This is a genomic window from Yersinia vastinensis (assembly GCF_044905075.1).
In the GTDB taxonomy this organism is placed as follows: Bacteria; Pseudomonadota; Gammaproteobacteria; order Enterobacterales; family Enterobacteriaceae; genus Yersinia; species Yersinia vastinensis.
On record NZ_CP173260.1, the window covers coordinates 230,686 to 692,058 of the forward strand.

Below are 461,373 nucleotides of genomic sequence, written 5' to 3' on the forward strand. Positions count from 1 at the left end.
CAAAGGATGAAGTGGCTGTTTTCACCAAATTTTCCAGTGCATCTGCACTGACTGGGCGTAACAATACATTCATGCCTTTCAACGTACCCGATTGCGCCCGTTTGACTAAGCTCGACCAATTTTTGGCATTGCCCAAATTGATCAGTGCATTTTTCAGGCGGATACAGTCAGTATCGCCACTGCATAATGCCTGTGTTTTTAGGACAATATCAGCAAAGTTATCCAGCAAAATCATACCGGACTTCTCAATTGCGGTAGCCAGTTGTGGGTTGACGTTGGTATCCGTGCCTTGAGGGTGTAATTGTTGATTGACGGTAGCCACGAGTGCCGCGGCCTTTTCAATGGTCTCTGATTCTGGCTGCGGCAAAGGGGCGGCTTTGTTCCAATAGATCCCAGAGCAATCAAAAGGGGTAAAAACAAAATTGTGCGGGCTTTGGGTATTGGGCGGCACATAGCACATACCGGTGCCCTGCGCTTTTAACATATCACCAATGCGTAATGGCATTTTTTCCAGCGCTTCAATGCTGGTGACCTGCTGACTTTGTGCCCCTTGCAACCAGGCGACACTCAATTTCAGTGGCAGACCAAGTGGGACATAAATCAGTAATAACCCCATCACCAACAGAGAGCCTGCTACGAGCGTCAGATTTTTACCCCAACGCTGCAATGGAAAATGTTTCATTTCGTCATGCAGAGACAAAAAAGGCCCCTGACGGACAACCTGACGATTGAGGTAGATATCAATATTGGTCTTTTTGCCCAGATCATGAGCAAAATAAGGCCCCCAATGAGCGGGATAAATCAGATCGACAATCCCCAGAGAGATATTGTTCATCTGACCTTGGTTTGACTCGCCGAATAACCCCCAGCGTTTAGGGATGCCACTCAAGCAATGAACCTCACGCAGATCTTTTTGAGATAGTGGGCGAAACATATTCCAGCAGGCCCAACCGGTTAAGGTGGCAGCCACAACAACCAACCATGGGAGTGTTACTGCCGGGCCGGTTAGTGCGAAAAACAGCAAAAGCAACGCCAAACAAATTGCCCCTGCTTCTTTTAGGCCATTAGAACCGTGCAGGGCATATTCTTCTGGTGTTTCTTTACGAATATTAAGCAGTTCAATGTGTTCGCTGTCGGCTTTACGAATTGATGCATTTTGCGCGACAGACGGCAAAATTGGTTGATAAGTGGCTTCCGATTGATGATTTTTAAGCGTATGGCCGTTGAGGGAAATCACCAAAGGAATTGTCTGGGTTTGGATAAGCTCTACGTCATTATCCTGAGTAATGTATTGTTCCCACGACGCGGGCAGGTGGACTTCAATTGAATCCAGATAATAGCGCCATTTATTGGGTTCATCAGTCGCCACGCCATAGCGAGTGATTGCACGAGTCACCGCATAAACATTGTCACTCTGGGGCGTTAGAGTCAGCTTTGCGGAAGAGCTTTCGCTAGTGGTCAGAGTGCGGGCATCAAAACTTGGCTGGGGTTTAAAGCCAAGTTTATCTTGCTGGTTGAGCAGGTAGTTCTCAATGTTAACCCGCTCTTCTCGGGTCAGTTTACGATGAGTGGGTTTTGCGAACAGCAAGGGTGCGGTTACGGGGGTAGGGCGGCGGGATCGAAACCACCACCACAAGCCTACTGTGATCAGGCTGGTCAGCAGTAAGGCCAAGATTAAGACTATTGTGCTCATCCCATCCCCATCCGAGCGCCCCTAACTGACGTCAACTCTATGAAAGAATGCATCATATTATGCATAAACACAGTGCAGAGTCATATAGCAGAGTTATTAAGTGAACTAGCATGTCGCCAGCTATTATTCATCAAATAACCTAATACAAGTGCTCTTCGACTGCCCGTAGACCGATAAGGATAGCAAGGCTAAAACATCGGTAATATCAGCATAATCCTATTTTCAAACACAAGTTTTAACGTGTGTTGAGCTGGGATGGGGTGAAAATTAACCGGTGGAATCTTGACTAAACTCGCTGTCATGTTAAAAACAGGTAAATTATATCTAACTGACATTGCGATAAAGGTTCTCATTAACGCACAATGTGATCAAGTTCTAATAAATTCCAGTATAAAGCGTCTGGTTAATACCAACAGGAAAAAAGTGGCTTATTAAGTAACCATAATATGGCGCGGATTATCCTGATGTGTGTTTGATAGGCAGCGAGTTTTTAATTTGGGGCTATCATGAAACACCTGCAAAAACCTAAAATACTTAAAATAGAAACGGTTGCCCACTCTCGCTTGTTTACTGTTGAAGCGGTAGATCTCGAGTTCAGCAATGGCGTACAACGTGTCTATGAACGTATGCGGCCATCGAACCGTGAAGCGGTGATGATTGTGCCGGTGATCGGCAATGATTTACTGCTGATCCGCGAATATGCCGTCGGTATAGAAGAGTATGAGCTGGGCTTTCCAAAAGGGCTTATTGATCCCGGCGAAGGCGTACTAGAAGCGGCGAACCGCGAATTGATGGAGGAGGTTGGGTTTGGAGCCAAGCGTTTTGATTATCTCAGGAAACTGACGATGGCACCGTCCTACTTCTCCAGCAAAATGAATGTGGTTATCGCGCAAGGCCTTTATCCTCAAAGTCTGGAGGGTGACGAGCCTGAGCCAATGCCACAAGTGCGTTGGCCTATTGCGAATATGATGGCGCTGCTTGATGAACCCGGCTTTAGTGAGGCGCGTAATGTCAGTGCGCTATTTCTGGCTCAGGCATTTTTTAATGAAATGGGTATCACTTGATATTAAGCGGGACCCTATAAAAAGCCGGGAAGATCTTTCGATTTCCCGGCTTTTATTTTGGCGCTAATGACCGTTCAGCCATTAGCATCAAGCGACATCATCAGAACAATTCGTGAGTCTGGCCGTTGTCCATCAATGTTGTGCCCGCTTCATGCACTGAATACTCAGTCGGTTGCGTCCCTTCGATAAAGTACTCTGAGCGGCTGCCTGGCCCACCAGTGGATAGCTTGCCCGTTTGTTTATCGATAATGACACTGACGATACCAGGTGGCGGTGGGACTTGTTTTTCCGGCAGCCCTTCAAGTGCCGCTTTCATAAAGTCATCCCATGCGGGTTGGGCACTTTTTGCCCCACCCTCTGCCCCAGAAATCTGGTCTGGTATTGCTCCTGATGCCGTACTGCGCCCTAAGTCACGGCGATGGTCATCAAAGCCAATCCAAACTGAAGTCACGGTATCTGGGCCATAACCAGAGAACCAAGCATCTTTCGAGTTGTTGGTCGTCCCGGTTTTACCGCCAATATCTCTGCGTTTCAAATCACGCCCCGCACGCCAGCCTGTCCCCATCCAACCCGGTTCCCCGAAGATGTTGGAGTTCAATGCATCGCGCATCAAGAAAGCCAGCGGAGTGCTGATGACATGAGGAGCATATTGCTCATCATTGTTGAGCTTCGCTTGGGCTGGCGTCACTTGCTCAAGTTCCGGCATCGGAACATTGCTGGCGCTATTGGTCTGTGAGGTCGCAACGTTTTCAGTATTATCGTCGGATAGCACGACAGAACGTTGAGTATCACCGTAAATAACTGGCAAATTGCACTCTTCACAAACAATCTTTGGTTTGGCTTCAAACAGCACATTGCCGACGTCATCAGTGATTTTGGTGATGAAATACGGATCGACCAAATAGCCCCCGTTTGCCAACACCGCATAACCACGTACGAGCTGCAATGGTGTAAATGACGCGGAACCTAATGCCAGTGACTCCGAATGCACAATGTTTTGTGCTGGGAAACCAAAGCGTTGCAGGTACTCAGCGGCATAATCAACACCCATGGCACGCATGGCTCGCACCATAACCACGTTCTTAGATTGGCCTAAGCCTTGGCGCAAACGAATAGGGCCGTCATAAGTTGGTGGTGAGTTCTTTGGTCGCCAGTCTGTACCCGCACCAGCATCCCAACGTGTAATCGGCAAGTCATTGAGAATGCTTGCCAAAGTTAGGCCTTTGTCCATCGCTGCGGTATACAGGAACGGTTTAATATTGGACCCGACCTGACGCAATGCTTGAGTTACACGGTTAAATTTACTTTGGTTAAAGTCAAAACCGCCCACCAATGCCTTAATTGCACCATTATTCGGGTCGATAGAAACCAGAGCCGAGTTGACATCTGGCACTTGGGCCAGCCACCAATTGTCGTCTACTTTTCTCACCCAAATTTGCTGGCCCGGCTGAACTACATCCGTGACTTTCTTCGGGGTTGGTCCTTGAGCATTATCCGATTTAAACGGACGTGCCCAACGCATACCGGCCATCGGTAGCGTTACGTTGCTCCCATCCGCCAATATGGCTGTGGCTTGCTCAGGATTCGCTTGAGTGACCACTGCAGGTAAGAGTGGGCCATAAACTGGCAAGGTTTTCAGCGAATCGATAATTTGCTCATGACTCCACGCGCTTTCACCCACTTTCCATAACACATTGGATGGGCCGCGATAACCATGGCGCATGTCATACGCCAAGACGTTGGCGCGTAAAGAGTCAACGGCAGCTAATTGGAGCTTTCTGGTGATGGTGGTATAGACCTGATAACCATCGGTATACGCGTTTTCACCGTAACGCTTAATCATCTCCTGACGTACCATTTCTGACAGGTAAGGGGCAGAAAAAGCAATTTGCGGAGCGTGGTAGTTGGCGACCAACTCTTCACTGCGCGCCTGATCGTATTGCGCCTGAGTGATATATTTCTCATCCAGCATGCGCGATAACACCACATTGCGGCGTGCAACCGCTCGGTCGTGCGAATAGAGCGGGTTGAAGGTTGACGGTGCTTTCGGCAATCCGGCAATCATCGCCATCTGGCTGAGTGTTAATTCACTGACATCTTTGCCGAAATAAACCTGTGCAGCAGCACCGACGCCATAAGCGCGGTAGCCCAGATAAATCTTGTTCAGATACAGCTCAAGAATTTCATCTTTCGTCAGTAACTGTTCAATACGAATAGCCAGAAAAGCTTCCTTGATTTTACGCATCAAGGTTCGTTCCGGGCTTAAGAAAAAGTTTCGCGCTAATTGCTGGGTAATGGTACTTGCCCCTTGGGAGGCGCGACCCGAAACCATGGCAATAGAGGCTGCACGCAGGATACCCACAGGATCCACACCATGATGCTCATAGAATCGGCTATCTTCTGTGGCAATAAACGCATGCACCATTTCTGGTGGGATTTGTTTTAATGTCAAAGGGATACGGCGTTTTTCACCGTATTGAGCGATCAATTCGCCTTCGGCGCTATACACCAACATTGGTGTTTGCAGCCGGACATCTTTCAGTGTGGCAACATCGGGTAGCTGAGGCTCAATATATTTGTACAGGCCAAATATCGAGGCTGCTCCCAGTAAAATGCAACACACTACAAGGATCAAAAAATACTTTACGAACTTCACCTGAGATTTCCCATTCAATGTCAATTGGGCAGTTTATAAACAACCGCGCCGTAGTATAAAGGCAAGCCCGTAACATGGATACGTTCTTTTATTCTCTCTCGACACGGAGGTCGACCAAGATGTACTCACAATATTGGCAGGTTGGGCTAGATATTCAAATGGAGGCTATACGCGCACTGGCTGTTGTCAGGCGCCGCTATGGCTGGCAACTACGCTATTGGTGGTCTCAAACCTTACCTTCTGGTGTTTGGCACGAAGGTATTTTACAACAGCCAGACATTGTTAGCGACAAACTCAAATTATTGCGCAAACAATTACCACGACATATTTCATTACGAATTGCATTACCTGCCCAGCGTATCTTGCAACAATCACTTCCTACACCAGATAGCCGGATGCGTGAACCCGAGCAAGAGGGCTATATTAGCGCTGCCGCCAGTCGATTATTCCCGGTCAATCGTCAAGAATTAGCGTTGGATTACCGGGCTGTAAGCACATCCGGTGGTGAGTTGTTGATGACTGCTGCTCGCCTGTTAGAAGTTCAGCAATGGCAAACCTGCTTACATCAAGCCGACCTGCCTTCGCACGTCATTGATATCACCCCTTGCGCTCTGCGCTACATGGCGACTGCTGCAGGGCTATCGGGGGCATATTACTTGGTTCATCGTTTGGCAAATGAGTGGTTGTGGGTATCGTCCAGTGATCTGCCGTTTGACTTTGGTGTGGCCGCCATTGACTTAGATGAGGGCAGCTCTGAAGCCCTTTTGCCGCAAGGGAGCAACCCACTATCGACATTATTGGCACAACTGCGATCTCGTTATCCCAAGCAAAATGTTGTCTATTCCGGCGAAAGTCGTGTGCCTTTGGCTATCTATTACAGCAGCACAGTAGATGAACCTCTTCCTGAAAATACAACCGCTTGGTCCCCTTTTACCGCATTTACCCAGTATCAGCCGCCTTTGCCGTCTTTGCCCTCGGCATTTACTTTGGCGGGAGGGCTGGCATTGCGCCCGGCGGACGCCTGATGTATCAGGTTAATTTTTCATCATGGCGTACCGAGCGCCAGTTAACGCGCTATCGATTTTGGCGCAATATCGGGTTGTGCCAATGCACTCTTTTTGGCTTGGTGCTGGGGGGGATATTGATGCAGTCACACAAAGAGCACCTCAATCAGCAGGGGCGCTTGGCGGCACTCGTACAACAGCAAAACGAATTGAGTCAGCACCACCAAAAGGTACAGCAAGCAATGGTTCAATTGCAGCAAGCAGAGCAGCGCTTGCAGTTTTATCGGCAAGTGCACCAACCCGCACGACGGTACTCAACGCTATTACAGCAACTATCACAGCAAATACCGGATAGCTGCTGGTTGGTTAGTGTCATACCGCAAAGTGAAAAACTGATTTTTGAAGCGATCAGCCAAGACTATGCCGCTATTAATGCCTTTTTGGTGCAGTTGGGTCGTATGCCATTGTTGGCCAATGTGCGTTTACACAAGATTATTCAACAAGATGACGGCAATTTTCGCTTTGTGGTTCGCGCTAACTGGTTGGATAAGGGGAATCAGGATGAATAAGCAGCTTCAACGCTGGATAGACCGGCCTGGATGGCAGATTTGTTTATACCTATGGGGCGGGCTTGGGTTGATTAGCATGATGATTTATGGCGGTATCTTGCGCCCTGAGTGGCAACTACAACAACGCGCAACCGATAAAATAGTCGAGCATCAACAGCAAATTGAGCATCAACAGTCAGCATTGGCGCAGTTACCATCGTTGCCCCACCTGCAACAGCAAATCGCGACATTAAGCGCAACAGAAAGGTCATGGCAACCATCAAGCCCAATGGCTCATTGGGTCGGTTTATGGATTACGCCGTATGGTGGGCGGGTGGTTGATTGGCAGCGACAAACTGAACTAGAGGTTGAGGCCGCCGCGGGCTCCGTCAAATACCAGCAGTGGCATGCGACTTTGCGGGTTAATTTTGATGGGTTACTTCACTTACTTAACCAGCTATCGGCAATCACATCGCCTGTCCAGATCCAGTTAATTGGGATTATGCGCGATCACTCGGCACTAATAGTGAAACTCAATTTGAAAGAATATCTGGCGGGAGAAATGCGTGAATAATTGTAACCGCAGGGTGGTCGTGGGGGGATTATTGCTGGCAGTTATATGGGGTCCTCTCGCGTACGCCGCATCATTATCATCAGATATCGGGCGTGACCCTTTTCAACCCGTGTTGGCGGTGTCTTGTAATGATGGACGAGAGAATCTTGCGACATGGCAGTTACAGGGTATTGTGCGTGGCGAAGGTTACCACTCTGGTTGGGTAAAGCGGCCAGAAGGTCAGTGGCAAAAGGTCGTGATAACAACGCAGTTGCTGCCAGATTGGCAAGTGACCCATATTAGTGCGAGCGAGCGGCAAGTCATTTTGCAACATGCTAACCCAGACAGTTCGTGCTCAGAGGGAACTGGAGCCGTGGTGTTATCAATGCGTTAATTAAGAACTCGCTTTAAAAATCAGCATTAAAAGGAATTAACCTGATGGATATTTATAAAATCAGTATTAAGAGTCGCCTTTCTTTCGCGCTTGATACCGCTCAGAAAAAATCACCTCTTCTTTTGTTTATCATGATGTTACTCACAAGCACCGTCTCCCATAGTACAACAGCCAACGAGCCAGTGACTTTAGCATTTCAGGACGCACCCGTTTCTATGGTGTTGCAGGCACTGGCTGATTATCGGCAATTGAATTTAGTTATTGCGGCCGATGTTGGTGGCAATCTTAGTTTGAGGCTCGTTGATATCCCTTGGGAGCAAGCATTGGCTACGGTCTTACGCATGAGTCGCCTGAAAGTTGAACGTGAGGGGGCGGTGATGATGGTGTTCACAGAACAGGATATTGAAGAAAGGCAGTTGCGAGATAAACAAAAGGCGGCTCCGCAGTCCCTAAGCAATCTGACAATGGCCTTGCAACACGCCGATGCTGAACAGGTCGCCGAGAGTTTAGATCTTGCCGAGGGAGGGCTACTCTCTCCTCTGGGTAGTGTGGTGGTAGATAAACGTACAAATACATTATTAATTCGCGATACTCCCGCATCATTAGCATTATTGAAAAGTTGGCTATTAGAAATGGATTTGCCTTTACAGCAAGTGCAGTTAGCGGCCCATATTGTGACTATCAGCCGTGAGAACTTACAAGAGCTGGGTGTGCGCTGGGGAATGGGGGACGAGAAACCGAATACTTCACTTAGAATGAGCGATTTTAATGTCAACTTGCCGCTACCCAATAGCGCGGTCAGTGTAGGATTCAATGTCGCTCGCATCGGTGGGCGGTTGCTGGAGCTGGAGCTAAGTGCATTAGAGCAAGAAAATCAGGTCGATATTATTGCCAGCCCTCGTTTGGTGACGTCACATCAACAAACGGCCAGTATCAAGCAAGGCTCCGATATCCCTTATACCGTCTCAAAGGGTAAAAAAGGGGCGGCAACGACTGAATTTAAAGAGGCGGTACTGGGGATGGAAGTTACCCCGAAAATACTGCGTAATGGCAAAATTACTCTAGACTTGAAAATCAGCCAAAATATGCCGGGCATGGCAATGAAGCGAGGTGATAGTGAAACATTATTAATAGATAAGCAGGAGATAAAAACTCAAGTCACCGTCAAAGATGGCGAAACCATTGTGTTGGGTGGGATTTTCCAGCAAAAAAGCAGTCAAGGTGTGAATAAAGTCCCACTCTTGGCCGAGATCCCTTGGCTGGGTGCACTGTTTAAACAAGATGCTCAACAACAAAGTCGGCGAGAGTTAGTCATTTTCATTACGCCAAGGTTAATCAGCGCTTGAGCCTGACGAAGTGCTGTTTTCTAAAAACAGACCAATCTTGGTGACTTTCTGCAACTTTTTGTGTGATAGGAGGCTTCTAAATTTGACGCTGCGTCAGATTTAGCTTACAAGGGTTACCGAATTGAGCTCCGAGGTTTTTAATAACGTTGATACGCCGATAAAAACGTATGGTTTCCCTCCCACGACGTGTACAACGATTTATTCGGTTGCCAAACTACCAGAAGTGCTGAGATAATTTTCAGTCTGATCTCGCACTATCGCTCATGAGGTTTCAGTTTAGGTCCCGCCGCTAATTTGATTGGCGGGGCGGGTTATCATTAACGAATAGTCTTAGTAATACCAAAAACATGGCAGAGAAACGCAATATCTTTCTGGTTGGGCCTATGGGTGCCGGCAAAAGCACTATTGGTCGTCAGTTAGCTCAGCAACTCAATATGGAGTTTTTCGACTCTGATCAAGAAATTGAGCGACGTACCGGAGCTGACGTGGGCTGGGTATTCGACGTGGAAGGCGAAGAAGGTTTCCGCGATCGTGAAGAAAAAGTGATTAATGAACTGACGGAAAAACAAGGCATTGTTCTGGCAACCGGTGGTGGCTCTGTTAAATCCAGAGAAACCCGTAACCGTTTGTCAGCCCGTGGCGTTGTGGTGTATTTAGAAACCACTATCGAGAAGCAGTTGGCCCGGACACAGCGTGACAAAAAACGTCCGTTGCTACAGGTTGATTCGCCTCCACGTGAAGTGTTAGAAGCACTGGCAAGAGAACGTAATCCGTTGTACGAAGAAATTGCAGATGTCACCATCCGCACTGACGATCAAAGCGCGAAAGTTGTTGCTAACCAGATTATCAACATGCTGGAAAGTAACTGATTTTAGCATTTTACTAATGCCCGCGGGCGTAAGTTAAGAAGGTTACTGGGCGCGACATGGAGAAGATTACTGTCACGTTAGGGGAGCGTAGCTACCCGATTACGATAGCTGCTGGATTGTTTGATAATCCGGCTTCTTTTGAGCCGTTAAAAGCGGGTGATCAAGTCATGCTGGTCACTAACCAAACGCTGGCTCCACTCTATCTGGATTCGCTCCGGACGGTGTTGGAACAACGCGGTATCAAAGTCGATCAGGTGATTTTACCTGATGGTGAACAGTATAAATCTCTCAGCGTACTGGAGCAGGTATTTTCTGCCCTTCTGGAGAAACCGCACGGTCGTGATACTACGCTTGTCGCCTTAGGTGGCGGTGTAGTAGGCGACCTGACCGGTTTTGCCGCAGCTTGTTATCAGCGCGGTGTTCGCTTTATTCAAGTTCCTACCACCTTACTTTCTCAAGTGGATTCTTCTGTCGGTGGTAAAACCGCAGTGAACCATCCATTGGGCAAGAACATGATTGGTGCTTTCTACCAGCCCGCATCGGTGGTGATTGACCTTAATTGTCTCAAAACCCTCCCTCCACGCGAGCTTGCTTCCGGGCTGGCTGAAGTTATCAAATACGGTATCATTCTTGACGCTGATTTCTTCTCGTGGTTAGAAGATAATATCGACGCATTACTCGCACTAGATATGTCGGCTTTAGCCTACTGCATACGCCGTTGCTGCGAATTAAAAGCCGATGTTGTTGCCGCAGATGAACATGAAACGAGCGGAATGCGCGCTTTACTCAATTTGGGTCATACTTATGGCCATGCCATTGAGGCCGAAATGGGTTATGGCGTATGGCTACACGGGGAAGCTGTTGCTGCTGGCATGATGATGGCCACGCATACGTCTTACCGGTTGGGCCAATTCTCTGCCGGTGATATTGAGCGTATCAAGAAACTACTTTTACGTGCCGGTCTACCCGTCTGTGGGCCGCAGGAAATGACGCCAGAATCCTATCTGCCGCATATGATGCGAGATAAAAAAGTGTTGGCAGGCGAACTTCGTTTGGTGCTGCCAACGGCGATAGGGAAGTCAGAAATCCGTAGCGGTATTGCACATGATATAGTGCTGGCGTCGATAGCTGATTGCCAGTAATAGGAAGTGGCATAAGACGGTATTCATAAACCTGTGTTTATAACCCAATGTTTATAACTCAATGTTTATAAGTTCTATGCTCATAAGCTCTATGATGCTGTATCATAAGAACATCATATTCCTTTGCTACGGGCGGTCTAGCCCGTTTGCAGCCAGTAAAATCAATCAGCCGGGCCGCAGTGATAACGGCGGTAGGCTTTTGCCTCTAGTTGGAGGGTTTAGATGGATGATTTAAAACCGGAAGACGATCTGAAGCCAGATAGCAGTGACCGTCGTCCTACTCGTGCCCGTCGTGCTTCGACTGGGCCTAAGCTTGCGGTTTCGCGCCAACATATGATGATTGGTATCGGCATTTTGGTGCTGTTGTTGATCATTATTGCCATCGGTTCAGCGCTTAAGGCACCGACAGAGCATGAAGCATCCCAACAGAATCCGAATGTGGATGCGGCGAGAAACATTAATCTGTCAGATTCCGCTTCACTCACCAGCGGCAACAACACACAACCCGGTGTGGCAAACAATGCCAGCGACGGTCATGATGCCAACGGCGTGAGAAATACAGCCCAGCCACAAGATATTAGTGTTCCGCCTATCTCTCCGACACCGACCGAGGCCGCGCCACTGTCTTCTGTAAATGGCCCGACCCAGCGTGTTGAATTGCCGGGCAACATGTCTGATGCACTTTCTCAGACACAAGGGCAAGTCGATACTTTGTCTCAGAACATGAACGACGGTCAGGTATCAACCTTACCGACAGCACCGGCAACGGTTTCTGGCTCGAAAGGTGCGAAAGCGCCAACGGCACGGGAAGCAACGACTCATCCAGTGCAAAAACAAGCCACCACAGCGACCAAGCAACCGACTGTTGGTCATAAGGGGCCGACAACTGCAGTTTCACCGGCAGCCTCTGCGGTCACTAAATCGGGTTCTACGAGTAGCAGCAGTACATTGAAAAATGCACCGGGTAGCCATTTTACGATACAACTGAGCAGCGCATCACGTTCTGATACCTTGAATGCCTATGCTAAGCAGCAAAAATTATCTGACTATCATGTCTATGAAACTAAACGTGATGGTAAGCCTTGGTACATCTTGGTGAGTGGTAATTATGCTTCTTCTGCTGAGGCAAAAAGAGCGATTGCGACACTACCAGCCGATGTTCAGGCTAAAAAACCGTGGGTTAAACCTGTACAGCAAGTACAGCAAGACCTTAAAAAATAAATCATTCTTATTTGTGCGCTGATGTGCTGTCTGAAACAGAGTACAATCTGCGGCTCTGAATTATTAAGTAGCTAACTGACGGCATGAAGAAAAACCGCGCTTTTTTAAAATGGGCTGGTGGGAAATATCCGCTGGTTGATGACATACGACGCCATCTTCCAGCGGGAGACTGCTTGATAGAGCCATTCGTCGGTGCGGGTTCGGTGTTCCTTAACACTGAGTATGAGTCTTACATACTGGCCGATATCAACAGCGATCTTATCAACCTCTACAATATCGTGAAGGACCGCACCGATGATTTTGTGCGGGATGCTCGCGTTTTATTTACTGGCGATTTCAATAATTCCGAACAGTTTTACCTGCTGCGGCAAGAGTTTAACGCCAGTACCGATGCCTATCGCCGCGCATTATTATTTCTCTACTTGAATCGCCATTGTTATAACGGTCTGTGTCGTTATAATTTGAGCGGTGAATTCAATGTGCCTTTTGGTCGTTACAAAAGACCTTACTTCCCAGAGTCAGAGCTGTATTGGTTTGCTGAAAAATCGCAAAATGCTGTTTTTGTTTGTGAGCATTATCAGGAAACGCTATTAAAAGCTGTGCATGGGGCGGTGGTTTATTGCGATCCTCCGTATGCGCCATTATCGGCGACGGCTAATTTTACGGCATATCACACCAATAATTTTGGTCTTGCGGATCAACAGAATCTGGCTCGTCTTGCTTATCAGCTTTCTGCAGAGAACAAGATCCCGGTTCTGATTTCTAATCACGACACAGAATTGACGCGCGATTGGTATCATCAGGCGTCACTGCATGTGGTCAAAGCGCGTCGTACTATCAGCCGTAATATCCTTGGCCGTAGTAAAGTGAACGAGCTTTTGGCGCTGTATAGCTGAGTGGATATTGCTGCTCGGTAAAGATTCAAACCCAATGATTTATGAAATAAAAAGCTAACGTAGATAATGATAAAGTTATTACTTATCAATTAATTATTTAAATTTTGCCGGCATTTCATAAAACAAAGAGACATGTTTGGAGAAGCGGATGAAAAAGTTTTTAATTGCCCCGTCTATTCTGTCAGCTGATTTTGCTCGTTTGGGCGAAGACACTGAGAAGGTGCTGGCCGCCGGTGCTGATGTTGTGCATTTTGATGTGATGGACAATCATTACGTTCCTAACCTGACCATCGGCCCGATGGTATGCAAGGCGTTGCGTGATTATGGTATTACTGCGCCGATTGATGTGCATCTGATGGTAAAACCGGTTGACCGTATTGTCCCGGATTTTGCCAAAGCAGGAGCTACCTATATTTCATTCCATCCAGAGGCCTCTGAACATGTTGACCGCACTTTGCAGCTCATCAAAGAGAGTGGCTGTAAGGCGGGCTTGGTGTTCAACCCAGCCACGCCTCTGAGCTATCTTGATTATGTGATGGATAAGCTGGATGTCATTTTGTTGATGTCGGTAAACCCAGGTTTTGGTGGGCAGTCATTTATTCCCGAGACGCTGAATAAGTTACGCCAAGTGCGTAAACTCATTGATGACAGCGGCTATGATATTCGTTTAGAAGTGGATGGCGGGGTGAAGGTAGAGAATATTCGTCAAATAGCCGACGCCGGTGCGGATATGTTTGTCGCCGGATCCGCTATTTTTAATCAGCCAGATTATGCTGCGGTCATTGATGCAATGCGCAGTGAATTGGCGATGTCTGCCAATGGCTAAATTTGATTCGATCCGTGGTGTGGCTTTTGATCTAGATGGCACGTTAGTCGATAGTGCGCCGGGTCTTGCCAGTGCGATTGATATGGCGTTGCAGCACCAAGGCTTACCGGCAGCCGGTAAAGATTTGGTGTCGACCTGGATTGGTAATGGCGCTGATGTCTTAGTTGAGCGGGCTTTGCGTTGGGCTGGCCGTGAGCCAGATGTGCAGGCGGTTGCCCATATGCGCGAGTTGTTTGACCATTATTATGCTAAGACGGTTGAGCAGGGAAGCCAGCTATTCCCACAGGTGAAAGCCACCTTGGAACAACTGGCCGCCGTTGGCTTGCCTATGGGGCTGATTACCAATAAGCCTACACCGTTTGTTGCCCCGCTGTTGGCGTCACTGGGTATTGCCGATTATTTCTCCGTCATTATCGGCGGTGACGACGTGGTAGTGAAGAAACCCCATCCGGCCCCTCTGTATTTGTTATTGGCTAAACTCGGCTTACGCGCCCATGAAATGCTGTTTGTCGGTGATTCGCGTAATGACATTATGGCCGCGCAGGCGGTGGGTTGCCCAAGTATTGGGTTAACCTATGGATATAACTACGGCGAAGCTATTGCCACCAGTCATCCGGACTGTGTGCTGGATCACTTTGCCGATCTGTTGCCCGCCATCGGGCTGTCATCTTTAAAAGATCAGGAAGTATAAAATGAGTAAACCCACTGAATCAGCTATATCCGATAAATCAATAAAGCCTATCGTATTTAGCGGCGCGCAGCCGTCCGGCGAATTGACCATTGGCAATTACATGGGTGCACTGCGTCAGTGGGTACAGATGCAAGATGATTATGATTGCATCTATTGCATCGTTGACCTGCATGCCATTACTGCTCGTCAAGATCCGGCATTACTCAGAAAGAGAACCTTAGACACTCTGGCTCTCTATCTGGCATGCGGCATTGATCCAAAGAAAAGTACCATTTTTGTGCAATCTCATGTGCCAGAGCACTCTCAACTGAGCTGGGCGCTGAATTGCTATACCTATTTCGGTGAATTGAGCCGTATGACCCAGTTCAAAGATAAGTCTGCTCGCTATGCTGAGAACATTAACGCCGGTTTATTTGATTACCCGGTATTGATGGCGGCCGATATTTTGCTGTATCAGACTAATCAGGTGCCGGTAGGTGAAGACCAGAAACAACATCTGGAATTGAGCCGCGATATCGCCAACCGCTTTAATAATCTGTATGGCGATATCTTTAAAATTCCTGAGCCATTTATTCCTAAAGCCGGTGCACGAGTAATGTCGCTGCAGGATCCGACCAAAAAAATGTCTAAATCGGATGATAACCGTAATAACGTCATCGAATTACTGGAAGATCCTAAGTCAGTCGTGAAAAAGATTAAACGCGCCATGACCGATTCTGACGAACCCGCGGTTATTCGCTACGACACTGAGAAGAAAGCCGGTGTTTCTAACTTGCTGGATATTCTGTCTGGTGTAACTGGCCAATCTATTACTGAATTGGAAGCACAGTTTGAAGGCCAAATGTATGGTCATTTAAAAGGTGCGGTTGCTGAAGCGGTTTCTGGCATGCTGAGTGAGTTGCAGGCGCGTTATCACACTTATCGTGAAGACGAGGCCTTCTTGCAGGAAGTGATGCGTGAAGGGGCGGCGAAAGCACGTACTCGAGCACAAGATACATTGGCGAAAGTGTACGAAGCTATCGGTTTTGTCGCGCATCCGTAAGGTCAAACGCGCTCGTCAATAAATCATCTGAAGGGGGGAGCACTCCCCCTTCTTGCTTTACTCCGCTTAACCCACGCTTTCAGCCGCTTCTTTTACCTTGGCTTTACCGTGTTCAGCACTAGAAAACCAATTCAGTTTCTCACGTAAGCTGACGACGCTACCAACAATAATCAGGCTGGGGCTGCACACTTGCTGGGAAAGCAATGCCAATTGACTCAGTTCGCCACTAACAACTCGCTGATGTCGCGAAGTACCATTTTCAACCAGCGCTACCGGTGTTGTGGCTGACATGCCGTGTCGAATCAATTGCTGCTGGATCTCGCCGGCTTGCGATAGCCCCATATAGAACACCAGCGTTTGTTTTTCTGCCGCCAAATTAGCCCAATCTAACTGACTGTCTTTCTTGGCGTGGCCAGTAATCAGCCGTACACTTTGTGCATGATCGCGGTGAGTCAGTGGGATGCCACTGTAGGCAGAACAGCCGGAAGCGGCGGTGATGCCCGGAACCACTGAAAATGGAATATTCTCGTTCGCTAGCGTTTCCAACTCCTCGCCACCACGACCAAAAATAAACGGGTCGCCGCCTTTTAAGCGCACCACACGTTTTCCTTGCTGCGCTTGCTGCAACAAAATTTGATTAATTTGCTCTTGAGGGACAGTGTGGCGGCCCGATGATTTGCCAACAAAAATCCGCTCGGCATCGCGGCGCACCAGATTCATCACTTCATCAGAAACCAACCGGTCATACACCACCACATCGGCTTGCTGAATTTGCTGCAAACCTTTCAAGGTGAGTAAACCCGCATCGCCCGGTCCCGCGCCAACTAACACCACTTCTCCACGATCCGCCAGTGGGGCGTTAAATAACTGCTCAATGTGCTTCTCAACTTGTCCTTGATCCTCATTTGCCAGTGATTGCGCCAAACGGTCATGGGTTAGCAATTTTTCCCAAAAACGGCGTCGATCCACCATTGCAGCAAAATGTTGTTTCACACGCTGGCGCAAATTGCCCGCCAACTGTGCCAGTTGCCCCAAATGTTGTGGCAGTATGGCTTCAAGTTTTTCCCGCAGTAGTCGGGCCAATACTGGTGCTTTACCGCCGGAAGAGATGGCAATCATGATAGGAGAGCGGTCAATGATCGACGGCATGATAAAGCTGGTGCGTTTGGGGTCATCGACCACATTACAGAATACCCGCTGCTGGTTGGCACTTTGGTAAACTAATGCGTTGACGGCCACTTGATCCGTTGCCGCAATGACCAGCCACTTTTCAGCCAGCAGTTCGGGCGCAAACTCACCATGAACCAATGAAAGTTTCCCCTCATCCGCCCAATCGTAAAATTGCGGTGTAAATTCGCAAGCATTGACGGTGACGGCGGCACCCGCATCCAGCAGCAGGCGGGCTTTACGTTCAGCAACTTCACCACCACCGACCAGCAGGCAGGCTTTGTGTTGCAGTTGGCAGAAAATCGGGAAGTAGTCCATCGGCAATCCTTCAAGTTAAGGCCGCGTGTGGCAAAACCAGCCCCTGCGGGCTGGTTATTCATAGTTATTACTGCTTAACCGCCTGTGGTGTATTGATTGCCGCAGGTTGTGGGCGCTGATCTCGTGGGGTGGCATACCAGTAGCCCAGCCCCATAAATACAGCCCCAGACAGGGTGTTCCCCAGCGTGACCCACAACAGGTTGTGGCCAATACCATTTAAGGTGTAAGCCTCGCTGTGATTGCCAAACCAAGACAATGCGAACAGGGTCATGTTGGCGACGGAGTGTTCATAGCCAGAGGCAATAAAGGCCAGCAAACACCACCAGATAGCGATAAATTTCGCTGCACCTTCAACACGAATTGCCATCCAGATCGCCAGACAAACCAGCCAGTTACATAGTACACCTTTGAAGAATAAGGTCATAGCCGGTGCAGAGGTTTTTGCCAGCGCGGCGGTGTGCACCAAACTGGTGTCAACCGGAAGTAAACTGCCGCCACCGTAGTAGTAGAGCAGAGCGACAAAAACAGAACCCAGTAAGTTCCCCAGCCACGTTTGTGGTAATACCGCCCACATCTGGCTGGATTTAATGGTGCCGGCTTTAACCCCGAAAGTCAGGAACATGGTGTGGCCGGTGAATAACTCAGAACCGGCGATGATCACCAAGGTCAGCGCCAGACCAAAAGTTGCCCCCATCACTAATGGACGATAGGCGGGATCGATTAAGTTACCCAGTGTGAAAATCAGAATAATGCCAAGGCCAACATAGGCACCGGCCATGGCGGAGCCAATCCAAAAACCTAACGGGCTTTCTTTGGCCAGTTTGACGATTCGGGCCGCATTGGCCGCGCATTTATTGATGGTGTCGCTATACATTGGATGTGTCCAAAAGTTATGTTGTCTAAATCCGCTATAGTTGGATTTTTCCGTTATTTATCAGGCTTTCACTTGCACAATGCCGTCACGGACTCGCACGTCATAATGGGCAACCGAGCGAGTTTCATCTTCCATACACAAACCATCATGTAATCGGAAGTGCTGCTTTTTCAGTGGACTGGCAACCCACAAATCGCCTTGATGCTCGGCAATTAACCCACGAGACAGCACGCTAGCTTGTGCAAAAGGGTCGATATTGCTGATGGCGAAGACCTGCTCGTCAGCGTAAGGGCGGAAAACCGCGACTTGATGCTCACCAATCAGGCCACATACACCGCTACCGGGTAAAATGTCGTTTAATGGGCAAAGTGGGATCCACTGACTCATAGGTTATCCTCCAGTTCCAGTACCCGGACAGGGATGCGTTCATCTGGGCGTGCCGGGCGATGTTGTTCGCGCTCACGCACCACTTGTACATTTGGGTCGCGTAGCGGGCTGTTAATAAAGTGGGCGAAACGCACTTGTGCCGCAGGGTTCTCGACAGTGGCTTTCCATTCGCAGGTCACTTTGTCGCGCAGGCGGGCAATATCGGTTTCTAACTGCTCGTTGATGCCCAGTTTGTCGTCGATTATCACGGCGCGTAGGTAGTTAATACCGCCTTCGAGGCTTTCCAGCCAAACCGAGGTGCGTTGCAGTTTATCGGCAGTACGGATATAGAACATCATAAAGCGGTCGAGGTAGCGCATCAGAGTCTCTTCATCGAGATCCGCCGCCAGTAAGTCCGCATGACGTGGCTTCATCCCACCGTTACCGCAGACATACAGGTTCCAGCCATTTTCGGTAGCAATGATCCCCACATCTTTACCCTGTGCTTCAGAACATTCACGGGTACAGCCAGAAACCCCAAACTTCATTTTGTGTGGTGTACGAATGCCTTTGTAGCGATGCTCTAGCGCGACACCAAAGCCGACGCTGTCACCCACACCATAGCGGCACCAAGTGCTACCGACACAGGTTTTCGCCATGCGCAATGCTTTGGCATAGGCATGCCCGGTCTCAAAGCCCGCTTCAATCAGTTGCGCCCAAATTGCCGGCAGGTCATCTTTCTGTGCGCCAAACATCCCCACTCGCTGAGAACCGGTCAGTTTGGTGTACAAATTGTATTGTTTGGCGATACGGCCAATGGCTAACAGGCCATCTGGCGTGATCTCGCCGCCCGGTGATCGCGGAATGACCGAGTAGGTGCCGTCTTTTTGGATATTGCCGAGGAAGTTGTCGTTGGTGTCCTGCAATGGCATGTGCTGCGGAGCTAAAATGTAGTCATTCCAGCAGGATGCCAGCAACGAACCGATGGTCGGTTTACACACTTCGCAGCCGTAACCTTTGCCATATTTTTCCAGCAAAGCATCGAAGCTCTTAATCCCCTCGACGCGAATCAGGTGGTACAGCTCTTGGCGAGAATAGGCGAAGTGCTCACATAAATGGTGATTAACTTCAATACCTTGTTTACTAAGCTCTGCATTTAATACTTGAGTGACCAGTGGGATACAGCCACCGCAACCCGTACCCGCTTTAGTGGCGGATTTCAGCGCAGCAACAGTATGGCAGCCCTGGCCAATAGCTTGAATGATGTCGCCTTTGGTGACGTCAAAACAGGAACAAATTTGTGCAGTATCCGGCAGAGAATCAACCCCCATCGCCGGTTTGCTGCCAGCATGAGCGGGTAAAATCAGGCTATCTGGGTTTTCTGGTAGCTCAATGTTGTTCAGAGCCAGTTGCAGCAGATTGCCGTAATCACTGGTATCACCCACCAGCACGGCCCCTAACAGGGTCTTATTATCGGCACTGACCACTAAACGCTTATAAATTTCTTTACTTTCATCCAGATAAACATAGCTACGGGCGCCTTCAGTACGGCCATGAGCATCACCAATCCCGCCGACATCAACTCCCAGCAGTTTCAGTTTGGCGCTCATATCCGCACCGTAGAAAGCATTCTCGCGGCCCAGCAAATGGTCGGCAGTCACTTGTGCCATTTTGTATCCTGGCGCGACCAACCCGAAAGTGCGTTCTTGCCAGGATGCACATTCGCCAATGGCGTACACATCTGGGTCGGAAGTCTGGCAATAGTCATTAATGGCGATACCACCACGGCGTGCTGTGGCTAAACCGCATTGATGAGCCAGCTTGTCTTGTGGACGAATACCGGTGGAGAAGACGATGAAATCGACTTCCAGTTGTGTACCATCGGCAAACAGCATAGTTTTGCGGCTGTTTTTACCAGAGTGAACAATCTCTTGGGTATTTTTTCCGGTGTGGACTTTCACCCCCATGCGCTCAATTTTCTGGCGCAATTGGTCGCCCCCCATCGGATCAAGCTGTTCGGCCATTAAAACGGGCGCAAACTCAATCACATGGGTTTCAACGCCCAAGCTTTTCAGCGCACCTGCGGCCTCTAACCCTAACAGCCCGCCGCCAATGACGGCCCCGCGTTTACTGCGGCGGGTACAAGCTTCGATGGCATTCAAATCTTCAATGGTGCGATAGACAAAGCAGTCTTGTCCCTCGCTACCTTTAATGGGCGGGATCCACGGGTAAGAACCCGTTGCCATAATCAGCTTGTCGTAATACAGAGTACGGCCGCTGTTGGAATGGATAACTTTCTCAGTGCGGTTGATGGTAATGGCACGTTCACCAACCAGCACTTTGACACCGTGTTTTTCATAAAAGCCTTCGCGAACCAGTGACAGTTCTTCAGCTGTATGATGGGAAAAGTAAGATGAAAGATGAACCCGGTCATAAGCGATGCGTGGCTCTTCGCAAAATACGGTTATCTCAAATTGGTCTTTATCTGCTTTATCCAATAGGTCTTCAATAAAGCGGTGGCCGACCATACCGTTGCCGATGATGGCAAGTTTGACTTTGCTCATTTTTGCCTCAAATTTTAGTTTTCTACCCTCACATTAATCTTCCACACAGCGTATTTATTGATGTAAATCAATTAGCCTCCTATATACCTCTAAGGTGGTAGATGCATGATTTTTAACGTTTTTTATAAGTTGCGGATTTTACTCATCTTTAGCTGAATGGATTCAGTTTTGAAATGGTGTTTTATTTAAAGAAAATCGGGCGAGTTGCGGTGAGTGGGGTAAGCTAAAGCCAATAACTCATCTATGATGACGAGAGTACTAACTCATATTGGAGGCATCGATGGCGGGCCAATGTTTACAGCATCATTTAGTCACCACAATCAATAATGTGCGTCTTGTTGGGCAAGTCGGGTTATGGCAGATAGCCATTGCAGACGGCAAGATTACTGCCATTTCCCCACAGCCGGAACAGCTTGCTAGCGGTACTGGCGTATTGGATGCATTGGGGGGGTTGGCATTACCGCCATTTATTGAGCCACATATTCATCTGGATACGACCCAAACTGCAGGGCAACCAAGTTGGAACCAGTCTGGCACTCTGTTTGAGGGCATAGAGCGCTGGGCGGAGCGCAAAGCCATGCTGACCCGTGAAGATGTTAAACAGCGCGCATGGCAAACACTGAAATGGCAAATTGCCAACGGAATTCAGCATGTACGTACCCATGTGGATGTGTCAGATCCCAGCTTAACGGCGCTGAGTGCCATGCTGGAAGTCAAAGAAGAAGTCAGCCCGTGGGTCGATATGCAAATTGTCGCGTTCCCACAAGAAGGAATTCTTTCCTATCCAGATGGTGCGGCATTACTGGAAGAAGCACTGCGGCTGGGTGCTGATGTGGTCGGTGCCATTCCTCACTTCGAATTTACCCGCGAATATGGCGTCGAATCACTGCACATTGCTTTTGCTCTGGCGCAAAAATACCAGCGGCTGGTGGATGTGCATTGTGATGAAATTGATGATGAACAGTCGCGTTTTGTTGAAACCGTGGCGGCATTGGCGCATCGGGAAAACATGGGGGCGAGAGTGACCGCCAGCCACACCACGGCAATGCATTCCTATAATGGCGCTTATGCTTCTCGATTATTCCGCTTGTTGAAAATGTCCGGTATTAACTTTGTTGCTAACCCACTGGTCAACATTCATCTGCAAGGGCGCTTTGATACTTATCCAAAGCGGCGCGGTATTACGCGAGTTAAAGAGATGCTGGCGGCAGAGATTAATGTCTGTTTCGGTCATGACGATGTCTTTGATCCGTGGTATCCACTGGGCACGGCCAATATGTTGCAGGTGCTACATATGGGATTACATATTTGCCAGTTAATGGGATACAGCCAAATCAATGATGGACTGAATTTAATAACCACCCACAGTGCTAGAACATTGAATTTATCGGATTACGGTGTGCAACCCGGCAACAGCGCCAATCTGATTATTTTGCCCGCCGACAGTGGTTTTGATGCGGTACGACGGCAGGTCCCAGTACGCTATTCAATTCGTCATGGTGTGGTGATCGCCAAGACGCAACCCGCAGAGAGTCGAATATATTTGGGACAAGAGGAAGTCATTAACTTCAAATAGACATGAGTTTCAAATAGGACGGGGAGTGCCCTACAACCACAAGGATCGTAGGGCAGTAAAACAGGTCAATCAGTGAGTCACGTGACCGTGGCTGCGGTGTTTAGTGAAGAAGCCAAGAATCAGACACATCACAAATACCGTCAGATACAGCCCATTGGCTGTGGCCAGTGCAGCATGAACGCCACTGTTTGCCACAATCGGGCCGGTCACCACGAAAGTGAGCATGGTACCAACAGTGCCGCAAGTTAGAATGAAGTTCACCAGTTTTGGTGAAGACACCTTGGTTTGCAGTGAACCCAGAGTAATCAGTGTGGTGTAAATGGCACTGGAGACAAAACCTAACGTCAGAATGTAGTAGCTCAGGTGTTCTGGGTTATTGGTAGTGACAAACATATACATCGCCAATGTTGCCAGCGCCGCCAATATGGTCACGATACGTTGCAGGTCGAAGAAGCGCAGGATAAAGCTGAATACCCACATCCCAATCATGTAAGAGATCCAGAAATTACTGACCAATTGCCCTGCCTGGCTGATATCCATGTTGAAGGTTTTGGTCGCGTATTCAGGCACCCACTGGATGAAACCGAGTTGTCCAAGGATATAACACAATGCGGCAATCGACAGGAACAGTACGCCAATGCCCCATTTCTCTTTCACAACAGGCTTGCTCTGGTCAGTAGCTTTATGGCCCAGAACCGGGAATTCAGAGCACAGTGTCAGCACGAAAATCCCCACATACAGTAAACCAATACATGCATAGACCCAGTACCATTCAATATGGCGAGCCAGCAGCATGGCGGCTACTACCGGGAAAATCATCCCAGCCATGCTGAAAAATGAGTCAGTGAACAGCAGGCGTGAACCGCGTTGGCGGCCTTCATATATATGGGTGACCAAGAAGGTGCCTATCGACATGGTGATCCCACTGACTACCCCAAGGATAAACATGCTGATGGAGAAGACCAGCAGACTATGGCCAACCATCAATCCGGCAATGGCAATGAGCATCAGAATAAAACCAAACACCAACTGACGCTTTAATGGAATGATTTCCATCAACCAGGCATTGAGGAAAATAGAGATCAAGATGCCTGCGTTAAGGAACGTAAATGTGTTACTCATACTGGCAATAGGCAGATTGAAATATTCTGCGATATTCCCCATCACCATCCCGGTGACAATAACTAACGCACCTGTCAGGGCGTAAGAAAAGTAACTGATCCAAGTTAGTCGAATGCGGTTGCTGTTATTCATAGATGGGGCCTGTGTCAGCATAGTGTTAAGACAATATAAGTAAGAACATACATAAATGGGGTTCAAACCAGTTCAGTACTGAGGGCGCGGATCCTAGCACAGGCATAGTGAGTTTTTGTGATTTACATCCAACTTTTAATGTAATGCATGAAATGTAGTTATGAATAATCGTGAGGCGTCACAAATTAACACCTTAAATCTTAGGTGGGGCAACGGAATCGCGCTGGATGATGGCCGGTGGGAAATTGACGGGGGGAATGAGCGGGTTAATCAGTAATTGTGTGGCATATTGCGCCATTTCGACGATGGGAAAATGCAAGCTGGTTAATGCTGGGCTGACAAAAGGGGCGCGCTCACCACTGTCATAGCAAAGCAGTGAAATATCTTGCGGCACTTGCAAGTGGTGCTTATTAATCGCTAGCAAAGCACCAATAGCCATTTCTTCGTTACAACAATAAATGGCAGTCGGCAGTTGCGGTTGTTTAAGGATCTCATCAGCACGCTGATGACCACTCTCCAGATCGTAAACCCCTTCCACACAGGCGACAGGTTCTAAACCAGCCAATTGCATCGCATCAATAAAACCTTGGCGACGCAGTTCACTGGAATGGCGCTGGGCGGAACCACTGATGCACGCAATGCGGCGGTGTCCAGCATCAATAAGTACCTGCGTTGCCATTTGACTGGCACGACGATGATCGAAAGTGACACAACGGGCTTCAAGGCCGGGAACCAACCTATCTAATAAGACGAATGACCGCCCAGCCGTAGCGAGCTGGCGTAATCTCTCGTCACTGAGAAAACGGACATGCAAAATTAAACCGTCGCAGCGTAAGTTATACAGGCGCTGAATAGCCTGCCACTCCTTATCTGCGTTATCCCGCCCCTGAGTCACGAGCAACTGTTTACCCTGAGATTCAGCTTCGGTTTGCACGAAATCCATCAGTGCGCCAAAAAATCCCCCCCGATATGAGGTGGTCACCAGCCCCAGCGTATTGCTTTGGCTAGAAGCGAGTGCGCGCGCAGCAGGATTGGGGGTGTATCCCAATACTGCCACGGCTTGTTCGACTTTTTCGCGAGTCAGGGCTTTAACATTGGTATCACCGTTGACCACGCGGGAAACCGTAGCGCGGGAAACCCCGGCTAATACCGCGACGTCTTCCAGTGTTACCATTTTTAACTCCCAAGTTGAAACGTAGGCGACCGTGAAAAATAAAAGCCGCCACAATAATGAATTTATCGCTACAGATCTGTGAACTGAGGCAAGTAAGGTTTATTTGCCTGTAGAACATCATCGAGTAGCGGTTGCGCAATACTGGCGTTAGCTATCAGTGGATTAGTCACTAACGCTAACAAGGCACTGCGGCGATCCCCATGTACAGCCGCTTCAATCGTCAGACGTTCATAGGCTTTTACTTGCTGAGTGAGTCCATGCATAGATACCGGTAAAGGGCCAAAAGTGAGTGGATGAGCACCTTTCGCATCAACAATACAGTTAGTTTCTACCACTGAACTATCAGACAAGCCACGAATCGCCCCCCGGTTCGTCGTATTCACAACTAGTTGCGTACCTAAATTATTATGAATTGCACGAATAAGTTCCAGTGCGACTTCGGAATAAAATGATCCGCCACGGAAACTCAGTTGCTCAGGTTTGCTGTCCAGATGGGGGTCAGCGTACAGGTCAAACAGCTCTTTTTCTACTTGCATGACTTGCTCTGCTCGCGTACCACGTTCAGCCGCGGCGGCCTTTTCTTCTGCCAGCATATCTTGTGTCTGGTAAAAATAGCGATGGTATGGGCAAGGAATCGCCCCCATTGCGCGCAGGAACTCCGGCGGCCATGGCGCTTCTTTAATATTGTTCATAGTCAGCGAAGCACCGTCACACAGCATGTCCAGTACATCGGCGGTGACATCCTTACCCTGCTGTAGAACCTCATGCACCCAGACCATATGGTTTAGGCCAGCAAAGCGCAGTTGGATATCTTCATACGGTGCTTGCAGTAAATTAGCAATCATATGGTGCATGCTGATTGGCACATTACACAGGCCGATGATTTTTGCTTTGCTATAGCGGGTTACCGCTTCAGTCACGATCCCGGCGGGATTGGTGAAGTTGATTATCCAAGCATCAGGGGCCAGTTTTTCAACGCGTGCGGCGATATCGAGCATCACCGGAATGGTGCGTAACGCCTTGGCAAAGCCGCCTACGCCCGTAGTTTCTTGGCCGAGTAGATTATATTTTAGCCCCAAGCGCTCATCGGCTGCCCGTGCAGGGAGTTGGCCGACACGAAATTGTGTTAAAACAAAACTGGCCCCTTCGATAGCGGTATCAAGGGAGAAGTGAACACTGACTTTCACCTGATCCAGCCCATGGCGGTCCAACATTCTTCGCGTTAGGGCCGCGATGATTTCCACTTTTTGACGACCTAGCTCAACATCAGCCAGAGCCAGTTCGGTGACTGGTAATTGGTCAATACGTTGAATCAATCCATCAACCAACTCAGGGGTATAGCTACTGCCGCCACCAATAATGGCAATTTTAAAGGTTTTCATCTTAGGCCTCCAAATGGGTAAAATAGAAATGAGAGCGCTCTCATTTGGTTGGAAGACTAACGATTAACCAGAAACAAAATGCGATGTTTCTCGCAAAAATGTGAGGCAAGAGGTAAAAAAAGAGGCAGGACGTGATCTCTCTCGCAGAATTTCACTACTGCCAGTCATTAGCTATATGGTTTACTTTGGCTAATTAATCGCCGTTTTACTGTTTATCTGCCTGAGTTGCGGATTTTCAGCAAGAATGCGCATTCTGTTACGTAAATATCCGTAAATGGGTGGCATTGAGCGGGGTAGCTCTCTAGAATCAAAGCGCTTTTCCGCTGTTCGCATCCCACAGAAAGGAACCGTAAATGTTCAAACGTACTTTAGTGACCTTCATCGCCCTTTGTTCCCTCAGCGCCGTAGCGCCTGCTGCTTTAGCGGCCGGTGAGCCTCATGTGTTATTAACGACGTCAGTTGGGAATATTGAGCTGGAGCTCAATAGCCAGAAGGCACCGGTTTCAACACAGAACTTCGTTGATTATGTTAACAACGGTTATTACAACAACACCATTTTCCACCGTGTCATTCCTGGCTTTATGGTTCAGGGCGGCGGGTTTACGGCTGATTTCAAACAGAAAACTGCTAAAACGCCCATCAAAAATGAAGCGGATAATGGCTTGCGCAATTTGCGTGGCACCATCTCTATGGCCCGTACCGCAGATAAAGACAGCGCCACCAGCCAGTTCTTCATCAATGTGGCGGACAACGCCTTCCTTGATCATGGTCAGCGTGACTTTGGTTATGCCGTATTCGGCAAAGTGGTTAAGGGAATGGACGTAGTAGAGAAAATCTCTCAGGTTCAGACCGAAAATGTGGGTCCGTATCAGAATGTGCCGGTTAAGCCGATCACTATTCTGTCGGCAAAAGTATTACCCTAAATTATCCTTCGTCCATGACGTTGCGGGGGGTTAGCTACGCCCACTTAGCCGAATGACTGACGTTTGTAAGCTCATCGGGATAAGTTCACTTGCTGCCCACCTGCAACGCCAATGGCTTTGGGTAAATATTCTATCCCCACCGAAAATTAGCTCGTCTGCCCAAATAGGTTGCTTATAATCAAATATCTGACTCAGCTTGGGGTAAAGATCCATGAGTGAAACATTGCTTATCGCGAAAGCACAACCAGCACAGGATTTAGTCATTTTATCGGCACTGGCAAACCGTCATGGTTTGATTACCGGAGCGACGGGGACAGGTAAAACCGTCACCTTACAAAAAATGGCGGAGCAATTTTCTCGCATTGGCGTACCCGTATTTCTGGCTGATGTGAAAGGCGATTTATCTGGGATTGGTGCGGAAGGTGTCGAGTCAGAAAAACTGCTAGCACGGCTGGCCGCGATAAGTATCACTGACTGGGAACCACAGGCATGTCCTATTGTGCCTTGGGATATTTTTGCTGAAAAAGGCCACCCCATCCGGGCAACCATTTCTGATCTCGGCCCACTGCTGCTGGGGCGTTTACTTGATCTCAATGAAGTGCAAAGCGGTGTATTGCAACTGGTCTTCAAGATTGCAGACGACAACGGCCTACTGTTGTTAGACATGAAAGATTTGCGCGCTATCGTGCAATACGTCGGTGACAATGCAAAACAGTTTCGCACGCAATACGGCAATATTACGCCAGCCTCAATTGGTGCTATTCAGCGCGGTTTATTGACCCTCGAAGAGCAGGGTGCCAATCAATTCTTTGGTGAACCGATGCTGGATATTCACGATTTAATGCAGACTGACAGCAACGGGCAGGGTGTTATCAATCTTTTGGCGGCAGACCGGCTCATCAATCAGCCCAAACTGTATGCCATTTTCCTGCTGTGGTTGCTGGCGGAACTTTTCGAGCAATTGCCGGAAGTGGGGGATGTCGATAAGCCTAAGTTGGTCTTCTTCTTTGACGAGGCCCACTTGCTGTTCACTGATGCCCCTGCGGCGCTGGTGGATAAAGTCGAGCAAGTGGTGCGGCTAATTCGCTCAAAAGGGGTTGGCATCTATTTCGTGACACAAAACCCACTGGATATCCCTGATAAGATATTGGGGCAATTGGGTAACCGAGTGCAGCATGCGTTGCGTGCTTTTACCCCTCGAGACCAAAAAGCGGTGAAAGCTGCGGCACAAACCATGCGAGCCAATCCAGCATTCAGTGCTGAACAAGTGATCACCGAGCTTGGTGTTGGCGAAGCACTCATTTCGTTTCTTGATGAGAAAGGGCGGCCCAATGTTGTTGAACGGGCTATGGTGATTGCTCCGCAATCCAAAATGGGGGCATTGGATGCCGCAGCACGAAATCACGCCATTAATCACTCGCCATTGTATGGTCGCTACGAAGAAATGGTGGACCGCGAATCAGCTTATGAGAAGTTATCCGCAGGCGGCTTCTCTACCATGGGTGACGCCGCCGCAGGCGATACATCAGCCTCCCGACCCGCGGGGGCACCTCAACAACCAGCAAACGAGGGCGGTGGTTTGATGGATGGGCTGAATGATTTGTTGTTTGGTTCAACCGGCCCACGTGGTGGTAAGCGTGATGGTATCGTCCAGACGGCGGCCAAAAGTATGGCTCGCGATCTGGGGCGGCAAATTTTGCGCGGAGTTCTGGGGTCAATTACCGGTGGGCGCAAACGCTAACCATTTTTTGGATATGAAATGCTGTTATTGATCGATAATTACGACTCATTTACCTACAACTTGTACCAATATTTTTGTGAATTGGGCACCGAGGTGGTAGTGAAACGTAATGATGAAATACAACTGGCTGATATTGAAAACTTATCACCGACTCATTTGGTGATTTCCCCCGGCCCTTGTACCCCCAACGAGGCTGGAATTTCTATCGCAGCTATTCGTCATTTTGCCGGTAAGTTACCCATACTGGGAGTGTGTCTGGGCCATCAGGCTTTGGGGCAGGCGTTTGGTGCGCGTATTGTGCGGGCGCGGCAAGTGATGCACGGCAAAACCACGGCAATTCGCCATAACGGTCAAGGTGTTTTTCGTGGGCTTAACCAACCGTTGACGGTAACCCGCTATCACTCTCTGGTGATAGCCCCCGATTCTTTACCCGATTGTTTTGAGCTGACGGCGTGGACAGAGCAACACGGGGTGATGGATGAGATTATGGGCATTCGCCATCGTACGCTGCCGCTGGAGGGGGTGCAGTTCCATCCCGAAAGCATTCTCAGTGAGCAGGGTCATCAATTATTAGATAATTTCCTTAAAAATTAGTCAGTTGAGTTAGTCTCCCTCATAAAATGATTTTTTTGTTTGCTTGCATGTGATTTTTTATGCATATTTTGTGATTATATTTTCACGCGTCAGTAATTGGCAACTAAATCTTTTATCAGGGTGGACCGCGCAATGGCAGATAAATTAGCAGTAAATCGCAGTACATTTGATCAGGTCATTTTGCCTGTTTATGCACCAGCGCAGTTTATTCCGGTAAAAGGGAAAGGTAGCCGTGTATGGGACCAGCAAGGCAAAGAATACATTGATTTTGCTGGCGGTATTGCAGTGACGGCTCTTGGTCATTGTCATCCTAAACTGGTTGAGGCTTTACATCAGCAGGGGGAAACTCTCTGGCATACCAGTAATGTCTTCACCAACGAACCTGCGCTGCGTTTGGCACAAAAATTGATTGAGGCGACTTTTGCCGACCGCGTGTTTTTTGCCAACTCAGGCGGTGAAGCGAATGAGGCAGCCTTTAAGCTGGCGCGCCATTACGCCATCGAACGTCATAGCCCTTATAAAACTAAAATCATTGCTTTTCACAATGCCTTCCACGGTCGCACCCTCTTTACGGTCTCTGTTGGTGGGCAGCCAAAGTACTCCGATGGCTTCGGCCCAAAACCCGCCGATATTATCCATGTGCCATTCAATGATTTGGCGGCGGTAAAAGCCGTTATGGATGACCACACGTGTGCGGTGGTGCTTGAGCCAATTCAAGGCGAGGGCGGAATTACCTCCGCTACGGCAGAGTTCCTGCAAGGTGTGCGCGATCTGTGTGATCAGCATAAAGCGCTGCTGGTGTTTGATGAAGTGCAAAGTGGTATGGGCCGCAGCGGGAAGTTGTTTACCTATATGCATTATGGTGTGACCCCCGATATCCTCACGACGGCGAAAGCGCTGGGGGGCGGCTTCCCCGTCAGTGCGATGCTGACCACGGAAGAGATCGCATCAGTGATGGCTGTCGGTACGCATGGCACCACCTATGGTGGCAATCCTCTGGCCTGTGCGGTCGCAGAAGCGGCATTGGATGTCATCAACACCCCTGAAGTACTTGATGGCATCGAACAGCGCCACGGCCTGTTTGTACAGGCTCTGCAAGATATCAACAGCCGGTATCCGGTGTTCGGAGATATCCGCGGCATGGGGTTATTAATTGGTGCAGAGTTAACGCCGCAATATCATGGGCGTGCGCGGGAATTCCTGACCGCAGCGGCAGCGAATGGCGTCATGATCCTCAATGCCGGGCCGGATGTATTGCGCTTGGCCCCTTCTCTGGTGGTTGAGTTGGAGGATATCAAGCAAGGCATGGCGTGTTTGGAAAAAGCCATCGCCAGTTTGGTTGATACACACTAAGCTGAAGTGAGATAAGCATTAAAAGAGAGGCACTTGGCCTCTCTTTTTGCTTTTATGTTTTGTCACGTAGCTTTCGGCTGCGCCAAATTCCGTGGTGTGGCTGTTGTTGCCATGCTAATGATGAAACAGTATGCATCACACTGAGATGTGACAGAATGCGCCGTAAATTACGTTCCATCTCAGAAAGTTGCGTGTCAGGGTCAATATCCGGCATTTGAACAAAATCGTTATTCCCCTCACTGTCATCCGATACTAACCGCTCTTGGCATTGTTGAATTGCTATCTCACATAACTGTAAATAATCCTGCGCCACCTTGATGCTCATCAGGCTATGAGCACTGTCGGAGGTGGTAGCTGATTCGGTTAGTGGATGCTCTCGCACCAGAATTGTCATCTCATTGATATGCCCCACAATAAGCTCACTGTGGGTTGACCAAAGCCGCATGTCTGCCAAATATTTTGAATTAAATCCTGGTTCTTGCATGGCCTGATTCAGTGAACTTAGCACCGCGTTACTGGTTTTATTCACCTGAAGTCGCTCATAGGCCAGTTGGCCAATATTGGGATGAGGTGTCAGTAGCAAGCGTAAGATTTTCTGATAGCTATCAAGTGCTTGATGCGCATTCTTACGCAGTAAGCCGCTTTGCCACTGAGGCCACAGCCACAAGGCACTGGCAAAGGCCAAAGCACAGCCTATCAAGGTATCGAGTAAACGTGGAACTAAGAAGTCAGCCCCTTCTCCGGTCAATAGCTGCAAGATATACACTGTAGTGATGGTTCTGCCGATAACGGACAAACCGTAGTTTTTGCGTTGCACCAGATAGCAGAGCAGGGTGATGACTAACATGATGCTTAGGGTTGTCCCTTCCGGCATCTGCAAGTGCAATAAACCCGCCGCCAATATCAACCCAATTAACGTCCCCATAGCACGGTGATGAATCCGTATCTTGGTCGCGTTATACCCGTTTTGCGTGACCAGCATGATGGTGAGCAAGATCCAGTATGGTTTAGGTAAGTGGATAAGCGTACCGATGTAGCTCCCTGCTGCCAGAGTGACACCCATACGAGCCGCATCACGCAATGGACTGGATTTCAACGATAAATAGCTGATAAATGCTGGCCAGAGAGGCTGGGATAACTGGCTGGCCATCAAGTCTCGGTCATATTGTGGGCGGCGATCACTCAGGATTTGAGTCACATGGCTGATGTGGTAATAGCAAAATTGCGCCACGGAATTGTCTGGATGTTGTTGGGCAATCTCTTCCAGCTCGACTAGCGCATTGCCAGCACTGAAATGTTCTTTAGCGCGATGGTGATAGAGAATATCGTCAGCAATGGTTCGCATCTGGGTCGAAATTTGATCCATATTGCGGTGAAGAACTGTGATTATTGGTGTTTGCTCAATCAGCTCTTGCACTTTTTCTGGCTGATTGAGTGCCGCAGTAATGTGCTCTTGTAAATCGAGCGCCATCTGGAACAAGCTCACTAGCCGTTTTTGTTCAGTTTTCGTCGCATTAGATAACAGATTAAATTGCTGATAAAGCTGATTAACTTTATCCATTATACCTTGCTGTCTGTCGAGCAATGGCGGTAGGGATTTTTCTGGCTCAAGATGCTGATCAAACAAACTGAATTTAGCATCGCAATAATCCGCCAATAAATGATAAAGCTGGCTCAAAGGTTCGCGGATAGGTTGGTCTTTGCATAATCGGAACCAAATCCAAGTAAAACCGCCGTACCAAAGGGTCCCCACGGCGCACATTAATGGCGCTTGCCAGATGGGAGCGCGACCCACCATGCTCAGGCTGAAGATGGCAGCAATTAGCGCCGCAGGCAACATGCGGCCATTGAGCGGGCTGATGGCCCCTGAAACACCCAGAACCAATGCCAGTCCCAACATCACCCAAGGCAGTGGAATATCCCACAACAATAACTGTTGAGTCAGGAAGCTGCACAAGGTAAAGAGCGCACCGCCAATAATCAGGCGGCGGAAAAAATGCTGGTGTGGGGTATCTAACGAGGCAATATTACAGCATGCGGGTATCAGGGAGAACATCAATCCCATCCGCAGATCGCCAATGGCAAAGCCCAGTGCAGCAGGCAGGCAGAGAACCAATGTTTGGCGGAGTGCATAGTTCACTTCAGGATGATAAATAAGCCGTTGCCACTTCATCTAGGCCCCAGAGATTTATTGATCATACAGCGAAGAAAACCGGTGCCGAGGGTATCGGCACCGGTTTATGGGGAATTAACGAGTGCCGTAAACGACAATCGTTTTACCGTGTGCGGAGATCAGGTTCTGATCTTCCAGCATTTTTAGTATCCGCCCCACAGTTTCGCGGGAGCAGCCAACTATTTGACCAATTTCCTGGCGGGTAATCTTAATCTGCATCCCATCTGGGTGGGTCATGGCATCAGGTTGTTTTGCCAGATTAAGCAGCGTTTGTGCAATGCGCCCAGTCACATCAAGGAAAGCGAGGTTACCCACCTTCTCAGACGTAATCTGTAAGCGACTCGCCATTTGCGAAGACAGGCGCATCAAAATATCTGGATTGACCTGAATTAGCTGGCGGAATTTTTTGTAAGAAATTTCAGCCACTTCACAGGCGGTTTTTGCTCTAACCCAAGCACTGCGTTCTTGGCCTTCTTCAAATAATCCAAGCTCGCCGATGAAATCCCCTTGGTTTAAATAGGAGAGAATCATCTCTTTACCTTCTTCATCTTTGATAAGCACCGCAACGGAGCCTTTCACGATGTAGTAAAGCGTTTCGGCCTTTTCACCTTGGTGAATTAGCGTACTCTTCGATGGATATTTGTGGATATGGCAATGAGACAGGAACCATTCGAGAGTCGGGTCTGTTTGTGGCTTGCCGAGAACCATTCGCTGTTATCCTCTGTTGTTATCGCTGCCTAACTTAACAGGGCTCAGAGTTCCCTGCGCGGCGTGCTTATAAAATACACTTTCTCTTAGCATATTAATTTGCTCAACTGCCGAAAGGTATAGCCAAGATACGTACCGGATAGAAACCCTTCACTGAGTATTGAGAAGCTACCCTATTTAATTCTAGAAACAACACTTTCGATTCTGTTTGTAGCACAGGATGAGGCGACTGTCTTGTGTTGTATCGCTTCAGCATGATGAACATCGGGTTACATTGCGAGTTTGTAAATGAAAGGGTAGTCTGAAATAGAAAATTTAACCGGGAGCAAGAGTTATGCAGGCACGAGTAAAGTGGGTTGAGGGGCTGACATTTTTGGGTGAATCCGCCTCAGGTCATCAAGTTTTGATGGATGGGAATGCGGGAGACAAAGCACCAAGCCCAATGGAAATGCTATTAATGTCAGCAGGCGGCTGTAGCGCAATTGATGTTGTTTCTATCTTGCAAAAAGGGCGTAACGATGTGCGTGATTGCGAAGTGACCTTAACTTCACAACGCCGGGAAGAAGCGCCACGTTTGTTTACGCAAATCAACCTACACTTTATTGTCAGCGGCAAAGATCTGACCGATAAAATTGTTGAGCGTGCTGTTCAGTTGTCGGCTGAAAAATATTGCTCGGTTTCTTTGATGTTGGGAAAAGCGGCAACAATTACCCACAGTTTTGAAATCCGCGAAATCGCATAAGCAAACCCTACGTACTTGAAGCTGCGAAGATGTTGGTTGCGACTTCAAGTACCAAGGATATTAATTAATCTTTTTACCTTCCAATAGTCGCTGGACGAGCGGGGCCATAATCAGCTCCATTGCTAGCCCCATTTTCCCGCCGGGCACGACTAACGTATTGATGTTCGATATAAATGACCCTTGAAGCATCGCCAGTAAATAGGGGAAATCGATTTGATCCAAACCTCTAAAGTGAATAACAACAAAACTTTCATCCAGTGAAGGAATGGCTTTGGCGGCGAAGGGGTTAGAAGTATCGACGGTGGGGACGCGCTGGAAGTTGATGTGCGTGCGTGAGAACTGCGGCGTGATGTAATTAATATAATCGTCCATGGAGCGCACCACAGAATCCATCACTGCTTCACGAGAATGGCCGCGCTCGCCGGTATCGCGCACCAATTTCTGAATCCACTCCAGATTGACGATGGGCACCACACCAACCAATAAGTCTACGTGTTTAGCCACATCATGATGCTCGGTAACGACTCCGCCATGCAGCCCTTCATAAAACAGGACATCAGTCGGTTCCGGCAATGCCTCCCATGGTGTGAAAGTGCCCGGAACTTGGTTATAGGGCACAGCCTCATCATAGGTATGTAAATATTTACGTGAGCGACCCGTGCCATGCTCGCCGTATTGTGAAACACTTTCTTCTAACTGACCAAAGTCATTGGCCTCTGGGCCAAAATAGCTAATATGTCGGCCTTGATCCCGGGCTTTACGGATGGCAGCATCCATTTCAGGGCGGGTATAGCGATGGAAGCTATCGCCTTCAATTTGTGCCGCACGGATATTCAATTGCTGGAAAATTTTGCGAAACGCCAAGCTGGTCGTTGTCGTCCCCGCGCCACTTGAGCCGGTAACGGCGATAACCGGATGTTTAGTTGACATATTAGCTATAACTCCATTGAGTGGACGGGCTGCAATTGCCTGTTTTTTTATCGTTAATGGTTATTTTTAGGGCAAAGTGTCTGGCTTGTCACCCTGATTTTTACTTGCAGGCCGTCGTGACCCAGTGAGTATTATGGCGACTCTTCGACGCCGGCCCGAAATGCGCCGCGTGGCATGATATTGATGGTTTCATGTAACTCGGACCACACGAGCACCGCTTCTCCACTCATCAATTGGCGACGCACGTCCTCAACTTTTTGTGCTAACGATCGCTCATGTTCGCCGTAATCAGTGCCTTCACGTAACACAAAAGCTTCCAGCAAATTATCCAGCGTTTCGCTGTCGATTTGCTGCCAGGGAATCATCATGACTGCTGCTCCAGATAAGGGGAAAGCCAAGTGGGAATGCGTTGTTCCAGCCACATTTGTGGGTGTTTTAATGAGCCGCCAACAAAACCCACATGGCCGCCATGTTCAGTGAGTTGATAATCAATATTATCCGGTAACTCGCTCAGGTTCGGGATAACCTCGGCCGTCATAAAAGGATCATCTTTGGCATGAATGATCAGCAGCGGTGTTGTGATTTTCGGCAGCAGCGGTAGGGCGCTGCAACGGCGATAGTAATCCACGGCATCATTAAAGCCATGTATTTTCGCTGTTATCACATCATCGAAATCTCTGATTCGCTGTAATCCTTTCAACTGAATCAGATCCAATGGCAAGCTACCGGGGTAATGCAGTAGCTTGCGGGTAGCATTCAGCTTTAACTGGTTGAGTAAATAGCGCTGATAGACGCGGGAAAAACCTTGATCCATCCGGTTTGCGCATGGCTCCAGCATGAGAGGGGCTGAAACTACGACGGCGGCTTGTAACAGACTATCCTGCCCTTGTTCAGCCAAATAGCAGGCCAGCATATTGCCCCCTAATGAGACGCCGACGGCAGCGGTAGGCGCCTGACCATAATTTTCCCGTAACCAGCGCAGGAAAAAACGGGCATCTTCTGTTTCACCGGAATGATAAATACGTGACTTACGATTTGGCTCGCCACTGCATCCGCGAAAATGCATCACCACACCCAACCACCCTTTGGCTTGGGATGCGCGCAGCAAACCGTGGGCATAGGGGCTGTAAAAATTTCCTTCCAAACCGTGGAATAACACCAGCCTAGGTTTATCGCGCGCCAGCTCAGGATTTTCACTCCAGGCTAAGTCGACAAAATCCCCATCGGGTAATTCCAGTCGTTGCCAAAAAGGTTGCAGTCGCACACGCCGCCTGACCAGCCGCGGTAGCAGTGTTTGTAGATGTGGGTTACTGGCACCGGCCAGTGGACGGAATATTTCATGCATATGATGAATGGAAATCATGTTGTTGCTCTTGTGTGATCAATAGCACACTGTTAGCTTCATGGGTATATCGCGCATCATTTTGGGTGAGAGGCACCCGTCTCATGGAACTGAGTTTATTTCTTTCAATGATAGGTTTTCTTTGGGTTGCAGCTATTACCCCGGGTCCGAACAATATGTTGCTCACCTCTGCCGGGGCCAATTTTGGTTTTATGCGCTCTATCTGGCTGATGCTTGGCATTATGTTAGGCATGCAGAGCATGTTACTGCTGGTGGCTTTTGGGGTGGGTGGCCTGATTCTTATCTATCCATCTATTCACTTGATACTGAAAATTCTGGGTAGTCTGTATCTGTTGTGGCTGGCATGGAAAATTGCCACCTCGGCTTATGAAAAGTTGGAAACCAACATCGTCCCGCCAAAGCCACTGCGTTTGTATCAAGGCTGGTTATTGCAATTCCTCAATCCAAAAGCCTGGTTGATGGGATTAGGTTCGGTCGCCAGCTTCAGTATGGCGGGAGCGGCCTATAATCATTCTATCGTCATGATAAGTCTTGGTATGTTTATGGTGAATCTGGTCGCTGGGATTATTTGGCTGGGGTTCGGCACCTTAATTGGCCGCCTGCTACGCAGCCGCCGCGCTTGGTTTACTTTTAATATTTCGATGGGCTTGCTGACGGCGGCCTGTGTGTTGTTGATTTGGCATTAGCCAATCATCGGGGCAAATTGATGGCTTATAACTATTTTCATGTGGATGCGTTTGTCGGTGTAGGGCTTTCCGGTAACCCTGCTGGGGTCTATTTGTTGAAAAAACCACTTTCAACAGAAGAGATGCAAAGCATCGCGGCTGAAATTAATCTGCCAGAAACCAGTTTTGTCTGGGATGAAGGGGATAAATCGGCGATTCGCTGGTTTACGCCAGAACGTGAAGTGGATTTATGCGGTCATGGCACGTTGGCGGCGGCACATGTGATGTTCAGTCTAGTGAATCCCGGTCTGCGAGATATTTGTTTTCGCAGTGCCAGTGGTGATTTACACGTCAAACGTGATGAAGATAATTTTGGTCGATTGTCGCTGGATTTCCCCTCACTGCCGCCGGAACAAATTGCTATTTCGACTGAGTTGGCGGCACTGCTCGGAGCCAAAATTGAGCAGTTATGGCAGGCAAAGTCTCTGTTGGTCGTATTGGAAAACGAGCAGCAAGTGCGACAGTTACAGCCCGACATCGTAGCGCTGATTGCCTATACTGGCCGCGGTGTGATTGTCACGGCACCGGGTGATCAGGTGGATTTTGTCTCTCGCTACTTTACCCTTGGCAGCAATGAAGATCCGGTGACCGGTTCTGCTCACTGTACGTTAATGCCCTATTGGGTGGCTCGGTTGGGAAGAACGTCACTGCATGCCCGTCAGATATCTGCCCGTGGCGGCGAGTTATTCTGCACATTAGCGGGTGATCGCACCTTGATTGCCGGTGATGCCCGCATATTTTTAAAAGGTGAAATATCCCTTCTGGCTTAACGTTGTAGACTATCTCTTCCGTATTTTCTTATCACATAAGGGAATAAAGAATATTTTTTTATTCCTTTTGTCATATTACTCCTTCAGGTAACACTGTCATCTCAGAGCGCCGGGTGCGCTTAGGGTCGCAATAACAGCGAATGACACAGAGTTAAATGAGCGGAGTGAACCATGGCGATAACCTTTTCTTCTACCGCAATTCGCGGTTTCTTACGATCCGGTAGTGCATTGTTGGCGCTGTCACTGGTGGTGACCAGTGCGCATGCGGTTGATGTGACTGTGGCTTATCAGACCTCCGCTGAACCGGCAAAAGTGGCTCAGGCGGATAACAGCTTTGCCAAACTTTCTGGGGCCAAGGTGGATTGGCGCAAATTTGATAGCGGCTCAAGCGTGGTCAGAGCATTAGCCTCGGGTGATGTGCAGATTGGCAATATTGGATCCAGTCCACTGGCGGTAGCCGCCAGTCAAAATGTTCCGATTGAGGTTTTCCTACTGGCTTCACAATTAGGCAGCTCTGAAGCACTGGTGGTGAAAAAAGAGATCAAAACCCCGCAGGATCTCATCGGTAAGCGCATTGCCGTGCCTTTTATCTCAACCACCCATTACAGCCTGCTGGCTGCGTTGAAGCATTGGGGTATCAAGCCAGATCAGGTGACTATACTCAACTTGCAGCCGCCCGCTATCGCAGCGGCTTGGCAACGGGGAGATATTGATGGCGCTTATGTCTGGGCTCCTGCTGTTAACGAATTAGCCAAAACAGGCACAGTACTGACTGACTCGGCGCAAGTGGGGCAATGGGGGGCACCTACACTGGATGTTTGGGTCGTTCGCAAAGATTTTGCCAAAGCGCACCCTGAGGTTGTTACTGCTTTTGCCCGTAGTGCATTAGCCGCTCAAGGGGCTTATTTGGCACAACCGGAACAATGGCTTAAAAATACAGAAAACTTGGGCCAATTGGCGCGGTTAAGTGGGGTGCCGGCAGAGCAAGTACCGGAGTTGGTGAAAGGCAATACTTACTTACCGGTAGCGCAGCAAATAACACAGCTCGGTCAACCGGTGGACCAAGCCATTCGTGATACTGCCGCATTTTTGAAAGATCAAGGCAAAATCCCTCAGGTGGCCAGTGATTACCGCGATTTCGTCACCGACCGCTTTGTGAAAGAAGTTCAGGCAGCACCACAGTCCTAGGAGCCATCATGTTAAACGTGCACGGCCTGTGGGCCGAATATCAGGGCAAACTTGCCTTACAGGATGTGTCATTGCAAATCGCATCCGGACAGTTGGTCGTGGTATTGGGGCCATCAGGTTGTGGCAAAACCACGTTATTAAATTTAATTGCCGGGTTTATGGAGCCTTCAGCTGGCAGCATCACTCTGGATGATATTCCGGTTCACGGCCCCAGTGCCGAACGGGGAGTGGTGTTCCAGCATGAGGGTTTACTGCCGTGGCGTGATGTGGTCAGTAATGTGGAGTTTGGCTTGCAACTGGCAGGGTTAAGTCAGCAACAACGGCGGGAAACAGCGCTAAAAATGCTGCACCGGGTGGGATTAGCTGGATTTGAACATCACTACATTTGGCAACTCTCTGGTGGGATGCGCCAGCGGGTAGGGATCGCGCGGGCACTGGCAGTTGATCCGCGTTTATTGCTGCTCGATGAGCCTTTTGGTGCGCTGGATGCTTTCACGCGCGAACAAATGCAGGAGTTGCTGCTGACTATTTGGCGCGATACCGGCAAACAGATTTTACTGATCACTCACGATATCGAAGAAGCCGTATTTTTAGCCAGTGAGCTGCTTTTGTTGTCACCGGGGCCGGGGCAAATTGTCGAGCGGTTATCGCTCAACTTTGGTCAGCGTTATGCCGAGGGGGAGGCTTGCCGTAGCATTAAATCTGACCCTGAATTTATTGCCCGTCGTGAATATGTGTTGGGCAAAGTCTTCCAACAAAGGGAGGCCCTAATATGAGCCTACACAACACATTACGTGGTAGCTCGTTGCCTCATCAAACGCCGCACACAACCACACTCAGCCGCCCCAAAATACGATGGCGCTTACCTATTGCCAGAGGTGTGTGGCTCAGTATTGCCACACTGGTTAGTGTTGTACTGCTGTGGTGGACAGTCACCGCGCTACAGCTTATCAGCCCATTATTCTTACCCGCCCCGCAGCAAGTACTGCATCAATTGTTGGTGATTGCCAGCCCGCAGGGGTTTATGGATGCCACGCTATGGCAACATCTGGCCGCCAGTTTGGGGCGAATCATGATCGCATTATTCGCCGCTGTAGCTCTCGGTGTGCCTACCGGAATTGCTATGGGGCTAAGTAGCACGGTACGTGGCGTATTGGATCCCCTTATTGAGATTTATCGTCCGGTCCCCCCTTTAGCCTATTTGCCGCTGATGGTTATCTGGTTTGGTATTGGCGAAACCTCAAAAATCTTACTGATTTATCTGGCGATTTTTGCCCCCATTACCTTGGCTGCTGTGGCGGGGGTGCGTAGTGTGGCGCAGGTTCGAGTCAGAGCCGCCCGTGCATTAGGGGCGAATCGTTGGCAGGTTTTATGGTTTGTTATCCTTCCCAGCGCATTGCCGGAAATTTTAACGGGCATCCGTATTGGATTGGGGGTCGGTTGGTCAACGCTGGTGGCTGCAGAGTTAATTGCCGCCACTCGTGGGTTGGGTTTTATGGTGCAATCCGCCGGTGAGTTTCTCGCCACCGACGTGGTGATTGCCGGGATCAGTGTGATTGCCATTATTGCTTTTGGCATGGAATTAAGTTTGCGGGCGATTCAACGCCGATTAACGCCTTGGTATGGAGCACAACAATGAATGAACGTCTACTCGTGACACCACTGGGGCCATATATTGGCGCTCTGGTGGAGAATATCAATATTGCTCGCCCGCTGGGCGATAGCCAGTTTGAGCAGCTTTATCATGCGTTGCTCAAGCACCAAGTGCTGTTTTTCCGCAATCAGCCTATCACGCCATTACAGCAGCGCTCACTGGCAGGTCGTTTTGGTGATTTGCATATCCACCCGGTTTATCCACATACCCAAGAGTGTGAAGAGATTATCGTGTTGGATACGCATGACAATAATCCGCCTGATAATGATAACTGGCACACTGATGTAACTTTTATCGAAAACCCACCATTGGGCGCGATTCTGGCCGCAAAGCTGTTGCCGCTTACGGGAGGTGATACCTTATGGAGCAGTGGGATTGCGGCGTATGAGGCACTCTCAGCACCGTTTAAGCAGCTATTGGCAGGTCTACGAGCGGAGCATGATTTTGCCCACTCTTTTCCAGAGCACAAACACCGCACAACGCCGCAAGAGCATCAACGCTGGTTATTGGCAAAAGAGAAAAACCCACCGCTGCTCCATCCGGTAGTTCGCACTCACCCAGTGAGTGGGCGGCAGGCACTGTTCGTCAATGAAGGATTCACTACCCGAATAGTTGATGTGAGTGATAAAGAGAGTGATGCACTGTTGCGTTTTCTCTTCGCCCACACCACCAAGCCCGAATTTCAGGTGCGCTGGCGCTGGCAGCAAGATGATGTTGCGATTTGGGATAACCGCGTCACCCAGCACTATGCCAATGCTGATTATCTGCCGCAGCGGCGCATTATGCACCGTGCCACTGTGTTGGGTGATAAGCCAGTGTATCGACCTTAATGGGCGATTTTATTGGTTATTTTGAATTTGAGCAGTGCTCAAAATCCTCACGTACTTGATGTACGCTCCGGTTTTTGCGCGCTGTCTGCATCCAAACTAACAGCAACAATTGCGCCCATTATTATCTGGTTTTGACGGCGATTTTATTGGTTATCCAGCAGTGTGCGGGCAGCGGTTTCAACAGCATCGACGGTGATGTCTTCAACTTGAGGCCCCATGTGCAATAAAACATGACGTACTAATGGATACCAGCGCAGATACTTTTCAGGCCGAGATTCAAACAAGGCCACGACAGGTATCTGCAACGCTGAACTGATATGAACCGGTGCGCTGTCTGCTGAAATCACCACATCCAATTGGCTCACTGCTGCAACAAAATCATCAACGGACGGCGTAGACAAATGGCGGCCTTTGATGGTCGCTAATTGATGTTCACTTGGGGGTTCTTTGGGATCATACAAAATGATGATATCGGCCTGATCGCTGAGATTCTGTGCCAACTGCTGCCACTTTTCCCAGCTCCAGCGGCGTTGTGGCGATTTGTTAGAGACAAACAATCCAACGCGCGGTCGATTTTTTTCACCTAATTCTACCTGCCACTTTGCCTGCAATTGTGGGTCGGGGTAGATGGATAATTTGAGTTTATTGATATTCACTGAACCTAGTTCAGGCAGCAGAGCAAAGCCGGAGAGTGCTTCATGGTGTATGGGGCGGTTGGCAACATGCTCAGGATTGCGGTCATCAAACTCAGTAGCATGAGTATGCCAGCGACTATCGGCCACATTGAGTTGTTTGGCGAACTGAATACTGTTCTTGCTCATGCCGCCGTTAGGGATAACCAGCAGGTCAAAGCGCAAGCGGCGTAATTGCCAAATAAGGGCCAGCCTGTCGAAAATGGCTTTAACTCGGCCTGATTTTTGGTTTCGTTCACATTGTTTACTGTAAACGTAAGTGTGGACTGCACTAATGTCGGGGTTGCGTGCCAGAGCTTCTCGATTGTATTTATTGGCTAATACATGAATTTCAGCTGATGGCCAGCGCTGTTTCAGCGCATGTAATAAAGCAGTGGTGCATATCATATCGCCAAGAAAATCAATTCGAATGACTAAAATGCGCTGCATTTATACTTCTTCCCAGAAATAATTTTATGCCTTATTAAACATTAAAACTTTCTGAGTAATAACAAAAATAAACATTAATTTAATATCTATTTAGGTAATAAATGCGTTTGTTGGGCATAACGCGCAAGAATTAGAGAACAACGTAGCGCCTGCCAGAACTCATGAATGTTGCCAATACCGCGGAATAACGCAGGGTATAGGCCTAAATGGCCAAACTCGGCAGCCAGTGCGCTGCGGGCTGAAGAGACGGGAAGCTGTTTGCGCATCAACCCCAAAAAATGGCGACTTTCCTGATTCGCGTGACGTAACAGCGCATGGCGTAGCGCTGGTTCCTTCGTTTCGGCAATATCAACTAACCCCTTGATAATGTGAATATAGCTACTGGCACGGCGCAGTAGCGCTTGGGTTTCATGAGAGTGAGTGATTGACTCAGGATTCGCCCGATAACCGTAGAATGGATGGGCACAATAGCCGATGCGTTGAGCGGCTAAGGCCAGTTGAGTTGTCCACAAAATATCTTCATGGAGCATTCTTGGAATGAATGCCAACTGATGGGTCTGGAGTAACTCACGGCGAATGAGTTGCAGCCAGGCATAATGCGGCCATTCATTGCATTCGACACTACGGATAACCCACTGTTGACCAGTGAGTACTTGGCCCCAAGGTTGTTTATGCAACAAAGGGCTGCGCTGAGATTGTTGAGGGGCGGCATTGAAAGCATAACCGTTGCCAATCAGGACATCGAGTTGCTGGCGTTTAGCTTGTTCCCACCAAGTGGATAAAGCATTGGGTGCGAGCCAATCATCCCCGTCGGCAAAGGCAATCCAAGGACTACTCGCGTGAGTGATACCGGTGTTGCGGGCCACGGAAAGCCCCTGATTGTGTTGATTAATAATGATTAGCCGTGGGTCGTGGCGGGCAATGTTTTCTAAAATCGCGAGGCTATTATCAGTTGACCCATCATTAACAGCGATAATCTCTAATGATGGGCCAGTCTGGCTGCGTAATGAATCGAGAAGCTCCGTGAGGTACGCCATACAGTTAAATACCGGCACCACGACGGTAATGTCCTTTTTGCTCATGACGTTATTATCCATAATGTTGTCATTTTTCAAGCCGCAAGGGTGGCGGCTTTGTGCTTACTCAAATCTTGCTGCGGATTACTCCGCTTCAAATATCTTGGTGATATTCTCCAACTGCTCTTGGGCGTCCAGCCACTGCATTTCTGTCTCTTCCAGCTTGGACTTAACCTGCGTCTGCTGCTGTAGACATTGAGTCAAATCCGCCTTGCGCGCAATATCATATAAGGCAGAATCAGCAAGTTGCTCTTCAATTGCAGTCAGCTCTGCGCTGAGTTTATCCATCTGCTTTTCCAGCGCCATAATCTGCTTACGCAATGGCTGGGTTTGATTACGGAACTCGGCATCACGACGTTTTTGATCTTTACGTTGTTGTGCACTGTTACCAGATAACTCTTTGGTGGGGTTATCTTGCTGACTTTGTTGGCGCTGCAAGTCCACCAAAAACTGCTGATAATCTTCCAGATCACCGTCGAATTGCTCCACTTTACCATCGTGTACCAGATAAAGGTCATCGGTAGTTGAACGCAGCAAATGACGATCATGGGACACCACTACCAATGCACCCTCGAAATCAATTAATGCTTCGGTCAAGGCTTGACGCATATCAAGGTCAAGATGGTTAGTCGGCTCATCGAGCAGTAACAGGTTAGGGCGCTGCCAAATAATCAGTGCCAACACCAGACGCGCCTTTTCACCCCCGGAGAAGCGCGCAGTGGGATCGGTGACTTGATCCCCCTGAAAACCGTAGCCACCCAGATAATCACGCAGTTGTTGCTCTGGCTCTTTGGGGGCCAGACGGCTCATATGCTGTAGTGGGGATTCATCAGCGCGTAAGAATTCAAGTTGATGCTGGGCGAAGTAACCCAGTTTAATCCCTTTGGATAAGCCGATTTCACCACTTTGCGGTTCTAACGTTCCGGCGAGCAGTTTAATCAGCGTCGATTTACCGGCTCCATTGCGCCCTAGCAGACCAATGCGCGAACCCGGTACCAGATTGAGTTTTATCGATTCTAAAATTGTACGATCGCCATAACCGGCACTGACTTTATCCATGCGCAGCAGCGGGTCAGGTAGGCTTTCAGGTGTCCGGAAACTAAAGTGGAAAGGATTATCCACATGCGCGGGCGCAATCAGTTCCATCCGCTCCAACATTTTAATCCGGCTTTGTGCCTGTTTGGCTTTAGTGGCCTGTGCGCGGAAGCGATCAATGTAACTTTGCAGGTGTGCAACTTTCTCTTGTTGATGCTGATACATCGATTGTTGCTGTGCCAGTTTGGTGGCTCGTTGGCGTTCGAAGGATGAATAATTACCGGTATATTCATTCAGCGTCTGCTGTTCAATATGCAAAATCTTATCAATAATAGGATCAAGGAAATCGCGGTCATGGGAAATCAGCACCAGCGTACCGGTGTAGCTTTTCAGCCATTTCTCCAACCAGATGACGGCATCCAAATCCAAATGGTTGGTCGGTTCATCCAACAGCAGTAAATCGGAACGGCAAATCAGCGCCTGAGCCAGATTAAGGCGCATACGCCAGCCGCCTGAAAATGAACGTACTGGCTGTTGTAATTGGTCTTGAGAAAACCCTAACCCATGCAGCAAGCTGGCCGCGCGCGATTGAATGGTCCAGGCATGGATGGCGTCTAACTTGCCGTGCACGGTTGCAATGGCATGGCCGTCATTTTTTTCATTGGCGACTTGTAGTTCGGCCTCCAGTTGACGATATTCACGGTCACCGTCGATAACATACTCTATCGCCGGAATATCCAGTGCTGGGGTCTCTTGGTTAACCCAGGCCAGCGCCCAATTACTGGGAAACGTGGCATTGCCACCATCGGCACTTAATTCGCCTTTGAGTAGCGCCAGCAGAGTGGATTTACCACAGCCGTTTTTGCCGACCAGCCCGACCTTTTGGCCAGGGTTAATCGTTGCTGTCGCGTTGTCCAGCAAGACGCGAGTACCACGTCGAATTTGTAGCGAGGAAAAAACAATCATAGAGTGCCGTATGTTTAGAGTATGTTAATAGGGTATATACTCGTCATACTTCAAGCCGCAGGGGCGTTGGCTGCGCGTTCTTACCTCAGTCACTTACTCAAGTAAGCTCTAGGGGATTCGCACTCTTGCCGCCTGCCTGCACTCGAATTATTTAGAGTATTAGAGTACCCATTTCAGTCTTTTTTAGTCTTTGCGGAGCATGGTAACGGAAAAACCGGGCCCTGACGACGCTTTGGAGGGGAATGATGTCGCAGCTACCGAAGGTTTTGCTGTTGTATGCCCATCCGGAATCACAAGACTCGGTGGCAAACCGGGTTTTACTGCAACCGGTGCAGCAATTAGAACATGTCACTGTGCACGATCTTTATGCACATTATCCGGATTTCTTCATTGATATTCACCATGAGCAGCAACTGCTACGTGAACATCAAGTTATTGTTTTTCAACATCCCCTTTACACCTACAGTTGCCCGGCCCTACTCAAAGAGTGGCTGGACCGAGTGCTGGCGCGTGGCTTTGCTAATGGTGTAGGGGGGCATGCTCTGACGGGGAAATATTGGCGGTCAGTCATTACCACAGGTGAGCCAGAAGGCGCCTATCGGGCTGGGGGATATAACCGCTATCCGATGGAAGATATTTTGCGGCCTTTTGAGTTAACCGCAGCGATGTGCCATATGCATTGGATGAATCCGATGATTGTCTACTGGGCACGACGCCAGAAGCCGGAAGTCTTAGCCAGCCATGCACAAGCTTATGCGCAGTGGTTGCAGTCACCGTTGCCCACAGGGGGGCACTGATATATGGAAGGCTCGGCGTTACTGACCGCAATTTTATTATTTCTCTTTGCTGCTGTGGTGGCTGTTCCTATTGCCCAGCGCCTCGGTATCGGCGCGGTATTGGGCTACCTGATTGCCGGCATTGCTATTGGCCCATGGGGTTTAGGGTTTATTCGTGACGTTGACGAAATTCTTCACTTCTCAGAATTGGGTGTTGTTTTTCTGATGTTTATCATCGGGTTGGAGCTTAATCCAGCCAAGCTCTGGCAGTTGCGACGCTCTATTTTTGGTGTGGGTGCCGGTCAGGTAGTGATAACCGCGGCAGTATTAGGGGCATTACTCTATTTCACTCAATTTGCTTGGCAGGCCGCCGTTATCGGTGGTGTCGGTTTAGCGATGTCCTCCACCGCGATGGCATTGCAACTGATGCGGGAAAAAGGGATGAACCGCAACGAAGGCGGTCAACTGGGGTTCTCGGTCTTACTGTTCCAAGACATGGCGGTTATCCCGGCATTGGCACTGATTCCTATTCTGGCCGGTGGCGGTGGGGCGGCCAATGACTGGGTCAAAATTGGTATCAAAGTGGCCGCTTTTGCGGGCATGTTGATTGGTGGCCGCTATTTGCTACGCCCGTTATTCCGCTACATTGTGGCCTCTGGGGTGCGGGAAGTTTTCACCGCGGCAGCTTTACTGGTGGTGTTGGGGTCGGCGCTGTTTATGGATGCATTGGGCCTATCTATGGCACTAGGGACATTCATCGCGGGTATTTTGCTGGCAGAAAGTGAATTCCAGCACGAACTGGAAATTGCCATTGAACCCTTTAAGGGATTACTGCTCGGGTTATTTTTCATCTCGGTCGGCATGGCGCTAAACCTCGGTGTGCTCTTCACACATCTGCTGGATGTGTTGTTAGGTGTCCTCGCGTTGGTGTTTATCAAAGGCACCGTGCTATATGGATTGGCCCGGACATTTGGCCTACGCCGCTCGGTACGTCTGCAATTTGCCGGGGTGCTGAGTCAGGGGGGGGAATTTGCTTTCGTCTTGTTCTCCGCGGCATTTTCTCAGCATGTTTTGAATGCCGAGCAACTGGCTTTGTTGTTGGTGGTGGTCACGCTGTCAATGATGACGACGCCACTGCTGATGCAAGGCATCGACCGTATTCTGGTACGCCGTTATAACGCGCAAGAAGAGAGTGATGAGAAGCCCTTTGTGGAAGATAATGATCCGCAAGTCATTATTGTTGGATTCGGGCGATTTGGTCAGGTAATTGGTCGCTTATTGATGGCGAACAAAATGCGCATTACAGTTTTGGAGCGCGATGTCAGTGCCGTCAGTGTTATGCGCAAATATGGTTATAAAGTCTATTATGGCGACGCTACTGAGCTGGAGTTGTTGCGGGCAGCTGGAGCAGAAAAAGCCAAAGCTATCGTTATCACCTGTAATGAGCCGGAAGACACCATGACATTGGTGCATTTGTGCCAGCAGCATTTTCCTAACTTGCACATTCTGGCCCGTGCCAGAGGGCGTGTTGAAGCGCATGAGTTGCTACAAAATGGGGTCAAGGACTTCACCCGCGAAACGTTCTCCAGTGCGTTGGAACTGGGGCGGAAAACCTTGTTGGGGTTAGGAATGCATCCCCATCAGGCTTATCGGGCGCAACAACATTTCCGCCGTCTTGATATGCGCATGTTACGTGAGTTAGTGCCGCAACATCATGGCGACGTCGCACAAATATCCAGAATTAAAGAAGCCCGTCGTGAATTGGAAGATATTTTCCAGCGAGAAATGCTGCATGAAAGTCGGCAGTTAGATGGGTGGGATGAATACGAATAACGCCGGAGAGAACGATGACAGTGACACGTAAAAGGTTTATTGCCGGAGCCGTTTGTCCGCAATGTAAGGCATTGGATACGCTAGCTTTATGGCGTGAAGATCAGGTTGAAGTTGTCGAGTGTGTGAAGTGCGGTCACCATCAGCGTCAGACGGATGAACAAGTCAATCAACACGTTCGTGAAAATGAACAAGTGATCGGTATTTTCCATCCGGAGTAGCGTTATCCTTCGCGTTTTTTTATGCTGGAGGGTACAGCGGTGCAGATTTCCGCTACAATCTGTGCCAATTTTTGTTCCAAGGGTAGGAGATATCATGAAAGTAGCAAAAGACTTGGTGGTCAGCCTGGCTTACCAGGTACGTACAGAAGACGGTGTTTTAGTTGATGAGTCTCCGGTGAGCGCGCCGTTGGACTACCTGCACGGACACGGTTCCCTGATCGCTGGTTTGGAAAAAGCGCTCGAAGGCCACGAAGCGGGTGACAGCTTTGATGTGCGTGTTAACGCTGATGAAGGTTACGGCAGCTATGATGAAAATCTGGTGCAGCGCGTACCGAAAGACGTCTTCATGGGTGTTGACGAGCTGGAAGTTGGCATGCGTTTTCTGGCGGATACCGATCAAGGCCCAGTACCAGTAGAAATCACAGCGGTTGAAGATGAACACGTTGTGGTTGATGGTAACCATATGCTGGCGGGTCAGGATTTGAACTTCCACGTTGAAGTGGTTGCTATCCGTGAAGCAACGGAAGAAGAACTGCAACATGGTCACGTACATGGTGAGCATGATCATCATCACGAACACGGTGACGGTTGCTGCGGTGGTCATGGCCATGATGAAGGTGAGCACGGCCACGAACACGGCAAAGGCGGTTGTGGTAAAGGCGGCGGCTGTGGCTGTCACTAAAATCTAACCGAGTCAGTTAACAAGACTCAGTTAGTCAAAAGCCAGCCTTGCGGCTGGCTTTTTGCTATTAGCTGCACTGAATTTCACTGCCAGTGCTAATGACTGCCAATACTAATAGTGCGGAGGCGGTGTCTCATCCGATTCGGCGACCAGCATTGATGGCTGGGATGCCCGTAGTTTATCGGTCAACAAACGTAGATGCTCCCGCAGCTTACTCATTTCCATCTGATGTTCCGTCACGATTAAATTGAGTTCATCAATCGTCACTTCCTGAAATGCCAGACGGCTTTCCAGCATTTCTAGCCGTTGCTCAAACAGGGATTGTTCCATCTTAATTACCTCTCATGACTGCAAATCATACCCATTAACCACTTTCCACCTGATGAAAATAGGGAAAATGGCAGGGAGGGTGGATTCTACCTGTAAAACTCCGTGATTGCTCTGCGAGGGTCAAGATATCGATAAAACGAAACTTCTTGTAGTAAAAAAAGTCTGAATATCACTTAATAGCATGAGTATAGAGATTGTTTTGTGTTCGCACAGACAGTTATAGTACAAGTTACTCTTATAATCGTTGCTTGGGGTAAGAGTCCTTAAGCCAATGGAGAAATGGATGAAATCACTGTTTAAAGTAACGCTACTGGCTACCACCATGGCGCTGACCCTGAATACCTCTGCTGCTTTTGCTGCTGAAGCAGCGAAAACGGCTGACGCCGCAGCAACGACAAATAGCGCATTTAAGAATGATGACCAGCAATCTGCCTATGCATTAGGCGCATCATTAGGGCGTTACATGGATAACTCCCTGAAAGAACAAGAAAAACTGGGCATTAAACTGGATAAAGACCAGTTGATCGCGGGTGTACAGGACGCTTTTGCTAGCAAGAGCAAGCTGACCGACGAAGAAATCGAAAAAACCCTGCAAGGTTTTGAAGCGCGTGTAAAAGCCTCTGCTCAAGCGAAAATGGAGCAGGATGCTAAAGAAAACGCCGATAAAGGCGCTAAGTATCGCGAAACCTTCGCTAAAGAAAAAGATGTGAAGAAAACTGAATCTGGCCTGCTGTACAAAGTAGAGAAAGCCGGTACAGGTGAAGCACCAAAAGACACCGATACCGTCGTTGTTAACTACAAAGGGACGCTGACCGACGGTACTGAGTTTGATAACTCATACAAACGTGGTGAGCCGCTGTCCTTCCGTCTGGATGGTGTTATCCCTGGCTGGACCGAAGGTCTGAAGCAAATCAAGAAAGGTGGCAAGATAACTCTGGTTATCCCACCAGAGTTGGCATACGGCAAAACTGGCGTCCCAGGGATCCCGGCTAACTCTACTCTGGTATTTGATGTAGAACTGTTGGATGTGAAAGCTGCGCCTAAAGCAGACGCTGCTGAAGAACAACCAGCCGCTGCCGCGGATGCAAAAGCTAAAAAGTAATTTAGCTTAGAACCCGGTTATGCTGATAACCGCTGCGATTTTTGTCGTGGCGGTTTTTTTTGCGTTATATCTATCAATTTGCACTTCTGTTCGTTGATAACTTGACGATTTATGGCTTGTGGGCTTAACGTCAATATCACGCGCAAACGCAAGGATTTTATCTCGGCATATTTGCTAGACTTAAAATCTAGGATATTGAGTTATTAGTCTGCCAACGATATTGAGACAGGCTTTACGTAGAGGATGGTGTCTTCGATGTCTAATTCGCTTCTCAGTAGCGAAACCAGTGAACTGGATTTACTGGATGAACGTCCGTTCAGTCAGACGGACCATGAAATACTAAAGTCATACGAGGCTATCGTTGATGGCTTGGCTATGCTTATTGGCAACCACTGTGAAATTGTCCTGCATTCACTGGAAGACCTCAAAAGCTCTGCGGTAAGAATCGCTAATGGCGAGCATACCGGAAGGCAGATTGGCTCACCGATAACAGACTTGGCTCTGCGGATGCTGCACGATATGGCCGGTGCTGACAGCAGTGTTTCACGGGCTTATTTCACACGCGCCAAAAGCGGTGTATTGATGAAGTCTGTCACCATCGCTATTCGCAACCGTGACCAGCGCGTGATTGGCTTGCTGTGCATTAATATGAATCTGGATGTGCCTTTTTCACAAATCATTCAGACTTTTATGCCGCCGGAAACACAAGAAGTCCCTTCCTCAGTCAATTTTGCCTCATCTGTGGATGACTTGGTGGCGCAAACATTGGAGTTCACCATTGAAGAAGTGAATGCTGATCGCAATGTTTCTAATAATGCGAAGAACCGTCAAGTGGTCCTCAACCTTTATGAAAAAGGTATTTTTGATATCAAAGATGCCATCAATCAGGTTGCAGAACGGCTCAATATTTCTAAACACACTGTGTATCTCTACATTCGCCAATTTAAAAGCGGTGACCTTATTGGACATGATCGTTGATGTCTGAGGTGAATATCGCAAAATATTGCCTGATGGTGACAGGGCCTGCTTATGGAACACAGCAATCGAGTAGTGCGTATCAGTTTGCACAAGCTCTGATTAAGTCCGGACATATGTTAACCAGTGTATTTTTCTACCGTGAAGGTGTGCTGAATGCTAACCAACTGACATCGCCCGCCAGTGATGAATTCGATCTGGTTCGGGCATGGCAACAGTTGGCAGCCAAGCATGCAGTGACGTTGAATGTGTGTGTTGCAGCGGCACTGCGCCGTGGTGTCACTGACGCACAGGAAGCTGAGCAACTCAATCTGACCGCTGCAAACTTGCAAACAGGGTTTACCTTGAGTGGTTTGGGCGCATTGGCGGAAGCGGCATTAACTTGCGACCGAATGGTGCAATTTTAATGGGCAAGAATCGGATCGCATTTGTTTTTACCCAAGGGCCGCATGGCAATACCAGTGGCCGTGAAGGGCTGGATGCATTACTCGCGACTTCTGCTCTTAGCGAAGAGATCGGTGCTTTCTTTGTGTCAGATGGTGTACTCCAGTTATTACCGCAGCAAAAACCAGAAGTCATCCTCGCCAGAAACTATATTGCGACTTTTGGTGTCTTACCCCTGTACGATGTCGAGAATTGTTATATTTGTGGAGCGTCATTGCAGCAACGTGGATTGAGTGAAGTGACGGATTGGGTACTTGATGTTGAGGTATTATCTCCGGTAAATTTGCGTAGCCAATTGGCAACTTATGATGTCGTGCTGACTTTTTAATGGGATTCGGGTAGCGATAATGCTGTATACCGTCAGTCATTCACCTTATCACTGCGATTTATCTGCATTACTGAGATTAGTCACATCCGAAGATGAGATTTTATTTCTACAAGACGGTGTTATGGCTGTCTTGAAAAACAGTGAAAGTCTTAAGCTATTGTTAAATAACCCCGCTTCCCTCTTTGTGTTGGGAGATGATGTCATTGCGCGTGGCTTGTCTGGTCAAATTTCAGACAGCGTTACAGTAATCGGCTATACTCACTTCGTGGATTTGACCCTAAAACATCAGCAACAACTGGCATGGTAATGCAGTTGATGCTGTATATTTCTTGACACCTTAGATAGTCAGCCATAAAATTCTGCGTCCTCGTTCTCTGCCAGTAGTGCAAACGAGGGGGATTTATCACGTGTTTACGAAGCAAAAAACCAGGAGCTTTTTTAATAATGGCAACGATTAACCAGCTGGTTCGCAAGCCACGCAGCATGAAGGTTGCTAAAAGCAACGTTCCTGCGCTGGAAGCATGCCCGCAGAAACGTGGTGTATGTACCCGCGTATATACCACCACCCCGAAAAAACCTAACTCCGCACTGCGTAAAGTTTGCCGTGTGCGTTTAACTAACGGTTTTGAAGTCACCTCCTACATCGGCGGTGAAGGTCATAACCTACAGGAACACTCCGTGATCCTGATCCGTGGCGGTCGTGTTAAAGACTTGCCAGGTGTGCGTTACCACACCGTTCGCGGCGCGCTTGACTGCTCAGGTGTTAAAGACCGTAAGCAATCACGTTCTAAGTACGGCGTGAAGAAGCCAAAGGCTTAATGGTTCTCCGTTAAGTAAGGCCAAACATTTTTACATTAATGTCAAAATAAACTCTTAGAGTTTTGGACAACCCTGAATTAACAACGGAGTATTTCCATGCCACGTCGTCGTGTAATTGGCCAACGTAAAATTTTACCAGATCCTAAGTTCGGATCTGAATTGTTGGCGAAATTTGTAAATATCCTGATGGTAGATGGTAAAAAATCTACTGCAGAAGCAATCGTCTATACCGCGCTGGAGACCCTGGCTCAGCGTTCTGGTAAAGATTTTCTGGAAGCTTTCGAAGTAGCTCTGGATAACGTGCGCCCGACTGTCGAAGTTAAGTCTCGCCGCGTTGGTGGTTCTACTTATCAGGTACCAGTTGAAGTTCGTCCGGTTCGTCGTAATGCCTTGGCAATGCGTTGGATCGTTGATGCTGCTCGTAAACGCGGTGATAAATCCATGGCTTTGCGCTTGGCGAATGAACTGTCTGACGCAGCAGAGAACAAAGGTTCTGCTGTTAAGAAACGTGAAGACGTTCACCGTATGGCCGAAGCTAACAAGGCGTTCGCCCACTACCGCTGGTAATTGCCACGTAGTAGTTTGTGTATTCCTGTTTTTTCGACAGGACAAGGCTAAGGCCTGAGAGCAGCTACGAAACAGTACATCAGTACGGCGAGTAGCCGCACAGCGCAGACGCCAATCTTGGCTAAACGAAAAAGCGGGAATAACCATGCGGGCGCTCAAAAGCCAACCCGCATGGGTTAACCGAATGAACGCCCTAGGAATAGAGGAATCAAATGGCTCGTAAAACACCCATTGAGCGCTATCGTAATATCGGTATCAGCGCTCACATCGACGCCGGTAAGACAACCACTACCGAACGTATCCTGTTTTACACCGGTGTAAACCATAAAATCGGTGAAGTTCATGACGGCGCAGCCACCATGGACTGGATGGAACAGGAGCAGGAGCGTGGTATTACCATCACTTCTGCGGCTACTACCTGCTTCTGGTCTGGTATGGCTAAACAGTTCGAACCACATCACGTCAATATCATTGACACCCCTGGGCACGTTGACTTCACCATCGAAGTAGAACGTTCCATGCGTGTTCTTGACGGCGCGGTAATGGTTTACTGTGCAGTTGGTGGTGTTCAGCCACAGTCTGAAACCGTATGGCGTCAGGCTAACAAGTATAAAGTTCCACGTATCGCGTTCGTTAACAAAATGGACCGTATGGGTGCGAACTTCCTGAAAGTTGTTGGTCAGATTAAATCTCGTCTGGGCGCGAATCCAGTTCCATTGCAACTGGCTATCGGCGCGGAAGAGAAATTTACCGGTATTATCGACCTGGTAAAAATGAAAGCTATCAACTGGAACGAAGCTGATCAGGGCGTGACCTTCGAATACGAAGAGATCCCGGCTGATATGGTTGAACTGGCTAAAGAATGGCACCAGAACTTGGTTGAATCTGCTGCGGAAGCATCAGAAGAGCTGATGGACAAATATTTGGGCGGCGAAGAGCTGACCGAAGAAGAGATCAAAACAGCTCTGCGTCAACGTGTTCTGCGCAACGAAATCATCTTGGTTACCTGTGGTTCTGCGTTTAAAAACAAAGGCGTACAGGCAATGCTGGATGCGGTTATTGAATACCTGCCAGCACCAACTGATGTTGAAGCTATCAACGGTATTCTGGATGACGGTAAAGATACTCCGGCAGTTCGTCACTCTGACGACAAAGAGCCGTTCTCTGCACTGGCATTCAAAATTGCTACCGACCCGTTTGTTGGTAACTTGACGTTCTTCCGTGTGTACTCTGGTGTTGTAAACTCCGGTGACACCGTGTTGAACTCAGTACGTTCACAGCGTGAGCGTCTGGGCCGTATCGTACAGATGCACGCAAACAAACGTGAAGAGATCAAAGAAGTTCGCGCAGGCGACATCGCAGCAGCGATCGGTCTGAAAGATGTGACGACAGGTGACACTCTGTGTGATCCTGCTAACCCGATCATCTTGGAACGTATGGAGTTCCCAGAGCCAGTAATCTCTGTTGCCGTTGAACCAAAAACCAAAGCCGACCAAGAAAAAATGGGTATGGCTCTGGGTCGTCTGGCAAAAGAAGATCCATCATTCCGCGTTTGGACTGACGAAGAATCTGGTCAGACTATCATCGCTGGTATGGGTGAGTTGCACTTGGATATCCTGGTTGACCGTATGCGCCGCGAATTTAACGTGGAAGCAAACGTCGGTAAACCTCAGGTTGCATACCGTGAAACTATCCGCGATACCGTTAAGGATATCGAAGGTAAACACGCGAAGCAGTCAGGCGGTCGTGGTCAGTACGGTCATGTTGTAATCGACATGTCTCCGTTACCACCGGGTGGCGCTGGGTATGAATTCGTCAACGAAATCGTTGGTGGTTCTATTCCTAAAGAGTTCATCCCTGCTGTTGATAAAGGTATTCAGGAACAGCTGAAAGCCGGTCCTCTGGCTGGTTACCCAGTTGTTGACGTTAAAATCCGTCTGCACTACGGTTCTTACCATGACGTTGACTCCTCAGAATTGGCGTTTAAATTAGCCGGTTCTATCGCCTTTAAAGAAGGTTTCAAACGAGCTAAACCAGTTCTGCTTGAGCCAATCATGAAGGTTGAAGTCGAAACCCCTGAAGATTACATGGGTGACGTAATGGGCGACCTTAACCGTCGTCGCGGTATCATCGAAGGTATGGAAGATACTGCTACCGGTAAAACCGTTCGCGTCAAGGTTCCGTTGTCTGAAATGTTCGGTTATGCTACTGACCTGCGTTCTCAGACTCAGGGCCGTGCTTCTTACTCCATGGAATTCCTGGAGTATGCTGAAGCACCTAGTAACGTCGCTAAAGCCGTTATCGAAGCCCGTGGCAAATAAGCTTTCGGGTTTAAAACAATGATCCAGTGCTCTCTCATAAGTGGGAGAGCACAAGAGTAAGGAATATAGTCGTGTCTAAAGAAAAATTTGAACGTACCAAACCCCATGTAAACGTCGGTACTATCGGCCACGTTGACCATGGTAAAACTACCCTGACTGCAGCAATCACCACCGTACTGGCTAAAACCTACGGCGGTAGCGCTCGTGCTTTCGATCAGATCGATAACGCACCAGAAGAAAAAGCACGTGGTATCACCATCAACACTTCTCACGTTGAATATGACACCCCGTCACGTCACTACGCGCACGTTGACTGCCCAGGGCACGCCGACTACGTTAAAAACATGATCACTGGTGCTGCTCAGATGGACGGCGCTATCCTGGTTGTTGCTGCAACTGATGGCCCTATGCCACAGACTCGTGAGCACATCCTGTTAGGTCGTCAGGTTGGCGTTCCTTACATCATCGTATTCATGAACAAATGTGACATGGTTGATGATGAAGAGCTGCTGGAATTGGTAGAAATGGAAGTTCGTGAACTTCTGTCTGCTTACGATTTCCCAGGCGACGATCTGCCAGTAGTACGTGGTTCTGCTCTGAAAGCGCTGGAAGGCGAAGCTGAGTGGGAAGCTAAAATCATCGAACTGGCTGGTTACCTGGATTCTTACATCCCAGAACCAGAACGTGCTATCGACAAGCCGTTCCTGCTGCCAATCGAAGACGTATTCTCTATCTCTGGCCGTGGTACTGTAGTAACTGGTCGTGTAGAGCGCGGTATCGTTAAAGTTGGTGAAGAAGTAGAAATCGTTGGTATCAAAGATACTGCTAAATCTACTTGTACTGGCGTTGAAATGTTCCGCAAACTGCTGGACGAAGGTCGTGCTGGTGAGAACGTTGGTGTTCTGCTGCGTGGTATCAAGCGTGAAGACATCGAACGTGGTCAAGTTCTGGCTAAACCAGGCTCAATCAAACCACACACTACCTTTGAATCAGAAGTTTATATTCTGAGCAAAGACGAAGGCGGCCGTCATACTCCGTTCTTCAAAGGCTACCGTCCTCAGTTCTACTTCCGTACAACTGACGTGACCGGTACCATCGAACTGCCAGAAGGCGTTGAAATGGTGATGCCAGGTGACAACATCAACATGGTTGTTACTCTGATTCACCCAATCGCAATGGACGACGGTCTGCGTTTCGCAATCCGTGAAGGCGGCCGTACTGTAGGCGCTGGTGTTGTTGCTAAAGTTATCGCTTAATTATTTTATTGATTAAGTTAAAAGGGCGCTTCGGCGCCCTTTTTTATTGCCTAAAATGAATAATCTTAATTGAAATAACTCGCATTCTTATTTACACTTGAAATATTGGTTAAGAAGTGAGTTATTTTATGTATGTTTGCCTGTGTAATGCGATATCTGACAAAGTTATCCGTAAAGCTGTACGCCAGCACCATCCACATACCATCCAACAATTGCGTCAACTTGTGCCTATCGGTACAGACTGCGGGAAGTGCATTCGACAGGCTAGAGAGATCTTGATCGAGGAACGCGCTAACATTCCAGAAATGAATGATGTTGCCTAATAGTTAGCAGGGAGAAGTTTTCCCCACACTTTGCCATCTGGTACTACACTTTTAGTACTGGAAGCGGAGGGTATTTCTATGAAAGGCGATAAAAAGATAATTGCACATCTCAATAAACTACTCGGAAACGAGCTAGTTGCTATCAATCAATATTTTCTCCATGCCCGAATGTTTAAAAACTGGGGGCTGATGCGCCTTAATGATAAGGAGTATCACGAATCCATCGACGAAATGAAGCATGCGGATAAATATATTGAGCGCATCTTGTTCCTCGAGGGCATCCCCAACTTGCAGGATTTGGGTAAGTTGAATATTGGTGAAGACGTAGAAGAAATACTGAAATCTGACTTAGCCCTCGAATTAGCCGGCGCGAAGGATCTACGTGAAGGCATTGCCTATGCGGACTCAATCCATGACTATGTTAGCCGTGATTTGCTGAAAGAAATCTTGGCTGAAGAAGAAGGACATATTGATTGGCTTGAGACAGAACTTAGTTTGATTGACCGCTTAGGGATACAAAACTACTCCCAAGCCCAGCTTGCAACAAAAGACTAACTCCTCGCAGATCACCCGATAGCCTATCTAGCCATGATGTTTTTAGTCAAAAGAGTGAGCGCGATTAGCCTCACTCTTTCCCTTCATGAATCCCCACGAATAGCTTCATTCTTTCCCGATTAAATTATCTAGTAAGTTTTCGCATAGATTTTCAACACCCGCTTGCTTCCTGCTGGTATTTACGTATAATGCGCGGGCCTACCTAATCTTGATAGGTCAGATTGAAACTAATCTGTCGGTTTCAACCTAGTGTTGCAACTGAACAATACTCCCGATATGGGGGTTATATGTTGAACGATTACACTCCCCCATCAATCGAAATGGGTGCGAGGAGTGATCATTTACGTTTATAAATAATTGGAGCTCTGGTCTCATGCAGAACCAAAGAATCCGTATCCGCCTGAAAGCGTTTGATCATCGTTTGATCGATCAATCAACTGCGGAAATCGTCGAGACTGCCAAGCGCACTGGTGCGCAGGTTCGTGGTCCGATCCCGCTGCCAACTCGCAAAGAGCGCTTTACTGTTCTGATTTCTCCGCACGTCAATAAAGATGCGCGCGATCAGTACGAAATTCGCACTCACAAGCGTCTGGTTGACATCGTTGAGCCAACCGAGAAAACCGTTGATGCTCTGATGCGTCTGGATCTGGCTGCCGGTGTAGACGTGCAGATCAGCCTGGGTTAATCAGGTCATTGAGCGATTGAGAGGTTGAAACAATGATTGGTTTAGTCGGTAAAAAAGTGGGCATGACTCGTATCTTCACTGAAGATGGCGTTTCAATCCCAGTAACTGTTATCGAAATTGAAGCGAACCGCGTAACTCAGGTCAAAAGCCTGGAGAACGACGGATACCGTGCTGTGCAAGTAACTACCGGTGCTAAAAAAGCTAACCGTGTTACTAAACCAGAAGCGGGTCATTTCGCTAAAGCTGGCGTAGAAGCTGGCCGTGGTCTGTGGGAATTCCGCCTTCCAGAAGGTCAAGAATTTACTGCTGGTCAAGAAATTAGCGTCGAAATTTTTGCAGACGTTAAGAAAGTCGACGTTACAGGTACGTCTAAAGGTAAAGGTTTTGCCGGTACTGTTAAGCGCTGGAACTTCCGTACCCAAGATGCTACCCATGGTAACTCCTTGTCTCACCGTGTTCCGGGTTCTATCGGTCAAAACCAGACTCCGGGCAAAGTGTTCAAAGGCAAGAAAATGGCTGGCCACCTGGGTGACGAACGTGTGACTGTTCAGAGCCTGGACGTAGTACGTGTTGACGCTGAGCGCAACCTGCTGTTGGTTAAGGGTGCTGTACCGGGCGCAACCGGTGGCAACCTGATCGTTAAACCAGCTGTGAAGGCGTAAGGGGATAGCAATGGAATTAGTATTGAAAGACGCGCAAGGCGCGCTGACTGTTTCCGAAACTACCTTCGGTCGTGATTTCAACGAAGCGCTGGTACATCAGGTTGTTGTTGCTTATGCAGCAGGTGCCCGTCAAGGTACCCGTGCTCAGAAGACCCGCGCTGAAGTGACTGGTTCCGGTAAAAAACCGTGGCGCCAGAAAGGTACCGGCCGTGCGCGTTCAGGTTCTGTAAAGAGCCCGATCTGGCGTTCAGGTGGTGTGACCTTCGCTGCGAAGCCTCAGGACCACAGTCAAAAAGTAAACAAAAAGATGTACCGCGGCGCGCTGAAAAGCATTCTGTCCGAATTGGTACGTCAAGATCGTCTGATCATTGTCGAAAAATTCTCTGTTGAAGCACCTAAAACTAAGTTGCTGGCGCAGAAATTGAAAGATATGGCTCTGGAAGATGTGCTGATCGTAACGGGTGAACTGGATGAGAACTTGTTCTTGGCAGCTCGCAACCTGTACAAGGTTGACGTTCGCGATGTAGCCGGTATCGACCCAGTTAGCCTGATCGCCTTCGACAAAGTGGTTATGACTGCTGATGCTGTGAAGCAAGTTGAGGAGATGCTGGCATGATTCGTGAAGAACGTCTGCTGAAAGTACTGCGCGCGCCGCATGTATCTGAAAAAGCGTCCGCTGCGATGGAAAAGAATAACACCATCGTTCTCAAAGTTGCCAAAGACGCGACCAAAGCAGAAATTAAAGCTGCAGTGCAGAAACTGTTTGAAGTCGAAGTCGAAGACGTTAACACCTTGCTGGTTAAAGGCAAGAGTAAGCGTCACGGTCAGCGTGTTGGTCGTCGTAGCGACTGGAAAAAAGCTTACGTCACCCTGAAAGAAGGCCAGAATCTGGACTTCATCGGCGGCGCAGAGTAAGTCGGAGGAGTAAACAATGGCAATTGTTAAATGTAAACCTACATCTCCGGGTCGTCGCCACGTTGTTAAAGTGGTTAACCCTGAGCTGCACAAGGGTAAGCCTTATGCCCCGTTGCTTGAGAAATTAAGCAAAAGCGGTGGCCGTAACAACAATGGCCGTATCACTACCCGTCATATCGGTGGTGGCCACAAGCAGCATTATCGTCTGGTTGACTTCAAACGCAACAAAGATGGTATCCCTGCAGTGGTAGAGCGTCTGGAGTACGATCCGAACCGTTCCGCAAACATTGCGTTGGTTCTGTACAAAGACGGCGAACGCCGTTATATCCTAGCGCCTAAAGGCCTGAAAGCTGGTGACCAGATTCAATCTGGCGTTGATGCTGCAATTAAAGCAGGTAACACCCTGCCTATGCGTAACATCCCAGTTGGTTCAACGGTTCATAACGTAGAAATGAAACCAGGTAAAGGCGGCCAATTGGCTCGTTCTGCTGGTGCATACGTTCAGATCGTTGCTCGTGACGGTTCCTACGTTACTCTGCGTCTGCGCTCCGGCGAAATGCGCAAGGTTCAAGCTGATTGCCGCGCCACCTTAGGTGAAGTCGGTAACGCTGAACACATGCTGCGTGTCCTGGGTAAAGCAGGTGCCAGTCGTTGGCGTGGTATTCGTCCTACCGTTCGCGGTACGGCGATGAACCCGGTAGATCACCCGCACGGTGGTGGTGAAGGTCGTAACTTTGGTAAGCACCCGGTAACCCCGTGGGGCGTTCAGACCAAAGGTAAGAAGACCCGTAGCAACAAGCGTACTGATAAGTTCATCGTACGTCGCCGTAGTAAAAAATAATTAGAGGATAAGCCATGCCACGTTCTCTCAAGAAAGGTCCCTTCATTGACCTGCACTTGCTGAAGAAGGTAGAGAAAGCGGTGGAAAGCGGAGACAAGAAGCCAATTCGGACTTGGTCCCGTCGTTCAACGGTCTTTCCAAATATGATCGGTTTGACCATCGCTGTCCATAATGGTCGTCAGCACGTTCCAGTATTCGTTTCCGATGAAATGGTCGGTCACAAACTGGGTGAATTCGCGCCGACCCGTACTTATCGCGGCCATGCGGCCGATAAAAAGGCTAAAAAGCGCTAAGGTAGGAGGAAGAGATGGAAACTATCGCTAAACATCGCCACGCTCGTTCTTCTGCTCAGAAGGTTCGCTTGGTAGCGGACCTGATTCGCGGTAAGAAAGTGTCGCAAGCTCTGGAAACTCTGACCTACACCAACAAGAAAGCTGCTGGTTTGGTTAAGAAGGTACTAGAGTCTGCCATTGCTAACGCAGAACACAACGATGGCGCTGACATCGATGATCTGAAAGTCACGAAGATCTTCGTAGACGAAGGCCCTAGCATGAAGCGCATTATGCCGCGTGCAAAAGGTCGTGCAGATCGCATCCTGAAGCGCACCAGCCACATTACTGTGGTTGTGTCCGATCGCTGAGACTCTGGAGACTAGCAATGGGTCAGAAAGTACATCCTAATGGTATTCGACTAGGTATTGTCAAAGCTTGGAACTCTACCTGGTACGCAAATACCAAAGAATTCGCTGACAACCTGGACAGCGACTTTAAAGTTCGCCAATTCCTGACTAAGGAATTAGCGAAAGCTTCCGTTTCTCGCATCGTTATCGAGCGTCCAGCGAAGAGCATCCGTGTGACTATTCACACCGCTCGCCCTGGCATCGTTATCGGCAAGAAAGGTGAAGATGTCGAAAAACTGCGTAAGGTCGTAGCGGATATCGCTGGCGTTCCTGCACAGATTAACATCGCCGAAGTCCGTAAACCGGAACTGGACGCAAAATTGGTTGCTGATAGCATCACTTCACAGCTGGAACGTCGTGTTATGTTCCGTCGTGCTATGAAGCGTGCTGTACAGAACGCAATGCGTCTTGGCGCTAAAGGTATCAAAGTTGAAGTAAGCGGCCGTCTTGGCGGTGCTGAAATCGCGCGTACCGAATGGTACCGTGAAGGTCGTGTTCCGTTGCATACACTGCGTGCGGATATCGATTACAACACATCTGAAGCGCACACCACTTATGGTGTAATCGGCGTTAAGGTATGGATCTTCAAAGGTGAGATCTTGGGTGGTATGGCTGCTGTTGAACAACCGGAACCGGCTGCTCAACCTAAAAAGCAGCAGCGTAAAGGCCGCAAGTAAGGAGAATCGCTGATGTTACAACCAAAGCGTACAAAATTCCGTAAGATGCACAAAGGCCGTAACCGTGGCCTTGCGCAAGGTACGGATGTTAGCTTCGGTGAGTTCGGCCTGAAAGCTTGTGGCCGTTGCCGCCTGACGGCTCGTCAAATCGAAGCAGCCCGTCGTGCGATGACACGTGCAATTAAGCGTCAAGGTAAGGTCTGGATCCGTGTATTCCCGGACAAACCGATCACCGAGAAGCCGCTCGAAGTGCGTATGGGTAAAGGTAAGGGTAACGTAGAGTATTGGGTTGCCCTGATCCAGCCAGGAAAAGTTTTATTTGAAATGGCTGGTGTGCCGGAAGAAACTGCTCGCGAAGCATTTAAGCTCGCAGCAGCGAAACTGCCTGTAGGAACCACCTTTGTAACTAAGACGGTGATGTAATGAAAGCACAAGAGCTGCGTGAAAAAAGCGTTGAAGAGCTGAACACTGAGCTGCTCAACCTGCTGCGTGAGCAATTTAATTTGCGCATGCAGGCGGCTAGTGGCCAGCTGCAACAAACTCACCTGTCGAAACAAGTGCGTCGTAATATCGCACGTGTTAAGACTTTACTGACTGAAAAGGCGGGTGCGTAATGACTGACCAAATCCGTACTCTGCAAGGTCGCGTAGTTAGTGACAAAATGGAGAAATCCATGGTTGTTGCTATCGAACGTGTGGTGAAGCACCCGATTTACGGGAAATTCATCCGTCGTACGACGAAATTGCATGTACATGACGAGAACAATGAATGTGGTATCGGTGACGTGGTAGAAATCCGCGAATGCCGTCCATTGTCAAAGACTAAGTCTTGGACACTTGTTCGCGTTGTAGAGAAAGCGATTCTGTAATAGAGTAGCCAACTCGCACATAATAAACGGCTCAGAAAGTGAGCCGTTTATTTTTTCTACCCATAATCTGGAAGCGGTGTTATAATGCTGCGCCCTCATTCTTGGGGCTTTTAAACGACCTATTCTGGGTCCTAAAGTAGTAGTTGACATTAGCGGAGCACTAACATGATCCAAGAACAGACTATGCTGAACGTGGCCGACAACTCCGGTGCACGTCGCGTAATGTGTATCAAGGTTCTAGGTGGCTCGCACCGTCGCTACGCAGGCATCGGCGACATCATCAAGATCACCATCAAGGAAGCAATTCCTCGTGGCAAGGTGAAGAAAGGCGATGTTCTGAAGGCGGTAGTGGTGCGCACCAAGAAGGGTGTACGTCGCCCGGACGGTTCTGTCATTCGCTTCGATGGCAACGCTTGTGTTATTTTAAATAATAACAGCGAGCAGCCAATCGGCACGCGTATTTTTGGGCCGGTAACTCGTGAACTGCGTAATGAGAAGTTCATGAAAATTATCTCTCTGGCACCAGAAGTACTCTAAGGAGCGAACCATGGCAGCGAAAATCCGTCGTGATGACGAAGTTATCGTGCTAACCGGGAAAGACAAAGGTAAGCGCGGTAAAGTAAAGAATGTCCTGTCTGCTGGTAAGGTCATTGTTGAAGGTATCAACCTGGTTAAAAAACATCAGAAGCCGGTTCCGGCCCTGAACCAACCAGGTGGCATTGTTGAAAAAGAAGCTGCAATTCAAGTTTCCAACATTGCGCTGTTCAACGCGACAACCGGTAAGGCTGACCGTGTAGGCTTTAGATTCGAAGACGGCAAAAAAGTCCGTTTCTTTAAATCTAACAGCGAAACTATCAAGTAATTTGGAGTAATACGATGGCGAAACTGCATGATTACTACAAAGACGAGGTGGTCAAACAACTGATGTCTCAGTTTGACTACAACTCTGTCATGCAAGTCCCTCGGGTCGAGAAGATCACCCTGAACATGGGTGTTGGTGAAGCGATCGCTGACAAGAAACTGCTGGATAATGCAGCAGCTGACTTGGCAGCTATCTCCGGCCAAAAGCCGTTTATCACCAAAGCACGCAAATCTGTTGCAGGCTTCAAAATCCGTCAGGGCTATCCGATCGGCTGTAAAGTGACCCTGCGTGGCGAACGCATGTGGGAATTCTTAGAGCGTCTGATTACCATTGCTGTACCTCGTATCCGTGACTTCCGTGGCTTGTCCGCTAAGTCATTCGATGGTCGTGGTAACTACAGCATGGGTGTGCGCGAGCAGATCATCTTCCCGGAAATCGACTACGATAAAGTCGATCGTGTACGTGGCTTGGATATTACCATTACCACTACTGCGAAATCCGATGATGAAGGCCGTGCATTGTTGGCTGCTTTTAAATTCCCATTCCGCAAGTAAGGTAGGGTTACTGATGGCTAAGCAATCAATGAAAGCACGCGAAGTCGTTCGCGTGAAACTAGCTAACAAATACCGCGCTCAACGCGAGGAATTAAAAGCTATTATCTCTGGTGTGAACTCATCCGACGAAGATCGTTGGAATGCTGTTCTGAAGCTGCAGTCTCTGCCGCGTGATTCCAGCCCGTCCCGTCAGCGTAACCGCTGCAACCAAACTGGTCGTCCGCATGGTTTCCTGCGGAAGTTCGGGTTGAGCCGTATTAAAGTCCGTGAAACCGCAATGCGCGGTGAAATCCCGGGCCTTAAAAAGGCTAGCTGGTAATTGTCACCAATTGAATCACGGGAGTAAAGACAGATGAGCATGCAAGATCCGATCGCGGATATGCTGACCCGTATCCGTAACGGTCAAGCCGCAAACAAAGTTGCGGTCACCATGCCTTCCTCCAAGCTGAAAGTGGCAATTGCCAACGTTCTGAAGGAAGAAGGTTTTATTGAAGATTTTAAAGTCGAAGGCGACACCAAGCCTGTACTGGAATTAGCACTTAAGTATTTCCAGGGCAAGGCAGTGGTAGAAAGCATTCAACGTATCAGCCGTCCAGGTCTGCGCATCTATAAGAAAAAAGATGAGCTGCCAAAAGTTATGGCCGGTTTGGGTATCGCTGTTATTTCTACCTCTAAAGGTGTTATGACCGATCGTGCAGCTCGCCAAGCAGGTCTTGGTGGCGAGATTATCTGCTACGTAGCTTAATTCGGGAGGAAAGAATGTCTCGTGTTGCAAAAGCACCCGTCGTCATTCCTGCCGGCGTAGAGGTAAAACTCAACGGTCAGGTTATTTCGATTAAGGGTAAGAACGGCGAGCTGACTCGTACCGTCCATAGCGCTGTTGAAGTTAAGCAAGAAGAAAATACACTGACTTTCGCTCCACGCGAAGGCGCTGTAGACGGTTGGGCCCAAGCGGGTACCACTCGTGCACTGCTTAATGCAATGGTCGTTGGTGTTACCGAAGGCTTCACTAAGAAGCTTCAATTGGTAGGTGTAGGTTACCGTGCCGCAGTTAAAGGCAACGTGGTGAATTTAGCTTTAGGCTTCTCTCATCCAGTTGACCACGAATTGCCGGCTGGCATCACTGCCGAATGCCCGACCCAAACTGAAATCGTGCTGAAAGGCGCTGATAAGCAGGTGATTGGTCAGGTTGCAGCAGATTTGCGTGCCTACCGTCGTCCTGAGCCTTATAAAGGCAAGGGTGTCCGTTACGCCGACGAAGTCGTGCGTACCAAAGAGGCTAAGAAGAAGTAAGGTAACACTATGGATAAGAAAGCAGCTCGTATCCGTCGTGCGACCCGCGCACGCCGCAAGCTCAAAGAACTGGGTGCGACTCGCCTGGTGGTACATCGTACCCCACGCCATATTTACGCGCAGGTTATTGCACCAAACGGTTCTGAAATTTTGGTCGCCGCTTCTACTGTAGAAAAAGCTATCAATGAGCAATTGAAGTACGCCGGCAACAAAGATGCCGCAGCAGCTGTAGGCAAAACTATTGCTGAGCGCGCATTGGAAAAAGGGATCACGAAAGTATCCTTTGACCGTTCCGGTTTCCAATATCATGGTCGAGTCCAGGCACTGGCAGATGCTGCCCGTGAAGCTGGCCTTCAGTTCTAAGGTAGAGGTGTAAGATGTCTCACATCGAAAAACAAGCTGGCGAACTGCAGGAAAAGCTGATCGCGGTAAACCGCGTATCTAAAACCGTAAAAGGTGGCCGTATTTTCAGCTTTACCGCACTGACAGTAGTTGGTGATGGTAACGGTCGCGTTGGTTTTGGCTACGGCAAAGCACGCGAAGTTCCGGCAGCGATCCAGAAAGCGATGGAAAAAGCCCGTCGCGCTATGATTAATGTTGCTTTGGATAACGGCACTCTGCAGCACCCAGTAAAAGGTGCTCACACAGGTTCCCGTGTATTCATGCAACCAGCTTCTGAAGGTACCGGTATTATCGCCGGTGGTGCAATGCGCGCCGTCTTGGAAGTTGCAGGGGTTCATAACGTATTAGCTAAAGCATATGGTTCTACTAACCCGATCAACGTGGTTCGTGCAACTATCGCTGCTTTAGAAGATATGAAATCCCCAGAAATGGTCGCTGCTAAGCGTGGTAAATCCGTCGAAGAAATTCTAGGGAAATAACCATGGCAAAGACTATTAAAGTAACTCAAACAAAAAGCAGTATCGGTCGTTTGCCAAAGCATAAGGCAACCCTGATCGGTTTAGGTCTGCGTCGTATTGGTCATACTGTAGAGCGTGAGGATACTCCTGCTGTACGTGGTATGGTCAACTTGGTTTCCTACATGGTTAAAGTTGAGGAGTAACAGATGCGTTTAAATACTCTGTCTCCGGCTGAAGGTGCCAAGCATGCGCCGAAGCGTGTAGGTCGTGGTATCGGTTCTGGCCTGGGTAAAACTGCTGGTCGTGGTCACAAAGGTCAGAACTCACGTTCTGGTGGTGGCGTACGTCGTGGTTTTGAAGGTGGTCAGATGCCTTTATATCGTCGTTTGCCGAAATTCGGCTTCACCTCTCGCAAAGCTATGATCACGGCAGAAGTTCGTCTGTCTGAACTGGCTTTAGTGGAAGGCGACGTAATCGACCTGAACACGCTGAAAGCCGCTAACGTTGTTGGTACCCAGATTGAGTTCGCGAAAGTTATGCTTTCAGGCGAAATCACTCGTGCGGTAACTCTTCGTGGTCTGCGTGTCACCAAAGGCGCTCGTGCTGCTATCGAAGCTGCTGGCGGTAAAATTGAGGAATAAGTAGCAGATGGCTAAGCAACCAGGATTAGATTTTCAAAGTGCTAAAGGCGGATTAGGCGAACTGAAGCGCAGACTTTTGTTTGTTATCGGTGCGCTTATTGTTTTCCGTATCGGCTCTTTTATTCCGATTCCTGGTATCGATGCCACTGTGCTTGCTAAATTGCTCGAGCAGCAGAGAGGGACCATCATTGAAATGTTTAACATGTTCTCTGGTGGTGCTCTCAGTCGTGCTTCTATCTTTGCCTTGGGTATCATGCCGTATATTTCGGCGTCGATTATTATCCAACTGTTAACGGTGGTTCATCCAGCGTTGGCAGAAATAAAGAAAGAAGGGGAGGCTGGCCGTCGCAAGATTAGTCAGTACACCCGTTATGGCACGTTGGTATTGGCTATATTCCAATCGATCGGTATTGCTACCGGTCTGCCGAATATGCCTGGGATGCAAGGTCTGGTAATCAATCCAGGCTTTGCTTTCTATTTTACCGCTGTTGTTAGCTTGGTCACCGGGACAATGTTCCTAATGTGGCTGGGCGAACAGATTACTGAGCGTGGTATCGGTAACGGTATCTCAATCATAATCTTCGCTGGTATTGTTGCGGGTCTTCCACCTGCAATAGCTCATACCATCGAGCAAGCTCGGCAAGGCGACCTGCACTTCCTCCTGTTGCTGTTGGTTGCAGTATTAGTGTTTGCAGTAACCTTCTTCGTTGTTTTCATTGAACGTGGTCAGCGTCGTATCGTCGTTAACTATGCTAAACGTCAACAAGGTCGTCGTGTTTATGCAGCACAGAGCACACACTTACCGTTGAAAGTGAATATGGCCGGGGTTATCCCAGCAATCTTTGCTTCCAGCATAATTCTGTTCCCTGCCACGATTGCATCATGGTTTGGGGGTGGGACAGGTTGGAACTGGCTGACGACTATTTCGATGTATTTGCAGCCGGGACAGCCGCTTTATGTGTTACTCTATGCGTCTGCAATCATCTTCTTCTGTTTCTTCTACACGGCGTTAGTATTCAATCCGCGTGAAACAGCAGATAACCTGAAGAAGTCCGGTGCATTCGTGCCAGGAATTCGTCCGGGAGAGCAAACGGCGAAGTACATCGATAAAGTAATGACGCGTCTAACCTTAATTGGTGCGATGTATATTACTTTCATCTGCCTGATCCCGGAGTTCATGCGTGACGCGATGAAAGTACCATTTTACTTTGGTGGTACCTCCCTACTTATCGTAGTGGTGGTCATCATGGACTTTATGGCTCAAGTGCAAACTCTGATGATGTCTAGTCAATACGAGTCTGCATTGAAGAAAGCAAACCTGAAAGGCTATAACCGCTAATTCAGGGATGTTTGAGAAGTTACGGAGAGTAAAAATGAAAGTTCGTGCTTCCGTCAAGAAATTATGTCGTAACTGCAAAATTGTTAAGCGTAACGGTGTCGTTCGCGTAATCTGCAGTGCCGAACCAAAGCATAAACAGCGTCAAGGCTGATTTATCTTGCATATTTTTCTTGCAAAGTTGGGTTGAGCTGGCTAGATTAGCCAGCCAATCTTTTGTATGTGACTGCAATACTATTTGAGTATCCTGAAAACGGGCTTTTCAGAATGGTATTGCTGTATAAAATAGTAGGAGTGCATAGTGGCCCGTATAGCAGGCATTAACATTCCTGATCAGAAACATACCGTTATCGCATTGACTGCGATCTACGGCATCGGTAAAACCCGTTCACAGGCTATCTGTGCTGCGGCGGATATCGCTGAAAATGTTAAGATCAGTGAGCTGTCTGAAGAGCAAATCGAGAAGCTGCGTGACGAAGTTGCCAAGTACGTTGTAGAAGGTGATCTGCGTCGTGAGGTGACCCTGAGCATCAAGCGTCTGATGGACCTTGGGACTTATCGTGGTTTGCGTCATCGTCGTGGTCTACCAGTTCGCGGTCAGCGTACTAAGACCAACGCACGTACCCGTAAGGGTCCGCGTAAACCGATCAAGAAATAATCGGGGTGATTGAATAATGGCAAAGGCACCTATTCGTGCACGCAAGCGTGTAAGAAAGACAGTCTCTGACGGTGTGGCTCATATCCATGCTTCTTTCAACAACACCATCGTTACCATTACAGATCGTCAAGGTAACGCATTGGGTTGGGCAACAGCAGGTGGTTCCGGTTTCCGTGGATCTCGTAAGTCTACTCCGTTTGCAGCGCAAGTTGCAGCAGAGCGCTGCGCTGACGCAGTGAAAGAATACGGTATCAAGAATCTGGAAGTTATGGTTAAAGGACCTGGTCCGGGCCGTGAGTCTACTATCCGTGCGTTAAACGCGGCTGGTTTCCGCATCACTAATATTACTGATGTGACTCCGATCCCTCATAACGGTTGTCGTCCGCCGAAAAAGCGCCGCGTATAACGCTGCTTTTAGGTTTGTTGGAGAGAGAAAATGGCAAGATATTTGGGTCCTAAGCTCAAGCTGAGCCGTCGTGAGGGCACAGACCTGTTCCTTAAGTCTGGCGTTCGCGCGATTGACACCAAGTGTAAGATTGAACAACCACCTGGCCAGCACGGTGCGCGTAAACCGCGTCTGTCTGACTACGGTGTGCAGTTACGTGAGAAACAAAAAGTTCGCCGTATCTATGGTGTTCTAGAACGTCAATTCCGTAACTACTATAAAGAAGCAGCACGTCTGAAAGGCAACACTGGTGCAAACCTGTTGCAATTGCTGGAAGGCCGTCTGGATAACGTAGTTTACCGTATGGGCTTTGGCGCAACTCGTGCTGAATCACGTCAGCTGGTTAGTCATAAAGCTATCATGGTAAATGGTCGCGTTGTTAACATCGCTTCTTATCAGGTATCTCCGAATGACGTAGTCAGCATCCGTGAGAAAGCTAAAAAGCAGTCTCGTGTTAAGGCAGCTTTGGAGCTGGCTGAGCAGCGTGAAAAGCCGACTTGGCTGGAAGTTGATGCTGTTAAGATGGAAGGTGTGTTCAAGCGTATTCCTGAACGTACTGATCTGTCTGCGGACATTAACGAACACCTGATCGTCGAGCTTTACTCCAAGTAAAGCTTAGTACCAAAGAGAGGACACAATGCAGGGTTCTGTGACAGAGTTTCTAAAACCGCGCCTGGTAGATATCGAGCAAGTCAGTTCGACGCACGCCAAGGTGACCCTTGAGCCGTTAGAGCGTGGCTTTGGCCATACTCTCGGCAACGCACTGCGCCGTATTCTGCTTTCATCTATGCCGGGTTGCGCGGTGACCGAGGTTGAGATTGATGGTGTACTGCATGAGTACAGCACCAAAGAAGGCGTACAGGAAGATATCCTGGAGATCCTGCTCAACCTGAAAGGGCTGGCGGTGAGAGTTCAGGGTAAAGATGAAGTTATTCTTACCCTGAATAAGTCTGGCATTGGCCCTGTGACTGCAGCCGATATCACCCATGATGGTGATGTCGAAATCGTCAAGCCGCAGCACGTTATCTGCCACCTGACCGATGAAAACGCATCTATTAGCATGCGTATCAAAGTTCAACGTGGTCGTGGTTATGTGCCGGCTTCTGCCCGAATTCATTCGGAAGAAGATGAGCGCCCGATTGGTCGTCTGTTAGTAGACGCATGCTATAGCCCTGTAGAGCGTATTGCCTACAATGTTGAAGCAGCGCGTGTAGAACAGCGTACCGACCTGGACAAGTTGGTTATCGAGATGGAAACCAATGGTACGATCGATCCTGAAGAGGCGATCCGCCGTGCGGCAACTATCTTGGCTGAACAGCTTGAAGCTTTCGTTGACCTACGTGATGTACGTCAGCCGGAAGTTAAAGAAGAGAAGCCAGAGTTTGATCCGATCCTGCTGCGCCCTGTTGACGATCTGGAATTGACTGTCCGCTCTGCTAACTGCCTCAAGGCAGAAGCTATCCACTACATCGGTGATCTGGTACAGCGTACTGAAGTCGAGCTGTTGAAAACGCCGAACTTGGGTAAAAAATCTCTTACTGAGATTAAAGACGTGCTTGCATCACGTGGTCTTTCTTTAGGCATGCGCCTAGAAAATTGGCCGCCAGCTAGCATTGCTGACAACGAGTAACCGGATCACAGGTTAAGGTTTTACTGAGAAGGATAAGGTCATGCGCCATCGTAAGAGTGGTCGTCAACTGAACCGTAACAGCAGCCATCGCCAGGCTATGTTCCGTAACATGGCCGGCTCTTTGGTTCGTCATGAGATAATCAAGACGACCCTGCCGAAAGCGAAAGAGCTGCGTCGCGTTGTTGAGCCGCTGATTACTCTTGCCAAGACCGACAGCGTAGCTAATCGTCGTCTGGCATTCGCCCGTACTCGTGATAACGAGATCGTGGCAAAACTGTTTAACGAGCTAGGCCCGCGTTTCGCGAGCCGCGCCGGTGGTTACACTCGCATTCTGAAGTGTGGCTTCCGTGCAGGCGACAACGCACCGATGGCTTACATCGAGTTAGTTGATCGTGCTGCATCGCAAGCAGAAGTAGTTGCTGCAGAGTAATCTGTAAACGCGTAAAAAAACCGGGCTTGCCCGGTTTTTTTACGTCCAAAATTCAGTAGGATAAGTTTCTATTCTCCCTATCTTCTCTCTGTCCTCTTATTATTTATCTACCAATCTATTAATCTTAACTATCATCCATTTTAAGAATTCTGGTCTTTTGAGTGTGATATGGGATTAATTGATGAATGGGCCGAAAGGCATATTATTAAAGCTCAAGAGAAGGGTGAACTTGATAACTTGCCAGGAAATGGTAAACCACTCTTCCTTGACGATGATACCTTTGTCCCTACTGAATTAAGGGTTGGGTATCGTTTGCTAAAAAACGCGGGCTATCTTCCTCCTGAATTGCAAGATAGACAGGAAGCTCTCACTATTACGGACTTATTATCGCAACTCGATAAGCAGCATGATGATTATGCCAATTTACATAAGCGTCTGGCTTTGTTGGAATTAAGATTGAGGCAAGCAGGGCTTAACACCGACTTTTTGCGTAAAGAGTACCAGCAGAAAGTAGCAAAAAAGTTGTCTAAAGGGAGTGACTAAATGCTAAAGATTGGGCAGCTTGCGAAACTCGCTGATGTTACGCCAGACACTATTCGTTATTACGAAAAGCAAGGGATGATGGATCATGGCAAACGGACGGAGGGGGGGTATCGATTGTATAATGATCAAGATTTACAACGTTTAAGATTCATCCGTTATGCGAAGCAACTCGGATTTACATTAGAAACAATCGCTGAGTTATTGTCGATCCGCGTGGATCCTGAACATCACACATGTCAGGAATCAAAAGCGATTGTAGACTCTCGGCTGCATGATGTGGAGAGTAAGATTACTGAGTTGAAAAGGATGCGTGACTCCTTAAAACGCTTGAGTAGTGCGTGCTGTGGGAGTGAGCATGCCACAACCTATTGCTCTATTTTAGAAGCTCTAGAGCAGGGGGCGGCTGAAGAGTTATCAACAGACTAAATTTTTTAAATAGAGAGTTTCAATCAGTTCATACAAGCAGTATTATTCGCGGGATTTTTAATCAATAAGTTTACGAATGAGGCAATATTATGACGACGTATCGGCATACCAAAGGAAAAATTAAAGATAATGCGCTGGAAGCTCTACTTCATGACCCACTTTTCAGACAACGTATTGAGAAGAATATTAAAGGTAAAGGAAGTTACCAGCGCAAAGAAAAACATGTAAAAGGCGGTAGCTGGGAGGCCAGTGGTAAAAAATTTGATGATTGTTTACCACTGGCCTTCTGGTTTTAGAGCAATAAAAAAGCCATCAATTTGATGGCTTTCAACGTTTGCAATATTGAAATTATTTAGATTGCTGTGCTTTTAGCAAATCACGAATTTCTGCGAGTAATTTTTCTTCTGTCGTAGGCGCTGGCGGTGCTGCAGGCTCTTCTGCTTTTTCACGACGCAATTTGTTCATCAGTTTAACTGCAGAGAAAATAGCCAGTGCCACAATGACGAAGTCAAAAATACTCTGAATAAATGTACCGTAATTCATTACTACCGCAGGTATGGTTCCTTCGGCTGCTCGTAATACGAAATGGAATTGTTTGAAATCGACTCCACCTAGCAATAGGCCCAGTGGCGGCATGATGATATCGGCGACAAGTGAAGAAACTATTCTGCCGAACGCAGCACCAATAATAACCCCGACAGCTAAGTCGACAACATTGCCACGCATGGCAAATTCACGAAATTCCTTCATAAAACTCATAACCCACACTCCATTTAAAAATGAACTACTTAATCTTAGCCAAATAAAACCCGACACAACCAGAATTATAGGAGAATTTTTAATATTCCCTATGGGAATAGTTTTAATTGATAACTCTAGTGAGCTAATTTAATTTTTGTTAGTTATAAGAAGAATGGGCTTGGTTGGAACAAGCGCTCTACATCGGGAACAAATTTCTTGTGGGTTATAAACATCACCACATGGTCGCCTTGTTTAATGATTGAATTACCATTAGCGATAATAACTTCGTCACCACGCACAATTGCGCCGATAGTCGTGCCGGGAGGAAGTTTGATATCTTCTACCATTCTGCCTACAACTTTGGATGTACTTTCATCACCATGAGCGATGGCTTCTATCGCTTCTGCTACACCACGTCTTAATGAGGAAACACTGACAATATCGGCTTTGCGTACATGACCTAGCAGTGCAGAAATCGTGGCTTGCTGTGGCGATATAACAATATCAATCACACTTCCTTGAACCAGATCGACATAAGCGCTGCGCTGTATTAATACCATCGCCTTTTTGGCACCCATGCGCTTCGCCAGCATAGCCGACATGATATTAGCTTCATCATCATTGGTAATGGCAATAAAGACATCAACCTGTTCAATATGTTCTTCTGCGAGCAACTCTTGGTCTGAGGCATCGCCATAAAATACGATAGTATCATGTAGCATTTCAGCTAATTCAGCGGCTCTTTGCTGGTCGCGTTCAATTAATTTTACGCTGTAATCTTTTTCTAATCGTAAAGCTAAACCTGCGCCGACATTGCCACCGCCAACAATCATGATACGTTTGTAAGGTTTTTCCAGACGCTGTAATTCACTCATTACAGCTCGGATATGTTGTGAAGCGGCAACAAAGAAGACTTCATCACCCGCTTCAATGATCGTTGAACCTTGTGGGCGAATCGGCCTATCTTGACGGAATATCGCGGCTACACGGGTATCAATGTGCGGCATATGCTCGCGCAACGATGATAATGCATTCCCCACTAGTGGCCCGCCATAATAGGCTTTGACCGCGGCAATACTCACTTTTCCCTCGGCAAAGTTGACCACCTGCAAAGCCCCCGGATATTCGATTAGTTTATAGATGTAATCGATAACTAGCTGTTCCGGTGATATTAAATGGTCAATAGGCACGGCTTCCGGTAGGAAGAGTTTATCTGCTTCACGGATATATTCAGCTGAACGGATACGCGCGATACGATTTGGGGTATTAAAGAGTGAGTATGCAATTTGGCAGGCAACCATATTAGTTTCGTCAGAGTTAGTGACTGCCACCAACATATCAGCATCTTCTGCGCCGGCTTCGCGTAAAACACGAGGATGTGAGCCGTGCCCTTGTACCACTCGTAGGTCAAATTTATCTTGCAACTGACGTAACCGGCCAGAATCAACATCGACGACGGTGATATCGTTGTTCTCACCCACCAAGTTTTCTGCCAGGGTTCCGCCAACTTGCCCCGCCCCAAGAATAATTATTTTCATAGCGTTCTCTATTTCACACTGAAATTAGATTTGAGGCAGCCAAGGCCACGACTATCTTTTGATCAACTTTGCATAAAAGAAACCATCACCATCTTCAGGATGTGGCAGGTTTTGTCTACCAGGAGCTGAAGCCGAGCCTGTTTCAACCAACTCAGCTTCACTATGCCGTTGCAGGAATGCGGCAATTTGTTGCTGATTCTCTTCGGGCAATATAGAGCAGGTAGCATAAACCATTACGCCACCTTTTTTCAGTTTAGGCCAGATAGCTTCAATAATCTCAAATTGCAATTGGGCTAACTCGGCAATGTCACTGTCCCGACGTAGCCATTTAATATCAGGGTGACGGCGAATAACGCCCGTTGCGGAACAAGGTGCATCTAGCAGTATTCGATCAAATTGTTGATCACCACACCATGCATCTGGGGTTCGCCCATCACCGACTCGTACAATGGCATTTAATTTCAGACGCTGTAAGTTTTCTTTGACCCGACTAAGACGCTGTTCATCAATATCAACGGCCAATACATGGGCTTTGGGTGCTGCTTCCAGAATATGCGTTGTTTTCCCCCCAGGAGCTGCACAGAGATCAAGGATCTGCTCACCATTCTGCGGATCAAGCAGATCAACACAACCCTGTGCTGATGCATCTTGCACGGTTACCCAGCCAAGTTCAAAACCGGGTAGGTCATTAACTGCGCAAGGTGTGATAAGGCGGACTGCATCGGGATAAGTTTCATGTGGCAAGGCGTCAATACTGGCTTGTTTTAAGAGGTCTAGATATTCATCGCGCGAATGGTGTAGTCGACTAACTCGCAACCACATTGGTGGTTTCTGGTTATTTGCATCTAGAATCTGTTGCCATTGGTCTGGATAGGCTTGCTTAATGCGTGCTAACAACCAACTTGGATGTAGGTAACGGCTATCGTTATTTGCGGCTCTTTCCAGTAATTCCACTTGTTGGCGTTGGAACTGGCGTAGCACACCGTTGATTAACCCTTTTAATTGTGGGCGCTTCAGTGCAGTTGCACCTTCGACTGTCTCCGCTAGAGCGGCATGCGGGGGAATACGTGTGTATATGAGCTGATAAAGTCCAACCATAATCAGGTAATGAAAAACACGCTGTTTCCCGGTCATCGGGCGCGCCATTAGCTGCTGGATACACCACTCGAGTTGTGGCAGGACGCGCAACGTGCCAAAACACAACTCCTGCAGCAATGCGCGGTCTTTATCAGAAATATTTTTATGTAGCGCAGGTAAGACAGTACTGAGTGATTGCCCCTGATCCAATACCTGGCTAATTGCTTTAGCAGCGATGCTGCGGAGATTATATGTGTTTTTCATAACCAAAAAAGCCGACAAACGTCAGCAAATAAAGGGAAAATGGCCCGATGATGAAGTATCGGGCAATGAAATTTATCAGAGAGAACTGAGCTATTATGCTAGTTGGCTACCCGGAGTAAACCATTCGCGTCGTGAATTTAATAAGTCTGCGGCTGACATGGCTTTTTTCCCGGCGGGTTGCAGTTGGGTGATATTCAAGACGCCCTCTGCAGTGGCAACTTGAATACCATATTTGTCCGCATGGACGATAGTCCCAGGCACCACATTATCAACCGCAGCAAGCACTTGTGCTTGCCAAACTTTGACAGGCTGTTCATCGACAACAAAATAGCTGACTGGCCAAGGATTGAATGCACGAATACAACGTTCTAGCTGAACTGCAGAAAGTGACCAATCTAGTTTGGCTTCCTCTTTACTGAGTTTTTCTGCATAGGTCACTTGTGCTTCATCTTGTACTTCAGGCTGGGCACGGCCTTCTGTTAATTGTTGCAGCGTGACCAACAATCCCTGAGGACCCAGCTGTGCCAATTTATCGTACAGAGTTGCACTGGTATCTTCTGGCTGAATGTCGCACTCAATTTTATGCAACATATCACCGGTATCTAACCCAACATCCATCTGCATGATAGTGATACCGGTTTTGGTATCTCCGGCCCATAATGCCCGTTGGATAGGTGCAGCACCACGCCAGCGCGGTAACAAAGAACCATGAACATTAATGCAGCCGAGTCGAGGCATTGCCAAGACTGACGCTGGGAGAATCAAGCCATAGGCAACCACCACCATGATATCGGCCTTAAGGTCAGCAACTAAATGTTGGTTTTCTTCCGGTCGCAATGATTTTGGCTGAAACACTGGAATATCGTGCTGCTCTGCGAGTACCTTAACCGGGCTGGGGGTGAGTTTATTACCTCGTCCCGCTGGACGGTCAGGTTGAGTGAAAACACCCACAATTTGATGTTGAGAAGACAACAGCGCGCCTAAATGGCGCGCTGCAAAGTCAGGCGTTCCGGCAAAAATAATCCGCAAAGAATCAGACACGTTAGTTTCCTGCATTAGAAGAAGTTAGTTGGCACGAGCATTCAATTTGGCCATTTTCTCCAGCTTTTGACGGATACGCTGGCGTTTCAATGGAGACAAATAGTCCACAAACAGTTTACCCACCAAGTGATCCATTTCATGCTGGATACAAATTGCTAATAAATCATCGGCTTCTAGTTCGAACGACTTACCTTCTCGGTCCAGCGCTCTGATTTTTACTTTTTCAGCCCGAGGAACTAATGCACGTTGCTCAGGAATCGAGAGACAACCCTCTTCAATGCCGGTTTCGCCGCTTTTTTCCAACAGTTCTGGGTTAATTAACACCAAACGCTGGTCACGATTTTCCGAAACATCAATGACGATAATTTGCAGGTGAACATCCACTTGTGTTGCAGCAAGACCAATACCTTCCTCTGCGTACATGGTGTCAAACATGTCGTCCACGATACGCTGGATTTCGCCATTGACTTCTTTTACCGGCGCAGCAATTTTGCGCAGCCGCTCATCTGGGTAATGTAATACTTGTAATACTGACATAAATATCTAGATCTGCGTCCGAGTAGTGAATGATATTCAATCTCTATTGTAGACATTTCCGGCCCTGATTGACAGCATCGGCTACCAATTGAACAAATCGGTGCTAGTAAAGAAAGTCAGCCAGGGAGGCGATATGTTAGTAGCAGAAATATGGCTCAGGATGAGCAAGATCAAGGGGCTTAGAGTAACAAAAGCTAGCACATTGACCAGGCGCTTACTTGCCCATGGCGATATTCATCCCAGCAGGTTGGCTGCCTATGGGTTGGATTCACAGCAATGTCAGCAATTCTTTCAAGCTGACCCTCATTATATTGAGGCGACACTCCGGTGGCTGGATCATTCCTCTCATCATCTACTGGCTTACGGTGAGCCAGATTATCCTCCTCGCTTAATGCATATTTCTGCGGCGCCATTAGTGATTTTTGCCTCTGGCGAGCTTGATGCCCTTTATCATCCACAAATAGCCATGGTTGGGAGCCGTCACTTTAGCCATTATGGCGAGCAGTGGGGGCGACACTTTGCTTCAGAGCTGGCATTGATGGGGTTAGTTATCACCAGCGGCTTGGCTGTTGGGATCGATGGAATATGTCATCAAGCGGCTCTGGATACGAAAGGAAAAACCATTGCAGTATTGGGGAGTGGTTTGGAGAATATATACCCACGGCGTCATCGTCATTTAGCCTGTGAAATTGAGTCTCAAGGGGGTGTCTTAGTATCCGAGTTTCTGACAACAGCGTTACCTATTGCAGCCCATTTCCCCAGAAGAAATCGCATTATCAGTGGGTTAAGCTCGGCTGTATTGGTGGTGGAAGCGACGCTGAAAAGCGGTTCACTGATAACCGCCCGTTATGCAATGGAACAAGGTCGCGATGTTTTTGCTTTACCGGGGCCATTGGGCAGCGCCACCAGTGAAGGTGTTCACTGGTTAATCCAGCAAGGCGCTTACCTTGCAAGGTCTGCTCGTGAGGTCGCTGAACAAGTGAGCGGTTCGTTACAATGGATACCATTACCTGAGAAAGAAATTATTTCTTCATCCGAGGGGCAAGTTGAATTGCCATTTGTCGATGTGTTGGCTAACGTAGGAGATGAGGTGACACCCGTTGATGTCGTCGCCGAACGCGCCGGCCAACCTGTGCCAGATATCGTTAGCAAATTGCTCGAGCTGGAGTTAGCAGGGTGGATCGCAGCTGTACCCGGCGGCTATGTCCGATTAAGGAGGGCAGGCCATGTTCGACGTTCTAATTTACTTATTTGAAACTTATATGCATAACGAGTCGGAAATGCTTGTCGATCAAGACAAAATTACTGACGATCTTGCTGAAGCAGGTTTCTATCGTGAGGATATCAACAACGCCCTGAATTGGTTGGAGGCTCTTGCTGACCTACAAGAAGGGCAGAAAGCACCTTATCTCTATGCTGCTGATCCGCAGGCATTGCGCATCTATACTGCGGAAGAGTCCCAACGTCTGGATGCCACTTGCCGTGGTTTTATCCTATTTCTTGAATAAATTCAGGTATTGCACCTTGATACGCGTGAGATGGTTATCGATCGTATTATGGCGCTGGACTCCAATGAGATTGATCTGGAGGATCTCAAATGGGTTGTGCTGATGGTGCTGTTTAACATACCGGGTTATGAAAGCGCTTATCAACAGATGGAAGAGCTACTTTTTGAAGTCAATGAAGGTTATTTGCACTAAGTGGTAGTATCACGGGCTAATAACTTTATATAGAAGGCGTTATGACAAAAACAGTTACTGCCAAGGATAATGGGTCGTGTCCGGAATGTGGATCGGCGTTAGTCATTCGCAGCGGCGGTCATGGCCCATTCCTTGGTTGTTCACATTACCCCGATTGCCAGTATATGCGCCCATTAAAAGCGCAATCAGATGGTCATATCGTGAAAGTTCTGGAAGGGCAGCATTGTCCTAAATGCGGCTCAGAAATGGTGTTGCGGCAAGGGCGCTTTGGTATGTTTATTGGCTGTAGCCAATATCCGCAATGTGATCATACTGAAGTGATTGATAAACCCGATGAGACATCCATTGATTGTCCACAATGTGGGCAAGGAAAATTACTACAACGTAAATCCCGGTTTGGAAAGATCTTCCATGCCTGCAATCGTTATCCTGATTGCCAGTTTACGATTAATCAGCAACCCATTGCCGGAGAGTGTGCTTATTGCCACTATCCATTGTTAATGGAAAAGAGAACAGCACAAGGCGTAAAACGTTTTTGCGCCAGCAAGTTATGTGGGAAGGCAGTGGTCAGTGAGTAATAACAGCGTAAGTAGACAAGAGAAGAATGCGGTTTTCTCCGATGTATTGCGGGCATTGCAGCAAGAAGAGGTTATCGCCTATCCGACTGAAGCCGTTTTTGGTTTAGGTTGTGACCCTGATAGTGAAAAAGCAGTGAATGCTCTATTGGCATTAAAACAGCGTCCATGGCAGAAAGGGCTAATCCTTATTGCTGCCAACTATGAGCAGTTGAAACCTTATGTGGATGATTCTGCGCTGAGTGATGAGCAGCGAGCCACTATTTTCTCCTGCTGGCCTGGGCCAGTAACTTGGGTTATTCCCGCTCGCCCGGAAACGCCGAGCTGGCTAACAGGCAGTTTTGGTTCGCTGGCAGTCAGAGTGAGCGACCACCCGCTGGTACAGCAACTCTGCATGCAATATGGTAAACCACTGGTTTCAACCAGCGCCAATTTAAGCGGACAAGAGCCTTGCCGCACGATAGAGGAGATCAGAATACAATTTGGTCCCTCATTACCAGTGCTTGTTGGTCAGGTTGGTGGGCGTTTGAATCCATCTGAAATCAGAGATGCTTTAACCGGTAAGCAATTTCGTCAAGGGTAGAAAAGCATGTCTCAGAAGTTCGCAGTGTTTGGTAACCCGATTGGGCACAGTAAATCGCCGAGGATCCATACGCTTTTTGCCGCGCAAACGGGCATTGAGCACCAATACGGAATGGTATTGGCCCCTTATGAAACCTTCGAGCAAACATTAACGTCTTTTTTTGCTGATGGGGCGAAAGGGGCGAATATTACTACCCCGTTTAAAGAACGCGCCTATGCTCAGTGTGATGAGTTAACGGAGCGTGCGTCGCTAGCTGGTGCAGTCAATACTATCAAGCGATTAGAAGACGGGCGTTTGCTAGGTGACAATACCGATGGCATTGGTTTACTCAGTGACCTTCAACAACAGCATTTGATCCAAACCACTGATCGTATCTTATTAGTGGGGGCTGGTGGGGCCGCCCATGGTGTTATCCTCCCTCTGCTCTCATATGGGTGCAAAGTTGTTATCACTAATCGGACTTATGCACGAGCGCAACAAGTTGCAGAGGTATTCCATCATTTGGGCGAGATTGATGCGGTCGAAATGCAGAATCTAAGCGGGCAGCAATTTGATTTAATCATCAACGCCACTGCTTCGGGTATACATGGTGAGGTGCCAAACTTACCTACCGATATCATTAACCCACAAGTCCGCTGTTACGATATGTTCTATCAAGCTGACACCACGCCATTTTTAGTCTGGTGTAAGCAGTGGGGAGTGACTAACTGTACCGATGGTTTAGGAATGCTGGTGGGGCAGGCGGCGCATGCTTTCCAGCTTTGGCATGGTGTGATGCCTGAAATTACACCAGTACTCAATCAACTTCGTGATGAACTGGGTAGATAGACATTTAATTTAGGTCTGCAGTCAGCAATACAGAGGCAGGGAGAGCAATGGGCTATTCCCTGCAGCAGATATTCCGATCTATTTAGTTCCTGCTAGATAGTCATCTTTCCAACGCACATAGTTATCTGCGGAATAACGCAGACCTTCCACTTCTGCCGGTGTTAAAGGGCGGGCTTGTCTGGCAGGGCTGCCCATATAGAGGTGACCACTGACTAAACGTTTCCCTGGAGAAACCAAGCTACCAGCACCAATCATCACCTCATCTTCTACTACAGCCCCATCTAATATGATGGAGCCCATTCCTACTAATACCCGGTTACCGATAGTGCAGCCGTGCAGCATGACTTTATGCCCTACAGTCACATCTTCTCCAATAATCAGCGGATATCCTTCAGGATTGTATTCAGACTGATGGGTAACGTGTAACACACTGCCATCTTGAATATTTGAGCGGGCACCAATGACGACCTCATGAACATCACCACGAATGGTAACTAATGGCCAGACACTGACATCATCACCCAAAGTCACCTTACCAATGATCACACTGGATCTATCGACCATGACACGCTCACCTAGCTTAGGTAGATGATGAAGATAGGGGCGAATGGCATCGGACATAGTAATAGCCTCTTTATATGAAAGTACTTTACCGGCAATACTAGCCTTTGTTGATGGAATTACAACCAATGGGACAGCGGGATCGCAGCGAAAATGCGGCGGATCGACCAAGATCTGCACGTAAGGAGTGAAAAGTATTCAAACAGTAGAAAAAGGCGAAAAAAGAGTTGTGCAAAAAATTCGACTCCCTATAATGCGCATCCATCGAGACGGCACACAACGAATCAAGTAGTTAAGTGACCGGCAAAGAGAACAGAGAAATTCAACGAAATTAGTAGTTGACTCTGAATGAGGAAAGCGTAATATGCGCACCTCGCGTTACCAACCACGGGTTGCTAACGCACTGCTCTTTAACAATTTATCAGACAATCTGTGTGGGCACTCGCAAGACGATATCGAAGCCTGTTTCGGCAGGCAGAAGAAATATCAAAGTCTTGAAGAGTGACCAAAGCAGTAAACATTTGAACTTCGGTTCGAATGCATATTTGCAGAAAGTAATCTTTGAGCATCGCTCTCTTTGCTTTTCATTAAGGAAAGGGTAGCAAATCAAACAAATCTTAAATTGAAGAGTTTGATCATGGCTCAGATTGAACGCTGGCGGCAGGCCTAACACATGCAAGTCGAGCGGCAGCGGAAAGTAGCTTGCTACTTTGCCGGCGAGCGGCGGACGGGTGAGTAATGTCTGGGAAACTGCCTGATGGAGGGGGATAACTACTGGAAACGGTAGCTAATACCGCATGACCTCGAAAGAGCAAAGTGGGGGACCTTCGGGCCTCACGCCATCGGATGTGCCCAGATGGGATTAGCTAGTAGGTGGGGTAATGGCTCACCTAGGCGACGATCCCTAGCTGGTCTGAGAGGATGACCAGCCACACTGGAACTGAGACACGGTCCAGACTCCTACGGGAGGCAGCAGTGGGGAATATTGCACAATGGGCGCAAGCCTGATGCAGCCATGCCGCGTGTGTGAAGAAGGCCTTCGGGTTGTAAAGCACTTTCAGCGAGGAGGAAGGCATTTCACTTAATACGTGAAGTGATTGACGTTACTCGCAGAAGAAGCACCGGCTAACTCCGTGCCAGCAGCCGCGGTAATACGGAGGGTGCAAGCGTTAATCGGAATTACTGGGCGTAAAGCGCACGCAGGCGGTTTGTTAAGTCAGATGTGAAATCCCCGAGCTTAACTTGGGAACTGCATTTGAAACTGGCAAGCTAGAGTCTTGTAGAGGGGGGTAGAATTCCAGGTGTAGCGGTGAAATGCGTAGAGATCTGGAGGAATACCGGTGGCGAAGGCGGCCCCCTGGACAAAGACTGACGCTCAGGTGCGAAAGCGTGGGGAGCAAACAGGATTAGATACCCTGGTAGTCCACGCTGTAAACGATGTCGACTTGGAGGTTGTGCCCTTGAGGCGTGGCTTCCGGAGCTAACGCGTTAAGTCGACCGCCTGGGGAGTACGGCCGCAAGGTTAAAACTCAAATGAATTGACGGGGGCCCGCACAAGCGGTGGAGCATGTGGTTTAATTCGATGCAACGCGAAGAACCTTACCTACTCTTGACATCCACAGAACTGAGCAGAGATGCTTAGGTGCCTTCGGGAACTGTGAGACAGGTGCTGCATGGCTGTCGTCAGCTCGTGTTGTGAAATGTTGGGTTAAGTCCCGCAACGAGCGCAACCCTTATCCTTTGTTGCCAGCACGTAATGGTGGGAACTCAAAGGAGACTGCCGGTGATAAACCGGAGGAAGGTGGGGATGACGTCAAGTCATCATGGCCCTTACGAGTAGGGCTACACACGTGCTACAATGGCAGATACAAAGTGAAGCGAACTCGCGAGAGCAAGCGGACCACATAAAGTCTGTCGTAGTCCGGATTGGAGTCTGCAACTCGACTCCATGAAGTCGGAATCGCTAGTAATCGTAGATCAGAATGCTACGGTGAATACGTTCCCGGGCCTTGTACACACCGCCCGTCACACCATGGGAGTGGGTTGCAAAAGAAGTAGGTAGCTTAACCTTCGGGAGGGCGCTTACCACTTTGTGATTCATGACTGGGGTGAAGTCGTAACAAGGTAACCGTAGGGGAACCTGCGGTTGGATCACCTCCTTACCTAACGATACGCATTGCGCAGTGTCCACACAGATTGTCTGATAGAAAGTAACGAGCAAATAAAGCCGGACTGAGAAATTGGTCGGGCTTTAGTACCTTGTTGGGTCTGTAGCTCAGGTGGTTAGAGCGCACCCCTGATAAGGGTGAGGTCGGTGGTTCAAGTCCACTCAGACCCACCAACTCACCATTCCCTGTTGAGTTGTAGCAATAAGGTGATTTTGCTTTTTATATGGGGCTATAGCTCAGCTGGGAGAGCGCCTGCCTTGCACGCAGGAGGTCAGCGGTTCGATCCCGCTTAGCTCCACCATATAAAAAAACTATTTCAAAACGCACTGAGGTCGCAAGACACAGTGGGTTGTGAAATATTGCTCTTTAACAATCTGGAACAAGCTGAAAATTGAAACAATACAGCTGAACATTATCTCTCCGTAGATGTACTGAGATAATAAGTAACCTGTATTAGAGTCTCTCAAATAATCACAACGCAAGTGGTCGAAAGACACCTTCGGGTTGTGAGGTTAAGCGACTAAGCGTACACGGTGGATGCCTAGGCAGTCAGAGGCGATGAAGGGCGTGCTAATCTGCGAAAAGCGTCGGTAAGCTGATATGAAGCGTTACAACCGACGATACCCGAATGGGGAAACCCAGTGCAATTCGTTGCACTATCGTTAGATGAATACATAGTCTAACGAGGCGAACCGGGGGAACTGAAACATCTAAGTACCCCGAGGAAAAGAAATCAACCGAGATTCCCCCAGTAGCGGCGAGCGAACGGGGAGGAGCCCAGAGTCTGAATCAGTTTGTGTGTTAGTGGAAGCGTCTGGAAAGTCGCACGGTACAGGGTGATAGTCCCGTACACAAAAATACACTTGCTGTGAACTCGATGAGTAGGGCGGGACACGTGACATCCTGTCTGAATATGGGGGGACCATCCTCCAAGGCTAAATACTCCTGACTGACCGATAGTGAACCAGTACCGTGAGGGAAAGGCGAAAAGAACCCCGGCGAGGGGAGTGAAATAGAACCTGAAACCGTGTACGTACAAGCAGTGGGAGCACCTTCGTGGTGTGACTGCGTACCTTTTGTATAATGGGTCAGCGACTTATATTTTGTAGCAAGGTTAACCGAATAGGGGAGCCGTAGGGAAACCGAGTCTTAACTGGGCGTCTAGTTGCAAGGTATAGACCCGAAACCCGGTGATCTAGCCATGGGCAGGTTGAAGGTTGGGTAACACTAACTGGAGGACCGAACCGACTAATGTTGAAAAATTAGCGGATGACTTGTGGCTGGGGGTGAAAGGCCAATCAAACCGGGAGATAGCTGGTTCTCCCCGAAAGCTATTTAGGTAGCGCCTCGTGAACTCATCTTCGGGGGTAGAGCACTGTTTCGGCTAGGGGGCCACCCCGGCTTACCAAACCGATGCAAACTCCGAATACCGAAGAATGTTATCACGGGAGACACACGGCGGGTGCTAACGTCCGTCGTGAAGAGGGAAACAACCCAGACCGCCAGCTAAGGTCCCAAAGTCATGGTTAAGTGGGAAACGATGTGGGAAGGCATAGACAGCCAGGATGTTGGCTTAGAAGCAGCCATCATTTAAAGAAAGCGTAATAGCTCACTGGTCGAGTCGGCCTGCGCGGAAGATGTAACGGGGCTAAACCATGCACCGAAGCTGCGGCAGCGACACTTAGGTGTTGTTGGGTAGGGGAGCGTTCTGTAAGCCGTTGAAGGTGAACTGTGAGGTTTGCTGGAGGTATCAGAAGTGCGAATGCTGACATAAGTAACGATAATGCGGGTGAAAAGCCCGCACGCCGGAAGACCAAGGGTTCCTGTCCAACGTTAATCGGGGCAGGGTGAGTCGACCCCTAAGGCGAGGCTGAAAAGCGTAGTCGATGGGAAACAGGTTAATATTCCTGTACTTGGTGTTACTGCGAAGGGGGGACGGAGAAGGCTAGGCTAGCCGGGCGACGGTTGTCCCGGTTTAAGCATGTAGGCGGAGTGACCAGGTCAAATCCGGTTGCTTATCAACGCTGAGGTGTGATGACGATGCACTACGGTGCAGAAGTAGTTGATGCCAAGCTTCCAGGAAAAGCCTCTAAGCATCAGGTAACATTAAATCGTACCCCAAACCGACACAGGTGGTCAGGTAGAGAATACTCAGGCGCTTGAGAGAACTCGGGTGAAGGAACTAGGCAAAATGGTGCCGTAACTTCGGGAGAAGGCACGCTGGCATTAGGTGAAGAGACTTGCTCTCGTAGCCGAAGCCAGTCGCAGATACCAGCTGGCTGCAACTGTTTAATAAAAACACAGCACTGTGCAAACACGAAAGTGGACGTATACGGTGTGACGCCTGCCCGGTGCTGGAAGGTTAATTGATGGGGTCAGCCGCAAGGCGAAGCTCTTGATCGAAGCCCCAGTAAACGGCGGCCGTAACTATAACGGTCCTAAGGTAGCGAAATTCCTTGTCGGGTAAGTTCCGACCTGCACGAATGGCGTAATGATGGCCAGGCTGTCTCCACCCGAGACTCAGTGAAATTGAACTCGCTGTGAAGATGCAGTGTACCCGCGGCAAGACGGAAAGACCCCGTGAACCTTTACTATAGCTTGACACTGAACATTGAGCCTTGATGTGTAGGATAGGTGGGAGGCATCGAAGCGTGGACGCCAGTCTGCGTGGAGCCAACCTTGAAATACCACCCTTTAATGTTTGATGTTCTAACTCGGCCCCATAATCTGGGGTGAGGACAGTGTCTGGTGGGTAGTTTGACTGGGGCGGTCTCCTCCCAAAGAGTAACGGAGGAGCACGAAGGTTAGCTAATCACGGTCGGACATCGTGAGGTTAGTGCAAAGGCATAAGCTAGCTTGACTGCGAGAGTGACGGCTCGAGCAGGTACGAAAGTAGGTCTTAGTGATCCGGTGGTTCTGAATGGAAGGGCCATCGCTCAACGGATAAAAGGTACTCCGGGGATAACAGGCTGATACCGCCCAAGAGTTCATATCGACGGCGGTGTTTGGCACCTCGATGTCGGCTCATCACATCCTGGGGCTGAAGTAGGTCCCAAGGGTATGGCTGTTCGCCATTTAAAGTGGTACGCGAGCTGGGTTTAGAACGTCGTGAGACAGTTCGGTCCCTATCTGCCGTGGGCGTTGGAAGATTGAGAGGGGCTGCTCCTAGTACGAGAGGACCGGAGTGGACGAATCACTGGTGTTCGGGTTGTCATGCCAATGGCACTGCCCGGTAGCTAAATTCGGAAGAGATAACCGCTGAAAGCATCTAAGCGGGAAACTTGCCTCGAGATGAGTCTTCCCTGGGGCTTTAAGCCCCCTGAAGGAACGTTAAAGACTATGACGTTGATAGGCTGGGTGTGTAAGTGCAGCGATGCATTGAGCTAACCAGTACTAATGATCCGTGAGGCTTAACCTTACAACACCGAAGGTGTTTTGTGTTTGAGAGATTTTCAGCGAAGTTTACAGATTGAATTGGCTGGCTGCATGAGAGTGATTGTGTAGCGAGTTGATGAAAACAGAATTTGCCTGGCGGCCATAGCGCGGTGGTCCCACCTGATCCCATGCCGAACTCAGAAGTGAAACGCCGTAGCGCCGATGGTAGTGTGGGGTCTCCCCATGCGAGAGTAGGACACTGCCAGGCATCAAATTTAGCGTGGCTGATATGGCTCAGTTGGTAGAGCGCACCCTTGGTAAGGGTGAGGTCCCCAGTTCGACTCTGGGTATCAGCACCAGTTACATGGGTTAAAGTTCGGTAGTTGTAGAAAAGAATTTACCTGGCGGCAATAGCGCGGTGGTCCCACCTGACCCCATGCCGAACTCAGAAGTGAAACGCCGTAGCGCCGATGGTAGTGTGGGGTCTCCCCATGCGAGAGTAGGACACTGCCAGGTATCAAATCAAGTAAAGACCCCATGCCAAAAGCGTGGGGTTTTTGCTTTTCAACGATTCAGTAAAATGAGATTGAATCTCTGACAAACCCTCTGTGTCTTCACAGAGGGTTTTTGTATTTTTACTGTATAAAAATCAATAGCGACTACTTTCTATACGGTATATGCCAAAATTTCAACAATGAAACATTTTCAGGTTGTTGCAGATCGCTCGACTTTTTACCAAAAAACCGCTATCTTCGGGCATCTAGAAGTCTAAACGTATAAATGGATATATTGAGGATATAGGCATGCCGATTCGGGTTCCTGATGAGTTACCAGCAGTGAGTTTCTTACGTAATGAGAATGTTTTTGTTATGACCTCATCACGTGCGAAAACTCAGGAAATTCGGCCCCTGAAGGTGTTGGTTTTGAATCTAATGCCTAAAAAAATTGAGACGGAAAATCAATTCCTACGTTTACTCTCTAATTCACCATTGCAGATTGATATCCAATTGCTAAGGATTGATAGCCGCGAGTCAAAAAATACGCCAGCTGAGCATCTGAACAACTTCTATTGCGACTTTGAAGATATTCAAGAGCAAAATTTTGATGGATTGATTGTGACAGGAGCCCCGCTGGGCTTGGTTGATTTCTGTGACGTTGCCTATTGGCCACAGATTGAACGTATTATCGCGTGGGCCAAAGATCACGTCACTTCAACCTTATTTGTATGCTGGGCGGTACAGGCAGCCTTAAATATCTTGTATGGCATCCCCAAGATGACGCGCGAGACCAAACTCTCTGGTATTTATCAGCACCAAACAGAAAAGCCTCTGGCGCTATTGACGCGTGGCTTTGATGAAACATTCTTGGCCCCCCACTCTCGTTATGCAGATTTCCCTATCGAGGTGCTTGAGCAATACACCGATTTGGATATTTTGGTTTCATCTGAAGAAGCGGGAGCCTACCTGTTTGCCAGTAAAGATAAGCGTGTAGCCTTTGTGACAGGCCACCCTGAATATGATGTCGACACTCTGGCGGGAGAATATCAGCGTGATCTGGCGGCCGGTCTTAATCCACAAGTTCCTCTTAATTACTTTCCAAATGATGATGCTTCTTTACCACCAAAAGCATCCTGGCGAAGCCATGGGCATCTGCTGTTTGCCAACTGGTTGAACTATTATGTTTACCAAATCACGCCATTTGATTTGCGCCACATGAACCCAACGCTCGACTGATTTTTCTCCCTTCAAATGTTAATAAAGGCGGCTGAATCGAGGCCGCCTATCTATTTTTTCCTCTTAGATACCCCATTATTTGTCAATTGAACTGGTCTGATCTCTTTATTAAACAATAGGTTACCTTGAAAAAATAAAGATAATGGAAGCCGATTCCTATCTATCAAAATCACCCATCAATGTTAACAATATGATAAATAAAGATTAAAAAATTATTTTAACTAAAAATGGAAATCGTTTTTGATTTTAATAATTAATTGATTATTCTTAGTCCTGTCGGGGTGAAAAGTGACCGTAAAATCTGACCTTCAATTTCCGGTTGGAATGCAGTACCCGATACGAATCCAAGAGTGACGCTACATTAGCGTTGATGTGAAAGTCGTGAGATTGGGAAGGGGAAGGACAATGACACAACAGTTAGTCGGCACGGAGTTAGTTTTCACCCAGCATTTTACTGCTGCAGAGCGACAGGTTTTGCCAGATGAAGCTATCGAATTCCTTACGGAATTAGTGGCGAAATTTGCAGAGTCGCGTGGCGAACTCCTTGCTGCGCGTGCATCCTGGCAGCAGGCTATTGATCAAGGTGCATTGCCTAATTTTATTTCGGAAACCAATTCCATTCGTGAAGGCGATTGGAGAATTCAGGGGATTCCGGCAGATTTACGCGATCGTCGAGTCGAGATTACTGGGCCTGTTGAGCGCAAAATGGTCATTAACGCGCTCAATGCCAATGTAAAAGTCTTCATGGCAGATTTTGAGGATTCACTGGCACCTAGCTGGGATAAAGTGATTGATGGCCAGATTAATCTGCATGACGCGGTCAAAGGCACGATTTCATATACCAATGAGTCCGGTAAAATTTATCAGTTGAAACCGAATCCAGCGGTATTGATAGCGCGGGTTCGTGGTCTGCATTTACCAGAAAAACACGTGAAATGGCAGGGAGAGGCGATCCCCGGCGGCTTGTTCGATTTCGCTTTGTATTTCTATCATAACTATAAGCAATTACTTGCCAATGGCAGCGGCCCCTATTTCTATTTACCAAAAATGCAGTCTTATCAGGAGGCCGCTTGGTGGAGTGACGTGTTCAGTTTTACCGAGCAGCGTTTCGATTTGCCACAAGGCACCATTAAAGCCACTGTGTTAATCGAAACCTTGCCTGCAGTATTCCAGATGGACGAAATTCTGTACCACCTGCGCCATCATATTGTTGGTCTGAATTGTGGCCGTTGGGACTATATCTTCAGCTATATCAAGACATTGAAAAACCATGGGGATCGTGTCCTACCCGATCGCCAGTCAGTCACCATGACGAAGCCATTCCTGAGTGCCTATTCTCGCTTACTGATCAAAACCTGTCACAAGCGCGGCGCTTTGGCGATGGGTGGCATGGCTGCATTTATTCCCAATAAAGACCCAGTCCAAAATGCACAAGTACTCGACAAAGTTCGTGCTGACAAAGAGTTAGAAGCCAGCAATGGTCATGATGGCACATGGGTTGCTCACCCAGGTTTGGCGGATACCGTGATGGCGGTCTTTAACAAGGTTTTGGGCGACCGACCTAATCAATTAGAAGTGACTCGTGAGCAGGACAAACCTATTACTGCCGCTGAGTTACTGGAACCTTGCACCGGCGAGCGTACCGAAGAAGGAATGCGAGCCAATATCCGGGTTGCCGTGCAATACATTGAGGCTTGGATATCAGGTAATGGTTGTGTACCGATTTACGGCTTGATGGAAGATGCCGCGACGGCAGAGATTTCCCGTACTTCGATTTGGCAATGGATACATCACCAGAAAAGCCTGAGCAATGGTCAGACGGTGACGAAAGAACTGTTCCGCAGCATGTTGAGTGAAGAAATGCAGGTAGTGAAGCTTGAACTTGGCGCAGAGCGCTTTGATGGTGGGCGGTTTGAAGAAGCGGCTCGCTTGATGGAGCGTATTACAACACAAGACGAGCTTATCGACTTCCTGACGTTACCAGGCTACGCATTACTGGCCTGAGTCGACACCCTATTAAACCCTACAAAATTGAATAACAAGGAATATCGCCATGACGACCTCTCGTACTCAACAAATTCAGCAGTTAGAACAAGAATGGAAATCACCGCGTTGGGAGGGGATTACTCGTCCCTATAGTGCAGAAGAAGTGATCAAATTACGCGGTTCTGTTAATCCGGAATGCACATTGGCGCAGCACGGGGCTAAAAGATTATGGGCGTTGCTGCACGGCGAATCGCGTAAAGGCTATATCAACTGTCTGGGGGCTTTAACGGGGGGGCAGGCATTGCAGCAGGCGAAAGCCGGAGTTGAGGCTATCTATCTGTCGGGCTGGCAGGTAGCGGCAGATGCCAATACGGCGTCAAGCATGTACCCGGATCAGTCTCTGTACCCGGTCGACTCCGTTCCTGCGGTGGTTAAACGCATTAATAACAGTTTCCGTCGTGCAGATCAGATTCAGTGGTCAAATAATATTGAGCCGGGTAGCAAAGGCTACACCGACTATTTCCTGCCAATTGTAGCGGATGCTGAAGCCGGTTTTGGTGGGGTGTTAAATGCGTTTGAATTGATGAAGGCCATGATCGAGGCAGGGGCTGCTGGTGTGCACTTTGAAGACCAGTTGGCCGCCGTGAAGAAATGCGGTCACATGGGCGGTAAAGTATTGGTTCCAACCCAAGAAGCGATTCAAAAGCTGGTTGCCGCTCGTTTAGCTGCTGACGTTCTGGGAGTACCAACGTTGCTGATTGCCCGTACTGATGCAGATGCTGCTGATTTGCTGACCTCCGATTGTGACCCTTATGATAGCGAATTCATCACTGGCGAGCGCACTGCGGAAGGTTTTTTCCGCACTCATGCCGGCATTGAGCAAGCCATCAGCCGAGGTCTGGCTTATGCCCCTTATGCGGATTTGGTGTGGTGCGAAACCTCTACGCCAGACCTGACTTTGGCCAAGCGTTTCGCTGATGCGATTCACGAAAAATTCCCCGGGAAATTATTGGCCTACAACTGTTCGCCATCGTTCAACTGGAAAAAAAATCTCAGCGATGCGCAAATCGCCAGTTTCCAGGATGAGCTGTCAAAGATGGGCTACAAATACCAGTTTATTACACTGGCTGGCATCCATAGCATGTGGTTCAACATGTTCGATCTAGCCCATGCTTATGCACAGGGCGAGGGCATGAAGCACTATGTTGAGAAAGTACAGCAACCAGAGTTTGCCTCTGTTGAGCGCGGCTATACTTTTGCCTCCCATCAGCAAGAAGTGGGAACTGGCTACTTTGATAAAGTGACCAATATCATTCAGGGCGGTGAGTCATCTGTCACCGCGTTGACTGGCTCGACGGAAGAACAGCAGTTTTAGTCTGCTGACTGAGTAAAAATATCAAGTTATCAAGAGCCTGCTTATGCAGGCTCTGTTCCGTATGGTTGGGGGGCAGCATGGTGGGAAAGCTGGAACAATTAATCGCTCAGACAATTTTGCAGGGATTCGATGCGCAATATGGCCGCTTTCTAGAGGTCACTGCTGGTGCTCAACATCGCTTTGAACAGGCAGACTGGCAAGCTGTTCAGCAGGCGATGAAAAAGCGTATTCATCTCTATGATCACCATGTCGGTTTGGTGGTTGAGCAACTCCAGCACATCACAGATCAGCGTTGCTTTGATGTGGCGTTCTTAGCGCGAGTGAAAGAAATTTATACCGGATTGTTACCGGATTATCCGCGCTTTGAAATCGCCGAAAGCTTTTTTAACTCGGTTTATTGTCGGCTGTTTAAACATCGTGATTTAACACCCGATAAATTGTTTGTCTTTAGTTCTCAGCCTGAGCGGCGTTTTCGCGAAATCCCACGCCCCTTAGCACGTGATTTTTCCCCTAAAGGGAATCTGAGTGGCATGTTGCAGGTGGTGCTCAATGATTTACCGCTGCGCTTACCTTGGGAAAATCTCCCGCGCGATATTGATTATATTGTGGCGGCACTGCGGCAAAACTTTACCGATAGCCAACTTGCGGATGCACAGTTTCAAATTGCAAATGAGCTGTTTTATCGCAACAAAGCGGCTTGGCTAGTAGGGAAGCTGAGGTTGGCGGAGGAAGTCTATCCATTCTTATTGCCTATTCATCATAATGAATCCGATGCGCTATTTATTGATACCTGCCTTACCAGCAAGGCCGAGGCCAGCATCGTATTCGGCTTTGCCCGCTCTTATTTTATGGTTTATGCCCCCCTGCCAGCGGCGATGGTCGAGTGGTTGCGGGAGATTTTACCGGGTAAATCGACCGCTGAGTTGTACATGGCAATTGGTTGCCAGAAACACGGTAAAACGGAAAGTTATCGAGAATACCTAACCTTTGTTCATCAATCTAGCGAACAATTTATTATTGCGCCGGGCGTCAAAGGCATGGTGATGCTGGTGTTTACTTTGCCGTCATTTGATCGTGTTTTTAAGGTGATTAAGGACCAATTTGCACCGCAAAAAGAGGTTAGTCAGGCGCGGGTTTTAGAATGCTATCAATTAGTTAAAGAGCACGACCGCGTCGGTCGGATGGCGGATACTCAAGAATATGAGAATTTTGTCATTGATAAGCACCGTATTAGCCCTGAACTGTTGATGGAGTTACAACAGGAAGTACCTGAAAAATTGGAAGATTTAGGTGATCAAATCATCATTAAGCACCTGTATATAGAACGGAGGATGACACCACTAAACCTCTACATGGAGCAGGCAGATGATCAGCAACTGAAAGATGCCATTGAGGAGTACGGCAATGCCATTAAGCAATTAGCCGCGGCCAATATTTTCCCAGGTGACATGTTATTTAAGAATTTCGGCGTGACCCGGCATGGGCGTGTGGTGTTCTACGATTACGACGAGATTTGTTATATGACTGAGGTAAATTTCCGCGACATCCCCCCTCCGCGCTATCCGGAAGATGAGATGGCCAGCGAGCCGTGGTATAGCGTTTCCCCTAATGATGTCTTCCCGGAAGAGTTCCGGCATTTCTTATGCAGCGACCGAAAGGTCCGACATTTTTTTGAAGAGATGCACAGTGATCTTTTCCATGCCAGTTATTGGCGGGGTTTGCAGCAGCGTATCCGGAACGGGCATGTGGAGGATGTTTTCGCCTATCGGCGTAAGCAGCGTTTCTCTCAGAGGGTGATTGGTTGATGGCGACTGCGCAGGCGGATTTTGGGCTTAGGCTGTGCTCAAGCATCTCAAAATCCGCTGCCCCTTGAACCCCTATGACTCAACTAATTACGATTGCCACCACCATAAGATTGCGTAATTTCTTTCGCTGCATGAATAACTAGCGCACCCAGTTCAGTGACACGATCGTCGGTAATACGCGAAACCGGGCCGGAGATGGAGATCGCTGCAAAGGCTTCGTGATGCTCATCGAATAAACACGCGGCAATACAACGCAGACCGAGGGCATGTTCTTCATCGTCGAATGAGTAGCCTTGCTTGCGGATCAACGCCAGATTCTCTTTCAAGCTGGCGGGGTTAGTGCGGGTGTGCTGGGTATAAGCATGCAGCCCCTTTTTATGTAAAAGTTGCACTAACTGCTCGTCTGACAAAGTAGAGAGGAAGGCTTTACCCGCGCCAGAAGCATGCATCGGCAACTTGCCGCCAATCGGTGCAGACATACGCATCAGTGCAGTACATTGTACCTGGTCAATAATAATGGCTTGATAATCACTGTGGTCAAGTACGGCTAAATTGACCGTTTCGCCAGATTCATCCATTAAGCGACGTAACATCGGGTGAACCATAGCCAGCAGATTGCGGCTTTGCAAAAAGCTGCTGCCAACAATAAAGGCGTGAGCGCCCATCGTCCAAAGACCTAAATCCCCCACTTGGCGAACAAAACCTTGCTGTTGCATCGTGGTCAACAGGCGATGAGTGGTAGAGTTTGGTAAACCCGCCTGTTGCGCTAAATCAGTCAGAGCAACACTGCCTTGAGCTTCGGAAATATATTCCAGTAATTTAAGTCCGCGAGTTAATGATTGAACCTGACCGGTTGCCGCAGGTGTTGATTGTGCGGCTGCCTTGGGTTTCTTTCCCCGTTTAATCGGAATAGGTAACGCCATAAATCAGCCTCTCAGTTATTTTTATGGAATTCATTTTCGTTTTTCAATTATGCATGCAAACGGTAAAAAATGCTCATCCGATGAGTCAACATCTCTACCTGAAAAAGTCTCAACTGGGAGCGGACTCATTACGTCGGTAACTTGTGCTAGGATGACAGACTGATTTGTGAATGGATTATTTTTCAGCATATCTGATACTAATAAAATACAAAAAATACGTCGGGCGATGGCAAGGCAATAGGGCGAAGAGGCGACAGTGGTGGATACAGTAACAAATAATAAAATTAAGGAATTACACCAGCAGCTAGCACAACGGATCTTAGTGTTGGATGGTGGTATGGGCACCATGATTCAGAGCTATCGATTGGAAGAGGCTGATTACCGGGGCGCTCGCTTTGCCGATTGGCCCAGTGATCTGAAAGGCAACAATGACTTGCTGGTGCTTTCCAAGCCGGAGGTCATTACCGCCATTCACAATGCCTACCTCGAGGCGGGTGCTGATATTCTCGAAACCAACACATTCAACTCCACCACCATTGCCATGGCGGACTATCAGATGGAGTCGTTGTCAGCGGAAATTAACTATGAAGCCGCTCGTCTGGCTCGTCTCTGTGCTGATGAATGGACCGCCCGCACGCCGGAGAAACCTCGTTATGTTGCCGGGGTGCTTGGCCCGACCAACCGTACTGCCTCTATCTCGCCGAAAGTAAACGATCCTGCATTTCGTAACGTCAGTTTTGATCAATTGGTTGAGGCTTACCGGGAATCAACCCGCGCGTTGATTGAGGGCGGTGTTGATCTGATTATGATTGAAACGGTCTTCGATACCCTCAATGCCAAAGCGGCGACATTCGCTGTTGAATCTGAATTCGAAGCCATGGGCGTGCTACTGCCGGTGATGATTTCCGGCACCATTACTGATGCTTCGGGCCGCACGCTGTCTGGTCAAACGACGGAAGCTTTTTATAACTCGCTACGTCATGTTAAACCGCTCTCTTTTGGTCTGAACTGTGCTTTGGGGCCAGATGAGTTGCGTCAATATGTCGCTGAGTTATCACGTATCTCTGAATATTATGTCAGTGCACACCCGAATGCCGGTTTACCGAATGCTTTCGGTGAATATGATCTGGACGCCAAAGAGATGGCCGAGCAGATTGGTGAGTGGGCGCGAGCGGGATTTTTGAATATTGTCGGTGGGTGCTGCGGCACGACACCACGGCATATCGCTGCGATGGTCAAAGCCGTTGCTGGCGTGGCACCTCGCCCACTGCCGGATATTCCGGTGGCTTGCCGTTTGGCGGGGCTGGAGCCATTGACAATTGATGCCAACACGCTGTTTGTGAACGTCGGTGAGCGCACGAACGTGACGGGTTCAGCCCGTTTCAAACGGCTGATAAAAGAAGAGAAATACGGCGAAGCGCTGGATGTGGCTCGCCAACAGGTTGAGAGTGGCGCGCAGATCATCGATATCAATATGGATGAGGGCATGCTCGACGCCGAGGCTGCCATGGTGCGCTTCCTCAACCTGATTGCCGGTGAACCGGATATCGCCCGCGTGCCAATTATGATTGACTCCTCAAAGTGGGATGTCATCGAGAAGGGCCTTAAATGCATTCAGGGCAAAGGCATTGTGAACTCCATTTCGATGAAAGAGGGCGTCGACGCCTTCATTCATCATGCCAAACTGGTTCGTCGTTATGGTGCAGCCATGGTGGTGATGGCCTTTGATGAGCAAGGGCAGGCTGATACCCGCGCGCGTAAAATCGAAATTTGCCGTCGTGCGTATAAAATTCTGACGGAAACTGTCGGCTTCCCACCAGAAGATATTATTTTCGACCCGAATATTTTTGCCGTCGCCACTGGGATCGAAGAGCATAACAACTATGCAGTCGACTTTATTGAAGCCTGTGCTGATATCAAAGCTGAACTGCCTTACGCCATGATTTCTGGCGGTGTCTCTAACGTCTCTTTCTCTTTCCGTGGCAATGATCCGGTGCGTGAAGCTATTCACGCAGTGTTCCTCTATTACGCGATTCGTAATGGAATGGACATGGGTATTGTCAACGCCGGGCAATTGGCTATCTATGACGATCTGTCGGATGAGCTTCGTGAAGCGGTGGAAGATGTCATTCTTAACCGTCGTGATGATAGCACTGAGCGCTTGTTGGAGCTGGCTGAAAAATACCGAGGCAGCAAGAGTGATGAGGTCGCGGTTCAGCAAGCTGAATGGCGTGGTTGGCCAGTGGTGAAGCGGCTGGAGTATTCGCTGGTTAAAGGGATTACCGAGTTCATCGAACTGGATACGGAAGAAGCCCGTCAGGAAGCTGACCGGCCTATTGAGGTTATCGAAGGGCCGCTGATGGCGGGGATGAATGTGGTTGGCGACCTATTTGGCGAAGGGAAAATGTTTCTGCCGCAGGTGGTGAAATCCGCACGGGTAATGAAACAGGCAGTCGCCTATCTCGAACCTTATATTGAGGCCAGCAAACAGAAAGGTAGCACTGCGGGTAAGATCCTGCTGGCGACGGTTAAAGGTGATGTGCACGATATCGGCAAAAATATTGTGGGTGTGGTATTGCAGTGCAATAACTACGAAATCATCGACTTGGGCGTGATGGTGCCAACCGAAAAAATCCTGCGCACTGCGCGGGAAGAAAAGGTGGATATTATCGGTTTATCTGGCCTGATTACTCCGTCGCTGGATGAAATGGTTAATGTCGCCAAAGAGATGGAACGGCAGGGCTTTACTTTGCCGTTGCTGATTGGCGGTGCTACAACATCCAAAGCCCATACTGCGGTAAAAATCGAGCAAAACTACAGTGGCTCTACCACTTATGTCTCGAATGCATCGCGTAGTGTGGGGGTAGTTTCAGCTCTGTTATCGGATACACAGCGCGATGAGTTTATAGCCAAAACGCGTAAAGAATATGAAACCGTTCGTATCCAACATGCTCGCAAGAAACCACGCACTCCGCCAGTCAGCTTGCAAACCGCTCGGGAAAACCAAACAGTCATTGACTGGGAAAATTATACGCCGCCAGTGGCGCATAAACTGGGAGTGCAAGCGGTAGAGGCCAGCATTGAAACACTGCGCAACTACATCGACTGGACCCCCTTCTTTATGACGTGGTCATTGGCGGGAAAATATCCACGGATTCTGGAAGATGAAGTGGTTGGCGAAGAGGCCAAGCGCCTGTTTGCTGATGCCAATGACATGCTGGATAAGCTGTCGACTGAGGGGTTATTACATCCGAAAGGAGTGGTCGGTTTGTTCCCGGCAAACAGTGTCGGGGATGATATCGAAATTTATCGTGATGAGCGGCGAGACGAGGTGCTGGCGGTCAGCCATCATCTACGTCAGCAAACTGAAAAAACTGATTTTCCGAACTATTGTCTGGCAGATTATGTAGCGCCTAAATCTAGCGGGAAAGCAGATTATTATGGTGCTTTTGCGGTTACTGGCGGGCTGGAGGAGGATGCGCTGGCTGATGCCTACGATGCCCAGCATGATGATTACAATAAAATCATGATTAAGGCGCTGTCCGATCGTCTGGCTGAAGCCTTTGCTGAATATCTGCATGAGCGGGTGCGCAAGGTGTATTGGGGCTTTGCGCCGAATGAAAATCTGAGTAACGAAGAGCTGGTGCGCGAGAACTATCAAGGAATTCGACCAGCTCCGGGGTATCCGGCGTGCCCAGAACACACAGAAAAAGGCCAAATCTGGCAGTTACTGGATGTGGAAACTCACACCGGGATGAAGCTAACCGAGTCCTACGCCATGTGGCCGGGTGCATCAGTGTCGGGCTGGTATTTTAGTCATCCAGAGAGCAAATATTTTGCAGTGGCGCAGATTCAACGTGATCAAGTTGAGGATTATGCCGCTCGCAAAGGGATGCCAGTCGCTGAGGTTGAGCGCTGGTTAGCGCCCAATCTGGGCTACGATGCGGATTAATTCTCCCTTCGTTCTTAATGTTGCAGGGAGCAGGCGCTGCTCTCTGCAACATCAATGACTTTTAACTGACTATCGGGACTAGCCGTGGGCAATTCCCGCCACTGCGTTTTTCTGCTCTGAGCCGCCATGGGCACCTATCAGCGGAGTGTCGCCTTCCATGAGATCACGGGCGCCATTGCCCAAGGTCTTGATGACGGATGATGCGCCACTCACTCTAGCCCCTCCTTCGGTGTGTTTTCCGCTAATATCCTGAAGTTCAAGGCCGTTGGTGTGTAACTCGACTTTCCCTCCCTGATTAGCAATCTTCCCGCCCGTCAGTTCAGTTTTCCCCTTCACATTCAGGGTAACGCTTTGCTTGCCAATAATGCCTGATTGCTCTTCGACGGCGCGATTATTGACGACGTCAACTTCGACCTTGGCATTCCCATTGCCGCCTTTCACTGAGTCAGTTTGCACTTTATTTTTGACCTTACTGCCTACAAATTTCGCGCCTTTCTGCCACCATTTATCCTTGGTTTCCTTCTCGTCTTTCTCGTCTTTTGCTTCATCCAGCGTCATTTTTTTACCGTCTTTGGTGTAACTAAGGACTTTGACATTATCCTCTTCTTTGGTGGTCAATCTGCTGGATATTTGGTCATACTGTTTTTTGATTTTATCGAATAGCTTGTTGGAGTTGCTATCGAGCTTTTTCTTGATCTTGTCTGAACGCAGTGGGCTGGCATCGGCCACCTGATTAATCAGACTGTCTTGTTTTTCGTTACTGTGGCTAGCGCCAAAGTGGGTAGCAACATCAACGCTATGTAACTCATCTACTCGGCTTTGGACTTTCAGATTGCCGCCAATATTGCCATTGATATTATCAGCCTCCAGTTTAGCGCCTGCTAGCACCATATCTTTGGCTGTGTTTAGAGTCATGTTGTCGCTGTTGATATGAGTATTTTGTTGTGTGACGGAATTCAATTTATTCACCGTCACATCAAGCTCAGCTCCCACATCGTGAGTTTTTTCACTGCTTTGCTTATCAAGAACCCCTTTGTCATCTTTATTAAACTTAGTATCTGAGTTGCCATTCGCGGCGACTTCAAAACCCCAGTTATTCTTATGCTCTTTGTCCTGAGCGGATTCCAATAAAATACCGCCGTTATTCGCTGTCAGTGTCGTTTTCTGACTATTAATAGTGGAATTTTGCATGTGGATAGCGTCGTTATCGTGGCTGCCGGCTTGAACGATAACGTGCCCATGACTGTTGATCGCGCCGCCCTGATGAGTGACAGCAGATTCATCAGTTTTAGCGACCTTTATCTCGATACCTGCGTTGACCCCATTACCACTTTTATCTTTGTTTTTACTGATGCCGGCATTGGCGCTGGCTGACCAGGTCATATCTTGTGTTGACCCTTCAGATTTCGCCGCTTGCATATTCACTTTACCGTCAGCGATGAGCAGAATATCGCCCGTAGGTTTCTCTTCGCTACCAAAGGCTGTACCGGTGAGGGTTAAATCTTTCCCTGCGTTTAGCTCAATACCTTTTTGGCCGTCAAGGGTGCTGACTTGGGCAAGTGAGGAGTTCGTCTCGCCCTTGCTATGCCCGCCGCCTAATCCGCCCCCAAACGCTTTACTGTTGGCGTTGGTGCCGAAATTTAATTTGGCATTGGCATCCACATTGTTATGTTTTTCACTAACATGATGGGTAGCCTGATCAAAGTGAATGTTACCCCCCGCATTGACCGTGATTTTTCCATCACCTGCATTGATATTTGTGCCTTGATAAATAGCGTCTTCTTTTACATTAATATTGATGCCATTCGCTGCATTCATGTTACCAACCTGCGCGACGTCTGCAGTTGTGTGCTTATCCGTCGAGCCGCCGTTGCCTTTACCATCAACGTTAATATCTTTGCCTGTCGAAGTATAAATTCGAATATCAGCGCCACCAGATGTTTCTTGTGTTCGCTGGTCAGTACTATCTACTGCCGCCTCGGATATATGGCTGGTGGCATTCAATGTAATGGCTCCCTTATCTGCTTGATAGTCAGTCCCTTTATCGTTGACGGCACCATTTGCATTGAGGGTAATATCGCCGGCATTAATTGAGGTTACGGTAGATTGAGTATGGGCGCTGCTGGTTTCTTTCGTCCCTCCTTGGGCATGAAGGTCTATTCCCACATTAGGTGTACCGATACTATCGACGGCATCAAGCATGCCGCCCATATCAAGGTCTTTGGCCTTTTCGACGATCTCTTTTATCGGACGGCTAACCTCACTGTAATCAATGTTGGCACCAATACCGACATCAACGGTGGTGGTTTTAGTGACGGTTTTCTCGCTGTTCTCGGCAGCCAGATTATGCACACTCTCAGCATTGACCTGATAGGAGCCATTGACGTTATGATTGCTTCCTTGGTTTGTCATATCCTTGGATGCGGTCATGTTCAGACTGCCTGCAATTTGGGAGTTTGAAACCACCGCAGTGGATTTATCACTGTTTGTTTGAGTGTCTTCATAACTGACATTGGCCCCGCTACCCGCTTTATCCATCCCCCCGGTGTAGTGAACATCAACACCCACGGTTTCTTTCTCTTTTAGGCTGGATGTGGTGTCGTTGGCGGCAACAAAGGAGATATTTTCACCTTTAATATCAGCGTCTCCTTGGGTTGTCGTAAGGTGAGAGCCGGTGAACGTGATGTCTTTTTGGGCATCAAGTTTGATCGACCCCCCCTCAAGGGTTGCACTGTGGTTTTTAATACTATCGATTTTTTCACTTTCACTGGTGTGCTCCAGCTTCAGCCCAGCTTTATACTGATCTTCACCATTATCACTGGTGAAACCGCCAATAGTTAATTGGGTTTTTTGCTCGTCTATCTTCTGTTGTTCTACCGCTGCCTTAACATTAATGTCACCCAGCGTTTCAATTCCGAGTTCCCCGGCACTTTTGACCAGACTGCCAATCACATCAACATTATCTTTACTGATTATCTTAAGATTGGCGTCAGACACCAACTCACTGCCAGTCACCTTCTCATCACGATTATTGGCTTTGTGTGAGCTGCCAGTAATATTAAAAGCAACACCGGTACGTTCATCAATTTTGGTGGTTGTGGTGCTGATGGCATTATCAATTTTAATACCGCCATGGTCGGATTGGACATAACCGTCGCTGGCACCTTTAACTTTACTGCCGGTAATAGAAACGCCGTTATGACCACTGACAAAAATCGTCCCACCAGCCGTAATTTCAGAACGATGACTGGTTTCTGCATTCTTATCATTTCTATTGTGATCTATACCGCCTAACCCTAGATTTTGTTCATTCTTACCGTTGGTGGTTGTCTGATTTTTTGTTTTTCCTACATCAATTTTGACTTCATTAGCATTAATGAATAAATCACCTTTGGCGGAGGCTTTAACTCCACTGGCGGCCATTTTGCCTTCTGCGGTTAACCCTAAATTTCCACCCGCTTCAAGAGTTGTTTTATTCAGTGTTTGTGTGGTGGTTTTGTTATCCCACTTTTTATCCTTAATTGTGTGTGCATAATCATGGCCTTTATTATGTGTCGATTCCTGATCAATGATCCCCTCCAGTTTTAAGTCATTTTTCGCCTTAACAGAAAGGTTATTTCCTGCCTTAATAGAAGAGCCTGATAGTTTTATATCCCCTTTGGTTGATTGAATGGAGATATTATTTTCTGCATTTATTACTGTGCCAATGTTTTTTTGTTTCTGCTCTCGATTAGAGGATGATTTATTCCATTTTCCTATTCCTAAAAATCCTTCCCCCCCATCTTCTGAGTAACTGCTATTTGTATCCGTGAGTTTTTCTGTACCCAGATGAATATTGCTGCCCTGCATAATAATGTTTTTGCCATCAATGATGGCAGCATCAAGGTTATTTTTCTTCTTGGCAAGGAGAGAAATATTAGCCCCTTTTATTTTGGTGCGTTCCAGTGTCTGTTTTGTCGAGCCACCAGACGAAGTTTCAATAATATCACCGGAAGTCAAAATATCACCGGCGCTAATTTTTATATCGTGACCCGTTAAGTTGGCTGGTGTTGGGTTATAATTAAGGCTAGAGTCGGAATCAACGTCAAGATTCAATTTTCCTGGTGTTGAGATCTCTATTGATTTCCGTCCTTCATGGTGGCTAGACATATTGACGCCATTACCTTCAGCGGTATTAATGATCCGAATCCTATTCGCCGACATACCGCCAAATATTTTACTGTCATATGCTGACCCAATGTAACTGGCTGATTTTAATATTCTACCATCGGCACTAATTTCATTCTGCCCCAGTAAGATATTGATATCTTCTCTTGAGTCAACCACTCCTAATATATTAATTCTTGGAGCAATTAAGTCCAGAGGCCCACCAACGATAGTATAGCCTTTACCTATTTCTAATAGGTTGGTGTTATTTCTGGTATCGAAGCCTTGTAAAATTCCCTGGTCGACCAACGGATTCCCTACCACTAAAGATGTTCGGTTAGTATTAATAAAACCACAGCTATTGCAGGTAATACCATTAGGGTTCGCCAGAATATAATCAGCGGCCATGCCAAAAACTTCTTGTTTACCCAAAAGTAATGACGGGTTACGGCTAATCACTTCATTCAGAATAATATTGGCAGCTTGACCATTTAAATTCTGGTTGGCACTTAATTGACCCGCAAGTTGAGAGTGGCCTGCACTTGTCGCATTATTCAGCACGGCCCCCGAATTTCCGACGTTGAAGCTCTCATATTGGTTATGTGATAGACCTGAGGCTGAAGGGGGGACGATGTCAATGACTGACGTACCATTAACTGAATGTACATCGGGTTTGTGAGCGCTATCGCCAGCACTGACGATGCCGGTGGCATAACAGGTAGCGATTGAGACTGAAATAATGGCTACGGCTGCCACCAGCTTTCCTGCTGGGGAGAGCTTGAACTTATTTTGCTTCATTTTTACTTCTCCATCTATTTGTCATATTTCTTGGTGTTGATAAAAATGGGTGCTCACTGGAAGGAGTGAACTAAAAGGAATAGGAGAAGCGCGCCAGAATATTAATGGGATCCTTAATCTCGGACTTTCCTGATAACAGGTGACCACGACTGGCTTCAATATCCAGTTTGGCGTCGCCATAGCTGATATTCATTCCGGCGCTGAACCCCATGGCGCTGCTCCAATTTTGCGAGGCTTGCTGAATGCGGCCAACATCAGCCCCGAGTCGTGGCGTTATCGTGGTATTGCCAAGAGTGACGTTGCGCGATACGGTGTTTTGTAGATACCAGCCATTATCTGCCGATAATGTATTGCGGCTAAAACCGCGAATGGCGTTGTTATCCGTAATACTGAGCCATTCAGTACCGGGTAGGCGGTCGCGACTATATTGACCGTAGAATTGATGACTCAACAAATAAGCATCATCCAATAATCTGAAATAGTGTTTAGCGGTAATGGCTGTTTTGGCTTTAGTAAATTGGCTGTCTTGGTGGCGAGCGGAATAGCCTTGATCAGCACCTAGCCACGGTAGCCCTTGTTCAATGCTAAAATTCACATTGAATAAGCCATTTTGCAGAAGATGTAGGTGATTAACCCCTAATTCAAATACAGTGAGTGTGGGGCTACTGACCGCAATTTTTTGGTCATTAAGATAATTTTCTGCCTGTTTGTAGGTCAGTTGTGCGCTTACACCATTAATCTGGTTTTGATCACGATAGACAATATAATCAGTGCGCAAACCATGTTGCTGTGTTTTCCCACGAAGTTCGATGTGATTAAATTGTAATTTTACTGGATAAAGATATTCAGAATAGCTACCAAAACCACTAAAAGTTAATGCACCATAGGGCACAGAATAAAAGAGTGAATAGGCGCGGCTATAGTTTTTCTTCGCGTTGTCGATGGTGCTGGAAATATTAATGCTCATAGAATCTGATAATCCAAAGGGATTATCGAAAGAAAAGGTATTGCGACTTAACCATTTTCCCGTGCTTTTATTACCGAAGTTATCCAGAGAGGTTGTTAGGTGCCAAGGTTTCGAACGGATATTACTGAGTTTAAGAATTGAACCGCCGGGCTGGGTGCCGGGTAGAATATCCACAGTAATGTGATTTGAGGGTAAGCGATTAGCTTGATCTAGTCCTTGGTCAAGTTGGGTAATATTGAGTGGTTTCCCTGTTAAATTAGGAAAGATACTTTCGGCGTTTAATTGAGGGTCCTCACTTTCAATTTTTTCGATAAACCCTTCAGTGACATCTAGACCGAGCTCACCATCGGCATCAGGTGGAATAAACTGAATCCGTGCTGTGATATAACCTTTGGATAAATAAATCTGCGTTAATTCGCGCGCAAGTAAATTAACATTATCACTGCGAATACATTGCTCAGGAATCGTGCTCAGGCCATCTAATTCTTTAATGCTTAATAAGGTGATACCCTGAACATAAACCCCACTAATAGGCAGACACTGCGAAGTGTTTTTGAGTTCAGGTGCGTGACTCTTGGTTTCTGGCTGTAATTCACGGGGTCTCAAGGGGGAGGGGCGGCGCTCTTCTATAAAATGATTAATTTCATTACTGCTATTCTGTAAATTTTGACGAGATTCATTAATCGGAGAAGGGATATCCATTCCTGGTGTTGAGCTGGCATGAGCGCCAGTACTTAATAAAAACCATAATGCAGTGCGTTTTGGGATCATAATGTTTGATTGAGAAATGCACGGGCCAAATCTCGCCTCCTTGAACCAAATTCGGGCAGCACTATTACCGTCCCTGAAGAGTAAAAACGGCAGGGAATATCAGGAATTAAGGAATATTCAGAAATAGGGGCGATATAATAAATTTTTAATCTTTATTCAGCGTTAATTAAAAAGTATTCAGGCTAATAGTGGATGTTATTTAATTTAATAGAGGGGAGGCATTATGGGGAAGGAAATGCCCGGATAAGCCGGGCAGGGCAGATAGTCTGAATTATTCGTGCTCTTTTTTCACCGGCTTACCTGACCAGTAACCAGCCAGCAGTGAACCCGAGAGGTTATGCCACACAGAGAATAGGGCGCCCGGCAGTGCTGCTAATGGCGAGAAGTAAATTTTACCCAAGGTGGCCGCCAGCCCAGAGTTTTGCATCCCGACTTCAATGGCTAATGTGCGGCAGGTTGACTCATCAAAACCAAATAGCTTTCCACCCCAATAACCACTCAACAAACCGATACCGTTATGCAGAATCACGGCAATGATCACCACAAAACCGACAGAGGCAATATGACTTTGGCTGCCTGCTACCACAGCACTGATGATGGCTAAAATACAGATCATCGACATGGCGGGCAGGTAAGGTTCAATGCGTTTCACCGTTTTGGTGAAAGTATGATGAATAATCAACCCTGCGGTGATTGGAATAACCACGATTTGCAGAATACTTTTTAGCATTCCCACCACATCCACACTGATAGTGGCATCAACATATAATCGGGTCAGTAGTGGGGTGGCAAATACACCGACTAGCGTAGACACCGCTGAGATAGTGACCGACAACGCCACATCTCCTTTTGCTAAATAAATCATGACGTTGGATGCTGTCCCGCTAGCAACACTGCCAACCAGCACCATGCCCGCAGATAAATCCGGTGGCATGCGGAATAGCATAGCCAGAATCCATGCGGTGAGCGGCATAATCAGATAATGCAGGAACGTTGCCGCAGCCACGGGGGCGGGGCGAGAGAGCACCCGTTTGAAGTCATCGAGTCTTAAGGTGACGCCCATGGCAAACATAATCAGCATCAATAGCGGAGCAACATAGGGGCTGATACCGGTAAAGGTTGCTGGGCGAAAGTATGCCGCAACAGAGAGCAGCAGTGCCCATACGGGGAACAGGCGGGTGATTTTGACTAACATGAGGCGAGAATCCTTAATCGTCAGTGCCAGATATATGAAAAACCGGACGATAACGCCCGGCTTGTTAGTAAATTATTTTGCAGGTTTTGTTGTGTTTCAGACGGTATTACTCAAATAAATTGTGGTGCAGGGTTTGCACCACTTTCTCTGCGTCATCACCAGGGATCAGGAAACACAGGTTATGGCTGCTGGCCCCGTAACAAATCATACGAATATTGAATGGGTCGAGCACACCGAACACCTCTTTGCCGACGCCACAGGCTTGAGATAAGTTATTACCGATAATCGCCACCAAGGCCAGATTCTCTTCCACTTCCACTCGGCACAGCGAAGAAAGCTCTGTCAGTAGCGAAGTCGTCAACAAGCTATCACCGGTTGATGTGGAACCGGTGGTATCTAGGGTCAGTGCCACACTCACTTCTGAGGTGGTGATCAAATCAACGGAAATATTGTGGCGTGCCAAGATGTTAAACACCTCGGCCAGGAATCCGCGGGCATGCAACATATTCAGGCTATGCAGAGTGACCAGTGTTTGTTTGCGGCGTAATGCCAATGCGCGGAAAAGCGGTGGATTTTCGGTTTCATTGCACACCAATGTGCCACCGGCGGCGGGATCTTTACTTGAGCCGACAAACACTGGAATATCACTGCGCACCGCCGGTAATAAGGTGGCGGGATGCAGTACCTTAGCACCAAAGGTTGCCATTTCAGCCGCTTCTTCAAAGGCTATTTTATCAATACGTTTTGCACCCGGAACGACCCGTGGGTCCGTGGTGTAAATACCCGGAACATCTGTCCAGATATCAATGCGGCTGACATTAAGAGCTTCACCCAGTAGGGCTGCGGTGTAATCACTGCCACCACGGCCCAAAGTTGTCGTGCGGCCTTTGCTTTCACTGCCGATAAAACCTTGTGTTATCACAATGGCATGCTGGATGCGCGGTGCTAACTGAGTTTGGGCCAGTTCAGATAAGGCGAGGGTATCTGGCTCGGCTCGGCCAAAACGGTCATTAGTGCGCATAATTTTACGGACATCAAACCATTCCACCGCCACTTGGCGCTGACGCAGCAGTTCGACAAATAGCAAGGTTGACATCAATTCGCCGTGGCTGACCAATTCATCCGTCAGGGCTGCGGAAGTCGCCAAACTGGCGGCTTCAGACAACATGGCAATGTTCTCCAGCATGCGATCAATTTCTTCGCGGATAACCACCGGATCGGACAATTTAGCGAGAATATTGTATTGGATGCGGCGAATGGCATCTAAGTGCTGGTTGCGTATTTCTAATTCGCAACCCTCGGCTAGGGCGACCAACAGATTGGTAATGCCAGCTGAAGCTGACAGAATGACCAAACGAACGTCCGGGTTCGATAAAACCACATCAGCGCTGCGACTCATGGCTTCAAAGTCTGCCACGCTAGTGCCGCCAAATTTGGCGACGACAGTCGGGGAAGGCGCGTTGCGGCTCTGCTGGGATGCTACTTGAATCATGTAAAAAACCTCGTGTCAGGGATGCCATCTTTGGGTGGTCATCGGTATTAGCCTTGGCACAAGGGAAGAGCGGTAAGTCAGGGGGCAGGCGTAGAAACAACACTACGTTACACCCAGAAGCGCTCCACCTTGTTGACCGCCCTAAAAGAACGGCACTGGTGACAACCCAGGGGATTCAGCCCCTGCAGTCGACACGTTGATGGCCGAAATCAGCGTGTCTCGGCGTCGCTCCCCCTCGAATGTCTTCTGCGGATCACGGCTCCTCCGACACTTTACCTGGGCGACGCACCTCTTCTGGCTTACGCACCGGGTGCGCAAGTAGGCCTTTAGGAATAACGGGTTATCGGCTTTCTGTCAACGATATGACCATGAGGTATTTTCATATTTAATAAATTGTCACTTCATATAACTAATTTAACTGGATATCGGCTGACATTCTGGCATTTTCCCCATTGGAAGGGCCGCAAATAAAGGAAAGGAAGGAAAACAGGAAGCAGATCAAAGGTTGTTTCGAGAGATATCACCTATCGCAAGAAAAGAGATCTCAATCACAGGGTAACAGGATACAATCAATGTATTCGTTTCATTAATCCTTAAGCCTAGAAGAGCGCCGCTATGAAAAATATTAATCCTAGTCAAACCGCTGCCTGGAAAGCGTTACAGCAACACTTTGAACAGATGAAAGACGTCACCATCAGCAGTCTGTTTGCCAAGGACGATCAGCGTTTTGACAAGTTCTCCGCGACTTTTGATGATCAAATGCTGGTGGATTTTTCTAAAAACCGCATCACCAGCGAAACCATGGAAAAACTGCAAGCTCTAGCCAAAGAAACCTTCCTGGCAGGCGCGATCAAATCCATGTTCTCCGGTGAAAAAATCAACCGTACCGAAGACCGCGCAGTGTTACATATTGCTTTACGTAACCGCAGTAACACGCCAATTGTGGTCGATGGCAAAGATGTGATGCCAGAAGTGAATGCGGTACTGGCCAAAATGAAACAGTTCTGCGACCGCGTAATCAGCGGTGACTGGAAAGGCTATACCGGCAAAGCGATTACAGATGTTGTGAATATCGGTATCGGCGGTTCAGACCTCGGCCCTTACATGGTGACCGAAGCACTGCGTCCTTATAAAAACCATCTGAATATGCATTTTGTTTCTAACGTTGACGGCACCCATATTGCTGAAGCGTTGAAATCATTGAATCCAGAGACCACGCTGGTTCTGGTCGCCTCAAAAACCTTTACGACCCAAGAAACCATGACCAACGCCCACAGTGCGCGTGATTGGTTCTTGGCGACGGCACAAGATCCCGCTCATGTGGCTAAACACTTTGCGGCGCTGTCGACCAATGCGAAAGCAGTGGGCGAGTTTGGTATTGATACCGACAATATGTTTGAGTTCTGGGATTGGGTCGGTGGCCGCTACTCCCTGTGGTCAGCTATTGGTTTGTCTATCGCACTGTCTGTTGGCTTTGAGCATTTCGAGCAGTTGCTCAGTGGCGCGCATGCCATGGATAAACACTTTGCTAATACTCCGGCGGAGCAGAACCTGCCTATCCTATTGGCATTGATTGGTATTTGGTACAACAACTTCTTTGGTGCCGAAACCGAAGCTATCCTGCCTTATGACCAATATATGCACCGTTTCCCCGCTTACTTCCAGCAGGGCAACATGGAGTCCAACGGTAAATATGTTGATCGCAACGGTAATCCTGTTGATTACCAAACTGGCCCGATCATTTGGGGTGAGCCTGGCACCAACGGGCAGCATGCGTTCTATCAGTTGATTCATCAGGGGACAAAATTGGTTCCTTGTGACTTTATTGCTCCTGCAATTAGTCATAACCCGTTGAGCGATCACCACGCGAAACTGTTGTCGAACTTTTTCGCTCAAACTGAAGCGCTGGCCTTTGGTAAGTCACTGGCAGAAGTGGAAGCTGAATTTGCCGCGGCGGGTAAAACCCCTGAGCAAGTGGCTCACGTTGCGCCGTTTAAAGTATTCGAAGGTAATCGCCCAACCAACTCCATCTTGCTGCGCGAAATTACCCCGTTCAGCCTAGGTGCCTTGATTGCGCTGTATGAGCACAAAATCTTCACGCAAGGGATTATCCTGAATATCTACACCTTCGACCAATGGGGTGTTGAGCTGGGTAAACAGCTGGCTAACCGTATCTTGCCAGAGTTGGCGGATGACAAAGCCGTGACCAGCCATGACAGTTCAACCAATGCGTTGATTAACCGTTTCAAGAACTGGCGCTAAGCTTACGCGCTTAAGCTCCTTGATCCGTGCTTATTAGCCTCTTACTTTTAGTAAGGGGCTTTTTTTGGGTTCGACCGCAGCATTGCTGTGCTAGTCTCGGGCTGTTTCACCTACTTTTTATGGGGTATTTATGGCCAAAAATTCACGTTCTCAGTGGGTCGCTAAAAATCTGCAGCGTTTATTGAATGTGGGATTGATTATATTAGCGGCTATCTTGGTGGTCTTTCTGGTAAAAGAAACCATCCATTTGGGGCAGGTGTTATTCGTGAATAATCAGGAAACGTCTTCCTACATGCTGATTGAAGGCATTGTGATTTATTTTCTGTATTTCGAATTTATTGCCTTGATTGTTAAGTACTTTGAGTCAGGTTATCACTTCCCGTTACGCTATTTTATCTATATCGGGATCACCGCGATTATCCGACTGATTATTGTAGATCATGAAAATCCAATTGATACCTTGATCTATTCCGCATCTATCTTGTTGCTGGTGGTGACTTTGTACTTAGCCAATACCGAAAGGTTAAAACGCGAATAATGCGGTAGTTTAGAAAGAAAAATGGCGGCCATTAAGGCCGCCCTAAAGACACAGTACCAGAGGGAAAATACAGCAAGTAGAGCAGCGGCATAATCAATATCAACGACATAAACGAACGAGAAATCGTTAGCCTTTCACACCACCGGCCGTTAAGCCTCCCACCAACCAGCGTTGTGCCAGCAAGAAGACCGTGGTGATAGGGATCGCAGACAGCACGGCTGCTGCGGCAAAATCACCCCACAGGTAGTTTTGCGGGTTCAGATACTGTTGCATACCGACGGCGAGGGTGTAGCTTTCCACATCGCGCAATAACAATGAGGCGACTGGCACTTCGGTGATGGCAGCAATAAACGACAGAATAAATACGACGGCTAAAATAGGCACCGACAGCGGCAATAACACCAATCTGAACGCTTGCCATGGGGTGGCTCCGTCCAAGGCGGCGGCTTCTTCCAGTGAGTTATCAATGGTTTCGAAATAGCCTTTGATGGTCCAGACGTGCAGCGCAATTCCGCCCATGTAGGCAAAAATCACCCCGCCATGGGTGTTTAAGCCAATAAACGGCATATATTGTCCAAGACGGTCGAACAACGCGTAGAGTGCCACCAGTGATAGCACCGCAGGGAACATCTGGAAAATCAGCATCCCTTTCAGCAAAGTATTTTTGCCACGAAAACGCATGCGGGCAAAGGCGTAAGCACACGTTGTGGACAGCGAAACAATACCAATGGCAGTGATCACCGCGATTTTAATTGAGTTCCATAACCACAACATCACCGGGAATGGCGGCGGTGTTACTGAGCCATCGGCATGCGTCACACTCATGCCCAGTGCCAGCCTCCAATGCTCCCAGGATATTTGATCTGGAATAAGGCTACCGGTGGCGAAGTTACCGGGCCGCAGCGAAATGGTAATGACCATTAGCAGCGGGAACATAATCAGCGCGATAAAACACAACATCAAAAAATGAGTGCCCAATAGACGCAAACGCTGGGATTTAGGTTGAACCATGGCCATCTGCATCTCCTCCTTAATCAAAATTCATTTTGCTGGCTTTCAAATTCAGTATCGCGAGTGCGCCTACCAGAATGAAAATCAGTGTGGCAATGGCTGCTGCCAAGCCAAAGTCTTGCCCACCGCCCCCTTCAAAGGCGACACGGTAGGTGTAGTTGACCAGTAAATCGGTATATCCCGCAGGGGTGCTGGTGCCAATCATATCCGGGCCGCCTCGGGTCAATAACTGAATCAATACGAAGTTATTAAAGTTAAAAGCAAAACTGGCAATCATTAACGGCGTCAGTGGCTTAATCAGTAGTGGGAACGTAATACGGAAAAAGTTCTGGAATGGTCCTGCGCCATCCATCGCTGATGCTTCATATAAATCATCTGGAATGGCTTTCAGTAGCCCCATGCACAAAATCATCATGTAGGGGTAGCCGAGCCACGTATTCACAATCAAAATCATGCTTTTGGCGGTAAGAGGATCACTGAACCACTCAGGTTTGATGCCAAATAGCTGATTGAGCATCAAGTTGATTTCGCCAAAACTTTGGTTAAATAATCCTTTGAAAATCAATATCGAGATAAACGATGGCACGGCATAAGGCAGAATCAGCAGTACCCGATAGATAGCTTTACCTTTCAGTGCATCCCATTGCACCACGCAGGCCAATACCATACCAACAGCCACCGTCAGAATGACGCTCATGACGGAGAAGATGATGGTCCAAATAAAGATGGAGACAAACGGTTTCTGGATACCCTCGTCTTGCAGTACGCGCAGGAAGTTTTTCCAGCCGATAGTAATAGTAAAGCCGGGGCTGAGTTTCTCATTTTCCCACTGGCCATTAGCATTAACAGCCTGATAAAAACCAACATCAAGGTTTGGCCGATAAATGACGCCAGTTTGCTTATTAATTAATTCATTGCCATCGTCGCCCAGTTTATAAAGAGGGCTGGTTTCGGCGAATTGGCGCAGTGAACTCATGCGCAACTCACCACCATTGGGCAGGATGGCGACCAGACCGCTCAGTGCCTGACGATTTTGGGTAATGATACGCAGTGAGGCTCGCTCACCGGTCTGTTCCGTGTTAGTCGGCACGACATTTATCTTTTGTCCCGCCACATCATTGAGGCTGAAAGGCTCTGAAATCAGTAGAGTATTAGCCTCCGGTGCGGTGAGCTGTAAGCGCCATTGATCATCACTGGGGTACAGACCAAAGGAAAAAGTTTTACCGGTCTGGAATTGTCTGTCCAGTAAGACGGATTGGGCGCGTTCAAAGGTTAATTGGTTGGTACTGCTGTAGTTGGTAAAAGCAATTGCGATGGTGCAAATCAAGGGGAACAGAACAAACAGCCCCATCCCTGCAACACCGGGATACACATAGCGCCAGGCATAAGCACGGCGATTGGCAAAAACATACAGCCCCAGACTCACCAGAATCAGCGTCACGATGGCAAAAAGATATTCACCCTGAGCATACATCAACATGATCAAATAGCAGGTGAATAGACTTAATGCGCCGATAATCAGCCATTTAAGTGCATCACTTTGCCACCAGGCAATCTTCTTTTTACGACTTTGGAATTCGGTGTGGGATAACTGCATAATGGTCCCTTTTGTATACGTTTCGTGCTTTGAGAATGATTGCTGCATGGCTATAAATTGGTCAGGGCACGGCGAACCGCGCCCCTTAGCAGGTAAATCTATTATTTGACGATACGTGCTGCTGCGTCGTTCAGCGCGGCTTCCACAGTTTGACGACCACTGATGGCATTCAGCACCGCACTGCGGGTTGCGTACCAGAAGGCGGCCATTTGTGGAATATTTGGCATGATTTCACCATTGGTGGCGTTTTCCATGGTTGCCGCAATACGTGGATCTTTTGCCAGTTGCTCTTGGTAAGATTTCAGTGCAACTGCGCCCAGAGGCTTGTCTTTATTCACTTCAGCCAGACCTTGATCGGTCAGCAGGTAGTTTTCCAAAAACTCGGTCGCCAGTTCTTTGTTTGGACTAGCGGCGTTAATACCGGCAGTCAGTACCCCAACGAACGGTTTAGACGGATGGCCATGGAAGGTTGGCAGCAGGGTCACGCCATAATTGATTTTGCTCTTATCAATATTGCTCCATGCCCACGGACCATTGATAGTCATCGCCGTTTCGCCTTTGTTAAAGGCAGCTTCTGCGATGGAATAATCGGTATCAGCATTGATGTGTTTGTTTTTCACCAGATCGACAATAAATTGTAGACCCGCTTGCGCACCGGCATTGTTCACGCCGACGTTTTTCACATCATAAACACCGTTTTCGAATTTGAAGGCATAACCGCCATCTGCGGCGATAACAGGCCAAGTGAAGTAGGGTTCTTGCAGGTTCCACATGATGGCGCTTTTGCCATTGGCACGCAGAGTTTTATCCAGTGCTGGAATTTCTTCCCAAGTCTTCGGTGCTTCTTTCAGTAGGTCTTTGTTATAAATCAGAGACAGTGCTTCGACCGCCACCGGATAGCCAATCAACTTGCCATTAAAGCGAACAGCATCCCATGTGAACGGGAACAGTTTTTCCTGGAAAGCTTTTGATGGACTGATTTCAGCCAATAAGCCCGATTGAGCATAGCCGCCAAAGCGGTCATGCGCCCAGAAGATAATGTCTGGACCATCACCGGTTGCCGCCACTTGCGGGAATTTTTCTTCCAGTTTATCTGGATGCTCGATAGTGACTTTAATGCCGGTGTCTTTTTCAAATTTCTTACCGACTTCCGCCAGCCCGTTATAGCCTTTATCACCATTGATCCAGATAACCAGTTTGCCTTCTTCAATTTTGGCAAAAGCAGAGGAAGAGAGCACCAGCGTGGTCAACGCTGAAAGGGCCAAAACACGTGCGGTCTTACCAATGCCGGATTTTGTGAAGCTGCTAGTCATAATCCAATCCTTTTATCCAATTTTGTGGGTACTGATTTTTACGTTGCCATATTGAGTCACAACGGGATACCCCATCATCCTCCCCCTCTCTACGCCCCCCCGTAGGTTATTGTGACCGAGTTAACACTGCTGCCTATTCTGTGGTGTCAGGCACGATAATGCAGGTCGAAATTTGCAGGCCAGATCACGTATTTGTATTTACAGTGGAACTTCTCCCTGTGTTGGTCGTTCCCTCATCCTCCTATCTCCTCCCCCATGAAAAACTTTGTTACGGATGATTACCTAATAGTGTCACTCCCGCACTATCACCGTCATTGAAAAGCACCACTGAAACAGCATCAGCAGCATTGAAGCAGCATTAGCAATAAAAGGGTGTTGTTCGGTTAATTATTACCCAGCCAGATTAAGGCGTTGAAGCGTTAACCAACGCGCAGCCCTATACTCAGGCCGCGACGTCGTCCGGGGCAACCTTGCGAATGCATGGCGGTACGACGCGCAGCAAGAGAGTCATCAGGGGACTGGGAGTAATCGATGGGTCATGCCGGAATTTGCTTCCGCCATTTTTCTTCAGTCAGGTTCATATGAAAAGTTGTTTGCGTAAGCAAAGGAGTAACACATGGCTAATGTAACGCTGAAGGGCGTTTATAAAGCCTTTGGTGAGGCTGTGATTTCCAAAGATATCAATTTGGAAATCGATGATGGTGAATTTGTGGTGTTTGTCGGCCCATCTGGGTGTGGAAAGTCAACGCTACTGCGGATGATTGCCGGCCTTGAGGATATTACCTCAGGTGAGTTGTTGATTGGCGGTAAGCGGATGAATGAAGTGCCGCCGTCTGAACGCGGGATCGGCATGGTGTTTCAGTCATATGCACTGTATCCCCACCTTTCCGTGGCAGAGAACATGTCCTTCGGTCTGAAGTTGGCCGGTGTGAAGAAAGCGGAAATTAACCAACGGGTGAATCAGGTAGCTGAAGTACTGCAACTGGCTCACCTGTTAGAACGGCGACCAAAGGCGTTATCTGGTGGTCAACGTCAGCGTGTTGCGATTGGCCGTACCTTGGTCGCAGAGCCAGATGTGTTTTTGCTCGATGAACCGCTTTCTAACCTAGATGCGGCACTGCGCGTACAGATGCGTATCGAGATATCGCGGCTCCATAAGCGTCTGGAACGCACCATGATTTACGTCACCCACGATCAGGTCGAAGCCATGACCTTGGCCGACAAAATTGTGGTGTTGGATGCAGGCAATGTGGCGCAAGTCGGCAAGCCACTGGAACTGTATCACTACCCCGCAAACCGCTTTGTCGCGGGCTTTATCGGCTCGCCAAAAATGAATTTTTTACCGGTTAAAGTGACCGCCGTTGAACCGAGCCAAGTACAGATAGAGCTGCCAAATCGCCAGTTAGTGTGGTTACCGGTGGAAGGGACTCGGGTTCAGGTTGGTGCAAATCTGTCTTTGGGTATTCGCCCGGAACATCTGCTGCCAAGCAGTGCCTCTGAAGTCACGCTGGAAGGCGAGATTCAGGTGGTAGAGCAACTGGGTAATGAGACTCAAATTCACATCCAAATCCCGGCAATACGTCAAAACCTGGTTTACCGCCAGAACGACGTGGTGCTGGTAGAAGAAGGTGCAACATTCGCCATCGGTCTGCCGCCATATCGCTGCCATCTGTTCCGTGAAGATGGCACGGCGTGTAAGCGGCTGTACCAAGAGCTGGGCGTTTAGTTACCGCGACGCCGAGTTTCGGAAAATGTAAAGCACGCATGCCGATAGGCAAATATAACAGGAGATTACTGATGACTACTCTGCGCAAGTTACCGATAGCACTGGCTGTTGCCGCTGGTGTCCTTTCCACTCAAGCTATGGCTGTCGATTTCCACGGGTATGCACGTTCTGGTATCGGCTGGACAGGAAGTGGTGGCGAGCAACAATGTTTCAAAACAACCGGTGCTCAAAGTAAATACCGTCTGGGTAATGAGTGTGAAACTTATGCGGAAATTAAGTTAGGCCAAGAGCTGTGGAAAGAAGGCGATAAGAGCTTCTACTTAGATACCAACGTAGCGTATTCCGTTTCACAACGTGATGACTGGGAATCCACGTCACCGGCTTTCCGTGAAGCGAACGTGCAGGGTAAAAATTTGGTTGAATGGCTGCCAGGTTCCACCATGTGGGCAGGTAAACGTTTCTACCAACGTCATGACGTTCATATGATCGACTTCTACTACTGGGACATTTCTGGCCCAGGTGCGGGTGTCGAAATGATCGATTTGGGCTTTGGTAAATTATCTCTTGCCGCAACGCGTAACTCTGAAGCGGGCGGTTCAAGTGCTTGGATTGACAATCAACGCAAAGATGCCGATCACACTGTCAACGATGTGTACGATATCCGTTTAGCCGGTTTGGAAACGAACCCAGGCGGTACACTGGAGTTTGGTGTGGACTATGGTCGCGCCAACCCTGAGGACGATTACGCGTTAGCGCCAAATGCTTCTAAAGATGGTGTGATGCTGACGGCTGAACATACTCAAAGCATGATGGGTGGCTTCAACAAATTTGTTGTTCAGTATGCCACCGACTCTATGACCTCTTATAACAGCGGCCATTCACAAGGGACCAAAGTAGATAACAATGGTCACATGCTGCGTGTTATTGACCACGGTGCTATCAACCTGGCTGAGAAGTGGGATCTGATGTACGTCGGTTTGTATCAGGATACTGACTGGGACAACAACAACGGCACCACTTGGTACAGTGTGGGCGTCCGTCCGATGTACAAATGGACCAATATCATGAGTACTTTGGTAGAAGCGGGCTACGACAATGTTAAATCACAACGTACTGGTGACCGTAATGGTCAGTACAAACTGACATTGGCACAACAATGGCAGGCAGGCGATAGCATTTGGTCTCGTCCGGCAATTCGTGTCTTCGCAACTTATGCTAACTGGGATGAGAAGTGGGGCTATGTGAAAGACGGCTCTGACATCGGTATGGCACAGAACGGCACCATCGGAACAGATAGCCGTGGTAAGAGCAATGAAGTGACTTTCGGTGCGCAATTCGAAGCTTGGTGGTAACAGCACTCTTCAGCCGCCCATGGGCGGCTGTCATGTTTGCTCAATAACGGTTTTATCGGTGTGCGGGCTGCGGTCCGCATTCTGCTGACTAACAAGACGAATTGGTTAACTATGCCGACCTTGCCTGTGCACAGTTAGCGCTGACGCTCAATGTATGAGGGTATAACAATGAAAAAGAATCTGCTGACACTCTGTCTGGCATTGGCTCTGGGGGTAACTACTCCTCTGACCGCCCTTGCTGCATCAACGGTTTCTCCGGCGAATGTGTCTATCGCACCCACTATCAACACCGCCACATTACAGCAGTTGCCGTGGCAGCCATTAGTCCCACCGGCGACGCAGGACGTTAAACTGACTGCAGCCAGCCCACAAATCTCTCAAGGGAATATTGAAGGCGCAGTTGCTGCCTTTGCCCTGCCTGCTGACCGTGGCTCAATGGAAATCACGCTCAGTAGTTTAGTGACTGATAACGAACTGTTTGCTCCTAGCGTATTGGTGCTAGACGAACAAATGCGCCCGGCCGCTTATTACCCCTCTAGCTATTTCACTTATGAAAAAGCGGGCATCATGGTCAATGATCGGCTGCAAGGGGTGATGAAATTGACCCCAGCATTGGGCCAAAAACAAATTTATCTGCTGGTTTATACCACACGTGAAGATTTGGCAAAAACCACCACACTGTTGGACCCGGCCAAGGCTTATGCCATGGGCGTAGGTAATGCTGTGCCAAATATCCCGGACCCAATAGCGAAACATACCCCGACGGGTAACTTGAAAATTAAAGTCACTGCCGAGCAGGGCATGGGCAACGTGATGATTGGCTTAATTCAGTCAACACCGCAACCGGCACCTGTTGTTGTGGGTAGCGCCGCGCAACCTGCTGCGGTAGCGGCACCTGCACCAGCAAAAGCGACTGAGCCAATGCTGAGTGAGACGGAAAACTACTTCAACCAAGCGATTAAAGATGCGGTGAAATCCGGTGATGTCGATAAGGCGCTGAAATTGTTGAACGAAGCGGAACATTTGGGCTCAACTTCAGCCCGAAAAACCTTTATTGGTAGTGTAAAAGGCAAGGGGTAAATCCCGGCACTGCCGAATATGGCTGGATGATTGGTGCGCCTCGGCGCACCTTTTTTCTTGGCGAGGGATGTAAAAGATAAATAAGACTCTACGAGACGGGGAATACAACTGGCAGCGGTATCTTGGACGAGATGCCGAAGAGCCGTGTCTACAAGCTCTTTATTGTTCAGCTAATCAATTAAAGGATTTGATTGATGTTGAAAAAGCCCCAACTTTGTTTATGGATGGCGATGCTGCCAGGATCGGCACTGTTTGCTGAAGAAGACTATTCACATCGTCCCTTAACCCCCCCCTCTATCTCCAGTCCACAGATTAATATCCGAAAAAATCAGCGGCTCCCCATAAAGGTGACGGCAAAGGATCATTGGCTGCTGGATAAGCTGGCTGAAGAGTTGCCCAATGTCCGTTCGGCTTCAGAACCGGTGTTTCGTCAGGCCATGCAGTTAATCGACAGTGCCAGAACATGGGATCAAAGACGGTGGGTACAGCAATTTCCTGATATCAGTGATGCGCGCGTGGGCCGAATTGTGGATCTTTACCTGCAACTTTATGATGTAGAAGGTATCGAGCATGTGCAGGGGCTTGATGGACTATTACACCTAAGGCCTGAATTAACCCCCGCTCAAGGCTATGAAAAAGCCCGAATTATCAGTCTGGCGCGGGATGTGCTTTTTGCGTTATCTCAAAAAGGGCTGATGCTATCAACAGAAGAAAAACTGACCCCTTTCGCAGCGTTGAAGCTGGCTTGGTGGTTACATCAAGCGAAGCCCGCGACATTAGCCGAATTATCTGCCGCCATTTATCGTCCTGAACATGGCGTCATCCGAGTTCAGGCAGCAATACTTTATAACTATTCCCATTATAGGCATCGCTACGGCGACATAGCGGATATTTCCGCGACAGAATTATCTCATTGGGGGATAGCGCAGCTGGATGACCCGGAACAGCCGGTTTTCCGTGCGATGAAAGCATTAAGGGTGCTCCATGAGGGAATGACAGCTATTCCTGCGGTAGTGCAATCGGATGAGGCTTATCTGGCCAATGGATTTGCACCTAAAAATGCCCAAGGGAGTTATCTCACCGAACAACTCGCGGAGATGATTCTAGCCGGATGCAGTGTGGTTGGGTTTGATGTTTGTAGTCAGCAGGATTTCACGCAATTTCTTGATCTCCAGTATCCGGTCGGTAGCTTGGCATTTTCACTCAAAGCGACATTCAACCTATATTACCGGTTACAGGGCAAGGCCCTCGATGAATTGGATGGCAAAGATACTGAGCAGCTCTATAACTTATTGTTCGAAGAAGAAAAAAAATTACAACAAACAGGGGGTGTGGGGTACAGCCCGACGGTGATCTTCTTGTCCCATTTCAGTCAATCTAATGGGGCCGAAGCGCTGACTATCAAACAAATGGCCAGCGCTTTCAGCCGTATTGCCGAGTCAATGGATGTACCTAGTCTCCCTGAGGCCGCACAAAGTACCATTAATCGACTAAAACAATTAGCTGGATATATTACGGGCGATGCAGCCATTGATGTGGAAGAAGAGCGGTTTGTGTTGGACCTCAACGCGGTGAGGCAAAGTATAGAGCGCCATCAGCCTTCACTCTACCCGCTCGCCCAGCACCGACTTTATAAAACCGAACGCGAAAAAATAGTGCGGCAACTCGATTATCTTGATACGCGCTTGGCTTATCGCCATCCCCCGGCGGTATTTAATGAAAATCAGGCGATAAAAGCCATTTTGAAAGAAAAAGGCGTCAGGAACATCGATATTCCCAGACAATATACCTACCGTCAGGATCCTCAGTTTGGCTTGCCACAGAAAGAATTCGACTCACCTTTGGGCGAATTTAAACGACGTCGGAATGCCAGTAATCGCTTTGTGGCCAATATGTCGATGCTCGGCAACAATGGCAGGCCGATTAATGTTTTTGATACGTTAGATGCAAAAAAAACGGCGTATTACGCACAAATCAAAGCTCATCCAGCAATCCGAGCGAAGGCGATTGAGGCGCTGATTGATAATGGTCAGCGGCCACAGGGCACGGTGCTACAACATAAAATAGACGACTTTGCGCAGGCCTATCAGCCAGAATCAGAGAATACACGTTTCTGGGGGCATGCTTGGACAAAATTGGAGAGTCACTGGGTGTGTAAGCTACCACTGCCTAACCCAATGTGTACTATCGCCAGAGTTGAGGGGCCGCGCTACCGTAATGAAAAGGAGAATATGGCGGCAGGTATGACAGCCATGGTGATGGAGGTTAATTTGCTTAGAGGAATGGAGCGTGGGGTAACGATGGTGGAAAATCTCCCTCGGGGTGCTGACTCTCTTCTATCGCCCACACTGTCGGCTGAAATGGAAGAAGCCATTGCGCATCAAACCAACGTGATAAAAGAGCCTAGGGTGGGCGTTAATGTACCTGAAGAAACGGGTGAACTGGCATGGCAGTCAATAGAAAACGGACATGGAACACAGATTAGCGTGCAACGAGTTGAACTCAAAGACCACACTGTCTTGGAGGGCGTGCGTGAGGCTTGGGTCAGACAGGGAGGGAGCGGAGCATATTGGGAAGTGGACTTGTCAACCGGTCAAGACGTGGGGCTGGTCCTAAAGCAAGGCCCTCAATTTATTAAACCGGGCAAGTTGCTGGGAGGCGGGCCATTCCAATCACGAGCTTTACGCCCCGAATTTAACCCTGAAGTTAAATTAGGTAAAAAGATTGGCAGCGGAGGATCCGGGGATGTCTACCTTGATGCGAATAACCCAGACTTTGTCATAAAGAAATTAAAAACACAAAGCAGGGTGCTTATCACTGAGGTTCATATGAAAGAGGTTGAGTTTTTCAATCGATACTATGGGGAAGGTTCTGCTGAGTTGATTATTAATAAAAATCAATATCATATCCGAATGTACAGAGTGCCGGGGAAAGTGCTGATAGAGATTGATAGTCCTACTTTCCTACCTAATGCGAAGGAGCGATTTCTGAGCATGATGGACGATTTAGGGTATTACAATATCATCCATGAAGACCTGAATTTTAATAATGTCTTGTATGATGAAAAAACCAACACCTTTTACCCTATCGATTTCGATAATGCCTATGATGGATATTACTCAGCAAGAGAACTCAATAGTGACAGGCAATTCTGGGGCGTTAATATGAGGGTTAACAACATACTTGAGCATATTGAAGAATATAAAAAAAATTAAGCTATGGCGGAATGTTGTGGGACGTAATAAAAAAAGTAACCTGATGTCGCTCACTACCCATTCTGCGCTACAATGACGGCCTATTTACTGACTATCAAACACTAATTGCGAGGATGGAAATTTTCTCCTCGGCAGGGAGCGAGCCGTATGTTGACCGGCGATGCATCAATTTTGAAACCTATCCAATGGTGTGCCATTGAGCACCCAGCTCTTCCTGCTGATATCGCTGACTGGCTGATGGAGTTGGGGTCGATGACGCGGCGTTTTGAGCAACATTGTCAGCGGGTTCATGTCGAACCGCAGCGAGAATGCTTTATCACGCGTAATGAGTTGGGAGAAGATGCCGAACATCTGCCGGCTAGTGAACGTTATTGGCTGCGAGAAATTGTCCTGTGTGGTGATAATGAACCATGGCTGCTTGGCCGTACCGTCATCCCTGAGGAAACATTGTCTGGCCCGGATAGGGCGCTGGTGGATTTAGGGACCTTACCCCTGGGTCGTTATCTATTTGGTGGCGACAATTTGACTCGGGATTATATTCAAGTAGGGCGGCAAGATACCCTTTGGGCGCGCCGTTCTTTGCTCCGCTTATCTGGTAAGCCATTGTTATTAACAGAGGTATTTTTACCTGCCTCGCCACTTTATGCTTGAGGAACGTAGCCAGCACACCCGAAATGGGAAAGCGCGCGGGGACATTAGGTTTCGGCGGTTTGATGTGGTGGTGAGATTTTGGAGATTGATAAATTGAAGGGAAGTACAGTTCAGAGCAAATGGTTGGCCTATTGCCGTTTGATGCGCATTGATAAACCCATTGGTTCACTATTACTGTTGTGGCCGACGCTATGGGCATTGTGGTTGGCAGGGAACGGTATTCCCGATATCCACATACTGATTGTCTTTGTCTTGGGTGTCTTTTTTATGCGCGCTGCCGGTTGTGTCGTCAATGATTATGCTGACAGACATATTGATGGCTTTGTGAAACGCACGGCATCTCGGCCCTTGCCAAGCGGGCTTATCAGCGAGAAAGAAAGTAAAATCCTGTTTGTCGTATTGGTGCTGATGTCATTTGGTTTGGTATTAACACTCAATAGCATGACCATCTGGCTATCGCTGGCTGCACTGGCTTTGGCTTGGGTATATCCCTTTATGAAACGGGTCACTCACTTGCCGCAGGTAGTACTGGGGGCCGCATTTGGTTGGTCAATCCCTATGGGTTTTGCCGCCGTGAGTGAGAGTTTGCCGTTGGTATGCTGGCTACTTTTGCTCGCTAATATTTGCTGGACGGTCGCTTATGACACGCAATATGCCATGGTGGATCGTGATGATGACCTGAAAATTGGTGTTAAATCCACAGCCATTTTATTTGGTCAGCGCGATAAATTAATCATCGGGTTGCTGCAATTGGCCACGTTGATTTTAATGGTCACTATTGGCTGGTTGATGAATTTGGGGGGCGCATTTTATTGGTCAGTTTTGCTGGCAGGAGCGCTGTTTGTTCATCAACAGAAGATGATTGCCCAGCGTGAACGCGATCCTTGCTTCCGTGCTTTCCTGAATAATAATTATGTGGGGCTGGTGCTGTTTCTCGGCATTTTGGTGAGTTACATATAAAAAATGGCCAGATGATAAATCCGGCCATTCTGTTCTTCATTTTTCTCTTACAGGATTAATCTTCCGATTCATCCTCGGCCTCAGGGGCGGGTAACTGATTGTTGGTTTCCGCCGGCATACTGACGCTTTCGATTGTCAGCTTCACTTCCGGCGTCATCAACGCACTCAGCATATTGTAAACTTCCAGCGTATGTTCCTGAATGGCATCACCGCTGTCGCTGATGTAGCCTTCCTCTCGCAAGGTGCCGACCAGTGTCGAGAACACGGCTTTATCGAAGAATTCAGGTGCGTTAATCCCATGCAATACAGACAAACGCTGCGCCATAATCCGGCTTTCTTTTTCCAATGCACCACGGTTGATACTTGGGTTAGCACTGAGTAATGACAGTGTGATTGCGTAGCGTTGCAAGGTTTCACGCACACCAGCGGCCAGTAATTGCAGAGGGCGAATACGGGCTGGGTTCAGCACCAATTCATCCCCTTTATCGCAAATCAGCTGCTGGCGAGCCAGTTCATCTATCAATGTATCCAAGGTTTGTGGCAACTGCTCCTTGCTGTAATGCAGGAATAGTTCAGCTTTCAACATCGGATAAATCATACTGATTTGGCGCAATAATTCCGCGCGGGTAATGCGGCGGTGGTACATCACCATACTGGCGATCAGTGACGGTAACATCAGCAAGTGCTGGATATTATTGCGATAGTAAGTCATCAGCACGGCTTGTTCCCGTGGCAAGATGATAATGTCACCAATATTGTCTTTCTCCACCTCAAACTTATTCATATTCAAGGCGTGATTAAGTAGCTCTTCCGGTGTTTTATCCGGTACCGTGACATCTTTCGCATAAGGCGCATTGCGCATCAGTTGCAGGTAGCACTCAAGTTGCTCCAACAGTTGCTCACGGGTTAGTGAACGCTGACGTGAAGCCAACAATGCGGTCGAACACAGGTTCATGGCATTTGCTGCCGCAGCATTGTTAATTCTGACCATAATCTTGCCAGCCAAATCATTTACTGCCGGAGTCAGCCAGCTCGGGCGCTGTGCTTCAATGGGGTCAATCGCATCCCGCCATTGCGGTACATTGGTGTTTAGATAAGTGGTCAGCGGGATTGGCTCACCAAAGTTGACATAGCCCTGACCCAGATTGCGCAACTTGCGCAGGCCACGCAACATCTGCAACAGGTTTTCTTTCTCTTTGGTGGCTCCTCGCAGCTCTTTGGCGTAAGTACCCACTTCCATCACATGCTCGTAGCCAATATAAATTGGCACCAGCGTGATGGGCCGCGAACCGCCACGTAACATGGCTTGAATCGTCATCGACAGCGTGCCGGTTTTCGGTTCTAGCAGGCGGCCGGTTCGTGAGCGCCCACCTTCAACAAAATACTCTACGGAATAGCCGCGGGTGAATAATTCGCCCAGATATTCGCGGAACACAGTTGAGTAGAGTTTGTTGCCTTTGAAGGTACGACGGATAAAGAATGCACCCAAACGGCGGAAAATCGGGCCGGCAGGCCAGAAGTTAAGGTTAATACCGGCAGCAATATGTGGCGGTACAAGCCCTTGATGATAAAGCACGTAAGAGAGCAGCAGGTAATCCATATGGCTACGATGGCAAGGCACATAGACTATCTCATGACCATCTTGCGCTAACTGGCGTACGCGCTCTGCATTATGGACGTTAATACCCTGATACAAACGGTTCCACGTCCAGCTCAATACCCTGTCAGACAGACGCACGGCTTCATAAGAGAAGTCTGCGGCGATCTCTTCCATCAGCGTAATCGCATTTTGCTGCGCTTTCTCATGGGAGATTTTCTTGGTACGTGCTTCATCTGCCACGGCTTTTTCAATCGCCTTAGAAGCCAACAGCTTTTTGAAGAGGTCTTGGCGATCTGGCAAGCTCGGGCCGACAGCGGCCAGACGTTGGCGGGAGAAGTGCATCCGCGCCACGCGCGCCAGCTTATGGGCTATCGTCTTATCGGTGCCATGCTCACTGGCCATCCGGCGCAATGAAACTGTGGTCGAGAAACGCACAAAGCTATCGCGGCCCAGCCACAATACGGCAAAGAATTTCTGCACACCATTCAGCACACGCAGATGCGGCGTACCATGGCCTTCACGCCCTGGCGAACGACCAAACATCACGGAAACCGGCAACATTTGAATGTCCAGCTCCGGATTATTGCGGTGCAGATCTAGATAATCGTGGAACAGCTTGACCGACTCTTGCTTAGGTGCGTAATAACGAAAGACTCGAGGGCCATTATCGATAAACACATGACTTGGCAGTTGCACGCCATCGATTTCCAATGGAATCAATGGGTCGGGCAGATCCTGCGCCTGACACTGCGCTCGCAAAGTCAGCAAATCAGCCTTAGAATTGTAAGGCAAAACGTACAGAATAGGACGAGAAGGGTCTAACCCTAACTCAGTCACAGGATCTGCCGGAATAACCTTGCTTTTTACCAACAGTTTAAGTGGTAAATTCAGTAACTTATAATATATTTTACGCCAACCTGACATAACTACATGAAGCCTCTTGTTAGCAATTCGTCGCAAGGATACCAGAAACTGGTTTTGAGATCTGTGGTGATAAGACAACAGAAAGCGGCAAAGATCATCATTAACTTAAGATAAAGGCAATAAAACATGGCGAATCAATCAACAGGGCTTACCCGAATCTATAAAGCGGCCGGTTATTCGATGAAAGGCCTCAGTGCTGCCTGGAAAAACGAAGCCGCATTTCGCCAAGAATCAGTAGCTGCCATCGTCGCTATCATACTGGCCTTCTGGCTAGATGTAGATGCTTTAGCGCGCATTTTATTGATTGGCAGTGTCGCGTTAGTGATCATTATTGAAGTCATTAATAGTGCCATTGAAGCAGTAGTTGATCGCATCGGCAGTGAATTCCATGAACTTTCAGGCCGTGCCAAAGATATGGGGTCTGCCGCTGTGTTTCTCGCTATCCTGCTGGCGCTTTTTATCTGGATAACGGTGCTCTGGCAGCATGTGGGCTAGTTGCGTGGCTGAAATATCGTGGCTTTGGGCACGGTGAGCAACACAATAAAAATAAGCTGTGATTAATCCCTGTTTTTATTCACTCTTTGGTTCCCAATACAGGCTTACCTGTATATACTCACAGCAAGACTGTATAAACAAACAGGGGGCGAAATGAAAGCACTTACGACCAGACAGCAAGAGGTTTATGACCTGGTGCGCGATCACCTATCGCAAACTGGCATGCCGCCGACCCGTGCCGAAATTGCGCAGCGTCTGGGATTCCGCTCTCCTAACGCCGCTGAAGAGCATTTAAAAGCATTGGCCCGCAAGGGTGTTATTGAGATTGTTTCTGGCGCTTCCCGCGGTATTCGTTTACTGATGGAAGAAGAAGATGGCCTACCGTTGATTGGCCGAGTTGCAGCAGGTGAACCCTTGCTGGCACAGCAACATATTGAAGGGCACTACAAAGTCGATCCTTCCATGTTTAAGCCAAGCGCAGATTTCCTACTGCGGGTTAATGGGATGTCGATGAGAGATATCGGTATTCTGGATGGTGACCTACTGGCGGTGCATAAAACACAAGATGTGCGTAACGGACAAGTGGTTGTCGCGCGAATTGACGATGAAGTCACAGTAAAACGCTTGAAAAAACAAGGTAATATCGTGCAGCTTCTTCCTGAAAATAGCGAGTTCCAGCCGATTATTGTCGATTTGCGTGAACAAAGTTTCACTATTGAAGGACTGGCCGTTGGTGTCATCCGCAATGGCGACTGGATCTGATTCTAGTTGTTGATGTATACCCTCTTTACTTAGAGGGTATATTGTTCATATAACCTTCTGTTCTATTAATTCACTTTATATTGAGAACAATCCGATAATACGTGATTACCTGCTGTTTTAACTGAATATAATATGGTTTCGTTATTCAATTATGGTCCTCATTACGACCAGTAACATTGGTTTTCCTTCAGTTATTAATATCCTCTGCTATAGTTATTTATACGGTAAATAAAACAATCATGCTTAATTTAAATTAAGACTGTGAGTGACTAATTTAAGCAAAGATTGGTTTTATAAAGAATGTTTATCGTACCTAATTAACTTATTCCAAGATAGCGGAGTTATTATGAATAAAGATCAAGCTGACGGTAACTGGAAGCAGTTCAAAGGAAAAATTAAAGAGAAATGGGGCAAACTGACTGACGATGACCTAACCGTTATTGAAGGTAAGCGCGACCAACTAGTAGGTAAGATCCAAGAGAAATACGGCTATCAGAAAGAGCAAGCCGAGAAAGAAGTGAAAGCTTGGGAAGACCACAGCAAATACCGCTGGTAACAGCCTTAAAAAGGAATTTAATTGATGTCGATATAAATTATATTGGGTCTCTCATTTCATAGAATATACGTTATTACATAGTGATATTAATAATGAAAATATTCTATTTAGTCCTAATCTAATATCGATAAGACACAAGGAAGTGTCCTGTGGTAGCTTCTATTTATTATCATGGCAGTGTTCTTTAACGCATATTCTAATTCAACCTATTACTGTATTATTACTATATTGATAACGGGCTGACCCTTATCGCCAGATATTTATTTTTTTTTCATCACAATAGAATGGTCATGATCACAATGATCGTGGCTTTCACATGCTTCAACTTCCCCGCATTTAGTGCATAAGCCATGGGCTTCCACCACGCTATGGCGCAATGTAAAACCAGACTGTTTTGCTAACTGTGCCAGTGCTTCTTCAATACCTACAGTCGGGCGTTCAGTCACAATCTTGCAGCGATCACAGATAAAGAGTGCGGAGGTATGAGTTGGCTCTTCAAAATGATGGCACAACACATAGCTGTTAGCTGACTCTACTCGGTGAATAAACCCTTGTTCGAGCAAAAAATCTAATGCGCGGTAGACCGTTGGCGGTTTAGCTTGCGGCTCGGAAACACGGAGCAAGTCTAATAAATCATAAGCGCTGATTGCGCCGGGCTGTTGCGCCATGAGGCGTAAGACTTCAAGACGTTGCGGTGTCAGCCGGACGTTACGTTGTTGGCACAGGCTCTCAGCCTGAGCAAGCAGCTTTTCCTGGTTGGTTGAGTTCATGGTTTCATCCCGCAGCGTTTGAATGGAACAGATTTTATCATATTTACGGTTAATCGCCGATAGATGAAAAAGTGCGAAGCCGTGGAGTATCACAATTTTGGTAACGTACAGTAAAATATCCCTTTTTATAGCACAGCTATCCCCCACGCGGTCATCGTCAGGTTCTATGGTATAATCACGCATTCCATCCCTTTGTCTTGCGTATTTAATGCGCAAGGAAAATGGGTAATTGATGCAGTAATAACCGATGAAATCACAGTAAATGCACGAAGCTCAGACTTTTTCCAGCACTCAGGTAGATATGCCCAAATACCCCCTACAACGTTTTTCCGTCGCGCCGATGCTCGATTGGACAGACCGCCATTGCCGCTATTTCCATCGTTTGTTAACTAAGCAGACGTTGCTCTATACCGAAATGGTTACTACAGGTGCGATTATCCATGGCAAAGCAGACTATTTGGCTTATAGCGAGCAAGATCATCCCGTCGCGTTACAGCTTGGGGGCAGTGATCCACAAGCGCTAGCACATTGCGCTAAATTGGCGGAGCTTCGTGGATACAATGAAATTAATCTGAATGTCGGCTGCCCTTCTGATCGGGTACAAAATGGGCGTTTTGGCGCTTGTCTAATGGCTGAGTCAGATCTGGTTGCTGATTGTATTAAAGCCATGCGTGATGTGGTTTCTATTCCTGTCACGGTGAAAACCCGTATTGGGATTGACGAATTAGATAGCTACGAGTTCTTGTGTGAATTCGTGCAGACTGTCGCAGAACGTGGTGAATGTGATATTTTCACGATCCATGCCCGTAAAGCCTGGCTTTCAGGATTAAGCCCAAAAGAAAATCGCGAAGTTCCTCCTCTGGATTATGAGCGGGTTTATCAGCTTAAACGTGATTTTCCGGCACTGACTATCGCTATTAATGGCGGTGTCAAAACCTTGGCTGAGGCTAAAGACCATCTTAAGCATCTCGATGGTGTGATGATGGGGCGTGAAGCCTATCAAAACCCCAGTATTTTAACGCAAGTGGACCGCGAACTGTTTGATCCAAATGCACCAGTGGTCGACAGTGTTAAAGCTATAGAAGCGCTTTATCCTTATATTGAACAGGAGCTGTCGCGTGGCGCTTATTTGGGCCATATCACTCGGCATATCCTTGGTATTTTCCAAGGGATCCCCGGTGCGCGCCAGTGGCGCCGTTATTTGAGTGAAAATGCGCATAAGCCCGGAGCTGATGTTTCCGTGGTAGAAAAGGCGCTAGCTCTAGTGACCCGCCCACAGCATAATTCGTTGTAGGAAATCCCACTATAAGTTAGTCAATTTGACCACGCCTGCCAGTTTTCTGGCAGGTTGTGTTTTATTTATACCCTTTAAATTCAATATGTTAATCTTATTTTCAGGTTGGCACGTTTCTTGTAATACTCCTAATAAACCCTCTGTTTGTATCCAACATAATTCAGTTGCAGGAAGGCGGCCTGCGAGATAATCCCGATGAGCATACCGTGGTAAGCGATGCGGATTATTGAGAGACGCCAACACACATGCAGCTTGAAGTATGGTGGGGATAGATTTTATGCATGGGAACAAACAATGATTAAGGAGCCAGCCATGTTCGAAATTCTCTTTGTGATCGGCTTTTTTATTATGCTGATGGTGACCGGTGTTTCTCTGTTGGGCATATTCGCCGCTTTAATGGTTGCCGCTGCTTTTATGATGCTAGGTGGGTTATTTGTGATGATGATTAAGTTATTGCCATGGTTGATATTGGCGGTGGTCATTGTCTGGATATGGCGTTCAATGCAAAAACCAGTTGTAAGACGTTACTGATTATTTTGTTTTCTTGCGGGAGTGATCACAGGCTGAAAGTTTAGTCAGGACAATTGTCGAGAAAACGTATTTTTTCCCGAATCAGCTTGCTAGGATGCTAGCCGATACGATTTGGTATCACATTTTCATCCCTGCCAGAGGTGAAAATAGCCGTATAAACGGCAATGTCATCTAAGTGAATATGCCTCTGACAGAATACTCTGCTATACCCCTACATGTGCATCAAAGAAAGCGTTAAAACAAAAGGCTCCTTATCGGAGCCTTTTGTTTTTTATCAATATTGCTGAGGCGGTGGTTTATGGGATCAGCAAACTGGAGCCAGTTGTCTGGCGGCTTTCTAATATTTCATGGGCGCGGCGCGCATCTCGCAGAGGGAATTGCTGGGCTTTTGCGACATCGACCTTAATCGCACCACTGGCTATTAATGAAAACAGCTCATGGCTGGCACTTTCCAGCTCTTGTCGATTAGTGACATAAGCATTCAGCGAGGGACGGGTCACATACAACGCGCCTTTTTGGTTCAGAATTGCAAGATCAACCCCAGTAACCGGACCTGAAGCATTACCGAAACTGACCATTAATCCCCGGCGTTTTAGGCTATTGAGTGAGTCTTGCCATGTGCTTTTCCCAACCGAGTCATACACTACACCCACCTTTTCGCCATGGGTCAGTTCAGCGACGCGTTCAGCGATATTTTCCGTGCGATAGTTAATGGTAGCCCAAGCCCCATTAGCTTTTGCCAATTCGGCTTTTTCATCAGAGCCAACAGTGCCAATTAGCTTCGCGCCAAGCGCTTTTGCCCACTGACAGGCAATCAGCCCAACGCCGCCTGCTGCCGCATGGAATAAAAACACTTCGCCAGGCTTGATTTCATGGGTTTGACGTAATAAATATTGGACGGTCAATCCCTTAAGGAATGAAGCTGCTGCTTGTTCGAAGGAGATGGCCTCAGGGAGCAACGCAATTTTTTCTGCGGCGACATTATGAACTTCGCTGTATGCGCCAAGTGCTGATTGGGCATAAACCACTCGGTCACCGACCTTTATTGTATTCACCGATGAGCCGACTTTGGTGACAATGCCCGCGGCTTCAGTCCCAAGCCCGCTTGGGAAATGAGGTGGTGGATATAGGCCGCTGCGGATGTAAGTATCGATGTAGTTGATACCGATAGCTTTGTTTTCGACTTGAACTTCATGTGCCGCGGGATCCACTGGCGTAAGGTCAAGGTATTGCAGCACTTCTGGCCCGCCAGTGGTGCTAAATTGAATGTGCTTTGCCATGTTAGCTCCTTCGCAATTGGTGTATTTTGACTCTACAGCGTTCTACTCGGAGGGCCAAGATTTTGCTAATACCGATAAGTAATAGGGAATTCCTCATTACCCTTCCGATATCATCGCGTATACTGGGCCACACTATTTTTATTCATCATTTTCCTCTTCGTAACAAAGGTAAAGAACACTTTTCATGGCCGCGAAAAAACCAACCAACAGTATGACAGAGCCACGAGACCGCCAGATGGAAGGGCTGAAACTCCCGCCTCATTCGCTGGAGGCAGAGCAGTCCGTGTTGGGCGGTTTGATGCTGGATAATGAACGTTGGGATAACGTGTCAGAGCGTGTTGCCAGCAATGACTTTTTCAGTCGCCCACATCGGCGGATCTTTACTGAAATGCAGCGTTTGCTGGAAAACAGCAAGCCGATCGATTTGATCACCTTGTCTGAATCACTAGAACAAAAGGGCGATTTGGAGTCGGTAGGTGGTTTTGCTTATCTTGCTGAATTATCAAAAAACACGCCAAGTGCCGCGAATATCGGTGCTTATGCTGATATTGTGCGCGAACGTGCAGTTGTGCGAGAGATGATCTCTGTTGCTAACGAGATAGCAGATGCCGGTTATGATCCTCAAGGTCGCAGCAGTGAAGATCTGCTTGATCTCGCGGAATCCAAAGTCTTCCAGATAGCAGAAAGCCGGGCCAATAAAGATGAAGGCCCAAAAAGTGTCGATCAAATCCTCGAAGCGACAGTGGCACGTATTGAGCAGCTTTATCAGCGGCCACATGATGGTGTTACCGGTGTATCAACCGGATTTGTTGATTTGGATAAAAAGACCGCAGGATTACAGAAATCAGATTTGATCATTGTGGCAGCGCGCCCATCGATGGGTAAAACTACCTTTGCGATGAACTTATGCGAAAACGCCGCGATGATGCAGGAAAAACCGGTATTGATCTTCAGTTTGGAGATGCCTGGCGATCAGATAATGATGCGTATGCTGGCCTCTTTGTCACATGTCGACCAGACTCGCATCCGTACCGGCCAACTAGATGATGAGGATTGGGCGCGGATCTCCAGCACCATGGGCATATTGATGGAAAAGCGCAATATGTACATCGATGACTCCTCTGGTCTAACACCGACTGAGGTGCGCTCTCGTGCGCGGCGTATTTTCCGTGAGCATGGTGGTTTGAGTCTGATAATGATCGACTACCTGCAATTGATGCGGGTGCCGTCACTGTCGGATAACCGCACATTGGAAATCGCTGAAATTTCACGCTCCCTGAAAGCCTTAGCCAAAGAGCTACAAGTACCCGTAGTGGCGCTGTCGCAGCTTAACCGTAGCTTGGAACAACGTGCTGATAAACGGCCAGTAAACTCCGACTTACGTGAGTCCGGTTCTATTGAGCAGGATGCCGATTTGATCATGTTTATTTACCGTGATGAGGTTTATCACGAGAACAGTGATGAAAAAGGGATCGCACAGATTATTTTGGGTAAACAGCGTAACGGCCCGATCGGTTCTGTTCGGCTGAAATTTAATGGTCAATGGTCGCGCTTTGATAACTACGCTGGCCCGCAATACGACGACGAATAGCGAGTAATAAATATATATCCCCTTCGAATGTGATGTTGCCCTGCGGTAACGCCACTGTCTTTGGGTGTAAAATTGATAATTAAGGATAAGAAATGAAAGCGGCAACAGCAGTAATCGACCGCCGCGCTCTGCGACATAATTTGCAACAGGTACGGCGCATCGCGCCGCAAAGCCGCCTGATTGCTGTTGTGAAAGCAAACGCTTATGGCCACGGGTTATTAGAAACAGCGCATACCTTGCAGGATGCTGATTGCTACGGTGTCGCGCGGATCGGTGAAGCGCTGATGTTGCGATCTGGCGGGGTAGTCAAACCCATCTTGTTATTAGAAGGGTTCTTTGCCGCAGAAGATTTGCCCATTCTGGTCGCTAACCGCATAGAAACAGCGGTGCATAGCATCGAGCAACTCGAAGCGCTGGAAGCTGCCAATCTCTCCGCGCCGATTAATGTCTGGATGAAACTGGACACAGGCATGCATCGTCTAGGTGTTCGTCCGGAACAGGCGGAGGCTTTTTATCAGCGTTTAAGTGCATGCCGCAATGTTATCCAGCCGGTCAATATCATGAGCCACTTTAGTCGTGCAGATGAGCCACAAGTGGATACCACTCGCCAACAACTCAGTTGTTTCGATACTTTCGCGAAAGACAAACCCGGCAAGCAATCTATTGCGGCTTCTGGCGGCATTTTGCTGTGGCCCGAAGCTCACCGCGATTGGGTTCGTCCTGGCATCATATTGTATGGTGTTTCTCCTATGGATGAGCCTTATGGTAGCCATTTTGATCTGCGGCCAGCAATGGCGCTGAAGACCAGCCTGATTGCGGTTCGTGAACATAAAGCCGGTGAGCCAGTAGGCTATGGCGGTACTTGGGTGAGTGAGCGGGATACCCGTTTGGGGGTGGTCGCTATTGGTTATGGTGACGGCTATCCACGCAGTGCTCCTTCGGGGACACCTATGTGGCTCAATGGTCGTGAAGTTGGCATTGTTGGCCGGGTCTCGATGGATATGATTTCAGTCGATTTAGGGCCAGATGCCACGGATAAAGTCGGTGACGAAGTGTTGCTATGGGGCGCTGAATTACCCGTTGAAAAAATCGCGGCCCGTACCGGTATCAGTGCTTACGAATTGATTACTAAGCTGACCTCCCGTGTAGCGATGGAATATATTGGGGAATAAGGTAAGCTGCATAAGTAACCCATTTTCATCTACTCGCCGTACTGCAATTGTCAACCGTTGGCAATTCGGAGTATTCAGGGTATAGACAATTATTATCAATTTAGGAGTGCAGTGCCGTGTTCCAAAATGTTGATGCCTACGCAGGTGATCCGATCCTGTCACTGATGGAAAGTTTTAAAGCTGATAACCGTGCTCACAAAGTAAACTTGAGTATTGGGCTTTATTACAATGAACAGGGTGAGATCCCATTGATGCAGGCAGTCAAAACTGCTGAAGCACAATTGAGCACTCAGCCACATGGGACGCCGGTTTATTTGCCGATGGAAGGTTTGCAATCTTATCGTAGTGCTATTCAGCAACTACTATTTGGTGCCGATCATCCGATGCTGACTCAGCAGCGAGTAGCGACGATTCAAACCGTCGGCGGTTCTGGTGCATTAAAAGTCGGCGCTGATTTCCTAAATCACTATTTCCCTGATTCACAGGTTTGGGTCAGTGATCCAACGTGGGAAAACCATGTCGCTATTTTCAGTGGCGCAGGTTTTAAAGTGAACACCTACCCCTATTTTGATAACGACAAACTGGGTGTGAAATTTGACCAAATGCTGGCAACTTTGCAGCAGTTACCGGCCAAAAGCATCGTATTATTACACCCTTGCTGCCATAACCCGACGGGTTCTGATCTGACAAATGCACAGTGGGATCAGGTCATTCAGGTAGCGAAAGGTAGGGAGCTTATTCCGTTCTTGGATATCGCCTATCAGGGGTTTGGGGCAGGGTTGAACGAAGATGCTTATGCTATTCGAGCAATGGCGGCAGCGGAGTTGCCGTGCCTTATCAGTAACTCCTTCTCTAAAATCTTCTCCTTGTATAACGAGCGAGTCGGCGGTTTGTCCGTGGTCTGTGAAAGTGAAGAAGCTGCGGGCCGTGTCTTGGGACAATTGAAAGCTACGGTGCGTCGTAACTATTCCAGCCCACCAAACTTTGGGGCGCAGGTCGTCGCGAAAGTCCTGCATGACAGCGAATTAAAAGCACAATGGCAGGCGGAAGTAGAGCAGATGCGTCTGCGTATTATTGAGATGCGCAGCACGTTAGTTCAGGCCTTAAAAGCATCGCTGCCCAATCGTAATTTTGACTACTTGCTGCAACAGCGTGGGATGTTCAGTTACACCGGTTTTAGCGCAGCGCAGGTAGACCGCTTGCGTGAAGAGTTTGGTGTGTATCTGATTGCCAGTGGCAGGATGTGCATGGCGGGCGTTAATCACAGTAACGTTCAGCGTGTCGCCGCGGCTTTTGCTGCAGTGCAGTAACCTGATTTAAATTCAGGGTGAGTTATCTGAGGCGATAGACAATATCGCCTTTTTCTTTTTTCTGCTGATTTTCCGCAAGTTACTCTCATATCCCACTTGTTTTTCCCTAAGCGGATGGCTGTAAATCGATTAGAGAATATACTAATTACTGTAGTAGATGCATGCCCAACGATCATTCATCACTCACAGTAAATCTGTTGCCATAGGCGCAAGCTAGTTCTTCAGCATATTGCTGTTCTGATGGAATGAAAACTTTATGAGGCCCTTTCGCAAGACGGCACCGGCCCATGACAGGAGATATCCCCATGAATAATTCGGCATTACTGGAGTACTGCATGTCCAAACCCGGGGCAGAGCAGAGTGACCATGAAATGTGGCAGGCCAATCAAATTAAAGTCGCAGATGTGATGTTTGCTATGGTGGGTGAGACGGGGGGACGCCCCTCTATTTCATTGAAAACCAGCCCTGAATTGGCTGAAAGTCTACGCGAGCAACATCCGGAGATCGTGCCGAGTGAACACTTGAATAAAGCGCACTGGAACACGGTGTTTCTGGATGGCAAATTACCGAATTCACAGTTCTATTCGTTAATTGACCGCTCTTATCAATTGGTATTACAGGGTTTACCCGATCAAATCCGGCAGGAACTGCACGCTTGATAGCCAGCATCAATAAGCTGGGAGGTGATGGACTCGCCCCCCAGCGCAGGATGTTATTGACTGTTTTTATGTTTCGCTAACAGCGGTTTTAGGAACCGAGCGGTATGCGATTCTGCGCACTGTGCGACAGTTTCAGGTGTACCGGAGACCAAAATCTCACCGCCACCACTACCACCCTCTGGCCCCAAATCGACAATCCAGTCTGCTGTCTTAATCACATCCAGATTATGCTCAATCACTACAATGGTATTGCCCTGATCCCGCAACTGATGCAACACCGCTAGCAACTGCTGAATATCTGCGAAGTGTAGACCGGTAGTCGGCTCATCCAGAATATATAATGTTTGGCCGGTACCACGTTTTGACAACTCGCGCGACAGTTTGACCCGTTGCGCCTCCCCACCTGACAAGGTGGTTGCCGACTGACCTAGACAGATATAGGACAAGCCGACATCCATCAGTGTTTGCAATTTGCGGGCTAATGCCGGGACAGCATCAAAGAACTCGCGTGCTTCCTCGATGGTCATCGCCAGCACTTCGTGAATACTTTTACCTTTATACTTAACTTCCAACGTCTCGCGGTTGTAGCGCTTTCCTTTACACTGATCGCAAGGAACGTAAATATCAGGCAGGAAGTGCATTTCAACTTTGATAACCCCATCACCCTGACAAGCCTCGCAACGGCCGCCTTTCACGTTGAAGCTGAAGCGGCCCGGTGTATAACCTCGCGCGCGTGACTCCGGTACACCAGCGAATAGCTCGCGAATAGGGGTAAAGATGCCGGTATAGGTTGCAGGATTCGAACGGGGCGTTCGGCCAATAGGGCTTTGGTCAATATCGATCACTTTATCGAAATGTTCTAATCCCTGAATTTCGCGGTAAGGCGCTGGTTCAGTAATCGTCGCACCGTTAAGTTGGCGTTGAGCAATAGGGTATAAGGTGTCGTTAATCAGCGTTGATTTGCCTGAGCCGGAAACGCCGGTAATACAGGTGAACAACCCGACAGGCAGCGTCAGCGTGACGTCTTTTAGATTATTGCCACTGGCCCCCATCAGTTTTAACACTTTGCTCGGATCACCTGCGACACGTTGCGCCGGAATGGAGATTTCCCGCTTGCCGCTGAGGAACTGTCCGGTTAATGACTCTGGCGTCGCCATAATGTCATCGACAGTTCCTTCCGCGACGACTTCGCCACCATGCACACCAGCACCTGGGCCGATATCAATCACATGATCTGCGGCGCGGATAGCATCTTCATCATGCTCAACCACAATAACAGTATTGCCCAGATTACGTAGGTGAATCAGGGTCTCCAACAAGCGCTCATTGTCACGCTGATGCAAGCCGATAGACGGTTCGTCGAGCACATACATGACGCCGACCAAACCGGCACCAATCTGGCTTGCCAGGCGGATACGCTGTGCCTCGCCACCGGATAAGGTCTCTGCTGATCGGGACAGTGACAAATAATTCAGGCCGACGTTAACCAAAAACGTTAGCCGCTCCCCGATCTCTTTTAGAATCTTATCGGCAATTTGCGCTCGTTGGCCGGTCAATGTCAGATTCCGGAAAAATTCAAGAGCATCGCCGATGCTCATATCGGAGATTTTCGGTAAAGGAGTATCTTGTACAAAGACATAGCGGGCTTCTTTGCGCAGACGAGTACCTTCACAAGATGCACAGGAACGATTGCTGATAAATTTGGCTAACTCTTCGCGCACAGCACTGGATTCCGTCTCTTTATAACGGCGTTCCATATTGTGCAGCACCCCCTCAAATGGGTGGCGGCGAACGGTAGTATCACCGCGATCATTTATATATTTGAATTCAATAGTATCTTTGCCGGAACCGTACAGCACGGCTTTCTGTATGACGGGATCCAGTGAATTAAATGGTGCTTCAATATCAAACTTATAATGATCCGCCAGTGAACGCAGCATCTGGAAATAGTAGAAGTTGCGGCGATCCCAACCGCGAATAGCGCCCCCTGCCAGTGATAGCTCAGGATTTTGTAGCACGCGTTCTGGGTCAAAGAATTGCTGCACGCCCAAACCGTCGCACGTCGGGCAAGCACCCGCCGGGTTGTTAAAGGAAAACAGGCGTGGCTCCAATTCACTCATGCTATAGCCGCAAATCGGGCAGGCAAAGTTGGCGGAGAATAGCAGCTCTTCGGCGTGCGGATCGTCCATATCGGCGACCACGGCAGTACCACCGGATAGCTCCAGTGCGGTTTCAAATGATTCAGCCAAGCGCTGGGCGAGATCTTCGCGCACTTTAAAGCGATCGACGACCACTTCAATAGTGTGTTTCTTTTGTAATTCTAATTTTGGAGGATCAGACAGATCGCAGACTTCGCCGTCGATCCGCGCTCTGATATAGCCTTGCATGGCTAGATTTTCTAGGGTTTTGGTATGTTCGCCTTTGCGATCTTTGACCACCGGCGCCAATAACATTAGGCGGCGACCCTCGGGCTGGCTTATTACATTATCGACCATTTGGCTGACCGTTTGGGCCGCCAGCGTCACACCGTGATCTGGGCAGCGCGGTTCGCCGACACGGGCGAAGAGTAAACGCAGATAATCATGGATTTCAGTGATGGTCCCCACGGTAGAGCGTGGGTTATGGGAAGTCGATTTTTGCTCGATAGAGATAGCCGGGGACAGACCTTCAATATGGTCAACATCCGGTTTTTCCATCAGTGATAGAAATTGGCGCGCATAGGCGGAGAGAGACTCAACATAACGGCGTTGCCCCTCGGCATACAGGGTATCAAAAGCCAGTGAGGATTTGCCTGAACCCGATAGGCCGGTGACAACTATCAGTTTGTCGCGCGGGATAATCAGGTTGATATTCTTAAGATTATGGGTGCGAGCGCCCCGAACTTCGATATTATCCATTCAAACACTTCCCGGATTAAAACTGAGCCTCTCACCGTGTCTTTTTTAGGTTTTATCTGTGTGTTGCCGTGCCGGTTTGCCATGAAAACAAACCTAATTTGTGCACTTTGTAACACCGAAAAAGGACACAGCCAGTACGAAACGAATAATTATGACACAAAAAAACCTGAATGGATATCCAGTATCTGAGTGCAATTAAAGCAGGCGCCACGATAAATCTGTAATGCATTTCGCACTTATGATCTGTTGTGCCGTTTGGCTGTTAGCGTGTTAAACTGACTCGTTTATACTGTACAAAATTTACTTCATCAGGAGAGTTCACATGGCCAGCAGAGGCGTAAACAAAGTGATTTTGGTCGGGAATTTGGGCCAAGACCCGGAAGTCCGCTACATGCCTAACGGCGGCGCTGTTGCCAACATCACCCTGGCCACTTCCGAAAGCTGGCGTGATAAAGCAACCGGCGAGCAGAAAGAAAAGACGGAATGGCACCGTGTGGTGCTATTTGGCAAACTGGCCGAAGTGGCGGGTGAATATCTGCGTAAAGGCTCTCAGGTCTATATTGAAGGCGCATTGCAAACCCGCAAATGGCAAGATCAAAGCGGTCAAGAGCGTTACACCACTGAAGTGGTTGTTAACGTAGGCGGCACCATGCAAATGCTGGGTGGCCGTCAGGGCGGCGGTGCTCCAGCAGGTGGTGCGCAACAAGATGGTGGCGCGCAAGGTGGTTGGGGTCAGCCTCAGCAACCGCAAGGCGGCAACCAGTTCAGCGGCGGCCAGACTTCACGTCCTGCGCAAGCAGCCCCTGCAGCACAGCCACAAGGCGGCAATGAGCCACCAATGGATTTTGACGACGATATTCCGTTCTGATTCTGGGATTCGCTAAGTACGAATAGTGCTAAAAATAATACCCTGTCTCGGCAGGGTTTTTTATTACCTTTTTACGTCAATTCTGTGGTTTGTTGCTCTGCCTCTCTAATATCGATGCTTGGCTTCTCGGAAACTGCATCCACTATGCCGTAAACCAAAATATCCTTTTATCACTATAATCAATACTCTGATATTCATCATATGGAGTTCGGTCATGGTCATTGTTCACCATCTGAATAATTCACGTTCACAGCGTATCTTGTGGATGTTGGAAGAGTTGCAAGTTCCCTATGAGTTGAAGTGCTATCAGCGTGATCCCGGCAGTTTGTTGGCACCGCCAGAATTGAAAAAAATCCATCCGTTGGGGAAGTCACCAGTGATAACTGATGGTGATCTGACGTTGGCTGAATCAGGTGCCATCATTGAGTATTTGCAAGAAACCTATGATGCTCAAGGGCAGTTCAAGCCTACTGGCCATTATGATCGCCAGCAATTTCGTTACTGGATGCATTATGCGGAAGGCTCATTGATGCCACTGCTGGTGATGAAGCTTATCTTCAGCCGATTTGGTGGGCCGCCAGTGCCGTGGATTATCCGCCCAGTAGCGAAAGCCTTGGGGGATGGAGTGCAGAAAAATTATCTAAATAAGCAAATTGCCACGCACCGTGATTATCTCGAGCAGCATTTAATGCAAAACCTGTGGTTTGCGGGCCGGGATTTCAGTGCCGCCGATATCCAGATGAGCTTTCCTATCGAAGCGATAAACACCCGTGGTGGCCTTGACGGGTTCCCGAAACTGAAAGACTTCTTAGTCCGCATTCATCAGCGCCCGGCCTATCAACAAGCGATTGCAAAGGGCGGTGCCTTCACATTAGAAAAATGATTATCGGGGTTTAGATATCTCAGATAAACGAGTGTGAGGCCGCTCACACTTTCGTTTCCCTCTACAATTAATGCTTCCGGACAAATTAATGTAAGAAAATGCATGAAATGTCGCTTTCTGATGTTGATTAGTCGCTGCAAATAGCTAGATAATCGTTTGCCTTAAATGACATCTGCCCTAAACTTCGATTTTTTTTCAGTCATACCCACTTCCAGCTAATCGTTTGCTATTTTCTCCGTGACTTCGGTGTTGGAGGAGTTGACGAGTTAATCGGCAGAGACGGAAACGATTACGTATGAAAGGGCGTGTGACTTGCTGACTACATTTAAAATGACACACAGGGGACATCACCATGTCTAGCACCAATCCTCAAGCGAACTCGGCGGCAAAGCCAAAAGGTTCGCTTGATGCATTTTTTAAGCTTAGTGAACGTGGCAGTAATGTACGCCAAGAAGTGCTGGCCGGTCTGACGACCTTTTTGGCCATGGTCTACTCGGTCATTGTTGTGCCTAGCATGCTGGGTAAAGCGGGCTTCCCGCCAACAGCCGTATTTGTTGCGACCTGTTTGGTTGCAGGTTTAGGCTCTTTGTTGATGGGGTTGTGGGCGAATTTGCCAATGGCGATTGGTTGCGCCATCTCTCTGACTGCGTTTACCGCATTCAGTCTGGTGTTGGGCCAACAGATTAGCATTCCTGTGGCGTTGGGCGCGGTATTCCTGATGGGGGTGCTGTTCACCATTATTTCTGTCACCGGCATCCGTTCATGGATATTGCGTAACTTGCCAATGGGCGTGGCACACGGCACCGGCATTGGTATCGGCCTGTTCCTGCTGCTGATTGCGGCAAATGGTGTCGGTCTGGTTATCAAGAACCCCATCGAGGGTTTGCCAGTAGCGCTGGGCGCATTCACCTCTTTCCCGGTCATGATGACACTATTGGGTCTGGCGGTGATTTTCGGTTTGGAAAAACTGCGTGTTCCGGGTGGGATTCTGTTGGTGATTATCGCCATCTCGGTTATTGGCCTGATTTTTGACCCAAGTGTGACGTACCAAGGGCTGTTCGCGATGCCAAGTCTGGCAGATGCTAATGGTAACTCATTGATTTTCAGCCTTGATATCATGGGCGCATTAAAACCTGTGGTGTTGCCAAGTGTGTTGGCTTTGGTGATGACTGCCGTCTTTGATGCTACCGGCACCATCCGTGCGGTAGCAGGGCAGGCAAACTTGCTGGATAAAGATGGCCAGATTATCAATGGTGGCAAAGCCCTGACCTCTGACTCTGTCAGCAGCATTTTTGCTGGTTTGGTGGGCGCGGCTCCTGCGGCTGTCTATATTGAATCTGCTGCCGGTACAGCGGCAGGCGGCAAAACCGGCCTGACGGCTACCGTCGTCGGTATCCTGTTCTTGCTGATTTTGTTCCTCTCTCCGCTTTCCTACTTGGTTCCGGCTTATGCAACGGCTCCGGCTCTGATGTATGTCGGCTTGCTGATGCTGAGTAACGTATCCAAACTGGATTTTGACGATTTCGTTGATGCGATGTCGGGTTTGCTTTGCGCCGTATTTATCGTGCTGACCTGCAATATCGTCACCGGTATTATGTTGGGCTTTAGCTCACTGGTGATTGGCCGTATTTGTTCCGGCGAATGGCGTAAATTAAATCTTGGCACGGTGATTATTGCCGTGGCGCTGGTGGCATTCTATGCCGGCGGTTGGGCGATTTAATCTCAATAATAGGGGGTATTCTGCCCCCTATTCTGTCCTTAATCTTGCCACTTTTTATATATCCCTACTTTCTTTGTATTTTCCTGCTTTCAGTAACAGGTTTTTCCCCGTTTTATAAAAAAGTGATCTACTATCAAAAGCTGTGAACCCGCCCAGCATAGGGGCGAGTGCGGTCAGGTCTTATGTTGTGTACGTCGTGTTGAGTCTAAGGAAAGCATGGAAATCTTTTTTACAATCCTCATTCTGATTCTGGTGGTATCGCTTTCTGGCGTCGTCACGAGAATGTTACCGTTTCAAGTTCCTCTCCCTTTAATGCAGATTGTCTGTGGTGCCTTGCTGGCTTGGCCTCACTTTGGTTTGCATGTCGATTTTGACCCGGAATTATTCTTAGTGCTGTTTATCCCTCCACTGCTCTTTGCCGATGGCTGGAAAACACCAACACGGGAATTTATCCACCATGGGCGGGAAATATTTGGTTTGGCCTTAGCCTTGGTGCTGGTCACTGTGGTGGGCATCGGTTACCTCATTTATTGGATGGTACCGGGTATTCCGCTGGTCGCTGCTTTTGCACTGGCGGCGGTATTATCGCCAACCGATGCCGTGGCGTTGTCCGGTATCGTAGGGAAAGGGCGAATACCTAAATCGATTATGGGTGTGTTGGAAGGGGAGGCATTGATGAATGATGCCTCTGGTCTGGTTGCGCTGAAATTCGCTATTGCGGTGGCAATGGGCACTATGGTGTTCACGGTTTCTGGTGCCACGTTGGAATTCCTGAAAGTGGCGATTGGCGGTTTGCTGGCCGGTGTGGCTGTCACGTGGTCATACAGTAAATCACTGCGCCTAATGAGCCGATGGAGCGGTGATGACCCGGCGACACAAATCGTCTTGCTGCTACTGTTACCGTTCGCCTCTTATCTGATTGCTGAACATATTGGTGTTTCCGGTATTTTAGCCGCAGTGGCCGCGGGGATGACCATCAGCCAATCGGGGGTTATTCGTAATGCTCCTCTGACCATGCGGTTGCGCGCCGATAGCGTGTGGTCGATGTTGGAGTTCGTATTTAACGGCATGGTGTTTATCCTGCTGGGCCTGCAATTGCCGGGCATTCTAGAAACGTCGATCGTGCAGGCTGAACTGGATCCAACCATTCAAACTTGGAACCTGTTTGCTGATGTTGCCATCATTTATGGCGCACTGTTGGTACTGCGTTTTGGTTGGCTATGGTCGATGAAAAAAATCAGTAAACGCTTGCTGAGTAAGCGCCCACTGGAGTTTAGTAATTACACCACACGCGAGCTGTGGGTGGCTTCATTTGCGGGGGTGCGTGGGGCGATTACCTTGGCTGGTGTGTTGTCTATTCCGTTATTCCTCAGTGATGGTTCAGCTTTCCCATCTCGCTATCAATTGGTGTTTATCGCCACTGGCGTGATTTTGTTGTCGGTCATTGTCGGGGTGATTGCATTGCCACCGTTGCTACGCGGTGTGGTTGTGGCAGATAAAAGCGCCAGCCGTGAAGAGGTTCGTTTGGCACGTGCTGCGGCAGCGGAAGTGGCGATTGTCAGTTTGAACAAGATGGAAGAGCGACTGGCTGCCAGCAGTGAAGAGAATATTGACCCAGAATTACTCAAAGAGGTTAGCTCGCGTGTCATTGGTACGCTGCGACGGCGTACCGGCAGTAAAGATGAAATCGAGAACACATTATTGATTGAAAATCTGGAGCGACGTTTTCGCTTAACGGCACTGCGGGCCGAGCGTGGTGAGCTGTATCACCTGCGCGCGACACAAAAAATCAGTAACGAAACCCTGCAAAAACTGCTGCATGATTTGGATTTACTGGAAGCACTATTGATAGAAAAAGAAGGTTAATTCTCCTCATCCGGCTGCTGCCCAGTGGCCGGTTTTATCTCCACTCACGATCCATTAGGCCAGAATTCACGGCAGCGGGTAATCCACGCCTGTGCACTGTGAGAAAGGTAACTTCCCTGACGCCAAATTAGCCCCAACTGCCACGGCATTAATGGTTCCAATGGTAGCCATAGCAGGGCATTTTTATCCAGCCGTTGGCAGATAGGTTCCGGCAAAATAGCGATGCCAATATTGGCTTGTACCATGGCGGCGAGAAAATCCCACTGTCCGCTGCGGACGGCGATTTGTGGTGTAAAACCACCCGCCGTAAAAGCGTCCATTAACTGACGATACAGAGCAAAATCTTCGTTATAAATCAAGATAGGTTGGTCAGCTAATTCAGGAATACTGATGGTTGTGCGGTTAAGCCAAAATGCGGTACGTGGCACCACGACACACAACGGATGGCTAAACAGCGGCAATGACGTCAAGGGTAAATCAGCATCGGCGGGGAGAGCGGTTAATGCTAAATCCAATTCACCGGACAGCACCGCCTGTTGCACGGTTAAACCGCCAAACTCGGCAATTTGTAACTCTACTCCAGGGTAACTGCGGCGGAATTCGCTGATAAGGACCGCCATTTGTGTACCCACCATAGGTGGAATGCCGAGTCGCAACATCCCTTTCTTCAGCGAGCTAATATCTTTTAGCTCTGCTTCCAACTGCTGAAATTGGTCGAGGATCGCCAACCCGCGCTGATAGACGACTTGGCCATTATCGGTCAAATGTAAGCGGCGACCCTCGCGGGTCAGCAGGCTGCATTCCAACTCATTTTCCAAATTACGCAGCATTTTGCTGATGGTCGGCTGAGTAACAAACAGTTTCTCTGCCGCCCGAGTGAAACTTTGCTGGCGCACTACTTCGACGAAATAACGTAGTGTCCTAATATCCATCATTTTTTCCTGTCAGTGAGTGACGTCAGCGGGGAGACATCAAACTATGCCATTTAGGCATGATTGTGATGATTTTAATTCATTTTTTGCAAGGTTGCTCGCGGCCTATACTGAGCACTGACAAAATTTCCCTCCGAGGTTCCTCATGTTGTTGGCGTTACGTAGTTTCGCGCCGTCAGTTCTCACTCGCCTACAGGTGCCGGTTCAGGTGGCGCTGTATGCTGGGTTATTTATCATTGCTGATCAGTTGGTTAGTGTTTTCCATCTTCCCTTGCCCGCCAATATCGTCGGCATGCTATTGCTGTTAGCCATGATTATGTTGCGTATTTTGCCTGTGCGTTGGGTGCAGGCCGGGTCGCGTTGGTTATTGGCTGAGATGCTACTGTTTTTTGTGCCCGCAGTGGTGGCGGTGGTGAATTATGCCCAATTAATCATGGTGGATGGTTGGAAGATTTTCGCCGTCATTGCTTTGAGCACGACGCTGACACTCGCGGCAACTGGCTTGGTGGTTGACCGGGTTTACCGTTTTGAGGTGTGGCTACAACGCCGCAAATCCAATCATCATGAATGACTTGATTATCAGCATTGCATGCTTTCTGGCGACGTTGGCACTCTATTTTGCCAATAAAAAGCTCTATCGTCGTCGCCGCTCATTGTTGCTGATGCCCTTGGTATTGACGCCAATGGTATTGGTGTTGCTGCTGGTGGTCACCCATATCTCATACCAAGATTATATTGGCGAGACGCATTGGCTGCTGTGGCTACTAGGGCCAGCAACCATCGCATTTGCTGTACCCGTTTATGAAAACCTGTCGATTATTCGCCGCCATTGGCTCTCCCTCACCGCGGGTGTTATCACAGCCATTACGGTGGCGGTGGTCAGTTCGGTATGGCTGGCGAAGTTATTAACACTCTCGGAAGAAGTGCAACGTAGCTTGGCAGTGCGCTCAATTACCACGCCTTTTGCTCTGGAAGCAGCAAAACAATTGGGTGGGCAGCCTGATTTAGTCGCGCTGTTCGTGGTCATTACCGGGGTGTTCGGTATGGCGGTAGGGGATTTACTGTTTCTGCGGCTATCAGTGCGTAGTGGGTTGGCAAAAGGCGCGGGGCTAGGGGCCTCTTCTCATGGTGCCGGTACTGCTAAAGCCTACGAGATGGGGCAACAGGAGGGAGTGGTATCCAGCTTGGTAATGATGCTAGCCGGTATTATCACCGTTATTGGCGCACCTTTAATCGGCCATTTACTATGGTGATAATAGGGGTGATAAATAGACGAAATATAAATAATGTTATAAGTATCTTATATCAATTGTTATATTAATTTATGATCCTTTCCATTCGGATATGAATGGAAAGATCCCGAATATTCAAAGAAGCTTTGAGGAACATAATTATTTATATTTTTTCATGACAGAATTCGATAATTTGTTTCTTGCTAGAAACACCGGCTTTATTGTATATTTTTTGAATGATGTTACTCGATCTTTTAGGCGTTCAACTTTACGATCATGTTCTTGAAATTCAGTTAGAAACTCTGATGTCGATGCGGGGAGTTCACCATAAAATCGTCCCTCTATATTAAATTTATCAGGCAAAGCTAATAATTTGTGATATTTATTATTTCCATCTCTTTTTAATGGTTTGGTATTTGAAAAGTCATAGTGGCAATAGTTTTTTGATTTTTATGGGTAATATAAAGTATTGATTATAATAATTAGTTAATTAATTGATTATGTTTATTTTCTATAAATTTCTTTGTTTTTTTTAAAGGTTGTTTGTTTATTAAATAAACATTAACCTCTGTCGTCTAGAGCATTATTTGCTCTATTTACTACAAGGATACGTAGCATGATAAATTTCTCAGAATTTAGTACTAATAATGCGATAGAAGATAATATGGTTGGTATAGCATTTACAGAGATGTTTAAGAAGAATGGCTTGCGAGCCTATGGAACTCGCGTTAAACAGGGGAAGCGAGTCGGTTGCCACAGCCATGTTAAAGATGAAGAGTGGTATATTATTATCTTTGGTGAAGGTGCTATTTGGACCGCTGATGTTATTGCCGGAACGTTAAAAAATAAGCGTGTCGATAAGTTTTATAAAGGTGCTGTATTTTGTATTTATCCTAATACAGCGCATCAACTTACTGCAAAGACTGACGTTGAATTTGTCTTTTTATGTCCAGAGTCACATATTACCCATGACCGAATTTTGTTTGATGATATTGCGAACGATATGGACTGAAATAAATTTCAGTGGGTTAAATTTGAAAATATAAAAAAGGGTGGGGAGAACCCCACCCGAAAATACTCAATGAAAATACCCAAAGTAATGAATATCGTTTTAAGTCCTTGTTAGTGAATAACTTGTGCCAGAAACGCCTGTGTGCGTTCAGATTTTGGATTGGAGAAGAACTCCGCCGGCGGTGCTTGTTCAACAATTTCCCCGCGATCCATAAAAATAACCCGATCCGCGACAGTGCGAGCAAAGCCCATTTCGTGAGTGACGCACAGCATGGTCATTCCCTCATGCGCCAGACTGATCATGGTATCGAGCACTTCTTTGACCATTTCGGGGTCTAGGGCCGAGGTGGGTTCGTCGAATAACATAATTTTGGGTTTCATGCACAGCGAACGGGCAATAGCCACGCGCTGCTGCTGCCCGCCGGAAAGCTGTCCGGGGAATTTATGGGCATGTTCGGCTATTCGAACTCGTTCCAGATAATGCATCGCCAACTCATCGGCTTCTTTCTTCGGCATTTTGCGCACCCAGCTTGGGGCTAACGTACAGTTCTGCATGACGGTTAAGTGCGGGAATAGATTGAAATGCTGGAATACCATGCCCACCTCCGTGCGTACGCGCTCAATATTGCGTAAATCGTCGTTAAGCTCGATACCGTCCACCGTGATTTTCCCCTGCTGATGCTCTTCCAAATGGTTGATGCAGCGAATAGTGGTGGATTTGCCAGAGCCTGAAGGGCCACATAGCACGATGCGTTCACCGGGGCGCACATGTAAATTGATATCTTTCAATACGTGGAACTGCCCGTACCACTTATTGACGTTTTCCAGCGTAATCATCATGTTATCGCCTTGAATTAGCTGATTGTCGCTCATATGGGGCCTCAATGTGTGGAACGTCCGGTGTGAAAGCGCTTCTCCAGATGCTGGCTGTAGCGCGACATGCTGAAACAGAAAATCCAGTAAACTACCGCAGCGAAGACATAGCCCTCGGTCGACATGCCTAACCAGGCGGGGTCGACGGTGGCTTGTTGTACACTGCTGAATAGGTCAAATAGACCAATGATGATCACCAGACTGGTATCTTTAAATAGCGCGATAATGGTGTTCACTAACCCCGGAATAACCATCTTCAGGGCTTGCGGCAGAATAACTAACCCTTGCGTTTTCCAGTAGCCTAACCCCAGTGATTCGGCGGCTTCGGTTTGGCCTTTGGGTAATGCCTGTAGACCCCCGCGCACCACTTCTGCGACATAAGCGGACTGGAATAGCACTACCCCCACCAACGCACGGATCAGTTTGTCGATGCTGGTGCCTTCTGTCATAAACAGCGGCAGCATCACCGAGGACATAAACAGCACGGTGATTAACGGCACCCCACGCCAGAACTCGATAAATGCCACGGCGAGAATACGTACCACCGGCATACTTGAACGGCGTGCCAATGCCAGCAAGATGCCCAGTGGTAAAGCTCCTGCAATCCCGACGGCGGCAATGATCAGCGTCAGTGTTAGCCCACCCCACTGGCGTGTTTCAACGCGGGTTAGCCCAAAGAAACCGCCATATAACATCACCCACACGAATAATGGATAGGCCACCATCCACAGCACAAGATAGCGGCCACGACGGGGCATGGCGCGCCAAAACAGTGGGACGAGCGTGAGCAAACCAATGATTAAGGTGGTATTGATGCGCCAGCGCTGGTCAATGGGATAAAGGCCATACATAAACTGGCCAAAGCGTGCATGAATAAATACCCAGCAGGCACCTTCACGGGTGCAATCAGCGCGTGTTGTCCCTAGCCAGTTGGCGTTAAAAATAGTCCAGTTCAGTAACGGCGGGATCAACTGCCACATCAGCCATAAGCACAAAATCGTCAGTAAGCTATTGGTCCAACTGGAAAAAAGGTTTTTTCTAGCCCAGAACACCATTCGACTCAACGGGTTACCCGGCTGCACAGTGCTGGGGGGCTCGCGGCTTAATATCATCGTCATTCGCTTCCCTTAGCGCTCTACCAGCGCAATACGCCGGTTGTAGAGATTCATTAAAAATGAAATGGACAGGCTGATAACCAAATAGACTGACATGGTGATGGCGATGGTTTCTATCGCCTGACCGGTTTGGTTCAGCACCGTTCCGGCAAACAGCGACACCATATCTGGGTAGCCAATGGCAGCTGCCAGTGAGGAGTTTTTGACGATATTTAAATATTGGCTGGTCAGCGGTGGAATGATGACCCGCAATGCTTGCGGTAAAATGACCTGACGTAAGGTTACGGTATTGGGTAGTGCCAGTGACCGTGCGGCTTCATGTTGTCCATGAGGCACAGATTGGATACCAGAGCGAATAACTTCCGCAATAAAGGTCGAGGTGTAAACCGACAGCGCCAGAGTTAAGGCCGCCAGTTCAGGGATAAGCACGAGTCCACCTTTAAAGTTAAACCCTTTCAGTTCAGGGAGACTCCAATGCAGTGCCGGGCCATACAGTAAGTGAGCCAGTGCGGGCAGGGTTATCAATAGCAGCAAACCCACAGGCCAAGTACGGTGAAATTGCCCGGTATGTCGCTGGCGAAAATGGTTATAGCGATACAATGCAATGATAAAAACAACCGCCAGTAGCACGGCAATCAGTGCGGGGAGAAACCCACTGGCGAACTCAGGAGAGGGCAGATACAACCCGCGGTTACTCAGGAAAGCAACACCGAAGGCATCCAGACTCTGTCTTGGCCCCGGTAAATTGCGTAATACCGCGAAATACCAGAAGAAGATTTGCAGGAGCGGCGGAATATTACGGAATGTCTCAATGTAGATTGTTGACAGTTTGCGTAACAGCCAGTTATCTGACAGCCGTGCCAGTCCGAGAAAGAAACCCAGTATTGAGGCAAAGAAAATGCACAATACGGAGACCAGTAACGTGTTGAATAATCCAACTAAAAATACCCGGCCATAGGTATCGCCCTGCTCGTAGTCGATAAGATGCTGGACAATGCCAAATCCAGCACTGTTGTTCAGGAAAGCAAAACCGGAGGTGATGCCCCGAGTTGACAGGTTGGTGATGGTGTTATGGATGAGATACGCACCGCATCCGACCAGTATCAAGAGCGCGATAATTTGATACAGCCAGGCGCGTACCGCTGGATTAGTCAGCGAAAAGGCACCTTTGACGGTTGGGCGTTGTGACATAGTGTGGGCCTCGGTCTGGGTCATTCATCCGGCAGGACTGGCCTGCCGGAAAAGTGGTCTTTAATCAGCGAACCGGCGGTGCGTACTGGAGGCCACCATTGTTCCACAGCGCATTTTGGCCGCGTTTGATTTTCAGCTCACTGCCCATACCGACGTTACGATCAAAACTTTCGCCGTAGTTACCCACTTGTTTGACGATTTTAACTACCCAATCATTGGGGACTTTCAAGTCTTTGCCGTAGTTACCTTCCTGACCTAACAAGTGCGCCATATCCGGTGTGGTCGGCTTGGCTGCTAGCGCCTCAACGTTTTTCGATGTCACGCCCATCTCTTCGGCATTCAGCATGGCAAACAGTGTCCAGCGCACGATGGCGAACCAGTCTTCATCACCACGGCGCACGACTGGGCCCAAAGGTTCTTTAGATATAACTTCTGGCAAGACGATAAATTCATCCGGTTTACCTAGCTTGATACGCAATGCGTACAGCTGAGATTGGTCAGAGGCCAATGTGTCACAGCGGCCAGAGTCTAGCGCTTTGGCACTTTCATCTGATCGGTCAAAGGTGACTGGGGTGTATTGCATTTTATTGGCTTTAAAATAGTCGGCAACGTTCAGCTCTGTGTCTGTACCGGCTTGGATACACACGGTCGCACCATCCAGCTCTTTGGCGCTTTTCAGCCCCGCTTTGTTGTGAGTCAGAAAACCAATGCCGTCATAATAGTTCACACCGGTAAACAGCATTCCCATGCCCGCATCACGAGAGGATGTCCAGGTGGTATTGCGCGAGAGAATATCAACTTCGCCTGATTGCAGAGCGGTGAAGCGTTCTTTCGCTGTCAGTGGGGTGTATTTTACTTTCTCTGCATCACCAAAGATGGCGGCAGCCACACCACGGCAGAGGTCAACATCAAGGCCCGAGAATTTGCCGCTAGCATCGGCATAAGAGAATCCGGGCAATCCATCACTGATACCACATTGCACAAAACCTTTTTTCTTCACCGCATCCAAAGTAGTGCCCGCATGGGCTTGACCCGCTAATGCCACGAATGAAGCGGCAGCAACCAGCGTAGAAATCATTATTTTTTTCATGAAAGCGTCCTGTGAGGCAAAGTCGAACCTATTTTAATTTTGTAGCGCACCCGTGATGCACCGTCGCTGTCTGTCGGCGTGTAGCCAGTTTGGTATTAGCAAATGGGATGCCAGAATTGCATTTCATTGATCATCTAGATAATTACTCGGAGTTAACTCTTTATCAGTACCTCTCGGTAAGGTTGGACGCACTTTTATGGGGCTTTTGCGGTGGGATTGATGCTTTTTAGTGCAGAAAATTCTTGTTTTTTTAAGACACCCACGGTGAGGTCTTTAGACTGGGGAGGTCATCTGTATTTCGTCGATTGAGTAACATAAAAAACGGCATATGCCGGTGAATTTCGGATTTTTTAAATTCTAGAACCGTTATCTAATCCTCTTGGGAGTGTTTTCATCTAAACACATTTAAAAGGATAGACATTATGCCTCGTTATTTAATGGTATTAATTTCTGGGTTGCCGTGGTTGTTCACCCTCAGTTGTCTGGCACAGACAGAGGCTGAATCGGCAAAATGCAACGAGACGGATTTTTCTCAGGTTTTGTCCTGTTATAAGGCTACATTGGCCACAGAACCGCTTATTTACAATTTACTGAGTCAAGAGAATTTGCCGGGACTAGAATGGCGTCGCTATCAACTGACTTCTCAACATTGGGCGCCGGATAATTTAGTCTCTCCTGCTGCCTGGCAGCATGAAGTTGAAGTCTTTATTCCCGAGGGTAGTACGTCGACACAAGGGTTGGTGGTTATTAATAATGGGGTCAACCACGGAACAGAGAACGCTCCGGCTTCTGGCCCGACAGATTTTTCAATTAACACATTGCAAAATATTGCCAAGATAACCCAGACCACGGTGATATCTATTAGCACTATTCCCAATCAGTATCTTGAATATCAACAAGATGGCAAACAACGCAAAGAAGATGACAGTGTTGCTCGTAGCTGGCGTTTATTTATGGATGCGCCGGAAACTCGCGCGATATTACCCCTGCATGTACCCATGTCAGCGGCGGTTTCTCAGACGATGACCATGGTGCAGCAAGCGTTGCCGGAAAAATCGTTCGACAGCTTTATTGTCACTGGACTATCCAAACGTGGTTGGGTGACTTGGCTTACAGCTATTGCTGACTCCCGTGTGAGCGCCATTGTACCTTTTGTTTTTGACCTACTGGATACCCGTGCTGCGTTAGATCATATGTATCAATCTTATGGGGGTAATTGGCCAATCGCGTTCGGCCCCTATTATCAGAACGATATTGATAAAAAATTAGATACCCCCGGTTTTGCCAAGCTGATGCAAGTGGTCGATCCCTTACAGTATTTGGGCACAGAATATGAATCTCGGCTCAGCATTCCGAAATATATCATTAATGCCAGTGGTGATGATTTTTACGTCCCTGATAATGCGGATTTTTATTACGATAAATTGCCGGGTATCAAAGCCTTGAGGGTGGCGGCGAACTCCAGCCATTATGGTATTACCGCTTTCAGCGAGCAATCACTGATAACCTTTGTTAATCGCCTGCAGCAATCCACACCAATGCCACAAGTGGATACTAATATTGGGATGAAAGGCGAGGTGAAAACATTGACGGTAAATTTCTCTGAGACTCCAGAGAAAGTTGTGCAGTGGGTTGCCATAAACGCGGGTGCCCGTGATTTTCGCTATGCCTGTGATGTGCGATACACCGCATTTCCATTGGCAATCGCACCGGCAAATACTTTTGAGGTGGCGCTTATAGAACCAGAGGCGGGTTGGCAGGCTACTTTTGTGGAGGCGACATTTAATGATGGGTTTGTCGCAACCACTCAAGTCTATGTTTTACCGCAGCAGAGCTACCCGACTACTGCACCACCCACGAGTGGTGCCATATGTAAAACATTGCTGGGGCGCAAGCCTATTGCCGTCGTAGAAACTGTGCCGATAGACAGCACCGTCGAGGCAGATGCGCAGCCATAGAATAGGGTGTTTACTGATTTTAAGGAATAAAAAAACCCGGCATAGACCGGGTTTTTGCGGTTTGTATCGGCTTAATAAAGTGATGATTCCCCCGCAGGGCGGGTTTTGAAACGGCGATGCAACCAAAGGTATTGCTCTGGTGCGCGCATGATCTCTTTTTCAATCACTTTATTCATGTAGCGAGCAGCAGCTATCTCATCGTCAATGGGATAATCTTCTAGCGCCGGTTGAATCAACAGGTCATAGCCACTGCCATCGGTTTTGCGCAGTAATACAAGTGGCAGCAAGGCCGGTTTTGCCAAGCGCGCTAACATAAAGGTGCCGCTGGTGGTCGCTGCCTGATTAACGGCAAATAATGGTGCAAAAACACTGCCGCGTGGGCCGTAATCCTGGTCTGGGGCGAACCATACCGCTTCACCTTTCTTCAATGCCTGTACCATGCCACGCAGATCTTTGCGGTCCAGCATCGCTTTGTTAGAACGCATACGACCCCACGTTTGTACCAACTCCATCACTTTATTATTGTGTGGGCGGTACATCGCCATCATCGGTTGGCATTGGCCCATAACTCGGCCACCCAGTTCCAGCGACATAAAATGTACGCCAATGACTAACACTCCGCGGTTGCCTTCCTGTGCTTTTTTCAGATTGTTCAGGCCGGAGACTGTAAACCAGCGTTTCACGCGGGCATCGGGCCAAAACCATGCCATACCGGTTTCCAGCAACCCCATACCCAGAGATTCAAAATTACCGACAATCGTTCGCTCCAAGATGGCTTTATCCATCTCAGGAAAGCAAAGTTCCAGATTACGTCGAGCGATGGAAACTCGCCGTTTGAGGAAGCGCATTGAGGTGCGCCCCAGCCAAATCCCTAATTTATTCAGCACCGGGTAGGGTAACTGGACTAGCAGGAACAGTACACCAAGGCCAAACCAAGTCAGCCAATAGCGAGGGTGGAGCAGGGAAATGTGGAATTTCTGCGGCTTTATCATATGAACTCTATCGTTATGCATTAAGTGTGAACGTGTAACGCATATGGATATCACTCGATAGCGGTACATATCTTCAGACACCGTCGGTCAACTATCGTTTTCATGAATACGATAATTGACGCAATATTTACATTAAAAGCGGGGTTCGCGTAGTGAATGGTCACGAAAAGGAGGGTGATCGGGTAAGCGAGGCTAGCTTTTTTGTGATTATATCATAATTGGAGTGAATGGAATGAAAAGATCAATACCGCGCCAATGCCACAGCGCGGTATAACGACGTTTATCTGTCTAGAATGTTTACCAGAAGCCCAGCACTTTCCACCAAGCACTACCAATAATCAACCAGATAGGGATGACCACCAGACTCATCAGGAAGCCGATTTTCCACCAGGTAGCCAGTGGAATAAAGTTACAACCAAACAGAATAGGGGCAGGGCCGCCGGAGTAATGAGTGGTTGCCATATACAAGTTGCTGAACATACCGAACACCAGCACTGTCAACATGGGGGGAGCGCCCGCAGCGATAGCAATAGAAACAAAAATTGCATACATGGCACTGATATGTGCAATAGCACTGGCCATCATGTAGTGACTGTAATAGTAAGCCAGTAGCAGGATTCCCATCATCGGCACCCAGTTCATACCCTGCACCGAGCCTGCGATGGATGAGCCAAACCAGGAGATAAAGCCTAATTTATTCAGTTGGCTGGCGAGAGTAAGCAACACCGCAAACCAGATAACGGTATGCCATGCCTCTTTCTCAGCAATCACGTCATCCCACGTCAACGCGCTGCTTAGTAGCAGAATGGCCAAGCCAATAAAGGCGGTCATGGTGGCATCAATATTCAATGCTGAACCACACACCCACAGTGTCACCAAACCGACGAAGACGGATAATACAATCCACTCATTGCGGCTCATCGGCCCCATTTCTTTCAGTTTCTCGATTGCCAGTGCACGCATTTCTGGCGTTTTTTTCAGTTCCGGCGGATAGAAGCGATACAGCAGTAGAGGGATGACGGCTAGCGAGATTAATCCGGGAACAATTGCCGCTAATGCCCAGCTGGTCCAGGTGATGGTGATGCCCATCTCTCCTGCCAGCTTACCAATCATAGGGTTACCGGCCATTGATGTCAGGAACATCGCACAAGTAATGGCATTGCATTGGAAGATACATTGCACCAGAAAAGCCCCGATTTTGCGTTCGGTTCCACGTTCTGGTGTTGATTCATAGGCTTCCGATATTGAGCGGAACAGCGGGGTGATAATGCCACCACAACGGGCTGAGGTTGAGGGCATTGCCGGTGCAAATAACAAATCGGTCAGTACCAAACCATAAGCCAGACCCAGCGAACTGTGACCTAATTTACTGATAAACAGATAACCGACTCGACGACCAAATCCGGTTTTAATGAAGCCGCGCGAGATAAAGAAAGCGCATGCGATCATCCAGATAGTGGGATCAGCAAAGCCGGTCAACACTTCTTTAATGCTTAATAAACCGGTTGCGGCGACGACGGTCAGACTGAATATGGCCATTGCACCCAATGGGTATGGCGAGAGAATGAGACCAATGACCGTTGCGGCAAAGACCGCCATGAGGTGCCAGGCGCGTGGATCAACTGATTCCGGTACTGGACTAAACCAGATACCTACCCCAATAAAGAGGATAAGCAGCATTCTTCCTAAACGTGTTTTGAGTATCGACATAATTATTTACCCTGATGCTATTTTATGTGCAGTGCTAATCATCGCCAGTCAACAGGAGATAATAATTAAATTATTGAGGCAGTGATTATATGAAATAACTGTATAGACAAAATAACGTATTCATTTTGATCAAAGTCATTCTTATATTCTACGGAGTGTCGATGAGAGGAGTGAAAGATATATTGTTCTGAACAGAGTGATTCAGACTAAATTTATCGATTACTTTACTTTTTTAATTATATATAGCGGGATATTATCTTTTAAAACAGCATGATTTCGCCGCAATAGACAAGATAATCAAAAGGAAGGATATGGTTAGGATAATTCTTGTAAGTTAAGTGTATAAAAGAAAAATAATCGATAACGTATAAACTCCGCTTATTGAATATCTCACATGAATTTGGAAAATATTTAATATTATTATTGATAGGAACATATTTTCACTAACAAAAAACCCGCACAAAGGCGGGTTATTTTTTACGGCGTAATTTAACTGCTCAGGGCTATCACCTTCATCGCTATCGTAAATTATTCCGATTTACCCTGTACATTGAAGTTGCAACAATATTGGCTGCAACACCAATGACTTGGGTATGTATTATTGTCTCTTACAGAGCAATAACATTTACCGCTGATGGGCCTTTAGCGCCATTCTCGATAGAGAACTCAACTTTTTGGCCTTCATCTAAGGTTTTGAAATCATTGCTCTGGATAGCAGAGAAGTGCACGAACACATCTTTGCTACCGTCAGCAGGAGTGATGAAACCGAAACCTTTATCAGCGTTAAACCATTTTACTAAACCAGTCATTTTATTAGACATAGAGAAACTTCCTTCAATTATTTTTTGATTGCCGCCATAGGCGAGCGAATAGGCTTGGGCACAACTTATGGGGCACTTAGAAGGAATTTCACGGAGAAGAGGTATCTGTCTGATAACGCTAATACGGGGAACTGCTTTACTAAAACTGCTTGGCATAAATGTTACTGTCAACCGGTACTACTTTGTTGCTTGGGGAGCAGCTACTCTGCTCGGGTCTGGCCGTCATCGCTATTGGCAGCCTGCTCCCCCGAATCACACAATATTACAGTGCGATTACGTTTACAGCTGATGGGCCTTTAGCGCCATTCTCGATAGAGAACTCAACTTTTTGGCCTTCATCTAAGGTTTTGAAATCATTGCTCTGGATAGCAGAGAAGTGTACGAACACATCTTTGCTGCCGTCAGCAGGAGTGATGAAACCGAAACCTTTACCAGCGTCAAACCATTTTACTAAACCAGTCATTTTATTAGACATAGAGAAACTTCCTTCAATTATTTTTTGCCACAATTGTGTAGCGAACGTGGTCTGTCTTTCAGAGGGTAACTTACTTAGGCACTTAGGAGGAGACTCACGGAGAAGGGATATCTATGGATAACGCTTGAACTGAGGACTGCTTTACTAAAACTGCTTTCATAAGGTCTGTGTTCCAAACCGATGAAGCTATTTAACCACAACACATTCCCTGTGGCAACCTAATATTTGACTCCCATAATCAATATCAATGGTTTTTTCATCTAATTGCATGGCTTTTACCATGTTTTTACTGTTATGAAACAGCCCATTACAGTGATAAAAACCGAGCTGAATTTTTTATCTCTTGGGTCATTCAAAGCCGGAGGAATTCCCCCGGCATTTAAATTTAACGAGGAGAAACTGTCACGGTACCGCTGCGATCACTGGCAATAATCACGCGTTGGCCTGCACTGAAACGGGTGGGACCTTGCGCCTGAACGACAACGATACTGCTGCCATCATCTCGACGAATTTCCAGTTGTACACCTTCGCTGCGATTCATTGCGCTCTGCACACCTTGGCCCGCCATACCACCAGCAACGACACCACCCGCAGTTGCTAGACTATTACCACGGCCACCACCGATGGTATTCCCCAAGAACCCACCGACCACCGCACCACCAATGGCCCCGGCGACGTTATTTTTATCGCCACCCTGAATAGTCACTGGACGTGCAGAAACCACTGTGCCATAGGTCACCGTCTGCACCTGTCTTGCTTGAGAAGCAGTGAAAGTATCACCAGAGGCTGTTCTATTGTTAGCACATCCACTTAAAACAGTAGCGGCGAGCGCTACAGCAATAATCAGTTTATTCATATTAAACCCCTATGTTCAGCACAAGTCAGACTTTAGTCATACCCTTATTACTTGATGTTGCAGCACTGCGAGTCGATGCCAACGACATTGAGTATAGATAACTGTTAATAATGACTATAGCGTGATAATGATTCGTTTGAAGAGATAATATTGAGCAGACGTAATATAGGCGAGTTCCGGCATTCTTTTCGTGTTACCGTCAGTGCCAAATATAGCTGGCCTCTCACCTCAGGAATGTTGTCGTGTCACGCTCGATTCTTTCTACCAAGATTTTTCGCCTCGACCTCGGTCGCTTAATCCTTATTTTGGCTGTGATGAGTGCTTTTGTAACGCTGGCAAACAGCTTTTATGCCAGTTATCGGGTACAGCGGCAGCTACTCATTGATAACACCTTAGAAGCTAATCGTGTTTATGCCACTAAGCTGGCATCCAGCACCGAAATTTTTCTAAAAAGTGCCGAGAAGCAACTGCACTACAGCAGCGAGATTGCAGCAAAGCATTTTGACGATCAGGCCGCTCTGCAAGCGGAAACAGCCCGATTAAAATACCAAACTGACAGTTTTAACTCAGTTGTAATAACTGACGCTCACGGCATTGTGCGCGCCACATCACCTGATAGTCTTCAGTTATTGGGCCACAGCTTGACATCACCCGGTTCAGTGGAAGCGCTAAAACTACGTCGTCCAGTAATCAGTAATCCCTATATGTCTGCCGCTAATAATCTGGTCATCAATATTTCGACACCGATTATCACGCCTGATGGGCGCTATCGCGGTTACATCGGGGGAACCATTTACTTACGTAAGCAAAGTATTTTAAACGCGTTACTGGGCGAGCATTACTATCGCGATGGTTCCTATATCGTCGTACTAGACAGTGAGCGGCGCATTCTATACCACCGAAATATGAGCCGTGTCGGGGAGATACTTGAGCCAAAGGCGCTCACCGAGATGACGAAAGCTGCCACCAATGGCAGTTTAATCGTGACTAACTCTGACGGTGAATCGATGTTGGCAGGCTATGCTGTGGTGGAGCCATCGGGGTGGCAAATTATTACTTTACGCCCAGAGGTGTCGACTTTAAAACCGCTTGAGGGGCTAATGCTAAAAGGATTGGGTCACATCACTCCACTGGCGCTGCTCACATTGCTGGGAGTCTGGCTATTGTCTCGGATGATTGCCCGCCCGCTGTGGCTGCTCGCAGGCAGTGCCAATGATATGGATAAACCAGATATTGCCAATAGCATCAAAGAGATACCGTCTTGGTATTTTGAGTCTACACAGTTGAAAAGGGCGCTACTGATCGGCATCAGTTTGTTGCAAAAGAAAATTGGCAAGCTGAGGTTTGAAGCACAAACCGACCCGATGACAGGCCTGTATAACCGTCGCGGATTGGCCACGACACTCGAGCCAATCGCACAACTTGAACAGCATTTTTCTGTTATCGCATTGGATATTGATCATTTTAAATCGATCAATGACTCTTACGGTCATGATGTCGGTGATGAAGTGATCAAGCAGTTGGCGGTACAGATCCGTGAAAGCTCTCGTGATACCGATATCCTGTGCCGCAGCGGTGGGGAAGAGTTCCTGATGTTGCTGCCCGCCACAACACCAGATGTCGCGATTCAAGTCGCCAACCGGCTGCGCCACAATGTAGAGATGATGGCGATGCCCGATATTCGGCCTATCACTATTTCATTGGGGGTAGCGTACTGGAGTGGGGAAGGGATGCCAGAAGATGCGCTAAAGCGTGCGGATGAAGCGTTATACCGTGCAAAACAGCAGGGCCGTAATCGGGTAGAAATTAGCTAATAAAAAAGGCGCGCTCCGTGTGGAGTACGCCTTTTTAAACAACACCTTAACTGACTAGTATCAGTTCATGCCGTAGAATGGCATATATGGTTTTTGTGCTTTTTTATTCATTCGTGTTAATGCATTTTTTATATTTAAGTTCAATTGGTTACGTTGATTTCTGTTTTTATGTTATTCACTGCTTTTGGGTTCTTGCGACAAATAGTGTATAACAATTTGTATAACAGAAATGGGGTTGTCATGGCCGGTGAACTGAACAAGCTAACAGATAAAAAACTTAAAAATCTGCTTGGAACTACCAGGGCGAAATATGAGTTTTTTGCTGATGGGGCAGGATTGAGCATCCGGGTTTCCACTACTGGTGGAATTAGCTGGACATACACTTATCGAATCACCGGCGGTGGCGCTAAATTGCATCGGGTTACTCTTGGCCGATATCCTGATGTAACTTTAAAGCAAGCAAGGGAATTACGAGATAAATGTCGCTCATGGCTGGCATCAGGGAAAGACCCTAAGCATCAGCTAAACCTTACTCTGACAGAATCTTTAAAGCCGGTAACTGTAAAAGAGGCTCTGGATTATTGGGTTACTGAATATGCTACAGAGCACAGGGCGAATGTGGAGAGACATAAAGCCCAGCTTAATAAGCATATTTACCCATACATAGGCCATATGGCGCTGTCAGATTGTGAAACTCGATATTGGTTGCAATGCTTTGACCGTATGAAAAAAAACTCACCAGTCGCAGCCGGTTATGTATTGCAGATGTGTAAACAGGCACTGAAATATTGCCGAGTGAGGCGCTACGCCGTCTGTGACGCTCTTGATTGGCTATCTATACCTGATGTCGGGAAAAGACAGAGTAAACGTTCAAGAGTGCTTTCTGATAAAGAATTACGTGATGTATGGATTTCTACCGAAGAAAATAACATGTTGCCATATTATCGGAATTTAGTTCGATTGCTTGTTGTATTTGGTGCTCGTACTCATGAAGTCCGTCTTTCCACTTGGAATGAATGGGATTTTGATTCCAGATTATGGATTGTCCCGAAAGAACATAGTAAAACGGGAGACAAAATAATAAGACCTATACCAGACGCAATATACGGATGGCTAGAAAATCTTAAAGAGCAGAATAAAAAGAGCGGTTATTTATTAGGTGAAGAAAAGGATTCATCCGCTGTTAGTCAAACTGGGCGAGGTATTTGGAAAAGGTTGGGGCATAGTGAATTATGGACGCTTCATGATTTACGCAGAACTTTATCAACAGGCATGAATGATATGGGTATACCTCCGCATATTGTGGAGCTACTACTTGGTCACGCTCTGCCCGGCGTTATGGCAGTGTACAACCGCAGTCAGTATCTGCCTGAGAAGTTGGACGCACTGAACAAGTGGATAGAGCGGCTGGATGTGCTGGCCGGTAACCATAAGAACGTTGTTATTTTAAAGGCTGGTGATAAATGAATAATATTGAGATACCTAACTGGTTCAGTGATTCAAGTGATCTCATTGAAGAATATATAAAGAGCAAGATGATACCTGATGATTTTATTTTAGATGAGGAAACAAAAAAACAAAAAAATATAATTACTGAAACAGCGAAGCAAGATGATGATGATGTTGAATGCGGATATAGGGATGAAGTAGCCGAGGGGACATATAGTTGTGACTTTGCATACTTTTTAGAGAAATACGAACAGTTTTTTCCTGATAGGGTCATAGATTATTCAAATATTTATGATGCTATGTGGGAAACAGAATCAGAAGAAATAGATTTATTTCATGAATTTCTGTATAGAGCATCTCATGAACTATGCAGAAGAACTGCCGTATCTCAAAATTTATATGCCCCCTTGGCGTTTGAGATAATTCTGCATATTTTACAAAGGCGCTATGATGAAGGGTTAGTCTTATACAGAGTATTGCTTTCACCTATTTTCTACTCTTTTGAAAAAGCCAGTTTTGCATCTACACTTGGTAAAACAGGTGGCAGGCCTAGCCATCCACATAAGGATGAAGCTATAAAAATAGCGGGTTCTTTAATTGAGAAAAAAATGAATGGTGGTATTGATTCGATTACAAGCAAGGTCTTTCAAAAGCTTGAAAGTAAATATAGTGACAATCCGTCACTGGCTACTGTAAAAAGATGGATAAAACCACTTTTGTGAAAAAAACCGGTTTTTATATCAAAAGCACTTTAGTTTAAAAAAGTGCTTTTGATTATTTAAGTGGTTACTGGTTTCTAACCGTTTTTATTTGATTTTCTATTATTAACTTTGAATTTAACATCACTCCACAGCATTAAAACAGTGGAGGCAGCATGATTACTAATCACTTCAACCCTACCCCAGAACAGCGCCGAGTTGTTCTAGCCGAATATGCCGAACCTTATGATCGCCTTGTGCGTGAAAAGGAACGTCAGCGCATTACTTCTATTTCCCGCTCAACTGCATGGCTTCTTGAGAATGAAGGCCGCTTCCCTGCCCGTAAGCCTCTTGGCCGCAACTCATGTGCGTGGTTACTCAGCGACTTACTTTGCTGGGTTCGCAATCCCCCGGCTGTAAATAACGTTAATACTCCATGTGGTCGCAAATTGGCCTAACAGAATGTCAATGCAAATTCACGCAAGATCGCCTGATCAGCGAAAAGAAATTAACTTGCGAGCAATTGCACAAAGTAAATAGCAGTATCTGAAATGCTGTCGCGGCGGCTCTAAATAATGAACTTATTGGAGCAATAAAATGGTATCTAAGAAAATAACTGCCTTGGCTGGCAGTACCCAAACTCAGCCTGAAACCAACCAGAGCAATACTATCAGCAATGACTTCGCAGCGCGGATTCCAGTAACAATGGACACCATCGGCGATAAAGAAATCCAGTCAGTGCGTGGGCGAAATCTTCACGAATTTCTAGCTGTGGGCCGTGACTTCACAACATGGATTAAAGCCCGAATTAAACAGTACGGTTTTGTCGAGGGTATAGATTATGCAATTGTTGAAGATTTGACCGCCCCCAAACGGGGGAGCTCAAAATCTCGCCAGCGAATCGAACATGATTACATTCTTAGCCTGAACATGGGCAAAGAGCTTTCAATGGTTGAACGTAACGAACAAGGTAAAGCTGCCCGCCAATACTTCATTGACTGTGAAGAACGCCTTCGCCGAGTAGCACCAGAGGAACACAGCGCTGCGCTGATGGATTGGCGTAAGAACCGTGTTGCGGCCTGTGAAGACCACAAAAGCATGTCTGAGGCCATGAAGGGTTATATCGAACGCACCGGAGACAAGCAGCATGGTTTCGCATACAGCAACGAATGCACATTCCTGAATCGCCTAGTTTTGGGTATGCACCCGCCTGTGTGGGCCAAACAGAAAGGTATTTCTGCAAAGCAGGTGCGTGACCACATGAACACTGAGCAGTTGGCGCTGGTGGCCTATTTGGAAAGCCGTGATTGTGCGTTGCTAGATCTGGATACACCTACAGCCACTCGGAAAGCAAAACTCACCGAACTGGCCCAACGTTGGCTTACTAAGCGACTGGAGGTATTGGCATGATGCCCACAACTCCAGCAGCCAGCCAGAAACAAGCCTTTCCCCTGGCTGGCTCCCTGAAGCGACTATCTTTGAGCGAGTCGCAAACCAAACACCGCAATTCACCAAGTTTACCGGCACACCGTAATCCGTTGATTAAACTTAATTGTGCTGAAATGGATCAATCGGCTAACTCATTGATTCTTGCACAAACCTGCCGCGCAGGGAGTCGAGTAAACAAAGACGAACAGTATTCGGGTTCGGCTGAACATAAACATTGCTTAGGTTCGGTAGTCATTCAACACGGATGTAACAATGAAAATCAGCATGTTACAGGCAAAGAAAAGGGCAGCACTGAGAATGCTACCCTTTGGGGTTATGGTTTTTTCCATCATGAGTTAAATCAACATCTTGCAGCGCGGCAGGATTTGCAGCTAGCTAGAAACTATTCGCAAAACCCACACATGCTAAATGATTACTCAAATCTGAGTTATGAGGAAAATCAACAACCTCCAACTCTGGACGATGGAATAAATCAGCATATCCGTACCTGCGAAATTTTCGTAGGTCACAGAGTTACTGTGAGTAAGCCTGTTCAGCCTTTTGGCTCGATGCCGCGCTTATCAAGTTCGCGACGCAGCAATCTCTTAATCCAGCCTGATTTATTATCGTCGCCATCTTCTTTCATTGCGGCAGCAAGACGCTCTGATAATTCTTTATCGAGTCTGAGTTGCACAACATGGCGCTCTTTGCTTTCAACTGTTGACATTGTCAACTCCTGTAGTCTAGTCTGTATGGAAGTTGACAATGTACTACATTGCATGACTTGTAGTAAAGCAAAGCCCCGCAGTGCTCGAACACTAACGGGGCCTTTAACCACCAACGTTAACGCATGTAACGAGGCAGCTATGTTAAATCATACCCCAACTCGCTTTAAATTTCTCTTTCTCGCCGTGCACCGTTCTGACCTGAACGCCAAGCCGCACCGTGAATCTGTAACCGCCCATTCTGAACAAGACGCCCGCCGCTCTCTGTCCGGTCAGTTCGTACTTTCCTTTGCTGGTCGTCTGCCGGAGGTGATCCATGCGTAAGCCTATCCCATTAGATTTAGCGCTCTATCGCACCGGTTTAGCTTGTTCGCTTTATGAAACCATTTTGGATAAAGCGAGTGATGAATGTTCGAAGCAACTACTCGACCTTATATGTATAGCTTGTGACATCAATAGTGAGGTTAATCATTCACTCAGCGCTGTTCTGGAGGCTAATCATGGATAAGTTAACCCCATGCGAAGTATCCGATGTGTTGTTTAGCCTCTCTCGTATGCTGGAAGTTGCTCAATTATTGATAGGCGAACCAGAAGGTGAAGATATTGGTTATGAACTTCTTGAATTTGCACAACAACATGCAGCAAAAGCGGCGAAAAATATCAAGGGGGTGAACTATGCGTGAACTGCGGGCTAAAGAACCCGTACCTCTGGATATTGCCACGCATAAAGCAGGTCAATTAAATGCGCTCTTGCTGCTGATGTTTGAATCCGATGTTGATTTAGATATTACTGACGAAAAGGAGTTAATCGGGTTAGCACTGGATCTCGCCGGGCCTGTGGCGGTTCATTTGCTCGAACGGGAGGCTGTACAAAAATGACATTCGTTAATGACGTTCGCAGCAAAGCCAAAGGCCACTGGGAAGCTATTTTACAACGTCTGGATATTCCAACCAATCGTAGCGAGGGTGAGTGTCCAAGCTGTGGCGGTAAAACCCGCTATCGATTTGATGATCGGGAGGGGCGCGGAACCTACTATTGCTCACACTGTGGCGCGGGTACCGGGTTGGATTTAGTGATGAAGGTTAACCAGTGTGACGCCCGTTCAGCGGCAGAAATGGTCGCGGGTGTAATGGCGCTGCCCTTGCCAGAGCCGAAGCCAGCCAGAGAGAAGCCTCAACCCAACACCGCTATAGCTGACAAGGTGGCGGTGCTGGTGGCTAAAACAGTATCGGGTGAATCTCAGTACCTACACAATAAGGGCCTTCCAAGCCCCTCCAATGCCTTACTCAGTGACGGCTCTCTGTTGCTGATACTGCAAGCAATGGACGGCACCACCATCGGCGCACAGGTGATTAACCCTGACGGTTCAAAACGGTTATTAGCGGGTACCACAAAAAAAGGTTCATTTATTCCGGTAAGGCTCCAATCACCAACAGAGGACGAACAGCCTGTAACGGTGCTGATCGCCGAGGGTTACGCAACCGGCGTTACCGTTTCGTTACTGGATGATGGGGTGGTACTGGCCGCACTGGACGAAGGCAACCTAATTCACGTCGCGAAGGTCTGCCGTGAACGGTGGCCACTGGCAAAAATCATCATTGCCGCAGATAACGACTGGCACGAATCGGGAGAATGTGACGAAAAAGGTAAACTCAAACTGAATATTGGTGTTATCTCCGCTGAAAAAGCCGCTATTTCCGTTTCTGGCTGGGTAGCCACGCCACCGACTCACCATAAAGCCGACTGGGACGACTACCGCCAACAAAACGGCACAGAGGCCACTACGCGCGCTTTTACTGAATCACTGTATCAACCAAAGGGGGCGAGCATGTCCGTTCAACTCACGGCGATAGAGGGCGGCAAAAAAGGCCAAGAAGAACGTGATCCGCTCGCACCGCATGTTCTCAGCCGAAAAGATGGCATTTTCTGGATCACGCCAAAGGTGGATAAAGACAGTGGCGAAATCATCAACAATGAAAGCTGGTTATGTTCGCCGCTTGAAGTTATCGGCAAGGGTCAGGAAGATCGTGAGCAATATTTGATTTTGTGCTGGAAAGCATCGGGCCAGAAGTTACCTGTCACAAAAGCGATTCGAAAGGCGGATATTGGTGAGCGTGAGGGCTGGCGCATTCTGAAAGGTGGGGGTGTAGATGTCACCACAAAACCGGCTTTACGGGCTACTTTAGGGGACTGGTTACAACGCAGCGCCGATGATGAGATGTGGAGTATAACACCTCGCTCTGGCTGGCATATGGGCGCTTATATCATGCCTGATGGTTCTATCATCGGTGAACCAGAGCAACCTATCATGTTTAACGGTGGAACAGCCGCAGCAGAGGCTTACAGCGTGGCAGGAACGGCGGAAAGCTGGCGCGATAATGTGGCGCGACTGGCAGCCGGTAATCCGTTTCAAATGTTGGCCGTAGGGGTTGCGCTGGCTGCGCCCATGTTGCCACTGGTGGGCGCTGACGGGTTCGGCATCCACCTCTACGCCCAATCTACCGCAGGTAAGACAACAGCCGAAGATTTAGCATCAAGTTTGTATGGTGAGCCAGAGCGCCAGCGCCTTACGTGGTATGGGACGTCTCTGGGTATTGCTAACGAAGCGGAAGCGCATAATCACGGACTCATGGCGCTTGATGAAGTGGATCAGGGCGCGAACCCTCGTCACGTTTACACATCGGCCTACACACTGTTTAACGGCAAGGGTAAGCTGCAAGGTGATAAAGATGGCGGGAACCGGGCGCTGAAATACTGGAAAACGGCCGTTATCAGTACCGGTGAGCGCGATATTGAAACCTACCTTAAAGGGGCAGGTATCAAGGTTAACGCCGGGCAACTGGTGCGGTTACTCAATATTCCGGTATCTCGCCCAACGGAACTTCACGGCCACCCAGATGGCAAAGCCCATGCTGACGGCCTTAAGGACGCATGGCAGCATAACCACGGCGCAGCAGGTCGGGCGTGGATTGCTTACCTGTCCGAGCATACACAGCACGCTATAGCCGCCTATGCAATGGCAAAGGCCCGATGGCGGGCACTGATTCCAAGCAGTTACGGTGAGCAGGTACAGCGGGTTATTGATCGCTTTGCCGTTATCGAGGCTTCACTCGTACTGGGCAAGGCTGTTACCGGTTGGAGTGAACAAGGGTGCCGTGATGCGTTACAGCATGTGTTTAACGAATGGGTGGCAGCTTTCGGCACAGGCAACAAAGAGATAGAACAAATTATTGAACAGGCAGAGGCATTTTTGAGTGCCTACGGCATGAGTCGATTTGCGCCACTACCCTACGACCCGGAAAACCTCCCTATTCGTGATTTGGCGGGGTACCGTGAAAGCAAAAGTTACGGCGACCCTGTGACGTTCTATGTCCTGCCTGCAACATTCAAGGGTGAAATGGCAAAGGGGTTTGATTCAGCACAATTTGCCAAAACGCTTCATGAGTCCGGCAGACTAAAGAAACCAGCCAGTGGCGATAGCTATCAGACGTTTAGCCCTCGCCTTAAGCACCTTGGTGGAATAAAACAGCGGACTTACCTGATTGTCCAATTGTCCGATGAGGAATAACCCAATAAAAGAATGAAAAACACCTGTACCACCTGTACCAGATAAGTATTTGTTATTATATAAATCTGTTTTATAAGGGATTTGTAATTATTTTCTGGTACAGGTCTGGTACAACTCAAGGCCATTTTGGTACAGGTCGAGGTCATTTTGGTACAGGTGCAGAAAAATAGTGATGTCGAGTGAGTCGGTTTGCATGGTTGTACCAAAACCGTGTTGACCTGTACCAAAACAGGGGGTGACCTGTACCAGAATATTTACTTCAATCTGTTTATTAACAATTAGTTAGTTGTTTTTGGTACAGGTGGTACAGGTGGTACAGGTGTTTTTTCGCCCTTTATATAAAAAGTTTTGGCAGTAATCCATAATCAACTGTTAAATAGCTGTTCGAAAGTTAACCCGTTAGTATTGATGCTTCTTTCTGGCTGGCTTTATTTAATGGAGAAATAATATGTCATTAAGCAAACTTGAAACCAACAACCTAAAGTCTGATCGTGACGCCATGTGTCAATCAGGCGTCAGGTATGAGGATACTATCGAAGCACTCAAACTTATTGAGTTACGTCGAATGAATTCACACCTTGAATATCTGGCGTCAATAATGGAAAACGCGCCTTGGAATATTAAGGAGTAATAAATAGTTTTGTAAATGTTTTGTTCTCATGCTTACCCGTGTTTACCCCTCGATATCTGAGGGGTTTTCTTTATTATTTTCAGTCATATATTGGTCAGTGACACTCCGACGGGAGCCGTCACTTTAGCCGTTTAGCGCCCACCTTTCCGCACTGGAATTCTGTTAAACGGCTTTACCTTTTAAGTTGGTTTCCCGTCTGTATTCACACTTACGGAAGCCACTATGAAAAAATTGTTAGAGTTACGCCAGAGGAAAGCCGAGTTAGCCACGCAAATGCGCTCACTGCTGACCAAGGCCGAAGATGAAAAACGCAGCCTTACCCCCGAAGAAGCCACCCAGTTTGATGAAATCCGTGCTCAGGCAGATGCCCTGGTTACTGATATCACCCGTTATGAATCCCTTGCTGATGAAGAACGCACTCAGGGCGGTAAAGCCAAGCCTGTAGACGATGGTAAGAAAGTGACCAATGACGAGTTACGCCATTACATCATGACCGGCGAAACCCGCATGTTATCCACCACCGTGAATGAGAGTGGCGGCTATTCAGTTATCCCTGAGCTGGACAGTGAAATTATGCGCATGTTGGCTGATGAGTCAGAAATGCGCCAAATTTGCACCGTCAAAACCACCAAATCCAACGAGTATAAAAAACTTGTGTCCGTGGGCGGCGCGGCGGTAGGTCGAGGCGTAGAAGGTGAAGCCCGTACCGAAACCGCGACGCCTAAGCTGGAAGAGGTCAGTATCAAGCTGAACCCAATCTATGCTTACCCGAAAACCACGCAGGAAATCCTTGATTTTAGTGATGTGGATATCTTGGGCTGGTTGACCGAAGAAATCAGCGACACCTTTATTGAGACCGAAGAAACCGACTTAGTTAACGGTGATGGCACCAAAAAAGCCAAAGGCTTCTTGTCTTATCCTCGCGCCGCTGCTGGTGACCGTACTCGCCCATTTGGAACGCTGGAAAAAATGGTTGCTGCCGGTGATGCGCCTACCGCTGATGAATTAATTGATTTGGTCTTCAAGCTGCGCCGCCGCTACCGCAAAAATGCTGTTTGGGTGATGAACTCCAACAGTGCCGCCATGTTGCAAAAGCTGAAAAACGGTAATGGTGATTATATCTGGCGTGACCGTCTGCAAGCTGGCGATCCGGATATGTTGCTGGGCCATCCAGTGCGCTATTTGGAAAATATGCCCGATGCTGAACCGGGTAAGCCGGTTATTGCTGTAGGTGACTTCAAGCGCGGCTATTTCATCGTCGATCATGAAACAGGCACCCGCACCCGTCCTGACAATATCACCGAACCGGGCTTCTATAAGGTTCACACTGATAAGTATCTGGGCGGTGGGTTGGTGGACTCCAACGCGATCAAGGTTCTGGAAATCAAGGCCGCGGCCAAGTAATCCAGTCGGGGGCTACGGCCCCTTTCTTGTCAGGGAGTTTACCAATGAAAGACACCGATTTTGAGATCCGCACCGCCAGCTTATCCACTAGCGATAAAAAGTTAGTGGGCTATGCCGTGAAATGGAATAGCCGCTCAGAGGTGCTGTGGGATGAGTTTGTCGAGCAGTTCGCGCCCAATGCCTTTAAAGCCAGTCTTGCCGCCGGTACCGATGTTCGCGCTTTGTTTGAGCATGACTATACCGCGCTGTTAGGTCGCACCCAGTCAAACACCCTCGTATTGAGTGAAGACTCTACCGGTCTGCGTTTTGAGCTAACCCCACCCGATACCCAGTTAGGCCGTGATGTGCTGACCATGGTTGAGCGTGGCGATATATCAGGGATGAGCTTTGGATTTAGGGCATTAAAAGACCAGTGGGACAGTACCAAACAGCCCTATGTCCGTACTGTGTTGGCGGCTGAACTACGGGAAATCACCGTGACCAGCTTACCGGCCTACCGTGAAACGGATGTTCAGATTGCCAAGCGCTCACTGTTAGCTCAACACCCGGAGCTGGTGGATCTGTCTCTGCGTTCCCATTGGGCTTATCTGGCGGGGTTGTGATATGTGGCCGTTCAAACGCAAGACCGAAAACCGCTCAATGACCATTGATGAGTTTATGGCACTGGCGGGTATTCCCAATACGGGGGCTGGTGAACATGTGTCTGCTGCTACTGCTGAATCTCTGCCGGCGGTTATGAATGCTGTGACCGTTATCAGTGAAGCCGTGGCCTCGATGCCGTGTTACCTGTACCGGGTTCAGAATGATAAAAGAGAATGGTTATCGGAGCATCCGGTTGATTACCTGCTGAATGAATACCCGAATGACTGCCAGACCCCTTACCAGTTCAAGCGCACGATGATGCGTCATTGTCTGCTCAATGGTAACGCTTATGCAGTTATCGAATGGGGCAAGGATGGTAAACCGCAATCACTGCATTCTTACCCACCTCGCGCCGTGGTACCCAAACGCCTGAGCAATCACCGATTCGCCTACACCATTACACACCCGGACGGCACGGTAAAAACGTACCTTCAGGAAGAAATCTTGCACCTGCGACATGCTACTGAAGATGGTTTCCTTGGGCGTTCTCCGATCACTGTCTGTCGTGAAACAGTTGGGCTTGGACTGGCTCAACAACGTCATGGCTCGTCGGTGATGAATAACGGCCTGATGGCTTCCGGCGTCTTGACAACCGGTGACTGGTTAGACGGGCCAAAAGGCGCTAAGGCACTGGAAGCACTGGAGCGTTACAAAGGCGCACGCAATGCCGGTAAAACGCCGATTATCGAAGGCGGCATGAAGTACGAGCAGTTAGGCATGAGCAATCAGGATGCTGAGTGGTTGGCCTCTCGTCGCTTCACCATTGAAGACATTGCCCGGATATTCAATATCAGCCCGATATTCCTGCAAGAGTATTCCAACAGCACCTACAGCAATTTCAGCGAGGCGAGTCGCGCTTTTCTGTCTCAGACCTTGCGCCCCTGGCTAACAAATTTTGAGCAACAGGTTAAAGCCTCTCTTCTGGTGGCCAGTCACCCGGTTCAGGTTCGCTATCAGGTGGAGTTTGACACTGCCGACTTGCTACGGGCCAATCCTCAAGAACGTTTCCGCAGTTACGAAACCGCCATTAAATCAGGCGTGATGTCTCCGAATGAAGCGCGTGAGCGTGAGGGGATGCCAGCGTATGCCGGTGGTGAGGAATTCAGTCAGGCATGGAAACAGACAGTACAGGTGAAATCCGACGATGCTAAGGACGACCTATGAGAGCTGGCGGCTTACGACACAAAGTGACGATACAGACGTTTACCACGACTCAGCTACCGTCCGGTCAGCCATTAAAGCAATGGAACGATGTCGCCACAGTCTGGGCCGAAGTGAAAGCAATCAGTGGCCGTGAGTTGATAGCCTCTGGTGCGGAAATGTCAGAAATCACTATTCGGATCTGGATGCGTTACCGGGCTGACGTGAGTTCTGCGAACCGCATTCGCTTTACCGTCAGGGGTGGCAAGCCCATGAATTATGACATTACCGCAGTGATACCCGATGAGAGATTCACCCGGTTAGAACTGCTGTGCAAGGGAGGCGTGAGCCAATGAGTGAACCTCTGATAACGCTGGATGAAGCAAAGCTACATTGTCGCGTTGATATGGATCATGAAGACAGCCTGATACAGATATACATCGATGCCGCGCTGGAGGTCTGTCAGCAGCATATCGGTAAACGGTTTGATGCCGGTCTGGAGTTCAATCCTGCTATTCGGGTGGGGTGCCTGATGTATGTATCTCAACTGTATGACGGCCGGACGATGGTCAGTGAGGTTGAGGCTAAAGAGGTGCCACTGACCATTTCTGCATTGTGGAGTACTTATCGCGATCCGGGGGTGTACTGATGCCAGTCCATCCATTGAAACGTTGTAGCTATCCCGGATGTCGCGCACGTGTGAAAGCTGGCCGTTGTGCTGAACATAAGCGGGAAGCCAGAGTACAACAGGACTCGCAACGTGGTTCTCGTCGTGAACGTGGCTATACGCCCAGATGGGATAAGTACCGCCTGATGTATCTCAAGGCTCACCCGCTTTGTGTCCGCTGTGAGAAGCAAGGCATCTATACCCCCGCCAAGATAGTAGATCACATTATCCCGATTGATGGTGGTGAAGATGTTCTGTTCTGGACGGAGAGTAATCATCAAGGTTTGTGTGTCAGTTGCCACAGTCGTAAGACCACTACGCAAGACCCTGTGACAAAGCAGCAGCGCAAAGCGGGTAAGTTCCATGAGCAAGAGGAGGCCGCCAAGCACCGCAATGATTGGATACATGAGTACAACAAAAATGCGTGAAGAAGAGATGCAGCGATTAATCAACGAGTTACAGAGTAGTCGCGATGGTTTTATACAGAGCCATAGCAAGGCGTCTAAGCAAGCCACAGGCAAGCGCATGACGAAGCGTGACCGTGAGCTAATGGATGCGTTCCGAAACCGGTGACGAGGCGCAGGGCAAGGGGTGGGGGAGGTTTGAGGACAAAGCCCAAGACCGCTGGCACCACCCGCCCCCTCAAATTTTTACGCAAGGTGTTTTTTTTAATAGCAGTAAAGGCACAGGAAACAGAAAGTTATGGCTAGACCACCCAAAGCCCCCACTTATTTAGATGAGATTGCTACCGCAGAGTGGAAGGCAAGGGCAAAGCAGTTAATGGAGCGCGGCGACCTGATTGATGCCGACTGGCGTAACCTTGAATTGTATTGCCTCAACTACTCAATGTACCGTCGAGCCGTGGCAGACCTCGCGGCGCGGGGTTTTTCGGTTGAAGGTTCTCGCGGTGCGACCACCACGAACCCTGCGTTGAAAGCCAAGTCTGACGCTGAGAAAATTATGATAAAAATGTCCTCGCTTATGGGCTTTGATCCAGTATCTCGCCGCCGTAATCCGGTGGAAGTTGATGAGGCAGACGCCCTTGACAGCCTATAACCGGTACGCGCTGGAGGTACAAAGCGGCAAAATCCCGGCCTGTATGCGGCTAAAACAGGCCGTTGAGCGGTACTTTAATGACCTGAATAACCCGCTTTATACGTTCGATGGGGCCACTGTAGAGCGCTTTATTGCCTTCTCTCACCTCTGCCCTCATGTAAAAGGCCCTCTACGGGGTCAGTCTATCGTGCTGGAGCCGTGGCAACAGTTTGCCTTTGCCTGTTTGTTGGGGTTCAAGGTGGCAGCTACAGGCCGCAGGAAGTACCGTAGTGCTTACATTCAGGTACCTCGTAAGAATGCCAAGTCAACGGTAGCGGCTATTCTGGCTAACTGGTTTCTGGTGATGGAGCCGGGCCAGCAAGATATCTATACCGCCGCCGTGAGTCGTGATCAGGCCCGTATCGTATTTGATGATGCCCGTCAGATGAGCCTTATCTCAAAGCCCTTGAGAAAGCGCCTTACCATCCAGCAGCACAAAATGATTTATGCCAAAACCAACAGCCTGTTAAAGCCACTGGCCTCCAAAGCCTCGACTATTGAAGGGACTAACCCCAGTCTGGCGGTGGTGGATGAGTACCATCTTCACCCGGATAACGCCGTTTATTCGGCGCTTGAGTTGGGAATGGGTGCCCGGCCAGAAGGGATACTCTTTGCTATCACCACTGCGGGTAGCAACGTGGTTTCAGCCTGTAAGCAACATTATGACTATTGCTGCCAGATATTGGCCGGTGAAGAACAAAACGAATCGTTGTTTGCCTTGATCTACGAGCTGGACGACGAAAGCGAAGTTGAGCAGCCCGAACAATGGATTAAAGCGAACCCTAATCTGGGTGTTTCTGTTGATGTTACGGCACTGACTGACACCATCAATAAGGCGCGGGGCATTCCCTCGCAATGGGTTGAGATGCTGACCAAGCGCTTTAATATCTGGTGTCAGGGCGAAACGCCGTGGATGGGAGCTGGTGCATGGGACGCCTGTATAGCCGATTACAGCGAGGATGATTTAGCCGGACTGGAGTGTTACGCCGGGTTAGACCTGTCATCAACCAGCGATATTACCAGTGTGTGCTATTCGTTCCCGGTTGAGAACCGTGTATTGCTACTTACCCGCCACTATATCCCCGAAGCCCAGTTGAATAATGCCGCCAATAAGAACCGGGCCATATATCGGCAATGGGTTAAAAGTGGCTGGATACGCACCACACCGGGCGACTGTATCGATTATGACCGCATCCGTGATGATGTACTGGCAGACAGTCAGCGGTTCAGTATCAAACTAACAGGATTCGATACATGGAACGCCACTCATCTTAGAACACAGCTACAGGGTGCCGGTCTGGATGTAGAGCCGTTCCCGCAGACCTACATGAAATTTAGCCCGGTAGCCAAGTCTGCCGAGGTATTCGTTAACCGCAAGGTGATACAGCACAACGGCGATCCGGTCTTGGCTTGGGCGATGAGCAACGTTGTGATGGAAACCGACGCCAACGCCAATATCAAGCCGAACAAGAAGAAAGCCGCCAACAAGATAGACCCGGCTATTGCCTTCCTGATGAGCTTTGGCACCTACCAGATTGAACATGAAGACTTTGCGTATACCTTGAGCGAAGAACAGCAACAGCGGCTTAAAGCCTTTGACGGAATTTAATTGGAGATTGGTTATGAAAAGACAAATTGTGTTAGGTGGTGTTTTAGGTAAGAAATTCGGACGGGAATATAACTGGGATGTATCAAGCCCAGCAGAGGCAATACAAGCCTTAAGATTACAAATTAAAGGTTTTAAGCAATTCCTATTAGACAGTGAATCAAGAGGGCTTACATTTGCTGTTTTTAATGGAAAACGGAATATTGGTGAGAATGAGCTAGATCTTGATGGTAAGGCTCCGATTCGGATTATCCCTGTGATTATTGGCAGTAAAAAAGCGGGAATATTTCAAACCATTCTCGGAGCTGTTTTGGTTGCTGTTGGGGCGATACTTTGGGCTACCCCGATGGGCGTTCCGTTGGTCATGTCTGGTGCGTCAATGATGCTCGGCGGGGTGGTGCAAATGTTATCACCGCAACAGGGCGGACTTGCATCAAGGCAATCAGCAGAGAACACCCCAAGCTATGCGTTTGGTGGGCCTGTGAATACAGTGGCGCAGGGAAACCCTATCCCCATCGGTTACGGTGAGCGAATTATCGGCGGTGCCATTATTTCAGCCGGTATCTATACCGAAGATCAGATGTAAGTTGTGAGCACTGAACCTATAGCGACCGTGACGGGGCATATAACCAAAGCCCCTAAGCGGGTAGAGAGCAGCACAGGGAAGGTGATGGCTGTAGCAACAATTCTTGCATCAAGTGATAAACGCAGTGATTACCCGTTGCGTGTTATTGCCTTTGATATGTTGGCGCTGGAGCTAATGCTTTGCCCGTTGGGGCAGAAGATTACCGTTAGTGGCAGATCTGCATACTGGAATGGGTATCAGGTTACAGCCAGTCACATTGGCCAATAAGAAGATCGCTCATGCGGTCTTTTTTCTTACTTATTGTTCGTATGTTTACTGGTTTTTGCGAGATTTTATGTATAACAATATATATAACAAGCAATAAAAAAGGCGCTAACCAATCAAGGGTAACGCCTTTTTAAACAACAACTTAACTGACTAGTATCAGTTCATGCCGTATTTTTTCAATTTCTTACGCAGCGTGCCACGGTTGATGCCCATCATCAGGGCAGCGCGGGTTTGGTTGCCACGGGTGTATTGCATCACCATGTCCAACAATGGCTGTTCAACTTCAGCCAGTACCAACTCATACAGGTCACTCACATCCTGACCATTCAGTTGAGCAAAATAGTTCTTCAGTGCTTGTTTAACCGAGTCACGCAAAGGCTTTTGAGTCACCTGATCTTGTGAATTTACGGTTGCAACGGTCAGTACGTCAGAATTTACGCGTTGTTCGAACATAGTTCTGTCAGCTCTTTTTTCTGTTTACGCAAGATTTTCGAAATATGCCTCCAACGCCTCCAGCTGTTCGCTGGCATCCTCAATGGCGTTGAATGTGCGCCGAAACTGGTCGTTAGGGGCGTGCTCCTGGAGATACCAAGAGACGTGCTTACGTGCAATACGAAATCCCTTGCCTGGACCATAAAAGTCGTGCAATTCCCGTATATGCCCGTTTAACAAGCGCTGTACCTCGCCGAGTGGCATTGGTGGCAGCAGCTCCCCAGTGTCCAGATAATGCTGGATTTCCCGGAAGATCCAAGGTCTTCCCTGAGCGGCACGTCCTATCATCAGGGCATCAGCCCCAGTGTAGTCAAGCACCGCTCTGGCTTTATGCGGGTCAGTGATGTCTCCATTCGCGATAACGGGAATGGAAACAATCTGCTTAACTGCCCGAATGCTATCGTACTCCGCCTCACCATTAAACAGACAAGAACGGGTTCGGCCATGAATTGTCAGGGCTTGTATACCACAGCTTTCAGCCAGTTGGGCAATTTCTATACAGTTACGGTGTTCGGCAGACCAACCAGTCCGGATCTTCAGCGTTACCGGCACATCTACCGCATTAACCACTGCGGAGAGGATCTGTTTGACCAGATCAGGATGCTGCAATAATGCCGATCCTGCCAGTTTGCGGTTCACTTTCTTGGCCGGACATCCCATATTGATGTCAATGATCTGGGCACCATTCGCCACATTAATTCTGGCGGCTGCTGCCATATCATCCGGGTCGTTACCGGCAATTTGCACGGTACGAATTCCAGGCTCATCACTATGAACCATGCGCAAACGCGACTTATCCGTCCGCCATACCTCTGGATTTGAGGAGAGCATTTCAGATACAGCCATCCCAGCCCCCATGCCATGACATAGCGCTCTGAAGGGGCGATCTGTGATGCCCGCCATCGGGGCGGCAATCAGGCAATTTGTAAGCTGGAAGTGTCCAATACGCATAGACAAAGAATGACCACACTGTGTCCGTAAGGGCGCGTATATTACGCATTTTTGCGCTCAGATGAAAGGCCAAACTTTGACCAATTGATGAAAAAAGAGCGATAAATTACGGACGAATCTTGGTTAATTAATTATTTATCCATATATAACATGGCGTTAGTGTTAATTGGTTAATTTGTGCGCTTGAGTATTTTCTATTAAACAACATCATCATCAACTGCCGGCGTAGCATAATAGTGGTTGAAGATGCTGATTTATTCATCAAATCAACGATAAAGAATAGATATAAATGCGTCAGGCATCTCATTTCGGTTAAAAATAGTGCCTGATGGATTGCAGCCTGACGCAGGGAAATGCTAGTGCTCTTTACGTACACCGGTAATACGACACCACTCTTCTTTCTCAGCCACAGGGTCTAGGATGAATTTATCCTCGTAGGCTTGAGCAACGCCAGCAGCCTGTGTTGCCAGCACGCCAGACAAGCCGAGATGACCACCAGCAACCGGCAAGACGCTGATCAGTGGGGCCAATTCACGCAACGGGCCTGCCAGAATATTGGCAACCACCACATCAGCAGAGAGGTCGGCTGGCTGGTCTTTTGACAGATACAGCGCCAAACGCTCTGAAACGCCATTACGCTGTGCGTTATCACGACTGGCCTGAATAGCTTGCGGATCGATATCAATGCCAATAGCGTGTGCTGCACCGAGCTTTAAGGCTGCAATTGCCAGGATGCCAGAGCCGCAGCCGAAGTCGATAACGGTTTTGCCTTCCAGATCGAGGCCATCGAGCCATTGCAGACATAATGCTGTGGTCGGGTGGGTACCTGTACCGAAGGCCAAACCTGGGTCTAGCATCACGTTCACGGCAGTTGGGTCGGGCACATCACGCCAGCTTGGGCAGATCCACAGACGCTCACCAAAACGCATCGGATGGAAGTTATCCATCCATTCACGTTCCCAATCTTTATCTTCCAACTGTTCAATTTTATGGATAAAGCCTTTGCCGAGCTGAGGATTGTATTCCAGCATAGCGATCACTGCCGCCATGTCAGTCTCGGCATCATACAGGCCAATCACATCGGTATCGCCCCACAGACGAGTTTCCCCCGGCAGCGGTTCAAATACCGGATTATCGTGGGTATCTTGAAACGTTACCGAGACAGCACCGCTTTCTATCAGCGCATCACCAAGGGATTCGGCCTGATTACCGGTCGTGTTTAACTTGAGTTGGATCCAAGGCATAGTCATTCTCTCATGACCCCATTCTGCCTGCGGCGATAAAGGGGGTCGTTTAAATTAGTTTTAATCAGCACTGACCACTGCGGGTTGTCGCGCTCGTGCTCGGTCACCAAACTGATTGCCGATGTAAAACGCCAGCAGATTAAGCACCAGCGATGGGACTATCGGGTGCAGGCCGGCTATCTTAATATCGAAACTGGCCAGCACGGTATAGCATACCGCACCCACAATCATTGAACTAAGCGCACCGTGAGCGTTGGCGCGCTCCCAGTATAGCCCCAGCACCAATGGCCAAAGGAATACCGCTTCCAAACCACCAAAGGCTAATAGATTTAGCCAGATAATCATTTCAGGTGGGCGCCAGGCGGCAAGCAGCAGTAACAGCCCAAGGATCAGTGTCGACATGCTGGAAATACGCGTCAATTTGCGTTCATTCTTCAGCTCTTGTGGTCGCAGATTAAGGTATAAATCTTTCACAATAGTGGCTGACGATTGCAACAGTTGGGCATTGATAGTCGACATAATCGCCGCCATAGGAGCGGCGAGAAAGATCCCGGCGGCAAAAGGTGGCAACACGGTGATCATCAATGTGGGGATCACCTGATCCGGGATCTTCAGATCCGGCAAGATAGCCCGACCCAGCGCACCCGCCAAATGCATACCAAACATCAAGATGGCGACGACAATGGTGCCAATGATAATGCCACGGTGTACTGCTTTGCTATCACGATACGAAATACATCGCACCGCAGTATGCGGTAGGCCAATAACCCCAAAGCACACCAAGATCCAAAAAGAGGCCATAAAGGGCAAGTCGAGGATCTGATCGCCACCTTGAGGAGAGACTAATGCGGGATCAATATGCTGTAACGTCTCGACCGCTTTGTGTATTCCACCCGCGGCATGAATCACGGCGACTAACAGCAAAATGGTGCCGACTAACATCACCAGCCCTTGTAGAGCATCGTTGAGTACACTGGCCCTGAAGCCGCCAAAAGAGGTATACAGTGCAATACTGACGCCGAAGATCAGTAAGCCAGTGTCGTAAGGGATCCCGGCGGCAGTTTCCAGCAGGCGGGCACCACCGATAAACTGTACAGTCATCGCGCCGACAAACGCCACCAGTAAGCTGAGACTGGCCAGCCACACCAATAAGCGGCTTTGATAGCGGGCATACAGCATGTCGTTAAGGGTCACGGCATTATAGCGACGCGCCAGAATCGCAAATTTTTTACCCAATACCCCCAATGATAACCACACCGCAGGCAACTGAATCATCGCCAGTAATACCCAGCCCAACCCATACTTATAGGCAGCACCCGGCCCACCGATAAATGAACTGGCGCTGATATACGTCGCAGTCAGGGTCATTGCCAGTACGAATCCCCCCATCGAACGGTTGCCGATGAAGTATTCGTTGAGAAAATTCCCGGTCTGACGGCGGGTATAAGCATAAACGGATAGGCCGAATACCATCACCAGATAACCCACTAACGGCAAGATGACATCAGTTTGCATTGTCATCCCCCAATGGGATATCACGAAATATCACGCGAACCATTAAGTAGCACAGCACAATAAACAGCAGTGGCAGTGCAATACAGGCGGCTTCAAACCAGGCGGGCAGGCCGCTTAACCCAGGAATATTGCCCGGTAAATAGGCGGTTATTATCCAGCCCGCCAGATACGCCAGCGTTAAACCAAAAGCCCAGCGTGCTTCTTTGTTTGCCTGTAGGAACCTTGTGTCCATTTTTCCCCTTCTTATTTGGCTTTGTAGCGGTGTTCGCCGCATCCATTGAAACGCCAGCTATGTCAATCAAAAGAAAAAGCCGGTCAGCATGATATTTCATAAACAGATTATTGTTTAGCTGAAATATCGTATGCCTATTTATTCAGTTGCTTAACCTAATCAGAATGACGAGGTGTCTGGCAACACTTTCAGCCGATCTCTTCTTGTCTTGTGTGTATGCGTGTGTAGAATAAATATCAGGTTAGGAGGACATATGAAATCGACTGACCTGATAAAAGAGCTAATGGCCGCGGGGTGTGAACTTAAACGGCATAATGGAGGAAGCCACCAAATATGGTGGTCGCCAATAACAGGAAAGACATTTCCTGTACCACATCCGAAAAAGGATTTACCCATTGGTACTATTAGGTCTATCAAGAAAATGGCGGGGATCTGATCCCCGCCGACGTTGGAGGCTCATATGTTATTTTCAGTAGGTGTAGAGACACCAAAAGATGAAAAAACCGCATACGGTATAATTGTTCCGGCGTTTTCTGCTTATGAATACGGATGTTTCTCAGCTGCTGATGTTCAGGAAGATATTGCCGTTATGGCTAGAGAAGCTATTTTGCTAACCGTTGAAGATATGATTCTCAGCGGGAAGTTCTCGGTTGAAGATATCAAGGATGCTGGTTTTATGGTTTATGCGGCTAATCCTGAATATTCATTTTGCGATACATGGTTTGTTATTGATGTTGATCTATCTGAGTTTGAAGGGAAACAGCAGCGGATTAATATTGCGCTGCCAGATATTTTAATAAAGCGAATTGATTATTTTGTGCGAAATAAAAAATCAATTTATCGCGATAGGAGCCATTTTTTTGCCGAGGCGGCGCGACATGAACTCACTCAAGATAATGAAATATCATCAGTCACATCAAAATAAAATATCTTTTATTTCAATTTATTAGGTAATAAAAAAGGCCGGTAATTTACCGGCCTTGATAGAAAAATCAACAGCATGAAAAACGCAATATCAGGTTTCTTGTAACCCGAGTTTTTTCTCCAGATAGTGGATATTGGTTCCACCGTGCTGGAAGTTTTCGTCGTTCATAATGCGTTGCTGCAACTCAACGTTGGTTTTGATGCCATCGATAATAAGTTCTGCCAACGCATTTTTCATACGGGCAATAGCAACGTCGCGGTTTTCACCGTAAGTGATCAGCTTGCCAATCATGGAGTCATAATACGGGGGCACAGTATAGCCGGCGTAAATATGAGACTCCCAACGCACACCAAAACCGCCTGGCGCATGGAAACGAGTAATTTTACCCGGACTTGGCAGGAAGGTATTTGGGTCTTCGGCGTTGATACGGCATTCAACCGCGTGACCGTGAACTTTCACTTCATCTTGTTTGATGGAGAGCGGTTGGCCAGCAGCAATTCGTAGCTGTTCTTTGATCAAATCGACACCGGTGATCATTTCGGTAACCGGGTGCTCAACCTGAATTCGGGTGTTCATTTCGATGAAATAGAACTCGCCGTTTTCATACAAGAACTCGAAAGTACCTGCACCACGATAGCCAATTTCCACACAGGCTTTCGCACAGCGCTCACCGATATAACGGCGCATTTCGTTGGTGATGCCAGGTGCTGGTGCTTCTTCGACGACTTTCTGGTGGCGGCGCTGCATAGAACAGTCGCGCTCTGCCAGATAGATAGCATTACCTTGACCATCAGCCAAAATCTGAATTTCGATATGGCGTGGGTTCTCAAGGTATTTTTCCATATAAACCATGTCGTTATTGAAAGCCGCTTTAGCTTCCGCACGGGTCATATTGATGGATTGCTCAAGATCTTTGTCGTGACGAACCACACGCATACCACGACCACCGCCACCACCAGATGCCTTGATAATGACCGGATAACCGATTCGTTTGGCAAAGGCTTTGTTTTTGGCAGTATCGTCGCTCAGTGGGCCGTCAGAGCCTGGTACGCAAGGTACACCGGCTTTCTTCATCGCGCTGATAGCAGAAACTTTATCACCCATCAGGCGAATAGTTTCGGCACGAGGCCCGATAAAGATGAAACCTGAACGTTCTACCTGTTCGGCAAAATCAGCATTTTCAGACAGGAAACCATAGCCGGGGTGAATAGCCACCGCGCCGGTGATCTCCGCAGCAGAAATGATTGCTGGGATGTTCAGATAGCTTTTAACAGAAGGTGCGGGACCGATACAGACAGTCTCGTCAGCCAATAACACGTGTTTAAGATCACGATCCGCTGTGGAGTGAACTGCCACAGTTTTGATCCCCAGCTCTTTACAAGCTCGCAGGATACGCAGCGCAATCTCACCGCGGTTAGCGATTACGATTTTATCAAGCATGGAACGCCTCGTTACTCGATGACGACAAGAGGCTCGTCGAATTCAACCGGTTGACCGTTTTCAACCAGAATGGCTTTTACAGTACCGGATTTATCTGCTTCGATTTGGTTCATCATTTTCATCGCTTCAACGATGCAAAGAGTGTCACCAGCAGAAACTTTCTGACCTACTTCAATGAAGGCTTTAGCATCTGGGCTCGGGGTGCGATAGAACGTACCGACCATTGGGGAGCGCACGATGTGACCACTGATGGCTGCTGGTGCAGCGGCTTCAGCAGCCGGTGCTGGGGCAACGGCGGCGGCCAGTGCTGGCTGCTGTTGTGGTGCAGCAAAAGCATATGGCTGTTGCATCATTGGGTAGTTTGGTGCGGCAGGAGCACGACTGATACGTACTGACTCTTCGCCTTCTGAGATTTCCAGCTCTGAAATGCCGGACTCTTCAACCAGTTCGATCAGTTTCTTAATCTTACGAATATCCATGAGTGTGATTCCGTACTCTTTTTGTGTTGCAATTATACCCTTCATACTTCGAGTCGTATGTGTGTTGGCTGCCTTCGTTCACCCCAGTCACTTACTGATGTAAGCTCACGGGGATTTGCTCAGTTGCCGCCTTCCCACAACTCGAATTATTTCGGGTCTAGTTGGGTTGTGACAAGCGATTTACCGCTGCCTGTAAAGCAAAGTTGTAGCCATCTGCGCCAAGTCCACAGATTACGCCAACTGCGATATCAGAGAGATATGAATGATGACGGAATGGCTCCCGAGCATGCACATTAGATAAATGGATCTCGATGAACGGGATCTCCACACCTAACAGCGCATCGCGCAGTGCTACGCTGGTGTGCGTAAACGCTGCTGGGTTGATCAGGATAAAATCGATATTACCCCGTGCCTGGTGAATTCTATCGAGCAGCACATGTTCTGCATTTGACTGCAAATTGGACAGCACCACATCCATTCCCTGAGCTTGAACCTCTAACTGGCTGATAATATCAGCCAACGTCGTGGATCCGTACTTTTCGGGTTCACGCGTTCCAAGCAGATTCAAGTTAGGGCCATTCAGAAGCAAAATGTGAAACTTATCCGACATTATGCTGGTATCTCCGGCAATTAGTACATCATCGTAAAAAATAACCTGATGTCACCGATTTGTCACCTTTTTACGACGAATTTGACACTGCGATCGGTACTAAGGTCGAGCATTATAATGATATCGTAGCAATTCGCAGCTAAATACTGGTCTTATCAGCGAAGATATTCAATAGAAAAAAATACGAATTGTGCGCTTACTACCTTATTATGCCCTCCGCCCATGATGTTGCACAGAGGTTAACTACGCCCGCTAACGCGAACCACTGACGTTAGGTATAAAGAGTGGAGAACGTGGATAAGTTCAGACTTTTAGCGGCACCATTGCCGAAATTTCTTATAACGTAGTGCCAATAATATTGCTGCGGTCACTGCGTAAATAATGGGCAGTGGCGATAACGTTTTCACCGACCAAAGATAATGAATTGGCGCAAGAATGGCGACAACATACACCAAATTATGCAGCTTTTGCCAGTTAGCTCCCATTTTTCGTTGTGCCCACAAGGTAGATGTCACGGCCAGTGACAGTAACAATAACCAACTAATAATGCCTAATGTCAGGTAGGGACGGGTGACTAATTCACGTCCTAATAGGCCAATATTGCTCAATCCTAATTCCAGCACCGAGTAACTGACTAAATGCAGTGTCCCCCAAGCAAAACACCATAACCCCAAGAGCCGACGACAGCGGATCAGTAGAGGTTGCTTGCCATATCGTGCCAGTGGCGTGACCAACAACGTAGCCAATAACAGTTTAAGGGTCATCCGGCCGGTAAAATGCTGAATATCTTTCGCGGGGTCGGCACTGAACCAACCTTGATCAACAGACAAAATTAGCCACAGCAAGGGCAGCGCTGCCGCCAGCCAGATAGCCACCTTGAGCCATTTAATTTGTCGTAAACTCAGCCGCATTAGAAATTCTCCCGAAGATCCAAACCACGATAGAGTGAAGCGACTTGATCGGCATAACCATTAAACAGCAGAGTGGGTTGGCGCTGAACATCAAGGATGCCGCCGGAGCCGATAAAACGTTCAGTCGCTTGTGACCAGCGCGGATGGTCCACATGTGGGTTCACATTGGCATAAAAACCGTATTCATTGGGTGCGCTCAGGTTCCAGGTGGTGGGGGGCTGGTCATGAGTCAGTCGAATATGTACGATGGATTTTATTCCTTTAAAGCCATATTTCCACGGGGTAATGAGGCGCAATGGCGCACCATTTTGCGGAGGCAGGGCCTTGCCATAGACACCTAGCGTCATAAAGGCCAGAGGGTGCATGGCCTCGTCCAGTCTTAACCCTTCGACATAAGGATATTTCAGGCCACCGCCAATAAAGCGATCTTCTTGCCCTGGCATCTGATCTGGCGCATAAAGTGTTTGAAACGCGACATAGCGCGCATTACTGGTCGGTTCAACCAACTTCAGTAATTTTCCTAATTCAAACCCAATCCACGGTACTACCATTGACCAAGCTTCCACGCAACGCATGCGATAGATGCGCTCTTCCAAAGGAAAGCGCTTCATCAGATCATCAATATCAAGCGTCATCGGTTTAGCGACATCACCGTCAATTTTAATCTGCCAGCCTTCAGTTTTTAGTGTGCCGGCATTGGCTGCAGGATCGGCTTTATCCTGACCAAATTCGTAGAAATTATTGTAGCCCGTCACTTTATCCTCTGGCGTCATCGCTAAATCGGGGTGATAGGCCGTTGATTTAGTGAAGTCTAATGGCTTGCCCGATGGTGCTTTCGGGCGGTTATTGCCTTTAAACCACGCCAGTAAATCTGCTTGTGCGCTGGTAGGTAATGCTAACGTGGCGGCAGTGATCCCCAATGCTTGCAATACCTTACGGCGCTGATAAAAAATGCTCTCAGGCGTCACATCCGCTTCAGTCAGTTTGCGCGGTACATTGTGTGTGCCGGAAGAATTGCTCTTGGTATTCAGGAAAAAGTTACGCATAGCATGACTCCGTCAGACTGACCTTAATGGTAATAATAATCATGACGGGTTATGGGAATAAGTGCGAGGGGACAAAGGAAAATATGATATTTCTGATTGTTACGGTAGGACGCCGGGAAGATGAATACTCCCCGGCTTTCGTTTTTCAGCAGGCGTTAACCCAGTATTAACGAACTTTCACCAAGGTTCTACCCGTGACATCGTTAGCGAGCAAGCGTTCAGCCATTGCCGGTGCATCAGCCAATGTGATGGATTGCGAAGCTTGGTGGTAGAAGCTCTCAGGTAAAATTTTCTGCAACCGTTGCCAAGCTTGTAGGCGTCTTTGTTGTGGCGTCATCACTGAATCGACCCCTTGCAAACGCACATTGCGCAGAATAAAGGGCATGACTGTTGTTGGAAGGGTATAACCCCCCGCCAAGCCGCAGGCTGCGACGGTCCCGTTATAATTCATTTGTGCCAGAATCTTAGCCAGTAATTTATCGCCAACGGTATCAATCGCGCCCGCCCAGAGCTGTTTCTCTAATGGGCGTGAAGCATCAAGATATTCATTGCGAGATAACACCCGGTGAGCACCCAGACTTTTGAGGTATTCACTGTTGCTGTCACGACCAGAAATAGCCGCAATTTGATAACCTAGTGCCGAAAGTAAGGCTATCGCGGTGCTACCCACCCCCCCACTGGCCCCACTTACAACTACTTCGCCACTGTCAGGAGTCACACCACCTTCTTCTAATGCCATGACACACAACATGGCAGTGAAGCCTGCCGTACCAATAATCATCGCCTTGCGAGGCTCTAACCCCTCAGGCATAGGAACCAACCAGTCGCCATTAACACGAGCCTGCTCTGCCAACCCTCCCCAATGGTTTTCACCGACCCCCCAACCTGTCAGCAACACGGATTGACCAACATGAAAACGCGGATCTTCGCTGCTGTGGACGGTGCCCGCAAAATCAATGCCAGGAACCATCGGGAATTCACGGATAATTTTCCCTTTGCCTGTGATGGCCAGCGCATCTTTATAATTCAGGCTAGACCAATTGACATCAACGGTGACATTACCGGCAGGCAACTGTGAAGGCGATATTTCACGCACTTCTGCAGTGGTACGGCCTTCGGTTTGCTCAAGGACAAGCGCTCGCATATGGCACTCCAAAAATTCAAAGAAAGTAAGAGTTAAGAGTGAGCCAATATAGCGACAACATCAACTTCCTAGCCTGATCAAGAACAAAAATCGGGCTGTTGAACTTTACCCTGACTATCCTTGAAGCAGGTAAACTAAGCTTTAATGTAAAAGGCTGGGTTAAAGTGTCCCAGTCGCGCTATGAAGTAAAAAATCCGTGTTATGACTCGCTTTTGTCATATAGTGTTTATTCGAGGGAACTGAGGCCTTTTTTTCACCTAATTGCGCTTCGCAAGGTTAAGGGATGAGATTTACAACCAAACTATCTGTGTTTATGACGCTGCTGATTGTCGTGGCGATGTGTCTGGTGTTACTCGGTAGCACGGCAAGTTTCTTTTATTTGTGTCAGAAAAAAATGGAGCATCGCCTTCAGGGGATTGTGACTGCTTACGATCAGTCATTACTGCTGCAACCTGCTGATAAAGAACGCGAATGGCTACCTATTATGATGCGGACTCTAGGGGTGCTGGAAGTCAGCATCCAAAACGAAAGTAGTACGCTATATCATCTCAAACTCCCCGCTATTTATGCGCCATGGAACAGTAAAAGCCGCTACCGCAGCCTAGCTGTACCCATGCTGCATCAGCCCGGGGCCTCGATGCACTTTACCTATATCGACCCCCTAAGCAGTTATGCTCGCTCCCTTTATGCGGTCGCCATTTTATCGTTGGCCGTGATTGTGATTGCCATGACGCTATTGCTGAGTTTCCGCTGGTTACGTGAACAGACGGCAGGGCAAGAGAAACTAGAATGGCGGGCGAAACGCATTCTCAATGGCGAGCGTGAACATGCCATTCGTAGTGAGGGCCACGAATGGCCACCTTGCGCCAGCCGTGCTATTGATCATTTATTGGCGGAGTTGATCGAAGTTAGGGAAGAACGCAATCATGTGGATACATTAATTCGTACTTTTGCGGCCCGAGATGCCAAAACCGGCTTTGGTAACCGTCAGTTTTTTGATAACCAACTCACCACTCAACTGGAAGAGTCAGGTGCTCATGGCGTTGTTATGATGGTACAACTACCTGATTTTGATAGTTTAATTGAAACGGATGACCATCGGCAGGTGCAGGAGTTGATGCATTCATTAATTAACCTGCTTTCTACTTTTGTCGCCCGTCACCCTTCAGCATTATTAGCCCGTTATCATCAGAGTGATATTGCGATATTACTTCCACACAAAACCTTAAAAGATGCCGATGTCATGGCCGCACAATTGGTTAATGCGGTGGGAGCATTACCCAAACCTCATGTTATTGATCGCGAGTCATTACTACATATTGGTATTGTGGCGTACCGCAACGGCGATTCCGCAGAACAGATTATGGATAATGTGGGACAGGCGACCAAAAATGCGGCAATGTATGGAGGGAATGGGTGGTACATCTACGATACTCAAGTGTCAGAAAAAGGGCGCGGAAGTGTCAAATGGCGCACGTTATTGGAGCAAACACTGGCGAATGGTGGCCCAAGGCTTTATCAAAAACCGGTGGTAACCGTTGATGGGAAAATCCATCACCGTGAGATAATCAGCCGTATATATGATGGTGAACAAGAACTCCGCGCAGCTGAATTTATGCCTCTGGTGCAACTGTTCGGCCTAGGCGAACGTTATGATCGTCAAAAAATTGATCGGATAATTCCTTTATTAGCTTTATGGCCGGACGAAACTCTGGCATTTTCTATCTGCGTTGATTCATTATTGCAGCGTCCTTTCCAGCGCTGGCTGCGGGATACACTGCTACAGTGCAGAAAATCGGATAGAGAGCGAATTATCTTTGAACTTGCGGAGGCAGATGTGTGTCAATATATCAGCCAAATCCGTCCGATGATGCGTTTGTTGCTTGGTGTTGGCTGTAAGGTCATGGTGTCGCAGGCCGGATTGACGGTGGTCAGTACCTCATATATTAAGTCTCTACGGGTTGAAATGATCAAGCTTCACCCGGGGTTAGTAAGAAGTATTAATTTACGTTACGAAAATCAGCTGTTTGTTGATAGCCTGATCGGTGCTTGTGCAGGGACACCCGCGAAAGTTTTTGCCGCAGAAGTCCTTACCCGTGAAGAATGGCAAACTCTGAAAGAGAAAGGTGTTTATGGTGGACAGGGCAATTTTTTTGCTCCACCCACGCTTTTGAACCCCGGAAAGAAAAAATATTCGTATTAGGGCCATGTTTAGCCTGATCGTTGAGCAAAAATTAACGTAGAATATGCCAGTCATTTCCGTAAATCGTTGGTGGGCACTTACTTCCAACGAGAATCAGGTTAAATGTTAGATTTTATGTGCTGTGTTACGCCGGTCGTTGCGCAGAATCGGTGTTGTGCCAAGGGTTTATTCAACCTTTTCAAACAACATGGGGTCTGAATGGAGCGAGATGTCAATAACGCAGCTACTTTTTCACCGAATCAGGACGTTTTTGCGCCTTGTCGCTGCTTCGTGTGGTTGGTAAAGTAGGCGGATTTTATTTTTCGCCCCCAGCTTGCAGGATTATCCTTTCGTTATGTTTAAGAAATTTCGTGGCATGTTTTCCAACGACTTGTCCATCGACTTGGGTACCGCCAATACCCTTATATATGTTAAAGGACAAGGCATTGTACTGAATGAACCTTCAGTGGTTGCTATTCGTCAGGATCGTGCCGGTTCACCGAAGAGCGTTGCGGCTGTGGGCCATGATGCCAAACAGATGCTGGGGCGTACCCCTGGCAATATCGCAGCGATTCGCCCGATGAAAGACGGCGTTATCGCCGACTTCTTTGTCACTGAAAAAATGCTGCAACACTTTATCAAGCAAGTTCACAGCAACAGCTTTATGCGCCCAAGTCCGCGTGTGCTGGTGTGCGTACCGGTCGGGGCAACTCAGGTTGAGCGCCGTGCGATCCGTGAATCAGCCCAAGGCGCAGGTGCGCGTGAAGTGTTCTTAATTGAAGAGCCAATGGCGGCGGCAATTGGCGCAGGTCTGCCCGTTTCTGAAGCGACCGGCTCCATGGTTGTGGACATTGGTGGTGGTACTACCGAAGTGGCGGTTATCTCTCTGAATGGCGTGGTTTATTCATCTTCCGTTCGTATCGGTGGTGACCGCTTTGATGAAGCCATCATTAATTATGTGCGTCGTAACTACGGTTCATTGATTGGTGAGGCAACAGCCGAACGTATCAAGCACAGTATTGGCTCTGCTTATCCGGGTGATGAAGTTCTGGAAATTGAAGTGCGTGGCCGTAACCTTGCTGAAGGGGTTCCACGTGGCTTTACACTGAACTCCAATGAGATCCTTGAAGCGCTGCAAGAGCCACTGACCGGTATTGTTAGCGCGGTTATGGTTGCGCTGGAACAGTGTCCACCAGAGTTGGCATCTGATATTTCAGAGCGCGGCATGGTGTTGACTGGTGGTGGCGCATTGCTACGCAATCTGGATCGTTTGCTGATGGAAGAAACCGGTATCCCAGTGGTGGTGGCAGAAGATCCATTGACCTGCGTCGCTCGCGGTGGTGGTAAAGCGCTGGAAATGATCGACATGCATGGCGGCGATTTGTTCAGCGAAGAATAGTCAGCCAAAAGGAGAAGGGCCGGTCAGATAAATCTCTACCCAGGTTAGACGTCATAGGCGTGCAGCCAGGCAATAACGCATTCGAATAAACTGGTTCAGGTCAGTTCTTCGGATGCGTTAAGGCCGTGGATGCTGCTGTAACGTCAAGTACGAAAGGGTGATTCAGATTTGGCGCTTCCTCCTTCATGCCGTCAAGGAATACCCATAATTTATGAAGCCGATTTTTAGCCGGGGTCCATCCCTGCAACTGCGGTTGTTCTTTGCCGTTCTTGCAGCCATTATTTTAGTTATAGCGGATAGCCGATTAGGTACATTTGTTAAAATACGTACTTATATGGATACCGCCGTTAGCCCTTTCTATTTTTTGGCCAATGGGCCACGCAAAGTTCTCGATAACGTTTCTGAAACTCTGGCTACCCACCAACAATTGGAGCTGGAAAATCGTGCATTACGCCAAGAACTGTTGCTGAAAAATACAGATTTGCAGTTACTTGGGCAATTTAAGCAGGAAAATAACCGCTTACGTGAATTGCTCGGCTCCCCGCTGCGTCAAGATGAACAGAAAATGGTGACGCAGGTGATGTCCAGTGGGACAGATCCATATAGTGATCAAGTGGTTATCGACAAAGGTTCTAACAATGGCGTTTACGAAGGCCAGCCGGTCATCAGTGACCGCGGTGTCGTAGGTCAGGTGGTCGCTGTGAGTAAATTAACCAGCCGCGTGCTCTTGATTTGTGATACCTCACACGCTCTCCCTATTCAGGTGCTGCGAAATGATATTCGAGTTATTGCTGCCGGGAGTGGTTGCACTGATGACTTATTATTAGAGCATTTGCCAAGCAATACAGATATTCGCGTCGGTGATGTGTTAGTGACATCTGGCTTAGGGGGGCGTTTCCCTGAAGGATATCCTGTTGCTGTCGTTTCATCAGTCAAAGTTGATAACCAGCGTGCTTATACGGTGATTCAAGCTCGTCCGACGGCGGATTTGCAGCGTTTGCGTTACCTTTTGCTGTTGTGGGGCGCGGATCGTAATGGCGACATACCTTTGCCTCCAGATGAAGTTCGCCGTGTCGCAAATGAACGTTTGGCTCCCATGATGTCGCAAGTATTGCCTGCCGCAGATGAGATGGGGCCACCGGCACCACCTGCTGCGACGACACCAACAGCAGTGACTGCGCCAGGAGTGTCACCATGAACCGCTACAGCAGTAATGGCCGTTGGGTGATTTGGTTGTCTTTCCTGATTGCCATGGTGCTGCAAATTATGCCGTGGCCAGAACAGATTTATATGTTCCGCCCTTCATGGCTGGCCCTGGTCCTTATTTATTGGGTAATGGCATTGCCACATCGTGTCAATGTTGGGACTGGCTTTATCCTCGGGCTGATTATGGATCTTATTTTAGGTTCAACTCTTGGCGTTCGGGCGCTGGCACTGAGCATTATTGCTTATCTGGTGGCATTCAAGTTTCAGCTATTTCGCAATATGGCATTGTGGCAGCAGGCGCTCATTGTGATGCTGCTTTCGCTGACAATGGATGTCGTGGTGTTCTGGTCGGAGTTTTTAGTCAGTAACGTCTCATTCCGCCCCGAAGTTTTCTGGAGTAGTGTAGTCAACGGTATTTTGTGGCCTTGGCTATTTTTGTTAATGCGCAAAATTCGCCGTCAATTTGCGGTGCAATAAGGAATTAAGACTCATGACCGCCCTGTACCTCGCTTCTGGTTCTCCACGTCGCCGTGAATTATTAACTCTGCTTGGTGTCCCTTTTGAGGTGCTCAAAACAGAGGTCGAAGAGCAACGTCGACCAGAAGAAAGTGCACAAGAATATGTCCGGCGTTTGGCGCAGGATAAAGCACAGGCAGGGGTGAAGGTCGCACCACAAGATTTACCTGTCTTAGGGGCAGATACTATTGTGGTATTAAATGGGCAAGTATTAGAAAAACCACGAGATAAAGCACACGCGCAGCAAATATTAAGTACGTTGTCAGGCCAGCAACATCAAGTGATTACTGCGGTGTCGCTGGCTGATCGACACGATTTGTTATCTGCCATGGTTGTGACAGATGTGACATTTCGCGTGTTATCCCAGTTGGAAATCAGTGATTATATTGCTACCGGTGAACCCATGGACAAAGCGGGCGCGTACGGTATTCAGGGGAAAGGTGGTTGTTTCGTCAGATCCATTACCGGCAGTTACCATGCCGTTGTAGGACTGCCGTTGGTAGAAACCCATGAATTACTAAGTAATTTCATTGCGCTACGTAATGTGAGAGGAATACATGACAGCTGAATTACTGGTCAATATTACACCGTCTGAAACGCGGGTTGCCTACATTGACGGTGGCATCCTGCAAGAAATACATATCGAACGTGAAGCGAAAAGAGGGATCGTCGGTAATATCTATAAGGGTCGTGTCAGCCGGGTGCTACCGGGCATGCAAGCGGCTTTCGTCGATATTGGTCTGGATAAGGCCGCCTTCCTCCATGCTTCCGATATCATGCCCCACACCGAATGTGTGGCTGGGGATGAGCAGAAAAATTTCAATGTGCGCGATATTGCTGAACTGGTGCGCCAGGGGCAGGATTTAATCGTGCAGGTGGTGAAAGACCCGCTTGGTACTAAAGGCGCACGTTTAACCACCGATATCACCCTACCTTCGCGCTATCTGGTTTTGATGCCAGGGGCTGCTCATGTCGGTGTTTCCCAGCGAATTGAAAGTGAAGCTGAACGCGAACGGCTGAAAAAAACCGTGACCGGCTATTGTGATGAGCAAGGCGGTTTTATTATTCGCACTGCTGCAGAAGGGATTGGTGAAGAGGAACTTTCTGCTGATGCCGCTTTCCTCAAACGCTTGTGGACGAAAGTTCAGGAGCGGAAAAAACGCAACAATACCAAATGCAAGTTATATGGCGAGATGGCTCTGGCACAACGTGTGCTGCGTGATTTTGCTGGTGCGGCATTGGATAAAATTCGTGTCGACTCCAAATTAACCTATGATTTGCTGGTGGAGTTTACCAGTGAATATATTCCAGAAATGACTGAAAAGTTGGAGCTGTATACTGGCAAACAGCCCATTTTCGACCTCTATGATGTCGAAAATGAAATACAGCGATCTCTGGAGCGTAAAGTTGAGTTAAAATCAGGAGGTTACCTGATTATTGACCAGACTGAAGCCATGACCACAGTGGATATCAATACTGGTGCTTTTGTCGGTCATCGTAATCTTGACGAGACGATTTTCAATACCAATATTGAAGCGACTCAGGCCATCGCACGCCAACTGCGGATGCGGAATCTGGGTGGGATTATCATTATTGATTTCATTGACATGAGTAATGAAGAACATCGTCGACGTGTATTGCATTCACTGGAACAGGCACTGAGTAAAGATCGAGTAAAAACCAGTATTAACGGTTTCTCTCAGCTAGGCTTAGTAGAAATGACGCGTAAGCGCACGCGGGAAAGTATTGAGCATGTGCTATGCAATGAATGCCCAACTTGCCGTGGGCGCGGCACGGTCAAATCAGTCGAAACGGTGTGCTACGAGATCTTGCGTGAAATTGTCCGTGTCCATCATGCTTATGATTCTGACCGCTTCTTGGTCTATGCTTCTCCGGCGGTAGGAGAGGCACTGAAAGGTGAAGAGTCTCATGCATTAGCGGAAGTAGAAATTTTTGTTGGTAAGCAGGTTAAAGTTCAGATTGAGCCACTGTATAACCAAGAACAGTTTGATGTGGTGATGATGTAAGAGCCTCCCGGCCTTACAGGGATGGCAAGGAGAGAAGTGTGAGGCGACTGCCCAGGATAATGTTTGCGACAGGCGCCACAATTATTGTTGTGGTGGCACTGTTAGTCAGTGGGCTACGCATGATGCTGCCTCACATCAACGACTATCGTACACAAATCGTGGCTAAGGTTCAGTCCATCAGCGGTATCCCACTGGAAGTGGGATTCATGCAAGGGACGTGGGAAACCTTTGGCCCGACGTTGGAGTTGCGTGATATTCGAGCGACATTGCCGAAAGCCGATTGGCAGGTGCAACGGGTAACTCTTGCGCTGGATGTTTGGCAATCCCTACTGCATCGGCGCTGGCAGTTCCGCGATATGACGTTCTATCAGTTGCAGCTAGATTTGCACACCACATTGGATCGGCAGCAGAACAGCAGCAGTAGCCTTGAAGCCAGCACGATTACTGATATCTTCCTGCGCCAATTAGACCATTTCGATCTGCGCAACAGCCGTATTTCATTTCTCACGCCATCAGGCCCGCGTGCCGAATTAGAGATCCCGCAACTGACATGGCTCAACTCCCCCAGCCGGCATCGAGCGGAAGGGCAAATTAGCCTTTCGACCATTAATGGTCAGCATGGTGTCGTGATGGTGCGGATGGATCTGCATGATAATCAGGGTATTTTAAATAATGGCACTGTTTATATGCAGGCCGATAATATCGACCTGAAACCTTGGATTAGCCGCTGGTTACACAATAATACCGGGTTAGACAGTGCCGAATTTAGTCTGGCAGCGTGGTTGAGCATTAAAAGTGGCGAAATCTACAGCGGCAATGTTCTGCTCAGTCAGGGGCAAGCCAATTGGACGGTCGGTGAGCAATCTCATCAGCTCGCGGTGGATAATTTTGTTCTGGAAGGCCATCGTCAAGGCCGTGGTTGGCAAATTGATGCACCAGAATTGAGTCTCAAAACTGACGGGCAAGCGTGGCCGAAAGGGCGTCTGTCTGCGTTGTGGTTACCTGAAAATACTCAATTTATTGGCCCAGACCAATCTCAAGAATTACGTATTCGCGCTGCTAATATTCAGCTCGAACGTGTCGGACCGTTATTGCCGACAGTCTCCCTTTTTACCCCTGAACTCATGAAGCGCTGGGCGGATTTACAACCACAAGGGATCGTGGACGCGCTGGCATTAGATATCCCGATCAGCCAACCACAAAGAACGCGTTTCCAAGCTAAATGGCACGATATCAGTTGGCAGCACTGGGATTTGCTTCCGGGAGTGAATAATTTTGCTGGTGCGCTGAGTGGGACTGCCGAGCTTGGGCGGTTGGATATCAATCTTAACAACAGCACATTACCTTACGGTGACATGTTCCGCGCCCCATTAGAGGTCAGCAAGGCCAGTGGTATCGTGAATTGGCAGGCCGATGATAATGGTTGGGAGTTGTGGAGCGATCAGCTAGATATTAGGGCAAAATCCTTGTGGGGCAATGGCAGTTTCCGTTATATGCAGCCGAATAAAGGGCAACCATGGCTTAAGATTCTGACAGGTATTCGTCTGTATGATGCAACCGATGCTTGGCGCTACTTCCCGGTTCCATTAATGGGCAAGAAATTGGCCGACTACCTGACCCAATCGTTACAGGGCGGGCAGGTGGATAATGCTACGCTGATTTATAACGGCAACCCGCATTATTTCCCTTATCAACATAAAGAGGGCCAATTCCAAGTCTATGTCCCGTTGCGTAATGCGACCTTCGCGTTTCAGCCAGATTGGCCTGCATTAGAGAATTTAGCGATCGATCTCGATTTCCTTAATGAAGGTCTGTGGATGAATGCGCCTCATGCCATGCTGGGTAACGTTACCGGCAGCAATATCCGTGCGATTATTCCCGATTATCTGAAAGAAAAACTGTATGTCGATGCCGAGGTTGCCGGTGAAGGGCGCGATGTTCATGACTACTTCACCCACACCCCTCTTAATGATTCTGTGGCTCAAACGCTTGAAGAACTTCAGGTCGGAGGAGCGGTTAGTGGGCGCTTACACCTAGATATTCCCCTTGAGGAGAACCGCATCACCCATGCCAGCGGTGAAGTGACCTTGAAGAATAACAGCCTGTTGGTTAAACCACTGCAAAGCCAGTTGGAGAATATCAGCGGTAAATTCCGTTTCAATGACGGCAATTTGGACAGCGATACGTTATCCGCTAACTGGTTCGGGCAGCCACTGAGTGTGGATTTCACAACTGAAGAGCAACCTAAGAACTTTTTGGTCAATGTTGGCCTACAAGGGGACTGGCTGCCGGCCAAATTACCAGGTGTACCGGATGATGTGGCGAAATTACTCAGTGGTAGCGCGAACTGGCAAGGCAAAGTTGCAGTGCAGTTACCTAAAAATGGTCAGCCAGATTATAAAATTGATGTCACGGCTGATCTTAAAAAAGTGAGCAGTCACTTACCTCCGCCGCTAGATAAAGCCAGCGGTCAATCGTTGCCATTACAGGTTAAGGCCGTCGGCGGGCTGGACAGCTTTATTCTGTCGGGGAGCGCGGGTGGTAACAATAGATTTAATAGCCAATGGTTGCTGCAAAAGGATCAGGTGGAACTGGCTCGTGCTATCTGGCAAACCGATAGCAAAAAAACACCGCCACTGCCTGATGAAAAAGGGTTAGTGCTCAAGTTGCCTAATCTTGATGGTGAACGCTGGTTGGCTTTACTGGCACCTGAGTTTTCCGCCGCAAATGCCTCTTTTACCTCCTCTGCTCAACCCAAAATGCAAGGGAGCAAATCCAATGTCATTCTCCCTCAGCGGTTGATATTACAAACACCACAACTCTTGATTGGTGGCCAAGCTTGGCATGACCTGACATTGCAGCTAGAGCCATTGCTGGCGGGCACCAAAGTCACGGCAAAAGGTCAAGAAGTGAATGGCAGTTTGTTAATGGCGGAAAGCGGACCATGGCATGCTGATATTGATTATCTTTATTACAATCCGCAATGGGCAGGAAACGAAAAGAATGATCCATTAGCGAAAGCGGCGTTGCAGGAGCCACAAAGCCCTAGCGCATTATCGTTTCATGACTGGCCAGCCCTGCAACTGCGCTGCAAAGAGTGTTGGGTTTTAGGGCAGAGTATCGGACGGGTGAATGCGGATTTAGTGCCTAAAGGCTCGGTTCTGACGCTCTCTAACGGGCTTATTGAAGCGGGTAATGGTCGAGCTAAAATTTCGGGGCAGTGGCAGCAAGACAGTTTAGGCGATAAAACGTCGCTTAACATTGCTCTGAGTGGACCCAAAATAGATGAAACTAATTCATTCTTTGGTTTGATGACGCCGATAAAGGATGCGCCATTTGATATCAGTGCAGACATCAGTTGGCGCGGGGTTCCATGGCAACCACAAATTAATACCCTGAATGGGACGATAAAAAGCCGATTGGGTCGAGGGCTACTGACGGATATGGGCGGAGGGCGAGCGGGCCAGTTATTGCGTCTGGTAAGCTTTGACGCATTATTACGTAAACTCCAACTTGATTTTAGTGATACGTTTAGTCGTGACTTCGCGTTTGATTCTATTCGAGGCACCGCCAATATCAAAAACGGTGTGATGCATACTAATGATTTAGTGATTGATGGGTTGGCGGCCGATATTGCCATGAGCGGAAATGTTGATTTGGTTAAGCGCCAGATAGCCATGGAAGCGGTCATCACTCCAGAAATTTCAGCCACTGTCGGTGTCGCAACCGCCTTTGCGATTAACCCGGTGGTGGGGGCTGCGGTATTTGCGGCCTCCAAGATTTTAGGGCCGTTATGGAGCAAGGTCTCGCTGATTCGCTATCAAATTACCGGTAGCTTGGATCAACCGGCCATCCATGAAGTATTACGCCAGCTAAAGGAGAGTAAGGCGCCATGAAAAATGCCAATGTCGCATTATTACAGTTATGCAGCGGTGAAAATACCCGTGATAATCTGGCTCAAATTGAGCAGCAGATCAAACAGTTAAACTCAGGTATTCAACTGGTGATGACGCCGGAAAATGCATTGCTATTTGCCAATGCTGCCTCCTATCGTCACCATGCAGAGCAGCACAATGACGGGCCATTGCAGCAGGAAGTCCGTGAGATGGCGCGTAAATATGGCGTGTGGATTCAGGTAGGATCAATGCCGTTGATAAGCCGTGAGTCTCCGGATCTTATTACCACCAGTAGCTTGCTTTTCGATGATCAGGGCGAGCTTAAAGCACGCTACGATAAAATTCACATGTTTGATGTGGATATCAACGATCTTCATGGCCACTACCGAGAGTCAGATACCTACCAGCCGGGGCAGCAATTGACGGTGGTGGATACCCCGGTAGGGCGTCTTGGCATGACAATTTGCTATGACTTGCGTTTCCCCGGCTTGTTCCAAGCCTTGCGGGCGCAGGGGGCTGAGATTATTTCTGTTCCTTCGGCCTTTACCAAAGTCACCGGTGAAGCGCATTGGGAGATTTTATTGCGCGCACGAGCAATTGAAAATCAGTGTGTGATATTGGCCGCCGCACAGGTGGGGCGTCACGGCGCTACCCGCCGGACTTGGGGCCATACCATGGCGGTTGATGCCTGGGGTAAAATTATTGGGCAGAACCCCGATGCGGTTTCGGCTTTAAAAGTCAAAATCGGTACCACAGGATTGAAAACGATTCGTCATCAGATGCCGGTATTGCAGCATAATCGCTTCCAGTCGTCGCTGGTGCCGCTATCGAATAAGCTATCATCTAATTCATGATAATCATCTAAATAAAGAGTGAAAACTATGAGCCTCTCGTTTGTCAGTGAGCAGTTACTCGCTGCTAACAAGCTGAACCATCAGGACTTGTTCTCAGTATTGGGGCAGTTGGCCGAGCGCCGCCTCGATTATGCTGACCTGTATTTCCAGTCCAGCTACCATGAGGCCTGGGTGTTGGAAGACAGCATCATTAAAGATGGCTCTTACAATATTGATCAGGGTGTGGGGGTGCGTGCGGTTAGCGGGGAAAAAACCGGTTTTGCCTATGCAGACCAAATCACCCTGAATGCCTTGCAGCAAAGTGCCCACGCCGCGCGCAGTATTGTGCGCGACACTGGCAACGGTAAAGTGCACACCTTGGGCGAAATCTCCCATCGGGCGCTTTACCCTTTGCTCGACCCACTGCAAAGTCTCTCTCGGGAAGACAAAATCGCCTTGTTGCATAGAGTCGACAAAGTCGCTCGTGCTGCTGATAAGCGGGTGCAAGAAGTGAGCGCCAGTCTGACGGGGGTTTATGAGCAGATTTTGGTGGCAGCCACTGACGGTACTTTGGCGGCAGATGTCCGTCCACTGGTGCGCCTGTCTGTCAGTGTTCTGGTTGAAGAGAATGGCAAGCGTGAGCGCGGCGCGAGCGGCGGCGGTGGTCGTTTTGGTTATGACTACTTCTTGGAAATTGTTGATGGTGAAGTGCGCGCCGATAATTTTGCTCATGAAGCTGTCAGAATGGCATTAGTTAATCTGTCCGCCATTGCAGCTCCTGCGGGTGCGATGCCGGTGGTGCTGGGTGCAGGTTGGCCGGGCGTGCTGCTGCACGAAGCGGTGGGACACGGGTTGGAGGGTGATTTCAATCGTCGTGGCAGTTCCGTATTCAGTGGGCAAATGGGCAAGTTGGTGGCTTCAGAATTATGTACGGTGGTGGATGACGGCACCATGCAAGGTCGCCGAGGCTCATTAGCCATTGACGATGAAGGGGTGCCAGGCCAGTACAACGTGCTGATTGAGAATGGTATTCTGAAAGGCTATATGCAGGATAAACTCAATGCTCGCTTGATGGGTGTTGCGCCGACCGGTAATGGTCGCCGTGAGTCTTATGCACATTTACCGATGCCGCGCATGACCAATACCTATATGTTAGCGGGTAAATCAACACCTGAAGAGATAATCGCTAGTGTGGAATATGGCCTTTACGCACCGAACTTTGGTGGTGGTCAGGTGGATATTACCTCCGGTAAGTTTGTCTTCTCCACTTCGGAGGCTTACTTAATCGAGAAAGGCAAAATTACTAGCGCGGTAAAAGGGGCAACTTTGATTGGCTCTGGTATTGAAGCTATGCAGCAGATTTCTATGGTCGGTAACGATCTGGCGCTGGATAAAGGTGTCGGTGTTTGTGGCAAAGAAGGTCAAAGTCTGCCTGTGGGTGTCGGTCAGCCCACTCTGAAACTGGATAACCTGACCGTAGGTGGCACAGCGTAAGAAGAGATTCAGCATTTTGGTGCTCAGTTTAGTCCTAACTGAGCACCAAATAAGTACGTTGAATTTATCGGTAACCCTGATAGACCTCAGCAACCCGTTTAAAATACTCCGTTAAATAGTCGATACAGACTTGGACTTTCAATGGCATTTTGTCTTTCTCGGTATACAGTGCATAAACCGGGCGTGGGTCAGAATGGTATTTTTTGAAAAGAACTTCCACTTCACCACGTTTGATCTCCTCAATGACCCACATTAAGGGTGCATAGGCAATACCCGCACCAGCGTTGAGCCAACGGATCATGGTTTGAGAGTCGTTGGTCACAAAACGGCCCTGCGGGGATATCTGTGTGGTAATACCTTCCGGTGCAATTAATTCAAAATTACTGTCTGGTCTGACACTGTATTCCAGCCACGAAAAGTTAGTCATGTCACTCGGTTTTTCTGGCGTGCCGTGCTGTGCCAAATAGCTTTTAGCAGCACATACTACCATTGGCATTGAGCCAAGGCGGCGGGAAAATAGCCCTGAGTCTTGTAAAGCCCCGACACGAATAACCACATCCAACCCATCAGCAATCAGATCAGGTGCCGGTATTCCCGTCACCAAATTAACAGAAAGCCCGGGATATTCTTTCAGCATCTCAGCGGTCATGGTGGCGAGTACGTTTTGTGCCATCGTTGATGAGCAGCCAATTCGTAATGTTCCCGTCGGCGTGTTGTTAAATGCATAGAGCTGTTCATGGACTTCCTGCACCTCCTGCAACATTCGTCGGCAACCCTGATAATAAATTCGGCCCGCTTCGGTCAAACCAATACGCCGTGTACTGCGGTTAAGCAACTTAACATTCAGCTCTGTTTCCAGTTTTGATACCGTCTGGCTTATCGACGAAACACTCATTGCCAGCTGCCGTGCCGCCCCCGTAAAGGAGCCGCACTCAACGACTTTGGCAAACACTGACATGCGTTTTAATCTTTCCATTGTTTGCTCTATGTGGATTGTTAACTCTGGCTTAAAAGTGATTTAGATCACACATTGTAGATAACTTGATAATAAGCAGGCTAATATACTGCTGTCGGGAGAATAATCCGAAGTTTGAAAGCCGCGTAGCCGAAGTGTTACCTCGCCTCGTCCAAGTCGCAGTCATACTAATCAATCAAGTTTAACCTATAAGTCAGTCTAATAGCTGCTGCTTTTAGCTGTGGTTGTTGTGGTTGGAAGTCTTTCAGCTAACGATAAGATTATTCACTCAAGTGTATAACAGAGAGGATTTAAAGAATGAGTTTGCTTCCGGTGATGGTGATTTTTGGCCTCTCTTTTCCACCGATATTTGTTGAGCTGCTTCTCTCTCTGGCACTTTTTTTTGCCTTGCGTCGTGTGTTGCAACCTACAGGTATTTACGAGTTTGTCTGGCACCCGGCACTCTTTAATACCGCACTGTATGGTTGTCTTTTCTATTTAATATCTCGTCTTTTTTCCTGAGGTCGCCGTGAGTACTTTTTTATTAAAAATAATCCGCATCGGCATCACCTTATTGGTGGTTTTACTGGCTATCGTTGCTATTTTCAAGGTTTGGGCCTTTTACACTGAGTCGCCTTGGACCCGTGATGCAAAATTTACCGCAGATGTCGTTGCTATTGCACCGGACGTCAGCGGGCTACTGACGGATGTTCCCGTCAAAGACAACCAACTGGTGCAGAAAGGCCAAATTCTATTTGTCATCGACCAACCGCGCTATGAACAGGCATTGGCCGAAGCGCAAGCCGATGTTGCCTATTACCAAACATTGGCAGCTGAGAAACAGCGCGAATCGGGTCGACGCCAACGTTTGGGGGTTCAGGCACTGTCCCAAGAGGAGATTGACCAATCCAGTAATGTGCTGCAAACCGTTCGTCATCAACTGGCAAAAGCAATCGCGGTGCGCGATTTAGCTAAACTTGACCTGGAACGTACCATCGTGCGTGCTCCCGCGGAAGGTTGGGTGACCAACCTGAATGTCCATGCTGGAGAGTTTATTAACCGGGGAGCCACGGCGGTGGCTCTGGTCAAAAAAGACACTTTCTATATCTTAGCCTATTTGGAAGAAACCAAGCTGGAAGGCGTAAAACCGGGGCATAGGGCAGAAATTACGCCGCTTGGTAGTAACCGTATTTTGCATGGCACCGTCGACAGTATCTCGGCGGGGGTCACGAATAGCAGCAGTAGTGTTGATAGTAAAGGGTTGGCAACCATTGATAATAATTTGGAATGGGTACGTCTGGCACAACGTGTGCCGGTAAAAATTCGGCTGGATGATGAGGATCAGCAGCACCCTTATCCAGCAGGGACTACCGCCACTGTGGTTATCACTGGCTCGAATGATCGCGATCCGAATCAGGCATCACCCATTGTTAAGTTGATGCATCGTCTGCGCGAGTTTGGCTAAGATGAGTAGCCCGACCTTTATCCGCCTGCGCTTTGCTTTCAAGCTCAGTTTTGCCATTGTGGCAGCGCTGTTTTTGGGCTTTCATTTGCAATTGGAAACGCCACGTTGGTCAGTGTTAACCGCGGCGATAGTTGCTGCTGGTCCAGCGTTTGCGGCGGGTGGTGAACCGTTCTCTGGCGCCATTCGCCACCGTGGCTGGCTGCGTATTATCGGGACATTTATCGGTTGTATTGGCGGTCTGATTATCATTGTTCTGACCATCAGAGCGCCAGTGTTGACTCTGATGCTTTGCTGTCTATGGGCTGGGGTCTGCACTTGGATCTCATCATTGGTGCGCGTTGAAAACTCCTATGCCTTTGGTTTGGCTGGGTATACCGCACTGATCATCATTGTGACAACCGGTGAAACGCCACTCCTTACTCCTCAATTTGCGGTAGAGCGTTGTAGTGAGATAGTGCTGGGGATCGTTTGTGCGGTCATGGCTGACCTGCTGTTTTCACCACGATCTATCAAGCAAGATATTGATCGTTTGGTCGACAAGGTTTTGGTGGATCAATACAAACTTTTGCAACTGTGTATACATCAAGCAGAAAAAACAGATATCGATCGCGCATGGAATGATTTAGTCAAAAATACCACCGCCCTTAATGGGATGCGCAGTTACTTGATGATGGAGTCATCCCGCTGGCAGCGGTGTAATCGCCGTTTACGGGTGTTGCATACCGAGTCATTGGCACTGATAACCCAGGCGTGTGAAACCTATCTGGTGCTTGTCAATCACCCCGATATATTAACTGCTGAATTAAAAGCTCTGCTGAGCGAACCGGCACAAACACCGACAGAGATTCATCAGCGGATGAAAAAACTGCGCCAATTTATTGGTGCCAGCCACAGTGAGACGATTCCCCATACCATTAGCAGTTGGGTAGGGGCCGCAACCCGCTATTTATTACTGTCGAAAGGGATTCATACCAACAGCAGCATCAGCCGGATAGAAGAGGATATTCTGGCCGGAGACGTGCCGGTTAAACATGTTTCAGCCGAAGGCCATCACGCGATGATTAACGGCCTGCGCACAGGGATTGCTACCGCAATTGGTGGGCTGTTTTGGCTGTGGACAGGCTGGACTTCTGGTGCTGGTTGTATGGTGATGATTGCGGTGGTCACCTCGCTGGCAATGCGCACCCCTAATCCGCGAATGGTGGCGATAGATTTCTTGCTGGGGGTGGTTATGGCGCTGCCTATTGGGGCGCTGTATTTTATGTTTATCATTCCCGCGACTCAGCAGAGCATGTTGCTGCTGTGTATCAGTTTAGGGCTGCTGGCCTTTATTATTGGTATTGAAGTGCAGAAGCGGCGGTTGGGATCTCTTGGGACGTTAGCCAGTACCATCAATATTATGGTGCTGAGTAACCCGATGGAATTTAATGTCAGCCTATTCCTCGATAGCGCATTAGGCCAAATTGTCGGCTGCTTCGTGTCTCTGATTGTGTTGCTGCTGATACGCGACAATGCCAAGGACAGAACCGGTAGAACGTTACTAAATCGCTTTGTTTACAGCGCTGTATCTGCCCTGACGACCAATAAAGCTCGGCGCAGTGAAAATCATTTACCGGCTTTATATCAGCAACTCAATCAGTTATTGATGATGTTCCCCGGTGATATTGATAAGTACCGATTGGCATTAACGTTAATCATCGCCCATCAACGACTCCATGGCACCGAGATTCCGGAGAATGCGGAATTGAGTGCTTTCCATAAGCAAATTCGCTACACCGCTGATAGAGTAATTAATGCGAAAAATTCGCAGAAGCGGCGCTATTACTTCGCCCGGCTGTTGCAGGAACTGGACCAATATCAACAAAAACTAATTGATTATCAGTCTCCTGATTCCGTTACTCGTCCGGTGAAACGGCTGGCGGATATGCTACACCGTTATCAGAGTGCGCTGATATAATCGCGGGCTGAAGGGCGCTAAGTTGTTCCCATCGCTTTCTCAAGGGCTATACTAAATCTGGAACCATCCTTCCTCGCCCTCCATTGATGGGGGGCATCATTTCCCTCAGGAGGTCGACAAGATGTCAGCACAAAACTCATTACGCAATCCATTACAATCTCAGCAACACAGCGACGGTGTTTACCATATCGGCTATTTTGTCGGCGGTGCTTGGCATCAGGCGCAGGATACTTTTGATGTCCATAATCCCGCCACGGGTGCATTGGTGGCGAAAGTGGCGAAGTCCGGCCGAGCGGAAACAGAAGCTGCCATTAAAGCGGCTAGCGAAGCATTCCCCGCTTGGCGTAAAACCCCAGCCAAACAGCGTGCCGAGATTTTACAACGTTGGTATCTATTGATAATGGAGCACCAGCAATCATTAGCAGAGCTGATGGTGTCTGAGCAAGGTAAACCATTGAAAGAAGCTTTAGGCGAAGTCGCCTATGCCGCCAGCTTTATTCAATGGTTTAGTGAGCAAGCTAAACGTGCCAACGGTGAAATCATTCCACCCGCCAAAGAAGGTGCCCGCATTCTGGCAACCCGCGAGCCGGTTGGTGTCGTGGCTGCCATCACCCCTTGGAACTTTCCACTGGCGATGCTCACCCGTAAATTGGGGCCCGCGTTGGCAGCCGGTTGTACCGGTTTGATTAAACCTGCGAACAATACGCCGTTATCCGCCTTTGCGTTGCTGGCATTGGCAGAACAGGCCGGTGTACCTTCGGGTGTTCTTAATGGTGTGGCGGGCGATACCCATGCTATCAGCGACGCCATCATGGCCAGCCCTGAAGTACGTAAAATCTCCTTTACCGGCTCGACTGAAGTCGGTAAAACCTTGATGCGTAATGCCGCCGCTACCATGAAGAAAATCTCTATGGAACTGGGTGGAAACGCGCCTTATATCGTGTTTGATGATGCAGATTTGGATGCCGCAGTTGCCGGTGCTATGGCGTGTAAATTCCGCAATGCTGGGCAGGTGTGTGTTTGCGTCAACCGCTTCTATATTCAGGATGGTATTTACGACGAGTTTGTTAACCGCCTGGCTGCTGAAGTTAAAAAACTGAAAGTCGGCAATGGCATGGATAAAGACGTCAATATGGGGCCACTAATCAACCTTGCGGGTCTTGAAAAAGTGGAAGACCACGTGAAAGATGCGCTTGAGAAAGGTGGCCGGTTGCTAGCTGGTGGTGGCCGTCATGAACTGGGAGGGAATTTCTTCCAACCGACGGTGATTGCTGATGCAACAGAGCAAATGAAAGTGGCTTCAGAAGAGACATTTGGCCCGCTGGCAGCTTGTTTTCGTTTCAAGACAGAAGATGAAGTCATTCAACGGGCGAATAACACTCCATTCGGATTGGCGGCTTACTTCTATACTCAGAACTTACAACGGGTATTCCGAGTTTCAGATGCACTGGAAAGCGGTATGATTGGTGTCAATGAAAGCTCGGTCTCTACCGAACTGGCACCGTTTGGCGGTGTGAAAGAATCTGGTCTTGGCCGTGAAGGTTCAGTGCTGGGTTTGGATGAGTTTATGGAAGTTAAAACTCTGCATCTGGGTAATTTATAAATCAGACGATACGACGTAGGTTATCGCAATGAGCAGCACAACCGTAATGGAAAGCCTAAGGGTTAAGGAGAACCATGAATAAACGACTTATCACTATTCTGGGCGCGGTATTGCTGCTGGCTGTGGCAGCATTTCAAGGCTTTGATGGTGTCACCGCTCGTGATATTGGCCAGTCGCCGGATTTGGAGCGCCCACGGCCATCGGCTCCTGTTTCTATTGAGCAACTTACCCAGCACAAGCAAGTCGTAAAATACTTGCAGGCACATCATCGCCTACCTGATTTTTACATTACCAAGCAGCAAGCGCGTGAAAAGGGTTGGAATCCCAAAGAAGGCAATTTGTGCAAAGTCTTGCCGGGGAGAGCGATTGGTGGGGATAGATTTTCTAACCGTGAGCGCCAATTGCCTGAAGCTAAAGGCCGCAATTGGCGTGAAGCAGATGTCAATTACCGTTGTGGGCATCGTGGGACTGATCGTTTGCTTTACTCCAATGATGGCCTGATTTACCTGACTCAGGATCACTATAAGCATTTCATTCGGATGGAGTAAGAAGATGGTAAAAGTGGTATTCGATTTTGACCATATACCTGATCTTCCTGCATTTTACCGCGCATTTTCTCAACAGTTTGCGCTGAACGAAGGTTTTGGTGCCAATCTGGATGCGTTGTGGGATGTGGTGACCGGCGAGATAGCTTTACCGGTAGAGATTGAATTTATCCATTTCAATCACCGCCGGAAACGCCGTTTTGGGGCCATTGTGCTGTTGTTGGAAGAGGCAGAAGAAGAGCTGGCAGGTAGCTTACGATTTAATATTGCCTGATGAGAACTTTATTGAGTCGGGAGCCGAGTTAAACCCGGCCCCGCCCGATTACTGCTGCTTCTCTGCCAATTCACGCAGGTACTGGAAGATCTGGCGGAATGATTTCGGCGGCTTGTTAGCGGCTTTCTCTTTTTGTGCATTACGCACCAAACTACGCAGTTGCTGGCGATCCGCATCTGGATACAATTCCAGTACGGTTGGAATGGCATCATCACCTTCTTCAACCAAACGGTCGCGCAGTGTTTCCAGTTTATGGAACAGCGAAACTTGTTGGTTATGGCGGTTTTTCAACTTATCCAATGCTGTTTGAATCGGTTCCACATCACGAGCACGCAGCATTTTACCAATTAACTGAATTTGGCGGCGGCGGCCTTCTTTCTTGATTTTCTGCGCCAGCTCAATAGCCGCGAGCAGATCCTCATCCAATGGGATCTTCTCTAGTGCATTTTTACCTAGCTCAACCAGCTCGGTGCCCAAGTCTTTCAGCGCTTCGGCGTCACGTTTAATTTCACTTTTACTGACCCAGATAATCTCATCATCATCGTCGTTTTTATCTTCTGGGACTTCATCTAGCCAGTCTTCGGGCTGTTTGTTCATGGTCAAATTCCTTAAAAAGAGGCTAATCGTAGCAGGTTGTTGGCTTTCTGCGAAATTGTACAAAGATCTCTGATAGACTCAGAACTATGGAATCCTCTATTTTATCCGTGTAAGTCGTCGTATTACGACACTTTCCTGAACGATTATCTCATTAATTATGGCAGACTGATGAAAGTAGTCACTCAAGTTGCACAACAGCGTAAAACGCTGGAACAAGCAGTTGCACAGGCTTTGGAATTGGCCCGCGCGGGTTCTGATGCGGCCGAAGTTGCCGTAAGCAAAACCACCGGAATCAGTGTCAGCACTCGCTTTGGTGAAGTGGAAAACGTGGAATTCAACAGCGATGGTGCGCTGGGGATTACTGTTTATCACCAGCAACGCAAAGGCAGCGCCTCCACCACAGACCTCAATCCAGATGCGGTCGCTCGGACGGTTCAGGCGGCACTGGATATTGCCCGCTATACCTCACCCGATCCTTATGCAGGCCCGGCTGAAGAATCATTGTTGGCTTTCGATGCTCCCGATTTGGATTTATTCCATCCGAGCGATTTGGATGCCGAACAGGGCATTTTGCTGGCTGCGCGTGCAGAGCAAGCGGCATTACAGGCAGATAAGCGGATTACCAACACGGAAGGCGGCAGTTTTAACAGCCACTATGGCATTAAGGTCTTTGGTAATAGCCACGGTATGCTGCAAAGCTACTGCTCAAGCCGCCATTCACTCTCTAGCAGTGTCATTGCTGAACACAATGGTGATATGGAGCGAGATTATGCTTACACCATTGGCCGGCGTATGGAAGATTTAGCCAGCCCGGAATGGGTGGGTGAAGAGTGCGCTCGTCGTACCTTGTCCCGCTTGTCACCACGTAAATTACCGACCATGCAGTCGCCAGTTTTGTTTGCCGCCGAAGTTGCCACCGGTCTGTTCGGTCACTTGGTTTCGGCTATCAGCGGCGGCAATATCTACCGTAAGTCCACTTTCCTGCTTGACCACCTCGGCAAGCAAATTCTACCAGAGTGGCTGACTATCGAAGAACATCCACATCTACTGCGTGGCTTGGCCTCAACGCCATTTGACAGTGAAGGTGTGCGCACTGTACAGCGAGAAATCGTGAAGGATGGGGTGCTGCAAACTTACCTGCTGACCAGTTATTCGGCCCGAAAATTGGGGCTACAAAGTACCGGGCACACCGGTGGAATCCATAACTGGCGTATTGCCGGTCAAGGGCAAGATTTTGCGGGTATGCTCAAGCAGCTCGACAAAGGCTTGGTGGTCACTGAGCTGATGGGCCAAGGGGTGAGCACCGTGACTGGTGATTATTCGCGTGGCGCGGCCGGTTTCTGGGTTGAAAACGGTGAAATTCAGTATCCGGTGAGTGAAATAACCATCGCCGGTAACCTGAAAGATATGCTGCGCAATATCGTCAGCATTGGCAGTGATATTGAAACCCGCAGTAACATTCAATGTGGCTCTATTTTATTACCTGCTATGAAGATTGCAGGCGAATAATAACCCTCCTGTTATATTCTCGTTCCATATACCGCCGGTAGAAATACGGGCGGTTGAGTGAGAAGAACGTGATCAGGGCTTGCGCACTATTTTATGAAGTTTTCGTGCTCAAGTGCGGCGTAATTTTAATGAGCGACAATCAACAATATGAAGCTGGTCAGGCGCCGTGGCAGAAAATTGCACGGGGGTCAGATAAGTTGGCCGTATTTATATTGGATTCTGAAGTGGGTGGGTTTTACCCCTATAGCGGCGATCGAATTTCTTATAATGGTACTAGCATCCCAGAAGATAAAATCGGGAGTAAGCATCCTGATACGACTCAATGGGGTGTTATTTTAATCGCGGAGAACAGAGAAAAAATTGCTGCTTATTGCCTATCTATACGTAATAGGTTTCGAGTTGCAGGTGACGATAATTTCATTCACCCAATGAATTGGGTGAATGATGGTAGCCCACCACTCCGTGTCTTGAAAGATAGCGGGTGTATAGCCGCTCACTTCTTTGACTTATTTTCACAATTCCTGCTTTTTTCAAATGGTAATAAAAAATCGTTGTCAGTTTTGCCGTCCATTGCCTATGTTAAGTATGAGCAATGTACTAATAATCTGATAACAATAACGTTACCCAACGTCGAAGACCAAGGGTATATAAGGAAGGAGTGTGAGCATGGGTAAGAAAATGATGGCATTAATGGCAGCAGTATTACTCAGCGCCAGTACTGTAGCGCTGGCGGCCAGCGTGGCAGATAACATGGACACTATTGCTGAGAATTATGGCAAGGTGCTCAAAGCCGACTCCACTGATGTGATGAATAAAGGTTTAGCTGCGATGCGTGCGGCTGCTTTGGACGCGCAGAAAGGTATCCCAACGAAGTTAAAAAGTCTGGGAGAAGGCAGTGCAGAGGTGAAAGACTTTCGTCACGGCTTGGATCTGTTGATTGGCGAAATTGATCAGGCGAAAGCGTTAGCGGATCAAGGCAAACTGGATGAGGCTAAAAAAGCGGCGCAGGGCTTTAAAGTCACCCGCGATACCTACCATAAGAAATACCGCTAATTTCAATGCTGTCCAGCCATCAAGGGTAATAGCAAGCGCGATTACCCTCTTTTAGCTTGGTTATCAATAGGAGTGTGACTCTCCTACTTATGACTTATCGGTGATATTCGCCAGCAGCTTCCGGCTGATATAACAGTTCCAGAACGATAATGCGGGCTTCATCCCCACCCGGCAATTTCCAACTGATCTCGTCATTGACGTGCAATCCGAGCAATGCAGCGCCTAAGGGTGCCATGACGGAGAGTTGCTCGTTGCTGTCTTTCAGCGACGCAGGGTAGACCAACGTACGTGTGTGTTCTTCCTGACTGTTTAGATCGCGAAAACGCACGCGGCTGTTCATTGTCACTACATCCGCCGGAATGGCGTTAGGTGGCAGGATTTCTGCCCGATCCAGTTCTTCATTGAGCGCTGTTGCGACCACAGAACCGGCAAAGGCCGGTTGCGCCAGTAACGCATCCAAACGTTCAGCATCCAGCTCGTTAATCGTGATGGTTGGCTTGGTCATACCACTCTCCAATTCAATTTCAGCAAAACATAAAAACAACACCCCCGCGCCATAGGAGCGGGGGTGTTAGAAAATAGCTTAATATTAATCTGATATTAGGCGCTTCCGGCTAGAAAAGAAAGAGATCCGGATCACGAACTTTTTTCCACTGCGGGCTTTCACGGAACATTTATATAAAAGTTATTTTGTTGTTAATGATTAAGTTAGCTATCTAACATGGGTATTTTGCGAAAGCGATCCCACTGACACATGACATTTCCACTTTGAACTGGAAAAAATGCCGCTACACACCTATTCCACTAGCAGGTAGGGTGATGTCATAGCGCAGAGGCAAGGGACGACAGATAAATTACCGAACTTATCTTTGCAGTCAGAAAGTTGTAGCAGCAAGGAATAGAGGATTGCCAGCGTGAATGATGTAGCCGCATTGAATGCAGCCGAGAACCCTGGAATGGAAGAGGCCATTATCATCACCGAGCGGGTATTAACTGAAATTACCGCGATGTTAAATGCCGAAAATATTTTCACCAATGCCGTACAACAGCAAATGTTGACATCACATATTCGGGCCATGGTGCTGCGCTCAATAACGGGTGAGCCATTACCTGAAGTGGATAAATCATTATTTGATGAGATTTCAGCTCATTCGATGAACATGGCGCAACAAGTGGTCGATAAGTTTGCCAATTTACCCATTGAGGAAGCTTATTTACTGTCAGTGCATTTTGAAGTCGCGAAAGATAATAACCCATAAAATTCTGATCTGGAGAAGAGACTATGAGTCAAATTACCGTTGTGATTGGTGACCGTTTAGGAAAAGGCCAGAAAGTTGGACAAGGTGTTGAATTAGCTGGTGGCCGTGTGGTGGTTATTCCCGGTGTTGCCGCAGATATGAAGTTAGGTGATGTGATGAATAGCGAAAAGGCAGACTTCGGTATTTCATTCTGTGGTAGCGGTGGTGCAGGCGCAATTACGGCGCAAAATAAATATGGTTACAAAGCAAAATATGGCATGCGTTCAATCGAAGAAGGAGTGACAGCAATAAACGAAGGCTGCAAGGTATTGGGCTTCGGATTTATGGATAAAGAAGAGCTAGGGCAGAAATTAGTGGAAGCCTATATCAAGAAATATGGTCAACCGTAATGAAAGAGCAATATACCACCCAGGTGCAGGTAAAGGGCAACGGCGATACTAAAGCTAAAGCTTTCGCCAATGCACTTGGTCATGTCCAAAATACAGTGTTGAAGTCGACACAAAATATTTTACTGCGAATTGAACCGCAGGACGTCAAAGTATTAAAAGCAGAATTATCAGTAAAAAATGAAAAGTTTTTATTCTTTTTTCTGCCTCGGGAAAGAAAGACATATAGCGTTGAACTCGATATTACCGTGAGCGTGACAATCATTAATACAGATAAGGTTGATTTCGTTTCTAAATAAAAACAGAGCAACCTTCATTCTTGAAGCCGCATTACCAAGACATTAGGTTAATGCGATTAGCGAAAAGGATATACTGATGTTTCTAATCATTCTTTTTAAGTCGATTATTATCGGCGGACTGGTTGGCGTGGGGGTTGGCGTTGGGGCCGCCCGTATGTTCCATGCGCCTACCATACAGGGAATGGGTGCGTTTCGTACCTTGGGCGAGTTGAACTCGTGCGAGGGGGATCCCGCTTCGCACTTCTCCTTTGGGCTTGGATTCTTCTTCAACGCTTGGGCTTCTTCGGTCGCCGCAGGTGCTTTTACTCAGGACGTTGACCACCGCATTATTCCTAACTGGGGTGCTGCAGCATTGATGATTAAAAATCGCAATGTGGCGGAAACCATGCATAACCCGAAAAAAATGGCGATTGCCTGCGGGATTATTGGTGTCATTGTTGTCAGCTTCTTAAATACCACAGCATCAGCCGTTCCAGCTGCATTACAGGTTACAGCAATTAAAGTATTGGTCCCCGCGGCAAATATTCTGGTTAACACCGTGATGCCCGTTATTTTCTGGTTAGCTGCAATTGATGCAGGACGACGTTCCGGTTTCTGGGCCACTATTTTTGGTGGGTTGGCACAGTTAATTATGGGTAACGCCGTACCGGGTCTGGTTTTGGGTATTTTAATTGGTAAAGGTGTTGAAGAAAGCGGCTGGAATAAAGTAACTAAAATCATGATGACAGTCATTGTTCTGTTATTCGTGCTCAGTGGTTTCTTCCGCGGATTCGACATGAAATTCCTGGAGTCATTCAGTCTGAGTGCACCAGTATGGCTTGAAACTATTCATAACGCATTGAGCGGAAAATAACACAGCGAGAGGAGCTTGATGATGGATGAACAAACCAAGAATAATTTCTGGTATGCCGACTGGTCATTTCCGATCTTTGTAGGATTATTATCCTCTGGCGTATTTGCTGGTACCCATATGTATTATCTCTATGGTATCGGTGCATTTAACGAAGTGGCCTTTGTTTCGATGTTACGGGCGGGAATGGATACCGGTGTTTATGGCGCAGTGGCTGCGTTTGGTGCCAGTTTCTTATTTGCCCGTATTATTGAAGGCTCACTGGTGGGTATTTTAGATATCGGTGGTGCCATTCAGACGGGGGTTGGTCTGGGTGTGCCTGCATTATTACTGGGTGCGGGATTTGTATTCCCTGTCGCTAACTTTGCTGCCTCTTTGGTGACTGGCCTGATTATTGGTTTAGCCATCGGTTATCTGATTATTTTGGCGCGTAAATTTACGATTAACCAAAGTAATTCGACTTACGGTGCAGATGTCATGATGGGCGCAGGTAATTCATCTGGTCGTTTCTTGGGGCCATTGATTATTTTGTCAGCCATTACGGCATCAATTCCAATTGGAATTGGCTCTTTAGCTGGCGCATTACTGTTTTATCTGTGGAATAAGCCTATTACCGGTGGCGCGATCCTTGGCGCGATGATTTTAGGATCTATTTTCCCAGTCGCCATTTCTTAATCTACAGGGTAAATATCCAAATATCTGGATATTTACCCTGCCTAATTTTCGCAAATAACGTCTCGTTAACCCAGATGTTTAATGGAGAATAAAGATAATGCATGACTTTATTATCAAACGAGCAGCGTTGGTTGATGGCCGTCAGGTCGATATTGCCATTAATGATGGAAAAATAGTGTCAGTTAATGAGACTCAGCCATCTTCTGAGCTAGCCAAAAAAATCATCGATTTGGCAGGGAAATATTACCTCAGCGCTGGTTGGATTGACTCTCATGTTCACTGTTACCCAGCGTCTCCGATTTATCATGATGAAGCTGATTTGGTCGGTGTTGCCAGTGGTGTCACTACGGTCGTTGACGCAGGCAGTACCGGCGCCAATGATGTGGATGATTTTTACCGCTTAACAAGGGCAGCAAAAACCCACGTTTACGCATTTTTGAATATTGCGAAAACCGGCATTGTGACGCAAAACGAATTAGCGGATATGACGCAAATCGATAAGCAAGCGGTCAGTGAGGCAATTACCCGTAACCCCGGTTTTATTATTGGCATTAAAGCGCGTATGAGCAGCAGTGTGGTGGGTAAAAATGGCATCAAGCCACTGGTGCGCGCTAAAGAAATTCAACAAGAAAATAATCAGTTACCTCTTATGGTGCATATTGGCAATAACCCGCCAGATCTGGATGAAATTGCCGACTTATTAACACAGGGTGACATTATTACCCATTGCTACAATGGCAAGCCAAATCGGATTCTGACGCCAGCGGGGACGTTGCGTGAGTCTATCCAACGTGCACTTAAACGTGGTGTGCGACTTGACGTTGGCCACGGCAGTGCCAGCTTCAGTTTTGATGTTGCAGAACTTGCCATCAAACAAGGCATTTACCCGCACACTATCAGCTCCGATATTTATTGTCGCAACCGTCTAAATGGGCCGGTACATAGCCTTGCAACGGTCATGTCCAAATTTTTCTCCATCGGTTTGAGCCTTGAGCAAGTTATTCGTTGTGTGACAGAAAATGCCGCTCAGGCCCTGCGTTTGACCCATAAAGGGGTATTGGATGTGGGTTATGACGCTGACTTGACCATTTTTGAGCTGAAACAGCAGCCTCAAGTCTTCAGTGATTCAGAGGGCAAATCGGTTACCGGTGAACAATATCTGGTGCCACTGGCTGCGTTTGTTGCCGGTGACTTAGTATTAACTGACGAAGGGAAGTTAAAAGATGTCTTCAGTCTATGAAAAATACCAGTTAAAGCAGGTTATTAATGCTTCAGGTCGTATGACGATGCTGGGGGTTTCGACGCCACGGCAAGATGTGGTTGATGCTGTGGAGCTGGGCCTGAACCATTACTTTGAAATGAAAGATCTGGTGAATAAAACCGGCGCTTACATTGCTAAATTACTGAATGTTGAAAGCGCGGTAGTTGTCGCCTGTGCTTCTGCCGGTATTGCTCAATCAGTTGCGGCAGTGATCGTCAAAGACGATGCCAATTTATTGGTTAACTTGCATGCTGCCCCACGTACCGTGCCTCATGAGATTGTGCTGCCGAAAGGCCATAACGTTAACTTTGGTGCACCAGTCGATACCATGGTCACGCTGGGTGGCGGTAAAGTGGTGGAGGCCGGTTATGCCAACGAGTGTTTACCTGAGCAGTTGGAAGCGGCTATCACATCAAATACTGCGGCGATCTTGTATATAAAATCCCATCATTGTGTACAAAAAAGCATTCTCTCTGTTGAGCAGGCCGTCGTCATTGCTCGCAAGCATCAATTGCCATTAATTGTTGATGCGGCGGCGGAAGAAGACTTGCAGTGTTATTACCAAATGGGTGCTGATTTGGTGATATACAGCGGTGCTAAGGCCATTGAAGGGCCAACCAGTGGCTTGGTGTTGGGTAAGAAAACTTATGTTGAATGGGTGAAGTTGCAATCCAGCGGTATTGGTCGAGCCATGAAAGTCGGCAAAGAGGGTATTCTCGGTCTGACCCGTGCCATTGAAAGCTACATGACGCTGGAGAAAGAGACTGGCCAACAGATGGTCGCGAAAATGACACCATTTATCAGCCAGTTGAATACTATTGATGGTGTCTCAGCCAAAGTGGTGTGGGATGCGGCTGGGCGCGATATTGCTCGCACTGAAATCAGTTTTGATGAAGCTAAAATTGGCCGTTCGACACCCGATTTGGTCGATGCACTTAAAAATGGCGATATTGCGATTTATTTCCGCGCTTATAAAGCCAACGAAGGCAAGATTGAAGTCGATGTACGCAGTGTGACGTCATCACAGCTTGAAACCATTTATACCTGCATTAACCGTTTGGTTCAGGGAGCCTAAGTCATGAAATTAACGCCAAATTATTATCGTGACCGGGTATGCCTGAATGTGCTGGCCGGTTCAAAAGAGAATGCGAAAGAGATTTATCAGGCCGCGGAAGGCCATGTGCTGGTGGGCGTATTATCGAAAAATTATCCGGATGTCGACAGTGCAGTCAAAGACATGCGTGAGTACGCCGCACTTATCGATAATGCGCTGTCCGTCGGGCTGGGTGCCGGTTGTCCGAAGCAATCGGCGATGGTCAGCCAGATTTCGCAGCAGGTTCAGCCACAGCATGTGAATCAGGTATTTACTGGTGTTGGTACCAGTCGTGCCTTGCTGGGCCAAAAAGATACCGTCGTCAACGGCTTGATTTCACCTACCGGCACAGTGGGATATGTGAAAATTTCGACCGGCCCGCTCAGTTCACAACAAGAAGATGCGATTGTCCCAGTCACTACTGCCATTGCCATGTTGAAAGACATGGGCGGCAGCTCGGTGAAATTCTTCCCGATGAATGGACTGGATTCTATCGAAGAATACCGTTGTGTCGCGGAGGCGTGCGCTGCTACCGGTTTCTGGCTGGAACCCACTGGTGGCATTGATCTGGAGAATTTCGAGGAAATCCTGCAAATCGCGTTGGATGCGGGTGTAACAAAAATTATTCCGCATATTTATAGCTCAATCATTGATAGTCAGAGTGGTAATACGCGCCCAGAAGATGTGAACACTTTACTGGATATCATGAAGAGGGTTTTACCGTAACTGGCTGATTTATTGACTATAAATTGAAATAAGTGTGAAAGCATCGTCAGGGCCATGCTCTGTATGCCCTGACGGTAAACGGTATGTGTCGCACTATTTTACCTGTGAGTCTGGATGTTAGGTTGGATAGCTCTCCATACCCTCTGATAGCCATTCCCTGTGAGAAAAATAATATGCCTAACCCAACACATTCCGCAGTAAAAAGCCTGTCAGCGGGCATCGCACTGGCGATGGTCACGTTGATAAACCCGCTGGCGCATGCCGAACAGATGGCCGATAAATCATTCGCTTATGTCGGCACCTATCATCCGAACGGTGAAGGCGTTTATCGCCTACAAGTCGATGCCAAGACCGGTGAGTTGACGGAGAAAACCTTGGTCAGTTCACTGGCTAATCCAGCACAATTAGTGGTGGATGCTCAGGGTAAAACGCTGTATGTCGCCAGCGAAGTGGCTGATTACAACGGCGGTAAACATGGGGCGATTGCGGCATACAGCATTAACTCTGCTGACGGCAATTTGACGCTGATAAATCAGGTGGACTCTCAAGGCGCGGGGCCAGTGTTCCTCTCATTGACGCCGTCTGGCAGCCATTTACTGGTGGCAAACTATATCAGTGGGTCGGTGGCCGTTTTCCCGGTGCAAAGTGGTGGCAAACTTTCTGATGCCAGTTCGGTACAGCAAGATGAAGGCCCCGCGGGCGCGGCTAAACCGGCGGCCGCAGTGGAGGGGAGCTTTGCTATTAGTGATCACAATGGGCCACATGCACATATGATTGCCAGTGATCCGAGCGGTAAATTTGTATTTTCTACTGATTTGGGGTTGGATCGAATTTATCAATACCGCTTTGATGCAGACAATGGCAAGTTGATACCTAATGATCCCCCCTACATCAGTGCATCCTCTGCGGGAGCAGGCCCACGTCATTTTGTATTCCATCCTAACGGCAAGACGCTATTCTTAATCAACGAAGAAGCCTCAACCTTGACCAGTTATGAGTTGGACTTGCAGAAAGGCACGTTGAAACCGCTAAATACCTTGTCGTCGTTACCGGCAGATTATCGTGGCACGAGCTTCGCTGCGGGTTTGACGCTCTCAAAGGACGGAAAATTTCTGTACGTAGCAAACCGTCTGCATAACAGTATTGGCCAGTTTGCTGTGACAGCCGATGGCAAATTTAAGCCTGTGGAAGATGTCTGGACGCGGGGAGATTATCCGCGCACGTTGGTACTTGATCCGACAGGTCATTACCTGTATGCCATGAATCAACGCAGCGATAACATAACTCGCTTTAAAGTTGATCCGCAAAGTGGCAAATTGACCTTTGTACCCGGCTATACCGCGGTTGGCAGCCCATCACAAATGGTGTTTGTACCTTCAGCACAGAAAAAGTGATGCGAGGAGCACGCCCCGTCGGCAATGCTGGCGGGGAATGCCTCGATAACTATCTTCTAAATAACGGAGTGGAGCAGTGAGATTTCCCTATCAACGTCTGGCCTATATGTTCGATGCGCTGCAATCGGAAACGCTACCTCAGGAGGAGTTGGCGAAACGTTTTGCGGTCTCGACACGTACAGTACGGGCAGATATTACGGCGTTGAATGAGATTCTTGAGCATTATGGTGCGCATTTTATACATAACCGTGGCTTTGGTTATCGACTGATGATTGATGATGCCGAGCGCTTTCGTGCTCTACAGCAACAAAATCGTAAAATGCACCTAACCCCGCGTACTGCCAATGAGCGGGTGCACTATCTATTAATCCGTTTTCTGACCTCTGCCTTTTCATTAAAGCTGGAAGATTTAGCTGACGAATGGTTTGTTAGCCGTGGCACATTGCAAAATGATATGGCTGAGGTGAGAGAAAGGCTAAATCGCTATCATCTGACGATTGAAACCAAACCCCGTTATGGCATGAAATTGTTTGGTACAGAACTGGCTATCCGTACTTGTCTGACGGATTTATTGTTCCAGTTACAATTGCAGGATGCCGATAACCCATTATTAAAGAATGAGTTTCTTAGCATCCAAACCATGCCGGAATTGACGGGGTTGCTGCATGAATTATTAGCGCAATATGCGGTGCGGTTGACTGATGAGGGAGAGCAATACCTGATTTTCTACTGCGCAGTGGCAATAAAACGCATCACTGATGGTTATCCATTATCTGATTTTGATGCAGAAGATGTGGATGAGGCGGTGAAGTTGGCCTCAGGCCGTTTAGCAAATGAGCTTAAGTTGTTATCAGGTAAAGATATTTCAGCAGCAGAAGAGGCTTATCTTCGTGTGAATATTGCGGCTCGTCGGGTTCAGGCCAGTCAGCCTAGCACCAGTCGGCCTAGTGAAATCAATGCTGATGACGAAGAGACGCTAGTGGACTACATCCTCTCGTATATCAATGCTCACTATAACTATAATTTGCAGAGTGATAAGCAGCTGCGGATTGATTTGCTGACCCATATCAAGACCATGATAACTCGGGTGAAATATCAGATTACGATTCCTAACCCACTGTTATCTAATATTAAACAGCATTATCCCATGGCCTATGATGTGACATTGGCCGCGGTTTCCAGTTGGGGAAAATACACTCCTTATAGCTTGAGTGAAAACGAAATTGGCTATTTGGTGCTGCATATTGGGGTTGGGTTGGAGCGCCATTATAATATCGGTTATCAACGCCATCCACAGGTGATGCTGGTGTGTGACACGGGCAATTCCACTACTCGTATGATTCAGGCGCAAATTTCTCGTAAGTATCCACAGATCGTGATGACACAGACAATTTCCCTGCGTGATTACGAAAATCTTGAGCATATCGACGAAGATTTCATTATTTCTAATTCGCGATTAGCGGAAAAAAATAAGCCAGTGGTGGTGATGTCACCCTTCCCGACGGAATATCAGTTGGAGCAATTGGGTAAGCTGGTCTTGGTGGATCGCACGCGGCCTTACATGCTGGAAAAGTTTTTTGATAGCAATCACTTTATGATTATCGACCAACCGATGACTCAAGAGCAGTTGTTCAAGAAAGTGTGTACTCAGTTAGAAGAAGAGGGGTTTGTCGATGCGGATTTCTACCCGTCAGTGGTGGAGCGCGAGGCGATTGTCTCCACTATGCTGGGTGAGGGGATCGCGCTGCCGCATTCACTGGGTCTATTAGCCAAGAAAACGGTGGTCGTCACTTTACTGGCACCTAATGGAATCGCTTGGGGTGACGGTGAGGTAGCCCATGTTATTTTCTTGCTGGCTATCAGTAAAACCGATTATGAAGAAGCGATGGCCATTTATGATTTGTTCGTGACCTTTGTGCGCGAGCGCTCTATGAGCCGTTTATTGAGCAGTCAACATTTTGATAGTTTTAAGGCTATTGCGATTGATTGTTTGAGTCGCATTTAGGTTTTTGTTTTTTTTTATGGTGATGGGTTCGGTTGACAATGGATACCGAACGAGCCGTGTTTGAGCAGGAGCGAATCACGGCGGTCCATCAACGAAACGATGAGTCGAGGGTCACCCACGAAGTGGGCTAGCGATGCGTGCGCAAGCGCGGGGATTCCACAAGGGGTCACGCGCTTGTGACCCCTTTGGCGGTTGAGGTATCGGAGGAGAGGCCGTCGCTAATCTTATGTCAACCGAACCAGATAACTGAACTGAATCTCTCCCTGTAAATTTGAAATAAAACTCAAATCACTGCCATCCATATCTCCTGACAAACCACCCTTTCACTAGCTGTGTCGTCACCATGTATCCTGTCAAAATCACAATCAACCATGGGAAGTAAGAAAGTGGTAGCGCTTGTAATTGTAAGAACCCGGCCAGTGGTGAGAAGGTCAGCCCGATACCAACGATAACGACGGCTAAGGTCATCAGACACAATGGCCATGAGGCGCGGCTTTGGATAAATGGAATCTTGCGGGTACGAATCATATGCACAATCAAGGTCTGTGATAGCAGCCCCTCAATGAACCAACCAGATTGGAATAACGTCTGCATTTCTGGCGTGTTAGCCTTAAATACCCACCACATCAAACAGAACGTTAAAACATCAAAAATGGAACTTATCGGGCCAAAGAACACCATAAAACGCCCCAGATCTCCGGCGTTCCAACGTTGTGGCTTAGTCAGTTGATCTTCATCGACATTATCAAATGGGATAGCAATCTGAGAAATATCGTACAGCAAATTCTGGATCAACAGATGCAGTGGTAGCATCGGCAGGAAGGGTAAAAATGCGCTGGCAATCAGTACGCTAAAGACATTACCAAAGTTAGAACTGGCGGTCATTTTGATGTATTTCAGCATGTTGGCAAAGGTACGGCGGCCCTCAATGACCCCTTGTTCCAGTACCATCAGGCTTTTTTCCAATAAAATAATATCGGCAGCTTCTTTGGCGATATCCACCGCTGAATCGACAGAAATGCCAATATCAGCCGCTCGCAGTGCTGGGGCATCGTTGATGCCATCCCCCATAAAACCGACTACATGACCCGCTTCTCGCATGTTTTGCACGATGCGTTCTTTGTGCATCGGTGTCAACTTGGCGAACACGGTCGTGGTGCGAGTAGCTTCGGTTAGCTCTGCTTCAGTCATCTGTTCAATGTCACTGCCCCGCAAGACTTGCTCGACAGACAGCCCAACATCTTTACAGACTTTACGTGCCACTAACTCATTGTCACCCGTCAGGATTTTGACGTTAACGCCATTGTTCTTCAATGCCAAAAGCGCGGGAGCTGTGCTCTCTTTCGGTGGGTCGAGGAAAGCGATATATCCTTCAAGAATGAGGTCATATTCATCAATAACAGCATAATTTCGCTGATAAGCAGGCAAAATACGTGTGGCGACGGCGACTACGCGTAACCCTTGCTGATTTTGCTCATCCGTAATACGACGGATACGGGCCATCAATGCCTCCGTCATTGGAATAACGTCATCTCCTTGGCGGACATGGCGACAAATAGACAGCATCTCTTCCAGTGCGCCTTTACAGATAAGCTCGTGATAATCCGATTTGTCGCTGACGACGACCGACATGCGGCGGCGCTCAAAATCGAAGGGAATTTCATCGATTTTACGGTAACCCGCCAATGTATCAGCGGACTGAGATTCAGCCAGAGCGGAGTCCGTCATGGAGGAAAGTACCGCCACATCCAGCAGATTTTTTAGTCCGGTTTGGTAGTAACTGTTAAGCCAAGCATAGCGCAGCACGCGCTCGCAGTTGGCACCAAACACATCGGTATGGCTCTCCAACACAATCTTGTCTTGTGTCAGTGTGCCGGTCTTATCGGTGCACAGTACATCCATCGCACCAAAGTTTTGGATAGCATCCAGCCGCTTGACGATAACCTTTTGTTTCGACAGCTTGACTGCCCCTTTTGCCAATGTCGATGTGACAATCATTGGCAGCATTTCCGGGGTTAAACCCACAGCGACAGAGAGCGCGAAGAGTGCCGCTTCCCACCAGTCACCTTTAGTAAACCCGTTGATCAATAACACAATTGGTGTCATGACCAGCATAAAGCGAATCAACAACCAACTAACTTTACTGATACCACTTTGAAAAGCATTTGGTTGTTCATCCTGATGAGTTACGCGCTCGGCCAGCAAACCAAAATAGGTTTGGTTACCTGTGCCGATGACCATCGCCAGCGCAGAACCACTCACCACATTGGTGCCCATAAAACACAGCGTATCTCGCTCAAGTGGGTTTTGCTCATCACACTCACGACATTGTGCGACTTTCTCCACCGGCAGCGATTCACCCGTCAAAGCGGCTTGGCTGATAAACAGGTCTTTGGCGACCAGAATACGTAAATCCGCCGGGATCATGTCTCCCGCCGCGAGTTTGATAATGTCGCCGGGGACGAGTTGAGAGATGGGCAGTTCGAGATGTGCGCTTTTTCCGGTATGAGCATCGCTGCGAACTACAGTGGCGGTGTTGCTGACCATGGCTTTTAAAGCATCGGCAGCACGGTTGGAGCGCGCTTCCTGAATAAAATGCATCAGAGTAGAGATGAGCACCATAGCACCAATCACCAGCGCGGCAGTGAGGTCTTCGGTGGCATAGGAAATCAGTGCCAGAATAGTCAATAGTAAGTTAAACGGGTTGCGGTAGCAGTGCCATAAATGAATCCACCCACTGACAGCTTGCTGATTTTCAATCAGATTACTGCCACTGCGCTGGCGAATCGTCTCGGCTTCCTGTTCTGTCAGCCCTTCAGGATGGCTCTGAAAACGTTGGTAAAGTTGCTGTGGGGTTTCATTAGCGCATAGCAAACGCTGCCGGGCCAGATCTGCCGGGATATCTTTAGCCGTGACGCCAGTCGTCACCCCATCGAGCATGGTTTCCCGACGGATTAAACGGCGAGGCAGATTACGGCTCAACACATTGAGCAATTGCCGGGTGAAATTTTTAACTTGCATGGTTCAAACCTTACTGTCATGCCCTGAAAACGTTTATTGAACGATCTTCAGGTTGCGCCCACGGCAAACCTGCCGCAGAAATGGCAAAAACATCATCAGCAGAAACCAACGCGAGGAACGTGCGGGTGACTGCCTATCAGATTGTTATCCGATAAGGCAACCACGTCAGACGGGGAATAACCTTACCGGTCCACCCAAAGGGTGTCGGTTATGGGAACAGGGTCCACTGGGTCATTAACCTCCGGTAAGTGAAAAACAATTTGTTTGAGGCTAAAACACTCAAACAGCTATACAAACTATAAACCGCATTACTATAGTGACCACGACAGAAATCACCCTGACGGCAATATCATCCGTTAGGGTAACAATATGTTGCTGGTCATGGGGATATCATGCGCTGGGTCTGATTCTGCACATGCAAGACTTCCCAGAACTCACAACTTCCGCAAATATAAATAATCAGTTTATTATATGTATTTGAACCTAAACATTAGGTAAACCATGCAAAACCGTTTGACCATTAAGGATATTGCCCGCATGAGTGGAGTTGGAAAATCCACGGTTTCGCGGGTACTGAATAACGAAGGAAGTGTCAGCCCGCAGACGCGTGAGCGGGTCGAGGCGGTTATTCGCCAGCATGGGTTTACCCCGTCGAAATCCGCTCGTGCGATGCGAGGGCAGAGCGATAAAGTGGTGGGGATTATCGTCTCCCGCTTGGATTCTCCGTCTGAAAATCAGGCGGTACGCACCATGTTGCCGCTGTTCTACCAGCAAGGTTACGATCCTATCTTGATGGAGAGCCAGTTTGATCCCGCTCTGGTCAGTGAACATCTGCATATTCTGCAACAGCGTCATGTCGATGGTGTGATTCTGTTTGGTTTCACCGGGTTAACTGCTGAAATGCTTTCACCGTGGCAGGAAAAAATGGTGGTGTTAGCGCGAGAATATACGGGTTTCTCTTCGGTTTGTTATGATGATGAAGGAGCTGTGCGCTTATTGATGGATAAGCTGCGTCAGGCCGGGCATCGCCATATCAGCTATATCGGTGTGCAACCAACCGATGCCACGACCGGCCTACGCCGTCACCAATCTTATCTTGATTACAGCCAGAAACACGGCCTGATACCGACAGTCGCGCTGGGTGAGTTGAGCTATCAAAGTGGGTTTCAGCTTGCACCGCAAGTGATAAAACCAGATACCTCGGCGATAGTCTGTGCCTCCGACACCATCGCTCTGGGGGTAAGCAAGTATTTGCAGCAGCAAGGGCAGCAACATATTCAGGTCTGCGGCATCGGTAATACACCACTGCTGCATTTTTTGTTCCCCAATAGTCTTTCCGTTGAGCTGGGGTATGGCAGTGCCGGAGTCCAAGCGGCGCAACAGTTGCTAGGACAGCTCAATAATAATAAAGAAATTCAACAAATTATCATTCCTGGTCAGCTTGCCTAGTTCCCCTTTCTAAGCGTGATGTAACTGATGCCTCATCCTAAATGATGGGGGCGTCGATGAGCAGCGCTGCCGTTTCTGTGATGAAAAAACGTACATAAAATTGTCAAATTGTGATCTTCAACTCAAGTTGGGAACGTTCCCATTTCATAAAAATAAATACATAGCTAATCTTTAATGAGCTGAATATTTAATCGGCTATTGTTTCTAATTTGTTTTTTCATTCAAGAAAGATTGGACAGGTTTCAAAAAAAACTTACAACTCAGCACGCTATCCCACCTTTACGAAAGGTACGTTGAAATGAGCAAAGTAAAACAACAAGACATCGATCAATTGATCGTACTGGTGGGAGGCAGAGAGAATATTGCCACCGTCAGCCACTGTATTACCCGGCTACGTTTTGTATTAAATGACCCCTCTAAAGCATCACCGAAAGAGATCGAAAATTTGCCAATGGTCAAAGGCTGCTTTACCAATGCCGGGCAATTTCAAGTGGTTATCGGGCCGGAAGTCGATGATTACTACAAAGCATTAATTGCCACCATTGGCTTGAATGAAGCGGATAAAGAGCAAACCAAGCTGGCCGCACGGCAGAACATGACGTGGTTTGAGCGCGGAATTTCTCACTTTGCCGAGATCTTCTTCCCGCTGTTACCGGCACTGATAAGCGGGGGGTTAATCCTTGGCTTTCGTAATGTGATCGGTGACATTCCGATGTCTGACGGTAAAACGCTGGCGCAGATGTATCCGGCATGGAAAACCATTTACGATTTCCTTTGGTTACTGGGCGAAGCCATCTTCTTTTACCTGCCTGTTGCTATCTGTTGGTCAACCGTGAAGAAAATGGGTGGCACGCCGGTGTTGGGGATTGTATTAGGTATCACCTTGGTGTCGCCGCAGTTAATGAACTCCTATCTGCTGGGGCAACAAATTCCTGAAGTATGGAATTTTGGCTGGTTCACCATTGAAAAAGTGGGTTATCAGGCGCAGGTCATTCCTTCTATTTTGGCGGGGTTAGCACTGGGTTGGATTGAAACCAATCTGAAAAAAATCATTCCCGCTTACCTTTATTTGGTGATAGTGCCGGTCGTTTCTCTGCTGCTGGCAGTATTCCTTGCTCACACTCTGATTGGGCCCTTTGGCCGTATGATTGGTGACGGTGTGGCGTGGGGGGTGAAAGCGGTGATGACGGGCAGTTTCGCGCCAATAGGGGCGGCATTGTTTGGCTTCCTGTATGCGCCGTTAGTCATTACCGGGGTGCATCAGACCACTCTGGCTATTGATATGCAGATGATTCAGAGCATGGGGGGGACACCGGTTTGGCCCCTGATTGCGTTGTCGAACATCGCGCAGGCGTCTGCGGTACTGGGCATTATCATCATCAGCCGCAAGGTTAACGAACGTGAAATCTCCGTTCCGGCCGCTATTTCGGCTTATCTCGGTGTGACGGAGCCTGCCATGTACGGTATTAACTTGAAATACCGCTTCCCGATGCTGTGCGCCATGATTGGTTCTGCTCTGGCAGGTCTGATTTGTGGGTTGACTGGCGTGATGGCGAACGGAATTGGTGTCGGGGGCCTGCCGGGTATTTTGTCCATCAAACCCCAGTTCTGGGCGATTTATGCCGTGGCAATGTTAGTGGCCATTGTGGTGCCACTGGTGCTGACCATCTTGGTTTATAAACGTAAAGACAGTCGCGGTGAACTGCCGGTCTAAGCTATAACCGCCGCCAGCGACGAGTGCCTGGCGGCTTTATTTTTCAATTCTTTCGGTTTCTCTACAAAAAAGAGTCAGCTATGAATAATCCTATCCCTTGGTGGCAAAACGGCGTCATTTATCAGATTTACCCGAAGAGTTTTCAGGACACTACCGGCAATGGCTACGGTGACTTGGCGGGGGTGACGCTACGGCTAGATTATCTGCAAAAGCTGGGTGTTGATGCGATTTGGTTGACGCCGGTTTATGTCTCGCCACAAGTGGATAACGGCTACGACGTGGCGGACTACTGTGCTATTGATCCCGCTTATGGCACTTTGGATGATTTTAAACACTTGGTGGCACAAGCTCATCAACGTGGCATTCGTATCGTGATGGATATGGTGTTCAACCATACATCCACTGAACATGCTTGGTTTAAAGCATCGCAAGATAGCAGCAGCCCTTATCGCCAGTTCTACATTTGGCGCGATGGCAAGGGTGATAATTTACCTAATAATTGGCGCTCTAAATTTGGCGGTAATGCTTGGCAATGGCACGCCGCCAGTGGTCAGTATTATCTGCATTTATTCGCCACCGAGCAGGCTGACCTGAACTGGGAGCATCAGCCGGTACGTGATGAACTGAAAAAAGTGTGTGAATTTTGGGCGGATATCGGTGTGGATGGCCTGCGGTTGGATGTGATAAATCTGGTCTCTAAACAGCAGGATTTCCCCGATGATTTTGAAGGCGATGGCCGCCGGTTCTATACCGATGGCCCACGTATCCACGAATTTCTACAAGAAATGAGCCGCGATGTGTTTCAGCCGCGTGGCCTGATGACGGTGGGCGAAATGTCCTCTACCCGTCTTGAACATTGTCAGCGTTATGCCGCATTAGGGGGCGATGAACTGTCAATGACCTTTAATTTTCATCATTTGAAAGTGGACTATCTCAATGGCGAAAAGTGGTCATTGATGCCACCAGATCGTGTTGAGTTAAAGCAAATTTTTAACCAGTGGCAGCAAGGTATGCATAACCGTGCCTGGAATGCGTTGTTCTGGTGTAATCATGACCAGCCGCGCATTGTGTCGCGTTTTGGTGACGAGGGGGGATTGCGCTTGCCTGCGGCCAAGATGCTGGCAATGGTGCTGCACGGTATGCAGGGCACGCCCTATATTTATCAAGGCGAAGAGATTGGGATGACCAATCCAAACTTCAGCTCTATTGATCAATATCGCGATGTTGAAAGTTTGAATATGTTTGCAGAGTTGAGTGCAGAAGGGCGTGATGCTGATGAGTTACTCACCATTTTGGCAACGAAATCACGCGATAATGGCCGCACACCAATGCAGTGGGATCACAGCCGCAATGCGGGATTTAGCCAAGGAACACCGTGGATTGAACCTTGCAGTAATTATGGTGAGATTAACGTTGATGCCGCGCTGGCAGATGCCGACTCCGTGTTTTATGCCTATCAATATCTCATCGCCCTGCGCAAACAACATGATGTATTCACTTTGGGTGACTATCAGGATCTCTGTCCGCAACATCCTGATTTATGGTGCTATTTACGCCGTTGGCAAGATAAGCAGTTACTGGTGGTAGCGAATTTGAGTGGCGAACCGCAACAATGGTCACCTGAGGGAATTGAACGGGATGGTTGCTGGCAATTGTTGATGAGCAGCTATGGTGAAAGCGCTTTCCAGCCACAAGAAATGACACTGCGGGCCTATGAGGGGATTTATTGGGTTCGCGATTAATTCCGTTTAATTCAGATCAGGTTTCGATTGATGTGGGATTTGCTTTCTTTGCGGGCTAATCGGGCCGGTCCGTCAGCGAAACGATGAGTCGAGGGTTACCCACCAAGTGAGCTCGCGATATGTGCGTAAGCGCGGGGTTGTCAAGGGTGTGTGCGCTCACACACTCTTGACCGGTTGTGGCTCGCGAAGTTAAGTAAACAGAAATGCTTTAACAACCGAACTTGATTACCATCACTAAACTCTTGTGGTCTTGCCCCAAATCACGCCCCCAGTTTCAATGCGGGTAGCTGGGAAAAGATACTGATCAGACCTTCACCCCAGCCTTTGCGGATCATCATAAAATAAGGGTGATCTTCGGTGATCCGATACTGTTGATCGGTGCTGAAACTGTTGATTGGGTAGATCATCACATCCAGTGGTAACCCGACCGACAAATTACTACGTAAGGTCGAATCCATTGAGATCAACGCGCACTGCATCGCTTGATCCAAGGGGGTATCGTAGCCCAATACGCGATCAATAATTGGCTTACCATACTTGCTTTCGCCAATCTGAAAATAGGGCGTATCCTGTGTGGCTTCAATGAAATTACCTTGTGGGTAAATATGAAATAGCCGCGAGCCTTCGCCTTTAATCTGACCACCTAACAATAGGTTACAGTTAAAATCTGTTCCGCCACTGTTTTGCTGTGCGCCACTGTCACGGTTAATGACTTCTCTTACTGTCTCACCCAATAAAGTAGCCGCGTCGTACAGTGAATGTACATTCATCAGGTTCGTTTGTTCCGGGTCCAGACAGCGGCGCTGTAGCAGACTGATAATGCTCTGTGTGGTGGCCAGATTACCTGCGCTTTGCACGACCAGCGTCCGTTCGCCATCCTGCTGAAAGAGATGCAATTTTCGGAATGTGGAAATATGATCCACTCCGGCATTGGTCCGGGAATCTGAAGCAAACACTAACCCGGACGACAGTCGCATGGCCACACAGTAGGTCATAACACAGTATCCTTAGAGCCGAGTTATTGCGACATATCGTGTCGCGGACGAGATAACATATGCACAGCTGCAATAGTTTGCATATCTTCATAGCCACCACCACGGCGAATACCACGCACTGGGCAAGCATCCAGATAATCGATACCCACAGCTAGCTTCAAATGCTGATTAGGTTTGCAGGTATTGTTGGTGACGTCAAAACTCTGCCAATGCCCATTTAGCCACACTTCCGCCCAAGCGTGAGTAGCGACATGGCTTGAGGACTCTGTATAAAGATAGCCGCTGACGTAACGTGCCGGGATATTTAAACTTCGACAACAGGCAAGAAAGACGTGAGTGTGATCCTGACAGACCCCTTGTTCGGCGGCAAAAGCTTGAGCAGCACTGTCTTGCACAGTCGTTGTGCCTGGGCTGTAGGGCATTTTAGCCAACAATTCCCCCATCATTTGGGTTAGGCAATCCAATTGTGTTTCCCCACAGCTCATCCCCGGATAATAACTTAAAGCAAATTGGCGAATAGCAGCATCCGGTTGCGTCAGCGGGCTATGGCGTAGAAAAACCAATGGGGAGAGTGTATCTCCACTGTCATCTTCCACGTTATCTTCAATCTCGACTACCCCTTGGGCCTGAATAGTAATGGCCTGATGCGGCTTATCCAATGTCAGTACATGCAGTACATTACCAAAGGCATCGGTGGTGCAAATGGCGTCTTCCGGCAAGGTCAGTTGCCAAGATAAAATTCGCTGATGAGCCGAGTTCTGCGGCGTTAGACGTAAATATTGAGTGCTGTGCTGCACCAATTGAGCATAGGTGTAGTGGGTGCAGTGATCGACATTCAGTCTCATTGGACCTCCAGATAGGTTTGACGAATGCTGTCAGCGATAGCATTTATCTTGCCTAAAAAATCCATCAAATAGACGTGTAAGCCATCGGCCATCACATCCGTGATGCTGCTAAAACGCAGCTCGGCAAGCAAAATACTGACCAACCGTCGGGGGTGGTTTGCGGCCCCACCAATCAATGCCAACTGCTGTTCCATATCATTGATACAAGCCAACAGAGAGCGGGGGATTTCATTGCGTAAAATCAGTAACTCAGCAATGGCCTCTCGACTCAGTTGTTGTTTATACAAGCTGTGGTATGCCTCGCGAGCACTGACTGCTCGCAACAGGGTGTCCATTCGGTAGTATTCGCGCACCGGGTCATCATCGTTATCCAATAATTGGTTTTTCACATCAAGCAGGCGGGCGGTACTGTCAGCTCGCTCAATCAAGGTGCCGAGGCGAATAAAATAGAGCGCATCGCTACGCAGCAACGTGCCATAGACTGCACCACGAAACAGGTGTGAGCGCTCTTTAACCCAGTCAAAAAAGGCATCAATTCCAGCGGCGCTGATCCCTTGGCGACGCCGCTGTTTCATTTCAATCCAAGTGGCATTTATGCTTTCCCATACCTCGGACGATAAACTGCCTCGCACTGCATGGGCGTTATTCCAAGCCATTTGTAAGCAACTGAAAATACTGCTGGGATTATGACTATCGAATACAAAAAAATTCAGCAGGTGAGTCATCGAAACCTGCGGATAGTGCTCGGCAAATAGCGTTTGAGTATTACTCAAGCTAAGGGGCACCAGTAAATCAAAATTTACCCGCGTGCTGGTGGGCATCATCGATAGTCTGTTAGTGACATCCAGAACGCGGGTGATGTTTTCTGCCCGTTCAAGATAGCGGGCCATCCAATAAAGCTCGCTGGCAGTTCGACTTAGCATGCATCATCCTCCAATACCCAGGTGTCCTTGGTTCCGCCGCCTTGCGAGGAGTTCACCACGAGTGACCCCGCGCCCAGTGCCACGCGTGTCAGGCCACCGGGAACTAAGCGGATCTCCGCACCTGATAGGGCGAAAGGGCGTAAGTCAATGTGACGAGGGGCTAGCCCATTGTTAACAAAGGTTGGGCAGGTAGAGAGGGCGAGAGTCTCTTGTGCAATGTAGTTTTGTGGTCGAGCCAGCAATAATTGGCGGAATTGAGCTATTTCAGCTTGTGTTGCCGCAGGGCCAATCAACATGCCATAGCCTCCGGCACCATGGACTTCTTTCACCACCATCTTCTCAAGGTTGGCTAATACATAAGAAAGTTCAGCAGGTTGGCGGCATTGCCAAGTGGGAACATTAGCTAAAATAGGCTCTTCGGAAAGATAAAAACGAATCATCTCCGGTACATAAGGATAGATAGATTTATCATCTGCCACACCAGTACCAATAGCATTAGCCAATACCACCCCGCCAGCGCGATAGACTGATAACAGGCCAGGAATCCCCAGCATGGAGTCTGGTCGGAAGGCAAGTGGGTCAAGAAAGGCATCATCCACTCGCCGATAGATGACATCAATCTTGCAGGGGCCGGCGGTGGTACGCATGAATACGGCTCCCTCTTTAACGAACAAGTCCGCACTTTCGACCAGTTCGACGCCCATTTGTTGTGCCAGAAAACTGTGCTCGAAATAGGCACTGTTAAAACGACCGGGGGTGAGTACCACTACGGTAGGCGAGTTAACGGGCGTACTTTCACGCAAGGTTTGCAACAGGTGGGAAGGGTAGCGCTCAACAGGTGCAATACGCTGTTCGGCAAACAGTTCCGGGTAGAGTCGCATCATCATTTTGCGATTCTCCAGCATATAAGAGACGCCGGATGGGGTACGCAGGTTATCCTCCAACACGTAGTAGAGACCATCGCTATTACGCACCATATCGACACCAATAATATGAGCGTAGATATCTCGGTGCAGATTTACGCCTTGCATGCAGGGTTGGTATTGGTCGTTTGCTAAAACTTGTTCTGCCGGAATAATGCCCGCTTTGAGAATATGTTGTTCGTGGTAAATATCATGCAGAAAAGCATTGAGCGCCTGAACACGTTGGCGAATGCCACGGTCAAGCATTTGCCATTCGCTGGCGGGAATAATGCGCGGCACACTGTCAAACGGGATTAATCGCTCTGCGCCGTCGTCGTCTCCATACACATTAAAGGTAATGCCCACCCGGTGAAACAGCAGCGCAGCTTCTTCGCGTTTGCGTGCAATGGTGAGCTGATCGGCCTGTTGCAGCCATTGCCAGTAGGCGTCGTAATGGCCGCGATGTTTCCCCTCAGCCAATAACATTTCATCGAAAAATCTGGATACGGAAAGGTCGATGTTCAGCATTCTCACCTCGCTAACAGAACAGACTGTCTTTGAGATTACGCATAAACTGTGCCAGCTCGTAAAGTAGGCAAAATAAGGGGGATTAGAGGGATTTCAGCACTATTAGGGTGCAATAAATGAGCAGGGTGCTTTATTACTGAGCAGAAAATTGCCACATATTGCGTATTATGATCGGCAATAGCGCATAGGGGAAGGGCGGGGGAAAGTTGGATTGAATGGCTGGCAATCATATCACCAGCCATATGACATCGAGATTAACGACGTACTGCGATAGCTTCTATTTCGATTTTGACATCTTTTGGCAAACGGGCAACTTCAACGCATGAGCGCGCAGGGAATGGCGCATTATGCTCAGTAAAGAAAGCTTCGTAAGTCGCGTTTACGGTACTGAAATCATTCAGATCTTTAACAAACACAGTTGTTTTTACGATATCGGCAACTTTCAGACCCGCAGCTTCGACAATGGCTTTCACATTTTCCAGTGACTGACGCGCCTGAGCTGAGACGTCATCGGCAACCAGACCCGTTTTTGGATCAACTGGGATCTGGCCGGAAGTGATGATCATACTGCCCAGATCGACACCCTGAACATAAGGGCCGATAGCGGCAGGGGCAAGCTCAGTGCTGATAATGCGTGACATGTAGACTCCTGGTTTACGTAATGGTAGGGGTAAGAATTATCCCCACCATTATAAAGATGGGGGGGATTACAGCAACCTACTCACTCAGTTTGCTTTAGCCCGCCACTGTAAATATTGACGGGCAACCATATTTATCTGAGCAATGGATTAATCTGCTTGAAGAACAACTTGATGATCGAACTCTTTTTCGCAATATTTGCATTTAAGGTAGATCTCACCCTGCTTGGCAGTCACTTTGAAGCTGGAATCTACCGGCTCGTTATGGCTAATACAGTTACTGTTAGGGCAGGTGAGTACCGCATCAATATGTTCTGGTAGGCTAAGGGTTAGCTTTTTCACAACTTCATAGTTGTCGATACGGTTAACTGTCGCATCTGGTGCATACATTGCCAATTGGTTGGCTTGCTGCTCTGTCAGGAAAGTATTTTCTATTTTAATCAAATCTTTACGGCCTGAGCGTTTAGACGGTAAATTTAGCCCAATAGTGATGCGTTGATCAGTTGCGGTCAGTTTGAACAACGATAACAATTTGAACCCGATTTGCGCCGGAATATGGTCAATCACAGTGCCACATTTAATCGCTTCAACCTGTAGTTTATAATCCTGAGTCATGTTCAATTCCCCCTTACAGAGCTAATTCTTCGTTTAATACCAGTGCCAACAGCGCCTGACGTGCAAAAATCCCATTACCTGCTTGTTGGAAATAGTAGGCATAAGGGGTTTTGTCGACATCCGTGGTAATTTCATCAATACGCGGTAGCGGATGCAGCACTTTGAGATTATCTCGCGCTCCATTCAAATCAGCGGCGCGTAGGACGAACTGTGCTTTGACATTGGCGTACTCTGATGGGTCAAGGCGCTCTTTTTGTACGCGGGTCATATAGAGAATGTCCAACTCAGGCACCACTTCTTCAATGCTTTCGTGCAGGCTGTATTCAATGCCTTTTTCTTCCAGCATTTGCAGGATATAAGCCGGCATTGCCAGAGCATCTGGGGCAATGAAGAAGAAACGGTTACCATTGAATTTAGCCAGTGCTTGCGTTAACGAATGCACAGTGCGGCCATATTTCAGGTCACCGACCATGGCGATATTGATGTTATCCAGCCGCCCTTGAGTTTCTTGGATAGTGAATAAATCGAGCAGTGTTTGAGTTGGGTGCTGGTTTGCGCCGTCACCGGCATTGACTACGGGAACATGGCCAGAGAATTGAGCCGCCAGACGGGAAGCACCTTCTTGCGGGTGACGCATGACGATGGCATCAACATAAGTGCTGATAACAGACATGGTATCGGCTAGCGTTTCCCCTTTTTTCCCCAGCGAAGTATTGCTGCTGTCAGAAAAGCCGACGACTGAGGCACCGAGCCGGTGAATAGAGGTTTCAAACGACAAACGAGTGCGGGTGGAGGCTTCAAAAAAGCAACTGGCGATCACTTTATGTTTTAACAACTCAGGTTGCGGATGACTTTTCAGACTGGCGGCAGTACGCAGCACCAGTTCCAGTTCCTCGCGGCATAAGTCGTTAATTGAGATGATGTGCTTGTGATACAACGGGTTGGCCATTTTCGCTCTCCTCTGCGGCTGCCCGTGATCTCGGGCACCTTAATTTTTAATCAGTTGTAATGATGTTGAATTTGGCACCGATCAACAGACAAAAAAAAGCCCCTCAATGAGGGGCCTTACAGGATCGGTTTAGCAACAGGAGAAAGAACGGCAGCTGGCTGCCTGCTGGCAGGCCATTTTGTCGACCATCGATAGGGTCATTTTCAACAAAACGCGCTTGGCTTTTCATCATATCTCCCGGCAAATTGTGGCGAATTATACTCGCGTGTGATTTCTCTGCAAGGGGAAAAGGCCGCATTTTTTATGATTAGCAAACGATTACTTAGTATGTTTTGATTTTAAATATATTTAATGAAGGAGAGAGGGAAGACCGGATATTAGATATTGGATCAGGTTTCGGTTGATATTCGTTCTGTGATTACCTGTTTCCCGCAGCCTCAACCGAGCTAAAGGGCAGGCCGGCCCTCGTGTCCCTACAGATTGCGCGAAAGATGGCTGCTTTCGCAGTGCTCTCCGGCAGTTACAGAGGCTGTCTTGCTCCAAGCTCGACAGCGTCTTTGCCGACAAGCCTTAATCCTCATCAAACCCTGAGTTGAACAACTCAATAACCGCAGCGAGCGCTTGAATTTCATCAGGCCCGGTGGCTTCCACTTCAATCTGGCGGCCTTTTGCAGAATCAAGCATCAGCAGCGCAATCACGCTGCTGGCTTCTGCTTCAGTACCACTGTCATTACGTAACATCACTTCAGCATCAAAACTCTGAACCAGCTCGAACAATTTCATCGCGGGTCTGGCATGCATTCCCAACTTGTTTTTGATCTCAACGGTCTGTTTGACGGTCATTATTTACGCTTTTCCAGGGTGCGATGGCGTGACTGGACGTTTTTGCCGCGAGCGCGGAAATAATCGGCCAGTTGTTCAGCGACATAGACTGAGCGGTGTTTGCCGCCGGTACAGCCAATAGCAACAGTCAGATAACTGCGGTTATTGGTTTCCAGCATCGGTAACCACAATTCCAGATAGCTGCGGGTCTGATAAATAAAGTTATGGACTTCAGTATGGCGATCAAGGAAGGAGATGACGGGCTTATCCAAACCTGTCATTGGACGTAATTTCGGGTCCCAGTGTGGGTTTGGCAAGAAGCGAACGTCAAATACATAATCTGCATCAATAGGAATGCCGTGTTTAAAGCCAAAGGATTCAAACACCATAGTCAACTCGCGCTCACGTTTACCCAGCAGACGGGTTCGCAGCATCTCCGCTAACTCATGCACTGACATTTCTGACGTATCAATAATCAGATCAGCCCGTGAGCGCAATGGCTCCAGTAGGGCACTTTCTTCATCAATGGCACTTTCTAATGACAGATTTTTGGTCGACAGTGGGTGCAGGCGACGGGTGTCACTATAGCGACGAATCAGGGTATTGCGATCAGCATCCAAAAACAGCAACTGTGGTGAAAAGCTCTCTGGCAGTTGAGTCATGGCATGTTCAAATACCTCAGGAGATTCAGGCATATTACGCACGTCAATGCTCACTGCGGCGGAGATATTCCTCTCGGCAAGTGTGCTTGCCAATTGCGGCAACAAAACCACAGGCAAGTTATCAACGCAATAAAAGCCCATATCTTCCAATGCGCGCAAAGCAACAGACTTCCCTGAACCGGAACGGCCGCTGACAATCATCAGCACCATGTGAGTGACTCCCCTATCTTATGTGCCCTGCGTACTTGAAGTGCAGGGTGTTAGCTGTGCTCTTTCACCCGAATCACTGACTTGAGTAAGCTCATCGGGACTCATTTGCTTGCTGCCTACCCGCGACTCCAATGACTTTGGGCAATATCCTGCATACTTGAAGTGCAGGGTGTTTCACGCGATTACGCTGTCTCTGGCGGTAATTCAGTCATTATTTGATAAAGCTCTTCATCACTTTGTGCTGCTCGTAGACGGCGACACACTGTTTTATCAGCTAATCTCTTGGCCACTAAAGATAAAGTGTGTAAGTGAGTTTTACATTGATCTGCTGGAACCAACAAGGCAAATAATAGGTCAACCGGTTGGTTATCAATCGCATCGAAAGCAATAGGTTGCTCCAGACGGATAAATACGCCCACAGCACGTAATGTATCTTCTTCCAACTTGCCATGAGGTATCGCGATACCACTGCCAATGCCAGTGCTGCCCATACGTTCGCGGGTTAATACAGCATCGAAAACGATCTGTGAGGGCAGGTTAAGCTGTTTGGCAGCTAACTCGCTGATAATTTCCAAAGCCCGTTTTTTACTTGAGCAATGTACGGAGCTTTTGGTGCACTCGATATTTAATACCGAGCTTAATTGCAATGCTGGATCGTTGATCATCTCATCTTTCACTTAAGCGCTGTTTTAGACCTGATGCCAGCGGGGAATTTCTCTCCACCGCTGGCTCAGGCTATGTAGCGAGTGTAGAACCTTTATTGGTGAATTTCAGCTACAAGGATTCTTAATGTTGTTTCAATTTATCTTTATGTTTGTTCAACTGGCGGGCCAGTTTATCAACCAAAATATCAATGGCAGCGTACATATCCTCCTGCTCTGAACTGGCGTGCAACTCGCCTCCATTCACATGTACCGTGGCTTCTGCAATTTGTTTTACTTTTTCGACACTTAAAACCACATACACTTGGTTAATTCGATCAAAATATTGCTCAAGTTTGGCAAATTTAGTGGTAACAAACTCGCGTAATGCTTCGGTTATTTCGACATGATGTCCGGTAATATTGAGCTGCATAGTGTCTTCCTTCTCAGTTCAGGTCAAACCAACTGTTTACGCTGATTCGACGGCGGGATGGATAACGACTCTCGGTACTTTGCGACAGTTCGCCGTGCCACCATAATGCCTTGTTCACATAATAGTGTGGTCAGCTTGCTGTCACTAAGTGGTTTGGCAGGGTTTTCTGCCGCAACCAATTTTTTCACCAGTGCACGAATGGCAGTAGAGGAAGCTTCACCTCCGCTTTCTGTGTTGACGTGACTGGAGAAGAAATATTTCAGCTCGAAAATACCCCGAGGACTGTGCAGGAACTTCTGCGTGGTCACGCGGGAAATTGTCGATTCATGCATATCCACGGCCTGAGCAATGTCTGCCAGTACCATAGGTTTCATAAATTCAGGCCCATTCTCAAAAAATGCGACTTGCTGCTCGACAATGCAACGCGCTACTTTCAGCAGCGTTTCATTACGGCTTTCAAGGCTTTTTATCAGCCATTTCGCCTCTTGCAGATTGCTACGGATAAACTGCCCATCGCTATCATTACGGGTGTTGCTGCCCATTGCTGCATATTGCTGATTAATTTTCAGGCGTGGAATGCTATCGGCATTCAGCTCGACCGTCCAGTGTCCTTTGTCTTTACGTACCAGAACATCCGGAATGACATACTCGGATTCCCCGGTATTGATAGATTGACCAGGGCGCGGGTCCAGTGACTGAATCAGGGCGATTGCTTCTTTAAGTGTATCTTCTTTTAGCCGACTTAAGCGGATCATCGTGCGGAAATCATGGTTACCCAGCAAGTCCAGATATTCACTGATAATTAAGCGTGCTTCGGCAAGATAAGGCGTGTCTTTGGTATATTGTGATAACTGAACCAGCAAACATTCACGTAGGTTACGAGCAGCAACACCAATAGGATCAAAGTGTTGTATCCGTTTAAGCACGGCTTCGACTTCATCCAGCGCAACGTTCTCATCCCCCATGCTTTCCAGAATATCTTCCAGTGGAACAGTGAGATAGCCGGTGTCATCCACCGCATCAACAATAGAGGTTGCTATCGCGGCATCTGTTTCGGAGAAAGGGGTTAAATCCACTTGCCACATCAGATAATCTTGCAGCGTTTGGGTGGTTTCCCCCTGATAGACCGGCAGTTCGTCATCACTGTAATCATTGCCCATACCTGATGGCGTACCTGCGGTGTAAATCTCATCCCAGGTGGCATCCAACGGCAACTCTTCCGGCATATCTTTTTGTTCTAGCGCCTCGCGAGTATCAAGCGATTCACTGTCTAACGTTTCTTTAGCATCTATTTCTTCATGAAGATCAGTCTGCTCAAGCAGGGGGTTGCTCTCCAGCGCTAACTGAATCTCCTGTTGGAGTTCAAGTGTAGAGAGCTGCAGCAAGCGAATTGCCTGCTGTAGCTGCGGAGTCATTGCCAGTTGTTGGCTGAACTTGAGTTGCAAACCTTGCTTCATAATACGGTATCAATTTTCCTTAATGGATGACGAAACGTCTTTCGAGTGAAAATTAGAGCCGGAACTCTTCACCCAAATAAACACGTTTAACTTGTTCGTCAGCCAAAATTTCCTGTGGTGTGCCGTGAGCAATTAGATGCCCTTGGCTTACAATATAAGCCCGTTCACAAACGTCTAGTGTTTCACGCACGTTATGATCGGTAATCAGGACGCCGAGCCCGCTGTCACGCAGATGCTCAATAATTTTTTTAATATCAATAACAGAGATCGGATCAACCCCGGCAAAAGGCTCATCCAACAAGATAAATTTAGGATTTGCCGCCAGCGCACGGGCGATTTCTACACGGCGACGTTCACCACCGGAAAGCGACTGGCCTAGACTGTCACGTAAATGAGTAATATGGAACTCTTCCATTAACTCTTCTGCGCGCTCTTGGCGTTGCTCAGACGAAAGGTCTTTACGGATTTCCAGTACCGCCATCAGATTGTTAAACACACTCAGACGGCGGAAGATAGAGGCTTCTTGCGGCAAGTAACCAATCCCGCGCAGGGCGCGTTCATGCAGTGGCAAGAGGCTGATATCTTCCTCATCAATCACAATACGCCCGGCGTCACGTTGGACAATGCCGACGACCATATAAAAAGTGGTGGTTTTACCCGCACCATTCGGCCCAAGCAGGCCGACAATTTCACCGGACTTCACTTTCAGGCTAACGTCTTCGACCACTTTACGGCCTTTGTACGCCTTAGCCAGTTTTTCTGCGATTAATGTTGCCATAAATGATTACTTACTCTTTTTTTGGCCTGATGCTGCTGGCCCTTTGTCTTGTAATTGGGACGGTAATAGCACGGTTGTGACGCGGTTGCCTTTATTACTGAAGGCTTCCATCTGCTGTTTTTTCACCAGATAAGTGATGCGATCACCTTTAATATTGCTATCAAGCTGCTCCAGATAAGCATCACCGGTCAAGATGACCAGATCGTTAGCGACTTCGTAACGCAGCTTCTGGCCGTGGCCTTTGACAGGTTTACCGCTATCTTGCATCTGATAGAAGGTGACGGGGTTACCGAAACCTTCGATGACCATTTTGTTTTGATCCCCTCCGGGGCGAGTCACCACAACTTTATCAGCTTTAATCTCAATGGTGCCTTGCTTGATAACCACATTATCAGTAAATGTGACGGTATTCGCGGCCATATCTAACGCTTGTTTGACCGAATCGACCAGAACAGGTTGGTCCGAATCGCCGGTCAAAGCCAATGCAGGCAAACTTGCGGCCAAAAGCGAACTGGCAAGCAAAAAATGGCGAATTTTATTTTTGGATTTCATAAGAGGTTTTAACCTTTTCAATCAGCTCGGCGGTTTTATCCCGCAAGTTCCCACGCATTTTCATGCCGTTAGATGTAAATCCAACACCAAAGAGGGTAACTTCATCGTCTGAGGATACATCCTGAGTGATCAAATTAACCTGGGCGTTATCAGTTTTAATTTTTTGTAACTGGGCATCTGGGGTCAGGCTATCAACCTCAACATGACCATACAAATAAAGCATCTTATCATTGGTCAGCTTGGCGCGGTCTGCCCGTACTGTCCAAGTGGCGACAGCATTCTCGTCAAACATGGTCATGACGGGTCTGGTGAACCATGTTAGTTCTTGCGTACTAAAGTTCTGAACCTCTTCAGCCACCAATTTATAGCTTAGTTGCCCGACCGGATTAAAAACCACCGTCACCGTATGCTGGCTTTGTGAAGAAGGTTCGTTATCATTAGTGACTATTTGGCTACTCTGCTGATTAAAGCCAGACATATTCCAGCCAATGAGTGCCAAAGCAATCAGTGCTAAGGATATCGTTATCCATAGTCTTGTTTTACTCATATCGACAATCCTTTGGCACCGTCGAGTTTACCTTGGGCCAATAATATCAAATCGCATATCTCGCGTACTGCACCGCGCCCGCCATTGATCTGCGTAACATAATGCGCCTTGGGAATGAGCAGTGGATGGGCATCCGCCACGGCGACAGATAACCCAACTTCCGCCATCACAGGCCAATCAATCAGGTCATCACCAATATAAGCCACCTGTTCAGGCGAGCATTTTAATGTTTTCAATAATTCTTTATAAGCGATCAGCTTATCAGATTGCCCTTGATAAAGGTGGGTAATCCCTAAGGTGTTGGCGCGGTCTTCTACTAATTTTGCGCGGCGACCAGTAATAATAGCCACTTCAACCCCTGAGGTTATCAGGCAGCGGATACCATAGCCATCACGCACGTTGAAAGCTTTCAGCTCTTCGCCCTGATTACCCATATAAATCAGGCCATCAGACATGACGCCATCAACATCACAAATCAGTAGACGAATATTTTCCGCGCGTTGCATGACGCTGCTCGCTACTGGCCCATAGCATGTGTCCTGATAAACATTACTGCTCATAACTTACCCTTAATTAAACCACTCCGGCTCTCAGCATGTCGTGCATATGCACCACGCCCAGCAATTGATCACCGTCGGCGACTAACACCGCGGTAATATGACGTGACTCCATCAGATTAAGTGCATCGACCGCCAACATTGTTGGCCGAACCCGAATACCGCCACTGGTCATCACATCGGCGATTTTCGCATTATTCAAGTCCACACCCATATCGAATACCCGGCGTAAGTCACCGTCGGTAAAGATACCTTTAATCATCATCAAGTCGTCACAAATGACAGTTAAACCCAGATTTTTCCGAGTAATCTCCAATAAGGCATCGCGCAATGAGGCATCGGGGCTGACATGTGGAATATCTGCGCCAGTGTGCATGATATCGCTGATACGTAATAGCAGTTTACGCCCCAGTGCACCACCGGGATGAGACAGTGCAAAATCTTCTTGAGTGAAGCCCCGCGCCTGCAAGAGTGCAACGGCGAGGGCATCACCCATCACTAATGTGGCGGTGGTGCTGGTAGTGGGCGCCAGTCCTAACGGGCATGCCTCTTGTGGCACTTTAATACACAAATGAATATCGGCGGCTTTGCCCATGGTGCTTTCTGGATTATTACTCATGCAGATAAGCTGGATTTTCTGGCGTTTGAGCACCGGAATCAAGGCGAGAATTTCGTTGGACTCGCCCGAATTGGAAATGGCTAACACAATATCTTGTGGTGTGATCATGCCCAAATCGCCATGACTGGCTTCACCGGGATGGACAAAGAATGACGGCGTGCCCGTGCTAGCAAAGGTTGCGGCAATTTTGCACCCAATATGGCCCGACTTTCCCATCCCCATAACGACAACTTTGCCGTGGCAATTAAATATTGCCTCGCAGGCTTGGGTAAAATCGTCATTAATGTATTGATCGAGCTGTGCCAGACCTTCGCGCTCAATCTGTAGTACTTGTTTACCCGCCTGCTGAAAATCCACCCTTGGTTGTGAATCCGCAACTGATTGTGAATTAACATCCGGCTGTAAATTAGAAGAAGACATACTTGGTTCCCGCTCAATGCTAAATTTTGATAAGCAACATGGGTTACGCTGCGCTTAAGGGCACCCAAAACAGTACCGCCAGATACGCGATAAACCCACATAATAACAGAGCGCCCGCCACATGACCGATTCTATGTTTACGCCCCAGGCAAAGAACGGTAAATATCACACTGACACCAAGCATGACCCAATAATCACGCTGGAACGCCTCGGGGTTGATATCCCCCGGAGAGAGCAGTGCGGGAACACCAAGCACAATCACAATATTAAAAATATTTGAGCCGATGATATTGCCCACCGCCATATCATTTTCCCCTTTCATTGCACCGGCAATGAAAGTCGCTAACTCTGGCAAACTGGTTCCGATGGCAATCACGGTCAGCCCGATAACCAATTCACTGACACCCGCGACTCGGGCAATGACAGTGGCATTGTCGATAATCATTTTGGCCGAGAGTGGCAAAATAATGAATGCCAGTACCAACCACAATAATGCAACGGTATTGCTGCTGTCCTGAGGTAATTCCGCTAGCTGTTCACGGGTCAGAATGTCATTCCCCTCCGCATGGGCCAAACGTGCAATTTTTAGCATCAGGATAATAAAAGCCGCCGCGGCAAACAGTAAAATGACCCCATCTCCACGACTGAGATGATTATCTGCCAGCAGAAGACCACACAGCACCGTCACGACCAACATTAAAGGTAACTCACGACGTAAAATCTCAGAACGCACAGTCAGTGGGCGTATCAGGGCCGCGCCGCCAATAATCAATAACAGATTAGTAATATTGGAACCCAGCACATTGCCAACAGCCATATCAGTTTGGTTATTCAGGGCCGCAGTGACCGACACAATCAGTTCTGGCAATGAGGTGCCAATGCCGACGATGGTCATCCCGATAATCAGTGGCGGAATGCCGAGAGAACGGGATAACACAGCCGCGCCATAGACTAATCGATCAGCGCCGTATACGAGGAGAACCAATCCAATGATTAATAGTGTTATCGCAAGAAACATGCAGAGTCCTTTATTAGGTATAATCCCGGTCCGTTGGCAAAAATCACTGAAAATGCTTTACGTTTACATCCTAATTTTGACTGTGAGTGCCAGAAAAGTAAAACTTATGGCAACTTTGGCTACGAAAAAGCGTTAATAAGTTGCCAAAATACTTCCCAATTGCGCTCATTGCCGCTATTTGCTGTAGCATTGGCGGGTATATGAGTCACGAAAGGCCTAAGGGACAAATGATAATGAACCAACTGGCGCCGAATTTAATCGAGATCCGCGGGATGAGTTTTACCCGTGGCGAGCGTCCGATATTTACCGATATCAACATGACCGTCCCCCGTGGCAAAGTCACTGCGATTATGGGGCCGTCAGGGATCGGTAAAACCACATTGTTGCGCCTGATTGGCGGGCAATTGGCACCAGATAGCGGTGAAATCTGGTTCGATGGTGATAATATTCCTACGCTTTCACGCCAGCGTTTGTATGATGTTCGCAAAAAAATGAGCATGCTGTTTCAATCTGGCGCGTTATTTACCGATTTAACCGTGTTTGAGAACGTTGCTTTTCCATTACGTGAGCATAGTCATTTGCCGGAAGAGTTGCTGCACAGCACCGTGATGATGAAGCTAGAAGCGGTGGGGTTGCGGGGGGCCGCCAACTTGATGCCTGCAGAACTTTCAGGTGGTATGGCGCGTCGTGCTGCCTTGGCGCGGGCAATTGCTCTTGATCCTGAACTCATTATGTTTGATGAGCCTTTTGTCGGCCAAGATCCTATTACCATGGGAGTGCTGGTAAAACTGATTGATGAGCTAAATCATGCGCTAGGCGTCACCTGTGTGGTGGTTTCCCATGATGTGCCTGAAGTACTCAGTATTGCTGATTATGCATATATTGTTGCCGATCAGCATGTTATTGCTGAAGGAACACCTGAGCAATTACAAGTCAATGACGATAGGCGAGTGCGTCAGTTCCTCGATGGTATTGCCGACGGGCCGGTGCCTTTCCGTTTCCCCGCAGGGGATTATAAAACCGAGCTATTAGGTTGATGGAGTATTCATGTTAGTACAGGCATTAGCGTCTTTAGGTCGCCGGGGCATTAATGTCTGCGCCTCCTTTGGTCGCGCAGGTTTAATGTTGTTCAATGCGCTGGTTGGGCGACCTGAACCGCGGAAACAGTGGCCGTTGCTGGTCAAGCAACTGTATAGCGTTGGGGTGCAATCCTTACTGATCATCGTGGTTTCCGGCCTGTTTATCGGCATGGTTCTGGGATTGCAGGGCTTTTTGATTCTCACGACCTACAGTGCAGAAGCCAGTCTTGGGATGATGGTCTCTTTATCACTGTTACGTGAGCTAGGGCCGGTCGTGACGGCACTGCTATTTGCCGGTCGAGCCGGGTCTGCCTTGACGGCAGAAATTGGCCTGATGAAAGCCACTGAACAGATTTCTAGCTTAGAAATGATGGCAATTGACCCCCTTCGGCGTGTTGTTGCTCCTCGTTTTTGGGCGGGTCTTATCAGCATGCCATTGCTGACGGCTATCTTTGTCGCTGTGGGTATTTGGGGCGGCTCGGTAGTCGGTGTTGACTGGAAAGGGATCGATGGTGGGTTCTTCTGGTCGGCGATGCAAAGTGCCGTTGAATGGCGAACAGATTTACTGAATTGCCTGATTAAGAGTCTGGTATTTGCTATTACCGTGACCTGGATTGCGCTGTTCAATGGTTATGATGCGGTCCCAACATCTGAAGGGATTAGCCGGGCAACGACCCGTACTGTGGTGCATTCGTCACTGGCGGTATTGGGATTAGATTTTGTGCTGACAGCACTGATGTTTGGGAACTGAGTCGATGCAAACGAAGAAAAGTGAAGTCTGGGTCGGAGTGTTTATACTGATTGCTATTCTGGCTATCGTATTCCTCTGCCTGAAAGTTGCGGATATCAAATCAGTGGGCAACCAGCCAACTTACCGAATTTACGCAAACTTTGACAATATTGGTGGCCTGAAAACTAATTCACCGGTCAAAATTGGCGGTGTGGTGGTTGGGCGGGTGGCAGATATCACCCTCGACACTAAAAATTACAGCCCGCGTGTGGCGATAGATATACAGCAACGCTATAACCATATCCCAGACACCAGTTCATTGGCGGTACGTACTTCCGGGTTATTGGGGGAACAGTTTTTGGCGTTGAATGTCGGTTTTGAAGACCCTGATATGGGTACGAGTATTTTGAAAGATGGCGGCGTTATTCAAGACACCAAATCGGCATTAGTTCTGGAAGACTTGATCGGCCAGTTCTTGTACAAAAGCGGCGGTGATGGTAATTCTGACGCACCAGCAAGTGAGCCGGCAACACCAACAGTTGCGGCACCGGCCACTGCAACTCAACATCCTTAAGAGGGTATCTGAATGTTTAAACGCTTACTTATGATCGCCTTGTTAGTGGTTGCTCCGCTGGCAAATGCTGTCGATCAAACTAACCCATACCGTCTGATGGATGAAGCCGCGCAAAGAACTTTCACGCGCCTGAAAACCGAGCAGCCAAAGATTAAGCAGAACCCTGACTATCTGCGCACCATCGTGCGTGAAGAATTGTTGCCGTTTGTCCAGATTAAATATGCGGGGGCACTGGTGTTGGGAAGTTATTACAAAGGTGCCACACCAGCGCAGCGCGAAGCGTATTTCAATGCCTTCAGTCAATATCTGGAGCAAGCCTATGGTCAGGCATTGGCGTTGTATCACGGTCAAACTTACGACGTAGCACCCGATCAACCGCTGGGTGATGCCAATATTGTCGCCATTCGCGTTACTATCTTCGACCCTAATGGCCGCCCACCAGTGCGTTTAGATTTTCAATGGCGTAAAAATAGCCAAACAGGTGCCTGGCAGGCCTATGACATGATAGCTGAAGGGGTCAGCATGATCAGCACCAAGCAGAATGAGTGGGCTTCCATCCTGCGCCAGAAAGGTGTTGATGGCTTGACTCAACAACTGCTGGCGGCGGCGAAGCAGCCGATCACATTAGATAAACAGTAATGATGGATATTATGGCGGACGCACTGAGCTGGCAGTCGCAGCAAGAAACGCTGGTACTGCGAGGTGAATTAGATCGTGAAACGCTGTTACCGTTGTGGCAACAGCGTGAAGCCTTGTTGGCGGATAAGACGCGTATTGATGTCAGTCAATTGCAGCGCGTCGATTCATCCGGTCTGGCGCTGCTTGTTCATTTTCGTGAATTGCGTAGCAAGCAGGGCGTTTCATTGGCGATTACTGGTGTCAGTGACCGGCTATCAACCTTGATTGATCTGTACAACCTTCGGCAAGTCATACCGGTGGAAGAGGTTAACTCAATGAAATCGGCTAGCGTATAGTCATTGAATTTAAGGCGGCCCTCTGTGGTGTCGCCAATCTCTGAAGCAAAAACACAGTTTTTTAAAAAACTAAAGTTTTCAAGCCCCTGTGCGTAATAGCAAAACAGGGGCTTTTCTTTAGTTTCAGAGAAAGCCGTATTCCACTAATATGTTCAGCTGATTACTATCCCTTTAAAATAGAATGAATCTTATGGATACCAACGAAATTAAAGACGTGCTGATGCAAGCATTAGCATTACAAGAAGCGCATGTTACTGGTGACGGCAGCCACTTTCAGGTGATTGCTGTGGGTGAGCTATTTGCCGATATGAGCCGGGTGAAAAAACAGCAAGCTGTGTATGCGCCTTTGATGGAGTATATCGCTGATAACCGTATTCATGCCTTATCCATTAAGGCCTATACGCCACAAGAGTGGCAGCGGGATCGCAAACTAAACGGCTTTTAATGCTGTTGGCTCCAAAATTGTCTAGCGGTCTGTTAGGCGGTTTCTAAAGCGGGCAGTGAATTCGAATTTGACAACAGAGAGTGGTCACAATGGATAAGTTTCGTGTGCAGGGGCGGACTCGCCTGAGCGGTGAAGTCACTATTTCCGGAGCGAAAAACGCCGCATTGCCTATATTGTTCGCGGCGTTGTTGGCTGAAGAGCCGGTAGAGTTGCAAAATGTCCCAAAGCTAAAAGACATTGATACCACCATTAAATTACTTAGCCAATTAGGGACCAAAATTGAGCGTGATGCTTCAGGCTCTGTTTTTGTTGATGCCAGCGGTGTGGATGAGTTCTGTGCACCTTATGACTTGGTGAAAACCATGCGTGCTTCTATTTGGGCATTGGGGCCACTGGTTGCTCGCTTTGGTAAAGGGCAGGTGTCTCTACCGGGTGGTTGCGCTATCGGTGCCCGTCCAGTCGACTTGCATATCACCGGTTTGGAACAACTGGGCGCAGAAATCAAACTGGAAGAAGGCTACGTTAAAGCTTCCGTCAATGGTCGTCTGAAAGCCGCGCACATCGTGATGGACAAAGTCAGCGTTGGCGCGACCGTGACTATCATGAGTGCCGCAACCTTGGCAGAAGGGACCACGGTCATTGAGAACGCCGCTCGTGAGCCAGAAATTGTCGATACAGCCAATTTCTTGAATACATTGGGCGCGAAAATCACGGGTGCTGGCACTGACCGGATTACCATCGAGGGTGTTGCCCGTTTAGGTGGTGGCGTTTATCGTGTGCTGCCTGATCGTATTGAAACCGGCACATTCTTGGTTGCTGCTGCTATTTCTGGCGGTAAAGTGGTTTGCCGTCAGACTCGCCCAGATACGCTGGATGCTGTACTGGCTAAGTTACGTGAAGCCGGTGCTGATATTGAGATTGGCGAAGACTGGATCAGTTTGGACATGCACGGTCAGCGCCCTAAAGCCGTGACACTCCGTACTGCACCACACCCTGGTTTCCCAACCGATATGCAGGCGCAATTCAGCTTATTGAATTTAGTGGCTGAAGGTACGGGGGTTATCACTGAAACTATCTTTGAAAACCGTTTTATGCACGTGCCTGAACTGATTCGTATGGGCGCACATGCAGAAATCGAGAGCAATACCGTAATTTGCTATGGTGTAGAACAACTGTCCGGTGCTCAGGTCATGGCAACTGATCTGCGTGCTTCAGCCAGCTTGGTATTAGCGGGTTGTATCGCTGACGGGGTCACAATTGTTGACCGTATCTACCATATTGATCGTGGTTATGAAGGTATCGAAGATAAATTGCGTGCTTTAGGTGCCAAGATTGAGCGCGTAAAAGGCGAGTAAGATTTCTTTACTCACTGAATATACTGCAAAAAATGCCAGCCGACATTCTCAGGCTGGCATTTTTTATGGGGGTAGTGAGCGCGTTATCGAGAGCAGTGGCTGGGATTATGGTGCTGGTTGCTGCTGACCAAGGACTTCATTCTGGTCTAACTCGGTGATGGTAATTTGCGCTGTAACTTGTTGACCATTACGCAATAGCAGTACCGGGATCGTGGTGCCGGGGCGAATTTCAGCCACCTGATCCATCGTCTCTATCACGGATGTCGCAGGTTTGTTATTGACGCTCAGAATAATATCACCCACTTGTAAATCCGCATTCGCTGCCGGGCCGTTAGGGGATATTTTATTCACTTTGATGCCATGAATCCGATCGCCACCATTACCACTGGCATTGAATGGCGGGTATTCCTCACCGGTAATGCCAATATAGCCGCGGATGACTCGGCCATCACGAATCAGTTTTTCCATCACTTTAGTCGCCAGCGCCGTCGGGATAGCAAAACCAATGCCTTCTGGGGTTTCGCCGTTACTGCTTTTGTCAAAGGAGAGGGTATTAATCCCCATCAACTCGCCCAACGTATTTACCAACGCTCCGCCAGAATTTCCTTGGTTGATTGACGCATCAGTCTGGAGAAAGTTTTGCCGCCCGGAGTCACTTAAACCAATACGCCCGGTGGCGCTGATAATCCCCTGAGTCACCGTCTGCCCAAGGTTATAAGGGTTGCCGATGGCCAGCACCACATCACCAATATGGGGGGTGCGATTAATATTGATGGGAATGACGGGGAGGTTAACTGCATCGATTTTCAGCACCGCTAAATCAGTCAGATTATCCGAGCCGACCAGAAGGGCTTCCGATATTCGACCATTTTGTAATGCCACAATGATCTGTTCGGCGTTATTGATAACGTGTTTATTCGTCAGAATATAACCTTTATCACTCATGATAACGCCAGAGCCCAATGTCCGAATGGCTAACCCATCTTGAGTCGGGCTAAGGCTACGGTTATAGACATTAACAACCGCTGGAGCGGCCCGGCGCACGGCTTGGTTATAACTGGCGGGTGTCTCTTCATCTGCACTACTAGCGCTGCCGGAAAAAAAGTGACCCGGATTACGGAGCATAGGCATTGCGACCAGCAAGATGCCAGCAACAATTAGCCCCAAAATAATAGAACGCAATAGCTTAAGAAACATGAAGTTCAAGACATGAATGAATAGATAGCGCGAGGATAGCATGAGTTTGGCGGACACAGCATTGTGCTGTGTCCGATTTTTCTGCAAATTAGCGTATTAACAGGTAAATATTCTCTTCACCACGCACAATATTCAGCGCAATGACAGCCGGCTTAGCTTCGATAGCTTTGCGCAACTGGGCGATATCCTGGACTCGCTCACGGTTGACGGCAATAATCACATCATCTTTCTGCAAGCCAGACTGCGCCGCAGGTGAACCTTTTGTCACGCTCTCAACTTTGACCCCTTTGCTGCCACCTTTGATTTCACCATTGCTCAGAGATGCGCCTTGCAATGATGGAGATAAGGTGTCCGCGCTGGTTGACGTTGGGCTGCTGTTTTCCAGTGTGACGGTAACTTCAAGTGGTTTACCGTCACGCAGCAAGCCAACTTTAATGGCTTTGCCCGGCCCGGTAGTCCCAACTTTCGCGCGCAACTCCGCAAAGCTGCTAATGGGTTTACCATCAACGGAAACTAACACATCGCCAGCTTTTATCCCTGCTTTAGAGGCCGCAGATTTTGGCATAACTTCGCTGACAAACGCACCACGTTGAGCATCAATATTAAAGGCTTTAGCCATATCAGCGGTCATTTCGCTGCCACGAATACCCAGCAGCCCGCGTTTCACTTCACCAAACTCAATCAGTTGCTGGCTGAGGTTCTGCGCCATGTTACTTGGGATAGCGAAGCCGATACCAATGTTGCCACCACCTGGCGCGAGAATCGCGGTGTTAATTCCGATCAATTCGCCATTCAGGTTAACCAAAGCACCGCCCGAGTTCCCCCGGTTAATTGAGGCATCGGTCTGAATAAAGTTTTCTAATCCTTCCAGATTCAAGCCACTACGACCTAAGGCTGAAATAATACCTGAAGTTGCTGTCTGCCCCAGACCAAATGGGTTACCCACCGCAACGGCAAAGTCACCTACGCGGAGATTATCGGAGTCTGCCATTTTGATTGCGGTCAGATTTTTGGCATCAGTAAGTTGCAATAGCGCGATATCGGTCTGCTCATCGCGGCCAAGCAACTTGGCATCATATTCACGACCATCATTGAGCTGGACACGTATTTTATCTGCGTTATTAATCACATGGTTATTTGTTAGCACATAGCCTTTTTCAGCGTTAATGATAACGCCAGAACCCAAGCCTTCGAATGGACGATTGCTCTCTTTGCCTGTTGGCGCATTCGGGCCGAAGAAGAACTTAAACTCTTCCGGCAAACGTTGCTGTTGTGCCTGCGTACCAGAGACGTGAACGCTAACGACGGCGGGCAATACTTTTTCCAGCATGGGTGCTAGGCTCGGAACTGATTGCCCTGCCACGGCTGCTGGGAGTGCTGCTGCGTTCACCATAGGAACAGAAGCGAGACCTAAGCCGACACTCATGGCCAGCGCACTAAGAAATAATGACTTTTTCTTCATTGATTTAAACTCTCTCAATACCTAACGGTGAATGAATAGGGTGGATGGCTGTTACAGGCCCGGTGTAAATTCAGACTCTGAGTTAGCTAAAAAATTCACTTATTTCAAAAGGCTACTGCTGTTCTAAAAATAAGCATCCTAAGATATCGCTTGATATAAGGGCCGCAGTTAAGCAATTCAAGGAGAGGTAAGTATAGAAGTGTAAATGTGCTGAACACGATAGAGCAGGAGGCTCTACCGTAGTCAGCATCATAGGTCTGTGCTTAGTCGCGTGTCTGATGTTCTGGGCGTAACAAACCTGATGCGCCTTCAGAATAATCGCGAGGTGGCATTTTAACCGGTGCTTGATCATTATCCGCTTCAGATTCTGTCAGACGGTAACGGAACGGATTATCCTGCAACGGTAAGTCCGGTAATAAGTTGTTGGAGCTTTTCGCCATATGCTGATAGAGCTGGCGATAATCGCGAGCCATGTTATCAAGCAGCTCGGCACTGCGGGCAAAATGCCCAACAAGTTCCTGGCGGTACTCTTCCAAATCTGTTTTGCTCTTCTCCAGCTCGTTTTGCAGCACTTGCTGCTGACGCAATTTGCGGTTGCCAAAGCGCATAGCGACCGCGCCAATCACGATACCAACAACCAACCCAATAAGCGCATACTCCCAGGTCATGATGACTCCTTTTTTGACTTCATTGTTCAGCAGGACTTTTCACTTAATAATACCCACTATAACCGTTAACCTTGTCTGAGTGGAATCCTGATACAACTTTGCCTATGGTTATCAGGCTTTTTCCGCACAGGCAGAGTCGGTAAATGCTGCGATTAGCCTATAAATCAGCAAGAAAGTACCGTAAAAAGTAGATAACTATTTTATCAGGGATTGTTGATAAACATGCGACCGAGTTCACCTATAGCACTTTACCAGCAGGCACTTGATGCCGGCGATTACCAACCTGATGATGTGCAGCGGCGTACCGTAGCACGGCTGGACACGATTTATCAGGAACTGAATCAACGCCAAAATACTCCGCCAGCTCGTGCTGGCTTGCGCGGGCATTTGGGCCGTTTACTGGGGCGTACCGCGGCACAGGCATCCATACGCCCAATTCAGGGCCTTTATATGTGGGGTGGTGTTGGGCGGGGTAAAACCTGGCTGATGGATATGTTTTTCCACAGTTTGCCTGGCGAACGTAAACTTCGCCTGCATTTTCACCGTTTTATGCTGCGAGTACATCAAGAGCTAACTACATTGCAAGGCCATGAAGATCCATTAGAAATCATTGCTGATGGATTTAAAGCGCAGACAGATGTGTTGTGTTTTGATGAATTCTTTGTTTCGGACATCACTGACGCCATGTTGTTGGCAACGCTATTGGATGCATTATTTGCGCGCGGCATCACATTGGTTGCCACGTCCAATATTCCACCGGATGATTTGTATCACAACGGTTTACAGCGCGCTCGCTTCCTGCCCGCCATTGCACTTATTAAGCAATATTGTGATGTGATGAATGTTGATGCCGGGATTGACTACCGCTTGCGAACCCTGACTCAGGCAAATCTCTATCTGACACCATTGAATGCGCAAACGGGGCAAACGATGGAGGAGATCTTCGTCAAACTGGCTGGTAAAGAAGGTGAACAGGCTCCTGTACTGGAGGTCAATCATCGGCCTTTGCCTGCGATTTGTTCAGCACAGGGCGTTCTGGCGGTTGATTTCCACACGTTGTGCGAAGAGGCACGCAGCCAACTGGATTATATTGCGCTCTCCAAGCTCTATCACACGGTATTACTGCATAATGTTCATCGGATGGAGACTAAGGATGAGAATACAGCTCGGCGTTTTCTGGCGCTAGTCGATGAGTTTTATGAGCGGCGGGTAAAATTGATTATTGCCGCAGAAGCATCGATGTTCGAGATTTATTGCGGTGAGCGCCTTAAGTTTGAATATCAGCGCTGTTTATCGCGGCTACAAGAGATGCAGAGTGAAGAATATCTCTCTTTACCGCATCTGCCGTAAGGATATCTGCACGCCTGTTATTCACTTTTTACCTGCTAAAATGCTATTCTGTCGTGGGCGATCATCCTTCGCCCTGACTTAACATGTTTAATTTATACCTTTCACGTCAAAAACAGTTCGATCTTTAACGTCGACTTCTCTATAATCTTGCGACCCCACGTTACAACAAAGTTTTTTTTTCCCAAAAACTTTGATAGTGCCAGCATTGGCTATTCGAAGGGGTAGGTTTGCTGGACTGATGGTCGTGTGAGCCTCAACTGTTTTTGAACGTTTGGGTGTTCACCAACGTGTAACTTATTAATTGGGTAAGCTTTTATAATGAAAACTTTCACAGCTAAACCAGAAACTGTAAAACGCGACTGGTATGTTGTTGACGCGAATGGTAAGACCCTTGGTCGCCTCGCTACTGAACTGGCTAGTCGCCTACGCGGCAAGCATAAAGCGGAATACACCCCGCACGTTGATACTGGTGATTACATCATCGTTCTGAACGCAGAAAAAGTTGCCGTCACCGGTAACAAGCGTACAGACAAGATTTATTACCGTCACACCGGTCACATCGGTGGTATCAAACAAGCGACCTTTGAAGAGATGATTGCCCGCAGTCCTGAGCGTGTGATTGAAATCGCGGTTAAAGGCATGCTGCCGAAGGGTCCGCTGGGCCGTGCAATGTATCGTAAACTTAAAGTTTACGCAGGTACTGAGCACAATCATGCGGCGCAGCAACCGCAAGTTCTGGACATTTAATCGGGATTATGGCAATGGCTGAAAATCAATACTACGGCACTGGTCGCCGCAAAAGTTCTGCTGCACGCGTTTTTCTTAAGCCGGGTAGCGGTAAAATCGTTATTAACCAACGTAGCCTCGAAGTTTACTTCGGTCGTGAAACTGCCCGCATGGTAGTTAACCAACCGTTGGAACTGGTAGACATGGTTACCAAGTTTGACATGTACATCACTGTTAAAGGTGGTGGTATTTCAGGTCAGGCTGGCGCTATCCGTCACGGTATCACCCGTGCACTGATGGAATATGACGAGTCTCTGCGTGGTGAACTGCGTAAAGCTGGCTTCGTAACGCGTGATGCGCGTGAAGTTGAGCGTAAGAAAGTGGGTCTGCGTAAAGCACGTCGTCGTCCACAGTTCTCCAAACGTTAATTTTTTGCCTTTATGGCAGCAGATTAATGGTAAAAACCCGGTGTCTCACCGGGTTTTTTTATGCCTAAAAAATACCCTTTCACTGTTTTATACATTATTTTTTTACCGCTAAACTGTTGTCTGATAGACAATTGTTTATGAAATCGCTGCTCCGTCCCCACAAAACATGCAAAATCTGGTAAACTATCACCCACTTTTGTGCCTGTTCGGCGAACTGTTGGCGTCCGTGTATCTCCCTGGCTGAATTATTTTCTCGACCAAGGCTTATTTACGGCAGCAGCTGCCTTGATTGCGAACCGGCGGTAAAACGACTCAGGATAGCAACGTAACCGTGGGCTATTCGCATTGTTTTCTAGATAAACTTGGAGGTTTTCATGGCTGTCGCTGCCAACAAACGTTCGGTAATGACGCTGTTTTCCGGCCCGACCGACATTTTTAGCCATCAAGTACGTATCGTACTGGCGGAAAAAGGTGTCAGTGTTGAGATTGAGCAGGTTGAAGCTGATAATCTGCCGCAGGACCTGATTGACCTCAATCCCTACCGTACCGTCCCTACTTTGGTTGATCGCGAGCTGACTCTGTATGAATCCCGCATCATCATGGAATATTTGGATGAGCGTTTCCCACATCCGCCATTGATGCCGGTATACCCTGTTGCACGTGGTAGCAGCCGTTTGATGATGAACCGCATTGAGCAGGACTGGTACTCCTTGCTAAACAAAATCGAGAAAGGCAACGCGCAGGAAGCTGATGCTGCCCGTAAGCAGTTACGTGAAGAACTGCTGTCTATCGCGCCGGTATTTAATGAAATGCCTTTCTTTATGAGCGAAGAGTTTAGCCTGGTTGATTGCTATCTGGCTCCGTTGTTGTGGCGTTTGCCAGTACTGGGCATTGAGTTCACTGGCGCGGGTTCTAAAGAGCTGAAAGGCTATATGACTCGTGTGTTTGAGCGCGATGCATTTTTGGCTTCTCTGACCGAAGCTGAACGCGAAATGCACCTGAGCACTCGGGGTTAATTGTTATGGAGATGTCTGATATGTCTCCGCGCCGCCCTTACCTGTTGCGCGCATTTTATGAGTGGTTGATTGATAATCAACTGACTCCGCATCTGGTTGTGGATGTTACCCGGCCAGGTGTTTCGGTGCCGATGGAGTTTGCTCGTGATGGGCAGATTGTCTTGAATGTGGCACCGCGCGCTGTAGGTAATCTGGAATTGGGCAATGATGGCGTCAGCTTCAATGCCCGTTTCGGTGGTGTTCCCCGTCAGGTTACCGTGCCTATGGGGGCGGTGATGGCAATCTATGCGCGTGAAAATGGTTCAGGCACTATGTTTGAGCCTGAAGAAGCTTACGATTCTGATGCTGATGGCAATTTTGTGGGCATCGAAGAAGAAGATAGCGAGACTGCGCCGACTGAGAGCCTGACACTGGTAACGGATGACACTCAGGCACCTGAGGGTGAGGGGCATTCACCTGATGACGAGCCACCGCAGCCGCCGCGCAGTGGTGGTCGTCCAGCATTACGGGTTGTTAAGTAACGACCTGTTTTTCTGACAAAAAAGTACATATCCAAAGGGCGGCATTGACCGCCCTTATCATTTCTAGCTAATTCACCATATCAACCAATCTTTTTCAATTCTGCCAGACAGCTATCACGCTGGTTCATCATGTCGCTATTTCTGATAGTCGATAGGGTATGCGTCGCGCGTTGTTGGAAACTGGCTTTGGCCGCGCTGTCTTTGGCATCGGCGGGGGGCGTGCAAATTTCTGATAACGTCAGTGTTTTACTGTCACTCACTGCTTTGAGTACTGCGGCAGGGTTATAAATTAGCGCGGAAGAGAGTGCGGACTTTATGCCTGCAGTGAAACTCGCATTTCCACCATCAGCCAGCTTAGGGGCCATAGCAATCCAGTTATCATCACCGAGTTTAATATTATTCTCTACTGCGGGCAGTTGCCCAGCTCGAGCCAGCTCTGCGACGACTGCGCGCGCGCCACGTGCTTCAATGTTATAGCCAACTTCTTGATAGTTAAGAGACATAGCAAATGTACTGCCACTTATCGCCAGCAAGCCGCCAGCAATGAAAAGTAAGTGAGATTTCATATCAGATGATCCTTTCTTTAAAACAAGGCGTAATAAACGTGCAAGAAAATCGCTGTGTGGAGCCATGTGAGTTGGCCCAAAAAACATAAGTAAAGATGAACTCGGGCTTTACTATAGCGCTTCACGTATAAAATGCTGCAAATAAGGCAGATTGAGATTGTTACAAAATTTTGAGTGGGCGTAGATAGGCGAAAAAGAAGCAATAAAAAAGGGCTGGATAACCAGCCCTGAGTAATGTGGAGTCCCTTCCCATTTCTGGTTTTTAGACTTCCAGATAATTCATGATACCTTCTGCGGCTTTACGGCCTTCAGCGATGGCTGTGACCACTAAATCAGAGCCACGGACAATATCACCACCAGCAAAGATTTTTGGATTACTGGTCTGGAACGCATTATCTGTACGCTCTGGTGCAACCACGCGACCTTGCTTATCCAACGCGACATCGTGAGTTGCTAACCATTCCATGCTGTGCGGACGGAAACCAAATGCCATAACCACGGCATCTGCTGGCAGAACATGTTCTGAGCCTGGGATCTGCTCTGCTATGCTACGGCCCTGTGCATCAGGCGCACCCAGTTGGGTACGAACCATCTTCACACCACAAACTTTACCGTTACTGTTAACTTCGATGCTCAAGGGTTGCAGATTGAATTTAAATTCGACCCCTTCCTCACGGGCGTTTTTCACTTCCCGTTTAGAGCCTGGCATGTTGGCCTCGTCACGACGGTAAGCACAGACGACATCTGTTGCCCCCTGACGGATAGAGGAACGCACACAGTCCATTGCCGTATCGCCACCGCCAAGCACCACAACGCGTTTGCCTTGCATGCTGATATAAGGCTCGTGAGCTGCGGCTTCATAGCCCATCAACTGTTTGGTATTAGCGATCAGGAACGGCAAGGCATCGTACACGCCGGATGCATCTTCGTTTTCCAGCCCACCGCGCATTGATTGGTAAGTCCCGACACCAAGGAACACGGCGTCATACTCTTTGAGCAGCGCATCCATTTGGATGTCTTTGCCAATTTCAGTATTGAGTTGAAACTCAATGCCCATCTCAGAGAAGATTTTGCGGCGCTTAATCATCACCTCTTTTTCCAGCTTAAAGGCTGGAATACCGAAGGTCAGTAAGCCACCAATTTCTGGATGGCGGTCAAAGACTACGGCTTGTACACCATTACGGGCTAAGACGTCGGCACAAGCCAACCCCGCTGGTCCAGCACCAATGACCGCAACACGTTTACCGGTTGGGTGAACATGAGACATATCAGGTTTCCAGCCCATCTCGATGGCTTTGTCACTGATATAGCGCTCAATGTTACCGATGGTGACCGCCCCGAACTCGTCGTTCAGGGTACAAGATCCTTCACACAGACGGTCTTGCGGGCACACGCGGCCACACACTTCCGGTAAGCTATTGGTCTGGTGAGCCAGATCGGCTGCTTCCATAATCCGCCCTTCATTGGCCAGTTTCAGCCAGTTAGGGATGTAGTTATGTACCGGGCATTTCCATTCACAGTAAGGGTTACCGCAAGACAGGCAGCGGTCTGCCTGTGCTTTCGCCTGTGTTTCTGAGAAAGGCTCGTAAATTTCAACAAACTCAATTTTACGGATCTTCAGCGGCTTTTTCGGCGGATCTACGCGCTGTAGGTCGATAAACTGATAAACATTCTGACTCATTTCAACCCCTTACTGCGCTTGAACCCGCAGCTCTGCTGCGGAACGGCTACGGTGGCCCAACAGTGCTTTCACATCGCTGGATTTCGGTTTAACCAAAGCAAACTTGGTCACCCACTCTGGCCAGTTAGCCAGAATTTCTTCGCCACGGCTAGAACCTGTCAACTGAACATGTTCAGTGATAAGCCCACGCAGATGCTCTTCATGGATAGCCAGTTGATCGACATCCAAGACTTCTACCAGCTCAGGGTTAACACGTTTACGGAATTCACCATCTTCATCAAGGACGTAAGCAAAACCACCCGTCATGCCAGCACCGAAGTTAATCCCAGTGCGACCCAGCACGCAAACAATCCCGCCAGTCATATATTCACAACCGTTATCGCCGATACCTTCAACTACCGTGATAGCACCGGAGTTACGTACTGCGAAACGTTCACCAGCACGGCCTGCGGCGAATAATTTGCCGCCAGTTGCACCATACAGGCAGGTGTTACCGACAATGCTGGCTTCGTGGCTGCGGAAGTTAGACCCCACAGGAGGGCGCACTGCAATGCGGCCACCGGCCATACCTTTACCAACATAGTCATTGGCATCGCCCGTCAGCGTCAGCTCTACACCACCGGCATTCCAAACCCCGAAGCTCTGACCGGCAGTACCGGAGAAGTAAGCTTTGATAGGATCGGTAGCCAAGCCTTGGTCACCATGTTTAGTGGCGATGGCACCGGACAACGCTGCCCCTACTGAACGGTCAGTGTTGCGGATATCGAAGTAAAACGTCTTGCTGTGTTTTGCTTCAATATGGGGTTCGGCTTGTGTCAGTAACTCTTTGTTCAATAAACCTTTATCAAACGGAGGGTTGCTTTCGGTGCAATACAGCGCTTTACCCGGATGCGGCGTGGCTGTTTTCAGCATTGGCGACAAGTCCAGTTTGTTTTGTTTGGCTGAGATACCGTCTAGCTCAATCAGCATGTCAGTACGGCCAATCAAATCAACCAATTGGCTAACGCCCAACTCGGCCATAATTTCACGGGTTTCACGGGCGATGAACTGGAAGTAGTTCACCACGCGTTCAGGTAGACCGTGATAATGGTCGCGACGCAGCTTTTCATCCTGAGTTGCCACACCGGTTGCGCAGTTATTCAGGTGGCAAATACGTAGGTATTTACAACCGAGCGCCACCATAGGACCAGTACCAAAACCGAAGCTTTCAGCGCCCAGAATAGCGGCTTTAACAATATCGACGCCCGTTTTCAGGCCACCATCCACTTGCAAGCGGATTTTATGGCGCAGACCGTTGGCAACCAAAGCTTGCTGAGTTTCAACCAGCCCCAGCTCCCACGGACAACCGGCATATTTCACGGAAGACAGTGGGCTGGCGCCAGTACCGCCGTCGTAACCGGCAATGGTAATCAAGTCAGCGTAAGCTTTCGCGACACCAGTGGCAATGGTGCCGACACCCGGTTCAGAAACCAGTTTCACCGAAATCAGTGCCTTCGGATTAACTTGCTTCAAGTCGAAAATGAGCTGCGCCAAATCTTCGATGGAATAAATATCATGGTGCGGTGGTGGGGAAATCAATGTCACGCCCGGCACGGAGTAACGCAGTTTGGCAATATACGGCGTGACTTTATCACCCGGTAATTGGCCACCTTCGCCAGGTTTTGCCCCTTGCGCGACTTTGATCTGAATAACATCGGCATTGACCAGATATGCCGGTGTGACACCGAAACGACCCGAAGCGACCTGCTTGATGCGAGAGACTTTATTGGTGCCGTAACGCGCGGGGTCTTCGCCACCTTCACCGGAGTTCGAGAATCCACCGAGGCTGTTCATCGCGATAGCCAAGGATTCATGGGCTTCCGGGCTTAATGCGCCGATAGACATAGCCGCAGTATCAAAGCGGGTAAACAAGGACTCAGCCGGTTCCACCTGATCCACCGGGATCGGTGTACCTTGCGGTTTAATCGCCAGCAAGTCACGCAGAGTGGCAACCGGGCGCTCATTAACTAGCTTGGCATAAGCCTGATAATCACTGTATTCGCCGCTGTGAACCGCAGTCTGTAAAGTGCTGACCACATCCGGGTTATACGCGTGATATTCACCGTTATGGACAAATTTTAGTAAACCGCCCTGATCCAGTGGTTTGCGTTTCAGCCAAGCTCGTTTGGACAGGTTCTGTAAATCCTGTTGGAAATCACTGAAGCTGGCCCCGCCAATACGGCTGACGACCCCTTGGAAACAGAGATCAGACAGGTCACGATGCAGACCAACGGCTTCAAACAATTTAGCGCAACGGTACGAGGCCACTGTTGAGATGCCCATTTTGGACATGATCTTGTACAGCCCTTTATTGATACCGTTGCGATAATTCAGCATCACATCGCGATACTTTTTATCAATCGCTTGGGTATCAACTAATTTAGCCAATGATTCATAAGCTAAATAAGGGTAAATGGCGGTAGCACCAAAACCGAGCAACACAGCGAAGTGGTGCGGGTCACGGGCGCTGGCCGTTTCAACAATAATGTTGGCATCGCAACGCAGATTTTTTTCCACCAGACGGGTCTGAACGGCACCGACAGCCATTGGCGCAGGAACCGGTAAACGATTTGGCGCGATAGCGCGGTCTGATAGCACCAACATTACGGCACCATCACGTACTTTTCGCTCTGCTTCGTCACACAGGGCCAGCACCGCGTGCTCCAAATCAATTTCAGTTGGATCAAAGGTCAGATCCAACCTATCTGCGCGGTAATGTTCCCCCTCCAGCGTGGTGAGCTGTTGAAAGTCGGAGAACAGCAAAATAGGGGATTTAAAGCTCAGACGGTGTGCCTGACCTTCAGCTTCGCAGAACACGTTCATTTCACGGCCAATACTGGTCGCCAGTGACATGACATGCGCTTCACGCAGCGGATCGATTGGCGGGTTAGTCACCTGCGCAAATTGCTGGCGGAAGTAATCGTAAATGATACGCGGACCACTGGAGAGCACGGCAAACGGGGTATCGTCACCCATTGAACCGGTTGCTTCCTGACCAATTTCACCCAAGACACGGATAACTTGATCCAGTTCTTCACTACTGTAGCCGAACTGCTTCTGATAGGTTTCCAACTGAGAGTCGTCTAGCTGACGGCTACCCACTTGATCCTCCGGCAGATCTTCGAACGGCACCAAGCGTTTAACGTTCTTCTCCATCCACTCTTTATAAGGGTGGCGGCTTTTCAAATCGTTATCAGTTTCGGCTGAGTGCAGGATCTTGCCACTGCGGGTGTCAATCACCATCAGCTCGCCCGGCCCGACACGGCCTTTTTCTACCACTTCATCGGGCTGATAATCCCAGATACCGACTTCAGAGGCACAGGTGATCAATTTATCTTTGGTGATAACGTAGCGCGCGGGGCGCAGGCCATTACGGTCAAGGTTACAGGCAGCATAACGACCATCTGACATTACGATCCCGGCAGGGCCATCCCATGGTTCCATATGCATGGAGTTAAAGTCAAAGAAGGCTCGCAGGTCGGTGTCCATATCCGGGTTGTTCTGCCAAGCTGGTGGCACTAACAAGCGCATGGCACGAATCAGGTCCATACCGCCGCTGAGGAACAGCTCGAGCATATTATCCAGTGAACTGGAGTCAGAGCCGGTCTCATTGACGAAAGGAGCTGCATCCTGCAAATCGGGGATTAATGGCGTTTTGAATTTATACGCACGTGCACGCGCCCATTGGCGGTTACCGGCGATGGTATTGATTTCACCGTTATGTGCCAAATAGCGGAACGGCTGAGCCAGTGGCCAGCGTGGCACGGTGTTGGTTGAGAAGCGCTGGTGGAACAGGCAGATTGCCGATTCAAGGCGCAAGTCAGCTAAATCGAGATAAAAGCGTGGCAGATCCGCAGGCATACATAAGCCTTTATAGATCGTGACCAAGTTAGAGAAGCTACAAACGTAGAAATCTTTGTCGTTTGAAATGCGCTTCTCGATACGGCGACGCGCGACAAATAGGCGGCGTTCCATATCACGTGGACGCCAGCCCGCAGGGGCGTTCACAAAAATTTGTTCAATCCGAGGCAGGGAGGAGAGGGCGATTTCACCAAGAACGTCAGGATTCGTCGGCACTTCACGCCAGCCAATGATCGACAGCGTTTCGTTTTGCAATTCTTCTTCTACAATGCGGCGGCTTGCCTTGGCGAGTTCTTCATCCTGACTGAGAAACATCATGCCTACGGCGTAGTTTTTGGCCAAACGCCATCCGCGTTCTTCTGCGACCATCCGGAAAAAGCGATCCGGTTTTTGTAAAAGTAGACCACAACCATCGCCGGTTTTACCATCGGCGAGTATTGCTCCACGGTGCTGCATGCGGGCCAGTGCGTGTATCGCGGTACGCACAACTTTATGGCTTGGTTCGCCTTCTATGTGGGCGATGAGACCAAAACCGCAATTGTCCTTCTCTTGGGATTTATCGTACAACATATCAGTGAACCTCCCCAGGCTCTGCGTGACTCTCACAACCTACTGCGAGGGACAATTCACGGTGACGGGTGGGCTGACAGGCGCATATTTCGCGGCAAATCTGCTTTTCCGCCCTCCGCCAATGACCTCTCGTGACGGGTCTCACAAGTGGTATATGACTTGTTTTAAGAGGGTGTCTTAAATAACTGCATAATTATGACTAGACGTTTGCCCGTCTAGAAAGCTTCCAGCGGACCTCCAACTTAGCGAGAAAGAATACTCAGGTCAAATATAGGCTTAAGAACTATCTTTAAGGTAATAATGAGCTTTATATATATGAAAAATATAATTTTATCGGTATTTTTTCGCTGTTGGATGCGCCATGCTATGCATACCAAAGTGTGAGCTGTCTCACTATAGTGCAATCGACAAATCTCTGCACCATGCTAGTGCTGGCGGGGATGTTGGAGTTACATGCTGTGTTTATTATATTTTCTGGTGTTTAAAACTATTTTTCACTGAATTGTAATAGAAGCGCTAAGAGGTTGGTAGAAATAAGAAAATTTAATCATCGGTCAAGTGATTTTATTTGCATTTATAGTGAATGGTTATGCGAAGTTGCACCCAGGCTTGGGAGTTGATCTCTGTCATCGCACACAATATCGTTGGCGGGTAGGCTGAAGCTCTTTTTTGACAGGCAGCGATAAGATTATGCAGTTGCAGCAATTAGTCAATATGTTTGGTGCGGATTTACAGCGTCGCTATGGCGAAAAAATTCATAAACTCACGCTACACGGTGGGTTCAGTTGCCCTAATCGTGATGGCACCTTGGGGCGCGGTGGTTGTACATTTTGTCAGGTAGCCTCTTTTGCTGATGAACAAATGCAGCAGCAAAGTATTGCCCAGCAGCTCGCGGCGCAAGCCAAAAAAACCAATCGAGCCAAACGTTACCTCGCTTACTTTCAGGCTTATACCAGTACTTATGCAGAAGTAAATGCATTGGCGGCAATGTATGAACAAGCGCTGGCCGAAGCGGATATTGTCGGTTTGTGTGTCGGTACTCGGCCTGATTGTGTGCCCGATGCGGTGCTGGATTTACTCAGTGGTTATCATCAACAAGGGTATGAAGTCTGGCTTGAATTGGGGCTACAGACGGCGAATGATAAAACGCTCAAACGTATCAACCGTGGTCATGATTTTGCCTGCTATCAGCAAACGGCACGGCGTGCGCGTGCCAGAGGCTTGAAAGTATGCTGCCATTTAATTGTTGGCCTACCCGGAGAGGATAGGGCGCAGAGTATGGAAACGCTGGAAAAAGTGGTCACTACCGGGGTTGACGGCTTGAAACTGCATCCGCTGCATATTGTTGAAGGCAGCACCATGGCGAAAGCATGGCGAGCAGGGCGTTTGCCTGAATTGGCGCTGGATGAATATGTTGTTACTGCCGGTGAAATGATCCGCCATACCCCCCCCGAGATTGTTTATCACCGCATCTCGGCAAGTGCCCGTCGGCCAACGTTGCTTGCGCCATTATGGTGCGAGAACCGATGGACTGGTATGAATGAGTTGAATAATTATATGCTGGTTCATGGGGGACAAGCTTCCGCATTGTCAGTGGCGGCGCGCAATATGCTCTGAGTTTGGCGTAGCGCACTAAACTGTAGAATTGATACTGGGGCGATAGTATTGGCTTTATCTATCGTCTGTTGACTCATCATTGCCACAAAATACTTCTTTCCCACTCTCACACCGTGATTTGCAATCTTTTCCACACTTCTGAGTAAGCCATCTTATCTCTTGGCGGTTTTACGGTATGATTTATCAGATAAACACAGACAGGGGTTGCTATGAAGCAAATCAGGGTATTAGCCCAGTACTACGTCGATTTAATGGTTAAGTTAGGACTGATTCGCTTTTCATTGTTACTGGCGTCTGTGCTGGTGTTGCTGGCCATGGTGGTTCAGATGGCGGTGACGTTTGTATTGAGAGGTTCTGTTGAAACCCTCGATTTAGTCCGCTCTATTTTCTTTGGTTTGTTGATAACTCCATGGGCTGTGTATTTCCTGTCGGTTGTGGTTGAGCAATTGGAAGAGTCGCGTCAGCGCTTGTCGCGTTTGGTTGATAAGCTCGAAGTGATGCGTCATCGCGATTTAGAGCTAAATAAGCAACTGACTGAAAATATTGCCCAACTCAATCAGGAAATTGTTGAACGCGAGAAAGCAGAAAAAGCCCATTTGCAAGTGGTCGACAAATTGAAAGAAGAGATGGGCCACCGTGAACAGGCGCAGGTCGAATTGGGGCAGCAATCTGCTTTACTGCGCTCTTTTTTGGATGCCTCACCAGATCTGGTTTATTACCGTAATGAAGCCAATGAATTTTCTGGCTGCAATCGGGCCATGGAATTGCTCACGGGGAAAAGTGAGAAGCAATTAGTTGGTCTGACACCTAAAGACGTCTATGCACCTGATATCGCAGAAAAAGTGATGGAAACGGACGAAAAAGTCTTCCGTCACAACGTCTCCCTGACTTATGAACAATGGTTGGTCTATCCTGATGGTCGAAAAGCCTGCTTTGAATTACGCAAAGTACCGTTTTATGACCGAGTCGGTAAGCGTCATGGTTTGATGGGCTTTGGGCGCGATATAACGGAGCGTAAGCGCTATCAAGACGCGTTGGAAAATGCCAGCAGGGATAAGACCACTTTCATCTCAACTATCAGCCACGAGCTGCGTACGCCGCTTAATGGCATTGTGGGCTTGAGCCGTATCCTGTTAGATACTGAATTAGACAGCGAACAGTTAAAATACCTGAAAACTATTCATGTCAGTGCGATCACCTTAGGAAATATTTTCAACGATATCATTGAGATGGATAAACTGGAGCGACGGAAAGTTCAGCTTGATAATCAACCGATTGATTTTACAGGTTTTATGGCGGATCTGGAAAACCTTTCTGGCTTGCTGGTCCAGCCAAAAGGGCTGAAATTTATTATGGAACCGCAACTGCCGTTGCCGGAGAAAATCATTACCGATGGCACTCGTTTACGCCAGATTTTGTGGAACTTGATTGGTAACGCGGTGAAATTTACCCAGCAAGGCAAAATTGTCGTACGGGTACGGCGTGAGGCGACTGACCGCTTGATTTTTGAGGTGGAAGATTCAGGAATGGGGATCCCTGAAGATGAGCAGGACAAGATTTTCGCCATGTATTATCAGGTCAAAGACAGCAATGGCGGCCGCCCTGCCACGGGGACGGGCATTGGTTTAGCGGTTTCTAAACGTTTGGCCCAAAGCATGGGGGGCGATATCACCGTGAAAAGCACCCAAGGCGCGGGTTCATGCTTTACCCTGACCATCAAAGCACCGGCAGTACAAGCGACCTCAACCGCACCTTCTGGTGACGATATGCCACTGCCAGCTCTTCACGTATTGCTGGTGGAAGATATTGAGTTGAACGTCATTGTCGCGCGCTCTGTACTGGAGAAACTGGGTAACAGCGTTGAAGTGGCGATGAATGGTCACGATGCATTAGCAATGTTCAAACCCGACGATTTTGATTTAGTGCTGCTGGATATTCAGTTGCCGGATATGAGTGGGCTGGATATCGCCCGTGAGATTCGGGCCAATTATGACAACCAGTCACTGCCGCCATTGGTGGCATTGACCGCTAACGTCCTGAAGGACAAGAAAGAATATTTAGATGCGGGAATGGATGACGTGCTGAGTAAGCCATTATCTGTCCCTGCGCTCACGGCGATGATTAAGCAATTCTGGGATCAGAAGCCCTCTTCCTCCGCTAAAAAACAGGAATATAAAGTGATGCAAACCCATGAATCGTTACTTGATACTGCAATGCTGGAACAATATATCGATTTGGTTGGCCCGCAATTGATTCATCAAAGCCTGGAAATGTTTGAACAAATGATGCCAGGTTATTTGGCAGTATTGGATTCAAATATGACGGCGCGGGATCAAAAGGGCATTACTGAAGAGGCACATAAGATTAAAGGGGCGGCGGGTTCCGTTGGTTTGCGCCATATTCAGCAGCTTGCACAGCAAATCCAAACTCCGACACTGCCGGCATGGTGGGATAACGTGCAAGATTGGGTCGATGAATTAAAATCAGAATGGCGTAATGATGTTCAGGTGTTGCGTGAGTGGGCAGCAGAAGCTGAAAAAAAATAACCCCGACCGAGGCCGGGGTGCGCGAATACTGCGCCAACACCAGGGAAATCGTTAACCTGCGTATTATTTCGATTTCGAATGGATTCGCAGGTTGTAAGGATTCTTCCATACATCATACAAGCAACAACATAGCAAATGTAAGCGCTCTTGTTACAAGATTCATTAAAATTTGTGATAGAGATTGGTCTTTGTCACTAGAACAGGTTAAGCGATTGACAGAGTGAGAAAAGGAGAGGTGTGATGAAAACCGTCGGTGTCGTGCTGAGTGGATGTGGTGTTTTCGATGGCGCAGAAATACATGAATCTGTCTTAACAATACTGGCATTGGATCGCGCAGGTGTTGATATTTTATTCTTCGCACCCGACAAGCCGCAACTCCATGTTATTAATCATTTTACTGGTGAAGAATCAACCGAGCAGCGGAATGTTTTAGTGGAGTCTGCACGCATTGCTCGTGGGCAAATAAAACCTCTTTCTTCAGCCAATTCAGAGCAGTTGGATGCCCTTATTGTTCCTGGTGGTTTTGGTGCTGCAAAGAACCTCAGTGATTTCGTGCTTAAGGGTTCTGAATGTATTATTGATCCAGATTTAATGATGCTAATTCAATCAATGCATAAGTCTAGTAAACCAATTGGGTTTATGTGTATTTCTCCGGTGATGCTGCCTAAGTTATTGGGCAAACCTATCCGACTGACGATTGGTAACGATCCCGATCTCATTGATGTAATTGACACTATGGGGGGCGAGCATGTGATTTGCCCAGCTGATGATGTGGTTGTGGATATTGAAAATAAAGTGGTTACCACACCCGCTTACATGACAGCAACATCAATTTCTGAAGCCGCAAAAGGCATTGATAAACTCGTGGTGAAGGTGCTGGATTTAGCCAAATGATACCTGTCAGACGTGGATTAAGTTGGCTTTGGTATTGGGGAAAACGGTGTGCTCTTGGCATTGTGGCTCTGTGGTTGGCCGGTATTTTAATTTTTGCTTTTCTGCCAGTCCCGTTTTCCATGGTCATGCTTGAAAGGCAACTCGGGGCGTGGTTTACCGGCGATTTTTCGTATGTCGCGCACTCTGACTGGGTGCCAATGGATGAAATCTCCCCTTATATGGCGCTGGCGGTGATGGCCGCTGAAGATCAAAAATTCCCAGACCATTGGGGATTTGATATGGATGCTATTGAGTCGGCCTTATCTCATAATCAGCGCAATCAAAATCGTATCCGCGGTGCATCGACACTATCGCAACAAACGGCGAAAAATCTCTTCCTTTGGGATGGACGAAGCTGGGTACGTAAAGGGTTGGAGGTGGGGCTAACCGCAGGTATTGAGTTGATATGGACCAAACGGCGAATCTTGACGGTTTATCTGAATATTGCTGAGTTTGGTGACGGTATTTTTGGTGTAGAAGCGGCAGCTCGCCATTTCTTTAATAAACCGGCTAGCAAATTGAGTGCCTCAGAAGCAGCTTTATTGGCTGCAGTGCTGCCTAATCCGCATCGTTTCAAGGTGAATGCTCCCTCTGGTTATGTTATTTCCCGCCAACAGTGGATTTTGCGCCAGATGCGTCAGTTGGGTGGGAAAGAGTTCATTCAGGAGAATTCCCTCGATTAAAAAAGGGCTTAGATTGCTCTAAGCCCTTAATAATCGGGTTCTATGCACATAATCTGGCTGATTTTACCGCCAGATTACTTCACGATAGTAAACGCGGTTGTCACGTGTTTTACGCCACTCACTTGGCTGGCAATCTGCGCTGCGGACTGCCCTTCCTGTTGTGTTACCAGCCCCAAGAGGAAGACTTCACCATTTTCGGTGGTCACCTTCACATTGGAGGATTTGACTGAATCGGCGGTCAGCAGTTGTGAGCGAACTTTGGTGGTAATCCAGGTATCCATTGACGCCGTAGCGAGATCGACAGGTTTACCTAAGCGCATCTCGTTATACACTTCCGAAGCACCATCAACACCCGCTGCAATTTGTTTGGCACGATTCGACAACTCAGCCGTTGGTGATTGCCCCGTCAGCAAAACTTTCCCCTGATAAGCGGTGACCACAAAACGTGTTTGGCTTTTGATTTGCTGATCTTTACTCAGTGCATTGACGACTCTGGCTTCGAGTGTGCCATCGTCTACCTGAGTGCCAACAGAACGTGGGTCTGTGGCGGATTTAGTGGCGACTGCTGCGCTGCCAACAACGACGGCACCAACACAGCCTTGTAATAGCAGGGCGCTGAATAGCATGGCAAAAATATAACCAACCTTCATTCGTGCTCCTTTAATCGTCCTGATGAGGAAATAGAGTGTTATCAATTAAGTCACACAAGCAATTCACTGTGAGCATGTGTAATTCTTGAACCCGGGCGCTACGGTGCGAAGGTATGCGGATTTCAACATCCTGCTGACCTAACAAGCCAGCCAGTTCTCCACCATCATAACCGGTAAGGGCAACAATGGTCATATCTCGGGTCACTGCCGCTTCGACCGCTTTCACAATATCACGGCTATTGCCGCGAGTGGAAATAGCGAGCAAAACATCGCCAGCATGACCAAGCGCACGTACCTGTTTGGCATAGACTTCATCATGCAAACGGTCATTGGCAATTGCTGTGAGAACAACATTATCCGCGTTCAAAGCTATAGCGGGCAAGCTAGGCCGTTCTGTTTCAAAACGGTTTATCATGCTGGCAGCAAAGTGCTGCGCGTTAGCGGCAGAAGTCCCATTACCGCAGCAGAGAATTTTATTGCCGTTAAGCAGTGACTGAACCAATGTCATTGCTGCACGGGATATGGCATCAGGCAGTGCCTCCGCCGCGGCAATCTGGGTTTGAATACTTTCAGTAAAGCAGCCTTTGATTCTATCCAGCACGTTGATTTAACCCACTCAGTAATAATCCGGTATCAAACCGGAGAAAATCATTAATCCGCATTGAAGGCGTTTGGCAGCCATTCTTCTTGGTTGCCCGTGATGGCAAAAACATCAAAACGGCACGGTGTTGTGGCAAAACTGGCATTCCGCTGCGCCAGCCAAAGTGCGGCGGCTCGAAGTAACCGTTGTTGCTTGCTGTAGGTGACACTGGCGGCAGCGCCACCAAATAGTGCATTACGCCGAAAGCGAACCTCAACAAAAACCCAAGTAGCGCCATCGCGCATGATAAGGTCAATTTCGCCACTTTGATAGGTGACATTGGCCGCCTGAAAAAGTAAACCAGCCCGCTCAAGATAACTGCGGGCCTGATTTTCGTAATGTGTGCCTGTGTTCCGTCGGCTCATATTTCCTTCGTCCTTGAAGTTGCAGGGGGGGTTAGCTACATTCACTCACCCGAATCACTTACCTGAGTAAGCTCATCGGGATGTGTTCATTTGCTGCCTACCTGCAACACCAATGACTTTGGAAATGCCCTTCGTGCTTGAAGTTGCAGGAGATTCACTCACCCTAATCACTTTACGCCGCTGGTACCACCATACCCTGACGATATTGCAGCCAAGGTAATTTACGGGTGATAACACAATCAGCCGATGCGGTTAAGTCGCCCGTGGTGCCGCTTACCTGAAAACCAGGAATTTGGCGCATTTCAGCAAAATGATTTGATAATGTCCAAGCATCAATGCCCATGGCATATAAACGCACCAGCGAATAGTCGTTGGAATATTTGGCTGCAGCTTGCTGCATCAGCGCCGGGTTTGAGCCTGCCATCAATGGAATATCACTAAACTGAATGCCTTCCATCTCCAGACGGTAATCCGGGCCTGCACCTGCTTGATAGCTACGTGAGCTAGCAAACAGCGCCGGTTTAGTACGGGTGCTGGTAGCCATATCAATCATGGGTTTAATCAGTGTCAGCTCAGCGGGTGTTGCAATGATATACACCGCATCAATATTACCGCCGGCAGAGGTCGAAACGACTGGGGCATCAACAGGCGGAGCAGGAATGGTCAGACCGGCAATAGTCACTGATGCAGGGGCCGCCGCAGGGGTGCCTGAAACAGCAACAGGCTGACCCGTCAAGCGGATACCTGCACCACTGTTGATGGCTTGTTTCAACTCAGCAGTTGAACCGAAGTTTTGCTGCAATACGGTTTGCCCACCTTGCTTCTGCCACTCTTCTGCGAAAGCTTTGGCGACGCGGTCACCAAAAGCACCACGTGGGGTGAGTAACAGCGGCATTCTTTTTTCCTGGCTCCACAGGTGATGAGCTGCATCGCGAGCTTCATCTTCTGGCGACAGGGCAAAGTAACAGATATTTGGGTTGTTGGTGCTGACTTCGGGCTGGTTCAACGCCAGAATATTCAGTGTACTAGGTGTGGCACTCAGTTGTTCAACATCAGGTTTCAACAGTGGACCCACAACCAATGTCGCGCCATCTTGTTGGGCTTGGGCCAGTAATGCTGCAACCGGTTGAGTGGTGGTGTCATAGACTTTCACCTGTGCATTACTGGTCGCAGCAGGAGCCACCACCGGGGTTGGCGTCTCAATCGGCGCCACATCGGTGACAGGGGCTGCAGTGCCATCGGTTGCTGTGTTGGCCGTCACATCTGGTGTTACAGGTGCCGGTGGTGTCACCGGTAAACCATTCTGTGCGGCAGTGAAACCTTGCTGGATAGCATCAGCAAACACCTGTGCCGGGCCACTCAATGGTAACAACAGTGCAATTTTCGCCGTAGATGCCTGACTAAAATGACTAATTTGAGTTAACGCCGTTGGCAGGTTTTTCGCCGCTGGGTTTTGTGGATAACGATTTTGCCAGTCTTTAATCCCGGCTTTCAGCAAGTCGGGATCTTGCTTGTTATCTTGATATACATGCAGCAAATCAAGCCAGCCTTGCAGAACATTTTCGTCTGCATTAATCACCATATTATTTAATTCTTGTGGTGTGAGCTGGGCCAGTGCTTGCCAAGTGCCATCAATATTGTCTTGATGTGCCTTATCTTTCAGTAATGGCTCTTGAGCAATAAAGGCGCGGATCAGGGGTAAGGTTGCTTTACCCTGATTGGCGGCAATTTGTGCCTGATAGAAGCGAACCTGTTGATTAGCAGAGAGCTGGGTTGCGTCGAGTTTGCCTAGAATATCGGCAGCGGCAGGATTATTTTTCTGCGCAACGAGCAGTTCTGCAGTCAGCAATTGCTGTTCCTGACGCTGTGCATCGCTCAGTTCGGCCGGTAGTGTGCCGAGCTGTTCTGCTGCCTGAGGGGTTTTCCCTTCACGTAACAGGGCACGAATGGCAAGTAATTGCCAGTCAGCCTTGTTATCATCACCGCTCTGTTGCAACTGTTGCAGATAATAGTCAGAGTTAGCGCTTGCCTCGTCCTGTATATTGGTCGGTGGCGGCGTCTGTGGTGCTCTGCCTGAACAAGCTGCCAGTATCAACGCAGCCAGAACAACAGGGACAAGCCCTGCTTTGGAACGAACGAATGTTGAGGAAAGCATACTGTATCCAGTGATGTTTTTTTCAAGATGCTCAATATTAAATCGGTAATTCGGATGAAACAATGAATCAACACGATCGAGCAGTGATTTCTGCATCTACGCTTTATGTGGTACCTACCCCAATCGGCAATTTAGGGGATATTACCCACCGGGCGTTAGAGGTACTGAAAAGCGTTGATTTGATTGCGGCAGAAGATACACGTCATACAGGGTTGCTGTTACAACATTTCGCGATCAACGCCCGCCTATTTGCACTTCATGACCATAACGAACAACAAAAAGCCGATCATTTGCTGGCAAAACTGCAAGAAGGCCAGAGTATTGCACTGGTTTCTGATGCAGGTACGCCACTGATTAACGATCCGGGCTACCATTTAGTGCGCCGTTGCCGTGAAGCTGGCATCCGAGTTGTGCCATTGCCGGGTGCTTGCGCGGCGATTACTGCGCTTTCTGCCGCCGGTATTGCCTCAGATCGTTTTTGTTACGAAGGCTTCCTGCCAGCGAAAACCAAAGGACGTAAGGATACTCTGCAAGCGCTGATTGAGGAACCTCGAACACTGATCTTCTACGAATCAACACATCGCTTGTTGGAAAGTTTACAGGACATGGTAACCGTACTTGGCCCGCAACGCTATGTGGTACTGGCCAGAGAGCTAACCAAAACCTGGGAGTCTATCCACGGAGCCCCGGTGGGGGAGTTATTGGCTTGGGTGCAAGAAGAAGAAACCCGCCGCCGTGGTGAAATGGTGTTGATTGTTGAAGGGCACAAAGTACAGGCCGATGATGCATTACCTGCCGCCGCGCTACGTACCTTGTCGCTACTACAAAAAGAGTTGCCTTTGAAAAAGGCCGCGGCTCTGGCTGCTGAGATTCACGGCGTGAAAAAGAATGCGCTCTATAAGTACGCACTTGAACAGCAAGAGGGTGCTCAAGTGCAAGCGGAAGATGACATTTAGTCACAATGTGACTATAATCCGCCGCGGAGTTGACTAGACAGTCGCCGCTTCGCTGCCGTCCCTTTCGGGGGAGACAGGTGAAGGGGAGGAAAGTCCGGGCTCCATAGGGCAGGGTGCCAGGTAACGCCTGGGGGGCGCAAGCCTACGACAAGTGCAACAGAGAGCAAACCGCCGATGGCCCGCGTAAGTGGGATCAGGTAAGGGTGAAAGGGTGCGGTAAGAGCGCACCGCGCGGCTGGCAACAGTCCGTGGCAGGGTAAACTCCACCCGGAGCAAGGCCAAATAGGGGTTCACATGGTACGGCCCGTACTGAACCCGGGTAGGCTGCTTGAGCCAGTGAGCGATTGCTGGCCTAGAGGAATGACTGTCCACGACAGAACCCGGCTTACCGGTCAACTCCACTCATTCCATAAAAACCCCGCTTCGGCGGGGTTTTTTGTTTTGTACGATAGAAATCGCGAGCAATTATCATTACTTCCTCTAAAAGAACCTTTTTTTCGTGGAAAATTCATACGTTTTTGTATGAATTTTAAATTCACAGCGTGTGAATAATCTTAAATTTTATTCTGTTCAATTTTAAATAACCGTTAATGAATACTCAATATCAACGATGGTTATGAAAAAATCATTTTAAAACACAAGTTTGTATTCTCGTTATACTCCTTGATACAACCAATGCCGCATTTTTGCGTTATAAACGTTTTTATGTTTTTTTAATTATCGAAATGTATAGTGCTAAAAATAGGAAATATTTCTATCTAATTAAAGATAATTTGTCTGTAACTTATTTAATTTTATGTCAGTGAATTGTCTATATTTGTCAATGAAGACTAAAAGCGCTATGTGCTTTACAAAAAAATAACAGATCAATAAATCTTATATATGAAAAATAAATAATACCATCAGTGGCGAGAAGTCATAATTTTAGTATCAGTGATTAGAAATTTTTTTGTACTTAAATATTACATTCTCATATCAGGTTAATCGATTTTAAATAAAAAATAACTTTTTATTGTTTATTTCAACATTTAACTTCACCTAGGATTACTAATTTGAGCAATATTATGCCTTCTCGTCGTATAACGACCATGACGTGGTTAACAGTCATTTTTCAATGTTTCTTTCCATTGAGTATGGCTTTTAATCCGGTTATTGCTGCCCAGAAAACAGCAGCAATCCCCCCTTCCTCTCAACTTGGCGAAGACAACAGTTCAATGCTGGCGGAACAAGCCAAAATAGCAGGATCGTTGCTGAGTAGCGGCAATGCGAGTAGCAGTGCCTCTGGTTTGGTACGTTCAAAGGTTATTGGAGAAGCGAATACTTCAGCACAGCAATGGCTGAATCAATTTGGCACTGCGCGTGTGCAATTAAATCTGGATTCTAATAGCAGCCTTAATGGGAGTGCGGTTGACCTGCTCGTTCCTCTTTATGATGACAATAAGAATTTGTTATTTACGCAATTAGGATTCCGTCATCAGGATAAACGCCATACAGGTAATGTTGGAGTTGGTGTTCGTACCACACAAGGTAATTGGATGTTTGGTGGTAACACCTTCTTTGATAATGATTTGACGGGGAACAACCGCCGTATTGGGGTTGGGGCAGAAATAGCAACTGACTTTGTGAAATTATCGGCAAACAGTTATTTCGGCCTGACCGACTGGCATCAATCTCGGGATTTTTCTGACTATAATGAACGTCCTGCTAATGGTTATGACATTCGGGCTGAAGCCTATTTACCCGCACACCCACAGTTGGGGGGTAAACTGATGTTTGAGCAATATAAAGGGGACGATGTTGCATTATTTGGGAAAGATAATCGACAGAAAAACCCTCACGCCGTTACTGCTGGTTTGAATTATACCCCAATTCCCTTATTGACCGTTGGGGCGGAACATCGTGCAGGGAAAGGCAGTAAAAGTGATTCCAGTATTAATCTCCAACTGAATTATCGTCTGGGCGGTTCTTGGCAGTCTCAAATTGACTCCAGTGCTGTTGCCGAATCCCGCTTGTTGGCAGGTAGCCGATATGATTTGGTTGAACGTAATAATAATATTGTGTTGGATTATCAAAAACAGCAATTGCTGAGTTTGAGCCTTCCACCACAACTGGCTGGGCAGGAAGGTCAAGTCACGTCTCTGACAGCACAAGTGACGGCCAAATATGGCGTTAGCCAACTGGATTGGGATACTGCTGCGCTGATTGCGGCTGGAGGTGTAGTGACTCAAACCTCGGTCACCGGTGTTGCAGTGACTTTCCCTCCTTACCAAACTGGGGGGAATAATACCCATGTCATCAGTGCGGTTGCACGTGATACTCAGGGCAATATATCCAACCGGGCTGTGACCACAATTGATGTGGCTCCCGTTCTTAATCGTGCATCAACAGTGGCGTTAACATTAGTCAATGATAATGCGCTGGCGGATGGGCTTGATGCTAACCGCGTGCAGGTCAAAGTGACATCGGCTAGCGGCGCAGGGGTTGCAAACCAAACGGTGGATTTCATCGCCAGCAACGGTGCAAGTATTACCTCTTCAGTTAATACGGATGCTCAGGGAATTGCTACGGCAACCTTAACCAATTTGGTTGCAGGGATTAGCACCGTAACATCAACCGTTAATGGGAATAGTCATAGCCTCGACACTAACTTTGTCGCCAATAGCGGCAGCGCTATCATTATTGCGGCAAATATGTCAGTGACAGCTGACAATGCTATCGCGAATGGTGCAGCCACAAATGCGGTACAAGCGATTGTGACGGACAGCAATCACAATCTGTTAGCGAATGAAGCAGTGACATTCACGGCAACTAATGGTGCAATCGTGACCACGGTGATTGGCACGACAGGTGCGGATGGTATTGCTACCGCGACCTTGACCAACACTGTAGCAGGTACAACGGCGGTGATGGCGACACTAAGTAACAGTGCTAATCAGTCCGTAAACACCCACTTTATCGCTGACAGTAGTAATGCAATTATTTCCTCCGCGAATATGGTGGTGACATCCAACAATGCTATTGCCAATGGTGTCGCGACCAATGCTGTGCGGGTTGTGGTGACCGACAGTAATAACAACCCGCTGGCGGGTGAAGTCGTGACATTCGGGGCGGCGAATGGTGCTTCATTGACGACAGTGATTGGCACCACGGGGGCCGATGGTGTTGCCACCGCGACGTTGACCAACACCGTAGCAGGAATCTCATCGGTGACTGCGAGAATAAATAACAACAACTTTGGTCGCTCAGTAAACACCACCTTTGTGGCTCCAGTCGCCGCGACGTTGGCAATCTCAGTGAACCAATCCACAACCAAGATTGGAGAGACTATTCAGACGACGGTTACCGCCAGAGATGCCGACGGAGATCTTCTTCCTGGAGTGGATATCTCATTCACTATCGGCAATGTGAGAAACCGCCAAGGCACAACAGTGAGTAGTGGCACCTTGCGATTTAATGACACGAATATCACAACGGCGCGGAAATTCACCACTGGTGCGGATGGCACGGTAACCATTCCAGTGACTGATCCTTCAGGTACGGGTGTTCAGAGAACCATCACCGCAGTATCGGGTACGGCGACGGCTTCTACTGATGTGATTTACACGGTGGTTACTAGCCCAGATACGCCGCAGGCGAATATGTGGGGCCATATGGCCGAAACCATCACTGCGGGTGGGAAAACCTTTAAGCGCCCACGCCTTAACGTAGAAATTGCGGGTGACTTTACTCAGACTATCAACAATGAGACTTGGTCCACCTTTGATTTTGCCTCTGCTACTGGTCGGGTTTGCGGTAGTGCGGCGAATTTGCCAGTCCGTGCTGATTTAGTCACGCTTTACAATACTTATCCATCAAACCAAATTAAGACGGTTTTTGGCTGGCAAACAAGCGGTTCTTATATTTCATCAACAGTATATGGTGCGACCAGCCATTCCAGCATTTGGCTGATCAATGGTAACGGCACTTCTACTGATGACTCTAATAAAAATGCGTGGGTGACTTGCCTGCAATAGATTTTAAATTCTCATCATCGGCTGAACGAATAAAATACATCATTCGTTCAGCCGACCTTATCCCCATTTTTACTGCCGTACTATCTCTGAAATCTATTAAATAGAATTACTCATGCCGATAACGTAATGCTTCAATGAAAAGTGAAAACGCGGTGGTATGCTGCCTGCGGCTTGGGTAATAAAGGTAATAACCAGGAAAAGGTGCACACCACTCTGTTAACACTCTCACCAAGTTACCACCAGCAATGTCATCTCTTACGGAATCCTCTGGTACGTAGGCCAGCCCAAAACCTAGGGTTGCGGCTTCGATACGTTGACGCAAGCTGTTGAATGTTAACTGGCCATCCACTCGTACTTTTAATTCACGACCTTCTTGTTCAAACTCCCATGCATAAAGGCCGCCCATCGTTGGCAGACGCATATTGATGCAACGATGGTTTTGTAACTCTGTGGGCGCAGTGGGTACACCGTATTTCGCTAAATAATCAGGTGAACCCACCACTGCCATACTCATATCTGGCCCAATGCGTACCGCGACCATATCCTTGGCAACCTGCTCTCCTAAACGGATACCCGCATCATAGCGGCCTGCGACAATGTCGGTTAAGGTGTTATCAACGGTGATTTCCACATTGATATCCGAATATTCAGCAAGGAACGATTTCAGTACTGGCCAAAGCACGGAATCAACAGCATGTTCACCGGCGGTGATACGGATATTTCCCGCAGGGCGGTCACGCATTTCACTTAACGCATCCAGTTCATTTTCAATTTCAGCAAAACGTGGTCCAAGGCTATTTGCTAACCTTTCTCCTGCTTGCGTGGGGGCGACACTGCGGGTGGTACGAGTCAATAAGCGCAGTTTAAGACGGTCCTCCAACCCACGAATAGAGTGGCTTAAGGCGGATTGAGAAACCCCCAGTTTCGCTGCGGCTTTGGTAAAACTGCGTTCTCTGGCGACCACAAGGAACGAAATTAAATCGTTAAAATTTTCTTTTAACATTATGGTTCTCTGATTGCGTAACAGTGGATAACACGGAGCTTAACTCAATTTATGACTTAAATTCATATACCCATACGTATTTATTCATCTGATTTTTAGCTGAAGCATTTGCTATCTTTTTGAACTGTACATCCAAGGAAGCAACGCCAATACGGGCTAGATTAATGAATTTTACTCATAGCTCCTTTCGCATTTAGCTATCTAGTTCTCCCCATAAAATGGCGGTAATTTTTTCCCATCGAAACTAAGCCGATAAGGATCGGAGGGGAAAGCAATGAAATATTTAGCGACGACGGCACTTTCTTTATCGATGGCAATGTCTGGTGCGGTGATGGCCGAACCGATAGGCTCCGCGCGCGCGGGCGAAGTCTCTACCGCTGACGTGTTGGAAAAAGTTTCACCGGCATTAGCTCACTATCAGAGCCAAACCTTACAAAATGATCTCTGGCAGCGTCCCGCACTCTCACCGCGTGATCGCAGCATGATTACCGTCGCGGCCATTATTGCCCGCCACCAGACGGAATTAATGGCCGAGCAGTTCAATTTGGCATTGGATAATGGCGTGAAGGCCAGTGAGTTGTCGGAAATTATTACACATCTCGCGTTTTATTCCGGTTGGGGTAATGCCATGTCTGCGGCGACTGTGGCGCAGACCCTCTTCCAGCAGCGAGGTATCGCAGCCACTACACTACCGACAGCACAACCCGAGTTGCTACCACTCAACCAAACAGCCGAACAGTTACGCCTCAATGCAGTTGAGCAGTCGGTTGGAAGTCAGCAGTTTCCAGGACTGGTGACCTATACCACCGATGTGCTATTTCGTGATCTTTGGCTACGCCCGGCACTGGCGCCACGGGATCGCAGCCTCATTACCGTTAGTGCACTGATTGCTGCGGGGCAGGTAGCCCAAGTGACCTTCCATCTCAATAAAGCGATGGACAATGGGTTAACACAGGCACAGGCCGCAGAGGTGGTGACTCATCTGGCTTTTTATGTGGGCTGGCCTAATGCCATGTCGGCAGTACCTGTAGTGAAAAGCGTTTTTGCGCAGCGAAATGCCGATGTGCCCGTCAAATCTTAGGTAAGGAATAACGATGAAATTGCTCGCAGCGTCTACAGTTATCTTGTCCATGTTAAGTCCGGCGGCTTTCGCCGATGTGGAGGAAAAAGTGAAAATTATCCAAAGTGGTTCCCAACCCTCTCAGCCTGGCCCAGAAAATTACTTTACCGGTCAAGTGCGTATTGATGCCCCTTTTCAGGCAACCTCCCCAGCTCGTGTCGGTGGTGCTAGTGTGACCTTTGAGCCGGGTGCTCGTACTGCGTGGCACACCCATCCGCTGGGCCAGACTTTGATTATCACCCAAGGACGCGGCTGGATTCAGGAGTGGGGCAGTGAGATTAAAGAGATGAATCAGGGCGATATCATCTGGATCCCTGAAGGGGTTAAGCACTGGCATGGGGCAACCCCAGATACCGCGATGACTCACATTGCAATTGCTGAATCCCTCAACGGCAGTCCTGTTGAGTGGATGGAAAAAGTCAGCGATGCGCAGTATCAGAAGTAATTCTGGAGGGAATATGGCACAAGGTATTGAAAATAAAGTGGTGGTTATCGCCGGAGCCAGTAGTGGCCTTGGTGAAGCCTTGGCTCGCCGTTTGGCAAAGGATGGCGCAAATGTTGTGTTGGGCGCTCGCCGCCTTGACCGGCTGGAGACATTGGCTGAAGCGTTATCATTGAATAAAGCAGCTGTCGTCAAAACCGATGTCACGCAGGCAGAGCAAGTTCAGGCGCTGGTGGATACCGCCGTCAGGCTGTACGGACGCATTGATGTGATGGTGAACAATGCGGGGTTGATGCCACACTCGCTGCTGGAACGCTGCAAGATTAGCGATTGGAATGCGATGATTGACGTGAACCTGAAAGGGGTTCTTTATGGTATCGCGGCTGCGCTGCCTTATATGAAAGATCAGAAAAGTGGACATATCATCAATACGTCCTCGGTTGCGGGCCACAAGGTTAGACCGGGCAGTGCGGTATATGCGGCAACTAAAACAGCGGTTCGGGTGATTTCCGAGGGGCTACGTCAGGAAGTGAAACCGTACAATATTCGGACGACCATTATTTCTCCCGGCGCAGTCAGCAGCGAGTTAGTGGACAGCATTACTGAAACGGATGTTGCCGCAGGTATTAAACAGTTTTATGACGAAGTCGCCATTTCTGCTGATGCCTTTGCCAGTATTGTGGCGTTTGCTATCAGCCAGCCGGAGGATGTGGATATCAATGAAGTCTTATTCCGCCCGACTAAACAAGAACTTTGATTATTGCTCTGCACATGGCAGAGGTTCCAGCGCATTACCTTCTCTCTTCTTTAAAACCCAATATACCCACTAAGGTTTATTGGGTTTAACGTACTACTGCCGGAGATACAACATGACAATGAAAGTTCTCGGTTATGCTGCCAAGTCAGCACAAGTTCCTCTTGCACCACTTGAGTTTACCCGTCGGGATCCTCGCCCAGATGATGTGGTGATGGAGGTGCTCTATTGCGGTGTTTGCCATTCTGACTTACATCAGGCTCGAAATGATTGGGGGTTCAGCACGTATCCATTGGTGCCCGGTCATGAAGTGATTGGTCGAGTTACGGCGGTTGGTCAAAATGTCACAAAATTTAAAGTAGGCGATTTTGCGGGGATTGGCTGCATGGTGGACTCCTGTCGCGTGTGCCAACCCTGTAAACAAGGTCTGGAGCAGTATTGCGAAGAGGGCAATGTGCAAACCTACAATGGCGTTGATCGCCATGACCATACGCCAACCTACGGCGGTTATTCGCAAGCTATTGTCGCCTCTCAAGATTTTGTGTTGAAAATGCCCGCGGGTCTGGATTTGAAGGCCGCCGCGCCGCTACTGTGTGCGGGTATCACTACATGGTCACCGCTGCGCCATTGGAAAGTGGGGAAAGGGAGCAAAGTTGCGGTTGTCGGCTTGGGTGGTTTAGGTCATATGGCTTTGAAGTTGGCGAATGCGTTGGGGGCTGAAGTGACACTCTTTACTCGCTCACCGAGTAAAGAGGCGGATGCTCGCCGTTTAGGAGCGCATCACATCGTATTATCCACTGATGATGCACAAATGGCCGCAGTGAAAGGGCAGTTTGATCTGATCATCGATACTGTGCCTTATGTACATGATATCAATCCCTATATGCCAACACTGAATGTGAATGGCACACTGGTATTTGTGGGCTATCTTGGGGATCTTAGCCCGATGATCAACACCATGCCGCTGATTCTGGCGCGGCGCTCAGTGGCGGGTTCCTGCATTGGTGGTATTGCGGAAACTCAGGAAATGCTGGATTTTTGTGCCAAACACGGCATTGTTTCAGATATAGAGATGATTAATATTCAGGATATTAACGAAGCATATGAACGGATGCTGAAAAGCGATGTGAAATATCGCTTTGTGATTGATATGGCGTCGTTGAAAGCGTAAGACGTTAATATTATGAAGAGAGATAAAAAAATCTATTTTATCTCTCTTCATCTAATCATTCCGGTAAGTCGATCAACAATGCCCGTAGTGGGGTTTCTGCTTTAATCACTAAATGCCGCTCTTCTTGCACAAATGCACCATCGCCGCAGGTTAGGCGCTGCGCTTCACTGACTTGTGGGCCTTCCACGGTAATCGTCCCGTGTATGGATTGCAGGTAAGCCCTAGGTCCGTGTAAATCAATGGTATATTGCTCGCCTGCTGCTAAATCCAAATGATGTATCCATACTTGTTGGCGCAATTTCAGGCTGTTTTGTTCACCGTCGGGAGAAGCCAGCAACCGCAATGGTTGGGTGCACAATGACATACGTTGGGCTGGGTGGCTTTCCTGTTCTGGACACGCATTGAGCCATAACTGAATACGGGTTAAGGGCTTATCGGTACTTAGATTATGCTCGCTATAGCTGACTCCCGGTTGTGTCGAAAATAATAGAACATCGCCGGTTTTGCCGCGAACATGGTTGCCCAAGCTGTCCCGATACTCAGCCTCACCTTGTAAAATCAGATTCAGAATATCAACGCGAGGGTAGGTACGTGGCTGGAATGATGCGCCGGGGGCCAGCACTTCCTGATTTAAAACGCGCAGCGAGGCATAGCCTAATAATTTCGGGTCAAAATAGTGACCGAAAGAGAAAGTATAACGCGCTTGAAGCCAACCAAAGTCAGCTTGCCCGCACTGTTTTGCTGTTCTGCATGTGATCATGACAATGGTCTCCTGCAACCCGAAATCTATCGGGTATATATAATAAGTGAATATATACTCTAACTAATTCGAGTTGCAGGTAGGCGGTAAGAGAGCGAACCTCTGTAGCTTACTTGAGTAAGTGACAGGGGTGAAAACTCGTAGCCAACGCCCCCGCGGCTTGAAGTATGACGAGTATAATGTGTAAACAAATGGTAAGCGTCTGGACGGCAGATTGTTAGCCAGTTAATCTGGTCGCCATATTCAAATTTCCTGATTGAGAACAAGATGGGTAAAGATCGGGCGCTAACGTTAGAAGCATTGAGAGTGATGGATGCCATTGACCGCCGTGGCAGTTTTGCTGCGGCGGCTGATGAATTGGGGAGAGTCCCTTCTGCATTGAGTTACACCATGCAAAAGCTTGAAGAAGAGCTGGACGTGGTGCTATTCGATCGCTCCGGGCACCGGACCAAATTTACCAATGTTGGTCGTATGCTATTGGATCGCGGGCGAGTCCTGCTGGAGGCCGCAGACAAGTTGACCACGGATGCCGAGGCACTGGCCCGGGGTTGGGAAACTCATATCACTATCGTGAGTGAAGCACTGTCTCCGGCGTGGAAGTTGTTCCCGTTAGTTGACAAATTAGCGTTGAAAGCCAATACGCAAGTTTCCATTTTCACTGAGGTTTTGGCGGGGGCATGGGAGCGCTTGGAGCAGGGGCGGGCTGATATTGTCATTGCCCCGGATATGCATTTTCGTGCATCTTCGGAGATTAACAGCCGTAAATTGTACAAAGTCACCAGTGTCTATGTTGCCAGCCCTGACCACCCCATCCATCTGGAGCCAGAACCTCTGTCAGAGTTGACTCGGGTGAAATACCGTGGTGTCGCCGTGGCAGATACTGCCCGCGAGCGGCCAGTATTAACGGTGCAATTGCTGGATAAACAGCAACGACTCACCGTCAGTACCATCGAAGATAAGCGGCGAGCTTTATTGGCCGGTTTAGGTGTGGCGACCATGCCTTATAACATGGTCGAAGAAGACATTGAAGCAGGGCGCTTACGAGTTGTCGGGCCAGAGTACAGCCGTGAGGCCGATATTATTATGGCGTGGCGTCGTGACAGTATGGGGGAGGCAAAGTCGTGGTGTTTGCGCGAGATCCCTAAGTTATTTGCCAATATGAATAAGTAACTGGCTACTGCCTTTGAGCAAAGCGAGTTTCTCTACCATGCGGCTCCAGCAGGTTTTGTTGCGGGCCGATGGAGATAATCCCGTAAGGGTTTATTGTGCCGTGGCTGCGGTAATAATGATGGCGGATATGTGCAAAATCCACAGTCTCAGCGATGCCGGGCATCTGATAAATATCTCGCAGGAAACCAGATAAATTGAGGTAATCACTGATCCTGCGTCGATCACATTTGAAATGCGTGACATATACGGGATCAAAACGAACTAATGTCGTCCATAAACGCAAATCGGCTTCTGTTAGTTGCTCGCCAGCCAAATAACGTTGCTGTCCCAAAATCTGTTCCAAATGAGCCAAGGCATCAAATAAGGTCGTGACAGCTTCGTCATAGGCGGCTTGTGTGGTCGCAAAACCCGCTTTATACACACCATTATTCACTTGGTCGTAAACCCACCCATTAATATCATCAATGTCGTGGCGCAATGCCGGTGGGTAATAATCGCCAGCTTTAGCCCCTACACCATCAAAAGCACTATTAAACATACGAATGATATCGGCTGACTCATTGCTAACCACTGTCTGTTGCTGCTTATCCCATAATACTGGGACCGTCACGCGCCCGCTGTAATGGGGATCCGCACGAAGATAGAGTTGGTAAAGATAATCGAGGTTATAGAGAGAATCGCCGGTAGCCGCCGGAAAATCATGGCCGAACGTCCAACCATTTTCCAACATCAGTGGATGCACAACAGAAACTGAAATCAGTGATTCCAGACCCTTCAGGGTACGCATGAGTAAAGTACGGTGCGCCCACGGGCAGGCGAGTGAGACATACAGATGGTAACGATGAGCTTCAGCTTTAAAACCTGCTTTGCCCTGCGGACCAGCCTGACCGTCAGCCGTTACCCAATTGCGAAACTGTGAGGTACTGCGCTTGAAATGACCGCCGGTAGATTTAGTGTCATACCAGATGTCTTTCCAGATGCCGTCAACGAGTTGTCCCATAAAATCCCCTTTGTACTTGAAGTTGCAGCGCGGTTAGCTGCTTTCACTAACCCGAATCACTGACCTGGATGAGGCTCATCGAAATTAATGAGCCTCATCCTTGAGGCCCACTCTGCGGGCTAGCGCTGACTGGCTAGCTGCAATTCCAATGACTTTGGGTATTTATAGTCGATATAAAGTGACTTACCACTTTTTACCCAACAGGCGGTCAATACTGAAACCACCGGGACCTGCTACTGCCAGTACGATGAAGCCGCCAGCGATGGTCAGGTTTTTCATAAACATCAGTTGGTTCACGCCTTCCGCAAAGTTAGTGTGGAAGATCAATGCGGTCAGAATGGTGAAACCGGCAGTGAATAATGCAGTGGTACGGGTCAGGAAACCGAACAAAATTGCCAAGCCGCCGCCAAACTCTAACAAAATAGTCAGTGGCAGGAAGAAACCAGGGACACCCATGGCTTGCATATATTGTTGGGTGCCCGCATAGGCATCACCCATTTTGCCGTAACCGGCAACAATAAACAGAATCGGCATCAAAATGCGCGCTACCAACAGGCCAGTATCTTGTAATTTGTTCATCGACCACTTCTCCAAAAAGTTGTTTGTATTAATGCCTGGCATCTGCTGGCGTTAATGAATAATAAAGAACATCGGTATTGGGTTATCTGCGAGGTTTCCGCAAACGCCCTGAGTTGATGAGAGAATGTTAGTAGAGAAGTAGAGAAGTTGTTAGCAAGTAAAACTGTCGTTTTTCATCAAAAAAACTGAAGTGACAGAAGATAAAAGCCTGCCTATGGCAGAAAGCCACGTTCAGCAGGCTGAGTTATCGTCTGATTTTTTTAGCGGTAGGATAATAATGGCATGGAAGTATCACCATTATAGAAAAATCAACGTAGTAGAAAAGTATTGCGAAACAATCGGATAGCGCCCCAGACACTGACAGCTCTGCGCGACCAGCGAACAATTTTGCTGGGGTGCCGGATACCGTATAACGCCACTAAACTAGAGCCAACCATCAAATATTTTCGCATACTGACAATCTTTGCCCAGCCGCGATCATAAGGTGCGGTGACTTCAATCCAATGCGCAGTGCTGTTAGCAAGATCCAAACGTTGCTGCTCGATCTGCCGCAATAATATGGCTTTCTCTTGCGCAAGTTGGCGGTGATTCAACGCTCTTTCTCCAATAATTCGCGGTCCGTTTCCAGCTGTTTACGGGTAGAACCCAACAGTGTGGAGTGGCGCGCTTTAGCAAGGGTCCAGATAACACCGATGATTGCCAGTGCCAATAACACCGCGGTCGTCGATCCCAACGCGATTAAACGATAGGCAGGATCAATAGCCCATATCACCAATACCAGCAAACTCATTAAACCGAAAGCGGTCAACAGCAGGGTGATCCCCGCCATCATTAGCAACTGAATCAGTGTCGCTTTTTCTTCTTCCAGTTCAATCGCTGCCAGACGGACACGGGTTTCAACCATGCCAACGACAATAGTGGCAATGCGGTGAACAGTATCAAGGACCCCTTTGCCGGGGCCCTGAGTTTGAGGAAGTTCAGCCATAATCAGCGACGAGACAGCAGCACGCCTAACACCACGCCGATAGCAGCACCGATACCGACACCATGCCATGGGTTGTCATGGACATAAGTGTCAGCTTTATCAGCAATTTCTTTGGTTTGGGCCGCGATACGGTCGCCCGTTTCGCTCAGACGTTCACGAGTATCTTTCAACGCATTTTCCGCTTTCGCCCGCAGCTTATCTAACTCAGCTTTCGGCTTATCGGTCGAAGATTGCAGCACTTCTTCCAAAGTATCTGCAAGTGACTTAAGTTCAGCGCGTAAATGTTCAGAGGTTTTATCTTGTGGCATGTAATAGCTCCTTAACATAACTGAGATGAATATCTAATTTAGTGAATTTCTCTGGAAGTTGATAGGTTAAAAATCCTAATAAATTCCGAATAATTCACTATGCTTGTATTGAACCGTCTTTAAATCTGGCGACGCTACTTTTGTGTCTGAGCTTGTTTTAACTCAGCCTGCGCTTGTGCTAATTTCTTCTGTTGCTTGGCAATTTTGCTGGCATCACCTTTTTGTTGTGCCTCTTTTAGCTCTTGCTTACGCTCAGTAACTTTGTGCTGCTTTTCTTGAATCTTTTCCTGCCGCTCCGCTTCTAGGCCTTCAACTGTGCAGTTTCTTTTAACTTCTTTTAATGCAGTTTCCAGACCTGCGGCGCGGCGAGTATTGCCATGCTGTTTGGCATAATCAATCTGCTGTTGGATTTCTTTGGCTTTGGTGTCGCATTCATTAGCTTGGGCGGCACTACAAAACGCAATGATAGGTAACACCAACAGGAGAGAGGACCGTAGCGAAAAAACGGTACGTAACAACATAGTATTGCTTCCTTTTACAGCAGAATCAGGGGGAAATAGGTTGCCGTGAATGACTAAGCATAGCGCTGAATGATGCGATACCCAAGTTTACTACGGGATTTTTTATAGATTAATCATATATCAGCAGGATTAAAGGGTAATAAAGAGAAGATAATGACGGGGAGATAACTCCCCGTGATAGAAATTACCCTATTTTTTGTAGGTTACTTCTGAATGCGGGCAATAAACGCTGACGTTTCTTTGACTCACTCGAGACAATGACATAGCCGCTTGGCAGGATATCCTGCAAAACTTCAATGGCTTCTTTTTGTTGTTCTGGTGATTCCAGACTAACAACCAGGCTGTCATTCTCTGGAGTAATACTTTTGATGCGAATCCCGCGTTGATCAAGATGTTGATACAGATAAAACCCGTCAGGTAATGACAACCCCTGCTGGTTAGGCCGAATTTTCAATGCACTTTCTGTGCGCAGAATAATGGGCGTAAACAGCAGTGCAGCTAACAATAAAGCCGTCACTGGCAGGGCAAGATAGTGCCAGATCGGGCGGCCAAAACGGCCCCTGATATTGATCACTCTGGCTTACCTTTGTCTTTGTTATCTGCAACGGGAGCCGCGTTTTTTTTGCGCCACAGCACATATAAAGAGCCCACCAGACCAATCACCAAGAGTGCTAAAGGCAGCAACATCAACACGAACATGACTTCATCTTCGTATTTTAGGAATACCGGCGTTTTACCAAATGCAAAGCCCATGGTGGTCAGGATCAAGACCCAAAGCAGACCACTCATCCAGTTAAAAAATTGAAAACGGGCATTGTTCAGACCGGAAAGACCCGCAATGGTTGGCAACAAGGTGCGCACAAATGCCAAGAAGCGACCAATCAGCAAAGCGGATAACCCATGGCGGTGGAACAAATTATGGGCGCGCTGGTGGTAATGGGCGGGCAGGTGGGATAGCCACCCTTGTACAATTTTTGTATTCCCCAACCATCGTCCCTGAATATAACTGAGCCAACATCCCAAACTGGCCGCGGTGGTCAGTACCACCAGTGTTACAGGGAAACTCATCGCCCCTTTTGCAATCAGGACACCCACCAGAATCAGCAAACTATCGCCCGGTAAAAAGGCCGCTGGAAGCAAACCATTTTCCAGAAAAAGTATCATAAACAGCAGGATGTAGATGGCCCAGACCAGAGAAGGGTTCGCCAGTGTCTCATAATCTTGTGCCCATAAAGCATGTAAGAGTTCTTTAATGATATCCATCTGGTATTCCTAAAACGTCATTGTTTGTTGTAAGCATCGTTATGGATATAAACACGATAACAAAGAGATCTGATGGTTTTCGTGTTTAAGCGATGGTTTTGATAAATATGCCTAAGGGCACGTAGAACAAACCAATTCGCTGATAGCTAGAGGTAAATTGACTTCTTGCTGAGTGGTTTTAGAAACTAAGCCGACAAAGAAGTCATCACGTCAAAATGGTGGTAGGTCAGCATCCCGCTATATTGAATATTACTCTCTTTCCAGCCACCCACACGATTTTGCTGTGCCGATACATGGAATATCCAATCGGAATACTTTACTAGCGGCAGGGATTGCCGCGGTTGTTTGTAGATTTCATCCGCTCTACTACTGCGGGATATTGCCAGATATGTACCATGCCAAGCATTGTTGGCTAATGAAGGATTAGCCGAGCCGGTAAATTTGGTAGTACCTAGTCGATTTTTTATGGCTATTTTTTTGACTGGGACGCCCATTAGACGCAATTGCGAGTACAGGCTTTTCTTTTCCAGATGCAAGTACGGCGAAAGCGCGCTGACAGATGACGCTGCATTGCTGGCATAGTGGCAATCAAGCGTGGATAAGGTTACGCGTGATGGGGGATGTGTGGGCGATAGCAGACTGCCGGAGACCGAACTGGTCCAGCAAGATACTGCAATAAACAGAGCAAACAACCAGCGCATGTATTTGCGTTTCGCTCCCAAAGCATCCGAGTAAAAAAAGTGCTGTCACTTTAGCAAAATCGCGGGATTTGAAACAGGGAAATATGGGGGGTAATTGAGTGTTTTTTAAGCAATAGTTTAAAAACAAGTCTAGCACTGACGTTTGCTGACAGAAGTCGACATTTACTGACCACAAAGCGACATAATCTTGCAAGGAAGAGAAACAATTGCGTCAGTTTCTCTTCCCTGTCACTGCATCACTTATTGGATACTAGCCCTGTCACGCCAAGCTCTTTGGGGATATCGAGATGAACAACAGGGTTCTCAGTAAATAGATAGCGATCCACATTAAATTCAAAATCGTCGGTGGTAGCACGGAACAGCATTTGTTTCGTGTTTTCCAAGTGCTGCCACATAGCGAGTTTACTGGCGTAAGGATCTTTGCGCATTAGTGCTTCAAGGATCCTGTCATGATCTTCGCACCAGCTTTCGATCGATTTATCATCAATATGTTCGTGCAGCTTGATCCAGTAGGGGTTATGCACCCGCTGGCTCCACATTTTTTCGACAATAGTTGCCATGGCAGTATTTTGCGTTGCCAGCGCGACCTGCACATGAAATTTCAGATCCCACTGAGAGTCGCGAAAGCGATCTTCTTGCCGCGCATGTTTCTGGATCTCAATTAATTGCACAATATCTTGCCGGGTCACTTGAGTGGCCGCGAATTCAGCAATGTTACTTTCGATCAGTTGGCGCGCCTGTAACAGCTCAAAAGGACCTGCTGTGGCGAATTCAATGCCTTGGTTGGGCATCACCAAATGCTTTTGCTGATTCGACATGACATGGATGCCGGAACCTTTGCGCACTTCGACATAACCTTCCACTTCCAACATGATAATCGCTTCACGGACCACGGTTCGGCTGACATTCATTTCTTCGGAAATGTAGCGTTCTGCGGGCAATTTATCGCCCACCGGATAAACTCCGGCTTCGATGCGCTGCTTTAACTCTGCGGCTAACTGCTGGTACAACCGTCTGGTTTCTGTGAATTCCATGATTAAGGCTCTTGAGATCAATTGAGGCCGCAAATTTAGCGACTCATTTTGTCTGGAAGGCATGATATCCCGAAGGAGATACAATTGGACTTGTTATACCACTTATCCCTTTTAGGTTCTAGTTATTGCTATCACAGTTGTGATGGAAAACGTGCAGTTAATAAGGTGCAAAAAGGGCGCATAAAAAAGCCCGACAAATCATTGCCGGGCTATATCCCTGTTATCTTTCAAACGGTAGGCGGTAACACGATAATTAATCACCCAATATATTGAATTTACTAAATTTATTGGGTGAAATTTAGTTTCCACCTACCGATAATTTGAAAGCTAATCTCTAGGGCACAGAATAAGGTGATAATTCAGCTTAATTCTGCCCGGCCGGAGATTGTTGAATCGGGTCGATAGCCGGTTCGGCTGCCGGGCGGTTTTGCAGCACCGTCCAGATAACCACGACGGCCAACACGTCAAACACAGCCAGTGCAGCAAACAGTGGGCTGAAGCCCATGGTGTCTGCCAAAGCCCCGACCACCAGTGCAAACAGGGTACTGGCAGTCCAAGCCGCCATTCCCGTCAAGCCGTTGGCGGTTGCCACTTCGTTACGACCAAAGACGTCGGATGACAAGGTGATCAGTGCGCCGGACAGTGATTGGTGCGCAAAGCCGCCAACACACAGCAATGCAATCGCAATATAAGGGCTAGTGAACAGGCCAATCGTCCCTGGAGCAATCATCAACAGGCCACCCATTGTTACCACTAACTTACGGGAAACAATCAGGTTAACTTTGAAATATTTCTGGAATAATGGCGGCAGATAACCACCCAAGATACAGCCTAAGTCGGCAAACAGCATTGGCATCCAGGCGAACATAGCAATTTCTTTCAAGTTAAAACCATAGGCTTTAAACATGAACAGTGGGATCCACGCGTTGAATGTCCCCCAAGCCGGTTCTGCCAGAAAACGTGGGATTGCAATACCCCAGAACTGACGGTTACGGATAATCTGCATTGCAGACATCTTTTTAGCGTTAGCAGTGGAGTGCTGTGCTTCCTGACCACTGAGGATGTATTCACGTTCTTCATCCGTCAGTTTTTTCTGATCTTTCGGGTGTTTGTAGAGGATTAACCAAGCAATTGCCCAAATCAGACTGAGCACACCGGTGATGATAAATGCCATCTGCCAGCTATGCATCACGATAGCCCACACCACTAATGGGGGGGCAATCATACCGCCGATAGAGGAACCGACATTGAAGTAACCCACAGCAATAGAACGTTCTTTTGCAGGGAACCATTCACTACTGGCTTTCAGGCCAGCAGGGATCATAGCAGCCTCTGCCATACCTACCGCACCACGGGCGATAGCTAAACCACCCCAGCTACTGGCCAATGCAGTACTCATACAGAATATGGCCCACATAATGGCAAACATGGCATAGCCCACTTTCGTGCCCATAACATCCAGAACATAACCGGCGACCGGTTGCATCAAGGTGTAAGCAGCAGAATAAGCGGCGATAATATAAGAATATTGCTGTGTTGTGATATGTAACTGCTCTTGCAGCGTCGGTGCGGCAACGGCAATGGCGTTACGTGTTAAGTAACCCAATATAGTACCGACAGTGACCAAAGCGATCATGTACCAGCGTAAGCCTTTAATTTTACGCATCATTTATAACTTTCTCCCAGTCTAAGATTACTGCTATGTAACGCAGTTTATCGCTACGTTTCATAGCGCAATTTGGTCCAATCCGACATTGCTGTGCATGCGGCGGTACCTGATGCTCCCTTTACGGCCGAGTGACACAGCATTCTGTTTCCCAGAGAGGGGTAATCAGAAAATTGCTGTGCCCGATATCACTTCGGTCTTAAGCCGTTTGTAGTCAGTGATATTTGTCGATGTGTTCCATCAGCGACGACCTTACCCTTGCTATCTGAGGCCGCAGTGCTGGTACGGCCTCACTTTGATGTACCCATTTGGGTCAAATCAGCGCATTTAATCGAACATGGCGGTTGAGATGACTGATGGCGACGCAACAATAACTTGTCATACAGATTTAAAAGTTGAGTGATATCACAAAAACCACTTTTCAATTAGGGAATAATAGAACCCGGCAGACTTAGTGCCGCAAGGGACTAAATAAACTATAAATGTTGAGTATTTGTTCTTTTTGTTAGGTTTTTGCGATCTCCATCTATAAAAAAATGCTGGACGATAGATGAAATTGGTGTGATAACTTCGCGATAACAGAAAGCAGTACTCTAAGATGTACTCAAGTGAGGAACCTAATATGGCGCAGTTTTTGACCGAAGACTTTTTGCTCGACACCGAATTCGCCCGTCGTCTGTATCATGACTACGCAAAAGATCAGCCGATCTTTGATTATCACTGCCATTTACCACCAGAACAGATTGCAGAAAATTACCGCTTTAAGAACCTGTATGACATCTGGTTGAAAGGTGACCATTATAAATGGCGTGCTATGCGCACTAATGGTGTTGCAGAACGTCTGTGTACTGGCGATGCCAGTGATCGCGAAAAGTTTGAAGCTTGGGCGGCCACGGTTCCACATACTATCGGTAACCCGCTGTACCACTGGACGCATCTTGAATTGCGTCGCCCATTTGGTATTACAGGTAAACTGCTATCCCCTGCAACATCAGAAGAAATCTGGCAGCGCGGTAATGAATTGCTGGCTCAGGACAATTTCTCCGCGCGTGGCATCATGCAGCAGATGAATGTAAAAATGGTTGGCACTACAGATGACCCAATCGACGACCTGCGTCATCACAAAGCCATCGCCGCTGATGGTAGCTTCAATATCAAAGTGTTGCCAAGCTGGCGTCCAGACAAAGCGTTCAATATTGAAGCCGCAGGTTTCAACGACTATATGCAACGTTTGGAAGCGGCTGCCGACACCTCTATCAGCCGCTTTGCTGATCTCTGCACGGCGCTAAATAAACGTATGGATCACTTCGCAGCACATGGTTGCAAAGTTTCTGACCATGCGTTGGACGTCGTGGTTTACGGCGAAGCTGATGAAGCCACGCTGGATGCTATTCTGGCGCGTCGCCTGGCCGGTAATCAACCAAGTACCGAAGAGATTGCTCAGTTTAAAACCGCCGTATTGTTATTCCTGTCTGGTGAATATCATCGTCGTGAATGGGTGCAGCAGTATCACATTGGCGCACTGCGTAACAACAACAGCCGCATGTTCAATCTGGTTGGGCCGGATATTGGCTTCGACTCGATTAATGACCAACCACTGGCGCAGCCTCTATCCCGCCTGCTGGATGCACAGGGCCTGCGTAATGCTCTGCCAAAAACCATCCTTTACTGCTTGAATCCACGCGATAACGAAGTGATCGGTACCATGGTAGGTAACTTCCAAGGTGAAGGTGCTGCTGGGAAAATGCAGTTCGGTTCAGGCTGGTGGTTCAACGACCAAAAAGATGGCATGCAACGCCAAATGACTCAGTTGGCACAGCTTGGTTTACTCAGCCGTTTCGTCGGCATGCTGACTGATAGCCGTAGCTTCTTGTCTTATACCCGCCATGAATACTTCCGCCGCATTCTGTGCCAGATGATTGGCCGTTGGGTCGAAGATGGTGAGGCACCGGCGGATATTGAACTGCTGGGATCCATGGTGAAAAACATCTGCTTCGATAATGCGAAACAGTACTTTGCCATTGAGCTGTGATCGTTACAGCCAAAGATAACCACAAATTAAGCTAATAACAGGGCCAGTTTCCATGGCCCTTATGACTATAACTTATTGATTATTTAGCGCCCGGCTACGCCGCGGAAGATAAACTCTCCGTCAAGCGAGGACTGTCAGTAATGATAGGCCACGGCTGTATGCGTTATAAGGTGAACCCTGATGCAAACCCTGAACCGTCGTGACTTTCCTGGCCGTAGCCATCCTGACAAAATCATTCAATTTGGTGAAGGCAACTTCCTGCGTGCTTTCGTCGATTGGCAGATTGATCTCCTCAATGAACATACTGATCTGAATGCCGGGATCGTCGTGATCCGCCCGATCGACACTGATTTCCCACCGTCACTCAGTACGCAGGATGGCCTGTACACTGCGGTGATTCGTGGTTTGAATGAGCAGGGAGAAGCGGTGCGGGAATCCCGTCTGATCCGTTCTGTTAATCGTGAAATCAATATTTACCGCCAGTTTGATGAATATCTGGCACTGGCACGTGATCCTAATATTCGCTTTATGTTCTCAAATACCACCGAAGCCGGTATTGCCTGGAATGAAGCGGATCAATTCAATGATGCACCGCCAAGTTCTTTCCCCGCCAAATTGACGCGTTTGCTGTTCGAGCGTTTTGAGCATTTTAAAGGTGCTGCGGATAAAGGCTGGGTACTGCTGCCGTGCGAACTGATTGATTATAACGGCGAAGCACTGCGTGAATTGGTGTTGCGTTATGCCAGCCATTGGCAATTGCCGGCAGCATTCACTCAGTGGCTGACTGAAAATAATACCTTCTGCTCCACATTAGTGGACCGCATTGTGACTGGCTATCCACGTGATGAAGTGGCCGCGCTGCAAGCTGAGTTGGGTTATCAAGACAGCTTCCTCGATACTGCTGAATATTTCTATCTGTTTGTTATCCAAGGGCCAAAAGAACTGGCACAAGAACTTCGTCTGGATAAATTAGATCTGAATGTTCGCATTGTTGATGACATCAAACCGTACAAAGAACGCAAAGTCGCCATTTTGAATGGCGCGCACACCGCGCTGGTACCGGTCGCTTACCTGTCGGGGTTAGATACTGTCGGGCAGACTATGGACGACGCGCAAATCAGCAGCTTTGTAGAGAAAACTATTACCGAAGAAATTGTGCCGGTATTGGATTTGCCTGAAGATGAGTTGTTGTCATTCTCTCAAGCCGTATTGAGCCGGTTCCGCAACCCGTTCATTCAGCATCAATTGTTGTCTATCGCTTTGAACGGAATGACAAAATTCCGCACTCGTATCTTGCCACAATTGCTGACTTATCAGCAACAGCAAGGCAAGTTACCACCACGTCTGACTTTTGCACTGGCCGCGCTTATCGCCTTTTACCGTGGCGAACGTGATGGTCAAACCTATCCACTACAGGATGATGCCCACTGGCTGGAGCGTTATTCAATGCTGTGGAGTGGTGTCAAACACGGTGATATCGCGTTGGCTGAGTTGGTTAACAGCGTGCTGTCTGATGCCGCCCACTGGGGACAGGATCTGACCGCTGTGCCGCAACTGGCAAATCAAGTTACAGAACAACTGCAAACTATCATTGATCGCGGTATGAGAGCTGCTGTCGCGGCATACAGCTAAAGGTTTAACTATGCAAAGTATTATAAAAATTCACCCGTTAGATAATGTTGCTGTCGCATTGCAAGACCTCGCTGCCGATGATGTCCTCGATATCGGGGAGTTTCACGTTAAGTTGGCGCAACCCGTGGCGCGTGGCCATAAATTTGCTCTGACGGCCATTGAGCCAGGGCAAATGATCGTTAAGTATGGTTTGCCGATCGGGCATGCATTAACCCTGATCCAGCCCGGCGAGCATATTCATTCGCAAAATGCTAAAACCAATCTTAGTGATCTGGATGAGTATGAATATCAGCCGGAGTTTATGGATTTACCGCCGCAAATGGCAGATCGTGAAGTCCAGATCTACCGCCGTGCGAATGGTAATGTCGGGATCCGCAATGAATTATGGATCATTCCAACGGTAGGGTGTGTTAATGGCATTGCCCGGCAGATCCAGCAACGTTTTCTGAAGGAAACACAAGATGCCGAAGGTATTGATGGCGTCTATTTGTTCAGCCACCCATTTGGTTGTTCACAGCTGGGTCAGGATCATGAAAATACTCGCACCATGCTACAAAATATGGTGCGTCACCCCAATGCCGGTGCGGTACTGGTGATCGGGCTAGGATGTGAAAATAATCAGGTCGATGTTTTCCAGACAACGTTGGGTAAGGTTGATGAAGATCGTGTGCATTTTATGGTCTGTCAGCAGCAAGATGATGAAGTGGAAGCTGGCCTTGAGCATCTGCATGCACTCTATCAAACCATGCGTAATGACAAACGGGTTCCGGGCAAGCTGAGTGAACTGAAGTTTGGTTTGGAATGTGGTGGTTCTGATGGTTTATCAGGCATTACTGCTAACCCATTACTGGGGCGTTTCTCTGATTATGTGATTGCCAATGGTGGCACATCGGTTCTGACTGAAGTACCGGAAATGTTTGGTGCCGAAAGGATCCTGATGAGCCGTTGCCGTGATGAAGCTACGTTTGAAAAGACAGTCAGCATGGTCAATGATTTCAAACAGTACTTTATTGCTCACAACCAACCTATCTATGAAAACCCATCACCGGGTAATAAAGCCGGTGGTATTACCACGCTGGAAGAGAAATCCTTGGGCTGCACCCAAAAAGCGGGTCAGAGCAAAGTGGTCGATGTGCTGAAATACGGTGAACGCTTACAACGTCCTGGTTTGAATTTGCTCAGTGCTCCGGGTAATGACGCGGTGGCAACCAGTGCCTTAGCTGGAGCGGGTTGCCATATGGTGCTGTTCAGTACTGGCCGCGGCACTCCTTATGGTGGTTTTGTGCCGACAGTGAAACTGGCAACTAACAGTGAACTGGCTGCCAAAAAACCTCATTGGATCGATTTCGATGCTGGTAAATTGATTCACGGTACGTCCATGGACACATTATTGACTGAGTTTGTTGATTTGATAGTCGACATTGCCAATGGCAAACCAGCACGTAATGAAGTGAATGATTTCCGTGAACTGGCAATCTTTAAAAGTGGCGTAACCTTGTAAAAGCTGTGCTTTTTGATTAATATGAAACGGTGTTTTATTTTTTATGAATAGAACACCGTTTACGTTTTAATCATGTAAGACTCAGTGCGGCTATCCGCACACCAGGACTCACCCACCATGACTTTCTATTGGTTTGCTCAATCTATTGGTGTACTGGCATTTTTTGTCGGCATCACCATGTTCTTCAACCGCGATGAGCGGCGTTTCAGACTTCAGCTTTCTGCTTACAGCGCCATTATTGGCTGCCATTTCTTTCTTATGGGAGCCAGTGCTGCCGGCAGCAGCGCTATGCTGAATGCACTGCGTAATCTGGTCGCCTCCAAAACCCGCAGCAATGTTGCAATGATGGTATTCATCATTCTGACGCTGGCGTTTGGGCTATGGCGTATGCAGCACGCAGTAGAGATATTGCCGATATTTGGCACGGTGATCAGTACCTGGGCGCTCTTTCGCACGACCGGGCTGACGACTCGATGTGTGATGTGGGTATCCACGGTATGTTGGGTTATCCATAATGTTTGGTTGGGTTCTATTGGTGGTTCATTGATTGAGGGCAGTTTCTTGCTGCTCAACGGCTTTAATATTATTCGTTTCCGCCGTTTGCAATTGAAAGGGATAGATCCTTTTCGGGTTGAAAAGAAAATCGTGAAAGAAGATGTTAGCCAATAAAAACGGGGGCTAGATAGCCCCCGATCATCATTTTAAGGTCCGAACTCAGACGTTTTTACGGCTTGCCAACGGATCTGGATCGGCCAGCTTGATATCTTCAGCCTGACAAACGGCAGCAGTAAAGATGACGTCAGTTGAAGAGTTCAGCGCAGTTTCAGCAGAATCTTGTAGCACCCCGATGATAAAGCCAACGGCAACGACTTGCATCGCCACTTCGTTTGGAATACCAAACATGCCGCAAGCCAGCGGAATCAACAGCAGCGAACCACCGGCGACACCCGATGCGCCACAAGCGCAGATTGAAGCAACCACACTTAACAGCAGTGCGGTTAACAGGTCCACAGGAATACCGAGGGTATGCACGGCCGCCAGTGTTAACACCGTAATAGTAATCGCCGCGCCTGCCATGTTAATGGTGGCACCCAATGGAATCGAAACGGAGTAAGTATCTTCGTGCAAGTTCAGCTTTTTGCACATTTCCATATTAACGGGAATGTTAGCGGCTGAACTGCGGGTGAAGAAGGCAGTAACGCCACTTTCACGCAGGCAAGCAAATACCAGCGGATAAGGGTTACGACGGATTTTCCAATAAACAATCAGTGGGTTGACCACTAATGCGACTAATAACATACAACCAATCAGTACCACCAGCAGTTGCGCATAGCCCAGCAACACACCAAAGCCAGTTTCAGCCATGGTGGATGACACCAGACCAAAAATACCCAATGGAGCAAAGCGGATAACTACACGAACGACTTTAGTGACAGCATCAGACATGTCATTAATCAATGCCTTGGTGGTATCCGCAGCATGACGCAGGGCAATACCGAGGCCGACAGCCCAAGCCAGAATCCCGATATAGTTAGCATTAAGCAGAGCATTAATCGGGTTCGCAACCACACTGTTTAGTAAACCTTTTAGTACTTCGACAATCCCGGTTGGCGGGGAGATATCTGCATTCAGGGTGGCTAATACCAAGGTTGATGGAAACATAAAGCTGACAACCACCGCAATCAGTGCCGCAGAGAAAGTCCCCAACAGATACAAGAACAGAATAGGGCGAATATTGGTTTTTTGACCTTGCTTATGGTTAGCAATAGAGGACATCACTAACATCAAAACCAGAACTGGCGCGACAGCTTTTAATGCGCCAACAAAGAGTGTGCCCAATAAACCCACGGCCAATGCGGCTTGAGTTGATACTAACGCTAAAATAATCCCGGCAATCAAGCCGGCCAGAATTTGTTTAACCAAACTGCCGCGGATAATAAATCCGATAAAACCAGATTGTGTCTTTTCCATAGTTTTCCAGTGATGCCTCTTCCCAAGTTAAACTTGTTTTCTTTTTGGCCGATCAACACAAGAGCCGGAACGTGGCTCAGTGTTTAGTCTCACACCTGTAACTAGGAGCTTACCCACTAAGGCTTTATTTGCCATGTTGAACCTGTGCAGTGCTCTTAATCCTCACGTACTGTGTACGCTTCGGTTCTTGCGCGCTGTCCGTATTCAAACTGACGGCAACAATGACGCATACTGGGATAAGCTCTTTATATTATTTGTAACTGGGTGTGTTTGCTTTGACAGTATAAGGGAATCTATTGAGCTGGAAAGAGACAATCAGCAAAATCCAATGGGGATCAAATTTGCATAACATTTTGTTTACATTTGTGTGATCGTAATAACATTTGGTGAATAATCAGAATCGCGGGATAAATACGGGGTGAGAGTCACCCCGTAGGCGATATTGTCCCGTTAACCTGACTTTTTGTCTGAGGTTTTATCTGCTGCTAAACGACGGTCTGCACGATGATTTGCCCAAGCATTAATGATCAACGTCAGCGCCAAAATGCCTGCCACGACACCCAATGAAATGCCAATAGGGATATGGAACAGATCGATGAGCATCATTTTGATACCGATAAAGACCAAAATCATGGATAAACCGTACTTCAACATTGAGAAGCGTTCTGCCACGTTTGCCAACAAGAAGTACATGGCACGTAAGCCCAAAATCGCAAATAAGTTAGAAGTCAGAACGATAAAGGGATCGGTAGTCACGGCAAAAATGGCCGGAATACTGTCAACGGCGAAAATCACATCGCTCAATTCAACCAGAATTAAAACCAGCACTAATGGGGTGGCATAGAGCACGCCATTTTTGCGCACCGTAAAGCGGTCGCCATGCAACTCATCTGTCATGCGCAGATGATTACGAATCCAGCGAACCAGCGGCTTCTCACCGATAGGCGTATTGTCGTCTTTCGCCATGGCCATTTTGATACCGGTAAACAGTAAAAATGCACCGAATAAATACAGGATCCAGCTAAATTGCGATACCAGCCAACTGCCGGCGAAGATCATAATAGTACGCAGTACAATCGCGCCCAGCACACCATAGATCAGTACCCGACGCTGTAGATTGGCAGGAACAGCAAAGTAGCTAAAGAGCATTAGCCAAACAAAAACGTTATCAACAGCGAGGGCTTTTTCAATCAGGTAGCCGGTGAGGAAGGCCAGCGCTTGCTTATCGGCAATTTCGCGACCCACGGTTTCGGCCAGATACCACCAGAAACCGGCATTGAATAGCAAAGATAAACTTACCCATACCAGCGACCAACAGGCTGCTTGGCGCAGTGTCATGGTTTGTGAGCCACGGCGCCCCTGCAACAGTAAGTCGATAGCGAGCATAATGGTCACTACGACAGCAAAACCACCCCATAGTAAAGGAGTACCCACGGTATTCATCATTAAGGAACCTCATAAAAACAAAAACGGCCAACGTCGGAAGACGCTAGCCGCTATGATTGAGCTGCAAGCAAACCTCGCCTTCCGGCAAGGTCTCACTTACAACTCTATTAATGTAAAAGCCCAAGTGGGTACTCAATACATTAATGAGGTTGCCCGGTAACCGGGTGCTTTCGCACCGTAATGACGGCAAACCGGCAATGAAGTTACTCCCCTTTGCCGCGCAAAAATAATTGAAAATGGACTGCGGGTCAATCATTGAAACAAAATATTAATGATACCCTTTATTATTGAAGATGCAGGGAGCTGGCAATGCTGATGATGCTCGAATAAGTTCATCCGGATTTGCTGACTTGCCACCTACCTGCAATGCCAATGATTTGAGTTATATCGCTGGCGGCTGGGAGTCTGCCGGGAAGATAACACCAGTTTGACGACGAATCTCCGTCTGTATACGCGATGTGAGCAATGACAACTGCAAGCCATCATGTTCCACCTGTTTATTTTCCACCAGATTGGCAAAAACCTCAGCTTCATACAGCATAGTATTAATATGTTGAGGTTGCGTGAGATCTTGCGAGTGGCTGCCTCGTGGGGTAAAGGCGACGGATAGACATTCAGAGATACTTTCAATCACCAGCGAACCATCTTCTCCCTGAATCTCGCTGGGAATATCGGATTGGCTGACTTTGGAATGGATGATAACCACATCAAAATCGCCATAATTTAGGCAAACCGTGCCGTGCGCATCAACACCACTTGGCAGCAAACTGGCACTGGCAAGCACTGATTTGGGTTCCCCCCACAGGGCTAAGGCGCTAGCTAGGCAGTAGTAACCAATATCCATAATCGAGCCATTAGAAAATGCCGGATTAAATGTATTGGGATTTTCACCATTCAGATAACGTTGATAACGTGAGGAATATTGGCAGAAATTAATAAAAGCCTTACGTAATTTACCCACTCGCGGTAGAGACTGTTTTATTTGAATAAAATTAGGGAGATAGGCTGTTTTAAAGGCTTCGAATAGCACCACTTGGTGCTCGCGGGCGCAGGCAACCAAGTCTTCGGCTTCGGCAAAGTTAGAGGCCAGTGATTTTTCGCAAATAACGTGTTTTTTGTGGCTGAGGAACAGCTTAGTTTGAGGATAATGTAAGGCGTTCGGGCTGGCGATATAGACAGCATCGATCAGTTCACTTGTTGCCATTGCTTCCAGATTATCAAAGCATTCGGTAACGTTATAATCCTCACCAAACTGCTTAGCTTGTTCCAATTTGCGAGAGTAAACAGCCACCAGTTTCATTTTGCCACTCTCGTGGGCAGCATCAACAAAGCGCGCGGTGATCCAATTGGTGCCAATGACAGCGAAGCGAATCATAGTGAACTCCATTCCGACTAGAAGAAAAACACGTTGAACCGCCAGATTATCATGGCCCGCAGAACCACGGCTGAATTTCTTGGCGAATGAATACTTCAGTGACTAGATGCGGTTAGTTATAAATCAAAAGCTAATAGATACTGCCAAACAGATCCAAATGTGTCAGGTAGAGACGTGTATCAAACTCTAACTGATGATATTGCGGCTCCATATGACAGCACAAACTGTAGAATGCTTTGTTGTGATCTTTCTCTTTCAAATGAGCCAATTCATGCACCACAATCATTTTTAGGAAGGCTTCCGGGGCGTTTTTAAACACGGTAGCAACCCGAATTTCTGCTTTGGCTTTCAATTTACCGCCTTGCACTCTGGAAATCGCAGTGTGCAGGCCGAGTGCATGTTTCATCACCTGAATTTTACTGTCGTAGGCGACTTTACTTAATGGTTGAGCATTGCGCAGATATTGGTTTTTTAAATCAACCGTATATTGATACAGCATTTTATCTGTATTGTAATCATGAGGTTGTGGATAGCGCTGACGCAATACATTCCCCAATCGCTGCTCGGTAATCAACTGATGTACCTGAGACTGTAAGTGTTCGGGATAACCTTGTAGATAGGTCAGTTCCGCCATAGTAGGTATTTGCCCTAAGTAAATTGATTATCGTACTTGAAGATATATAGGGATTCAAACAAAGCCCACTGCCGGTATTGTTACCAACAGCGAGCTTTGACTTAATGGGGGAGAAAAACGTAATTTATCATCAAGTTAGAAGCGATAATTCGCGCCCACACTGGCTTGAGTATCACTGTAATTGTGGCCACCAAATTGATGACCTAAATGTGTCCACAGCCGCAGGTTGTTGTTAACGTTTGCTTCAATGCCCACTTTAAGGTCTGCAATATTGCTATTCCCTTGCGGCATCACATTGATACTTGTTAACTCTGTCTGATTTTGTAGCGGCCTCTTGATGATGTACACGTTTGATAATTGTACTCCTTGATTCATTCGGCTATGAACCCAATTTGCTTCAAAGGAGGGGCTGATTTGCAGCGTTCGAGTCGAAGATAAGGTGTCAATATCGAATTCCATTGCTGTTCGCACCCCCAGTTTGGTGGTGACTCCGCTGTTTTCCTCAACTCTAACCTGTGTACCGTTTGGTTCAACATGTAATAGCCCGCTGGTACGCTGCCATAATACTTTTGCCTTGGGTTGTACGAAGAACCGAGAGCCAGTTTTTTCGAATACTTGTACTTTGTAGCCACTCTCTAATGCTGTCGTAAACAGATAAGATCGGTAATTTGCGCTCGTGACGATATCTGCGGCTTTAATCTGATTATTGAACCAGCTATGTTGTGCCAGTAAGTCAATATAAGGCCCGAGTTTAGTTTGGTTATCGGCATACCAGATGCTGTATAAACCCAAGTTATAGCCATCAACAGAACCTTGGGCCTGATGATGAGATAATGTGGAGCGACTATGGTTAGTGGATTTACCTAACCCCGTTGTTAACCCCAAAAGCCCCTGACCATTGCCACCGCTGCTCCATGTGCCCAATGTCCCTCCAAGCTGGATAGCGTAGCGGTCACTTTTTGTATGCAATTGACCTTGTCCTGAGTTAAAATGGCTTTTTGAGCCAGTAGTATTGAGCCACATGCTAGTGACTTCTGTTTCTCCGGTGGTGGTATCAGTATAAAGTCTTTCCCCATGGCGATATTGCAAGTCATCAGCAATAAACATCTGTTGAGCGGCGAGCTGGTTTGCAATATAGCTGCCCACTTGCGGATTATGACCCGTGATCGGTGCGTATTTAATGATCTGTTTAGGCGCTGGCTTTGGTGTCGATGGAGCAGCGACTTTTTGAGTGCTAGCGAGGGCTTTTTTAACCTTTTGAGGCTCCGGTGCGGCGGTGGCCGTTTGGGTATTTTCTGGTTCCGGATCTTCAGTTATTGTCTTATCCGTATTCTCAGGTGCTGGGGAGATAATATTGGTTATTGTAGAGTAGATTGCGTTAGTAACATGACCAACTTCTGTAGCCGCAGCATCGATTTCAGTGACAATATCGGCTTTGGGTCTATTTTCCTTATAAGCCTCATAAGCTGTTTTATAGTCTGCTAGTGGCTTGCCATCCAGCATATCTTTTAAATAGTTCCCTACATACTTTCTATTAAATATTTGCTGGTCCTGCTGCTGTTTCTCCTTCTGATGTTTCTGTTTTTCTATTTTTAGTTCATTTAGATGGCTTGAAACTATGGGTAATGTCTCGGACAGGGTAGTGACTATTGTGGGGACACCAAAATCAGTTACCGGAATATGTGACTCTTCGGATATTTGTCGTTTTGGTTGGCTTATGTCCTCATAGAATTGCTTCAGACTATGAGTCTCTGCCCACACAGCAGTGCTACTGAATACCAACAACAGTGCGCTAATCGCTTTGGCGCAAGGTGCTATACGATAAGGTAATGAACATGAATTAATGGGGCGCTGAATAAAATATGATATAGACATTGTTGGTTTACCTTCCTGGTAATTGATATCCAAGCTTTATATCTTTTGTATTTAAATTTACTGGGGATGATTGCTTCCAGCGATAAAATACAGATTTGATATCAATATAATATATTGGTGACTTTGGCATTTATGATTAAAATACAAATAACAAATTATCTATATTTTATTTGTTTCACGAATGCATAAGAATAATAGATTAATGCAGATATTTATCTGGCGAGCTATTTTATGTTGAGTCAGCAGAAATAGAGGTTATTGATAATGAATCAACACAAAAATAAGACTTGGTAATGATTGATATCGTAAAGTATGGGACAATTCATTACGCTGCCTTAAGCTGCATGCCAGAGGGCCTCTCTGTTATGCCTCAGGCATGCCTCACGTTTTATCGGCTTTGGTTTAGATAAAACGGCATTTAAGTAAAAAAACATTTTACTGAAGGCCCGTTTTAGGGGATAAACAGCCCAAATTTATTATTCAGGAGCGGTGATGAGCCAACTCTTACTGGGGACACAAAGCCTTGAGCTTGAGCGTTTCCCCCCACAAGAAAATTCCAATACCTTACAGGCGTGGGAAGCAGCGGATGAATATCTGCTACAAAACATTGACTTAAACCAAATTGATGGTCGTCCGGTACTGGTATTTAATGATCAGTTTGGAACGCTGGCCTGCGCTTTACACGCTTATCGTCCATTTAGTGTTAGTGACTCCTACATGAGCCAACTGGCAACGGCGCATAATTTGCGCTTAAACCATCTTGATGAAGACGCTGTCACCTTGCTAAGTAGTATGGATGCGTTACCGCCAGCGCCTAAGTTGGTAGTGATAAAGATCCCTAAAGCATTGGCGTTGTTAGAGCATCAATTGCGTGCTTTGCGCCGCGTCGTGGCACCTGACACAGTCATTATTGCGGGGGCGAAATCCCGTGATGTACATAACTCAACCCTGCAATTATTTGAAAAAATTCTGGGGCCAACGAAAACCACATTGGCCTGGAAAAAAGCACGCTTGATTCACTGTGAAGTGGCCGATATTCCGCAGGAAGATGTACCAGAGACAACGGATTGGCCGCTGGCAAATACCGAGTATGTCATCCATAACCACGCGAATGTTTTCTCCCGTAATAATCTGGATATTGGCGCGCGTTTCTTTATGGAAATCCTGCCTTACGATGTGACCGGTAGAATAGCGGATCTGGGCTGTGGTAACGGGGTTGTGGGTTTAATTGCACTTGAGCAAAACCCGTTGGCGGAAATGCTGTTTGTCGACGAATCATATATGGCTGTGGCATCCAGCGAGTTGAATATCACGTACAACCGCCCGCAAGATTTATCGCGTTGTGAGTTTATGGTCAGCCATGGTCTGGCCGGTGTGGAACGTGAGAGCCTGCAACTGGTGCTATGCAATCCGCCATTCCATCAGCAGCATGCCGTCAGTGATCATGTGGCTTGGCAAATGTTCTGCGATGCCAAGCGTTGCCTGCAAGTGGGCGGGGAACTGATGATCGTGGGTAACCGTCATTTGGATTATTTCCACAAACTGAAACGCCTGTTTGGTAACTGCGAGACGCTGGATTCCAATCAGAAATTCATGGTGCTGAAAGCGGTTAAAACAGCATCATCCCGTTCAGAAGGCGGTGGTTCGGGGAGTTTGGATATGTCGTACAGCGATTTCTAATGACCTTTTGGCTGTGACGTTGCAGCATAGACCTTGCTGCAACATCAATGCCTAACAGGGGGGCTTAGGCCACCCCTGTTTTTTGTTACCGGCTATATAGCCAGCGCCAGACGTGTTCCTTGATCAATCGCCCGGCGAGCATCTAGCTCGACAGCAACATCAGCTCCGCCAATCAAATGTACTGCTTTGCCCATCGCCATTAAGGGTTGGTGGAGTTCTCTGCGTGGTTCCTGACCTGCACAAATAATAATGGTATCTACCGGTAGACAACTAGCCTGTTCGCCACGGGTGATGTGCAAGCCCTCATCATCGATATGTTCATAGCTGACACTGTTGAGCATCGTGACACCGCGCATAGCCAGACTGGTGCGGTGGATCCAGCCGGTGGTTTTACCCAAGCCTTCGCCCACTTTGCTGGTTTTTCGCTGTAATAGAAAAATTTGTCGTGGTGAAGGATGAACTATAGGCCCCTGTGGGGATAAACCGCCACGATGAGTGAGGTCTTGATCAATGCCCCATTCACGACTGAATGCACGGCAATCCAGACTGCTAGAATCGCCCGACTGGCTGAGATATTCCGCCGTATCAAACCCAATTCCGCCAGCACCAATAATAGCGACTCGCTCACCAACCGGCTTTTTATCGCGCAGCACATCCAGATAAGTCAACACTTTGGGGTGGTCAATACCCGGGATGGTGGGCAAGCGCGGCTGAATACCGCAAGCGAGGATCACTTCATCAAAATCAGTTAGTTGCTGTGCGGTTACTTGAGTATTGAGCTGCTGGATGACGCCATGAAGAACTAACTGACGGCGGAAATAGCGCAATGTTTCGTAGAACTCTTCTTTGCCGGGGATCTGCTTGGCGATATTAAATTGCCCGCCAATGTCCGCTGCGGCATCAAAAAGCGTCACCTGATGACCACGGCTGGCAGCGGTTACGGCAAAAGCCAATCCGGCAGGCCCAGAACCAACCACCGCTAATCGTTTTGGCGTTTCAGTCGGTATGATGGGCATTTCAGTTTCACGACAGGCGCGCGGATTAACCAGGCACGACGTCAGCTTGCCCTCGAAAATTTGGTCCAGACAGGCCTGGTTACAACCAATGCAAGTATTGATTTCATCGGCCCGATTTTGCGCAGCCTTGTGAACAAAAGCGGCATCGGCGAGAAACGGGCGGGCCATTGACACCATATCCGCACAGCCGTCAGCGAGCACTTGCTCCGCCACGTCAGGAGCATTAATCCGATTGGTGGTGATCAGTGGAATGCGGACTTTCCCCATCAATTTGCGGGTGACCCAACTGAATCCGGCGCGCGGTACCATGGTGGCGATTGTGGGAATACGTGCCTCATGCCAACCAATACCGGTGTTAATCAAAGTGGCTCCAGCCTGTTCTATCGCCAGCGCCAACTGTTCAATTTCATCCCAACTGGAGCCTTCTTCCACCAAATCGAGCATAGAAAGGCGATAAATCAGGATGAAATCAGGCCCGGTTGCCAGCCGAACTGCGCGGACAATTTCAACGGCAAAGCGCATACGGTGAGTGAAGTTGCCGCCCCATTCGTCATCGCGCTGATTGGTTCTGGCAGCCAAAAACTGATTAATTAAATAGCCCTCGGAACCCATGACTTCGACACCATCGTAACCAGCACTTTTGGCGAGTTGGGCGCAATGGGCGAAATCAGCAATAGTTTGCCGCACTTCATCACCACTTAATGCGTGTGGGGCAAAAGGATTAATGGGGGCTTGTAATGCTGATGGGGCGACAGGCTGCTTTTGATAACTGTAACGGCCTGCATGAAGAATTTGCAGCGCGATCTTTCCCCCCGCCCGATGTACGGCGTCAGTGACTATCTGATGGTGTGGTACATCCATCTCGTCGTTTAGTACGGATGCGCCTTGATACACGACACCTTTTTTATTGGGGGCAATGCCGCCAGTGACAATCAGACCGACTCCTCCGGCAGCACGTTCGGCGTAGAACGCCGCCAGACGCTGTGGCCCATCGGGTAACTCTTCTAGTCCGGTATGCATCGATCCCATTAATACGCGATTCTTCAAGGTAGTAAAGCCGAGATCAAGGGGCGCGAGCAGGTGAGGGTAAGCTAACATTGCAGTCTCCAATATCGTTATTTCTCTACCGCCATGGTGGAATTAAACCAAGTGGTCGGATGAGATTTTTTAATCAAATTTAGACGGTGCAATGCGGCTTGGGAAATTACAATGTGCTGATTGTGATAGCCGTCATGAATATGACATTGGTTGGGAGATAAGTATCAAATGAAGGGATGATGCGGGTAGAGCATATTCCCTTCATTTATCAATATGATTGCCAGTTAATCACCAAAGACCCGCAGGCGGTGACCATCAGGGTCTAATGCCACAAAAGTATAACCAAAATCCATTTGCAAAGGCATTTGCAAAATCGGTAGACCACGCTGCTGCCAGTCATCATATAAAGATTGCACTGCCGCTTTGTCTGCCAGAGCAAAAGCCACTTCAGCGCCACCTCCTGTAGCGGTCGCTGCTGGCTCAACATCATGTTTTGACCATAATCCCAGCATGACACCCGAATCCAGTGCAAACATGGCAAAAGTAGGATGTAACTCCACCGGATCTTTCGCCAATAGGTCGGTGTAAAATGCCGCACTTTGGGTCGGGCTATCAACGTATAAAATGATGAAGTTTGGATCTGTCATAATATTTCCCCAATATAATGAGATGGATACGCAGTGTGTCAGCTCAATGTCGCTTAACTGAGTTCTATCTTAGTGGGGCCTACTGACAGTTTCTGTCAGTAGTGATTATCTATTTCAAAGAGAGAGAAAAAGTCATTTTCTGGGCGGTGTAGATAGCAATGATTGTTCTTCGATTCCTTCAGCTTCACGCCACTGTTTTAATAATAGATGCCGACGTTGAGGATAACGCTGTTCGGTCAATGCAATCGCGCTGATACGGTCTGCCCGGAAATTACGGATAGTTTGGCGTAACTCACACCAGGCAATCACCACACGGACTTGTTCAAAAAAGCCAATAGCAAACGGCCAGATACGGCGGCTGGACTCCGCCCCTTTCAAATCTCGGTAAGTCATATCGACTTTTCGCTCACCACGTATTGCGCGGCGCAATATAGGCAAGGCCAACTCGCAGTCTGGCATATGATCGACCGGGCCGATCAACAGCGTTGAAGCATCTAGCTCGTCGCGTAAGTCCGCGGGTAAAACGGCCGCAATTTTTGCTAAAGCATTATGAGCTGCCGCCCTAAGCTGTGTATCGCCACGATCACTAACCCAGCGTGACCCCAGTACCAGCGCTTCAATTTCCTCTTCAGAAAACATTAATGGCGGTAGCATAAAACCAGGGCGCAGCACATAGCCTAATCCGGGTTCACCTGTAATATCAGCACCTTGTTGTTGCAGGGTGGCGATATCGCGATAAAGTGTTCGCACGCTGATTGCCAGCTCATTTGCCAGCGCTGCCCCAGTCATCGGATAGCGATGACGGCGTAAAATTTGAATTAAATCAAGTAGGCGCTGACTACGGGACATAGTGACTCTCGTCAAAGCAGAAAAATTGACTATATACCTTTCGTCTTATTTTCAGAATAGCGGTATCGCTGTTCACGATACCGCGGAGGAAGGAAATTTATGAGTTACGTTTAAATAAGCCCGCGACCATAAAACAGCTAAATGAGCTAAACAACATTTCAATCCCGACCAATGTGGTCACCATCGTGATAGACATTAGTGGCCCAGCGCTCACCAGCAGATAGGTAATAAACAGATCAAGCACACCTAATAAGATTTGCAGCCATGCGCCAGGCAATCCCCATGTTTTAAAACCAGTTATCAGCCGCATCACCCCACCAAAAGCAAACAGCACGCCGAGTACAATGGCCAGACTTATCATCCCAATTGTAGGATTGGTAATAAATACATAACCCATCACTATGTATGCCACACCCACTAAAATACCCGTCACCATCGGCCAGAGGTTATGAGAGCGATTAGCTATCATCCCGATGATAAGCGCAATACCACTGAGCAGCAGTAGAATACCGATGATAGTACTCAAGGCCGCACCAGAGGCTAATGGGTTAATCAAGCAGAAAATCCCGCCTAATAGCAACAGGACTGCAATGATTCGCATAATAAGCCGTTGTTTTTTCAACGTTCCTTCATCAATATCCATAAGGTATTTCCGATCTATATTCAGCATGACTATGACTCCTGTAAGGTCTGAACTGAGTTATCGATAACTCCCATGAGTATAGGTCGAACAATATATATTAAAAAAATTAATGAGATTCAACTGATTATGCGGTGGAATTTTTCCTGTACATCAGCGGTAAAAATAGCCTGACAGGATATTAATGGTAGCGTTTACAAGTGTGAAAACTTCAATTTCATTTGATGAAATGCTCGATGGCCATGATCTGTAATTGTTGAATAGAAAAATAATTCTTATAAGTTTCCAAATAAATGAAAAATACAATGTAAATAATATGGTAATTATCTATCTATTAAAAAACATATTTGTATTTATAGTGGCGCATTTTTTATCTGGTGCTAACTTTTTATCATCACGTGAAATTATAATATTTCGTTGGTGATGTATTTTTTAAATAAATTCAATAATAACATCATATTTTATAGTTTTTTGATTTCACAAGTTTTTAATTGAATTCTCCTCAATTAGAATAGGGGTCGTAAATGACTAAAAAATCTGCAGATGATTATCGTTCGACATTATTGGATTCCCGCTTTGGTTCTCAAGCAATCCGTAATATGACGGAAGATAAAAATTTTCCCCAAGAAGAAATGCGCGAAGATATTGCCTTTCAAATCATTAGCGATGAGCTATTTCTTGATGGAAATGCGCGGCAAAACCTCGCAACATTTTGTCAGACGTGGGATGACGATAATGTCCACAAGCTGATGGATCTTTCGATAAATAAAAACTGGATTGATAAAGAGGAATATCCGCAATCAGCGGCGATAGATATGCGCTGTGTAAATATGATGGCGGATTTATGGAATGCACCTAAATCAAAGGATGGGCAAGGTGTTGGAACCAATACGATTGGCTCTTCAGAGGCCTGTATGCTCGGTGGTATGGCCATGAAATGGCGTTGGCGTAAAAAAATGGAGGCGGCCGGTAAACCGACGAGTAAACCTAATTTTGTTTGTGGGCCAGTGCAGGTGTGTTGGCATAAATTTGCCCGTTACTGGGATGTAGAAATGCGTGAAATCCCCATGGCACCGGGGCAATTATTTATGGATCCACAACGGATGGTGGATGCCTGTGATGAAAATACCATTGGTGTAGTACCAACTTTCGGTGTGACTTATACCGGAAACTATGAGTTTCCTAAACCGCTGCATGATGCACTAGATAAGCTGCACAAAGAAAAAGGTCTCGATATAGACATGCACATCGATGCCGCGAGTGGCGGTTTCTTAGCGCCTTTTGTGGCCCCAGATATTGAGTGGGATTTCCGTTTGCCTCGAGTGAAATCGATCAGTACATCCGGGCACAAATTCGGGCTGGCTCCATTGGGTTGTGGTTGGGTTATTTGGCGTGATGCTGCGGCCTTACCTGAAGAGCTGATATTTAATGTCGATTATCTTGGTGGCCAAGTGGGTACCTTTGCTATCAACTTCTCGCGTCCGGCGGGGCAGGTTATTTCCCAATATTATGAGTTTATTCGCTTGGGGCGTGAAGGCTATACCAAGGTACAGAGCGCCTGTTATCAGGTTGCAGAGTTTCTGGCGAAAGAGATTGCTCCATTGGGGCCTTATGAATTCTATTGCAGTGGCGGCCCGTATGAGGGGATTCCTGCTATCTGTTTCCGTGTCAAAGAGGGGGCTAAACCGGGTTATACCCTCTATGATCTTTCGGAGCGTTTGAGGCTACGTGGCTGGCAAGTCCCTGCATTTACACTCAGCGGTGGTATGTCCGATGTGGTCGTGATGCGTATTATGTGCCGCCGCGGATTCGAAATGGATTTTGCAGGGTTGCTATTAGACGATTTTAAATCCTCACTGAAATACCTGAGTGAACATCCATCCCTAGGTGGAGAGGCTAGTCAGAATAGTTTTAATCATACCTAAGGCTAGGCAGTTCTTATTCTGATTTGAGCCTTTAAACCAAGGTGGCGTCATGCCAGCGAATAAGGTGGATAAATTATGCCGAATAATGTCTCCAGTACTGCCAAGCCAGCCGCTCCGGTAAAAAAACTGGGTATTGCTACGCTTGCGATCATGAATATTGTGGCCGTTGTCAGTCTCAGGGGATTACCCGCTGAAGCTGAATATGGCTTGAGTTCAATATTTTATTATCTCTTTGCCGCTGTATTTTTCTTAATTCCAGTGTCATTAGTTGCTGCTGAACTAGCCACGGGTTGGCCTGAAAAAGGAGGGGTATTCCGTTGGGTTGGTGAAGCCTTTGGCCCCCGTTTAGCCTTTCTTGCCATGTTTATGTTGTGGATTGAGGTCACCGTATGGTTCCCCACTGCGCTGACATTTGCAGCTGTTTCACTGGCTTTCATTGGCCCAGAACAACGATGGGATGAGGCTCTATCTGCCAATAAATTCTTTGTCTTGGGAATAGTGCTATTTATTTATTGGCTCGCGACCTTTATTGCCTTTAAAGGGGTTGCGACGTTCGCCAAAGTATCAAAATGGGGCGGTATTATTGGCACCATTATTCCGGCGATTATTTTGATTGTATTGGGGTTCGCCTACTTACTTGGCGGAGGAGCACCACAAATTGAATTGGCTTGGGATCAGGTGGTCCCTGATTTTACCAACTTCGATAACGTGGTACTGGCAGCGAGTATTTTCTTGTTCTATGCCGGTATGGAGATGAATGCCATCCATGTTAAAGACGTGGATAATCCCAATAGAAATTACCCGATTGCCATTATGTTTTCAGCCGTGGGAACGGTGCTTATTTTCGTATTAGGGACTTTAGCTATCGCCTTTATTATCCCGCAGTCGGACATTAGCCTGACACAAAGTCTGTTAGTTGCTTATGACGCCATGTTTAAGTGGGCTGGACTAGAGTGGTTGGGGCCGATTGTCGCGTTTGCATTGGCGATTGGTGTATTGGCGGGGGTTGTGACTTGGGTCGCTGGCCCATCCTCTGGTTTACTGGTTGTGGCTAAAGCCGGATATTTGCCGCGCTGGTGGCAACATACTAATCAAAATGGCATGGCGACACATATACTGTTGCTTCAGGCATTATTGGTGACTTTACTGGCAATCCTGTTTGTCGTATTACCTTCGGTGCAAGCTGCGTATCAAATAATGAGTCAACTGACCGTTATCTTGTATCTCATCATGTACATGCTGATGTTTGGCTCCGCTATTTATCTACGCTACAGCCAGCCGAACCGGCCTCGTCCGTATCATATTCCCGGTGGGACTATCGGGATGTGGATTATTGGTGGTGCGGGGCTACTTGGCTCGATTCTGGCTTTCGTCTTCAGCTTTATTCCACCCAGCCAAATCTCGGTAGGGAGTCCTACGGAATATGTGGGCATTTTGATCGCCACGACATTGTTCTTTGTTGTATTACCATTTTTGATTTATCTCGTTCGTAAACCTCACTGGCGTGATGCCAACAGTGATTTTGCGCCATTTACGTGGGAAGCCGAGAATGGACATCCGGGCATCCCAAATTTATCGGCAACACATACCAGTGATGTGACGGCAACGGCTGCAACTAAAATACCTGCGGCAAACACGCCAAAAAGTTAGTTTCCTTCCTCTGTATAAGCAGGGCGGCTTCGGCTCCCTGCTCAATGACATTAAGCGGTGGAGTCAGTGTTATGACTATTGGCCTAGCTCATCTAAATCAAGCTGTTAAGAATGCTTATTCACAATATGCCACCCTCTCCGGAGGGGAAAATGCCAGCTATATTCCCTATCTGGCCAGTGTTCCCAGTCAACTCGCTGCAGTGGCCATTGTGACCGTTGATGGCGATATTATCTCGCAAGGCGATGCTGATTTTCGCTTTGCCCTTGAGTCGATTTCGAAAGTATGTTCCCTCGCCTTAGCTCTAGAAGATGTTGGTCCACAGGCGGTGCAAGACAAAATTGGTGCCGACCCTACCGGTTTGCCTTTTAACTCGGTTATTGCATTGGAGCTACATAATGGTAAGCCGTTGTCGCCACTGGTTAACGCCGGCGCGATGTCTACAGTGAGTCTGATTAAGGCGAGTGATCGGGAAAATCGCTGGGCGCGAATTTTAGAGATCCAACAGCAACTCGCGGGCGCACCAATTTCGATGTCGGATGAAGTGAACCATTCAGAGCAAACTACTAATTTTCATAATCGCGCCATTGCGTGGCTACTCTATTCTGCGCAAGCAATGTACTGCGATCCGATGGAGGCATGTGACGTCTACACTCGTCAATGTTCAACGTTGCTCAACACCATTGAACTGGCAACGATGGGGGCAACTTTTGCGGCAAGCGGTGTTAATCCGGTCACGAAAAAGCAGGTTCTGACAGCGTCAAACACCTCATTTATTCTAGCTGAAATGACAATGGAAGGGATGTATGGCAGCTCAGGAGATTGGGCATATACCGTGGGTTTACCGGGTAAAAGTGGTGTTGGGGGCGGTATTCTAGCGGTTGTACCCGGTGTGATGGGTATTGCCGCATTTTCGCCGCCACTTGATCCGATAGGCAATAGTGTTCGTGGGCAAAAAATGGTGGCCTCAGTAGCTCAAGAACTGGGATATAACCTGTATAAAAGCCGTTAACCACAAATTCATATTACTGAATAAAATAGAATGGCCCTGTAATACAGGGCCACATTAAGAATGTTTGGCGATAACACGCTAACTTAAATCGATATTCTTGTGTCCGAAAAACCAAGTCAGAATAAATCCAGCGATATATGAAATCAGTAGGCCGGCGATATAAACCAGCATTCCGGCAAAGATCCCTTGTCCTGATGTCATCAGCGGAATAGACACTAAACCTGATGGACCAAATACGGTATTCAAGCCTACCGGTAGCCCCATCCAAGCAACAAGACCAATAAAGAAGCCACCCGCAGCCCCCCCGACACAGGCGGTAATAAATGGCTTCAGGCGCGGCAACGTCACACCATAAATAAGTGGCTCACCAATACCCAATAGTCCAGGGAAGATAGCCCCTTTAATTTGAGTTCGCAGAACAGACCCTTTTGGTGACCGCGCATAAAGAGCTAATGCCGCCCCCACTTGGCCTGCACCCGCCATGGCTAAAATAGGAAATAGCGAGTTAAATCCTTGCGCATCCATTAAGGCAAAATAGACCGGCACAAACCCTTGATGGATACCAAAAACCACGGCAATCAGGAATAGCCCAGCGAGAATAGCTGTGCCAAAAGGGTTACCATTTAAATGCATAAACAACCAAGACATGCCTTTAAACAGCTCGCCACCTAAAGGCATAATGACCACAAAGGTAATTGCACCGGTAATCAGTAGCGTGATTGTCGAAGTGAGGATCATATCCAGATTATCAGGAATAAATCGGCGCACCTGCCGCTCAATCCATGCACCCGCCATACACGCCAGTAGAACACCAATAATATTGCCGCGGGGATCAATCACCAGCCCAAAGAAGTTTTCCATCCCAGCGTAATAGCCAACGGTCCCTTCTGGTACATAACGTAAAATAAATAACGAAGCGATAATCGCACCGTTGACGCCGGTCCCACCAAAAGCTTTCTGAGTATTAAAACCAATGAGGATACTCAGGAAAGTAAATAACCCGATGCTGAACACTTTCATGTAAGCAATAAGCCCCACCAACCATGAGGATGGGGTTACACCTTCCAAAACCAGTGTTTGTTGCAGTAGCGTTGCTATACCCAGCAATAAGCCTGCGGCTATGAAGCCCGGGATAAGTGGGGTAAAGATGGTCGCGAATTTGGTCAGAAAGTTATGAACAGCACTTTTCTGTTTTGCTTTCATCTGTTGTTTGGTCTGGCTTGCCAGCACTTGTAGATCAACATCATCAGTGCTGCCATTGGCCTGCTGTGGTTCAGCACTTAAAACCTTGTTCATCATCTCGCTGGCCGTTTGAGCTTTGCCCGGGCCAAGAATAATTTGCAGTTGATCGTCGCCATTGACCACCCCCATGACTCCGGGGATTTTCTTCAGGTTTTCTGATTGTATGAGCTGACGATCTCGTAACGTGAGACGCAACCTTGTCATGCAGTTTCCGCAGACGGTGATATTTTGACGCCCACCAATGCAGAGTAAAATTTGTTCTATCGTCGAACCCGTTATTTTTGCCATAGTTATACTTTGATCTCCTGCCGTGCTTTACGGATAAATCCTTTATTCTTGTTAAGGATCGCTCCCGCATCTTCAGCAGACAGACCACTTAGTATCATCATAATGGCTGTTTTGCAGTGGCGGTTGCATTCATTAAGTGCGTCTTGCGCCTCATCGGTGGAACATTCCGTTGCCTGAACAACAATGTCGATCTGGCGTTGTACCAACTTGGCATTGGTTGCCTCAACATCCACCATCAGGTTGCTATAAACTTTACCACTTCGGATCATGGCGCCAGTCGTTAGCATGTTTAGAATTAATTTCTGTGCGGTTCCTGCTTTCATTCGTGAAGAGCCGGTGACAACTTCTGGCCCGACGAGGGCTTCAATGGCGATATCTGCTACTTTGCTCATTTCGCTATTCTGATTACAAGAGATGGCCACAACCGTCGCCCCAACACGATGCGCATAAGCCATCGCTCCGAGGACATAGGGTGTGCGACCACTCGCAGCAATACCGACGAGCACATCACGGGCATTAAAGTTAAGGTTGCACAAGTCTTGTTCGCCCATTTCACGACTGTCTTCGGCATTTTCAACGGCCTGTAAAATAGCGGTATTTCCGCCAGCAATGAGGCCAACGACCATCTCCCGTGGTGTACCATAAGTCGGTGGGCATTCACTGGCATCCAGAATGCCTAATCGCCCAGAAGTCCCTGCCCCACAGTAAATTAATCTGCCGCCTTGTGCGAAAGCCTCTGCAATAAGATCAACCGCCTTAGCTATTTCAGGCAGTTTTTCTTCTACCGCAAAAGGGACTTTTTTATCCTCATTATTGATAATCTCGAGCATATCCAGTGTTGAAAGAGTGTCAATTTGAGCACTAGCGGGGTTTCGGCTTTCCGTAACCATTGAGCTTAGATTAATCTTCATTGGGACTTCCTTTTATTTAAATTATCGGCGATGTTAAGGAATTATTTATTTATTAAATGTGATGTTTATCACGGCAAAATCTATTCTAAGCATGAGCAATTTGAGGAATAAGCACAGATAAAAAACCACAAATATAAAAATGAAATTCATAATAATTATGCAGTTACGCATAGGTAATAAAGGTATTGATGCTGGAATAATCTATTGTTTTTTACAGGGAAATTTTTGATGTCGATTCTAAATGAAATAACCTGGTTACTGCCTGAGCTGGCAGAAAATCAGCAAAAAATTGCAAAATATATTCTTGATAACCCAGAGGCGATCCTCAGCATTTCTTCCTCTCAATTTGCAGAGGATGCTGGTGTGAGCCAATCAGCCATCGTAAAGTTTAGTCAGAAGATTGGAATGAAAGGGTTCCCTGCGTTGAAACTTGCCATTAGCGAGGAATTGGGACGGAATAATTTATTTAAATCTTACCCACATAAAGCGCTACATAACTCCATCTCATCAGAAGATTCACTGATGGTGATGGCGCAAAAACTGGCACACGAGAAAACGGCCTCCATTATGGAGACAACTCGCAAGATAAATTTCTCTGTTTTCCAGCATGTTGTCTCTCTGATTAATACCGCCTCACGAGTACAGATTGTGGGGATTTGGGGATCAGGGCTTACAGCAAAAGACCTGAGTTACAAATTACAGAAGATAGGTATAGTGACCCTTGTTGAAGCCGACCTTCATGTGCAGATTGCTGCTGCCCTGACACTGACCCCTAAAGATGTGCAGATAGTCCTCTCTTTCACCGGTAGAAGGAAAGATATGCGAATTGCTGCAACTGTTGCTAAAGCACAGGGGGCAACTGTAATAGCCATTACGGGCAGCAAAGTCTCTCCGCTGGCTAAAATTGCAGATTATGTCCTTGAGAGTATTTCTGATGAAAATGAGTGGAGAAGCTCTTCGATTTCTTCGCGAACGGCTCAAAATACACTCACCGATCTGATTTTTCTGGCATTAATGCAACTGCGACAAGAAATGGCTAAACCATTGATACTGAACGCAAGTATGACAATAAATAATCTGGATGATTGATATATGCGAGCCGGGACGAATAGCATTTTCAGTAATGTAGGTGATATATCCAGGCTATCTCATTGCCAGCTTTTATTTTTACAGTTTTCATTTAGTAAGAGATTTCCTACAATATGAGTCATGGATGGCTGTTAAATAGTGATATCGAGAAAAAAATAATAATAAGTATTCCTGATGTCGAAAAGTTATTCCTTGCTCCAGAGCCTTAAGTATCAGGCTTTAGGAAATAAACTTATAAAAAAGGAATAATAATATTCCTTTTAGTGAAAAATGGTGAATCAATCAACTGTGATAATTATCACTTTATTGCGTGAGCTAAAAAGTAAAATCCCCCGGCAAACGTAAATAACGGAGGAATTAATGAAAAAAATAATACCCGCGATTCTATTATTTAGCACCTGCACAAATGCAGGTGTTATTCCAGACTCACAACTTAAAGAAATGTGGTTATCACCAAAAATATCAGCTGAAAAAGTCATCTCTAAAATGAATTTTGATGAAAAACTTGGGCAAATATTGATGGTTGATATTCGTTCGTGGAGTAATGATAACAGCAGTGATAAAAAGCCCTTCACTGAAATCAATGATACTGTCAGCCAAATAATTCATGACTACCATTTAGGCTCAATTATTCTTTTTAGAGAAAATCTAATTGATACCCCGCAGACAGTTGAGCTCATTAATAATCTACAGCGTGCTCGTAGTAATTTACCGTTGTTTATTAGCACCGATCAAGAAGGGGGATATGTCACCCGTTTACGAGTCGGGACTGAAATGCCGGGAAATATGGCATTAGGGGCGACAAGATCAGCAAAACTGGCGCAACAAGCCGGGAGTGTACATGGTTATGAATTATCCAGCCTTGGTTTTAATTTTAACTTTGGTCCAGTAGTTGATGTCAATAATAACCAAAATAATCCTGTCATTGGGGTCCGTTCTTACTCAGATGATCCGGTGCTGGTGGGGGAGTTAGCACGTAGTTATATTCAGGGTATTCATAAATCCAATGTACTGACTTCGCTAAAACATTTTCCCGGCCATGGCAATGTCTCCTCGGATACTCACTTTGCGCTACCAACTGTTAATATTGATAAAGCTGCATGGCAACAAATAGAGCTAAAACCCTTTGTTGATGTTATGCCGGTGACCGATGCCATTATGACTGCTCATATTGTCGTACCGGCACTTGATAACACCCAGCTGACAAATATTAAAGGCGAGAAAATTGGTACCCCCGCGACATTATCGAAGCCGATCCTAACGGATATTTTACGCAATCAGCTTAAATATAATGGTTTAATTCTGACTGATGCCATGGATATGGGGGCTATTACCAACAATTTTGATCGCAACTGGTCTATTAAACAAGCCATTATGGCGGGGAATGACATTGTATTAATGCCGATGGAAATTAAAAATAGCGCTAGCGTTGAACAACTTAATGCACTTTATGGCTATTTGAAGGCTGAATCTGCAAAGGACCCAGCACTTAAACAACGCATTGATGATGCCGCGCAGCGGGTGATTTATACCAAACTCAATAAGCGTATTTCTCCAGATCCACATGATACTGCAATAGCGGAAAAAATTGTTGCTTCAGAAAATCATAAAAATATTGAGAACTTTATCTCTGAACAGGCTATCACACTGATTAAAAACGATAATGTTTTGCCTTATCATCTTAAACCGCAGAATGGCATAATGGTGTTTTCTGATGAAAAACCACGTAATGAGCTAATTACCAAACACCTTCATGATATTGCAAATCAATTTCATGTCACCTTTGATGTTAAAAGCCAAGTGATCAAACTGGATAAAGATGATATTAGCTCTGAGGATATAGCAAATCAGATCAAGGGACAGAACTTTATTATTTTGGCAACTTATAACCTTAAGCTTAATCCTGTTAATGCGCAGCGAATTATCGATGCTGCTAACAAAGAGAATATCCCTCTAGTGGTGATATCTAGCCGAAATCCTTACGACATAGCCTATTTATCTGGTGTTAAAGCTAATATCGCAATTTATGGTATTACTGGATTTGATGTGACCAATAACGTACGCAACAGTCTGGAAACAAACATTCGCAGCGGACTACGAACATTATTCCAAGGACCAAAGGGTAAGTTAGATGTGTTGGCAGAGCCTCGCGGAAAGTTACCTGTTGATATTAGAACACCAGATAATAGCCAAATACTCTATCCACGTGGTTATGGATTAACAATGTTATAAATATCACGGAAGGTTAAAATGAATATAGCAAAAGGATTGATGGTGCTTAGCGCCATAGCGATGTGCATGCCCGTATTTGCCGATGAATTTGAAACTGACTATGACCAAGAAATTATTAAGTTAAATAAAAGAATCCAACAAATAGAACAAGAAAAAAAAGAGGCACAAGATAAGCTAAGACAAAAAGCATGGAATTTTGATACCTATATTGGCGCAGAGCAAGAAATAGACAGTGACGAAAGTTGGAAGTTTATCAAAGGAAGTATGGCAACATCACCTTATGTCGGTGCGTATATCTATCAGAATGACTCATTATGGTTATATGACGTTCAGTTCTTAAAAACATATTTGGACAATAATCCAGAATATGACCGTACACGTTGGCAGGCTGGGGTCACCAGAACTTTTCCTTTTACTTATGATGGTAAAAGTGGCAATACAAAGTTACGTCTTGGTTATCGTAACGACAACTGGCACTTCCCTTCGATTAATAATCCAGTACTGGCAGATCCTGCCTATAAGGGAGATGTTCGTAAAGGTGAAGAACGGCACGAAATTTGGATCCGTCCACAGGCATATTATAAATATTCAGAAAGTCTAAGTTTTAACGCCAGTCTCTCATTTCGCTTGATAGATCGGAAGTTAGATTATGCACGTGCCAAAGGAAATTACGGAGTCTATAAACGAGATTGGAGTCAAATTAATGAGCATTTCGCTGGGGCTAATATCACTTTTAACCAGAAAAACTCACTTTGGCTCAACTATTTATACATTGATGAACAGTTGGTAAATACCCTTTATAACAAAGAGCATTTCTTATGGGGCCTTTACCGCTATAAATTTGATAATGGTTTACTACTGATGCCCTATACGCGCTTGGCCTTGGTCAAGGGGACACAGAGTTTTCGTGACTCGAATAATCATGAAACACTGTATAAAGAAAAAAATCGTAGCCGCTATGGTTTCCAAGTGCTTTATCCACTGACGAAGCAAACCTCAATATTTGCAGATACTTATTATCGTCCTGAGCAGACTTGGACAAATAACAATAAGACCAGTAACAATTTTTGGTTCTGGGCGGTAGAGTTGAGGCATAACTTCTGATATTAATTAAGCTATATCAGAATATTAATTCATTAATCGTGAGAGATAAGGAATGAGATATTTCCTGCAAACATTATTGTGTCTGTGTTCATTATTTATGATAAATGTTGGCTATGCCAAGGTCACTCAAGACATTATTTTAGGTATCGATCAGGAAAATGTGTATGGACCACAACTTAAAAATAAGCGCATTGGCTTAATGGTAAACCAAAGCTCGATTAATAAAGAAGGGCGTCATACCATCGACAAATTATTATCTGAGCAAAAAAAATACCATTTCACTGTGACAACATTATTCTCTGTTGAGCATGGCATACGTGGAAATGCTGAGGCTGGGTTAGGCGATGATAATCATATTGATAAACAGAGCGGTCTCCCTATTATTTCGTTGTATGGTCGAGATAAGGATGGTCGCGTGCGTGCACATCCTACCGAGGCACAATTATCTGATGTCGATATTGTTATTTATGATTTACAGGATGTGGGTGTCCGTTATTTTACCTACACCATTTCTATGCACCATATGCTGGAAAGTCTGCAAAAGTACCATAAGCAGTTTATGGTGTTCGACAGACCTAATCCGCTGGGTAATCATGTCTACGGACCAATTCTTGAAGAAGAGAATATCTCGGGTATAGGGATGCATCCTGTGCCTATGGTACATGGGCTGACGTCGGGTGAGTTTGCTAAGATGATAGTGAATGAGGGATGGCTAACGCATTTTGATGATACTCATTGGAAAGCTTTTGGTGTCAAAGCCTATCAGTTTCCTCCTCAGAATTTGACGGTCATCGCCATGGGGAATTATACACATGAGTCACCGTATTCATTGCCGGTGAGACCTTCGCCCAATTTACGCAGTGATCTGGCTATTCATCTCTATCCTTCTTTGGGAATATTTGAAGCAACCAGTGTCAATATGGGGAGAGGCTCGGATTATCCTTTTGAGCAATTAGGGTTCCCAAGTAAGGAGTTTTATATTAATACCTGTTATGACGTTGATATTAACCAGCAGAAAACAGGGTGGCCGCATGCGGGGAAAGAAGTCTGTGGCGAGAGATTTTCTGCAACAGATATAACCGATATCCAACCGACGATACGTTATTTTGTTGAATGGTGGTTCAAATTTAAAGAGGCGGGTTATTCAATGGTCATCCCACCACAAATGGAGTCCAACTATCTGGATTATCAGGAAAAATACTTTTTAATCCGTCCCCTTTGGCTCGCTAAATTAACCGGTACACGCAGTTTGGTTAAATTAATGGAAGAAGCCACAGAAAGGAAATTGACCATTGATGAAACAGTAAATTATCTAGAATCCAACTGGCAACCCGGCATTAATAATTATTTAAAGCTACGCGAGAAATATAAAATCTATCCTTAAATCCATCACTCTTCTTTGACGTTTGAGGTGCCAGTGAAAACTGCACCTCTTTTTTTGTGTTGTTTATTCTAAACAGAGCATCGTCGGTGATTCAAAACAAATAAAAAAGGAGTCAGACGATTGCTCATCTAACTCCTTTCTAAATTTGGTGGCCCCTACTGGACTTGAACCAGTGACCAAGCGATTATGAGTCATAAAATTGGTATGTTTTTAATTGTTCGTCATTGTCTTTGTTTGTATTTTTAATTGTCTATAATCAATCTGTTATGAAGTTATTTTTGTTTCTGATTGGTTCTCTCATTTCCCCATTGTACTATCCTTACCTGACCCATTACCTGACCCATTACCTGACCCAAAATGGGCACTGGGTCAGGTAACGCTTATCCTCAGAAAGGTAACCTCATGGCCGCTAATCTTACCGAGACTGCTATACGTGGATTGAAGACAAAAAGTACGTCGTACTACGTGTGGAGCAACAGCGCTCAGCGTGGCACCGGCAGACTTGGCGTTAAGGTTCAGCCTTCAGGCAGCAAGGTTTTTTATTTCCGTTACTACGTTGAGAAAGGGAAGAAAGAGAAGTTCATCCAGTTGGGCATCTGGCCGGAGATGAAATTGGTGACGGCCAATGAGCTGGCGAAAAAGTATGGTGCCTGGCTTGTTGAAGGAAAAGAGCCCCAGCAAGAGTTTGAGCAACAGCGCTTGGCCGAGCAGCACATTATGCAGATCCATCGTTCTCAAGGATCGTTTGAAGAACTGGTGTATGGCTACGTTAACAAGATGAAGCTCGACAACAAGCGGACTTGGGCTGATGTCATGAAGCGTCTTGAAAAAGAGTGCTATACGGTTATCCCTCGTGAAACCAAAGCGAAGGATGTAACACCTCTGCAGATCAAAACCATCCTCTCAGGCATTATCCAGCGTGATGCGGTGGTCCATGCGAACCGAATTCGTTCCTACTTGATGGCGGCATTTAACTACGGTCTGAAGGCTGATAACGATCCGATGAATTCCAGCGTGGGTATTACGTTCGGTCTTGAAGTTAACCCGGTATCGGCCATTCCGAAGCAGTCTTCGGCGGAAAAAGTTGGTGATACATGGCTAACGCTGGAAGAGCTTCGTTTTGTCATGGAACATTTCTCCGAGGCGACAGGAGTGGGTCCCTTGATGCAACACTTAATTCGTTTCTGTACTTACGTTGGCGGGCAGCGTCCGTTTGAAATGATTGCCAGCCAATGGAGTGCTATTGATTGGCAACAAAAGACGTTGCTGGTAATAGCTGATGTATCGAAAAACAAGCGTGAGCATCTGATCCCGCTGACTGAATCTGCTTTAAGTGAGTTAGCCTCCGTTAAAGAGCTGACTAAGGAAAGTAACAGTCCCTATATTTTTCCGCTATCAACCAACGGTGAGCGCCCGGTACGTACTGATAGCCTGGCGCGTTCCATCATGTATTTCCGGGCCTTTAATCCTGAGTTTAAAGTTTTCACGGCGCGAGATTTACGTCGCACCTGTAAAACGTTGATGGGGGAGGCGGGGATCAGCAAAGAGATCCGCGACCGTATCCAGAATCACGCTTTGAACGACGTCAGCTCGAAACACTATGATCGTTATGATTACCTGACTGAAAAGCGTAGGGCGCTTGAGATCTGGGAAGATCGGGTCAACAACTATCAGCGACATCAGGAAAACAACGTTGTGAACTTGTTTGGGCGGAGGTGAGAGCTTGGCAAAATATGAGCTTAATTCAGCAGAAGAGAGGTATCAGCCGGGCTCTGGGGATTTGGTGCTGGCTAATAAGCTGGGGATCACTGATGAAGAGGAAATGGAGGCGCTTGAGTCTGGCTTGCTGCTGATGCTTTATGAACAGCTATTTATCGAAGGCCAGCCGCCAGCGGTGCTGGCTTTTGACCATATCAGCGGCTGGCATCGTCAATGGCTGGGGAACGTGTACGACTGGGCGGGGAGATTGCGTAATGCCAACTTAACTAAGGATGGTTTCCAGTTTGCCGCTGCCGACAGGATTCCGCTGCTGCTTGATAGTTTCGAGAAGCAGTTTCTTTCCCGGTCTGGTGAACTGAAATCCCTGACTCGTCTGGAGCTGGTTAGTTATCTGGCTGAATGCCACGTGGAGTTTATTTTGATCCACCCATTCAGAGAAGGTAACGGGCGTCTGTCGCGGCTGCTTTGTGATGTGCTGTCGGTTCTGGCAGGGAAGAGCTTACTTGATTACAGCTTATGGGATGAACACAAGACGTTTTACTTCAAGGCAATACAGGCAGGCGTATCAGGGAACTACAACCCCATGATGCAACTAGTGGGCGATATCTTGCCAGACTAGCGGGCGAGGCCCACGGCTTTCGCCTGTGCCTGATTTTGTTTGAGTTGCTGCTCAATTTTTTGCACAGAAACACCGGTTTCTATTGCGGTTGAGCTGGCAACGGAACGATAAATTTGAGTTTTAGTGATCTGGCTGTGTACTGATTTTTTTGTCATGGTGATAACCTTGTTTTATTGCACTGATTCTAGTGTGGATAGGGACAGCCCGCAAGGCTGACATCAATTGGGATTGCACGGTGAAAGCCTGTATCGTTTACAGAGTAGCGCTGTACATCTCTTGATTTGAGATGATGAAAATACTTACTTGTCATTAAATAGCTTTTAGACTCATCGCTTTACCTTGATATAATCCTTTGTAATTTATAAGGTCAATGCATTGGTGGCGATAAATGACAAGTAACTCCGATTTTTTTGATGCTTCTGAGCTTTTTAATATTCCTGAACAATTTGATATCCCCGATACTTTTTGTCGTGCTGACGAGTTCTCGAAAGAATTTAAAGTGAGACTGAAGGATATTATATCCACATGGCTGGATGATAAAATCAGTCTCTATGTTAACCTTCGTTCAGAATACTGCCGAATAATTCGTTATGCGAATAAAAAAGAACATCGTTATGATACTTTTGATATCAGAGCAGGAGGAGACTTTTATCAACATGAGGATAGCTCTCAGTTTGCAGTAAGAACATTCATACCTTGTGACCAATCTGAAATAAATGAGTATCCGGTTTTTAGCGGCAGTTCTTTTTTTAAATATATTTACAATGGATATGCTAGTGGTTTTTGGCGGCTACAACCTACAAGCACCACTCGATTAGCAAGGGATAATTACAGTCTCAAAAATGCTAATGAATCTTGGAATACTATTCCTGGGGAAGTTAAAATATTTGGTCGGGATGAACGTGATTGTTTGCTTTTTAATAAAGATACTTATGTTTCCTTTGAAACGGTTTATATAGCTGATTCTGGATGTAAAGTTTTGCGTGACTTATTTTCATCTAATGAAGATAATAATATAGAAAAATATGACCCACCCATTAACAGAGTTGCAATGGTTTTGCTTATTAATGAACTTTTTAGCATTAATGGAAATGTGACTTATTCAAATGTCAGCACAATTCTTTTAAGTAATGGAATTGAAGTTACGCAATCAACCATAAAAAAAGTCCTCGAAGAAACATCTGAAAAAAGAGATCAACCTTACAAACATCAGCCTCAGCACTCAAAGATAGCTTCGTGCTTAATCACACTTTATTGCAAAGGCAAAAATCTTGCTAAGACACCATCAGGTGTAGCTCAAATATTGAACGAACTTGCCAGGTCATCACCAAGAAAATGGAGTATCATTTTCACCTCTAAAATGGCTGCTAACCTAATGAAAGTAAAATGAAAAAACATCTCTTGCTAAAGGCTTAATAAGACCTTAGCAAGAGCTCTTCAGCTTTTCTCCACGCTCACACTGATTCATGCTGCACCCACTGAAACAAAGGAGGCAGTATGAGTACAACATCTATCATTCCAACCCCTGAACAACGGCTGCAAATTCTGCATGTCTACGGTGAGAAAGGTGACCGTCTGGTGCGGGAAAAAGAGCGACAGTATATCACTTCGATTTCTCGTTCGACAGCCTGGAAGCTCGAAAAGGCTGGGAGGTTTCCTCAACGCAAATCACTTGGGGCTAAGTCGTGCGGGTGGTTGCTTAGCGATCTACTCTACTGGATTAATGAACGCTAAGAACCATGATTTTTTTGTATTTTTCTTCTAATGGTTGGGAATGCATCTTGCTATTTCCACTATTAATAGCGGAATAGCAACTCAACCGGAGGCATTTTTAACATTAAATAATGATGAGGTTTTATGTCGGGAGATCGAGAGTTCCCCATACATAAGTTCCCTGCAAGAGTGGGACATGCAATCTATGAGGTGGTGCAACAAACTCAGGCACCACTTCCCATGGTTGCAGCAGAGATGCTTGGTGTTATTTCTCTTGTTTGTCAGAACCGAATTGATGTTTGTAGATTGAATAATCTGCGGAGCCCAACATCACTTTTTATTGTGACAATTGCGGAATCAGGGGAACGGAAAAGCACGGTAAGTAAGTTGTTAATGAAGCCCATTTACCAACTAGAGGAACGGTTATTTGATCTTTATAAACAGGAAATAATTAAGTGGCAGTATGACGTAAAGATTTTCAAGGCGGAAGAAAAAGCTTTGATGTCAAAACTTAAGTCAGAGATCCGTGGTGGCAAAGATCCAACCATTACACGTGAAAGTCTGAGTATGCTGCAAGATAGTTATCCTGTAGAGCCTGTCAGATATAAGTTGACTTTTAATGATACCACACCAGCGGCGATAAAAGAGTATCTCTGTGGTGACTGGCGATCGATTGGCATTATATCAGACGAAGCAGGCACAGTGTTTAATGGTTATACATTAAATGAATTACCGTTTATCAACAAAATGTGGGATGGAGCGTCGTATTCAGTCGAAAGGAAAAACGCACCTGAGAGGTTAATAAAAAATGCCAGATTGACATTTTCCCTGCAGGTTCAGCCTGTAGTTATAAATAGGTATATTGAAAGAAAAGGGGATGTGGCAAAAGGTATAGGTTTTTTTGCTCGTACACTTATTTGTCGTCCCATTTCAACACAAGGATATAGACAAATAACTAATCCTGTTGTCTCAAGTGAACATTTGCCTGTGTTCCATGAGCGATTAATGGAGATCGTCACTGAGAGTATCGCAAACAAAGATGAACGTATTTGCCTGCATTTCTCGCCAGAGGCAGGACAGAGATGGATTGCATTTTATAATCAAGTTGAAACAGAAATGCGGTTACTCGGATTTCTTTCAGACTTTAAAGATTATGCATCTAAGATCGCTGAAAATATGGCGAGGATTGCTGCATTACTACACTATTTTAATGGTGATGAAGGGGATATATCTCTTACCGCTGCAGAAGCTGCTATAGAAATAAGTGCATGGTACGTAGATGAGTATATAAAATTATTTTCCAAACAACAGGAGCTAGATACGGTCAATACAGATGCAAATGAGCTTTATTGGTGGATAAAAGAACATTGCAATCAAAATTTTTTACCATACATGAGGAAAAACACCATACTGCAGTATGGGCCTAACAGGTTCAGGGACCGCGGTAAAGCAAATGAACTATTAAGCATTCTTTATTCTCAAGGGAAGATAAAGGCTGCTAAAAAAGGAAAAACTATCTTTATACAGGCGATGGATGCTTGGGGGATTTAATGAGGTAATGAAGTAAGAAATATCATCGAGATATTTGCTTGTTATAACTAATTGCAGAGCTATTTTGGAACTGCCAGTGTAGGCAGGGGAGTGCTTTTGTCTTAATTTAAATGTAGGAAAGGTAATATATAGTTGATTGAGCTATCGAATAAACAACGCTGAATGAATCATTACTAATATATCCCTGTGCACTTACAGGGATAATAAAACCAGAGATATATTATGGAACTTTACCAAGGTACTCATGGTGATCACATCCTTGCCTACAAGGATAAAATTGTTCGGACAGTTAGTAACGCTATTAATCAGTTCTCACGGACTATGGCATTAAGAATAGATCTTCATTATCCATCAATTTTTGATAATGGTGATACGGTATGCTGTTTTCCTAATCTTGAACCAGGTGCAATATCACGTTTTCTGGATTCGCTTAAAGCGATTTTAGAAGCGCATGAACATCGCAGAAAGTTTGCTGGATTCAGGGTTAACAAAAATGTTGTACGAAATGTCTGGGTGAGAGAATACTCAAAGAATGGCAAATGCCATTTCCACGTTTGCTTATTTTTTAACAAGGATGCTTACTACCATCTGGGGCATCTCAAGCATAGTGGTACACTTAGCAACTTGATAGTCAGGGCCTGGTATAGTGCTCTCGATCTGGAACTTGAAGATTGCCGTGATCTTGTTCACTTTCCAGAGAATTGTAGGTATTTACTAAACGTAAATGATCCAGATTTTGACATCATATACAATGAGTTACTTGACCGACTGGATTATTTGACCAAGCTCGATACAAAGGTATTTGGTGAGGGAGATAGGAGTTTCGGGTGTAGTCGGGGATAATTTTTACTGCAATGGCCTTTCTTATGCGGGAAAGGCCAAATCAAACCAGATAACGTTAATTATTTAAACTTATTCACTTACCGCAATCTGCGCTTCGGTAAAAAATATAGCATCCAGAATTTTTGTAGATTGCAGTAGCTTCTCAAGAGCTGTTTGCAATGGAAAAAATACTTCATGTTCCACTGGAAACTCACCATGCTCTTTCCAGCATTCAGTGAGTAAATTAGGTTCAATCGTGATAGGTAGGAAATAGTTACCTTTCCCTTGTTCCAATAGCCCTAGAGTTTGCAGGTGCTCACGGTAGGATTGCTGAATATTACTCGCATAACTAGCAATCTTTTTGACTCCACCAAAATACCCAGCATTCAATTTAAACTCAAAACCAAACTGCCCCTGCTCGGTTCCCGTACCAGTCAGGACAGCTAAAATGTAATCATTTCCATCAGTAACTGTCGAACTGTTTTCAAACCAATATTTGCAGTTAACGCCTTCAATGACCCATGCTGGATGCGCCAGCCAGCAATAGTCCTGGTGCTCGTAATTTGCTTTACCTATCCAGTTGTTGTCTTTCATAAATCGTTCAACACACTGATCAAAGCTTTTCCAGAAGGCTGGGCTTAAATGCTGTTCAAAATAAACAACAGCTTCGTTAAACATCTTTAGTTGCGAAAGAATCAGTATACCAGCCTGACGTTCCGCATCGCTGTGTGGATTCATGTCTAATCCCTTAAATTAAAATGTACGAACTCGATTAAGAAAGCAAAATGCGGCATGCGCAGCCATTTGACGCGAAGGTGATTGCTTATCGGCAGAAATGAATTCTTTGTAATGCGACTGTAATGAAGTCTCTAAGGCTATGGCGAGATGTCGCCAGGACATACAGGGAACATCCTCTGGTTTGAAATCTAAACCACAGGTCAGCGGCTTTCCGCCACGAGGCGTTAAAAAGATAACGGCCCAAGGGCGTGACATTGCGCGTAATCTGGCATCAGAACAGTATCGGGCGACTTGTTCCGGCTGCTCACAGGCATCAATTTTCACCTCGATAAGCAGAAAAAAGTTATCCGCATCGATTTCTACATCAACACGATTGGTATTATCGCCAGTAGGATTCGTTTCAACTTGTACCCGGCAGTAGTGAAGATAATCTTCAGGGATATCATTCCTGTTGTGTCGTATTGCCCGCAGGAATGCCTGTAAAGGTAGTCTCCCGAAGCCATGAGTTCCCTCGGGATCAAGAAGCCAGGCAAGAACTGTTGTGTTACGAACTTCTTTACGCCCAAGGCCTGCTACTTCCCAGGGATCAAAAGATAAAGAGCGATGCTGAACAACTTTCAGTGGCTCAAAGAGCTGGCTTAAAAACTCAGTTAGCTCTGCTGTATTAATATTGATTGTTCTATTTTTTTCTCTGGTCAACTCAATGTTTTTCGGCCATTGGTGAAAAAATTCCGGTAGCCACTCAACCAGTGAAGAATTGTGATAGTCCATTCGATTACTCATTCAGAAGAAGACGTCTTGCTTACACAAGCGGCAATTCAAAACATTTCACCGGTTTCCCATCCTGCATTTCTACCAGTAATCGTGCAGATTGCGGTTGCTCAGCCAACAATCCTTGTTGGAATTGCGTGAACGACAAATGGGCTTCTTCAATAGCCATCTTTTGCTGCATTAACGTGGTAGTCGTCCATTTCCGCAGTAATACTTTATTGGCATTGGTAGTATTGCTCTGTTCCGTCAATGCGCTTATGCCTTGTATCCGCTGGTGAAACTGACGCTCAACTTTGTCAATAACACTTTCGAACTGCTGATTGTTATGAACAATAGTTTGTTGGCGGTGCTTGACGAGTGTTGTATCCCCTTCGGTATGAGTCAGAAGATGCAATGCTTGCACACGAACCTTAATTGCCAGGTCCCATTCATGGATTCGTTCATCAAGGATCCTTTGCTGGGTTTGGATCTTGTTCGTAATTTCCGTACTGCCAAAGAGCCCACGGTCTTTAAGCGCCGACACTTTGTCGCCAGCAGCAGTAATATCAGTCAGTAAGTGTGCCTGCAGGGCGGAAAACTGGACTTCAATATCTTCCAGTTTTTGGCGTATTGCGGGTGAGCATTGCCCCTCTAGTACCAAGGGGGTAATTTGCTGCAAATACTGTATAGCTCCAATGATCTCTGACTTACGTGCATTGTTTTGGAACGCAGAAACCTCACGCACTGCCTCAACAATTTCCGTCAATTTCTTGCTGATATCTGCCAGATGTTTTTGCGCCAACACAGCAGAAGCAACATTCAACAACATACCAGCGTTAACAAGTTGATTGAGTTTGTCAGGATTAAGCAGAACGGCATGTTCCTTAATACCTTTTTCTCCCAGGCTGAATCCACGAAAACCTGGGCCATCTTTTACATTCGCCAGAGGGCCATTAATGATGACTTCCATATATTGATGGCTGGCAACATGTAGAGATGTAACCAGTGAGGGCAACGTTTGCAACAGCGGGCTCAGGCGTGAAATACCTGTAATATCCTGTTCCTGCATCGCTTCTGTGCTGATAAGTTCCGAAGGTGGAATTGTCGAAACCGTAAGCGCAGGTTGGTTAATATCCTGCCCAAAACCCCAGCGTTGATCGTATGTGAGAGCAGGCATCGTGGCTGGTGATGATTGGGTGGCAAGTCGGAACTTGCGGGAGTTTTTTAAACGAATCCAGGCAATCTGCACTACGCAGGGCAGGGTCACTCGAAATGCCGGGTTTGAGATGTCATAGGCTGTATACAGACCGGTAATAGCCAGACCAACCGGCCCCGTAAGAACTCCCAAAACACGCCCGATCCCAAGCCCTGCAATCAATGGCAGGGCTTTGCCTGCTGTAGTTTCGGCAAGACCATTGGCAACTAATGCTGCTCTCTGCCAGACGGGCATATCCATTCTGGATAATTTATCCATGCTGACAGATGGGCTTATGCCCATATCTCGCAGAATCTGGCCGCGTTCATCATCCGACATTTTTTTCCATGATGAGGTAAAGACACCGTCAATGATCAGCGCTTCTTTTTCTTCTACAGTGGAAGAGGTTGGGGCTTTAATCTTCAGATGGCTGGCAACGTCATCCACAATTTCGTTATAGCCGACACCGTTACGGCGAAACAGATTTACGAAGGTATTACCACCAAAATGCTGTAACTCACGCACAAGCAGGCGCAGAGTTTCCTCATCGGGCACATCGTGGCGCTTGGCGTCCTGCAATACGGTCTTCACGCTGTCTGACATTGAAAAACCAAATTTGCCAGTGTTGGTGATGTAATCGATCAGCAGATCAATATCGCCTTTATCCGCGTTCAGCAGCAGTGTAACCAGAGCCTCATCACCCTGGATATCTATTTCACTCATGGAAATCCCTATACGATGTTCATAGTCAGAAACTATTAAAAAATCACATCCCATTGATAATTATATCAATTACATCCCGTGCAGGTCATAGACCCATGCCCGTACCCTCTTGCGTCCGAGAATCTTTAGTGTTCAGGTCGGTTTGATGAAAGCGGCATATCTAAGCTCTCCCATGCGGTTACGACTAAATCTGCCCACCCACCCCTTTAAATTTCTCAATGAATGCGACGATTTTCTGGAACACTGACTGCTTTTTCGTTTTATATTGCGGGTTTAACGGGCTGAGTTTTGGTAACGTCTCGTTTAGCTCAGTACCATTTTCGGTGGCATACTCTCGTTTCAGGGACGTACGGATATAGCGTTTGGTAGCCTCTTCATTCAAGTTTTCTTCTTTTATCAATGCGTCTGCCTCACGCTGCTGTTCGCGCTGAGCAAAAGCGAAGAACGCATCAATAATCCCGGCCTTATCTGGCAGTTCATCCAGGTTCGTCTGCTGAATAAAATCAATGACTAGCCCTTCTTTGGCTCGGTTGCCCAGGCTTGAGCGGATAAGACGTCTGACTTCTTCGGTCAGCCCGTCTTTGCTCTTGTTCTGTTTGTTATGCTCGAATATCAGACCGAGGATATAATCCAGGTTAATCTCCTGAGACTTCAACAAATCCACCTCAAACACCACATCATCCCAGTCGGTGGTTGAGTTATCCTTATCATTCGCTGCCTTTTCGCGTCGTTGCCAGTCGCGGATGTCATTGTAGGCTGAACGGTAGTCCTGAAGCTTGCGTTCGGCAGGAAGGCGAATGGTCTGTAATTCAGCGAGCTTCTCATCATCGAGATAATGCTCGGCCTTGAAGGCTTCGAGTGCCTCCAGGTTGCTGGTATCGATCTTCTGGAGCGCTTTTAGCGTGGCAAATTCGTCATAGTTTTGCAGAATGTTTTCGGCTCTCAGATACTCACCAAACAGCTTTACAAAGGATTTTCTCTCTTTCTCGCTGTCAATATTCGCCGGGTCAGGGAACCGGTGCTCTAGCTCTGAGACTACAGTCATAAAACCACGTTTCGCTTCACCGGTGACGATATCGCTAAAGCCTTCCATGTACTCTTTGTAGCTCTTTTCCAGCACCACGTTTTTGGTATTCTTATCACCAAACAGCGTGATAGCATCAATCGTCGCGTGTTCCAGATTACGGAAGGTCACGATATTGCCGAAGGTTTTGGTGGCATCATAAATGCGGTTGGTACGTGAGAATGCCTGCATCAGGCCGTGATAGCGCAGATTCTTATCCACAAACAGGGTATTCAGAGTTGGGGCATCGAAGCCGGTTAAGAACATGCCCACGACAATTAACAGGTCAATATCCTGATTCTTCACTCGCTGCGCTAAATCACGATAATAGTTCTGGAAGCCATTGCTGTCGGTACTGAAATTGGTTTTGAAATGACGGTTATAGTCGTCAATCGCCGCATCAAGAAATTCTTTGGCGCTGCTGTTCATGGCACTGACATCGAAACTTTCATCGGTAATGTCACCGACCGCATTTTGTTCTTCGTTCGCAGCGAATGAATAGATGGTCGCTACCCTAAGTGGCTTACGGGTGTCAGTATGATTGTCGGGCCCCTGCTGTAACTGCTTAAAGGCTTCATAATAGGCTTTGGCTGCATCCACACTGCTAACCGCAAACATGGCGTTGAATCCTTTTGCCCCCGGAAAAGTACGATGGGTTTTCTGACGGTAATTAGCAAGAATATAGCGGGTAATTTCCTCAATACGGCGCGGATGTAGAAAAGCCTGATTGTTTTCAGCTGCAGTGAGTTTCTTGTCGTCGGTTTCGTTTTCAAGCGACTTAAACTGCGGGCGGACATCGTTATAATCCACCTTGAATTTCAGCACTTTCTCATCACGAATCGCATCGGTAATCACGTAAGAATGCAGTTCTCGGCCAAACACGCTGGCGGTGGTTTCAGCGCCCAATGCGTTTTGCGGGAAAATGGGCGTGCCGGTGAAACCAAACTGATAAAAGCGTTTGAATTTCTTTTTCAGGTTCTTCTGGGCCTCACCAAACTGGCTGCGGTGACACTCATCAAAAATAAAGACCACCTGTTTGTTGTAAACAGGAAGGTCTCCTTCCCCTTTCATCAGATTATTCAGCTTCTGAATTGTGGTGACGATAATTTTGTTATCGTCTTTATCCAGATTCCTTTTAAGGCCTGCAGTATTGTCAGAACCATTGACGCTGTCTGGCGAGAAGCGCTGATACTCCTTCATGGTCTGGTAATCGAGGTCTTTACGGTCGACAACAAAAAAGACCTTATCAATGAAGTCCAATTCGGTCGCCAGACGTGCGGCCTTAAAACTGGTCAGGGTTTTGCCTGAGCCGGTGGTGTGCCAGATAAAACCGCCGCTTTCCGGGGTTGACCAGTTTTTGGCTTTATAGGAGCTGTTAATTTTCCATAAAATCCGCTCGGTGGCGGCAATCTGATACGGGCGCATCACCAGCAACATCTGGCTGCTGTCAAACACGCTGTAGTCAAACAACACATTGAGCAGGGTATGCTTCTGGAAAAAAGTGGCAGTAAAGTCCTTTAGATCTTTAATCAGCGTGTTATCGGACTTCGCCCAGTTCATGGTGAAGTCGAAACTGTTCTTATCCCGCTTTGTTGTATTAGCAAAGTAGCGGGTATCGGTGCCGTTGGAAATGACAAACAGTTGCAGGTATTTAAATAGGGAGTTGTCACCGTTAAAGCTTTCCTTGCTGTAGCGGTGTATCTGGTTAAAGGCTTCACGAATTGCTACGCCGCGTTTTTTTAGCTCGATTTGAACCAGCGGCAAACCATTGATCAGAATGGTGACATCGTAGCGATTGGCGTGCGTACCGGTTTGCTCGAACTGCTTGATCACCTGCACTTTATTGCGAAGAGTATTTTTTCTATCCAGCAGATAAATGTTCTGAATACGGCCATCGTCGAAGACGAAATCATGAACATAGTCGTCATGAATCTTACGAGCCTTTTCGACAACGCCATCGCTGGGCTTGTCCATCCAGGTTTCCACAAAACGACGCCATTCAGCTTCCAGAAACTCTACATTATTAAGGGCTTGCAACTGCTCCCTGACATTATCCAGCATAGCCCTGGCGTTATTCAGGGTTGGCAGGTATTCATACCCTTGGTTAACCAAATCCTGAATCAGCTCACGCTCCAGATCACCTTCGCTCTGGTAGCTCTCGGTAATCTTCCATTCTTGGCTGTATGTATCCAAAATGATGAAGTTATTGGATTCAGTAATTGGCTTGGTGCAATCAACCATTTTTTTGTTCCTGCTGCCAGAAGCCACAGTTGTTCTTTAAGTGATCGAGCAACAGTTTGACAGTCGCTTTCTCCGCTGGCGTTGGCTCTGCAACGGCTTCATTCGATAGCGTGCTGTGGCTTGTGAAATTGATTATTCTGCTCAGATAAAGCTGTTTGTCGTCAGGCAAGAGTTCAGACCATTTAGGGTAGCCCAGAAAACTGGCTGTTTTCTCATAAAGATTGCGCAGTAACGTGAAGTGATATCTTTCAACGTTGTTGTCAGCAATTGCCTGTTCGATTGTTTGCTTTAGGTGGAGATGGTAGGAAAAACTCTTATTAGAATCGCCATGTTTTTCTATGAGGGCAAATGTCCCATCCTCGAAATTCTCCAACATGTAGCAAGCTTTGCCGTTCAACTCATTGAAAAGCACATTATAAAATATTGGACTATGCGTTGTGATAATGAACTTCAAATCGGATTTGCTGGATTTGATCAGCCCCGCAAGATTAACCGCCAGTTCAATCAAATGGTTATCATCAAGGGAGCTGACGGGATCATCAATGAACACATATTCCAGCTGATCAAATGCGCGGTTCTCGCGGGCATCCGGGTCGGCAACGTTGAGAATTGTTACCACCTGATCCAGTAGGGTGTAAAAGACACTCCAGATGAAGTTGCTTTCTTCACCTTTGGATAACTTGATATGGGCGGAACGCTCATCGTTGCCGCGCTCCATGGAAAAAGTGACTTCGGTAAAATCTATATTGAAGTGTGGCGTTAGCTTGTCGTTCGAATAGTGCTGGAAATAACGGACAATATTGCCATCCTGTCCCAAATCTTTAAGCAATGTCAGCAACCAGTTTGTATAGGAATTAGGCTGCACCTTCAGCTTCGGTTCGGCATCTTCTTGCAGATCGTTATCCCAGTAAAACAAGTCCTCGGTGAAGGCATTGTAATAGAGGATTTTTTTGCGCGACAACTCGGGTTGTTCAGCTTCATCATCACCTTCTCCGGCATTGACTTTGGGCGCAATCAGTTGCTTGAAATCCCGAGAAAGACGAGTCTTTCCCGTGCCATTGAAAGCGTAGATTAACTGTACCTTTGGTACAGACTTGATCTGCTCTACTTCCCTGGTGACAGTTTTTTTGGTTTTCCTGGGCGAACTCAGTTGTTGGGCTATCTCTGAGAGTGTCTTGCTCATGTTATGCCTCTGCCACTTCCGGCTTCGGGAAGCTAAATAGCATGTCTCGATAATATTCGTACTGCTTCTGGCGCAGCTCGATTTCGCGTGGAAGACCTTCGCTGATTGAGCTAGTCAGTACGTCGAATTTATCCAGAATCTGGACGATTTCAGACTGGATTGCGAGGGACTTTTCTGGATTGTGCGGGCAAGGGATTGGGATTCTAATATCTTTTAACATTGGTTTTGTTAGCTGCGGAATTCCCGTTTTAGGTGTTTTGTAATCACCTTCAATCATTTTCATAAAGTAGTAAGCATACTTTAAATTTAATTCTGTTTTGGGTGTTAAAACGAGTAGGCGGACAACCGGGAAAAAGGGTGTATCTCGATAACTTGTCCAGCCTATAGTTCCTCTGGCTGATATGGTTAAGCTAGGTGAATTTATTTTCCCTTGGTTTGTCCAACCATATAAAGAATTATCACCAATACCATTAGATAGTATTGGAATATTAAATTCTTCAGTTTGAATATCTGATAATGCATCTTTTGGGACATCACCCCCGGCAAAAATGTCGAAAACATTATTCAGTGGCGTCCACTCAACGTCAGCCCCATCCAGCAGTTTTTTTAGATAAAGAGGTTTTTCCTGCCCCTCTTTGAAACTAAGTAACTGGTCGCGATAGTAATTGTACTGTTTTTTACGTGCGGTAAGCTCAGCGGTAAGCTCAGCGGTAAGCTCAGCGGTAATCGCGGTAAATTTATCCAGAATTCGGACGATTTCAGACTGTATGGCAAGGGACTTCTCTGGATTGTGCGGGCAAGGGATTGGGATTCTAATATCTTTTAACATTGGTTTTGTTAGCTGCGGAATTCCCGTTTTAGGTGTTTTGTAATCACCTTCAATCATTTTCATAAAGTAGTAAGCATACTTTAAATTTAATTCTGTTTTGGGTGTTAAAACGAGTAGGCGGACAACCGGGAAAAAGGGTGTATCTCGATAACTTGTCCAGCCTATAGTTCCTCTGGCTGATATGGTTAAGCTAGGTGAATTTATTTTCCCTTGGTTTGTCCAACCATATAAAGAATTATCACCAATACCATTAGATAGTATTGGAATATTAAATTCTTCAGTTTGAATATCTGATAATGCATCTTTTGGGACATCACCCCCGGCAAAAATGTCGAAAACATTATTCAGTGGCGTCCACTCAACGTCAGCCCCATCCAGTAATTTTTCCAGATACTTTAGCTCGCTCATGCTTGCGCCTCACTGTCTTCAATTTCTGCAACAATGGCATCAATATCTGTGCGTAGCTGGTCGATTCTGGCAACGGTAGTTTTTAGCTCGGCATTCAGTTTGGTGATGTCCACGACTTCACGAGTATCTTTCGCTTCAACATAGCTGCTGACCGACAGGTTGTAGTCATTCGCGGCGATGGTCTCAAGCGGCACAGATTTCGCCAGATGGGCGGTGTCTGCCTTGCTGTCAAAGGCCTGCATAATCTGTTTGATATGCGCATCGGTCAGGATATTGTTATTGGTCTCTTTCTTAAACAGGCCACTGGCATCAATAAACTGTACGCTGGTATCTTTTTTGTGCTTTGACAGCACCAGAATATTAACGGCAATGGTAGTGCCGAAGAACAGATTTGGCGCGAGTGAAATCACCGTCTCAACATAGTTGTTATCGACCAGATACTGACGAATTTTTTGCTCAGCACCACTACGATAGAAAATACCCGGGAAGCAAACAATCGCCGCACGTCCTTTCGCTGAGAGATAGTTCAGCGCATGAAGTACAAAAGCGAAGTCGGCTTTAGATTTCGGGGCCAAAACGCCCGCCGGAGCAAAGCGTTCATCGTTTATTAGCGTCGGATCATCACTGCCAATCCATTTCACCGAATACGGTGGATTAGAGACAATAGCATCAAACGGCTTTTCATCACTAAAATGTGGCTCTTTAAGGGTATCACCCAGCTTGATGTCAAATTTGTCATAGTTGATGTTGTGCAGAAACATGTTCATACGCGCCAGGTTAAACGTCGTATGGTTTATCTCCTGACCAAAAAAGCCTTCTTCAATGATATGGTTATCAAAGTGTTTTTTCGCCTGTAACAGCAGGGAACCCGAACCTGCTGCTGGGTCGTAGATTTTATTGACGTGGGTCTGACCGTGCATTGCCAGTTGAGCAATCAGTTTTGAAACGTGCTGTGGCGTAAAGAATTCGCCACCTGATTTACCGGCATTAGCAGCATAGTTGGAAATCAGGAATTCATACGCATCACCGAACAGGTCAATCTGATGTTCGTTAAAGTCACCGAGCTTTAAACCTTCAACGCCTTTCAGCACGGCGGCAAGGCGGGTGTTTTTATCTTTAACGGTATTACCCAGACGGTTGCTGGTGGTATCAAAATCGGCAAACAGGCCTTTAATGTCAGCTTCAGACGGATAGCCGTAGGCTGAGCTTTCAATAGCGACGAAGATACTGTTTAAATCAGCGTTCAGCCTGTCGTTGGTATTCGCTTTAGCGGCAACATTGCAGAACAGCTGGCTCGGGTAAATGAAATAGCCTTTGGTTTTGATGGCATCATCTTTGATGTCATCGGTAATAATGCTGTCATCCAGTGCAGCATAGTGGACGCTATCGTCACCGGCCTCAATGTAGCTGGAAAAGTTTTCACTGATAAAGCGATAGAAGAGCGCACCAAGGACGTATTGTTTGAAATCCCAACCATCGACCGACCCCCGGACATCATTGGCAATTGCCCAGATTTGACGGTGTAGTTCTGCACGTTGTTGAAGACTAGTCATTTTTATCCTGTTATTGATTTTTGGTTACGGCTATTGATGCGATTTTATCGCAATTTGTTCTTATCGACTGTATATATAATCAAGTTAGATAATGCCTTTTTCCTGCACACGGCTTCGCAGGCTCTGAAAAGTTCTACCAATTCCAACACCTGTGTGCATTAAAAAAATCTTCGGATATATATCATTCTTCTGAACATACCCGATTAACGGCAGAACCTCACGGTTCTGCCGTTTTTGTTTTATTTTTCATAGGAGAAGTGATGAACAATTCTGAAGGTCTGCAGCCGTTGCAGAACTCACTTTCTGGCTTGCCGCAATGGGTTTCTGAACGCATTTTGCTCCAGGTAAGCCAGTTAACCAGTTATGAACCAATGATCGGCATTATGGGCAAAACCGGAGCGGGAAAATCGTCATTATGTAATGCCCTGTTTGCCGGTGAGGTATCGCCGGTCAGCGATGTGGTGGCATGTACCCGTGAACCCCTGCGTTTTCGTTTTCAGGTTGGAGGGCGGTTTATGACACTGATGGATTTGCCTGGAGTCGGGGAAAGTGGCGCACGTGATACCGAATATGCTGCTCTTTACCGTGAACAGCTTCCTCGCCTCGACTTGGTACTGTGGTTGATCAAGGCTGATGACCGGGCGCTGGCAGTGGATGAGCACTTTTATCACAAGGTGATTGGCGAGGCATACCGGCATAAGGTGCTGTTTGTTATCAGCCAGTCGGACAAGGCTGAGCCCACCAGCAGAGGAGAACGATTATCCACAGAACAGAAACAAAACATCAGCCGTAAAATCTGCCTATTGCATGAGTTGTTCCAGCCCGTGCATCCGGTGTGTGCCGTGTCGGTCCGTCTGCAGTGGGGGCTACGGGTGATGGCAGAGCGGATGATTCGCAGTCTTCCCCGTGAGGCCAGTAGCCCCGTGGCGGTACAACTCAGTGCGCCACTTCGTACCGATGCCGTTAATAAAAAAGCCTGTGACGATTTTGGGGAAACGGTAGGCTCGGTGCTGGACGCAGTAAGCGCTATACCACTGATACCGGCCCCGGTTCGGACCATCATTCAGACTGTACGCGATACGGTAGTATCTGTCGCCCGTGCCGTCTGGAGTTTCTTCTTCTGAATTTTCTTCAACTCTTTGCTATTCCCTGAACTCTGCACGCCTGTGCGACAGAGCTTTCCTTTATTTAATTTCCGTAAGGAGTCTGCTTATGATCCGTCTGGCTTCGCGCTTTGGCGCAGCTAATGTTATCCGTCGTGATCGCCCTTTAACTAGTGAAGAGTTGTTTCGCGCGGTACCGAGTGTTTTTAGCGAGAATAAACACGAATCCCGCAGCGAGCGATACACCTACATTCCGACCATTACTCTTCTCGACAGCCTGCAACGTGAAGGCTTTCAGCCGTTCTTTGCCTGTCAGACTCGGGTTCGTGACCCGGAACGTCGCGAGCATACCAAGCACATGTTGCGCCTGCGCCGTGAAGGACAAATCACCGGCAAGCAGGTGCCGGAAATCATTCTGCTGAATTCCCACGATGGCTCCAGTTCTTACCAGATGCTGCCAGGGTTGTTTCGCCAGGTTTGCCAGAATGGGCTGATTTGTGGAGAGACGTTTGGCGAGGTGCGCGTTCCGCACAAGGGAGACGTGGTGAGTCAGGTGATTGAAGGGGCGTATGAGGTACTGGGAATTTTTGACCAAGTAGAGGAAAAGCGCGATGCAATGCAGTCGCTGATGCTGCCACCACCTGCACAACAGGCTCTGGCACAGGCTGCACTGACATACCGTTTCGGTGAGGACCACCAGCCGGTGACAGCACCTCAGGTACTTTCACCTCGGCGCTGGCAGGATGAGAGTAATGACCTGTGGACCACCTACCAGCGTATTCAGGAAAACCTGATAAAAGGCGGGCTTAGCGGACGTAGTGTAAAAGGCGGGCGAACGCATACCCGTGCCGTGCGCGGTATCGATGGCGATGTGAAGCTTAACCGTGCGCTGTGGGTGATGGCAGAAACGATGCTCAGCGGGTTTCAGACAGACAAATACTAGCTCCGGGTTAATGCGGACATCACCTGTCCGTTCATTGCTCAATTTACAGGCAATGTTTCTTCTGACTGGACACGAAGCCGCATTCTGATTGCATTCAGCCTGCTGAAAAAATACTGCTTCTGCTGTCCATATCCTGTCCGGCCCTCTCGTTACACTAATCACTTAATTTTCAGTCTATTAACAGGATGGAGAACGCATCTCATGTCTCAGACTGAGCGCCGCCATGAGCGCCTTGCGGTCCGCTTGTCGCTGATTATCAGCCGTCTTGTGGCGGGAGAAACGCTGATTATGCAGAAGCTGGCTACCGAGTTCGGCGTGTCAGTACGCACGCTACGTCGGGATTTTCGCGAGCGGCTGACCTATCTCGACCTGGAGTTCCGTGACGGGCAGTGCTGCCTGCTGTCTGGTAGTCGCCAGCGGGAACTGGCGGTGCAGACCTTCGTCCGCCACTCCGGCGTGGAGGCGCTCTTTCCAGATATGGACAATCAGCTGGTTACCTCTCTGTTGAGTGCCAGCGAATCTCCCTGCCTTATCTGGCACAGCGCTACCTCCCGGGCACTGGCACGGCCTGAAGTGTTTACGCGACTGGTTCGCGCTATCACTGAACACCGTCGGGTGACGCTGCTGGCAGATGGCGGTCGTTACTCCGGCCTGGCTCCTTACCGCCTGGTGTGCAGCGACGGCTGCTGGTATCTGACCGGTGAGCTCGGGGGGCATATAACGGTTTTCCCGCTGGGCGAGATTCACACGGTAACCTTCCACCCGGCACTGTTCGTGCCGGATATTCGGGTGCGTAACCTGCTGTCACATCCCGATTTTCTTCGGGTATTACCTCACTTTCAGACTTTCCACTCACTGCTCGTTGTCAGTGACGACGGGTTTTCACCTCAAAAGGAACAAATATGAAATTACTTACTACCACGGCACTGGTGCTCAGCCTGTGTGCGGGTGCTGTTTTGCCAGTAGCCGCTGAAAATGTCGTAGGGACTGTTAAGGCCTGGCAATACATGCAAGCTGACGGCTGGAAATCAGCCGATGGTCTGGACAATCACACTCTCAGCAATGCGCTCTACGGTGCCAGAGTCATTGATAATTACCCCTGGACCCGGCAGTTTCTGCTGCGGATGGGATACAACGGAGGCTATTTTGTCGCTGACAAAAACACCAAAACGGTACGCAAACTTACACTCAAAACGGCCAGTGGTTCCCCCGCCGATTTGACATCCGTGTACCAGGGCGAGGGTAAGGTGTGTGGGTTCACTCTGATTGATACCCAGACCTCGCTGCTGGACGAGGCGCAACAGAGATCGGGTGGTACAGATAATCCAACAGAAGCGTTGAATCATGCCCGGTCTACCTACGTACCTAAAGCCCTGCTGGTCGTGCCTGATAATTGCGTCAATCCAAAACAACAGGCCGCGCTGGCGGCTAAGCGCTCTCAAAAAGACCGCGAACTGCAGCAGTGGGTGGCGAAGCAGAGCATGGCTGAACTGTGCCGCCGTACCGGTAACTGCTGAGAGTCTGGTTACAGGCGTTTTAAATCACACCAGATGCCTGGCAAATATATCGGGTGTAATACGACACCCATTAATTCAGGAAGAATGCCATGTTAAGAATTATCACATCAACCATACCCGCTCTCATTCTGTCACTCGCCACCTTCAGTACCGGTGCCGCGCAGCTTCCGGCAAGCCTGATGGATAAAGACAATCCCGGCCAGGAATACTGGTGCCAGGGGAACGACATAAACACCTCCATGTGCTCACTGACCGGTGTCAGCGACGACCATAAATTTGCCCTGATTCAGGACCTGCCGGGTCCGGCCTGTGAGGACTTAAGCTTCGGGGTTATCGACCTGGTGCGCCAGACCGGTGTCAACATTCCTTACGACGGTGGTGACTGTAAGGGCGATGTGCAGGCCAGTTTTGTACGCAGTGCGGAAGATAATGCTCTGTATGTGAAGATTGTCCGGGGCAGCAAAACACTATTGATGTACAAGGTTAAAACTGGTTACTGATGCCTCTATCGACACAAAATAAACACAACCCCTGTTGCTCACGCAACAGGTTTTTTTTTGCATTAAGGGCGTGTGATGTCTGAGCTAGTTTCGTCGCCAACGACGACTGAGTCAGCAAAAGAAAACACGCTAACTTTCATTAAGGAAGAATATGAAATTCAATCAATATATTCACATTCTACTAGTAGCTCGTTCCGCACTGGTGGCATTACTAATCCTGATTGCCTCCGGCAGCCGGGGTTTTCTTTTTTTGTCGCTTAGTATCCACCGACATCCTTGGCACTTCCAAACCACGAGCGCAGTTGTCACTTTCTTTCTTCAGGTAAATGTATCCGCTTCTGGTTATAAAGTCTGCTAAGAGCGACGGACGGAAGTTCGCAGTTGTTTTCACATCTGATGAATACATTACGTAAATCGTGGTGTATTAGTCAATGGAATGCAGATCACGCTTACTATTTATTTTACAAAGAGAAAAGCTCGCTGAGCTGGCTCGGCTAATTGCAAATATGACAAAAGAAGAACAAGTAGAACTGATTACTTAATTAAAAAGTAATCAGTCATAGTGTGCGATAGATAAATAAAAATTAGAAACACTAGTAGCCACAAAATAATATATTACTTCATTGGGGTTTATGAAATTTTAAAAAATGTAAGTTTTTAGGTTAATAACGATAATTATTTGGCAATTTAATATTTATCAAAATTAAGCCCAGTATATGCGACCATTTTTCAGCCAAAAATGTGATTCACATCCTGTTTTCAGCCAGACCGAAGGATACAGGGAAGGCCTATTATTTTTATCAACAATGTAACTCCAGTGTGGTGTGGCATCTTTAATAAGTAATAGTTCAATAACAGAACCACACCCACAGGGGCATCTGAAACCGACACTCCAATCCTCATCTCCATCTTTCGTTAAAATGACTGTCCGCCGCGGTATTTTTGCCGGTAACATATCGCCCTCTATAATGAGTAGCTGTCTTGCAGGAAGCCATGGTTCTGCGCCACGTATTAGTGCAGATAAGAGAGTTTTCATAAAGCTCATTTTGTGGCCCTCAGTTCAGGAAAGCCAAGCAGAGGTTCTCGGCATGCTTCGGCAAGATGGGCATTACTTCTTTTAACAAATGAATCCTCCTTATAATAGTCCTCATCTGCTCCCGCAAGGCTGAAACGAGTCCGGGCAAAGTAAGCGTTAGGGTCTTCACGAAACGGGAAGCATCTGGCAATAAACTCTGAAACGCATGCTGACGCAGCCCGCATGTTGAGAGTAATAACTGACGGTGCTTCTTCCTGAATCCCTGTTATGTAACCTTGAGCCAGTTGCTCTTGATAAAGCGCTGGTTGTGTTTTCGAGAGCATCTCCTGATGAAGCAGGGCTGATGTGTATACTTCACGATCGAAAAGTGTTGTCCCTCCAGGCTTCACATAGTCAATTCTCCCGCTAACATCAGTGATCTTTCTGCCATCTTCCGGTTCAATATGAGTTGGTATTTTGACCCCGACATCTAGAAGTGGGATAAGGAATGCCGAGGAAATGAGATCTGCAACCATTCGCCCTTGGTAACTGTCCACACAGCAAAAAATAACGTCTGCGTCAGCAACCATCAATACAGCCTCTCTGGAAAATACAGACTTATGGATTGGGACAGCAACATCCTCTCCACGAATCTTGGCTACTGCGCAGGCAAACATATCAACCTTTGATTTATTGAGCGAAGCATCTGCCAAAGTTGAATTCAGGATCCTGTTCAGGTTCTTTTCTTCGATATGGTCATCATCGACGAGTAAAATTTTGCCAAATCCCAACCGTGTTATCTGTTCAGCGACAATTGAACTGGTACCGGAGACGCCAATAATCGCTGCGGTGAGATGGTTAAAGCAGGCGGTCATACCTGAAGTAAACGCTATAACTTTATTTTGCGTAACTTTTTCATCAGCTCGCCAGAGACAAATGTTATCGCCTGGTACACTAACAAGATCTACGTTTTGCGCGTGTATCCCTTCCGGATAGATGCGAGCCCGTAGCCGACCATCAGGTACCATGATAGCTGAGCCATGGATCGCTGTGACGCCCTGATAAAGAGAGGGAATTGTCATAGCATCACTTTCATCATCTTGCAGCGAAAAATCCAGGAGTCCACCCGGATGTGAGTGGACAAGTAGAATGGACATTGAAGCTGCTTCTGCAGCATCAATCGCGCTTTCAAGGTACAGCCCTGGCCAGGATATAAAATCATTTTGGCGTGATTTACATTCATCATAGGGCACCGTAATGACGTCTTTAGCGAGCAGCTTCAGGCGGTTTCCTTCATAACGATTACAGAGCAAAATTGCCGCAGCCTCCATACCATCACCCGGAAAGAGATGATTCTTAAGTTGTTGATGAAGATGCTCTGGTAAGACCAGATTAGTATATTTGTTCACTGGTCTACCTCCTGAAGCAAACAACCATTAGCCATTGCCAGTTGAGAAATTACTGTATCAGTTGCCGGATCCCAAGGGCGATGGCGGGACCATCCCTGGAATGTATTCTGATCAACTACCGCCGTGATATGTGTTGCTGGAATCTCCAAACCATTCGTAAGCTTAAGCGGTGGAAAAACGTAGAACATATCCAGCATGCTAATTGGGTAGCCTTCAGGGATGAGCAAGGCTAGCTGGATACTCTTTTGGTTGTACCCTTCAGGCAAAAGGTAATCGTTAATAATGAGCCAGCGTGATTGATTGCTAAAACATGTTTCCCAGCGGTACTCCATATCATTAAGGTATTTTTCATCAGTCTCCAGAAGGCCAAAATCGTAACGGAGAGTGGTTGTAGCTTCTCCGTTTTCAACATTGCGTGGAGTCAAACGCAGTTTTTCAATGCCAGGGGTGGTTAGGTCAAGATGATCATCAATGGTTTTCTCTACCTTTGGCTGTCCTTGAACCTTGAAAAAAATAAACCAGGCTTGATCAGGATTCAGGCCTGCTTTGACAACTGCATCCCTGACACTGATCACTGGGGTATTAAAAACATACTCCTTGCCTTGGACATTGAGCTTCCAGATCGGATCTCGGCTAATAAAACGCTCAATGCCTTCTTGTTCAAGGGATACAAACTGGTGGTCCTGAATCTCTGCATCAGCAGCATCTTCTTTTTCAAGCAGAAGTCTTTTTCCTTCAGCCACATCGCCAAGCTTACGAATAGTATGCCCTGTGATCTGATTACATGGCCACTCCAGACGTTCGCCATCAACGGTGAAAAAGTAGACCCGGTCCGATTCAACAACGATAAATTTATTATTCTCAGCACCAGAGCGGGCAAGTTCGCTAGGGCTTATGCTTTCAAGCGCACCATTTGCTAGGATCTGCAGGATCACGGGAAGTTGATCCGGCTTGAAACCCGCGACAGCTGAGATTTGGTTGCCTGTGAGTGTGTTGTCATCAACGATGAACTGTTTGAAATGCAGGTTTTTATCAGCAATTTCAATTGTTTTACATTCTTTACTGCTTTGGGTATTGGAGGTAATCATGATTTCAGTCTCGTAGGTTATCCATTGATATTATTTCTGGTAAAGTTAACTAGATTTACCAGGTGGTGCAAGTTGGCGAACCAACAAGCAGGAAGATAACCCTAGATTCTGATTAACGCAAGCAGATTTATCAGATTTATTTTATTGGAACGTAGACAAACTCATGTCCACCGGACTCTGCAACTTCCTTCTTGCCAAGGATAAGCCCTTGACGGTAAAGTTTTTTGAGCTTACCGCTGGCATTTTGAGTAGATATATCAAATTCTGATGCCACCATGCTTGTAGTCGTGAATTCGTTTTTCATGATGAAATCAATGAGCTGCATTGTCCCCTCAGTCAGGGCTGGGCCAATAATTTTATAACTGTTGTTATAAACAAAAATTGGTTGGTCCTTTGCTGTAGCGGCATATGACCAGTTATCAAGCAGGTCTTTAGACATGACCTGAGTGAGATAAAACCCTTTGTCTTCTCTTAGTAACTTTGCCAGTGAAATGACACTTTCTCTTGGGAAGGAGGCATCTGTGGCTTCAATTCCTTCAAGTGATATGCCGAAGACATTCTCCTGAGGATTATCGTCCACTATCTGTTGTAGCTTACCGAAGACCTTTCTTCCCATTTCGTTACCGAATGCAAAAGAATCCCCGACAAGATCTATGAGCTTGATGATGAGAGATTTCTGTTTCATCTGATTAAATTAATCCGATATCTTATGAAGTGTCAATAAAGAAATCGAAACAAATATGAGTACCGCTTATCAAACTCAGATCATTCCTGACCTCTGATGATAGGAGGTTCCCATCTTTGTACCTTTGCTCAATGCTGAAAGTTGTTTGTCTGATGATGAGTAGCGCTTCGTTTTTGGATGCTTGTTTTCGGGAACTCTCAAAACCTAAACCTCTACCACCCTTAGGACCATGGCGACTGATTCTGCCGTTAGAGAAAACGTGCTTAACGAGTTCTACATCCGAATGTGGTGATCCGACAGGGAATTGAGCATCTAAATCAGGATAATTTTCTTTGAGCGTTGCGCGCAGCGTTGCCACAAGTCCAACCCCACTATCTGAAATGACGGTTTGGATGTGCTTTCTTTGGCCATTGTAACTCTGCAAAGCTGCAAACCCGGGAATACGACTATCGCTATGTTCTTTCACATTGTGAATGAATTCGCTAAAGACCGTCATTATGATCTGAAAGTAATCTTTCGAAGCTGCAGTAACGAATCGTTTTCCCAATCTTTGTATCAGTTGGCCGATTTCAGCGTCTGTTGAATTAAGCTCAATAGCACCAAATTCAACAAGGCTATGGCTGTTATCTTGGTATTTCACCGCTGCAGAACTACCGGGCTCTGGCCTGGATGGAAGGACTGTTATGTCCTGATGTAGTAGATCAAAAAAACCAGAGCGGTTAAGAAAAGAGCTTGTTTTTTTACTTTTCGATAAATCTATGGTGACCGCGATGTTTTTGGACGAAAGCTGGTTAAGCAAAGATAGCATCCTGGCAATAGTCACCATCATCAGTGAGCAATCTTTGGGAAAAGTAATGACCGCCGATTTATAGGTACCATCAAAAGGATTGCCACGTTCGCTAAGTGCGTCTTCAAAGTGATCTTGGGTCATCCAAGATACAGGAGCAAAAGAAAGTTCAAATTCTCTGTTTTTTGACTGATACCACTTGAAGTCGTCGGTTTGTTGAAATAGATGTTTATTTCGGCTCAGAAAGGAGTTGACCTTTTTTTTGTCAATATCAAGATGCTTGGCAATTTCACGTCCTGTCAGACCTGGGATAGTTTTGAGTAGCTTATCGATTGCACTGAACATTCTTATATTTTTTTCCTGTCAATCCTCAGCGGAGGTCTTACCCATCATTCTAAATATTTCTTTCCGATTTCGCTATAGTTACAGCCCCATCGCGATTCACTCACATTCTTGCTTGACAATCCGCTATTTAGGTCCGGTATGACACCACCATGCAGTCCTCACAAGATCGCCCGCAACACTATTCCGATATGGCCATCACCACCATACTGCCGCTTAAGCGCGTGTTTCACCTCACGTTGCGGGTTGTTCAGGGCTTTGTTGAATTAATAAATTTTTGGCTGATTGGGTCAACCGGGTGAGCTGCTTTTTTTATTTGGCCGCCTAAGCAAATACGTTAACTTCCGCTTCTGGCACCCTGCAGACGATCATATCCGAGAAGTATCTGAAAGAAAAAATTTCATAATAGGTCTTGGAACAAATCCATTTTTCTAATTTTTTTCAGATAGATATTATCCCCATGCATCCTCCCGCATCCTCATTAGATTACGGGATTTTTTATTTTTAACACTGTGAATGGGTGTGAGTCACTGGGTCATTGCTGGTTTTCGTTTCCTCATGCATTCGCAATCATATTGCCATCTTCCTCCTCGAAAACGGCCATCACGCCTATCGTGCCGAATCCAGTGCCATCTTTACCACCTTTAATTAAGGAGATTTGCTATGGATAAACAAATCACTCTTTTTACACCTGAACTGCCGTTACCGGCACTGCGTACCATTAAGCGAGCCTTGGTTCTGCTTGAGCAACACCTGCGTGAACCAGGTGTGGCATTCACCTCCACCCAGGCAACTCGCGACTGGCTCAGGCTGAAAATGGGAACTCTTGAGCGTGAAGAATTTGTCGTGCTGTACCTCAATAACCAGAATCAGTTGCTTGCCTACGAAATGCTATTCACTGGCACTATCAGTCACACTGAAGTCCATCCCCGCGAGGTGGTGAAACGCGCCCTGTACTTTAACGCGGCAGCAGTGATATTTGCCCATAACCATCCATCCGGGGAGGTTGCTCCGAGCCAGGCAGACAAAGCCATCACCCAGCGTCTGGTACAGGCGCTGATGCTGGTGGAAATCCGGGTTCCCGACCACCTGATTGTCGGCGGCAGGCAAATATTCTCCTTCGCCGAACATGGCCATATTTAACAAGAATAAAATGATGAATAAAGACGAGACCCAAATCTGGGGTCTTAAACGAGATATCACACCAAGTTTCGGAGCACGGCTGGTGCAGGAAGGTAACCGTCTGCATTTTCTGGCAGACCGGGCAGGATTCACAGGCTTATTCAGCGAGATGCAGGTCCTACAACTGGATGAAGCCTTCGCGCATTTTGTCGCACATATGGAATTGATGCTGCTTTCCGGTGAGTTGAATCCCCGGTGCGCGCACTGCGTCACGCTGTACCGTAACGAGCTGACCTGTGAGGCCGATACGCTGGGCAGTCATGGGTATGTGTATATAGCAATTTATCCCTCAAATCAGGTTAAAGCCTGATTTTTAGCATCATCTCTGCATCGTAATCCTTCAAATCTTTTCCTCCTTTATTAAGAGACTCAATTCATGCAAATCTCAACTGTACCGGCCACGTTGCCGGTTTCGTCACGCCTGTCTCCCGTCCAGGTCTGGCAGCAACTTTTAACGTATCTACTGGAGCAGCATTACGGCCTGACACTTAACGACACGCCATTCCATGAGGACGCGGCCATTCAGGAACATATCGAAGCGGGAATAACGCTTGCTGATGCAGTGAATTTCTTGGTGGAACGCTACGAGCTGGTGCGCGCTGATCGCAAAGGATTTACCTGGCAGGAGCAGACACCGTTCCTGACAGCTACAGATATTCTCAGAGCCAGACGCGCTACCGGGCTGATGAATACATAAATTCTTCGAGCCTCATTCCTGATTTTTACCTCTGCACTTTCCTCTCTTTCTATTAATTGCATAATGCGCCTGCCACTTCCGGCAGGCGTGTTTGCTTTTATGGACGATTAATGATGCAAACAGAACCCGACGTGTTAACAGATCACAACGAACTTATCCTTTCGACCAATATCGAACGTGTGGTCACTGGCCGCGATGCCGCACTGAAACAGATAGAACAACTTATTCAGCAGCTTGATTCGATTTCACGGCTAACCTCAGAAATTGGCGGTGGCACAGCGCAAGACTGGGCGATGAAGGCCGGGCACCGTTACGATAGCTGGATGACCGAAAAGGTAGATAAAGCGCTGCCTGCCGTTACCCGCAATATTGACCGTAGTATCTGGCGAGACTTGATGTTGAAGTCTGGCATGATGGCCTTGATGGATGCTCAGGCCCGTGACCAGTGGCATAAGAACCTGGAGGAGGGGGATCTGCCCGCCATCAGCGAGGCAAATATACTCAGTACTTTTGAGCAGCTACATCTGAACAAAATGGATGTGTTTGAGCGTGGCATTATCAATGTCTTCAAAGGGTTGTCATGGGATTACAAAACCAATAGTCCCTGCAGCTTTGGTAAAAAGATAATCGTCAACAATCTGGTGACGCATAGCCGCTGGGGATTTAGTTTGAACTGGGGTTGGCGGCGGGATCAATTAGCGGACCTGGAACGAATGTTATTTCTGCTGGATGGTAAACCGATTCCCGACAACCGTGGTGATGTTACTACTCGATTGATGGAGCATATTCGGGACAACCCTTCGAAGGATGTCTACGAAGATGATTTTTTCAGTGTACGTTACTTCCAGAAAGGAACCGCGCACATCACTTTTAAGCGGGGTGATCTGACAGAAAAGATGAATGATATCGTGGCGAAGCACTATCCGGGGATGCTGGCAGCGAGATGAAGAGGGCAAGGAGGTAATTCCTTACCTGACCCATTACCTGACCCGATTCATATAAAACGAAAAAGGAGTCAGACGATTTCTCATCTAACTCCTTGTTTTATTTGGTGGCCCCTACTGGACTTGAACCAGTGACCAAGCGATTATGAGTCGCGTGCTCTAACCAACTGAGCTAAGGGGCCAGACTTGGGCGCTGATTATACGGTAGTTTTTATCCTGCGGTCTAGAGCTGAAGAATCAGATGGGTGTTTTATGCACAAAATTAAGGTTTTTTACGGGCTTAATGGGTAGAGAGAGATGGATATCGCCAAAATACTCAGTATCAGGCTAAAAAGAAAAACCCCGGCATGCCGGGGTTTTTTGTGTGCTTGTCACTGCAATTGACGATTAATCGTCAAGGAAGCTACGCAGCACTTCAGAACGGCTTGGATGGCGCAGTTTACGCAATGCCTTAGCTTCGATCTGACGGATACGTTCACGGGTAACGTCGAACTGTTTGCCCACTTCTTCTAACGTGTGGTCAGTGTTCATATCGATACCAAAGCGCATACGCAGAACTTTCGCCTCACGCGCGGTCAGGCCAGCTAACACATCGTGAGTGGCAGAACGCAGGCTCTCAGAGGTTGCAGAGTCCAGCGGCAGTTCCAAAGTGGTATCTTCAATGAAATCGCCCAGATGTGAATCTTCATCATCACCGATTGGGGTTTCCATTGAGATTGGCTCTTTCGCAATCTTCAGCACTTTGCGAATCTTGTCTTCCGGCATCAGCATACGCTCAGCCAGCTCTTCCGGCGTTGGCTCGCGGCCCATCTCTTGCAGCATCTGGCGTGAAATACGGTTGAGTTTGTTAATTGTCTCAATCATATGCACCGGAATACGGATGGTACGCGCCTGGTCCGCGATAGAGCGGGTGATTGCCTGACGAATCCACCAAGTTGCATAAGTTGAGAACTTATAACCACGACGGTATTCAAATTTATCTACTGCTTTCATCAACCCGATATTACCTTCCTGAATTAAATCAAGGAATTGCAGGCCGCGGTTGGTGTATTTTTTTGCAATAGAGATAACCAGACGCAGGTTAGCCTCAACCATTTCTTTCTTGGCACGACGCGCTTTCGCTTCGCCGATAGACATACGGCGGTTGATGTCTTTTACTTGCTCAATTGTCAGACCGGTTTCTTCTTCGATCTGGCGTAGTTTCTGCAAGCTACGTTGAACATCATCCGATACATCTTTCAGTTTCTCAGACCATGGTTTACCCATAGCGATTGCGGCTGCAAACCAAGTGTCGCTGGTTTCATTGCTCGCAAACAGTGTCACGAAGTTTTTCTTCGGCATTTTGCACTGTTCAACACACAGTTTCATGATGATGCGTTCTTGGGTACGAACGCGGTCCATCATGGCACGCATGTTATTGACCAGATAGTCAAACTGCTTCGGTACAAGACGGAACTGTTTGAAGACTTCGGAAAGTTTTAGAATCTCGGCAGCAGCATTTGCATGGCTACGACCGTTTTTCTTGATTTCCATGCGCGCGTTCTCGTACTGCTCACGCAATTCGCTGAATTTCTGACGAGCCAGCTCTGGATCGATGCTGTTATCGTCTTCTTCTTCTTCGTCGTCTTCATCTTCGTCGTCGTCGTCATCCATCTCTTCAGAGGATAATTCAGAACCAACGTGAGTTGCTGTTGGTGCAATATCTTCTTCAGCGTTTGGATCAACAAAGCCGGTAATCAGGTCAGATAGACGAGATTCACCCGCTTCAACGCGGTCATATTGTTCCAACAGGTAAGTAATGGCTTCAGGATATTCAGCAACTGAACACTGAACCTGATTGATACCGTCTTCGATACGTTTGGCGATATCAATCTCACCTTCACGTGTCAACAGCTCAACGGTACCCATCTCGCGCATGTACATACGCACCGGGTCGGTAGTACGCCCGATTTCGGATTCAACACTGGACAACACCTGTGCAGCAGCTTCAGCCGCGTCATCGTCGGTATCAGTGGTGTTCTCGGCCAGCATTAAATCATCGGCATCAGGTGCTTCTTCCAGCACTTGTATGCCCATGTCATTAATCATCTGGATGATGTCTTCGATCTGATCGGAATCGACGATATCTTCCGGCAGATGGTCATTGACCTCAGCATAGGTCAGATAGCCTTGCTCCTTACCACGGGTGACAAGTAGCTTCAGCTGTGACTGCGGGTTTTGCTCCATAAGACGGTATCCACACTTCAGAGTATTTGGGTTGGTGTCGGTCGGCGAAACCGCCAACAATAGCATTTGGGGCTGTTTTTTTTGTCGCCGTTGCCCGCTATGACGGCATGTTGTGGGGATTCGCCCCCACATTTATCGGCAATTAAGCCGTTAGGTATTTCATTTTTTTCTGGCTAACGCCAGATTCAAAGACCAAAGCTCTTTACGTTCTTCGGCGTTTAATCCATGTGTACGATCACGCGCTATAAGTGTTTCCTGACGTTGCTCCAATATGGAGTCATACAGGCTGGTTAGCGTGTCGACAAAAGTCTGTTCGACCATGTCCTCAACAATCATGTGGTTCCATGTTGCGAGAGTTTCAAGTTGTTGGCTGAATTTATTATCACGGTACAGTTCTAATAACTGTCCGGTTGTTAACCCCGGTTGGGCTAAACAAGTCTCAACCAACTCAATAAATAACGGTAAACCGGCTAACTTGGCTTGCTCAACACCCTGCAACGAGGGGATAAGTGTAGCCAGTTGTGGGTTTTGTACCAGTAGCCCTATAAGTATACGCATGGTTGTGCGTTTTAGCTGGGGCGGCTGGTAGCTATTTATGTTTTCAGACTGCTTCGGCATCAACTTGTCAAGCTGGCTATCATCAAGCAGACCTAACTTACTACCTAACTGTTGGCGCAGGTAAAGACGCAAGGTTTCACCGGGCACTTGGCTTATCAGAGGGAGTGCCAGAGTACTTAATTTGGCGCGCCCATCTGGGCTACTCAAATCAACCTGCGGCATCAATGTTTCGAACAAGAAGGTTGAGAGTGGCTGCGCCTCCTCCATCCGTTGTTCAAATGCATTTTTTCCTTCTTTACGTACCAGAGTATCGGGATCTTCGCCATCAGGTAAAAACATAAAGCGTAACTGACGTCCATCATTGAGATAGGGCAGTGCCGTCTCCAATGCGCGCCAGGCTGCATCTCTACCTGCCCGATCACCGTCATAGCAACAAATGACGTTATCCGTCGCGCGGAATAATAACTGAATATGCTCCGCGGTCGTTGCTGTACCCAGTGAGGCAACAGCGTAATCAATACCAAATTGCGCCAGTGCCACCACATCCATATAACCTTCAACCACGAGTAAGCGGGTTGGGTTGGGGTGGTTCACTTGCGCTTCATACAAGCCGTATAATTGTCGGCCCTTATGAAAAATTTCTGTTTCCGGGGAGTTGAGGTATTTCGGCACTCCGTCACCCAGAATTCGCCCACCAAAAGCGATAACACGCCCGCGTTTATCGCGGATAGGGAACATGACGCGCTCACGAAAACGATCGTAAGTTCGCCCTGTATCATTAGTCACCAACATCCCTGCATCGTTCAGCGCAGTGCGGCTTTCGCCATCACGACCAAAACGTTTTAAGGCATTGTCCCAACCTGGGGGGGCAAAACCGATAGCAAAATGTTGAATGATTTCTTCACTCAAACCGCGATGTTTAAGATATTCGCGTGCCTGATTGGCGTTCTGGCCCTTGAGTGATTGTTGATAGAATGCACTTAGGCTTTCCATCAGTTGATAAAGACTTTGTCGTTGGTGACGTTCGATCTGGGTGGTGCCGGTTCCTGCCTCGTAAGGCACTTCCAGCCCGTGCATGGTGGCTAATTCTTCAATACTTTCGACAAATTCCAGTCGATCGTAATTCATCAAAAAATCAACAGCATTACCATGAGCGCCACAGCCGAAACAGTGGTAAAACTGCTTTTCGCCGTTAACGGTAAATGAGGGTGTTTTCTCATGATGGAACGGACAGCACGCGTGATAATTTTTGCCCTGCTTCTTCAGCTTTACCCGGGCATCGATAAGATCGACGATGTCGGTACGAGCCAGCAAGTCATTGATAAATACACGTGGAATTCGTCCAGCCATAAGCCCCTATTCGGTCAGTCCATAAACGAGAACAAGCCGCGCATTCCTTTCGGAAAGCACGGCCTTCGTATGCAACTACTCGATCTGCGCATTCTTAGAACATAAAAAATGACGCGGTGGGGTTACCCCCGAAGAATTAATACAGACGAGTGCGGCGTGCGTTTTCGCGAGCCAATTTCTTCGCGTGACGTTTTACAGCAGAAGCTTTAGCGCGTTTACGTTCGGTAGTCGGTTTTTCATAGAACTCACGACGACGAACTTCAGCTAAAACACCTGCTTTTTCGCAGGAACGTTTGAAACGACGAAGAGCTACGTCGAACGGCTCGTTTTCACGTACTTTAATTACCGGCATGTGCCTCTCACCTCAATAGAAATCGGTTTGCTGCTGGCCAATCGCCAGCCTTCTCAAAATGGTGCGGAATTTTACTTCAATGGATGCTGCTTTGTAAAGCACCACAGCAAATTGAAACAGGCACGCCCCTGTGATGTCGCCCCCGTTCTTTACAAGAAAGTTGGTGCCGAGAGTGCGACGGCCGCTGATTATATACTAAACAGGGCCATTGAGCGAATTTATCAACATTCTTTTCAAATGCGACAACTATCAACAACATTCACGTTATTGGCGTGCCAAAATGCCGCTTTTCTGTTCAATTTAGGATCAGAAATCATGACGTGAGACACGGTTATGCTAAACTGTCGGCCGCACGTGAATGATGGGAAATGTAATGCGAGTTTTGGGTATAGAAACGTCCTGCGATGAAACCGGAATTGCAGTGTATGACGATGAAACCGGTCTGCTGGCTAACCAACTGTACAGTCAGGTTAAATTGCATGCTGATTATGGTGGCGTAGTGCCAGAGCTGGCTTCCCGTGATCATGTGCGCAAAACTGTGCCATTGATTCAAGCTGCATTGAAAGAAGCCAATCTTAGCGCCAAGGACATTGATGGTGTGGCATATACCGCAGGTCCGGGTTTGGTTGGCGCATTGCTGGTAGGAGCGACCGTTGGCCGCGCATTAGCTTTTGCTTGGGGCGTCCCCGCTGTGCCCGTCCATCACATGGAAGGCCACTTGCTGGCGCCGATGTTGGAAGATAATGCACCAGAGTTCCCGTTTGTTGCGCTACTGGTATCTGGTGGTCACACACAACTAATCAGTGTGACGGGTATTGGTGAGTATCTGTTGTTGGGGGAGTCTGTCGATGATGCAGCAGGTGAAGCCTTTGATAAAACAGCTAAATTATTAGGGTTGGATTATCCTGGCGGGCCGATGTTATCGCGTATGGCACAACAGGGGATCGCTGGGCGATTTACTTTCCCGCGCCCAATGACTGATCGCCCAGGGCTGGATTTCAGTTTTTCTGGCCTGAAAACCTTTGCGGCGAATACTATTCGAGCGAATGGTGACGATGATCAGACACGCGCTGATATTGCCCGCGCGTTTGAAGATGCAGTCGTTGATACGTTGGCAATCAAATCCAAACGCGCACTGGATCAAACCGGTTTTAAACGTTTAGTGATTGCCGGCGGCGTGAGCGCTAACCGTACCTTGCGCTCAAAATTGGCAGAAATGATGCAAAAGCGTGGCGGTGAAGTCTTTTACGCACGGCCTGAATTTTGCACCGATAATGGCGCGATGATCGCTTATGCGGGGCTGATTCGGCTGAAAAGCGGTGTGAATAGCGAGTTGGCGGTGTCGGTGAGACCGCGCTGGCCGTTGAGTGAGTTACCGAAAGTCTGATCAGAAAGGCTAAGCGGGGCTGCGGCTGTGTTGCCGCAGTCATTCAAAATACTCATGGACCATAAGTCCACTGCGTTTTTTCATTCCTTTGCGCCTTGCCTCGCTCCCGCTTAGCCATTCTGACTTTGGCGGGGGGCTGCGGCTGTGTTGCCGCAGTCATTCAAAATACTCATGGACCATAAGTCCACTGCGTTTTTTCATTCCTTTGCGCCTTGCCTCGCTCCCGCTTAGCCATTCTGACTTTGGCGGGGGGCTGCGGCTGTGTTGCCGCAGTCATTCAAAATACTCATGGACCATAAGTCCACTGCGTTTTTTCATTCCTTTGCGCCTTGCCTCGCTCCCGCTTAGCCATTCTGACTTTGGCGGGGGGCTGCGGCTGTGTTGCCGCAGTCATTCAAAATACTCATGGACCATAAGTCCACTGCGTTTTTTCATTCCTTTGCGCCTTGCCTCGCTCCTGCTTAGCCATTCTGACTTTGGCGGGGTGGTGAAGTAATTCAATAAATTAATCTTCTTTCTCTTCTAACTCTGCGGCTTCTTCGGCAGGGGTTTTCTGCTTTTTCTTTCTGAGTTTATCCCAGATTTTACTCTCTTTGCCGCGCCATAAACGTTGGATATTATCGTGGTGACGCATCAAAATCAGGCAGGAAAGCATGGCGACCGGGAAGGTAAATTGGGGTTTGAACCACCAGACGTAGAAGGGGGCTATCAGGGCGCTGATAATGGCCCCTAAAGATGAGTAGCCACTCAGTAACACGGTTAACAGCCAAGTGCCGGTCATTAGGCCGGTCAAATCCCAGCCGATAGGCGCAATAGCACCAAATGCCGTGGCAACACCTTTGCCACCTTTAAAGTGGAAGAATACCGGGTAAATATGACCAAGGCAGGCTGCAATGGCGGTCAGGCCAAGATAGAGTGGCGAAACGTGTAGCAGGTAAGCAATCCAAACTGGCAGCATACCTTTCAGTACATCGAAAATCAGTACTGTTGCGGCAGCAGCACGGCCACCGATGCGCAGTACGTTGGTTGCTCCGGGATTGCCGGAGCCATGCTCACGCGGATCGGGTAGCTTGGCAACCCGGCAGACCAGGATTGCACTGGAAATCGAGCCACACAAATACGCGAAGATAATCATGCCAAGCGCGATAGCACTCATAACACCGCCCTGTCGAATAATGATCGTTTTAATCGCAACATCAGTGGATAATACGCATATTCGGCTGGAAGTGGTATCCGGCAGGCACAAAAACAGAGAATGACGTGATGGATATCGTATTTATTGAGGAACTCAGTGTCATAACCACTATCGGTGTTTATGACTGGGAACAGACCATTCAGCAAAAGCTGGTGTTCGATATCGAAATGGGCTGGGATAATCGTAAGGCAGCCGTCAGTGATGATGTCAATGACTGCCTAAGCTACGCAGATATCAGTGACACCATCATAAAACACGTAGAATCGCAGCGTTTCGCGTTGGTTGAGCGAGTGGCTGAAGAGATTGCCGAGCTATTACTCCAGCAGTTTAATTCTCCATGGGTGAGAATTAAGGTCAGTAAACCGGGAGCTGTGGCGCAAGCACGCAATGTCGGCGTGGTGATTGAGCGCGGCCAACGGCCCAACTGACGCATTGCTCTGTAGATAGCATATTTTTTCGCTGTCGTGACATAAAAGTGCAACACAGCATCAATAATGTGGTCTGATTGCATCGTATGGCGTGATAAATTAAGCAATATTGAATTTGAACGGCATTGTTTTGTTAACGACCGATATTGTTTTTATCGGTACAGTTTGCAGCATTGCCGTTTTTTTGTGATCTCACATGGCTTGGGTATCGTAGATGACGGATATGTATTCGCTGTTTGTGGCTTTTGTTTTGGGTGTGGTGGAAGGGCTTACTGAGTTTCTACCGGTGTCATCTACTGGGCATATGATTATTGTCGGCGAGCTTTTGGGCTTTACCGGCGATAAAGCAAAAACCTTTGAGGTTATTATTCAGTTAGGGTCGATTTTGGCTGTGGTCGTCGTGTTCTGGCGGCGCTTGTTCGGCCTGATTGGCATTCATTTCGGTAAAGTCCCTCACGAAGGGAAAACCAGTGGGCACCTGACATTGGGCCATATTTTATTGGCGATGATCCCAGCAGTGGGTTTAGGGTTAGTTTTTCACGATGTTATCAAATCACTGTTTAACCCACACAGTGTGATGTATGCACTCGTCGCTGGCGGCATATTGTTGCTAGTGGCCGAATGGTTTAAACCGAAAAATCCTAAGGCTATTGGGCTGGATGATATTACTTATCGCCAAGCCTTTGCGATCGGTTGCTTCCAGTGTCTGGCGTTGTGGCCGGGTTTCTCTCGCTCAGGTGCCACTATTTCTGGCGGGATGCTGGTTGGCGTTAACCGTTACGCCGCTTCTGAATTCTCCTTTATTTTGGCTGTACCGATGATGCTAGGGGCGAGTGGGTTAGATTTATATAAAAGCCTGCATTTCCTGACGTGGGGTGATTTACCGATGTTTGCTGTCGGGTTCATCACTGCATTTGTTGTCGCGCTGATTGCTATCAAAACCTTCCTATCACTGATTAAGCGCATCTCTTTTGTGCCTTTCGCCATTTATCGCTTTGTGGTCGCTGCCGCAGTGTATTGGGTCTTTATATCGTGATTCAGTGATTATTCCCCATAAAAAAAGCCCTGAATAATCAGGGCTTTTTTTATGTTAGTACCACCGAGAACTTAAGGCGAAACCACTTCTTGAGTTAGTTTCCATTGTGCTAATGCAAGCTGACGGCGGCGTTTTAGCTCGTCACGAATAGCCAAGCCTTGCAGCCCAGTGGCAACCACTTCCTGCACCGATACACCACTCGCCACATGGAACGCGGCTCGCAGATAATCACCCTGTGGATAAGGATTATCTTCAAAACCGGTACGGCCCCGAGCGTCAGCCTCACTGGTCATAATCATCTGCTCAAGGCGCTCAGGTTTGCGCCAAACATCAATTGCATCAAACAGCTTAAGCAGGGTTTCAGGGCGGAGCTTATTCACTGTATGGATAAGGTCGTGATATTCCGCGACCAGCTTTGCTAAGTCTCGCACCGGGTTTGGCACTCGTAAACGTTGGCATAACTGCTCAACTAACTTGACTCCCGCAGGGCCGTGTCCGTGGTGATGAGGCCAAAATTCCTTTGGTGTCAGTCCTTTGCCTAAATCATGGCACAGAGCAGCAAAGCGCACGTCAACTTCTGGACTGAGTTGAGCGGCAATGGCGAGCGTCATCAGCGTATGAATACCGGTATCAATTTCGGGATGCCATTTTTCTGGAGCAGGGACACCAAATAAGCGATCAATTTCAGGGAACAAAACTGCCAGTGCGCCACAATCACGCAGGACCTGAAAATAGATTTGTGGGCTTTGTGTTTTCAGCGCTTTCTCGGTTTCTTTCCACACTCGCTCTGGTGTCAAAGCTGAAAGCTCGCCGCTTTTGGCCATTGCCGCCATCAATGATTGAGTTTCAGGGGCGACAGTAAAGCCCAAGTGAGCAAAACGAGCAGCAAAACGGGCAACGCGTAGAACACGCAGTGGGTCTTCGCCAAACGCATCAGAGACGTGCCGTAACACGCGATGCTCTAAATCTTGTTGACCATTGTAGGGATCAAATAGCTCTCCATCATGATTACGAGCAATCGCATTGATGGTCAAATCGCGACGCAGTAAATCTTCTTCCAGCGTCACATCAGGCGCGGCATAGCAAGTAAAACCAGTATAGCCCTGGCCTGATTTTCGTTCAGTGCGGGCCAGAGCATATTCCTCATGACTCACAGGGTGAAGGAATACAGGAAAATCTTTACCGACTTGTTGGTAACCTTGCGCCAGTAATTGTTCCGGGGTAGCGCCCACGACGACCCAATCCTGTTCAGTAACGGGGAGGTTTAATAAGCTGTCGCGGACGGCACCGCCGACCAGGTAGATTTCCATATTAACTAACCCTTCGTTTTTGACGTTATTGCGTTGTTAGCTGTTTTCATTCACCCGAATCACTTGCTGATGTAAGCTCATCGGGATTCATTCGTTTGCCGCCTAGCCATAACGCCAATAACTTTGAGTTAAACCCTTCGTTCTTGGTGTGATAGCGCTGGAGATAAAGCGGAGATGGCGACGATTCTATAACTGACCGCAAAAATTACCAGCAATCAGTTCAGTATAGTTGGGTGTGGAGAACAGATTGACCTATAGGCCGCCCTGAGTGGACAACCTATAGAGATTCTTCGTACCAAATGGGTGTCAGTTCATCCAGCGGTTATTCTTTTTACGGCTTGGGATCAAGTGTGGCAGTATCAGGCCCAGCAACAAGCCAATTCCCGCCACACCGCCGCCATACATAAACCATTGCAAGATAATGGTGCGCTGTTTGTCATCTAATTGCAGATTCACCGCGCTGACTTTCTTCTGAGCAACCACTAACTGGTTTTTCAGAGACTCATTTTCTTTTTGCAATTCAGAGATAACACTGTCGCTGGCCGCTACTTTCTGCTGCATTTCTGCGGTGCGCTGATTCCAGCTATTATCAATGTTCGCCAGTTTGTCCGTCAGTGTTTTGACCTGCTGCTCAAGGTCAGGTACTCGAACACGTAAACTTGGTGTCTCACTCAGTTGATCCAGCGGGATCCATGTCGTTTTTCCCTTACTGTCGCGGATTTGGCCATAATTTGTGCCGTCATTAACGCTTATCAGGGTCACTTCATCCCCACCTTTTAGTGTGCCAACAATTCGGTATTGGTTACCGGGGCCACTATGAACGTAGGTATCTAGCTCATCAGAGATGTAGCGTTTTTCTTCAGCATAAGCGCTCAGAGAAAGAGTGAGACTTAGCATGGCGAGGCAAATTAGGCGTAATTTCTGCATTAGAGAGTCATTTATGAGTGAATATATGTGTCGATAGTAGTGTGTTCAGTTTGCCGACGCAACGCATAAACCGGAATGAGAACTATCTTACTCTCATAGCCAGCGCGGCTTTAGCCATTTTACTGCTCATTTTAACCGCGATGAAAATTTGTCTTATGAAGCCTTAGGGCAGACCCGCTAAAACAGGTTAAAATAGGGTTTGACTTGGGGCTGCCGCGTGGGCTTATCTGTGTAAAACAGGCAAATCACCACAAAAAAGGCATAATGCCCGTAATCTCGCAACATACCGGTGTGAATGAAATTATGACCGTTGAAATAGAATTGAAATTTATTGCTACTCCTGCGGCCATTGCCGCTTTGCCAGCGCAAATCGCGTCTTGGCAAAGCCAGCATTCAGCGCCGCAAACATTGACTAATATCTACTTTGAAACGGCGGATAATCGTCTGCGCCAACATGATATTGGTTTACGCATTCGTGGTTATGATGGCCGTTATGAAATGACGGTAAAGACCGGCGGTAAAGTTGTCGGTGGTTTACATCAACGTCCTGAATACAATGTTGACATTGATAGCGATGAACTCGATTTGGCCCGTTTCCCTGCCGACATTTGGCCTGAAGGTTGGGATGTAAAGGCGCTACAAGCCGAATTACAGCCTCTGTTTCGCACGGATTTCACTCGTGAGAAGTGGGTAATTACTTACGGTGAGAGCGAGATAGAGCTTGCTCTTGACCAAGGTACTATTTCGTCTAACAGCGCAGATAATGCAGTTGAACTGTCAGAGCCACTAAGTGAAATTGAGCTAGAACTCAAACACGGCCATCAGGCGGATTTACTGGCGTTAGCCACTGAATTGGCGCAAATCGGCGGTCTGCGTCAGGGCAATCTGAGTAAAGCGGCACGTGGTTATCATTTAGCACAAGGCAATCCACCACGTGAATTGCACCCGCTATTAGTGTTGCAGCCAGCACCAAAATCAACCGTTGAGCAGGGGATGGTCGCTGGGTTGGAAATGGCTCTGGATCACTGGCAATACCACGAAGAGTTATGGTTGCGTGGTGAGCCTGCGGCTAAGGCAATGATTGTTGAAGCATTGGCGATGATTCGCCAGTCACTGGCGATTTTCGGTGGATTAGTGCCACGTAAGGCTAGCACTGAGTTGCGCGCGTTATTGATTGCATTAGAGCCACAGTTAGAGCCGAAAAATGCCAATGCAGAATTACTGTGTTACAGCGCTGATTACCTTAAATGTAAGTTAGCGCTCACATCGTGGCTGGTGACTTCTGCCTGGCGGCCATTTATGGATGCCAAAGCATTGACCAAGTTCGATGGTTCATTTAAACGTTTCTGCGACATCATGCTGAGTCGGAGTGCTGCAGACTTAAAAGAGGCTTTTGCACATAATCTGGACGACGACGGTTATTTGGCACAGCTTCCGCGTTTAAATCGGCAGATTATGTCTTTCCAATTACTCTCTGGCTTTTACCCACAGAATGAATGGCATCCATATATTGATGGCTGGTTTGGCTTGCAACAGGCGATTATGGAGCGTCAAGGACATTGGCGCGATACCGCCCGTAAGGAAGCCTTATCTCAGCCCGCTTTTTGGCGCAATGGTGCTGCCCGCTAAATGATGAACAGCCTGCTTTTGCAGGCTGTTTTTATATAGGAATTCGAAATGTTGCCACTTTCATCAGAACTACAGGTGCAGGCGCAAAACATTGTACAGCGTTTTCAGGAACTGCCGGTTTGTCCGGTATTAACCGATGAAGATATTGCGGTATTGGTGTTGAGTGATTTTGTCAGTGACATGTTACTGATTCACCCTGAATGGCTGGACGAGCTGCATCAGCAACCACCGCAAGCTGATGAATGGCAATATTACCCCCAGTGGCTAAGTCAGGCACTGGCTGAAATTCAAGACGAAGCAGCGCTGTTAGCGGCATTGCGGCTGTTTCGTCGCCGGATTATGGTGCGAATTGCGTGGTCACAGGCACAGCAAACCAGCACGACGACCGATACTTTACAACAGCTAAGTTGGCTGGCTGAAAGTATTATTATTGCTGCACGTGATTGGTTGTATCAGGCTTGTTGTCGAGAGTTCGGTACGCCAACGAACAGTCAGGGTGAACCACAACCTTTGCTGATTTTGGGGATGGGGAAATTAGGCGGGGGCGAGTTGAATTTCTCGTCAGATATCGATCTGATTTTTGCTTACCCTGAAAATGGTCAAACACAGGGGGGACGCCGCCAATTCGATAATGCGCAGTTTTTCACGCGTTTAGGCCAAAGGCTTATTAAGGCGCTGGATCAGCAAACGATAGACGGTTTTGTCTATCGGGTGGATATGCGTTTGCGCCCGTTTGGTGACAGTGGCCCACTGGTGCTGAGTTTTGCCGCACTGGAGGATTATTACCAAGAACAGGGGCGTGACTGGGAACGCTATGCCATGGTTAAAGCTCGCCTGATGGGCGGTGCCGAAGATCATTACAGTCAAGAATTACGTCAGACTTTGCGGCCTTTTGTCTTTCGGCGCTATATCGATTTCAGCGTGATTCAGTCGCTGCGTAACATGAAAGGGATGATTGCTCGTGAAGTCCGACGTCGCGGCCTGAAAGATAATATCAAGCTAGGGGCCGGAGGGATCCGCGAAATTGAATTTATTACGCAGGTGTTCCAGCTTATTCGCGGAGGTCGTGAGCCGCGTTTACAGCAGCGGGCTTTACTGCCGACCTTACAGGCGGTGGCTGAACTGGGGTTATTGCCTGAGCAGCAGGTGGTTTATCTGAGTGACAGTTATCTATTTTTGCGTCGGCTAGAGAATTTACTGCAAGCCATTGGCGACGAACAAACCCAGACACTCCCCAGTGATTCACTGAATCAGGCCCGATTAGCGTGGGGCATGGGGTTTGCAAATTGGGCGGAGATGAATCGTGCACTAGAGCAGCATATGCAGAGTGTGCGCTTGGTTTTTGATGACCTAATTGGCGATGATACCCCTGATATCGGCGAAGATCCTTGCCATGGTTTATATAAAAGTTTATGGCAGGATGCGCTGGAAGAGCGTGATTTAGCACCATTGACTCCGCTTTTAGATGAAGCTGCTCGTAGCCAGTTGCTGATCACTATTCATGATTTTCGCCATGATGTCGATAAACGCACCATTGGCCCGCGTGGCCGCGAGGTACTGGATCAGCTAATGCCGAGGCTGTTTGCTGAAATCTGTCCACGCCCGGATGCCAATATTGCCCTGCGTCGTCTGATTCAATTGTTGCTGAGTATCGTCACGCGGACGACTTATCTGGAATTGCTGGTGGAGTACCATGCGGCACTAAAACATGTTATTCGCCTATGCTCTGCCTCTCCGATGGTCGCCAGCCAATTGGCGCGTTATCCGCTGTTATTAGATGAATTGCTCGATCCGCAATCGTTCTATCAGCCATTGGATCCCGGCGCTTACCGCGATGAATTACGCCAATATTTGCTGCGGGTGCCAGAAGATGATGAAGAACAGCAGTTGGAGGCGTTGCGCCAGTTTAAACAGGCCCAACAACTACGTATCGCCGCAGGAGATATCACTGAGGCTCTACCGGTCATGAAAGTAAGTGATCACTTAACCTATCTGGCTGAAGCTATTATTGATGCGGTTATCCAACAAGCGTGGGGCCAGATGGTCGCGCGCTATGGTCAGCCTAGCCATTTGCAGCAGCGTGAAGGCCGTGGTTTTGCCGTCATTGGCTACGGCAAACTGGGGGGGTGGGAACTGGGTTATAGCTCAGACTTGGATTTGGTCTTCTTACTGGATTGCCCGTTGGATGTGATGACTGACGGCGAGCGCAGTATCGATGGCCGCCAGTTTTATCTGCGTTTGGCGCAGCGCGTGATGCATTTGTTCAGCACTCGTACTTCATCAGGCATTTTGTATGAGGTCGATGCGCGACTGCGGCCATCCGGTGAAGCTGGCATGCTGGTGAGTACCGTTGAGTCCTTTGCTGATTATCAGCAGAATGAAGCCTGGACTTGGGAGCATCAGGCGTTGGTTCGAGCCAGAATTGTCTATGGCGATCCTGCGTTACATCAACAGTTTGATACTATCCGCCAGCAAATTCTTTGCCGCCATCGTGAAGATCCACAGTTACAGCAAGAAGTTCGCGAAATGCGTGAGAAAATGCGTACACATTTGGGCAGTAAGCAGCGCGATGTTTTTGATATCAAAGCGGATGAGGGGGGGATTACTGATATTGAGTTTATCGCGCAATATCTGGTGTTGCGCTATGCCGCCACCGAACCACGCCTGACCCGCTGGTCTGATAATGTGCGTATTTTTGAGTTGATGGCCAATTACGACATTATGGCACCTGAGGAAGCGGCAGCACTGACGCGGGCTTATGTCACCATGCGTGATGAAATTCATCATCTAGCTTTGCAGGAGCAATCGAGCAAAGTCTCGGCTGATAGCTTTATCACAGAAAGAGAACAAGTGGCTGCAAGCTGGCACAAATGGCTGGTTGCTGCACCTGTGAACGTATAAATTCCAGTTATTAATGGGATATAAGGTGTCTGTGATATTATCCAGCACCCTATATACCCGCTATCTTTCAAGCCGTAGTATTGGGTATAACAAATACAAAATTGGAGCGAAGGGATGTGTGTTTTCGGGGTTAATAACAGCTCACTTTGGGGGGCTAACGTATGAAAGTCACGCTGCCTGATTTTCGCCGCGCGGGTGTATTAGTCGTTGGTGATGTCATGTTAGACCGTTATTGGTATGGCCCAACCAGCCGAATCTCACCAGAAGCACCGGTGCCGGTCGTGAAAGTGGATACCATCGAAGAACGTCCCGGTGGTGCTGCAAACGTTGCGATGAACATCGCCTCCCTTGGTGCAATCTCCCGGCTCGTTGGATTGACTGGTATTGATGATGCTGCGCGCGCATTGACCAGCAAACTCAATGAAGTTCAGGTTCGTTGCGATTTTGTCTCGGTGCCAACTCACCCAACGATTACCAAGCTGAGAGTGCTTTCCCGTAACCAGCAACTGATCCGCTTGGATTTTGAAGAAGGTTTTGATGGGGTTGATCCTCAGCCTATCTTTGAACGCATTCAACAAGCACTGCCGCAGATTGGCGCACTGGTACTGTCAGACTACGCGAAAGGTGCATTGAACAGCGTGCAGCCAATGATCCAACTGGCGCGTAAAGCCAAAGTGCCGGTTCTTATCGATCCTAAAGGTAGCGATTTTGAACGTTATCGCGGCGCAACCCTACTGACACCTAATTTATCTGAGTTCGAAGCGGTGGTTGGCCACTGTAAAAACGAAGAGGAGTTGGTCAGCCGGGGTATGAAGCTGGTGGCTGATTTTGAGCTTTCAGCCTTGCTGGTAACTCGCTCCGAACAAGGGATGACACTGTTACAACCCGGGAAAAAACCGCTGCATTTACCGACTCAGGCGCAGGAAGTATTTGATGTGACTGGGGCCGGCGATACGGTGATTGGGGTACTGGCTGCTGCATTGGCGGCGGGAAATACACTTGAAGAGTCATGCTTCTTGGCCAATGCTGCCGCTGGCGTTGTGGTTGGTAAGTTAGGGACTTCGACGGTCTCTCCCATTGAGTTGGAAAATGCTATCCGTGGCCGAGCTGAAACAGGTTTCGGCGTGATGGATGAGCAGCAACTGAAAAAAGCGGTGATGCAGGCCCGCCAGCGTGGTGAAAAAGTGGTCATGACCAATGGCATTTTTGACATTCTCCATGCCGGTCATGTTTCCTACTTAGCCAATGCTCGCAAATTGGGCGATCGCCTGATTGTTGCAGTTAACAGCGATGCCTCAACTAAGCGGCTGAAAGGCGAAAAACGCCCAGTGAATCCATTGGATCAGCGCATGATTGTTTTGGGCGCGTTGGAAGCAGTGGATTGGGTTGTACCATTTGAAGAAGATACGCCACAGCGCTTAATTGCTGATATTTTGCCGGACTTGCTGGTGAAAGGCGGCGATTACAAGCCAGATGAGATTGCCGGTAGTGCAGAAGTTTGGGCCGCCGGTGGTGAAGTTAAGGTGTTGAATTTTGAAGATGGTGTTTCTACCACCAATATTATTCAGTCAATCAAGAATGGCCGCGGCTAAATACCCTTCGGCCTTGAAGTTGCAGGGGTGTTAGCTGCGCGTACTTACCCGAATCACTTACTTGAGTAAGCTCATCGGGATGTGTTTGCTTGCTGCCTACCTGCCACTCCAATGACTTTGGGTATTATAGATTAGGTATAGAAAAAGGCGGTGAAGTGGGACTAAAACAGGAGTTAAGCCTGGCACAAGGAGTCGGGTTGCTATCCACCTCACTGCTGGGAACTGGCGTCTTTGCCGTCCCTGCGTTGGCCGCAATGCTGGCAGGTGACGACAGTCTGTGGGCTTGGCCGGTGCTGATTGTGCTGGTCTTTCCGATTGCTATCGCTTTTGCCGCTTTAGGCCGCCACTTTCCCAGTGCAGGGGGCGCGGCTCATTTTGTCACGATGGCATTCGGCCCTAAGCTTGGGAAAGTGACCGGTTGGCTATTTTTATCTGTCATTCCGGTTGGTTTACCTGCTGCGCTACAAATTGCTGCCGGTTTTTGGCAGGCGACTTTTGGCTGGAGCGATACCGGGCTGTTGATGGTACAACTGATGACCTTGCTGGTTATTTGGCTGCTGGGGACTCGCAGTGCTGGGTCTAGTGCCAATGTGCAAACCCTGATTGCTTTGTTGGTCATCGCGCTGGTGGTGGCTATTTGGTGGCAGGGGGATATTCACCCATCGCAAATACCCTGGCCCGCAGTGCACGATATTTCCCCGCCAAATATGTTTAGCGCACTGGCAGTGATGTTTTGGTGTTTTGTCGGGTTAGAAGCTTTCGCGCATCTGGCCACAGAGTTTCGCCATCCTGAACGTGATTTTCCTCGAGCCTTAATAGTTGGGTTACTGGTTGCTGGCGCAGTGTACTGGGGATGTACCGTCGCTGTGCTGCATTTCCATGCCTATGGTGAACAGCAGGCCGCAGCAGCTTCACTGCCCAATATTGTGGTGCAACTCTTTGGTGCACATGCGCTGTGGATTGCCTGCATTATTGGTTATTTAGCTTGCTTTGCCAGTGTCAATATCTACACCCAGAGCTTTGCTCGCATGGTCTGGTCACAAGCTCAGGTGCGCCCACAAAGTAAATTGGCGCAGCTCTCCGCTGGGAAAACACCGGTTAATGCGCTCACTGCGGTGGTCGGTAGTTGTCTGACTTTTGCCTTGCTGATTTACGGGTTATCTCTACCACTGGATCTGCTGATTGTTTACGCCAATGGTATTTTTGTACTGATTTATTTGCTGTGCATGCTGGCGGGGATTCGTTTACTAAAGGGGCGCTCGCGGGTGATGTCGGTGATTGGTAGTGTGTTGTGTTGCATATTGCTGGTTATGATTGGCTGGAAAAGCTTATACGCCTTGCTGATGTTTGCATTGTTGTGGATGCTGATGTCGAGGTTTCGTGGACAGGCTATACCGTCATAAGCATCAACGTAGGGCGCGATTAGAGCGCCCTTATCATAATCGAATGATTATTCGCCAGTTTTCTCATCACTCACGGCAGGGGCACTGTTAAATTTGGCTTCCAGCTCGCCCATACGCTGCTCCAGCAACGCTAATTTTTCTCTGGTGCGCAGCAATACCTGAGTTTGTACGTCGAACTCTTCACGATTAACCAAATCCAGACGGGTTAACTGCGATTGCAGCACCATGCGGATTTTCTTTTCGACGTCGTCCCCGAATTCGCGAATACCTTTCGGCATAGACTCATGCACCTGGCGGGCGATTTGTTCAATTTTTTTCGGGTCAATCATGGTGTTTCCCTAATTAGATGTGTAGTTACCTTCTCTAGTGTAATGCCAGATGCAAATTGTATAAACCTCCACACATCTACATTTTGGTAATTGCCCCAGCGAATCAATAGCGCTATAGTCGTAGGGCTTATTCTCAGGGCGGGGTGCAAGTCCCCACCGGCGGTAAATTGTGTTGTGGCATTCCTGTGTCGCTGTGCAAAAGCCCGCGAGCGCTCACGTTGTCTCTCTTGTTAATGAGAGCGAGGTAGAGGTCAGCAGATCCGGTGTAATTCCGGGGCCGACGGTTATAGTCCGGATGGGAGAGAGTAACGGTATTTGCCGGGCCTATGGCTCGCTTGCGTTATTTCGGCTATTTCTATTGCTTAAATCAAGATAGAAAAATGGCCATTTACTCCTCAAGACCGCCCTGATTCTGGTAATCCATAATTTTAATGAGGTTTTTTACCATGAATCAGACCCTTCTATCAGATTTTGGCACGCCTGTTGAGCGTGTAGAACGTGCTATTGATGCTCTGCGTCAAGGCCGTGGCGTTATGGTGTTGGATGACGAAAGTCGTGAAAACGAAGGCGATATAGTCTTTGCTGCCGAAGCAATGACTGTTGAGCAGATGGCGCTGACTATTCGCCATGGCAGTGGCATTGTGTGCCTGTGTATCACTGATGAACGCCGTCAACAGCTTGATTTGCCAATGATGGTCACCCACAACTCTAGCCAGTTCCAGACGGCATTTACCGTGACAATTGAAGCGGCTAAAGGTGTAACCACTGGGGTTTCTGCTGCGGACCGTTTGACGACTATCCGGGCTGCCATTGCTGATAACGCGAAACCTGCTGACCTTAATCGCCCTGGGCATGTCTTCCCGCTGCGCGGCCAACCGGGCGGTGTGTTAACTCGCCGTGGTCACACCGAAGCATCTATCGATTTGGCCACGCTGGCAGGGTACAAACCAGCTGGCGTATTGTGCGAACTGACCAATGACGATGGCAGCATGGCACATGCACCAGAAGTGATTGAGTTCGCCAAATTGCATGATATGCCTGTCGTGACAATTGATGACTTGGCTGAATATCTTCAGTCCCAAGCTAAAAAAGCCAGCTAACTTCTGATGGCAATATCAACTGATATTGCCTCTTGATCTTGTGGCTCATACACCGGGTTGCCGTTATTTTCTTGAATAGACTGCTGCCCGGTGATTTTCTACCGCCTCGGTATTTTAACGGTATTTCCTCCTCTATTTTTCCCTTCAAATTTATTGAATATCTTCATCACTGTTATCCGGCTGTGTAATGAAAAAAAAGCGCGTAATGTATTCCCTATGGTTTAGCGCCACTCTTTTTCTTAACAGTAAGGATTTTTTATGAACACCTCTCGTATGCCTGCACTGTTTCTCGGCCACGGTAGCCCGATGAACGTGCTGGAAGAAAACAGTTACACTCAGGCATGGCGTGCGTTGGGTGAGACATTACCGCGTCCTAAGGCAATTCTGGCTATTTCTGCCCACTGGTATACCCGTGGTACAGCAGTCACTGCCATGGATAAACCTCGGACTATTCATGATTTTGGTGGATTCCCACAGGCACTGTTTGATACCCAATATCCGGCCCCGGGTTCCCCTGCATTGGCGGCACAGATTCAACAATTACTAGCACCTATTGCTGTGCGAGCTGATACCAGTGAGTGGGGCTTGGACCACGGGAGTTGGGGGGTATTGATCAAAATGTATCCTGAGGCTGATATTCCTGTCGTGCAACTGAGTATTGATGGCACGCAACCGGCAGAATACCACTATGAATTAGGCCGTAAACTGGCGGTGCTACGTGATCAGGGTGTGATGATTGTTGCCAGTGGTAACGTGGTGCATAACTTGCGTATGGTCAGATGGCAGGGGGAGAGTAACCCATATCCATGGGCTGAGTCGTTCAACCAATTTGTACGTGATAACCTGAATTATCAAGGTGATAACCATCCATTGGTTAACTTTATGCAGCATGATGGGGCTGAGTTATCCAACCCATCACCAGAGCATTACTTACCATTACTGTATGTGTTGGGGAGTTGGGATGGTAAAGAGCCGATTTCGATTCCGACAGATGGGATTGAGATGGGGTCGTTGAGTATGTTGTCGGTACAGATAGGCCACTGCGCGTCGTCACTCTGAGATAGCAGAGTGCTCGGTACGTATATACTCAGGCACTCCGCGCTGGGCGCACCCAGATTGATTTAGCTCGCTACGCCTCTCGGCAGATGGGGGGAATGTACCGAATGGGTCGTAACGGCCTGAGCTGTTGGGGTGAACCATCGTTGCAGTCACCCCACGAGTCACTGAGCAATAAAAGCAACTTGTTAGAAATGTTAAGGGAAAGCCGATGCTTTCCCTTACTTTAATGGTGTGCTCTTACCCTAAAATAATATGGGGGTAAAAACGCGACAGATCTTGGGTGATCAGTTCGCGATCTTCACGCAAACCAATACCACAGGGTTGATCGTTGACCAGCCAACTGCCAATCAACGTATAGCTGTCACCAAACTTAGGCAGTGGATGGAATTGCTGAACAATCATGCCTTCCTCACCGTATGGCCCATCAACTCGAGCCACCTCTTTGCCGTTTTCTACTATCTGAATATTGGCGCCTTCCCGTGAAAATAGCGGCTTGGTGACATAATGATCCATGGCAGGATGATCATCTTCAGCAAAATAAGCAGGCAACAAGTTAGGGTGATTAGGGAACATCTCCCACAGCAAAGGAAGCAACGCTTTATTGGAGATAATGCTTTTCCAGGCCGGTTCCAACCAGCGTACGCCAGCATCTTCCAGCTTGGTAGAAAACATTTCGCGGAACATAAATTCCCACGGATAGAGCTTGAACAAATTACTGATAACCTGATTATCCAAGTCAGTAAATTGCCCTTTCTCCCCTAAGCCTATCTCTTCCATAAACATAAATTCAGTAGGCAAACCGGCTTCCAGTGCGCAATCTTGCAGATATTGCACGGTACCGCGATCTTCTTCACTGTCCTGACAGCAGGCCAGATGCAGCAAACTAAAACCATGGTTGTCGCGCAAATCAGCAAAACGCTCAATCAGCTTTTCTTGCATGCTGTTGTATTGGTCGGAATCCTGACTCAAATTACCCGCATTGATCTGGTCTTCCAGCCATAACCATTGGAAAAAGGCGGCTTCATACAATGACGTTGGCGTATCTGCATTATTTTCCAGCAATTTCGCTGGGTTAACACCGTCATAGGCCAAATCAAGGCGAGAGTAGAGCGATGGCTGATTGGTTCGCCATGAACTGCGGACAAAATCCCAGCAATGTTTTGGGATGCGGAACTTCGCCATTAGTTGGTCGCTATTCACCACTTTATCAACCACTTGCAAACACATTTGATGCAATTCAGCGGTGGTATCTTCCAACTCTTCAATTTGTGCGAGTGTGAATTCGTAATATGCATCTTCACACCAGTACGGTTCGCCATACATGGTGTGAAAACGGAAACCGAATTCGGTGGCTTTTTCGCGCCAGTCCGGGCGTTCGCTAATCGCTAAACGTTTCATTAATTAGACCTTAGCCGCCCATACTACGAGTGCTGCTTTTAGATGATGTTGCTGCACTACGTTGCATAGAAGACTGCTTGGCAACTGACTCGCCAAAACCACCACGAGTGATGGTATTCGTCACCGCAGGTTTCGGTGCCATTGCCGTTCTCGGTACTGTCATGGTGCGGCCTGTGGTGGCTGAACCAAAGTTTTTACCTGTCGCATCGACAAACTTGCCATTGGCAGGGCTATTTGGCGCTTTTGAGGTGAATAATGGCTGGCTTGCGCCGCCTCCCATCATCCGGCCCATCATATAACCGGCCATCAATGGCATCCACATGCTGCCGCTTTGTTGTGGTGCTGCCGCTGTAGTTTCAGAAGACGGTGAAGAGGTAGGAACCATGCCCGCTTGTGCTGGAGCCTGAGTACACTGTGACTCACCAAATTCTGCAACGCAGTCTTCACGGGTTGCATATTTAGGCGCAGTTTTAGCGGCTTCCTGCAATGCCGTGTTGTATGCGGTGGTGCACTCCGCACTTTTTGACGGATTCGCCTGAGAACAATCATCAGCGTTTTGGTACAAAGAGACGGTTTCATCGGTTTTTTCACAGCCTGCCAGCATAAATACGGCACTGACCGCTAAAGCTACTGGCGCGAGGCGGTAACTGCGCCAGGATTTACGGAAAGTCTCTTGATTAATGTTTTGAGTCCGTTTCATCGTTATTTATCTCATTTCCGGGCCTTCAATGCCCTTTCCCAGTTAGTGTCCTAAGAATAGGGGAAATGTGTATGAAATTAAAGCGTGAGGGCTGATGAGTAGCAGACTTTACAAAGTTATACGAAATGCTGTAGGTAACTTCACTTTTTTCATTGATAAAAAGTGCTTAGCGACAAAAGAGGGGGAAATAAAAATAAACCGGGCACAGCTTGGATACTGTGCCCGGAGAGTCCACACCAATAAAAATCAGTTACGGAATGGATTACCGTTACGTGTCGCAGCCGGTGTTGTGGTTGTTGACTGGCTAACGGTGGTCGCGCGCGGTGCTGACTGAGTGCTGGTGCCATCGGCATAAGCATTCTGATTGGCATTGTCTGGCGCTAAACTGGTGGCTGAGGTTGGAACAGGTTTATCCAATACGCCATTCAGTTCCATCAGGTCATTCATGTTCAGCGTGCCCAGTGCAGATTTTATATTTAACTGATTAATCAGATAATTATAACGTGCATTAGCGAGTTGCTGTTTGGACTGATACAAGTTAGTTGTTGCAGTCAGTACGTCCAGGATGGTACGAGTCCCCACCTGATAGCCCGCTTCCATGGCATCCAATGAGCTTTGGTTGGAAATGACCACTTGCTCATAGGCCTTAATACTGCTGATTGAGGCTGAAATGTTATTGAATGAGGAACGCACCGTTTGCACCACACTGCGGTGGGCACTTTCTAACTGCTCACTGGCACCGACGAAATTATATTGCGCTTGTTTCACCGCAGAATTCGTCGCACCACCGCTATACAGAGGTAAGCTCAGTTGTACGCCAATTTTGTTTTGACCTGCATCTGTATTCACTTGCTGGGTGCTTGGTGTGCCCCCGCTGTAACGGGTATTGGTAACGGAAGATGAAGCGGTCAAATCGATTGTTGGCATATAGCCCGTTTCTGCTGATTTAATCTGCTCACGAGCCAAGTCTTGACTCAAACGGGCAGAAAGCAAAGAAAGGTTACGTTTCTCAGCATCTTTCAACAGGTTATTGACGGCTTGTGGGCGTTCAGTCTTCAAACGATCGACATTCAGTGACGCCAGTTCAGGATAATAAACCCCCGTAATCTGCCGCAGGTTTTCCAGTGCGTTATCCAGATTATTACGCGCGGTCACTTCATCCGCTAATACGGTATCGTAGCTGGCACGGGCGTTCTGCACGTCAGTAATGGCCACTAAACCCACATTAAAGCGCTGGGTTGTTTGGTCTAACTGGCGGTAAACAGACTGCTTCTGCGCTTCGGTATAAGACAGAGTATCAATGGCGTTTAGAACAGCAAAATAAGCTGTAGCTGTATCCAGAATCAGTTGTTGTTCGCTGGTCTGGAATGTGACGTCCTGAATACCTGCGGCTTTCTCTTGTAAAGTCAGCGCGCGCCATTTAGACATATCAAAAATAGTTTGGGTCAGTTGCAGAGAACCTGACGTTGCATTGCTATCTGGATTATCAGAAGCATCGCGGAAACCATTGGTATGAGTGTAACCCGCACCTAAACCAAGCTGTGGTAACAACGGGCTGCGAGCTTCATTAATTTTTTCATATGCAGCATCGCGGTCAGCCGCTGATTTGCGTAAATCCGGGTTACTATCCCTGGCTTGCTTATAAACTTGCAGCAAGTTCTCTGCCTGGCTCATGGTACTGAAACCAGCCAGACTCAGCCCGATAAGAAGGGGGAGCAGTTTCTTCATTTGCAGTCCTTGTTGTGCAGCATTTATGCGGCAAATATTACTATGGTAGCTGTCGATAGACGAATTGTTGCCGATTCTATCAGAGTCTGCCAATGGGATAAGGTGGCTGATTGTGCCATCTCGCCTAAATTTACTTAAATCTATCACAAACCTAAATGAGTATTCAGACAACTAACCTGTATCGCACCCTGTTTATCAAACTACCGATTATCAAATCATCACTATAAAAACGTATTTATCAAACCGCTAATTTTTGTTCACCCACTCATTTCTATCTATTAACTGATTTTTATCAACTAATGATGCCTGCTATTTTAAAATCTTGTAGCCTGCGTTAAGTCTGTCAGGATATGGCTTGAAGTCCAAGGTGCGGTGATATTTTTAATAAAAAAGCATGACTAATGAAATGTATGATTGCACAGTTATCAGCCTTGTGTGATGTCATTTAGGTGTCATCAAAAATCACAATTCAGGTTAGATACTTAAGTAAGGAGATAACGCAATGACATCAAAACAACCCTCACCGGTGACCTTCGACAAGAATGATGTGGAAATTATTGCACGTGAAACACTGTACCGTGGTTTTTTTTCACTGAATTTATACCGGTTTCGTCACCGTCTGTTTAATGGCGAAATGAGTGGGGAGGTCAAACGCGAAATTTTTGAGCGTGGTCATGCTGCGGTGTTATTGGCATATGATCCTGTGCGCGACGAAGTGGTATTGGTCGAACAATTGCGAATCGCTGCGATTGACAGCAGCCCATCACCTTGGTTATTAGAAATGATAGCCGGAATGGTTGAAGAGGGTGAAAGCGTCGAAGAAGTCGCTCGTCGCGAAGCCCAAGAAGAAGCGGGAATTGATATTGGTCGTTGTAAACCCGTGCTCAGTTATTTAGCCAGCCCAGGGGGGACCAGTGAGCGTTTATCCATCATTGTCGGTGAAGTCGATGCGACAACTGCAAGCGGTATTCATGGGTTGGCAGATGAAAATGAAGATATTCGAGTGCACGTTGTCAGCCGCGAACAGGCTTGTCGTTGGGTTGAGGAAGGTGCTATTGATAACGCAGCCTCCATCATTGCATTACAATGGTTGGCGTTGCACCATCAATCCCTGAGAGCAGAATGGCAGTTGTAAAAAAAGCGAGCATAATAATGGTTAAGCGCTACACACCTGATTTTCCTGAAATGATGCGAGTATGCGAAACAAATTTCGCACAATTGCGTCGTTTGATACCGCGCATCGACGAAGTGGGCGAAAGTGTGGCTTATCAGGTGAATGGCGCCAGCTATCAACTGACAATTATTGAATCGACACGCTACACTTCTGTAGTAGAGATAGTACAAACCAAGCCTACGGTGAGCCATTGGAGCCTGCCCTCAATGGTAGTGCGGCTTTATCATGATGCGCAGGTCGCGGAAGTGTGTGCCAGTCAGCAGATCTCCCGCTTCAAAGCAAGTTATGATTATCCGAATAAAAAGTTGCATCAGCGGGACGAAAAGCATCAAATTAACCAGTTTCTTGCTGACTGGTTGCGCTATTGTTTGGCGCATGGAGCAGTGGCAGTTCCGGTTTGTTAGACAGACTTATCGCCTTGCCTACAGATCTGATAACTCTGGTTGGGAAAGGTACAAAAACAAGGACACCATTTGGAAAGCCTGTTTAAACTGCCTATGGCGAGTGGGGCCAAGGTCAGAATTTTACAAATAACAGATACCCACCTCTTTGCGGGTGAACATGAGACCTTGCTGGGTGTAAATACTTCCCGCAGTTATCGCGCTGTGTTGGATGCGATTATTGCTGAGCAGCACCCCTTTGATCTTATTGTTGCGACTGGCGATTTGGCTCAGGATCACTCTGTTGCCGCTTATCAGAATTTTGCGAAAGGCATCTCACGTTTGTCTGCGCCTTGCGTATGGCTCCCCGGTAATCATGACTTCCAACCCGCGATGGTCGATGCTTTGGCGGATGCGGGTATTGCGCCTTCAAAGCATGTTTTGGTCGGGGATAACTGGCAAATTCTTTTGTTAGACAGCCAGGTCTTTGGCGTACCTTATGGTGAACTGAGTGACTATCAGTTGGAGTGGATGGAACGTTGCCTGGTGGCACATCCAGAACGCTATACACTGGTATTATTGCATCATCATCCTATGCCGTCGGGCTGCACTTGGCTTGATCAGCACAGTCTGCGTAATGCGCATATGCTTGCAGCAGTACTGACTCGCTATCCACGTGTGACGACATTATTGTGTGGTCATATCCATCAGGATTTGGATCTCGACTGGTATGGTAAGCGCTTGCTAGCCAGCCCTTCTACTTGTGTGCAGTTCAAACCGCACTGTACTAATTTTACACTTGATACTGTGGCCCCGGGATGGCGCTACCTCGATTTACTGCCTGATGGAATACTTGAAACTGAGGTTCGTCGGTTAGCCAGTGATGAGTTCTGCCCGGACATGGACTCGGATGGTTATTGATGAGTACGCTTCTATATATTCACGGCTTTAATAGCTCCCCCAGCTCGGCGAAGGCCACCACCTTCAAAAGTTGGTTGCAAGAGCATCATCCTCATATTGAAATGCTGATACCTCAATTGCCGCCCTATCCGGCGGAGGCAGCAGAAATGCTGGAAAGTATTGTGATGGACAAAGCCGGGCAATCCATTGGCATCGTAGGTTCCTCCCTTGGTGGTTATTTTGCCACTTGGCTTTCCCAGCGTTTTAGTATTCCCGCAGTGGTTGTGAACCCGGCAGTGCGGCCATTTGAGCTGCTTAATGATTATCTGGGCGAGAATGAGAACCCCTACACCGGGCAACAATATGTGTTAGAGTCTCGACATATTTATGATCTGAAAGCTATGCAGATTGAAAAGCTGGAATCACCGGATTTACTCTGGTTATTGCAGCAAACCGGGGATGAGATCCTCGACTACCGTCAAGCGGTTGCCTATTACACCCCTTGTCGGCAAACAGTAGAATCAGGTGGGAATCACGCCTTTATTGGCTTTGATCATTATTTCTCCCCGATTGTAACTTTTTTAGGGCTAGCAACCGCTTGATATCTGGTGGTTTAAGCTTCACCCAAACAGTGGGTATTGTACCGCTGGCCATTATGGCCTGTCGGTCATGTCTAGCCTTCCAACCATTAGCCGAATATTAATCAAACCATGACTGAATCCAGCTATAACGCTGATGCCATTGAAGTACTCAGCGGTTTAGAACCAGTGCGCCGTCGTCCGGGAATGTACACGGATACCACGCGACCAAACCACCTTGGTCAAGAGGTGATTGATAACAGTGTCGATGAGGCTCTGGCAGGACATGCCCGCCGAATTGACGTGATTCTGCACGCCGATCAATCACTGGAGGTGATTGATGATGGTCGTGGGATGCCGGTTGATATCCATCCAGAAGAAGGTGTTCCTGCGGTTGAACTGATTTTGTGTCGTTTGCATGCAGGCGGCAAATTCTCTAATAAAAACTATCAGTTCTCTGGCGGTTTGCACGGTGTTGGGATTTCAGTGGTTAACGCCTTATCCAAGCGCGTAGAAGTCACGGTGCGTCGGGATAGCCAAATCTACAGCATCGCCTTTGAAAATGGCGATAAAGTGCAGGATTTACAAGTTATTGGCACCTGTGGTAAGCGTAATACCGGCACCAGCGTGCATTTCTGGCCAGACGTTTCTTTCTTCGATAGTCCGCGATTCTCGGTATCTCGTTTATCGCATTTACTGAAAGCCAAAGCGGTTCTGTGCCCAGGTGTCGAAATCGTCTTTAAAGATCAGGTGAATAATACCGAGCAGCGCTGGTGTTATGCCGATGGCCTGACTGACTATCTGATGGAAGCGGTTAATGGCTTGATTACACTGCCAGAAGTGCCGTTTGTTGGCTCTTTTGCCGGTGATACCGAAGCCATCGATTGGGCGCTGTTATGGCTACCTGAAGGCGGCGAGTTGCTGACCGAAAGTTATGTTAACTTGATCCCGACCATGCAGGGCGGTACTCACGTTAATGGTTTACGTCAGGGTTTACTTGATGCCATGCGCGAGTTTTGCGAATACCGCAATATTCTACCACGCGGCGTTAAACTCTCGGCTGACGATATCTGGGAACGCTGTGCGTATGTGTTGTCCGTAAAAATGCAGGACCCACAATTTGCTGGCCAGACGAAAGAGCGGCTTTCCTCACGTCAGTGCGCGGCCTTTGTATCCGGTGTTGTAAAAGATGCTTTCAGCCTGTGGCTGAATCAGAACGTACAAGCGGCAGAACAGTTAGCTGAAATGGCTATCTCCAGTGCTCAACGCCGCATGCGTGCGGCGAAAAAAGTGGTGCGTAAGAAGTTAACCAGCGGTCCGGCCCTCCCCGGTAAACTGGCAGATTGTACTTCGCAGGACTTGAGCATGACGGAACTGTTTCTGGTAGAAGGGGATTCCGCAGGTGGTTCAGCCAAACAGGCGCGTGACCGCGAATATCAAGCTATCATGCCGCTGAAAGGTAAGATCCTGAATACTTGGGAAGTCTCTTCAGATGAAGTCCTCGCTTCACAAGAAGTTCATGATATCTCGGTCGCAATTGGTATTGATCCAGACAGCGATGATTTGAGCCAGTTACGTTACGGTAAAATTTGCATTCTCGCGGATGCGGATTCTGACGGTTTGCACATTGCGACGTTGTTATGCGCGCTGTTTGTCCGCCACTTCCGCACTCTGGTGCGCAATGGGCACGTGTATGTGGCAATGCCACCGCTGTATCGTATCGACTTGGGCAAAGAAGTGTTTTATGCGCTGGATGAAGAAGAAAAAGCGGGTGTGCTGGAGCAACTGAAACGTAAACGCGGCAAGCCAAATGTTCAGCGCTTTAAAGGGTTGGGTGAAATGAACCCATTGCAGTTGCGTGAAACTACCTTGGATCCTAACACTCGCCGTTTGGTGCAGTTGACTATTGGTGATGAGGATGTGGATAAAACCATGGCAATGATGGATATGCTATTGGCGAAAAAACGCTCCGAAGATCGCCGCAATTGGCTGCAAGAGAAAGGGGATACCGCTGAAATCGAGGTTTGATCGATGAAAGTGACGTTGGAAGAGTTGCAGGCGTTTACCTCGGTAGTTGACTGTGGCTCCATTACGGCAGCAGCGGAGCAGCGCAGCCAGACAACATCGGGTATCAGCCGTGCATTGAGCCGGTTGGAACAAAAGCTTGCGACGACGCTGCTGCGTCGCACTACCCGGCGGTTGGAGCTAACCGAAGAGGGCGAACTGTTCCTCAGTCATGCGCGGCAGATTTTGGGTGCTGTGGATGATGCCGAAGAACAAATTGCCCTAAGGCGCTTAAAACCTGCCGGACGGTTACGTATCAATGCGGCGGCACCTTTTATGCAACATGTGATTGTGCCGATGATCAGCGGTTTTCGGGCGTTATATCCGCAAATTATTCTTGAGCTGAATACTGACGATCTTAATATCGATTTACTTGAGCAGCGTACCGATATTGCCATTCGTATCGGCGCGCTACGTGATTCTACTATCCACGCTCGTTTGCTGGGTGCCAGTCGAGTACGCATTCTCGCTAGTCCAGACTATCTGCGATGCTACGGTACGCCCAACACCATTGATGAGTTGGCAAATCACAGCTTGCTTGGATTCACTCAACCGGAGTTTCTAAATCAGTGGTCGCTGCCTCATTTACCGGGCGGGCGCTCGTCAATCACACCTAATTTAGCCGCATCCAGTGGTGAAACACTGCGCTTACTGGCTTTACAGGGAGAGGGGATCGTCGAGTTATCTGACTTTATGACCCGAGAGGATCAATTAGCGGGGCGTTTAGTTGAGGTGATGGCGGATCAAATTCTGGAAACCTGGCAGCCAATCAATGCGGTTTATTATCGTAATACCCAACTTGCGGCGCGGATTACCTGTTTTCTGGATTACGTCAGTGAGCAGATTAAGACGAGCCATTGGCTTAAAGATAACCGCTAACCCGCTGTAATCGAATCGTCGCTAAATTAATTGAAGTTGCCGCGTTTGTGCTGCAACTTCAATAAACCAGACTAAGCGTTATCTAAAATATAAATAACCACATCCAGCACATCATCTTTCACTACTTCGCGATGCTGATGCATGTGTTCCATCTGCAAATGTTGCTCCAGATGCTGAACGCTTTGCCACTTTTCCATCATGAAAATAGAATCCGGCGACACCTTTTGCCAGTCAAGCTGGGTCGGCACGTCAATCATCGGTGCGTAACCACCACAGCCTTCTTCGGCGAGCACGGCAGGTTGCAACTTTTCAATGGCTTGCAATACTGCTTGACGACGGCCCGGTTTAACTTTTATTTCTGCAAAAACAGTAATCATCATTAACTCAACTTGTGATGGTGTGAAATCAAGCTGCCGGACACGTAAAGTTTTCAGCCAAATGTTGGCGGTAGCGGCTGATATCGCCTTCAATATCAGGCTGTTTAATCACGTCATTGCACATAAATGTTGGTAATGGTTCCATACCAAGGAACTGGTTTGCTTTATGGAAATGCAGATAAACGCCATCAACACCCACGCCTTCGAAAAACTGATTTGGGTCAGTAAACGCTTCCAGAGGTGCATTCCAGGTCACTGAAAGCATATAGGTTTTCCCCTGAATCAAACCACCAGAACCGTAACCTTTAGTGGCATCAGAGCGGGTACGTCCATCACTTTGATACAGGCGGCCATGGCCATAGGTGAAGACTTCATCGATATATTTTTTCAAAATCCAAGGTTCACCCATCCACCAACCTGGCATTTGATAAATAACGGTATCGGCCCACAGATAATTTTCAATTTCACTTTCAATATCATAGCCTTGGTCAACGGTCGTTATTTTAACCTGATGACCATTTTCCCGCAAAAACTCGGCAGCTACATTAGTGAGAGTGAGATTTAGCGCCCCTTTAGAGTGCGCGAACTCTTTCATTGCGTTAATAATTAATATGTTACTCATTGATATAATCCTTTTGAAACGGGGACTTAATTCTGCCCAACCGGTAATGCTGAGTATGCTAACGGTTTCGATACCAGAAAAAAATGCGCAATAATGCATAACACTGTTGCTCAATAAGCAACAAAAGAGGTGAATTTAAAATAATTTGCATCTTTTTTAGCTCAGTGAGCTAGAAATGAGTCCCACTCAGCATGAAAGATTGAGATTATCTGTGGGTTGTGACAGTCACCCCGCAGATGAGGTACTATCGCGGGCAGAAATCGACAATGAACTTGCGGTGCTGATCTGGACCTACAGTGATTGCCACCAGAGTCTGAGGATAATTGAGTAATGAGTGATTTGACTCATGACGGTGCAGAACGCTTACCGCTGCACACCTTTACTGAAAACGCCTATCTGAACTATTCCATGTACGTCATCATGGATCGGGCGTTGCCGTTCATCGGCGATGGTTTGAAACCGGTGCAACGGCGCATTGTCTACGCAATGTCCGAGCTGGGGCTGAACAATAGCGCAAAATTCAAAAAGTCTGCTCGTACCGTGGGTGACGTGTTGGGTAAATATCACCCACACGGCGACAGTGCTTGTTATGAAGCCATGGTGTTGATGGCGCAGCCATTCTCTTATCGCTATCCACTTGTTGATGGGCAAGGGAACTGGGGGGCACCGGATGACCCTAAATCCTTTGCGGCGATGCGTTATACCGAATCTCGTTTATCCAAGTATGCGGAAGTATTGCTGGGAGAATTGGGGCAAGGCACGGTTGATTGGGTACCGAACTTTGATGGCACCATGCAGGAGCCGAAGATGCTACCTGCGCGGCTACCGAATATTTTGCTCAATGGGACGACCGGCATTGCCGTAGGGATGGCAACCGATATTCCTCCGCATAATGTGCGTGAAATTGCACAAGCGGTGGTTGCACTTATTGATAAACCCGCAACTTCTCTTGATGAGTTGCTGGAGTTTGTACAAGGACCGGATTTCCCGACAGAAGCAGAAATCATCACTCCGCGTGATGAAATTCGTAAAATTTACCAGAATGGCCGTGGCTCAGTACGGATGCGGGCATTGTGGAAGAAAGAAGATGGTAGCGCGGTCATCACCGCATTACCTCATCAGGTTTCGGGTGCCAAAGTGCTAGAGCAGATTGCTAGCCAAATGCGCGCCAAGAAGTTGCCGATGGTTGAGGATTTAAGAGATGAATCTGACCATGAAAATCCTACGCGCTTGGTAATCGTTCCACGTACCAATCGCGTCGATCTGGATCAAGTGATGAACCATCTGTTCGCAACCACTGATCTGGAAAGAAGTTACCGCATTAACATGAATATGATTGGTCTGGATCATCGCCCATCCGTGAAAGGGCTATTAGAGATTCTGACCGAATGGCTGGTATTCCGTCGTCAAACAGTCCGTAACCGACTGAATTACCGGTTAGAAAAAGTCCTCAAGCGGCTGCATATTTTAGAAGGTTTATTGATTGCCTTCCTGAATATCGATGAAGTTATTCATATCATCCGCACTGAAGATGAACCCAAGCCACTGCTGATGCAGCATTTTGCTATTTCTGAAACTCAGGCTGAAGCAATCCTCGAACTGAAACTCCGCCATTTAGCCAAATTAGAAGAGATGAAGATCCGTGGTGAACAGGATGAGTTGGCCAAAGAGCGTGATCAATTACAGGCGCTGTTGGCATCAGAACGTAAATTAAATACCCTGATTAAGAAAGAAATTCAGGCAGATGCCGCCGCTTTTGGTGATGATCGCCGCTCACCATTGACTGAGCGTGGTGAAGCCAAAGCCATGAGTGATCATGACATTGTCCCTTCTGAGCCAGTGACCATTGTGTTGTCTGAAATGGGGTGGGTGCGCAGTGCCAAAGGCCATGATATTGATCCGACGGGCTTAAGTTATAAAGCAGGCGATAGCTTCCGTGCGGCTGCACGGGGCAAGAGCAATCAGCCGGTGGTGTTTATTGACTCAACGGGCCGGAGCTACGCGCTAGACCCTCTAACTCTGCCATCGGCTCGTGGACAAGGGGAGCCACTGACGGGCAAACTCACGCCACCGCCGGGGGCAACCATTGAACAGGTATTGATGGCACCAGACTCTCAGAAACTATTGATGGCATCAGATGCCGGCTATGGTTTTGTTTGTACTTTCAATGATTTAGTTGCTAAAAACCGTGCCGGTAAGACGATGATTACCTTACCGGAAAATGCCAAAGTGCTACCGCCGTTAGAAATTTATGGTCCGGATGACATGCTGTTATCCATCACTGCTGCTGGCCGTATGTTGATGTTCCCAGTTGCTGATTTACCTGAATTATCAAAAGGTAAGGGCAATAAGATAGTCTCGATTCCAGCGGCAGATGCAGCAGCGGGCAAAGATCGCCTGGTATGGCTATTTGTCTTACCGCCTCAAACGTCAATTACACTTCACTTCGGTAAACGTAAGCTAACCTTACGACCAGAAGATTTGCAGAAGTTCCGTGCTGAACGTGGCCGAAAAGGTTCACCGTTACCGCGTGGGTTGCAACGTATTGATCGCGTTGATGTTGATGCACCACCAAGACCAACAGATAGTGAAGAGTCATCTTCAACGTAATGAGGACTGCGGCCCGTAAATGTAACAGACAGCGCACGCAATTTGCGTGCGCTATCGCGTAACATCATCATGGTAAGGAATCTGCGCGGTGTTTTGCCTGGAAGCCGTTATACTAGCGCCGGTTACGTGTATTTGAGTGTTTAAGAGGTTGTTATGCTATTAATTTTGCGCACTGTGGTGGCTGTTTTATATTGTTTTCTCGTGTGTGTGTTTGGCTCTATTTATTGCCTGTTTCGTCCACGAAACCCGCGTAATCTCGCAACGTTCGCCCATCTATTTGGCCGGATGTCGGTATTGTTTGGGATTACAGTTGAACAGCGCATTCCCCCAGAAGCGGCGAATTACGGTACGTGCATTTACATCGCTAACCACCAGAATAATTACGATATGGTCACGATGTCTAATGTGGTTCAGTCTGGCACTGTTACGGTGGGCAAAAAGAGCTTGCTGTGGATACCTTTATTCGGCCCATTATATTGGTTAACTGGTAACCTGCTGATTGATCGTGATAATCGTGCCAAGGCGCATGGCACTATTGCTCAAGTGGTAGAGCAGGTACAAAAAAGAAATATCTCCATCTGGATGTTCCCAGAAGGCACGCGCAGCCGTGGTCGTGGTTTACTGCCGTTTAAAACGGGGGCTTTCCATGCCGCGATCGCCGCCGGCGTACCCATTGTGCCAATCTGTGTTTCCAGTACCAACAACATCAACTTAAACCGTTGGTCGAATGGTAAAGTCATTGTAGAAATTATGTCGCCAGTGGATACCACAGGGTATGGCAAAGATCGCGTTCGGGAGTTGTCAGAGCATTGCCGCAATTTGATGCTGGCTAAAATTGAGCAACTCGATGCAGAAATTGCCCAAGAGGCGCAGCAGACCGCAACTGAAAAATAATCTATTCGCGTCAACAGGCCTGTTACTCTACGCGAGTTATATGGTTTGAAGTCAATATTTGGATTTTCATTTAAACGACTCTGGTCGTGAGCGTTTTGCCGTCCTTCAGCGTTATTCGCAGTCAGGCAAAATTTTGCAGTAAGTTTGATTGTGGTTTTCACGGAGAAGATATGTCACTCAGTCGTCGCCAGTTCATTCAGGCTGCGGGTTTAGCGCTAGGCGCAGGCTCGTTGCCGTTGAGGGCACAGGCTAATAGTACCCAACAACCCTCTTTACCTATTCCACCCTTACTGGAGTCGCGTCGTGGTCAACCGCTATTCTTGACCTTACAACGGGCACATTGGGCATTCAGTGGCAGGCAGAAAGCCGCTGTATGGGGTATCAATGGTATGTATCTGGGGCCGACAGTTCGGGTTTTCAGCGGTGATGACGTCAAGCTCATTTACAGCAACCGTTTGACTGAACCGGTATCAATGACAGTCAGTGGGTTGCAAGTCCCCGGCACTTTAATGGGGGGAGCTGCGCGCATGATTTCCCCCGGTATTGATTGGTCACCGGTCTTGCCCATACGCCAACCCGCCGCCACCTGTTGGTATCATGCCAATACTCCAAACCGCATGGCACCCCATGTCTATAATGGGTTGGCCGGGATGTGGCTGGTGGAAGATGAAGTTAGCAAGGCGATGCCGCTACCGAGCCACTACGGCGTGGATGATTTCCCGATCATTATTCAAGATAAACGGCTGGATAATTTTGGTGTCCCAGAATATGACCCGCCTGCCAAAGGGGGTTTTGTCGGGGATACATTGCTGGTTAACGGCGTACAAAGCCCATTTGTTGAAGTTTCTCGTGGTTGGGTGCGGTTACGTTTATTGAATGCTTCAAATTCCCGTCGTTACACCTTGCAGTTAAGTGATGGCCGCCCACTGCATGTCATTGCCAGCGATCAGGGTTTTCTGCCCGCACCTGTTGCGGTACAGCAACTCTCATTAGCACCGGGTGAGCGGCGTGAAGTGGTGATTGATATGTCACAGGGGAGTGAAGTGTCCATTACAGCGGGTGAATCCGCCGGGATTATGGACCGCTTGCGTGGATTATTTGAGCCATCAAGTATTTTGATTTCTACTCTGGTGCTGACATTAAAACCAACGGGTTTATTACCATTGGTCACCGACAATCTGCCAATGCGTTTGTTATCTGATCAGATTTTGGATGGCAGTGTGGTGCGTTCTCGCGAATTCCGTCTGGGGGATGATTTACCGGGGATTAATGGTGTTATTTGGGATATGAGCCGCGTGGATGCCCAAGCACAACAAGGTACTTGGGAACGCTGGACCTTGCATGCCGATATGCCACAAGCTTTCCATATTCAGGGGGTTTCATTCTTGGTGAAGAATGTAAATGGCGCACCAGCAATGGCGGAGGACCGTGGTTGGAAAGATACGGTCTGGGTTGATGGCGACGTGGAGTTGTTGGTGTATTTCAATCAAGTTTCTTCCGAACATTTCCCATTCTTGTTCTACAGCCAGACCCTTGAAATGGCCGATCGCGGCTCTGCGGGGCAGTTGGTGACGCAGGCAGCACCGATGGTTGGTTAAGGTTTGGGTGGGCGCGTTTAGTGATTGTTTTTCACTGCCCTCAACTATATCTGGTTGGGGGCAGTGAAACTTTAGCAACCGAATGAAATCACCAAACGAATATCAACCAAACCGACACACACTGTTCACCTGAATCCCGCATTCAAAACAGATATCCTTCCTCTTTCCATGGATAAATGCGTATAATCGCCGCCCGGTGATGATTTCTTAACCCGAACCACCTCAACTTTCCCCAATTCAAAGAGTGTTGCCATGAGTACCAGCCTGATCCAGCCAGAGCGTGACCTGTTTTCTTATCAGCCTTATTGGGCTGAATGCTATGGCACTGCGCCATTTTTACCGATGTCTCGCGAAGAAATGGACATATTAGGCTGGGATAGCTGTGACATTATTGTCATCACTGGTGATGCCTACGTAGACCACCCAAGTTTTGGCATGGCGATTATTGGCCGCATGTTGGAGGCTCAGGGCTTTCGCGTGGGGATTATTGCCCAGCCAGATTGGACGAATAAAAATGATTTTATGCGGTTGGGTGAGCCAAATCTGTTCTTCGGGGTCACTGCGGGCAATATGGACTCAATGATCAACCGCTATACCGCTGACCGTAAGTTGCGCCATGACGATGCTTATACGCCGGATAACCAAAGTGGTAAACGGCCAGACCGTGCCACCTTGGTGTATAGCCAACGCTGTAAAGAAGCTTATAGCCATGTGCCGGTATTGCTCGGCGGAATTGAAGCGAGTTTACGCCGCATCGCTCATTATGATTATTGGTCAGATACCGTGCGTCGCTCGGTGATTGTGGATGCGAAAGCTGACATGCTGGTGTATGGCAACGGTGAGCGGCCGTTGGTTGAAGTGGCACACCGTTTAGCTAATGGTGAGAAAATTGCTGATATTCAGGATGTGCGTAATACCGTTGTGATGCGAAAAACGGCATTGCCGGGCTGGAGTGGTGTGGATTCAACGCGTCTGGATAAACCGGGCCGTATTGAAGCTATCCCCAATCCTTATGGTGAAGACTTGCCGTGTGCTACGGACACCGTGCCTGAGCCGGAGGCCAAGCCTGTTACCGTGCGGGCTGCCAAACCAAAGCCATGGGAAAAAACCTACGTCTTGCTGCCATCTTATGAAAAAGTGAAAGCAGACAAAGTGTTATATGCCCATACATCACGGATTTTGCACCATGAAACTAACCCTGGCTGTGCACGGGCTTTGATGCAAAAACACGGTGATCGCTACATTTGGATCAACCCGCCGGCGATCCCATTGAGCACCGAAGAGATGGATAGCGTCTTCGCGCTTCCTTATCAGCGTGTACCACATCCATCCTATGGTAAATCACCGATTCCAGCCTACGACATGATTCGCTTCTCCATCAATATCATGCGTGGCTGCTATGGTGGCTGCTCATTCTGTTCGATTACTGAACACGAAGGGCGCATTATTCAGAGCCGTTCTGAAGATTCTATTATTCGCGAGATTGAAGAAATTCGCGATAAAGTCCCCGGATTTACCGGTATTATTTCCGATCTTGGTGGCCCAACGGCCAACATGTATATGCTGCGTTGTCAGTCGCCTCGAGCCGAGCAAACCTGTCGTCGCGCCTCTTGTGTCTATCCTGAAATTTGCCCGCATATGGACACCAACCATCAGCCGACTATCTCGTTGTATCGGCGCGCGCGTGATTTGAAAGGGATTAAAAAAATCCTGATTGCATCCGGTGTTCGCTATGATCTGGCGGTTGAAGATCCGCGTTATATCAAAGAATTAGCCAGTCATCATGTGGGGGGTTATTTAAAAATAGCACCAGAGCATACTGAGGAAGGGCCACTTTCTAAAATGATGAAGCCGGGGATGGGGAGCTACCAGCGCTTTAAAGAGCTGTTTGACACCTATTCCAAACAGGCCGGTAAAGAGCAATATCTGATTCCGTATTTCATCTCCGCTCATCCTGGGACTGAAGACAAAGATATGGTCAATTTAGCTCTTTGGCTGAAAAAAAACCGCTTCCGTCTGGATCAGGTACAGAATTTCTACCCCTCTCCTCTGGCGAACTCCACCACCATGTATTACACCGGCAAGAATCCGCTGGGGAAAGTGGATTATAAGAGTGAGGATGTGGTGGTTCCGAAAGGTGATCGTCAGCGACGGTTGCATAAAGCATTGCTGCGCTACCATGATCCGGCTAACTGGCCAATGATTCGTACAGCATTGGAAGACATGGGGCTACAACATTTGATTGGTAGTCGCCGCGAATGCTTGGTTCCCGCTCCGACGCTGGAAGAGCAACGTGAAGCACGTCGAGCGTATCGTCAGCATACTCCAGCGCTGACCAAACATACCTCTATCACGCGCCAACGTCAGCCGAGTAGCCGTGCAAATGCAGCACCGACAGGTAAAAAATCGCAGGCAACCCATAGCGTGCCTGCGGCTAAATCGTCAGGTACAAACAAAACCGGCGCAAACAGAGCGCCGGTCAATAAGGCAGCGGGTGCTGCCAGAGGGAAAGCTAAACACCATTAAGTTGGATTAGCTGTCAGACCCGAAAACATCCGGGTCTGGCCCTAGGCGTTTGCCACAATCCAACTTCGAAATTGCCGTCATTTCATCTTTGTGCAATTTAAAATCAAAGACTTCGAAGTTTTCTCTGATTCGGGCTGGTGTTACTGATTTCGGGATAACAATCAGCCCACTATCCAGATGCCAACGGATGACAATCTGTGCCGGTGTTTTGTTGTACTTTTGCGCTAATTGACGAATGACATCCTGATCAAACACGCCATTACCCCCTTGTGCCAGCGGGCTCCAGGATTCAGTCGCAATATGATGTGTAGCATTCCAAGCATGAATCTGGCGCTGCTGTAGCAGCGGGTGTAGCTCAATTTGATTGACGGTAGGGGCAATGCCTGTTTCATCAATGAGCCGTTGCAGATGAGGGATCGTGAAGTTACAAACCCCGACACTGCGGATCAAACCTTCTTCTTTCAACGCAATCAATTCGCGCCAAGCGCTAACATAGCGATCCTGAGTCGGATCTGGCCAATGGATTAAATAGAGATCCACATAGTCGAGCTGAAGTTTTTCCAGACTCTCTTCCAGTGCTTGTTTTGGGTTGCGTTGACTGTCATTCCACAATTTAGTGGTAATGAAGACGTCATCACGGGGAAGGTTAGCGGTTTTCAGTGCCTGACCCACCCCTTCTTCATTTTTATAAATTGCCGCAGTATCGATTGATCGATAGCCAACCTCCAGCGCTTTGCTGACAGCAAGTAGTGTCTCTTCAATACTTGCTTGCCAAACGCCAAGGCCGAGTTGTGGCATCAAATTTCCATCGTGGAGTTTGATAATGGGTTGCGTTGCCATGTTTATCTCCTTAGCTTCATACCTTTTTCTTGGCATTACAGAGGGTTAACTGCCCACCTGCAATGCCAATAATTTCGGTATAGATTTGGACTGTATCAGCCAACTTTCGCGATGCTGTAAGTTGATGATGTAAGTTTAGTCTCGACAGCTCAATTTGTTAGACCGCGGCTTCGTAGATACGTTTGCTGTCGGCTAAAGTGATATCGCCATGTTCACCCAGCGCTGTCATGCCGTGCTCTTCCAGTTTTTTGATAAGATCCGGAATTGAACTACCGTCCAGTTTGTAGGCTGACAGGCGAGTTGCAACACCCATTTCCTCAAAGAAATGACGAGTTGCGTCAATGGCAGCATCAATACGTTGGTCTTCAGTACCTTCACGTAAGCCCCAGACGCGCTCAGCATATTGCAGTAATTTAGCGCGTTTTTGCTGTTTCTTGGCGACCAGCAGGGCAGGCAATACCACTGCCAATGTTTGTGCGTGATCCAACCCATGACGTGCTGTCAGTTCATGCCCCAGCATATGGGTTGCCCAGTCTTGTGGCACACCAGCACCAATCAGGCCGTTTAATGCCATAGTGGCGCTCCACATGATATTGGCGCGGACATTGTAATTTTTTGGATCTTTCAGCGCTTTCGGGCCGTCTTCAATCAGTGTTAACAACAGGCCTTCAGCAAAGCGATCTTGTACTTTTGCATCCACCGGATAGGTCAGATACTGCTCAATAGTATGAACGAATGCATCGACCACACCATTAGCAACTTGGCGCGGTGGCAAGGTATAGGTCACTTCTGGATCCAGCACTGCGAACAGTGGTTGTACGTATGGAGAGAAGAAATGTTGTTTATCACCGGTGCTACGGCGGCTGATAACCGCACCATTGTTAGCTTCAGAGCCGGTGGCCGGTAAGGTCAGCACAGAACCCATCGGGAGGGCTTCGGTAATATCGCGCCCCATTGTTTCCAAAATATGCCATGGATCTTGTGGATAATTGACGCCAGCTGCGATGAATTTGGTGCCATCCAATACTGAACCGCCACCGACAGCGAGCAGGAAGGTGATTTTTTCTTTACGGCAAACCTCAATGGCTTTCATTAGCGTTTCGTAGGTAGGGTTTGGCTCAATGCCTCCAAACTCAAGGAAATCAAAACCTTCAAGTGCTTTATGAACTTGATCCAGCACACCATTTTGTTTGATGCTGCCGCCACCATAAGTAATTAAAATACGTGCATCAGCAGGAATTTCTTTATTCAACTGCGCTATCTGACCAGTACCAAACAGGATTTTAGTTGGGGTATGAAGGGTGAAATTTTGCATGATAATTTGTCTTCCAGCTTAAAGGGATGAATAAACAGCAATAACTGCACTGTTAATTTTATTGGTAGTCATTGTCGGTAACCTGATGGAATACCTCAATGCACATTTCTGCCTAGCTCTTGCCTATTTCTCCAAATCACTGTAGAAAAAAACCAAAATATTGCACAATTTATGTCAGATTGTTTTAGATAACAGAAGCAGGTGAAGCACCATGGTTGAGGTTACTGATATCCAGGCACAGATGGCTGGGAAGATTACTCGTCTGGCTCAGGGCAATGGCTTAACGCCCAGTGCCGTGCCAAAGGTGAAGATTCTGTACTCCACCGCTCATCAACCGCGCACGCCTGTAATGTATACCCCCAGTGTGGTGATTATATTTCAGGGGCATAAAGTCGGTTATTTGGGCAGTAAAGTATTTCAGTACGATCCCCAAAACTACCTTATTCTGACGGTGCCTTTACCGTTTGAGTGTGAAACGTTTGCCAGCCCAGAGATACCGCTAGCCGGGATCTCGATCCATATCGATAACCAGATGCTACAGGATCTCATTATAGATATTGGTGACGATGAGCTGGATAAACCTTTCGCTAATGCATCAGGTGTCAACGCCTCGGTATTAACAGAAGAGATGCTGTGTGCAACAGAGCGGTTGCTGGATGTCATGACTAATCCGCGTGACGCCCGAGTGCTTGGCCCACAGATTGTGCGAGAAATTATCTACTACGTACTCTGCGGTCAGTGTGGTGGGGCATTGCAGGCATTGGTTAACCGCCATGGGCACTTCAATCAAATTACCAAAACACTGCGGCGTATCGAAAATCAGTTTGCCGATAATCTGAATGTGGAGCAGTTGGCCGCAGATGTGAATATGAGCGTCTCGGCGTTTCATCATAATTTTAAAGCGGTGACCAACACCTCGCCGCTGCAATATCTGAAATCTTATCGGCTGCATCGTGCGAGGATGATGATGCTGCACGATGGGCTAAAAGCCAGCACTGCAGCTAATAAAGTCGGGTATGAAAGTGCTTCACAATTTAGTCGCGAATTTAAACGCTACTTCGGCCTGACTCCTAGTGAAGAACTGGCCAAGCTACGCACCAACTGAATCAATTCCCGTTCTACACCCACAAAAAACGGCGCACAAAGCGCCGTTCAGTAGCATAACGTTAAGGCGACTACTCAGTGACGCTTTTGCGCTTACACCAGACCAAAACCAGTGTACCAATCAAACCCGCCAGTAATAAGACGATGGGTAAAATCATCAACGCCGTCATCACTTGATTTTCATAATGCTTAACCAGAGGAATATGGCTAAGGGCATAACCCAGCCCTACAACACTGCCCACCCAGAGCAGCCCACTGAGCCAGTTAAAGAATTGAAAACGTGCACTGTTCAGCCCCGAAATACCGGCCAATGTCGGTAATAAAGTTCGCACAAATGCCAAGAACCGGCCAACGATCAAGGCCGCCAGACCATGACGAACAAAGAGGTTATGGGCGCGTTGCCGATAATGAACGGGCAGTTGTAACAACCACCTTTTTACCACTTTGGTATCACCCAGCCACAACCCTTGCAGGTAGCTCAACCAACAGCCCAGACTGGCTGCGGCGGTCAGAATAATGATGGTGGGTAAGAATCCCATGACGCCCTTGGCAACCAATGCACCCGCCAATAGCAACAAACTATCACCGGGGAGGAAAGAAGCCGGTAGCAAACCATTTTCTAAAAAGAGGGTGGTAAAGAGTATGCCGTAAATGACCCAAATCACATTCGGGTCGGCAAGTTTACTAAAATCCTGCTGCCATAAGGCATGAAGGATTTCGCGTAATACATCCATTTCTATTCCTGTTTGCCTATCATGTGAGGATATTGTTGTGAGGACCTATCTAGTGTATCCGTAATGGTGCTAATCCACATTGATCTTATCCTCAATAACTAAATTTTTGAGTGGATATATACCTGTCATTGATACTATTTGTGTAAGCGAGGATTAATACGCGGCTATTGTTACCGCGTATTAACAAATCATGTTGAACATAGACGACTACTGCGTTGCTTTGATGCGCTCAAATCCTGCGGCTAAATCGTCCTGTAAATCTTGCACGTTCTCCAGGCCAATATGCAGGCGGAACAATGTCCCTTTTATCCCTTCACTCTGGTATTTACGGATGGCCTGAATATCTTTTGGCTGATAGCCGAGAATTAAAGACTCAAAACCGCCCCATGAGAAGGCCATGCTGAAATGGGTAAAGTGGTCGAGATAAGCTTCTAATTGCTGCTGAGTCAGTTCTTCCTTTAATTCAAACGAGAACAAACCATTGCAGCCGGTGAAATCTCGTTTGTAGAATTCGTGGCCTTTGCAATCGGGGAATGCGGGGTGGTAGACCGCCGCGACTTCCGGGCGCTGAGCTAACCAGTTCGCGATATCGATACTGTTTTTTTCATGCTGCTTTAAACGCACACTCAAAGTGCGTAGCCCTCGGCTGGCAAGGTAGGCGGTGTCTGCATCCACCATTTGCCCCATTAGGTAAGAGTCTTCTCTCAATTTCTCCCAACAACGAGCATTAGCAACGGCAATCCCCAGCATCGCATCGGAATGACCAATAATATATTTAGTTCCTGATTGGATAGAGATATCAATATCAAAATCCAATGCTTTAAACAGCACTCCCGCCGCCCAAGTATTATCCATCATGATAATCATTTCGGGATAAACGGCACGAATGGCTTTCACAATTGCCGGAATATCCTGTACTTCCATGGTGATAGAGCCGGGGGACTCAAGGAATACCACTTTGGTTTGTGGTGTAATCAGTGAGGCTATCTCGGCCCCCATCATAGGGTCAAAATAGGTGGTGGTGATATTCATGCGCGATAAAATTTTATCGCAGAAACTCTGTGCTGGCTCGTAAGCAGAGCCAGTCATCAGCACATGATCACCGGCACAAACAAATGACAAAATGGCATTACTGATCGCCGCAGCGCCGCAAGGGTAAAGAACACAGCCAGCACCACCTTCCAGCTCGGTCATTGCTTCTTGCAGGGAAAAATGGGTCAGCGTGCCTCTACGACCATAAAACAATTCACCATTTCCACGATTAATAGTCGCATGCTTTTTCGCTTTTACCGTATCGAATACCAGAGAAGAGGCTCGCTGGATGACAGTATTGACCGAGCCTTGAGTAAACTTCTTACTCCTACCCGCGCTCACTAAGATTGTTTCCAGTTTTTCTGTTGCTGATTTATGTGCAGACATGATTGCGTTGCCACCTTTTTTATAAGCTATGCCCATCATTCCTTGGACAGCATTCATTATTGGGATGTATTCCTTACGTTAGCATGAGGATTGTGGTGTGGAAGCAGCTTTTGCCATGAAAAAAACTCAAGAGGGTGACCCGCTGTTTTCTGTGCGTTTGTGATGGAAAAATGCTGCGTAATTGACGAAATAGGGGATTTATTAAGGAATAGTCATGAGGGATAAACCCCGTCTCATCTTTACATTTCATGTCACCCCGACTGTACAGTCAAGAATGCTGATTCGTTTGTCATGTCGCGTAGTCCCTGATATCAGGGGAATTCTTATTTTTTCTCAAAAAATAGGCTCAAATACTAATGATAATTACTATCAATCCGTCATTTGTTTGATATGATCGGCAGCTGATTTCGTCCTTAAATTGATATGCATATTGGGTGGAGGCACAGCGTGAAAACAGCTGGCAAAGAGACTAAAGATAAATCATTCGTGCAAGGCCGAATGATGAAAGGCGCGATGGCATTATTGCTGGTGGCAGGTTTAGCCGGTCATGCACTCGCCGCGCCAGGCAACAGCGGTGCAGTCGCTGCATCTGTTGCCACACCAACAACTGCAACATCAACACCATTACCTGCACCAGAAATTACACCGGTTGCTGCAACTTCTGCCAATACAGATGTTGCCCCCGCACCTAGGGTTCAGCCGCTGACGGCACCAGCACCACAAGGGCTGGCAATGGACCTTTCTGTCTGGGGTATGTATCAACATGCTGATGCGGTCGTTAAAGGCGTCATGATTGGCCTGGTACTGGCATCCATCGTGACTTGGACCATTCTGTTCTCTAAAGGTACAGAGTTATTCCGTGCTCGCCGCCGTTTGCAACAAGAGCACGAGGTTATCGGCGCGGTAACTGATCTTGATACCGCATCTGAGCGGGCAGAAGCCTTTTCAACTGAAAGTATCAGTGCACTGTTGCTCCGTGAGGCGCAAAATGAGCGCTTACTCTCAGCAGAGTCTACCGACAACAATGGTATTAAAGAGCGTACGGCTTTCCGTCTGGAACGCCGTGTAGCGGCCATTAGCCGCCAAATGGGTAAAGGCAATGGCTTCCTGGCAACTATCGGTGCAATCTCTCCGTTTGTCGGGTTGTTTGGTACGGTTTGGGGCATCATGAATAGCTTCATCGGTATAGCTCACTCACAGACCACCAATCTGGCTGTTGTTGCGCCAGGTATTGCAGAAGCCTTGCTGGCAACGGCTCTTGGCTTGGTGGCGGCAATTCCTGCGGTCGTTATCTATAATATTTTCGCTCGTCTGATTGGCTCTTATCGTGCTCAGGTGGGGGATGTCGCCGCACAAGTGCTCTTGCTGTTGAGCCGTGACCTTGATTTGAGCAGTAGCGCTGAAGCAAAGTCACCAAAACTTCCTCACCAATTGCGTGCGGGGTGATTTATGGCCATGCGGATGAACGATAATCTTGATGAAAGTGGTGAACTGCACGAAATTAACGTGACACCTTTTATCGATGTCATGCTGGTATTATTGATTATCTTTATGGTGGCCGCACCATTGGCCACTGTTGATATCAAGGTGGACTTACCAGCGTCTTCAGCAGTACCGCAGCCGCGGCCAGAGAAACCTGTGTTTCTGACCGTTAAAGCTGATAACCAGCTTTATGTGGGCGATCAGCAAGTTGACCGCGATACATTGGCGGCAGCGCTAGATAAAGTGACTCAGTCAAATAAAGAAACCACCATATTCTTCCAAGCGGATAAAGTGGTGGATTATGAAACCCTGATGAGTGTGATGGATGCACTGCGTAAATCGGGTTATCTGAAAGTTGGGTTAGTCGGCATGGAAGCGGGCGGCGCTAAGTAGTCAATCACAGGCGCGGTGAATATAACCGCGCCTGATATCAGTTCTTCGGTATATTGCGCCCCACCTCAGTATTCGTTACTAAAGCCTGCTTAATATCTATCTCTAACTCATGCGCATTATGCGCAAGGTAGAAATTTTCATTTCCTACGCATTTCTTCCAATCAATATCATCTCTTGGTTCATACCCTATGGCAATAAATGCCATTTTAATACCGTTCTCTCTAATTCGTTCGCACATCCCCATATCAATAAGCTTTTGGCTTATATTAGTTGTTAAATTACCACTATCATCATTACCGTCAGAAAGGATAATCATTAACTTTTTATTTGATGTGTAATTGAGCATATTGTTTCCTGCCAAAATACCTGAACTGACTAATGTTCCTCCTGAAGGCTCGGCCTCTAATAATTTTGAGAAATCTGTTTTTTGCATATTGAATATGTCATAAATATAAGCATCGGAGTCTCTCAGACATATGTCTTTATCAAGTACACTTGATAGTTTAATATCTAGAGTTTTATCATATCTATTTATAGATTCAATTGTTTTCTTATAGTCAATGTTATCCTCAATAATTTCAACTATCGTGTCAAAATATTCAATATGACATGAGTGTTCAAGGTGATCGTGGGCCTTTTTATAGTTATCATTGTCTTCATCTATTTTATTATTAATCTCTACGTGAATTCTATCGTAATCGTTTGAGGTGCATTGACCATATTGAATGGTATCAATATCCTCTAGAGTTTTCAGTTCAGGGAATTTTTTTAATCCAGAGAGCGTATATTGACTTAAATAGTCGTTATCAATTCTGAATTTTTTTGGCACAAATGGAAAGTGGCAAACTGCGTGATATTTCAAATTGTCAGAATTGTTGCCATATGCCAGTTTACTTCCCCAAGAGAAAGGGGCAAAACCAATAAAATTAATATTGCTATTATTCTTTATAATACTTTCGAGATCTTTAAATATTCGCCTTAATGCTTCAATTTTTGTTTCTTGAATATGAGAATTATCGAAGTGATCATTCATCGAACCTGAATAGTCAGTAACAAATACTACGTTTGTTGGTTGAGAATCAATCGGAATATATTTTATAGCTGCTGAATTATCATGGGCTTCGATAGTTCGGTTTTTTCCCAAGAATGATACTTTATTTAAAAATGAAGCCGGATAATTCATTGTTATTGCGACATTATATTCAAGATGGTCTTGATATTTATTTATCTCTATTTTGGCATCGGAGAACCTTTCTGATGGCAAGTATGCACTAGCATAATTTCTAACCAGATCAGTATTTTTTTGCTGCTGATTATCATCAGGGTTATCATTGCTCTCAACAGTTAATGCTAATGTGGCTTGCTCAATAGCATCAGAGAGCTTGGCTTTTTTCTGTGTAAAATGTGAGATCTCAAAAGATAAAAAAATTAGACCGATGAAAACAGGAAGGAAAATAATAAATGGTAATAATATAGCTCCATTCTCATTTTTTATAAAAAATATAAAATTATTTATTTTTCTAAGGAAATAATTATCTCTCAGCATGAATATCCTTTATTTTATAATTAATGTGATTCTGCCCGTTTATTAATTAACGTTCGATGGTGATCGCTGATGACATTATAGGAATAGTCGGCCATCCAAAATTGGATAATGTGACGGAGTGGGTTGATGCAGACAAACATAATGTCACTTGATAAAGGGGTATCCATCTTCCCGCATTACTGAACGAAGATAAGTTTTTCAACTCTTGTAGTGGTTTTTGGGGTTCACAAGGACCCACATTGAATGACAAACTTTTAGTATTATCAATAGCTCTCTCCCCAATATTAGAAGAATCCTCCGGCATGAAATGTAGTGTTTCTATCTTTATTGATAAATCCTGTGGCGAGAATCCTGAACTAAGGAGCATCTTATCAGCAAGCATTTTTAATTGTTCGGCTTGTGTTTGAGTTAATAAACCATCATCGTTATATAGCTTTGTTCTTTCACGTATTATTCCTGCTAGTGAATATGAAATACGATCTAGTTTTCCCATGGTTGAATAATTTTCAGCAACAAAGATCATTGCTTTTATAAAAATTGAAATTATCAAGAAAACCCAAACAAACTCAATAACAATGGCACCATGAAAATCTTTAACAAAATGACTATGGTTAATTTTCTTGTACAAAAATAACCTCACGTGATAATAGTGTTTTTGACCAGTGTGTTGAAAAAGGGAAGAAAATAGGATGGTATAAATAACTTACAGTATATTTAGCCAGTGGTGATCTAGTGTTATCTGAGGGATTATTATTGATAATGTCTGATAAGTTTTGGTAAAAAAATATTCTTGCATCAACTTGGTTATCCTTGGTGATAAAAATCCCTAACATGCCTTTCTGTTTCACTAAATTTTGTTTTAATACAGATAAATAGCTAGAATTATCATTTGACTTCTTATTCTTAGCTGACTTTGCCGCTTCAGATATAGCTAAATCTAAACTAGAAGAGATGTAGAGTAAGCGGGAAATTTCCGCACTTGCTAGTAGCATGAATATGAATAAAGTGAATAATATAGCGTACTCTATTGTAATAGAGCCGTTATTTTGGCGAAAGAATAGGGTAATTGACCTCTTCATCACTCTATATCCATGGACGTTTTATTTTCATAAGGGCGATTAACTTGGCTAAGGGCTAAGATAAGTTCATCGGGTTCTATCGCCATTTTTTCAGCGATGATTATTTTTTTTGCGTATCGTTTATCATTAACCTTAACTAATGAAAAGACTAAATTATGCAGCATTAAACGACCTCTCTTACCTGCCAGATAGTCAGGGAGTAATATTCTCACGGCATCCGTGTAACGGTTATCAAGCATTGCAATAACAGCAAGATTATTCATCGCTATTTCATCAGAAATAAATAAGGATCGTGAGTTTTCTATGGCGTTTTCTGCTTTGCTAATTTCACCACTGCTTGCTAAAACGATACCATTTATATTATGTGCTTCAGCACTCTTAGGGGCGATTTCTAATAGATTATTAGTAACAGTTCTAGCTGAGATATTATCATTTCTATCAATAAAATTTTTAGCTTGCAATAAATAAACAGACTCACTTTTTTTATGGACAATCGGCTGAAGATAATATAATGATGACTTAGTGTCTCCTGACTGATAATAGGCAGTAGCCAACTTTAATCTGATATCCTCATTTTCTTCTATTTTTAATTCATTGCGATATAAAGTAATTAGCCCACCATAGTTCTTTGCTTTAGTCAGAATGGTTTCACGATGGGTAAACTCCTTTTTATCCATTTTTTTATTCCATGAACAACCATTTATTAGCATAATTAAAAATAAAAAAACAATAGTGATATTAATTTTTTTGAACATAGGTGAGTATCTCCAATATGCTAGGCGATATAACTAGAACGATAAACGGAATAAGAATAAAAAGAAATAATGGTAAAGTCAGTTTTGTTGATAACTTACTGATTTTTTCTTCGATTACTAGCAATTGCATCTCTCTCATATCTTGAGATAATTTAATCAGTTGATCATAAACACTCGAACCAAAACTAATGCTGTATTGAAGTGCGCTACAGAACATTCTTATTTCTACGGTGCTAGAACACTGATGAAGCTCTTTAATTGCTGACTCTAGTCCATTTATTTCAGAGCGTTTTGTCATTTTTATCATTATCAGACTTAAATCTGAATTGATTAATTTAAATTTCTTGGCGGCATAATTTAATGAACTGTCTATTGTCATACCAGATTGAACACATGCTGCAGTAATATCAATAAAAAATGGCAATGATTTCAGAATATACTCAGTTCTTTTGCGGATTATATTCTTGATGAGTATTTTGGGTAGATATAAAGTACTCATCAGAGTCATTAATCCAATAACAATAAACGTATCAAGTTTAATATCGATTGTTTTTGTCAATAACAAGAAAACCACAACGATAAAACTTATTATTACAATGAGTAATTTAGAGTAAATACTCTTACTAAGAATAAATGGAATCTCTATAAATTTAGTAATATTCTCCTCTTGGTTGTTTATTTCTTTTTTTACCTCCCTCTTCCCTTGTGATTTGTCAATATCATTTATTTTATTATAGGTTAATAACTTACTTTTCCTTTTCTTTACTTTAATTATAAAGACTAGCCCTATGATTATTAGCAAAATAAAAAATATTTTCATAGTGCTCTCCTGAGCATTTTTCTTATTAAAATAATTCCAATAACCTCGCTAATTATTATGTAATAGAATATCCCTCTCCCTGAGGGATGATTCCATATGGATTCTATACTCGTGGGGTCTATAAAATAGAGTAAAAGTGAAAATGCAATAGGCATAACAGAAATAATATTTACTGACATTCGTGTTTGAGCCGTCATAACTAATTTTTTCTGCTCAGTGGTTTTATTCTTTGATATCACTTGTGACAGTCTATTTGTTAACTCTCTTAATTGTCCTCCTTGCTGGAGGTTAAGGAGAATAATTGTTATAAGAAAATAAAATTCAGGATAATTAAAACGTTGATAGGCATCATAAAAAACAGTTTCCGGTGATTCTCCTAGATTAAGTCTGCGGCAGATAAGTTTAAACTCATTTCCTAGTGGACCGTTGATTTCTTGACCACAGCGTTCAAGCATTTGATTAATACTCGAACCACTACTGGCAGCCATATTGATCATTAAAAGAACTTCTGGAAAATCCTTTTTAAAAAGAAAGTGATGTATTTTTCTTGATGATTTTATTTGAAAATAAATAACACTAATGAAAATGAAGATGATGCTTAGTGTGATATTTACTTTAATGTAAATAAAATTGGTGACATAAATTACTATTGAGTAAACCATAGGAGTAACAATATGTATTTTATTTCTGTTACTAATAATATTTTTTATATATTGCTGCCATTCGATAAATATTTTTTTAAAAAAATAAATAAACAGAGAATCATTTAACACTCTTTTTTTATTAACATTGATGACGGATTTTTTTATTTTTCTCCATTTAAGAGTGTTAAATAAAATCAATAATATTCCAGATAGCAATATTATGTAGTAAATCATTTTCCCACCATGGAAAAAAGACTATTTAATTCATTTGATAAATTATAAATATCTGCATTGACTCGAACAGAAGAACGACTGAACAGCCCATGGTTGATAAATTCACCTTGAATCTTACCTTGTTCATCGCGTGTTTTAGCTGGTTGGAAGGAAAAAATATTCTGTAAAACAACATTATCGCCTTCCATCCCCATAATTTCGCTGATATAGCGTATTTTTCTTGAACCATCATTCATGCGAGAAACCTGCACAATAAGATTGATTGCAGATGCTATATTACGGCGGATCGTAAAAAGAGGCATATTAACAGGCCCCATCATGATCATACTTTCCAGGCGCGCAATAGCATCTCTGGGGGAGTTAGCATGGAGTGTCGACATTGAACCATTATGGCCAGTGTTCATTGCCTGAAGCATCTCAAAGGTTTCCTCACCTCGACATTCGCCAATGATAATTCTATCTGGGCGCATTCGCAGTGAGTTAATGACCAGATCACGCATAGAGATTTGCCCAGTATTTTCCAAACCAGCTAAGCGCGTTTCCATTCTGACGACATGAGGTTGCTCCAGATTTAATTCTGCAGCATCCTCTAGGGTGATCACTCTTTCATTTTTAGAAATATATTTTGATAGCGCATTAAGTAATGTTGTTTTGCCGGAGCCAGTGCCACCAGAGATAATGATATTCACTCTGCAGCTTGCCGCGATAATCAGAAAATTCGCCATATCGCTGCTCATTGCTCCCATATCAACTAAGTCTTCTAATTTTCGTTTATTATTGCTGAATTTCCTTATAGAAAGTGCAGTGCCATCTAAAGCAATCGGGCTCATCGCGACATTGATACGACTGCCATCAATCAGACGCGCATCAGCCAAAGGGCGGCCTTCATCAATGCGCCGGTTTACCTTTTGCATTAAGCGCTTGGCAATATCAGTCAGTTGGGTGTTATTAATAAAACGGTGATTAGTGAGGGTTATCAAGCCAAAACGCTCAACAAATATTTTATTTGGGCCATTAACCATAATGTCACTAATAGAGTCATCCTCCATTAATTCTCTTAATGGTCCAAAACCAGTAATTTCATCAGCAATCATAGCGATGATTTTTTTCTGATCTTGGGTTGTTAACTGATATTCATTGTCATTAAATAAATCGTAGAATGTTTGTGAGAGAAAGCCTCTGAGTTCATTGTAATCATCAACAAGATGTTCAACTTTATCTATATCAATATTCGCCAGCATTTTTTCACGGATCAACTCTTGAATACTTAATGATATTTTCATTTTATACCCTTTAGCATTGCCATTATTTTTTTTGCCCATTCGTTGTTTTTTATTGATGGGGTTACTCTTATGCCTAATGTGTTTTTTGCTAAAGAGTTTATTTTTTTTCTTCCAAAGTAATTATGATCATTTAGTGAGTCTTTTGTCTTATAGATGTAGGGTATATGTATATCAATACTCCGTCCCAATAATGTTCGTATATCAGTCGTGTCTAACATATTTTTTGTAACAGGTCGGCTTTCGTTTAAGCATAGAATTAATCTAATGGCTTGTTTGTTATCACGTTTGAATCGCTCATAGAACACAATGAATTCTTTGGCGACACGAACTGAAATCATACTATTGTCAAACAAGATAACTATGCAATTTGATTGCTCAATATAATCTGTTATTCTCTCTTTTTTTATATTATGTACTGGCTGATCAAACACAATGAAATTATGTTTTTTATTGGTTTGCGTATCAATGTCACTTAATTTTCGTTCTTTACAGAACATGAGATCAAGATTTTTGCTATATATTGACATCTCATCATTCATTTTTTTTTCGGTGACAAGGTCAAGATCTTGAGAGCCATGATTACCTTGTAATAATAAAGTAGGGGACTTTTTTATATGAGTGATCTCATTAGCCAAGTGGTAGCTGAGTAATGTGGTTCCTATTCCTCCTTTACACCCTAATACGCTAATACAAAATGCTTTTCTTTCTGACTCTATTTGTATTCCTTTGAGCAATAGTTGTGTGAGTTCATCTGATTGAGACTGTATGTTTAAATATAGAACTCCTCGTTCTGTGAATTGCTGCGCAATACTTATGGAGTCAATATCACCAACTAATATGCACCAGCAATCACGTGGTGTGTGGTTTTTTATTAGGTTGAGTATATTTTCTATATTTTCATCATTACCAATATCGATGATGACACCGATAGAATGTTCAGGTAAGTTGACTGATGGTACTGTGAATATATCTTTATCAATTTCCTTAATACTATTCATATCGGCGAGTCGTATTTTTTCAGACACTTTCTCTATAAGCCACTTTCTTTTAGAGATTATCACAATAGTATGTTTTGTTTTGTTTTCTTTCTTACTGATTAAATCCTTATTTAGAATTAATTGCATATGCCACCGTCTTTACTGAATTTTAACCATTTCATTTAATAAAACCGCCTTTACGTAGAAACTCCTTGGCTATTTTTTTTCTTTTTAATTCCATAATATGAGTAAAGTTAAAAAATCGCTCAAGAGTTGAGGTATGCATGAAATCGGGTAATTCTACTTCTTTCTCTGACACTGGATTCACTAAATTGACGGTGGCAATCACGATAAGCTCCGTTTGGCTTTGTTCCGTCTGAGCATTGCGGAAGAATGCACCAAATAGAGGGATATCGCCGATGAGCGGTATTTTCTTAAGTGATTCTCTTTCGTTGCGGCTAATGAGGCCGCCTAATATGAAACTTTCGCCATCCCCTAATTCTAATGTTGTCGCTGCCTTACGTGTTCTGAGGGAGGGGTATGAGTCTCCACCATTAAGACTAAATGCTTTACCTATACTGCTGACTTCCTCATTTAAGACGATACGGATACGTTTTTTATCACTCACCTTTGCACCGATATTTAATTTAATACCAAACTCTTTATAGCTGACGTCCTTGCTGTTGGGGGTCGTGCTGACAATAGGTATTTCGCCACCGACTAAAAATGATGCGTTTTCACCCGATAAAACTGATAGGTTAGGTTCAGCTAAAACACGAGCAATGGCATCATCGTTGATGGCATGAACTAATGTACTGATGCCTTTGGCATTAAATTGAAATAACTGAAAAGAACCGACTGAGTCACCTATCGTGCTCCAGTTTATTCCAATATTTTCAGTAAAATCTTTTGTGACCTCTGCGATAGTTAGTTTTACATTGACCTGATTAGACTGTGATAATTTTAGCTTATTGATGATGCCAGAATATTTCGTAGTGTTTAAAGACTCATCATGAGAGTTTGTTATCCTCTTACTACCAATAGCTTCGCCAATAATATTAGCAATGGTGTCCTTGGCCTCTTCTGATTCGACCATTCCTGTGAGAATATAGCTACCACCTATTTTATTAATATTTACATCACTTTCTGGATATTCAACCTGTATTCTTTTATTTACATTAGTAATGATATTATTGACCATTATGGCCGATTTTATTATTGGTTTATGATTGCGGTTAAATAAAATAAATTCGGCCATTCCCTCATCTTTAGCATATACAACAACACTGGTTTTCCCTACGATCTCATAGTCGGCGATAGTGGCCGCAGATACAAAAACAGTATCTATCTCATCCTGAGTATTTATAATATATGACTCCCCAGTAGATAGATAAATAGGCTTAGCATTAGCCTTATTTATGGTTATCAGACATAGAACCATAATAAATATAAAAAATAGGCAGTTACTAATTATATAATTTAACCACGAAGTTTTCATCCTCTTAACTCTCTTATTGTGCGCAGTGTTGGAAGGATGTCATATAAATTTTTAGGTCTGATATTGTCCTTATCATGTGTGTAACTTGGTGTGAGGAATATATCACCTGCTTTTTCTACTATATGCATAAGGTCAAGATCCTCTGTTTTCATAATGACGGAAATATACCCCGGGAACAAATCTTCAGTCTTTTGATTTTTGCTGTTTTTTTCTGATAATTCGTTTTCTGAGTACTTTTTTATTCTTATCACTTTAATATTTTTAATAATTTCACTCAGTGAGTAACTTTGTTTTTTTCTATCATTAAGATGAGTTGCCATCACTGTGGTACTATTTTCAAAACCTTTACTCTTATCTGTTTCGAGCGTTCTCAATTGTATTGATAGTTCGTCACCAATATTTAATGTATCGAGTAAATATTCATTTTGTTTATTGATATTAAATTTATAAACGATATGACCATTTTTTAGATTCTGATGCATGAATTCATCACTATCAGGTGAAATAAGCATATCTTTCGTGATATATGACCCATTAATGATATTCGTTTTTAGTAAATATCCATTAATATTAGTCAGGGTAGTGAGGTCATTTTTTATCAGCTGACTTGACTCCAGAACTGTCGTTTTTTTTATGATATAGTCATTGGGAGTTAATAACATACCAGAGGATAAATCTCGTGTTGCTTTGACAAGTTTGATGGTGATTTCTTTTTCTTTATTGAGATTGATTAAATTATCCGATTTTTTATCATTATCTTCTGATCCCATTAGTATGCCAATAATTCCTATTGCAACTATAACAATAGATGAAAATAAAATAAATTTTCTATTCATAATTATTACCACTGATATTCTAAGAATAGCTTACCGTCTGTTTATAAAAACAGAGATAATAAAAAACCACTTGAAATTGCCACAGCATAAGGGACACCCCGCTGTTGAATATCTTTTTTATTGATCAATAAACCTATTAACATGACTACACCGCCCATAATTGCTGTGTAGATAATAAAATCAAGTGATTGCTCTATATTTAGAGCAAACAACAATGCACTGATTAACTTAACATCCCCCCCACCAATATAGTTAAAATAAAACAGAATGTAGCCGGTTAGTAGAGCCAATAGTGGAATAACAATGCTTACAGTATTGTATGTCAAAAAACCTAGAGCTAACGTATTAATGGCAGTAGTCATAACAAACCTATTGCTAATGATACGATGACGAATATCGCTATAACAGATTAGGAGCAATTGCAGTGCTAACGATACTATTAACAGTATTTGGAATGTATTCAATACTACTCCCTATGTTATGATAGGGTTAATATGACAACTTGGAGTTGCCATATTAACGTGGAAAGCTAAATTATGTCTTCTTAACCTTGTGGTTATGGATTTACAGAAGTCTTAGCTTTATCTACCAGTTCAGTCACTAATGTTGTTAAAGGCTCTTTAGCTGCAGTAATCAAAATACCTGCCAATGCAATAACCATCACGTATTCAATAATAGAACCACGCTGATTTTTCATAAATTCTTGTGCATTCAGTTGAGCAGTGACATAGCCTTTAGTGATTGAGTTCATCATGATTATTTTCCTTGTTAAATGTATTGGGAATATCCCGTTATATAGGTACTCATTAGGTATCTTGCTACTATCCGAATCGCTACGTTTTATATTCGTCTCGTTCGTAGTGGTAGCTATTAAACGGTTTTTTTTTCCGAAATTCCTTTTTGCAATCATCATTTAGTCTTTGAAAATTATATTAGCTTTATTGGGAGTATTAGTAATGTGGTTGATCGCCACCGAATAAGATAATAATGATTAAGACAGAGAGGAATGAGAGCCAACAGAAAGAAAAAAATGCCAGCAAGGAAATCAATTTTTTCCAGCGATTGCTTTGCAAAAAACTCTGTTTAGCGGACATGTCAAGAACTGATGTTGCCACACTATTGATGGGTAAAGGGAGCGTCGCTATTTGAAGAGACTCAGATGTGGCAGGCGTTGGGTCAGCCTCATCGTTTTTTTGCGCATTATCAGTCTTTCTACCAATACTCACCTGACTTACAGACCCCGTATAGCGCACACCTTTGCGTGGAATAGTATGAATAAGAGACTCTTTCAGCCCAACCTGCAGAAATGCCTTACGCAACATATAGAGTTGTCCATAATAACTGCTTTCACTGACTGCACCACGTTGTTCTTTCCATACCTGATTAATAATTTGTTCTTTTTCAGTCACCCCATTAAGCAACAATTGTAAAAACCTTAGGTTATTTTCAGTCAAAATGACAACTGAACCATCAGGACCATTTAAACAACGTTGTGTGGGAGAAAATAGTACCGTTCCTTCTAATTTAAACACAATCTCATTTGTCTCCATATTGATGGCTACCTATCCTGTATAAGGTGTTTTTTTATTCTTTGAGTCCGTTAATATTTTATCTTGTTGTGGGTAAGTCTGGTTTATGCTGCGTGAATTTTTCTCATTGATATTATCGGTCTAGAAAGTGATTTTTACCATGTAATAGCAATATTAAGGTTATTAATTCATTGTTGATTTGTCTTTACTTAAAGTCTCAATCTTTTTTAATGACTACCCGATGTATTCTTGCATGATGCAATTGTTTTTAACAAGCACGTATTTAGGCTGAGTATGCTATTTGTTATTATTATTTATCAGTGTTTCTTATTCGTTTATTATCTTTTATTTATCAACACGTTGTCATTGCGACATTAATCTTCCATATTTTTAGCGATGCTTTTTGTTTTTTCACCATAAGAAATTAAATATAATATTTATTATGAGTTCAGAAGGTGAAAAAATAGATAAATGATGAAAAAGGCGAGTTAAATTGGCGAGATAGTGAGTATTAGATTGAGTTCGCTATTGGTAAATCTGTTGGATGTGCCGATCTCATGGCGATTGGGGTAAACTGCAATGGTCTTAATCATCGACTATCTTAACCATCAACGACCTTAATCTGAGGCGGCCAGTTATGACAATGGATCTCTTTTCCCAGTTACCCGCAGAGCCTTGGACAGAAGAGTTATCCCCCGGAGCTATGGTTCTCCATCACTATGTTCAGGATCAGGTGCTATCACTGTTATCTGATGTTGCCGAAATAACCCATGTTGCTCCTTTTCGCCATCTTGTGACCCCTGGCGGTTATCGGATGTCTGTCGCGATGAGTAATTGTGGATCTGTGGGTTGGGTTAGCGATAAACAGGGGTATCGCTACAGTTCGATTGATCCTTTAACCCAAAAGCGTTGGCCCGCTATGCCTGATCGATTTTTGACTTTGGCTATTTTGGCTGCCCGCGAAGCCGGTTTTACCGATTTTCAACCCGATGCTTGTTTGATAAATCGCTATGATGTTGGGGCCAAATTGTCATTACATCAGGATAAAGATGAACTGGATTTACGCCAGCCAATTGTTTCCGTTTCACTAGGATTACCCGCAATATTTCAGTTTGGTGGGCTATCTCGTGAGGCAAAGTGTCAAAGAGTTTTATTGAGTGAAGGGGATGTCGTGGTGTGGGGCGGGCCATCACGTTTAAATTATCATGGCGTGCTGCCGATTAAAGCGGGATTTTCACCAAGCACGGGCGCATATCGGGTTAATTTAACCTTCCGCCATACTGGGCATACTGAGAAGCGATGAGAACTCATAAGAAAGCCCCGAATCTTGTCTGACAAAACTCGGGGCTAGGATGATGCTTATTGAGGTTTTATGACGGCTGATGCTCTTTTTTATGCAGTAGCATGTAGACCGCCGGAATCACCAGCATTGAAAGCAGCGGTGCACTAACCATCCCACCAATCATCGGGGCAGCAATTCGCTGCATAACTTCTGAACCTGTGCCGCCTCCCCACATGATGGGAAGTAGGCCTGCCATAATGGTGGCGACGGTCATAGCTTTTGGTCGTACACGCAGCACGGCACCTTCGTGAATGGCTGCGCTCATCTCGCGGTGGCTCATGGCAACACCCGGCTGCTGATGTTTTTTCACCGCTTGATTAAGATACAGCACCATGATGACCCCGAACTCCGCCGCAACCCCCGCCAGTGCAATAAAGCCAACCGCGGCGGCAACAGAAAAGTTATATCCCAGCCCATAGAGCAACCAGACCCCACCAATCAGCGCAAAGGGCAGAGTCGTCATGATCAGGGCTGCATCACGGACACTACTGAACGTCACATACAACAGTACGAAAATAATCATCAAGGTGACAGGCAGTACAATTTTTAGTTTTGCTGTCGCCCGTTCCAGATATTCAAATTGCCCAGACCAACTAAGTGAGACGCCCTCTGGCAAAGTAATTTGCTGGGCGACGGCTTGTTGCATCTCCGTGACGGCTGATTTCAGATCCCGTCCCCGTAAATCAATATATACCCAGTCAGACAGGCGGGCATTTTCACTTTTCAGCATAGGCGGGCCTTCTGCCACCTTGATATCCGCCAGTTCCGATAGCGCCACTTGCCCGCCACTGGCGGTCACCACCGGCAGATCACGTAATTTCTGGAGTGAATCACGTATTTCCCGTGGATAACGTAGATTGATAGGATAACGTTCACGACCTTCAATCGTTTCGCCGATGTTCTGTCCGCCAATCACCGTTTCTACTAGTGATTGCAGTTCCTTGACCGAGACACCATAGCGGGCAGCACGCTTGCGATCGATATCAATATCGACATAGCGACCACCCGCAAGGCGTTCAGAAAGTGCTGAGGTGACGCCCGGTACTTTGCGCACCACCTGCTCAATTTGCTGTGCCACTTGCTCAATTTGCTGCACATTCTTACCGTTGACCTTTATCCCGACCGGACTTTTAATTCCCGTCGACAGCATATCCAGCCGGTTACGGATCGGGGGAACCCACAGATTAGCAATGCCGGGAACGTTAACGGTAGCATCCAACTCTTCGATCAATTTATCCATGGTCATACCGGGCCGCCACTGATCTTTGGGCTTAAAACGGATAGTCGTTTCGATCATGGTAAGGGGCGCGGGATCCGTTGCCGTCTCGGCTCGTCCGGCTTTACCAAACACGGTATCCACTTCGGGAACGGTTTTGATCAGGCGATCAGTTTGTTGCAATAAATGGCTGGCCTCACGGACAGAAATCCCCGGTAGTGTCGAGGGCATATACAGCAAATCGCCTTCATCCAGTGCCGGCATGAATTCGCTGCCTAAGCGACTGAGCGGATACAGTGTGACGAGTAACAGCATGCCCGCAATGGCCAATGTGGTTTTTGGCCGAGCCAGTACGGCAGTTAACACCGGATGGTAGAGGGTGATCAGCCAGCGGTTGATAGGGTTGGCATTTTCGTCAGGAATTTTTCCGCGAATAAAGTAGCCCATTAATACTGGCACCAATGTGATGGCTAACCCTGCGGAAACCGCCATGGCATAGGTTTTGGTAAAGGCTAGCGGCGAAAACATTCGCCCCTCTTGTGCCTGCAAGGTAAAGACTGGAATAAATGACAGGGTGATTATCAATAAGCTGCAAAACAGTGCTGGGCCGACTTCAATCGCCGCTTGTTCTGAAATGCGCCAATAATCTTGGCTAACGGGTGTCTGTCCTGGATTATCTCGTCGCCATTGCTCTAACACTTTGTGCATGTTTTCGATCATGACAATCGCCGCATCCACCATGGCACCAATGGCAATGGCAATGCCCCCCAAAGACATAATATTGGCATTAACACCTTGATAGTGCATGACAATAAAGGCACCAAGGATACCCAGCGGTAGGGTAATGATTGCCACTAAGGCAGAGCGGAAATGGAATAAAAATAGCGAGCAGATGACTGCTACGACCAAAAATTCCTCCAGCAATTTAAACGACAAACTGTCAATGGCTTGAGTAATGAGCTGTGAGCGGTCATAAACGGGCACGATTTCTACCCCAGCGGGTAAACTCCGCTGAATCTGTTGCAGTTTCTCTTTCACACCATTGATAGTTTCTAGGGCGTTTTTGCCATAGCGCATCACAATGATACCCCCAGCCACTTCCCCTTCGCCATTCAGTTCCGCAACCCCACGCCGCATTTCTGGCCCCATACGCACGGTGGAAACATCGGACAGTAAAATAGGGATGCCGCTACGGGCAGTTATCACGATATTTCTAAAATCATCCAGCGTTTTCAGGTAGCCGCTCGCGCGTACCATATATTCGGCAGCGCCCATTTCCAGTACAGAACCGCCGCCTTCTTGGTTGCTGTCGGCAATGGCATTGGCAATTTGCTGATGGGAGAGATTCAGCGCTCGCATTCGTTCGGGGTCGAGCACTACTTGATACTGACGTACCATGCCGCCGACACTGGCGACTTCCGAGACATTCGGCACGGTTTTCAATTCAAATTTGAGTGTCCAATCCTGCAAGGCGCGCAGATCCGCCAAACTGTGTTTGCCGGTTCGATCAATTAAGGCATATTCATAGATCCAACCGACGCCAGTTGCATCCGGCCCCAATGAGGCTTTGGCTTCGGTAGGCAGAGTGGATTGCACTTGACTGAGATATTCCAGTACGCGTGAACGCGCCCAGTAAGGGTCGGTACCATCATCAAAAAGTACGTAGACATAGGCATCGCCGAACATGGAAAAGCCGCGCACTGTTTTGGCTCCGGGTACGGATAGCATGGTGGTAGTCAATGGATAAGTGACCTGATCCTCGATCACTTGTGGTGCTTTGCCGGGATAGCTGACGCGAATGATGACTTGCGTATCTGACAGGTCCGGCAAGGCATCCAGCGGTGTCTGTTGCAGGGACCAAATCCCCCATGCTGCCATCATCACCGCCCCCAACAGCACCAATAGCCGGTTGCGCAATGACCAGCGGATAATGGCTGCAATCATAAGTGGCTCCCATGGATATCTGTGTTGTTATGGGTTTTTACTGGTTGGATCTGGCGGATCTGCGCACCTTGCTCATTTAAGGTGAAGGTAAAATTCACCTGACTGCCGACAGTAATTTCTGGCGATAAATTGCCCGGTGGCAGCAAGAAATCCATGGTCATTGCCCCCCATTTCAATGTAGCTATCGGGCCATGGGACAAGGTGATCGTTGAGCCGTTAATCGCATTGACCTCTCCTTGTACTGAGTAGACATCAACCGGCGTTTTCGCGCTGTCATCTATGACTGGCGTGGGGGTTTCAGCGGTGTCATCCATTTGCGGCAAGGCACTTTGTAAACTGGCTTCTGAATCAATCAGGAATTGCCCTGAGGTTACGACAAGCTGGCCGTCGCTCAACCCTGATTTGATCTCAACCCAGCCATCCTGAGTTTGTCCGGCACTGACCTCTACCGGTTTAAAATGACCATTACCTTGCGCCAGCAACACCCTATTGCGGTTGCCGCTCATCAGTAACGCTTCCTGCGGAATGGCGAGCACGGGTTCAAGGTTACCCGATTGCGCAGACTGCACATTCAGGTACATACCCGGTTTTAGCTTCTGCTGGGGGTTTTCCAAAACGATTCGCGCTTTTAGAGTGCGGGTGGTGAGATCCATATTGGGTAATAACTCACTCACTTTGCCGTGAAAGACATCACCTGGCCAACTGGCGGTGGTGGCGGAAATCTCACTGCCCATTTGGACTAAACTGGCTTGTGATTGTGGGTAATCCACTACGATCCACACAGGATCAAGATTGGCTAATTCAAATAACGATTGGGTTGCTGTCACTTGTGAACCTGCGCGGATATCCAGCTTATTGACGTAACCATTGGCAGGGGAGCGTAATGTCACCCGAGTTTGTGGTTGACCACTTTTTTCTACGCTGCGAATCACCTCTTCTGGCATAAATTGCAGTTGTAGCCGCTGGCGGGCGGCGGCGGTTAATGGGCTATCACCCAACTGCCGAATGGCCAAATACTCCTGCTGCGCGGCACTCCAATCCGGTATCCATAACTGTGCTAAGGGCTGATTTTTCATCACCGGTTGCTGATCGGCTCTCACATATAATTGCTCGATAATGCCGTTCGCCCGTGCTGCGATCACTTGCACGCCACGTTCATCTGTCGCGACAGTGCCATAACCCGTAAGGCGATAGTCGAGTGTCCGCATTTCAGCCGGTGCGGTGCGCCCCCCCAGATTTTGTTGTTGGCGGGCGCTGATGGTCACGCCGCCATCGTCCTCGGTTTCGCCGGCATAACGCGGCACTAACTCCATATCCATAAAGGGCGATTTTCCCGGTTTATCGAAGCGCTGGCCGGGGGACATCGGATCATACCAATAAAGTACTTTACGGCTATTCTCTACGGGGGGGTCAGCACGGGTTGCCATCGCTGACGTGGCATGGGGCGCGGGTTTCCCTAATAGATAGCCAGTGAGGCCACTGATGACGGCGACAGCCACTAAAGTCAGACTGAATAACTTTTTCATCGCGCGATCTCCTGCGGGGTCAGATAACGGATGGCAGCCCAAGTACGCGCTAATTCACGGGCGGCGTTGCTGGTATTGAGTTGGCTGTCGAGTAGGGCGCGTCTTGCTTCCAATACACTGCTCAAATCGCTTTTATTGGCTTGATACTGCGTCATGATTAAATCAACTCGTTGTTTTTGCAGCGGTAAAACTTCATTAGTCTGCCGCTGCCATAGTTGCTGCGTGGCCTGATACTGCGCCAGCAGGGTATCGAGCTGCGCCCGATGATCACGGGTCAGTAAGGTCAGTTGGTCATTGGCTTCCATAGTGCGAGAAACATCGGCGGCATAGTCTTTATCCTGACGTTGCGAGCGGAATAGCGGGAGGTCGACAGTTATCATCACCCCCGCCATATCGTCATACTCTTGCGCTCGTTTGGCGTAATAAACTTCAATACCAATGTCTGGTGTGGCAGCAATAGCGGATTGTGCTGAACGCGCTTTGGCTACTTCGGCCTCACGGCTGGCAAGCAAGACTTCTGGATGCTGATTAATGGCATCGCGCAAGACGGCGATATCAGCGGGTAGACGAGTGAAGGAGGGCAGCGGGCCATTGATGTGTTGAACCTCAATACCAGTCAACTGAGTCAGTTGGGTTTGCGCCAATGCCACATCGCGCTGGGCAGTGGTTAATCTATCTTGCATGGCGGAAAGTGTCAGGCGGGCATCCAGCACTGAACTGGGTAACGTGCTACCGCTGGCGACGCCAGCACGTTGTAATCCCACTTGTTTTTCACTCTCTCGCACCAAGATTTTGGCATCACTCACTGCCTGTTCAGTCAGTGCTAGATCCAGCCAAGCTTGCGCGGTCTCTTTTTGTAGCCGGGTACGGATAGTTTCGCTACCCGCCGCGGTTTTGCGGGCTTCAGCACTCAGGGTATCGGCTTTTCTCTGCCGCTTATCACTGCTGACATAATCCTGCATGATGCCAACTCGCTGCATCGTCATACCCTCACGGGTAAAACGGCGGTCATTATTGCCTCCGACTGGTAGGTTTTCTATGCCAAATTTCAGCTTGGGATCAGGCAGTTGAGTGGCAGAACTTGCCATATTTTCGAGTGCATTAACCTGATGTTGATTGGCAGACAATTCGGCAGAATAGTGCTGCGCGGAAACCAGCGCTTGTTCCAATGTGATATTCGCGCCATAGCTGAGGGTGGGCAGGCCCAATGCTACAGCCATCAACCAGCGGGCCAGTCCTAAGTTCAATGCAGCCGAAAACCGCACCTGCTGTGGGTGATTAAATTGAGGGTTCATTTTGGCTCCCGCCTTACGGCTGCTGTGCTGAGATGGCGGTGAGCTGATAACCTTGTTCAGTCTGGCGGAAGCTGAATGTGACCTGCGTCCCCACGGGGAGGGGGGCGGCCAGCAAATCATCCGGCAGGTCGAAAGTCATGGTCATAGGGGGCCAGTTTAGGGCCGCAATTGCACTGTGGGCGATGGAAACACGGGTGGCATTCCAGGCTTTGATTTGCCCACGGGAGTGGTAGTTATTGGTGTCTTTCGCCGCAGGGTTATCATGTGCAGTATCGGTCATCATCGCCCCATGGTCATGGGACATTGGCATGTTGTCAGCCATAGGCACGGTAGCCGCGAAAAGAGAAGTGGAGAACAGTGCCGCAGCACAAAACACGATACCCGCCGTAGCGGAAAGGGCGTGGGATAAGACTTTCATAGAAATAGCTCCAAAACATAAAGTAAACACAACACGCCAAAACGGCGTGAATAATGTGATTAAAAATGTCTGGATCTATTCTCTAAATCGGCAAAAAGCGATTTCAGTGGGTGGCCCGACAATGGGGGGAGTGTGCCAGTCAACATGATGCACACGTGGTGTTTGCTGTGCATCTGCCAACATTAGTTCCGTGTGGGTCGGCAGTACCGCGAGCACCAGTACTCCGCTATCAGACTGAATCGAGTCTGGAACACAGTGTTTTTCACACAAAGAGTTTTGCGCTTGACCATGCGACATATCCATCATTGATGGCATCGCGTGCATTGATGAGTGCTGTAAACGATCTGGCTGTAAATGCCCTTGATGCTGGGTGAATACCGGTGAAGCGGCAGGGGTAATATCACACTGATGGCCAGCAATAGCCAATTGCGCATTGAGGATCAACCAGCAGGCAACCAGCAGCATACCGCACATGCGCATTTTACTGGCGCGCATCCGGTGCATAAGCTGTGGTAATCCCTTAAATGCTGGCATGTTTACCCTGAATAAGTGGCGGTATTAAATAGCCCTGTCAGCGAGTATAGGACTATCTCCCTGTTTTTAGAATGGTTTTGTCCGGTTACGCGGAATGAAATGAAAGGTTATTAAAAGGTTAGCATGATGAATTTGTTAGATTTATTTTTAAGCCACGGGAGAAAATACAGTGAGTCGCAGCGAAAATTTACTTATCTTTAAACACTAGCCATCGTGAAACCCGCATCAGCCGAACCGACGGGGGAAATATCAATAACCCATATCAGGGAAATAGGTGGCATTTTAGAAAGGGTGTGCATCATATCATTGCAAATAATAATGCCTCTCAATATTATTTGTATTTATATAATAATCACGAATGAATTTAACTCGTTATCAGATTGCAGCCGGATAAAATTTGCACGCTAAGGGTTAATAGACTTGAGCAATGAAATGAAGAGGATGGCGTGTGGGCACGACAAATGAATACCCGGACAGTCAACGTTTGTTAGCAGACCCTTTGGTTGGCAGTGACCCATGGTGGCAGCAGATAGCGCAATGGGGAACTCCACTGGTGGAACCAGTCGCGGCTGGCAAAGTAAAACTGACCTTCCTGTGGCGTGATCGGCAAGCAAAGGCACACGACGCAGTTTATATCGATGTTAACGGCGTCACTGACCACCATAGCGTGCACCCTGAAACCCTCCAGCATTTGGGCCAGACGGATGTGTGGTATTGGCAGGCTGAGGTGGAGTCTGATTTTCGCGGCAGTTATTGCTTTATTCCTGTTACTGCCGAGCAGTGCCTAAATTTGCCCGAAGGGACAGTACAAGAACGGCGTCAGGCGCAGCGTAATTGGTGGATTTCATTGCTAGATCGGGCAGAAAACGATCCGTTAAATCCCACGGCCGCCCATGGTAGTTACCGGGGAAGGCCACTGTCAGCGGTGCATTTGGCAGATGCCTTGCCCCAGCTTGCTTGGCAGCCAATTGATGCGGGCCAAGCACTGCCAACCGATCCAACGCGGTTGCAGTTGATCACTTGGCATAGCACGCGGTTAGGTAATCATCGCAAGGTGTGGATTTACCACACAATTGATAGCCAAGGTCTCGGCGCGGAAGATAAAACCGAGCGTCCATTGGCCATCTTGCTCGATGGTCAGTATTGGGCGCAGGGGCAGACGATATTTGGTGTATTGGATAATGAAACGGCTGCCGGTCGTTTACCCGCCAGTGTCTATGTGTTGATCGATATTATCGACCAACCGCATCGCGCGCAGGAATTACCCTGCAATCAGGATTTTTGGCAGGCACTACAAACTGAACTACTGCCACAAGTGGCCTTGCTGCAACCTTTCACTGAGAAGGCTTCTCGTACTGTGGTTGCTGGGCAAAGTTTTGGTGGATTGGCGTCGTTATACGCTGGATTACATTGGCCGCAGCGTTTTGGCTGTGTACTGAGCCAGTCAGGGTCATTTTGGTGGCCAGATGTTGATAATCTTAAGGTATTGACAGCGGGAACGGCTAAATGTCGGGGCTGGCTGACCGAACAGGTTTACCAAGGTTTGGGGGCGGGCCATCCATTGGATATTTTTATGGAGGCAGGCCGTCGTGAGAATGTGATTTATCAAGTCAATGAAGCCATGAGTGAAGCGCTGCGTCAGGCGGGGCATCGGTTGCATTATCGAATTTATGCTGGTGGCCACGATGCTTTGTGCTGGCGCGGTGGCTTGATTGATGGGTTGCACTGTTTATTAGGTTCCCCAGAAGGATGATTGGGGAAGTGTAAGCAACAAAATGCCAATAAAAAGGCTGTAAACAATGTGGTTTTTTAACCCAAGATACTCGGGCATAGCCACACCGAGGGGCGCTCTGGCGGCTTATGCCGCTATGGCCTCATCGGCATGCACTCCCCAATAACAGCGTTTGTCAGCAATCTGACATTCATCTGTTTTTATCGCCGATTTTTGCCATTTCTTTCGTGTTCGGCGATCAGAATCAAGAGCAGAACTATTCAGTAAAGCCCTAAAACCGGCCCTTTGGGATCACGAGCGGGGTATGCGACACCGGATCATCAATGATCAAACATGGCATACCAAACACCTGCTCCACCAGATCGGCCGTGATCACTTCCCGAGGATTGCCCTGTGCAACAATCTGCCCATCGCGCATGGCGATAATATGGGTGGCATAGCGGCAGGCATGATTAAGATCATGCAAGACAGCAACGAGGGTATGATTATGCTGCTGATTCAATTCACTAAATAATTCAAGTAAATCAATCTGATGAGCAATATCCAAATAAGTCGTTGGCTCATCCAACAGTAATAATGGCGTTTGCTGTGCCAGCACCATGGCTATCCAAACACGCTGACGCTGCCCGCCGGATAAGGCATCTACCGGTCTGTCAGCCAGATCACTCACCCCCGTGGCTTGCATCGCATTGCTGACGGCCAGCTTGTCGGCTTGTGTCCACTGCTGTAATAATTTTTGATGAGGATAGCGACCCCGCGCGACCAAATCCAGCACGCTGATACCGTCCGGGGCCTGCGAACTTTGCGGCAATAACCCTAAATGACGTGCAACGTGCCGGGTGTCAACGCGAGCAATATTCTTGCCATCTAAAATGACCTGACCGGCTTGCGGTTTGAGTAAACGGCTTAAGGCTCGCAGCAATGTCGATTTCCCACAGGCATTTGGGCCGACAATAACCGTAAATTCCCCATCTGGAATGACAACACTCAGATTTTCACTGATTATCTTACCGTCATAACCCAGAGTCAGGGCCTGGGCCTGCAAACGAGCAGCGTGTGTGGCAGGGCTGACAATATTCATGAGCGCCCGGACTCCCGGATTAAAAGCCAAATAAGATACAAGCCGCCAATGCTGATGGTAACCACACCAACTGGCAACTGATTCGGTAAAAATAGGTGCTGGGCGCACAAATCAGCCGCAATCAATAATAGCGCCCCCATCAGCGCAGAAGCTGTTAAGGTGACGGAAGGGGTGCCTGTCAGACGTTTGGCAATCTGTGGTGCAGCTAAAGCAATAAAGGATATTGGCCCGGCAACGGCAGTGACTGCTGCCATCAAAATGACGCCAATCGCCATCAAGCTCAAACGGGTTCTTTCGACTGGAACACCTAAAGCCCCGGCGGCATCATCACCCATTTCCAGCAATGGCATGCGCCGACTGAGTAACATAGCAGCTCCGATAGCCATAAAGATAAACATCACGGATGGCAGCCCTTTCGCCCACGTCAGCCCATTAAGCGAACCGGCTCCCCATGCGGCGGCGGTCATTGCGGCTTCCAATGATGCCGTGATGGTCAGCCAGGTATTAAATGCCGTGAGCATCGCCCCCATTGCAATACCGACAATAATTAAGCGAAATCCCTGAATTCCTTGGCGGTAAGCCAACAGATACACCGCCATGGCGGAGAGCAATCCACCGCCGAGGGCGCTACTGGCTATCTCAAAATAGTTGCCGTTAAACAACGTGATCGCCACTAGCGCTCCGGTATAAGCGCCAGCATTAAATCCAATAATATCGGGGCTGCCTAACGGGTTGCGCACCAGTGATTGAAATATTGCGCCACTGATACCCAGCGCGGCACCAAAAATCAATGCCATCAGCGCTCGGGGCAACCGCCACTGATTGACAATAATATTCGCCGCTCCTTCGGCGTGGCCGAATAAGGCAGTAATGACTTGCAGGGGAGATAACGAGAGAGTGCCAACCATTAATGCCAGCATGGCCCCCAATAGACAGGTTAGCAGCAATAAACAACCAACAATCAGGCGGCGTGGCTGAATACGTAGATTTATCGGGCCATCAGGTTGGCCCAATAACCACGGGGAAGTGACGGGTTTCATAGTGCGGTCATCCTTTTATTCCGTCGAACCAGCCAGATCAATAATGGCGCGCCAATAAACGCGGTTACGACGGAGACCCGCAATTCTCCGGGGACCAGAAAGCGGCCAACGATATCAGAGACCAATAACAAAATGGGGGTCATCACCAAAGTAAAAGGTAATACCCAACATTGATTCGGCCCGACAATCCAGCGAGCAATATGCGGCACCATTAGGCCAACAAAGGCGATAGGGCCTACTGCAGCGGTGGCAGCACCACAGAGTAAAGTGACAGTAACAACGGCCCAAAACTGAGTTTGGGCAATACGTGTCCCCATTGCTGCGGCTAAATCTTCCCCCATATGCATTGCATTGAGGGGCCGGGCCAGCAACAAAGCAATGATACAGCCGAGAACAATGGCCGGTGTGACGGCTATCACCACGGACATATTGCGGATATCCAGCGAACCGGCTTGCCAGAAGCGCACACTGTCATAGACCTGTGGGTGGGTCAGTGATATCCCGGTCGAAATCCCCAATAAGACAGCGGCGATGGCCACACCTGAGAGGGTGAGGCGTAGAGGATTCACCCGTCCACCCCCCAGTGTGCCGACCCAATACACCACCAGTGTTGTCACCATGGCACCGATAAATGCGGAAATCATATAGCCATAAATGGCATGAACGCCGAAAACGGTAATGCCGACCACTACCGCAAAGCTGGCGCCAGCATTGACGCCTAAAATCCCCGGATCAGCCAGTGGATTGCGGGTAAGGGCTTGAATCACTGCTCCCGATAACCCCAGCGCGGCACCAGCAAGTACACCAATTAAGGTTCGCGGCAGGCGTGATTCCAAAATTAAAATACTGTCTGCGTTATTGTGATGCCCAAGTAAACTCTGCCAGACCACCGAAAAAGGGATCGCTTTAGCACCGAGCATCAGGCTAGCAGCCATAACCAATATCAATGCAATAATACTGAGTAATAGCAAAACCCCCGGATGGTAGGATGCGCTTCCCCCTATAGTCGGGACCGGTTTTGCTGATTTTAATGAAGATGAGGTTGAGGAGTCAGTTGCTGGCATTGTAACTCTTTGTTAACAAATGAGTATTCTTATCGTTTTGATTATCATTATTATTTGTTTGATGCATACTACCACGACTTATTATGGGAATGCATTGGCAATTTTTTGCCGGTTGATTTTGATGCCAAGCACCTATTTTGAGCTGCCGAGCGAAGAGATAGGGCAAGGCAGCTCGCAGATAAAAACTAAGGTTTCGCCTTAAACATGCCTTCAATCCGCGCTAACAAATTACTCGCACTATAATAATCCAACCGGAATGTATCATAGCCCGCAGCATAAACTCGGTTGTGTTCAATTGCCGGGATGTGAGCTAAAAATTTGTTGTTTTTCAATGCGTCCACCGCCGGTTGATCACCGGAAAACAGCAAAATGGTCTCGCCGTTAAGACCTTCAGCCAGCTTCTCTCCGCCGAGTTGGATGATATCCTTGCGGTGCCCCATGCTGGTATTACCTTTCACGGCAGTAGGGACTTGCGCCAGTGTGAAGCCTAGCTCCTGCAACAATTTTCCCTGTGCTGAATTCTCTGTCCACAAATTGGCTGTGCTCCCTGCCGCCTGATAGACAAATGCAGAGGTGGGTTGCGGTGGTAGCGTAATATTCTGTTTAACCTCACTAATCCGATCAGTGAATTTATCAATCACCTGTTGAGCATCGGCTTCATGTCCTGTTGCTTGCCCCAGCACGATAGCCAGCTCTTGCCAGCTCTTGTCATCGTAATTAATCACCAATGTGGGCGCGATGACCGATAACTGCTCGTACAGCTTCAGCGCTGAATCCCCGCCAGTGGCAGAGATGATGATAAGGTCTGGATCCATACCCGCAACAGCTTCTGCATTTGGTTCTGTCTGGTAGATTGGCACCAACTTTTTCGCTTGTGCAACATCTGACCATTGTGTAAAGAAGCCTTGATTATCTGCCACGGTGGTATTGGGCGCCGTGGCTCCCGTAGCTATCACGGGCGCATTAATGGCCAATAGGGTGCCGGTGATGGTGATACTGGTAGACACAATACGTTTTGGCTGATGTGTCAGTGTCACCGGGCCTTTTGTCGTTTCTACTGTGCGCGACCATGCGGAGGTATTTTCACTGGCTGATGAAGGGGCTTGCTGGCCTGTTGTTTCTTCAGCCGGTTTACAGCCGAACAAGAAGAAAATAAGGCTCACAATCCCCAGTCCAGCCAATACTGAACGGAATTCTTTGCCCTGAATGTGATGGATGCCAAGGGACATAATGGTGTTTTCTCTTTCTGTTTTAAGACGCAACGTTAAGGATGTTATACCGGTCAATATCGGCCTTGAATTGATTGACACTGTGGGTATCGCGTCATAATTTATCACGTCAAAGTGGAGTGATAGTCATTATTATTAAGATAACTATTTACATCAATACTAAGTTAGCGCCATCTGACCTGATATTGAGTGACAAGGGAAATATCTGCCGATAATTGTGCTTTAGGCAAAATTATCTCATTTATTGTCAATTTTGCTCAGTTATCCTCATTTGTTTGGCTTTTGCCAGAGCATTGGTTAATCGACCAGATACCCTCTACCTTGATGAAGCAACCAGCAATTTGGATACCACAACCGCCAGACAGTTATTGTCGCTGCTAAAAGAGTATCTTCCTCACTGTACGCTGGTTGCCATCACTCACCAGAACGGGCTGGATGATCTTTTCGAGTATCAACATAATTTAAGTCAATTTAGGCAACCACTTGGTGCCATCCCTACGACAAATTAAGGTATATCAGGCCAGTGAGCAAAGAAAGTCACTGGCTATTTTTCTCTTAGACATAGCCAGTGTGGCGTAATGTATTTTCCCCTTGTGTAATGCATAAAATAGTTATTTCCTTCGTTGTACTTTCATTTTCAAAAAAAGACAAAATTGCCAAAACAAATAAATAGATAAATTCTGCTGAATATCATGCCAGATTGTTTGATATGAATTTTTGTTAGTATTTTATTTATCTCGCCTAATCTTATTTAATAGAGTGTTTAATTCTACTGACTTAAAATTAGTGAATAGTATTGCTGAAAATAAATTAATTAATCAGCTTATAGTTATAACAGTTAATAGACATGTCAATGTTGTATTTATATTCAAAATAAACACATATTACTGAAGTAAATACTGAGGATTTCTCATCATTTTACGATCAAAAAAAGCGATCGTTATTTACATTTTAATAGGTAAAATCAATCAGTTGGTTATTATTGATCGGTCATCTTGATCTTTTGTATCGGTTTTATGCTATTTTAGTAATTAATCCTGATAATAAGACTTTTTTCTGCGGAAATTATCAGTGATAAACACCTTGAAATCTCAAGGAAATAAACTAAAAAATAAAACACAGGTGCATTCCCGTGAATTTTCTAAAACATATCACCATCAGGATGGCGTTATTATCTATTCTTGTTATATTTTTGTTGCTCTGGGGAGGCGTTTCTACCTTTACATTATATTCACTTAACCAATTAACACACTCCTTGCAGCAAAGCTCTAGCCAACAGAAAAACATTAATATTATTAACCGTGGTAATGATCAATATTTTCGGGTGGTCACACGCTTAAATCGTGCTGCCGCTTATCGCCAAAGTGGTGCCGTGGCTGATGCTGATCGCGAATTAGCTTCGGCGGGTGTCGCGCTTAAAAATACGCAAGAGGCTTTGGCGATGTTTAAACTTCAGCCCCATGAGGGTATGGACCCGCCATTAACGGATAAAACCATCGATAGCTGGTCAACATTATTAAATAAAGGGATTGAACCCATGTTTAAGGCGGTGAGTGATAATCGCTTTGAAGATTATAACAATCTGTTTAATAACAGTTACCCGCCATTGAGTCGTGAATTTGGTGCTGCAGTTGAGAAATATAATGCAACTGTTGATGCATCAACGGAAGCAGCCAGCTTGCGGGTTGAATTGTTAGTGGCTTGGTGCCAACGGGCACTGCTGGCTGCATTAATTGCGGGTGTCATTATTCTTTTCTTAACTGACCGCTATATCGTCAGCTATTTGGTGCACCCACTCGATGCGATTAAATTACACTTTAAGCGTTTGGCAGAAGGGCAATTAGGCCGCCCAATGGCCGAGTTTGGGCGTAACTGTGTTGGACAATTGATCCCCTATTTACGCGAAATGCAAAATAGCTTAGTGAACACGGTATCGACTATTCGTAATAGTACCGATGCGATTTATACCGGCGCAGGTGAAATTGCAGCAGGTAATGCTGACCTCTCTTCGCGTACTGAGCAACAAGCTGCGGCACTGGAAGAAACAGCTGCCAGCATGGAACAGTTGAATGCAACAGTAAAACAGAATGCGGAGAATGCCCATCAGGCCAGTAAGTTGGCAGAGAATGCTTCGACCACCGCACAAAATGGTGGGCGTATTGTTAGTGATGTGGTCGCGACCATGAGCAGTATTACCGAAAGTTCGCGCCGCATTGCCGATATCATTGGTGTGATCAACAGCATTGCTTTCCAGACAAATATTCTGGCATTAAACGCCGCAGTTGAAGCCGCTCGGGCAGGTGAGCAAGGCCGCGGTTTTGCCGTTGTCGCCAGCGAAGTGCGCAATTTGGCTCAACGCAGTGCACAGGCCGCTAAAGAAATTGAGGGGCTTATCAGTGAATCGGTATCTCGGGTCAATATAGGGTCTAAGCAAGTCTCTGAAGCGGGGGATACGATGAACAGTATTGTTCAGGCTGTGACAAATGTGACTGATATTATGGGGGAGATCGCCTCGGCGTCTGATGAGCAAAGCCGTGGAATTGGCCAAATTGGTCAAGCTGTTGCCGAGATGGATGGTGTGACACAGCAAAATGCCTCTTTAGTACAAGAGTCCGCTGCTGCTGCAGCTTCACTTGAAGAGCAGGCTCGCCAACTTACTGAGGCCGTTGCTGTTTTTAATCTGTCGGATAACGCGAGATCTGCATAATAGTGATTGAAATTAAGCCATAGAATTTACAGAAATTATTGTTAAAATAAATAATATCAGTGAGCCACCTGATTGTGCTGAATGTTTAGTACAATTGGGTGGCTTTTTATTATCTGTTAAAGATTTTTGATCCTAAAAAAGATATAGTAAGCACGCTTTAAATTATCTCATTAATAATAAAAAACATATTTTTCATCGGGTTAAATAATGAATATGTCTTATCGTCGCGGTATTTTCTTTCTGTTGATGATGATTATCTCATCATCATCTTTTGCTATTAACTGCCAACGTGCCGCGACACCAGTTGAGTACACGGTGTGTAGCGATGAGGATCTACACTGGCTGGATCAGACATTCAGCGATATTTATCAAGCCATGTTAGTAAAATATGACACTGAAACTGTTTATCAACAGCGTCGGGCATGGGAAAAAGCCCTGAATAGCTGTACCAGTGATAGTTGTATCCAACGAGCTTATTTCCAAGGCATCGCTTCTATGTCTGATATCGACAAAAATTTCAACTGGGGTGGCCAGTGGTGGAATGTCACGAAAGGCAATGATCGCGGCGGTGTAATTAAAATCAATCGGGTTACAGATTGGGGATTTAGTATTGATAGTCGTGCCTGGTCGGGCGAAAATTCCGGTAATTTCAGAGCAGAAGCACGGAAAGTTGAAGGGTTAGCAGTAATTGATGTTATTGAAAACACAACTAATTGCCGCTTACTATTGATTCCGATAAAAGACGGTTCCATGCAAGTACACAGCAATGGTAGCTGGGGGTGTCGTATTTCGATGCCAAAAGATGTTTTTATTGATGGTCAATATGTAAGAGCAGAAAAAGATCCCCGCGAAACGCCAAGTCTACTCTCTATCGGTATTTTCACTGATGCAGCCGTCGATAAAGAGTTCCGTCATTTAGTGGGTGAAAATTATGACCAATTTGTTGCCTCAGCCAACGTCTATATTTATAGCCATGATCTCGATAACCGGGGTGCAAAAGTATTATCTACCTGGGTTAGAGGGGCCGCAAATAAGCGGGCATCAATCATAATGTATAATCGCACCGGCCAAATATGGGCCGCCTTCGTCGCACCAGAAAAGAACGGCAACCTGCGTATTCACTATTTTACTAATGTGCCTGAAGATAAAGAGAAAAGGCCGAAGACGATTAGTGAGTGGCAGCAGACGTTTATTGATAATTAAATCCTGCGTCCTTGAAGTTGCAGGGTTGTTAGCTGCTCTCACGCACCCGAATCACTGACTTGAGTCAGCTCATCGGGACTTGCTCGTTTGCTGCCTACCTGCAACACCAATGACTTTGGATTCCATCCTGCGACATGAAGTTGCAGGGTTGTTAGCTGCTCTCACGCGCCCGAATCACTGACTTGAGTCAGCTCATCGGGACTTGCTCGTTTGCTGCCTACCTGCAACACCAATGACTTTGGATTCCATCCTGCGACATGAAGTTGCAGGGTTGTTAGCTGTTCTCACGCACCCGAATCACTGACTTGAGTCAGCTCATCGGGACTTGCTCGTTTGTTCAGTTCTTCCATGGGAGTCACCATCTTTGGGATGGTGGCTTTTATTCCAGTGTACCAATCACATTTAGTGCCATATCATCAGGTACTTCGTTATAAGACAGCACATTTAGTCCATTACAGAATAACCGAGCATAACGCGCTATCAATGGCCGTAGTTGTGGTGTTACCAGTAAAATAGGGGGATGATTCTCTGCTTTCATTTGCTCTTTAATGACGGGCATATTTTGTTGTAGCTGGGTTAGGATATTAGGGTCGACAGGGAAATTATCTAAAACCACTTTCCCTGCTTGTTGCGCCTGATTCAATGATCCCAGCAACATATTCTCTAGTTCATTATTAATGGTATAAACCGCCAGATTTTTATCATCACCATTCATGCTATTAACGATCCCGGTTCGCAATGCGTAACGCACATCAGAAGTTAATAAGAGTGAGTCCTTGGTGATATTCGCACTGTCCAATAACGTAGTTGCAATGGTCACGATATCCTTTAGGGAGACATTCTCGGTTAATAATTGGCGATACACTTTCAATAACTGGCTAAAATTAAGCGCAGTGGTCAAGTCTTCAGCCAACCTAGGGGATAATGACTCAAGGCGTTGGTGTAATTGCGTTATGTCATCATAGTTAAACAACACCGGTAAATGGTCCCGCACGACTTTATTAACATGTGTGGCAACCACACTGGCACAATCAACGATTTGGTAACCGAAGTTTAGGGCGCTCGTTTTATCTTGTGGCTCAATCCACACGACCGCCAGACCATAAGTTGGATCTATCGCCAAAATGCCATCCACTTCACCATACTGTTCTGAGGTCGGTATAGCCATCAGCTTATCAATATGAACTTCCCCTCCGGCGACTTTAATACCATTCACATTGATCGTGTACTGAGAGGGCTTTAAGCGAAAATTTTCTCGCACTTTAACTTCTGGTAATAAAATTCCGCAAGTCTCTGAAATAATTTGCCGCACACCGCGTAGACGTTGAATCAGAGGACGACCTTTTGCTTCATCGACCAATGTCACTAATTTATAACCAAGATTAAGGCCGATAGGTTCGACGACAGGAATATTATCCCAATTGATGTTCAGCGAATTATCATCAGAGATGGCTTGGTTGAGGGCCGTAAGATCGGGTTCAACATCCGCTTGCTGTATTTTTTTACTTTGCTGACGAGCGGCGAACAGGAGTAATCCGGTGAAGCTGAGAAAGGCGAGATGGGGCATCCCCGGTACAATGGCGAGAATGAACATCACGAATGCCGCAGCATACAAAATGGTAGGTTTAGCCAGCAACTGATCTTTAATTTCATCAGTCATGTCACCACCATCACTGACTCGGGTGACAATGATTGCTGCCGCAGTGGCTAATAATAATGACGGAATTTGTGCAACCAAGCCGTCACCGATGGTGAGTAATACATATTGCTGGAATGATTGACTGGCACTCAGATCATATTTAAAAATACCAATACAAATACCGCCAATAACGTTGATCACCAAAATCATAATACCGGCGATAGCATCACCACGAACAAACTTGGATGCACCATCCATTGCACCATAGAAATCGGCTTCGCTGGCAACTTCTTTACGGCGTAGACGTGCTTGCTCTTGATTGATTAACCCTGCATTAAGATCGGCATCAATCGCCATCTGTTTGCCGGGTAATGCGTCTAGCGTAAAACGTGCAGAGACTTCAGAAATTCGCTCGGCACCTTTTGTCACAACCACAAAGTTGATAATCATGAGGATAATAAAGACGACAAAACCCACCACGAAATTGCCGCCAATGACCACCTGACCAAAAGCCTCAATCACTTTACCTGCTGCCCCCGGCCCTTCATGCCCATCGAGCAATACCACGCGAGTTGAGGCCACATTCAGTGTTAAGCGAAGCAAGGTCGCAATTAGCAATAGGGTTGGGAATACTGCAAAATCAAGTGGCCGTTGACTATTGACGCTGACCAATAAAACTAATACAGCCAAAACGATATTAAAGGTAAATAAAATATCCAATACGATTGGCGACAATGGCAAAATAACCATTGCTAGCACACAGAGCAATAATATTGGAACAGTGATATGTATCTCTTTTAATGTATGTGCAAGATTATTTAGTTTATTTTTCATCATGGAATTTCTGCATCTCTTTGGGAATACCAAGGTGGGTATTTAACACCGGCTTATTGGCCTGCCCGGAACGCCAAGACTTGACCTGCATAACATAGGTTAGTACCTGCGCTATTGCGCGATAAAGCTGGGCGGGAACCTGTTGATTAACCTTGGTTGTATGGTAAATAGCACGTGCTAAAGGAGGGAATTCAACAATTTCAACATCATGATTTTTAGCGACATTTCGGATATATAGCGCAATGTCATCCTTCCCTTTTGCGACAATATAGGGCGCGCTCGCTTTCTCTGGGGCGTATTTTAATGCAACTGAGAAATGCGTTGGGTTAGTAATAATAACGTCAGCACTAGGCACTGATTTGTTAATTTGCCCCATTGCAAATTGCCGCTGTAATTGACGGACCCTAGCTTTAATTTCTGGATTACCATCATTACTTTTGTGTTCTTGTTTGACCTCCTGTTTGGTCATTTTCATTTTCTTGGTGAAGAGATATGTGCTGAGGGGAATATCTATTGCGGCAAAGATCACAATGATGGTGATGAAATACACTAAAACACCGTGATATAGGATAAAACCTTCAGTAATTGCTTCCTGCAATGGCAATGCCTGTAAGCGTAATAAATCAGCCAGTGAGTTATTAACCACCAGATATAGGGTGTAAAGTACAATGCTGCATTTCGCCAACATCTTTAGTACTTCAGTGCCGTTACTAGCAGAAAATATTTTTTTAATACCGGCCAATGGGCTGAGTTTTTTAAAATCAGGTAGCAATTTTACAGGGGTGAAATTCCAACCACCGGGTATTAACGTTGCCAATATACTGACCAGCGGAATGGGGACCAACGTAGCCAGAAATTTGCTAAAGATAAGCAAATTAGTCCGCAATAATTGCTCGAGTGCCATGGGGTCATTCGTTCTCCCCGCCATGCGGCCAACGGCCAAAAATGACTCACTAATCAGCTCTTTGTAATAGGGCAGAAACAATGTCAGAGTGATCAAGGATGTCACCAAACCCGCAGCCATGGTGACATCTTTCGACCGCGGAATATCCCCTTTCTTTCTGGCTTTTATCAGTTTTCCCGAGGTGGGTTTTTCACTTTTCTCTCCGCTACTGGCAGACATTAGCGCACCTTCATCCGTTCAAGTTGCACCAAGATCTCGTTGGTCAAATTGAGATAGTGGTCCGGCACATTAATTGCCAATAGCAGCAAGCAGAGCAAGCCGAATAACATGCCGATTGGAAATCCGAGAGAGAAAAGGTTAAGTGTTGGAGATATGCGATTGAGTAGGCCAAAAGAGCCTTGAACAATCAGCATGATAAAGGTTGTCGGCAATGCCAGCAGTGTGGCGGATGACACTATCCAACCCAGACTTAGTGCCAGTGAACGTAGTGAAAAATCATTAATTGCTTCACCTATCGGCCAACTGACAAAACTTTTGTACAGAATGGTGACGAATAACAAATGCCCATCCAGAGTGAAAAAGATCAGTGCACCGAAGACAAAAATAATCTGCGAAATCACGGTAGTAGAGGCACCACTGGTGGGATCATTCATCACTGCCATACCCAAACCCATATTCATAGATAAAATCTGACCCGCGCCCTGTAATGCGACGAAAACCAATTGCAGCATTGAGCCAAATAACCAGCCCCACAGAATTTGTTCTCCGACCAACAAGAGTGAATTCATTGACAGCAACTCATTGATAATCATCGGTTGATTGAGCATCGGGGTTATCAGCATCGCGAGCAGCAAGGCTGTGCCAATTTTCGCTTTACGCGTAAAGGCTCGATGTTGCATAACTGGGCAAAAATGCAAAAACGACAAAATCCGCACAAAGGGTAACCAGAGTGCGAATAGCGGTGCTGTTAGTGTTTGGATATCAATTCCCATCGCGGTTTATCCCACCAACTGTGCAGCTTGGTGGAAGATACTGACGGTAAAGTCACTCAGTTTGGTGAGCATCCATTTCCCTGCAAAAATCAGAACTAGCATGGTCATCACTAGCCGTGGTAGAAAGCTGAGAGTTTGCTCATTAATCTGTGTGGTGGCCTGAAAGATGCTGACCAGTAAGCCCGTCAGTAAGCTGGGAATAATGGCAACGATGGAAATAATCAAGACCAGATACAACCCTGCTGCAATGATGTCTCCGGCAATATCTGTAGTCATCATGCTATAGCCCCTGAACGCTGGCGGTCAGCGTACCGACGATCAATGTCCAGCCATCGCATAAGACAAACAACATCAATTTGAATGGCAGTGAAACAATGAGTGGCGACAACATCATCATGCCCATCGCCATTAAAATACTGGCGACAATCAGGTCGATGACCAAAAACGGAATGTAGATCATAAAGCCAATCTGGAAAGCGGTTTTCAGCTCACTGAGAATGTAGGCTGGGGTGACCACCGTCAGATCCTGCAACTGGGGTTCACCCGTGACTTGAGCGATATCCATCATCTGTTCCAACGAGCTAGTGCTGGTTTGTGCCAGCATGTAATTCTTGAGTGGAACTTCGGCTCGGCTTAGTGCCTGCGGTAATGTAATTTCGTCATTTTGGAAAGGGATAACGGCGTCTTGATGGATTTTAGTCCATACCGGGCGCATCACCAGAAGGGTTAGAGCGAGCGCAATCCCTGTCAGCACTTTATTCGGCGGGCTTTGTTGCAATCCCAACGCCTGACGCAATATTGCCAACACGATAATAAAACGAGTGAAGCAGGTCATCATTAGCATCATGATGGGCAGCAAACCAAGCAGTGTCATCAAGATCAGGATTTCAATTTTGACGTTATAATCCTGACCGGCAGCCGTAGGGACCGTGCTAAATAGGGTAATTCCCCCGTCTTGCGCCAAAAGAAGGGGGGAATACAGCAGTCCACAAATAATCAGACCACAACTCAAGATGCTGGTAGTGGTGACGGGGAGGCGGCTTAAGATCATAAAGCGAGTTCACCCAAGCCTTGGCTGTTAAAACTGACAATACGCAAGCCGTACTTTTCATTAATAACCACGACTTCAGCCTGACCAAACATGATGCCATTGACTTTGATATCCAGCGGTTCACCCGCCAGCTTGTCCAATTCAATGACTGAATCATTATTCACCGTCATCAGTTCAGAAAGAGGGATATCTACCGAGGCGACCTCCAATGTCAGAGTGACAGGGATGCGACTGAACAGAGATATTTTGCGTTGCTGTTCATGCAGGCTGTTATCAATTACGGGTACTTCGGCGACTTCAATTGTCTGGGGAGCGAGAGTTGCGCTCTCCTCCAGTGAAAAGTTAAAGTCCATATCATTGCTGAGTTCGAGTGTTTGGTCAGTCATGGTTTATCTCATTAGTTTTGTCATTAAATTCAGATAAAAATAGCTTTCCGCGGCTTTCTGTCACCACAGCGCTAAATAAAGGCTCCGAGCCAATAAATACCGGGAAATTCTCAGGTAGTGCGGCGGGAATAATATCGCCTTCTTTTAAGTTCATTAGTTCAGCAAAAGTTAGTTCGCTGCAACTTAATTGGCTTGTTAGCCGAACAGGTAGTTTTTTTATTAACAAATCAAATTGTTTCACTGATAAGCTTTGCGCTTTTTTCTTCTCTTCTTGATATTCTTTTTTTAATGTATTGAGTAACCTATCAACATGAGGTAGGTCAATCAGTAATGTGAAACCACATTGCTCATATCCCTTTAGCCAAAAATCCATACGGTATGACCAATACACAATAGGATGAGCATTATTGTTTTTTATGACCAGTGGTTCACCGAAAGTTGGTTGGTTAAGAATAAGTTCTGCAATCTCAATACTAAGTTTGTTTTTTAACCTTTCTTCTGTCTGCGTTATGGGTGAACTTTGTATGCTTGAAGTAATGTTTTTTTCTTTAGTCAACCCATAGTAATCATTGAGGATATTGAGCAGGAGTGTCCGATCAATATCAAAGGCGATATCACCCATTTGGCTACTGAGTATCTTTGCATTCTTATACTGACAGTCGGTTTCGAATTTAATATCTAATAAACTGATATTAATGCGATATTTTTTTAAAAAATAGAGACTAATGTTATTTTCAATAACAGCAAAGTAGTCACCCACTATCTTGGGTATTTTATGATATGGACGACCTAGTTTATTAATGTCTAATGTCATCACTTTGGGGAGCGAGTCCTTGTTATGAACCTTTGCTTTAGCTTTGTTTTGCTGCATGGTTTATCCAAAATCAGAGTCAGGCTAATTTTCCTCATTTCCACCAATAGGGGTGATGAGTGAGATAGTTTTAATACCAGTAAGTCACTTTTATTGCCGAACAATAGGCTTCCATACCCATTAGTATTTATTTGAATAAAGAGTGGAGAATATATTAATGCATCCTATTCTGTGTATTTGTTGCTTAAGTTTTATCGGTGCTAATTAAACCAGTCATTACAATTCAATACAATAGTGAATACTTTATTAATTTATTTGTTTTTTATTTACAAAACAAGTAGATAAATCATTAATTGATTGATTTGTATGGGTTAATTTTTTTAATTTTTATTTAATTACTTTATTTACAATAGGGTGTTTATAGTCTCGTTCTCAATGATTTACGCCATTGCTTTATGAACCGTTATTAATAATTCGCCGTGGTCTTCGTATTTTTATTTGTTAACCATTTAAGACTGTTTTTTTTGTGTCGTATTATTAATTATTGAGCGCATTTCATCCGCTTTACTGGAGAGGAAATACATTGTGATGAATATGACTGTAGATATGTTATCGAAGAGCGAACATGGTTTTGTCGCGAATGCTCCCTCCAGTGTGAGTGTATTCTCGCTAGCTCGTCGTGTTGCAGAGTTTAATGTTCCTGTATTAATTACGGGGGAAACAGGTACGGGGAAAGAGTGTGTGGCAAAATATATCCATCAGAAAGCCATGGGCGATAATTCACCGTATGTGGCCGTAAACTGTGCAGCGATTCCTGAGAGTATGCTGGAGGCCATTCTGTTCGGCTATGAAAAAGGTGCTTTTACAGGGGCGGTAGCCAGTGTCGCAGGTAAATTTGAACAGGCCAATGGTGGAACATTATTATTAGATGAAATTGGCGATATGCCATTGGCGCTGCAAGTTAAATTACTTCGAGTATTACAAGAGCAAGAAGTTGAGCGTTTGGGAAGTCATAAACGAATTCCACTCGACATCAGAATTATTGCTTCAACTAATAAAGATTTGAGTATTGAAATATCCGAAGGGCGTTTTCGTCAGGATCTTTATTATCGCTTGTCGGTTGTGCCTACCCATATATCACCTTTACGAGAAAGACCAGAAGATATTATGCCGCTGGTGATGGCGTTTTTTAATAAATATAAAAACTTTTTAGACGTAAAAATAAATATAACACCACACGCGCAAAGTCAGTTACAGGCATACCCTTGGCCGGGTAATGTTCGTGAGTTAGAAAATGTTATTCAGCGAGGGATTATTATGAGTAATAACGGGCTGATAGATACACCACATTTAGGTTTATCTACGGCACATGACTTTTCATCAGTAGAAAGTGAAACGCAAGCCAATAATCTGACATCGTCAGTTGTAAATTTTCAGCCGACCGATCATGGCAGCAATATTAAATTACGTGGTCGGTTGGCCCAGTATCAATATATTGTGGATTTACTAAAACGACATCAGGGAAATAAATCCAAGACCGCTGCATTTTTAGGTATTACTCCCCGCGCTTTGCGATATCGGCTGGCCAATATGCGTGAAGATGGTATCGACATCGAGTGTTACTCGTAAGAGGAAAAAAGATGGATAAGGTCGGCGCTATCAATATGCCACGTCTGCAATTGCCTGTGATGTTGGAAATGCAGCAGATGGCTGCTCAGGCAAGTCATCGCATTGAGTTTGGCACAGTCCCGCAGGTCAATGAGAGTCACTTATGGGGTCCGGAAAAGGACGTGAATTCCCCCTCTTTTTCCTCCGTATTCAACAGTGCGATTCGCAGCGTGGATAACTTACAACATGTGGCCAGCGATAAGCAGACCGCCATGGATATGGGCATCAGTGATGATTTAACCGGCACGATGTTAGCAAGTCAGAAAGCCAGTGTGGCTTTCTCCGCGATGGTGCAAGTGCGTAACAAGCTTACCTCTGCACTGGATGAAGTCATGAATACAGCGTTGTAGGGTAAATCGGTGTTAGAGAAAATTAAGCAAAAATTATCCTTCATCCCGTTGGGTAATCATCAAAAAAACATTCTCATGGGTGCTGTGGCCATTTTGGTCACTGGCGTCATTATTTTCAGCCTATGGCGTAATGCGCAGGGATATACCGCGCTGTTTGGTTCGCAGGAAAATATTCCCGTCGCGCAGATGATTGAAGTCTTGGATCGGGAGGCCATTGCCTATCGGATTAGCCCAGACAACGGTCAGGTACTCGTCTCTGAACATCAATTAGGCAAAGCGCGTATGTTGCTGGCTGCCAAAGGGATTACCGCGACGCTACCAGTGGGCTACGAATTAATGGATAAGGAAACAATGCTGGGGAGCAGCCAGTTTATCCAAAATGTTCGTTACAAACGCAGTCTGGAAGGGGAACTGGCGCAAAGCATCATGGCATTAAGTGCCGTGGACTATGCCCGCGTTCACTTAGGGATGAGTGAAGCCAGCTCTTTTGCTATCAGTAACCGCTCAGAAAGTAGTGCCTCGGTGGTGGTTCGGCTGAAGTATGGCCAGACTCTGAAAACAGAGCAGGTGGGGGCGATTGTCCAGTTGGTTGCGGGTAGCATTCCCGGTATGAAAGCGGCCAATGTTCGAGTGGTCGATCAACATGGTGAGCTGCTATCGCAAGCTTATCAGGCCCACAGTAATGGTATGCCAAGTGTGAAAAGTGGCGCTGAATTAGCCCATTACATACAAAGCACAACCGAGAAAAGCATTGCCAACCTGCTGAGTTCCGTAGTGGGTAGCAATAACTATCGCATCAGTGTGGCAACACAGCTTGATTTAAGCCGCATTGAAGAAACACTGGAGCGATTTGGCGCGGAACCGCGTATCAGTGATGAAAATATCCAGCAGGAAAATGGCACCGATGAACTGGCGATGGGAATACCGGGTTCTTTAAGTAATCAGCCGGCCGCGCAACAGCAAACTGGGGCTTCACCTACCATCAGCCGCAGTCAGGCCCAGCGTAAATACACCTATGACCGTGATATCCGCCATGTTCGCTATCCCGGCTTTAAGCTGGAGAAGATGACGGTGGCCGTTATCTTGAATAAATCGGCCCCGGCACTGGAAAAATGGTCACCGGAACAGATGAATGAATTAAAGCGTTTAATTGAAGATGCCGCCGGTATTGATGTTAAGCGTGGAGACTCTTTGACCCTGAATATGCTGGCATTTACTGCGCCGACTTTGATGGAAGATCCTGCCATTAAGTGGTGGCAAGACCCAACAACGTTCCGCTGGGCTGAGATTCTCGGTATCGGCTTGCTGTCTCTGCTGTTCTTATTATTTGGTCTGCGGCCATTAGTGAAGCGACTGACGCGTAAGGATGAGCAAGTTGTGGGTCTCATGCAGAGTGAGGAGGGGCAGAGCGCGGAGGCAATCAAGGGTACAGCCCCAAGTCTCAGTGAGTTAGAGCGGGCATTATCAGGCTCCTCATTCCAAGAGAATGACAATCTGCCGCCGCAAGGCTCTGGTTTAGAAACCAAAATTAGCCACTTACAACAATTGGCTCAGTCAGAAACTGAACGTGTCGCCGAAGTCATTAAACAATGGATTAATAATAATGAACGAATTAAACCCCAATCAGAATGATGACGCGATCGTCAGTGATACCCCCTCAGCGGCAGCCCCCATTCGCAGCCGTCTAGAGCAAGCCGGTATTTTGTTGCTGAGTATCGGTGAAGAAGCGGCGGCGATGGTGATGCAAAAGCTGAGTCGTGAAGAGGTGGTGTGTATCAGCCAGACGATGTCTCGTCTGCATGGGGTCAAGTTGAACCATGCGCGGCAGGCTCTGGATGATTTCTTTATTGATTATCGCGAACAAAGTGGAATTAACGGCGCATCGCGCAGTTATCTTCAGGGCATCTTGAATAAAGCCTTGGGCAGTGACATTGCCAAGAGTGTGATTAATGGCATTTACGGTGACGAAATTCGCCACCGTATGACGCGCTTGCAGTGGGTAGGCACACCACAACTGGCCGCACTGATTGAGCAGGAACATCTGCAATTGCAGGCCGTATTTTTAGCCTTTTTGCCGCCAGATGTTGCCGCCGAAGTGCTGGCCTATTTGGAAAAGGGCCGCCAGGACGATGTGCTATATCGCATTGCCAAACTTGATGATGTGAACCGTGATGTGGTGGATGAGCTGGATCGCCTGATTGAGCGCGGTGTTGCCGTGCTGTCAGAACACGGTTCTAAAGTGGTGGGGATAAAACAAGCCGCCAATATCGTCAATCGAATTCCGGGTAACCAGCAACAACTGCTGGAGCAATTAGGGGAGCGTGACGAAGAGGTCTTGAATGATCTCAAAGATGAAATGTATGAGTTCTTTATTCTGAGCCGTCAGAGTGAAGTGACTTTGCAGCGCTTGATGGATGATATACCGATGAGCGACTGGGCGATTGCCCTGAAAGGCACTGAGCCGGTGTTGCGCCAAGCTATCTATGACGTGCTGCCAAAACGCCAGATACAGCAATTGCAAAATGCCACAAACCGCATGGGGGCGGTGCCGGTGAGCCGGGTAGAGCATGTGCGCAAAGAAATTATGGTGCAGGTGCGTCAGTTGGCAGAAGCGGGCGAAATCCAAGTGCAATTGTTCGCTGAACAGACCATGGAGTAAGGCAATGCTAAAGAAAAATAGCCCTCGCGCCGGCGAAATGAGCGTGCGGGTGCATCAGTTTCCGCCTTTACGCCAGCATCGTCAAAACCCCCAGGCTGCTGAAGGGGGGATTATGGATCCGGCGGAATACCAAAAACAGCTCATGGAAGGATTCCAAGAGGGGGTGAGCCAAGGATTCAGTAAGGGCCTCGGCGATGGAAAAGAGGAGGGATATCAGGAAGGCGTCCGTTTGGGCTATGACGATGGTGTGCAAAAAGGAAAAGTGGAAGGGCGGCAGTTGGAGAGCTGCCGTTTTAATGAGGCGGTGGAGCCTTTCTCCCATTATGTCGCCAAAATGCGTGACTATTTACGGACCTATGAAAACCGCCGTCGTGATGAGTTGCTGCAATTGGTGGAGAAAGTCACTCGTCAGGTCATCCGCTGTGAACTGGCGTTGCAGCCAGCGCAGTTGCTGGCGCTCGTGGAAGAAGCCTTGGCGGCCCAGCCTGCCGTCCCGACTCAACTGAAAGTGTATTTGAACCCTACTGAGCTGGGTCGCATTAATGATGTTGCACCAGAGAAAGTCCAACAATGGGGTTTGGTTGCCGATGCAGATATGGTCAGCGGTGAGTGCCGAGTGGTAACAGACACCACGGAAATTGATGTGGGTTGCCAGCATCGTCTGGATCAATGTGTTGACGCATTGAAAAACAGCTTGCTGCCGGATCAAGAACATGGGTGAACTCGCAGCACTAGATAATGCCTTAAAATCTATTGATAACATTAACTTAGCCAGAGTTTCTGGCCGTTTAGTGCGAGTTAACGGCATTCTGCTGGAAAGTGTGGGGTGCCGTTTGGCTATTGGCCAACGTTGCCGTATTGAAAGTACGGCAGAAACGTTTATCGATGCCCAAGTGGTCGGTTTTGACCGGGAGGTCACCTACTTGATGCCCTTTAAACAACCCGATGGTTTGATGGGCGGATCGAGGGTCTTCCCTTGTGAGTTGGACGGCGAATTAATGATAGGTGACAGTTGGCTCGGGCGAGTTGTTAATGGTCTGGGCGAACCCATCGATGGCAAAGGGGCACTGAGTGGCGATACGCCCTTGGCGCCGCAATTGCCGCAAATTCATCCACTGCAACGCCAGCCAGTCAGTGCACCATTGGATGTCGGTGTTAAAGCCATCAATGGCCTGCTCACCATTGGAAAAGGGCAACGGGTGGGATTGATGGCTGGCAGCGGCGTAGGTAAAAGCATGCTGCTGGGCATGATGACGCGCTACACTCAGGCCGATGTCGTGGTGGTCGGGTTGATTGGCGAGCGTGGCCGAGAAGTGAAAGAGTTTATCGAACACTCATTGCAGGCCAGTGGTATGGCTAAGTCAGTGGTGATTGCTGCCCCGGCAGATGAGTCCCCGCTGATGCGGATTAAGGCCACTGAGTTGTGCCATTCCGTTGCCACTTATTATCGTGATAAAGGCCAAGACGTGTTACTGCTGGTGGACTCTCTGACCCGCTACGCCATGGCACAACGGGAGATCGCTCTGTCATTGGGGGAGCCTCCCGCAACCAAGGGCTACCCACCTTCTGCTTTCAGTATTATTCCCCGTCTGGCTGAAAGTGCAGGTAACAGCGATGGTGATGGCACCATGACCGCTATTTATACGGTCTTGGCGGAAGGCGACGATCAGCAGGATCCCATCGTCGATTGTGCCAGAGCGGTATTGGATGGTCACATTGTACTGACGCGAAAATTAGCAGAAGCCGGCCACTATCCTGCCATTGATATTGGCCAGTCCATCAGCCGCTGTATGAATCAAATATCGCCGCGTGAACAGATGCTCTCGGCGCGATTATTAAAACAGTGTTATGCCGATTACATGGAGATCAAGCCCTTGATCCCACTAGGAGGGTATGTGGCAGGTGCCGATCCTGCGGTGGATCGGGCGGTACAATCTTACCCAGCAATTATTGATTTTCTGCGCCAGGAAGTGAGCCAACCGGCATCACTTGCGACCACTCTTGAGCATCTGAATGTGCTATATCCGTGTAATGAAAAGGCATGCGAATGAATATGATCAAAATGCTGAAACAATTACAGCAGCTACGCCAACGGGCATTGAACCAAGCCAGTAGCCAACTGGCACAACAAAAGCAGCTTTGTCAGCGCTATCAGAGCAATATCAACGCACTGTCTTCATTAGCGAATTTGTCGTCAAATACCGAGACCAAGGTGGCGGCCTTACAAATGGTCAATAATGCGCACTATAAGCGGCATATTCAGCGTGTTATTGATTGGCAAAAGCAGGAGCAGGTTTTGGCGACGATGGAAGTTGGCAAGTTGCAAATCCAGTTACAACAGCAAGCCCACCAAGAAAAAACCGTGGCTATCGTGTTGGAGCAGCAGAAAGAACAGCACCAGTTGGAACAGGGGCGCAGTGAGCAAAAGGCCACAGATAGTCAAGCGGCACAATGCTGGCAACGGCGCAATACCGTAGAGAGATGACTCAATCGTTAAGCACTCAATTTGAGTGCTTTTTTTATGCTTATCGTCTATTTTATATGCCACTTGAATGTAACTTTATATTTTACACATTGTAACTATAAATGATACAGTCGACTCTGTCGAATGGAATGACGGAACAGAAAATGATTAAGTCTTTTCGGGATAAAAATTTAGAACTGTTCTACATGGAAAGTAAGCGAGATCGCGCAATACCGGCAACAATAGAACGTCAGTTAGCTAAAAAGCTTGATATGTTAGCTGCGGCACACAGCGAGCGAGATCTGTTTATCCCAACGAGTAATGACTACAAGCGTTTGTCTGGGCTTTTTGATGGTTGGTCCAGCATGAGAGTAAATATTCAGTGGCGGTTAATGTTTCAGTGGAAAGAGGGGTATGCTGAAAACATCTACTTTGATCCTCATCAAGACCCCTAGTAGGAGGATTTATGCTTGATACCACGACCCGTGAACCCACCACTGTGGGTGAGATTTTGCAGGAAGAGTTTTTGACTCCACTGGGGATCGGTCAGGAAGAATTGGCAGAGATCATGGGAGTTACCCGTGCTACCGTTAATCGGTTGTGCAAGGGGCGTCGTCGTTTAACGGTAGAAGAAGCGACGCTATTTTCTGAGCTTTTTGAGACAACACCCGAATTTTGGTTAAATCTTCAGGCAGCTCACGATCGTTGGGAAGCTCGTGAGGCACTCCAAAAACACAAACGCCCCCCGATGCGCCCTATTATGGAAATACTGGGGCGTCGCATCACACACGCTTAATCTTATTAAAGATAAAAACAGTCTCTGCCGCTATCAGAGCACTCAATTTGAGTGCTTTTTTATGCTCATTTTTAGATGAATTAAGCCAATAAAAAATCGCCTTAGTGAGAAAAACTAGGGCGATTCGTTGGGGGGGAATATCACATAATGTCACTGCGATAAAAGTGGATTGGAAACCGCTATAGTCAGGCATCAACCCGCATATAGAAAATCTGACTTTGTTTCTGTCAATGAAGACAAAATGTCCATCTGCATTGTCAGCAGCAGACCATTATGGTGATTCTGCTGGCGACAAGCATCGGCTCGAAGGCGTAAATCGGCCCATAATGCATAAGCGTGTTCACGATAGTGCGCTGGCAATTTGGAGATCAGCATATGCATACCCTCTTTATGAGCAGGTAGTTGCAACTTTTGCATTAATAACCGGCGTTCAGTGGATGTTTTGTCAATAATATCATATAGTTCTGTCAGATTTGTATTGAGCTGCTTCAGCGCTTGTGTATCATGACTAATCATGAATTCTCGCTGTTTGACAAGTAACTTCTCCAGGGCGATATAACGTTTGCGATCTTCCTGAATAGACACCAACAACTGCTGAATTCTTTGCTGTTTTATTGCCAGTGCAGTTTCCATCGTGGGGTCAGCTCCTGTGGAAATTGATTATTGCCTTGGCAATATCAGCGCTATTCAGTGTTACTTTGCCCGCTTGAATATCTGCTTTGGCCGCAGCCACTCTTTGACTGTCAATCTCTGGCATTGCCTGCAATTGGGCATGCAGTTCTGCGGTTGAGGCTGAATGCTGTGTGATGTCCGCAATTGCCTTAATCGGCACTATTGCTTGAATAGCGGGCGCATTCTCCGCTTTTGCCACCTGTGCCGCTACCATCATTTGTTGTCGATGTGTATTAATTTCCATATCTAATCACCTTATGGTCAGTTATCTCGCGGTGAGCAGAGCCGCCGCTGTTGCGTTGTGGGTTTTGGCCCACAACCTGATAGATATCTTGGTTATTAAGATAAAGCGTCACAGAGTGGTCAAAACTTAACTTGTCGTGATACCCAGCATTCTCACTTTACCAATGTCATCGACAATGGCACTGACTGTGCGTTTGCTGCTGAGGTTTCTGACTTTGATAAGCTCACCTTTACGGCCATTTTTCAGCGCTTCACCTAGCATGCGTGCTTCAATGCCATCTTGCTGCGCAATCATCAAGACATGCTGTCCGCGGGTGACCAGAACAGGTTGCTCTAACTGTGTTGCGGTCACGCTTTGTAGGCCACGGATACGCCGTTTGACAGTGAATCCGACAATGTCATCCGGGTTGGTGATATAGCCTCCCTGCGCCGTCGAAATATTCTTCTTCTTCAATTCAATATCACTGGGTGCCACCACTTTGCCGCGCTCAAGCGTATTTTTTGCTACCCAAACCGGCAGATAAATATCCGGTTTTACTGTGACAGCCAATTCCCAGCCCTGACCATCAGGGCAGCTAATGTCATAACGTAAACGCGATAAATCATGATGCCCATTCATGGGGGAAGCTACGCGAAGAGCACTTTGGCAAATCTTATAGCGGCTGACTTCTGCCGGAATAAAAATATTCATTTTTACGCTATAGCCCTGCCAATTTTTATTTTTGGCTGTTTGGCTAATTTCAGCACTGGCTGCCTGCAATACCTGCGCATGAACCTGTTTTCGAGCGTGGATTTCAGCGCTGTGAGCCACGTTCACTGACAGTGACATAAGGCCAATAAAGAGGGATATCCATCGGCGGCGGTGGCGGACAGAAAAGGTCGTTACCGAGAGGAAGTCTCGCTTCCTTTTTTGCGAGTTAAATGGTGAAAAAATGTTATTAATCATGATGTTATAAACCTGGCACGTTGTTTGCATTGTTGGGTGTGAATTCGTGCAGTAACAGCGTTTAAACATCAAATCAGGACGTATTTTGTGGGCATTGATTTTCAGAAAGCATTAGGGATTCACCCTACGGCGATGCAGCTTCGACTGACCAGAGCAGAACTGCTATCCGCCAACTTGGCTAATGTGAATACGCCAAATTTTCAGGCTAAAGATATTGATTTTGTCGCTGAAATGCAACGGGCAAAACGAGGTGCGGTTGGGATGACATCACCTCAAATGGCATCACCTCAAATGAAATATCGGTTGCCCTATCAACCCTCACAGGATGGCAACACGGTGGCATTGAATGTTGAGCAGGCGGAGTTCTCAAAAAATGCCCTCGATTATCAAACCAGCTTGTCATTTCTCAATATGAAACTAACGGGTTTGAAGCAAGCGATTGAAGGGAAATAACAAATGTCGTTTAACAATATTTATCGGGTATCAGGTTCTGCGATGACGGCCCAAACCATCAGGCTCAATACTATCGCCAGCAACCTGGCGAATGCGGAGTCACCTGCAGCCACTGCGGCTGATGTTTACAAGGCGCGTAGTCCGGTCTTTTCTGCGGTGTATTCCCCCCGTAGCGCCGCAAATCTTCGCGGTATCACCGGTGCGCAGGTACAAGTGCTGGATGTAGTGGAAACCGGGGGATCGGTGCAGCGCCACGAGCCGAATCATCCGCTGGCTAACCCTCAAGGTTATGTGTTTTACCCGGCGGTAAATGTGGTCTCGGAGATGGCAGACATGATGTCGGCTTCACGCAGTTTTGAGACCAATGTTGAAGTCCTCAACAGTGTCAAAAGTATGCAACAGAGTGTGTTAAGGCTCGGAGAGCGCTAATGATGAATATTAATGAAACCAGAAATGCATCAACGAAAGCAAATAACTCGCTCTCCCCTGCGGGTGGGGAGCTTCCTATGGGAGAGCAGCTTAATAATCAGTTTATGACGCTGCTGGTGGCACAAATTCAGAATCAGGATCCACTGAACCCAACCGATGGCACAGAGTTTGTCAGCCAAATGGCCCAGCTCTCGCAAGTTCAATCCACCGAGAACATGGCAAAACTGTTGAACCGGAACACGGTGCAGATGGAGCGGATGCAGGCCATGGCGACGGCCAATTTGGTCGGACAAAAAGTGATGGTAGAAAGCAGCACTGTTGAGCTGGGTAAGCAAAGCCAAAGCGGGCGGCTGACCATTGAGCAGGCGGCATCCACGGTAGCGCTGTTTTTGACTGATGCATTAGGGCAAGAGCATCGCATCGATTTGGGTGAACAAGATGCCGGTCATGTGGATTTCACCATTGATCCTGCCAAACACAACCTTAAGCCGGGCCAATACGAACTCAGTGCCGTGAGCAGCAGTGGGGAAGAGTTGATTCCGCTGGAGTTGGCCGGGGCCGTCAACACGGTACGTATCCCGCCCAAAGGGGGGACTGCACAACTGAATGTTGCCGGTATTGGCGATGTGCCTTACAGCAAAATTAAACAATTTGGTGTGTAACCCAGCATCAACAAACCTTAAAAGTAACCCATTATTTTATAAGAGAAATATTTTATGAGTTTTAACATTGCCAATACCGGCCTGAGTGCAGTGACCGAGCAGTTGAGCACGATCAGTAACAATATTGCCAACTCTGCCACCAAAGGGTTTAAGTCTAGCCGAACTGAGTTTTCCTCGATGTATGCGCAATCTCAAGCGCTCGGTGTTGGTGTCAGCGGCGTGGCCCAAAATATCAGCAAAGATGGCTCCATTGACAATACGAACAGAGCAATGGATTTGGCTATCGCGGGTAATGGCTTTTTTGTGGTGAAAAGCAGCAACGGTGACGAGGCTTATACTCGTGCGGGCATGTTCGAAACCGATAAAAATGGCTTTCTGGTTAATGCCAGTGGCATGAAATTACAGGGCTATCCTGTTGATGCTGCGGGGAATATGCAGACCGGTAATATCGGTGATTTGAAGATAAGTACCGCAGGACTACCAGCGAAAGCCACCAGTCAACTGGATTTTACAGCGAACTTGCCTGCGGGTGACAGTGCCCCTGCGGTGGCCCCTTTCGATTCGAACAATAAAGCGACATTTAACTACACTTCAGCATCGACTGCTTATGACTCATTGGGCCGTCAACATGCGGTGACACAATACTTTGTGAAAGGTGCGACAGCGGGTGAGTGGAATGTTCATTATGCCGTTGATGGTGCAGTACAAGGGGGGGTAACTCATCAATTACAGTTTGATACCTCCGGTGTGATGACCGCTGGTAACCGCAAAAACATTACCGGAACTTATGCTCCTGCAGGTGCAGCTAACTTCACGATTGGCCTTGATTACACCGGTACAACCCAATTTCAATCTGAGTTTCTAACGACTACCAACAAAGGTGATGGTTACACTGCAGGTACCAAAAATGGCGAGCGCATTGAAAATGATGGCTCAGTCTATGCCACCTTCAGCAACGGTGAGCGGATGCTGCAAGGCAAGCTAGCCTTAGCTAACTTCGCCAATCCCAATGGCTTAACAGCGCAAAACGGCACCACTTGGACCGCGACAGGAAAATCTGGAGCGGCGCTCATTGGTGTTCCCGGTTCAGGGCTGTTGGGCACGCTTCAAGCCGGCGCATTAGAGGCTTCAAACGTTGATTTAACCGCTGAGTTGGTTGGTTTGATGACCGCGCAACGTAATTATCAGGCGAATACCAAAATCATTAGCACCAATGACAGCATGATGAATGCGCTATTCCAGGTGCTGTAATGGATAAGCTTCTCTATACCGCCGTCAGCGGGGCTAACCGCAGTCTGACGCAACAAAAAATTCATGCTAATAACCTGGCGAACGTTAACACGCAGGGATTTCGTGCCGATTTGGAGCGCGCCACGGCGGCTCAGGTGCCGGGTGGCGGCTACAGCAGCCGTGTGGCGGTACTGAGCCAAAATGGTGGGGTCGACATGACCGCAGGTAGTTTGCAAGAAACGGGTCGCGATCTGGATATTGCGCTGAAAGACCGTGGGTTGATTGCTGTACTCAATGGGGGCCGTGAGGCTTATACCCGTAATGGGCAAATGAATGTCGGCCCGGACGGTGATTTGACCATCAATGGGTTGCCAGTACTGGGAGATGGCGGTCCGATTGTGTTGCCGCCGTATTCCAGCATCTCGGTGGCCGATGATGGCACCATCGCCATTATTCCTCAAGACGGCATCATCAAAACACCCGCAGACGTTGACCGCATCAAACTGGTGGATATTCCGGCTAACCAACTTAGCAAGAATAACCGTGGCTTATTGGTCGCCCGCCGTGGTGCTGCACCCCGTGATGAAAATATTCAGGTGATTAGCCAACATCTGGAAAGCAGCAATATATCAGCCATCAGCGAAATGACTGCCAGTCTCTCTCTTAGTCGCCAATTTGAAGCACAAATCAAAATGATGAAAGTGGCCGAAGAGTTGGCGCAAACGGGTAATCGGATGATTCGCGGCAGCTAACCTCTGCCGCGACACATGCTTATTTATGGATAGTAATTTTAGGGAGCAGTCTTTATGAATCCTGCCTTATGGGTCAGTAAAACCGGCTTGGCGGCACAAGATGCCAAGATGAACGCGATTTCGAACAATCTGGCGAACGTCAACACTGACGGTTTTAAACGTGACCGTGTGGTGTTTGAAGACCTGTTTTATCAAAACCAACGCACCCCCGGTACACCGCTGGACCAAAATAATGCCACCCCCAATGGTATTCAGTTTGGTAGCGGCTCCAAGGTGGTGGGGACACAAAAACAATTTACTGTCGGCAATATTAAGGTCACCAAGGGTGAATTTGATGTGGCTATTGCCGGTCAGGGTTTTTTCCAAATTGAAACCGCCGACGGTGGCCTTGCCTATACCCGTGCGGGCAATTTATCCATCAATGCTGATGGTGTGTTGACCAACGCGCAGGGCATGCCGCTTATCCCCCAAATCGAGTTGCCCGCGGGGGCACAGGATTTGGCGATAGGCAAAGACGGCACTGTTACGGCTCGCGTAGGCGGGGAGGCAGAGGCCGCAGAATTGGGGCAGATCACGCTGGTCAATTTTGTCAATCCAGCCGGTTTAGAGGCCGTTGGCGGCAATATGTACAAAGAAACCGTGGCCAGTGGCACGGCGGTGGAAGGGGTGCCGGGTGAAGAAGCATTTGGTCAGTTAGAACACGGTTCACTGGAAGGCTCCAATGTGCAAGTGGTTGAAGAGATGGTCGACATGATCACGGTACAACGTGCTTATGAGATGAACGCCAAAATGGTTTCTGCTGCTGACGACATGCTGAAGTTTGTGACTCAAAAGTTGTAACCGCCAGCATCCCCGTTGAAAAGTGAATGATGAATGAAAAGTTTTTTACTATTAACACCGCTGGTATTGGCGCTGAGTGGTTGTGAAACCCCAGCGCTGCTGGTGCATAAAGATGACGCCGCCTTCGCTCCACCGGCCAATCTGGTGCAACCGTCCGCGGTCAACGCAGGAGGCGGGCTGTTTCAGCCCGCTTATAACTGGTCGCTATTGCAGGACCGGCGTGCCTATCGGGTGGGCGACATTCTGACGGTCAAATTGGATGAGTCGACCCAATCGAGCAAGCAGGCGAAAACCAATTTTGGCAAAAAGAACGATATGAGCTTGGGCATTCCCGAAGTCTTGGGGAAAAAGCTGAAAAAGTTCGGTGGTTCTATCTCCGGTAAGCGCGACTTTGACGGCAGCGCCACCTCCGCCCAGCAAAACATGCTACGAGGCTCCATTACTGTCGCAGTGCATCAAGTGTTGCCTAACGGCGTCTTGGTGATTCGTGGCGAGAAGTGGCTCACTCTCAATCAGGGGGATGAGTACATGCGTGTCACCGGTTTAGTACGGGCTGATGATGTTGAGCGAGACAACTCGGTTTCTTCTCAGCGTATCGCCAATGCGCGAATTTCCTACGCAGGCCGTGGTGCGCTTAGTGATGCCAACTCAGCCGGTTGGTTGACGCGCTTCTTTAACCACCCGTTATTCCCTATCTAGGCAGGAGCCGACATGTTACGACGTTATTTTGTGCTGGTGGGATTGTGGTTTGCGCTCCCCGCCGTAATGGCCCAGCCCCTTGGCTCTTTGGTTGATATTCAGGGCGTTCGTGGTAACCAACTGGTGGGCTACAGCTTGGTGGTGGGTTTGGACGGCACGGGCGATAAAAATCAGGTGAAATTTACTGGCCAATCTATGGCGAACATGCTGCGCCAGTTTGGTGTGCAGTTGCCGGAAAAAATGGATCCTAAAGTCAAAAACGTGGCGGCGGTGGCTATCAGTGCCACCTTACCTCCGGGTTATGCCCGTGGACAATCCATTGATATCACCGTGTCCTCGATTGGTGATGCAAAAAGCTTGCGTGGCGGCACGTTGTTACTTACCCAATTGCGCGGTGCTGACGGTGAGGTCTACGCATTGGCGCAAGGCAATGTGATTGTGGGCGGTATCAAAGCAGAAGGGAACAGCGGTTCCAGTGTCACAGTCAATACACCAACCGTGGGGCGCATCCCGAATGGTGGCAGTGTTGAGCGTGAGATATCGAGTGATTTTCAAAGCAACAGTCAGGTGGTGCTTAACCTGAAACGGCCTAGCTTTAAATCGGCCAATAATGTGGCCTTGGCCTTGAACCGTGCATTTGGTGCCAATACGGCAGTGGCGCAAAGTGCCACGAATGTGATGGTCAATGCACCACAGGATGCCGGCGCGCGCGTCTCTTTCATGTCATTGCTGGAAGATGTGCAAATCAATGCCGGTAAGCAGTCACCCCGCGTGGTGTTTAATGCTCGAACTGGCACGGTGGTGATTGGTGAGGGTGTCATTGTGCACTCTGCCGCGGTTTCTCACGGCAATCTGACGGTCAGTATTCGCGAAAAGAAAAATGTCAGCCAACCCAACGCATTAAGCGGAGGTAAAACCGTTACCACACCTGACAGTGATATCGAGGTGACCAAAGGCCGCAATCAAATGGTGGTGGTGCCCAATGGCACGAAATTACGCAGTATCGTTAACACTATCAATAGTTTAGGTGCCTCCCCTGATGACATTATGGCGATATTACAAGCTTTGCATGAAGCGGGGGCATTAGATGCCGAACTGGTCGTTATTTAAGATAATTATGTGATTTAAGGCGCGTATATGGTTGAAGCAATTAATAAATCAGCTCCGGTCATCCCGGGGAGTTTTTCTGGCGATTTATTGCCTGAAAATCTGGAACAAGCGGCAGTGCAATTTGAGGCGCTTTTTATGCGCACATTATTGGCTCAAATGCGCAAAGCGGGCGAAGCACTGGCGGCGGCGGATGACCCCTTTAACAGCAAACAGCAGCGCATGATGCGTGACTTTTATGATGACAAGCTGGCTTCCACGCTGGCGTCACAGCGCAGCAGCGGTATTGCCCATTTGCTAATTCAGCAATTAGGTCATCAATAAGTTGGGCAATAAGCCACCTTCCCCGTGTCGGCTATTTAAGGATGGATATCCAATAGCCGCTTTTAACCATTAAATCGGTAATAACCGAAAATAGATAACAGGGAATACCATGAATTTTATTAAAACTGCATTTAGCGGGGCGCAAGCTGCTCAGGCGCACCTAAGTGCCACGGCAATGAATGTTGCCAACATGAAGACCGCAGGTTATTCACGTCAACGGGCAGAACAAAGTGCTATTGGTGCTCATGGTGTGGGGCCTAATGCCGGAAGTGGTGTCCGTGTCGACAGTATTAAGCGCCTGTCAGATCAATATCTGGTCAAACAAGAGTGGCGGGCTAATAGCCAGAATGCTTATTTCAATGGTAAGCAACGTTATTTGGATAAGTTGGAATCTGCGGTATCGACGGAAAGTACCAGTCTTTCTAAAGGATTGAATGAATTCTATGCAGCTTTAAATGGTGCAACATTAATTCCTGATTCTTTGCCCCAGAGACAGAATATTATCAATACTGCGGATGCTCTTGCTCTACGCATTAATAATACAAACAGAATTATCGCCGATCAGAAACAGGCTATCGCAAATCAACGGGCAAGTTGTGTGGAGCAAATTAATGTTTTGACCCATTCGATTGCTGATTACAATCAGAAAATAGTGCAATTAGAGTCAACGGGGGTCAATACCAATGCATTATTGGATAAACGTGATCAACAAATAAAAGAATTAAGCACTTTAATGGATATCCGCTCAATACAAGCGACGGATGGGAGCTTCAATATTTCTTTGAAGAATGGGCAACCGCTGGTCAATGGTTCTGTTGCTGCATCCGTCGTCGCGAATCCAAACACGAGTGTTGCAACACTGAATCTTAGCTTCTCTGGCAACCAATCTCCGATAGATATGTCATGCGGTGGCCAGTTAGGGGGCTTATATGATTATGAAACCGGTATATTGAGCAGTGTTCAGGAAACAATAAGTGATGTTGCTGAAGAACTGGCAAAAGAATTTAACGATCAGCTCGCGAGAGGTACAGATTTAGAGGGGAATGCCGGGGCTGCACTGTTTACATTTAATACCAGCAATCCCAGTAGTATGCTGCAAGTTAATGCCATCGGATTAAAACAATTGGCACTGGCGGGTAATGGCAAGGGGCCAGGCGATAATGCTAATTTGCATACACTTATTGCGATTAAAGATAAACAAATTACATTCAATGGCGGCCATCGTTCGAGCTTGAGTGATGCTTGTGTTGGGTTATTTAGTGATATTGGTGTGGCAAGTGGTCGGAATAAAACTGAGTTAAAAGCAGCAAACGATGTATTAACTCAAGCAACTCGTGAACGTGAGAGTGTTAGCGGTGTTGAGAAAGATGAAGAAGCAATGAACTTGATGGAATATCAACGTGCTTATCAATCGAATATTAAAGTTGTCTCTACCGGTGACCAACTATTCCGTGATCTATTAGCCCTGTTTTAACATTAAATAAGGATATAACAATGAGAATCACCACTTCAATGATGGCGGCCACCATGCATCAATCGGTTAGCAATAGCAACTCCGAGCGAGAGAAGCTAATGAAACAGATAGATAGCCGGCTTCGGGTTATGGTGCCGTCTGATGATCCTATTGCCAGTACATGGATGGGGCAATTAGAACAAGAACAATCAGCAATTAATCAATATAAACAAAATATCTCACGATTAAATAATAGTTTGACCAAGCAGGAAAAGAATGTCACTGCATTAAAAAGCGAACTGGATGATATTAAAGATGAATTACTGGCAGCAGTAAATGACAGCCGTGGCACTTTAGATATGGCCAGCTACGGCAATTCGATTGAAGCTCGCTTAGAAACGATTGTGACATTCTTAAATTCTAAAAGTGGTGAGGGGCGTTATCTTTTTTCGGGTACTGCGACGGATACTCAGCCTATTAGATATGATGCGGCTACCCAAGAGTATCATTACGATGGTAATAATGATTATCGCGAGACAATTACGGCCAATGGGATAAGTGTTCGTGAAAATATACATGTGCAGGACGCCTTTGGTCTGCAAGGCTCGGGTGGCACGAACACGCTAACTAAATTAAAAAAGTTATGCGATGAAATGAAAACTAACCCAGATAAAACCAGTTATTCCTCTGAGTTAAATGATATGTTGGCTTTGATTGATGATGCAACCCATTATATGGCTGCCACAGAAACTGAATTGGGTAGCCGCCAAAATCGGATTAATTTACTTTCAGATACCCATGAAAGAAATGAAGAGGCCAATAACGATATTGCGCGCAATTTGGTGGGATTAGATGAAGTTGAAACTCAGACAATGATGTTTGAAATGCAGGCTCACCAAAATGCCTTGATAAGTACTTTTAAAATGTACAATCAAGTCAATAATCTTTCTCTTTTTAACTTAATATAAGCTGAATAAATGTCATGCAGGTAGGATTTAACGCCACTCACGGGCTGCGTGGAAACAAGGCATCCAGTCATCCGCTGGCCGTTCATCAGCACCAGCCTGTTAATGGTCAGAAGCAAAGCAAGGTAATATCGAATTTTCCGGACTCGCCATTTATCTCTAGCCAGCCATTACGCTATAACGTGCAACTTAATCAGCAACTGACCGCTGTACAGCAAGCGGATCGGTATTTACATGAAACTGAACGTAAAATTGCTCAATTGCATCATGCTGTACAGCAAGGGAAAGTCAGTACTGAAGTGCAGCAATTAGCGGAGAAAACGGTCGACTGGTTACAACGTCGCAGATTAGCTTCAGCAAATACGGTTGATCGGCAATTAAATATTGCACTGGGGCAGGCGGTAAAAGTTAATTTCAACTGGCAGGATGCCAAGCAAGTATTGCAATCCCCACAAGAGGAAACGCTCCTTTTTTCTTTACAAGGTACTGAAAATAAAGTTGTTGCCATTCGCTTCCCTGCGCAGGGAAATGCCCGTCAGAATCTGTTGGTGCTGAACAAAGGGTTAGGGCGCTTAGGAATTCATGGTGAATTGATGCCCAATGGCCAAGTCCGGTTCAGTATTGACGAACAACGTTGGCAAGACGTTAACCAGCTTCGCGTACGCGGCGAGGGTTATCGCTTTAATTCTGGTGATACTCAGCCTGTAACATTGACCGCTGAAACGGCATTAGTTGATGATATTCGCCATATGACTGAGCAGCCAACAGAGGCTAAAAAACACTTGGGCAGTTTGCAGCAAGCACTAACGCAAATGACCGGTCAAATGCGAGAGCTTAATGAACATAAACAAAAAGTGCACAGAAGTATTGAAAGTATGAGCAGCTTCCCGTCATCAGATTCAGTGCAGTTATTGGCGGAATCATTGGCTGATAAATTGGCTCAAGGAAAAACGCACTATAACTTACTGTTACAGGCACTGAATGGGCAAGGAAATATACATAACTTAACCGTCAGAAATTTGCTGGGTAATTAACTTTTATCTTAGTGCCATTCATTGCCATAAATTAAATCAAAGGGGGGCTATTTCCCCTTTGATTTTTCGCCAAGAACAATCCCACTTTGACCAAATAATAATGGTTGCCCATCAATGACCATGGGGGTCATGTACACAGTGTTATGGACCAAATAATCCAAAAAGCCATCAATCATACGACCAGAGGTTGGGTTATTGAAAAATATCGGGCTGTAATTAAAACTGAGCTGACCATTTGGCGCGTTGTGTACTGTAAACTTCCCCTTAAAAATAAAGCGATTATCGTTAGGGTTAGTAATTGTGCTGATCACACCACCTTGCGTTGTTGTGATTCTGGCGTCATAAATCTCTTTTTGTTGTGACAACAAATCATAGAAACCCATCTGTAATTGGGCTTGTAGGGGTTGTTGTGGGCTAACTTCAGAAGAGACTCTGACCGCTGCTAATGAAAGGAAAAGTGCCAATATTGTCAGCATCATTCCGTTTTTAACATTGAGCCATTTCATTCACTTTTCTCTCCATCTCTCGATAAATTAAATTATTGAGTAATTGTTCACTCTGCCGCCAATGATAAATTGTCATGCCAAGTTGCTTATTCTCACATTGACTCTCGACTGAAAAATTAAAATCCAGGCGTCTTAATGACACAAAATAGTAAACAGAAATATGCATGTTTTTTGATTTAACTTGCTTATTTATCATATAGAAAGTGTCTTTCAAACGCTGATTCAGTTTTTCCTTATCCTGTAGTGATAACTGTGAGTCGACCAGTTGGAAAATACGGATGTTGCTGTACATTCCCAAGTCTTGCTCAACGGCTTGGTAGTGGGGGGGAGCAGGTTTCTGATAAAGAATGTAGCTACCACCGGCACCGATGACGATAACCAACAATACCAATAAAATTATGCTCAAACGGCTGAATGTCGGACGTTTTCTGACCGTTTGAGGGGGTGTTTTTTGTAGGGGAAATGCAGGCGAGACTTCAGTAAGATCCGTCTTTTCTGATTCCACTGGCGGTGATGACTTTTCATCTGAGGCGTGTATTGAGTCGTTATCTTGGTCCTTGGCTGACAGGGGGGGCGCTAGACTGTCAGTAGAGTGACCTTCTTGAAACGTGTTATTTTTTTCGTCAGATTGATCTTCACTGTTTTCTTCAATAATTTCGCAAAATTCCGGATCCAGTAAATAACCCATTTTGGGAATTGTCTGAATAATACGTTGTTGTTTGTTCTCATCCCCGAGTGCTATGCGCAGGGTATGAATAGCATTTGGTAAACTGTTATTGCCAATAACACGGCGATGCCACACTAGGTTTGTTATCTCGTCACGAGATAATATTTCACCGACATGTTCCAGTAACACAGTGATCAATTTTAATTGATATTCACCAAGACGCTTTGTCTCACCTGTCTTTCGGTGGGTAATAAATCCAGAAATCAGGTCGATGACATAGTCGTTAACGACATAGGTTTTTTTTATCATTTTCATGTACAGGTAGCTGTAAGTTACGATAGCACCATTGCTATCCAGGCATTAAGCTGGCGAATATCCAAGAAAATATACGATGCCACCCTGCTGCTTTAAACGGTAAAAAGAAATTAAGAATTTAGACTCGTTACGAAAGTTTTCAGGATAATCGGTTATCGAATAAGATAAATTCTTAATCTTTCTATGATGAATTGATTTTAAGCTAAACTTTCGTATCCTCAATATTATTGTTCAAACAGCATAAAATAATCAACTAATTCATTGAGCTATTTTTATTGGTATGATTTTTATGGTTTTTAATTAGGGTATGAAGTAACAATTATCTTATTGTTATGGGGACACATTGAAGACCCCAAGAGTATGGTTATTCTGATAAAGCGAATAATTAATCAAAAAAATCGAATATTAATTTTATCCATAGGAATTGGGCATTTATACGGTTTTAAATAAGGCCGTTTCTATATCCTGTATCACAAGGTGATTAATAATTTTTTAGCGCCATTTAATTTTATCTCATCATGGGCCGCTTTTACTCAGTACGACGGGCGCTAATGGTTAGCCCCGAACTGAGGAGAATCTTCCCATGGCAATGTCCATCTTTACCAATGCTTCCAGCATGTCAGCTATCAACTCACTGAACCGCGCCAATGCATCACAAACCATCGCAGCAATGCGTATGACCAGCGGCAAGCGCATTAACTCGGCCTCTGATGATGCCGCAGGTATGCAGATTGCTTCCCGTCTGAATAGTCAGGTACGTGGCATGAATGTGGCGATGCGTAACATTTCAGACACCAAATCTATGCTGAAAACAGCGGAAGGGGCATTTGTTGAGTCAGACAACATCCTGAACCGTATGAAAGATTTGGCCACGCAGGCAGCCAATGACACCAACGCCAAAGGCGACCGTGATGCGCTGCAAAAAGAGTTCACACAGTTGGGTCAGGAGCTGAAAAGCATTCTGGACAACACCAGCTACAGCGGTGAAAAACTGTTTGCCACCGGTGGCAAATTGACGGGCAAGCTGAATTTCCAGACGGGCGCACAGAAAGGTGAAGGTCTGACGCTGGATGTGTCGAAGCAAATTGGTGATCTGGTGAAAGAAGTTGCTCAGGATACTAAGGCGGCTCATGGTACGGCAGCAAAAACTGCTGAGACAAAAGTGACTGATGCTGAAGCAAAAGTGGTCACTGAGAAAGCGGCATATGATGCTGACCCCACTGATGCAACTAAGAGAAGTGCATGGGAATCTGCGCTGACTGACAGAAAAACCGCCGCTGATGAGTTAGATACTTTGTATGCTGATGCTACAACTTTTGAGTCTGGGGTGATTAATCTGAAAGTGGTCGGCCCGAAAGCCGCTATGCGTGCGGTTCAGGAGCTGGAAAAAGCGGTGGCGACTTACGGTGAAATGCGCTCCACACTGGGGGCTAGCATCAACCGTCTGGATTCCAGTGCCGCTAACCTGTCGAACATGAAAGACAATACCGAACTGGCAATGAGTAGCATTATGGATACCGACTTTGCGGTAGAAATGACTAACTCTTCCCGTAACCAAATGCTGATGCAGACCAGCTCAATGATGCTCAAGCAGTCTAACGGCATGGTAAACATGATTGGCAACTTGTTGGGCTAAGTTTTTATTCCATTTTTGCTCAAGATACCGCTCTTTGGAGCGGTATTTTTTTATCTGTTTTTCCATTGACCTATTTGCACTAGCAGCTTAATTCCCTGCGTGATTGTGTCGCTTTTACTCAGTACGACGGGGGCTAATGGTTAGCCCCGAACTGAGGAGAATCTTCCCATGGCAATGTCCATCTTTACCAATGCTTCCAGCATGTCAGCTATCAACTCACTGAACCGCGCCAATGCATCACAAACCATCGCAGCAATGCGTATGACCAGCGGCAAGCGCATTAACTCGGCCTCTGATGATGCCGCAGGTATGCAGATTGCTTCCCGTCTGAATAGTCAGGTACGTGGCATGAATGTGGCGATGCGTAACATTTCAGACACCAAATCTATGCTGAAAACAGCGGAAGGGGCATTTGTTGAGTCAGACAACATCCTGAACCGTATGAAAGATTTGGCCACGCAGGCAGCCAATGACACCAACGCCAAAGGCGACCGTGATGCGCTGCAAAAAGAGTTCACACAGTTGGGTCAGGAGCTGAAAAGCATTCTGGACAACACCAGCTACAGCG

Annotated in this window: 434 protein-coding genes, 4 tRNA genes, 4 rRNA genes, 1 other RNA gene, 6 pseudogenes and 2 riboswitches (2 of these 451 cut by a window edge); of the genes and pseudogenes, 271 read left to right on the forward strand and 178 right to left on the reverse strand. The window is 47.3% G+C overall.

Going from position 1 to position 461,373, the window contains the following annotated elements; translation table 11 throughout:
- Window positions 1-1,693, reverse strand: the 5' portion of a protein-coding gene (locus ACIOG0_RS00855) for an intracellular growth attenuator family protein (protein ID WP_050295736.1). The gene continues 455 nt to the left of window position 1, outside the view; the window shows 1,693 of its 2,148 coding nt (coding positions 1-1,693); the start codon lies at window positions 1,691-1,693; its stop codon lies beyond the left edge, outside the window.
- Between the two features lie 506 nt (window positions 1,694-2,199).
- On the opposite strand from ACIOG0_RS00855, the gene nudE reads away from it, so the two are divergent.
- Window positions 2,200-2,757 (forward strand): ADP compounds hydrolase NudE, encoded by a 558-nt coding sequence (nudE, locus tag ACIOG0_RS00860; protein ID WP_050099552.1) that lies wholly within the window; start codon window positions 2,200-2,202, stop codon window positions 2,755-2,757.
- A gap of 100 nt (window positions 2,758-2,857) precedes the next feature.
- On the opposite strand, the gene mrcA is transcribed toward nudE, so the two are convergent.
- On the reverse strand, window positions 2,858-5,413 hold the full coding sequence (gene mrcA / locus ACIOG0_RS00865) for a peptidoglycan glycosyltransferase/peptidoglycan DD-transpeptidase MrcA (protein WP_050099553.1): 2,556 nt from the start codon (window positions 5,411-5,413) through the stop codon (window positions 2,858-2,860).
- 119 nt (window positions 5,414-5,532) lie between these two features.
- On the opposite strand from mrcA, the gene pilM reads away from it, so the two are divergent.
- The 12 genes from pilM to trpS all read left to right on the forward strand — a co-directional run bounded on the left by pilM (window position 5,533) and on the right by trpS (window position 15,945).
- Window positions 5,533-6,438: a type IV pilus biogenesis protein PilM gene (gene pilM, locus ACIOG0_RS00870; RefSeq protein ID WP_050099554.1), complete on the forward strand. Its 906-nt coding sequence runs from the start codon at window positions 5,533-5,535 to the stop codon at window positions 6,436-6,438.
- Window positions 6,438-6,986: a PilN domain-containing protein gene (locus ACIOG0_RS00875; protein ID WP_050099555.1), complete on the forward strand. Its 549-nt coding sequence runs from the start codon at window positions 6,438-6,440 to the stop codon at window positions 6,984-6,986. The genes pilM and ACIOG0_RS00875 overlap by 1 nt, the downstream gene beginning before the upstream one ends.
- Window positions 6,979-7,539 (forward strand): hypothetical protein, encoded by a 561-nt coding sequence (locus ACIOG0_RS00880; RefSeq protein ID WP_050099556.1) that lies wholly within the window; start codon window positions 6,979-6,981, stop codon window positions 7,537-7,539. Before ACIOG0_RS00875 ends, ACIOG0_RS00880 begins: the two co-directional genes overlap by 8 nt.
- Entirely contained in the window at window positions 7,532-7,912 is a 381-nt protein-coding gene (locus tag ACIOG0_RS00885; RefSeq protein WP_235895340.1) for a pilus assembly protein PilP, read from the forward strand. Before ACIOG0_RS00880 ends, ACIOG0_RS00885 begins: the two co-directional genes overlap by 8 nt.
- Before the next feature lie 131 nt (window positions 7,913-8,043).
- The gene (gene hofQ, locus ACIOG0_RS00890; RefSeq protein WP_164908365.1) at window positions 8,044-9,258 is read left to right on the forward strand and encodes a DNA uptake porin HofQ; all 1,215 of its coding nucleotides are present in this window, start codon (window positions 8,044-8,046) and stop codon (window positions 9,256-9,258) included.
- 347 nt (window positions 9,259-9,605) lie between these two features.
- The gene (aroK, locus tag ACIOG0_RS00895) at window positions 9,606-10,127 is read left to right on the forward strand and encodes a shikimate kinase AroK (protein ID WP_005271698.1); all 522 of its coding nucleotides are present in this window, start codon (window positions 9,606-9,608) and stop codon (window positions 10,125-10,127) included.
- A 56-nt stretch (window positions 10,128-10,183) separates the two neighbouring features.
- Window positions 10,184-11,269: a 3-dehydroquinate synthase gene (gene aroB / locus ACIOG0_RS00900; protein WP_128451420.1), complete on the forward strand. Its 1,086-nt coding sequence runs from the start codon at window positions 10,184-10,186 to the stop codon at window positions 11,267-11,269.
- A 222-nt stretch (window positions 11,270-11,491) separates the two neighbouring features.
- Window positions 11,492-12,490 carry an SPOR domain-containing protein gene (locus tag ACIOG0_RS00905; protein ID WP_145582065.1) on the forward strand — a complete coding sequence of 333 codons (999 nt, stop codon included), beginning with the start codon at window positions 11,492-11,494 and terminating at the stop codon, window positions 12,488-12,490.
- A gap of 83 nt (window positions 12,491-12,573) precedes the next feature.
- On the forward strand, window positions 12,574-13,386 hold the full coding sequence (gene dam / locus ACIOG0_RS00910; RefSeq protein WP_050099560.1) for an adenine-specific DNA-methyltransferase: 813 nt from the start codon (window positions 12,574-12,576) through the stop codon (window positions 13,384-13,386).
- Window positions 13,387-13,534: 148 nt separating this feature from the next.
- Complete coding sequence (gene rpe, locus ACIOG0_RS00915; protein WP_050099561.1) at window positions 13,535-14,212, forward strand: ribulose-phosphate 3-epimerase; 678 nt, start codon at window positions 13,535-13,537, stop codon at window positions 14,210-14,212.
- On the forward strand, window positions 14,205-14,903 hold the full coding sequence (locus ACIOG0_RS00920; RefSeq protein ID WP_128451418.1) for a phosphoglycolate phosphatase: 699 nt from the start codon (window positions 14,205-14,207) through the stop codon (window positions 14,901-14,903). Before rpe ends, ACIOG0_RS00920 begins: the two co-directional genes overlap by 8 nt.
- 1 nt (window position 14,904) lies before the next feature.
- Window positions 14,905-15,945: a tryptophan--tRNA ligase gene (trpS, locus tag ACIOG0_RS00925; RefSeq protein ID WP_050099563.1), complete on the forward strand. Its 1,041-nt coding sequence runs from the start codon at window positions 14,905-14,907 to the stop codon at window positions 15,943-15,945.
- A gap of 66 nt (window positions 15,946-16,011) precedes the next feature.
- Here the strand turns inward: trpS and cysG are convergent, their stop codons facing one another.
- The 4 genes from cysG to nirB all read right to left on the reverse strand — a co-directional run bounded on the left by cysG (window position 16,012) and on the right by nirB (window position 21,234).
- The gene (gene cysG / locus ACIOG0_RS00930) at window positions 16,012-17,430 is read right to left on the reverse strand and encodes a siroheme synthase CysG (RefSeq protein WP_050099564.1); all 1,419 of its coding nucleotides are present in this window, start codon (window positions 17,428-17,430) and stop codon (window positions 16,012-16,014) included.
- Window positions 17,431-17,497: 67 nt separating this feature from the next.
- Window positions 17,498-18,304, reverse strand: a complete 807-nt coding sequence (nirC, locus tag ACIOG0_RS00935) for a nitrite transporter NirC (protein WP_050140000.1) — start codon at window positions 18,302-18,304, stop codon at window positions 17,498-17,500.
- Window positions 18,305-18,364: 60 nt separating this feature from the next.
- A complete protein-coding gene (nirD, locus tag ACIOG0_RS00940; RefSeq protein WP_050123740.1) occupies window positions 18,365-18,691 on the reverse strand; it encodes a nitrite reductase small subunit NirD in 327 nt (108 codons plus the stop codon).
- Window positions 18,688-21,234 carry a nitrite reductase large subunit NirB gene (gene nirB, locus ACIOG0_RS00945; RefSeq protein ID WP_145582063.1) on the reverse strand — a complete coding sequence of 849 codons (2,547 nt, stop codon included), beginning with the start codon at window positions 21,232-21,234 and terminating at the stop codon, window positions 18,688-18,690. The genes nirD and nirB overlap by 4 nt, the downstream gene beginning before the upstream one ends.
- Window positions 21,235-21,514: 280 nt before the next feature.
- Here nirB and ACIOG0_RS00950 point away from each other — a divergent pair, with 280 nt between their 5' ends.
- Window positions 21,515-22,810 carry a cytosine deaminase gene (locus ACIOG0_RS00950; protein ID WP_050139998.1) on the forward strand — a complete coding sequence of 432 codons (1,296 nt, stop codon included), beginning with the start codon at window positions 21,515-21,517 and terminating at the stop codon, window positions 22,808-22,810.
- 69 nt (window positions 22,811-22,879) lie between these two features.
- Here the strand turns inward: ACIOG0_RS00950 and tsgA are convergent, their stop codons facing one another.
- The 3 genes from tsgA to ACIOG0_RS00965 all read right to left on the reverse strand — a co-directional run bounded on the left by tsgA (window position 22,880) and on the right by ACIOG0_RS00965 (window position 26,620).
- A complete protein-coding gene (gene tsgA, locus ACIOG0_RS00955) occupies window positions 22,880-24,064 on the reverse strand; it encodes an MFS transporter TsgA (protein WP_050099569.1) in 1,185 nt (394 codons plus the stop codon).
- A 193-nt stretch (window positions 24,065-24,257) separates the two neighbouring features.
- A complete protein-coding gene (locus tag ACIOG0_RS00960; protein ID WP_050099570.1) occupies window positions 24,258-25,238 on the reverse strand; it encodes a LacI family DNA-binding transcriptional regulator in 981 nt (326 codons plus the stop codon).
- A 68-nt stretch (window positions 25,239-25,306) separates the two neighbouring features.
- Window positions 25,307-26,620 carry a 6-phospho-beta-glucosidase gene (locus ACIOG0_RS00965; RefSeq protein WP_050099571.1) on the reverse strand — a complete coding sequence of 438 codons (1,314 nt, stop codon included), beginning with the start codon at window positions 26,618-26,620 and terminating at the stop codon, window positions 25,307-25,309.
- 353 nt (window positions 26,621-26,973) lie between these two features.
- Between ACIOG0_RS00965 and ppiA the strand changes: the two genes are divergently transcribed.
- From ppiA to ACIOG0_RS00985, 4 genes are all read left to right on the forward strand, one after another.
- Window positions 26,974-27,543: a peptidylprolyl isomerase A gene (gene ppiA, locus ACIOG0_RS00970; RefSeq protein ID WP_050099572.1), complete on the forward strand. Its 570-nt coding sequence runs from the start codon at window positions 26,974-26,976 to the stop codon at window positions 27,541-27,543.
- Window positions 27,544-27,754: 211 nt separating this feature from the next.
- A complete protein-coding gene (locus ACIOG0_RS00975) occupies window positions 27,755-29,284 on the forward strand; it encodes a helicase HerA-like domain-containing protein (protein WP_145582061.1) in 1,530 nt (509 codons plus the stop codon).
- Window positions 29,285-29,302: 18 nt separating this feature from the next.
- A complete protein-coding gene (locus ACIOG0_RS00980; protein WP_050099574.1) occupies window positions 29,303-29,878 on the forward strand; it encodes an aminodeoxychorismate synthase component II in 576 nt (191 codons plus the stop codon).
- Window positions 29,879-30,010: 132 nt separating this feature from the next.
- The gene (locus tag ACIOG0_RS00985; protein ID WP_050099575.1) at window positions 30,011-31,231 is read left to right on the forward strand and encodes an aspartate aminotransferase family protein; all 1,221 of its coding nucleotides are present in this window, start codon (window positions 30,011-30,013) and stop codon (window positions 31,229-31,231) included.
- 52 nt (window positions 31,232-31,283) lie between these two features.
- Here the strand turns inward: ACIOG0_RS00985 and ACIOG0_RS00990 are convergent, their stop codons facing one another.
- Complete coding sequence (locus ACIOG0_RS00990; protein WP_050099576.1) at window positions 31,284-33,404, reverse strand: YccS/YhfK family putative transporter; 2,121 nt, start codon at window positions 33,402-33,404, stop codon at window positions 31,284-31,286.
- Window positions 33,405-33,479: 75 nt separating this feature from the next.
- Window positions 33,480-34,112 carry a cAMP-activated global transcriptional regulator CRP gene (gene crp, locus ACIOG0_RS00995; protein ID WP_005186183.1) on the reverse strand — a complete coding sequence of 211 codons (633 nt, stop codon included), beginning with the start codon at window positions 34,110-34,112 and terminating at the stop codon, window positions 33,480-33,482.
- Window positions 34,113-34,446: 334 nt separating this feature from the next.
- On the opposite strand from crp, the gene ACIOG0_RS01000 reads away from it, so the two are divergent.
- A complete protein-coding gene (locus ACIOG0_RS01000; RefSeq protein WP_050099577.1) occupies window positions 34,447-34,854 on the forward strand; it encodes an OsmC family protein in 408 nt (135 codons plus the stop codon).
- Between the two features lie 60 nt (window positions 34,855-34,914).
- Here ACIOG0_RS01000 and ACIOG0_RS01005 read toward each other — a convergent pair whose 3' ends face one another.
- The 3 genes from ACIOG0_RS01005 to ACIOG0_RS01015 form a co-directional block, all read right to left on the reverse strand.
- Window positions 34,915-35,784, reverse strand: coding sequence for a phosphoribulokinase (locus ACIOG0_RS01005; protein WP_050099578.1), 870 nt, complete (start codon window positions 35,782-35,784; stop codon window positions 34,915-34,917).
- 131 nt (window positions 35,785-35,915) lie between these two features.
- Complete coding sequence (locus ACIOG0_RS01010; protein WP_050099579.1) at window positions 35,916-36,152, reverse strand: YheU family protein; 237 nt, start codon at window positions 36,150-36,152, stop codon at window positions 35,916-35,918.
- Window positions 36,149-37,129 (reverse strand): hydrolase, encoded by a 981-nt coding sequence (locus ACIOG0_RS01015; protein WP_050099624.1) that lies wholly within the window; start codon window positions 37,127-37,129, stop codon window positions 36,149-36,151. The genes ACIOG0_RS01010 and ACIOG0_RS01015 overlap by 4 nt, the downstream gene beginning before the upstream one ends.
- Before the next feature lie 101 nt (window positions 37,130-37,230).
- Between ACIOG0_RS01015 and ACIOG0_RS01020 the strand changes: the two genes are divergently transcribed.
- From ACIOG0_RS01020 to tauD, 6 genes are all read left to right on the forward strand, one after another.
- The gene (locus ACIOG0_RS01020) at window positions 37,231-37,833 is read left to right on the forward strand and encodes a LysE family translocator (RefSeq protein WP_050099580.1); all 603 of its coding nucleotides are present in this window, start codon (window positions 37,231-37,233) and stop codon (window positions 37,831-37,833) included.
- A 20-nt stretch (window positions 37,834-37,853) separates the two neighbouring features.
- Window positions 37,854-38,642: a PhzF family phenazine biosynthesis protein gene (locus tag ACIOG0_RS01025; RefSeq protein ID WP_128451415.1), complete on the forward strand. Its 789-nt coding sequence runs from the start codon at window positions 37,854-37,856 to the stop codon at window positions 38,640-38,642.
- Between the two features lie 171 nt (window positions 38,643-38,813).
- On the forward strand, window positions 38,814-39,830 hold the full coding sequence (tauA, locus tag ACIOG0_RS01030) for a taurine ABC transporter substrate-binding protein (protein WP_050099582.1): 1,017 nt from the start codon (window positions 38,814-38,816) through the stop codon (window positions 39,828-39,830).
- An 8-nt stretch (window positions 39,831-39,838) separates the two neighbouring features.
- Window positions 39,839-40,606, forward strand: a complete 768-nt coding sequence (gene tauB, locus ACIOG0_RS01035) for a taurine ABC transporter ATP-binding subunit (protein WP_050099583.1) — start codon at window positions 39,839-39,841, stop codon at window positions 40,604-40,606.
- Window positions 40,603-41,469, forward strand: a complete 867-nt coding sequence (gene tauC, locus ACIOG0_RS01040) for a taurine ABC transporter permease TauC (RefSeq protein ID WP_050139995.1) — start codon at window positions 40,603-40,605, stop codon at window positions 41,467-41,469. The genes tauB and tauC overlap by 4 nt, the downstream gene beginning before the upstream one ends.
- Window positions 41,466-42,314, forward strand: a complete 849-nt coding sequence (gene tauD, locus ACIOG0_RS01045) for a taurine dioxygenase (protein WP_050139994.1) — start codon at window positions 41,466-41,468, stop codon at window positions 42,312-42,314. Before tauC ends, tauD begins: the two co-directional genes overlap by 4 nt.
- 143 nt (window positions 42,315-42,457) lie before the next feature.
- Here the strand turns inward: tauD and ACIOG0_RS01050 are convergent, their stop codons facing one another.
- The 3 genes from ACIOG0_RS01050 to ACIOG0_RS01060 all read right to left on the reverse strand — a co-directional run bounded on the left by ACIOG0_RS01050 (window position 42,458) and on the right by ACIOG0_RS01060 (window position 46,512).
- Entirely contained in the window at window positions 42,458-43,435 is a 978-nt protein-coding gene (locus ACIOG0_RS01050) for a glycosyltransferase family 9 protein (RefSeq protein ID WP_128451414.1), read from the reverse strand.
- 86 nt (window positions 43,436-43,521) lie between these two features.
- Window positions 43,522-44,517: a glycosyltransferase gene (locus ACIOG0_RS01055; RefSeq protein WP_050140101.1), complete on the reverse strand. Its 996-nt coding sequence runs from the start codon at window positions 44,515-44,517 to the stop codon at window positions 43,522-43,524.
- Window positions 44,518-44,595: 78 nt separating this feature from the next.
- Window positions 44,596-46,512: an ABC transporter ATP-binding protein gene (locus tag ACIOG0_RS01060; RefSeq protein WP_050099587.1), complete on the reverse strand. Its 1,917-nt coding sequence runs from the start codon at window positions 46,510-46,512 to the stop codon at window positions 44,596-44,598.
- Between the two features lie 245 nt (window positions 46,513-46,757).
- On the opposite strand from ACIOG0_RS01060, the gene kefG reads away from it, so the two are divergent.
- From kefG to slyD, 4 genes are all read left to right on the forward strand, one after another.
- Window positions 46,758-47,309: a glutathione-regulated potassium-efflux system ancillary protein KefG gene (gene kefG, locus ACIOG0_RS01065; protein ID WP_050099588.1), complete on the forward strand. Its 552-nt coding sequence runs from the start codon at window positions 46,758-46,760 to the stop codon at window positions 47,307-47,309.
- Between the two features lie 3 nt (window positions 47,310-47,312).
- Window positions 47,313-49,121 carry a glutathione-regulated potassium-efflux system protein KefB gene (kefB, locus tag ACIOG0_RS01070; RefSeq protein WP_050099589.1) on the forward strand — a complete coding sequence of 603 codons (1,809 nt, stop codon included), beginning with the start codon at window positions 47,313-47,315 and terminating at the stop codon, window positions 49,119-49,121.
- Between the two features lie 14 nt (window positions 49,122-49,135).
- Window positions 49,136-49,339 carry a YheV family putative zinc ribbon protein gene (locus ACIOG0_RS01075; protein ID WP_050099590.1) on the forward strand — a complete coding sequence of 68 codons (204 nt, stop codon included), beginning with the start codon at window positions 49,136-49,138 and terminating at the stop codon, window positions 49,337-49,339.
- Between the two features lie 94 nt (window positions 49,340-49,433).
- Window positions 49,434-50,021 (forward strand): peptidylprolyl isomerase, encoded by a 588-nt coding sequence (gene slyD / locus ACIOG0_RS01080; RefSeq protein WP_004709267.1) that lies wholly within the window; start codon window positions 49,434-49,436, stop codon window positions 50,019-50,021.
- 111 nt (window positions 50,022-50,132) lie between these two features.
- Here slyD and ACIOG0_RS01085 read toward each other — a convergent pair whose 3' ends face one another.
- A complete protein-coding gene (locus tag ACIOG0_RS01085; RefSeq protein WP_004709265.1) occupies window positions 50,133-50,351 on the reverse strand; it encodes a protein SlyX in 219 nt (72 codons plus the stop codon).
- Window positions 50,352-50,634: 283 nt separating this feature from the next.
- Here ACIOG0_RS01085 and fkpA point away from each other — a divergent pair, with 283 nt between their 5' ends.
- The 42 genes from fkpA (at window position 50,635) to ACIOG0_RS01295 (ending at window position 74,342) form a co-directional block, all read left to right on the forward strand.
- Window positions 50,635-51,453: an FKBP-type peptidyl-prolyl cis-trans isomerase gene (gene fkpA, locus ACIOG0_RS01090; protein ID WP_050099591.1), complete on the forward strand. Its 819-nt coding sequence runs from the start codon at window positions 50,635-50,637 to the stop codon at window positions 51,451-51,453.
- 255 nt (window positions 51,454-51,708) lie between these two features.
- A complete protein-coding gene (locus ACIOG0_RS01095; protein ID WP_050099592.1) occupies window positions 51,709-52,431 on the forward strand; it encodes a transcriptional regulator in 723 nt (240 codons plus the stop codon).
- Between the two features lie 8 nt (window positions 52,432-52,439).
- Window positions 52,440-52,835, forward strand: coding sequence for a sulfurtransferase complex subunit TusD (gene tusD / locus ACIOG0_RS01100; RefSeq protein WP_072087710.1), 396 nt, complete (start codon window positions 52,440-52,442; stop codon window positions 52,833-52,835).
- Window positions 52,835-53,200, forward strand: coding sequence for a sulfurtransferase complex subunit TusC (tusC, locus tag ACIOG0_RS01105; protein WP_050099594.1), 366 nt, complete (start codon window positions 52,835-52,837; stop codon window positions 53,198-53,200). The genes tusD and tusC overlap by 1 nt, the downstream gene beginning before the upstream one ends.
- Before the next feature lie 19 nt (window positions 53,201-53,219).
- Complete coding sequence (gene tusB / locus ACIOG0_RS01110; RefSeq protein ID WP_050099595.1) at window positions 53,220-53,507, forward strand: sulfurtransferase complex subunit TusB; 288 nt, start codon at window positions 53,220-53,222, stop codon at window positions 53,505-53,507.
- A 137-nt stretch (window positions 53,508-53,644) separates the two neighbouring features.
- Window positions 53,645-54,019 (forward strand): 30S ribosomal protein S12, encoded by a 375-nt coding sequence (rpsL, locus tag ACIOG0_RS01115; protein WP_002212323.1) that lies wholly within the window; start codon window positions 53,645-53,647, stop codon window positions 54,017-54,019.
- A gap of 96 nt (window positions 54,020-54,115) precedes the next feature.
- Window positions 54,116-54,586 carry a 30S ribosomal protein S7 gene (gene rpsG, locus ACIOG0_RS01120; RefSeq protein ID WP_002212324.1) on the forward strand — a complete coding sequence of 157 codons (471 nt, stop codon included), beginning with the start codon at window positions 54,116-54,118 and terminating at the stop codon, window positions 54,584-54,586.
- Between the two features lie 212 nt (window positions 54,587-54,798).
- Window positions 54,799-56,907: an elongation factor G gene (gene fusA / locus ACIOG0_RS01125; RefSeq protein WP_050099596.1), complete on the forward strand. Its 2,109-nt coding sequence runs from the start codon at window positions 54,799-54,801 to the stop codon at window positions 56,905-56,907.
- 71 nt (window positions 56,908-56,978) lie between these two features.
- Window positions 56,979-58,163 (forward strand): elongation factor Tu, encoded by a 1,185-nt coding sequence (gene tuf, locus ACIOG0_RS01130; RefSeq protein WP_050076773.1) that lies wholly within the window; start codon window positions 56,979-56,981, stop codon window positions 58,161-58,163.
- Window positions 58,164-58,291: 128 nt separating this feature from the next.
- Window positions 58,292-58,486: a bacterioferritin-associated ferredoxin gene (gene bfd, locus ACIOG0_RS01135; RefSeq protein WP_050099597.1), complete on the forward strand. Its 195-nt coding sequence runs from the start codon at window positions 58,292-58,294 to the stop codon at window positions 58,484-58,486.
- A 78-nt stretch (window positions 58,487-58,564) separates the two neighbouring features.
- Complete coding sequence (gene bfr / locus ACIOG0_RS01140; RefSeq protein WP_050099598.1) at window positions 58,565-59,041, forward strand: bacterioferritin; 477 nt, start codon at window positions 58,565-58,567, stop codon at window positions 59,039-59,041.
- A 373-nt stretch (window positions 59,042-59,414) separates the two neighbouring features.
- Window positions 59,415-59,726, forward strand: coding sequence for a 30S ribosomal protein S10 (rpsJ, locus tag ACIOG0_RS01145; protein WP_001181005.1), 312 nt, complete (start codon window positions 59,415-59,417; stop codon window positions 59,724-59,726).
- 32 nt (window positions 59,727-59,758) lie between these two features.
- A complete protein-coding gene (gene rplC, locus ACIOG0_RS01150; protein WP_004709250.1) occupies window positions 59,759-60,388 on the forward strand; it encodes a 50S ribosomal protein L3 in 630 nt (209 codons plus the stop codon).
- Between the two features lie 10 nt (window positions 60,389-60,398).
- The gene (rplD, locus tag ACIOG0_RS01155) at window positions 60,399-61,004 is read left to right on the forward strand and encodes a 50S ribosomal protein L4 (protein WP_019213299.1); all 606 of its coding nucleotides are present in this window, start codon (window positions 60,399-60,401) and stop codon (window positions 61,002-61,004) included.
- A complete protein-coding gene (gene rplW, locus ACIOG0_RS01160; RefSeq protein WP_005159841.1) occupies window positions 61,001-61,303 on the forward strand; it encodes a 50S ribosomal protein L23 in 303 nt (100 codons plus the stop codon). The genes rplD and rplW overlap by 4 nt, the downstream gene beginning before the upstream one ends.
- A gap of 16 nt (window positions 61,304-61,319) precedes the next feature.
- Window positions 61,320-62,144: a 50S ribosomal protein L2 gene (gene rplB, locus ACIOG0_RS01165; protein ID WP_002213425.1), complete on the forward strand. Its 825-nt coding sequence runs from the start codon at window positions 61,320-61,322 to the stop codon at window positions 62,142-62,144.
- A 14-nt stretch (window positions 62,145-62,158) separates the two neighbouring features.
- Complete coding sequence (gene rpsS, locus ACIOG0_RS01170) at window positions 62,159-62,437, forward strand: 30S ribosomal protein S19 (RefSeq protein WP_002213430.1); 279 nt, start codon at window positions 62,159-62,161, stop codon at window positions 62,435-62,437.
- A 14-nt stretch (window positions 62,438-62,451) separates the two neighbouring features.
- The gene (rplV, locus tag ACIOG0_RS01175) at window positions 62,452-62,784 is read left to right on the forward strand and encodes a 50S ribosomal protein L22 (protein ID WP_002223844.1); all 333 of its coding nucleotides are present in this window, start codon (window positions 62,452-62,454) and stop codon (window positions 62,782-62,784) included.
- Window positions 62,785-62,801: 17 nt separating this feature from the next.
- A complete protein-coding gene (gene rpsC, locus ACIOG0_RS01180; protein WP_002221644.1) occupies window positions 62,802-63,500 on the forward strand; it encodes a 30S ribosomal protein S3 in 699 nt (232 codons plus the stop codon).
- A gap of 12 nt (window positions 63,501-63,512) precedes the next feature.
- Window positions 63,513-63,923 (forward strand): 50S ribosomal protein L16, encoded by a 411-nt coding sequence (gene rplP, locus ACIOG0_RS01185; protein ID WP_002218940.1) that lies wholly within the window; start codon window positions 63,513-63,515, stop codon window positions 63,921-63,923.
- Window positions 63,923-64,114 carry a 50S ribosomal protein L29 gene (rpmC, locus tag ACIOG0_RS01190; protein WP_005159843.1) on the forward strand — a complete coding sequence of 64 codons (192 nt, stop codon included), beginning with the start codon at window positions 63,923-63,925 and terminating at the stop codon, window positions 64,112-64,114. Before rplP ends, rpmC begins: the two co-directional genes overlap by 1 nt.
- Complete coding sequence (gene rpsQ, locus ACIOG0_RS01195) at window positions 64,114-64,368, forward strand: 30S ribosomal protein S17 (protein ID WP_002228135.1); 255 nt, start codon at window positions 64,114-64,116, stop codon at window positions 64,366-64,368. Before rpmC ends, rpsQ begins: the two co-directional genes overlap by 1 nt.
- A gap of 165 nt (window positions 64,369-64,533) precedes the next feature.
- Window positions 64,534-64,905, forward strand: a complete 372-nt coding sequence (gene rplN, locus ACIOG0_RS01200; RefSeq protein WP_002213325.1) for a 50S ribosomal protein L14 — start codon at window positions 64,534-64,536, stop codon at window positions 64,903-64,905.
- A gap of 10 nt (window positions 64,906-64,915) precedes the next feature.
- Entirely contained in the window at window positions 64,916-65,230 is a 315-nt protein-coding gene (gene rplX, locus ACIOG0_RS01205) for a 50S ribosomal protein L24 (RefSeq protein WP_004709242.1), read from the forward strand.
- A gap of 14 nt (window positions 65,231-65,244) precedes the next feature.
- A complete protein-coding gene (gene rplE / locus ACIOG0_RS01210; protein ID WP_005159856.1) occupies window positions 65,245-65,784 on the forward strand; it encodes a 50S ribosomal protein L5 in 540 nt (179 codons plus the stop codon).
- 13 nt (window positions 65,785-65,797) lie between these two features.
- Window positions 65,798-66,103, forward strand: a complete 306-nt coding sequence (gene rpsN, locus ACIOG0_RS01215) for a 30S ribosomal protein S14 (protein WP_004391418.1) — start codon at window positions 65,798-65,800, stop codon at window positions 66,101-66,103.
- Window positions 66,104-66,136: 33 nt separating this feature from the next.
- Entirely contained in the window at window positions 66,137-66,529 is a 393-nt protein-coding gene (gene rpsH, locus ACIOG0_RS01220; RefSeq protein ID WP_004709239.1) for a 30S ribosomal protein S8, read from the forward strand.
- A 14-nt stretch (window positions 66,530-66,543) separates the two neighbouring features.
- On the forward strand, window positions 66,544-67,077 hold the full coding sequence (gene rplF, locus ACIOG0_RS01225; protein WP_004391415.1) for a 50S ribosomal protein L6: 534 nt from the start codon (window positions 66,544-66,546) through the stop codon (window positions 67,075-67,077).
- A gap of 9 nt (window positions 67,078-67,086) precedes the next feature.
- Window positions 67,087-67,440 (forward strand): 50S ribosomal protein L18, encoded by a 354-nt coding sequence (gene rplR / locus ACIOG0_RS01230; protein WP_002213336.1) that lies wholly within the window; start codon window positions 67,087-67,089, stop codon window positions 67,438-67,440.
- Between the two features lie 14 nt (window positions 67,441-67,454).
- Window positions 67,455-67,958: a 30S ribosomal protein S5 gene (gene rpsE / locus ACIOG0_RS01235; RefSeq protein ID WP_004391412.1), complete on the forward strand. Its 504-nt coding sequence runs from the start codon at window positions 67,455-67,457 to the stop codon at window positions 67,956-67,958.
- Between the two features lie 2 nt (window positions 67,959-67,960).
- A complete protein-coding gene (gene rpmD, locus ACIOG0_RS01240; RefSeq protein ID WP_002213339.1) occupies window positions 67,961-68,140 on the forward strand; it encodes a 50S ribosomal protein L30 in 180 nt (59 codons plus the stop codon).
- A 3-nt stretch (window positions 68,141-68,143) separates the two neighbouring features.
- Window positions 68,144-68,578, forward strand: coding sequence for a 50S ribosomal protein L15 (gene rplO / locus ACIOG0_RS01245; protein ID WP_004391411.1), 435 nt, complete (start codon window positions 68,144-68,146; stop codon window positions 68,576-68,578).
- Window positions 68,579-68,585: 7 nt separating this feature from the next.
- Window positions 68,586-69,917 (forward strand): preprotein translocase subunit SecY, encoded by a 1,332-nt coding sequence (gene secY / locus ACIOG0_RS01250; RefSeq protein ID WP_002213344.1) that lies wholly within the window; start codon window positions 68,586-68,588, stop codon window positions 69,915-69,917.
- 34 nt (window positions 69,918-69,951) lie between these two features.
- Window positions 69,952-70,068, forward strand: a complete 117-nt coding sequence (gene rpmJ / locus ACIOG0_RS01255; protein WP_002227352.1) for a 50S ribosomal protein L36 — start codon at window positions 69,952-69,954, stop codon at window positions 70,066-70,068.
- Between the two features lie 147 nt (window positions 70,069-70,215).
- Window positions 70,216-70,572 (forward strand): 30S ribosomal protein S13, encoded by a 357-nt coding sequence (rpsM, locus tag ACIOG0_RS01260; protein ID WP_050099599.1) that lies wholly within the window; start codon window positions 70,216-70,218, stop codon window positions 70,570-70,572.
- A gap of 16 nt (window positions 70,573-70,588) precedes the next feature.
- Window positions 70,589-70,978 carry a 30S ribosomal protein S11 gene (gene rpsK, locus ACIOG0_RS01265; RefSeq protein ID WP_004709234.1) on the forward strand — a complete coding sequence of 130 codons (390 nt, stop codon included), beginning with the start codon at window positions 70,589-70,591 and terminating at the stop codon, window positions 70,976-70,978.
- Between the two features lie 30 nt (window positions 70,979-71,008).
- Window positions 71,009-71,629 (forward strand): 30S ribosomal protein S4, encoded by a 621-nt coding sequence (rpsD, locus tag ACIOG0_RS01270; RefSeq protein ID WP_002218949.1) that lies wholly within the window; start codon window positions 71,009-71,011, stop codon window positions 71,627-71,629.
- A 25-nt stretch (window positions 71,630-71,654) separates the two neighbouring features.
- Window positions 71,655-72,647 carry a DNA-directed RNA polymerase subunit alpha gene (locus ACIOG0_RS01275; RefSeq protein ID WP_004709232.1) on the forward strand — a complete coding sequence of 331 codons (993 nt, stop codon included), beginning with the start codon at window positions 71,655-71,657 and terminating at the stop codon, window positions 72,645-72,647.
- A gap of 40 nt (window positions 72,648-72,687) precedes the next feature.
- The gene (gene rplQ / locus ACIOG0_RS01280; protein ID WP_004391407.1) at window positions 72,688-73,077 is read left to right on the forward strand and encodes a 50S ribosomal protein L17; all 390 of its coding nucleotides are present in this window, start codon (window positions 72,688-72,690) and stop codon (window positions 73,075-73,077) included.
- 168 nt (window positions 73,078-73,245) lie between these two features.
- Entirely contained in the window at window positions 73,246-73,620 is a 375-nt protein-coding gene (locus tag ACIOG0_RS01285; protein WP_050139991.1) for a DUF1992 domain-containing protein, read from the forward strand.
- On the forward strand, window positions 73,621-74,046 hold the full coding sequence (gene zntR, locus ACIOG0_RS01290) for a Zn(2+)-responsive transcriptional regulator (protein WP_050099601.1): 426 nt from the start codon (window positions 73,621-73,623) through the stop codon (window positions 74,044-74,046).
- Window positions 74,047-74,135: 89 nt separating this feature from the next.
- Window positions 74,136-74,342, forward strand: coding sequence for an alternative ribosome-rescue factor A (locus ACIOG0_RS01295; protein WP_128451411.1), 207 nt, complete (start codon window positions 74,136-74,138; stop codon window positions 74,340-74,342).
- A gap of 52 nt (window positions 74,343-74,394) precedes the next feature.
- Here the strand turns inward: ACIOG0_RS01295 and mscL are convergent, their stop codons facing one another.
- From mscL to def, 5 genes are all read right to left on the reverse strand, one after another.
- Window positions 74,395-74,805, reverse strand: a complete 411-nt coding sequence (mscL, locus tag ACIOG0_RS01300) for a large-conductance mechanosensitive channel protein MscL (protein ID WP_019213306.1) — start codon at window positions 74,803-74,805, stop codon at window positions 74,395-74,397.
- Between the two features lie 143 nt (window positions 74,806-74,948).
- Complete coding sequence (trkA, locus tag ACIOG0_RS01305) at window positions 74,949-76,325, reverse strand: Trk system potassium transporter TrkA (RefSeq protein ID WP_050099603.1); 1,377 nt, start codon at window positions 76,323-76,325, stop codon at window positions 74,949-74,951.
- A 51-nt stretch (window positions 76,326-76,376) separates the two neighbouring features.
- Window positions 76,377-77,666, reverse strand: a complete 1,290-nt coding sequence (gene rsmB / locus ACIOG0_RS01310; RefSeq protein WP_050099604.1) for a 16S rRNA (cytosine(967)-C(5))-methyltransferase RsmB — start codon at window positions 77,664-77,666, stop codon at window positions 76,377-76,379.
- A 93-nt stretch (window positions 77,667-77,759) separates the two neighbouring features.
- The gene (fmt, locus tag ACIOG0_RS01315) at window positions 77,760-78,707 is read right to left on the reverse strand and encodes a methionyl-tRNA formyltransferase (RefSeq protein ID WP_050099605.1); all 948 of its coding nucleotides are present in this window, start codon (window positions 78,705-78,707) and stop codon (window positions 77,760-77,762) included.
- Window positions 78,708-78,731: 24 nt separating this feature from the next.
- On the reverse strand, window positions 78,732-79,244 hold the full coding sequence (gene def, locus ACIOG0_RS01320; RefSeq protein ID WP_050099606.1) for a peptide deformylase: 513 nt from the start codon (window positions 79,242-79,244) through the stop codon (window positions 78,732-78,734).
- A 133-nt stretch (window positions 79,245-79,377) separates the two neighbouring features.
- On the opposite strand from def, the gene dprA reads away from it, so the two are divergent.
- The 5 genes and pseudogenes from dprA (at window position 79,378) to aroE (ending at window position 82,930) form a co-directional block, all read left to right on the forward strand.
- Window positions 79,378-80,499, forward strand: coding sequence for a DNA-protecting protein DprA (gene dprA / locus ACIOG0_RS01325; RefSeq protein ID WP_050099607.1), 1,122 nt, complete (start codon window positions 79,378-79,380; stop codon window positions 80,497-80,499).
- Window positions 80,471-80,944 (forward strand): annotated as a pseudogene (locus tag ACIOG0_RS01330) (DUF494 family protein). Before dprA ends, ACIOG0_RS01330 begins: the two are co-directional and overlap by 29 nt.
- A 41-nt stretch (window positions 80,945-80,985) precedes the next feature.
- Window positions 80,986-81,522, forward strand: a complete 537-nt coding sequence (locus tag ACIOG0_RS01335) for a type I DNA topoisomerase (protein ID WP_050099609.1) — start codon at window positions 80,986-80,988, stop codon at window positions 81,520-81,522.
- Window positions 81,515-82,102: an L-threonylcarbamoyladenylate synthase type 1 TsaC gene (tsaC, locus tag ACIOG0_RS01340; protein WP_128451410.1), complete on the forward strand. Its 588-nt coding sequence runs from the start codon at window positions 81,515-81,517 to the stop codon at window positions 82,100-82,102. Before ACIOG0_RS01335 ends, tsaC begins: the two co-directional genes overlap by 8 nt.
- Window positions 82,103-82,108: 6 nt before the next feature.
- The gene (aroE, locus tag ACIOG0_RS01345; RefSeq protein WP_050099611.1) at window positions 82,109-82,930 is read left to right on the forward strand and encodes a shikimate dehydrogenase; all 822 of its coding nucleotides are present in this window, start codon (window positions 82,109-82,111) and stop codon (window positions 82,928-82,930) included.
- Window positions 82,931-83,008: 78 nt separating this feature from the next.
- Here the strand turns inward: aroE and ACIOG0_RS01350 are convergent, their stop codons facing one another.
- Complete coding sequence (locus tag ACIOG0_RS01350) at window positions 83,009-83,551, reverse strand: gamma carbonic anhydrase family protein (RefSeq protein WP_128451408.1); 543 nt, start codon at window positions 83,549-83,551, stop codon at window positions 83,009-83,011.
- Window positions 83,552-83,855: 304 nt separating this feature from the next.
- On the opposite strand from ACIOG0_RS01350, the gene ACIOG0_RS01355 reads away from it, so the two are divergent.
- The 12 genes from ACIOG0_RS01355 (at window position 83,856) to aceK (ending at window position 95,933) form a co-directional block, all read left to right on the forward strand.
- Window positions 83,856-83,996, forward strand: coding sequence for a hypothetical protein (locus tag ACIOG0_RS01355; protein ID WP_162928760.1), 141 nt, complete (start codon window positions 83,856-83,858; stop codon window positions 83,994-83,996).
- A gap of 114 nt (window positions 83,997-84,110) precedes the next feature.
- Window positions 84,111-85,653: ribosomal RNA gene (locus tag ACIOG0_RS01360) — 16S ribosomal RNA — on the forward strand.
- Between the two features lie 102 nt (window positions 85,654-85,755).
- Window positions 85,756-85,832: transfer RNA gene (locus ACIOG0_RS01365), tRNA-Ile, on the forward strand.
- Window positions 85,833-85,884: 52 nt separating this feature from the next.
- Window positions 85,885-85,960: transfer RNA gene (locus ACIOG0_RS01370), tRNA-Ala, on the forward strand.
- 209 nt (window positions 85,961-86,169) lie between these two features.
- Window positions 86,170-89,077 (forward strand): 23S ribosomal RNA (locus ACIOG0_RS01375).
- 109 nt (window positions 89,078-89,186) lie between these two features.
- Window positions 89,187-89,302 (forward strand): 5S ribosomal RNA (gene rrf / locus ACIOG0_RS01380).
- Between the two features lie 15 nt (window positions 89,303-89,317).
- Window positions 89,318-89,393, forward strand: a tRNA-Thr gene (locus ACIOG0_RS01385).
- A 41-nt stretch (window positions 89,394-89,434) separates the two neighbouring features.
- Window positions 89,435-89,550: ribosomal RNA gene (gene rrf / locus ACIOG0_RS01390) — 5S ribosomal RNA — on the forward strand.
- The 16S, 23S and 5S rRNA genes sit together here with 3 tRNA genes alongside, the layout of an rRNA operon.
- A 287-nt stretch (window positions 89,551-89,837) precedes the next feature.
- Window positions 89,838-90,767 (forward strand): homoserine O-succinyltransferase, encoded by a 930-nt coding sequence (gene metA, locus ACIOG0_RS01395; protein ID WP_050101723.1) that lies wholly within the window; start codon window positions 89,838-89,840, stop codon window positions 90,765-90,767.
- Window positions 90,768-91,172: 405 nt separating this feature from the next.
- On the forward strand, window positions 91,173-92,771 hold the full coding sequence (aceB, locus tag ACIOG0_RS01400; RefSeq protein WP_128451113.1) for a malate synthase A: 1,599 nt from the start codon (window positions 91,173-91,175) through the stop codon (window positions 92,769-92,771).
- A 49-nt stretch (window positions 92,772-92,820) separates the two neighbouring features.
- Complete coding sequence (aceA, locus tag ACIOG0_RS01405; RefSeq protein WP_050101721.1) at window positions 92,821-94,128, forward strand: isocitrate lyase; 1,308 nt, start codon at window positions 92,821-92,823, stop codon at window positions 94,126-94,128.
- 77 nt (window positions 94,129-94,205) lie between these two features.
- Window positions 94,206-95,933, forward strand: a complete 1,728-nt coding sequence (gene aceK, locus ACIOG0_RS01410; protein WP_050101720.1) for a bifunctional isocitrate dehydrogenase kinase/phosphatase — start codon at window positions 94,206-94,208, stop codon at window positions 95,931-95,933.
- Between the two features lie 83 nt (window positions 95,934-96,016).
- On the opposite strand, the gene iclR is transcribed toward aceK, so the two are convergent.
- Window positions 96,017-96,856, reverse strand: coding sequence for a glyoxylate bypass operon transcriptional repressor IclR (gene iclR, locus ACIOG0_RS01415; RefSeq protein ID WP_050101719.1), 840 nt, complete (start codon window positions 96,854-96,856; stop codon window positions 96,017-96,019).
- A gap of 256 nt (window positions 96,857-97,112) precedes the next feature.
- Here iclR and metH point away from each other — a divergent pair, with 256 nt between their 5' ends.
- Entirely contained in the window at window positions 97,113-100,808 is a 3,696-nt protein-coding gene (metH, locus tag ACIOG0_RS01420) for a methionine synthase (RefSeq protein ID WP_128451114.1), read from the forward strand.
- 78 nt (window positions 100,809-100,886) lie between these two features.
- Here metH and ACIOG0_RS01425 read toward each other — a convergent pair whose 3' ends face one another.
- The 4 genes from ACIOG0_RS01425 to lysC form a co-directional block, all read right to left on the reverse strand.
- Window positions 100,887-105,752, reverse strand: coding sequence for a hemagglutinin repeat-containing protein (locus tag ACIOG0_RS01425; protein WP_145581880.1), 4,866 nt, complete (start codon window positions 105,750-105,752; stop codon window positions 100,887-100,889).
- Window positions 105,753-105,822: 70 nt separating this feature from the next.
- Window positions 105,823-107,490: a ShlB/FhaC/HecB family hemolysin secretion/activation protein gene (locus ACIOG0_RS01430; RefSeq protein WP_128451116.1), complete on the reverse strand. Its 1,668-nt coding sequence runs from the start codon at window positions 107,488-107,490 to the stop codon at window positions 105,823-105,825.
- A gap of 271 nt (window positions 107,491-107,761) precedes the next feature.
- Entirely contained in the window at window positions 107,762-108,685 is a 924-nt protein-coding gene (gene panS / locus ACIOG0_RS01435; protein WP_050101715.1) for a ketopantoate/pantoate/pantothenate transporter PanS, read from the reverse strand.
- Window positions 108,686-108,791: 106 nt separating this feature from the next.
- Complete coding sequence (gene lysC, locus ACIOG0_RS01440; RefSeq protein ID WP_050141188.1) at window positions 108,792-110,177, reverse strand: lysine-sensitive aspartokinase 3; 1,386 nt, start codon at window positions 110,175-110,177, stop codon at window positions 108,792-108,794.
- Window positions 110,178-110,286: 109 nt separating this feature from the next.
- A riboswitch (Lysine riboswitch) is annotated at window positions 110,287-110,479 on the reverse strand.
- Window positions 110,480-110,792: 313 nt separating this feature from the next.
- Between lysC and pgi the strand changes: the two genes are divergently transcribed.
- Window positions 110,793-112,439: a glucose-6-phosphate isomerase gene (pgi, locus tag ACIOG0_RS01445; protein WP_050101713.1), complete on the forward strand. Its 1,647-nt coding sequence runs from the start codon at window positions 110,793-110,795 to the stop codon at window positions 112,437-112,439.
- Between the two features lie 130 nt (window positions 112,440-112,569).
- On the forward strand, window positions 112,570-112,977 hold the full coding sequence (gene psiE / locus ACIOG0_RS01450) for a phosphate-starvation-inducible protein PsiE (protein WP_050101712.1): 408 nt from the start codon (window positions 112,570-112,572) through the stop codon (window positions 112,975-112,977).
- A 126-nt stretch (window positions 112,978-113,103) separates the two neighbouring features.
- On the opposite strand, the gene malG is transcribed toward psiE, so the two are convergent.
- The 3 genes from malG to malE form a co-directional block, all read right to left on the reverse strand.
- Entirely contained in the window at window positions 113,104-113,994 is an 891-nt protein-coding gene (gene malG, locus ACIOG0_RS01455; RefSeq protein ID WP_050101726.1) for a maltose ABC transporter permease MalG, read from the reverse strand.
- A 13-nt stretch (window positions 113,995-114,007) separates the two neighbouring features.
- Window positions 114,008-115,585 (reverse strand): maltose ABC transporter permease MalF, encoded by a 1,578-nt coding sequence (gene malF / locus ACIOG0_RS01460; RefSeq protein ID WP_050101711.1) that lies wholly within the window; start codon window positions 115,583-115,585, stop codon window positions 114,008-114,010.
- Window positions 115,586-115,686: 101 nt separating this feature from the next.
- The gene (gene malE / locus ACIOG0_RS01465) at window positions 115,687-116,898 is read right to left on the reverse strand and encodes a maltose/maltodextrin ABC transporter substrate-binding protein MalE (protein WP_050101710.1); all 1,212 of its coding nucleotides are present in this window, start codon (window positions 116,896-116,898) and stop codon (window positions 115,687-115,689) included.
- A 386-nt stretch (window positions 116,899-117,284) separates the two neighbouring features.
- Between malE and ACIOG0_RS01470 the strand changes: the two are divergent.
- The 7 genes and pseudogenes from ACIOG0_RS01470 to ubiA all read left to right on the forward strand — a co-directional run bounded on the left by ACIOG0_RS01470 (window position 117,285) and on the right by ubiA (window position 125,882).
- A pseudogene (locus tag ACIOG0_RS01470) lies at window positions 117,285-117,499 on the forward strand (hypothetical protein).
- Window positions 117,500-117,514: 15 nt separating this feature from the next.
- Complete coding sequence (gene malK, locus ACIOG0_RS01475) at window positions 117,515-118,624, forward strand: maltose/maltodextrin ABC transporter ATP-binding protein MalK (RefSeq protein WP_050101709.1); 1,110 nt, start codon at window positions 117,515-117,517, stop codon at window positions 118,622-118,624.
- A 71-nt stretch (window positions 118,625-118,695) separates the two neighbouring features.
- Window positions 118,696-119,976, forward strand: coding sequence for a maltoporin (locus ACIOG0_RS01480; protein ID WP_050101708.1), 1,281 nt, complete (start codon window positions 118,696-118,698; stop codon window positions 119,974-119,976).
- A gap of 168 nt (window positions 119,977-120,144) precedes the next feature.
- Window positions 120,145-121,056, forward strand: a complete 912-nt coding sequence (gene malM / locus ACIOG0_RS01485) for a maltose operon protein MalM (RefSeq protein WP_050101707.1) — start codon at window positions 120,145-120,147, stop codon at window positions 121,054-121,056.
- Between the two features lie 194 nt (window positions 121,057-121,250).
- On the forward strand, window positions 121,251-124,271 hold the full coding sequence (locus ACIOG0_RS01490) for a hypothetical protein (RefSeq protein ID WP_128451120.1): 3,021 nt from the start codon (window positions 121,251-121,253) through the stop codon (window positions 124,269-124,271).
- Between the two features lie 147 nt (window positions 124,272-124,418).
- Window positions 124,419-124,922 carry a chorismate lyase gene (gene ubiC / locus ACIOG0_RS01495; protein ID WP_128451121.1) on the forward strand — a complete coding sequence of 168 codons (504 nt, stop codon included), beginning with the start codon at window positions 124,419-124,421 and terminating at the stop codon, window positions 124,920-124,922.
- Between the two features lie 93 nt (window positions 124,923-125,015).
- Entirely contained in the window at window positions 125,016-125,882 is an 867-nt protein-coding gene (gene ubiA, locus ACIOG0_RS01500; protein WP_050101725.1) for a 4-hydroxybenzoate octaprenyltransferase, read from the forward strand.
- A gap of 55 nt (window positions 125,883-125,937) precedes the next feature.
- On the opposite strand, the gene plsB is transcribed toward ubiA, so the two are convergent.
- Window positions 125,938-128,406, reverse strand: a complete 2,469-nt coding sequence (gene plsB / locus ACIOG0_RS01505; protein ID WP_050101704.1) for a glycerol-3-phosphate 1-O-acyltransferase PlsB — start codon at window positions 128,404-128,406, stop codon at window positions 125,938-125,940.
- A 126-nt stretch (window positions 128,407-128,532) separates the two neighbouring features.
- On the opposite strand from plsB, the gene ACIOG0_RS01510 reads away from it, so the two are divergent.
- The 3 genes from ACIOG0_RS01510 (at window position 128,533) to ACIOG0_RS01520 (ending at window position 130,219) form a co-directional block, all read left to right on the forward strand.
- Window positions 128,533-128,901, forward strand: a complete 369-nt coding sequence (locus tag ACIOG0_RS01510) for a diacylglycerol kinase (protein WP_129198746.1) — start codon at window positions 128,533-128,535, stop codon at window positions 128,899-128,901.
- 153 nt (window positions 128,902-129,054) lie between these two features.
- The gene (gene lexA / locus ACIOG0_RS01515) at window positions 129,055-129,663 is read left to right on the forward strand and encodes a transcriptional repressor LexA (protein WP_025376726.1); all 609 of its coding nucleotides are present in this window, start codon (window positions 129,055-129,057) and stop codon (window positions 129,661-129,663) included.
- Between the two features lie 346 nt (window positions 129,664-130,009).
- Window positions 130,010-130,219: a CsbD family protein gene (locus ACIOG0_RS01520; RefSeq protein WP_004715824.1), complete on the forward strand. Its 210-nt coding sequence runs from the start codon at window positions 130,010-130,012 to the stop codon at window positions 130,217-130,219.
- Window positions 130,220-130,479: 260 nt separating this feature from the next.
- On the opposite strand, the gene zur is transcribed toward ACIOG0_RS01520, so the two are convergent.
- Window positions 130,480-130,989 carry a zinc uptake transcriptional repressor Zur gene (gene zur / locus ACIOG0_RS01525; protein ID WP_050101724.1) on the reverse strand — a complete coding sequence of 170 codons (510 nt, stop codon included), beginning with the start codon at window positions 130,987-130,989 and terminating at the stop codon, window positions 130,480-130,482.
- A 262-nt stretch (window positions 130,990-131,251) separates the two neighbouring features.
- Here zur and dusA point away from each other — a divergent pair, with 262 nt between their 5' ends.
- Together dusA and pspG are read left to right on the forward strand one after the other, a co-directional pair.
- The gene (gene dusA / locus ACIOG0_RS01530) at window positions 131,252-132,283 is read left to right on the forward strand and encodes a tRNA dihydrouridine(20/20a) synthase DusA (RefSeq protein WP_145581878.1); all 1,032 of its coding nucleotides are present in this window, start codon (window positions 131,252-131,254) and stop codon (window positions 132,281-132,283) included.
- Window positions 132,284-132,595: 312 nt separating this feature from the next.
- Window positions 132,596-132,814 (forward strand): envelope stress response protein PspG, encoded by a 219-nt coding sequence (gene pspG, locus ACIOG0_RS01535; RefSeq protein ID WP_050101701.1) that lies wholly within the window; start codon window positions 132,596-132,598, stop codon window positions 132,812-132,814.
- 296 nt (window positions 132,815-133,110) lie between these two features.
- On the opposite strand, the gene ACIOG0_RS01540 is transcribed toward pspG, so the two are convergent.
- A complete protein-coding gene (locus ACIOG0_RS01540; RefSeq protein ID WP_050101700.1) occupies window positions 133,111-134,094 on the reverse strand; it encodes a quinone oxidoreductase in 984 nt (327 codons plus the stop codon).
- Between the two features lie 184 nt (window positions 134,095-134,278).
- Between ACIOG0_RS01540 and dnaB the strand changes: the two genes are divergently transcribed.
- The 4 genes from dnaB (at window position 134,279) to ACIOG0_RS01560 (ending at window position 138,826) form a co-directional block, all read left to right on the forward strand.
- On the forward strand, window positions 134,279-135,685 hold the full coding sequence (gene dnaB / locus ACIOG0_RS01545) for a replicative DNA helicase (protein ID WP_050101699.1): 1,407 nt from the start codon (window positions 134,279-134,281) through the stop codon (window positions 135,683-135,685).
- Window positions 135,686-135,777: 92 nt separating this feature from the next.
- The gene (gene alr, locus ACIOG0_RS01550) at window positions 135,778-136,857 is read left to right on the forward strand and encodes an alanine racemase (protein WP_050101698.1); all 1,080 of its coding nucleotides are present in this window, start codon (window positions 135,778-135,780) and stop codon (window positions 136,855-136,857) included.
- 116 nt (window positions 136,858-136,973) lie between these two features.
- On the forward strand, window positions 136,974-138,167 hold the full coding sequence (locus ACIOG0_RS01555) for an amino acid aminotransferase (protein ID WP_128451172.1): 1,194 nt from the start codon (window positions 136,974-136,976) through the stop codon (window positions 138,165-138,167).
- A gap of 305 nt (window positions 138,168-138,472) precedes the next feature.
- Window positions 138,473-138,826, forward strand: a complete 354-nt coding sequence (locus ACIOG0_RS01560) for an MmcQ/YjbR family DNA-binding protein (protein ID WP_050101696.1) — start codon at window positions 138,473-138,475, stop codon at window positions 138,824-138,826.
- 53 nt (window positions 138,827-138,879) lie between these two features.
- Here the strand turns inward: ACIOG0_RS01560 and uvrA are convergent, their stop codons facing one another.
- Window positions 138,880-141,723: an excinuclease ABC subunit UvrA gene (gene uvrA, locus ACIOG0_RS01565; RefSeq protein WP_050101695.1), complete on the reverse strand. Its 2,844-nt coding sequence runs from the start codon at window positions 141,721-141,723 to the stop codon at window positions 138,880-138,882.
- Between the two features lie 322 nt (window positions 141,724-142,045).
- Between uvrA and ssb1 the strand changes: the two genes are divergently transcribed.
- From ssb1 to ACIOG0_RS01585, 4 genes are all read left to right on the forward strand, one after another.
- A complete protein-coding gene (gene ssb1 / locus ACIOG0_RS01570) occupies window positions 142,046-142,591 on the forward strand; it encodes a single-stranded DNA-binding protein SSB1 (RefSeq protein WP_050101694.1) in 546 nt (181 codons plus the stop codon).
- Window positions 142,592-142,805: 214 nt separating this feature from the next.
- Complete coding sequence (locus ACIOG0_RS01575) at window positions 142,806-143,474, forward strand: glutathione S-transferase family protein (RefSeq protein WP_128451173.1); 669 nt, start codon at window positions 142,806-142,808, stop codon at window positions 143,472-143,474.
- 352 nt (window positions 143,475-143,826) lie between these two features.
- On the forward strand, window positions 143,827-145,194 hold the full coding sequence (locus tag ACIOG0_RS01580; protein ID WP_050101692.1) for an NCS2 family permease: 1,368 nt from the start codon (window positions 143,827-143,829) through the stop codon (window positions 145,192-145,194).
- Window positions 145,195-145,410: 216 nt separating this feature from the next.
- Window positions 145,411-147,060 (forward strand): Na+/H+ antiporter, encoded by a 1,650-nt coding sequence (locus ACIOG0_RS01585; RefSeq protein WP_050101691.1) that lies wholly within the window; start codon window positions 145,411-145,413, stop codon window positions 147,058-147,060.
- Window positions 147,061-147,104: 44 nt separating this feature from the next.
- Here ACIOG0_RS01585 and ACIOG0_RS01590 read toward each other — a convergent pair whose 3' ends face one another.
- The gene (locus ACIOG0_RS01590; RefSeq protein ID WP_050101690.1) at window positions 147,105-147,992 is read right to left on the reverse strand and encodes a LysR family transcriptional regulator; all 888 of its coding nucleotides are present in this window, start codon (window positions 147,990-147,992) and stop codon (window positions 147,105-147,107) included.
- 145 nt (window positions 147,993-148,137) lie between these two features.
- Between ACIOG0_RS01590 and ACIOG0_RS01595 the strand changes: the two genes are divergently transcribed.
- Both ACIOG0_RS01595 and ACIOG0_RS01600 read left to right on the forward strand, forming a co-directional pair.
- Window positions 148,138-148,563 carry a CidA/LrgA family protein gene (locus ACIOG0_RS01595; protein ID WP_050141196.1) on the forward strand — a complete coding sequence of 142 codons (426 nt, stop codon included), beginning with the start codon at window positions 148,138-148,140 and terminating at the stop codon, window positions 148,561-148,563.
- The gene (locus ACIOG0_RS01600) at window positions 148,556-149,245 is read left to right on the forward strand and encodes an LrgB family protein (protein ID WP_050101688.1); all 690 of its coding nucleotides are present in this window, start codon (window positions 148,556-148,558) and stop codon (window positions 149,243-149,245) included. The genes ACIOG0_RS01595 and ACIOG0_RS01600 overlap by 8 nt, the downstream gene beginning before the upstream one ends.
- 59 nt (window positions 149,246-149,304) lie before the next feature.
- On the opposite strand, the pseudogene ACIOG0_RS01605 reads toward ACIOG0_RS01600, so the two are convergent.
- Window positions 149,305-149,614, reverse strand: a pseudogene (locus tag ACIOG0_RS01605) (hypothetical protein); the annotation flags it as partial.
- Between the two features lie 226 nt (window positions 149,615-149,840).
- On the opposite strand from ACIOG0_RS01605, the gene ACIOG0_RS01610 reads away from it, so the two are divergent.
- Window positions 149,841-150,236 (forward strand): hypothetical protein, encoded by a 396-nt coding sequence (locus ACIOG0_RS01610; RefSeq protein WP_128451174.1) that lies wholly within the window; start codon window positions 149,841-149,843, stop codon window positions 150,234-150,236.
- Between the two features lie 110 nt (window positions 150,237-150,346).
- Here ACIOG0_RS01610 and ACIOG0_RS01615 read toward each other — a convergent pair whose 3' ends face one another.
- The 4 genes from ACIOG0_RS01615 to ACIOG0_RS01630 all read right to left on the reverse strand — a co-directional run bounded on the left by ACIOG0_RS01615 (window position 150,347) and on the right by ACIOG0_RS01630 (window position 154,504).
- The gene (locus ACIOG0_RS01615; RefSeq protein ID WP_050101686.1) at window positions 150,347-151,108 is read right to left on the reverse strand and encodes an amino acid ABC transporter ATP-binding protein; all 762 of its coding nucleotides are present in this window, start codon (window positions 151,106-151,108) and stop codon (window positions 150,347-150,349) included.
- Between the two features lie 8 nt (window positions 151,109-151,116).
- Window positions 151,117-152,226 (reverse strand): amino acid ABC transporter permease, encoded by a 1,110-nt coding sequence (locus ACIOG0_RS01620; protein ID WP_128451175.1) that lies wholly within the window; start codon window positions 152,224-152,226, stop codon window positions 151,117-151,119.
- A gap of 9 nt (window positions 152,227-152,235) precedes the next feature.
- Window positions 152,236-153,414 carry an amino acid ABC transporter permease gene (locus ACIOG0_RS01625; protein WP_128451176.1) on the reverse strand — a complete coding sequence of 393 codons (1,179 nt, stop codon included), beginning with the start codon at window positions 153,412-153,414 and terminating at the stop codon, window positions 152,236-152,238.
- A gap of 64 nt (window positions 153,415-153,478) precedes the next feature.
- Window positions 153,479-154,504: an amino acid ABC transporter substrate-binding protein gene (locus ACIOG0_RS01630; protein WP_050101683.1), complete on the reverse strand. Its 1,026-nt coding sequence runs from the start codon at window positions 154,502-154,504 to the stop codon at window positions 153,479-153,481.
- Between the two features lie 422 nt (window positions 154,505-154,926).
- On the opposite strand from ACIOG0_RS01630, the gene ACIOG0_RS01635 reads away from it, so the two are divergent.
- Window positions 154,927-156,462 carry a PhoPQ-activated pathogenicity-related family protein gene (locus ACIOG0_RS01635; RefSeq protein ID WP_050101682.1) on the forward strand — a complete coding sequence of 512 codons (1,536 nt, stop codon included), beginning with the start codon at window positions 154,927-154,929 and terminating at the stop codon, window positions 156,460-156,462.
- Window positions 156,463-156,533: 71 nt separating this feature from the next.
- Here ACIOG0_RS01635 and lpxP read toward each other — a convergent pair whose 3' ends face one another.
- The 5 genes from lpxP to ACIOG0_RS01660 all read right to left on the reverse strand — a co-directional run bounded on the left by lpxP (window position 156,534) and on the right by ACIOG0_RS01660 (window position 161,316).
- Window positions 156,534-157,454: a kdo(2)-lipid IV(A) palmitoleoyltransferase gene (gene lpxP / locus ACIOG0_RS01640; RefSeq protein WP_050101681.1), complete on the reverse strand. Its 921-nt coding sequence runs from the start codon at window positions 157,452-157,454 to the stop codon at window positions 156,534-156,536.
- Between the two features lie 297 nt (window positions 157,455-157,751).
- Window positions 157,752-159,164 (reverse strand): anion permease, encoded by a 1,413-nt coding sequence (locus tag ACIOG0_RS01645; protein WP_050101680.1) that lies wholly within the window; start codon window positions 159,162-159,164, stop codon window positions 157,752-157,754.
- A gap of 608 nt (window positions 159,165-159,772) precedes the next feature.
- Complete coding sequence (cspG, locus tag ACIOG0_RS01650) at window positions 159,773-159,985, reverse strand: cold shock protein CspG (RefSeq protein ID WP_005163087.1); 213 nt, start codon at window positions 159,983-159,985, stop codon at window positions 159,773-159,775.
- A 262-nt stretch (window positions 159,986-160,247) separates the two neighbouring features.
- Entirely contained in the window at window positions 160,248-160,460 is a 213-nt protein-coding gene (gene cspA / locus ACIOG0_RS01655) for an RNA chaperone/antiterminator CspA (protein WP_005174354.1), read from the reverse strand.
- Between the two features lie 385 nt (window positions 160,461-160,845).
- The gene (locus tag ACIOG0_RS01660; RefSeq protein ID WP_005174352.1) at window positions 160,846-161,316 is read right to left on the reverse strand and encodes a glycine zipper 2TM domain-containing protein; all 471 of its coding nucleotides are present in this window, start codon (window positions 161,314-161,316) and stop codon (window positions 160,846-160,848) included.
- Between the two features lie 254 nt (window positions 161,317-161,570).
- On the opposite strand from ACIOG0_RS01660, the gene ACIOG0_RS01665 reads away from it, so the two are divergent.
- From ACIOG0_RS01665 to ACIOG0_RS01765, 21 genes are all read left to right on the forward strand, one after another.
- On the forward strand, window positions 161,571-163,130 hold the full coding sequence (locus ACIOG0_RS01665; protein WP_050100754.1) for a diguanylate cyclase: 1,560 nt from the start codon (window positions 161,571-161,573) through the stop codon (window positions 163,128-163,130).
- Window positions 163,131-163,370: 240 nt separating this feature from the next.
- Window positions 163,371-164,597, forward strand: a complete 1,227-nt coding sequence (locus ACIOG0_RS01670; protein WP_404704912.1) for a tyrosine-type recombinase/integrase — start codon at window positions 163,371-163,373, stop codon at window positions 164,595-164,597.
- Window positions 164,594-165,301, forward strand: a complete 708-nt coding sequence (locus ACIOG0_RS01675) for a hypothetical protein (protein ID WP_404704913.1) — start codon at window positions 164,594-164,596, stop codon at window positions 165,299-165,301. The genes ACIOG0_RS01670 and ACIOG0_RS01675 overlap by 4 nt, the downstream gene beginning before the upstream one ends.
- Before the next feature lie 152 nt (window positions 165,302-165,453).
- Window positions 165,454-165,735 (forward strand): AlpA family transcriptional regulator, encoded by a 282-nt coding sequence (locus ACIOG0_RS01680; protein ID WP_145514418.1) that lies wholly within the window; start codon window positions 165,454-165,456, stop codon window positions 165,733-165,735.
- Window positions 165,736-165,874: 139 nt separating this feature from the next.
- Window positions 165,875-166,687: an antA/AntB antirepressor family protein gene (locus tag ACIOG0_RS01685; RefSeq protein ID WP_404704914.1), complete on the forward strand. Its 813-nt coding sequence runs from the start codon at window positions 165,875-165,877 to the stop codon at window positions 166,685-166,687.
- Window positions 166,684-167,754: a host cell division inhibitor Icd-like protein gene (locus ACIOG0_RS01690; RefSeq protein WP_404704915.1), complete on the forward strand. Its 1,071-nt coding sequence runs from the start codon at window positions 166,684-166,686 to the stop codon at window positions 167,752-167,754. The genes ACIOG0_RS01685 and ACIOG0_RS01690 overlap by 4 nt, the downstream gene beginning before the upstream one ends.
- Complete coding sequence (locus tag ACIOG0_RS01695) at window positions 167,747-167,938, forward strand: hypothetical protein (RefSeq protein ID WP_046694456.1); 192 nt, start codon at window positions 167,747-167,749, stop codon at window positions 167,936-167,938. The genes ACIOG0_RS01690 and ACIOG0_RS01695 overlap by 8 nt, the downstream gene beginning before the upstream one ends.
- Window positions 167,931-168,113 (forward strand): hypothetical protein, encoded by a 183-nt coding sequence (locus tag ACIOG0_RS01700; RefSeq protein WP_049604556.1) that lies wholly within the window; start codon window positions 167,931-167,933, stop codon window positions 168,111-168,113. Before ACIOG0_RS01695 ends, ACIOG0_RS01700 begins: the two co-directional genes overlap by 8 nt.
- Entirely contained in the window at window positions 168,106-168,309 is a 204-nt protein-coding gene (locus ACIOG0_RS01705) for a hypothetical protein (protein WP_404704916.1), read from the forward strand. Before ACIOG0_RS01700 ends, ACIOG0_RS01705 begins: the two co-directional genes overlap by 8 nt.
- Window positions 168,306-170,999: a DUF927 domain-containing protein gene (locus tag ACIOG0_RS01710; protein ID WP_404704917.1), complete on the forward strand. Its 2,694-nt coding sequence runs from the start codon at window positions 168,306-168,308 to the stop codon at window positions 170,997-170,999. The genes ACIOG0_RS01705 and ACIOG0_RS01710 overlap by 4 nt, the downstream gene beginning before the upstream one ends.
- Before the next feature lie 853 nt (window positions 171,000-171,852).
- Window positions 171,853-173,034, forward strand: a complete 1,182-nt coding sequence (locus ACIOG0_RS01715) for a phage major capsid protein (protein ID WP_404704918.1) — start codon at window positions 171,853-171,855, stop codon at window positions 173,032-173,034.
- A gap of 44 nt (window positions 173,035-173,078) precedes the next feature.
- Entirely contained in the window at window positions 173,079-173,636 is a 558-nt protein-coding gene (locus ACIOG0_RS01720) for an HK97 family phage prohead protease (RefSeq protein WP_050292205.1), read from the forward strand.
- A 1-nt stretch (window position 173,637) separates the two neighbouring features.
- Window positions 173,638-174,840, forward strand: coding sequence for a phage portal protein (locus tag ACIOG0_RS01725; protein ID WP_404704919.1), 1,203 nt, complete (start codon window positions 173,638-173,640; stop codon window positions 174,838-174,840).
- A complete protein-coding gene (locus ACIOG0_RS01730; RefSeq protein WP_404704920.1) occupies window positions 174,837-175,172 on the forward strand; it encodes a phage head closure protein in 336 nt (111 codons plus the stop codon). Before ACIOG0_RS01725 ends, ACIOG0_RS01730 begins: the two co-directional genes overlap by 4 nt.
- Entirely contained in the window at window positions 175,169-175,465 is a 297-nt protein-coding gene (locus ACIOG0_RS01735; protein WP_404704921.1) for a head-tail connector protein, read from the forward strand. The genes ACIOG0_RS01730 and ACIOG0_RS01735 overlap by 4 nt, the downstream gene beginning before the upstream one ends.
- Window positions 175,465-175,911: an HNH endonuclease gene (locus ACIOG0_RS01740; protein WP_087770056.1), complete on the forward strand. Its 447-nt coding sequence runs from the start codon at window positions 175,465-175,467 to the stop codon at window positions 175,909-175,911. Before ACIOG0_RS01735 ends, ACIOG0_RS01740 begins: the two co-directional genes overlap by 1 nt.
- Window positions 175,889-176,056, forward strand: a complete 168-nt coding sequence (locus tag ACIOG0_RS01745; RefSeq protein ID WP_404704922.1) for a hypothetical protein — start codon at window positions 175,889-175,891, stop codon at window positions 176,054-176,056. The genes ACIOG0_RS01740 and ACIOG0_RS01745 overlap by 23 nt, the downstream gene beginning before the upstream one ends.
- A 129-nt stretch (window positions 176,057-176,185) precedes the next feature.
- Window positions 176,186-176,539, forward strand: coding sequence for a phage terminase small subunit P27 family (locus tag ACIOG0_RS01750; RefSeq protein WP_050321885.1), 354 nt, complete (start codon window positions 176,186-176,188; stop codon window positions 176,537-176,539).
- Window positions 176,526-178,187, forward strand: a complete 1,662-nt coding sequence (locus ACIOG0_RS01755; RefSeq protein WP_404705040.1) for a terminase large subunit — start codon at window positions 176,526-176,528, stop codon at window positions 178,185-178,187. The genes ACIOG0_RS01750 and ACIOG0_RS01755 overlap by 14 nt, the downstream gene beginning before the upstream one ends.
- Before the next feature lie 13 nt (window positions 178,188-178,200).
- Window positions 178,201-178,770, forward strand: coding sequence for a tail assembly protein (locus ACIOG0_RS01760; protein ID WP_046694469.1), 570 nt, complete (start codon window positions 178,201-178,203; stop codon window positions 178,768-178,770).
- Between the two features lie 3 nt (window positions 178,771-178,773).
- Window positions 178,774-179,037: a hypothetical protein gene (locus tag ACIOG0_RS01765; RefSeq protein ID WP_404704923.1), complete on the forward strand. Its 264-nt coding sequence runs from the start codon at window positions 178,774-178,776 to the stop codon at window positions 179,035-179,037.
- 156 nt (window positions 179,038-179,193) lie between these two features.
- Here ACIOG0_RS01765 and fis read toward each other — a convergent pair whose 3' ends face one another.
- The 5 genes from fis to ACIOG0_RS01790 form a co-directional block, all read right to left on the reverse strand.
- Complete coding sequence (gene fis, locus ACIOG0_RS01770) at window positions 179,194-179,490, reverse strand: DNA-binding transcriptional regulator Fis (RefSeq protein ID WP_002210061.1); 297 nt, start codon at window positions 179,488-179,490, stop codon at window positions 179,194-179,196.
- A 24-nt stretch (window positions 179,491-179,514) separates the two neighbouring features.
- Entirely contained in the window at window positions 179,515-180,480 is a 966-nt protein-coding gene (dusB, locus tag ACIOG0_RS01775; protein ID WP_050100541.1) for a tRNA dihydrouridine synthase DusB, read from the reverse strand.
- Window positions 180,481-180,836: 356 nt separating this feature from the next.
- Window positions 180,837-181,724, reverse strand: a complete 888-nt coding sequence (gene prmA, locus ACIOG0_RS01780) for a 50S ribosomal protein L11 methyltransferase (protein WP_050100756.1) — start codon at window positions 181,722-181,724, stop codon at window positions 180,837-180,839.
- A 60-nt stretch (window positions 181,725-181,784) separates the two neighbouring features.
- A complete protein-coding gene (panF, locus tag ACIOG0_RS01785; RefSeq protein WP_050100543.1) occupies window positions 181,785-183,239 on the reverse strand; it encodes a sodium/pantothenate symporter in 1,455 nt (484 codons plus the stop codon).
- Window positions 183,229-183,471, reverse strand: a complete 243-nt coding sequence (locus tag ACIOG0_RS01790; protein ID WP_050100544.1) for a YhdT family protein — start codon at window positions 183,469-183,471, stop codon at window positions 183,229-183,231. Before ACIOG0_RS01790 ends, panF begins: the two co-directional genes overlap by 11 nt.
- A 253-nt stretch (window positions 183,472-183,724) precedes the next feature.
- Here ACIOG0_RS01790 and ACIOG0_RS01795 point away from each other — a divergent pair, with 253 nt between their 5' ends.
- Complete coding sequence (locus tag ACIOG0_RS01795) at window positions 183,725-183,907, forward strand: type II toxin-antitoxin system HicA family toxin (RefSeq protein ID WP_050100546.1); 183 nt, start codon at window positions 183,725-183,727, stop codon at window positions 183,905-183,907.
- Between the two features lie 24 nt (window positions 183,908-183,931).
- The gene (locus ACIOG0_RS01800; protein ID WP_050100549.1) at window positions 183,932-184,396 is read left to right on the forward strand and encodes a type II toxin-antitoxin system HicB family antitoxin; all 465 of its coding nucleotides are present in this window, start codon (window positions 183,932-183,934) and stop codon (window positions 184,394-184,396) included.
- A gap of 90 nt (window positions 184,397-184,486) precedes the next feature.
- On the opposite strand, the gene accC is transcribed toward ACIOG0_RS01800, so the two are convergent.
- The 6 genes from accC to ACIOG0_RS01830 all read right to left on the reverse strand — a co-directional run bounded on the left by accC (window position 184,487) and on the right by ACIOG0_RS01830 (window position 190,026).
- Window positions 184,487-185,836 carry an acetyl-CoA carboxylase biotin carboxylase subunit gene (gene accC / locus ACIOG0_RS01805; protein ID WP_050100550.1) on the reverse strand — a complete coding sequence of 450 codons (1,350 nt, stop codon included), beginning with the start codon at window positions 185,834-185,836 and terminating at the stop codon, window positions 184,487-184,489.
- An 11-nt stretch (window positions 185,837-185,847) separates the two neighbouring features.
- Complete coding sequence (gene accB, locus ACIOG0_RS01810) at window positions 185,848-186,315, reverse strand: acetyl-CoA carboxylase biotin carboxyl carrier protein (RefSeq protein WP_050100552.1); 468 nt, start codon at window positions 186,313-186,315, stop codon at window positions 185,848-185,850.
- A gap of 157 nt (window positions 186,316-186,472) precedes the next feature.
- On the reverse strand, window positions 186,473-186,925 hold the full coding sequence (aroQ, locus tag ACIOG0_RS01815) for a type II 3-dehydroquinate dehydratase (protein WP_050100554.1): 453 nt from the start codon (window positions 186,923-186,925) through the stop codon (window positions 186,473-186,475).
- Window positions 186,926-187,236: 311 nt separating this feature from the next.
- On the reverse strand, window positions 187,237-187,836 hold the full coding sequence (gene msrQ / locus ACIOG0_RS01820) for a protein-methionine-sulfoxide reductase heme-binding subunit MsrQ (protein ID WP_050100555.1): 600 nt from the start codon (window positions 187,834-187,836) through the stop codon (window positions 187,237-187,239).
- Complete coding sequence (msrP, locus tag ACIOG0_RS01825) at window positions 187,836-188,882, reverse strand: protein-methionine-sulfoxide reductase catalytic subunit MsrP (protein WP_050100558.1); 1,047 nt, start codon at window positions 188,880-188,882, stop codon at window positions 187,836-187,838. Before msrP ends, msrQ begins: the two co-directional genes overlap by 1 nt.
- A 166-nt stretch (window positions 188,883-189,048) precedes the next feature.
- Window positions 189,049-190,026 carry an MDR family oxidoreductase gene (locus ACIOG0_RS01830; protein WP_050100560.1) on the reverse strand — a complete coding sequence of 326 codons (978 nt, stop codon included), beginning with the start codon at window positions 190,024-190,026 and terminating at the stop codon, window positions 189,049-189,051.
- A gap of 283 nt (window positions 190,027-190,309) precedes the next feature.
- Here ACIOG0_RS01830 and csrD point away from each other — a divergent pair, with 283 nt between their 5' ends.
- The 9 genes from csrD (at window position 190,310) to tldD (ending at window position 203,579) form a co-directional block, all read left to right on the forward strand.
- Window positions 190,310-192,229 (forward strand): RNase E specificity factor CsrD, encoded by a 1,920-nt coding sequence (gene csrD, locus ACIOG0_RS01835; RefSeq protein ID WP_050100562.1) that lies wholly within the window; start codon window positions 190,310-190,312, stop codon window positions 192,227-192,229.
- 334 nt (window positions 192,230-192,563) lie between these two features.
- Window positions 192,564-193,607: a rod shape-determining protein MreB gene (gene mreB, locus ACIOG0_RS01840; RefSeq protein WP_002228205.1), complete on the forward strand. Its 1,044-nt coding sequence runs from the start codon at window positions 192,564-192,566 to the stop codon at window positions 193,605-193,607.
- 211 nt (window positions 193,608-193,818) lie between these two features.
- Window positions 193,819-194,805 (forward strand): rod shape-determining protein MreC, encoded by a 987-nt coding sequence (gene mreC, locus ACIOG0_RS01845; RefSeq protein WP_050100564.1) that lies wholly within the window; start codon window positions 193,819-193,821, stop codon window positions 194,803-194,805.
- Entirely contained in the window at window positions 194,802-195,290 is a 489-nt protein-coding gene (mreD, locus tag ACIOG0_RS01850; RefSeq protein WP_032911561.1) for a rod shape-determining protein MreD, read from the forward strand. Before mreC ends, mreD begins: the two co-directional genes overlap by 4 nt.
- Before the next feature lie 13 nt (window positions 195,291-195,303).
- Window positions 195,304-195,897 (forward strand): nucleoside triphosphate pyrophosphatase, encoded by a 594-nt coding sequence (locus ACIOG0_RS01855; protein ID WP_050100567.1) that lies wholly within the window; start codon window positions 195,304-195,306, stop codon window positions 195,895-195,897.
- Window positions 195,887-197,356 carry a ribonuclease G gene (gene rng / locus ACIOG0_RS01860; RefSeq protein ID WP_050100569.1) on the forward strand — a complete coding sequence of 490 codons (1,470 nt, stop codon included), beginning with the start codon at window positions 195,887-195,889 and terminating at the stop codon, window positions 197,354-197,356. The genes ACIOG0_RS01855 and rng overlap by 11 nt, the downstream gene beginning before the upstream one ends.
- Before the next feature lie 38 nt (window positions 197,357-197,394).
- Complete coding sequence (gene yhdP / locus ACIOG0_RS01865; RefSeq protein ID WP_128451180.1) at window positions 197,395-201,252, forward strand: AsmA2 domain-containing protein YhdP; 3,858 nt, start codon at window positions 197,395-197,397, stop codon at window positions 201,250-201,252.
- Complete coding sequence (nit1, locus tag ACIOG0_RS01870) at window positions 201,249-202,106, forward strand: deaminated glutathione amidase (RefSeq protein WP_050100574.1); 858 nt, start codon at window positions 201,249-201,251, stop codon at window positions 202,104-202,106. The genes yhdP and nit1 overlap by 4 nt, the downstream gene beginning before the upstream one ends.
- A 27-nt stretch (window positions 202,107-202,133) precedes the next feature.
- Window positions 202,134-203,579: a metalloprotease TldD gene (tldD, locus tag ACIOG0_RS01875; protein ID WP_050100577.1), complete on the forward strand. Its 1,446-nt coding sequence runs from the start codon at window positions 202,134-202,136 to the stop codon at window positions 203,577-203,579.
- Window positions 203,580-203,643: 64 nt separating this feature from the next.
- On the opposite strand, the gene aaeR is transcribed toward tldD, so the two are convergent.
- A complete protein-coding gene (gene aaeR / locus ACIOG0_RS01880; protein WP_050100580.1) occupies window positions 203,644-204,555 on the reverse strand; it encodes an HTH-type transcriptional activator AaeR in 912 nt (303 codons plus the stop codon).
- 297 nt (window positions 204,556-204,852) lie between these two features.
- On the opposite strand from aaeR, the gene aaeX reads away from it, so the two are divergent.
- The 6 genes from aaeX (at window position 204,853) to ACIOG0_RS01910 (ending at window position 210,378) form a co-directional block, all read left to right on the forward strand.
- Window positions 204,853-205,056 (forward strand): p-hydroxybenzoic acid efflux pump operon protein AaeX, encoded by a 204-nt coding sequence (aaeX, locus tag ACIOG0_RS01885; protein WP_050100582.1) that lies wholly within the window; start codon window positions 204,853-204,855, stop codon window positions 205,054-205,056.
- 7 nt (window positions 205,057-205,063) lie between these two features.
- Window positions 205,064-205,999 (forward strand): p-hydroxybenzoic acid efflux pump subunit AaeA, encoded by a 936-nt coding sequence (gene aaeA / locus ACIOG0_RS01890; RefSeq protein WP_050100583.1) that lies wholly within the window; start codon window positions 205,064-205,066, stop codon window positions 205,997-205,999.
- 1 nt (window position 206,000) lies between these two features.
- Complete coding sequence (aaeB, locus tag ACIOG0_RS01895) at window positions 206,001-207,956, forward strand: p-hydroxybenzoic acid efflux pump subunit AaeB (RefSeq protein ID WP_050295998.1); 1,956 nt, start codon at window positions 206,001-206,003, stop codon at window positions 207,954-207,956.
- A gap of 121 nt (window positions 207,957-208,077) precedes the next feature.
- Window positions 208,078-209,559: an NAD-dependent succinate-semialdehyde dehydrogenase gene (locus ACIOG0_RS01900; RefSeq protein WP_128451181.1), complete on the forward strand. Its 1,482-nt coding sequence runs from the start codon at window positions 208,078-208,080 to the stop codon at window positions 209,557-209,559.
- A 74-nt stretch (window positions 209,560-209,633) separates the two neighbouring features.
- Window positions 209,634-210,107, forward strand: coding sequence for a ribonuclease (locus ACIOG0_RS01905; protein ID WP_164908332.1), 474 nt, complete (start codon window positions 209,634-209,636; stop codon window positions 210,105-210,107).
- 4 nt (window positions 210,108-210,111) lie between these two features.
- Complete coding sequence (locus ACIOG0_RS01910) at window positions 210,112-210,378, forward strand: barstar family protein (protein WP_032911556.1); 267 nt, start codon at window positions 210,112-210,114, stop codon at window positions 210,376-210,378.
- A 48-nt stretch (window positions 210,379-210,426) separates the two neighbouring features.
- Here the strand turns inward: ACIOG0_RS01910 and yjgA are convergent, their stop codons facing one another.
- Entirely contained in the window at window positions 210,427-210,975 is a 549-nt protein-coding gene (gene yjgA, locus ACIOG0_RS01915) for a ribosome biogenesis factor YjgA (RefSeq protein WP_050100592.1), read from the reverse strand.
- A 168-nt stretch (window positions 210,976-211,143) separates the two neighbouring features.
- Here yjgA and pmbA point away from each other — a divergent pair, with 168 nt between their 5' ends.
- From pmbA to cybC, 3 genes and pseudogenes are all read left to right on the forward strand, one after another.
- Window positions 211,144-212,484, forward strand: a complete 1,341-nt coding sequence (gene pmbA / locus ACIOG0_RS01920; RefSeq protein ID WP_128451182.1) for a metalloprotease PmbA — start codon at window positions 211,144-211,146, stop codon at window positions 212,482-212,484.
- Between the two features lie 86 nt (window positions 212,485-212,570).
- Window positions 212,571-212,858, forward strand: a pseudogene (locus ACIOG0_RS01925) (hypothetical protein); the annotation flags it as partial.
- Between the two features lie 292 nt (window positions 212,859-213,150).
- Window positions 213,151-213,537 carry a cytochrome b562 gene (cybC, locus tag ACIOG0_RS01930; RefSeq protein ID WP_050100599.1) on the forward strand — a complete coding sequence of 129 codons (387 nt, stop codon included), beginning with the start codon at window positions 213,151-213,153 and terminating at the stop codon, window positions 213,535-213,537.
- 94 nt (window positions 213,538-213,631) lie between these two features.
- Here the strand turns inward: cybC and rnk are convergent, their stop codons facing one another.
- On the reverse strand, window positions 213,632-214,042 hold the full coding sequence (gene rnk, locus ACIOG0_RS01935) for a nucleoside diphosphate kinase regulator (protein ID WP_050100757.1): 411 nt from the start codon (window positions 214,040-214,042) through the stop codon (window positions 213,632-213,634).
- Window positions 214,043-214,451: 409 nt separating this feature from the next.
- Here rnk and ACIOG0_RS01940 point away from each other — a divergent pair, with 409 nt between their 5' ends.
- From ACIOG0_RS01940 to ACIOG0_RS01985, 10 genes are all read left to right on the forward strand, one after another.
- On the forward strand, window positions 214,452-214,796 hold the full coding sequence (locus tag ACIOG0_RS01940; RefSeq protein WP_050100600.1) for a glycine dehydrogenase: 345 nt from the start codon (window positions 214,452-214,454) through the stop codon (window positions 214,794-214,796).
- A gap of 23 nt (window positions 214,797-214,819) precedes the next feature.
- Complete coding sequence (locus ACIOG0_RS01945) at window positions 214,820-215,185, forward strand: glycine-rich SFCGS family protein (protein WP_050100601.1); 366 nt, start codon at window positions 214,820-214,822, stop codon at window positions 215,183-215,185.
- Complete coding sequence (locus tag ACIOG0_RS01950) at window positions 215,185-215,481, forward strand: DUF4312 family protein (RefSeq protein ID WP_050100603.1); 297 nt, start codon at window positions 215,185-215,187, stop codon at window positions 215,479-215,481. Before ACIOG0_RS01945 ends, ACIOG0_RS01950 begins: the two co-directional genes overlap by 1 nt.
- Window positions 215,482-215,557: 76 nt before the next feature.
- Complete coding sequence (locus ACIOG0_RS01955; protein ID WP_004710975.1) at window positions 215,558-216,334, forward strand: DUF4311 domain-containing protein; 777 nt, start codon at window positions 215,558-215,560, stop codon at window positions 216,332-216,334.
- Window positions 216,335-216,355: 21 nt separating this feature from the next.
- On the forward strand, window positions 216,356-217,006 hold the full coding sequence (locus ACIOG0_RS01960; RefSeq protein ID WP_025376851.1) for a DUF4310 family protein: 651 nt from the start codon (window positions 216,356-216,358) through the stop codon (window positions 217,004-217,006).
- A gap of 97 nt (window positions 217,007-217,103) precedes the next feature.
- Window positions 217,104-218,246 carry an amidohydrolase/deacetylase family metallohydrolase gene (locus ACIOG0_RS01965; protein ID WP_128451183.1) on the forward strand — a complete coding sequence of 381 codons (1,143 nt, stop codon included), beginning with the start codon at window positions 217,104-217,106 and terminating at the stop codon, window positions 218,244-218,246.
- Window positions 218,230-219,342 carry a DgaE family pyridoxal phosphate-dependent ammonia lyase gene (locus tag ACIOG0_RS01970; RefSeq protein ID WP_050295996.1) on the forward strand — a complete coding sequence of 371 codons (1,113 nt, stop codon included), beginning with the start codon at window positions 218,230-218,232 and terminating at the stop codon, window positions 219,340-219,342. Before ACIOG0_RS01965 ends, ACIOG0_RS01970 begins: the two co-directional genes overlap by 17 nt.
- A 3-nt stretch (window positions 219,343-219,345) precedes the next feature.
- The gene (locus tag ACIOG0_RS01975; RefSeq protein WP_128451184.1) at window positions 219,346-220,086 is read left to right on the forward strand and encodes a 2-dehydro-3-deoxy-phosphogluconate aldolase; all 741 of its coding nucleotides are present in this window, start codon (window positions 219,346-219,348) and stop codon (window positions 220,084-220,086) included.
- Between the two features lie 173 nt (window positions 220,087-220,259).
- Entirely contained in the window at window positions 220,260-221,480 is a 1,221-nt protein-coding gene (locus ACIOG0_RS01980) for a lactonase family protein (RefSeq protein ID WP_050100758.1), read from the forward strand.
- A 76-nt stretch (window positions 221,481-221,556) separates the two neighbouring features.
- Entirely contained in the window at window positions 221,557-223,485 is a 1,929-nt protein-coding gene (locus ACIOG0_RS01985; RefSeq protein WP_128451185.1) for a transcription antiterminator, read from the forward strand.
- Window positions 223,486-223,773: 288 nt separating this feature from the next.
- Here ACIOG0_RS01985 and mgtA read toward each other — a convergent pair whose 3' ends face one another.
- Window positions 223,774-226,506 carry a magnesium-translocating P-type ATPase gene (gene mgtA, locus ACIOG0_RS01990; RefSeq protein WP_050100609.1) on the reverse strand — a complete coding sequence of 911 codons (2,733 nt, stop codon included), beginning with the start codon at window positions 226,504-226,506 and terminating at the stop codon, window positions 223,774-223,776.
- Between the two features lie 501 nt (window positions 226,507-227,007).
- Here mgtA and treR point away from each other — a divergent pair.
- From treR to treC, 3 genes are all read left to right on the forward strand, one after another.
- Window positions 227,008-227,955: a trehalose operon repressor TreR gene (gene treR, locus ACIOG0_RS01995; protein ID WP_050100611.1), complete on the forward strand. Its 948-nt coding sequence runs from the start codon at window positions 227,008-227,010 to the stop codon at window positions 227,953-227,955.
- A gap of 298 nt (window positions 227,956-228,253) precedes the next feature.
- On the forward strand, window positions 228,254-229,669 hold the full coding sequence (gene treB / locus ACIOG0_RS02000) for a PTS trehalose transporter subunit IIBC (protein ID WP_050100613.1): 1,416 nt from the start codon (window positions 228,254-228,256) through the stop codon (window positions 229,667-229,669).
- An 80-nt stretch (window positions 229,670-229,749) separates the two neighbouring features.
- Window positions 229,750-231,411, forward strand: a complete 1,662-nt coding sequence (gene treC, locus ACIOG0_RS02005; protein WP_050140206.1) for an alpha,alpha-phosphotrehalase — start codon at window positions 229,750-229,752, stop codon at window positions 231,409-231,411.
- Between the two features lie 260 nt (window positions 231,412-231,671).
- Here treC and ACIOG0_RS02010 read toward each other — a convergent pair whose 3' ends face one another.
- The 18 genes from ACIOG0_RS02010 to ACIOG0_RS02095 all read right to left on the reverse strand — a co-directional run bounded on the left by ACIOG0_RS02010 (window position 231,672) and on the right by ACIOG0_RS02095 (window position 246,522).
- A complete protein-coding gene (locus tag ACIOG0_RS02010) occupies window positions 231,672-232,406 on the reverse strand; it encodes a proteasome-type protease (RefSeq protein WP_050100616.1) in 735 nt (244 codons plus the stop codon).
- A 23-nt stretch (window positions 232,407-232,429) separates the two neighbouring features.
- Window positions 232,430-233,251: a transglutaminase family protein gene (locus ACIOG0_RS02015; protein WP_050100618.1), complete on the reverse strand. Its 822-nt coding sequence runs from the start codon at window positions 233,249-233,251 to the stop codon at window positions 232,430-232,432.
- Complete coding sequence (locus ACIOG0_RS02020) at window positions 233,248-234,174, reverse strand: alpha-E domain-containing protein (protein ID WP_050100620.1); 927 nt, start codon at window positions 234,172-234,174, stop codon at window positions 233,248-233,250. The genes ACIOG0_RS02015 and ACIOG0_RS02020 overlap by 4 nt, the downstream gene beginning before the upstream one ends.
- The gene (locus ACIOG0_RS02025; RefSeq protein ID WP_050100622.1) at window positions 234,168-235,604 is read right to left on the reverse strand and encodes a circularly permuted type 2 ATP-grasp protein; all 1,437 of its coding nucleotides are present in this window, start codon (window positions 235,602-235,604) and stop codon (window positions 234,168-234,170) included. The genes ACIOG0_RS02020 and ACIOG0_RS02025 overlap by 7 nt, the downstream gene beginning before the upstream one ends.
- A 254-nt stretch (window positions 235,605-235,858) precedes the next feature.
- Complete coding sequence (gene ridA / locus ACIOG0_RS02030) at window positions 235,859-236,245, reverse strand: 2-iminobutanoate/2-iminopropanoate deaminase (RefSeq protein ID WP_050100626.1); 387 nt, start codon at window positions 236,243-236,245, stop codon at window positions 235,859-235,861.
- Window positions 236,246-236,392: 147 nt separating this feature from the next.
- Window positions 236,393-236,857 (reverse strand): aspartate carbamoyltransferase regulatory subunit, encoded by a 465-nt coding sequence (gene pyrI / locus ACIOG0_RS02035; RefSeq protein WP_050100628.1) that lies wholly within the window; start codon window positions 236,855-236,857, stop codon window positions 236,393-236,395.
- A gap of 13 nt (window positions 236,858-236,870) precedes the next feature.
- The gene (gene pyrB, locus ACIOG0_RS02040) at window positions 236,871-237,806 is read right to left on the reverse strand and encodes an aspartate carbamoyltransferase (RefSeq protein WP_050100631.1); all 936 of its coding nucleotides are present in this window, start codon (window positions 237,804-237,806) and stop codon (window positions 236,871-236,873) included.
- A 570-nt stretch (window positions 237,807-238,376) separates the two neighbouring features.
- Window positions 238,377-238,649 carry a PTS phosphocarrier protein NPr gene (npr, locus tag ACIOG0_RS02045; RefSeq protein ID WP_005162489.1) on the reverse strand — a complete coding sequence of 91 codons (273 nt, stop codon included), beginning with the start codon at window positions 238,647-238,649 and terminating at the stop codon, window positions 238,377-238,379.
- Window positions 238,649-239,500, reverse strand: a complete 852-nt coding sequence (gene rapZ, locus ACIOG0_RS02050; RefSeq protein ID WP_050100632.1) for an RNase adapter RapZ — start codon at window positions 239,498-239,500, stop codon at window positions 238,649-238,651. The genes npr and rapZ overlap by 1 nt, the downstream gene beginning before the upstream one ends.
- A gap of 182 nt (window positions 239,501-239,682) precedes the next feature.
- Complete coding sequence (ptsN, locus tag ACIOG0_RS02055) at window positions 239,683-240,165, reverse strand: PTS IIA-like nitrogen regulatory protein PtsN (protein ID WP_050100635.1); 483 nt, start codon at window positions 240,163-240,165, stop codon at window positions 239,683-239,685.
- A gap of 121 nt (window positions 240,166-240,286) precedes the next feature.
- On the reverse strand, window positions 240,287-240,574 hold the full coding sequence (gene hpf, locus ACIOG0_RS02060) for a ribosome hibernation promoting factor (RefSeq protein WP_004392031.1): 288 nt from the start codon (window positions 240,572-240,574) through the stop codon (window positions 240,287-240,289).
- A gap of 23 nt (window positions 240,575-240,597) precedes the next feature.
- On the reverse strand, window positions 240,598-242,031 hold the full coding sequence (gene rpoN, locus ACIOG0_RS02065; RefSeq protein ID WP_050295992.1) for an RNA polymerase factor sigma-54: 1,434 nt from the start codon (window positions 242,029-242,031) through the stop codon (window positions 240,598-240,600).
- 52 nt (window positions 242,032-242,083) lie between these two features.
- Window positions 242,084-242,809, reverse strand: a complete 726-nt coding sequence (gene lptB, locus ACIOG0_RS02070) for an LPS export ABC transporter ATP-binding protein (protein ID WP_050100639.1) — start codon at window positions 242,807-242,809, stop codon at window positions 242,084-242,086.
- Window positions 242,810-242,815: 6 nt separating this feature from the next.
- Entirely contained in the window at window positions 242,816-243,361 is a 546-nt protein-coding gene (gene lptA, locus ACIOG0_RS02075) for a lipopolysaccharide ABC transporter substrate-binding protein LptA (protein ID WP_032817008.1), read from the reverse strand.
- Window positions 243,345-243,908, reverse strand: a complete 564-nt coding sequence (gene lptC / locus ACIOG0_RS02080; protein ID WP_128451186.1) for an LPS export ABC transporter periplasmic protein LptC — start codon at window positions 243,906-243,908, stop codon at window positions 243,345-243,347. Before lptC ends, lptA begins: the two co-directional genes overlap by 17 nt.
- Complete coding sequence (kdsC, locus tag ACIOG0_RS02085; protein ID WP_050100644.1) at window positions 243,905-244,468, reverse strand: 3-deoxy-manno-octulosonate-8-phosphatase KdsC; 564 nt, start codon at window positions 244,466-244,468, stop codon at window positions 243,905-243,907. Before kdsC ends, lptC begins: the two co-directional genes overlap by 4 nt.
- A gap of 13 nt (window positions 244,469-244,481) precedes the next feature.
- Window positions 244,482-245,504, reverse strand: a complete 1,023-nt coding sequence (gene kdsD, locus ACIOG0_RS02090) for an arabinose-5-phosphate isomerase KdsD (protein WP_050140201.1) — start codon at window positions 245,502-245,504, stop codon at window positions 244,482-244,484.
- Window positions 245,505-245,547: 43 nt separating this feature from the next.
- Window positions 245,548-246,522 (reverse strand): calcium/sodium antiporter, encoded by a 975-nt coding sequence (locus tag ACIOG0_RS02095; RefSeq protein ID WP_050100647.1) that lies wholly within the window; start codon window positions 246,520-246,522, stop codon window positions 245,548-245,550.
- 233 nt (window positions 246,523-246,755) lie between these two features.
- Here ACIOG0_RS02095 and mlaF point away from each other — a divergent pair, with 233 nt between their 5' ends.
- The 7 genes from mlaF (at window position 246,756) to murA (ending at window position 251,679) form a co-directional block, all read left to right on the forward strand.
- Window positions 246,756-247,559 carry a phospholipid ABC transporter ATP-binding protein MlaF gene (gene mlaF / locus ACIOG0_RS02100; protein ID WP_050100648.1) on the forward strand — a complete coding sequence of 268 codons (804 nt, stop codon included), beginning with the start codon at window positions 246,756-246,758 and terminating at the stop codon, window positions 247,557-247,559.
- A gap of 10 nt (window positions 247,560-247,569) precedes the next feature.
- The gene (mlaE, locus tag ACIOG0_RS02105) at window positions 247,570-248,352 is read left to right on the forward strand and encodes a lipid asymmetry maintenance ABC transporter permease subunit MlaE (protein ID WP_005174247.1); all 783 of its coding nucleotides are present in this window, start codon (window positions 247,570-247,572) and stop codon (window positions 248,350-248,352) included.
- A gap of 4 nt (window positions 248,353-248,356) precedes the next feature.
- Window positions 248,357-248,905: an outer membrane lipid asymmetry maintenance protein MlaD gene (mlaD, locus tag ACIOG0_RS02110; protein ID WP_050100649.1), complete on the forward strand. Its 549-nt coding sequence runs from the start codon at window positions 248,357-248,359 to the stop codon at window positions 248,903-248,905.
- 12 nt (window positions 248,906-248,917) lie between these two features.
- Window positions 248,918-249,544: a phospholipid-binding protein MlaC gene (gene mlaC, locus ACIOG0_RS02115; protein WP_050100650.1), complete on the forward strand. Its 627-nt coding sequence runs from the start codon at window positions 248,918-248,920 to the stop codon at window positions 249,542-249,544.
- An 11-nt stretch (window positions 249,545-249,555) separates the two neighbouring features.
- Window positions 249,556-249,879 carry a lipid asymmetry maintenance protein MlaB gene (gene mlaB, locus ACIOG0_RS02120; RefSeq protein ID WP_050100761.1) on the forward strand — a complete coding sequence of 108 codons (324 nt, stop codon included), beginning with the start codon at window positions 249,556-249,558 and terminating at the stop codon, window positions 249,877-249,879.
- 190 nt (window positions 249,880-250,069) lie between these two features.
- A complete protein-coding gene (ibaG, locus tag ACIOG0_RS02125) occupies window positions 250,070-250,324 on the forward strand; it encodes a BolA family iron metabolism protein IbaG (protein WP_004710915.1) in 255 nt (84 codons plus the stop codon).
- A gap of 89 nt (window positions 250,325-250,413) precedes the next feature.
- The gene (gene murA, locus ACIOG0_RS02130; RefSeq protein WP_050100651.1) at window positions 250,414-251,679 is read left to right on the forward strand and encodes a UDP-N-acetylglucosamine 1-carboxyvinyltransferase; all 1,266 of its coding nucleotides are present in this window, start codon (window positions 250,414-250,416) and stop codon (window positions 251,677-251,679) included.
- Between the two features lie 105 nt (window positions 251,680-251,784).
- Here the strand turns inward: murA and degS are convergent, their stop codons facing one another.
- The 3 genes from degS to zapG all read right to left on the reverse strand — a co-directional run bounded on the left by degS (window position 251,785) and on the right by zapG (window position 255,006).
- Window positions 251,785-252,876 carry an outer membrane-stress sensor serine endopeptidase DegS gene (gene degS, locus ACIOG0_RS02135; protein ID WP_050100652.1) on the reverse strand — a complete coding sequence of 364 codons (1,092 nt, stop codon included), beginning with the start codon at window positions 252,874-252,876 and terminating at the stop codon, window positions 251,785-251,787.
- 88 nt (window positions 252,877-252,964) lie between these two features.
- Window positions 252,965-254,338, reverse strand: a complete 1,374-nt coding sequence (gene degQ, locus ACIOG0_RS02140) for a serine endoprotease DegQ (protein ID WP_050100653.1) — start codon at window positions 254,336-254,338, stop codon at window positions 252,965-252,967.
- Between the two features lie 263 nt (window positions 254,339-254,601).
- Window positions 254,602-255,006, reverse strand: coding sequence for a Z-ring associated protein ZapG (gene zapG / locus ACIOG0_RS02145; protein ID WP_004714934.1), 405 nt, complete (start codon window positions 255,004-255,006; stop codon window positions 254,602-254,604).
- Window positions 255,007-255,228: 222 nt separating this feature from the next.
- Between zapG and zapE the strand changes: the two genes are divergently transcribed.
- The 5 genes from zapE to sspB all read left to right on the forward strand — a co-directional run bounded on the left by zapE (window position 255,229) and on the right by sspB (window position 259,047).
- Complete coding sequence (gene zapE, locus ACIOG0_RS02150) at window positions 255,229-256,356, forward strand: cell division protein ZapE (RefSeq protein ID WP_128451187.1); 1,128 nt, start codon at window positions 255,229-255,231, stop codon at window positions 256,354-256,356.
- Between the two features lie 318 nt (window positions 256,357-256,674).
- Entirely contained in the window at window positions 256,675-257,103 is a 429-nt protein-coding gene (gene rplM, locus ACIOG0_RS02155) for a 50S ribosomal protein L13 (RefSeq protein WP_004710905.1), read from the forward strand.
- Between the two features lie 14 nt (window positions 257,104-257,117).
- Complete coding sequence (gene rpsI, locus ACIOG0_RS02160; RefSeq protein WP_005162424.1) at window positions 257,118-257,510, forward strand: 30S ribosomal protein S9; 393 nt, start codon at window positions 257,118-257,120, stop codon at window positions 257,508-257,510.
- Between the two features lie 374 nt (window positions 257,511-257,884).
- A complete protein-coding gene (gene sspA, locus ACIOG0_RS02165) occupies window positions 257,885-258,526 on the forward strand; it encodes a stringent starvation protein SspA (RefSeq protein ID WP_050100656.1) in 642 nt (213 codons plus the stop codon).
- 5 nt (window positions 258,527-258,531) lie between these two features.
- A complete protein-coding gene (gene sspB / locus ACIOG0_RS02170) occupies window positions 258,532-259,047 on the forward strand; it encodes a ClpXP protease specificity-enhancing factor (RefSeq protein WP_050100657.1) in 516 nt (171 codons plus the stop codon).
- Window positions 259,048-259,127: 80 nt separating this feature from the next.
- Here the strand turns inward: sspB and ACIOG0_RS02175 are convergent, their stop codons facing one another.
- The 3 genes from ACIOG0_RS02175 to gltB all read right to left on the reverse strand — a co-directional run bounded on the left by ACIOG0_RS02175 (window position 259,128) and on the right by gltB (window position 265,764).
- Window positions 259,128-259,613, reverse strand: a complete 486-nt coding sequence (locus ACIOG0_RS02175; RefSeq protein WP_050100658.1) for a hypothetical protein — start codon at window positions 259,611-259,613, stop codon at window positions 259,128-259,130.
- Window positions 259,614-259,875: 262 nt separating this feature from the next.
- A complete protein-coding gene (locus tag ACIOG0_RS02180) occupies window positions 259,876-261,294 on the reverse strand; it encodes a glutamate synthase small subunit (RefSeq protein ID WP_050140198.1) in 1,419 nt (472 codons plus the stop codon).
- A gap of 9 nt (window positions 261,295-261,303) precedes the next feature.
- Window positions 261,304-265,764 carry a glutamate synthase large subunit gene (gltB, locus tag ACIOG0_RS02185; protein ID WP_050140197.1) on the reverse strand — a complete coding sequence of 1,487 codons (4,461 nt, stop codon included), beginning with the start codon at window positions 265,762-265,764 and terminating at the stop codon, window positions 261,304-261,306.
- Between the two features lie 690 nt (window positions 265,765-266,454).
- Between gltB and ACIOG0_RS02190 the strand changes: the two genes are divergently transcribed.
- The 4 genes from ACIOG0_RS02190 (at window position 266,455) to mtgA (ending at window position 271,543) form a co-directional block, all read left to right on the forward strand.
- Window positions 266,455-267,381: a TIGR01212 family radical SAM protein gene (locus ACIOG0_RS02190; RefSeq protein ID WP_050100662.1), complete on the forward strand. Its 927-nt coding sequence runs from the start codon at window positions 266,455-266,457 to the stop codon at window positions 267,379-267,381.
- A 209-nt stretch (window positions 267,382-267,590) separates the two neighbouring features.
- Complete coding sequence (arcB, locus tag ACIOG0_RS02195) at window positions 267,591-269,927, forward strand: aerobic respiration two-component sensor histidine kinase ArcB (protein ID WP_050296215.1); 2,337 nt, start codon at window positions 267,591-267,593, stop codon at window positions 269,925-269,927.
- A gap of 240 nt (window positions 269,928-270,167) precedes the next feature.
- Window positions 270,168-270,821 (forward strand): isoprenoid biosynthesis glyoxalase ElbB, encoded by a 654-nt coding sequence (elbB, locus tag ACIOG0_RS02200; protein ID WP_050100664.1) that lies wholly within the window; start codon window positions 270,168-270,170, stop codon window positions 270,819-270,821.
- On the forward strand, window positions 270,818-271,543 hold the full coding sequence (gene mtgA / locus ACIOG0_RS02205; protein ID WP_050100665.1) for a monofunctional biosynthetic peptidoglycan transglycosylase: 726 nt from the start codon (window positions 270,818-270,820) through the stop codon (window positions 271,541-271,543). The genes elbB and mtgA overlap by 4 nt, the downstream gene beginning before the upstream one ends.
- 74 nt (window positions 271,544-271,617) lie before the next feature.
- Here mtgA and dolP read toward each other — a convergent pair whose 3' ends face one another.
- The 4 genes from dolP to ACIOG0_RS02225 form a co-directional block, all read right to left on the reverse strand.
- Window positions 271,618-272,193, reverse strand: coding sequence for a division/outer membrane stress-associated lipid-binding lipoprotein (gene dolP / locus ACIOG0_RS02210; RefSeq protein WP_050100666.1), 576 nt, complete (start codon window positions 272,191-272,193; stop codon window positions 271,618-271,620).
- A gap of 10 nt (window positions 272,194-272,203) precedes the next feature.
- Window positions 272,204-272,794, reverse strand: a complete 591-nt coding sequence (diaA, locus tag ACIOG0_RS02215) for a DnaA initiator-associating protein DiaA (RefSeq protein WP_004710884.1) — start codon at window positions 272,792-272,794, stop codon at window positions 272,204-272,206.
- 50 nt (window positions 272,795-272,844) lie between these two features.
- Complete coding sequence (locus ACIOG0_RS02220; protein ID WP_050100668.1) at window positions 272,845-273,198, reverse strand: YraN family protein; 354 nt, start codon at window positions 273,196-273,198, stop codon at window positions 272,845-272,847.
- 172 nt (window positions 273,199-273,370) lie between these two features.
- Window positions 273,371-275,353: a penicillin-binding protein activator gene (locus ACIOG0_RS02225; RefSeq protein WP_050100669.1), complete on the reverse strand. Its 1,983-nt coding sequence runs from the start codon at window positions 275,351-275,353 to the stop codon at window positions 273,371-273,373.
- 62 nt (window positions 275,354-275,415) lie between these two features.
- On the opposite strand from ACIOG0_RS02225, the gene rsmI reads away from it, so the two are divergent.
- The 3 genes from rsmI (at window position 275,416) to ACIOG0_RS02240 (ending at window position 280,322) form a co-directional block, all read left to right on the forward strand.
- On the forward strand, window positions 275,416-276,309 hold the full coding sequence (gene rsmI, locus ACIOG0_RS02230) for a 16S rRNA (cytidine(1402)-2'-O)-methyltransferase (RefSeq protein ID WP_050100671.1): 894 nt from the start codon (window positions 275,416-275,418) through the stop codon (window positions 276,307-276,309).
- A gap of 25 nt (window positions 276,310-276,334) precedes the next feature.
- Window positions 276,335-276,713, forward strand: an RNA gene (gene rnpB / locus ACIOG0_RS02235) — RNase P RNA component class A.
- 648 nt (window positions 276,714-277,361) lie between these two features.
- The gene (locus ACIOG0_RS02240) at window positions 277,362-280,322 is read left to right on the forward strand and encodes an inverse autotransporter beta domain-containing protein (protein ID WP_128451190.1); all 2,961 of its coding nucleotides are present in this window, start codon (window positions 277,362-277,364) and stop codon (window positions 280,320-280,322) included.
- A gap of 106 nt (window positions 280,323-280,428) precedes the next feature.
- Here ACIOG0_RS02240 and ACIOG0_RS02245 read toward each other — a convergent pair whose 3' ends face one another.
- Complete coding sequence (locus tag ACIOG0_RS02245; RefSeq protein WP_128451191.1) at window positions 280,429-281,325, reverse strand: LysR family transcriptional regulator; 897 nt, start codon at window positions 281,323-281,325, stop codon at window positions 280,429-280,431.
- A gap of 274 nt (window positions 281,326-281,599) precedes the next feature.
- On the opposite strand from ACIOG0_RS02245, the gene ACIOG0_RS02250 reads away from it, so the two are divergent.
- From ACIOG0_RS02250 to ACIOG0_RS02265, 4 genes are all read left to right on the forward strand, one after another.
- Window positions 281,600-282,406 carry a carboxymuconolactone decarboxylase family protein gene (locus tag ACIOG0_RS02250; protein ID WP_128451192.1) on the forward strand — a complete coding sequence of 269 codons (807 nt, stop codon included), beginning with the start codon at window positions 281,600-281,602 and terminating at the stop codon, window positions 282,404-282,406.
- Window positions 282,407-282,419: 13 nt separating this feature from the next.
- Window positions 282,420-282,890, forward strand: coding sequence for a cupin domain-containing protein (locus ACIOG0_RS02255; RefSeq protein WP_230678383.1), 471 nt, complete (start codon window positions 282,420-282,422; stop codon window positions 282,888-282,890).
- Window positions 282,891-282,903: 13 nt separating this feature from the next.
- Window positions 282,904-283,644, forward strand: a complete 741-nt coding sequence (locus tag ACIOG0_RS02260; RefSeq protein ID WP_128451193.1) for an SDR family oxidoreductase — start codon at window positions 282,904-282,906, stop codon at window positions 283,642-283,644.
- 112 nt (window positions 283,645-283,756) lie between these two features.
- Entirely contained in the window at window positions 283,757-284,812 is a 1,056-nt protein-coding gene (locus tag ACIOG0_RS02265; RefSeq protein WP_050100680.1) for an NAD(P)-dependent alcohol dehydrogenase, read from the forward strand.
- A 55-nt stretch (window positions 284,813-284,867) separates the two neighbouring features.
- On the opposite strand, the gene ACIOG0_RS02270 is transcribed toward ACIOG0_RS02265, so the two are convergent.
- The gene (locus tag ACIOG0_RS02270) at window positions 284,868-285,572 is read right to left on the reverse strand and encodes a pirin family protein (protein ID WP_050100682.1); all 705 of its coding nucleotides are present in this window, start codon (window positions 285,570-285,572) and stop codon (window positions 284,868-284,870) included.
- Between the two features lie 267 nt (window positions 285,573-285,839).
- Here ACIOG0_RS02270 and ACIOG0_RS02275 point away from each other — a divergent pair, with 267 nt between their 5' ends.
- Window positions 285,840-286,742: a LysR family transcriptional regulator gene (locus ACIOG0_RS02275; protein WP_050100684.1), complete on the forward strand. Its 903-nt coding sequence runs from the start codon at window positions 285,840-285,842 to the stop codon at window positions 286,740-286,742.
- Window positions 286,743-286,746: 4 nt separating this feature from the next.
- Here ACIOG0_RS02275 and ACIOG0_RS02280 read toward each other — a convergent pair whose 3' ends face one another.
- The 11 genes from ACIOG0_RS02280 to ACIOG0_RS02330 all read right to left on the reverse strand — a co-directional run bounded on the left by ACIOG0_RS02280 (window position 286,747) and on the right by ACIOG0_RS02330 (window position 294,802).
- Window positions 286,747-287,742, reverse strand: coding sequence for a glutathione S-transferase family protein (locus ACIOG0_RS02280; protein ID WP_050100685.1), 996 nt, complete (start codon window positions 287,740-287,742; stop codon window positions 286,747-286,749).
- A gap of 183 nt (window positions 287,743-287,925) precedes the next feature.
- Entirely contained in the window at window positions 287,926-288,321 is a 396-nt protein-coding gene (locus ACIOG0_RS02285; protein ID WP_004714887.1) for a DoxX family protein, read from the reverse strand.
- Between the two features lie 308 nt (window positions 288,322-288,629).
- Entirely contained in the window at window positions 288,630-288,914 is a 285-nt protein-coding gene (locus ACIOG0_RS02290; protein ID WP_050100687.1) for a YqjK-like family protein, read from the reverse strand.
- The gene (locus tag ACIOG0_RS02295) at window positions 288,911-289,306 is read right to left on the reverse strand and encodes a phage holin family protein (RefSeq protein ID WP_050100689.1); all 396 of its coding nucleotides are present in this window, start codon (window positions 289,304-289,306) and stop codon (window positions 288,911-288,913) included. The genes ACIOG0_RS02290 and ACIOG0_RS02295 overlap by 4 nt, the downstream gene beginning before the upstream one ends.
- Window positions 289,307-289,308: 2 nt before the next feature.
- Window positions 289,309-289,614, reverse strand: a complete 306-nt coding sequence (locus ACIOG0_RS02300; protein WP_050100691.1) for a YqjD family protein — start codon at window positions 289,612-289,614, stop codon at window positions 289,309-289,311.
- 134 nt (window positions 289,615-289,748) lie between these two features.
- Window positions 289,749-290,135, reverse strand: a complete 387-nt coding sequence (locus ACIOG0_RS02305) for a DUF1090 domain-containing protein (RefSeq protein ID WP_050100693.1) — start codon at window positions 290,133-290,135, stop codon at window positions 289,749-289,751.
- 184 nt (window positions 290,136-290,319) lie between these two features.
- Window positions 290,320-290,709 (reverse strand): EnvZ/OmpR regulon moderator MzrA, encoded by a 390-nt coding sequence (mzrA, locus tag ACIOG0_RS02310; RefSeq protein WP_050100695.1) that lies wholly within the window; start codon window positions 290,707-290,709, stop codon window positions 290,320-290,322.
- Window positions 290,706-291,398, reverse strand: coding sequence for a DedA family protein (locus ACIOG0_RS02315; RefSeq protein ID WP_050100697.1), 693 nt, complete (start codon window positions 291,396-291,398; stop codon window positions 290,706-290,708). Before ACIOG0_RS02315 ends, mzrA begins: the two co-directional genes overlap by 4 nt.
- Window positions 291,399-291,583: 185 nt before the next feature.
- Window positions 291,584-292,099 (reverse strand): hypothetical protein, encoded by a 516-nt coding sequence (locus ACIOG0_RS02320; RefSeq protein WP_050140188.1) that lies wholly within the window; start codon window positions 292,097-292,099, stop codon window positions 291,584-291,586.
- 236 nt (window positions 292,100-292,335) lie between these two features.
- Window positions 292,336-293,133 carry a transcriptional regulator ExuR gene (gene exuR / locus ACIOG0_RS02325; RefSeq protein WP_050100702.1) on the reverse strand — a complete coding sequence of 266 codons (798 nt, stop codon included), beginning with the start codon at window positions 293,131-293,133 and terminating at the stop codon, window positions 292,336-292,338.
- Between the two features lie 364 nt (window positions 293,134-293,497).
- The gene (locus ACIOG0_RS02330) at window positions 293,498-294,802 is read right to left on the reverse strand and encodes an MFS transporter (RefSeq protein WP_050100704.1); all 1,305 of its coding nucleotides are present in this window, start codon (window positions 294,800-294,802) and stop codon (window positions 293,498-293,500) included.
- 619 nt (window positions 294,803-295,421) lie between these two features.
- On the opposite strand from ACIOG0_RS02330, the gene uxaC reads away from it, so the two are divergent.
- From uxaC to ACIOG0_RS02350, 4 genes are all read left to right on the forward strand, one after another.
- A complete protein-coding gene (uxaC, locus tag ACIOG0_RS02335; protein ID WP_050100706.1) occupies window positions 295,422-296,831 on the forward strand; it encodes a glucuronate isomerase in 1,410 nt (469 codons plus the stop codon).
- Window positions 296,832-297,011: 180 nt separating this feature from the next.
- A complete protein-coding gene (locus tag ACIOG0_RS02340; protein WP_128451194.1) occupies window positions 297,012-298,463 on the forward strand; it encodes a tagaturonate reductase in 1,452 nt (483 codons plus the stop codon).
- A 10-nt stretch (window positions 298,464-298,473) separates the two neighbouring features.
- Window positions 298,474-299,964, forward strand: a complete 1,491-nt coding sequence (locus tag ACIOG0_RS02345) for a UxaA family hydrolase (RefSeq protein ID WP_050100710.1) — start codon at window positions 298,474-298,476, stop codon at window positions 299,962-299,964.
- A 117-nt stretch (window positions 299,965-300,081) separates the two neighbouring features.
- The gene (locus ACIOG0_RS02350) at window positions 300,082-300,633 is read left to right on the forward strand and encodes a YgjV family protein (RefSeq protein ID WP_050100712.1); all 552 of its coding nucleotides are present in this window, start codon (window positions 300,082-300,084) and stop codon (window positions 300,631-300,633) included.
- Between the two features lie 45 nt (window positions 300,634-300,678).
- Here ACIOG0_RS02350 and sstT read toward each other — a convergent pair whose 3' ends face one another.
- The 5 genes from sstT to ACIOG0_RS02375 form a co-directional block, all read right to left on the reverse strand.
- Complete coding sequence (sstT, locus tag ACIOG0_RS02355) at window positions 300,679-301,935, reverse strand: serine/threonine transporter SstT (protein ID WP_050100714.1); 1,257 nt, start codon at window positions 301,933-301,935, stop codon at window positions 300,679-300,681.
- A gap of 450 nt (window positions 301,936-302,385) precedes the next feature.
- A complete protein-coding gene (locus ACIOG0_RS02360) occupies window positions 302,386-303,381 on the reverse strand; it encodes a TerC family protein (RefSeq protein WP_128451195.1) in 996 nt (331 codons plus the stop codon).
- Between the two features lie 382 nt (window positions 303,382-303,763).
- Entirely contained in the window at window positions 303,764-304,756 is a 993-nt protein-coding gene (locus ACIOG0_RS02365) for a Gfo/Idh/MocA family protein (RefSeq protein WP_128451196.1), read from the reverse strand.
- A 130-nt stretch (window positions 304,757-304,886) separates the two neighbouring features.
- The gene (locus ACIOG0_RS02370) at window positions 304,887-305,390 is read right to left on the reverse strand and encodes a M48 family metallopeptidase (protein ID WP_050100720.1); all 504 of its coding nucleotides are present in this window, start codon (window positions 305,388-305,390) and stop codon (window positions 304,887-304,889) included.
- Between the two features lie 135 nt (window positions 305,391-305,525).
- Window positions 305,526-307,265 (reverse strand): autotransporter outer membrane beta-barrel domain-containing protein, encoded by a 1,740-nt coding sequence (locus ACIOG0_RS02375; protein ID WP_404704924.1) that lies wholly within the window; start codon window positions 307,263-307,265, stop codon window positions 305,526-305,528.
- 492 nt (window positions 307,266-307,757) lie between these two features.
- Here ACIOG0_RS02375 and rlmG point away from each other — a divergent pair, with 492 nt between their 5' ends.
- On the forward strand, window positions 307,758-308,945 hold the full coding sequence (rlmG, locus tag ACIOG0_RS02380; protein WP_050140186.1) for a 23S rRNA (guanine(1835)-N(2))-methyltransferase RlmG: 1,188 nt from the start codon (window positions 307,758-307,760) through the stop codon (window positions 308,943-308,945).
- A 92-nt stretch (window positions 308,946-309,037) separates the two neighbouring features.
- Here the strand turns inward: rlmG and ACIOG0_RS02385 are convergent, their stop codons facing one another.
- The 4 genes from ACIOG0_RS02385 to ACIOG0_RS02400 form a co-directional block, all read right to left on the reverse strand.
- Window positions 309,038-311,059, reverse strand: coding sequence for an NADPH-dependent 2,4-dienoyl-CoA reductase (locus tag ACIOG0_RS02385; RefSeq protein ID WP_128451197.1), 2,022 nt, complete (start codon window positions 311,057-311,059; stop codon window positions 309,038-309,040).
- Window positions 311,060-311,283: 224 nt separating this feature from the next.
- A complete protein-coding gene (locus ACIOG0_RS02390) occupies window positions 311,284-311,646 on the reverse strand; it encodes a VOC family protein (protein WP_050100725.1) in 363 nt (120 codons plus the stop codon).
- Between the two features lie 132 nt (window positions 311,647-311,778).
- Window positions 311,779-312,495: a YafY family protein gene (locus ACIOG0_RS02395; protein WP_050100727.1), complete on the reverse strand. Its 717-nt coding sequence runs from the start codon at window positions 312,493-312,495 to the stop codon at window positions 311,779-311,781.
- A gap of 97 nt (window positions 312,496-312,592) precedes the next feature.
- A complete protein-coding gene (locus ACIOG0_RS02400; RefSeq protein WP_050100729.1) occupies window positions 312,593-313,165 on the reverse strand; it encodes an HdeD family acid-resistance protein in 573 nt (190 codons plus the stop codon).
- A 494-nt stretch (window positions 313,166-313,659) separates the two neighbouring features.
- Between ACIOG0_RS02400 and ACIOG0_RS02405 the strand changes: the two genes are divergently transcribed.
- The 3 genes from ACIOG0_RS02405 to glsA all read left to right on the forward strand — a co-directional run bounded on the left by ACIOG0_RS02405 (window position 313,660) and on the right by glsA (window position 317,720).
- A complete protein-coding gene (locus ACIOG0_RS02405; RefSeq protein ID WP_128451198.1) occupies window positions 313,660-315,060 on the forward strand; it encodes a glutamate decarboxylase in 1,401 nt (466 codons plus the stop codon).
- Window positions 315,061-315,135: 75 nt separating this feature from the next.
- Window positions 315,136-316,710 carry a putative glutamine/gamma-aminobutyrate antiporter GadC gene (gene gadC / locus ACIOG0_RS02410; RefSeq protein ID WP_050100733.1) on the forward strand — a complete coding sequence of 525 codons (1,575 nt, stop codon included), beginning with the start codon at window positions 315,136-315,138 and terminating at the stop codon, window positions 316,708-316,710.
- 71 nt (window positions 316,711-316,781) lie between these two features.
- Window positions 316,782-317,720: a glutaminase A gene (glsA, locus tag ACIOG0_RS02415; protein WP_050100735.1), complete on the forward strand. Its 939-nt coding sequence runs from the start codon at window positions 316,782-316,784 to the stop codon at window positions 317,718-317,720.
- A gap of 78 nt (window positions 317,721-317,798) precedes the next feature.
- Here glsA and murP read toward each other — a convergent pair whose 3' ends face one another.
- Window positions 317,799-319,250 carry a PTS N-acetylmuramic acid transporter subunit IIBC gene (murP, locus tag ACIOG0_RS02420; protein ID WP_050100737.1) on the reverse strand — a complete coding sequence of 484 codons (1,452 nt, stop codon included), beginning with the start codon at window positions 319,248-319,250 and terminating at the stop codon, window positions 317,799-317,801.
- 2 nt (window positions 319,251-319,252) lie between these two features.
- Window positions 319,253-320,161, reverse strand: coding sequence for an N-acetylmuramic acid 6-phosphate etherase (gene murQ / locus ACIOG0_RS02425; RefSeq protein WP_050100739.1), 909 nt, complete (start codon window positions 320,159-320,161; stop codon window positions 319,253-319,255).
- 228 nt (window positions 320,162-320,389) lie between these two features.
- Between murQ and ACIOG0_RS02430 the strand changes: the two genes are divergently transcribed.
- The 6 genes from ACIOG0_RS02430 (at window position 320,390) to ACIOG0_RS02455 (ending at window position 328,308) form a co-directional block, all read left to right on the forward strand.
- Window positions 320,390-321,250 carry an SIS domain-containing protein gene (locus ACIOG0_RS02430; protein WP_050100740.1) on the forward strand — a complete coding sequence of 287 codons (861 nt, stop codon included), beginning with the start codon at window positions 320,390-320,392 and terminating at the stop codon, window positions 321,248-321,250.
- A 360-nt stretch (window positions 321,251-321,610) separates the two neighbouring features.
- Window positions 321,611-323,482 (forward strand): glycoside hydrolase family 3 protein, encoded by a 1,872-nt coding sequence (locus ACIOG0_RS02435; protein ID WP_050140182.1) that lies wholly within the window; start codon window positions 321,611-321,613, stop codon window positions 323,480-323,482.
- 18 nt (window positions 323,483-323,500) lie between these two features.
- The gene (locus ACIOG0_RS02440; protein ID WP_050140181.1) at window positions 323,501-324,586 is read left to right on the forward strand and encodes a hypothetical protein; all 1,086 of its coding nucleotides are present in this window, start codon (window positions 323,501-323,503) and stop codon (window positions 324,584-324,586) included.
- 52 nt (window positions 324,587-324,638) lie between these two features.
- Window positions 324,639-325,970, forward strand: coding sequence for an exo-beta-N-acetylmuramidase NamZ domain-containing protein (locus ACIOG0_RS02445; RefSeq protein WP_050100746.1), 1,332 nt, complete (start codon window positions 324,639-324,641; stop codon window positions 325,968-325,970).
- Window positions 325,971-326,372: 402 nt separating this feature from the next.
- Window positions 326,373-327,689, forward strand: a complete 1,317-nt coding sequence (locus ACIOG0_RS02450; RefSeq protein ID WP_145581889.1) for a site-specific integrase — start codon at window positions 326,373-326,375, stop codon at window positions 327,687-327,689.
- A 4-nt stretch (window positions 327,690-327,693) separates the two neighbouring features.
- Window positions 327,694-328,308: a Fic family protein gene (locus tag ACIOG0_RS02455; protein ID WP_186372042.1), complete on the forward strand. Its 615-nt coding sequence runs from the start codon at window positions 327,694-327,696 to the stop codon at window positions 328,306-328,308.
- On the opposite strand, the gene ACIOG0_RS02460 is transcribed toward ACIOG0_RS02455, so the two are convergent.
- Window positions 328,305-328,463 carry a hypothetical protein gene (locus tag ACIOG0_RS02460; protein WP_145581891.1) on the reverse strand — a complete coding sequence of 53 codons (159 nt, stop codon included), beginning with the start codon at window positions 328,461-328,463 and terminating at the stop codon, window positions 328,305-328,307. The two genes, ACIOG0_RS02455 and ACIOG0_RS02460, sit on opposite strands and share 4 nt — an antisense overlap.
- Window positions 328,464-328,696: 233 nt before the next feature.
- Between ACIOG0_RS02460 and ACIOG0_RS02465 the strand changes: the two genes are divergently transcribed.
- From ACIOG0_RS02465 to ACIOG0_RS02480, 4 genes are all read left to right on the forward strand, one after another.
- Complete coding sequence (locus tag ACIOG0_RS02465; RefSeq protein ID WP_145581893.1) at window positions 328,697-329,698, forward strand: hypothetical protein; 1,002 nt, start codon at window positions 328,697-328,699, stop codon at window positions 329,696-329,698.
- Window positions 329,699-329,805: 107 nt separating this feature from the next.
- Window positions 329,806-330,042 carry an AlpA family transcriptional regulator gene (locus tag ACIOG0_RS02470; protein ID WP_022631407.1) on the forward strand — a complete coding sequence of 79 codons (237 nt, stop codon included), beginning with the start codon at window positions 329,806-329,808 and terminating at the stop codon, window positions 330,040-330,042.
- 123 nt (window positions 330,043-330,165) lie between these two features.
- The gene (locus ACIOG0_RS02475) at window positions 330,166-331,572 is read left to right on the forward strand and encodes a YfjI family protein (RefSeq protein ID WP_145581895.1); all 1,407 of its coding nucleotides are present in this window, start codon (window positions 330,166-330,168) and stop codon (window positions 331,570-331,572) included.
- A 222-nt stretch (window positions 331,573-331,794) separates the two neighbouring features.
- Window positions 331,795-332,415 (forward strand): inovirus Gp2 family protein, encoded by a 621-nt coding sequence (locus tag ACIOG0_RS02480; RefSeq protein ID WP_145581897.1) that lies wholly within the window; start codon window positions 331,795-331,797, stop codon window positions 332,413-332,415.
- A gap of 69 nt (window positions 332,416-332,484) precedes the next feature.
- On the opposite strand, the gene ACIOG0_RS02485 is transcribed toward ACIOG0_RS02480, so the two are convergent.
- The 7 genes from ACIOG0_RS02485 to ACIOG0_RS02515 form a co-directional block, all read right to left on the reverse strand.
- A complete protein-coding gene (locus ACIOG0_RS02485) occupies window positions 332,485-333,132 on the reverse strand; it encodes a hypothetical protein (protein ID WP_145581899.1) in 648 nt (215 codons plus the stop codon).
- A gap of 15 nt (window positions 333,133-333,147) precedes the next feature.
- Window positions 333,148-333,903: a PD-(D/E)XK nuclease family protein gene (locus tag ACIOG0_RS02490; RefSeq protein ID WP_186372043.1), complete on the reverse strand. Its 756-nt coding sequence runs from the start codon at window positions 333,901-333,903 to the stop codon at window positions 333,148-333,150.
- 31 nt (window positions 333,904-333,934) lie between these two features.
- On the reverse strand, window positions 333,935-335,800 hold the full coding sequence (locus ACIOG0_RS02495; protein ID WP_145581903.1) for a YaaW family protein: 1,866 nt from the start codon (window positions 335,798-335,800) through the stop codon (window positions 333,935-333,937).
- Between the two features lie 184 nt (window positions 335,801-335,984).
- Window positions 335,985-339,104: an HsdR family type I site-specific deoxyribonuclease gene (locus ACIOG0_RS02500; RefSeq protein WP_145581905.1), complete on the reverse strand. Its 3,120-nt coding sequence runs from the start codon at window positions 339,102-339,104 to the stop codon at window positions 335,985-335,987.
- Complete coding sequence (locus tag ACIOG0_RS02505) at window positions 339,097-340,287, reverse strand: AAA family ATPase (RefSeq protein ID WP_145581907.1); 1,191 nt, start codon at window positions 340,285-340,287, stop codon at window positions 339,097-339,099. The genes ACIOG0_RS02500 and ACIOG0_RS02505 overlap by 8 nt, the downstream gene beginning before the upstream one ends.
- A 1-nt stretch (window position 340,288) precedes the next feature.
- Window positions 340,289-341,524 carry a restriction endonuclease subunit S gene (locus tag ACIOG0_RS02510; protein WP_145581909.1) on the reverse strand — a complete coding sequence of 412 codons (1,236 nt, stop codon included), beginning with the start codon at window positions 341,522-341,524 and terminating at the stop codon, window positions 340,289-340,291.
- A complete protein-coding gene (locus tag ACIOG0_RS02515) occupies window positions 341,521-343,077 on the reverse strand; it encodes a type I restriction-modification system subunit M (protein WP_145581911.1) in 1,557 nt (518 codons plus the stop codon). The genes ACIOG0_RS02510 and ACIOG0_RS02515 overlap by 4 nt, the downstream gene beginning before the upstream one ends.
- Before the next feature lie 260 nt (window positions 343,078-343,337).
- Here ACIOG0_RS02515 and ACIOG0_RS02520 point away from each other — a divergent pair, with 260 nt between their 5' ends.
- The 5 genes from ACIOG0_RS02520 to ACIOG0_RS02540 all read left to right on the forward strand — a co-directional run bounded on the left by ACIOG0_RS02520 (window position 343,338) and on the right by ACIOG0_RS02540 (window position 347,140).
- Window positions 343,338-344,201 carry a GTPase family protein gene (locus ACIOG0_RS02520; RefSeq protein ID WP_145581913.1) on the forward strand — a complete coding sequence of 288 codons (864 nt, stop codon included), beginning with the start codon at window positions 343,338-343,340 and terminating at the stop codon, window positions 344,199-344,201.
- Between the two features lie 88 nt (window positions 344,202-344,289).
- Window positions 344,290-345,123, forward strand: coding sequence for a DUF932 domain-containing protein (locus tag ACIOG0_RS02525; protein ID WP_145581915.1), 834 nt, complete (start codon window positions 344,290-344,292; stop codon window positions 345,121-345,123).
- A gap of 201 nt (window positions 345,124-345,324) precedes the next feature.
- Window positions 345,325-346,029: a WYL domain-containing protein gene (locus ACIOG0_RS02530; protein ID WP_145581917.1), complete on the forward strand. Its 705-nt coding sequence runs from the start codon at window positions 345,325-345,327 to the stop codon at window positions 346,027-346,029.
- Entirely contained in the window at window positions 346,026-346,640 is a 615-nt protein-coding gene (locus ACIOG0_RS02535) for a hypothetical protein (RefSeq protein ID WP_145581918.1), read from the forward strand. Before ACIOG0_RS02530 ends, ACIOG0_RS02535 begins: the two co-directional genes overlap by 4 nt.
- Before the next feature lie 89 nt (window positions 346,641-346,729).
- A complete protein-coding gene (locus ACIOG0_RS02540; RefSeq protein WP_145581920.1) occupies window positions 346,730-347,140 on the forward strand; it encodes a hypothetical protein in 411 nt (136 codons plus the stop codon).
- 703 nt (window positions 347,141-347,843) lie between these two features.
- On the opposite strand, the gene ACIOG0_RS02545 is transcribed toward ACIOG0_RS02540, so the two are convergent.
- The 5 genes from ACIOG0_RS02545 to ACIOG0_RS02565 all read right to left on the reverse strand — a co-directional run bounded on the left by ACIOG0_RS02545 (window position 347,844) and on the right by ACIOG0_RS02565 (window position 352,469).
- Window positions 347,844-348,185 carry a DUF6527 family protein gene (locus tag ACIOG0_RS02545; protein ID WP_072049072.1) on the reverse strand — a complete coding sequence of 114 codons (342 nt, stop codon included), beginning with the start codon at window positions 348,183-348,185 and terminating at the stop codon, window positions 347,844-347,846.
- The gene (locus ACIOG0_RS02550; RefSeq protein WP_404704925.1) at window positions 348,182-349,564 is read right to left on the reverse strand and encodes a ThiF family adenylyltransferase; all 1,383 of its coding nucleotides are present in this window, start codon (window positions 349,562-349,564) and stop codon (window positions 348,182-348,184) included. Before ACIOG0_RS02550 ends, ACIOG0_RS02545 begins: the two co-directional genes overlap by 4 nt.
- Window positions 349,561-350,652: a multiubiquitin domain-containing protein gene (locus ACIOG0_RS02555; RefSeq protein WP_145581924.1), complete on the reverse strand. Its 1,092-nt coding sequence runs from the start codon at window positions 350,650-350,652 to the stop codon at window positions 349,561-349,563. Before ACIOG0_RS02555 ends, ACIOG0_RS02550 begins: the two co-directional genes overlap by 4 nt.
- 136 nt (window positions 350,653-350,788) lie before the next feature.
- Window positions 350,789-351,337, reverse strand: a complete 549-nt coding sequence (locus ACIOG0_RS02560; protein ID WP_059384886.1) for a helix-turn-helix domain-containing protein — start codon at window positions 351,335-351,337, stop codon at window positions 350,789-350,791.
- A 22-nt stretch (window positions 351,338-351,359) separates the two neighbouring features.
- Complete coding sequence (locus tag ACIOG0_RS02565; RefSeq protein WP_145581926.1) at window positions 351,360-352,469, reverse strand: ATP-binding protein; 1,110 nt, start codon at window positions 352,467-352,469, stop codon at window positions 351,360-351,362.
- A 167-nt stretch (window positions 352,470-352,636) separates the two neighbouring features.
- Between ACIOG0_RS02565 and ACIOG0_RS02570 the strand changes: the two are divergent.
- From ACIOG0_RS02570 to ACIOG0_RS02590, 5 genes and pseudogenes are all read left to right on the forward strand, one after another.
- Window positions 352,637-352,756, forward strand: a pseudogene (locus ACIOG0_RS02570) (transposase); the annotation flags it as partial.
- Between the two features lie 373 nt (window positions 352,757-353,129).
- Window positions 353,130-353,609 carry a RadC family protein gene (gene radC / locus ACIOG0_RS02575; protein WP_145581930.1) on the forward strand — a complete coding sequence of 160 codons (480 nt, stop codon included), beginning with the start codon at window positions 353,130-353,132 and terminating at the stop codon, window positions 353,607-353,609.
- A 13-nt stretch (window positions 353,610-353,622) separates the two neighbouring features.
- Window positions 353,623-353,958, forward strand: a complete 336-nt coding sequence (locus ACIOG0_RS02580) for a type IV toxin-antitoxin system YeeU family antitoxin (protein WP_145581932.1) — start codon at window positions 353,623-353,625, stop codon at window positions 353,956-353,958.
- Between the two features lie 66 nt (window positions 353,959-354,024).
- A complete protein-coding gene (locus tag ACIOG0_RS02585; protein ID WP_145581934.1) occupies window positions 354,025-354,345 on the forward strand; it encodes a TA system toxin CbtA family protein in 321 nt (106 codons plus the stop codon).
- A gap of 113 nt (window positions 354,346-354,458) precedes the next feature.
- Entirely contained in the window at window positions 354,459-355,292 is an 834-nt protein-coding gene (locus ACIOG0_RS02590; RefSeq protein ID WP_145581936.1) for a DUF4942 domain-containing protein, read from the forward strand.
- Window positions 355,293-355,394: 102 nt separating this feature from the next.
- Here the strand turns inward: ACIOG0_RS02590 and ACIOG0_RS02595 are convergent.
- From ACIOG0_RS02595 to rpsU, 4 genes are all read right to left on the reverse strand, one after another.
- Window positions 355,395-355,471 (reverse strand) — tRNA-Ile (locus tag ACIOG0_RS02595).
- A 205-nt stretch (window positions 355,472-355,676) separates the two neighbouring features.
- The gene (gene rpoD / locus ACIOG0_RS02600; RefSeq protein WP_050296209.1) at window positions 355,677-357,515 is read right to left on the reverse strand and encodes an RNA polymerase sigma factor RpoD; all 1,839 of its coding nucleotides are present in this window, start codon (window positions 357,513-357,515) and stop codon (window positions 355,677-355,679) included.
- Between the two features lie 159 nt (window positions 357,516-357,674).
- Window positions 357,675-359,423, reverse strand: coding sequence for a DNA primase (dnaG, locus tag ACIOG0_RS02605; protein WP_050100749.1), 1,749 nt, complete (start codon window positions 359,421-359,423; stop codon window positions 357,675-357,677).
- Between the two features lie 136 nt (window positions 359,424-359,559).
- On the reverse strand, window positions 359,560-359,775 hold the full coding sequence (gene rpsU / locus ACIOG0_RS02610) for a 30S ribosomal protein S21 (RefSeq protein ID WP_001144069.1): 216 nt from the start codon (window positions 359,773-359,775) through the stop codon (window positions 359,560-359,562).
- Between the two features lie 373 nt (window positions 359,776-360,148).
- Between rpsU and tsaD the strand changes: the two genes are divergently transcribed.
- Window positions 360,149-361,162, forward strand: coding sequence for a tRNA (adenosine(37)-N6)-threonylcarbamoyltransferase complex transferase subunit TsaD (tsaD, locus tag ACIOG0_RS02615; RefSeq protein WP_050100753.1), 1,014 nt, complete (start codon window positions 360,149-360,151; stop codon window positions 361,160-361,162).
- A gap of 505 nt (window positions 361,163-361,667) precedes the next feature.
- Here the strand turns inward: tsaD and plsY are convergent.
- Entirely contained in the window at window positions 361,668-362,318 is a 651-nt protein-coding gene (gene plsY / locus ACIOG0_RS02620; protein WP_032911234.1) for a glycerol-3-phosphate 1-O-acyltransferase PlsY, read from the reverse strand.
- A gap of 107 nt (window positions 362,319-362,425) precedes the next feature.
- On the opposite strand from plsY, the gene folB reads away from it, so the two are divergent.
- Together folB and bacA are read left to right on the forward strand one after the other, a co-directional pair.
- Window positions 362,426-362,785 carry a bifunctional dihydroneopterin aldolase/7,8-dihydroneopterin epimerase gene (folB, locus tag ACIOG0_RS02625; RefSeq protein WP_050097768.1) on the forward strand — a complete coding sequence of 120 codons (360 nt, stop codon included), beginning with the start codon at window positions 362,426-362,428 and terminating at the stop codon, window positions 362,783-362,785.
- A gap of 214 nt (window positions 362,786-362,999) precedes the next feature.
- On the forward strand, window positions 363,000-363,821 hold the full coding sequence (bacA, locus tag ACIOG0_RS02630; RefSeq protein ID WP_128451214.1) for an undecaprenyl-diphosphate phosphatase: 822 nt from the start codon (window positions 363,000-363,002) through the stop codon (window positions 363,819-363,821).
- 71 nt (window positions 363,822-363,892) lie between these two features.
- Here bacA and ACIOG0_RS02635 read toward each other — a convergent pair whose 3' ends face one another.
- Complete coding sequence (locus ACIOG0_RS02635) at window positions 363,893-365,131, reverse strand: multifunctional CCA addition/repair protein (protein ID WP_050097770.1); 1,239 nt, start codon at window positions 365,129-365,131, stop codon at window positions 363,893-363,895.
- Between the two features lie 306 nt (window positions 365,132-365,437).
- Window positions 365,438-366,058: a TIGR04211 family SH3 domain-containing protein gene (locus tag ACIOG0_RS02640; RefSeq protein ID WP_050097771.1), complete on the reverse strand. Its 621-nt coding sequence runs from the start codon at window positions 366,056-366,058 to the stop codon at window positions 365,438-365,440.
- 303 nt (window positions 366,059-366,361) lie between these two features.
- Between ACIOG0_RS02640 and ACIOG0_RS02645 the strand changes: the two genes are divergently transcribed.
- The 4 genes from ACIOG0_RS02645 (at window position 366,362) to yjeH (ending at window position 373,583) form a co-directional block, all read left to right on the forward strand.
- Window positions 366,362-367,687: an inorganic triphosphatase gene (locus ACIOG0_RS02645; protein WP_050098141.1), complete on the forward strand. Its 1,326-nt coding sequence runs from the start codon at window positions 366,362-366,364 to the stop codon at window positions 367,685-367,687.
- A 48-nt stretch (window positions 367,688-367,735) separates the two neighbouring features.
- Window positions 367,736-370,588: a bifunctional [glutamate--ammonia ligase]-adenylyl-L-tyrosine phosphorylase/[glutamate--ammonia-ligase] adenylyltransferase gene (gene glnE / locus ACIOG0_RS02650; RefSeq protein ID WP_128451215.1), complete on the forward strand. Its 2,853-nt coding sequence runs from the start codon at window positions 367,736-367,738 to the stop codon at window positions 370,586-370,588.
- A 161-nt stretch (window positions 370,589-370,749) separates the two neighbouring features.
- Entirely contained in the window at window positions 370,750-372,180 is a 1,431-nt protein-coding gene (gene hldE, locus ACIOG0_RS02655; protein WP_050097773.1) for a bifunctional D-glycero-beta-D-manno-heptose-7-phosphate kinase/D-glycero-beta-D-manno-heptose 1-phosphate adenylyltransferase HldE, read from the forward strand.
- A 155-nt stretch (window positions 372,181-372,335) separates the two neighbouring features.
- Window positions 372,336-373,583, forward strand: coding sequence for an L-methionine/branched-chain amino acid transporter (gene yjeH, locus ACIOG0_RS02660; RefSeq protein ID WP_050097774.1), 1,248 nt, complete (start codon window positions 372,336-372,338; stop codon window positions 373,581-373,583).
- A gap of 47 nt (window positions 373,584-373,630) precedes the next feature.
- Here the strand turns inward: yjeH and ACIOG0_RS02665 are convergent, their stop codons facing one another.
- On the reverse strand, window positions 373,631-373,912 hold the full coding sequence (locus ACIOG0_RS02665; RefSeq protein ID WP_050097775.1) for a ubiquinone biosynthesis accessory factor UbiK: 282 nt from the start codon (window positions 373,910-373,912) through the stop codon (window positions 373,631-373,633).
- Window positions 373,913-374,037: 125 nt separating this feature from the next.
- A riboswitch (FMN riboswitch) is annotated at window positions 374,038-374,223 on the forward strand.
- Between the two features lie 135 nt (window positions 374,224-374,358).
- On the opposite strand from ACIOG0_RS02665, the gene ribB reads away from it, so the two are divergent.
- Window positions 374,359-375,012, forward strand: coding sequence for a 3,4-dihydroxy-2-butanone-4-phosphate synthase (gene ribB, locus ACIOG0_RS02670; protein WP_050097776.1), 654 nt, complete (start codon window positions 374,359-374,361; stop codon window positions 375,010-375,012).
- A gap of 258 nt (window positions 375,013-375,270) precedes the next feature.
- Window positions 375,271-376,071 carry a 4,5-DOPA dioxygenase extradiol gene (gene ygiD / locus ACIOG0_RS02675; RefSeq protein WP_050296208.1) on the forward strand — a complete coding sequence of 267 codons (801 nt, stop codon included), beginning with the start codon at window positions 375,271-375,273 and terminating at the stop codon, window positions 376,069-376,071.
- Between the two features lie 237 nt (window positions 376,072-376,308).
- Here the strand turns inward: ygiD and ACIOG0_RS02680 are convergent, their stop codons facing one another.
- From ACIOG0_RS02680 to tolC, 3 genes are all read right to left on the reverse strand, one after another.
- Complete coding sequence (locus ACIOG0_RS02680; RefSeq protein ID WP_050097778.1) at window positions 376,309-377,469, reverse strand: glutathionylspermidine synthase family protein; 1,161 nt, start codon at window positions 377,467-377,469, stop codon at window positions 376,309-376,311.
- A gap of 10 nt (window positions 377,470-377,479) precedes the next feature.
- Window positions 377,480-378,169, reverse strand: coding sequence for a DUF1190 family protein (locus ACIOG0_RS02685; RefSeq protein ID WP_050097779.1), 690 nt, complete (start codon window positions 378,167-378,169; stop codon window positions 377,480-377,482).
- Between the two features lie 246 nt (window positions 378,170-378,415).
- The gene (tolC, locus tag ACIOG0_RS02690) at window positions 378,416-379,897 is read right to left on the reverse strand and encodes an outer membrane channel protein TolC (protein WP_050097780.1); all 1,482 of its coding nucleotides are present in this window, start codon (window positions 379,895-379,897) and stop codon (window positions 378,416-378,418) included.
- A 502-nt stretch (window positions 379,898-380,399) separates the two neighbouring features.
- Here tolC and nudF point away from each other — a divergent pair.
- The 6 genes from nudF (at window position 380,400) to ACIOG0_RS02720 (ending at window position 385,872) form a co-directional block, all read left to right on the forward strand.
- Window positions 380,400-381,032: an ADP-ribose diphosphatase gene (gene nudF, locus ACIOG0_RS02695; RefSeq protein ID WP_050296207.1), complete on the forward strand. Its 633-nt coding sequence runs from the start codon at window positions 380,400-380,402 to the stop codon at window positions 381,030-381,032.
- A 17-nt stretch (window positions 381,033-381,049) separates the two neighbouring features.
- Window positions 381,050-381,475: a DUF1249 family protein gene (locus tag ACIOG0_RS02700; RefSeq protein ID WP_050098142.1), complete on the forward strand. Its 426-nt coding sequence runs from the start codon at window positions 381,050-381,052 to the stop codon at window positions 381,473-381,475.
- Between the two features lie 69 nt (window positions 381,476-381,544).
- The gene (cpdA, locus tag ACIOG0_RS02705) at window positions 381,545-382,372 is read left to right on the forward strand and encodes a 3',5'-cyclic-AMP phosphodiesterase (protein WP_050097782.1); all 828 of its coding nucleotides are present in this window, start codon (window positions 381,545-381,547) and stop codon (window positions 382,370-382,372) included.
- Complete coding sequence (yqiA, locus tag ACIOG0_RS02710) at window positions 382,372-382,953, forward strand: esterase YqiA (protein ID WP_050097783.1); 582 nt, start codon at window positions 382,372-382,374, stop codon at window positions 382,951-382,953. Before cpdA ends, yqiA begins: the two co-directional genes overlap by 1 nt.
- 108 nt (window positions 382,954-383,061) lie before the next feature.
- Complete coding sequence (gene parE / locus ACIOG0_RS02715; protein WP_050097784.1) at window positions 383,062-384,957, forward strand: DNA topoisomerase IV subunit B; 1,896 nt, start codon at window positions 383,062-383,064, stop codon at window positions 384,955-384,957.
- A 3-nt stretch (window positions 384,958-384,960) separates the two neighbouring features.
- Window positions 384,961-385,872, forward strand: coding sequence for a LysR substrate-binding domain-containing protein (locus ACIOG0_RS02720; protein ID WP_050296206.1), 912 nt, complete (start codon window positions 384,961-384,963; stop codon window positions 385,870-385,872).
- 71 nt (window positions 385,873-385,943) lie between these two features.
- Here the strand turns inward: ACIOG0_RS02720 and ACIOG0_RS02725 are convergent, their stop codons facing one another.
- Both ACIOG0_RS02725 and ACIOG0_RS02730 read right to left on the reverse strand, forming a co-directional pair.
- Window positions 385,944-386,249, reverse strand: a complete 306-nt coding sequence (locus ACIOG0_RS02725) for a putative quinol monooxygenase (RefSeq protein ID WP_050140173.1) — start codon at window positions 386,247-386,249, stop codon at window positions 385,944-385,946.
- A gap of 28 nt (window positions 386,250-386,277) precedes the next feature.
- The gene (locus tag ACIOG0_RS02730) at window positions 386,278-386,871 is read right to left on the reverse strand and encodes an NAD(P)H-dependent oxidoreductase (protein ID WP_050097787.1); all 594 of its coding nucleotides are present in this window, start codon (window positions 386,869-386,871) and stop codon (window positions 386,278-386,280) included.
- Between the two features lie 330 nt (window positions 386,872-387,201).
- Here ACIOG0_RS02730 and parC point away from each other — a divergent pair, with 330 nt between their 5' ends.
- The 4 genes from parC to ACIOG0_RS02750 all read left to right on the forward strand — a co-directional run bounded on the left by parC (window position 387,202) and on the right by ACIOG0_RS02750 (window position 394,499).
- Window positions 387,202-389,481 carry a DNA topoisomerase IV subunit A gene (gene parC / locus ACIOG0_RS02735; RefSeq protein WP_050097788.1) on the forward strand — a complete coding sequence of 760 codons (2,280 nt, stop codon included), beginning with the start codon at window positions 387,202-387,204 and terminating at the stop codon, window positions 389,479-389,481.
- Between the two features lie 153 nt (window positions 389,482-389,634).
- Window positions 389,635-390,375 (forward strand): 1-acylglycerol-3-phosphate O-acyltransferase, encoded by a 741-nt coding sequence (locus tag ACIOG0_RS02740; RefSeq protein WP_050140172.1) that lies wholly within the window; start codon window positions 389,635-389,637, stop codon window positions 390,373-390,375.
- Window positions 390,376-390,545: 170 nt separating this feature from the next.
- Window positions 390,546-391,973, forward strand: coding sequence for a cell division protein FtsP (ftsP, locus tag ACIOG0_RS02745; protein WP_050097790.1), 1,428 nt, complete (start codon window positions 390,546-390,548; stop codon window positions 391,971-391,973).
- A gap of 252 nt (window positions 391,974-392,225) precedes the next feature.
- Complete coding sequence (locus ACIOG0_RS02750) at window positions 392,226-394,499, forward strand: YgiQ family radical SAM protein (RefSeq protein WP_050097791.1); 2,274 nt, start codon at window positions 392,226-392,228, stop codon at window positions 394,497-394,499.
- Between the two features lie 6 nt (window positions 394,500-394,505).
- Here ACIOG0_RS02750 and dkgA read toward each other — a convergent pair whose 3' ends face one another.
- Together dkgA and yqhD are read right to left on the reverse strand one after the other, a co-directional pair.
- Window positions 394,506-395,339 carry a 2,5-didehydrogluconate reductase DkgA gene (gene dkgA, locus ACIOG0_RS02755; RefSeq protein WP_050097792.1) on the reverse strand — a complete coding sequence of 278 codons (834 nt, stop codon included), beginning with the start codon at window positions 395,337-395,339 and terminating at the stop codon, window positions 394,506-394,508.
- 157 nt (window positions 395,340-395,496) lie between these two features.
- Window positions 395,497-396,654: an alcohol dehydrogenase gene (yqhD, locus tag ACIOG0_RS02760; RefSeq protein ID WP_050097793.1), complete on the reverse strand. Its 1,158-nt coding sequence runs from the start codon at window positions 396,652-396,654 to the stop codon at window positions 395,497-395,499.
- Between the two features lie 211 nt (window positions 396,655-396,865).
- On the opposite strand from yqhD, the gene ACIOG0_RS02765 reads away from it, so the two are divergent.
- The gene (locus ACIOG0_RS02765) at window positions 396,866-397,759 is read left to right on the forward strand and encodes an AraC family transcriptional regulator (protein WP_050097794.1); all 894 of its coding nucleotides are present in this window, start codon (window positions 396,866-396,868) and stop codon (window positions 397,757-397,759) included.
- A 70-nt stretch (window positions 397,760-397,829) separates the two neighbouring features.
- Here the strand turns inward: ACIOG0_RS02765 and ACIOG0_RS02770 are convergent, their stop codons facing one another.
- Both ACIOG0_RS02770 and metC read right to left on the reverse strand, forming a co-directional pair.
- Entirely contained in the window at window positions 397,830-398,492 is a 663-nt protein-coding gene (locus ACIOG0_RS02770) for a DedA family protein (protein ID WP_050097795.1), read from the reverse strand.
- Window positions 398,493-398,699: 207 nt separating this feature from the next.
- The gene (gene metC / locus ACIOG0_RS02775) at window positions 398,700-399,911 is read right to left on the reverse strand and encodes a cystathionine beta-lyase (protein WP_050098143.1); all 1,212 of its coding nucleotides are present in this window, start codon (window positions 399,909-399,911) and stop codon (window positions 398,700-398,702) included.
- 447 nt (window positions 399,912-400,358) lie between these two features.
- Here metC and exbB point away from each other — a divergent pair, with 447 nt between their 5' ends.
- Window positions 400,359-401,357 (forward strand): tol-pal system-associated acyl-CoA thioesterase, encoded by a 999-nt coding sequence (gene exbB / locus ACIOG0_RS02780; RefSeq protein WP_072086513.1) that lies wholly within the window; start codon window positions 400,359-400,361, stop codon window positions 401,355-401,357.
- Between the two features lie 3 nt (window positions 401,358-401,360).
- Entirely contained in the window at window positions 401,361-401,786 is a 426-nt protein-coding gene (gene exbD / locus ACIOG0_RS02785) for a TonB system transport protein ExbD (protein ID WP_004390102.1), read from the forward strand.
- 37 nt (window positions 401,787-401,823) lie between these two features.
- Here the strand turns inward: exbD and ACIOG0_RS02790 are convergent, their stop codons facing one another.
- The 13 genes from ACIOG0_RS02790 to ACIOG0_RS02850 all read right to left on the reverse strand — a co-directional run bounded on the left by ACIOG0_RS02790 (window position 401,824) and on the right by ACIOG0_RS02850 (window position 413,008).
- Window positions 401,824-403,332, reverse strand: a complete 1,509-nt coding sequence (locus tag ACIOG0_RS02790) for a pilus assembly protein (protein WP_128451217.1) — start codon at window positions 403,330-403,332, stop codon at window positions 401,824-401,826.
- Window positions 403,333-403,378: 46 nt separating this feature from the next.
- Window positions 403,379-403,960 carry a tight adherence pilus pseudopilin TadF gene (tadF, locus tag ACIOG0_RS02795; protein ID WP_072087763.1) on the reverse strand — a complete coding sequence of 194 codons (582 nt, stop codon included), beginning with the start codon at window positions 403,958-403,960 and terminating at the stop codon, window positions 403,379-403,381.
- A complete protein-coding gene (locus tag ACIOG0_RS02800; RefSeq protein WP_050097797.1) occupies window positions 403,944-404,411 on the reverse strand; it encodes a TadE/TadG family type IV pilus assembly protein in 468 nt (155 codons plus the stop codon). The genes tadF and ACIOG0_RS02800 overlap by 17 nt, the downstream gene beginning before the upstream one ends.
- The gene (locus ACIOG0_RS02805) at window positions 404,411-405,166 is read right to left on the reverse strand and encodes a tetratricopeptide repeat protein (RefSeq protein ID WP_050097798.1); all 756 of its coding nucleotides are present in this window, start codon (window positions 405,164-405,166) and stop codon (window positions 404,411-404,413) included. Before ACIOG0_RS02805 ends, ACIOG0_RS02800 begins: the two co-directional genes overlap by 1 nt.
- Window positions 405,150-405,986 carry a type II secretion system F family protein gene (locus tag ACIOG0_RS02810; protein ID WP_128451218.1) on the reverse strand — a complete coding sequence of 279 codons (837 nt, stop codon included), beginning with the start codon at window positions 405,984-405,986 and terminating at the stop codon, window positions 405,150-405,152. The genes ACIOG0_RS02805 and ACIOG0_RS02810 overlap by 17 nt, the downstream gene beginning before the upstream one ends.
- Entirely contained in the window at window positions 405,983-406,864 is an 882-nt protein-coding gene (locus ACIOG0_RS02815) for a type II secretion system F family protein (protein ID WP_128451219.1), read from the reverse strand. The genes ACIOG0_RS02810 and ACIOG0_RS02815 overlap by 4 nt, the downstream gene beginning before the upstream one ends.
- Window positions 406,861-408,147 (reverse strand): CpaF family protein, encoded by a 1,287-nt coding sequence (locus ACIOG0_RS02820; protein ID WP_050097801.1) that lies wholly within the window; start codon window positions 408,145-408,147, stop codon window positions 406,861-406,863. Before ACIOG0_RS02820 ends, ACIOG0_RS02815 begins: the two co-directional genes overlap by 4 nt.
- Window positions 408,144-409,271, reverse strand: coding sequence for a pilus assembly protein CpaE (locus tag ACIOG0_RS02825; protein WP_404704926.1), 1,128 nt, complete (start codon window positions 409,269-409,271; stop codon window positions 408,144-408,146). The genes ACIOG0_RS02820 and ACIOG0_RS02825 overlap by 4 nt, the downstream gene beginning before the upstream one ends.
- Window positions 409,272-409,302: 31 nt before the next feature.
- Complete coding sequence (locus tag ACIOG0_RS02830; RefSeq protein ID WP_128451221.1) at window positions 409,303-410,622, reverse strand: type II and III secretion system protein family protein; 1,320 nt, start codon at window positions 410,620-410,622, stop codon at window positions 409,303-409,305.
- Window positions 410,619-411,458 carry a tight adherance operon protein gene (locus ACIOG0_RS02835; RefSeq protein WP_404704927.1) on the reverse strand — a complete coding sequence of 280 codons (840 nt, stop codon included), beginning with the start codon at window positions 411,456-411,458 and terminating at the stop codon, window positions 410,619-410,621. Before ACIOG0_RS02835 ends, ACIOG0_RS02830 begins: the two co-directional genes overlap by 4 nt.
- A 41-nt stretch (window positions 411,459-411,499) precedes the next feature.
- Complete coding sequence (locus ACIOG0_RS02840; protein ID WP_050097805.1) at window positions 411,500-411,922, reverse strand: prepilin peptidase; 423 nt, start codon at window positions 411,920-411,922, stop codon at window positions 411,500-411,502.
- Window positions 411,923-412,014: 92 nt separating this feature from the next.
- Entirely contained in the window at window positions 412,015-412,212 is a 198-nt protein-coding gene (locus ACIOG0_RS02845; RefSeq protein ID WP_050097806.1) for a hypothetical protein, read from the reverse strand.
- A gap of 196 nt (window positions 412,213-412,408) precedes the next feature.
- The gene (locus ACIOG0_RS02850) at window positions 412,409-413,008 is read right to left on the reverse strand and encodes a hypothetical protein (RefSeq protein WP_050140163.1); all 600 of its coding nucleotides are present in this window, start codon (window positions 413,006-413,008) and stop codon (window positions 412,409-412,411) included.
- Between the two features lie 616 nt (window positions 413,009-413,624).
- Here ACIOG0_RS02850 and alkB point away from each other — a divergent pair.
- Window positions 413,625-414,290 (forward strand): DNA oxidative demethylase AlkB, encoded by a 666-nt coding sequence (gene alkB, locus ACIOG0_RS02855; protein ID WP_050097808.1) that lies wholly within the window; start codon window positions 413,625-413,627, stop codon window positions 414,288-414,290.
- A 67-nt stretch (window positions 414,291-414,357) separates the two neighbouring features.
- Here alkB and ACIOG0_RS02860 read toward each other — a convergent pair whose 3' ends face one another.
- From ACIOG0_RS02860 to ACIOG0_RS02880, 5 genes are all read right to left on the reverse strand, one after another.
- A complete protein-coding gene (locus tag ACIOG0_RS02860) occupies window positions 414,358-417,489 on the reverse strand; it encodes an efflux RND transporter permease subunit (RefSeq protein WP_128451224.1) in 3,132 nt (1,043 codons plus the stop codon).
- The gene (locus ACIOG0_RS02865) at window positions 417,486-419,015 is read right to left on the reverse strand and encodes an efflux RND transporter periplasmic adaptor subunit (protein WP_128451225.1); all 1,530 of its coding nucleotides are present in this window, start codon (window positions 419,013-419,015) and stop codon (window positions 417,486-417,488) included. The genes ACIOG0_RS02860 and ACIOG0_RS02865 overlap by 4 nt, the downstream gene beginning before the upstream one ends.
- Window positions 419,012-420,310 carry a TolC family protein gene (locus tag ACIOG0_RS02870; protein WP_050097811.1) on the reverse strand — a complete coding sequence of 433 codons (1,299 nt, stop codon included), beginning with the start codon at window positions 420,308-420,310 and terminating at the stop codon, window positions 419,012-419,014. The genes ACIOG0_RS02865 and ACIOG0_RS02870 overlap by 4 nt, the downstream gene beginning before the upstream one ends.
- A gap of 13 nt (window positions 420,311-420,323) precedes the next feature.
- The gene (locus tag ACIOG0_RS02875; RefSeq protein ID WP_050097812.1) at window positions 420,324-420,728 is read right to left on the reverse strand and encodes a copper-binding protein; all 405 of its coding nucleotides are present in this window, start codon (window positions 420,726-420,728) and stop codon (window positions 420,324-420,326) included.
- A 75-nt stretch (window positions 420,729-420,803) separates the two neighbouring features.
- Window positions 420,804-421,232, reverse strand: a complete 429-nt coding sequence (locus ACIOG0_RS02880; RefSeq protein ID WP_050098146.1) for a hypothetical protein — start codon at window positions 421,230-421,232, stop codon at window positions 420,804-420,806.
- A 478-nt stretch (window positions 421,233-421,710) separates the two neighbouring features.
- Between ACIOG0_RS02880 and fes the strand changes: the two genes are divergently transcribed.
- Window positions 421,711-423,015: an enterochelin esterase gene (gene fes, locus ACIOG0_RS02885; protein WP_128451226.1), complete on the forward strand. Its 1,305-nt coding sequence runs from the start codon at window positions 421,711-421,713 to the stop codon at window positions 423,013-423,015.
- Between the two features lie 250 nt (window positions 423,016-423,265).
- Here the strand turns inward: fes and ACIOG0_RS02890 are convergent, their stop codons facing one another.
- From ACIOG0_RS02890 to fepB, 4 genes are all read right to left on the reverse strand, one after another.
- Window positions 423,266-424,075 carry an ABC transporter ATP-binding protein gene (locus tag ACIOG0_RS02890; RefSeq protein ID WP_050097814.1) on the reverse strand — a complete coding sequence of 270 codons (810 nt, stop codon included), beginning with the start codon at window positions 424,073-424,075 and terminating at the stop codon, window positions 423,266-423,268.
- Window positions 424,072-425,115: an iron-enterobactin ABC transporter permease gene (fepG, locus tag ACIOG0_RS02895; RefSeq protein WP_050097815.1), complete on the reverse strand. Its 1,044-nt coding sequence runs from the start codon at window positions 425,113-425,115 to the stop codon at window positions 424,072-424,074. The genes ACIOG0_RS02890 and fepG overlap by 4 nt, the downstream gene beginning before the upstream one ends.
- Complete coding sequence (gene fepD, locus ACIOG0_RS02900; protein ID WP_128451227.1) at window positions 425,112-426,179, reverse strand: Fe(3+)-siderophore ABC transporter permease; 1,068 nt, start codon at window positions 426,177-426,179, stop codon at window positions 425,112-425,114. The genes fepG and fepD overlap by 4 nt, the downstream gene beginning before the upstream one ends.
- Before the next feature lie 185 nt (window positions 426,180-426,364).
- Entirely contained in the window at window positions 426,365-427,408 is a 1,044-nt protein-coding gene (gene fepB, locus ACIOG0_RS02905; protein WP_164908333.1) for a Fe2+-enterobactin ABC transporter substrate-binding protein, read from the reverse strand.
- A gap of 275 nt (window positions 427,409-427,683) precedes the next feature.
- Between fepB and ACIOG0_RS02910 the strand changes: the two are divergent.
- From ACIOG0_RS02910 to ACIOG0_RS02920, 3 genes and pseudogenes are all read left to right on the forward strand, one after another.
- Window positions 427,684-427,917 (forward strand): annotated as a pseudogene (locus ACIOG0_RS02910) (ABC transporter ATP-binding protein/permease); the annotation flags it as partial.
- Between the two features lie 623 nt (window positions 427,918-428,540).
- Window positions 428,541-430,115: a methyl-accepting chemotaxis protein gene (locus ACIOG0_RS02915; protein WP_050097824.1), complete on the forward strand. Its 1,575-nt coding sequence runs from the start codon at window positions 428,541-428,543 to the stop codon at window positions 430,113-430,115.
- 213 nt (window positions 430,116-430,328) lie between these two features.
- The gene (locus ACIOG0_RS02920) at window positions 430,329-431,318 is read left to right on the forward strand and encodes a lysozyme inhibitor LprI family protein (protein WP_404705041.1); all 990 of its coding nucleotides are present in this window, start codon (window positions 430,329-430,331) and stop codon (window positions 431,316-431,318) included.
- Between the two features lie 379 nt (window positions 431,319-431,697).
- Here ACIOG0_RS02920 and ACIOG0_RS02925 read toward each other — a convergent pair whose 3' ends face one another.
- The 7 genes from ACIOG0_RS02925 to ACIOG0_RS02955 are packed head-to-tail and all read right to left on the reverse strand — an operon-like array spanning window position 431,698 to window position 437,995.
- Window positions 431,698-433,794, reverse strand: a complete 2,097-nt coding sequence (locus ACIOG0_RS02925; RefSeq protein ID WP_050097826.1) for a flagellar biosynthesis protein FlhA — start codon at window positions 433,792-433,794, stop codon at window positions 431,698-431,700.
- Complete coding sequence (flhB, locus tag ACIOG0_RS02930; protein WP_050296189.1) at window positions 433,781-434,914, reverse strand: flagellar type III secretion system protein FlhB; 1,134 nt, start codon at window positions 434,912-434,914, stop codon at window positions 433,781-433,783. Before flhB ends, ACIOG0_RS02925 begins: the two co-directional genes overlap by 14 nt.
- A complete protein-coding gene (locus ACIOG0_RS02935) occupies window positions 434,914-435,687 on the reverse strand; it encodes a flagellar biosynthetic protein FliR (RefSeq protein WP_050097828.1) in 774 nt (257 codons plus the stop codon). Before ACIOG0_RS02935 ends, flhB begins: the two co-directional genes overlap by 1 nt.
- Window positions 435,688-435,693: 6 nt before the next feature.
- Window positions 435,694-435,966 carry a flagellar biosynthesis protein FliQ gene (fliQ, locus tag ACIOG0_RS02940; RefSeq protein ID WP_050097829.1) on the reverse strand — a complete coding sequence of 91 codons (273 nt, stop codon included), beginning with the start codon at window positions 435,964-435,966 and terminating at the stop codon, window positions 435,694-435,696.
- 1 nt (window position 435,967) lies between these two features.
- Window positions 435,968-436,738 (reverse strand): flagellar type III secretion system pore protein FliP, encoded by a 771-nt coding sequence (gene fliP, locus ACIOG0_RS02945; protein WP_050097830.1) that lies wholly within the window; start codon window positions 436,736-436,738, stop codon window positions 435,968-435,970.
- Window positions 436,735-437,124, reverse strand: a complete 390-nt coding sequence (fliN, locus tag ACIOG0_RS02950) for a flagellar motor switch protein FliN (protein WP_050097831.1) — start codon at window positions 437,122-437,124, stop codon at window positions 436,735-436,737. The genes fliP and fliN overlap by 4 nt, the downstream gene beginning before the upstream one ends.
- Window positions 437,117-437,995 carry a FliM/FliN family flagellar motor switch protein gene (locus ACIOG0_RS02955; protein WP_050097832.1) on the reverse strand — a complete coding sequence of 293 codons (879 nt, stop codon included), beginning with the start codon at window positions 437,993-437,995 and terminating at the stop codon, window positions 437,117-437,119. Before ACIOG0_RS02955 ends, fliN begins: the two co-directional genes overlap by 8 nt.
- Before the next feature lie 525 nt (window positions 437,996-438,520).
- Here ACIOG0_RS02955 and ACIOG0_RS02960 point away from each other — a divergent pair.
- The 9 genes from ACIOG0_RS02960 to ACIOG0_RS03000 all read left to right on the forward strand — a co-directional run bounded on the left by ACIOG0_RS02960 (window position 438,521) and on the right by ACIOG0_RS03000 (window position 445,872).
- Complete coding sequence (locus tag ACIOG0_RS02960; protein WP_404704928.1) at window positions 438,521-439,564, forward strand: sigma-54 interaction domain-containing protein; 1,044 nt, start codon at window positions 438,521-438,523, stop codon at window positions 439,562-439,564.
- Window positions 439,565-439,575: 11 nt separating this feature from the next.
- Window positions 439,576-439,953 carry a flagellar hook-basal body complex protein FliE gene (locus ACIOG0_RS02965; RefSeq protein ID WP_050097834.1) on the forward strand — a complete coding sequence of 126 codons (378 nt, stop codon included), beginning with the start codon at window positions 439,576-439,578 and terminating at the stop codon, window positions 439,951-439,953.
- A gap of 9 nt (window positions 439,954-439,962) precedes the next feature.
- Window positions 439,963-441,585, forward strand: a complete 1,623-nt coding sequence (gene fliF / locus ACIOG0_RS02970) for a flagellar basal-body MS-ring/collar protein FliF (RefSeq protein ID WP_128451231.1) — start codon at window positions 439,963-439,965, stop codon at window positions 441,583-441,585.
- Entirely contained in the window at window positions 441,557-442,612 is a 1,056-nt protein-coding gene (locus ACIOG0_RS02975; RefSeq protein ID WP_050097836.1) for a flagellar motor switch protein FliG, read from the forward strand. Before fliF ends, ACIOG0_RS02975 begins: the two co-directional genes overlap by 29 nt.
- 4 nt (window positions 442,613-442,616) lie before the next feature.
- Window positions 442,617-443,333, forward strand: coding sequence for a flagellar assembly protein FliH (gene fliH, locus ACIOG0_RS02980; protein ID WP_050296185.1), 717 nt, complete (start codon window positions 442,617-442,619; stop codon window positions 443,331-443,333).
- Window positions 443,326-444,663 carry a flagellar protein export ATPase FliI gene (fliI, locus tag ACIOG0_RS02985; protein WP_050097838.1) on the forward strand — a complete coding sequence of 446 codons (1,338 nt, stop codon included), beginning with the start codon at window positions 443,326-443,328 and terminating at the stop codon, window positions 444,661-444,663. The genes fliH and fliI overlap by 8 nt, the downstream gene beginning before the upstream one ends.
- Window positions 444,664-444,674: 11 nt before the next feature.
- Window positions 444,675-445,097 carry a flagellar export protein FliJ gene (gene fliJ, locus ACIOG0_RS02990; protein ID WP_235895335.1) on the forward strand — a complete coding sequence of 141 codons (423 nt, stop codon included), beginning with the start codon at window positions 444,675-444,677 and terminating at the stop codon, window positions 445,095-445,097.
- A gap of 143 nt (window positions 445,098-445,240) precedes the next feature.
- Window positions 445,241-445,531 carry a type II toxin-antitoxin system RelE/ParE family toxin gene (locus ACIOG0_RS02995; RefSeq protein ID WP_050097839.1) on the forward strand — a complete coding sequence of 97 codons (291 nt, stop codon included), beginning with the start codon at window positions 445,241-445,243 and terminating at the stop codon, window positions 445,529-445,531.
- An 11-nt stretch (window positions 445,532-445,542) separates the two neighbouring features.
- Window positions 445,543-445,872, forward strand: a complete 330-nt coding sequence (locus ACIOG0_RS03000; protein WP_050097840.1) for a HigA family addiction module antitoxin — start codon at window positions 445,543-445,545, stop codon at window positions 445,870-445,872.
- Between the two features lie 192 nt (window positions 445,873-446,064).
- Here ACIOG0_RS03000 and flgN read toward each other — a convergent pair whose 3' ends face one another.
- From flgN to flgA, 3 genes are all read right to left on the reverse strand, one after another.
- Window positions 446,065-446,505 (reverse strand): flagellar protein FlgN, encoded by a 441-nt coding sequence (gene flgN / locus ACIOG0_RS03005; RefSeq protein WP_128451232.1) that lies wholly within the window; start codon window positions 446,503-446,505, stop codon window positions 446,065-446,067.
- A gap of 7 nt (window positions 446,506-446,512) precedes the next feature.
- A complete protein-coding gene (flgM, locus tag ACIOG0_RS03010; protein ID WP_050097842.1) occupies window positions 446,513-446,788 on the reverse strand; it encodes a flagellar biosynthesis anti-sigma factor FlgM in 276 nt (91 codons plus the stop codon).
- Between the two features lie 126 nt (window positions 446,789-446,914).
- Window positions 446,915-447,763 carry a flagellar basal body P-ring formation chaperone FlgA gene (gene flgA, locus ACIOG0_RS03015; RefSeq protein ID WP_128451233.1) on the reverse strand — a complete coding sequence of 283 codons (849 nt, stop codon included), beginning with the start codon at window positions 447,761-447,763 and terminating at the stop codon, window positions 446,915-446,917.
- Between the two features lie 57 nt (window positions 447,764-447,820).
- Here flgA and flgB point away from each other — a divergent pair, with 57 nt between their 5' ends.
- The 12 genes from flgB to ACIOG0_RS03075 all read left to right on the forward strand — a co-directional run bounded on the left by flgB (window position 447,821) and on the right by ACIOG0_RS03075 (window position 457,681).
- The gene (gene flgB / locus ACIOG0_RS03020) at window positions 447,821-448,186 is read left to right on the forward strand and encodes a flagellar basal body rod protein FlgB (RefSeq protein ID WP_050097844.1); all 366 of its coding nucleotides are present in this window, start codon (window positions 447,821-447,823) and stop codon (window positions 448,184-448,186) included.
- A gap of 3 nt (window positions 448,187-448,189) precedes the next feature.
- The gene (gene flgC, locus ACIOG0_RS03025) at window positions 448,190-448,615 is read left to right on the forward strand and encodes a flagellar basal body rod protein FlgC (protein ID WP_050097845.1); all 426 of its coding nucleotides are present in this window, start codon (window positions 448,190-448,192) and stop codon (window positions 448,613-448,615) included.
- A gap of 2 nt (window positions 448,616-448,617) precedes the next feature.
- Complete coding sequence (flgD, locus tag ACIOG0_RS03030; protein WP_145524565.1) at window positions 448,618-449,277, forward strand: flagellar hook assembly protein FlgD; 660 nt, start codon at window positions 448,618-448,620, stop codon at window positions 449,275-449,277.
- 54 nt (window positions 449,278-449,331) lie between these two features.
- Complete coding sequence (gene flgE, locus ACIOG0_RS03035) at window positions 449,332-450,528, forward strand: flagellar hook protein FlgE (RefSeq protein ID WP_050097846.1); 1,197 nt, start codon at window positions 449,332-449,334, stop codon at window positions 450,526-450,528.
- A complete protein-coding gene (locus tag ACIOG0_RS03040; RefSeq protein WP_050097847.1) occupies window positions 450,528-451,259 on the forward strand; it encodes a flagellar basal body rod protein FlgF in 732 nt (243 codons plus the stop codon). Before flgE ends, ACIOG0_RS03040 begins: the two co-directional genes overlap by 1 nt.
- A 54-nt stretch (window positions 451,260-451,313) precedes the next feature.
- Window positions 451,314-452,099: a flagellar basal-body rod protein FlgG gene (gene flgG, locus ACIOG0_RS03045; RefSeq protein WP_050097848.1), complete on the forward strand. Its 786-nt coding sequence runs from the start codon at window positions 451,314-451,316 to the stop codon at window positions 452,097-452,099.
- A gap of 33 nt (window positions 452,100-452,132) precedes the next feature.
- Complete coding sequence (flgH, locus tag ACIOG0_RS03050; RefSeq protein WP_050097849.1) at window positions 452,133-452,798, forward strand: flagellar basal body L-ring protein FlgH; 666 nt, start codon at window positions 452,133-452,135, stop codon at window positions 452,796-452,798.
- A 12-nt stretch (window positions 452,799-452,810) separates the two neighbouring features.
- The gene (locus ACIOG0_RS03055; RefSeq protein ID WP_050097850.1) at window positions 452,811-453,908 is read left to right on the forward strand and encodes a flagellar basal body P-ring protein FlgI; all 1,098 of its coding nucleotides are present in this window, start codon (window positions 452,811-452,813) and stop codon (window positions 453,906-453,908) included.
- A gap of 27 nt (window positions 453,909-453,935) precedes the next feature.
- On the forward strand, window positions 453,936-454,229 hold the full coding sequence (locus ACIOG0_RS03060; protein WP_050097851.1) for a rod-binding protein: 294 nt from the start codon (window positions 453,936-453,938) through the stop codon (window positions 454,227-454,229).
- 109 nt (window positions 454,230-454,338) lie between these two features.
- Window positions 454,339-455,703 carry a flagellar hook-associated protein FlgK gene (gene flgK / locus ACIOG0_RS03065; RefSeq protein WP_050097852.1) on the forward strand — a complete coding sequence of 455 codons (1,365 nt, stop codon included), beginning with the start codon at window positions 454,339-454,341 and terminating at the stop codon, window positions 455,701-455,703.
- Between the two features lie 53 nt (window positions 455,704-455,756).
- Window positions 455,757-456,650, forward strand: coding sequence for a flagellar hook-associated protein FlgL (gene flgL, locus ACIOG0_RS03070; RefSeq protein WP_230678384.1), 894 nt, complete (start codon window positions 455,757-455,759; stop codon window positions 456,648-456,650).
- 14 nt (window positions 456,651-456,664) lie between these two features.
- On the forward strand, window positions 456,665-457,681 hold the full coding sequence (locus ACIOG0_RS03075) for a hypothetical protein (RefSeq protein ID WP_050097854.1): 1,017 nt from the start codon (window positions 456,665-456,667) through the stop codon (window positions 457,679-457,681).
- Between the two features lie 47 nt (window positions 457,682-457,728).
- Here the strand turns inward: ACIOG0_RS03075 and ACIOG0_RS03080 are convergent, their stop codons facing one another.
- Together ACIOG0_RS03080 and ACIOG0_RS03085 are read right to left on the reverse strand one after the other, a co-directional pair.
- Window positions 457,729-458,187, reverse strand: a complete 459-nt coding sequence (locus ACIOG0_RS03080; protein WP_050097855.1) for a hypothetical protein — start codon at window positions 458,185-458,187, stop codon at window positions 457,729-457,731.
- The gene (locus tag ACIOG0_RS03085) at window positions 458,168-459,163 is read right to left on the reverse strand and encodes a transcriptional regulator (RefSeq protein ID WP_164908341.1); all 996 of its coding nucleotides are present in this window, start codon (window positions 459,161-459,163) and stop codon (window positions 458,168-458,170) included. Before ACIOG0_RS03085 ends, ACIOG0_RS03080 begins: the two co-directional genes overlap by 20 nt.
- 589 nt (window positions 459,164-459,752) lie before the next feature.
- On the opposite strand from ACIOG0_RS03085, the gene ACIOG0_RS03090 reads away from it, so the two are divergent.
- Window positions 459,753-460,805, forward strand: a complete 1,053-nt coding sequence (locus tag ACIOG0_RS03090) for a flagellin (protein WP_186367120.1) — start codon at window positions 459,753-459,755, stop codon at window positions 460,803-460,805.
- 168 nt (window positions 460,806-460,973) lie between these two features.
- Window positions 460,974-461,373, forward strand: the start of a protein-coding gene (locus ACIOG0_RS03095; protein WP_145579841.1) for a flagellin. It continues 707 nt past the right edge of the window; 400 of the gene's 1,107 nt are visible here — the first part of the coding sequence; the start codon lies at window positions 460,974-460,976; its stop codon lies off the right edge, out of view.

What these genes read in the sequence shown, in the direction of transcription:
- fepG (WP_050097815.1), bottom strand. Translation starts at nt 425,115, where the DNA reads ATGAAACCCGTCACTTCCCCGTGGTTATTGGGCCAACCTGATGGCCCG.
- alkB (WP_050097808.1), top strand. Translation starts at nt 413,625, where the DNA reads ATGACAATGGATCTCTTTTCCCAGTTACCCGCAGAGCCTTGGACAGAA.
- ACIOG0_RS00920 (WP_128451418.1), top strand. Translation starts at nt 14,205, where the DNA reads ATGGCTAAATTTGATTCGATCCGTGGTGTGGCTTTTGATCTAGATGGC.
- ibaG (WP_004710915.1), top strand. Translation starts at nt 250,070, where the DNA reads ATGGATACCAACGAAATTAAAGACGTGCTGATGCAAGCATTAGCATTA.
- pspG (WP_050101701.1), top strand. Translation starts at nt 132,596, where the DNA reads ATGTTCGAAATTCTCTTTGTGATCGGCTTTTTTATTATGCTGATGGTG.
- ppiA (WP_050099572.1), top strand. Translation starts at nt 26,974, where the DNA reads ATGTTCAAACGTACTTTAGTGACCTTCATCGCCCTTTGTTCCCTCAGC.
- bacA (WP_128451214.1), top strand. Translation starts at nt 363,000, where the DNA reads ATGACGGATATGTATTCGCTGTTTGTGGCTTTTGTTTTGGGTGTGGTG.
- ACIOG0_RS02015 (WP_050100618.1), bottom strand. Translation starts at nt 233,251, where the DNA reads ATGAGACTGAATGTCGATCACTGCACCCACTACACCTATGCTCAATTG.
- ACIOG0_RS01970 (WP_050295996.1), top strand. Translation starts at nt 218,230, where the DNA reads ATGTCTTCAGTCTATGAAAAATACCAGTTAAAGCAGGTTATTAATGCT.
- flgH (WP_050097849.1), top strand. Translation starts at nt 452,133, where the DNA reads ATGAAAAGTTTTTTACTATTAACACCGCTGGTATTGGCGCTGAGTGGT.
- ACIOG0_RS01955 (WP_004710975.1), top strand. Translation starts at nt 215,558, where the DNA reads ATGTTTCTAATCATTCTTTTTAAGTCGATTATTATCGGCGGACTGGTT.
- rpsH (WP_004709239.1), top strand. Translation starts at nt 66,137, where the DNA reads ATGAGCATGCAAGATCCGATCGCGGATATGCTGACCCGTATCCGTAAC.
- ACIOG0_RS02665 (WP_050097775.1), bottom strand. Translation starts at nt 373,912, where the DNA reads ATGATTGACCCGAAAAAAATTGAACAAATCGCCCGCCAGGTGCATGAG.
- ACIOG0_RS01910 (WP_032911556.1), top strand. Translation starts at nt 210,112, where the DNA reads ATGGTAAAAGTGGTATTCGATTTTGACCATATACCTGATCTTCCTGCA.
- flgM (WP_050097842.1), bottom strand. Translation starts at nt 446,788, where the DNA reads ATGGAAATTAATACACATCGACAACAAATGATGGTAGCGGCACAGGTG.
- ACIOG0_RS02920 (WP_404705041.1), top strand. Translation starts at nt 430,329, where the DNA reads ATGTCTTATCGTCGCGGTATTTTCTTTCTGTTGATGATGATTATCTCA.
- dusA (WP_145581878.1), top strand. Translation starts at nt 131,252, where the DNA reads ATGCACGAAGCTCAGACTTTTTCCAGCACTCAGGTAGATATGCCCAAA.
- ACIOG0_RS01710 (WP_404704917.1), top strand. Translation starts at nt 168,306, where the DNA reads ATGACATTCGTTAATGACGTTCGCAGCAAAGCCAAAGGCCACTGGGAA.
- ACIOG0_RS01055 (WP_050140101.1), bottom strand. Translation starts at nt 44,517, where the DNA reads ATGAGCAAAAAGGACATTACCGTCGTGGTGCCGGTATTTAACTGTATG.
- ACIOG0_RS01660 (WP_005174352.1), bottom strand. Translation starts at nt 161,316, where the DNA reads ATGAATAAACTGATTATTGCTGTAGCGCTCGCCGCTACTGTTTTAAGT.
- ACIOG0_RS02835 (WP_404704927.1), bottom strand. Translation starts at nt 411,458, where the DNA reads ATGAATAGAAAATTTATTTTATTTTCATCTATTGTTATAGTTGCAATA.
- ACIOG0_RS03080 (WP_050097855.1), bottom strand. Translation starts at nt 458,187, where the DNA reads ATGAAATGGCTCAATGTTAAAAACGGAATGATGCTGACAATATTGGCA.
- ACIOG0_RS01585 (WP_050101691.1), top strand. Translation starts at nt 145,411, where the DNA reads ATGGAAATCTTTTTTACAATCCTCATTCTGATTCTGGTGGTATCGCTT.
- mlaF (WP_050100648.1), top strand. Translation starts at nt 246,756, where the DNA reads ATGAACCAACTGGCGCCGAATTTAATCGAGATCCGCGGGATGAGTTTT.
- ACIOG0_RS01905 (WP_164908332.1), top strand. Translation starts at nt 209,634, where the DNA reads ATGAATAAACGACTTATCACTATTCTGGGCGCGGTATTGCTGCTGGCT.
- sspB (WP_050100657.1), top strand. Translation starts at nt 258,532, where the DNA reads ATGGAGATGTCTGATATGTCTCCGCGCCGCCCTTACCTGTTGCGCGCA.
- ACIOG0_RS02520 (WP_145581913.1), top strand. Translation starts at nt 343,338, where the DNA reads ATGAACAATTCTGAAGGTCTGCAGCCGTTGCAGAACTCACTTTCTGGC.
- nudE (WP_050099552.1), top strand. Translation starts at nt 2,200, where the DNA reads ATGAAACACCTGCAAAAACCTAAAATACTTAAAATAGAAACGGTTGCC.
- ACIOG0_RS02320 (WP_050140188.1), bottom strand. Translation starts at nt 292,099, where the DNA reads ATGCGCTGGTTGTTTGCTCTGTTTATTGCAGTATCTTGCTGGACCAGT.
- ACIOG0_RS02530 (WP_145581917.1), top strand. Translation starts at nt 345,325, where the DNA reads ATGTCTCAGACTGAGCGCCGCCATGAGCGCCTTGCGGTCCGCTTGTCG.
- rlmG (WP_050140186.1), top strand. Translation starts at nt 307,758, where the DNA reads ATGAGCCAACTCTTACTGGGGACACAAAGCCTTGAGCTTGAGCGTTTC.
- rng (WP_050100569.1), top strand. Translation starts at nt 195,887, where the DNA reads ATGACAGCTGAATTACTGGTCAATATTACACCGTCTGAAACGCGGGTT.
- fepD (WP_128451227.1), bottom strand. Translation starts at nt 426,179, where the DNA reads ATGCCAGCAACTGACTCCTCAACCTCATCTTCATTAAAATCAGCAAAA.
- ACIOG0_RS01095 (WP_050099592.1), top strand. Translation starts at nt 51,709, where the DNA reads ATGTCTAATTCGCTTCTCAGTAGCGAAACCAGTGAACTGGATTTACTG.
- ACIOG0_RS01610 (WP_128451174.1), top strand. Translation starts at nt 149,841, where the DNA reads ATGATAAATTTCTCAGAATTTAGTACTAATAATGCGATAGAAGATAAT.
- ACIOG0_RS00875 (WP_050099555.1), top strand. Translation starts at nt 6,438, where the DNA reads ATGTATCAGGTTAATTTTTCATCATGGCGTACCGAGCGCCAGTTAACG.
- dolP (WP_050100666.1), bottom strand. Translation starts at nt 272,193, where the DNA reads ATGAAGGTTGGTTATATTTTTGCCATGCTATTCAGCGCCCTGCTATTA.
- ACIOG0_RS01625 (WP_128451176.1), bottom strand. Translation starts at nt 153,414, where the DNA reads ATGTCACAACGCCCAACCGTCAAAGGTGCCTTTTCGCTGACTAATCCA.
- ACIOG0_RS02965 (WP_050097834.1), top strand. Translation starts at nt 439,576, where the DNA reads ATGGATAAGGTCGGCGCTATCAATATGCCACGTCTGCAATTGCCTGTG.
- ACIOG0_RS01355 (WP_162928760.1), top strand. Translation starts at nt 83,856, where the DNA reads ATGCGCACCTCGCGTTACCAACCACGGGTTGCTAACGCACTGCTCTTT.
- ACIOG0_RS01790 (WP_050100544.1), bottom strand. Translation starts at nt 183,471, where the DNA reads ATGGACACAAGGTTCCTACAGGCAAACAAAGAAGCACGCTGGGCTTTT.
- ACIOG0_RS01615 (WP_050101686.1), bottom strand. Translation starts at nt 151,108, where the DNA reads ATGAGCGACAATCAGCTAATTCAAGGCGATAACATGATGATTACGCTG.
- dprA (WP_050099607.1), top strand. Translation starts at nt 79,378, where the DNA reads ATGTTAGTAGCAGAAATATGGCTCAGGATGAGCAAGATCAAGGGGCTT.
- ACIOG0_RS01900 (WP_128451181.1), top strand. Translation starts at nt 208,078, where the DNA reads ATGTCAGCACAAAACTCATTACGCAATCCATTACAATCTCAGCAACAC.
- lptA (WP_032817008.1), bottom strand. Translation starts at nt 243,361, where the DNA reads ATGAAATCCAAAAATAAAATTCGCCATTTTTTGCTTGCCAGTTCGCTT.
- nirC (WP_050140000.1), bottom strand. Translation starts at nt 18,304, where the DNA reads ATGTATAGCGACACCATCAATAAATGCGCGGCCAATGCGGCCCGAATC.
- gadC (WP_050100733.1), top strand. Translation starts at nt 315,136, where the DNA reads ATGCCGAATAATGTCTCCAGTACTGCCAAGCCAGCCGCTCCGGTAAAA.
- ACIOG0_RS01830 (WP_050100560.1), bottom strand. Translation starts at nt 190,026, where the DNA reads ATGCGAGCGCTTGTCCTTGAGCAAACCGAAGGCCGTACCACTGCAGAA.
- ACIOG0_RS00990 (WP_050099576.1), bottom strand. Translation starts at nt 33,404, where the DNA reads ATGAAGTGGCAACGGCTTATTTATCATCCTGAAGTGAACTATGCACTC.
- ACIOG0_RS01015 (WP_050099624.1), bottom strand. Translation starts at nt 37,129, where the DNA reads ATGCATGAAATATTCCGTCCACTGGCCGGTGCCAGTAACCCACATCTA.
- aceK (WP_050101720.1), top strand. Translation starts at nt 94,206, where the DNA reads ATGGTGGGAAAGCTGGAACAATTAATCGCTCAGACAATTTTGCAGGGA.
- rplF (WP_004391415.1), top strand. Translation starts at nt 66,544, where the DNA reads ATGTCTCGTGTTGCAAAAGCACCCGTCGTCATTCCTGCCGGCGTAGAG.
- csrD (WP_050100562.1), top strand. Translation starts at nt 190,310, where the DNA reads ATGAGATTTACAACCAAACTATCTGTGTTTATGACGCTGCTGATTGTC.
- ACIOG0_RS02770 (WP_050097795.1), bottom strand. Translation starts at nt 398,492, where the DNA reads ATGGATGTATTACGCGAAATCCTTCATGCCTTATGGCAGCAGGATTTT.
- ACIOG0_RS01630 (WP_050101683.1), bottom strand. Translation starts at nt 154,504, where the DNA reads ATGAAAAAAATAATGATTTCTACGCTGGTTGCTGCCGCTTCATTCGTG.
- ACIOG0_RS02265 (WP_050100680.1), top strand. Translation starts at nt 283,757, where the DNA reads ATGACAATGAAAGTTCTCGGTTATGCTGCCAAGTCAGCACAAGTTCCT.
- mtgA (WP_050100665.1), top strand. Translation starts at nt 270,818, where the DNA reads ATGATACCTGTCAGACGTGGATTAAGTTGGCTTTGGTATTGGGGAAAA.
- rapZ (WP_050100632.1), bottom strand. Translation starts at nt 239,500, where the DNA reads ATGGTGCTGATGATTGTCAGCGGCCGTTCCGGTTCAGGGAAGTCTGTT.
- lptC (WP_128451186.1), bottom strand. Translation starts at nt 243,908, where the DNA reads ATGAGTAAAACAAGACTATGGATAACGATATCCTTAGCACTGATTGCT.
- rpoD (WP_050296209.1), bottom strand. Translation starts at nt 357,515, where the DNA reads ATGGAGCAAAACCCGCAGTCACAGCTGAAGCTACTTGTCACCCGTGGT.
- def (WP_050099606.1), bottom strand. Translation starts at nt 79,244, where the DNA reads ATGTCAGTATTACAAGTATTACATTACCCAGATGAGCGGCTGCGCAAA.
- ACIOG0_RS02255 (WP_230678383.1), top strand. Translation starts at nt 282,420, where the DNA reads ATGAAATTGCTCGCAGCGTCTACAGTTATCTTGTCCATGTTAAGTCCG.
- zapG (WP_004714934.1), bottom strand. Translation starts at nt 255,006, where the DNA reads ATGACCTGGGAGTATGCGCTTATTGGGTTGGTTGTTGGTATCGTGATT.
- arcB (WP_050296215.1), top strand. Translation starts at nt 267,591, where the DNA reads ATGAAGCAAATCAGGGTATTAGCCCAGTACTACGTCGATTTAATGGTT.
- ACIOG0_RS02370 (WP_050100720.1), bottom strand. Translation starts at nt 305,390, where the DNA reads ATGGCGGAACTGACCTATCTACAAGGTTATCCCGAACACTTACAGTCT.
- ACIOG0_RS02635 (WP_050097770.1), bottom strand. Translation starts at nt 365,131, where the DNA reads ATGGAAATCTACCTGGTCGGCGGTGCCGTCCGCGACAGCTTATTAAAC.
- tusC (WP_050099594.1), top strand. Translation starts at nt 52,835, where the DNA reads ATGGGCAAGAATCGGATCGCATTTGTTTTTACCCAAGGGCCGCATGGC.
- ACIOG0_RS02395 (WP_050100727.1), bottom strand. Translation starts at nt 312,495, where the DNA reads ATGTCCCGTAGTCAGCGCCTACTTGATTTAATTCAAATTTTACGCCGT.
- ACIOG0_RS02280 (WP_050100685.1), bottom strand. Translation starts at nt 287,742, where the DNA reads ATGGGACAACTCGTTGACGGCATCTGGAAAGACATCTGGTATGACACT.
- dusB (WP_050100541.1), bottom strand. Translation starts at nt 180,480, where the DNA reads ATGCGTATTGGACACTTCCAGCTTACAAATTGCCTGATTGCCGCCCCG.
- bfd (WP_050099597.1), top strand. Translation starts at nt 58,292, where the DNA reads ATGTATGTTTGCCTGTGTAATGCGATATCTGACAAAGTTATCCGTAAA.
- parC (WP_050097788.1), top strand. Translation starts at nt 387,202, where the DNA reads ATGAGTGATTTGACTCATGACGGTGCAGAACGCTTACCGCTGCACACC.
- ubiC (WP_128451121.1), top strand. Translation starts at nt 124,419, where the DNA reads ATGTTGACCGGCGATGCATCAATTTTGAAACCTATCCAATGGTGTGCC.
- ACIOG0_RS01690 (WP_404704915.1), top strand. Translation starts at nt 166,684, where the DNA reads ATGATGCCCACAACTCCAGCAGCCAGCCAGAAACAAGCCTTTCCCCTG.
- fepB (WP_164908333.1), bottom strand. Translation starts at nt 427,408, where the DNA reads ATGTCCCTTGGCATCCATCACATTCAGGGCAAAGAATTCCGTTCAGTA.
- ACIOG0_RS01740 (WP_087770056.1), top strand. Translation starts at nt 175,465, where the DNA reads ATGCCAGTCCATCCATTGAAACGTTGTAGCTATCCCGGATGTCGCGCA.
- iclR (WP_050101719.1), bottom strand. Translation starts at nt 96,856, where the DNA reads ATGGCGTTACCTATTCCGATTAAACGGGGAAAGAAACCCAAGGCAGCC.
- flgK (WP_050097852.1), top strand. Translation starts at nt 454,339, where the DNA reads ATGAATTTTATTAAAACTGCATTTAGCGGGGCGCAAGCTGCTCAGGCG.
- zur (WP_050101724.1), bottom strand. Translation starts at nt 130,989, where the DNA reads ATGAACTCAACCAACCAGGAAAAGCTGCTTGCTCAGGCTGAGAGCCTG.
- ACIOG0_RS01745 (WP_404704922.1), top strand. Translation starts at nt 175,889, where the DNA reads ATGAGTACAACAAAAATGCGTGAAGAAGAGATGCAGCGATTAATCAAC.
- plsB (WP_050101704.1), bottom strand. Translation starts at nt 128,406, where the DNA reads ATGTCAGGTTGGCGTAAAATATATTATAAGTTACTGAATTTACCACTT.
- dkgA (WP_050097792.1), bottom strand. Translation starts at nt 395,339, where the DNA reads ATGGCAACGCAACCCATTATCAAACTCCACGATGGAAATTTGATGCCA.
- ACIOG0_RS01275 (WP_004709232.1), top strand. Translation starts at nt 71,655, where the DNA reads ATGCAGGGTTCTGTGACAGAGTTTCTAAAACCGCGCCTGGTAGATATC.
- ACIOG0_RS02245 (WP_128451191.1), bottom strand. Translation starts at nt 281,325, where the DNA reads ATGTTAAAAGAAAATTTTAACGATTTAATTTCGTTCCTTGTGGTCGCC.
- ACIOG0_RS02405 (WP_128451198.1), top strand. Translation starts at nt 313,660, where the DNA reads ATGACTAAAAAATCTGCAGATGATTATCGTTCGACATTATTGGATTCC.
- lpxP (WP_050101681.1), bottom strand. Translation starts at nt 157,454, where the DNA reads ATGATAAAGCCGCAGAAATTCCACATTTCCCTGCTCCACCCTCGCTAT.
- murA (WP_050100651.1), top strand. Translation starts at nt 250,414, where the DNA reads ATGGATAAGTTTCGTGTGCAGGGGCGGACTCGCCTGAGCGGTGAAGTC.
- ACIOG0_RS01005 (WP_050099578.1), bottom strand. Translation starts at nt 35,784, where the DNA reads ATGTCAACTAAACATCCGGTTATCGCCGTTACCGGCTCAAGTGGCGCG.
- aaeB (WP_050295998.1), top strand. Translation starts at nt 206,001, where the DNA reads ATGAGTAGCCCGACCTTTATCCGCCTGCGCTTTGCTTTCAAGCTCAGT.
- uxaC (WP_050100706.1), top strand. Translation starts at nt 295,422, where the DNA reads ATGGCGCAGTTTTTGACCGAAGACTTTTTGCTCGACACCGAATTCGCC.
- ACIOG0_RS01010 (WP_050099579.1), bottom strand. Translation starts at nt 36,152, where the DNA reads ATGATGATTCCCTGGCAGCAAATCGACAGCGAAACGCTGGATAATTTG.
- trpS (WP_050099563.1), top strand. Translation starts at nt 14,905, where the DNA reads ATGAGTAAACCCACTGAATCAGCTATATCCGATAAATCAATAAAGCCT.
- ACIOG0_RS03085 (WP_164908341.1), bottom strand. Translation starts at nt 459,163, where the DNA reads ATGATAAAAAAAACCTATGTCGTTAACGACTATGTCATCGACCTGATT.
- rsmI (WP_050100671.1), top strand. Translation starts at nt 275,416, where the DNA reads ATGAATCAACACGATCGAGCAGTGATTTCTGCATCTACGCTTTATGTG.
- panF (WP_050100543.1), bottom strand. Translation starts at nt 183,239, where the DNA reads ATGCAAACTGATGTCATCTTGCCGTTAGTGGGTTATCTGGTGATGGTA.
- rpmJ (WP_002227352.1), top strand. Translation starts at nt 69,952, where the DNA reads ATGAAAGTTCGTGCTTCCGTCAAGAAATTATGTCGTAACTGCAAAATT.
- ACIOG0_RS02935 (WP_050097828.1), bottom strand. Translation starts at nt 435,687, where the DNA reads ATGGGAATTGATATCCAAACACTAACAGCACCGCTATTCGCACTCTGG.
- ACIOG0_RS00905 (WP_145582065.1), top strand. Translation starts at nt 11,492, where the DNA reads ATGGATGATTTAAAACCGGAAGACGATCTGAAGCCAGATAGCAGTGAC.
- ACIOG0_RS01725 (WP_404704919.1), top strand. Translation starts at nt 173,638, where the DNA reads ATGTGGCCGTTCAAACGCAAGACCGAAAACCGCTCAATGACCATTGAT.
- mlaD (WP_050100649.1), top strand. Translation starts at nt 248,357, where the DNA reads ATGCAAACGAAGAAAAGTGAAGTCTGGGTCGGAGTGTTTATACTGATT.
- ACIOG0_RS02685 (WP_050097779.1), bottom strand. Translation starts at nt 378,169, where the DNA reads ATGAAACGGACTCAAAACATTAATCAAGAGACTTTCCGTAAATCCTGG.
- ACIOG0_RS02880 (WP_050098146.1), bottom strand. Translation starts at nt 421,232, where the DNA reads ATGCACCGGATGCGCGCCAGTAAAATGCGCATGTGCGGTATGCTGCTG.
- mscL (WP_019213306.1), bottom strand. Translation starts at nt 74,805, where the DNA reads ATGAGTTTTATGAAGGAATTTCGTGAATTTGCCATGCGTGGCAATGTT.
- ACIOG0_RS02430 (WP_050100740.1), top strand. Translation starts at nt 320,390, where the DNA reads ATGTCGATTCTAAATGAAATAACCTGGTTACTGCCTGAGCTGGCAGAA.
- ACIOG0_RS01695 (WP_046694456.1), top strand. Translation starts at nt 167,747, where the DNA reads ATGCGTAAGCCTATCCCATTAGATTTAGCGCTCTATCGCACCGGTTTA.
- ACIOG0_RS02095 (WP_050100647.1), bottom strand. Translation starts at nt 246,522, where the DNA reads ATGTTTCTTGCGATAACACTATTAATCATTGGATTGGTTCTCCTCGTA.
- ACIOG0_RS02175 (WP_050100658.1), bottom strand. Translation starts at nt 259,613, where the DNA reads ATGAAATCTCACTTACTTTTCATTGCTGGCGGCTTGCTGGCGATAAGT.
- lexA (WP_025376726.1), top strand. Translation starts at nt 129,055, where the DNA reads ATGAAAGCACTTACGACCAGACAGCAAGAGGTTTATGACCTGGTGCGC.
- ACIOG0_RS01590 (WP_050101690.1), bottom strand. Translation starts at nt 147,992, where the DNA reads ATGGATATTAGGACACTACGTTATTTCGTCGAAGTAGTGCGCCAGCAA.
- ACIOG0_RS01675 (WP_404704913.1), top strand. Translation starts at nt 164,594, where the DNA reads ATGAATAATATTGAGATACCTAACTGGTTCAGTGATTCAAGTGATCTC.
- ACIOG0_RS02955 (WP_050097832.1), bottom strand. Translation starts at nt 437,995, where the DNA reads ATGCAGCAAAACAAAGCTAAAGCAAAGGTTCATAACAAGGACTCGCTC.
- ACIOG0_RS02545 (WP_072049072.1), bottom strand. Translation starts at nt 348,185, where the DNA reads ATGAGCTTTATGAAAACTCTCTTATCTGCACTAATACGTGGCGCAGAA.
- rpe (WP_050099561.1), top strand. Translation starts at nt 13,535, where the DNA reads ATGAAAAAGTTTTTAATTGCCCCGTCTATTCTGTCAGCTGATTTTGCT.
- fliQ (WP_050097829.1), bottom strand. Translation starts at nt 435,966, where the DNA reads ATGATGACTACAGATATTGCCGGAGACATCATTGCAGCAGGGTTGTAT.
- ridA (WP_050100626.1), bottom strand. Translation starts at nt 236,245, where the DNA reads ATGTCACGCATTATCAGCACTGAGCTTGCCCCTGCCGCTATCGGCCCT.
- accC (WP_050100550.1), bottom strand. Translation starts at nt 185,836, where the DNA reads ATGCTTGATAAAATCGTAATCGCTAACCGCGGTGAGATTGCGCTGCGT.
- ACIOG0_RS02470 (WP_022631407.1), top strand. Translation starts at nt 329,806, where the DNA reads ATGAGTACAACATCTATCATTCCAACCCCTGAACAACGGCTGCAAATT.
- plsY (WP_032911234.1), bottom strand. Translation starts at nt 362,318, where the DNA reads ATGAGTGCTATCGCGCTTGGCATGATTATCTTCGCGTATTTGTGTGGC.
- hpf (WP_004392031.1), bottom strand. Translation starts at nt 240,574, where the DNA reads ATGCAGCTCAATATTACCGGACATCATGTCGAAATAACCGAAGCATTA.
- ACIOG0_RS01000 (WP_050099577.1), top strand. Translation starts at nt 34,447, where the DNA reads ATGCAGGCACGAGTAAAGTGGGTTGAGGGGCTGACATTTTTGGGTGAA.
- fliI (WP_050097838.1), top strand. Translation starts at nt 443,326, where the DNA reads ATGGGTGAACTCGCAGCACTAGATAATGCCTTAAAATCTATTGATAAC.
- nirB (WP_145582063.1), bottom strand. Translation starts at nt 21,234, where the DNA reads ATGAGCAAAGTCAAACTTGCCATCATCGGCAACGGTATGGTCGGCCAC.
- ACIOG0_RS03040 (WP_050097847.1), top strand. Translation starts at nt 450,528, where the DNA reads ATGGATAAGCTTCTCTATACCGCCGTCAGCGGGGCTAACCGCAGTCTG.
- tauD (WP_050139994.1), top strand. Translation starts at nt 41,466, where the DNA reads ATGAATGAACGTCTACTCGTGACACCACTGGGGCCATATATTGGCGCT.
- ACIOG0_RS01670 (WP_404704912.1), top strand. Translation starts at nt 163,371, where the DNA reads ATGGCCGGTGAACTGAACAAGCTAACAGATAAAAAACTTAAAAATCTG.
- ACIOG0_RS02220 (WP_050100668.1), bottom strand. Translation starts at nt 273,198, where the DNA reads ATGAGCCGACGGAACACAGGCACACATTACGAAAATCAGGCCCGCAGT.
- ACIOG0_RS02250 (WP_128451192.1), top strand. Translation starts at nt 281,600, where the DNA reads ATGAAATATTTAGCGACGACGGCACTTTCTTTATCGATGGCAATGTCT.
- flgA (WP_128451233.1), bottom strand. Translation starts at nt 447,763, where the DNA reads ATGCAAACAACGTGCCAGGTTTATAACATCATGATTAATAACATTTTT.
- accB (WP_050100552.1), bottom strand. Translation starts at nt 186,315, where the DNA reads ATGGATATTCGTAAGATTAAGAAACTGATCGAACTGGTTGAAGAGTCC.
- ACIOG0_RS00975 (WP_145582061.1), top strand. Translation starts at nt 27,755, where the DNA reads ATGAGTGAAACATTGCTTATCGCGAAAGCACAACCAGCACAGGATTTA.
- aroE (WP_050099611.1), top strand. Translation starts at nt 82,109, where the DNA reads ATGTCTCAGAAGTTCGCAGTGTTTGGTAACCCGATTGGGCACAGTAAA.
- cspG (WP_005163087.1), bottom strand. Translation starts at nt 159,985, where the DNA reads ATGTCTAATAAAATGACTGGTTTAGTAAAATGGTTTAACGCTGATAAA.
- ACIOG0_RS02850 (WP_050140163.1), bottom strand. Translation starts at nt 413,008, where the DNA reads ATGGAGACAAATGAGATTGTGTTTAAATTAGAAGGAACGGTACTATTT.
- mreC (WP_050100564.1), top strand. Translation starts at nt 193,819, where the DNA reads ATGAAGCCGATTTTTAGCCGGGGTCCATCCCTGCAACTGCGGTTGTTC.
- ribB (WP_050097776.1), top strand. Translation starts at nt 374,359, where the DNA reads ATGAATCAGACCCTTCTATCAGATTTTGGCACGCCTGTTGAGCGTGTA.
- ACIOG0_RS03075 (WP_050097854.1), top strand. Translation starts at nt 456,665, where the DNA reads ATGCAGGTAGGATTTAACGCCACTCACGGGCTGCGTGGAAACAAGGCA.
- ACIOG0_RS02725 (WP_050140173.1), bottom strand. Translation starts at nt 386,249, where the DNA reads ATGATTACTGTTTTTGCAGAAATAAAAGTTAAACCGGGCCGTCGTCAA.
- aaeR (WP_050100580.1), bottom strand. Translation starts at nt 204,555, where the DNA reads ATGGAAAGATTAAAACGCATGTCAGTGTTTGCCAAAGTCGTTGAGTGC.
- ACIOG0_RS02500 (WP_145581905.1), bottom strand. Translation starts at nt 339,104, where the DNA reads ATGGTTGATTGCACCAAGCCAATTACTGAATCCAATAACTTCATCATT.
- rplB (WP_002213425.1), top strand. Translation starts at nt 61,320, where the DNA reads ATGGCAATTGTTAAATGTAAACCTACATCTCCGGGTCGTCGCCACGTT.
- ACIOG0_RS03060 (WP_050097851.1), top strand. Translation starts at nt 453,936, where the DNA reads ATGGTTGAAGCAATTAATAAATCAGCTCCGGTCATCCCGGGGAGTTTT.
- ACIOG0_RS02180 (WP_050140198.1), bottom strand. Translation starts at nt 261,294, where the DNA reads ATGAGTCAGAATGTTTATCAGTTTATCGACCTACAGCGCGTAGATCCG.
- ACIOG0_RS01295 (WP_128451411.1), top strand. Translation starts at nt 74,136, where the DNA reads ATGACGACGTATCGGCATACCAAAGGAAAAATTAAAGATAATGCGCTG.
- dam (WP_050099560.1), top strand. Translation starts at nt 12,574, where the DNA reads ATGAAGAAAAACCGCGCTTTTTTAAAATGGGCTGGTGGGAAATATCCG.
- rplO (WP_004391411.1), top strand. Translation starts at nt 68,144, where the DNA reads ATGCGTTTAAATACTCTGTCTCCGGCTGAAGGTGCCAAGCATGCGCCG.
- rpsS (WP_002213430.1), top strand. Translation starts at nt 62,159, where the DNA reads ATGCCACGTTCTCTCAAGAAAGGTCCCTTCATTGACCTGCACTTGCTG.
- ACIOG0_RS01945 (WP_050100601.1), top strand. Translation starts at nt 214,820, where the DNA reads ATGAGTCAAATTACCGTTGTGATTGGTGACCGTTTAGGAAAAGGCCAG.
- rpmD (WP_002213339.1), top strand. Translation starts at nt 67,961, where the DNA reads ATGGCAAAGACTATTAAAGTAACTCAAACAAAAAGCAGTATCGGTCGT.
- rpsU (WP_001144069.1), bottom strand. Translation starts at nt 359,775, where the DNA reads ATGCCGGTAATTAAAGTACGTGAAAACGAGCCGTTCGACGTAGCTCTT.
- lptB (WP_050100639.1), bottom strand. Translation starts at nt 242,809, where the DNA reads ATGGCAACATTAATCGCAGAAAAACTGGCTAAGGCGTACAAAGGCCGT.
- nudF (WP_050296207.1), top strand. Translation starts at nt 380,400, where the DNA reads ATGACATCAAAACAACCCTCACCGGTGACCTTCGACAAGAATGATGTG.
- ACIOG0_RS01490 (WP_128451120.1), top strand. Translation starts at nt 121,251, where the DNA reads ATGTTGAAAAAGCCCCAACTTTGTTTATGGATGGCGATGCTGCCAGGA.
- metA (WP_050101723.1), top strand. Translation starts at nt 89,838, where the DNA reads ATGCCGATTCGGGTTCCTGATGAGTTACCAGCAGTGAGTTTCTTACGT.
- ACIOG0_RS02450 (WP_145581889.1), top strand. Translation starts at nt 326,373, where the DNA reads ATGGCCGCTAATCTTACCGAGACTGCTATACGTGGATTGAAGACAAAA.
- pgi (WP_050101713.1), top strand. Translation starts at nt 110,793, where the DNA reads ATGAAAAATATTAATCCTAGTCAAACCGCTGCCTGGAAAGCGTTACAG.
- mlaB (WP_050100761.1), top strand. Translation starts at nt 249,556, where the DNA reads ATGGCGGACGCACTGAGCTGGCAGTCGCAGCAAGAAACGCTGGTACTG.
- rplQ (WP_004391407.1), top strand. Translation starts at nt 72,688, where the DNA reads ATGCGCCATCGTAAGAGTGGTCGTCAACTGAACCGTAACAGCAGCCAT.
- fliP (WP_050097830.1), bottom strand. Translation starts at nt 436,738, where the DNA reads ATGATCTTAAGCCGCCTCCCCGTCACCACTACCAGCATCTTGAGTTGT.
- yjgA (WP_050100592.1), bottom strand. Translation starts at nt 210,975, where the DNA reads ATGAACAAACAGCCCGAAGACTGGCTAGATGAAGTCCCAGAAGATAAA.
- fliJ (WP_235895335.1), top strand. Translation starts at nt 444,675, where the DNA reads ATGCTGAAACAATTACAGCAGCTACGCCAACGGGCATTGAACCAAGCC.
- flgG (WP_050097848.1), top strand. Translation starts at nt 451,314, where the DNA reads ATGAATCCTGCCTTATGGGTCAGTAAAACCGGCTTGGCGGCACAAGAT.
- ACIOG0_RS02275 (WP_050100684.1), top strand. Translation starts at nt 285,840, where the DNA reads ATGGGTAAAGATCGGGCGCTAACGTTAGAAGCATTGAGAGTGATGGAT.
- ACIOG0_RS02975 (WP_050097836.1), top strand. Translation starts at nt 441,557, where the DNA reads ATGAACGAATTAAACCCCAATCAGAATGATGACGCGATCGTCAGTGAT.
- alr (WP_050101698.1), top strand. Translation starts at nt 135,778, where the DNA reads ATGAAAGCGGCAACAGCAGTAATCGACCGCCGCGCTCTGCGACATAAT.
- treR (WP_050100611.1), top strand. Translation starts at nt 227,008, where the DNA reads ATGCAAAACCGTTTGACCATTAAGGATATTGCCCGCATGAGTGGAGTT.
- rplM (WP_004710905.1), top strand. Translation starts at nt 256,675, where the DNA reads ATGAAAACTTTCACAGCTAAACCAGAAACTGTAAAACGCGACTGGTAT.
- tauC (WP_050139995.1), top strand. Translation starts at nt 40,603, where the DNA reads ATGAGCCTACACAACACATTACGTGGTAGCTCGTTGCCTCATCAAACG.
- ACIOG0_RS02515 (WP_145581911.1), bottom strand. Translation starts at nt 343,077, where the DNA reads ATGACTAGTCTTCAACAACGTGCAGAACTACACCGTCAAATCTGGGCA.
- ACIOG0_RS02270 (WP_050100682.1), bottom strand. Translation starts at nt 285,572, where the DNA reads ATGATCACATGCAGAACAGCAAAACAGTGCGGGCAAGCTGACTTTGGT.
- dnaG (WP_050100749.1), bottom strand. Translation starts at nt 359,423, where the DNA reads ATGGCTGGACGAATTCCACGTGTATTTATCAATGACTTGCTGGCTCGT.
- ACIOG0_RS01735 (WP_404704921.1), top strand. Translation starts at nt 175,169, where the DNA reads ATGAGTGAACCTCTGATAACGCTGGATGAAGCAAAGCTACATTGTCGC.
- treC (WP_050140206.1), top strand. Translation starts at nt 229,750, where the DNA reads ATGAATAATCCTATCCCTTGGTGGCAAAACGGCGTCATTTATCAGATT.
- ACIOG0_RS01720 (WP_050292205.1), top strand. Translation starts at nt 173,079, where the DNA reads ATGAAAGACACCGATTTTGAGATCCGCACCGCCAGCTTATCCACTAGC.
- ACIOG0_RS02565 (WP_145581926.1), bottom strand. Translation starts at nt 352,469, where the DNA reads ATGTTCAGTGCAATCGATAAGCTACTCAAAACTATCCCAGGTCTGACA.
- ACIOG0_RS02800 (WP_050097797.1), bottom strand. Translation starts at nt 404,411, where the DNA reads ATGAAGAGGTCAATTACCCTATTCTTTCGCCAAAATAACGGCTCTATT.
- dnaB (WP_050101699.1), top strand. Translation starts at nt 134,279, where the DNA reads ATGGCCGCGAAAAAACCAACCAACAGTATGACAGAGCCACGAGACCGC.
- ACIOG0_RS01595 (WP_050141196.1), top strand. Translation starts at nt 148,138, where the DNA reads ATGTTGTTGGCGTTACGTAGTTTCGCGCCGTCAGTTCTCACTCGCCTA.
- mlaE (WP_005174247.1), top strand. Translation starts at nt 247,570, where the DNA reads ATGTTAGTACAGGCATTAGCGTCTTTAGGTCGCCGGGGCATTAATGTC.
- ACIOG0_RS00980 (WP_050099574.1), top strand. Translation starts at nt 29,303, where the DNA reads ATGCTGTTATTGATCGATAATTACGACTCATTTACCTACAACTTGTAC.
- fkpA (WP_050099591.1), top strand. Translation starts at nt 50,635, where the DNA reads ATGAAATCACTGTTTAAAGTAACGCTACTGGCTACCACCATGGCGCTG.
- parE (WP_050097784.1), top strand. Translation starts at nt 383,062, where the DNA reads ATGACTGAATCCAGCTATAACGCTGATGCCATTGAAGTACTCAGCGGT.
- yqiA (WP_050097783.1), top strand. Translation starts at nt 382,372, where the DNA reads ATGAGTACGCTTCTATATATTCACGGCTTTAATAGCTCCCCCAGCTCG.
- aroB (WP_128451420.1), top strand. Translation starts at nt 10,184, where the DNA reads ATGGAGAAGATTACTGTCACGTTAGGGGAGCGTAGCTACCCGATTACG.
- tauA (WP_050099582.1), top strand. Translation starts at nt 38,814, where the DNA reads ATGGCGATAACCTTTTCTTCTACCGCAATTCGCGGTTTCTTACGATCC.
- ACIOG0_RS02790 (WP_128451217.1), bottom strand. Translation starts at nt 403,332, where the DNA reads ATGCTGAGAGATAATTATTTCCTTAGAAAAATAAATAATTTTATATTT.
- rpsQ (WP_002228135.1), top strand. Translation starts at nt 64,114, where the DNA reads ATGACTGACCAAATCCGTACTCTGCAAGGTCGCGTAGTTAGTGACAAA.
- nit1 (WP_050100574.1), top strand. Translation starts at nt 201,249, where the DNA reads ATGAAAAATGCCAATGTCGCATTATTACAGTTATGCAGCGGTGAAAAT.
- ACIOG0_RS02810 (WP_128451218.1), bottom strand. Translation starts at nt 405,986, where the DNA reads ATGAAAATATTTTTTATTTTGCTAATAATCATAGGGCTAGTCTTTATA.
- ACIOG0_RS02645 (WP_050098141.1), top strand. Translation starts at nt 366,362, where the DNA reads ATGACCGTTGAAATAGAATTGAAATTTATTGCTACTCCTGCGGCCATT.
- ACIOG0_RS02585 (WP_145581934.1), top strand. Translation starts at nt 354,025, where the DNA reads ATGCAAATCTCAACTGTACCGGCCACGTTGCCGGTTTCGTCACGCCTG.
- ACIOG0_RS01575 (WP_128451173.1), top strand. Translation starts at nt 142,806, where the DNA reads ATGGTCATTGTTCACCATCTGAATAATTCACGTTCACAGCGTATCTTG.
- trkA (WP_050099603.1), bottom strand. Translation starts at nt 76,325, where the DNA reads ATGAAAATAATTATTCTTGGGGCGGGGCAAGTTGGCGGAACCCTGGCA.
- ACIOG0_RS00960 (WP_050099570.1), bottom strand. Translation starts at nt 25,238, where the DNA reads ATGGTAACACTGGAAGACGTCGCGGTATTAGCCGGGGTTTCCCGCGCT.
- ACIOG0_RS01085 (WP_004709265.1), bottom strand. Translation starts at nt 50,351, where the DNA reads ATGGAACAATCCCTGTTTGAGCAACGGCTAGAAATGCTGGAAAGCCGT.
- psiE (WP_050101712.1), top strand. Translation starts at nt 112,570, where the DNA reads ATGGCCAAAAATTCACGTTCTCAGTGGGTCGCTAAAAATCTGCAGCGT.
- tauB (WP_050099583.1), top strand. Translation starts at nt 39,839, where the DNA reads ATGTTAAACGTGCACGGCCTGTGGGCCGAATATCAGGGCAAACTTGCC.
- ACIOG0_RS02535 (WP_145581918.1), top strand. Translation starts at nt 346,026, where the DNA reads ATGAAATTACTTACTACCACGGCACTGGTGCTCAGCCTGTGTGCGGGT.
- ACIOG0_RS01025 (WP_128451415.1), top strand. Translation starts at nt 37,854, where the DNA reads ATGGCTTATAACTATTTTCATGTGGATGCGTTTGTCGGTGTAGGGCTT.
- lysC (WP_050141188.1), bottom strand. Translation starts at nt 110,177, where the DNA reads ATGATTCAAGTAGCATCCCAGCAGAGCCGCAACGCGCCTTCCCCGACT.
- ACIOG0_RS02925 (WP_050097826.1), bottom strand. Translation starts at nt 433,794, where the DNA reads ATGATGAAAAATAAACTAAATAATCTTGCACATACATTAAAAGAGATA.
- rpsK (WP_004709234.1), top strand. Translation starts at nt 70,589, where the DNA reads ATGGCAAAGGCACCTATTCGTGCACGCAAGCGTGTAAGAAAGACAGTC.
- ACIOG0_RS02750 (WP_050097791.1), top strand. Translation starts at nt 392,226, where the DNA reads ATGAGTACCAGCCTGATCCAGCCAGAGCGTGACCTGTTTTCTTATCAG.
- ACIOG0_RS02890 (WP_050097814.1), bottom strand. Translation starts at nt 424,075, where the DNA reads ATGAATATTGTCAGCCCTGCCACACACGCTGCTCGTTTGCAGGCCCAG.
- ACIOG0_RS01960 (WP_025376851.1), top strand. Translation starts at nt 216,356, where the DNA reads ATGGATGAACAAACCAAGAATAATTTCTGGTATGCCGACTGGTCATTT.
- flgD (WP_145524565.1), top strand. Translation starts at nt 448,618, where the DNA reads ATGAATATTAATGAAACCAGAAATGCATCAACGAAAGCAAATAACTCG.
- ACIOG0_RS02390 (WP_050100725.1), bottom strand. Translation starts at nt 311,646, where the DNA reads ATGACAGATCCAAACTTCATCATTTTATACGTTGATAGCCCGACCCAA.
- ACIOG0_RS03000 (WP_050097840.1), top strand. Translation starts at nt 445,543, where the DNA reads ATGCTTGATACCACGACCCGTGAACCCACCACTGTGGGTGAGATTTTG.
- ACIOG0_RS03055 (WP_050097850.1), top strand. Translation starts at nt 452,811, where the DNA reads ATGTTACGACGTTATTTTGTGCTGGTGGGATTGTGGTTTGCGCTCCCC.
- prmA (WP_050100756.1), bottom strand. Translation starts at nt 181,724, where the DNA reads ATGCCTTGGATCCAACTCAAGTTAAACACGACCGGTAATCAGGCCGAA.
- aaeX (WP_050100582.1), top strand. Translation starts at nt 204,853, where the DNA reads ATGAGTTTGCTTCCGGTGATGGTGATTTTTGGCCTCTCTTTTCCACCG.
- rplV (WP_002223844.1), top strand. Translation starts at nt 62,452, where the DNA reads ATGGAAACTATCGCTAAACATCGCCACGCTCGTTCTTCTGCTCAGAAG.
- ACIOG0_RS01285 (WP_050139991.1), top strand. Translation starts at nt 73,246, where the DNA reads ATGGGATTAATTGATGAATGGGCCGAAAGGCATATTATTAAAGCTCAA.
- ACIOG0_RS02010 (WP_050100616.1), bottom strand. Translation starts at nt 232,406, where the DNA reads ATGACCTACTGTGTGGCCATGCGACTGTCGTCCGGGTTAGTGTTTGCT.
- ACIOG0_RS03090 (WP_186367120.1), top strand. Translation starts at nt 459,753, where the DNA reads ATGGCAATGTCCATCTTTACCAATGCTTCCAGCATGTCAGCTATCAAC.
- nirD (WP_050123740.1), bottom strand. Translation starts at nt 18,691, where the DNA reads ATGAGTCAGTGGATCCCACTTTGCCCATTAAACGACATTTTACCCGGT.
- ACIOG0_RS02260 (WP_128451193.1), top strand. Translation starts at nt 282,904, where the DNA reads ATGGCACAAGGTATTGAAAATAAAGTGGTGGTTATCGCCGGAGCCAGT.
- ACIOG0_RS02820 (WP_050097801.1), bottom strand. Translation starts at nt 408,147, where the DNA reads ATGAAAATATCATTAAGTATTCAAGAGTTGATCCGTGAAAAAATGCTG.
- zapE (WP_128451187.1), top strand. Translation starts at nt 255,229, where the DNA reads ATGCGACCGAGTTCACCTATAGCACTTTACCAGCAGGCACTTGATGCC.
- rpmC (WP_005159843.1), top strand. Translation starts at nt 63,923, where the DNA reads ATGAAAGCACAAGAGCTGCGTGAAAAAAGCGTTGAAGAGCTGAACACT.
- ACIOG0_RS01645 (WP_050101680.1), bottom strand. Translation starts at nt 159,164, where the DNA reads ATGTCGATACTCAAAACACGTTTAGGAAGAATGCTGCTTATCCTCTTT.
- ACIOG0_RS02590 (WP_145581936.1), top strand. Translation starts at nt 354,459, where the DNA reads ATGCAAACAGAACCCGACGTGTTAACAGATCACAACGAACTTATCCTT.
- ACIOG0_RS01075 (WP_050099590.1), top strand. Translation starts at nt 49,136, where the DNA reads ATGACAGTGACACGTAAAAGGTTTATTGCCGGAGCCGTTTGTCCGCAA.
- aceA (WP_050101721.1), top strand. Translation starts at nt 92,821, where the DNA reads ATGACGACCTCTCGTACTCAACAAATTCAGCAGTTAGAACAAGAATGG.
- ACIOG0_RS02435 (WP_050140182.1), top strand. Translation starts at nt 321,611, where the DNA reads ATGAAAAAAATAATACCCGCGATTCTATTATTTAGCACCTGCACAAAT.
- exbD (WP_004390102.1), top strand. Translation starts at nt 401,361, where the DNA reads ATGGCCATGCGGATGAACGATAATCTTGATGAAAGTGGTGAACTGCAC.
- flgL (WP_230678384.1), top strand. Translation starts at nt 455,757, where the DNA reads ATGCATCAATCGGTTAGCAATAGCAACTCCGAGCGAGAGAAGCTAATG.
- rsmB (WP_050099604.1), bottom strand. Translation starts at nt 77,666, where the DNA reads ATGAAAAACACATATAATCTCCGCAGCATCGCTGCTAAAGCAATTAGC.
- ptsN (WP_050100635.1), bottom strand. Translation starts at nt 240,165, where the DNA reads ATGATCAACGATCCAGCATTGCAATTAAGCTCGGTATTAAATATCGAG.
- ACIOG0_RS02495 (WP_145581903.1), bottom strand. Translation starts at nt 335,800, where the DNA reads ATGAGTGAAATAGATATCCAGGGTGATGAGGCTCTGGTTACACTGCTG.
- hofQ (WP_164908365.1), top strand. Translation starts at nt 8,044, where the DNA reads ATGATGTTACTCACAAGCACCGTCTCCCATAGTACAACAGCCAACGAG.
- ACIOG0_RS02475 (WP_145581895.1), top strand. Translation starts at nt 330,166, where the DNA reads ATGTCGGGAGATCGAGAGTTCCCCATACATAAGTTCCCTGCAAGAGTG.
- ACIOG0_RS02700 (WP_050098142.1), top strand. Translation starts at nt 381,050, where the DNA reads ATGGTTAAGCGCTACACACCTGATTTTCCTGAAATGATGCGAGTATGC.
- rpsD (WP_002218949.1), top strand. Translation starts at nt 71,009, where the DNA reads ATGGCAAGATATTTGGGTCCTAAGCTCAAGCTGAGCCGTCGTGAGGGC.
- flhB (WP_050296189.1), bottom strand. Translation starts at nt 434,914, where the DNA reads ATGTCTGCCAGTAGCGGAGAGAAAAGTGAAAAACCCACCTCGGGAAAA.
- ygiD (WP_050296208.1), top strand. Translation starts at nt 375,271, where the DNA reads ATGAACACCTCTCGTATGCCTGCACTGTTTCTCGGCCACGGTAGCCCG.
- pilM (WP_050099554.1), top strand. Translation starts at nt 5,533, where the DNA reads ATGTACTCACAATATTGGCAGGTTGGGCTAGATATTCAAATGGAGGCT.
- ACIOG0_RS02365 (WP_128451196.1), bottom strand. Translation starts at nt 304,756, where the DNA reads ATGATTCGCTTCGCTGTCATTGGCACCAATTGGATCACCGCGCGCTTT.
- rplR (WP_002213336.1), top strand. Translation starts at nt 67,087, where the DNA reads ATGGATAAGAAAGCAGCTCGTATCCGTCGTGCGACCCGCGCACGCCGC.
- ftsP (WP_050097790.1), top strand. Translation starts at nt 390,546, where the DNA reads ATGTCACTCAGTCGTCGCCAGTTCATTCAGGCTGCGGGTTTAGCGCTA.
- ACIOG0_RS02825 (WP_404704926.1), bottom strand. Translation starts at nt 409,271, where the DNA reads ATGCAATTAATTCTAAATAAGGATTTAATCAGTAAGAAAGAAAACAAA.
- aroK (WP_005271698.1), top strand. Translation starts at nt 9,606, where the DNA reads ATGGCAGAGAAACGCAATATCTTTCTGGTTGGGCCTATGGGTGCCGGC.
- ACIOG0_RS02330 (WP_050100704.1), bottom strand. Translation starts at nt 294,802, where the DNA reads ATGATGCGTAAAATTAAAGGCTTACGCTGGTACATGATCGCTTTGGTC.
- ACIOG0_RS01060 (WP_050099587.1), bottom strand. Translation starts at nt 46,512, where the DNA reads ATGATTGTTTTTTCCTCGCTACAAATTCGACGTGGTACTCGCGTCTTG.
- ACIOG0_RS01540 (WP_050101700.1), bottom strand. Translation starts at nt 134,094, where the DNA reads ATGGCAAAGCACATTCAATTTAGCACCACTGGCGGGCCAGAAGTGCTG.
- mreB (WP_002228205.1), top strand. Translation starts at nt 192,564, where the DNA reads ATGTTTAAGAAATTTCGTGGCATGTTTTCCAACGACTTGTCCATCGAC.
- malE (WP_050101710.1), bottom strand. Translation starts at nt 116,898, where the DNA reads ATGACTAGCAGCTTCACAAAATCCGGCATTGGTAAGACCGCACGTGTT.
- flgE (WP_050097846.1), top strand. Translation starts at nt 449,332, where the DNA reads ATGAGTTTTAACATTGCCAATACCGGCCTGAGTGCAGTGACCGAGCAG.
- rplN (WP_002213325.1), top strand. Translation starts at nt 64,534, where the DNA reads ATGATCCAAGAACAGACTATGCTGAACGTGGCCGACAACTCCGGTGCA.
- rplW (WP_005159841.1), top strand. Translation starts at nt 61,001, where the DNA reads ATGATTCGTGAAGAACGTCTGCTGAAAGTACTGCGCGCGCCGCATGTA.
- ACIOG0_RS01520 (WP_004715824.1), top strand. Translation starts at nt 130,010, where the DNA reads ATGAATAAAGATCAAGCTGACGGTAACTGGAAGCAGTTCAAAGGAAAA.
- npr (WP_005162489.1), bottom strand. Translation starts at nt 238,649, where the DNA reads ATGACCGTCAAACAGACCGTTGAGATCAAAAACAAGTTGGGAATGCAT.
- ACIOG0_RS00965 (WP_050099571.1), bottom strand. Translation starts at nt 26,620, where the DNA reads ATGAAAACCTTTAAAATTGCCATTATTGGTGGCGGCAGTAGCTATACC.
- ACIOG0_RS02845 (WP_050097806.1), bottom strand. Translation starts at nt 412,212, where the DNA reads ATGATGAACTCAATCACTAAAGGCTATGTCACTGCTCAACTGAATGCA.
- aroQ (WP_050100554.1), bottom strand. Translation starts at nt 186,925, where the DNA reads ATGTCGGATAAGTTTCACATTTTGCTTCTGAATGGCCCTAACTTGAAT.
- msrQ (WP_050100555.1), bottom strand. Translation starts at nt 187,836, where the DNA reads ATGCGGCTGAGTTTACGACAAATTAAATGGCTCAAGGTGGCTATCTGG.
- ACIOG0_RS02830 (WP_128451221.1), bottom strand. Translation starts at nt 410,622, where the DNA reads ATGAAAACTTCGTGGTTAAATTATATAATTAGTAACTGCCTATTTTTT.
- ACIOG0_RS02730 (WP_050097787.1), bottom strand. Translation starts at nt 386,871, where the DNA reads ATGAGTAACATATTAATTATTAACGCAATGAAAGAGTTCGCGCACTCT.
- tolC (WP_050097780.1), bottom strand. Translation starts at nt 379,897, where the DNA reads ATGAAGAAACTGCTCCCCCTTCTTATCGGGCTGAGTCTGGCTGGTTTC.
- ACIOG0_RS01480 (WP_050101708.1), top strand. Translation starts at nt 118,696, where the DNA reads ATGACTACTCTGCGCAAGTTACCGATAGCACTGGCTGTTGCCGCTGGT.
- murQ (WP_050100739.1), bottom strand. Translation starts at nt 320,161, where the DNA reads ATGAAGATTAATCTAAGCTCAATGGTTACGGAAAGCCGAAACCCCGCT.
- glsA (WP_050100735.1), top strand. Translation starts at nt 316,782, where the DNA reads ATGACTATTGGCCTAGCTCATCTAAATCAAGCTGTTAAGAATGCTTAT.
- ACIOG0_RS02805 (WP_050097798.1), bottom strand. Translation starts at nt 405,166, where the DNA reads ATGTTCAAAAAAATTAATATCACTATTGTTTTTTTATTTTTAATTATG.
- mreD (WP_032911561.1), top strand. Translation starts at nt 194,802, where the DNA reads ATGAACCGCTACAGCAGTAATGGCCGTTGGGTGATTTGGTTGTCTTTC.
- ACIOG0_RS02440 (WP_050140181.1), top strand. Translation starts at nt 323,501, where the DNA reads ATGAATATAGCAAAAGGATTGATGGTGCTTAGCGCCATAGCGATGTGC.
- fliN (WP_050097831.1), bottom strand. Translation starts at nt 437,124, where the DNA reads ATGACTGACCAAACACTCGAACTCAGCAATGATATGGACTTTAACTTT.
- cysG (WP_050099564.1), bottom strand. Translation starts at nt 17,430, where the DNA reads ATGGACTACTTCCCGATTTTCTGCCAACTGCAACACAAAGCCTGCCTG.
- ACIOG0_RS02490 (WP_186372043.1), bottom strand. Translation starts at nt 333,903, where the DNA reads ATGGACTATCACAATTCTTCACTGGTTGAGTGGCTACCGGAATTTTTT.
- ACIOG0_RS02640 (WP_050097771.1), bottom strand. Translation starts at nt 366,058, where the DNA reads ATGCAGAAATTACGCCTAATTTGCCTCGCCATGCTAAGTCTCACTCTT.
- treB (WP_050100613.1), top strand. Translation starts at nt 228,254, where the DNA reads ATGAGCAAAGTAAAACAACAAGACATCGATCAATTGATCGTACTGGTG.
- ACIOG0_RS01965 (WP_128451183.1), top strand. Translation starts at nt 217,104, where the DNA reads ATGCATGACTTTATTATCAAACGAGCAGCGTTGGTTGATGGCCGTCAG.
- ACIOG0_RS01560 (WP_050101696.1), top strand. Translation starts at nt 138,473, where the DNA reads ATGAATAATTCGGCATTACTGGAGTACTGCATGTCCAAACCCGGGGCA.
- rpsG (WP_002212324.1), top strand. Translation starts at nt 54,116, where the DNA reads ATGCCACGTCGTCGTGTAATTGGCCAACGTAAAATTTTACCAGATCCT.
- malM (WP_050101707.1), top strand. Translation starts at nt 120,145, where the DNA reads ATGAAAAAGAATCTGCTGACACTCTGTCTGGCATTGGCTCTGGGGGTA.
- rplD (WP_019213299.1), top strand. Translation starts at nt 60,399, where the DNA reads ATGGAATTAGTATTGAAAGACGCGCAAGGCGCGCTGACTGTTTCCGAA.
- pmbA (WP_128451182.1), top strand. Translation starts at nt 211,144, where the DNA reads ATGAAAGTAGTCACTCAAGTTGCACAACAGCGTAAAACGCTGGAACAA.
- ACIOG0_RS02465 (WP_145581893.1), top strand. Translation starts at nt 328,697, where the DNA reads ATGACAAGTAACTCCGATTTTTTTGATGCTTCTGAGCTTTTTAATATT.
- rpsE (WP_004391412.1), top strand. Translation starts at nt 67,455, where the DNA reads ATGTCTCACATCGAAAAACAAGCTGGCGAACTGCAGGAAAAGCTGATC.
- rplX (WP_004709242.1), top strand. Translation starts at nt 64,916, where the DNA reads ATGGCAGCGAAAATCCGTCGTGATGACGAAGTTATCGTGCTAACCGGG.
- ACIOG0_RS02505 (WP_145581907.1), bottom strand. Translation starts at nt 340,287, where the DNA reads ATGAGCAAGACACTCTCAGAGATAGCCCAACAACTGAGTTCGCCCAGG.
- ACIOG0_RS02525 (WP_145581915.1), top strand. Translation starts at nt 344,290, where the DNA reads ATGATCCGTCTGGCTTCGCGCTTTGGCGCAGCTAATGTTATCCGTCGT.
- radC (WP_145581930.1), top strand. Translation starts at nt 353,130, where the DNA reads ATGGATAAACAAATCACTCTTTTTACACCTGAACTGCCGTTACCGGCA.
- fis (WP_002210061.1), bottom strand. Translation starts at nt 179,490, where the DNA reads ATGTTCGAACAACGCGTAAATTCTGACGTACTGACCGTTGCAACCGTA.
- rplC (WP_004709250.1), top strand. Translation starts at nt 59,759, where the DNA reads ATGATTGGTTTAGTCGGTAAAAAAGTGGGCATGACTCGTATCTTCACT.
- exuR (WP_050100702.1), bottom strand. Translation starts at nt 293,133, where the DNA reads ATGGAATTCACAGAAACCAGACGGTTGTACCAGCAGTTAGCCGCAGAG.
- ACIOG0_RS00950 (WP_050139998.1), top strand. Translation starts at nt 21,515, where the DNA reads ATGGCGGGCCAATGTTTACAGCATCATTTAGTCACCACAATCAATAAT.
- ACIOG0_RS01800 (WP_050100549.1), top strand. Translation starts at nt 183,932, where the DNA reads ATGTTATTTTCAGTAGGTGTAGAGACACCAAAAGATGAAAAAACCGCA.
- secY (WP_002213344.1), top strand. Translation starts at nt 68,586, where the DNA reads ATGGCTAAGCAACCAGGATTAGATTTTCAAAGTGCTAAAGGCGGATTA.
- ACIOG0_RS01855 (WP_050100567.1), top strand. Translation starts at nt 195,304, where the DNA reads ATGACCGCCCTGTACCTCGCTTCTGGTTCTCCACGTCGCCGTGAATTA.
- ACIOG0_RS02360 (WP_128451195.1), bottom strand. Translation starts at nt 303,381, where the DNA reads ATGATGAATACCGTGGGTACTCCTTTACTATGGGGTGGTTTTGCTGTC.
- ACIOG0_RS02485 (WP_145581899.1), bottom strand. Translation starts at nt 333,132, where the DNA reads ATGAATCCACACAGCGATGCGGAACGTCAGGCTGGTATACTGATTCTT.
- ACIOG0_RS02385 (WP_128451197.1), bottom strand. Translation starts at nt 311,059, where the DNA reads ATGTTAGCTTACCCTCACCTGCTCGCGCCCCTTGATCTCGGCTTTACT.
- elbB (WP_050100664.1), top strand. Translation starts at nt 270,168, where the DNA reads ATGAAAACCGTCGGTGTCGTGCTGAGTGGATGTGGTGTTTTCGATGGC.
- slyD (WP_004709267.1), top strand. Translation starts at nt 49,434, where the DNA reads ATGAAAGTAGCAAAAGACTTGGTGGTCAGCCTGGCTTACCAGGTACGT.
- yqhD (WP_050097793.1), bottom strand. Translation starts at nt 396,654, where the DNA reads ATGCAAAATTTCACCCTTCATACCCCAACTAAAATCCTGTTTGGTACT.
- ACIOG0_RS01350 (WP_128451408.1), bottom strand. Translation starts at nt 83,551, where the DNA reads ATGTCCGATGCCATTCGCCCCTATCTTCATCATCTACCTAAGCTAGGT.
- ACIOG0_RS01620 (WP_128451175.1), bottom strand. Translation starts at nt 152,226, where the DNA reads ATGACGATGATATTAAGCCGCGAGCCCCCCAGCACTGTGCAGCCGGGT.
- rpoN (WP_050295992.1), bottom strand. Translation starts at nt 242,031, where the DNA reads ATGAAGCAAGGTTTGCAACTCAAGTTCAGCCAACAACTGGCAATGACT.
- rpsN (WP_004391418.1), top strand. Translation starts at nt 65,798, where the DNA reads ATGGCTAAGCAATCAATGAAAGCACGCGAAGTCGTTCGCGTGAAACTA.
- sspA (WP_050100656.1), top strand. Translation starts at nt 257,885, where the DNA reads ATGGCTGTCGCTGCCAACAAACGTTCGGTAATGACGCTGTTTTCCGGC.
- ACIOG0_RS02340 (WP_128451194.1), top strand. Translation starts at nt 297,012, where the DNA reads ATGCAAACCCTGAACCGTCGTGACTTTCCTGGCCGTAGCCATCCTGAC.
- ACIOG0_RS02740 (WP_050140172.1), top strand. Translation starts at nt 389,635, where the DNA reads ATGCTATTAATTTTGCGCACTGTGGTGGCTGTTTTATATTGTTTTCTC.
- ssb1 (WP_050101694.1), top strand. Translation starts at nt 142,046, where the DNA reads ATGGCCAGCAGAGGCGTAAACAAAGTGATTTTGGTCGGGAATTTGGGC.
- hldE (WP_050097773.1), top strand. Translation starts at nt 370,750, where the DNA reads ATGAAAGTCACGCTGCCTGATTTTCGCCGCGCGGGTGTATTAGTCGTT.
- ACIOG0_RS02860 (WP_128451224.1), bottom strand. Translation starts at nt 417,489, where the DNA reads ATGATTGCAGCCATTATCCGCTGGTCATTGCGCAACCGGCTATTGGTG.
- ACIOG0_RS01685 (WP_404704914.1), top strand. Translation starts at nt 165,875, where the DNA reads ATGGTATCTAAGAAAATAACTGCCTTGGCTGGCAGTACCCAAACTCAG.
- flgN (WP_128451232.1), bottom strand. Translation starts at nt 446,505, where the DNA reads ATGGAAACTGCACTGGCAATAAAACAGCAAAGAATTCAGCAGTTGTTG.
- ACIOG0_RS02480 (WP_145581897.1), top strand. Translation starts at nt 331,795, where the DNA reads ATGGAACTTTACCAAGGTACTCATGGTGATCACATCCTTGCCTACAAG.
- ACIOG0_RS02020 (WP_050100620.1), bottom strand. Translation starts at nt 234,174, where the DNA reads ATGCTAAGTCGAACTGCCAGCGAGCTTTATTGGATGGCCCGCTATCTT.
- ACIOG0_RS01430 (WP_128451116.1), bottom strand. Translation starts at nt 107,490, where the DNA reads ATGATCCCAAAACGCACTGCATTATGGTTTTTATTAAGTACTGGCGCT.
- ACIOG0_RS01020 (WP_050099580.1), top strand. Translation starts at nt 37,231, where the DNA reads ATGGAACTGAGTTTATTTCTTTCAATGATAGGTTTTCTTTGGGTTGCA.
- folB (WP_050097768.1), top strand. Translation starts at nt 362,426, where the DNA reads ATGGATATCGTATTTATTGAGGAACTCAGTGTCATAACCACTATCGGT.
- rpsI (WP_005162424.1), top strand. Translation starts at nt 257,118, where the DNA reads ATGGCTGAAAATCAATACTACGGCACTGGTCGCCGCAAAAGTTCTGCT.
- malK (WP_050101709.1), top strand. Translation starts at nt 117,515, where the DNA reads ATGGCTAATGTAACGCTGAAGGGCGTTTATAAAGCCTTTGGTGAGGCT.
- ACIOG0_RS02580 (WP_145581932.1), top strand. Translation starts at nt 353,623, where the DNA reads ATGAATAAAGACGAGACCCAAATCTGGGGTCTTAAACGAGATATCACA.
- ACIOG0_RS02190 (WP_050100662.1), top strand. Translation starts at nt 266,455, where the DNA reads ATGCAGTTGCAGCAATTAGTCAATATGTTTGGTGCGGATTTACAGCGT.
- ACIOG0_RS01680 (WP_145514418.1), top strand. Translation starts at nt 165,454, where the DNA reads ATGATTACTAATCACTTCAACCCTACCCCAGAACAGCGCCGAGTTGTT.
- ACIOG0_RS02025 (WP_050100622.1), bottom strand. Translation starts at nt 235,604, where the DNA reads ATGCTGAACATCGACCTTTCCGTATCCAGATTTTTCGATGAAATGTTA.
- kefG (WP_050099588.1), top strand. Translation starts at nt 46,758, where the DNA reads ATGTCGCAGCTACCGAAGGTTTTGCTGTTGTATGCCCATCCGGAATCA.
- ACIOG0_RS02305 (WP_050100693.1), bottom strand. Translation starts at nt 290,135, where the DNA reads ATGTTGTTACGTACCGTTTTTTCGCTACGGTCCTCTCTCCTGTTGGTG.
- ACIOG0_RS02765 (WP_050097794.1), top strand. Translation starts at nt 396,866, where the DNA reads ATGGTTGAGGTTACTGATATCCAGGCACAGATGGCTGGGAAGATTACT.
- ACIOG0_RS01715 (WP_404704918.1), top strand. Translation starts at nt 171,853, where the DNA reads ATGAAAAAATTGTTAGAGTTACGCCAGAGGAAAGCCGAGTTAGCCACG.
- msrP (WP_050100558.1), bottom strand. Translation starts at nt 188,882, where the DNA reads ATGCGTAACTTTTTCCTGAATACCAAGAGCAATTCTTCCGGCACACAC.
- degQ (WP_050100653.1), bottom strand. Translation starts at nt 254,338, where the DNA reads ATGAAGAAAAAGTCATTATTTCTTAGTGCGCTGGCCATGAGTGTCGGC.
- crp (WP_005186183.1), bottom strand. Translation starts at nt 34,112, where the DNA reads ATGGTTCTCGGCAAGCCACAAACAGACCCGACTCTCGAATGGTTCCTG.
- rpsL (WP_002212323.1), top strand. Translation starts at nt 53,645, where the DNA reads ATGGCAACGATTAACCAGCTGGTTCGCAAGCCACGCAGCATGAAGGTT.
- aceB (WP_128451113.1), top strand. Translation starts at nt 91,173, where the DNA reads ATGACACAACAGTTAGTCGGCACGGAGTTAGTTTTCACCCAGCATTTT.
- ACIOG0_RS01975 (WP_128451184.1), top strand. Translation starts at nt 219,346, where the DNA reads ATGAAATTAACGCCAAATTATTATCGTGACCGGGTATGCCTGAATGTG.
- gltB (WP_050140197.1), bottom strand. Translation starts at nt 265,764, where the DNA reads ATGTTGTACGATAAATCCCAAGAGAAGGACAATTGCGGTTTTGGTCTC.
- mlaC (WP_050100650.1), top strand. Translation starts at nt 248,918, where the DNA reads ATGTTTAAACGCTTACTTATGATCGCCTTGTTAGTGGTTGCTCCGCTG.
- ACIOG0_RS00985 (WP_050099575.1), top strand. Translation starts at nt 30,011, where the DNA reads ATGGCAGATAAATTAGCAGTAAATCGCAGTACATTTGATCAGGTCATT.
- cybC (WP_050100599.1), top strand. Translation starts at nt 213,151, where the DNA reads ATGGGTAAGAAAATGATGGCATTAATGGCAGCAGTATTACTCAGCGCC.
- ACIOG0_RS02720 (WP_050296206.1), top strand. Translation starts at nt 384,961, where the DNA reads ATGAAAGTGACGTTGGAAGAGTTGCAGGCGTTTACCTCGGTAGTTGAC.
- tsgA (WP_050099569.1), bottom strand. Translation starts at nt 24,064, where the DNA reads ATGAATAACAGCAACCGCATTCGACTAACTTGGATCAGTTACTTTTCT.
- ACIOG0_RS01950 (WP_050100603.1), top strand. Translation starts at nt 215,185, where the DNA reads ATGAAAGAGCAATATACCACCCAGGTGCAGGTAAAGGGCAACGGCGAT.
- ACIOG0_RS02285 (WP_004714887.1), bottom strand. Translation starts at nt 288,321, where the DNA reads ATGAACAAATTACAAGATACTGGCCTGTTGGTAGCGCGCATTTTGATG.
- ACIOG0_RS00880 (WP_050099556.1), top strand. Translation starts at nt 6,979, where the DNA reads ATGAATAAGCAGCTTCAACGCTGGATAGACCGGCCTGGATGGCAGATT.
- mgtA (WP_050100609.1), bottom strand. Translation starts at nt 226,506, where the DNA reads ATGCAAGTTAAAAATTTCACCCGGCAATTGCTCAATGTGTTGAGCCGT.
- pyrB (WP_050100631.1), bottom strand. Translation starts at nt 237,806, where the DNA reads ATGGCCAACCCGTTGTATCACAAGCACATCATCTCAATTAACGACTTA.
- ACIOG0_RS02375 (WP_404704924.1), bottom strand. Translation starts at nt 307,265, where the DNA reads ATGTCTATATCATATTTTATTCAGCGCCCCATTAATTCATGTTCATTA.
- ACIOG0_RS01580 (WP_050101692.1), top strand. Translation starts at nt 143,827, where the DNA reads ATGTCTAGCACCAATCCTCAAGCGAACTCGGCGGCAAAGCCAAAAGGT.
- ACIOG0_RS01750 (WP_050321885.1), top strand. Translation starts at nt 176,186, where the DNA reads ATGGCTAGACCACCCAAAGCCCCCACTTATTTAGATGAGATTGCTACC.
- ACIOG0_RS02295 (WP_050100689.1), bottom strand. Translation starts at nt 289,306, where the DNA reads ATGGCTGAACTTCCTCAAACTCAGGGCCCCGGCAAAGGGGTCCTTGAT.
- ACIOG0_RS02460 (WP_145581891.1), bottom strand. Translation starts at nt 328,463, where the DNA reads ATGACAAAAAAATCAGTACACAGCCAGATCACTAAAACTCAAATTTAT.
- degS (WP_050100652.1), bottom strand. Translation starts at nt 252,876, where the DNA reads ATGTTTCTTAAGCTATTGCGTTCTATTATTTTGGGGCTAATTGTTGCT.
- murP (WP_050100737.1), bottom strand. Translation starts at nt 319,250, where the DNA reads ATGGCAAAAATAACGGGTTCGACGATAGAACAAATTTTACTCTGCATT.
- fusA (WP_050099596.1), top strand. Translation starts at nt 54,799, where the DNA reads ATGGCTCGTAAAACACCCATTGAGCGCTATCGTAATATCGGTATCAGC.
- ACIOG0_RS01510 (WP_129198746.1), top strand. Translation starts at nt 128,533, where the DNA reads ATGGCGAATCAATCAACAGGGCTTACCCGAATCTATAAAGCGGCCGGT.
- ACIOG0_RS02555 (WP_145581924.1), bottom strand. Translation starts at nt 350,652, where the DNA reads ATGATTACCTCCAATACCCAAAGCAGTAAAGAATGTAAAACAATTGAA.
- ACIOG0_RS01980 (WP_050100758.1), top strand. Translation starts at nt 220,260, where the DNA reads ATGCCTAACCCAACACATTCCGCAGTAAAAAGCCTGTCAGCGGGCATC.
- ACIOG0_RS01795 (WP_050100546.1), top strand. Translation starts at nt 183,725, where the DNA reads ATGAAATCGACTGACCTGATAAAAGAGCTAATGGCCGCGGGGTGTGAA.
- flgC (WP_050097845.1), top strand. Translation starts at nt 448,190, where the DNA reads ATGTCGTTTAACAATATTTATCGGGTATCAGGTTCTGCGATGACGGCC.
- malF (WP_050101711.1), bottom strand. Translation starts at nt 115,585, where the DNA reads ATGCAGTTATCCCACACCGAATTCCAAAGTCGTAAAAAGAAGATTGCC.
- ACIOG0_RS01760 (WP_046694469.1), top strand. Translation starts at nt 178,201, where the DNA reads ATGAAAAGACAAATTGTGTTAGGTGGTGTTTTAGGTAAGAAATTCGGA.
- ACIOG0_RS02995 (WP_050097839.1), top strand. Translation starts at nt 445,241, where the DNA reads ATGATTAAGTCTTTTCGGGATAAAAATTTAGAACTGTTCTACATGGAA.
- ACIOG0_RS02225 (WP_050100669.1), bottom strand. Translation starts at nt 275,353, where the DNA reads ATGCTTTCCTCAACATTCGTTCGTTCCAAAGCAGGGCTTGTCCCTGTT.
- panS (WP_050101715.1), bottom strand. Translation starts at nt 108,685, where the DNA reads ATGTTAGTCAAAATCACCCGCCTGTTCCCCGTATGGGCACTGCTGCTC.
- ACIOG0_RS02815 (WP_128451219.1), bottom strand. Translation starts at nt 406,864, where the DNA reads ATGATTTACTACATAATATTGCTATCTGGAATATTATTGATTTTATTT.
- ACIOG0_RS02680 (WP_050097778.1), bottom strand. Translation starts at nt 377,469, where the DNA reads ATGAAACGTTTAGCGATTAGCGAACGCCCGGACTGGCGCGAAAAAGCC.
- rnk (WP_050100757.1), bottom strand. Translation starts at nt 214,042, where the DNA reads ATGACCAAGCCAACCATCACGATTAACGAGCTGGATGCTGAACGTTTG.
- metC (WP_050098143.1), bottom strand. Translation starts at nt 399,911, where the DNA reads ATGTCTGCACATAAATCAGCAACAGAAAAACTGGAAACAATCTTAGTG.
- ACIOG0_RS02510 (WP_145581909.1), bottom strand. Translation starts at nt 341,524, where the DNA reads ATGAGCGAGCTAAAGTATCTGGAAAAATTACTGGATGGGGCTGACGTT.
- zntR (WP_050099601.1), top strand. Translation starts at nt 73,621, where the DNA reads ATGCTAAAGATTGGGCAGCTTGCGAAACTCGCTGATGTTACGCCAGAC.
- uvrA (WP_050101695.1), bottom strand. Translation starts at nt 141,723, where the DNA reads ATGGATAATATCGAAGTTCGGGGCGCTCGCACCCATAATCTTAAGAAT.
- tsaD (WP_050100753.1), top strand. Translation starts at nt 360,149, where the DNA reads ATGCGAGTTTTGGGTATAGAAACGTCCTGCGATGAAACCGGAATTGCA.
- ACIOG0_RS01425 (WP_145581880.1), bottom strand. Translation starts at nt 105,752, where the DNA reads ATGAAGCAAAATAAGTTCAAGCTCTCCCCAGCAGGAAAGCTGGTGGCA.
- kdsD (WP_050140201.1), bottom strand. Translation starts at nt 245,504, where the DNA reads ATGTCTTCTTCTAATTTACAGCCGGATGTTAATTCACAATCAGTTGCG.
- malG (WP_050101726.1), bottom strand. Translation starts at nt 113,994, where the DNA reads ATGGCCATGGTTCAACCTAAATCCCAGCGTTTGCGTCTATTGGGCACT.
- tusB (WP_050099595.1), top strand. Translation starts at nt 53,220, where the DNA reads ATGCTGTATACCGTCAGTCATTCACCTTATCACTGCGATTTATCTGCA.
- rpsC (WP_002221644.1), top strand. Translation starts at nt 62,802, where the DNA reads ATGGGTCAGAAAGTACATCCTAATGGTATTCGACTAGGTATTGTCAAA.
- ACIOG0_RS02865 (WP_128451225.1), bottom strand. Translation starts at nt 419,015, where the DNA reads ATGAAAAAGTTATTCAGTCTGACTTTAGTGGCTGTCGCCGTCATCAGT.
- ACIOG0_RS02315 (WP_050100697.1), bottom strand. Translation starts at nt 291,398, where the DNA reads ATGGATATCATTAAAGAACTCTTACATGCTTTATGGGCACAAGATTAT.
- ACIOG0_RS02345 (WP_050100710.1), top strand. Translation starts at nt 298,474, where the DNA reads ATGCAAAGTATTATAAAAATTCACCCGTTAGATAATGTTGCTGTCGCA.
- rplE (WP_005159856.1), top strand. Translation starts at nt 65,245, where the DNA reads ATGGCGAAACTGCATGATTACTACAAAGACGAGGTGGTCAAACAACTG.
- ACIOG0_RS01700 (WP_049604556.1), top strand. Translation starts at nt 167,931, where the DNA reads ATGGATAAGTTAACCCCATGCGAAGTATCCGATGTGTTGTTTAGCCTC.
- ACIOG0_RS02540 (WP_145581920.1), top strand. Translation starts at nt 346,730, where the DNA reads ATGTTAAGAATTATCACATCAACCATACCCGCTCTCATTCTGTCACTC.
- ACIOG0_RS02350 (WP_050100712.1), top strand. Translation starts at nt 300,082, where the DNA reads ATGACTTTCTATTGGTTTGCTCAATCTATTGGTGTACTGGCATTTTTT.
- ACIOG0_RS01635 (WP_050101682.1), top strand. Translation starts at nt 154,927, where the DNA reads ATGCCTCGTTATTTAATGGTATTAATTTCTGGGTTGCCGTGGTTGTTC.
- glnE (WP_128451215.1), top strand. Translation starts at nt 367,736, where the DNA reads ATGTTGCCACTTTCATCAGAACTACAGGTGCAGGCGCAAAACATTGTA.
- ACIOG0_RS02875 (WP_050097812.1), bottom strand. Translation starts at nt 420,728, where the DNA reads ATGAAAGTCTTATCCCACGCCCTTTCCGCTACGGCGGGTATCGTGTTT.
- ACIOG0_RS02560 (WP_059384886.1), bottom strand. Translation starts at nt 351,337, where the DNA reads ATGAAACAGAAATCTCTCATCATCAAGCTCATAGATCTTGTCGGGGAT.
- ACIOG0_RS02870 (WP_050097811.1), bottom strand. Translation starts at nt 420,310, where the DNA reads ATGAACCCTCAATTTAATCACCCACAGCAGGTGCGGTTTTCGGCTGCA.
- ACIOG0_RS02300 (WP_050100691.1), bottom strand. Translation starts at nt 289,614, where the DNA reads ATGCCACAAGATAAAACCTCTGAACATTTACGCGCTGAACTTAAGTCA.
- cspA (WP_005174354.1), bottom strand. Translation starts at nt 160,460, where the DNA reads ATGTCTAATAAAATGACTGGTTTAGTAAAATGGTTTGACGCTGGTAAA.
- sstT (WP_050100714.1), bottom strand. Translation starts at nt 301,935, where the DNA reads ATGGAAAAGACACAATCTGGTTTTATCGGATTTATTATCCGCGGCAGT.
- fliH (WP_050296185.1), top strand. Translation starts at nt 442,617, where the DNA reads ATGCTAAAGAAAAATAGCCCTCGCGCCGGCGAAATGAGCGTGCGGGTG.
- ACIOG0_RS01335 (WP_050099609.1), top strand. Translation starts at nt 80,986, where the DNA reads ATGACAAAAACAGTTACTGCCAAGGATAATGGGTCGTGTCCGGAATGT.
- kdsC (WP_050100644.1), bottom strand. Translation starts at nt 244,468, where the DNA reads ATGAGCAGTAATGTTTATCAGGACACATGCTATGGGCCAGTAGCGAGC.
- ACIOG0_RS01705 (WP_404704916.1), top strand. Translation starts at nt 168,106, where the DNA reads ATGCGTGAACTGCGGGCTAAAGAACCCGTACCTCTGGATATTGCCACG.
- ACIOG0_RS01730 (WP_404704920.1), top strand. Translation starts at nt 174,837, where the DNA reads ATGAGAGCTGGCGGCTTACGACACAAAGTGACGATACAGACGTTTACC.
- ACIOG0_RS02400 (WP_050100729.1), bottom strand. Translation starts at nt 313,165, where the DNA reads ATGCTGAATATAGATCGGAAATACCTTATGGATATTGATGAAGGAACG.
- kefB (WP_050099589.1), top strand. Translation starts at nt 47,313, where the DNA reads ATGGAAGGCTCGGCGTTACTGACCGCAATTTTATTATTTCTCTTTGCT.
- rplP (WP_002218940.1), top strand. Translation starts at nt 63,513, where the DNA reads ATGTTACAACCAAAGCGTACAAAATTCCGTAAGATGCACAAAGGCCGT.
- rpsJ (WP_001181005.1), top strand. Translation starts at nt 59,415, where the DNA reads ATGCAGAACCAAAGAATCCGTATCCGCCTGAAAGCGTTTGATCATCGT.
- pyrI (WP_050100628.1), bottom strand. Translation starts at nt 236,857, where the DNA reads ATGACTCAGGATTATAAACTACAGGTTGAAGCGATTAAATGTGGCACT.
- tldD (WP_050100577.1), top strand. Translation starts at nt 202,134, where the DNA reads ATGAGCCTCTCGTTTGTCAGTGAGCAGTTACTCGCTGCTAACAAGCTG.
- ACIOG0_RS02445 (WP_050100746.1), top strand. Translation starts at nt 324,639, where the DNA reads ATGAGATATTTCCTGCAAACATTATTGTGTCTGTGTTCATTATTTATG.
- ACIOG0_RS01600 (WP_050101688.1), top strand. Translation starts at nt 148,556, where the DNA reads ATGAATGACTTGATTATCAGCATTGCATGCTTTCTGGCGACGTTGGCA.
- bfr (WP_050099598.1), top strand. Translation starts at nt 58,565, where the DNA reads ATGAAAGGCGATAAAAAGATAATTGCACATCTCAATAAACTACTCGGA.
- ACIOG0_RS01050 (WP_128451414.1), bottom strand. Translation starts at nt 43,435, where the DNA reads ATGCAGCGCATTTTAGTCATTCGAATTGATTTTCTTGGCGATATGATA.